This window comes from Microbacterium sp. USHLN272 (genome assembly GCF_037149655.1).
GTDB classification, from domain to species: Bacteria; Actinomycetota; Actinomycetes; order Actinomycetales; family Microbacteriaceae; genus Microbacterium; species Microbacterium galbinum.
This window is the reverse complement of the sequence record NZ_JBBCRA010000001.1, coordinates 2,257,218-2,707,596: the sequence shown is the minus strand read 5'-3', so window position 1 is coordinate 2,707,596 and position 450,379 is coordinate 2,257,218. Positions and strand designations below refer to the sequence as shown.

424 protein-coding genes, 2 tRNA genes and 1 riboswitch (2 of these 427 only partly in view) are annotated in these 450,379 nt (G+C 69.5%); of the genes, 157 read left to right on the top strand and 269 right to left on the bottom strand.

Annotated features, from left to right (window positions below):
• The 6 genes in view from WFJ97_RS12995 to WFJ97_RS12970 are tightly spaced (at most 31 nt apart) and all read right to left on the bottom strand, a layout consistent with a single transcriptional unit that may run on beyond the window.
• A protein-coding gene (locus WFJ97_RS12995) for an aspartate transaminase (protein ID WP_336641797.1) crosses the window boundary here: on the bottom strand, positions 1–593 show its 5' portion. It extends 640 nt beyond the left edge of the window; 593 of the gene's 1,233 nt are visible here — the first part of the coding sequence; the start codon lies at positions 591–593; the stop codon falls past the left edge of the window.
• Positions 590–1,276, bottom strand: coding sequence for a 4-carboxy-4-hydroxy-2-oxoadipate aldolase/oxaloacetate decarboxylase (locus WFJ97_RS12990; protein WP_247633893.1), 687 nt, complete (start codon positions 1,274–1,276; stop codon positions 590–592). Before WFJ97_RS12990 ends, WFJ97_RS12995 begins: the two co-directional genes overlap by 4 nt.
• 31 nt (positions 1,277–1,307) lie before the next feature.
• Positions 1,308–2,099: an SDR family oxidoreductase gene (locus tag WFJ97_RS12985; RefSeq protein WP_247956862.1), complete on the bottom strand. Its 792-nt coding sequence runs from the start codon at positions 2,097–2,099 to the stop codon at positions 1,308–1,310.
• Positions 2,096–3,124 carry a biotin-dependent carboxyltransferase family protein gene (locus WFJ97_RS12980; RefSeq protein ID WP_336641796.1) on the bottom strand — a complete coding sequence of 343 codons (1,029 nt, stop codon included), beginning with the start codon at positions 3,122–3,124 and terminating at the stop codon, positions 2,096–2,098. Before WFJ97_RS12980 ends, WFJ97_RS12985 begins: the two co-directional genes overlap by 4 nt.
• On the bottom strand, positions 3,121–3,843 hold the full coding sequence (locus WFJ97_RS12975; protein ID WP_336641795.1) for a 5-oxoprolinase subunit B family protein: 723 nt from the start codon (positions 3,841–3,843) through the stop codon (positions 3,121–3,123). Before WFJ97_RS12975 ends, WFJ97_RS12980 begins: the two co-directional genes overlap by 4 nt.
• A complete protein-coding gene (locus WFJ97_RS12970; protein ID WP_336641794.1) occupies positions 3,840–4,610 on the bottom strand; it encodes a LamB/YcsF family protein in 771 nt (256 codons plus the stop codon). Before WFJ97_RS12970 ends, WFJ97_RS12975 begins: the two co-directional genes overlap by 4 nt.
• A 198-nt stretch (positions 4,611–4,808) precedes the next feature.
• Between WFJ97_RS12970 and WFJ97_RS12965 the strand changes: the two genes are divergently transcribed.
• Positions 4,809–5,819 carry a LacI family DNA-binding transcriptional regulator gene (locus WFJ97_RS12965; RefSeq protein ID WP_336641793.1) on the top strand — a complete coding sequence of 337 codons (1,011 nt, stop codon included), beginning with the start codon at positions 4,809–4,811 and terminating at the stop codon, positions 5,817–5,819.
• 155 nt (positions 5,820–5,974) lie between these two features.
• Here WFJ97_RS12965 and WFJ97_RS12960 read toward each other — a convergent pair whose 3' ends face one another.
• The gene (locus WFJ97_RS12960) at positions 5,975–7,327 is read right to left on the bottom strand and encodes an MFS transporter (protein ID WP_336641792.1); all 1,353 of its coding nucleotides are present in this window, start codon (positions 7,325–7,327) and stop codon (positions 5,975–5,977) included.
• 335 nt (positions 7,328–7,662) lie between these two features.
• Between WFJ97_RS12960 and WFJ97_RS12955 the strand changes: the two genes are divergently transcribed.
• Positions 7,663–8,529, top strand: coding sequence for a DUF2510 domain-containing protein (locus WFJ97_RS12955; protein WP_336641791.1), 867 nt, complete (start codon positions 7,663–7,665; stop codon positions 8,527–8,529).
• Between the two features lie 24 nt (positions 8,530–8,553).
• Here the strand turns inward: WFJ97_RS12955 and WFJ97_RS12950 are convergent, their stop codons facing one another.
• Positions 8,554–9,591 (bottom strand): methionine synthase, encoded by a 1,038-nt coding sequence (locus WFJ97_RS12950; protein WP_336641790.1) that lies wholly within the window; start codon positions 9,589–9,591, stop codon positions 8,554–8,556.
• A 20-nt stretch (positions 9,592–9,611) separates the two neighbouring features.
• Positions 9,612–10,604, bottom strand: a complete 993-nt coding sequence (locus WFJ97_RS12945; RefSeq protein ID WP_336641789.1) for a putative oxygenase MesX — start codon at positions 10,602–10,604, stop codon at positions 9,612–9,614.
• 120 nt (positions 10,605–10,724) lie between these two features.
• Here WFJ97_RS12945 and WFJ97_RS12940 point away from each other — a divergent pair, with 120 nt between their 5' ends.
• Complete coding sequence (locus WFJ97_RS12940; RefSeq protein WP_336641788.1) at positions 10,725–11,666, top strand: LysR family transcriptional regulator; 942 nt, start codon at positions 10,725–10,727, stop codon at positions 11,664–11,666.
• An 85-nt stretch (positions 11,667–11,751) separates the two neighbouring features.
• Here the strand turns inward: WFJ97_RS12940 and WFJ97_RS12935 are convergent, their stop codons facing one another.
• Together WFJ97_RS12935 and WFJ97_RS12930 are read right to left on the bottom strand one after the other, a co-directional pair.
• The gene (locus WFJ97_RS12935; RefSeq protein WP_336641881.1) at positions 11,752–13,125 is read right to left on the bottom strand and encodes an APC family permease; all 1,374 of its coding nucleotides are present in this window, start codon (positions 13,123–13,125) and stop codon (positions 11,752–11,754) included.
• A 133-nt stretch (positions 13,126–13,258) separates the two neighbouring features.
• Positions 13,259–14,356 carry an alcohol dehydrogenase catalytic domain-containing protein gene (locus WFJ97_RS12930; RefSeq protein ID WP_247956871.1) on the bottom strand — a complete coding sequence of 366 codons (1,098 nt, stop codon included), beginning with the start codon at positions 14,354–14,356 and terminating at the stop codon, positions 13,259–13,261.
• A gap of 116 nt (positions 14,357–14,472) precedes the next feature.
• On the opposite strand from WFJ97_RS12930, the gene WFJ97_RS12925 reads away from it, so the two are divergent.
• Entirely contained in the window at positions 14,473–15,861 is a 1,389-nt protein-coding gene (locus WFJ97_RS12925) for a PucR family transcriptional regulator (protein ID WP_336641787.1), read from the top strand.
• 14 nt (positions 15,862–15,875) lie between these two features.
• On the opposite strand, the gene WFJ97_RS12920 is transcribed toward WFJ97_RS12925, so the two are convergent.
• The 7 genes from WFJ97_RS12920 to WFJ97_RS12890 form a co-directional block, all read right to left on the bottom strand.
• Positions 15,876–16,883: an alpha/beta fold hydrolase gene (locus WFJ97_RS12920; protein ID WP_336641786.1), complete on the bottom strand. Its 1,008-nt coding sequence runs from the start codon at positions 16,881–16,883 to the stop codon at positions 15,876–15,878.
• Between the two features lie 33 nt (positions 16,884–16,916).
• On the bottom strand, positions 16,917–18,464 hold the full coding sequence (locus tag WFJ97_RS12915) for a GMC family oxidoreductase (RefSeq protein WP_336641785.1): 1,548 nt from the start codon (positions 18,462–18,464) through the stop codon (positions 16,917–16,919).
• Positions 18,461–19,846: an alpha/beta fold hydrolase gene (locus WFJ97_RS12910; RefSeq protein ID WP_336641784.1), complete on the bottom strand. Its 1,386-nt coding sequence runs from the start codon at positions 19,844–19,846 to the stop codon at positions 18,461–18,463. Before WFJ97_RS12910 ends, WFJ97_RS12915 begins: the two co-directional genes overlap by 4 nt.
• A complete protein-coding gene (locus WFJ97_RS12905; protein ID WP_336641783.1) occupies positions 19,843–20,742 on the bottom strand; it encodes an SDR family oxidoreductase in 900 nt (299 codons plus the stop codon). The genes WFJ97_RS12910 and WFJ97_RS12905 overlap by 4 nt, the downstream gene beginning before the upstream one ends.
• Positions 20,743–20,818: 76 nt before the next feature.
• The gene (locus WFJ97_RS12900; protein ID WP_336641782.1) at positions 20,819–22,117 is read right to left on the bottom strand and encodes a glycosyltransferase family 2 protein; all 1,299 of its coding nucleotides are present in this window, start codon (positions 22,115–22,117) and stop codon (positions 20,819–20,821) included.
• The gene (locus tag WFJ97_RS12895) at positions 22,114–23,094 is read right to left on the bottom strand and encodes a hypothetical protein (RefSeq protein ID WP_336641781.1); all 981 of its coding nucleotides are present in this window, start codon (positions 23,092–23,094) and stop codon (positions 22,114–22,116) included. The genes WFJ97_RS12900 and WFJ97_RS12895 overlap by 4 nt, the downstream gene beginning before the upstream one ends.
• Positions 23,091–24,020, bottom strand: coding sequence for a WcbI family polysaccharide biosynthesis putative acetyltransferase (locus tag WFJ97_RS12890; protein ID WP_336641780.1), 930 nt, complete (start codon positions 24,018–24,020; stop codon positions 23,091–23,093). The genes WFJ97_RS12895 and WFJ97_RS12890 overlap by 4 nt, the downstream gene beginning before the upstream one ends.
• 56 nt (positions 24,021–24,076) lie before the next feature.
• On the opposite strand from WFJ97_RS12890, the gene WFJ97_RS12885 reads away from it, so the two are divergent.
• From WFJ97_RS12885 to WFJ97_RS12865, 5 genes are all read left to right on the top strand, one after another.
• The gene (locus WFJ97_RS12885; RefSeq protein WP_336641779.1) at positions 24,077–25,207 is read left to right on the top strand and encodes a hypothetical protein; all 1,131 of its coding nucleotides are present in this window, start codon (positions 24,077–24,079) and stop codon (positions 25,205–25,207) included.
• A complete protein-coding gene (locus WFJ97_RS12880; RefSeq protein WP_336641778.1) occupies positions 25,204–26,388 on the top strand; it encodes a glycosyltransferase in 1,185 nt (394 codons plus the stop codon). The genes WFJ97_RS12885 and WFJ97_RS12880 overlap by 4 nt, the downstream gene beginning before the upstream one ends.
• The gene (locus tag WFJ97_RS12875) at positions 26,385–27,401 is read left to right on the top strand and encodes a glycosyltransferase (RefSeq protein ID WP_336641777.1); all 1,017 of its coding nucleotides are present in this window, start codon (positions 26,385–26,387) and stop codon (positions 27,399–27,401) included. Before WFJ97_RS12880 ends, WFJ97_RS12875 begins: the two co-directional genes overlap by 4 nt.
• Complete coding sequence (locus WFJ97_RS12870; RefSeq protein ID WP_336641776.1) at positions 27,398–28,225, top strand: galactosyltransferase-related protein; 828 nt, start codon at positions 27,398–27,400, stop codon at positions 28,223–28,225. Before WFJ97_RS12875 ends, WFJ97_RS12870 begins: the two co-directional genes overlap by 4 nt.
• A 92-nt stretch (positions 28,226–28,317) precedes the next feature.
• Positions 28,318–28,863: a pyridoxamine 5'-phosphate oxidase family protein gene (locus WFJ97_RS12865; RefSeq protein ID WP_336641775.1), complete on the top strand. Its 546-nt coding sequence runs from the start codon at positions 28,318–28,320 to the stop codon at positions 28,861–28,863.
• Positions 28,864–28,936: 73 nt separating this feature from the next.
• Here the strand turns inward: WFJ97_RS12865 and WFJ97_RS12860 are convergent, their stop codons facing one another.
• Both WFJ97_RS12860 and WFJ97_RS12855 read right to left on the bottom strand, forming a co-directional pair.
• A complete protein-coding gene (locus WFJ97_RS12860; RefSeq protein WP_247624563.1) occupies positions 28,937–29,983 on the bottom strand; it encodes an NAD(P)-dependent alcohol dehydrogenase in 1,047 nt (348 codons plus the stop codon).
• 86 nt (positions 29,984–30,069) lie between these two features.
• Positions 30,070–30,633: a TetR/AcrR family transcriptional regulator gene (locus WFJ97_RS12855; RefSeq protein ID WP_336641774.1), complete on the bottom strand. Its 564-nt coding sequence runs from the start codon at positions 30,631–30,633 to the stop codon at positions 30,070–30,072.
• A 78-nt stretch (positions 30,634–30,711) separates the two neighbouring features.
• Here WFJ97_RS12855 and WFJ97_RS12850 point away from each other — a divergent pair, with 78 nt between their 5' ends.
• Entirely contained in the window at positions 30,712–31,851 is a 1,140-nt protein-coding gene (locus WFJ97_RS12850; RefSeq protein ID WP_336641773.1) for a zinc-binding alcohol dehydrogenase family protein, read from the top strand.
• An 86-nt stretch (positions 31,852–31,937) separates the two neighbouring features.
• On the opposite strand, the gene WFJ97_RS12845 is transcribed toward WFJ97_RS12850, so the two are convergent.
• The 7 genes from WFJ97_RS12845 to WFJ97_RS12815 form a co-directional block, all read right to left on the bottom strand.
• A complete protein-coding gene (locus WFJ97_RS12845) occupies positions 31,938–32,666 on the bottom strand; it encodes a VIT1/CCC1 transporter family protein (RefSeq protein WP_336641772.1) in 729 nt (242 codons plus the stop codon).
• A 1,351-nt stretch (positions 32,667–34,017) separates the two neighbouring features.
• Positions 34,018–35,784, bottom strand: coding sequence for a tetratricopeptide repeat protein (locus tag WFJ97_RS12840; RefSeq protein WP_336641771.1), 1,767 nt, complete (start codon positions 35,782–35,784; stop codon positions 34,018–34,020).
• Positions 35,781–36,866: a protein kinase domain-containing protein gene (locus WFJ97_RS12835; protein ID WP_336641770.1), complete on the bottom strand. Its 1,086-nt coding sequence runs from the start codon at positions 36,864–36,866 to the stop codon at positions 35,781–35,783. The genes WFJ97_RS12840 and WFJ97_RS12835 overlap by 4 nt, the downstream gene beginning before the upstream one ends.
• Positions 36,863–37,153 carry a helix-turn-helix domain-containing protein gene (locus WFJ97_RS12830; RefSeq protein WP_336641769.1) on the bottom strand — a complete coding sequence of 97 codons (291 nt, stop codon included), beginning with the start codon at positions 37,151–37,153 and terminating at the stop codon, positions 36,863–36,865. Before WFJ97_RS12830 ends, WFJ97_RS12835 begins: the two co-directional genes overlap by 4 nt.
• 177 nt (positions 37,154–37,330) lie before the next feature.
• Positions 37,331–38,437, bottom strand: coding sequence for a tyrosine-type recombinase/integrase (locus WFJ97_RS12825; protein ID WP_336641768.1), 1,107 nt, complete (start codon positions 38,435–38,437; stop codon positions 37,331–37,333).
• Positions 38,437–38,664 (bottom strand): helix-turn-helix transcriptional regulator, encoded by a 228-nt coding sequence (locus tag WFJ97_RS12820; protein WP_336641767.1) that lies wholly within the window; start codon positions 38,662–38,664, stop codon positions 38,437–38,439. The genes WFJ97_RS12825 and WFJ97_RS12820 overlap by 1 nt, the downstream gene beginning before the upstream one ends.
• Positions 38,665–40,548: 1,884 nt before the next feature.
• Positions 40,549–41,016: a helix-turn-helix domain-containing protein gene (locus WFJ97_RS12815; protein WP_336641766.1), complete on the bottom strand. Its 468-nt coding sequence runs from the start codon at positions 41,014–41,016 to the stop codon at positions 40,549–40,551.
• A gap of 370 nt (positions 41,017–41,386) precedes the next feature.
• On the opposite strand from WFJ97_RS12815, the gene WFJ97_RS12810 reads away from it, so the two are divergent.
• Positions 41,387–41,839: a hypothetical protein gene (locus WFJ97_RS12810; RefSeq protein ID WP_336641765.1), complete on the top strand. Its 453-nt coding sequence runs from the start codon at positions 41,387–41,389 to the stop codon at positions 41,837–41,839.
• A gap of 19 nt (positions 41,840–41,858) precedes the next feature.
• Positions 41,859–42,461 carry a helix-turn-helix domain-containing protein gene (locus tag WFJ97_RS12805; protein ID WP_336641764.1) on the top strand — a complete coding sequence of 201 codons (603 nt, stop codon included), beginning with the start codon at positions 41,859–41,861 and terminating at the stop codon, positions 42,459–42,461.
• A gap of 1,144 nt (positions 42,462–43,605) precedes the next feature.
• Here the strand turns inward: WFJ97_RS12805 and WFJ97_RS12800 are convergent.
• On the bottom strand, positions 43,606–43,866 hold the full coding sequence (locus WFJ97_RS12800) for a hypothetical protein (RefSeq protein ID WP_336641763.1): 261 nt from the start codon (positions 43,864–43,866) through the stop codon (positions 43,606–43,608).
• Between the two features lie 349 nt (positions 43,867–44,215).
• Between WFJ97_RS12800 and WFJ97_RS12795 the strand changes: the two genes are divergently transcribed.
• From WFJ97_RS12795 to WFJ97_RS12780, 4 genes are all read left to right on the top strand, one after another.
• Positions 44,216–45,748 carry a recombinase family protein gene (locus WFJ97_RS12795; protein ID WP_336641762.1) on the top strand — a complete coding sequence of 511 codons (1,533 nt, stop codon included), beginning with the start codon at positions 44,216–44,218 and terminating at the stop codon, positions 45,746–45,748.
• 448 nt (positions 45,749–46,196) lie between these two features.
• Positions 46,197–46,490, top strand: a complete 294-nt coding sequence (locus WFJ97_RS12790; protein ID WP_336641761.1) for a hypothetical protein — start codon at positions 46,197–46,199, stop codon at positions 46,488–46,490.
• A gap of 139 nt (positions 46,491–46,629) precedes the next feature.
• On the top strand, positions 46,630–47,124 hold the full coding sequence (locus WFJ97_RS12785; RefSeq protein ID WP_336641760.1) for a hypothetical protein: 495 nt from the start codon (positions 46,630–46,632) through the stop codon (positions 47,122–47,124).
• Between the two features lie 975 nt (positions 47,125–48,099).
• On the top strand, positions 48,100–48,426 hold the full coding sequence (locus WFJ97_RS12780; RefSeq protein WP_336641759.1) for a DUF7882 family protein: 327 nt from the start codon (positions 48,100–48,102) through the stop codon (positions 48,424–48,426).
• 1,555 nt (positions 48,427–49,981) lie between these two features.
• Here the strand turns inward: WFJ97_RS12780 and WFJ97_RS12775 are convergent.
• The 3 genes from WFJ97_RS12775 to WFJ97_RS12765 form a co-directional block, all read right to left on the bottom strand.
• Complete coding sequence (locus WFJ97_RS12775; RefSeq protein WP_336641758.1) at positions 49,982–50,551, bottom strand: hypothetical protein; 570 nt, start codon at positions 50,549–50,551, stop codon at positions 49,982–49,984.
• 107 nt (positions 50,552–50,658) lie between these two features.
• Positions 50,659–52,434, bottom strand: coding sequence for a DUF4012 domain-containing protein (locus WFJ97_RS12770; RefSeq protein WP_336641757.1), 1,776 nt, complete (start codon positions 52,432–52,434; stop codon positions 50,659–50,661).
• A 35-nt stretch (positions 52,435–52,469) separates the two neighbouring features.
• The gene (locus tag WFJ97_RS12765) at positions 52,470–53,780 is read right to left on the bottom strand and encodes a UDP-glucose dehydrogenase family protein (RefSeq protein ID WP_336641756.1); all 1,311 of its coding nucleotides are present in this window, start codon (positions 53,778–53,780) and stop codon (positions 52,470–52,472) included.
• Between the two features lie 228 nt (positions 53,781–54,008).
• Here WFJ97_RS12765 and WFJ97_RS12760 point away from each other — a divergent pair, with 228 nt between their 5' ends.
• Entirely contained in the window at positions 54,009–55,394 is a 1,386-nt protein-coding gene (locus WFJ97_RS12760; RefSeq protein ID WP_336641755.1) for a hypothetical protein, read from the top strand.
• Here WFJ97_RS12760 and WFJ97_RS12755 read toward each other — a convergent pair.
• The 8 genes from WFJ97_RS12755 to WFJ97_RS12720 all read right to left on the bottom strand — a co-directional run bounded on the left by WFJ97_RS12755 (position 55,357) and on the right by WFJ97_RS12720 (position 65,086).
• Positions 55,357–56,379: a glycosyltransferase family 2 protein gene (locus tag WFJ97_RS12755; protein WP_336641754.1), complete on the bottom strand. Its 1,023-nt coding sequence runs from the start codon at positions 56,377–56,379 to the stop codon at positions 55,357–55,359. The genes WFJ97_RS12760 and WFJ97_RS12755 overlap by 38 nt on opposite strands.
• A gap of 19 nt (positions 56,380–56,398) precedes the next feature.
• On the bottom strand, positions 56,399–57,532 hold the full coding sequence (locus WFJ97_RS12750; protein WP_336641753.1) for a glycosyltransferase: 1,134 nt from the start codon (positions 57,530–57,532) through the stop codon (positions 56,399–56,401).
• The gene (locus WFJ97_RS12745; RefSeq protein WP_336641752.1) at positions 57,529–58,695 is read right to left on the bottom strand and encodes a glycosyltransferase family 4 protein; all 1,167 of its coding nucleotides are present in this window, start codon (positions 58,693–58,695) and stop codon (positions 57,529–57,531) included. The genes WFJ97_RS12750 and WFJ97_RS12745 overlap by 4 nt, the downstream gene beginning before the upstream one ends.
• 1 nt (position 58,696) lies before the next feature.
• Entirely contained in the window at positions 58,697–59,872 is a 1,176-nt protein-coding gene (locus WFJ97_RS12740; protein ID WP_336641751.1) for a lipopolysaccharide biosynthesis protein, read from the bottom strand.
• A gap of 77 nt (positions 59,873–59,949) precedes the next feature.
• Positions 59,950–61,026, bottom strand: coding sequence for a polysaccharide pyruvyl transferase family protein (locus WFJ97_RS12735; RefSeq protein ID WP_336641750.1), 1,077 nt, complete (start codon positions 61,024–61,026; stop codon positions 59,950–59,952).
• A gap of 61 nt (positions 61,027–61,087) precedes the next feature.
• Positions 61,088–62,632 (bottom strand): sugar transferase, encoded by a 1,545-nt coding sequence (locus WFJ97_RS12730; RefSeq protein WP_336641749.1) that lies wholly within the window; start codon positions 62,630–62,632, stop codon positions 61,088–61,090.
• Positions 62,633–62,701: 69 nt separating this feature from the next.
• Entirely contained in the window at positions 62,702–63,604 is a 903-nt protein-coding gene (locus tag WFJ97_RS12725) for a hypothetical protein (RefSeq protein WP_336641748.1), read from the bottom strand.
• Positions 63,605–63,613: 9 nt separating this feature from the next.
• Positions 63,614–65,086: a polysaccharide biosynthesis tyrosine autokinase gene (locus tag WFJ97_RS12720; RefSeq protein ID WP_336641747.1), complete on the bottom strand. Its 1,473-nt coding sequence runs from the start codon at positions 65,084–65,086 to the stop codon at positions 63,614–63,616.
• Between the two features lie 195 nt (positions 65,087–65,281).
• On the opposite strand from WFJ97_RS12720, the gene WFJ97_RS12715 reads away from it, so the two are divergent.
• Positions 65,282–65,956 (top strand): CPBP family glutamic-type intramembrane protease, encoded by a 675-nt coding sequence (locus tag WFJ97_RS12715; RefSeq protein ID WP_336641746.1) that lies wholly within the window; start codon positions 65,282–65,284, stop codon positions 65,954–65,956.
• Positions 65,957–65,984: 28 nt separating this feature from the next.
• Here WFJ97_RS12715 and WFJ97_RS12710 read toward each other — a convergent pair whose 3' ends face one another.
• From WFJ97_RS12710 to WFJ97_RS12690, 7 genes are all read right to left on the bottom strand, one after another.
• Positions 65,985–66,689, bottom strand: a complete 705-nt coding sequence (locus WFJ97_RS12710; RefSeq protein WP_336641745.1) for an arsenate reductase/protein-tyrosine-phosphatase family protein — start codon at positions 66,687–66,689, stop codon at positions 65,985–65,987.
• Positions 66,690–66,786: 97 nt separating this feature from the next.
• Complete coding sequence (locus WFJ97_RS16455; protein ID WP_442928419.1) at positions 66,787–67,428, bottom strand: TetR/AcrR family transcriptional regulator; 642 nt, start codon at positions 67,426–67,428, stop codon at positions 66,787–66,789.
• A gap of 138 nt (positions 67,429–67,566) precedes the next feature.
• Positions 67,567–67,884, bottom strand: a complete 318-nt coding sequence (locus WFJ97_RS16450; RefSeq protein WP_442928432.1) for a MarR family transcriptional regulator — start codon at positions 67,882–67,884, stop codon at positions 67,567–67,569.
• A 477-nt stretch (positions 67,885–68,361) separates the two neighbouring features.
• Positions 68,362–69,501 carry an acyltransferase family protein gene (locus WFJ97_RS12705; protein WP_336641744.1) on the bottom strand — a complete coding sequence of 380 codons (1,140 nt, stop codon included), beginning with the start codon at positions 69,499–69,501 and terminating at the stop codon, positions 68,362–68,364.
• A gap of 441 nt (positions 69,502–69,942) precedes the next feature.
• Complete coding sequence (locus WFJ97_RS12700) at positions 69,943–70,434, bottom strand: hypothetical protein (protein WP_336641743.1); 492 nt, start codon at positions 70,432–70,434, stop codon at positions 69,943–69,945.
• Positions 70,434–70,524: transfer RNA gene (locus tag WFJ97_RS12695), tRNA-Ser, on the bottom strand. Before WFJ97_RS12695 ends, WFJ97_RS12700 begins: the two co-directional genes overlap by 1 nt.
• A gap of 59 nt (positions 70,525–70,583) precedes the next feature.
• On the bottom strand, positions 70,584–71,630 hold the full coding sequence (locus WFJ97_RS12690) for a hypothetical protein (protein WP_336641742.1): 1,047 nt from the start codon (positions 71,628–71,630) through the stop codon (positions 70,584–70,586).
• A 121-nt stretch (positions 71,631–71,751) separates the two neighbouring features.
• On the opposite strand from WFJ97_RS12690, the gene WFJ97_RS12685 reads away from it, so the two are divergent.
• Entirely contained in the window at positions 71,752–72,528 is a 777-nt protein-coding gene (locus tag WFJ97_RS12685; protein ID WP_336641741.1) for a hypothetical protein, read from the top strand.
• 316 nt (positions 72,529–72,844) lie between these two features.
• Here WFJ97_RS12685 and cydC read toward each other — a convergent pair whose 3' ends face one another.
• The 5 genes from cydC to WFJ97_RS12660 form a co-directional block, all read right to left on the bottom strand.
• Positions 72,845–74,557 carry a thiol reductant ABC exporter subunit CydC gene (gene cydC / locus WFJ97_RS12680; protein WP_336641740.1) on the bottom strand — a complete coding sequence of 571 codons (1,713 nt, stop codon included), beginning with the start codon at positions 74,555–74,557 and terminating at the stop codon, positions 72,845–72,847.
• The gene (cydD, locus tag WFJ97_RS12675) at positions 74,554–76,218 is read right to left on the bottom strand and encodes a thiol reductant ABC exporter subunit CydD (protein ID WP_336641739.1); all 1,665 of its coding nucleotides are present in this window, start codon (positions 76,216–76,218) and stop codon (positions 74,554–74,556) included. Before cydD ends, cydC begins: the two co-directional genes overlap by 4 nt.
• The gene (gene cydB, locus WFJ97_RS12670) at positions 76,215–77,243 is read right to left on the bottom strand and encodes a cytochrome d ubiquinol oxidase subunit II (RefSeq protein WP_247633858.1); all 1,029 of its coding nucleotides are present in this window, start codon (positions 77,241–77,243) and stop codon (positions 76,215–76,217) included. Before cydB ends, cydD begins: the two co-directional genes overlap by 4 nt.
• 14 nt (positions 77,244–77,257) lie before the next feature.
• On the bottom strand, positions 77,258–78,673 hold the full coding sequence (locus WFJ97_RS12665; RefSeq protein ID WP_247624553.1) for a cytochrome ubiquinol oxidase subunit I: 1,416 nt from the start codon (positions 78,671–78,673) through the stop codon (positions 77,258–77,260).
• Between the two features lie 91 nt (positions 78,674–78,764).
• Entirely contained in the window at positions 78,765–79,391 is a 627-nt protein-coding gene (locus tag WFJ97_RS12660) for a helix-turn-helix transcriptional regulator (protein ID WP_336641738.1), read from the bottom strand.
• Between the two features lie 149 nt (positions 79,392–79,540).
• On the opposite strand from WFJ97_RS12660, the gene radA reads away from it, so the two are divergent.
• Positions 79,541–80,914 carry a DNA repair protein RadA gene (radA, locus tag WFJ97_RS12655; protein WP_336641737.1) on the top strand — a complete coding sequence of 458 codons (1,374 nt, stop codon included), beginning with the start codon at positions 79,541–79,543 and terminating at the stop codon, positions 80,912–80,914.
• Positions 80,915–80,958: 44 nt separating this feature from the next.
• Here radA and WFJ97_RS12650 read toward each other — a convergent pair whose 3' ends face one another.
• The 4 genes from WFJ97_RS12650 to WFJ97_RS12635 all read right to left on the bottom strand — a co-directional run bounded on the left by WFJ97_RS12650 (position 80,959) and on the right by WFJ97_RS12635 (position 85,586).
• Positions 80,959–81,369: a dehydrogenase gene (locus WFJ97_RS12650; protein ID WP_247624550.1), complete on the bottom strand. Its 411-nt coding sequence runs from the start codon at positions 81,367–81,369 to the stop codon at positions 80,959–80,961.
• A 378-nt stretch (positions 81,370–81,747) separates the two neighbouring features.
• Positions 81,748–82,443: a hypothetical protein gene (locus tag WFJ97_RS12645; RefSeq protein ID WP_336641736.1), complete on the bottom strand. Its 696-nt coding sequence runs from the start codon at positions 82,441–82,443 to the stop codon at positions 81,748–81,750.
• A gap of 10 nt (positions 82,444–82,453) precedes the next feature.
• Positions 82,454–82,957 (bottom strand): amino-acid N-acetyltransferase, encoded by a 504-nt coding sequence (locus WFJ97_RS12640; RefSeq protein WP_247624548.1) that lies wholly within the window; start codon positions 82,955–82,957, stop codon positions 82,454–82,456.
• A gap of 100 nt (positions 82,958–83,057) precedes the next feature.
• Positions 83,058–85,586 carry an ATP-dependent Clp protease ATP-binding subunit gene (locus tag WFJ97_RS12635; RefSeq protein WP_247633854.1) on the bottom strand — a complete coding sequence of 843 codons (2,529 nt, stop codon included), beginning with the start codon at positions 85,584–85,586 and terminating at the stop codon, positions 83,058–83,060.
• A 211-nt stretch (positions 85,587–85,797) separates the two neighbouring features.
• Here WFJ97_RS12635 and WFJ97_RS12630 point away from each other — a divergent pair, with 211 nt between their 5' ends.
• The 3 genes from WFJ97_RS12630 to WFJ97_RS12620 are packed head-to-tail and all read left to right on the top strand — an operon-like array spanning position 85,798 to position 87,418.
• Positions 85,798–86,436, top strand: coding sequence for a hypothetical protein (locus tag WFJ97_RS12630; RefSeq protein WP_336641735.1), 639 nt, complete (start codon positions 85,798–85,800; stop codon positions 86,434–86,436).
• On the top strand, positions 86,436–87,182 hold the full coding sequence (locus WFJ97_RS12625; RefSeq protein ID WP_336641734.1) for a hypothetical protein: 747 nt from the start codon (positions 86,436–86,438) through the stop codon (positions 87,180–87,182). Before WFJ97_RS12630 ends, WFJ97_RS12625 begins: the two co-directional genes overlap by 1 nt.
• Positions 87,179–87,418 carry a helix-turn-helix domain-containing protein gene (locus WFJ97_RS12620; protein WP_247624544.1) on the top strand — a complete coding sequence of 80 codons (240 nt, stop codon included), beginning with the start codon at positions 87,179–87,181 and terminating at the stop codon, positions 87,416–87,418. Before WFJ97_RS12625 ends, WFJ97_RS12620 begins: the two co-directional genes overlap by 4 nt.
• On the opposite strand, the gene WFJ97_RS12615 is transcribed toward WFJ97_RS12620, so the two are convergent.
• Positions 87,415–87,798: a YbjQ family protein gene (locus WFJ97_RS12615; protein WP_308209923.1), complete on the bottom strand. Its 384-nt coding sequence runs from the start codon at positions 87,796–87,798 to the stop codon at positions 87,415–87,417. The genes WFJ97_RS12620 and WFJ97_RS12615 overlap by 4 nt on opposite strands.
• Before the next feature lie 84 nt (positions 87,799–87,882).
• Between WFJ97_RS12615 and WFJ97_RS12610 the strand changes: the two genes are divergently transcribed.
• Together WFJ97_RS12610 and WFJ97_RS12605 are read left to right on the top strand one after the other, a co-directional pair.
• Entirely contained in the window at positions 87,883–88,233 is a 351-nt protein-coding gene (locus tag WFJ97_RS12610; protein WP_247633851.1) for a hypothetical protein, read from the top strand.
• Between the two features lie 165 nt (positions 88,234–88,398).
• Positions 88,399–89,826, top strand: coding sequence for a dicarboxylate/amino acid:cation symporter (locus WFJ97_RS12605; protein ID WP_336641733.1), 1,428 nt, complete (start codon positions 88,399–88,401; stop codon positions 89,824–89,826).
• Between the two features lie 81 nt (positions 89,827–89,907).
• On the opposite strand, the gene WFJ97_RS12600 is transcribed toward WFJ97_RS12605, so the two are convergent.
• A complete protein-coding gene (locus WFJ97_RS12600) occupies positions 89,908–91,638 on the bottom strand; it encodes a cation:proton antiporter (RefSeq protein WP_336641732.1) in 1,731 nt (576 codons plus the stop codon).
• Positions 91,639–91,666: 28 nt separating this feature from the next.
• Positions 91,667–91,966: a MerR family transcriptional regulator gene (locus WFJ97_RS12595; protein WP_247633848.1), complete on the bottom strand. Its 300-nt coding sequence runs from the start codon at positions 91,964–91,966 to the stop codon at positions 91,667–91,669.
• A 129-nt stretch (positions 91,967–92,095) separates the two neighbouring features.
• On the opposite strand from WFJ97_RS12595, the gene WFJ97_RS12590 reads away from it, so the two are divergent.
• From WFJ97_RS12590 to WFJ97_RS12575, 4 genes are all read left to right on the top strand, one after another.
• Positions 92,096–92,518, top strand: a complete 423-nt coding sequence (locus WFJ97_RS12590) for an Hsp20/alpha crystallin family protein (protein WP_247633847.1) — start codon at positions 92,096–92,098, stop codon at positions 92,516–92,518.
• A gap of 153 nt (positions 92,519–92,671) precedes the next feature.
• Positions 92,672–92,902: a DUF2795 domain-containing protein gene (locus tag WFJ97_RS12585; protein ID WP_336641731.1), complete on the top strand. Its 231-nt coding sequence runs from the start codon at positions 92,672–92,674 to the stop codon at positions 92,900–92,902.
• A gap of 65 nt (positions 92,903–92,967) precedes the next feature.
• Positions 92,968–94,008, top strand: coding sequence for an LLM class flavin-dependent oxidoreductase (locus WFJ97_RS12580; protein ID WP_336641730.1), 1,041 nt, complete (start codon positions 92,968–92,970; stop codon positions 94,006–94,008).
• A 70-nt stretch (positions 94,009–94,078) separates the two neighbouring features.
• Positions 94,079–94,288 (top strand): methyltransferase, encoded by a 210-nt coding sequence (locus WFJ97_RS12575; protein WP_247624535.1) that lies wholly within the window; start codon positions 94,079–94,081, stop codon positions 94,286–94,288.
• Positions 94,289–94,359: 71 nt separating this feature from the next.
• Here WFJ97_RS12575 and pheA read toward each other — a convergent pair whose 3' ends face one another.
• Entirely contained in the window at positions 94,360–95,310 is a 951-nt protein-coding gene (gene pheA, locus WFJ97_RS12570) for a prephenate dehydratase (protein WP_336641729.1), read from the bottom strand.
• 68 nt (positions 95,311–95,378) lie between these two features.
• On the opposite strand from pheA, the gene pgm reads away from it, so the two are divergent.
• Entirely contained in the window at positions 95,379–97,028 is a 1,650-nt protein-coding gene (gene pgm, locus WFJ97_RS12565; RefSeq protein WP_336641728.1) for a phosphoglucomutase (alpha-D-glucose-1,6-bisphosphate-dependent), read from the top strand.
• A gap of 3 nt (positions 97,029–97,031) precedes the next feature.
• Here the strand turns inward: pgm and WFJ97_RS12560 are convergent, their stop codons facing one another.
• Complete coding sequence (locus tag WFJ97_RS12560) at positions 97,032–98,009, bottom strand: LacI family DNA-binding transcriptional regulator (RefSeq protein ID WP_336641880.1); 978 nt, start codon at positions 98,007–98,009, stop codon at positions 97,032–97,034.
• A 117-nt stretch (positions 98,010–98,126) separates the two neighbouring features.
• On the opposite strand from WFJ97_RS12560, the gene galT reads away from it, so the two are divergent.
• The 3 genes from galT to galE all read left to right on the top strand — a co-directional run bounded on the left by galT (position 98,127) and on the right by galE (position 101,589).
• A complete protein-coding gene (galT, locus tag WFJ97_RS12555) occupies positions 98,127–99,320 on the top strand; it encodes a galactose-1-phosphate uridylyltransferase (RefSeq protein WP_336641879.1) in 1,194 nt (397 codons plus the stop codon).
• Complete coding sequence (galK, locus tag WFJ97_RS12550) at positions 99,317–100,543, top strand: galactokinase (RefSeq protein WP_336641727.1); 1,227 nt, start codon at positions 99,317–99,319, stop codon at positions 100,541–100,543. Before galT ends, galK begins: the two co-directional genes overlap by 4 nt.
• A gap of 65 nt (positions 100,544–100,608) precedes the next feature.
• Positions 100,609–101,589, top strand: coding sequence for a UDP-glucose 4-epimerase GalE (gene galE, locus WFJ97_RS12545; protein ID WP_336641726.1), 981 nt, complete (start codon positions 100,609–100,611; stop codon positions 101,587–101,589).
• A gap of 219 nt (positions 101,590–101,808) precedes the next feature.
• On the opposite strand, the gene WFJ97_RS12540 is transcribed toward galE, so the two are convergent.
• The 4 genes from WFJ97_RS12540 to WFJ97_RS12525 all read right to left on the bottom strand — a co-directional run bounded on the left by WFJ97_RS12540 (position 101,809) and on the right by WFJ97_RS12525 (position 106,910).
• Complete coding sequence (locus tag WFJ97_RS12540; protein ID WP_336641725.1) at positions 101,809–103,161, bottom strand: MFS transporter; 1,353 nt, start codon at positions 103,159–103,161, stop codon at positions 101,809–101,811.
• Complete coding sequence (locus tag WFJ97_RS12535; RefSeq protein WP_336641724.1) at positions 103,158–104,084, bottom strand: polysaccharide deacetylase family protein; 927 nt, start codon at positions 104,082–104,084, stop codon at positions 103,158–103,160. The genes WFJ97_RS12540 and WFJ97_RS12535 overlap by 4 nt, the downstream gene beginning before the upstream one ends.
• 25 nt (positions 104,085–104,109) lie before the next feature.
• Complete coding sequence (locus WFJ97_RS12530; protein WP_336641723.1) at positions 104,110–105,258, bottom strand: ROK family transcriptional regulator; 1,149 nt, start codon at positions 105,256–105,258, stop codon at positions 104,110–104,112.
• A gap of 218 nt (positions 105,259–105,476) precedes the next feature.
• Positions 105,477–106,910: a gamma-aminobutyraldehyde dehydrogenase gene (locus WFJ97_RS12525; protein WP_336641722.1), complete on the bottom strand. Its 1,434-nt coding sequence runs from the start codon at positions 106,908–106,910 to the stop codon at positions 105,477–105,479.
• Positions 106,911–107,010: 100 nt separating this feature from the next.
• Between WFJ97_RS12525 and WFJ97_RS12520 the strand changes: the two genes are divergently transcribed.
• The 3 genes from WFJ97_RS12520 to WFJ97_RS12510 are packed head-to-tail and all read left to right on the top strand — an operon-like array spanning position 107,011 to position 109,314.
• The gene (locus WFJ97_RS12520) at positions 107,011–107,475 is read left to right on the top strand and encodes an Lrp/AsnC family transcriptional regulator (protein ID WP_336641721.1); all 465 of its coding nucleotides are present in this window, start codon (positions 107,011–107,013) and stop codon (positions 107,473–107,475) included.
• Positions 107,476–107,524: 49 nt separating this feature from the next.
• Positions 107,525–108,928, top strand: a complete 1,404-nt coding sequence (locus tag WFJ97_RS12515; RefSeq protein WP_336641720.1) for an NAD(P)/FAD-dependent oxidoreductase — start codon at positions 107,525–107,527, stop codon at positions 108,926–108,928.
• Entirely contained in the window at positions 108,925–109,314 is a 390-nt protein-coding gene (locus WFJ97_RS12510) for a cupin domain-containing protein (protein ID WP_247956913.1), read from the top strand. Before WFJ97_RS12515 ends, WFJ97_RS12510 begins: the two co-directional genes overlap by 4 nt.
• 17 nt (positions 109,315–109,331) lie before the next feature.
• On the opposite strand, the gene WFJ97_RS12505 is transcribed toward WFJ97_RS12510, so the two are convergent.
• From WFJ97_RS12505 to WFJ97_RS12485, 5 genes are all read right to left on the bottom strand, one after another.
• Positions 109,332–110,354 (bottom strand): DNA-methyltransferase, encoded by a 1,023-nt coding sequence (locus WFJ97_RS12505; protein WP_442928418.1) that lies wholly within the window; start codon positions 110,352–110,354, stop codon positions 109,332–109,334.
• The gene (locus WFJ97_RS12500) at positions 110,333–111,382 is read right to left on the bottom strand and encodes a lipoyl protein ligase domain-containing protein (protein ID WP_336641719.1); all 1,050 of its coding nucleotides are present in this window, start codon (positions 111,380–111,382) and stop codon (positions 110,333–110,335) included. Before WFJ97_RS12500 ends, WFJ97_RS12505 begins: the two co-directional genes overlap by 22 nt.
• 195 nt (positions 111,383–111,577) lie before the next feature.
• Entirely contained in the window at positions 111,578–112,315 is a 738-nt protein-coding gene (locus tag WFJ97_RS12495) for a DUF1684 domain-containing protein (RefSeq protein ID WP_336641718.1), read from the bottom strand.
• Between the two features lie 181 nt (positions 112,316–112,496).
• Positions 112,497–113,363 (bottom strand): alpha/beta hydrolase, encoded by an 867-nt coding sequence (locus WFJ97_RS12490; protein WP_336641717.1) that lies wholly within the window; start codon positions 113,361–113,363, stop codon positions 112,497–112,499.
• 29 nt (positions 113,364–113,392) lie between these two features.
• The gene (locus WFJ97_RS12485; protein ID WP_336641716.1) at positions 113,393–114,130 is read right to left on the bottom strand and encodes a copper homeostasis protein CutC; all 738 of its coding nucleotides are present in this window, start codon (positions 114,128–114,130) and stop codon (positions 113,393–113,395) included.
• 59 nt (positions 114,131–114,189) lie between these two features.
• Here WFJ97_RS12485 and WFJ97_RS12480 point away from each other — a divergent pair, with 59 nt between their 5' ends.
• The 3 genes from WFJ97_RS12480 to WFJ97_RS12470 all read left to right on the top strand — a co-directional run bounded on the left by WFJ97_RS12480 (position 114,190) and on the right by WFJ97_RS12470 (position 116,605).
• Positions 114,190–114,630: a MarR family winged helix-turn-helix transcriptional regulator gene (locus WFJ97_RS12480; protein ID WP_336641715.1), complete on the top strand. Its 441-nt coding sequence runs from the start codon at positions 114,190–114,192 to the stop codon at positions 114,628–114,630.
• Between the two features lie 5 nt (positions 114,631–114,635).
• Positions 114,636–115,970 (top strand): MFS transporter, encoded by a 1,335-nt coding sequence (locus WFJ97_RS12475; RefSeq protein ID WP_336641714.1) that lies wholly within the window; start codon positions 114,636–114,638, stop codon positions 115,968–115,970.
• A gap of 251 nt (positions 115,971–116,221) precedes the next feature.
• Entirely contained in the window at positions 116,222–116,605 is a 384-nt protein-coding gene (locus tag WFJ97_RS12470) for a hypothetical protein (RefSeq protein ID WP_336641713.1), read from the top strand.
• Between the two features lie 120 nt (positions 116,606–116,725).
• Here WFJ97_RS12470 and WFJ97_RS12465 read toward each other — a convergent pair whose 3' ends face one another.
• The 5 genes from WFJ97_RS12465 to WFJ97_RS12445 form a co-directional block, all read right to left on the bottom strand.
• Positions 116,726–117,892 (bottom strand): hypothetical protein, encoded by a 1,167-nt coding sequence (locus tag WFJ97_RS12465; protein WP_336641712.1) that lies wholly within the window; start codon positions 117,890–117,892, stop codon positions 116,726–116,728.
• 71 nt (positions 117,893–117,963) lie between these two features.
• The gene (gene rocD, locus WFJ97_RS12460; protein WP_336641711.1) at positions 117,964–119,145 is read right to left on the bottom strand and encodes an ornithine--oxo-acid transaminase; all 1,182 of its coding nucleotides are present in this window, start codon (positions 119,143–119,145) and stop codon (positions 117,964–117,966) included.
• Between the two features lie 11 nt (positions 119,146–119,156).
• The gene (gene ddaH / locus WFJ97_RS12455) at positions 119,157–120,035 is read right to left on the bottom strand and encodes a dimethylargininase (protein WP_336641710.1); all 879 of its coding nucleotides are present in this window, start codon (positions 120,033–120,035) and stop codon (positions 119,157–119,159) included.
• 218 nt (positions 120,036–120,253) lie between these two features.
• Positions 120,254–123,934, bottom strand: a complete 3,681-nt coding sequence (locus WFJ97_RS12450; protein ID WP_336641709.1) for a proline dehydrogenase family protein — start codon at positions 123,932–123,934, stop codon at positions 120,254–120,256.
• Positions 123,935–124,005: 71 nt separating this feature from the next.
• Positions 124,006–124,566: an acyl-CoA thioesterase gene (locus tag WFJ97_RS12445; RefSeq protein WP_336641708.1), complete on the bottom strand. Its 561-nt coding sequence runs from the start codon at positions 124,564–124,566 to the stop codon at positions 124,006–124,008.
• Between the two features lie 131 nt (positions 124,567–124,697).
• Between WFJ97_RS12445 and WFJ97_RS12440 the strand changes: the two genes are divergently transcribed.
• On the top strand, positions 124,698–125,204 hold the full coding sequence (locus WFJ97_RS12440) for a GNAT family N-acetyltransferase (RefSeq protein WP_247633817.1): 507 nt from the start codon (positions 124,698–124,700) through the stop codon (positions 125,202–125,204).
• 121 nt (positions 125,205–125,325) lie between these two features.
• Here WFJ97_RS12440 and WFJ97_RS12435 read toward each other — a convergent pair whose 3' ends face one another.
• The 3 genes from WFJ97_RS12435 to WFJ97_RS12425 form a co-directional block, all read right to left on the bottom strand.
• On the bottom strand, positions 125,326–126,636 hold the full coding sequence (locus WFJ97_RS12435; RefSeq protein WP_336641707.1) for a cytochrome b/b6 domain-containing protein: 1,311 nt from the start codon (positions 126,634–126,636) through the stop codon (positions 125,326–125,328).
• A 317-nt stretch (positions 126,637–126,953) separates the two neighbouring features.
• A complete protein-coding gene (locus WFJ97_RS12430) occupies positions 126,954–127,922 on the bottom strand; it encodes an electron transfer flavoprotein subunit alpha/FixB family protein (protein WP_336641706.1) in 969 nt (322 codons plus the stop codon).
• A gap of 1 nt (position 127,923) precedes the next feature.
• Complete coding sequence (locus WFJ97_RS12425; RefSeq protein ID WP_336641705.1) at positions 127,924–128,700, bottom strand: electron transfer flavoprotein subunit beta/FixA family protein; 777 nt, start codon at positions 128,698–128,700, stop codon at positions 127,924–127,926.
• A 122-nt stretch (positions 128,701–128,822) separates the two neighbouring features.
• Here WFJ97_RS12425 and WFJ97_RS12420 point away from each other — a divergent pair, with 122 nt between their 5' ends.
• From WFJ97_RS12420 to WFJ97_RS12410, 3 genes are read left to right on the top strand one after another with little or no spacing between them, the layout of a single operon-like run.
• Positions 128,823–129,359, top strand: a complete 537-nt coding sequence (locus WFJ97_RS12420) for a MarR family winged helix-turn-helix transcriptional regulator (RefSeq protein WP_336641704.1) — start codon at positions 128,823–128,825, stop codon at positions 129,357–129,359.
• Position 129,360: 1 nt separating this feature from the next.
• Positions 129,361–129,813, top strand: a complete 453-nt coding sequence (locus WFJ97_RS12415) for an SRPBCC family protein (RefSeq protein WP_336641703.1) — start codon at positions 129,361–129,363, stop codon at positions 129,811–129,813.
• A gap of 20 nt (positions 129,814–129,833) precedes the next feature.
• The gene (locus tag WFJ97_RS12410; protein ID WP_336641702.1) at positions 129,834–130,277 is read left to right on the top strand and encodes a YdeI/OmpD-associated family protein; all 444 of its coding nucleotides are present in this window, start codon (positions 129,834–129,836) and stop codon (positions 130,275–130,277) included.
• 14 nt (positions 130,278–130,291) lie between these two features.
• Here WFJ97_RS12410 and WFJ97_RS12405 read toward each other — a convergent pair whose 3' ends face one another.
• The 5 genes from WFJ97_RS12405 to WFJ97_RS12385 all read right to left on the bottom strand — a co-directional run bounded on the left by WFJ97_RS12405 (position 130,292) and on the right by WFJ97_RS12385 (position 136,151).
• Positions 130,292–131,068 carry an enoyl-CoA hydratase-related protein gene (locus tag WFJ97_RS12405; protein ID WP_336641701.1) on the bottom strand — a complete coding sequence of 259 codons (777 nt, stop codon included), beginning with the start codon at positions 131,066–131,068 and terminating at the stop codon, positions 130,292–130,294.
• Positions 131,069–131,117: 49 nt separating this feature from the next.
• Positions 131,118–132,011 (bottom strand): 3-hydroxyisobutyrate dehydrogenase, encoded by an 894-nt coding sequence (gene mmsB / locus WFJ97_RS12400; RefSeq protein WP_336641700.1) that lies wholly within the window; start codon positions 132,009–132,011, stop codon positions 131,118–131,120.
• On the bottom strand, positions 132,008–133,195 hold the full coding sequence (locus WFJ97_RS12395; protein ID WP_336641699.1) for an acyl-CoA dehydrogenase family protein: 1,188 nt from the start codon (positions 133,193–133,195) through the stop codon (positions 132,008–132,010). Before WFJ97_RS12395 ends, mmsB begins: the two co-directional genes overlap by 4 nt.
• Positions 133,196–133,257: 62 nt before the next feature.
• Positions 133,258–134,760 carry a CoA-acylating methylmalonate-semialdehyde dehydrogenase gene (locus WFJ97_RS12390; protein WP_336641698.1) on the bottom strand — a complete coding sequence of 501 codons (1,503 nt, stop codon included), beginning with the start codon at positions 134,758–134,760 and terminating at the stop codon, positions 133,258–133,260.
• 455 nt (positions 134,761–135,215) lie between these two features.
• Positions 135,216–136,151 carry an NADP-dependent oxidoreductase gene (locus tag WFJ97_RS12385; protein WP_336641697.1) on the bottom strand — a complete coding sequence of 312 codons (936 nt, stop codon included), beginning with the start codon at positions 136,149–136,151 and terminating at the stop codon, positions 135,216–135,218.
• A 112-nt stretch (positions 136,152–136,263) separates the two neighbouring features.
• On the opposite strand from WFJ97_RS12385, the gene WFJ97_RS12380 reads away from it, so the two are divergent.
• Positions 136,264–136,767 (top strand): MarR family winged helix-turn-helix transcriptional regulator, encoded by a 504-nt coding sequence (locus WFJ97_RS12380; RefSeq protein WP_247624492.1) that lies wholly within the window; start codon positions 136,264–136,266, stop codon positions 136,765–136,767.
• Positions 136,768–136,769: 2 nt separating this feature from the next.
• Here WFJ97_RS12380 and WFJ97_RS12375 read toward each other — a convergent pair whose 3' ends face one another.
• On the bottom strand, positions 136,770–137,954 hold the full coding sequence (locus WFJ97_RS12375) for a thiolase family protein (RefSeq protein WP_336641696.1): 1,185 nt from the start codon (positions 137,952–137,954) through the stop codon (positions 136,770–136,772).
• Between the two features lie 144 nt (positions 137,955–138,098).
• Here WFJ97_RS12375 and WFJ97_RS12370 point away from each other — a divergent pair, with 144 nt between their 5' ends.
• Together WFJ97_RS12370 and WFJ97_RS12365 are read left to right on the top strand one after the other, a co-directional pair.
• Positions 138,099–138,683, top strand: coding sequence for an antibiotic biosynthesis monooxygenase (locus WFJ97_RS12370; protein ID WP_336641695.1), 585 nt, complete (start codon positions 138,099–138,101; stop codon positions 138,681–138,683).
• A gap of 46 nt (positions 138,684–138,729) precedes the next feature.
• Positions 138,730–139,575, top strand: a complete 846-nt coding sequence (locus tag WFJ97_RS12365) for an NAD-dependent epimerase/dehydratase family protein (RefSeq protein WP_336641694.1) — start codon at positions 138,730–138,732, stop codon at positions 139,573–139,575.
• 16 nt (positions 139,576–139,591) lie between these two features.
• On the opposite strand, the gene WFJ97_RS12360 is transcribed toward WFJ97_RS12365, so the two are convergent.
• From WFJ97_RS12360 to WFJ97_RS12325, 8 genes are all read right to left on the bottom strand, one after another.
• Positions 139,592–140,632 (bottom strand): ABC transporter permease, encoded by a 1,041-nt coding sequence (locus WFJ97_RS12360; protein WP_247633802.1) that lies wholly within the window; start codon positions 140,630–140,632, stop codon positions 139,592–139,594.
• Positions 140,629–141,708, bottom strand: coding sequence for an ABC transporter permease (locus tag WFJ97_RS12355; protein ID WP_247633801.1), 1,080 nt, complete (start codon positions 141,706–141,708; stop codon positions 140,629–140,631). Before WFJ97_RS12355 ends, WFJ97_RS12360 begins: the two co-directional genes overlap by 4 nt.
• Entirely contained in the window at positions 141,705–143,312 is a 1,608-nt protein-coding gene (locus WFJ97_RS12350) for a sugar ABC transporter ATP-binding protein (RefSeq protein WP_336641693.1), read from the bottom strand. Before WFJ97_RS12350 ends, WFJ97_RS12355 begins: the two co-directional genes overlap by 4 nt.
• 83 nt (positions 143,313–143,395) lie before the next feature.
• The gene (locus WFJ97_RS12345; RefSeq protein ID WP_336641692.1) at positions 143,396–144,394 is read right to left on the bottom strand and encodes a substrate-binding domain-containing protein; all 999 of its coding nucleotides are present in this window, start codon (positions 144,392–144,394) and stop codon (positions 143,396–143,398) included.
• Positions 144,395–144,539: 145 nt separating this feature from the next.
• Complete coding sequence (locus tag WFJ97_RS12340) at positions 144,540–146,117, bottom strand: sugar ABC transporter ATP-binding protein (protein ID WP_336641691.1); 1,578 nt, start codon at positions 146,115–146,117, stop codon at positions 144,540–144,542.
• A complete protein-coding gene (locus WFJ97_RS12335; RefSeq protein WP_247633797.1) occupies positions 146,117–147,136 on the bottom strand; it encodes a LacI family DNA-binding transcriptional regulator in 1,020 nt (339 codons plus the stop codon). The genes WFJ97_RS12340 and WFJ97_RS12335 overlap by 1 nt, the downstream gene beginning before the upstream one ends.
• Positions 147,137–147,283: 147 nt before the next feature.
• Positions 147,284–150,385, bottom strand: coding sequence for a carbohydrate binding domain-containing protein (locus WFJ97_RS12330; protein ID WP_336641690.1), 3,102 nt, complete (start codon positions 150,383–150,385; stop codon positions 147,284–147,286).
• Between the two features lie 401 nt (positions 150,386–150,786).
• On the bottom strand, positions 150,787–152,046 hold the full coding sequence (locus WFJ97_RS12325) for a D-arabinono-1,4-lactone oxidase (protein ID WP_336641689.1): 1,260 nt from the start codon (positions 152,044–152,046) through the stop codon (positions 150,787–150,789).
• Between the two features lie 78 nt (positions 152,047–152,124).
• Here WFJ97_RS12325 and WFJ97_RS12320 point away from each other — a divergent pair, with 78 nt between their 5' ends.
• The 5 genes from WFJ97_RS12320 to arfA all read left to right on the top strand — a co-directional run bounded on the left by WFJ97_RS12320 (position 152,125) and on the right by arfA (position 158,051).
• Positions 152,125–153,171, top strand: a complete 1,047-nt coding sequence (locus WFJ97_RS12320; RefSeq protein WP_247633794.1) for a LacI family DNA-binding transcriptional regulator — start codon at positions 152,125–152,127, stop codon at positions 153,169–153,171.
• A 91-nt stretch (positions 153,172–153,262) separates the two neighbouring features.
• Positions 153,263–154,600 (top strand): extracellular solute-binding protein, encoded by a 1,338-nt coding sequence (locus WFJ97_RS12315; protein ID WP_247956944.1) that lies wholly within the window; start codon positions 153,263–153,265, stop codon positions 154,598–154,600.
• Positions 154,597–155,535: a carbohydrate ABC transporter permease gene (locus tag WFJ97_RS12310; protein WP_336641688.1), complete on the top strand. Its 939-nt coding sequence runs from the start codon at positions 154,597–154,599 to the stop codon at positions 155,533–155,535. Before WFJ97_RS12315 ends, WFJ97_RS12310 begins: the two co-directional genes overlap by 4 nt.
• Positions 155,535–156,470, top strand: coding sequence for a carbohydrate ABC transporter permease (locus WFJ97_RS12305; RefSeq protein ID WP_336641687.1), 936 nt, complete (start codon positions 155,535–155,537; stop codon positions 156,468–156,470). The genes WFJ97_RS12310 and WFJ97_RS12305 overlap by 1 nt, the downstream gene beginning before the upstream one ends.
• 45 nt (positions 156,471–156,515) lie before the next feature.
• Complete coding sequence (gene arfA / locus WFJ97_RS12300) at positions 156,516–158,051, top strand: arabinosylfuranosidase ArfA (RefSeq protein WP_336641686.1); 1,536 nt, start codon at positions 156,516–156,518, stop codon at positions 158,049–158,051.
• A 153-nt stretch (positions 158,052–158,204) separates the two neighbouring features.
• On the opposite strand, the gene WFJ97_RS12295 is transcribed toward arfA, so the two are convergent.
• From WFJ97_RS12295 to WFJ97_RS12270, 6 genes are all read right to left on the bottom strand, one after another.
• Complete coding sequence (locus WFJ97_RS12295; RefSeq protein ID WP_336641685.1) at positions 158,205–159,740, bottom strand: hypothetical protein; 1,536 nt, start codon at positions 159,738–159,740, stop codon at positions 158,205–158,207.
• A gap of 79 nt (positions 159,741–159,819) precedes the next feature.
• Complete coding sequence (gene eccCa, locus WFJ97_RS12290) at positions 159,820–163,743, bottom strand: type VII secretion protein EccCa (RefSeq protein WP_336641684.1); 3,924 nt, start codon at positions 163,741–163,743, stop codon at positions 159,820–159,822.
• On the bottom strand, positions 163,740–164,525 hold the full coding sequence (locus WFJ97_RS12285; protein WP_336641683.1) for a hypothetical protein: 786 nt from the start codon (positions 164,523–164,525) through the stop codon (positions 163,740–163,742). The genes eccCa and WFJ97_RS12285 overlap by 4 nt, the downstream gene beginning before the upstream one ends.
• Complete coding sequence (locus WFJ97_RS12280) at positions 164,525–165,868, bottom strand: EsaB/YukD family protein (RefSeq protein WP_336641682.1); 1,344 nt, start codon at positions 165,866–165,868, stop codon at positions 164,525–164,527. The genes WFJ97_RS12285 and WFJ97_RS12280 overlap by 1 nt, the downstream gene beginning before the upstream one ends.
• Positions 165,865–166,131 carry a hypothetical protein gene (locus WFJ97_RS12275; RefSeq protein WP_247624477.1) on the bottom strand — a complete coding sequence of 89 codons (267 nt, stop codon included), beginning with the start codon at positions 166,129–166,131 and terminating at the stop codon, positions 165,865–165,867. Before WFJ97_RS12275 ends, WFJ97_RS12280 begins: the two co-directional genes overlap by 4 nt.
• Positions 166,124–166,951 carry an FHA domain-containing protein gene (locus tag WFJ97_RS12270; RefSeq protein ID WP_336641681.1) on the bottom strand — a complete coding sequence of 276 codons (828 nt, stop codon included), beginning with the start codon at positions 166,949–166,951 and terminating at the stop codon, positions 166,124–166,126. Before WFJ97_RS12270 ends, WFJ97_RS12275 begins: the two co-directional genes overlap by 8 nt.
• Positions 166,952–167,259: 308 nt before the next feature.
• Here WFJ97_RS12270 and WFJ97_RS12265 point away from each other — a divergent pair, with 308 nt between their 5' ends.
• From WFJ97_RS12265 to WFJ97_RS12255, 3 genes are all read left to right on the top strand, one after another.
• Positions 167,260–167,415: a hypothetical protein gene (locus WFJ97_RS12265; RefSeq protein ID WP_336641680.1), complete on the top strand. Its 156-nt coding sequence runs from the start codon at positions 167,260–167,262 to the stop codon at positions 167,413–167,415.
• A 153-nt stretch (positions 167,416–167,568) separates the two neighbouring features.
• On the top strand, positions 167,569–167,904 hold the full coding sequence (locus WFJ97_RS12260) for a hypothetical protein (RefSeq protein ID WP_247624474.1): 336 nt from the start codon (positions 167,569–167,571) through the stop codon (positions 167,902–167,904).
• Positions 167,905–167,921: 17 nt separating this feature from the next.
• Positions 167,922–168,230, top strand: coding sequence for a pore-forming ESAT-6 family protein (locus WFJ97_RS12255; protein WP_247624473.1), 309 nt, complete (start codon positions 167,922–167,924; stop codon positions 168,228–168,230).
• An 85-nt stretch (positions 168,231–168,315) separates the two neighbouring features.
• On the opposite strand, the gene WFJ97_RS12250 is transcribed toward WFJ97_RS12255, so the two are convergent.
• The 6 genes from WFJ97_RS12250 to WFJ97_RS12225 form a co-directional block, all read right to left on the bottom strand.
• Positions 168,316–169,449, bottom strand: a complete 1,134-nt coding sequence (locus tag WFJ97_RS12250; protein WP_336641679.1) for a bifunctional 2-methylcitrate synthase/citrate synthase — start codon at positions 169,447–169,449, stop codon at positions 168,316–168,318.
• Between the two features lie 38 nt (positions 169,450–169,487).
• Positions 169,488–170,396 carry a methylisocitrate lyase gene (prpB, locus tag WFJ97_RS12245; protein ID WP_247956958.1) on the bottom strand — a complete coding sequence of 303 codons (909 nt, stop codon included), beginning with the start codon at positions 170,394–170,396 and terminating at the stop codon, positions 169,488–169,490.
• The gene (locus tag WFJ97_RS12240; RefSeq protein WP_336641678.1) at positions 170,396–171,922 is read right to left on the bottom strand and encodes an MmgE/PrpD family protein; all 1,527 of its coding nucleotides are present in this window, start codon (positions 171,920–171,922) and stop codon (positions 170,396–170,398) included. Before WFJ97_RS12240 ends, prpB begins: the two co-directional genes overlap by 1 nt.
• Complete coding sequence (locus WFJ97_RS12235) at positions 171,919–172,605, bottom strand: GntR family transcriptional regulator (protein WP_336641677.1); 687 nt, start codon at positions 172,603–172,605, stop codon at positions 171,919–171,921. The genes WFJ97_RS12240 and WFJ97_RS12235 overlap by 4 nt, the downstream gene beginning before the upstream one ends.
• An 81-nt stretch (positions 172,606–172,686) precedes the next feature.
• Positions 172,687–173,559 carry a hypothetical protein gene (locus WFJ97_RS12230; protein WP_336641676.1) on the bottom strand — a complete coding sequence of 291 codons (873 nt, stop codon included), beginning with the start codon at positions 173,557–173,559 and terminating at the stop codon, positions 172,687–172,689.
• Between the two features lie 10 nt (positions 173,560–173,569).
• On the bottom strand, positions 173,570–174,556 hold the full coding sequence (locus tag WFJ97_RS12225) for an EamA family transporter (RefSeq protein ID WP_336641675.1): 987 nt from the start codon (positions 174,554–174,556) through the stop codon (positions 173,570–173,572).
• 39 nt (positions 174,557–174,595) lie between these two features.
• Between WFJ97_RS12225 and WFJ97_RS12220 the strand changes: the two genes are divergently transcribed.
• The 7 genes from WFJ97_RS12220 to WFJ97_RS12190 all read left to right on the top strand — a co-directional run bounded on the left by WFJ97_RS12220 (position 174,596) and on the right by WFJ97_RS12190 (position 180,589).
• A complete protein-coding gene (locus tag WFJ97_RS12220) occupies positions 174,596–175,132 on the top strand; it encodes a CGNR zinc finger domain-containing protein (RefSeq protein WP_336641674.1) in 537 nt (178 codons plus the stop codon).
• Between the two features lie 133 nt (positions 175,133–175,265).
• Positions 175,266–175,850, top strand: coding sequence for a glucose-6-phosphate isomerase family protein (locus WFJ97_RS12215; protein WP_336641673.1), 585 nt, complete (start codon positions 175,266–175,268; stop codon positions 175,848–175,850).
• Positions 175,851–175,857: 7 nt separating this feature from the next.
• On the top strand, positions 175,858–177,363 hold the full coding sequence (gene xylB, locus WFJ97_RS12210; protein ID WP_336641672.1) for a xylulokinase: 1,506 nt from the start codon (positions 175,858–175,860) through the stop codon (positions 177,361–177,363).
• Complete coding sequence (locus WFJ97_RS12205) at positions 177,363–178,316, top strand: phosphoglycerate dehydrogenase (RefSeq protein WP_336641671.1); 954 nt, start codon at positions 177,363–177,365, stop codon at positions 178,314–178,316. The genes xylB (WFJ97_RS12210) and WFJ97_RS12205 overlap by 1 nt, the downstream gene beginning before the upstream one ends.
• Before the next feature lie 9 nt (positions 178,317–178,325).
• Positions 178,326–179,288 carry a shikimate dehydrogenase family protein gene (locus WFJ97_RS12200; RefSeq protein ID WP_336641670.1) on the top strand — a complete coding sequence of 321 codons (963 nt, stop codon included), beginning with the start codon at positions 178,326–178,328 and terminating at the stop codon, positions 179,286–179,288.
• Positions 179,285–180,247, top strand: coding sequence for a phosphotriesterase family protein (locus WFJ97_RS12195; protein ID WP_336641669.1), 963 nt, complete (start codon positions 179,285–179,287; stop codon positions 180,245–180,247). The genes WFJ97_RS12200 and WFJ97_RS12195 overlap by 4 nt, the downstream gene beginning before the upstream one ends.
• A gap of 24 nt (positions 180,248–180,271) precedes the next feature.
• Complete coding sequence (locus tag WFJ97_RS12190) at positions 180,272–180,589, top strand: putative quinol monooxygenase (protein ID WP_336641668.1); 318 nt, start codon at positions 180,272–180,274, stop codon at positions 180,587–180,589.
• A 428-nt stretch (positions 180,590–181,017) separates the two neighbouring features.
• Here the strand turns inward: WFJ97_RS12190 and WFJ97_RS12185 are convergent, their stop codons facing one another.
• The 4 genes from WFJ97_RS12185 to WFJ97_RS12170 all read right to left on the bottom strand — a co-directional run bounded on the left by WFJ97_RS12185 (position 181,018) and on the right by WFJ97_RS12170 (position 185,750).
• Entirely contained in the window at positions 181,018–182,010 is a 993-nt protein-coding gene (locus WFJ97_RS12185) for an ABC transporter substrate-binding protein (RefSeq protein WP_247624454.1), read from the bottom strand.
• A gap of 138 nt (positions 182,011–182,148) precedes the next feature.
• On the bottom strand, positions 182,149–183,180 hold the full coding sequence (locus WFJ97_RS12180; RefSeq protein ID WP_247624453.1) for an ABC transporter permease: 1,032 nt from the start codon (positions 183,178–183,180) through the stop codon (positions 182,149–182,151).
• Positions 183,180–184,682 (bottom strand): sugar ABC transporter ATP-binding protein, encoded by a 1,503-nt coding sequence (locus tag WFJ97_RS12175; protein WP_247624452.1) that lies wholly within the window; start codon positions 184,680–184,682, stop codon positions 183,180–183,182. Before WFJ97_RS12175 ends, WFJ97_RS12180 begins: the two co-directional genes overlap by 1 nt.
• A 198-nt stretch (positions 184,683–184,880) precedes the next feature.
• Positions 184,881–185,750 carry a sugar phosphate isomerase/epimerase family protein gene (locus tag WFJ97_RS12170; RefSeq protein ID WP_336641667.1) on the bottom strand — a complete coding sequence of 290 codons (870 nt, stop codon included), beginning with the start codon at positions 185,748–185,750 and terminating at the stop codon, positions 184,881–184,883.
• Positions 185,751–185,941: 191 nt separating this feature from the next.
• On the opposite strand from WFJ97_RS12170, the gene WFJ97_RS12165 reads away from it, so the two are divergent.
• Positions 185,942–186,964 carry a LacI family DNA-binding transcriptional regulator gene (locus tag WFJ97_RS12165; RefSeq protein WP_336641666.1) on the top strand — a complete coding sequence of 341 codons (1,023 nt, stop codon included), beginning with the start codon at positions 185,942–185,944 and terminating at the stop codon, positions 186,962–186,964.
• A 191-nt stretch (positions 186,965–187,155) separates the two neighbouring features.
• On the opposite strand, the gene WFJ97_RS12160 is transcribed toward WFJ97_RS12165, so the two are convergent.
• The 3 genes from WFJ97_RS12160 to WFJ97_RS12150 form a co-directional block, all read right to left on the bottom strand.
• On the bottom strand, positions 187,156–187,575 hold the full coding sequence (locus tag WFJ97_RS12160; RefSeq protein WP_336641665.1) for an RbsD/FucU family protein: 420 nt from the start codon (positions 187,573–187,575) through the stop codon (positions 187,156–187,158).
• 85 nt (positions 187,576–187,660) lie between these two features.
• On the bottom strand, positions 187,661–188,632 hold the full coding sequence (locus tag WFJ97_RS12155; RefSeq protein WP_336641664.1) for an aldo/keto reductase: 972 nt from the start codon (positions 188,630–188,632) through the stop codon (positions 187,661–187,663).
• Positions 188,619–189,914, bottom strand: coding sequence for an L-fuconate dehydratase (locus WFJ97_RS12150; protein WP_336641663.1), 1,296 nt, complete (start codon positions 189,912–189,914; stop codon positions 188,619–188,621). The genes WFJ97_RS12155 and WFJ97_RS12150 overlap by 14 nt, the downstream gene beginning before the upstream one ends.
• A gap of 124 nt (positions 189,915–190,038) precedes the next feature.
• Between WFJ97_RS12150 and WFJ97_RS12145 the strand changes: the two genes are divergently transcribed.
• Both WFJ97_RS12145 and WFJ97_RS12140 read left to right on the top strand, forming a co-directional pair.
• Positions 190,039–190,899, top strand: a complete 861-nt coding sequence (locus WFJ97_RS12145) for a fumarylacetoacetate hydrolase family protein (RefSeq protein ID WP_336641662.1) — start codon at positions 190,039–190,041, stop codon at positions 190,897–190,899.
• A complete protein-coding gene (locus WFJ97_RS12140; RefSeq protein ID WP_247956972.1) occupies positions 190,896–191,648 on the top strand; it encodes an SDR family NAD(P)-dependent oxidoreductase in 753 nt (250 codons plus the stop codon). The genes WFJ97_RS12145 and WFJ97_RS12140 overlap by 4 nt, the downstream gene beginning before the upstream one ends.
• Before the next feature lie 594 nt (positions 191,649–192,242).
• Here WFJ97_RS12140 and WFJ97_RS12135 read toward each other — a convergent pair.
• The 4 genes from WFJ97_RS12135 to WFJ97_RS12120 form a co-directional block, all read right to left on the bottom strand.
• Positions 192,243–192,620 carry a hypothetical protein gene (locus WFJ97_RS12135; RefSeq protein WP_336641661.1) on the bottom strand — a complete coding sequence of 126 codons (378 nt, stop codon included), beginning with the start codon at positions 192,618–192,620 and terminating at the stop codon, positions 192,243–192,245.
• Between the two features lie 98 nt (positions 192,621–192,718).
• Positions 192,719–194,683: an alpha/beta hydrolase gene (locus WFJ97_RS12130; RefSeq protein ID WP_336641660.1), complete on the bottom strand. Its 1,965-nt coding sequence runs from the start codon at positions 194,681–194,683 to the stop codon at positions 192,719–192,721.
• Positions 194,683–195,051, bottom strand: coding sequence for a DUF6507 family protein (locus WFJ97_RS12125; RefSeq protein WP_336641659.1), 369 nt, complete (start codon positions 195,049–195,051; stop codon positions 194,683–194,685). The genes WFJ97_RS12130 and WFJ97_RS12125 overlap by 1 nt, the downstream gene beginning before the upstream one ends.
• A 106-nt stretch (positions 195,052–195,157) precedes the next feature.
• Complete coding sequence (locus WFJ97_RS12120; RefSeq protein WP_336641658.1) at positions 195,158–196,120, bottom strand: amidohydrolase family protein; 963 nt, start codon at positions 196,118–196,120, stop codon at positions 195,158–195,160.
• A gap of 47 nt (positions 196,121–196,167) precedes the next feature.
• Between WFJ97_RS12120 and WFJ97_RS12115 the strand changes: the two genes are divergently transcribed.
• On the top strand, positions 196,168–196,845 hold the full coding sequence (locus WFJ97_RS12115; RefSeq protein ID WP_247624443.1) for a FadR/GntR family transcriptional regulator: 678 nt from the start codon (positions 196,168–196,170) through the stop codon (positions 196,843–196,845).
• 38 nt (positions 196,846–196,883) lie between these two features.
• Here WFJ97_RS12115 and WFJ97_RS12110 read toward each other — a convergent pair whose 3' ends face one another.
• The gene (locus WFJ97_RS12110) at positions 196,884–197,546 is read right to left on the bottom strand and encodes a transaldolase family protein (protein ID WP_247624442.1); all 663 of its coding nucleotides are present in this window, start codon (positions 197,544–197,546) and stop codon (positions 196,884–196,886) included.
• Positions 197,547–197,667: 121 nt separating this feature from the next.
• Between WFJ97_RS12110 and WFJ97_RS12105 the strand changes: the two genes are divergently transcribed.
• From WFJ97_RS12105 to WFJ97_RS12075, 7 genes are all read left to right on the top strand, one after another.
• Positions 197,668–198,627 carry a ribokinase gene (locus WFJ97_RS12105; RefSeq protein ID WP_336641657.1) on the top strand — a complete coding sequence of 320 codons (960 nt, stop codon included), beginning with the start codon at positions 197,668–197,670 and terminating at the stop codon, positions 198,625–198,627.
• Positions 198,628–198,663: 36 nt separating this feature from the next.
• Positions 198,664–199,068 (top strand): D-ribose pyranase, encoded by a 405-nt coding sequence (gene rbsD / locus WFJ97_RS12100; protein WP_247624440.1) that lies wholly within the window; start codon positions 198,664–198,666, stop codon positions 199,066–199,068.
• A gap of 1 nt (position 199,069) precedes the next feature.
• On the top strand, positions 199,070–199,894 hold the full coding sequence (locus WFJ97_RS12095) for a GntR family transcriptional regulator (protein ID WP_247624439.1): 825 nt from the start codon (positions 199,070–199,072) through the stop codon (positions 199,892–199,894).
• Positions 199,891–200,952: a hypothetical protein gene (locus WFJ97_RS12090; protein ID WP_336641656.1), complete on the top strand. Its 1,062-nt coding sequence runs from the start codon at positions 199,891–199,893 to the stop codon at positions 200,950–200,952. Before WFJ97_RS12095 ends, WFJ97_RS12090 begins: the two co-directional genes overlap by 4 nt.
• A 19-nt stretch (positions 200,953–200,971) precedes the next feature.
• Positions 200,972–202,039, top strand: a complete 1,068-nt coding sequence (locus tag WFJ97_RS12085) for a PLP-dependent cysteine synthase family protein (RefSeq protein WP_336641655.1) — start codon at positions 200,972–200,974, stop codon at positions 202,037–202,039.
• A gap of 257 nt (positions 202,040–202,296) precedes the next feature.
• The gene (locus WFJ97_RS12080) at positions 202,297–202,806 is read left to right on the top strand and encodes a glycine cleavage system protein R (RefSeq protein WP_336641654.1); all 510 of its coding nucleotides are present in this window, start codon (positions 202,297–202,299) and stop codon (positions 202,804–202,806) included.
• Positions 202,807–202,814: 8 nt separating this feature from the next.
• Positions 202,815–204,020 (top strand): aminotransferase class V-fold PLP-dependent enzyme, encoded by a 1,206-nt coding sequence (locus tag WFJ97_RS12075; RefSeq protein WP_336641653.1) that lies wholly within the window; start codon positions 202,815–202,817, stop codon positions 204,018–204,020.
• A gap of 143 nt (positions 204,021–204,163) precedes the next feature.
• Here the strand turns inward: WFJ97_RS12075 and WFJ97_RS12070 are convergent, their stop codons facing one another.
• From WFJ97_RS12070 to WFJ97_RS12060, 3 genes are all read right to left on the bottom strand, one after another.
• Positions 204,164–205,177: an aldo/keto reductase family protein gene (locus WFJ97_RS12070; protein WP_247633749.1), complete on the bottom strand. Its 1,014-nt coding sequence runs from the start codon at positions 205,175–205,177 to the stop codon at positions 204,164–204,166.
• Between the two features lie 159 nt (positions 205,178–205,336).
• Complete coding sequence (locus WFJ97_RS12065; protein ID WP_336641652.1) at positions 205,337–206,854, bottom strand: DUF4407 domain-containing protein; 1,518 nt, start codon at positions 206,852–206,854, stop codon at positions 205,337–205,339.
• Between the two features lie 84 nt (positions 206,855–206,938).
• Positions 206,939–207,514, bottom strand: coding sequence for a TetR/AcrR family transcriptional regulator (locus WFJ97_RS12060; protein WP_336641651.1), 576 nt, complete (start codon positions 207,512–207,514; stop codon positions 206,939–206,941).
• Between the two features lie 66 nt (positions 207,515–207,580).
• On the opposite strand from WFJ97_RS12060, the gene WFJ97_RS12055 reads away from it, so the two are divergent.
• On the top strand, positions 207,581–208,207 hold the full coding sequence (locus tag WFJ97_RS12055) for an NAD(P)H-dependent oxidoreductase (protein WP_336641650.1): 627 nt from the start codon (positions 207,581–207,583) through the stop codon (positions 208,205–208,207).
• On the opposite strand, the gene rlmN is transcribed toward WFJ97_RS12055, so the two are convergent.
• Complete coding sequence (gene rlmN / locus WFJ97_RS12050; RefSeq protein WP_247624430.1) at positions 208,156–209,457, bottom strand: 23S rRNA (adenine(2503)-C(2))-methyltransferase RlmN; 1,302 nt, start codon at positions 209,455–209,457, stop codon at positions 208,156–208,158. The genes WFJ97_RS12055 and rlmN overlap by 52 nt on opposite strands.
• 70 nt (positions 209,458–209,527) lie before the next feature.
• Here rlmN and WFJ97_RS12045 point away from each other — a divergent pair, with 70 nt between their 5' ends.
• From WFJ97_RS12045 to WFJ97_RS12035, 3 genes are all read left to right on the top strand, one after another.
• A complete protein-coding gene (locus tag WFJ97_RS12045) occupies positions 209,528–209,998 on the top strand; it encodes a hypothetical protein (protein WP_336641649.1) in 471 nt (156 codons plus the stop codon).
• A gap of 76 nt (positions 209,999–210,074) precedes the next feature.
• Positions 210,075–210,713: a bifunctional 4-hydroxy-2-oxoglutarate aldolase/2-dehydro-3-deoxy-phosphogluconate aldolase gene (locus WFJ97_RS12040; RefSeq protein WP_247624428.1), complete on the top strand. Its 639-nt coding sequence runs from the start codon at positions 210,075–210,077 to the stop codon at positions 210,711–210,713.
• A gap of 7 nt (positions 210,714–210,720) precedes the next feature.
• Positions 210,721–211,470 (top strand): sulfite exporter TauE/SafE family protein, encoded by a 750-nt coding sequence (locus tag WFJ97_RS12035; RefSeq protein WP_336641648.1) that lies wholly within the window; start codon positions 210,721–210,723, stop codon positions 211,468–211,470.
• Between the two features lie 19 nt (positions 211,471–211,489).
• Here WFJ97_RS12035 and WFJ97_RS12030 read toward each other — a convergent pair whose 3' ends face one another.
• Both WFJ97_RS12030 and WFJ97_RS12025 read right to left on the bottom strand, forming a co-directional pair.
• Entirely contained in the window at positions 211,490–212,320 is an 831-nt protein-coding gene (locus WFJ97_RS12030; protein ID WP_336641647.1) for an SDR family oxidoreductase, read from the bottom strand.
• A gap of 36 nt (positions 212,321–212,356) precedes the next feature.
• Entirely contained in the window at positions 212,357–213,121 is a 765-nt protein-coding gene (locus tag WFJ97_RS12025; RefSeq protein WP_247956993.1) for an SDR family NAD(P)-dependent oxidoreductase, read from the bottom strand.
• Between the two features lie 126 nt (positions 213,122–213,247).
• On the opposite strand from WFJ97_RS12025, the gene WFJ97_RS12020 reads away from it, so the two are divergent.
• Entirely contained in the window at positions 213,248–213,973 is a 726-nt protein-coding gene (locus tag WFJ97_RS12020) for an aminoglycoside 3'-phosphotransferase (protein WP_336641646.1), read from the top strand.
• A 7-nt stretch (positions 213,974–213,980) separates the two neighbouring features.
• Here the strand turns inward: WFJ97_RS12020 and WFJ97_RS12015 are convergent, their stop codons facing one another.
• From WFJ97_RS12015 to WFJ97_RS12005, 3 genes are all read right to left on the bottom strand, one after another.
• Entirely contained in the window at positions 213,981–214,772 is a 792-nt protein-coding gene (locus WFJ97_RS12015) for an energy-coupling factor transporter transmembrane component T family protein (protein ID WP_336641645.1), read from the bottom strand.
• A complete protein-coding gene (locus tag WFJ97_RS12010; RefSeq protein WP_336641644.1) occupies positions 214,769–216,226 on the bottom strand; it encodes an ABC transporter ATP-binding protein in 1,458 nt (485 codons plus the stop codon). Before WFJ97_RS12010 ends, WFJ97_RS12015 begins: the two co-directional genes overlap by 4 nt.
• On the bottom strand, positions 216,226–216,948 hold the full coding sequence (locus WFJ97_RS12005; protein WP_336641643.1) for an ECF transporter S component: 723 nt from the start codon (positions 216,946–216,948) through the stop codon (positions 216,226–216,228). Before WFJ97_RS12005 ends, WFJ97_RS12010 begins: the two co-directional genes overlap by 1 nt.
• A riboswitch (TPP riboswitch) is annotated at positions 216,939–217,050 on the bottom strand. (Overlaps the previous gene by 10 nt.)
• Before the next feature lie 83 nt (positions 217,051–217,133).
• Between WFJ97_RS12005 and WFJ97_RS12000 the strand changes: the two genes are divergently transcribed.
• Positions 217,134–218,750: a D-alanyl-D-alanine carboxypeptidase family protein gene (locus WFJ97_RS12000; RefSeq protein ID WP_336641642.1), complete on the top strand. Its 1,617-nt coding sequence runs from the start codon at positions 217,134–217,136 to the stop codon at positions 218,748–218,750.
• Between the two features lie 440 nt (positions 218,751–219,190).
• On the opposite strand, the gene WFJ97_RS11995 is transcribed toward WFJ97_RS12000, so the two are convergent.
• The 3 genes from WFJ97_RS11995 to WFJ97_RS11985 form a co-directional block, all read right to left on the bottom strand.
• Positions 219,191–221,464: an ABC transporter ATP-binding protein gene (locus tag WFJ97_RS11995; RefSeq protein WP_336641641.1), complete on the bottom strand. Its 2,274-nt coding sequence runs from the start codon at positions 221,462–221,464 to the stop codon at positions 219,191–219,193.
• On the bottom strand, positions 221,461–223,188 hold the full coding sequence (locus WFJ97_RS11990; RefSeq protein ID WP_247624419.1) for an ABC transporter ATP-binding protein: 1,728 nt from the start codon (positions 223,186–223,188) through the stop codon (positions 221,461–221,463). Before WFJ97_RS11990 ends, WFJ97_RS11995 begins: the two co-directional genes overlap by 4 nt.
• A gap of 157 nt (positions 223,189–223,345) precedes the next feature.
• Positions 223,346–224,407 (bottom strand): enoyl-CoA hydratase/isomerase family protein, encoded by a 1,062-nt coding sequence (locus WFJ97_RS11985; protein ID WP_336641640.1) that lies wholly within the window; start codon positions 224,405–224,407, stop codon positions 223,346–223,348.
• Positions 224,408–224,519: 112 nt separating this feature from the next.
• Between WFJ97_RS11985 and WFJ97_RS11980 the strand changes: the two genes are divergently transcribed.
• Positions 224,520–226,475, top strand: a complete 1,956-nt coding sequence (locus tag WFJ97_RS11980) for an ATP-binding cassette domain-containing protein (RefSeq protein ID WP_336641639.1) — start codon at positions 224,520–224,522, stop codon at positions 226,473–226,475.
• Positions 226,476–226,552: 77 nt separating this feature from the next.
• Here WFJ97_RS11980 and WFJ97_RS11975 read toward each other — a convergent pair whose 3' ends face one another.
• The 11 genes from WFJ97_RS11975 to WFJ97_RS11925 all read right to left on the bottom strand — a co-directional run bounded on the left by WFJ97_RS11975 (position 226,553) and on the right by WFJ97_RS11925 (position 235,149).
• A complete protein-coding gene (locus tag WFJ97_RS11975; RefSeq protein ID WP_247624416.1) occupies positions 226,553–227,002 on the bottom strand; it encodes a hypothetical protein in 450 nt (149 codons plus the stop codon).
• An 85-nt stretch (positions 227,003–227,087) separates the two neighbouring features.
• On the bottom strand, positions 227,088–228,410 hold the full coding sequence (hemL, locus tag WFJ97_RS11970) for a glutamate-1-semialdehyde 2,1-aminomutase (RefSeq protein ID WP_336641638.1): 1,323 nt from the start codon (positions 228,408–228,410) through the stop codon (positions 227,088–227,090).
• A gap of 32 nt (positions 228,411–228,442) precedes the next feature.
• A complete protein-coding gene (gene hemB / locus WFJ97_RS11965) occupies positions 228,443–229,420 on the bottom strand; it encodes a porphobilinogen synthase (protein ID WP_247633731.1) in 978 nt (325 codons plus the stop codon).
• On the bottom strand, positions 229,417–230,217 hold the full coding sequence (locus tag WFJ97_RS11960; protein WP_247957004.1) for a uroporphyrinogen-III synthase: 801 nt from the start codon (positions 230,215–230,217) through the stop codon (positions 229,417–229,419). Before WFJ97_RS11960 ends, hemB begins: the two co-directional genes overlap by 4 nt.
• Complete coding sequence (hemC, locus tag WFJ97_RS11955) at positions 230,217–231,209, bottom strand: hydroxymethylbilane synthase (RefSeq protein ID WP_247957005.1); 993 nt, start codon at positions 231,207–231,209, stop codon at positions 230,217–230,219. Before hemC ends, WFJ97_RS11960 begins: the two co-directional genes overlap by 1 nt.
• Positions 231,210–231,216: 7 nt before the next feature.
• Positions 231,217–231,894, bottom strand: a complete 678-nt coding sequence (gene hemQ, locus WFJ97_RS11950; RefSeq protein ID WP_247624411.1) for a hydrogen peroxide-dependent heme synthase — start codon at positions 231,892–231,894, stop codon at positions 231,217–231,219.
• Between the two features lie 103 nt (positions 231,895–231,997).
• A complete protein-coding gene (locus WFJ97_RS11945; RefSeq protein ID WP_247624410.1) occupies positions 231,998–232,267 on the bottom strand; it encodes a hypothetical protein in 270 nt (89 codons plus the stop codon).
• The gene (locus WFJ97_RS11940) at positions 232,254–232,664 is read right to left on the bottom strand and encodes a phage holin family protein (RefSeq protein ID WP_247633729.1); all 411 of its coding nucleotides are present in this window, start codon (positions 232,662–232,664) and stop codon (positions 232,254–232,256) included. The genes WFJ97_RS11945 and WFJ97_RS11940 overlap by 14 nt, the downstream gene beginning before the upstream one ends.
• 2 nt (positions 232,665–232,666) lie before the next feature.
• Complete coding sequence (locus WFJ97_RS11935) at positions 232,667–233,143, bottom strand: hypothetical protein (protein WP_336641637.1); 477 nt, start codon at positions 233,141–233,143, stop codon at positions 232,667–232,669.
• 124 nt (positions 233,144–233,267) lie between these two features.
• Positions 233,268–234,785 (bottom strand): protoporphyrinogen oxidase, encoded by a 1,518-nt coding sequence (hemG, locus tag WFJ97_RS11930; RefSeq protein WP_336641636.1) that lies wholly within the window; start codon positions 234,783–234,785, stop codon positions 233,268–233,270.
• A gap of 25 nt (positions 234,786–234,810) precedes the next feature.
• Positions 234,811–235,149: a metalloregulator ArsR/SmtB family transcription factor gene (locus WFJ97_RS11925; protein ID WP_247624406.1), complete on the bottom strand. Its 339-nt coding sequence runs from the start codon at positions 235,147–235,149 to the stop codon at positions 234,811–234,813.
• A gap of 65 nt (positions 235,150–235,214) precedes the next feature.
• On the opposite strand from WFJ97_RS11925, the gene WFJ97_RS11920 reads away from it, so the two are divergent.
• The gene (locus tag WFJ97_RS11920) at positions 235,215–236,123 is read left to right on the top strand and encodes an NAD(P)H-binding protein (protein ID WP_336641635.1); all 909 of its coding nucleotides are present in this window, start codon (positions 235,215–235,217) and stop codon (positions 236,121–236,123) included.
• A 72-nt stretch (positions 236,124–236,195) separates the two neighbouring features.
• Here the strand turns inward: WFJ97_RS11920 and hemE are convergent, their stop codons facing one another.
• Entirely contained in the window at positions 236,196–237,224 is a 1,029-nt protein-coding gene (gene hemE / locus WFJ97_RS11915) for a uroporphyrinogen decarboxylase (RefSeq protein ID WP_336641634.1), read from the bottom strand.
• A gap of 83 nt (positions 237,225–237,307) precedes the next feature.
• Between hemE and WFJ97_RS11910 the strand changes: the two genes are divergently transcribed.
• The 4 genes from WFJ97_RS11910 to WFJ97_RS11895 all read left to right on the top strand — a co-directional run bounded on the left by WFJ97_RS11910 (position 237,308) and on the right by WFJ97_RS11895 (position 240,121).
• On the top strand, positions 237,308–238,651 hold the full coding sequence (locus tag WFJ97_RS11910) for a glutamyl-tRNA reductase (RefSeq protein WP_336641633.1): 1,344 nt from the start codon (positions 237,308–237,310) through the stop codon (positions 238,649–238,651).
• Between the two features lie 63 nt (positions 238,652–238,714).
• Positions 238,715–239,287, top strand: coding sequence for an HhH-GPD-type base excision DNA repair protein (locus WFJ97_RS11905; RefSeq protein ID WP_247624402.1), 573 nt, complete (start codon positions 238,715–238,717; stop codon positions 239,285–239,287).
• Between the two features lie 7 nt (positions 239,288–239,294).
• Positions 239,295–239,699 (top strand): VOC family protein, encoded by a 405-nt coding sequence (locus tag WFJ97_RS11900; protein ID WP_247624401.1) that lies wholly within the window; start codon positions 239,295–239,297, stop codon positions 239,697–239,699.
• Positions 239,696–240,121 carry a DUF1801 domain-containing protein gene (locus tag WFJ97_RS11895; RefSeq protein WP_247624400.1) on the top strand — a complete coding sequence of 142 codons (426 nt, stop codon included), beginning with the start codon at positions 239,696–239,698 and terminating at the stop codon, positions 240,119–240,121. Before WFJ97_RS11900 ends, WFJ97_RS11895 begins: the two co-directional genes overlap by 4 nt.
• A 37-nt stretch (positions 240,122–240,158) precedes the next feature.
• Here the strand turns inward: WFJ97_RS11895 and WFJ97_RS11890 are convergent, their stop codons facing one another.
• Both WFJ97_RS11890 and WFJ97_RS11885 read right to left on the bottom strand, forming a co-directional pair.
• Complete coding sequence (locus tag WFJ97_RS11890; RefSeq protein WP_247624399.1) at positions 240,159–240,641, bottom strand: hypothetical protein; 483 nt, start codon at positions 240,639–240,641, stop codon at positions 240,159–240,161.
• Positions 240,642–240,778: 137 nt separating this feature from the next.
• Positions 240,779–242,164 (bottom strand): glycine--tRNA ligase, encoded by a 1,386-nt coding sequence (locus WFJ97_RS11885; RefSeq protein ID WP_247624398.1) that lies wholly within the window; start codon positions 242,162–242,164, stop codon positions 240,779–240,781.
• Positions 242,165–242,299: 135 nt separating this feature from the next.
• Here WFJ97_RS11885 and WFJ97_RS11880 point away from each other — a divergent pair, with 135 nt between their 5' ends.
• The 3 genes from WFJ97_RS11880 to WFJ97_RS11870 all read left to right on the top strand — a co-directional run bounded on the left by WFJ97_RS11880 (position 242,300) and on the right by WFJ97_RS11870 (position 245,742).
• Positions 242,300–243,769, top strand: coding sequence for a peptide MFS transporter (locus WFJ97_RS11880; protein WP_336641632.1), 1,470 nt, complete (start codon positions 242,300–242,302; stop codon positions 243,767–243,769).
• 70 nt (positions 243,770–243,839) lie between these two features.
• Positions 243,840–244,253 (top strand): VOC family protein, encoded by a 414-nt coding sequence (locus WFJ97_RS11875; protein ID WP_336641631.1) that lies wholly within the window; start codon positions 243,840–243,842, stop codon positions 244,251–244,253.
• A 49-nt stretch (positions 244,254–244,302) separates the two neighbouring features.
• Entirely contained in the window at positions 244,303–245,742 is a 1,440-nt protein-coding gene (locus tag WFJ97_RS11870) for an MFS transporter (RefSeq protein WP_336641630.1), read from the top strand.
• 25 nt (positions 245,743–245,767) lie between these two features.
• Here WFJ97_RS11870 and WFJ97_RS11865 read toward each other — a convergent pair whose 3' ends face one another.
• The 4 genes from WFJ97_RS11865 to WFJ97_RS11850 form a co-directional block, all read right to left on the bottom strand.
• A complete protein-coding gene (locus WFJ97_RS11865; RefSeq protein ID WP_336641629.1) occupies positions 245,768–246,163 on the bottom strand; it encodes a hypothetical protein in 396 nt (131 codons plus the stop codon).
• A gap of 32 nt (positions 246,164–246,195) precedes the next feature.
• Entirely contained in the window at positions 246,196–247,131 is a 936-nt protein-coding gene (locus WFJ97_RS11860) for a serine hydrolase (RefSeq protein ID WP_336641628.1), read from the bottom strand.
• Between the two features lie 111 nt (positions 247,132–247,242).
• A complete protein-coding gene (locus WFJ97_RS11855; RefSeq protein ID WP_336641627.1) occupies positions 247,243–249,207 on the bottom strand; it encodes a M13 family metallopeptidase in 1,965 nt (654 codons plus the stop codon).
• Positions 249,208–249,272: 65 nt separating this feature from the next.
• Entirely contained in the window at positions 249,273–249,833 is a 561-nt protein-coding gene (locus WFJ97_RS11850; RefSeq protein ID WP_247633717.1) for a J-domain-containing protein, read from the bottom strand.
• A 217-nt stretch (positions 249,834–250,050) separates the two neighbouring features.
• On the opposite strand from WFJ97_RS11850, the gene WFJ97_RS11845 reads away from it, so the two are divergent.
• Positions 250,051–251,373, top strand: a complete 1,323-nt coding sequence (locus tag WFJ97_RS11845) for an MATE family efflux transporter (protein ID WP_336641626.1) — start codon at positions 250,051–250,053, stop codon at positions 251,371–251,373.
• Positions 251,374–251,490: 117 nt separating this feature from the next.
• The gene (locus tag WFJ97_RS11840) at positions 251,491–251,682 is read left to right on the top strand and encodes a hypothetical protein (RefSeq protein ID WP_247633715.1); all 192 of its coding nucleotides are present in this window, start codon (positions 251,491–251,493) and stop codon (positions 251,680–251,682) included.
• Positions 251,683–251,744: 62 nt separating this feature from the next.
• On the opposite strand, the gene WFJ97_RS11835 is transcribed toward WFJ97_RS11840, so the two are convergent.
• Positions 251,745–252,374 carry a TrmH family RNA methyltransferase gene (locus WFJ97_RS11835; RefSeq protein WP_247957018.1) on the bottom strand — a complete coding sequence of 210 codons (630 nt, stop codon included), beginning with the start codon at positions 252,372–252,374 and terminating at the stop codon, positions 251,745–251,747.
• 70 nt (positions 252,375–252,444) lie between these two features.
• Here WFJ97_RS11835 and WFJ97_RS11830 point away from each other — a divergent pair, with 70 nt between their 5' ends.
• Genes WFJ97_RS11830 through WFJ97_RS11805 form a run of 6 tightly spaced genes read left to right on the top strand, consistent with a single transcriptional unit; the run spans position 252,445 to position 256,352 of the window.
• Positions 252,445–253,743: an Nramp family divalent metal transporter gene (locus WFJ97_RS11830; RefSeq protein WP_336641625.1), complete on the top strand. Its 1,299-nt coding sequence runs from the start codon at positions 252,445–252,447 to the stop codon at positions 253,741–253,743.
• Positions 253,744–253,779: 36 nt separating this feature from the next.
• Positions 253,780–254,079, top strand: coding sequence for a hypothetical protein (locus WFJ97_RS11825; RefSeq protein WP_247624386.1), 300 nt, complete (start codon positions 253,780–253,782; stop codon positions 254,077–254,079).
• A 43-nt stretch (positions 254,080–254,122) separates the two neighbouring features.
• The gene (locus tag WFJ97_RS11820) at positions 254,123–254,755 is read left to right on the top strand and encodes a metal-dependent transcriptional regulator (protein ID WP_336641624.1); all 633 of its coding nucleotides are present in this window, start codon (positions 254,123–254,125) and stop codon (positions 254,753–254,755) included.
• A gap of 55 nt (positions 254,756–254,810) precedes the next feature.
• Positions 254,811–255,623 (top strand): HAD-IIA family hydrolase, encoded by an 813-nt coding sequence (locus WFJ97_RS11815; protein WP_336641623.1) that lies wholly within the window; start codon positions 254,811–254,813, stop codon positions 255,621–255,623.
• Between the two features lies 1 nt (position 255,624).
• The gene (locus WFJ97_RS11810) at positions 255,625–256,191 is read left to right on the top strand and encodes a YdeI/OmpD-associated family protein (RefSeq protein ID WP_247624380.1); all 567 of its coding nucleotides are present in this window, start codon (positions 255,625–255,627) and stop codon (positions 256,189–256,191) included.
• Positions 256,188–256,352 (top strand): hypothetical protein, encoded by a 165-nt coding sequence (locus WFJ97_RS11805; protein WP_336641622.1) that lies wholly within the window; start codon positions 256,188–256,190, stop codon positions 256,350–256,352. Before WFJ97_RS11810 ends, WFJ97_RS11805 begins: the two co-directional genes overlap by 4 nt.
• Before the next feature lie 28 nt (positions 256,353–256,380).
• Here WFJ97_RS11805 and WFJ97_RS11800 read toward each other — a convergent pair whose 3' ends face one another.
• The 3 genes from WFJ97_RS11800 to pyrE form a co-directional block, all read right to left on the bottom strand.
• Entirely contained in the window at positions 256,381–257,541 is a 1,161-nt protein-coding gene (locus WFJ97_RS11800; protein WP_336641621.1) for an anhydro-N-acetylmuramic acid kinase, read from the bottom strand.
• Between the two features lie 187 nt (positions 257,542–257,728).
• Positions 257,729–258,631, bottom strand: a complete 903-nt coding sequence (locus tag WFJ97_RS11795; protein WP_336641620.1) for an ROK family protein — start codon at positions 258,629–258,631, stop codon at positions 257,729–257,731.
• A complete protein-coding gene (gene pyrE, locus WFJ97_RS11790; RefSeq protein ID WP_247624376.1) occupies positions 258,628–259,188 on the bottom strand; it encodes an orotate phosphoribosyltransferase in 561 nt (186 codons plus the stop codon). Before pyrE ends, WFJ97_RS11795 begins: the two co-directional genes overlap by 4 nt.
• Before the next feature lie 114 nt (positions 259,189–259,302).
• Between pyrE and WFJ97_RS11785 the strand changes: the two genes are divergently transcribed.
• Both WFJ97_RS11785 and WFJ97_RS11780 read left to right on the top strand, forming a co-directional pair.
• Positions 259,303–260,148, top strand: a complete 846-nt coding sequence (locus WFJ97_RS11785) for an exodeoxyribonuclease III (protein ID WP_247633704.1) — start codon at positions 259,303–259,305, stop codon at positions 260,146–260,148.
• A 10-nt stretch (positions 260,149–260,158) separates the two neighbouring features.
• On the top strand, positions 260,159–260,971 hold the full coding sequence (locus WFJ97_RS11780) for an HAD family hydrolase (RefSeq protein WP_336641619.1): 813 nt from the start codon (positions 260,159–260,161) through the stop codon (positions 260,969–260,971).
• On the opposite strand, the gene WFJ97_RS11775 is transcribed toward WFJ97_RS11780, so the two are convergent.
• On the bottom strand, positions 260,968–261,594 hold the full coding sequence (locus WFJ97_RS11775) for a dihydrofolate reductase family protein (RefSeq protein ID WP_336641618.1): 627 nt from the start codon (positions 261,592–261,594) through the stop codon (positions 260,968–260,970). The two genes, WFJ97_RS11780 and WFJ97_RS11775, sit on opposite strands and share 4 nt — an antisense overlap.
• A 341-nt stretch (positions 261,595–261,935) precedes the next feature.
• Here WFJ97_RS11775 and WFJ97_RS11770 point away from each other — a divergent pair, with 341 nt between their 5' ends.
• The 7 genes from WFJ97_RS11770 (at position 261,936) to WFJ97_RS11740 (ending at position 269,698) form a co-directional block, all read left to right on the top strand.
• On the top strand, positions 261,936–263,225 hold the full coding sequence (locus tag WFJ97_RS11770; RefSeq protein ID WP_336641617.1) for a sensor histidine kinase: 1,290 nt from the start codon (positions 261,936–261,938) through the stop codon (positions 263,223–263,225).
• Complete coding sequence (locus WFJ97_RS11765; RefSeq protein ID WP_336641616.1) at positions 263,222–263,923, top strand: response regulator transcription factor; 702 nt, start codon at positions 263,222–263,224, stop codon at positions 263,921–263,923. The genes WFJ97_RS11770 and WFJ97_RS11765 overlap by 4 nt, the downstream gene beginning before the upstream one ends.
• Before the next feature lie 54 nt (positions 263,924–263,977).
• Entirely contained in the window at positions 263,978–265,189 is a 1,212-nt protein-coding gene (locus tag WFJ97_RS11760; RefSeq protein WP_336641615.1) for a benzoate/H(+) symporter BenE family transporter, read from the top strand.
• Positions 265,190–265,276: 87 nt separating this feature from the next.
• Positions 265,277–266,173, top strand: coding sequence for an ABC transporter ATP-binding protein (locus WFJ97_RS11755; RefSeq protein WP_336641614.1), 897 nt, complete (start codon positions 265,277–265,279; stop codon positions 266,171–266,173).
• Entirely contained in the window at positions 266,170–267,279 is a 1,110-nt protein-coding gene (locus WFJ97_RS11750) for an ABC transporter permease (protein ID WP_247624365.1), read from the top strand. Before WFJ97_RS11755 ends, WFJ97_RS11750 begins: the two co-directional genes overlap by 4 nt.
• A gap of 168 nt (positions 267,280–267,447) precedes the next feature.
• Positions 267,448–268,035: a nitroreductase family protein gene (locus tag WFJ97_RS11745; protein WP_247624364.1), complete on the top strand. Its 588-nt coding sequence runs from the start codon at positions 267,448–267,450 to the stop codon at positions 268,033–268,035.
• Positions 268,036–268,186: 151 nt separating this feature from the next.
• Entirely contained in the window at positions 268,187–269,698 is a 1,512-nt protein-coding gene (locus WFJ97_RS11740) for an APC family permease (RefSeq protein WP_336641613.1), read from the top strand.
• A 95-nt stretch (positions 269,699–269,793) separates the two neighbouring features.
• Here WFJ97_RS11740 and WFJ97_RS11735 read toward each other — a convergent pair whose 3' ends face one another.
• Both WFJ97_RS11735 and coaBC read right to left on the bottom strand, forming a co-directional pair.
• Positions 269,794–272,007, bottom strand: coding sequence for an ATP-dependent Clp protease ATP-binding subunit (locus WFJ97_RS11735; RefSeq protein ID WP_247624362.1), 2,214 nt, complete (start codon positions 272,005–272,007; stop codon positions 269,794–269,796).
• Positions 272,008–272,107: 100 nt separating this feature from the next.
• Complete coding sequence (gene coaBC / locus WFJ97_RS11730) at positions 272,108–273,322, bottom strand: bifunctional phosphopantothenoylcysteine decarboxylase/phosphopantothenate--cysteine ligase CoaBC (protein WP_336641612.1); 1,215 nt, start codon at positions 273,320–273,322, stop codon at positions 272,108–272,110.
• A 454-nt stretch (positions 273,323–273,776) separates the two neighbouring features.
• Between coaBC and WFJ97_RS11725 the strand changes: the two genes are divergently transcribed.
• Both WFJ97_RS11725 and WFJ97_RS11720 read left to right on the top strand, forming a co-directional pair.
• Positions 273,777–274,478, top strand: a complete 702-nt coding sequence (locus tag WFJ97_RS11725; RefSeq protein WP_336641611.1) for an NRDE family protein — start codon at positions 273,777–273,779, stop codon at positions 274,476–274,478.
• A 125-nt stretch (positions 274,479–274,603) separates the two neighbouring features.
• Positions 274,604–275,611, top strand: a complete 1,008-nt coding sequence (locus tag WFJ97_RS11720) for a LacI family DNA-binding transcriptional regulator (protein WP_247633685.1) — start codon at positions 274,604–274,606, stop codon at positions 275,609–275,611.
• A gap of 177 nt (positions 275,612–275,788) precedes the next feature.
• Here the strand turns inward: WFJ97_RS11720 and WFJ97_RS11715 are convergent, their stop codons facing one another.
• Positions 275,789–276,760 (bottom strand): GlxA family transcriptional regulator, encoded by a 972-nt coding sequence (locus WFJ97_RS11715; protein ID WP_336641610.1) that lies wholly within the window; start codon positions 276,758–276,760, stop codon positions 275,789–275,791.
• Between the two features lie 85 nt (positions 276,761–276,845).
• Between WFJ97_RS11715 and WFJ97_RS11710 the strand changes: the two genes are divergently transcribed.
• Positions 276,846–277,007, top strand: coding sequence for a hypothetical protein (locus WFJ97_RS11710; RefSeq protein WP_336641609.1), 162 nt, complete (start codon positions 276,846–276,848; stop codon positions 277,005–277,007).
• 144 nt (positions 277,008–277,151) lie between these two features.
• A complete protein-coding gene (locus tag WFJ97_RS11705; protein ID WP_336641608.1) occupies positions 277,152–277,784 on the top strand; it encodes a hypothetical protein in 633 nt (210 codons plus the stop codon).
• An 84-nt stretch (positions 277,785–277,868) separates the two neighbouring features.
• Here the strand turns inward: WFJ97_RS11705 and WFJ97_RS11700 are convergent, their stop codons facing one another.
• From WFJ97_RS11700 to WFJ97_RS11685, 4 genes are all read right to left on the bottom strand, one after another.
• Complete coding sequence (locus tag WFJ97_RS11700) at positions 277,869–279,101, bottom strand: glycosyltransferase (RefSeq protein ID WP_336641877.1); 1,233 nt, start codon at positions 279,099–279,101, stop codon at positions 277,869–277,871.
• A gap of 5 nt (positions 279,102–279,106) precedes the next feature.
• Entirely contained in the window at positions 279,107–280,321 is a 1,215-nt protein-coding gene (locus WFJ97_RS11695) for a glycosyltransferase (RefSeq protein WP_247624355.1), read from the bottom strand.
• Between the two features lie 127 nt (positions 280,322–280,448).
• Positions 280,449–280,769, bottom strand: coding sequence for a type II toxin-antitoxin system RelE/ParE family toxin (locus tag WFJ97_RS11690; protein WP_247957040.1), 321 nt, complete (start codon positions 280,767–280,769; stop codon positions 280,449–280,451).
• Entirely contained in the window at positions 280,766–281,011 is a 246-nt protein-coding gene (locus WFJ97_RS11685; protein ID WP_247957041.1) for a ribbon-helix-helix domain-containing protein, read from the bottom strand. Before WFJ97_RS11685 ends, WFJ97_RS11690 begins: the two co-directional genes overlap by 4 nt.
• 61 nt (positions 281,012–281,072) lie before the next feature.
• On the opposite strand from WFJ97_RS11685, the gene WFJ97_RS11680 reads away from it, so the two are divergent.
• Positions 281,073–281,660 (top strand): hypothetical protein, encoded by a 588-nt coding sequence (locus tag WFJ97_RS11680; RefSeq protein WP_336641607.1) that lies wholly within the window; start codon positions 281,073–281,075, stop codon positions 281,658–281,660.
• A 10-nt stretch (positions 281,661–281,670) separates the two neighbouring features.
• Here WFJ97_RS11680 and WFJ97_RS11675 read toward each other — a convergent pair whose 3' ends face one another.
• Entirely contained in the window at positions 281,671–282,084 is a 414-nt protein-coding gene (locus tag WFJ97_RS11675) for an MmcQ/YjbR family DNA-binding protein (protein ID WP_336641606.1), read from the bottom strand.
• Between the two features lie 97 nt (positions 282,085–282,181).
• Positions 282,182–282,667, bottom strand: coding sequence for a GNAT family N-acetyltransferase (locus WFJ97_RS11670; protein WP_336641605.1), 486 nt, complete (start codon positions 282,665–282,667; stop codon positions 282,182–282,184).
• A 179-nt stretch (positions 282,668–282,846) separates the two neighbouring features.
• On the opposite strand from WFJ97_RS11670, the gene WFJ97_RS11665 reads away from it, so the two are divergent.
• Positions 282,847–284,025 carry a DUF2252 domain-containing protein gene (locus tag WFJ97_RS11665; protein ID WP_442928416.1) on the top strand — a complete coding sequence of 393 codons (1,179 nt, stop codon included), beginning with the start codon at positions 282,847–282,849 and terminating at the stop codon, positions 284,023–284,025.
• A 73-nt stretch (positions 284,026–284,098) separates the two neighbouring features.
• Positions 284,099–285,397 carry a glycoside hydrolase 5 family protein gene (locus tag WFJ97_RS11660; protein WP_336641604.1) on the top strand — a complete coding sequence of 433 codons (1,299 nt, stop codon included), beginning with the start codon at positions 284,099–284,101 and terminating at the stop codon, positions 285,395–285,397.
• 150 nt (positions 285,398–285,547) lie between these two features.
• Here WFJ97_RS11660 and WFJ97_RS11655 read toward each other — a convergent pair whose 3' ends face one another.
• The 13 genes from WFJ97_RS11655 to WFJ97_RS11595 form a co-directional block, all read right to left on the bottom strand.
• On the bottom strand, positions 285,548–287,179 hold the full coding sequence (locus WFJ97_RS11655) for a fucose isomerase (RefSeq protein WP_336641603.1): 1,632 nt from the start codon (positions 287,177–287,179) through the stop codon (positions 285,548–285,550).
• Positions 287,176–288,702 (bottom strand): FGGY-family carbohydrate kinase, encoded by a 1,527-nt coding sequence (locus WFJ97_RS11650; RefSeq protein WP_247624348.1) that lies wholly within the window; start codon positions 288,700–288,702, stop codon positions 287,176–287,178. Before WFJ97_RS11650 ends, WFJ97_RS11655 begins: the two co-directional genes overlap by 4 nt.
• A gap of 183 nt (positions 288,703–288,885) precedes the next feature.
• On the bottom strand, positions 288,886–289,869 hold the full coding sequence (locus WFJ97_RS11645; RefSeq protein ID WP_336641602.1) for a LacI family DNA-binding transcriptional regulator: 984 nt from the start codon (positions 289,867–289,869) through the stop codon (positions 288,886–288,888).
• 124 nt (positions 289,870–289,993) lie between these two features.
• Entirely contained in the window at positions 289,994–290,914 is a 921-nt protein-coding gene (locus tag WFJ97_RS11640; RefSeq protein WP_336641601.1) for a dihydrodipicolinate synthase family protein, read from the bottom strand.
• Positions 290,908–291,741, bottom strand: a complete 834-nt coding sequence (locus WFJ97_RS11635; protein ID WP_247624345.1) for an SDR family oxidoreductase — start codon at positions 291,739–291,741, stop codon at positions 290,908–290,910. The genes WFJ97_RS11640 and WFJ97_RS11635 overlap by 7 nt, the downstream gene beginning before the upstream one ends.
• 29 nt (positions 291,742–291,770) lie before the next feature.
• Positions 291,771–292,643 carry a carbohydrate ABC transporter permease gene (locus tag WFJ97_RS11630; protein WP_247624344.1) on the bottom strand — a complete coding sequence of 291 codons (873 nt, stop codon included), beginning with the start codon at positions 292,641–292,643 and terminating at the stop codon, positions 291,771–291,773.
• On the bottom strand, positions 292,640–293,605 hold the full coding sequence (locus WFJ97_RS11625; protein ID WP_336641600.1) for a carbohydrate ABC transporter permease: 966 nt from the start codon (positions 293,603–293,605) through the stop codon (positions 292,640–292,642). Before WFJ97_RS11625 ends, WFJ97_RS11630 begins: the two co-directional genes overlap by 4 nt.
• An 80-nt stretch (positions 293,606–293,685) precedes the next feature.
• Positions 293,686–294,975 (bottom strand): ABC transporter substrate-binding protein, encoded by a 1,290-nt coding sequence (locus WFJ97_RS11620; protein ID WP_336641599.1) that lies wholly within the window; start codon positions 294,973–294,975, stop codon positions 293,686–293,688.
• Between the two features lie 211 nt (positions 294,976–295,186).
• Positions 295,187–295,630, bottom strand: coding sequence for a DoxX family protein (locus WFJ97_RS11615; protein WP_247624341.1), 444 nt, complete (start codon positions 295,628–295,630; stop codon positions 295,187–295,189).
• A gap of 198 nt (positions 295,631–295,828) precedes the next feature.
• Positions 295,829–296,698, bottom strand: a complete 870-nt coding sequence (locus tag WFJ97_RS11610) for a dihydrodipicolinate synthase family protein (protein ID WP_336641598.1) — start codon at positions 296,696–296,698, stop codon at positions 295,829–295,831.
• Positions 296,695–298,350 carry a tripartite tricarboxylate transporter permease gene (locus WFJ97_RS11605; protein ID WP_336641597.1) on the bottom strand — a complete coding sequence of 552 codons (1,656 nt, stop codon included), beginning with the start codon at positions 298,348–298,350 and terminating at the stop codon, positions 296,695–296,697. The genes WFJ97_RS11610 and WFJ97_RS11605 overlap by 4 nt, the downstream gene beginning before the upstream one ends.
• The gene (locus WFJ97_RS11600; RefSeq protein ID WP_247633670.1) at positions 298,347–298,886 is read right to left on the bottom strand and encodes a tripartite tricarboxylate transporter TctB family protein; all 540 of its coding nucleotides are present in this window, start codon (positions 298,884–298,886) and stop codon (positions 298,347–298,349) included. Before WFJ97_RS11600 ends, WFJ97_RS11605 begins: the two co-directional genes overlap by 4 nt.
• 65 nt (positions 298,887–298,951) lie before the next feature.
• Complete coding sequence (locus WFJ97_RS11595) at positions 298,952–299,920, bottom strand: tripartite tricarboxylate transporter substrate binding protein (protein ID WP_336641596.1); 969 nt, start codon at positions 299,918–299,920, stop codon at positions 298,952–298,954.
• Positions 299,921–300,083: 163 nt separating this feature from the next.
• On the opposite strand from WFJ97_RS11595, the gene WFJ97_RS11590 reads away from it, so the two are divergent.
• From WFJ97_RS11590 to WFJ97_RS11570, 5 genes are all read left to right on the top strand, one after another.
• Positions 300,084–301,244 (top strand): PP2C family protein-serine/threonine phosphatase, encoded by a 1,161-nt coding sequence (locus tag WFJ97_RS11590; RefSeq protein WP_247957051.1) that lies wholly within the window; start codon positions 300,084–300,086, stop codon positions 301,242–301,244.
• Positions 301,241–303,205 carry a glycosyltransferase family 2 protein gene (locus tag WFJ97_RS11585; protein WP_336641595.1) on the top strand — a complete coding sequence of 655 codons (1,965 nt, stop codon included), beginning with the start codon at positions 301,241–301,243 and terminating at the stop codon, positions 303,203–303,205. The genes WFJ97_RS11590 and WFJ97_RS11585 overlap by 4 nt, the downstream gene beginning before the upstream one ends.
• Complete coding sequence (locus WFJ97_RS11580) at positions 303,189–303,521, top strand: STAS domain-containing protein (protein ID WP_247633666.1); 333 nt, start codon at positions 303,189–303,191, stop codon at positions 303,519–303,521. Before WFJ97_RS11585 ends, WFJ97_RS11580 begins: the two co-directional genes overlap by 17 nt.
• The gene (locus WFJ97_RS11575; RefSeq protein WP_336641594.1) at positions 303,511–303,927 is read left to right on the top strand and encodes an ATP-binding protein; all 417 of its coding nucleotides are present in this window, start codon (positions 303,511–303,513) and stop codon (positions 303,925–303,927) included. The genes WFJ97_RS11580 and WFJ97_RS11575 overlap by 11 nt, the downstream gene beginning before the upstream one ends.
• Positions 303,928–303,989: 62 nt before the next feature.
• Entirely contained in the window at positions 303,990–305,294 is a 1,305-nt protein-coding gene (locus tag WFJ97_RS11570; RefSeq protein ID WP_336641593.1) for a cytochrome P450, read from the top strand.
• Between the two features lie 83 nt (positions 305,295–305,377).
• On the opposite strand, the gene WFJ97_RS11565 is transcribed toward WFJ97_RS11570, so the two are convergent.
• Genes WFJ97_RS11565 through dnaK form a run of 5 tightly spaced genes read right to left on the bottom strand, consistent with a single transcriptional unit; the run spans position 305,378 to position 310,070 of the window.
• Positions 305,378–306,040 (bottom strand): GntR family transcriptional regulator, encoded by a 663-nt coding sequence (locus WFJ97_RS11565; protein ID WP_247633663.1) that lies wholly within the window; start codon positions 306,038–306,040, stop codon positions 305,378–305,380.
• A gap of 52 nt (positions 306,041–306,092) precedes the next feature.
• Positions 306,093–306,509 (bottom strand): heat shock protein transcriptional repressor HspR, encoded by a 417-nt coding sequence (locus WFJ97_RS11560; protein WP_336641592.1) that lies wholly within the window; start codon positions 306,507–306,509, stop codon positions 306,093–306,095.
• A gap of 39 nt (positions 306,510–306,548) precedes the next feature.
• Positions 306,549–307,535, bottom strand: coding sequence for a DnaJ C-terminal domain-containing protein (locus WFJ97_RS11555; RefSeq protein ID WP_247624334.1), 987 nt, complete (start codon positions 307,533–307,535; stop codon positions 306,549–306,551).
• A 7-nt stretch (positions 307,536–307,542) separates the two neighbouring features.
• Complete coding sequence (locus WFJ97_RS11550) at positions 307,543–308,202, bottom strand: nucleotide exchange factor GrpE (RefSeq protein WP_336641591.1); 660 nt, start codon at positions 308,200–308,202, stop codon at positions 307,543–307,545.
• 2 nt (positions 308,203–308,204) lie between these two features.
• Positions 308,205–310,070: a molecular chaperone DnaK gene (dnaK, locus tag WFJ97_RS11545; RefSeq protein WP_336641590.1), complete on the bottom strand. Its 1,866-nt coding sequence runs from the start codon at positions 310,068–310,070 to the stop codon at positions 308,205–308,207.
• Between the two features lie 206 nt (positions 310,071–310,276).
• Here dnaK and WFJ97_RS11540 point away from each other — a divergent pair, with 206 nt between their 5' ends.
• The gene (locus WFJ97_RS11540) at positions 310,277–311,203 is read left to right on the top strand and encodes an NAD(P)/FAD-dependent oxidoreductase (protein WP_336641589.1); all 927 of its coding nucleotides are present in this window, start codon (positions 310,277–310,279) and stop codon (positions 311,201–311,203) included.
• Positions 311,204–311,261: 58 nt separating this feature from the next.
• Complete coding sequence (locus tag WFJ97_RS11535) at positions 311,262–311,918, top strand: hypothetical protein (RefSeq protein WP_336641588.1); 657 nt, start codon at positions 311,262–311,264, stop codon at positions 311,916–311,918.
• Positions 311,919–311,933: 15 nt separating this feature from the next.
• Here the strand turns inward: WFJ97_RS11535 and WFJ97_RS11530 are convergent, their stop codons facing one another.
• Positions 311,934–312,395 (bottom strand): DUF3817 domain-containing protein, encoded by a 462-nt coding sequence (locus WFJ97_RS11530; RefSeq protein WP_336641587.1) that lies wholly within the window; start codon positions 312,393–312,395, stop codon positions 311,934–311,936.
• An 85-nt stretch (positions 312,396–312,480) separates the two neighbouring features.
• Between WFJ97_RS11530 and WFJ97_RS11525 the strand changes: the two genes are divergently transcribed.
• Entirely contained in the window at positions 312,481–313,395 is a 915-nt protein-coding gene (locus WFJ97_RS11525) for an AraC family transcriptional regulator (RefSeq protein ID WP_336641586.1), read from the top strand.
• Between the two features lie 100 nt (positions 313,396–313,495).
• Here the strand turns inward: WFJ97_RS11525 and WFJ97_RS11520 are convergent, their stop codons facing one another.
• Entirely contained in the window at positions 313,496–314,686 is a 1,191-nt protein-coding gene (locus WFJ97_RS11520; RefSeq protein ID WP_336641585.1) for an MFS transporter, read from the bottom strand.
• A 129-nt stretch (positions 314,687–314,815) separates the two neighbouring features.
• On the opposite strand from WFJ97_RS11520, the gene WFJ97_RS11515 reads away from it, so the two are divergent.
• Complete coding sequence (locus tag WFJ97_RS11515; protein WP_336641584.1) at positions 314,816–316,222, top strand: MFS transporter; 1,407 nt, start codon at positions 314,816–314,818, stop codon at positions 316,220–316,222.
• A gap of 15 nt (positions 316,223–316,237) precedes the next feature.
• Here WFJ97_RS11515 and WFJ97_RS11510 read toward each other — a convergent pair whose 3' ends face one another.
• A complete protein-coding gene (locus WFJ97_RS11510; protein WP_336641583.1) occupies positions 316,238–316,795 on the bottom strand; it encodes a MarR family winged helix-turn-helix transcriptional regulator in 558 nt (185 codons plus the stop codon).
• Between the two features lie 107 nt (positions 316,796–316,902).
• Here WFJ97_RS11510 and WFJ97_RS11505 point away from each other — a divergent pair, with 107 nt between their 5' ends.
• Positions 316,903–317,589: a hypothetical protein gene (locus tag WFJ97_RS11505; RefSeq protein WP_336641582.1), complete on the top strand. Its 687-nt coding sequence runs from the start codon at positions 316,903–316,905 to the stop codon at positions 317,587–317,589.
• A gap of 248 nt (positions 317,590–317,837) precedes the next feature.
• Here WFJ97_RS11505 and WFJ97_RS11500 read toward each other — a convergent pair whose 3' ends face one another.
• Positions 317,838–318,476 carry a hypothetical protein gene (locus WFJ97_RS11500; RefSeq protein WP_336641581.1) on the bottom strand — a complete coding sequence of 213 codons (639 nt, stop codon included), beginning with the start codon at positions 318,474–318,476 and terminating at the stop codon, positions 317,838–317,840.
• A gap of 1 nt (position 318,477) precedes the next feature.
• On the bottom strand, positions 318,478–319,083 hold the full coding sequence (gene dcd, locus WFJ97_RS11495) for a dCTP deaminase (protein ID WP_247624321.1): 606 nt from the start codon (positions 319,081–319,083) through the stop codon (positions 318,478–318,480).
• A gap of 165 nt (positions 319,084–319,248) precedes the next feature.
• On the opposite strand from dcd, the gene WFJ97_RS11490 reads away from it, so the two are divergent.
• Both WFJ97_RS11490 and WFJ97_RS11485 read left to right on the top strand, forming a co-directional pair.
• Positions 319,249–319,626 carry a hypothetical protein gene (locus WFJ97_RS11490; protein WP_336641580.1) on the top strand — a complete coding sequence of 126 codons (378 nt, stop codon included), beginning with the start codon at positions 319,249–319,251 and terminating at the stop codon, positions 319,624–319,626.
• 201 nt (positions 319,627–319,827) lie between these two features.
• Positions 319,828–320,214 (top strand): hypothetical protein, encoded by a 387-nt coding sequence (locus WFJ97_RS11485; RefSeq protein ID WP_336641579.1) that lies wholly within the window; start codon positions 319,828–319,830, stop codon positions 320,212–320,214.
• 166 nt (positions 320,215–320,380) lie between these two features.
• Here WFJ97_RS11485 and WFJ97_RS11480 read toward each other — a convergent pair whose 3' ends face one another.
• A complete protein-coding gene (locus WFJ97_RS11480) occupies positions 320,381–321,058 on the bottom strand; it encodes a GAP family protein (protein ID WP_336641578.1) in 678 nt (225 codons plus the stop codon).
• A gap of 101 nt (positions 321,059–321,159) precedes the next feature.
• Between WFJ97_RS11480 and WFJ97_RS11475 the strand changes: the two genes are divergently transcribed.
• The 4 genes from WFJ97_RS11475 to WFJ97_RS11460 all read left to right on the top strand — a co-directional run bounded on the left by WFJ97_RS11475 (position 321,160) and on the right by WFJ97_RS11460 (position 325,054).
• Positions 321,160–321,233, top strand: a tRNA-Gly gene (locus tag WFJ97_RS11475).
• Between the two features lie 106 nt (positions 321,234–321,339).
• Positions 321,340–322,119 carry a CPBP family intramembrane glutamic endopeptidase gene (locus WFJ97_RS11470; protein ID WP_336641577.1) on the top strand — a complete coding sequence of 260 codons (780 nt, stop codon included), beginning with the start codon at positions 321,340–321,342 and terminating at the stop codon, positions 322,117–322,119.
• 135 nt (positions 322,120–322,254) lie between these two features.
• A complete protein-coding gene (locus tag WFJ97_RS11465) occupies positions 322,255–324,105 on the top strand; it encodes an AMP-dependent synthetase/ligase (protein ID WP_336641576.1) in 1,851 nt (616 codons plus the stop codon).
• 25 nt (positions 324,106–324,130) lie between these two features.
• Complete coding sequence (locus tag WFJ97_RS11460) at positions 324,131–325,054, top strand: DUF1295 domain-containing protein (RefSeq protein ID WP_336641575.1); 924 nt, start codon at positions 324,131–324,133, stop codon at positions 325,052–325,054.
• 35 nt (positions 325,055–325,089) lie between these two features.
• Here WFJ97_RS11460 and WFJ97_RS11455 read toward each other — a convergent pair whose 3' ends face one another.
• Positions 325,090–325,584 (bottom strand): sigma factor-like helix-turn-helix DNA-binding protein, encoded by a 495-nt coding sequence (locus tag WFJ97_RS11455; protein ID WP_336641574.1) that lies wholly within the window; start codon positions 325,582–325,584, stop codon positions 325,090–325,092.
• Positions 325,585–325,823: 239 nt separating this feature from the next.
• Between WFJ97_RS11455 and WFJ97_RS11450 the strand changes: the two genes are divergently transcribed.
• Complete coding sequence (locus tag WFJ97_RS11450) at positions 325,824–327,182, top strand: MFS transporter (protein WP_336641573.1); 1,359 nt, start codon at positions 325,824–325,826, stop codon at positions 327,180–327,182.
• A 16-nt stretch (positions 327,183–327,198) separates the two neighbouring features.
• On the opposite strand, the gene WFJ97_RS11445 is transcribed toward WFJ97_RS11450, so the two are convergent.
• Positions 327,199–327,825, bottom strand: a complete 627-nt coding sequence (locus WFJ97_RS11445) for a DUF1684 domain-containing protein (protein ID WP_336641572.1) — start codon at positions 327,823–327,825, stop codon at positions 327,199–327,201.
• An 88-nt stretch (positions 327,826–327,913) separates the two neighbouring features.
• Between WFJ97_RS11445 and WFJ97_RS11440 the strand changes: the two genes are divergently transcribed.
• The 3 genes from WFJ97_RS11440 (at position 327,914) to WFJ97_RS11430 (ending at position 329,715) form a co-directional block, all read left to right on the top strand.
• Positions 327,914–328,585, top strand: coding sequence for an alpha/beta fold hydrolase (locus tag WFJ97_RS11440; RefSeq protein ID WP_336641571.1), 672 nt, complete (start codon positions 327,914–327,916; stop codon positions 328,583–328,585).
• 66 nt (positions 328,586–328,651) lie between these two features.
• Positions 328,652–329,422: a hypothetical protein gene (locus WFJ97_RS11435; RefSeq protein WP_336641570.1), complete on the top strand. Its 771-nt coding sequence runs from the start codon at positions 328,652–328,654 to the stop codon at positions 329,420–329,422.
• 167 nt (positions 329,423–329,589) lie between these two features.
• Positions 329,590–329,715, top strand: a complete 126-nt coding sequence (locus tag WFJ97_RS11430; RefSeq protein ID WP_281731258.1) for a hypothetical protein — start codon at positions 329,590–329,592, stop codon at positions 329,713–329,715.
• Positions 329,716–329,793: 78 nt separating this feature from the next.
• Here WFJ97_RS11430 and WFJ97_RS11425 read toward each other — a convergent pair whose 3' ends face one another.
• The 16 genes from WFJ97_RS11425 to WFJ97_RS11350 form a co-directional block, all read right to left on the bottom strand.
• A complete protein-coding gene (locus WFJ97_RS11425; protein WP_336641569.1) occupies positions 329,794–333,981 on the bottom strand; it encodes a discoidin domain-containing protein in 4,188 nt (1,395 codons plus the stop codon).
• 306 nt (positions 333,982–334,287) lie between these two features.
• Entirely contained in the window at positions 334,288–336,018 is a 1,731-nt protein-coding gene (locus WFJ97_RS11420) for an ABC transporter ATP-binding protein (RefSeq protein ID WP_336641568.1), read from the bottom strand.
• Entirely contained in the window at positions 336,015–336,887 is an 873-nt protein-coding gene (locus WFJ97_RS11415; RefSeq protein WP_247624301.1) for an ABC transporter permease, read from the bottom strand. Before WFJ97_RS11415 ends, WFJ97_RS11420 begins: the two co-directional genes overlap by 4 nt.
• Positions 336,884–337,903 carry an ABC transporter permease gene (locus tag WFJ97_RS11410; protein WP_336641567.1) on the bottom strand — a complete coding sequence of 340 codons (1,020 nt, stop codon included), beginning with the start codon at positions 337,901–337,903 and terminating at the stop codon, positions 336,884–336,886. Before WFJ97_RS11410 ends, WFJ97_RS11415 begins: the two co-directional genes overlap by 4 nt.
• Positions 337,904–338,056: 153 nt before the next feature.
• Complete coding sequence (locus WFJ97_RS11405) at positions 338,057–339,685, bottom strand: ABC transporter substrate-binding protein (RefSeq protein ID WP_336641566.1); 1,629 nt, start codon at positions 339,683–339,685, stop codon at positions 338,057–338,059.
• Between the two features lie 246 nt (positions 339,686–339,931).
• On the bottom strand, positions 339,932–341,845 hold the full coding sequence (locus WFJ97_RS11400; protein ID WP_336641565.1) for a helix-turn-helix domain-containing protein: 1,914 nt from the start codon (positions 341,843–341,845) through the stop codon (positions 339,932–339,934).
• Positions 341,846–341,995: 150 nt separating this feature from the next.
• The gene (locus tag WFJ97_RS11395; RefSeq protein ID WP_336641564.1) at positions 341,996–342,772 is read right to left on the bottom strand and encodes an enoyl-CoA hydratase/isomerase family protein; all 777 of its coding nucleotides are present in this window, start codon (positions 342,770–342,772) and stop codon (positions 341,996–341,998) included.
• Positions 342,772–344,037, bottom strand: coding sequence for a CaiB/BaiF CoA transferase family protein (locus WFJ97_RS11390; protein ID WP_336641563.1), 1,266 nt, complete (start codon positions 344,035–344,037; stop codon positions 342,772–342,774). The genes WFJ97_RS11395 and WFJ97_RS11390 overlap by 1 nt, the downstream gene beginning before the upstream one ends.
• Complete coding sequence (locus WFJ97_RS11385) at positions 344,034–345,377, bottom strand: MFS transporter (protein WP_336641562.1); 1,344 nt, start codon at positions 345,375–345,377, stop codon at positions 344,034–344,036. The genes WFJ97_RS11390 and WFJ97_RS11385 overlap by 4 nt, the downstream gene beginning before the upstream one ends.
• A gap of 491 nt (positions 345,378–345,868) precedes the next feature.
• Positions 345,869–347,083: a M20 metallopeptidase family protein gene (locus tag WFJ97_RS11380; RefSeq protein ID WP_336641561.1), complete on the bottom strand. Its 1,215-nt coding sequence runs from the start codon at positions 347,081–347,083 to the stop codon at positions 345,869–345,871.
• Positions 347,083–347,850: an ABC transporter ATP-binding protein gene (locus WFJ97_RS11375; RefSeq protein WP_247624293.1), complete on the bottom strand. Its 768-nt coding sequence runs from the start codon at positions 347,848–347,850 to the stop codon at positions 347,083–347,085. Before WFJ97_RS11375 ends, WFJ97_RS11380 begins: the two co-directional genes overlap by 1 nt.
• Positions 347,847–349,676 (bottom strand): dipeptide/oligopeptide/nickel ABC transporter permease/ATP-binding protein, encoded by a 1,830-nt coding sequence (locus WFJ97_RS11370; protein WP_336641560.1) that lies wholly within the window; start codon positions 349,674–349,676, stop codon positions 347,847–347,849. Before WFJ97_RS11370 ends, WFJ97_RS11375 begins: the two co-directional genes overlap by 4 nt.
• Before the next feature lie 3 nt (positions 349,677–349,679).
• Positions 349,680–350,723 (bottom strand): ABC transporter permease, encoded by a 1,044-nt coding sequence (locus WFJ97_RS11365; protein ID WP_247624291.1) that lies wholly within the window; start codon positions 350,721–350,723, stop codon positions 349,680–349,682.
• A 1-nt stretch (position 350,724) separates the two neighbouring features.
• Positions 350,725–352,314, bottom strand: coding sequence for an ABC transporter substrate-binding protein (locus WFJ97_RS11360; protein WP_247624290.1), 1,590 nt, complete (start codon positions 352,312–352,314; stop codon positions 350,725–350,727).
• 62 nt (positions 352,315–352,376) lie between these two features.
• The gene (locus WFJ97_RS11355) at positions 352,377–353,951 is read right to left on the bottom strand and encodes a hydantoinase/oxoprolinase family protein (protein WP_336641559.1); all 1,575 of its coding nucleotides are present in this window, start codon (positions 353,949–353,951) and stop codon (positions 352,377–352,379) included.
• Positions 353,948–355,054, bottom strand: a complete 1,107-nt coding sequence (locus WFJ97_RS11350; protein ID WP_336641558.1) for a DUF917 domain-containing protein — start codon at positions 355,052–355,054, stop codon at positions 353,948–353,950. The genes WFJ97_RS11355 and WFJ97_RS11350 overlap by 4 nt, the downstream gene beginning before the upstream one ends.
• Positions 355,055–355,127: 73 nt before the next feature.
• Here WFJ97_RS11350 and WFJ97_RS11345 point away from each other — a divergent pair, with 73 nt between their 5' ends.
• On the top strand, positions 355,128–356,606 hold the full coding sequence (locus WFJ97_RS11345) for a PucR family transcriptional regulator (protein WP_336641557.1): 1,479 nt from the start codon (positions 355,128–355,130) through the stop codon (positions 356,604–356,606).
• A gap of 13 nt (positions 356,607–356,619) precedes the next feature.
• On the opposite strand, the gene WFJ97_RS11340 is transcribed toward WFJ97_RS11345, so the two are convergent.
• From WFJ97_RS11340 to WFJ97_RS11300, 9 genes are all read right to left on the bottom strand, one after another.
• The gene (locus WFJ97_RS11340; RefSeq protein ID WP_336641556.1) at positions 356,620–357,756 is read right to left on the bottom strand and encodes a CaiB/BaiF CoA transferase family protein; all 1,137 of its coding nucleotides are present in this window, start codon (positions 357,754–357,756) and stop codon (positions 356,620–356,622) included.
• A gap of 181 nt (positions 357,757–357,937) precedes the next feature.
• Entirely contained in the window at positions 357,938–359,515 is a 1,578-nt protein-coding gene (locus tag WFJ97_RS11335; protein ID WP_336641555.1) for an amidohydrolase, read from the bottom strand.
• Positions 359,515–360,984, bottom strand: a complete 1,470-nt coding sequence (locus WFJ97_RS11330) for an amidohydrolase (protein ID WP_336641554.1) — start codon at positions 360,982–360,984, stop codon at positions 359,515–359,517. The genes WFJ97_RS11335 and WFJ97_RS11330 overlap by 1 nt, the downstream gene beginning before the upstream one ends.
• A 62-nt stretch (positions 360,985–361,046) precedes the next feature.
• On the bottom strand, positions 361,047–362,075 hold the full coding sequence (locus tag WFJ97_RS11325; RefSeq protein ID WP_336641553.1) for an ornithine cyclodeaminase: 1,029 nt from the start codon (positions 362,073–362,075) through the stop codon (positions 361,047–361,049).
• The gene (locus WFJ97_RS11320; RefSeq protein ID WP_336641552.1) at positions 362,072–362,725 is read right to left on the bottom strand and encodes an FMN-binding negative transcriptional regulator; all 654 of its coding nucleotides are present in this window, start codon (positions 362,723–362,725) and stop codon (positions 362,072–362,074) included. Before WFJ97_RS11320 ends, WFJ97_RS11325 begins: the two co-directional genes overlap by 4 nt.
• A 30-nt stretch (positions 362,726–362,755) precedes the next feature.
• Positions 362,756–363,586: an FAS1-like dehydratase domain-containing protein gene (locus WFJ97_RS11315; RefSeq protein ID WP_336641551.1), complete on the bottom strand. Its 831-nt coding sequence runs from the start codon at positions 363,584–363,586 to the stop codon at positions 362,756–362,758.
• On the bottom strand, positions 363,583–364,812 hold the full coding sequence (locus tag WFJ97_RS11310; protein ID WP_336641550.1) for a CaiB/BaiF CoA transferase family protein: 1,230 nt from the start codon (positions 364,810–364,812) through the stop codon (positions 363,583–363,585). The genes WFJ97_RS11315 and WFJ97_RS11310 overlap by 4 nt, the downstream gene beginning before the upstream one ends.
• Entirely contained in the window at positions 364,809–365,792 is a 984-nt protein-coding gene (locus tag WFJ97_RS11305; RefSeq protein ID WP_247624279.1) for a hydroxymethylglutaryl-CoA lyase, read from the bottom strand. Before WFJ97_RS11305 ends, WFJ97_RS11310 begins: the two co-directional genes overlap by 4 nt.
• The gene (locus WFJ97_RS11300) at positions 365,789–367,069 is read right to left on the bottom strand and encodes a hydroxymethylglutaryl-CoA reductase, degradative (RefSeq protein ID WP_336641549.1); all 1,281 of its coding nucleotides are present in this window, start codon (positions 367,067–367,069) and stop codon (positions 365,789–365,791) included. The genes WFJ97_RS11305 and WFJ97_RS11300 overlap by 4 nt, the downstream gene beginning before the upstream one ends.
• A 212-nt stretch (positions 367,070–367,281) precedes the next feature.
• On the opposite strand from WFJ97_RS11300, the gene WFJ97_RS11295 reads away from it, so the two are divergent.
• A complete protein-coding gene (locus tag WFJ97_RS11295) occupies positions 367,282–368,142 on the top strand; it encodes an alpha/beta fold hydrolase (RefSeq protein ID WP_336641548.1) in 861 nt (286 codons plus the stop codon).
• A gap of 28 nt (positions 368,143–368,170) precedes the next feature.
• Positions 368,171–370,138 (top strand): helix-turn-helix domain-containing protein, encoded by a 1,968-nt coding sequence (locus WFJ97_RS11290; RefSeq protein WP_247633615.1) that lies wholly within the window; start codon positions 368,171–368,173, stop codon positions 370,136–370,138.
• Between the two features lie 276 nt (positions 370,139–370,414).
• On the opposite strand, the gene WFJ97_RS11285 is transcribed toward WFJ97_RS11290, so the two are convergent.
• The 11 genes from WFJ97_RS11285 to WFJ97_RS11235 form a co-directional block, all read right to left on the bottom strand.
• A complete protein-coding gene (locus WFJ97_RS11285) occupies positions 370,415–370,840 on the bottom strand; it encodes a cupin domain-containing protein (RefSeq protein ID WP_247957106.1) in 426 nt (141 codons plus the stop codon).
• A gap of 24 nt (positions 370,841–370,864) precedes the next feature.
• Positions 370,865–371,668, bottom strand: coding sequence for an ATP-binding cassette domain-containing protein (locus WFJ97_RS11280; protein WP_247957107.1), 804 nt, complete (start codon positions 371,666–371,668; stop codon positions 370,865–370,867).
• Positions 371,665–372,534: an ABC transporter ATP-binding protein gene (locus tag WFJ97_RS11275; RefSeq protein ID WP_247624270.1), complete on the bottom strand. Its 870-nt coding sequence runs from the start codon at positions 372,532–372,534 to the stop codon at positions 371,665–371,667. The genes WFJ97_RS11280 and WFJ97_RS11275 overlap by 4 nt, the downstream gene beginning before the upstream one ends.
• A 90-nt stretch (positions 372,535–372,624) precedes the next feature.
• Positions 372,625–374,199 carry an ABC transporter substrate-binding protein gene (locus WFJ97_RS11270; RefSeq protein WP_247624269.1) on the bottom strand — a complete coding sequence of 525 codons (1,575 nt, stop codon included), beginning with the start codon at positions 374,197–374,199 and terminating at the stop codon, positions 372,625–372,627.
• A gap of 4 nt (positions 374,200–374,203) precedes the next feature.
• Positions 374,204–375,154: an ABC transporter permease gene (locus WFJ97_RS11265; protein ID WP_247633611.1), complete on the bottom strand. Its 951-nt coding sequence runs from the start codon at positions 375,152–375,154 to the stop codon at positions 374,204–374,206.
• Positions 375,151–376,101, bottom strand: a complete 951-nt coding sequence (locus tag WFJ97_RS11260) for an ABC transporter permease (protein ID WP_247624267.1) — start codon at positions 376,099–376,101, stop codon at positions 375,151–375,153. Before WFJ97_RS11260 ends, WFJ97_RS11265 begins: the two co-directional genes overlap by 4 nt.
• Positions 376,102–376,329: 228 nt before the next feature.
• The gene (gene solA / locus WFJ97_RS11255) at positions 376,330–377,457 is read right to left on the bottom strand and encodes an N-methyl-L-tryptophan oxidase (RefSeq protein WP_336641547.1); all 1,128 of its coding nucleotides are present in this window, start codon (positions 377,455–377,457) and stop codon (positions 376,330–376,332) included.
• Between the two features lie 270 nt (positions 377,458–377,727).
• Complete coding sequence (locus WFJ97_RS11250) at positions 377,728–378,045, bottom strand: GIY-YIG nuclease family protein (RefSeq protein ID WP_336641546.1); 318 nt, start codon at positions 378,043–378,045, stop codon at positions 377,728–377,730.
• 306 nt (positions 378,046–378,351) lie between these two features.
• Positions 378,352–379,662 (bottom strand): MFS transporter, encoded by a 1,311-nt coding sequence (locus WFJ97_RS11245; RefSeq protein WP_247957110.1) that lies wholly within the window; start codon positions 379,660–379,662, stop codon positions 378,352–378,354.
• 57 nt (positions 379,663–379,719) lie between these two features.
• Positions 379,720–380,691 (bottom strand): amidohydrolase family protein, encoded by a 972-nt coding sequence (locus tag WFJ97_RS11240; RefSeq protein ID WP_336641545.1) that lies wholly within the window; start codon positions 380,689–380,691, stop codon positions 379,720–379,722.
• Entirely contained in the window at positions 380,688–381,986 is a 1,299-nt protein-coding gene (locus WFJ97_RS11235) for a homoserine dehydrogenase (protein ID WP_336641544.1), read from the bottom strand. Before WFJ97_RS11235 ends, WFJ97_RS11240 begins: the two co-directional genes overlap by 4 nt.
• Before the next feature lie 166 nt (positions 381,987–382,152).
• Between WFJ97_RS11235 and otnK the strand changes: the two genes are divergently transcribed.
• From otnK to WFJ97_RS11220, 3 genes are read left to right on the top strand one after another with little or no spacing between them, the layout of a single operon-like run.
• The gene (otnK, locus tag WFJ97_RS11230; protein WP_336641543.1) at positions 382,153–383,400 is read left to right on the top strand and encodes a 3-oxo-tetronate kinase; all 1,248 of its coding nucleotides are present in this window, start codon (positions 382,153–382,155) and stop codon (positions 383,398–383,400) included.
• Positions 383,384–384,040, top strand: coding sequence for a class II aldolase/adducin family protein (locus tag WFJ97_RS11225; RefSeq protein ID WP_336641542.1), 657 nt, complete (start codon positions 383,384–383,386; stop codon positions 384,038–384,040). Before otnK ends, WFJ97_RS11225 begins: the two co-directional genes overlap by 17 nt.
• A 12-nt stretch (positions 384,041–384,052) precedes the next feature.
• Positions 384,053–384,853: a DeoR/GlpR family DNA-binding transcription regulator gene (locus tag WFJ97_RS11220; RefSeq protein ID WP_247624259.1), complete on the top strand. Its 801-nt coding sequence runs from the start codon at positions 384,053–384,055 to the stop codon at positions 384,851–384,853.
• Positions 384,854–385,031: 178 nt separating this feature from the next.
• Here WFJ97_RS11220 and WFJ97_RS11215 read toward each other — a convergent pair whose 3' ends face one another.
• The gene (locus WFJ97_RS11215; protein ID WP_336641541.1) at positions 385,032–385,730 is read right to left on the bottom strand and encodes a gamma-glutamyl-gamma-aminobutyrate hydrolase family protein; all 699 of its coding nucleotides are present in this window, start codon (positions 385,728–385,730) and stop codon (positions 385,032–385,034) included.
• 138 nt (positions 385,731–385,868) lie between these two features.
• Here WFJ97_RS11215 and WFJ97_RS11210 point away from each other — a divergent pair, with 138 nt between their 5' ends.
• Both WFJ97_RS11210 and WFJ97_RS11205 read left to right on the top strand, forming a co-directional pair.
• The gene (locus tag WFJ97_RS11210; protein WP_336641540.1) at positions 385,869–386,780 is read left to right on the top strand and encodes a LysR substrate-binding domain-containing protein; all 912 of its coding nucleotides are present in this window, start codon (positions 385,869–385,871) and stop codon (positions 386,778–386,780) included.
• A 422-nt stretch (positions 386,781–387,202) separates the two neighbouring features.
• Entirely contained in the window at positions 387,203–387,724 is a 522-nt protein-coding gene (locus tag WFJ97_RS11205) for a DUF805 domain-containing protein (RefSeq protein WP_336641539.1), read from the top strand.
• A gap of 21 nt (positions 387,725–387,745) precedes the next feature.
• Here the strand turns inward: WFJ97_RS11205 and WFJ97_RS11200 are convergent, their stop codons facing one another.
• The 3 genes from WFJ97_RS11200 to WFJ97_RS11190 are packed head-to-tail and all read right to left on the bottom strand — an operon-like array spanning position 387,746 to position 388,442.
• A complete protein-coding gene (locus WFJ97_RS11200) occupies positions 387,746–387,967 on the bottom strand; it encodes a hypothetical protein (protein WP_336641538.1) in 222 nt (73 codons plus the stop codon).
• A gap of 11 nt (positions 387,968–387,978) precedes the next feature.
• Positions 387,979–388,233, bottom strand: coding sequence for a hypothetical protein (locus WFJ97_RS11195; protein WP_336641537.1), 255 nt, complete (start codon positions 388,231–388,233; stop codon positions 387,979–387,981).
• A complete protein-coding gene (locus WFJ97_RS11190; RefSeq protein WP_336641536.1) occupies positions 388,233–388,442 on the bottom strand; it encodes a hypothetical protein in 210 nt (69 codons plus the stop codon). The genes WFJ97_RS11195 and WFJ97_RS11190 overlap by 1 nt, the downstream gene beginning before the upstream one ends.
• Before the next feature lie 204 nt (positions 388,443–388,646).
• Between WFJ97_RS11190 and WFJ97_RS11185 the strand changes: the two genes are divergently transcribed.
• The 3 genes from WFJ97_RS11185 to WFJ97_RS11175 all read left to right on the top strand — a co-directional run bounded on the left by WFJ97_RS11185 (position 388,647) and on the right by WFJ97_RS11175 (position 390,893).
• Complete coding sequence (locus WFJ97_RS11185) at positions 388,647–389,015, top strand: hypothetical protein (protein ID WP_336641535.1); 369 nt, start codon at positions 388,647–388,649, stop codon at positions 389,013–389,015.
• A gap of 239 nt (positions 389,016–389,254) precedes the next feature.
• Positions 389,255–389,959 carry a hypothetical protein gene (locus WFJ97_RS11180; protein ID WP_336641534.1) on the top strand — a complete coding sequence of 235 codons (705 nt, stop codon included), beginning with the start codon at positions 389,255–389,257 and terminating at the stop codon, positions 389,957–389,959.
• Positions 389,960–390,140: 181 nt separating this feature from the next.
• Positions 390,141–390,893 carry a GntR family transcriptional regulator gene (locus tag WFJ97_RS11175; RefSeq protein WP_336641533.1) on the top strand — a complete coding sequence of 251 codons (753 nt, stop codon included), beginning with the start codon at positions 390,141–390,143 and terminating at the stop codon, positions 390,891–390,893.
• Between the two features lie 267 nt (positions 390,894–391,160).
• Here the strand turns inward: WFJ97_RS11175 and WFJ97_RS11170 are convergent, their stop codons facing one another.
• The 9 genes from WFJ97_RS11170 to WFJ97_RS11130 all read right to left on the bottom strand — a co-directional run bounded on the left by WFJ97_RS11170 (position 391,161) and on the right by WFJ97_RS11130 (position 401,897).
• On the bottom strand, positions 391,161–391,850 hold the full coding sequence (locus WFJ97_RS11170) for a hypothetical protein (RefSeq protein WP_336641532.1): 690 nt from the start codon (positions 391,848–391,850) through the stop codon (positions 391,161–391,163).
• Positions 391,851–391,916: 66 nt separating this feature from the next.
• A complete protein-coding gene (locus tag WFJ97_RS11165) occupies positions 391,917–392,717 on the bottom strand; it encodes a DUF7927 domain-containing protein (RefSeq protein ID WP_336641531.1) in 801 nt (266 codons plus the stop codon).
• Between the two features lie 80 nt (positions 392,718–392,797).
• On the bottom strand, positions 392,798–394,183 hold the full coding sequence (locus WFJ97_RS11160) for an RNA polymerase sigma factor (protein ID WP_336641530.1): 1,386 nt from the start codon (positions 394,181–394,183) through the stop codon (positions 392,798–392,800).
• Positions 394,184–394,416: 233 nt separating this feature from the next.
• Positions 394,417–395,337 carry an aldose 1-epimerase family protein gene (locus tag WFJ97_RS11155; protein WP_336641529.1) on the bottom strand — a complete coding sequence of 307 codons (921 nt, stop codon included), beginning with the start codon at positions 395,335–395,337 and terminating at the stop codon, positions 394,417–394,419.
• A 27-nt stretch (positions 395,338–395,364) separates the two neighbouring features.
• The gene (gene araA / locus WFJ97_RS11150; protein ID WP_336641528.1) at positions 395,365–396,888 is read right to left on the bottom strand and encodes an L-arabinose isomerase; all 1,524 of its coding nucleotides are present in this window, start codon (positions 396,886–396,888) and stop codon (positions 395,365–395,367) included.
• On the bottom strand, positions 396,885–398,528 hold the full coding sequence (locus tag WFJ97_RS11145; RefSeq protein WP_336641527.1) for a xylulokinase: 1,644 nt from the start codon (positions 398,526–398,528) through the stop codon (positions 396,885–396,887). The genes araA and WFJ97_RS11145 overlap by 4 nt, the downstream gene beginning before the upstream one ends.
• The gene (locus WFJ97_RS11140) at positions 398,525–399,244 is read right to left on the bottom strand and encodes an L-ribulose-5-phosphate 4-epimerase (RefSeq protein WP_336641526.1); all 720 of its coding nucleotides are present in this window, start codon (positions 399,242–399,244) and stop codon (positions 398,525–398,527) included. Before WFJ97_RS11140 ends, WFJ97_RS11145 begins: the two co-directional genes overlap by 4 nt.
• Before the next feature lie 202 nt (positions 399,245–399,446).
• Positions 399,447–400,445 (bottom strand): LacI family DNA-binding transcriptional regulator, encoded by a 999-nt coding sequence (locus tag WFJ97_RS11135; protein WP_336641525.1) that lies wholly within the window; start codon positions 400,443–400,445, stop codon positions 399,447–399,449.
• A 279-nt stretch (positions 400,446–400,724) separates the two neighbouring features.
• Positions 400,725–401,897 (bottom strand): ROK family transcriptional regulator, encoded by a 1,173-nt coding sequence (locus WFJ97_RS11130; RefSeq protein WP_336641524.1) that lies wholly within the window; start codon positions 401,895–401,897, stop codon positions 400,725–400,727.
• A 120-nt stretch (positions 401,898–402,017) separates the two neighbouring features.
• Between WFJ97_RS11130 and xylA the strand changes: the two genes are divergently transcribed.
• Together xylA and xylB (WFJ97_RS11120) are read left to right on the top strand one after the other, a co-directional pair.
• Positions 402,018–403,205, top strand: coding sequence for a xylose isomerase (xylA, locus tag WFJ97_RS11125; RefSeq protein ID WP_247624237.1), 1,188 nt, complete (start codon positions 402,018–402,020; stop codon positions 403,203–403,205).
• A gap of 8 nt (positions 403,206–403,213) precedes the next feature.
• Entirely contained in the window at positions 403,214–404,500 is a 1,287-nt protein-coding gene (xylB, locus tag WFJ97_RS11120; RefSeq protein ID WP_336641523.1) for a xylulokinase, read from the top strand.
• A 13-nt stretch (positions 404,501–404,513) separates the two neighbouring features.
• Here xylB (WFJ97_RS11120) and WFJ97_RS11115 read toward each other — a convergent pair whose 3' ends face one another.
• Both WFJ97_RS11115 and WFJ97_RS11110 read right to left on the bottom strand, forming a co-directional pair.
• Positions 404,514–405,182, bottom strand: coding sequence for a GOLPH3/VPS74 family protein (locus tag WFJ97_RS11115; RefSeq protein WP_336641522.1), 669 nt, complete (start codon positions 405,180–405,182; stop codon positions 404,514–404,516).
• Positions 405,183–405,319: 137 nt separating this feature from the next.
• A complete protein-coding gene (locus WFJ97_RS11110) occupies positions 405,320–405,970 on the bottom strand; it encodes an MIP/aquaporin family protein (protein WP_247957134.1) in 651 nt (216 codons plus the stop codon).
• A 177-nt stretch (positions 405,971–406,147) separates the two neighbouring features.
• On the opposite strand from WFJ97_RS11110, the gene WFJ97_RS11105 reads away from it, so the two are divergent.
• Together WFJ97_RS11105 and WFJ97_RS11100 are read left to right on the top strand one after the other, a co-directional pair.
• Positions 406,148–407,518, top strand: coding sequence for an APC family permease (locus WFJ97_RS11105; RefSeq protein WP_336641521.1), 1,371 nt, complete (start codon positions 406,148–406,150; stop codon positions 407,516–407,518).
• Positions 407,502–407,726 (top strand): multidrug transporter, encoded by a 225-nt coding sequence (locus WFJ97_RS11100; RefSeq protein ID WP_336641520.1) that lies wholly within the window; start codon positions 407,502–407,504, stop codon positions 407,724–407,726. The genes WFJ97_RS11105 and WFJ97_RS11100 overlap by 17 nt, the downstream gene beginning before the upstream one ends.
• Positions 407,727–407,746: 20 nt before the next feature.
• On the opposite strand, the gene WFJ97_RS11095 is transcribed toward WFJ97_RS11100, so the two are convergent.
• Positions 407,747–409,030 carry a serine hydrolase domain-containing protein gene (locus WFJ97_RS11095; RefSeq protein WP_336641519.1) on the bottom strand — a complete coding sequence of 428 codons (1,284 nt, stop codon included), beginning with the start codon at positions 409,028–409,030 and terminating at the stop codon, positions 407,747–407,749.
• A 98-nt stretch (positions 409,031–409,128) separates the two neighbouring features.
• Between WFJ97_RS11095 and WFJ97_RS11090 the strand changes: the two genes are divergently transcribed.
• Positions 409,129–409,443: a DUF2470 domain-containing protein gene (locus WFJ97_RS11090; protein WP_247624230.1), complete on the top strand. Its 315-nt coding sequence runs from the start codon at positions 409,129–409,131 to the stop codon at positions 409,441–409,443.
• A gap of 54 nt (positions 409,444–409,497) precedes the next feature.
• Positions 409,498–410,145, top strand: a complete 648-nt coding sequence (locus tag WFJ97_RS11085; protein WP_336641518.1) for a biliverdin-producing heme oxygenase — start codon at positions 409,498–409,500, stop codon at positions 410,143–410,145.
• Between the two features lie 97 nt (positions 410,146–410,242).
• On the opposite strand, the gene WFJ97_RS11080 is transcribed toward WFJ97_RS11085, so the two are convergent.
• A complete protein-coding gene (locus tag WFJ97_RS11080) occupies positions 410,243–411,637 on the bottom strand; it encodes an ATP-dependent DNA helicase (protein ID WP_336641517.1) in 1,395 nt (464 codons plus the stop codon).
• Positions 411,638–411,752: 115 nt separating this feature from the next.
• On the opposite strand from WFJ97_RS11080, the gene WFJ97_RS11075 reads away from it, so the two are divergent.
• The gene (locus WFJ97_RS11075) at positions 411,753–412,823 is read left to right on the top strand and encodes a hypothetical protein (protein WP_336641516.1); all 1,071 of its coding nucleotides are present in this window, start codon (positions 411,753–411,755) and stop codon (positions 412,821–412,823) included.
• A gap of 18 nt (positions 412,824–412,841) precedes the next feature.
• On the opposite strand, the gene WFJ97_RS11070 is transcribed toward WFJ97_RS11075, so the two are convergent.
• The 3 genes from WFJ97_RS11070 to WFJ97_RS11060 form a co-directional block, all read right to left on the bottom strand.
• Entirely contained in the window at positions 412,842–414,854 is a 2,013-nt protein-coding gene (locus WFJ97_RS11070) for a cytochrome c oxidase assembly protein (RefSeq protein WP_336641515.1), read from the bottom strand.
• 120 nt (positions 414,855–414,974) lie between these two features.
• Positions 414,975–415,262, bottom strand: a complete 288-nt coding sequence (locus WFJ97_RS11065) for an HU family DNA-binding protein (RefSeq protein WP_247624225.1) — start codon at positions 415,260–415,262, stop codon at positions 414,975–414,977.
• 196 nt (positions 415,263–415,458) lie between these two features.
• Positions 415,459–416,040, bottom strand: coding sequence for a TetR/AcrR family transcriptional regulator (locus tag WFJ97_RS11060; RefSeq protein WP_336641514.1), 582 nt, complete (start codon positions 416,038–416,040; stop codon positions 415,459–415,461).
• Positions 416,041–416,176: 136 nt separating this feature from the next.
• On the opposite strand from WFJ97_RS11060, the gene WFJ97_RS11055 reads away from it, so the two are divergent.
• On the top strand, positions 416,177–417,004 hold the full coding sequence (locus WFJ97_RS11055; RefSeq protein ID WP_247633565.1) for an alpha/beta hydrolase: 828 nt from the start codon (positions 416,177–416,179) through the stop codon (positions 417,002–417,004).
• 147 nt (positions 417,005–417,151) lie between these two features.
• Here the strand turns inward: WFJ97_RS11055 and WFJ97_RS11050 are convergent, their stop codons facing one another.
• The 8 genes from WFJ97_RS11050 to WFJ97_RS11015 all read right to left on the bottom strand — a co-directional run bounded on the left by WFJ97_RS11050 (position 417,152) and on the right by WFJ97_RS11015 (position 424,587).
• Positions 417,152–417,976, bottom strand: coding sequence for a type IV toxin-antitoxin system AbiEi family antitoxin domain-containing protein (locus tag WFJ97_RS11050; RefSeq protein ID WP_336641513.1), 825 nt, complete (start codon positions 417,974–417,976; stop codon positions 417,152–417,154).
• Positions 417,977–418,451: 475 nt separating this feature from the next.
• Positions 418,452–418,757 (bottom strand): 30S ribosomal protein S14, encoded by a 306-nt coding sequence (rpsN, locus tag WFJ97_RS11045; RefSeq protein ID WP_017829734.1) that lies wholly within the window; start codon positions 418,755–418,757, stop codon positions 418,452–418,454.
• A gap of 3 nt (positions 418,758–418,760) precedes the next feature.
• Positions 418,761–418,931: a 50S ribosomal protein L33 gene (rpmG, locus tag WFJ97_RS11040; RefSeq protein ID WP_046014935.1), complete on the bottom strand. Its 171-nt coding sequence runs from the start codon at positions 418,929–418,931 to the stop codon at positions 418,761–418,763.
• Positions 418,931–419,167 (bottom strand): 50S ribosomal protein L28, encoded by a 237-nt coding sequence (rpmB, locus tag WFJ97_RS11035; protein ID WP_017203559.1) that lies wholly within the window; start codon positions 419,165–419,167, stop codon positions 418,931–418,933. Before rpmB ends, rpmG begins: the two co-directional genes overlap by 1 nt.
• A 209-nt stretch (positions 419,168–419,376) precedes the next feature.
• A complete protein-coding gene (locus WFJ97_RS11030; protein ID WP_247633563.1) occupies positions 419,377–420,705 on the bottom strand; it encodes an ABC transporter substrate-binding protein in 1,329 nt (442 codons plus the stop codon).
• A gap of 56 nt (positions 420,706–420,761) precedes the next feature.
• Positions 420,762–421,649: a carbohydrate ABC transporter permease gene (locus WFJ97_RS11025; RefSeq protein ID WP_247624220.1), complete on the bottom strand. Its 888-nt coding sequence runs from the start codon at positions 421,647–421,649 to the stop codon at positions 420,762–420,764.
• The gene (locus tag WFJ97_RS11020; protein ID WP_336641512.1) at positions 421,646–422,572 is read right to left on the bottom strand and encodes a carbohydrate ABC transporter permease; all 927 of its coding nucleotides are present in this window, start codon (positions 422,570–422,572) and stop codon (positions 421,646–421,648) included. Before WFJ97_RS11020 ends, WFJ97_RS11025 begins: the two co-directional genes overlap by 4 nt.
• Entirely contained in the window at positions 422,569–424,587 is a 2,019-nt protein-coding gene (locus WFJ97_RS11015; RefSeq protein WP_336641511.1) for a beta-galactosidase, read from the bottom strand. The genes WFJ97_RS11020 and WFJ97_RS11015 overlap by 4 nt, the downstream gene beginning before the upstream one ends.
• A 142-nt stretch (positions 424,588–424,729) precedes the next feature.
• Between WFJ97_RS11015 and WFJ97_RS11010 the strand changes: the two genes are divergently transcribed.
• Complete coding sequence (locus tag WFJ97_RS11010) at positions 424,730–425,743, top strand: LacI family DNA-binding transcriptional regulator (protein WP_336641510.1); 1,014 nt, start codon at positions 424,730–424,732, stop codon at positions 425,741–425,743.
• Positions 425,744–425,750: 7 nt separating this feature from the next.
• Here the strand turns inward: WFJ97_RS11010 and WFJ97_RS11005 are convergent, their stop codons facing one another.
• From WFJ97_RS11005 to WFJ97_RS10950, 12 genes are all read right to left on the bottom strand, one after another.
• The gene (locus tag WFJ97_RS11005; RefSeq protein ID WP_336641509.1) at positions 425,751–426,449 is read right to left on the bottom strand and encodes a DNA-3-methyladenine glycosylase; all 699 of its coding nucleotides are present in this window, start codon (positions 426,447–426,449) and stop codon (positions 425,751–425,753) included.
• A gap of 1 nt (position 426,450) precedes the next feature.
• Positions 426,451–427,785: a hypothetical protein gene (locus WFJ97_RS11000; RefSeq protein WP_336641508.1), complete on the bottom strand. Its 1,335-nt coding sequence runs from the start codon at positions 427,783–427,785 to the stop codon at positions 426,451–426,453.
• A 397-nt stretch (positions 427,786–428,182) separates the two neighbouring features.
• Positions 428,183–428,980, bottom strand: a complete 798-nt coding sequence (locus tag WFJ97_RS10995; RefSeq protein WP_336641507.1) for a TIGR03943 family putative permease subunit — start codon at positions 428,978–428,980, stop codon at positions 428,183–428,185.
• Entirely contained in the window at positions 428,973–430,007 is a 1,035-nt protein-coding gene (locus WFJ97_RS10990; protein ID WP_442928413.1) for a permease, read from the bottom strand. The genes WFJ97_RS10995 and WFJ97_RS10990 overlap by 8 nt, the downstream gene beginning before the upstream one ends.
• Complete coding sequence (locus WFJ97_RS10985; protein ID WP_247624213.1) at positions 430,004–430,420, bottom strand: Fur family transcriptional regulator; 417 nt, start codon at positions 430,418–430,420, stop codon at positions 430,004–430,006. The genes WFJ97_RS10990 and WFJ97_RS10985 overlap by 4 nt, the downstream gene beginning before the upstream one ends.
• Before the next feature lie 50 nt (positions 430,421–430,470).
• Positions 430,471–431,331 (bottom strand): metal ABC transporter permease, encoded by an 861-nt coding sequence (locus WFJ97_RS10980; protein ID WP_247633555.1) that lies wholly within the window; start codon positions 431,329–431,331, stop codon positions 430,471–430,473.
• Positions 431,328–432,152, bottom strand: a complete 825-nt coding sequence (locus WFJ97_RS10975; protein ID WP_247624211.1) for a metal ABC transporter ATP-binding protein — start codon at positions 432,150–432,152, stop codon at positions 431,328–431,330. The genes WFJ97_RS10980 and WFJ97_RS10975 overlap by 4 nt, the downstream gene beginning before the upstream one ends.
• A complete protein-coding gene (locus WFJ97_RS10970) occupies positions 432,149–433,180 on the bottom strand; it encodes a metal ABC transporter substrate-binding protein (RefSeq protein WP_336641506.1) in 1,032 nt (343 codons plus the stop codon). Before WFJ97_RS10970 ends, WFJ97_RS10975 begins: the two co-directional genes overlap by 4 nt.
• A 164-nt stretch (positions 433,181–433,344) precedes the next feature.
• The gene (locus WFJ97_RS10965; protein ID WP_336641505.1) at positions 433,345–435,036 is read right to left on the bottom strand and encodes a glycoside hydrolase family 13 protein; all 1,692 of its coding nucleotides are present in this window, start codon (positions 435,034–435,036) and stop codon (positions 433,345–433,347) included.
• A gap of 40 nt (positions 435,037–435,076) precedes the next feature.
• The gene (locus tag WFJ97_RS10960; RefSeq protein ID WP_247633552.1) at positions 435,077–435,952 is read right to left on the bottom strand and encodes a carbohydrate ABC transporter permease; all 876 of its coding nucleotides are present in this window, start codon (positions 435,950–435,952) and stop codon (positions 435,077–435,079) included.
• Positions 435,952–436,884 (bottom strand): carbohydrate ABC transporter permease, encoded by a 933-nt coding sequence (locus tag WFJ97_RS10955; protein ID WP_247624207.1) that lies wholly within the window; start codon positions 436,882–436,884, stop codon positions 435,952–435,954. Before WFJ97_RS10955 ends, WFJ97_RS10960 begins: the two co-directional genes overlap by 1 nt.
• On the bottom strand, positions 436,881–438,200 hold the full coding sequence (locus tag WFJ97_RS10950; RefSeq protein WP_336641504.1) for an ABC transporter substrate-binding protein: 1,320 nt from the start codon (positions 438,198–438,200) through the stop codon (positions 436,881–436,883). The genes WFJ97_RS10955 and WFJ97_RS10950 overlap by 4 nt, the downstream gene beginning before the upstream one ends.
• 99 nt (positions 438,201–438,299) lie before the next feature.
• On the opposite strand from WFJ97_RS10950, the gene WFJ97_RS10945 reads away from it, so the two are divergent.
• The 3 genes from WFJ97_RS10945 to WFJ97_RS10935 all read left to right on the top strand — a co-directional run bounded on the left by WFJ97_RS10945 (position 438,300) and on the right by WFJ97_RS10935 (position 440,619).
• Positions 438,300–439,520, top strand: a complete 1,221-nt coding sequence (locus tag WFJ97_RS10945) for an ROK family protein (protein ID WP_336641503.1) — start codon at positions 438,300–438,302, stop codon at positions 439,518–439,520.
• 38 nt (positions 439,521–439,558) lie between these two features.
• Positions 439,559–440,143 carry a 2'-5' RNA ligase family protein gene (locus WFJ97_RS10940; RefSeq protein ID WP_336641502.1) on the top strand — a complete coding sequence of 195 codons (585 nt, stop codon included), beginning with the start codon at positions 439,559–439,561 and terminating at the stop codon, positions 440,141–440,143.
• Between the two features lie 125 nt (positions 440,144–440,268).
• Entirely contained in the window at positions 440,269–440,619 is a 351-nt protein-coding gene (locus tag WFJ97_RS10935) for a hypothetical protein (protein WP_336641501.1), read from the top strand.
• Between the two features lie 51 nt (positions 440,620–440,670).
• Here WFJ97_RS10935 and WFJ97_RS10930 read toward each other — a convergent pair whose 3' ends face one another.
• Genes WFJ97_RS10930 through WFJ97_RS10915 form a run of 4 tightly spaced genes read right to left on the bottom strand, consistent with a single transcriptional unit; the run spans position 440,671 to position 445,262 of the window.
• A complete protein-coding gene (locus tag WFJ97_RS10930; protein WP_336641500.1) occupies positions 440,671–442,026 on the bottom strand; it encodes a dihydrolipoamide acetyltransferase family protein in 1,356 nt (451 codons plus the stop codon).
• 21 nt (positions 442,027–442,047) lie between these two features.
• The gene (locus WFJ97_RS10925; protein WP_336641874.1) at positions 442,048–443,013 is read right to left on the bottom strand and encodes an alpha-ketoacid dehydrogenase subunit beta; all 966 of its coding nucleotides are present in this window, start codon (positions 443,011–443,013) and stop codon (positions 442,048–442,050) included.
• Positions 443,014–443,024: 11 nt separating this feature from the next.
• A complete protein-coding gene (locus WFJ97_RS10920; RefSeq protein WP_336641499.1) occupies positions 443,025–444,152 on the bottom strand; it encodes a thiamine pyrophosphate-dependent dehydrogenase E1 component subunit alpha in 1,128 nt (375 codons plus the stop codon).
• A gap of 27 nt (positions 444,153–444,179) precedes the next feature.
• Positions 444,180–445,262 carry a histidinol-phosphate transaminase gene (locus WFJ97_RS10915; RefSeq protein ID WP_336641498.1) on the bottom strand — a complete coding sequence of 361 codons (1,083 nt, stop codon included), beginning with the start codon at positions 445,260–445,262 and terminating at the stop codon, positions 444,180–444,182.
• 87 nt (positions 445,263–445,349) lie between these two features.
• On the opposite strand from WFJ97_RS10915, the gene WFJ97_RS10910 reads away from it, so the two are divergent.
• Complete coding sequence (locus WFJ97_RS10910) at positions 445,350–445,757, top strand: phage holin family protein (RefSeq protein WP_247633538.1); 408 nt, start codon at positions 445,350–445,352, stop codon at positions 445,755–445,757.
• Positions 445,758–445,759: 2 nt separating this feature from the next.
• On the opposite strand, the gene WFJ97_RS10905 is transcribed toward WFJ97_RS10910, so the two are convergent.
• Together WFJ97_RS10905 and WFJ97_RS10900 are read right to left on the bottom strand one after the other, a co-directional pair.
• Positions 445,760–447,124: a hypothetical protein gene (locus WFJ97_RS10905; protein ID WP_336641497.1), complete on the bottom strand. Its 1,365-nt coding sequence runs from the start codon at positions 447,122–447,124 to the stop codon at positions 445,760–445,762.
• Entirely contained in the window at positions 447,121–447,393 is a 273-nt protein-coding gene (locus tag WFJ97_RS10900) for a hypothetical protein (protein WP_336641496.1), read from the bottom strand. Before WFJ97_RS10900 ends, WFJ97_RS10905 begins: the two co-directional genes overlap by 4 nt.
• Positions 447,394–447,557: 164 nt before the next feature.
• Here WFJ97_RS10900 and WFJ97_RS10895 point away from each other — a divergent pair, with 164 nt between their 5' ends.
• On the top strand, positions 447,558–448,046 hold the full coding sequence (locus WFJ97_RS10895; protein WP_282185387.1) for a low molecular weight protein-tyrosine-phosphatase: 489 nt from the start codon (positions 447,558–447,560) through the stop codon (positions 448,044–448,046).
• A 23-nt stretch (positions 448,047–448,069) separates the two neighbouring features.
• A complete protein-coding gene (gene purB, locus WFJ97_RS10890) occupies positions 448,070–449,452 on the top strand; it encodes an adenylosuccinate lyase (RefSeq protein WP_336641873.1) in 1,383 nt (460 codons plus the stop codon).
• A 204-nt stretch (positions 449,453–449,656) separates the two neighbouring features.
• Here the strand turns inward: purB and WFJ97_RS10885 are convergent, their stop codons facing one another.
• Both WFJ97_RS10885 and WFJ97_RS10880 read right to left on the bottom strand, forming a co-directional pair.
• Complete coding sequence (locus WFJ97_RS10885) at positions 449,657–450,013, bottom strand: hypothetical protein (RefSeq protein WP_336641495.1); 357 nt, start codon at positions 450,011–450,013, stop codon at positions 449,657–449,659.
• A protein-coding gene (locus WFJ97_RS10880) for an acyl-CoA synthetase (protein WP_336641494.1) crosses the window boundary here: on the bottom strand, positions 450,010–450,379 show its 3' portion. The gene runs 266 nt beyond the window's last position; 370 of the gene's 636 nt are visible here — the last part of the coding sequence; the start codon falls outside the window, past its right edge; its stop codon occupies positions 450,010–450,012. Before WFJ97_RS10880 ends, WFJ97_RS10885 begins: the two co-directional genes overlap by 4 nt.

Below are 450,379 nucleotides of genomic sequence, written 5' to 3'. Positions count from 1 at the left end.
GCCGACAGCTCCTCCTCGGTGTGGATCGCACCGCTCGGGTTGCCCGGGCTGTTCAGGATCAGCCAGGTCGTGCGGTCGGTGATCGAGGCCTCGAGCTGCGCGGCCGTGACCTTGTAGCCGTTCTCGGCCGACGTCGGCACGATCACGGGGGTTCCCTCGTTCGCGCGCACCATGTCGGGGTACGACACCCAGTACGGCGCGGGGATGAGCACCTCGTCGCCAGCATCCACCGTCGCCATGAGCGCGAGGAAGATGACCTGCTTGCCTCCGCCGCCGACCGTGATCCCGGCATCCGAGTACTCGATGCCGTGCGTGCGCTGCAGCGCGCCGCGGATCGCCTGGCGCAGCCGTGGCGTGCCGTTCACGGGCGTGTACTTGGTCTCGCCGGCCTCGATGGCCGCGATCGCGGCCTGCTTGATGTGCGCGGGGGTGTCGAAGTCGGGCTCGCCGACGGTGAGGTCGAGGATGCTTCGCCCCTGACCCTTCAGCTCGCGCACGCGTGCCGCGGCCGCCGTGCTGGGCGAGGGCTTGATGCGTCCGAGGCGCTCGGCGGCGCGGAACGACGACGCGGGGGTCTCGGTGCTGGCGGTCACGATGCGTCCTCGATGTCGGAGGTGAGGCCCTTGGCCTTGAGCACCTCGGTGAGGTTGCACAGCTCGATGGTCGTGCCGCCGGCCCAGTACTTCGTGATGAGCTCGGCCTCGTGCGCGTCGCGCGCCGCCGACAGCTCGGCCGCCTCGCGCACCTCTTCGCGGCGCACGACGACGATGCCGTCGGCGTCGCCCTTGACGATGTCGCCGGGGCGGATCAGCTCGCCCGCGAAGACGACGGGCTGGTTGAGCGCCCCGAGGGTCTCCTTGACCGTGCCCTTGATCGAGACGCTGCCCGAGAAGACGGGCAGGCCCAGCTCGCGCAGCTCCTGCGTGTCGCGCACACCGGCGTCGGTCACCAGCGCCGCGATGCCCTTGGCCTTGCAGGCGTTGCCGAGCACGTCGCCGAACATGCCGGCCTCGGCGAACTCGCCCGCCGAGACGATGAGCACGTCGCCGGGCTGCGCGTAGTGGATGGCGACCTGCAGCATGAGGTTGTCGCGCGGGGCGCAGACGACCGTGAACGCCGAGCCGACGAACGACATGTCGCGGTCGATGGGCGTGATGTTCGAGTTCAGTGCGCCGCGGCGACCCTGGGCCTCGTGGATGGTCGCGGCGGTGAATTCGCCCAGACGGGCGATGTCGGATGCCTCGGCGCGCTCGATCTTGGTGGTGACGTGAACCATGGTCTCGTTCCTCTTTACTCTGCGTTCTCGTTTACTCGGCGCTCGCGGCGGTCGCTGCGGACTGCACGAGCTCGGCGTCACGGCGGTCGAAGGTGAGTCCGCCCGGCACCTGGAAGGTGGGCATGAGCTCGATGAGCCCGATGTTCACGTGCGAGGGGGCGTCGACCGCGTAGTCGATGGCCGCGACGATGTCGTCGACCGTGAGCGACTCGAAGCCCTCGTAGTAGGTCGCCCAGGCGGCGGCATCCGTCTCGGGCGTGCCGCCCAGGTTGCGCGAGAAGATCTCGGTCTCGATGCGGCCCGGGCTCAGCTCGGTGACGCGCACCCGCTTGCCGAGGGCGTCGTTGCGCAGCTGGCGCGACAGCTGGTGCACGGCGGCCTTGGTCGCGTGATAGGCCGTGTGGCCGAAGAAGTTGTAGTGCCCGGCGATCGACGAGATGTTGAGCACGTGGCCGCGGTCGCGCTCGACCATGCCCGGGTAGAGCAGGCGCAGGATCTGCATGACCGCCGTGAGGTTGACCTCGACGAGGTCGTCGAGGTCGTCGGCCGAGGCGTCGAGGATGTTGCCCGCGCGGCTGACGCCGGCGCTGTTGAGCACGATGTCGGCTTCGACCCCGTCGAGCGCACGCGTGAGGGCGGCGGTGTCGCGCACGTCGAGCGCGTGGGTGATCACGCCCTTCTCGGCGAGGGCCGCCAGCCTCTGCTCGTCGCGGGCGATCGCGTGCACGGTGAGACCCTTCGCGAGGAAGAGGTCGATCGCGCCGCGGCCCACGCCGCTCGTCGCGCCGGTGACGACGGCGGTGCGGTAGTCGGAGAAAGTCATAGGAGGGTCCTTCCGGTGGTGGCTGTGGAGAGGGCGTCCAGCGCGTCGAAGACGGAGCGGACGCGAAGGCGGAGCGCTTCGAGCTCGACGAGCTCGGCGCGGGCACGGGCCGCGGCATCGGATGCCGAGAGCCGCCGGAAGCGGAGGTGCTGCCCCGGGCGCACCTGGGCGAGCACGTCGAGCGAGCCGGAGGTGACGACCGCGAGCACCGGGTACCCGGCGGTGACGCCCCGCCCGCGGTGCAGCACGAGCAGTTCATCGCCCGGCGGAACCTCGACCGCCCCCACGGGAACGCCGCGCGAGAGCACCTCGCCCTGCGTCCGCCGCTCGGGCAGCGGCCCGGTCATGCGCAGCCCGATGTGGTTGCTCTTCGGGGTGACGAGATAGGGCTGGGCGAACAGTCGGTCGGCGGTACCCGCGAAGTCGTCGAGGTCGGGGCCGTCGGTGACGTCGACGATGAAGCCCGTGGGCAGTCGCGGCACGTCGAGGTCGTAGAGCTCGGCCGTGAAGTGCGCGTTGAAGACCGGCGCCGTGGCGGTGCGCAGCGCGATCCGCTCGCCGACCACGAGGCGCCCGCCGAAGCCGAGCACCGAGTCAGGAGCGCAGCTGCCGAGCAGCTGCGGCACGTCGAACGACCCGCGCACCGCGAGATAGGAGCGCAATCCGCCCTGGATCTGCCGCAGCGCGATCGCCTCGCCCGCGCGCACCGAGACCGGCTGGTTCGTGGGCCGGCCGACGCCGTCGACGGTGAGGTGCCCGTCGGCGCCGGAGACCGCGATGAGGATGTCGATGTCGGCGACGAACTCGGCGTCGAGGGCGGTGATCTCGAGCACCGGGGCGGTCTCGGGGTTGCCGACGAGGATGTTCGCGATCCGGGCCGAGCGCTGATCGAGGGCGCCGTTGACCGGCACGCCGAAGCGGGGACCCCGGCGCCGCCCGAGGTCGGTGACCTGGGTGGATCCGGCCTCGATGACCGTCAGCGCCCCGGCGTTTACCGCATCCGCGTTCCCCGCCCCGGCGTTCACAGCGCCACCATCCGGGTGCCGAGCAGGGCGTCGTACTCCGCCTGGTCGATCGCGCGGAAGCGGATCAGGTCGCCGGGCTCGTAGGGCACGAACGGTTCCGCCGCGAGGTCGAGCACGACGAGCGGCGTGCGCCCGATGAGCGGCCAGCCGCCCGGGGCCGCGGCCGGGGTGATCGTCGCCTGGCGTCCGGCGACCGACACCACGCCCTGCGGCACGTGCGCCCGCGGGCTCGCGAGACGCGGAACGGGCAGGGGGAACGGCGGGCCGTCGAGCATGGGCGAGCCGCCGGGAGCACCGAGGCAGCGCACCACGTAGGTCGGTTCGGAGTGCAGGCGGATGACGTCGGCGACGCTGAGGCCCTGGGCATCGGCGACGGTGCGGAGGTCGAGCTCGCCGTCGGTGTCGTAGAGCACCGGCACGTCGAAGGTGCGCGGGCTGTCGGTGAGCGGGCGGTCGTGATCGAGGCCGTCGACCACGTGCTCGAGGTACTCGCCGAGACGCTCGAGCGACACCTCGGCGGGATCGATCTCGATCAGCGCCGCGTCGTAGGTGGGGATGACGCACTCGACGCCGGGCACGTGGGCCGCGTCGACGAAACGGGCCAGGTGGTGCACGAGGCGCCAGCCCGCTTCGCGGTCGGCGAGGGTGCTGGCGACGCGTAGCGCGGAGTTGCCGCTGGGCGAGATGACGACGGATGCCGATGACATGGGATCGCTCACTCCAGCCAGTCCGCGAGCGGGGCGATCTCGACGCCCGCCGATTCGAGGCCCGCGCGGATCTGGCGGGCGAGCTCCACCGCGCCGTCGGTGTCTCCGTGCACGAGCACCGTGTCGCAGGCGACGGGGATGAGCACGCCGTTACGGCTCTCGATCACGCCGTCGACGACCATCCGCACGGTGCGCCGACGGATCTCCTCGGCGTCGTGGATCACGGCGCCGGGCTCGGTGCGGCGCACCAGGGTGCCGTCGTCCTCGTAGGCGCGGTCGGCGATGCCGACGATGCCCACGCGCAGACCCGCGGCCCGGGCGGCGTCGGCGAGCTTGCCGTCCTGGGCGAGCACGATGAGCTCGGGGTCGAGGCGTGCGGCGGCGGTGGCGACGGCATCCGCGTAGTCCTCGCGCACCGCGACGAGGTTGCCGAGCCGGCCGTGCGGGGCGAGGTGGGTGACCTGTGTGCCGTGGAAGGCGGCGATCGCCTGCAGCGCACCGAACTGGTAGAGCACGTCGGTGCGCACCTCGTCGGCCGTGAGGCCCATGTCGCGACGCCCGAAGCCCTGCAGATCCGGGAACGAGGGGTGGGCGCCGATGCCGACGCCGCGCTGCACGCAGGCGCGGACGGTCTCGTCCATGATCTGCGAGTCGCCGGCGTGGAAGCCGCACGCGATGTTGGCCGAGGTGAGCACGTCGAGGAGGGCGGCGTCGTCGCCCATCCGCCACGGGCCGAAGCCCTCACCCAGGTCAGCGACCAGGTCGATCCTGCGGGTCATCGCCAGCTCCTCTCGTCGTCGATTCCGCCGTCGGGAAAAGGCTAGGACGGTCGGCACCGGAGGGTGCAGGATCGTGCCGCTTCCGTGCCGGATACCTCGCTCGAATCCCGTGATTCTCGGGCATTCGGTTCGGCCCGTTGGCAAAATCCGTGCCAGCAATGGGTACCGATGACGGCGCCGCTTCGCTACCATCGAGCCATGGCCGTTCCCGCCCGCCGCGTGCAGCGCCGCGTCACCCTCACCGAGATCGCCGAGGCGCTCGGCGTCGCCCCCTCGACGGTCTCGCGCGCCCTCTCGAACCCCAACCGCGTGAGCCCGACGATGTACGAGCGCATCACCAGCAAGGCGCAGGAGATGGGCTACACCTCGGCGCTCCTGCCCGCCGCCGAGAACCGCCTCGCGCGCGGCACGATCGCACTCGTGCTCCCGAACCTCACCAACCCGTTCAACCTCGACGTGACCCGGGGCGCTCAGGCGCAGATCCGGGCGGCGAGCTACCTGCACCTGCTCGTCAGCACCGAGGAGTCGCTGCCGATGGAGGAGCAGTGGCTGCGCGAGCTCGCCCGCACCGTCGACGGCATCGTCGTGTCGTCGCCGCGCATCGATGACGAGGCCCTGCGCGCGGTCGCGCAGATCGCGCCGACCGTGGTGATCAACCGCCAGTCCCCCGGGCTCTCCGGCGTCGTGATCGACACCCCCGCCGGCCTCGCGCAGGCGGTGCACTACCTGCACTCGCTCGGACACACCCGCATCGCCTACGTGCGCGGCCCGCACGGCTCCTGGACCGACGGCACGCGCTTCGATGCGATCACGGCTGCCGCCGAGGAGGACGGCGTCGACCTCGTCGCCGTCGGCCGCTACCACGTGACCCTCGCGAACGGGGCGGCCGCAGCGGATGCGGTCGTGCTCACCCGCGCGACCGCCTGCATCTTCTTCAACGACGTGCTCGCGATCGGGGCGCTCGACCGGTTCCGCCAGCTCGGCGTCTCGATCCCCGACGACCTCAGCGTGGTCGGCTGCGACGACATCTTCGGCTCGTCGTTCTCGCATCCGCCGCTGACCACCGTCACCTCGCCGGGTGAGAGCGCCGGTCGCGCCGCGGTCGACATGTTGATCGGCCGCTTCGCGACCCGCGATCGCTCCGACCGCATCGACCACATCTCGGCGCACCTCACGGTGCGGGCATCCACCGGCCCCCGCAAAGCCTGACGCCCGCTCCCTCCCGCTCCTTCTTTTCTCCGTGAGGGGTCAAGACACGCCTTGAACGGATGCCGCGTTGCGGCGTGTCCTGACCCCTCACGGCTTCCCGGGTGCTCGAAGGGCCCGGGATGCCGAAGCATCCCGGGCCCTCGAGGCATCCGTCGTCAGGGGACGAGGATCGACGCGGTGACCGCGTCCTTCTCCTTCTGGGTCTGCTGCACGTCGTCGACCTCGTCGAGCGAGTAGCGACGGGTCTCCTTCGCGGTGAGCGCAGCGATCACGGCGATCGCCATGAGTCCCAGTCCGAGGAGGGCCGGTCCGAACCAGTTCTGCAGGTCTTCTCCGGCGAGCGCCGTCGACGCCACGGGGCCGATGGCACCGGCGATCGCGAAGCCGATCTGCGTGCCGACCGCGAGACCCGAGACGCGGACGCGGTTCGGGAACATCTCGGCGAAGAACGCCGGCCACGCGGCGTTGGCCGTGGAGTAGAAGAACCCGTTGCAGAGGATGCCGAGGGTGAAGATCAGCGGCCAGTTGCCCTCGCTGATCGCCCACAGGTACGGCACGGTCGTGACACCGGCGCCCACGGCTCCGATGATGAAGACCGTCTTGCGTCCGATGAGGTCGGAGATGTACCCGGCGAACGGTGTGTAGAGCAGGGCGAGCAGGCTGGCGAGCACGGGCACCCAGAGCATGGTCGACTTGTCGAGGCCGTATCCGGTGGTCGCGAACGCGACAGAGAACGTGGCGAACAGGTAGCTTACGCCGGCGATCATGGCGCAGGCGGCGACGCGGATGATCGTGCGCCAGTGGAAGCGCAGCACCTGCTTGATCGGCGGCAGCTGCGCCTTGATCGCCTGGGTCTCGACGAACGACGGCGGCTCTTCGAGGTTGCGGCGGATGAGGTACGCGACCACGACGACGACGGCCGAGAGCCAGAACGGGATGCGCCAGGCCCAGCCGAGCAGGTCTTCGGTCGGCAGCGCCGCGAAGGGGATGAAGACGGCGGTCGCGAGCAGGCCACCCGAGGCGGAACCGCTCGTGACGAAGCTCGTCGTGAAGCCGCGGCGGTTGTCGGACGCGTGCTCGAGGCTCATCGAGATCGCGCTGGCCTGCTCGCCCGAGACCGACAGGCCCTGGATGATGCGGATGACCACCAGCAGGATCGGGGCGAGGATGCCGATCTGCTCGAAGGTCGGCAGGCAGCCGATGATGAACGTGCAGATGCCGATGCCGAACAGCGTCAACATCATGACGAACTTGCGGCCGAAGCGGTCGCCGAGCGGGCCGAGGATGAAGGCGCCGAGCGGGCGGACCACGTAGCCGACCGCGAGCGTCATCATGCTGAGCAGCACGCGCACACCCTCGGGGAGCTCAGGAGGGAAGAACAGCTGATTGAGCACGAGCGCTGCGGCCGTGCCGTAGACGGCGAAGTCGTAGTACTCCAGGGTCGTGCCGACCCAGGAAGCGATGGCCGCCTTCGCGGGCGTCTTCTTGGGAATTGCAGTATTCGTCATTTCGCCTCCATTGGCGGACTCTCAACAGGTACCACGATCGAGCGTCAGGCGCCGATGTCGGGGGTGCGCGGGTCCGCTAGCTGATTCATGGGCGGCGCTTTCGCTCGCTTGAGGGAACTGTATGGATCGCCGATCCGACAAGACAAGCGATGTGCCACAGATGTGCCACGTGTCCCTTGTGATACCGCGCTTTTTCGATGGGTGCGTCATGTGATCGTCACGAACTTGCCACGAGATTTGCCAAGGATTGCCCGCTCTCGGCCCCGCGTCAGAGGCGGGCGCGGGAGCCGAGACGTTACGCTCGAACCGCTACAGCCGACGGGGAGGGTCGCTTCATGAACGCAGCACCGGGATGGTACGACGCGGGCACGCCGGGGCGTGTGCGCTGGTGGGACGGCACGCAGTGGACGGCGCACGAGGCGGATGCTCCGGCTGCCGTCGCGGCATCCGCACCGCCCGTCGGCCCGACGTCGACGATCGCTGCCGGCCCCCTGCCCGGCTGGTACGTCACCCCCGCCGGCCCCGCCCGCTGGTGGGACGGGAAGAAGTGGACGGCGATGCGCACGAAGAGCGACGGCTCGCACGGCACGGACTGGGCGAGCACCGAGCAGGTGGGTTTCGCCTGGGCGTTGGGGGCGGTCTTCGCCTCGCTGGGCGCCGTGCAGTTCGTGCTCGGCACGCTCGCTCCCGGCGTCTCGTTCGCCGGAATCCCGATGCTGCTCGTGGCCGCCCTGTGGTTCGGCATCGCGATCCAGACGACCGCCGTACTGCGCATCCCGGTGCCGACCTCCGCCCCGCTGATGACCGAGGCGTTCCGCCCGCTTCCCGGCGAGCAGGAGGGCGCCGGGGCCGGCTGGTACCCGATCACCGGCACCACCGGTCGCTGGTGGACCGGCGCGCGATGGAGTCAGTACACGAACTCGAAGTACGGCATCCGCCCGACGTTCCACGCTCCGCAGGCTCAAGCCGCCCTGCGCTGGGTCGGCATCGGGGTGTTCGCCCTCGCGGCGATCGCTCTCATCATCGGGGTGTTCTTCATCATCGTCGGGGCGAACGATCCGTCCGACTATGCGTCGTCGGTCATCGGCTGGGTCACAGCGGTCGGTGCCGTGGTCTTCGCCGGTCTCGGGGCCGTCGTCTTCGCGATGACCCGCTACCAGACGCGCCTGCTCTTCCCGCCGAGCGAGCCGCCTCGGGTGTGACCCCACCCGCGACGCCGGGCGCGGTCACCGTGCGTTCGTGGACAGCTCGTCGCGGAGCAGCGCCGCCCCCGCGCTGAGCGCGCTGAGCTTGCCGAGGGCGACGTCTCGCGGCAGGGGCGCCATGCCGCAGTTCGTGCTCGGCACGAGCTTGTCGGCGTCGACGAACGCGAGCGCGTCGCGCAGGGTGTCGGCGACCTGCTCGGGCGTCTCGACCGTCGTGCTCGACACGTCGATCGCGCCGAGCATGACCTTCTTGCCGCGGATGAGCTCGATGAGGTCGAGCGGCACGTGCGAGTTCGCGCGCTCGAGCGACACCGTGTCGATGATCGACTGCTGCAGCAGCGGGAACGACTCCTCGTACTGGCGCCACTCCGATCCGAGCGTGGCCTTCCAGTCGTTGTTGGCCTTGATGCCGTAGCCGTAGCAGATGTGCACGACGGTCTCGGCGCGCAGTCCCTCGGCGGCCCGCTCGAGCGTCGCGACGCCCCAGTCCTTGAGCTCGTCGAAGAACACGTTGAAGGCGGGCTCGTCGAACTGGATGACGTCGACACCGGCGGCCTCGAGCTCCCGCGCCTCCTGGTTCAGGATCGTCGCGAACTCCCAGGCCAGCTTCTCGCGGCTCCGGTAGTGGCGGTCCGAGAGCGTGTCGATCATCGTCATCGGGCCGGGCAGGGCCCACTTGATCGGCTGATCGGTCTGCTGGCGGAGGAAGCGCGCGTCGTCGACGAACACCGGCTTCTCGCGGCTCACGGCGCCGACGACGGTCGGCACGCTCGCGTCGTAGCGATCGCGGATGCGGACCGTCTCGCGCTGATCGAAGTCGACGCCGCTGAGGTGCTCGATGAACGTCGTGACGAAGTGCTGGCGGGTCTGCTCGCCGTCGCTGATCACGTCGATGCCGCGTCGGGTCTGTTCCTGCACGGCGCTGCGCAGGGCGTCCTGCTTGCCCTCGGCCAGGGCATCGCCCTCGAGCTTCCAAGGCGACCAGAGGGTTTCGGGCTGCGCGAGCCAGGAGGGCTTCGGAAGGCTGCCGACGATCGAGGTGGGGAGAAGCGTGTTCATATCGGGTGATGCTCCGCGGCTCACGCGGCCGCGACCGGGTAGCCGGCGGCCCACTCGGCGAGCACCTCGCCATGCGGCTTCATGAAGTGCTCCTCGGTGTGCTTGCCCTGCGCGAGCGCGAGCTGGCTGCGTTCCTCGCGGTCGTAGGCGATCTGCGTCGACGAGTAGTCGTTCTGACCGAGGCTCGGCCGGTAGATGCTCGCCGCCGCCGAGTTCGCGTTGTAGATCTCGGGACGGTAGATCTTCTGGAACGTCTCCATGGTCGCGATGGTGCCGCTCAACTGAAGGTTCGTGTAGTCGTTCAGCAGGTCGCCCTCGAAGTAGAACGCCAGCGGCGCCACGCTTCCGGGAGGCATGAAGTACCGCACCTGCAGACCCATCCGCCCGAAGTACTCGTCGGTCAGGGAGTGGTCGTCCTGCAGGTATTCGACGCCGAGCACCGGGTGGTGGTTCTCGGAGCGGCGGTACTCCTTGCTCGTCGAGACGCTGATGCAGATGACCGGGGAGGTCGTGAAGCGCTCGCGGTAGGCATCCGAGGCGAGGAAGCGGCGGAAGAGCTTGCCGTGCAGACCGCCGAAGTCGTCCGGCAGCGTGAACGTTCCCGCCGCCTCGGTCACGGCCGGCAGCAGCACGCTGAAGTCGTAGTCGCGCACGTAGGACGAGAAGTTATTGCCCACGATCCCGTGGTGACGGCGGCCGGTGAGGCGATCGACGATCTGGATGTCGAGCACCTCGAGCAGCGGGAACCGCTGGTCCTCTCCCTCGGACTCGAACTCCAGCCCGGCCGAGATGATCTCGAGCTCGAGCGTGTAGCGGTCGCGGGCCGGGTTGTCCCAGTGGGCGAGGTCGTTGAAACGTCGGTCGATCATGGTGAGCGCGTTACGCAGGTTCTGCTGACGGTGCTCGCCGCGCGCGAGGTTCGCGAAGTTCGTCGTGATGCGCGAGTCGTCCGACGGCGAGTAGTCCTCGTCGAAGCGCGTGGTGGTGATGTGGAACGTGAAGTCGTTCGCCATGAGAGGCCCATCTGCTGGATGATCGGCCGAGAGGCCGGGGAAGTCTGTAGCTCCATCGTGCAACCAGACACCGGTTATCAGGTAACTCGCCTGGCCTATGCATCCATATAGGCTCTCCCTATGGCTCGCTCATCCAGCGGAATCACCCTCCAGCAGCTCCAGTACTTCGTCGAGGTCGCGGCGGAGGGCTCGATCAGCGCGGCCGCCGACCTGCTCTACGTCTCGCAGCCCACCATGTCGGCCGCGATGAAAGACCTCGAGTCGCGGGCGGGGCGCACGCTCCTGCTGCGATCGGCGCGCGGTGTGACGCTCACCACCGACGGCGCGGAGTTCCTCGGTTACGCACGGCAGGTCACCGAGCAGGTGGAACTGCTCGAGCAGCGCTACCTCGGCCGACCGCCGTCCCGGCGCCTGCTCGGCGTCTCGGCGCAGCACTACTCGTTCGTGATCGACGCGTTCGTGCGGATGGTGAAGACCAGCGGCGCCGCGGAGTACGAGTTCTCGCTGCGCGAGACGCGCACGTGGGACATCATCGAAGACGTCCGCACGCTGCGCAGCGAGATCGGCATCCTGTATCGCAACGACTTCAACCGCAGCGTCATCGACAAGCTGCTGCGCGACTCGGGGCTCGCGTTCCGCCCGCTCTTCCTCGCCGACCCGCACATCTTCATCTCGCGCAAGAACCCGCTGGCCGCCCGCGAGCGCGTCACCCTCGACGACCTCGCCGGGTTCCCGCGGCTCACCTTCGACCAGGGCGCGAACAACTCGTTCTACTTCGCGGAGGAGATCCTCTCCACCCTGTCGACCCCGCAGGAGATCCGCGTCTCGGATCGCGCCACCATCTTCAACCTCATGATCGGCCTCGACGGCTACACGATCTCGACCGGAATCATCAGCGACGACCTCGACCCCTCCATCGCCGCGATCCCCCTCGACATCGACGAGCGCATCGAGATCGGGTGGATCGGCCAGTCCGCGATCCCCCTCACCGAGCAGGCGCAGCGGTATCTGGAAGAACTGCGCGCCGTGGTCTCGGACTTCGGGGTGGAGTTGATCGACTAGGCGCTCGAAGACGGGGCCGCCCGGACACGACGATGGCCAGGACCCTCATCGGGTTCCTGGCCACCGTCGCCCGGGGGGGGGTCTATCAGCCGACGCCGTCCATCGCCGACGTCTCGGTGTTGCCGATGCGGGCGATCACCTCGGGGCGACGCGCCTGGAGGAACCAGTAGCGGCTGAGGGCGGCGAGCACGCAGACCACGAACACGTAGGGGATGACGTTGAACGGGAAAGCGGGCACGGGGAACACGTTCGCGAAGAACACGTAGGCCATCGTGACCACGGCGATCGTGGCGCAGACCCAGACGAGGCCGTTGCGCATGCCGGCGCGCTGCGTGTAGACGACGCAGGCGATCGCGACGAGCGCGTACGCGACCATGTAGCCGTAGGTTCCCCAGGTGTTGACCCACACGAGGATCTCCATGGGGTCGGCTCCCGCGACGAGGAACACGATGTCGACGACGACGGCGAGTGCCCCCGCGGCGAGCAGCACCCGGTGCGGCGTCAGGTGGCGGTCGTGCGTGCGACCGAACCGCTCGTGCACCACGCCCTCCTTGCCCATCACGTAGACGATGCGCCCGATCACGTTGAGCGGCGCGACGACGACGGCGAAGAACGACGCCGCGACGCCGAAGGTCAGCACCGGCGCAAACCACAGCGGCATGCCGATGAGCTCCGACATGCTCTCGAGCGGGCTCGCCGCGGTGGCCAGATCGTCGCCGAGGACGGCGATCTGCGTGTACGCCGCGAAGACGTAGAGGATGCCGACGGTCAGCGCGCTCCACATGATCGCGCGGGGAATCGCCTTGTAGGGGTTCTTCGCCTCACGACCGAGCGCATCGGCGGACGAGAACCCGACGAACCCGAGGATGCCGAGCACCATGCCGGCCGCGATGCCCTGGAACGACGAGCCCTCGGCGATCAGCTGGGCCGGATCCCAGGCCGCGGGCCCGGCCCACACGAGCGCCGAGATCAGCAGCACGAGGATGATCGCGACCGACAGAAGCTCCAGCACCAGCGAGACGCGTGCCGACAGTCGGATGCCGCGGATCGTGAACAGCGTCGCGAGCCCGCCGAGCACGACGGCGAGCCCGATGCTCCAGCCCAGCCCCGAGGCGGGGATGCCGAGGAGGGTGAGGAACTGACTCATGTACGACACCGAACCCATGAGGGAGGCGGCGGCGATGCCGAAGCATCCGATCAGGAGCGTCGCGCCGGCGAGGTACGCGCCGGCCGGACCGAGGCCCTTCGACACGTAGGTGTAGAGCGATCCGGCCGAGGCGTGCTTGCGCGCGAAGACCACGACGCAGTAGCCGACGCAGAGGATCACGATCGTGGCGAGCACGAAGGCGTAGATCGTGCCGTTGCCGGCGCCGAGGAAGATCGCGGCGGCGGTGAACGCAATGACCGCGCTGGGAGCGATGTTGGCGATCGCCTGGGCGGCGAGCTCCGGTCCGCTCATCACGCCGCGGCGCAGCCCGGCATCGATCGGGACGCCGGCGGCGGGGCCGGGCGGGCTCTGGGGGGTGGTCGTGGTCACGGGGTCTCCTTCGTATCGGGGTCGGCGGAGTAGTGCAGGGAGGGAAGGGAAGAGGTCAGGGGATGAGGAGCGTGCGCAGGGCCTGGCCGGACTCGAGCTCCTCGAACGCCTCGGCGGCTTCGGCGAGCGGTCGGCGCGAGGAGATGAGCGGATCGAGGATCAGCTGACCGTCCATGTACCGGTCGACGAGCGCGGGGATGTCGATGGCCGGGCGCACCGAGCCGTAGTTCGAGCCCAGGATGCGCTGGTCGGCTTCGGCCAGCACCAGCGGCTCGAACGAGGCGCGCGCACCGGTCGGGGGAAGCCCCACGATCACCGCGGCTCCGCCGAGGCCGAGCATCTCGATGGACTGCTCGGTGGTGACGGTGCGACCGATCGCGTCGAAGGCGTAGTCGACGCCGTCGGGAAGCAGCGCGCGCAGTTGGGCGACGGCGTCGCCGTCGGGTGCGACGATCTGGTCGGTGGCGCCGAACTGCGCCGCGAGGCGGGTCTTGTCCTCGCGCACGTCGATCGCGACGATGCGCTCGGCCCCGGCGAGCCGCGCGCCCTGGATGACGTTGAGGCCCACGCCGCCGCATCCGATCACGGCGACGAGCGCTCCGGGTTCGACGCCCGCGGTGTTCATCACCGCGCCGACGCCGGTCGCGACCGCGCATCCGACGACGGCGATGACGTCGAGCGGTGCGTCGTCGCGCACCTTGATCGCGCCGGATGCCGGAACCACGACCTCCTCGGCGAACGACGAGACACCCAGGTAGTGGTGCACCGTCTCGCCGTCCTTGCTGAGACGGGAGGTGCCGTCGAACAGCACGCCGAGCGGCGCGACGACCGTGGCGACCTTCTGGCACCGCGCCTCGTGGCCCGAGCGGCAGTACCGGCACTCGCCGCACGGCGGCACCCAGCTGAGCACCACGTGGTCGCCGACGGCGAGCGAGGTGACGCCCTCGCCGAGCTCGGTGACGATGCCGGAGCCTTCGTGGCCCATCACCATCGGTGCCGGCGCAGCCCACTCGCCCCGCTTCACGTGCAGGTCGGAGTGGCAGACCCCGGCGGCGGCGATCTTCACCCGCACCTCTCCGGCAGACGGAGGAGCGAGCTGCACCTCGGTGTGCTCGATCGGGCTGTCGCTGTCGCGGAAGACGATGGCCTGCATGGGGCCCCTTTCGTTCGTGTGGGTCGCGCCTCATCGTAGGAACAGCGGCGCAGCGGTGTCATTCACAAAAATGATGAGGAACAAGCATCCCAATCGACATTCCTTATACTTCGGAGATGGCACGAGACCTGGCATCGATCGCTCGGCTCCTCGGCGCGACGCTCGTCGCCGGCGGCGCTCTCGGCCCGAAGGCCACCGTGGCGAGCGCCGTGCCGGTGGGCGACTTCGCCGTCGTACCGCATCCGCAGTTCGCGACCCTCGTGGTCGGCAGCCCCGAGGAGATCGCGCGCGGACTCGACGATCCGGAGCGCGGCGATCTGCTGCGGCTCGCCGTGGTCGTCGCGACCGGGCCTCTCTCCGCCGTGCCGGACGGGGTCACCGCGCTGATCGCGCCCACGGTCGACCCGTCCGTCGTTCTGCCCACCCTGCAGGCGGTGCTCGCGACGGATGCCGCGGCCGAGGACCGCGCCGTTCTCGCGGCAACCAAGGTGCTCGCGCTCGCCGCCCGCCGCAGCGGAGTGGCGGGGGTGGTCGCCGAGCTGGCCCGACGCCTCGACGGGTGGGCCGTGCTGCTCGATCGCGACGCGCAGCCGATCGCCTCGGCAGGCGCCGGCGCCCTGCACATCGGGGATGCGGTCGCCGTGGCGTTCAACCGCCCGGTCCGCGTGCGCAGTCGGGCGCTGCAGGTGCATCCCGTCGGCACCGACGAGGACATGTCCGCGTTCCTCGTGGTGACCGCCCGCAGCGGCTCGACCAGCCGCGCCCGCGACCTCAGCTCCCAGGCGGCGGCGCTGCTCGATCTGCTCCTGCGCACGCACGACGGCAGCAGGACCGAACGCCTCGGACGCGCCACGATGATGCGCGTGCTGGAAGACGGGGGACCGAACGCCGTCGCGCTGGCGAAGGAGTGGGGCGTGCGCGATCGCACGCTCGCCGCTTTCACCCTCTCGGCGCGCTCATCGAGCGTCGACGCCGAGCGCGCCGTCATCCACTGGCTCGAAGACCTCGGCGCGCCGCATCTGCTCACCGCCGCGCAGGGAGTGGTGAGGGGCTTCGTCCGCGCGGAGAACCTCGACGAGATCGCGGATCGCGCGACGGCGTTCTCCGTGCCCCTGCATCTGGGGCTCGGCTCCCCGGTGCCGCTCGACGGCCTCGCGAGATCCGTCGAGGAGGCGCGTCGCGCCCACCGGGTCGCCGCGAACGAGGGGCGCTCCGTCGTGCACTACCGCTCGATGCCGACCGTCGACCTCGTGCTCGACCGCCTCGCGCCCGGCGATGCACGCACGCTGGCCGCACTGGTCGATCCGCTCGACGACGATCTCGTCGACACCCTGCACACGTTCCTCGCCGAGAACGGCGCCTGGGGAGCCGCGGCCGCACGCCTGGGCGTCCATCGCCAGACCCTGGCGGCACGGGTGCGACGGATCGAGCACGTCACCGGGCTGTCGATGTCGAGCGCCGACGACCGTGCCGCGGCCTGGCTGGCGCTGCGCGCACGCCGCTGAAAGAACGCGACCCCTCAGCCGTCCAAGCGGCGGCGGCGCAGGCGACCGTATGCCCGACGCAGGATCCGCGCGTGGCGTTCCTTGGCGCGTTCGACGCCCGCCTCGTCGCGGCGCAGCGCGCTCACCCATTCCGACACGCGCGCCGTGAACGCTCCCCAGACCAGCCGCGCATCGACGTGCAGGGGCGGCGGGGTCACGGCATCCTCGTCGTCGAGACGCCCCCTCCGCCGCAGCCGGTCGTCGACGTGCGCGAGCGTGAGCTGGGCGACCCCCACCGCGTGGCCGTTGATGATGGAGTGCGAGGCACCCTCGATCTCCCAGCGTCGCGCCGACGCCGCCCCCGCGACGAGACGGGAGTGGAACCGGCGCGGCGAGGTCGTGTCGAACTCGCCGCGGATCAGCAGCAGGGCAGCGTCGGCATCCGCGATCCGCTCGGTGATCCGGTAGCGCAGCACGTGCGGGAGCACACGCACGAAGTAGACCGGTCCGCACAGAAGATACGCCGACACCGCGATCATCGCGAGGTGCACCGACTCCCGCGTCGCCGACTGCGCGAATCGCACGGTCTGCCGGAAGACCGTCGCCTCGGCCTCGTTGACGACCGGGCTCACGAGCACCGCGTGCGAGAGCCCCGACCTGCGTCCCAGCACCTCGGTGACGATCTGGGCCCCCATCGAGTGCCCGATCAACACGGGGTCGTCGAGCCGGTAGTGGTCGAGCACCGCCTCGACCTGATCCGCGAAGAACGCGACGTCGGGTGTGCGCCCGCGCGCGGCCGACATCCCGGCGAAGCCGGGAAGATCGAGGGCGTAGACGTCGCCCCTCTCCGCGAGGGTCGGCGCGAGGAACTCGAAGTAGCTGGCCGCCACCCCGAGGCCGGCGACGAGCACGAATGCGCGCGACGACGCGGGATCGGCGGCCTCGACGCGCGTCACCCGGGTGACGACGCCGTCGCAGGAGACGTGATCGACCGAGAGATCGATCGGGTCGTCGGCGTCGTGCCGGGCGTCGCTAACGGGCATCGATCCATTCTCGTCTCCTCCGCCGCCGATCGATCACAGGCCCGCCAGCATCCGGTCGGCCGTGCGCAGCGACAGGGCCATCTGCGTCAACCCCGGATTCGCCGTCAGCGCGCTCGGGTAGGTCGAGTTGTCGCACACCCAGAGGTTCTCGATGTCGTGCGAACGACCCGAACCGTCGACCACGCCCTCCGCGGGATCGTCGCTCATCCGACAGGTGCCGAGGGTGTGCGCCGACCGCGCGAGCACGCGGGTGCTGCGCGCGCCCGCCGCCCTCAGCAGATCGGTCATGGTCGCGATCGCGTGATCGTCGATGGCCTTCTCGTTGGCTCCCGGCGAGAACGTGATCGTCGCCCGCGGCAGCCCCCACTCGTCCGTCTCCGACGAGAGTTCGATGCGGTTCTCGTCGGATGGGAGACATTCCGCGTTCATCCCGATGCCGGCGCTGTACCTCGCGGCCTCCAGCTCATCGACGAGATCGGTGCCCCAGGCCCCTCCCCCGCGCACGAGCGAGGTGGCGTACGTGAAGGGCATGACCCCGAGACTCTGCAGCAGGTAGCCGCCGGCGAAGTCCGCGCCGACGGGGCGCACGAAGTCCTCGGTGATGACCGCCGAGGGGTAGCCGCGGTATCCGCGGATCTGCTCGTCGAAACGCCCCCAGACCTGCACGGCGCCGTGGGCGAGGAAATTGCGCCCGACCTGTCCGCTCGAGTTCGCTATCCCGTTGTGCAGCAGCAGCCGGGGAGTCTCCACGCCGCCGCCCGCGAGCACGAGCGCGGCGCACCGCTGCCGCCGATCCTCGCCGTCCTCGCGGTACACGACACCGGTCACCCGCCCGCGCACATCGCGCTCGATCGTGTGCACGACCGCATCCGGGCGGATCTCGGCGCCTGCGGCGACCGCGGCCGGAAGGTAGGTGATCGCGGTGGTCGCTTTGGCGCCGTGGCGTTCGCCCTGGTGGATCGACCCGACATTGGTGGTGGCGTGCCGCAGACCGTGGTGGGGCTGCAGACGGTCCCGCGTGAGGATCGCCGCCGGGGCGTCGGCCGCGCGGATGCCGAGAACCGCCGCACCCGCGAGCATGAGGTCTGCCGGGGCGTTGCGCCGGGGCGGAGGGTACAGGTAGGTGCGCGACGGGTCCCACGGGTACGGCGTGGGACCCGATACGCCGATGTCGGCCTCGACCTGCGCGACGTAGCGGATGAGGTCGTCGTGGTCGATCGGCCAGTCCGCGCCCTCACCGGTCTCGGTCCGCAGCCGCAGATCGCGGGCATCCGGACGGGGAGTGAACGCCCCCCAGTGCACGGTTCCTCCGCCGACACCGAACCCGCTGTTGTTCGGGCCGAACGCGGTCGGAGCGTCTCCGCCGCTGAATCGGCTCGACATCCAGTTGATCGCGGTCGCCTCGACCTCGTCGGGGGTGTAGTCGGCGGGATCGTGATTCGGCCCGGCTTCGAGCGCGACCACGCGCAGCCCCCGCTCCGCCAGTCTCGCCAGCAGCGGCGCGCCCCCCGCGCCGGTGCCGACCACCACGACGTCCACGATCTCGTCGCGGTCGTACGTGCGCATGCCGACGAGGTTCATGCCGCCCCCTCCGGGTCGTCCACGACCGCACCGAGATCGGAGGGCTCCCACCCGTCGCGCAGACCGGCTCCCAAGGCGAGATACCCCGCGAAGGAGACTTCCTCCGCACCCGTGGCGAACCCGTCGTAGCCGACCCGGGCGAGGGAGGCGGGATGACAGAGCCACTCGCGCACGAGATCGACGCGCACGTCTTCGAACCAGCGCCGCAGGTCGTCGGCATCCGCGGTGATGCCCGGAATCGCGGTGCCGGCGATCACCTCTCGCAGCACCTCGTCCCGCGCCTCGGCCTCCTCGGGCCACACCCGGGCGAGCTGGTCGAGGCCGGCGCGATACGCCTCGTCGTCCGACAGCGCGCCGGCCGGACGCCAGCCGTCTCCGCCGCCGGCGGCGAGATCGGCGTCGACGCGCGCCGCCAGATCGATGCTCCCGCCGGGCGGCTGAGGCACCACGCGGGCGGCGACGGCGCGCAGGAGGTCCAGCTGTTCCGAGGAGAGCACCCGCGGGCGGTACGCGGGATCGTCGGGCAGTGCACGGCGCGCGAGCGTGCTCCGCACGCGCGCCGAGACCCGCGGCGAGGCGAGCAGAGTCCCCCATTCCGCGGGCACTCGCACGCTGTGCTCCGCGATCTCCTCCCACAGCTCGGTGATCGCCGCCGCCACCTCGCCGGGGCGCTCCTGCAGGAGCAGGTGCCCCGCTCCGGGCAGGGCGATGAACCGGGCGCGCGGATACACGTCGGCGAGCAGGTCCGGCTGCGCGTCAGCGCCGAGTGCCTCGTCTTCAACGCCGGCGAGCACGCGGCAGGGGAGGTCGAGCGTCCCGACGGACGCCGTCATGTCCTCGACGCTCCCCTCCTCGAGCCACCGCCGCCACGCGAGGGGCGACATCCGGGCCACCGCGTCGACGGTCTCGCGCTGCCGCTCGGGCGGAAGCCCGCCGCCGACGTTGTCGTCGACGAAGGTCTGCGCGTCGCTCTCGGAGATGCCGCCCTCGGCGGCCCAGGAGAGCATCTGCCGCCTCTTCTCGGCGGGCATCGGCTCGGGGGACGGCGGGGACGGCGCCAGCAGGACCAGGCCGAGCAGGCCGAAGATCTCGGGCTCGCCGTCGCGGATCCGGGCGGCGACGGCCGCGGCGATCTTGCCTCCCATGCTGTGCCCGCACAGCATCCAGGGTCCTCCGTCGGCGGCTTCCCGGATCACGGCCAGGGCGGCGTCGACCTGGGCGGCGACCGATCCCTCGGGCGCATCCGGCGCGGATCCCTGGCCCGGGAGCTCCACCGCGACCACGCGGAAACGCTCGTCCAACTCGGCCTGCAGCGGCAGGGCGGAACGGGCGTCGAGCCCCAGGCCGGGCAGCACGAACACCGTGCACCTCTCGGCGGTCACGGGGTGACCATGCCGCCGTTGACGTTCAGCGTCGCGCCCGACACGTAGCCCGACTCCTCCGAAGCGAGGAAGACGTAGGCGGGCGCGAGCTCCGCGGGCTGCCCCGCGCGCTGATACGTGTTCTCGTCGTCGAAGTGCAGCATCTGATCGTCGGAGACGCCGTCCGACACCTGCAGAGCCGTCCAGACGGGGCCGGGCGCCACGACGTTCACGCGGATGCCGCGCGCGGCGAGCTGCAGCGCGAGGCCCTTCGCGAGGTTGTTGACGGCGGCCTTCGTCGCGGCGTAGTCGAGCCGGTCGGGCGAGGGCTTGTACGCCTCGAGGGATGCCGTGCTGATGATGCTGGCGCCGGGTCCGAGGTGCGCGAGAGCCGCCTTGGTGATCCAGAAGTTGGCGAACACGTTCGTGCGGAAGGTGGCCTCGAACTGCTCGTCGCTGAGGTCTTCGACCCGCTCGACCGCGATCTGTCGACCGGCGTTGTTGACGACGACGTCGAGGCCCCCGAGGAAGTCCACCGCCTCCGCGACCAGCCGGCGGCACTCCGCGGCCTCCGAGATGTCGGCGACCACGGCGCGTCCGCGGCGCCCGGCGTCGGCGATGAGCGCGAGCACGTGCTCGGCGTCCTCCTCCTCACCGGGCAGGTGCGCGATCACGACGTCGGCACCCTCGCGGGCGAAGGCGATGGCCGTCGCCGCTCCGATGCCCGAATCCCCGCCGGTGATGAGCGCCCGCCGGCCGGTCAACCGGGCGGTGCCGCGATACGACTCCTCGCCGAGATCGGGGACGGGGGTCATGCGCGCCTGGATGCCGGGCTCGGGCTGGTGCTGCAACGGCGGCTCGACGCGGGCGTAGCGGGTCACGGGGTTCGTCGGGGAATGCTCATCCGATTCAGGCATGCCGCCACGTTAGGCGAACCGGCTCTCTCGTGAGGAGGGCTTGCGCTCGACCCCTCCGATAGGCCAGGGCCTCGGGTCAGATGAAGGCAGACGGTCCACCCCAGCCGCCGACCCATGCCTCGACGCGCGGATCCGAGCGCATCCGGTGCACGCCGTCGACCACCCTGCGCTCGGTGGCGAAGGCGGCCTCCGTGCCCCAGCGCTGCGCGCGACGCTCCGCGCGTCGGGAGCGCAGAACGCCGAGCGGTTCGCCGTCGACGTCCACGAGCTCCACCGTCCCCACGTCGCCGACCCCGCAACGAGCGAGGAGATCCGTGATTCCCCGCGGGTCGAGGACCACCAGCGGCACATCGACCTCCCAGGTCACCCGGGCGTCGGCATCCGCTCCGTAGACACCCACGCGCGGATCGTCGATCGTGCCGGCGGCACCGGGATCAAGCACCACCCGGCTGCGCGGCAACGCCGCGAGCAGCGAATCCACCGCGATGAAGAGCGCGGCCGGCGCGTGCGATCCGCGCAGCCGCAGCACGACATCGGCCGCCCCCGCCCACAGCGCCCGTGGCGCGGAGCCCGGCACGGGAATGGCCGAGACCAGACGCAGCGTCTGAGCGTTCGCTCGTTCGAGGCCGGCTCCATCGCGCTCGGCCCATTCCGGCCCGTCGTGCCACGCCACGGCCTCGGGAACATGCGCGAGGAGAGCACCGGCCCGCCACATCCGATGCGCCCATTCCCAGTCCTCCCCGCCGTAAGCGGTGAACGACTCGTCGAACCCGCCCACCTCGTCGTACAGCATCCGCGAGCATGCGATCACCGCCCCGATCACGAAGCGGTACGACCGGTCGTCGGCGTCACGAAGATCGGCGGTGCGGGCGTACTCCTCGGCGAGCCAGGACGGCTCCGACAGCTCACGACCGACGGCGGCCTCGGCGACGGCGACCGTGGCCGGGATGCCGGAGAAGTCGGCATGGCGCCGCCGCCCCACCGTGACCGCCTCGGGCAGCAGCGCCGGGAGACGGGTGAGCGCCCGAACGTACCCCGGTTCCGGCGACGTGTCGGCATCGAGGAAGCAGAGGATGTCGCCGCTGCTCGCCCGCGCACCGAGATTGCGCACGGCGGAGAGGCGGAAGCCGCGGTCGTCCTGGCGGACGACGGTCACGCCCTCCGGCACATCGACGGGGCGTGGAGACCCGTCGTCGGCGACGACGATCTCGAGCAGCTCCGGCGGGTAGTCCTGCGCGCCCAGCGCGTGCAGGGTGCGGGCGAGTTCGTCCGGCTGGTCGTAGTGCGCGACGATCACCGAGACACGGGGAAGCGGATCGGGATGCACGCCGTCGCGCTCGTTCCACCGGTTGCCGACCACGTACGGCGCCCTCATGCGCCCCGCTCCGCCCACCAGCGCGTGTACGCGTCGACCGCGTCGTCCCACGACCCCGGCACCCGATCGCGACCGTGCCGGGTCGACGCCGGGTCCGCAGCCGCTCGGCGCACCGCAGCGGCGAGATCGCTCTCGTCGGCGACCGTGAGGGTTCCCGGGCGCAGCGCCGCCATCTCGTCGATGTACCGGTTGCGCATCGCCACGGGGCGACGCCCCCACCCGATCCACGAGGCCAGAGAGCCGGAGGCCGAGACGTGCCGATGTGCGATCAGCGGCACCGAGACCGCCCGCCCGCGCCGTGCGATCTCGGCGTCGTCGAGCCACCCGGTCACATCGACGGCGACGCCCTGCGAACGGGCACGGCGGACGAACGCGGCGAGATCCTCGGCGTGCCCCTCCGAGGCGCGGCCGAGCACCGTCATCCGCTGCAGCCCCGCCGCGGCGGCCGCGCTCGCCGCCTCGTCGTGCCCCTTACCGGGGTAGAAGTACCCGAGCACGCCCACCGTGCCATCGAGCTCGGCTCGCTCCTCGGTCGGCGCGGCGAGCACCTCGACGGGCAGCGGCACCCGCGCGACCGGCCCCGCCCAGACGTCCTCCTCCCGCAGCAGCGCGCTCTCGTGCGCGCTGTTGACGACGACTCCCCGGGCCGAGCGCGCGACGAGCGCGTAGGCGTCGCGGCGCCGGACGCGGTTGCGCGGACCATCCGACTCCTGCGGCACGTCGTGCAGCGTCACGCTGATCCGCAACCGCGCGGCGAGCTCGGTGAAGAGCCGGGAGGCCTCCTCCGGTGAGTCGGCCCACAGGCGATCGGTGAACTGGGCGTGCACCGTCGTGCCCGGATCGAGTCGGAGGAGGTCGGCGGGTTCGACGACCTCGACCTCAGGGTGCGCGGCGGTGACCGCGACGGCGAGGTCCCGCGAGTACACGGCGACGCCGTGGGTTCCCGGATGCGCGAGCAGGAGCGGTATCGCGCTCACGCGGCGCGCCAGACGGCGAGAAGCGGAGCGAGCCGTTCGACGGCCGCCCGCACGAACTCCGGACGGGCGGCGTACCACTCCCGGTGCGCGGCCTCCACCTCGTCGGCGTCGAGGTCCGCCCCGTCGACGATCCAGTTCGCGCGCGGCTCCTCGGGGAGCGACCACGCCTCGACGACCTCGGGCTCGAGGGGGGCGCGCACGGCGGCGAGCAGTGGACGCCCCGGGTCGGTCGGGCCGCCGGCGACGCCCAGGACGCGCAGCACGCGTTCGCCGAGCGGGAGCCAGACGGCGTTCCCGGGATGGTTGACGGTGCGCATGTGATCGGCGGTGACATCGTCGAACAGATCGGAGATCGGGACATCGCAGCGCGTCTCGCGGGTGCGCAGGACGTCGATCGAGGTCTCTCCGACGGCGCGCACCCTCGTCGGCGGCAGCGCGGCGGCGACCGGGATGCCCGCGGCTCCCGCCAGGGTGCGGATGTCGTGATACGGCACGAGCGGCGGATCCTCATCGATCCCGGGCACCCGGATCGCGGCCTGGAACGGATGCAGACCGGCGAACCGCACGGGCGGCAGGGTGACCACGCGAGCAGTGGTGGCCGCGGCGAGCTGGCGCGTCCCGAGGGGCAGGCCGCGATAGTCGTCGCGGATCGGCTGAGTGACAACCGTGTGCGCGGCGGCCACCAGCGTGTGCAGGCGCTCGGCCTCATCGCCGCTCAGGTCGTGCACGGGCGGGACGCGCACGAATCGACGACCCGGCGCGTCCATCACCCAGCGCAGGGACTCTGCCTGGCAGTTGCCCACGACGACCCCGAACGCCTCGGGCAGCGGCTCGAGGCCGAAGAACTCCGCGTAGTGCCGGCGACGCGCTAGCACCGCGGACCCGGCGGGCGCAACGGGCGTGCCCTTCTCGGCGAAGTCGATCATCATACGAACGTATACCTTCGCCCCCCTGCTTCCTCCCCCCGGCTCTCACGGTCTCCGTGCGTGTGAGACACCTCGGTCCGGAGCATCCGCACCCCCCGAGGAAGACCTCCATCGCCACCACGACCGAGCGCATCCGCGTCGCATCGATCCCCGCCGCCCACCCCTACGTGCACGCCATCAGCGACCCGCTCCGCGTTCAGGTCCTCCCGGACCCTCCGGTGCCCGGAGCCCCCTCCGGTCAGTGGTGGCCGCCGGTCGCGATGACACCCGACTGGATCGACGACAACGCCGATGCCTTCGATGTGCTGCACGTGCACTTCGGCCTCGAGTCCTTCTCTCCCGCCGAACTGAGCGCGGCGCTCGACGCCGCCCGCCGGGCCGGGCGCGCGGTGGTGTACACCGTGCACGACCTCGACAACCCGCAGCTCGAGGCGCAGGGGCATCACCGAGCACTGCTCGACGTGATCGTCCCTGCAGCCGACCGCCTCCTCACGCTCACGGTGCCGGCTGCGTCCGAGATCGAGCACCGGTGGGGCCGCGCCAGCACGGTACTCCCCCACCCGACCCTGCTCACCGGCATCCCCTCGGCGAGCGCCGCAGCCTCCGACTCGCTCGCCGATGCCGTCCGCGTCGGCATGCACCTGCGCGATCTGCGCCCCAACATCGACGCCGAGAGGGCCGTCCACGCCGCGGTGCGCGCGGTGCGCCTGCTCGGTGACCACCGCGCCGTGCACGTCGACGTGCTGCTCAACGAGAGGGTCCGCGACGAGGCGACCGCCTTGCGGATCGCCGCCGCGATCGACGCTCCCCGCGTCGACCTGCGGCGCACGCCGCGGCTGTCGGATGCCGGGATCGAGCAGTGGCTGCGCGGCCTCGACGTGTTCGTGCTGCCCTATCGGCACGGCACGCACTCGGGGTGGGTGGAGCTCTGCCACGACCTGGGCGTGCGCGTCGCCGGCACCGATGTCGGACACGTCGGAGCACAGCATCCGGCCGGTTTCTCGGTCATCGATCTCGACGACCCGCTCACGCTGGCGGATGCCGTGCGGAACACCCCGCTCACACGCGGTGACGAACGGGAGGCTCTCCTGCGTACACGCCGCCGCGAGCGCCTGACAGAGCGCGATGCCGTGCGCGCGGCGCACGCCGCGCTCTACGCGTCCGCCATCGCGGAGGTCTCGGCATGACGCCCGTGAGCCCCCTGCGCATCCTGGTCGTCGCACCCGAGCGCCACGCGCTGCGCCAACCCCATCCCGGCGGTCTCGAGGCGGCGGTCTGGAATCGCGTGCGCTGGCTGCGGCGCCGCGGACACCGGGTCGATCTCTGCGCGGCTGCAGGGTCGGACTTCCTCGACGGCGTCCCGGAACTGCAGCTGCCGACCCCGCGCTGGCGACGCGAGTCCGACGTCTCCGACACCGACTACCCCGAAGGCCACCGGCGGCGGATGGCCGAGGCGTTCGACAGGATCCGCGTGCGACTCGAGCACGCGATGACGCGGGTCGACGTCGTCGACAACCACAGCCTGCACGGCGCTCCGATCCTGTGGAGCCACGCCCCGGGCATACCGGTGGTGACCACGCTGCACACTCCCCCGCTGCCCGAGATGGTGATCGCGGCGAATGCGCTGCCGGCATCCGCTCCGCACCGCTTCCTGGCCGTGAGCCAGTACACCGCGCGCTCCTGGTCGAGCGAGGGCGTCGATGCCTTCGTGTTCCCCAACGGGGTCGATACGACCCAGTGGCGACTCGGACCGGGCGGCGATGACTGGGTGTGGTTCGGTCGGATCGTTCCCGAGAAGGCGCCGCACCTCGCGATCCTCGCCGCCCGCCGGGCGGGTGCGCGCATCCGACTGGCCGGCCGCATCGGCGACGAGGGCTACTTCGCCCGCGAGGTCGAGCCGCTGCTCGGCGCGGATGCGCTCTTCGTGGGTGCGCTGCGGCAGCAGGAGCTGTGCGACCTGGTCGGTTCGGCGGCGGTCGCCCTGGTCACCCCGATGTGGTCGGAACCGTTCGGCCTCGTCATGGCCGAGGCCCTCGTGACCGGTACCCCCGTGGCGGCTTTCGACTCGGGCGGGGCGAGCGAGGTGCTCGCCGGCCTGCCCGGCACGGCGGTCGTGCCCGCCGGTGACGTCGACGCCCTGGCCGACGCGGCCTCGGCTCTCGCACGGAGCTCGCGCCGGGACACCGTTCGCCGTCGCGTGCGCGAGGCGGCGACCGACCGCCACTCCCTCGCGCGGCGGCATCGCGAGGTGGAGCGGGCGATCTCGGTCGCCGCGCACAGCAGTCCCGTCCCCGCAGTCCTACCGAGTGCGCCGGCGCCGCTCGGGCTCGGCACCGTCGGCGATGCCGTCGAGGCGGTGGGCGCATGATCGGCTGGTACGTGCATCACCACGGCTGGGGGCACGTGGCCCGTCTCCTCGCCGTGCGTCCGCACCTCGCCGATCCGGTCACCGTGTTCTCGAGCATGCCGCGGCCCGCGTCGCTCGACGATCGCACGAACTGGGTGCAGCTCCCCTTCGACGCCGATCCGGTCGTCGACGCCGATGGCGTCGAGCGTCCGGCGCACGAGCTCGGCGACGTCACCGCGGGCGGAGCGCTGCACTGGGCCCCGGTGGGGCATCCGGGGCATCAGCAGCGCCTCGCGATCATCGCCGACTGGATCGCGCGCACCGACGTGGCCGCATTCGTGGTCGACGTCAGCGCCGAGGTGACCGCCTTCGTGCGGCTGCTCGGCGTGCCGACCGTGGTCTTCGCCCAGCCGGGCGATCGGACGGATGCTCCGCACCGACTCGCCTACGACCTCGCCGATCGCATCGTGGCGCCGTGGGCCGCGGACACGATCCCGGCACCGGGGCTCGTCCCTCACGAGGAACGGGTGCGCCGCGTGGGCGGCATCTCCCGTCATGCGGGTCGCTCGCGGCCCACGGGTACGGCGCCGAGCGGGGAGCGACACGTGCTGTTCCTCAGCCGCACGCTCGACGACGAGCGCCTGCGCACGGTGATCGATCTCCTCGTCGCGGACGGATGGCGGGTCGAAACCGCCGGAGCGCGCGAGGACGACCGGGTCGACGACGTCTGGCCGCTGCTCTCGCGCGCGTCCGTCGTCGTGAGCGCCGCCGGACAGAACGGGGTCGCCGACCTCGCGGCGGCGGGTGCGCGCGCCGTGGTCGTCGTGCAGGAGCGTCCGTTCGCGGAGCAGGAGCACACCGGCCGTACCCTGCGCTCGCGGGGGCTCGCCCAGGTCGCCGGCCACAATGCCGCGCCGGAGCACCTCGTCGAACTCGTCCGCCGCGCGCTCGCATCGACGCCGGACTGGGGCGCCTGGCAGGTGGACGGAGCGGCGGCACGGGCAGCCGCCGTGATCGAGGAGGCACGCGCGTGAGCATCCTCGTGGCCGTGATCACCCCGGCATCCGTCGACCGCCTCGCCCATCTGCACCGACTGCGACGGTTCCTGCGCGACGCGGTCGCGCCCGGCATCGAGTTGCTGCCCATCGAGGTCGGGTTGGATCCCGAGGCGCCGGGACGGTACGACGGCGCCGTGCAGGTGCACGTGCCCCCGGGGCGTCACGGCCTGCGCGTCGGCGCCGCGCGCAACGCCGCGGCGGAGGAGGCCCTCGCCCGCGGGGCCGAGCTGCTGGTCTTCCTCGATGTCGACTGCCTGCCCTCGCCGGGCCTGCTGCACCGGTACGCCGAGGCCGCCGCTTCCGTTCCGGACGGCATCCTGTGCGGACCCGTCACCTACCTGCGCAGCGTCGAGCGCCCGCGCGAGCCCGACGAGCTGGCCGCGCACACGCGTCCGCACCCCGGCCGTCCCGCCCCGCCGCCAGGGGAGATCGCCACGGCCCACCCCGCGGAATACGACCTCTTCTGGTCGCTGTCGTTCGCGGTGACGCCGGCGACCTGGCGTCGACTGGGCGGCTTCGACGAACGGTACGAGGGCTACGGCGCCGAGGACACCGACCTCGGTCGGCGCGCCCGCGAGGGTGGCATCGCGCTGCACTGGGTCGGCGGGGCCGATGCCTACCACCAGTGGCACCCGGCGGGCACCCCGCCGTGGCGGCACCTCGACGACATCCTCCGCAACGGGGCGCTGTTCGCCGAGCGCTGGGGCGAATGGCCCATGCGCGGGTGGATCGAGGAGTTCGTACGGGCGGGAGCCGTCGAGGAGCACGCGGGCGGATACCGTCGCACGTCGCGGGCCTGACCCTCCAGGACGGGCGTCACCCGGGCTGGTGCACGGCGCATCCGAAGCGCAGTATCGAAGAAGGAGACACCCGGAACCGAGGAGAGGACGCCATGGCCACCGCAGCACCGCACCCACCCGCACCCGACGCACTGCTCGCCGACCTCGACGAGGCCGAGTGCTGGCGGCTTCTCGAAGCGACCGAACTGTGCCGGCTGGCGTTCGTCGCCCCCGACGGGCGTCCCGACATCCGCCCCGTCAACCACCTCGCCACGGGCCGCAGCATCTACGTCCGCTCGGCCTTCGATGCGAAGTTCCTGGCGATCACGGCGCGCTCCGCGGTCGCTCTCGAGGTCGACGGCGAGAGCGCCGACGCGTATTGGAGCGTCGTGGTGCGTGGCGAGGCCGAGCAGGTGACCAGCGAGGCGGAGCTGCACCACGTCGGGGTCGAGCACCTCGCCTCGTGGACGCCGACGCCGAAGCAGTTCGTCGTCAAGATCGTCGCCGCGACGGTGACCGGCCGCGTGTTCCCGAAGCGACCGCGCGTCTCGCTCCCCGTCTACGCCGTGCCCCTCACGGATGCGGCCCGGGCGAAGCACCGCACCGAGCGCGGCGAGCGCCCCTCCCCCATCCCGCATTTCGAGCCGCCGGCGTCGTGAGCGGGGCGCGATCCCCGGTCGTCCGGAGACGCAGAAGGCCCCCGATCTCTCGAGGGCCTTCCGGTGACGGGTCTCAGGGCACGATGACCGCGCGACCCCGGATGCTGTTCGAGGCGAGATCCTCGTAGGCCTTCGGACCGTCGTCGAGCGAGTACGACTCGGTCTGCACGTGGATCTTGCCGGCGCGGGCGAGGTCGAGCACCTCGATCAGCTCGGAGCGCGAACCCCAGTACGGCACGCGCACGGCGGCGTCGTAGGCGATCGAGCCGAAGCCGAGCGTCATGTTCCCGCCACCGATACCGACGATCGTGATATCGGCCTCGAGCGCGGCGACGCTCTGCGCGAGGGCGATCGTCGGGTTCGCTCCGACGAAGTCGAACACGGCGTTGGCGCCGAGGCCGCCGGTGATCTCGCGGATCTTCTCCGCGGCGGAGGCGTCGCTGATCAGCACGTGATCCGCGCCGACCTCGGTGGCGAGGCGCAGCTTCTCGTCGTTCACGTCGAGGGCGATGACGGTGGCGCCCGAGACCGACTTCAGGATCTGGATGCCGACGTGGCCGAGCCCGCCCGTGCCGATGACGACCGCGAAGGTGCCGGCGCCGAGCTTCGGGAGCGAGTTCTTGATCGCGTGGTACGGGGTGAGTCCGGCATCCGTCAGCGAGACGTTCTGCACGGGGTCGAGGTCGCCCAGCGGCACGAGATGGCGGGCGTCGTCGACGATCATGTACTCGGCCATCGATCCCTGGCTGCCGAGACCCGGAGGACGGATGCCTTCGGCGGCGGCGTTCGTGCAGTAGTTCTCCTTGCCCATCGAGCAGTTGTGGCAGCGACCGCAGCCCCAGGGCCCGTAGACGGCGACGGCATCCCCGACCTTGAGCGTCGAGTCGACACCCTCGCCGATCTCGTGCACGATGCCGGCGCCCTCGTGACCGAGCGTCAGCGGCAGCGGGTAGCCCTGCTCGAGGTAGTCCTTCTCGGGGAGTCCCATGACGTAGTCGTCGGAGTGGCAGACGCCACCCGCGGTGATCTTGAGCAGCACCTGACCGGGGCCGGGCTTCGGAATCGGGATGTCGACGACCACCGGGGGCTTGCCGATCTCGACGTAACGGAGGGCTTTCATGTACTTCTTCTTCCTGGCATCCGAGAGGTCTGCCGCGCGGTGCGGAGGCGTGGGCTCTCGAGACCGTCCCTTCCAGTATCCGCCCGTTACGCGTCGATCCAGTCGCGCATGTCGCTCCACACCGACGTCAGAGCATCCTCGAGCGGGATGTCCTCCGGCCCCTCGAGCCATCTGTCCATCGCGAGGTCGAAGCAGGTCACGGCGACGGCCGCCAACGTGTGCGACTGCTGAGCGTCGATGCCGCGCGCGGTCAGGGACTCTTCGATCGCCTGCCCGAGGTAGTGGCTCCGCAGGAGGTCGCGCTCGCGCAGCGCGGGTTCGCTGCGAACGATGTTGCGCCGACGCGCGATCGGCTCCCGCCAGCCGTGGATGCCGCGGCACGCCGCCGTCAGCCCCGCCCGCACCATGGCCGCACCGCTGCTCTCCGCCGGGACGGATTCCATGAAGTCGCTCACGGCCTGGGGAAGCTCGCGATCCCGGAGGAACAGGACATCGCGCTTGTCGGCGAAGTGGCGGAAGAAGGTACGGGTGGTCAGCCCCGCTGCGGCGGCGATCTGCGGGACCGTGGTTCCCGCGAAACCCTGACGCTCGAACAGCGACATCGCGGCGGCTTCGAGCCGCAGCGCAGCATCCGGTGACCATCGGGGCATGCAGCCATGATGTCACGCCATGCCATGAGGTGTACTGTGATGACACGAGATGTCATCAATCGCGGAGAGCGGATGGGTATGAGCAAGAACACGGCGGCGTGGATCGATTCCCCGTATACGGATCTGACGATTCGAGAGGCCCCGATGCCCGCACCCGGGCCGGCCCAGTTGCTGATCGAGGTGCGCGCGCTGGCGGTGAACCCCCTGGACGCGATCATCCAGTCCAACGGGACCGTCATGTACGGCTGGCTGCAGTACCCGGTGATCCTCGGCGAAGACGTCGCGGGCATCGTCGTCGAGACCGGAGCGAACGTCGACGGCTTCGCCCCCGGCGATCGCGTCGTGGCGTACGCGATGGGCTTGGAGAAGGGACGAGACGCCGTATCCGAGAGCGGGTTCCAGAAGTACGTCGCCGTCGACGCGAGCCTCGCCGCCGCCCTGCCGGACGCGATGGCCTTCGCGGAGGCGGCCGTTCTCCCGTTGGCGCTGTCCACGGCGGCGGCGGGTCTCTTCGAGGCCGGCCAGCTCGCGCTGGACCACTCGCACCTCGGCGACGCCCTCCCGCGCGAGGAGGTCGTGGTGGTGTGGGGCGGTGCGACCGCCCTCGGCGGCAACGCGATCCAACTCGCCCGAGCGGCCGGCTACCGCGTCATCACGACGGCATCCGCCCATAACCACGACCGGATGAAGCGATTGGGTGCAGAGGCTGTCTTCGACTATCGAGACCCGGATGCCGTCGATCGGATCATCGAAGCCGTGAACGGGTCGGTCGTGGCGGGTGTCCTCGCGATCGCCGTGGGGTCGGCCGAACCCTGCCTGAGGATCGCGCGCGCGACCGGTGCCCGGAGGATCGCGATGGCGAGCCCGCCGGTCTCGTTCTACGAACAACCGCGCAGAGCCGGCCTCTCACTGGTGCGGATCCGCCTGTTCGCGCGCCTGGGAACGCGCACGGCTCTCCTGCAGTTGCGGAGCCGCTTGAGCGGAATCAGAGCCACGTTCATCTGGGGAAGCGCCATCGCCGCCTCCCCCGTCGGACCGGCGGTGTGGGGCGCCTATCTGCCCACGGCTCTCGCGTCGGGCGCTCATCTCCCCTACCCGGAGGCTCGCATCGCCGGGGACGACCTGTCCGCGATCCAGGGAGCGATCGATGCGCTCCGCCTCGGAGTATCCGCGAAGAAGCTCGTCGTCTCCCTCGATCCGACGACTATCGGGTCCTGACCGGCAGGTCAGGGAGATCGTGCGGCATCCCTCCATCGCGCTCAGCGGATGAGAGAACCCAGCGCCCGCCGCTGTCAGGCCGACTCTCAGGCGATGCCGGACGTTCCGAGCAACGAGCCGAGAGCGAACGTCGCGGCGAGAGCGAGCGCCCCACCGACCACGACCCTGACCGTCGACCGGACCGCAGGGTTCCCGCCGATCCTCGCGCTCACGAACCCCGTCAGCGCCAGCGCGAGCAGGACGACGATGAACGTGATCGGGACGCGCAGGTCGACGGGCGGCAGCAGGATCGCCAGCAACGGGAGCAACCCACCGATAGTGAAAGCAAGAGCCGACGCTCCAGCCGCAGCCCACGGGCTCACCACGTGGTCTTCGGTCATTCCGAGCTCTGCTTCCAGGTGCGCGGTGAGGACGTCGTGGGCGGTCAGCTCTTCCGCGACCTTGCGTGCTGTCTCCGGAGTGAGCCCCTTCGCCTGGTAGATACCGGTGAGCTCTTCGAGCTCCGCAGCGGGATCATCGACCAGCTCCTGGCGTTCTTTCGCGATCAGCGCCCGCTGGCTATCGCTCTGACTGCTGACCGAGACGTACTCGCCCAGCGCCATCGAGACCGCCCCACCGACCAGCCCCGCGATACCCGCTGTCAGCAGAGGAGCGAAACCCGTCGTCGCACCGGCGACACCCACGACGAGCGCAGCCACCGAGACGATGCCGTCGTTGGCGCCGAGCACACCTGCTCGCAACCAGTTCAGCCGCCCGCTCATGTCATCGGCATGCGGCTCGTCGGGGTGGGCACCGACCGGCTCGACGTCGTTCATATCGGTAGCTAAGCAGCGCCAGGGGTGCTCCGCCAGAAGGGGCGAGCGGCGATCGACAGCGACGGGAGCACGACGTTCGACTCCGAACACGGAAAAACCCCCTCACGAGGAGGGGGTTTCCATGGCGGTGACGGTGGGATTTGAACCCATTGGCTCCACCTCTAAACAGAAGACTAGCGCTCCGGGGACCCTAGATTTCAGTGGTTTGGCCCCTGGCTGTTCACCACTGCCCACGTAAACTCACATGTACTCATGCACCAAAATGCACCATGAACCCCCGAGCCGAGCCGAGCCGAGCCGAGCCGAGAACGATTTCGCGTTGAAGCAGCACCGGAAGCCTCGAGTCAGGGGGCGAGAGCGCGGCGGAGCGGTGTTCAACAGCTCCAACGACACCGCGATGATGATGCCAAGCCCGCAGATACGGCCCAGCCCGACGGCAATCAGCCGTTTCGCGATCTCCGCGTAGACCGCCTACCTCGAGGCCGGGAGCGTATCCGACCGACCGCCTTGCGGTCATCTCTCTCCGGTACGGCGGCGCTCGCTTCATGTGATGAGTCCACGATTCGAAGTCGCTCACGGTCGACACGCAGCATCGCTTCTAGAGAGCTCGCAATACTCTTGATCTGACGCTCGTTACGCTGGGCGATGTTCCAGTTCTTGTTGTCGTAGTCCTCTTGCGTAGCGGCCACGCGATATTGGTCCAAGTCCAACACAAATCTGTCTTCGTACCGTCTAGGTGCTGGCCGAGAACTCCGAAAGCCAAGCCAACCCACTTTCCGGGAGAGCGGATCGAGGTACGAAGCAGTAATCTCAAACCGCCGAACTGCGCCTTCATCCTCGAACAACTGCGGTGCAGCGTCGAGATGCCACGAGATTCGCCTCCCTGGAGCGACCTGCGGAATAACAAACTGCCCACTGAAAACCTCGTCAAGGCGCTCCTGTTTTTCGACACGGCCGAACGGGGGAAGGGGATCCGCTGTGAGCGTCACGGATGTCGCCAATTTAGGTGAAATGTTCTCCAAAGAGATCAGCACCAAGAGAGAACGGAACTCGAAGTCCACGGCCAAGTAGGGCCGCTCTCTTTCCTCTCGCTCCTCGAGAATTATTCGGAGCTGGCTGAAGGCAGCGATAGCAGCGACCAAGGCTACGACGAAAGTGGTGAACGTCCAGAACGCGCCCCACTCCGCAGGCGTGGGCCACCCCTCGATGTGCCAGAACCCGAGTGGGGCGACGGAGTCCACACCACGGACACTTAGGTTCATAGATGCCACCTCGCTGAGCTGACTCCGAAGCAAAGTGCGGTGCCGGAGCCTTCAGTACGCCCTGAATTCATCGGTAGATGCTGGGCCCGTTAGATAGCTAGCGGCCAATCAAATCCGTGGCGACGCGCCACTTCGTACAGTCTCAGGAATTCTGGCCGATCCTCCCAATCATCTGGCAACGGATACGGAGGCAACGAGAGCGCAGCAATCATCTGCTCGTCACCGTTGTCAAGGAGTCCGAGCTGACGCACGATTAGCGCCTGGTAGGCCGTCATCAAACTCCGAGCGTCATCCTTGCGCGCTTCGGCTTCATCCGCCGCCTGCCGATACAGTCTCATACCGGACTCGATGCGACCAGCCGCGAGATGCGCAAGCCCCAAAGTAGCCTTGAGAATGAAACTCTCCTCCGCCCGCGGCTCGAGAATTCGCAGAGCGCGCTCAGCCTGTCCCGCCATTGCCAGAACGTACGCTGCGTTATTAAGCGACGTCGAATCTAGTCCGTCTCGCGCCACCACCTTTTCAGCTAGTTGAGCCGCCTCATCCCATCGTTCTTCACCTATACCCAAGGCAATCATCAGGGCCGCGAAGGCGTGGTCATTGCGCGGCTCCAGCGCAGACCAACTGGTCGCGTGAACCGCTGCGGTCTCGTTGTCCCCGTTCAAACTTGCCAACTGGTAGAGCACGAAAGCGGAATTCGCTGGCGAGAGCTGATCTTTGACTCGATGGAACGCCGAAGAAAGTGTAGCCGCGTGGTGACGCAGCCACGCAACTTGCGCAAAGTTGACAACGGTAACGTCACTGTCCGGGAACTCTGCCATCAGTCGCTTCAGGTCGTCCAGCGCCTGCTCGCGCGGGACCATCCCGTTGCCGGCACGGATCCGATAAAGGTTGCTACGAACTTCAGCAACCGTGTCAGCATCACCGTCCTCAGATGCCTTTGCGCTGGCCCTCTCCAGCATGCGCAACGCCAGATCGAGGTTCCCCTTTCCGAGCGCAACACGTGCTTGAACGACCATCAGGCGCGCAGTGGGCTCCACGCCACGACGCAGCAAGAGATCAATCTCGCGTTCGGCGCGTGCAAGCTCTCCGTCCGTGAGGATCAGTTCCAGCAAGTGCAGCCAGATGTCTGCACGGGCAGGCGCCGCTTCCCTCGCCTGCTCAGCCGCCTTTCGCGCCTTCTGGCGGGCTCCCAGACCCAGAAGCGAAATCGACAGGTTGAGGGCGGAGTCAGCGTCGTGCGGATTGTGGCGAAGAGCCGCCCGAAGATGTGGTGCAGCTCGTTGGAACTCGCCCTTGAGCGCAAGAACGTAGCCTTCGATCGCTTCTCGCTCCGGAACGGTCGAATCCCCAATCAGTGAACATGCCTCGTCGAACCGAGCCCGACCTGCTAGTACTGCTCCAATCTCGAGTTTGAGGTGGGCGCTGATTGGAAGGACGCGAGCGTAACCGAGGACATCGTCGAGCTTGCCGGACCGAAGCAAGACCTCTATCGCAAGACGAGCTGCGAACGGGTCGGATCGCTGCGTGGCCTCAAGTTGCTGGCATCTCGCAAGAGCATCTTTCGCCTTCTCCACCGCCTCCGAGTTCTGACCAGCGGTCTCTAGGGCGTGGGCAAGTGCCGCGATCGACGTCGAAGTTGCTGCCGCATCCGCCTGTCTGCGCGCGGTTAGCACCGAATCCTCCACCTGAGCGAGGATAAGGTCCGACAGGCGGTCACGAGAGGACGCCAGAGGTGCGCGTCGAGGCCTGGCACCTGAGGAACGGATAGACATTCCAGGGAGTACCGGACGGATGGCGTCCCAAGAGGAGGAAGAGTCAGCTTCGATCGTCTCAACCATGCCGAGAGGATCCGTCATGCGCTTTTCCTTTCCGTGTTTGTGATCCGACGTTCCGCTCTTGCTTCGATATCCAGTTGCTTAATCATGATGTCGACTCTTTTCAAGATCCAGTGCAGGCCGTCCCTGTCCAGGCGGTCCCGCCGGAAGGGCGATGGCTGCGATCGGCGGCCCGGGAGCGGATGACAGAGTTGGCCGAGGATCACAGACGTATCGAACCGAACACTCGGCGGAAGCAAAGCAACGATATCGGCGGTAACCGATGTGTACCGGCCGACGAGGACACTCAGGTCTCTGCTTCGGCCCGCGAAGTAATCGATCTTTGCCTGATCAATCACCGAGTAAATGTCGCTGAACGCCAGACTTGTCATCGACTGACCTGTGATGAGCTCGACGAGGATTGAGCCCAGTCCGTAGTAATCAGCAGCGATCGCTTCCTTGGCCGTGGGCTCACCCAGCAGGTACAGATACTCGGGTGCAGCGAAACGCACGTCCCCGCGACCCAAGACATAGTGTTCGAGGGTCTTGGTTATTGGAAGAGCCAGGTCCTTGGATCGCCCTAAGTCGCCGAGCCTCACCGCGGAGAGGTTCCCGCGTACGAAAAGGAGACAGTTACTACACTTGAGGTCTCGATGGACGACTCCTCCGGCGTGCATCTGCCGTAGGCCTTTGATGACGTCCCGCCAGAGGCGCAGCTTGTCAGCAAGACTCAGATCGTCCCGTGACACGGGATCCCGACTGATCTCATCGAGGGAACCCGATGCTCGGGATAGCACGAGATACCGAACATCGACGGGCATAACGCCTCCGACGATATGAATGTCGACCTTGCCCACACCGAAGTCCACGAAATTAATGACTCCGTCACACCCGGAAAGTTGACGCAGGAGCACGGCTTCGTTCTCGAACTCAATAGTCGCTTCGGCTGAAGGACTTACCTTCAAGACCTTCACTGCAACGAGCGCGCCAGTGGTCGCGTGCCTCGCTTCGAACACATGCCCGAAGCCGCCTTCGCTAATGTGACGAAGAACTTCATAAGGCCCCAGGCGTTGGCCGAGCAGGATTCCCACCCACGGATCGGGCACCGGAGTAGGCACCGTCATGCTGAGTACTGCTCCCTGAGCCGCCGAATCTCTTCCGGATGCTCGCGTAGTATCGCGACGATGTCCGGCGGAGCCTGCCCTCGGGCCAGCTCGATAACCTCGGCTGACACTGAGTAGTACTCTGCAAGCCTCTCCGTTGCACGCTCGCCGACTGCACGCTCGCCACGTTCCATGCGCGATAACTGCGAAGCTGCGATACCGAGCTCAGCTGCCGCCGATCGAAGCGTGTGCCCCTGCCTACGCCGGAGTTCGCGCAGCAACGACGCCGCGGAATCCCCCTTGGCCATTCAGTCATCATACGCTCTCGTTGCCAGTTTTGGCAACGAGAGCGTATGGAGACCGTGGGCCGGTGCGGGACCAAGGTCGAGGCTGGAGATCAAGGCGGCCACTGAAACAGGCCATCGCCCCGCCCCATCAGGGCTTCGTCCTCGCACCGGAGATCGACTCCGAGCCCGGGCAGGTTCCTACTCATCCCATGAACGGCGCTGCTCAGCCCTCTGCTGACTCAGCGCCTGGGTCACGTTATCGAGATCGTCCGGAAACAGTGCGGCGTAAGTGTCGAGCGTCACCTTGGCCGACTTGTGTCCGAGCATGCGCTGGATCACCTTGACGTTTGCCCCAGCGCTGATCGCAAGTGACGCGGCTGTGTGCCGCAAGTCATGGGGCGTGATCCGAACCATGCCCGAGTCCGCGGACCTGCAGCGCTTGACGGCCGCCTGGAACCACCCATTCACACTATTTCCAGGCCGCAGGAAGCCTCCGTCAGGCGAGTTCCAGAGACGATCGCCAGCCGTCTTTCCGCTCACGAGCATCGCAACCTCGGTGTCCAGAAAGTCCGGGTAGGCGACCACTCTGCTTTCGTGACTCTTCACGCTGCCGAGTACGTGCTTGCCATTGACCTCTGATACCGCCTCACGAATCAGGATCCGGCGCTTCGCGGTATCAATGTTTTTCACGCGCAAGGCGGTGGCCTCGCCCCATCGAAGTCCCGTATAGGCCAAGAATCGCACCAGCGTCGGGTAGCGCGACGCCCGTGCGAGCTGCTCAATCTGGCGGTGCGTCAAGTACGTCTCCTCCGGCAGAGGCTTTCTCTTTATCGTGATCCCGCGTGCAGCGTTCTTGATGATTCGACCATCCTCGATCGCATCGTCGAGAATCCCGCCCAGCAGATCTCGGGCACGCGAGACAGTGGTGTGAGACCGCGACTCGCCTAGCTCTGTCAGCCAGTCGGCGAGGTCCCTCCTCGTGATTGCGCCGACGGAGTAACGACCCCAGCGCGGCAGAACCCAGATTCGATATGTGCTCTCCAGCGAGTGATAGGTGCTAGGGGTAACTTTCGTCTGGTGGCGCGCAAGCCACTCGGCCCCCAGCTCCGAGATACGGATCTTCGAGTCTGCCGGGTCGACGTACGATCCTCGGAGCTTTGCGACCTCGACAGTGGCGAGGTGCGCTTCAGCATCACGCTTGAGTTTGAAGCCGCGATCATGGCCGCGTGTGCCGTCGGGCTTCGTGTACCAAACCTCGTACATCCGACCCTTCGTCTTCGTCGAGTACGCCTTGACGGTCCCCATCAGGCGGCCTCTTCCGAGGTGCTCGCGTGCTCCTGAGCGAGCAGCCACTCATCTACCGCTTCGGGGCGGTAGCGGGGGCTGCGACCGATGCGGATGAACTTCGGGCCGCGGCCCGTGATGCGCCACTCGCTCAGATTGCGCTCAGTCGTGCCGAGGCGTTCAGCGAGCGTTGCCGGCGTGATCAGCGAGTCCAGCAGAATGGTGCTCGCTGGGGTGGAAAAAGGCATGGATCTCCCTTGGAAGTCAAAACTTCCAAGAGGACCTCGTAGCCGAACCCGTTAGCGGTTGCTTGGCGTATCCAATTGGTCGGACCGTCGGTGGCCCTGCCCTTTTCGCGTCATTCAGGCTTGCTCACGACTGTACACAGCATGTCGGACATCTCGACGGATGGCCCACATGTCAGGAGGCTACGCCCGATCGACGTTCCGCAGATGGGCCCCATGTACCTGGTGCGTACCTGCCGAAACGGAGGTTGCAGGCACGCCTGCAGGTACGCGTGAATCCGCGTGATCTCGGGATTTTTCGGTCTTTCTGACCGCGAAGTACCTGTTGTACCTGGTGGATAAAGAAAAAGAGTAGTAATCGGTCTTCCACTACACCTGCGCCTATCGAGCTCCGAAAGGCGCTCCATATATAGAGGTTTGGCTACCGCCGCAGGTGCACCAGGTACACTCCAGAATACCCCTGATCAGAGGAGATTTCCCCTTCTCGAGCACCCTCCGTCGCGTTGCGACGGTTCTCCTACGTCGATCGGCCATTTTCTTGGATTTCTCGCGTACCTGGTGGCCTCCAGGCACGCTGCGGGTACGCGCCCGCATTCTCGCTTCGAGATTCTTTCCCTTCGAGAGCACGTTCATTGCAAAGTGGTCCGCGATCGAGCCTTCGCCATGATCTGTTCGGTGGCGACCGGACGAAGCGAAGCGCAGCGCGGTCGTCAGCGGTAGCAACCGGAGAACGCCCCGGTGAGGCGTTCTCCGGCGAGCAGCGTCAGCTGCGAAGTGAGGGCCGACGAAGCGCAGCAAAGGCGGCGAGGGAAGCCTCGAGACAGAGCGCAGCGACAGTTGAGAGGCGGACCGAGGAGGTGTCGGCCACGCCGACCACCGGTCAAGTTTCGGGCGAGCGAAGCGAGGTGAGAAACGCAGCCCGGTGCCACCTCCCCTTATGCTCTTTCCTACTTTTGGACCCGAAGCCGAGCTTTCGCGAGGAATCGGGATCAGATTCGCTGCGACATCGGGGATTCTTGGTTGACTCAAACTCGTTGTTGACACGCTGACTCAGGGCGGAGAACGGCGTCAGCGTGTTAACAGGCACCTCCTTCTGCCCCGGAAAGTCGCGGGTTCGCTGTTAACACGGATCGGAACGAAGTGACTCCGTGTTAACAGCGAGCTCGTGACGCCGCTTCGGGAGAGCAGTGGATACCTCGGGGCGAAGGGATGGGACCATCACCGTTGGGACCACGACCGAACCCGAAGGGCCCGAAGGGGGTTGTGGTCCCAGGCCCATCCTTTTGCCCCGGAAAGTCGGGGGAGGCTTGGGACCATGGTTTAGAACGATGTGGCACCGTGGTCCCAAGCCTTGAGCGGAGCGACGAAGCGCCTGTTGCCAGCGTTGGGATCATGCTTGTTCCTCCCCCGACGGCAACCGCCCGGAGGCGGTTGCCGTCGGTGATTGCTCTGCGGCGCGGGTGCGCCTCACACCAGCTCGTCGTCGCTCGATCCGCGATCGAGCCACGCATCAGCGCGCTATGTCGCCCACATCTGATGGCGCTCGACTGAAACGCAGATCCGTGGTCACTAGGGGCCCCACAGTGGAGCAGCTCGAGGCCACGCGAAGGCCATCCAGAGATAACCTGACGTCGCCGCAACCAAGATTCATGTTACCTGGCCTCATATTGGCCCTCATCAGGTCTTTGCGTGGCCACGCAGAGGCCGTTCCGAGGCCGTTGAGAAGCGCCGAGCGTGCCGCTCTCCGATGGCGCTCCTGGTAGTGATCGCGAGGCACTACTGGGCTCGAACAGAGCTCCAGAGGATGGAGCACGGGGCCGGGCGAGGCTTCTCGAGAAACCAAGCCTCAGCGCCTGAGCGCGGCAGAATCTTGCCCCACCCGAGGCGTCACCGGCTGCGAAGGTCCGGAACCGGCTTGGGCAGAAGTTCTTCGATAGGCACCTGAAGCACCTGCGCGATCGAGAGGATCGACCGCAGCGCGGGGTTCGCAGCCGTTCCGCGGCGCGATTCACCGCTCTCGTACTGGCGATAGATGAATCGGCTCAGTCCAGCTCGATGGGCGACTTCCTCCTGGCTGAGGCCAGCGTCGTGCCGTAGGCGCCTGAGATGAACCGAGAGCTGCAGGACGAACTCACGCCACTCGGCGTCAGCCTCGCCTGGTCGCCCTGTCACGGTTACAAGCGTCGCCAGATTGGCTTCCTTGTATGGGCTTACTAGTAAGCCATATTCTGATTCGAAGCCGACAGCGTCTCGCGAGCGCGTACCCACAGGGCGACCGCTTGCGAACCTAGCGCCGAGGCGATCGGAAGCCCGACCGGGTTGACCGTAGACGAGCGAGAGGATGGCCACTGCCATGGCAAACCCTGGGTACTTGAGCCCTGAGAACTGGTGGACATCCGCGCGACGCCCAGCCCCTTTGGCATGGCGCGCTCTCTTCACGGAGCTCACAATCGGCGCATCAGCGGAGCAGTGGGGATTGGCGGCCGGCTTGTACATAATTCATCATCACCGTCGCCACGACGAGGGACCCACGATTCGTGACGTTTTCAGCCATCTCTTCCCCGACACCAATGGCCTCCCTTCGCTCTCAGCCGAAGACTGGGCGCGAAAGGATTTGAACCTGGCGCGGCATCGCTTCTGGACCGCGGTGATCGTTGTATGGCGTCGACTCGGATACGTCCAACACGAAGTAGGCGTCCCCAACAGCCTCCACGCTGGCAGGCGCGTGCTCGCGCTCGTGGCACGAGACGAGCGCATCGGCGCGATGGCAGGCGAACCCGCATCCGCGGACAGCGACGCAATAACGCGCGCCGCGATGAAGGCGTCGCTGACTCCAGAGCAAGCCGTCATCCGCCTGCGCACGTCTCGCCGTTATCTCGACCGCGTCACGCGCGCCGGATTCCTGCACGCCGTCGCGCTCGCTCCGAACGAGATGCGCTATCCGATGTGGCAGTTTTCGGCCGGCGAAGGCAAGCCAGTCGTCGACGGCGTCAGCCTGATCGTGTCCTCGATACCGTCCGATTGGACGCTGCCGCGGATACACCGCTTCTTCACGACACCGACCTGGCACCTGAAGAGCAACCGTCGAAGCCAAACGCCCACGAGATGGCTGTCTCAAGGGCGCGATCCATTGCACGTGGCCATCTTGCTGGAGGGCTATCAATATGACATCAGCTAAGGGGACAGAGGACGCCCGGATGACGCTCAATAACCGCGTTGAAGACAGCTCCAAGGTGGCCGTTGATGTCGATACAGCGAAGGCTGCTCTTGAGCGCCTGATCGGCACTGCGGCAGCGCATGGTCGCGACTGGAAGTTGGTCAAGTCGCTCGTGCTTACGATCGCCGGCTTCATCTCTGAAAAAGGTGCGGACGTTCTCTTTGACGCGAGCCCGGCTCATCCTGCTGGAAGAATGCGCCCAGAGTACAGAGCCCAAGTTGAAGCCATCATCGACTCATTTAGCGACGATGAAGCGGCATACTTCTTGGACATCAGTCTCCGACACGTGAGACGACTCGCTCAGAACAAACACCTGCACTTCTTCAAGGTCGGCCGCATGCGCAGGTATCCGACCTGGCAGTTCGACGAACGAACTGGCGTCCTGCCAGGGCTACACGACGTGGTCATGGCGGTCCCTTCCGCCTGGGAGCCAGCGCGATCCTACGCCTTCATGGCTACGCACGAAGCAGGCCTCATGATCCACGGCGAGCCCATCAGTCCGCACACCTGGCTCGCCATTGGTCTGGACCCAGCAACCGTAGTCAGCTTGATCGAGGAGAGCGAGGCTTCCGATGACACGTAAGCGGCCTACGTTCGCGCAGGTCCAGCAGACGCTTGCGATGAACAAGGCGCCAGCGGCTGCGGGCCATCACCCTATCGCCCCGACTACCGGACTAATGGCGTCGACGCGGCGGACCTCGCTGCCACCAGGGCGGCAGCGGACGCGCCAGTAGATCGCTGTTCGACGCCATCGTCGGGCGACGCTTCGAAGACGCGTACCGCCGATCGGGTACGCACTGCGCGCCAGATCGACCCCACGAAAATACCAGATAAGGAGCGCATTTTGACCTACTCGATTGTCGCGCAACGAGGATCGCGTACCCGTTCGCGTACCATCAGATCGCGAGCCGAATTACGCGCTGACCTGGCCTTACAGCATCAAGTACCGTTTGTACCAAGTTTTCGAACGAACTGTATGCGTGTGCGCGCGCGCGTGTGGAGTTTCTCAGAATCAGTGGTACATCGGGTACAGATCTCTCTCTATCCCTCCGAGTTCCTTGGGAACACAGGAGAGAGCTCCCGTTCCGGCGTACCGTATTTCGATCTCGGCGTCCTCAAATACGGTACGCGGCGTTCCCACTCGACCTCCTATTCTGCGTCCTGAACTGCGATTTCTCGTGCGCAACCGCGTACCCGTTTTGGAGAGCAAATACGGTACATCACCCCAGGATCAAAAGATCTTCCGCCGACCGACGACTCACAGAGGCTCCCATGAAGGACCCGACCTCCCCGCTCAGCAAAGGTGGTGCCGAATTCCAGCGCATATCACCCATGGGCCCGCCAACGCTCGATCACGCCGCCCGTCACGAGCTTCTGCGTGAAGTTCGAGCTGCTCTGGAGGAGCTTCACGCGGAGGCTCTCGCTGAACGGGATGGGAGGGTATTCACTACCGACGAGACGCTCGCTCTCCTTCGCCGATGTGACCTCGGCACCGGCTTCGGGGACAGTTAGACGCTGAGAAGGCTCCGCTACCACGCAATGAACAGAAGGGTCGATGACCGGCAGGCGGGATCACCTGATCCACATGCCGATGGGACACCCTCACCCCCCCAGGTCGGCTGGCTGTTCCCCGGTGAGAGCAGAAGCGCCCACCCGACGAGCACCACAAGGATCGTGATGATCGGCACCAACACCACCGTCAGGCGGGAGGAGTTGCTTCGCCGGCGTCAGGTCCATGCTCCGCGGGCGATGATCCAGAGCACGAGCCCGGCCGCGATCGCGAAGAAGATCAGAGCGATACGCAGTGCGAAGGGCCCCTCGTCGTTCCAGTGATACGTCGAGCCGAACTCCCATGGGCGCCAGACGAGGCCCGCCAGTCCGACCCAGAACACTCCGAGCATCCCGACGACCACTGCGCCGGCACCGCAGAAGATCGGGCCGGCCACACCGCTGTACGAATCCGACTGCTCGCGATCGTAGACTGCCATACCCAGCCCCTGTTGATCCCTCCACGCCAGCAGCGTCACCCCGACGGCCGACTCTTCGGCCCTTGCCCCGACCGTAGCAGCGCACGAGATAGCCACTTCTACTTTGCGACGGCGCAGACCCTCGCGATCCCACTCAGCGACCGGTCAACAGCCGCTCAGCAGCTCAGCCCCATCTCACTTCAGCATCTGGCCCGTTACCCCCGATAAGAACAGTTATCAGGAGTATCGGCGTGGACATGACGTCTACGCGGGCGCAGCGCAGACAGCAATCAGCTGTCTAGCCTCGCTCTTCCGAAGCTGGTAGCTGAGGCGTAGGAAGGAGGCCAAGGTAGGAGCGAGAGGCGGATCCATGTCGACGAGGACAGTGCGTGAATACTTGCGCGTCTCCAAAGACGCTAGGGTCACGGGGCGAAGCCCAGATCAACAGCACACCGAGAACGTGCGGGCCATCATCGAACAGGGATGGGCGCTCCACCCCGCGCCCGCGTATCGAGACACAAATCGGAGTGCTAGTCGTTATGCGAAGCTCGTGAGAGAAGATTTCAAACGCCTCATCGAGGACCTCGAGACCGGTAACTTCGGTGCCGATGTTCTCGCCATATGGGAGTCGAGTCGCGGTTCCCGCCGCGTCGGCGAATGGGTGGACCTCGTTGACTTGTGTCGGCAACGCAACGTGCTCATCTGGGTGACCACCCACGGTCGCGCGTATGACCCGAACCGATCTCGGGACCGCAGAAGCCTTCTCGAGGATGCAGTGGACGCCGAATATGAGTCGGACAAAATCTCCGAGCGTCGCAAACGTAGCGCTCGCGCGTCCGCCGCCGAGGGGCGGCCTCACGGCAAGAACATCTACGGCTACCGCCGCGTGTACGACGAAGGGACACGCGACCTCCTGCGGGTCGAACCTCGGCCCGAGCAAGCCCGAGTGGTCATGGAAGCCGCTCATCGGGTGCTCGCCCGCGAGCCGTTCTACGCCATTGCCAAGGACTTCAACGAGCGGGGCATTCCGACCAGACGCGCCAAACGGAACCCGCCGTTCGAGAATGAGGCGTGGACGCCGTCGACAGTGAAGCAGATGTTGCGGCTACCGGCGTACGCGGGCAAGCGTGACTACTGCGGGAGCATCGTGGGCGACGCGATGTGGCCCGCCCTCATTCCTTTCGAGCAGTGGCAGCAGCTTCAGGCGATCATGGACGCCCCTAGTCGCAAGGGGCCACGAGATCACATGGGAAGGTATCTGCTGTCCGGGATAGCGTTGTGCGGCGTCTGCGGCGCCCCCTTAAAGTCGCAGAAACACACCTACATCCCGAGACGGGCCAATGCTGACGGCGCTCCTCAGCCGCGGCATACGTATCGCTCCTACATTTGCCCTGGCATCCCGGGCGTGCGGCGACCCGCCGGCACACCGAACTGGCACGCGGGAATGAGAATGAACCTCCTGGACGAGATTGTGATCGACCAGCTCCTCCAGCACGTTCGCGACTCGACAATCCCCTCGCATCACGAAGGCACGGACGAGAAGGCCTGGGCAATGCGCCTAGACCTCCTCAAGGAGATCGCCGAGCACGAGCACTATCTCGACACTGTTCGAGCCCAGGCAGCCGCGGCACGACGATTCGAGCTCGCACTCGACCAACAAACGCGCGTACAACCGTTCATCGACGCCGCCCGCCGCAAGATAGCCGATCTGACGACGCCCAACCCTTTGGTGCGCGCACTGTCGGATGCACCGGATTCGCGACAAGCATGGGACGCTCTAGAACTTCCGGAACAGCGCCGACTCGTGCGGGGAATCATGACCCCGGTGCTCCAACGCATCAAGCCATCCGAGCGCGGCAGCAATAGACCCGTTCCCGACCGGGTCGAAATCATCTGGCGATAGTCGCCCCCTGGCTCCCATTAGCTCCGTGTCCACGCACTCCCGATACATGAACGCCGGGGCGCGCGGTCGCATGTCTGCGGCGGCTTGGCCCCTCCGAAACCGTTCTCCACACCCTGCCGATTCGCGAACGACGAATGCCCACCGCGGACATTCGTGAGCCGTTCCGCGACTGAGCTTCACGTCCCTGTCCGTACAGTCTGCGAGGGCATCTCTCGCAGCCGCGTGTTCGCGGTGACCTTAGCATCGGTCATGCGGTCGAGGAATGCTCGGATGGCGCGGAGCTCTGACTCCGGCGTACTCCGCGCCGCGGCGGGAGCGGCTGCGCCATGCTCGCCGTCGTCATACCGACCCTGTCGAAGATGCGCTCCTGCACGAGCTCCTCGAACGGAGTACCGGCCACGTAGGCGGCGAGTCCGTTCGAGTAGCTCGAGTACGCCGTCAGAATGACATGTCGAAGGAGTACCGGTTCGACGGCTCAGACGAGGTGCTCTTCGAGGTCGTCTCACCCGCACCCGCCGGAGCGATCTCGGCGACGGCGATCGACATGGACCGGTTCATGCTCGCGCAGCTTGGCGACTCCGAGCAGCCGTTGCCGGACCCCGAGACCCGCGCGCTCATGCATCAGTCGGCTTTGACAGAGGACAGCATCGGATGTCTCGCCGCCGGCCCGGTGATGACCGCGGGGATTCTTGGAACACGACCTTCATTGGGGCGTTCTTCATCCTCTCGAGCATCGACGTAGTCGCCGCCGGCTCCGGTCAGGTCACCATCTCGGTGATCGTCAATCCCGACGGCGACCGCTGCGTTTTATCGAGACCGAACCGTGGGCGTGGACGGAGTCGACGTCTAACGCACGATTGCCGTCGATCCAGGACCGCGCGGTGATCGCGATTGGATTCTATCGCGCCTTCACTCGCCAGCCGATGCCGACGGAGCGATCCGTCTTCCCGATCGTCGCGGGGATATCGATCGTGATACTCGTGATGCATCTGATCGCATCCCCCGTCGGCTGTCTCGTGCGGCGGATACGCGTATCTGCGAATAGGAGATCACGCGGGTGGTGGTTGGCGGGCTGGCTCGTCTGGACGGGCACCCTGAGCCTCGCTGTGCCCGTGCTGCCGCGGTCGACGGTGGCGAACGCCCTGCTGGCAGACGGCCCTGCGCCGGATCCGCCGACCATCCGCGCCGGACAGGTGCTACTTCTCCTCGCGGCGCCGGGCGTCTTCCCCGCAGTATGGCGAACCACGATGCCCTTTCGGCTACCGAGACGCCAATGGGTCGCGGTTCCGATCGCTCTCGCGATCGCCGCCGCCTTCGTCCGGCGGATCTTCACCATGCTCGTCGGCGGCGTCCTGCAACCCAGCCTCAGCTATTAATACTCCCCCACCGGCAGTGACCCTCCCCTGTGCAGGATCGAACGGTGAAGAGCAGCGGGCACTAATCGGACCTATCGGGTATTCAGGCGCGATCAAACCGTCCTTGCAATACGCGCGATGGCCACGGAATCTTCTTCCTTAACAGCGGGATGCCGCTTACGATGCTTCGAGCGCGTGATTGATTTCATCGGTCCGGCGCGATGGTCGGATGCCCGTGGAGTGGAGGGTCTCGGCCGCATCGGGAGGGCTGTGGCCGGCGTCTCGACCGACACAGATTCGGCCCTCCACATCTGGGGTGTGGGGGGCCGAATCGTCCCGCGCGCCGGGGTTTGACATCTCAGCCGCCGCCTTCGGGTGCATCACTGGGGATGATGCAGGAAGAGGCACGTCTCAGGGAGCGCGCGTTGACGCCACACTACTCCTGCTCGTTTATGAGTCAACAAGGAACATCACGTCGAGAAGTGAGCGGTCAAACGCCGTGATGCAGGTCGAGGTCTTCGGCGTCATCGATCTCGAGTTCATCCGCGTCGTCATGAGGCTGTTTCGGGTACAGCCGGTGTGCGCGGAGGTTGGCCGCTTCCTCTGAGAAGTCGGGGTCGTCACCGGACTAGGTTTGTGGTCCGACGAGGATGTCGTTTCCGACGCCGGCGATGAGGTCCGCGCAGTCCTTCTCACCGTCGATGAGAATCGGGATCTGCAGCGCTGCGGATTCCCCGTCTGCCGCAATCGCCGCGGCGAGAGTCACGAGCGCGTCTGCGACATCGTCGGTGGTGATGAGCTGTTGGCCGGCTTAGGAGACGAGTTTCATCCCCACATCATCCGACGCTGCGACCAGTGTTGATCAGGGGTTGTCTTCCCGCTTTTCCTTCGACAGCGGGAATGTCGGCGGTCTGTGAGAAAATCTTTCGCCACCCAGCGTCTGATCTATGACGCGCCTCACGACACGGGTTCCTGTGGCCGCTGAAAGGAAGGCCGATGGGCCGCTTCGTCTACGATAACGGGCAGAAGGTCGAGGTCGAGGACCGCGCTCTGCGGCACCTGCAGATGGTCATGACGAGCAAGCTGCGCCGCGGGGAGCCCTTCGCGTTCAGCTGGAAGGATGACCACAGCACTGGGGGCGGTCGCACGACCGTGTGGGTGCACGCCGGCAGCAACCTCGTCTACAGGTACCACTGTAGCCGGCAGCCGCAGATCAAACGTGCATGGGTCGATGCCCTGGCGCAGACTGCCAACAGTCCCAGCGGCCTCTGCTTAGTATCGGAACCCGTGGGATCGACGCTTGCGTCTGGAACTCGCGCTTGAGCTGAGATCCGTCAGGCGCCGAGTTCGTCGTCGGACTCGCGCACTCGGAACCACATGTCAGCTCCATCAAAAAAGGGCCGATCATGTCATGGTCACCGATGTGTGAATCCTCGAATGAGTCGCGGTACCCGTGCACCTCCCCGGAAGCTGAGACGATCATTGCCTCGTAGCCCATCGTCAAGTCCGCGAAGCGACGGGCTTGGATCCGCTCTTCCAACAGGACCCGGCGGTCGTGATGACCAGAGTCTGCAGATATCCGCTTCATCGCCTAATCAGGGTCGTATCGGTCTCCGCGAGGACCTGCACGAACTCTCCCTCTCGGAAGAGCAACAGGCCGGTGACGTCGTGAGTGTCGTTGTTCTATCGGCTCATTGTGAGGAGGTCGCCGAGTTTCTCGTCGCTGAAAGGGTGCGAGGCGGAGCAGCAGTACACGAGCAAGTCAATCGAGTGATCTTCGGTCACATGGAACCTTCCTGGCGTGCCGATGAACTCGGGACCGCCGTCATCGCAGCATGGTGATCATCGAAGTCCCCGAGAACTCTCGACGAGGCATCGAATGCGCGCCATAAGCCGCCAGCCTGCCGGTCGATGTAGCCAAGGAAGGAACCGTCTCGGCTACCGACGAAGAACCCCGACGCTACGCACGCCCACAACGTGGTCGTCGGCGGGAGGGGACTCATGGGGTCAGCGTATATGTAGAGCTACCGATCTAGATATGCATGGTCTTGACCAGGCAGACCGTTCACCTCAGGGGTCGTGAAAGAGGAGACGAGCCACCAGCCGTGCGGGGCCGAGGTGGGAGTGCTCCCCGGCCGAAATGCACATCCCCTTCTCCTCGGTCGCCATGGTCACGACATTCGCATCCTGGCGATCAGTTCGATAGAGGGGGGGCATCCTCTCGTAAGCGTCGGGAGATGTCCGGCGGTCTATCCGCTTGCAGCGACCCGAACAGGCGAGAAGGCTCGAATCCCCGTGCCCTATTCGTATCCTTCTCAAGCAGTGGATTATGTGTCATCGAGCTAAGATTAGGTAGCGAGCTAAGCCGCGAAATCCTCGGGGGAGGAGAACGCAGACGGCTGTTTCGCTTCGGTGGCCCACCAGTCGTATGGACTTTCCCGGGGAACGGTGGGCCACCATTCTTTTGCGCGTGGTCAAGCCGGCAGGTCTAGGATGTTACGCGCGGAGCTGTAGAAGATGCCCTCACATCGGGCTCTGCATGCTGGCGGCTGGCGGTTTCCCCTCAGGGCGCAAGCCGCCAGCACTCTCCGTTCGTGAGGAATGACCTCACCTCACTGGCGCACGCCGACAATATCTGGGGGCGTCGGCACGGCACAACGCGGACTTCACGCGTTTGCATGACCAACTTGATGGTTCAGGCCTGCCGGAAGCTTCGCGCCGCCACGATAGCCCCGCCACGATCGCGATCTAGCCATCGGGTCTTGGGCGGGCAGAACCTATGAGTGAGTACCTTTGGGCCCGCGCACGGAAGCGTATGCACACGGAAGGGCGCCCTGGCCAAAGATGACCAAAGCGCCCTTCTCAGCTAGCGGTGCGGTCAGACCAGCTCGTGCTTCTTGTTGCGGCGAACCGTCGCAGCGACCGCAAGGCCGCCGCCCGCGAGTACAAGTGCTCCGCCGCCAATCCACAGCGGGAGTAGGGCGGCGTTATCGAGGCCTGTCGTTGCGAGGTTGTCATCCTCGTCGGCAGCGGCACCCGAAATGGTGATGTAAGCGACGACACCGGTGGGGTTCGAAGGCGAGGTCGCGAGGATGGTGTATCGGCCAGATGCGTTCGAGGGAAGCGTGATTCGCGACGGGTCGACTCCCCCGGCAGCGTTGGCCGTGACTGTACCGAGGGACTTTGTCTCGATCGCGAACTTCACGAACCCGAGTGATGCGCCGAGGGCGCTCTCTCCCGTGATGCTGATCGTGACTGCTTCGCCGGCTTCGAAAACTCCGCCAGGGACCGAGAACAAGACGGTGCCGCCTGCTTCGACGGTAGACGAACTCACGACGCCGGTCGCCGGAGGGGTGTAAGTGTTCGCCGTTGCGAGGGTCGGGGTGATGAACAGGGCGCCAGCCACGAGTGCGGCCGCGGCGCTGGCCTTGATGAGAGTGCGCTTCATGGCGGGGGCCTTTCTGGTGTGTTCCTATCGCACGTCGTTCCATGGGGCCCGACGCCGTGGTACAGGGAAGCCAGCGATGGTTTCCCACCAGAGCCCCCCTGAAACTATTATTTCGGAATACCGCACTCGGGCGCAACGTCCGACGTTACTTCTTCGTCAATTGTCGGTGTCGTTCGCGTAACGATGTGAGGCGTAGTCGGGGTAGACACCTGTGCGGCGAGAGTCGCCGACTGACCCGGGGCAAGCTGGACCGTCCACACCACGACGTCGCGACCTCTGTCGATGCCGCCGCCGAATCCCGGTGTCTCTACGTCCCCTCCGGCCGCGATCGACACGGGCGTGGAGCCCTGAGGTAGGTATACGTATATAGCGGTCTTGATCTCGCCTGGTGAGACACCCTGACCTCCACCTCCAGTGATGTAGGCAGGCAGGCCCCCAGCATCGGCCGGTGCATTGTTTCGTATAGTGACGTCGAGCTGCGCCAGATCGGGTCCGCACCACGATGTCGACGTCGCGAGCGTCTGGAAGTAGTCCATCTTCGACGCAGTGGAGTCATTCGCATAGACGCCGAATGACGTCGTGGTTGCATCGGTCTCAGGAATCGCCCCCTGGAGCGTGGTGCCATCGAGGATTTTCTGTTCGGATTCCTCTCGATTCCAGATCAGCAACCGATTCTCCGAACCTGATCGCGCCATCGCGGTGAGCAGGTCCGAGGGGGACCCGGCGCCAGACGTCAGCGTGCTGAAGACCGCCCCTGCAGCTGAAGCAAAGAACGCGTCCTGTGCCCGAGGGTCCGCGTATCGGTGGTAAACCTCGTTGAGGAGGAGGTCGACCGCATTGTCGCCGGAGAGCACGTCGCCGGTTGGCAACGTGACGGGACCGGTTGCTTTGAGGAGGTAGGAAAGCGCGACAGGATCGAGAGCGATCACCCCGTCGACATCGACGCCCGTCTCGCGTAGCCACATTTCGCGGGCGATCGGCGCTCCTCGACTGAAGTCTGGAATCTGCGTCACGTTCTGAATGAATCGTGCCGGCTGCGTGCCGAACAGCTGCTGTTCATCGGCGCTGAGGGTCACGACCGCCTCGTCGTATCTGGGGAAGTCGGAGGACGATCCCTGCGCGACGAGCGAGATGTGCCCTCCCTCGGTGTGCAGCTGTAACGCGGCCCCGACGATCCCTCCGAGTGACCGCCACTCCGCGTTGTTCTGGAAAACGAGAAGGTAGTCACGCGGACCGTCGGACCCGAGCATCGCCGGCATCAACTCACAGGCGCGGTGCAGAGCGTCGACCGCGAAGTAGGTCTGCGCCACAAGACCGGACACCTCGTCGACCGCGTCTCTAAGCGGCGCGATGAGAAGTTCGGTGTCAATGTCTCGGGTCTTGGCTACAGCAGCACCGAGCGATTCGGCACTGCTCGCAGCGGCGGGCGCGATGGCAACGAAAGGGGCCGTGTCGATGACACCGTCCTGTGGGCGGATGCTGTCGATAGAGAAGGTCGTCGCGACCGAGACCAGTGGATCGAGCGAGTTCGACGCGATGTCATCCAGTGCTGCCGAGACGGTCGACACAGCCTCGAGCTGAGGGCCGACCCAGGGGAGCATCTCGCCGAGCTTCCACACGACATCGTCCGTTAGAGCATGTGCTGCCGATGTGTCGGATGAGATCTGCTCGACGAGAGCGGGGGCCGCGGCCGGATTTTTCAGCACCTCGGGCGCGCGTTCAGCTGCAGACCGCGCGCTGTCGAGGTGCTGATACGCAGCATAACCTCGGATGCCGATCCACGCGGCACCGGCCACGCTGATGACAAGCAGGCCACCGAGCACCCAGGCTGAGATGCGGCCTGCCCGGTGTCGTCGACGGGCAGACGAGGTCTCGGAAGTCACAGTCACACGATAGCGGTGGTGCGCGGCCGCCGGGGTCAGGGGCGCCCCATGCCGAAGTAGGTCCACCCTGCAGCGCGCCACAAGGCCGCGTCCAGGCAATTTCGGCCATCGACGATTCTCTTGCCTGAAACGAGCTCGGAGGCGTGCTCCGGCGACAAGTCGCGACGGTACTCCTCCCACTCGGTCGCGATGATGACGGCATCCGCACCTCGAAGCGCGTCGTCGCGGTCGTCAACGTAGTCCAACTGCGGATGCTGACGTCGCGCGTTCTCGATCGCCTCGGGATCTGTGACGGTCACGTCGGCTCCCAGGTCATGCAGACGCATGGCGATGTCGAGCGCTGGGGAGTCGCGGATGTCGTCGCTGTGCGGCTTGAACGCAGCGCCCAGAACAGTGACCTGTTTGCCGACGAGCTCGCCTTCCAGCGCCTCGACCACCAGCGTCACCGCCCGCTCGCGCCGACGCAGGTTGATGGCATCGACTTCGCGCAGAAACCCGACGGACTCGCCGCGACCAAGTTCTTCGGCCCGCGCGGCGAACGCCCGGATGTCCTTCGGAAGACACCCTCCGCCGAATCCGATCCCTGCACCCAGAAACTGACGTCCGATTCGCGCATCGTGCCCGATCGCCGTCGCGAGCTGGGTCACGTCGGCCCCGGTCGCTTCAGCGATCTCGGCCATCGCATTGATGAAGGAGATCTTGGTTGCGAGAAACGCGTTCGCAGAAACCTTGACGAGCTCCGCGGTCGCGAGATCAGTCACAAGGAAAGGGGTGCCCTTATCGATCGACGATTGGTAAACCTCGCGCAGCAGGTCGGCAGCGCGGGAGCCGTGACCCCCATGTGGCACGCCGACGACGAGGCGATCGGGATCGATGGTGTCTTGGACGGCCCAGCCCTCGCGAAGAAACTCCGGGTTCCAAACAAGCGTCGCACCGGTCGGCATCACACGTTCCAAGAGCCTTGCCGCTGTGCCAACGGGAACGGTCGACTTACCGGCCACGACGTCGCCCGGCCCGATGTAGGGAAGGAGCGAATCGATTGCGGCATCCACGAATGTGAGATCCGCAGCGTTGCCGTCCTTCTGTTGAGGAGTGCCGACGCCCACGAAGTGCACCCGCGCACCCTGCGCCTCAGCAATGTCGGTGGTGAACCGCAATCGGCCCGATTCGATCCCCTGCGCCAAGACCTCCGGGAGGCCTGGCTCGAAGAACGGGGCTTCGCCCCTGGCCAACGAATCGACTTTGCGTTCGTCGACATCGATTCCTACGACGTCGTGCCCAATGGATGCCATCGCGGCGGCGTGGACCGCGCCGAGGTAACCGCAGCCGATGACCGAGAGTTTCATGGGGCTCCAACCTATATGCCGATGTGCCTGACTCATGCATATCAGACCGGGGAGACCCCCCTGCTACATCCTCAGAGAGTGGCCACGTCGAGGCCGCTGGCGCTGCATCGTCGCCGTTGGCACGAATCTCTTGTCGTCTTGCGTGTTGGGAGTGCCCAGTGACCAGTATTCTCATAACTAGCGACGGAATCACGGTGTTCTGTCAATGCTGAGACAGGGGGCGCGTGCGTGGGAACCGGCTCGTTACTGCTCTGTGCCCTTTTTTTTGCGTTACTCGGCATCCTGACAGCTCACCGCTACCGCTCCTGGCTGGCGCCCGCTCCCATCTGGAACCTATGCTGGGGCGTCCTCTTCCTGTCGACGGCGGTTCTGGGGTACGGCTTTGACGTGCCTGCGGCTGGCGCCATCGCTCTCGTTTTCCTGGCCGCGCTTTACAGTCTCCCGGGGTTTCTCCTGAACTCGACCGTCGCGAACCTGGCAACGACGCGAGCCGGGGGCGTACCTCACCGTTTCGTGCCGCCCGTGCGAATCCTGCTCTTACTCGCCCTCATTGGGGCGGTCGGTGCTATTCAAGTGGGTGCAGAACTCGGCACATCATTGTTCTCTGTTCGCTCCGTGGGTCAGCTCTTCGACCTCGGTCAACAAAATGCGGTGAACATTTTTCGCGGAGAAACCAATTTCTCGGTTATCGTCAATGTGGCTTTCGCCGGCCTTCAGTTTGGCACCGCGCTCGCTGGCGTCCGCGTCGCCCTGCGCCCGAGCAGAGGCGCGATTGTAGTTACCCTTCTCTTGACAGCGATAGCGTTTCTTTGGAGCTCGATCACTACCCAGCGTTCGTATCTCCTCGTCCCTCTCGTTTGGTTCGTGGCTGGATACCTGGCCACCCTCGTGTGGGCTGGTAGAAGGGGGATCTCGAGGCGAGCTGCCGCTCTCGCAGTTGCAGGTGGGAGCATCGTCTTGCTGCTCGTCGTATTTCTTCGAGCCGTGCGAACCACCGGGGCAGATGCTGGACTGTCCGAGAGTTCGTTCGCACCTACCCGGCTTTGGCTCGCCGGATACATTCCGACGTTTGCCGCGTGGTTTGAGCAATCAGAGACGACGGAAGCGAGCTTCGGCATTTTCAATGGTGTTGTCGCTCTCATCCAGCCTCTTCTCGGGATTCGGGTTTCCGACGATGGCGGCGAAAGCAATTATTTCGCGATCGGTGCAGGGCTGAGCTCAAATGCGGGCACTTCGATGATGCGGATCGTCGGAACCGGCGGGCTCGTATGGGGTGGGTTGACCGTCATCCTCCTCGGCCTCATCGCGCACGTGATTTACCGGCGCACGGCGCGCGGAGGGGCGGTAGCGGCTGCAGCCTATGTCGGAGTGCTTGTGAGCACCCTCTGGTCGACCAACGCGTGGTTCCTGGGGTACGGAGGCAGAGTGCTCGCGCTGGTCCTGATGATATCGACAGCTGTCATCGCGGTTCGCGCAACGGACCGCGATGACAGCTCTGGGGACCTATTTCCTCGGGCTCGAAGCAAGCACGCCGACAACGGACGACGGAAGAACGCCCCTGTATCAGTGACCAGGCCTACCGCGCCGAGTTCTCCACCACCCTCCTATTCCTGAGCCGCGCGCGGATATCCAGTAGCCGGCGGCGGATGCTGGGATAGTGCTGCCCGGAGAGCTTCACCAAGGTGGAATGCATAGCGACCCGTGCATCGGTGAGAGGCAAGCGGGCGATCTCGGCCCACTTCATCCTTGAGAGGGCGTCAGTCAGCACCGACCGCGCTGTCTTCTCTGAGCTGAGGCGGAGGGCGGTGTCCACGCTGGCGAGATACCAGTGGGCATAGTCGTAGCGAAGAAGATCGCGTGAGCGATCGCCAGTCATTCCCACTGCCCTCGCCGCTTGTGCGATCGCCTCGCGACAGAGGATGAGATTGTTGAGGTCGGGCTCCTTCGTGTTGGTAATCGAACCCTCACGGATCACATGGGTGTAGCGCACGTCGGGGAGAATCACGATCTTCTGCAAGCTGCCGACAACACCAGCGAATCCGCAGAAGTCGCTCTGCGAGCGCATCGGCGGGAACATGTCGACGGGCAGTGCTTCACGTCGGAACAGCTTCGTCCATAAATATCCCTTTAACTCACCGCGCAGCATCGCGTCAACGCCTCGGGCGCCGTCGATGATCCGAGTGGTGGGCAGCGCCTCTACTCTGCCCAGCAGTGCTCCAGAACTGTATCCCCATCGGGCTCCGGTAACGACAGCATCGGCTTCCTCTGTCTGGGCCGACTCCAACATGTCGCGGACGATGTCGTCGGACCACTCATCGTCCCAGTCGACGAACCAGATATATGTGCCACGGGCGACAGCCAAGGCAGCGTTGCGAGCGGCGGCCACGCCGCTGTTCTCCGCGAATGCGATGACTCGGACATCAGTGCGATCCGCAGAGAACGCGACGGCGCGCTCGAGGGAATCATCGGTCGAGCCATCATCGATGATGAGGAGTTCGGATTGACTCGGCAACGCGCGCGCGACTCGTATCAGTGCAGCTGACAGTTCGTTGCCGGCGTTGTGAACCGGCAGAATGACGGTGACGGCGGGCGTTAGCATCGGGATTCCATCTCCGGGGTCATCGGGACGTCGGGGGTGTCCAGGTCGCAAAAGTGCGACCTCTTCGTGCTACGACAACCCCCTGGAAGGTAGCCGCGACCGCGAGAAGCATCTCTCTTATGGAAGCAGCCGGTCCCCAAATGCGCGGTAGTACGAAGAGCGCGATAGAAGCGACCGCGGTTAGGAGTATCGCGAACCACCAGGAGAACAGGGCCGCAGCGGCGATAGCGGCGAGGCCAGCGATCAGCAAGAAGAGGGCCCCGTGCCATCGCATCTGCTTGTGAGAGAAGAACTTCCAGCGGTCGAGTGCAGACATTGCGCGTACCGACGTGCGCATCGACGAGTACGTGTGGAACGCTCTGGCGGCAATTCTGACCTTCCGCGAGTACTCGTCACGGCTCGAAGAGACGAGCTGCTCGTAGGCGATCACGGCGGGATCATAAATGAGTCTCAGTCCGGCATAGACCACGGACATGCTCACAGTGAAGTCATCCTGTACAGTGTCGGGGAAATCAGGGTAGAGGTATCGGCGCACTGCGAAGATGGAACCATCGCCGCCCATCACATTTCCCGTGCGCGACTCTTCAGCCTTCAGGGCCTCGTCGAGTCCCCAGTACGCATGGCCGACGTGTTCGGTAGCGGTCCCGCGATTGAATCCGTACTCCAAGTGCCCGCAGACGCCCCCGACTTGTGGATCGGAGAACGCGTTCTGCAACGCATCCAGCGCCCCAGGATCCAGCATCACATTCGCGTCTGTGAAGACCAGAATAGGTCGATCGGCAATGGCTACAAGGCGCTTCATCCCCGCTGCCTTACCACTACGGCCCGGGCCGGGAATGAGCTCGGCCAGATCGGGCCGTTCGCCGTAGACCTCCGCACAACCGTCGGTGGAGCCGTCGTCGTAGATGAGAATCTTGATATCAGGGTAGCGAGATTTCAACCCTGCGAGGTTCTCCATCTTCGCCGGCGCCGTCGACACCTCGTTGTAGGCGCAGAAGAGGATCGCGTACTCCGCTCCGGTAGTCGTAGTCATTGAAGCTTTCAGAGGGCGAGTGCGAAGCCCTCTCAGGATCATCGGATAGATGGCGTACGGATAGGCGAACAGCAACAGCGTCAGCAATGCGACGCCCAGGAGAACGAGCGGCCAGATCACGATCGGTCTTCCGCCACATCGCCGAAGGCGTGAATCGCCGGGCGGATATGTGCGTCCCAAGAGAATGCTGCGAGAGCATGGCGCTGCGCGGATCGCCCCAGCCGACTAATCTCTTCGGGATCACGGCAGAGTCGTCGCAAAGCGTCCGAGACCTCACCCACGCTCGACCCCTCGACCACGAAGCCCGTCTCGCCATCTGTCACGAGTTCACGAGGGCCGCCGATGTCTCCGATGATCGGGGTGCAGCCGAATGACATCGCGTCCGCAATCACCAATCCGAAACCTTCGAAGTCATTGCCCTCACCGACATGTGTGTGCGGATGCACGAATACGTCCGCCCATCGGTACAACCCCGGGATGTCTTCGTCCGCGACATACCCGAGGAAGCGCACATGGTCCTGGATCCCCAGCTCGGTGACCAGATCGTCGAGCCGTTCACGCTCCGGCCCCGTTCCAGCTACCCAGAGCTGCAGACCGGTAAAGCCTTCCGCGACCACGGCTGCGACGGCACGGATCGTGATGTCGACGTTCTTTCTCGGTACGAGCCGCGACAGGGAGAGGACATGCAGCCCTACCCGGGGTGAGCGCTCCTGCGAGTGAATGGCCTCATCGCGATAGCTCAATCCGTTATGGCGGACAAACCACCGGTCGGGACACGCTCGTATCACGCGCTTCGCGGCTAGTTCGGTGGCGTGCGAGACCGAGATGACAGTATCCGCGTTCCGGAACGCACGATGCATCGGCTGGTTCAGCAGTCGGGGCACGTTGAGGACCTCACGCCCGTGGATCGTGATGACCTTCGACGCTCTCCGGAAAGCGAGAGTGGCCACGATTCCCACTCGCCAGGTGGTCGAGTGCACTCGGGTCAGATCTCGAAGTCGGCGAGCGGTAATTGCGGTCCAGATCATCCGCGCGAAGACGATCGGTTGCGAGCCGCGACCGCAATTCCAAAGCGTGAAATCCCCAACATCCGTACGGACCTTTCGCCACCCATTCGACGAGTCCGTCTGTGTCATGACAACGACGTCGTAGCCAGATCGCAGGTACGCCATCACGACTTGCTGAGAGTACTGCTCAACGCCCCCCGTAGTGGGAGGGAACCCTTTGGCGAGGACGAGAATCGTCTTTCGGGGGAGGGCCTCATGCGCGGATTTGTTACTCATGTCAGTTGTTCCCGTCCAGTTCTTGCGGGTGTTGCCTGTCGTAACGGTCAGCCTCAACGATGAGCACGACGACGGTGTACAGATAGCCGAGTAGCGTCGCAGCCCCGAAACACACGGTCGTGCCGAGAAGGTCTGCGTCAAGAACTCGAGCGATGACGACAGCGGCGAGGACGAGCCCCAGCCGCGTAAGCTGCAAGCTCAGCAGGCGGCGCTCGCGCCCGAGCATCGGCAGTAGCGGCATCAACGGTCCGACGAGTAACTGGAACGAGATCGGAAATGCTAAGACCGCTGTCACGATTCCGGCTGCTTCCCACCCCTTTCCCAAGATCGGTACAGCGAGTGGAGGCGCCAGGACGGTCAGAACCAGTGCGACAGAGGCGGAGATACCGGAGAGCACCAGCATCTGGCGGCGTACCTGCCGTCCTAAGCCCGGACGCGACGCACGAATAAGCGCTGAGCTGCGGCTCTGAGTGAGCTGTGACAGTGATTGTCCGACCAGTGTGATCGGGGCTCCCGCTATACGTTGCGAGACGCCAACATAGCCGCTCGCGCTCGGGCCGAGCGTCATTCCGCTCGTTACGGTCAGCGTCTGACCGGTCGCGCTGGCGGCAACGCCAGCTAGAACCGAAGGGGTGATTCGACGGATCCCGTATCCCCGGGACTCGTCGCCGACATCATTGCGATTCCACCGGGGGCTGCCGATCGAGGTGAGAAGTATGGCCAAACCTCTCCCGGCGAGAACGGAAACAGCGAGAAGCCAGATATCGAGAGTGAGCGAAGCGCAGACGAGCTGCAGGACCGCCGTCAGAGCTCCCGCGAGCCCGTTGCGTATCGCCAAGCGCGTCTCTGAGCCCGCGCGGATGAGACGGGCATTATCGAGCACCGTGATGGCAAGGGCGGTCGTCTGCAACGCGCACATTGCAGCGATCTGAGCAGGTTGCATACCGCTTGACAGGGCCAGAATCGCTGCCGCGAGTGTTGTCACCGCCGCGACGGCGAGCACCATGAGAACGCCGCGAATATATAGGCCTCGCGCATTCTCATCGTGCGTCACGGACGGAAGTATGAACTCCGTGCGCAGCGTGGCGAGCGGTTGAATCATCATTGCCAGCGAAGCAGCGATCTGAAAGGCACCGAAGGTCGCTGGATCATACGTACGGCTGAGGATCGGGATCACAGACAGGAGACTGAGCTGTCCGATGAGTTGGCCGGACACCACGGCGGCTACGTGCCGTCTGCCCCGCTTGCCCGGCGTCATCGGCCGCCGTTCGAAAACGTCGCAACGATGCGCGCCCTCAGCGATCTCAAGTCGTCACGGGCACGACCCATGGCATATGCGGTTTTTTCCTCTCGCAAGACGAGATCGCCGGGGCCGAAGGTACGAAGCGCATCGAGCGATTCTTGGCCCGCAAGCGAAAAGCTTTCCAAGCCGACGGTGCTGAGATGATGCTCGATTTTCGGGCTGGCATCAGACGTCCAGCCCAGCGGTAGTGCGCCTTCTGTCGCGCCGATGATCAACGCATGCAAACGGTCCGACAGAATCACGCGGCTTCGGCTGTAGACGTCGCGCACCCGTCGCTCAGCGCTGTCGTGGCGCTCAGTCTCCCAGCCGACGATATCGCATCCAAGGAAGCTCGCGATCTCGCGAGAGCGTGCCTCGTCACGACGAACCTGGGTCACCACCAGCGGGGTCAGCCCGGCGCGCGCGGCAAAGGAGCGCACGGCTTGCAGCCATTCGACTGTGGGCGGGGGGCGATCTCCGCGGAGCGATAGAGCCAGGAACGATCGCTCCGCGGGCGTCCCGCTCGCGTCGATGCCGAATGCCCAATCGGGGGCCAGTTCGGCGCCTGCGCCGATCCGTGCGGCGCTGGATGGTTCGCGCCATGTGAGCACCGACGCCGAACGTGCGATGAAGCGGAACGGCCACGTGTACCCGCGTCGCGTGGCGCGAACACCCGCACCCGCCCAGATGATTGGTCGACGACGTGCGCGGATGAGAATGATGGGTGCGAGAGCCGGGAGAATCATGATGAAGCCCTTGCGGGTGACGGTGAATTCGCCGGGATTGAACGCGAAAGCCGCGCGACCCACAAGCGCGTCCTTCCACAGGTTCGCGAGCCAGCTCGAATAAGACCGTGAAATCTCGGACTCTCTCAGACCGAGCCCCGCGACATAACCTTCCGCCGGGTCCCCTGCCCAGACGGTCAGCGCCGAAGCGGTGCGAAGGACATCCGCGTAGGGGCGACGGAGCACAGAATCGCCGATGTTGTCTGTCTGGCCGGTCAGCCAGAGGTATGTCTTCAACGGTGCGTCCCGGGAGGCGAATTTCATCGATTAGTGTCCTTTTCGTCGGGCCGGGACTGGGGTGGGGTGAGAAGTGCGCAACGCCGATTCAATGCGCGGATCCACCGGGGGAGAGCACGGCGCGAACGGTTTTGAACAGGATGACGAGGTCGCCAAGTAGCGACCAGTTCTCGACGTAATAGAGGTCGAGGCGAACAGCTTGATCCCATGCGAGGGTACTCCGCCCGCTCACCTGCCACAGCCCCGTGATTCCCGGGCGCGCGAGCAGCCGTCGTCGAGCGGCATCTGTGTACAGATCCACCTCCGCGGCGATCTGGGGCCGGGGACCGACCAGGCTCATCGACCCGCCGACCACATTAAAGAACTGCGGCAGCTCGTCGAGCGAGTATTTGCGAATGAATCGGCCGACCGAGGTGATGCGGGGGTCGTCTATCACCTTGAACAATGGCTGCTCACTGGTGCCCTGCGCTTCGAGGAGCGCCTTGAGCTCTCTGTCGGCGCCGATGCGCATCGAGCGGAACTTCAGCATGGAGAACGGCTGCCCGTTCATACCGATCCGCTCCTGACGATAGAGCATCGGTCCTCGGCTCGTGAGCTTGATGGCCAGAGCGACGCCCAGGAGCACCGGCGACGACAGCGCGATCAGAGCCAGCGCGCCAACGAGATCGGTCGTGCGCTTCACGAACCGCTGACCGGGGCTGAACCGAGGCGTCTCGACGAGGATCAGGGGGAGCCCGGCGACGGGTCTGCTGTGAATGCGAGGGCCTGCGATGTCAGTGATGCTCGGGGCAAGCACTAGGTGTTGCTTCCCGGCTTCGAGCTCCCACGAAATGCGCTTCACCTCGCCTGGACGAAGATCTCCACTGCTCGTCACGATCACCGTATCGGCGGTCGATGTGGCGAGGGCAGATGTGACCGACTCCACGGGCCCGAGCACGGGAATGTCAGTGCTGGGAACGGTGGTTCCGGGCGTACCCCCGGGTATGCACGCGCCGATGACCGAGTAACCGGCTGCGCTCGCGCGTCGTAACTCGCCTGCGATGCTCGCTGTGGATCGCGCCGAGCCGACGAGGATGACACGTGCCGAATACGCTCCGACGCGCCGGTTCGACACCAGCCACTGGCGCCACAGCCAACGCGAAATCACGAGCATCGCGACGCCGCAGGGCAGGCTGATTAGGAGGTATCCGCGGGCGACTTCGGTCTGCGTCAAGAAGGCGACGATCGCAATGGCACCGAACACCGAGAAGCTGGCGCGCGCGACACGAACGTATTCCGTCGTTCCCGTCCCGATCACTCGATGACTGCGCGAGTCGATCAGCCCCAGCCCCCACATCCAGACGACGATGAGAGCCGCTGAGAAGACCCAGTACGACAGATCCGGCAGCACCGTGCCGTTCGTTGCAACATTTTGGTCTCCTAGACCGAGCCATGCGATCTGCGTGCCGTACACGACCCACACGAGAACTACGAGATCGGTGACCCAGAGGCTCCGGGCATACCGGTTTCGCCAATCGAACCGGGTCGACGGGACCTTCGGATCAGGCCGCGACGACGCTCCGCGCTCGGAGTTCGCTCCTGCGCTGTCTGGGGGCGTCGTCGTTGGCGCGTCGGCTTCTGGTGTCGACGTCACGATAGTCCTAGCGATATTCCAGTACGTGTGGACTCGAACGTATCAGACAATGACCGTTGCGGATCGCGGTCAGCGGGGAAGCTTGATCCAGTCGTCGCCTGACCACAGTGTGATCGACTCTGATACTGACGACAGTGCGAGAGCGGGTACGGGCGCGGATGTTTCCACGCACCCCGCATCCACAGATGAGCCGTCCACAGCGAATCGTCTCAGCGCGATACCGTCGCATGCATTCGCATTACTGGCGAGGACAAGATCATCCCCGTCGGGAGCGATTGCCAGGACGTTCGGAACATCTAGCGGCATCCATGTCTGCTCGCCGAGTACATACGCGATCTTTCCGCAGACGATAGCCACCGACCCACCCCAGCGGCGCAGTCCGTGCGATTCATCGCACGGGCCTTCGATCGGCGCTCCTGAAACTATGATCAGCCGGGGAGTGGAGGCATCGACGTAAGCAGACCTCGCGAGGACATCGGGGTACGACGCCCAGAACTCGCCTTGCGTGAAGGTTCGGAGCAGTTGCACTTCGCAAGCGGCTCCCCTGCCGGCGACGATCTCGGCTTGGCTACCGTCGAATGCATCGAGAGCGAGCAACTGCCCGATCTCAAGGTATTCGGGCAATACGTCAGTCCACGTCTCGCCGTCGTCGACCGAGCGCTCCAAGGACGGGGCGGTCCCGCCGCACACCCCTGCAGTCCCGCGCCAGACCACACCGTCGCCAACGGCGATGAAGCGCTGCGTCGCAGGGTCGTAGGGCGCCGCGGCTGGTATGTCGGTGGCGCTGGGAGAGGGCGACGGTGTGGCGGGAGCGAACACCGGCGCCGATGTCTCAGGTCCGTCAGGCGTGCGGGACTGGACATGGTCAAAGGCGAGCAGGGTGAGTGCAATTGCTACCGCCGCTGTCACGACGACGGCAACGCCGAACAGCCAGCTCCTGGCGCTGCGGCTGATCACCCTCTTGCGTGCCACGCCTCAGACTCAGCGGGGCTTGAGGATGTCGTCGAACGCCGTCGGATCGGCGTCGGGCAACGCAACGGCTGCTGCCGTACGACGCTTCTTTGCGGCAGTGGGCGCCTTCACCGCTGGCACTTTGTACCCATATCCGCCATACCCGTATCCGTACCCGTAGGAGTATGCGTCCGCGCCCTTCGTGGGCACCATGGTGAGTACGACGCCCGCGACCTTCGATCCCACCGTCTCCAGGGCGTCGAGTGCCCCTTCAAGCTGGTGAGTCGTGGTCTTGCCGACGGCGACCGCCATGATCGCGCCGGACGTGGCGCGCGACAGAACAGCGGCATCCGTAACCGGAAGAAGAGGCGGAGCATCGCACAACACAACATCGAACTCCTTGGCGAGCGCATCGAGCAGCTTCTGCATGCGCGGAGAACCGAGAAGCTCGCTCGGGTTCGGCGGGATCTTGCCCGCCGGCAGAACGTACAGCGACCGTGCACCCCAGGGGAGCAGCACGTCGGCCACCCGTGCTCGCCCGATAAGCACGTCGGTGAGGCCGGTGCCACCCTCGATGCCGAGATACTGAGCGACCTTGGGCTTGCGCAGATCGGTGTCGATCAGGGCGACGCGCTTGCCACTATCGGCGAGAGCCAGCGCTAGGTTGAGCGTCGTGGTCGACTTGCCCTCACTCGGAATGCTCGACGTGATCACGAACGTGTGCCCACCATTCATCTCGAGGAACTGCAGGTTGGTGCGCAACGCGCGGAAAGCCTCCGAACGCGGATTGAGGGGATCGGCCTGCACGATGAGCGGGCGATCTTTCGCTTTGGGGTCGAACGGGATCGCGCCGATGATGGGTCGTTCGGTGAGCACCTCGATATCGCGCGGGGAGCGTACCCGATTGTCGAGCACCGAGCGCAGCACTGCGATGCCCGCTCCGAGAGCGAGTCCCACGAGAACACCGAGCGCGAGATTCAGCGGCACGTTTGGACTCACGGGCGAGTACGCGGCGACTGCGTCGCGCACGCGGGTCAGCTTGATGGGGCTCTGGTCCTGACCAGCCGGAGTGTCGATGCGCTCCACTGCGGCGGCGAGGCTTGCCCCGAGTGCGTTGGCGATGTCGGCGGCGAGCACAGGGTCGGCGTTCTGCACGGTGATCTCGATGAGTGTGCTGTTGACGGGACTCGACGACTTCACGGACTCTGCGAGCTGTTCAGCGCTCGTGTCGAGCTGGAGCTCGGTGATGACCGGGTTCATAACCACCGGCTCTCGCACGAGGCTCACATATGTCGTGATCCGGGCCTGCGCGAATGTTGATCCCTGCTGGAGCTCGGAGACCGTGGTGCCGGCCTGCGACTGTACGAAGACCACGCTCTGCGATTCGTATAGAGGTGTGCGCGTGAGGGAGTAACCGGCAGCGGCCGCGAGACCGAGTAGCGTCATGATGACGATGACGAGCCAGCTCTTGCGAAGGATGCGGATGTAGTCGCTGAGCTCCATGTTGCCTCTCGTCGGTTCCCGGGGGTGCGGCGGTTCATTGTCGCACAGAAGCTCGCATCGATACTCCGGTTGACCGCTACGGTGGGAGTGATGAGCGAATCCACGGCACCCCCCGCGCGCCGCACGCGATCGCGCGCTCACCAGCATCGACCTTGGTGGCGCGGCGGATTGTCGGTACGAACCTGGAACACTGAGGTGCTCGCCTGGGCGCTCCTCGGTCTAGGCCTCGCGGTGCTCGCCGGGGCAGCGCTGGACTATCTCGTAGGCGGCTTTGCCGGGACGCTCGCCTTCTGGGGCGCGCTGATCGTTCCCGTAGTGCTGGCGTTCCGCCGCAGCGTTCCACGAGGTCTCCTGGCTTTCCGCGCCGTTGATCTCCTTTACGGGATCGTCCTCGGCGGAATCTTGAGGATCTCGCAAGGTTTGCTGAGCGTCGCCTTTGGCGGATCCGGGGAGCTGCCGTCCTATTCATCTCTCGGCGATTCTTTGCCATCGCTGTGGTGGGCAGAGGATCTCCTCGCCGGCGGCATTGTTGGACCCATCATCGAGGAGTTCTTCTTTCGCGGGCTGCTCCTAGTGGTGATCTTCTCTGTCGTCCGCCGATCCTTCCGGCGATCGACGGGGAGAGCTGCGGATGCGGGAGGCGGACTAGGAGGTTTTGTCGCAGTAGCCGCGACGACGGGCGCGTTCGTGCTCACCCACCAACTGGTTGCGCCTCTCAGCGCTGACGTAGCGATGAGTCTGGCCCTTCTTGCAATCGCGGCTGGTGCCGTCGTCGCGTTCACCGGCCGGATCTGGCCGGCCGTACTCATTCACATCGTTTTCAATCTGACGGGCGTGGGACTCGCAGTTGTGGGAACACTCCTCGGTTGAACCGCGCGCCTGCTATGGTGCACCTAGTTCATCGGCGAGCAAGAACCGACCGCAACACGCGAGCCACCTCGTCGACTGCAGGCACCAACTGCCGAGCAGACTCTTCGTAGATCTCTGGCTCTCGCCGATACGGATCGATCACGTCGTCATCCTGCTCGGATGGAGGTGCAGCCGACCCTCGTCGCTGCGCGGCGAGGCTAGCGACCGCAACGATCCGATCACGCGGCGTCTCCCCGGCGTAGTCGGCCGCTTCGCGAATTTCGTCGGCACTCATCCCCTGCGTGAGACGCGCAAACTCACGCAGGGTGAAGCTGCGTCGCAGATGCCGTGGTGAAAGCTCGACTGATGCCGTGCGATGCTGGCGAGACATCGCGAGGATGAGGTCGGCATCGTCCGCCAGAGGCTCGATCAGCCAACGTGCTCGGTGGGCAGCGACCTCCTCCGGATCTGCGCCGTTCCGTATGGCAATCGTTTGTGACAGACCGACCATTTTGTCCCCGTTGCGCGCGCGGGTACCAGCACTCTGCACCGTCACACCAAAACCGCGGAGGCGCTCTCGCAATAGCGCCTCCGCGAGAGGAGACCTACATATGTTGCCGGTGCAGACCATTAAGACGACGGGGAAGCCCGAGGCGCCCCCGTCTCCGATCGCTCTCCCCACGGGCGCCTGACGATACGTGCGCCTCCACTCGCGGCGCGTCAGCGGCCGGATGGGGAGTTCGAACTCACTCATTGCTATCTCGTTTCGTCGATGCCGATTTCATGACCCGATCAAACCAATCCTTCGACCACACTCGAGACCGATATTACGCACCCTTCACCTGACGCCTCTATGTTTCAGCCTGTCGTGACCCGTGGCCTCGACTACTCTTCAGAGCACGTTCTGCCGCAGGATCCGAGATCCCGTACATGTCGAATATCCAACGCCTCGCGCCTTCTACCGAATACTTCGCTCCGCTCACTACACACTCCATCACCACTCCCTCAAGTAGAGTTCGCATCATGGAGTAGGCGAGAGAAGGGTCGGCCTCCCCCCGGCGCGCAAAAACCGCGCGCCCGAGCGAATCTATACGCTCCACGGAGCTTCTGTGGCGCGATTCTGAAGCCTCAAAGATGCCGCGCGTCGCGGGCTCGAATCGCGCAGCTAGGACCACGCGCTCTAGAGGAAGAGCCGAATCAAGTGGAAGGAGTGCAGTGTCAATGAACGCCGCAAGCAGTTCTCCATCAGGCATGTTGGGTTCGATACCGCTTCCCCGGCTCTCGTGCCACCGATCAACTACAGCCAATAGCAACCCGTCTTTGCTCCCGAAGTAATAATTGACCAAACCTTTGGCAACCCCGGCGTCCGCGGCAATCGCAGCTATTGTGGTCGAGGAATAGCCCGTTTCGGAAAAAAGCGTTATTGCCGAAAGTAATATTTTTGCGCGGGTGCGCGTGCGAGCGTTTTGGTTAAGTACCTCCGAGCGACCCATGAATAAGACTTCCTTAGCATTTTTACACCGACTCAATTGCTTTTATTAACTCGAGGCATTTGGTGCGGTTGATTACCGAAGACCCTCTTTAATGGTGCCCGTCCGCCCAATTTTCGCGGGCGCTAGGAGGCCCCTCTTCTAGTCTTTGACTGCGCCGGAGTGCGCCCCCCGGAGGTAGGCAAAAAGAACCTCGAGGTGAGCGAGGAGCAAATGATCTTGAACCTCATATGTAATCAGACGACCCTGTCGACGCCCCCGCGGTAGGTCGGGATTAATTGTTAGGTAACCTAGTCGCTCAAGACCTCGTAAAACTGAACGCAGTGTCTCCGTATCGAGATCGAGCGATTGGCTGATCTGATGCGCGGTCGAACCCGGAAACCTGCGAAGGTAACGTATAACGTCAATCTGCGTCGTCGTCGCGATCGCCCGGTGTGCGCGGTTTGCGCTTAGTGGCATGTCAGGCGCGGCATCGCGGATTCGTGGCATACCTCTAGCATCACGCATCTGGGCCGTCTGCAACAGCTGAACGGAGAGTTCCAAGCCTCGCTCGAACGGATCCCATAGCGACCGGAGATTGCCTCAGGCGCGACCGTCTCCGGCTGGCGCTACGGCATCGGCCATGCCGGCGGCCGTGTCGACGCGCTATGCACCCCGTCACCGACGCTCGTGCGGCGGCGCGGTGTGACGGACTCCGTGAACCTTGGCACCGCTAAGGCCGTATTCGACAGAGTCCGTCAGCCGGGGGTCTTCCGCGTCGTAGGCCGCGTCGACGACGCGTTCACTTCGTCGCTGGGACCACGATGGTCCACGCCGACTGATACACGGTCGGGGTCGACCGCTACGGCGGAACGAATACGATCCGGCTGCTCATCGGTGGCGTCGAGGTGCCGTCAGCAACGATGCCGCGAATGACGAAGTCGAACTAATCCCACATCATCGGCGAGACAGACGGCTTGTCCAAGATCGTCGACTTCGCCGAGCTTCCAAAGCTTTTCGCACCTTCCCGAGCGGTCGCTCGACCCCGATGTACATCACGTGAGCCAGGGCGACCACGATCACAAACGAGAGGACGTCGACGACCGGAGCGATCTCGACAACCTGGCCGACGAGGCCGAGAACGAGCCGGTGCAGCAGATAGATGGAGAACGACAACAGGCCGATGTGAGCGACGAACCGGTTGTTCAGAACGCACCCGGACACACCCGTCGGGTGCACAATCACGTACCAGAACAGCGGAACCAGGCAAGCGTAGATGATCGTATCGCTCACAACGAGGCCGATGGTCTGCGGCATTAGCGCCATCATGCAGAACACGACCGCAGCGATCGGCGCGACGACGAACCGGATCGAGCGGTCGGAGAGCCCGAACGGGGAACGATCGCCGAGCGCCGGGTTGGCAAGCAGCGCCATCGCGGCACCGGCGAGGAGTCCGTCGAAGCGAGTATCGCTGGCGATGTAGAGGCGGTAAAAGTCCGCGTCTCCGCCGGCGAGTACGAGCCGCCATCCGAGCGCGAGCACGCACGCGCCGACGAGAATCCATCCGATCGCCCGGTAGTTGAGCTTTCTCCACAACAACACGATCATGATCGCGGGGAATACGAGATAGAAGTGCTCCTCCACAGCGAGGGACCAGAGCATGCTCGACTCCGGAGGCAAACCATGGTGCGCCGAACCGTAAACGTCGTTCGCCCAGATCATGTAGTAGTTCGTGTAGTTGAACGCTTCGGCGATGATGCCCCACCCGTTCATCGTCGTTGGCAGCAGACCTAGCGCACCCACGAGCACGCACAGACCAATAGAGATCAGCGCCGGAGGCTGAATGCGCAGGAGCCGACGGAGGTAGAACTTCCCCAATGAGATCCGTCCGGTGCGGTCGTACTCGCGTCGCAGTAGCGTGGTGATAAGGAATCCGCTGAGAAAGAAGAAGATCGTCACCCCGACGGATCCAGGCCACGGCCCGCCGATCGTTAGACCATGACCGATGAACACGATCATCACGGCCGCGGCGCGAATGCCGTCCAGGGACGGGATCGCGAACGAACCATGAATACTCTTCACAGGACCGGCTGGCATGCTCCACAGGCTAGCGGCACCCCACACTCACCCACGACCGACCGAAACCCCGCACCTTGCCATCGGTCGGGGTGAAGGGTCTTTCGTCACGCTAAGCGCCGCCCAAGACGCGGGGAAGTTGATCTCGGGCCAGGGCTTGCGCGAGGACATCCCGGACTATCCGCGTAGCGCCACTACAAGTGGTACATTGCCGCGGCGCAGCATCGATCCCCCGCAGCAGCGTCCCCTTGCTGATCTTCCCGATGCGGCTTCGTGCGGCACGTCGCGCCAAGCATCGACGGCGACCCCGTGCTCCTGCTCGCATCGATCCTATTGATCGGTCTGGGCGTGGGGCTGGGTGATGCCTGGTCTCGCCGCCTGTCCGGCCCTGCTCACCGCTAGTGACGAGCAGGGCGGCCTCACCGGCCAGTGCGATGTGAGGCCTGACGTTCGGGACACCTCCTACTGCGGCAGCCGAGCTCGACGGCGTATGGCCGCACTGCCCGCTATCGTCGGCTCCGCGATCACGGCGTTCGCGCATTCCCGATTCCTGACTCGATCGTCGACCGGCGCAAGTGACATAGTTTCACCCTCTGAGAACGGAGGGTCGGCCGCCTCAGCGCTCGTCGTAGTGCGCGCCGCGCGGCCGTGTTTGAGACCGTCGTGCAGGTAGTCGACGCTATCGACGGCCTCGAGACCGCCGTCCGCGCCGCACTCGTGCTCGGCGATCGCGTGCCCCGCGACCGATTCCTGCTCGTCTTGGTGGTCTCCGTCCGCGGCACGGTGGTCGGTGCCATGCACATAGTCGACGCGGTCATCGTGAGGTCGCCGGTCCCGGCGACGCTGTTCGGTCTCACGACGCACCAGGTTGGCCATCAGCCGGGATCTGCACCACGGATGCACCACGCCCCGCTCCGGATACGGAAAAACCCCCGACTTCTCGGGGGTTTCCATGGCGGTGACGGTGGGATTTGAACCCACGGTAGGGGGTTACCCTACACAACTTTTCGAGAGTTGCACCTTCGGCCGCTCGGACACGTCACCGCGGACAAGCTTACGACACCGCGCGCCCGCGCGCGAATCGAGACGGCTCACCAGGGTCCTCACCAGGCCGCGGCGACCTCCGCGTGCGTGCGCAGGATGCCCTCGGTCGATCCGGCCGGGGCGCGGCCGATGCCGCACTCGGTCGCGACGCCGAACGTCGGAACGTACTTCCGGGCCGCGGCGATACGGCGCTCGGCGCCCTCGGCGCCGTCTTCACGGTGCACGAGCCCGAGATACAGCTCGTTCACCGGCAGCAGCTCTGCGAGCGGAGCGAAGTACGCCTCGTCGTCTCGGTCGATCGGCACCGGCAGGTGCAGCCATGTGAACGCGCGATCGGATGCCTCGGCCACCGCGTTCGCGTACGCCACGAGGTGCGCGGTGTCGGTCGGCTCGAAGAAGTGGTGCTCGCCCGCATCGCCGTAACAGAGGTGCACGCCCACCTCGACGTCGGCCGGCACGGCGTCGACGAGCGTCGCCAGCCGCGCGACGAGCCCGGTGAAGACGTCGCCGTCCCACCAGGCATCCATCAGCGCGCCGTAGCCGGACGCACCCTCGATGATTCCCATCTCGCTCGCGACGTCCCACTGGATCGCGAGGTCGCCGTGCGGGATGGCCTCGGCGATCTCGTCGAGTTCGCGCAGCATCGCGGCGGTGTAGTAGACCTCGAACGCCTCGCGATCGGCGCCCTGGAAGAACGACGAGATGACCGCGAGCGGCGTCGGCAGCGCGACCTCGAAGCGCGTGCCCTCGGCGATCACGCCCTCCTCGCGCAGACGGCGGAACACCTCGTACGACTCGATCGCCGCCGACGCGTAGCCGAGCGGCGGGATCGCGATGGTCGACGGGTCCACGCCCTCGGCGAGGCGCAGCCCGCGAGCGTCGATCCCCGCACCGAACGGGATCGGCTCGTCACCCACACGCTCGATGCCCTCGGCCTCGCCGAGCACGTCGGGCTGGAACATGATCCAGTGGAACCGCTTGCCGACCTCGCCGTCGGGAATGCGCCGGAGGCGATCCCCGAGCAGCTCCGATGCCGTGCGCATCGTCGTCTCGGCGTCGTCGAAGTTCACACTGCCCACGAGAAGGGCGCCCTGTGGCTGCGTCATGACCTCAGGGTAGCCGCGGCATCCGACATCGGTCCCGTCCGGTTAAGCACGGTGACGTCCCCGGCGGGCGCCGGACCGCCAAGTTAGGATGGCCTCAGGGAAACCGAAGGAAGGATGCACCATGGCATTCATCACCTCCGATGCTCTGGCCGAGACCGGATACGTCGTGCTCGACGACCACGATCAGGCCGCCGACCCCGCCGAATGGCTCGACCTCGAGTACATCCCCTGGCGGTCCTCCGGCATCACCCGCTTCGCCCCGCTGGCCAGCTACGCCGGAGACCTCGAGTGCAACGGCTTCTGGAACCACACTCCCCCGCGCACCGACAAGCACGGCGTGTGGGTCGAGCCGCAGGTCGCGCTCGCCCCGACCCTGCAGGCGCGGGCGCTCGCGCCGGGCGCCGCGGTCGGCCGCTGCCGCGTGATCGAGCTGCAGCCCAACGAATACGCCGACGCGGTCTACAACCTGCACCAGGACGACAACAACCGACTGAACGACGAGGGCACCGGCTGGGTCGTTCGCGGGTACTACAACCTCACCGACGACCCCGACTCGATGCTCATCCTGCGCAGCGACCGCTTCGACCCGGCCACCGAGATCCGGCTGCCCCTTGGTGCGGGCTCGCGCATCATCGTCGACACCCAGCGCTTCTGGCACGCGGTGTGGCACCGCGGCAGCGCCCCGCGCTACGCCCTCATCACCTCGTGGACCTCGGGTCCCGAACTCGACGCCTACATCGCCGCGAACCACGGCGATCCGCACCCCGCGACCGTCGACCTCGATCCCGCCTTCGTGGACGCCGCGCAGGTCGAACTGCACCGCCGCATCGAGGAGCGCCGCCGCGCCTTCGAGGCGCAGGGCATCGTCATGGAACCCCCGACGCCCCTGCACATCTGACGCTGCGCCCTTCGTCACCTCGGTTCCTGAGCGAGCGCAGCGAGACCAAGGGCCGCCCATCCGCTCATCTGCACGGACAGGCCCCGTCTGCACGACCGTATGCCGCATCTCGCCGTGCAGACGTGATCACTCCGTGCACGTGAGCGCGGCATCCGCTCGCCCCCCGCTCATCGCGGCATCCCCCGCATCCGCAGGGAGAAATGACACGTGCAGGAAGATCGGCCGATTCGCCCTGCACATGTCACTTCTCCCTGCAGGTGGCCGGCCCGACCGGTCGACGGACGGATGCCGCGGCGCCCCCGCACGCGCGAACCTCTCAGACCGTGCGCCCACCCTCGAGCCGCACGACCCGGTCGACCGACCCGGCGGGCGGTGCGATGTGCGAGATCAGCAGCACCGACTGCGCTCCCGCGGCGCCGAGCAGATCGCGCAACAGGGCGTCGGAGGCATCCGGATCGACACCGGCGGTCGGCTCGTCGAGCACGAGCACCGGGAATCCCCGCAGCAGCGCGCGCGCCAACGCCAGCCGCTGCGCCTGCCCGCCCGACACGAGCGCACCGCGGTCGCCGACGCGGGCATCGAGTCCTCCACGCTCCTGCACCCACTCCCCCAGCCCGACCCGTGCGAGCACGGCGAGCAGTTCGTCGTCGGTCGCGGTGTCACGGGCGAAGAGCAGGTTCTGACGGATGTCCTCGTCGAACAGCTGCGGGCTCTGCTCGCACAGCCCGACCACGTTCCGCAGCGCGGGCCCCGCGAGCGACGACGCATCGACATCGCCGACGAGGTACGAACCCTCCGCCCGCAGGAAACCCACGAGCACCGCGGCGAGCGAGCTCTTGCCCGCGCCGCTGGGGCCCGCGACGAGCACGCGCTCCCCCGGCTCCAGGTCGAGAGACACCCCGCGCAGCGCCGGAGCACCGCCGGGCCAGGATGCCGTGACATCACGCAGCCGCAGCGCGGGGACGCCCGTCGGCGCCGCGTCGTCTCCCGCGTCGGAGCGCAGCTCGTCCGGCATCCGCTCGGGCAGCACGTCGACGATGCGCGCCGCGCTCGACCGCACGCTCCGCCAGGATGCCGCGGCGATCGGCACCGCCCCGAACACCTCGAAGACGACCATCGGTACGAGCACGACGACGGCCAACCAGGGGCCGTCGATCGCGCCGGTCGCCAGGCCCGGCGCGGCGGCGGCCACGGCCCAGACGGATGCCGCGCCCGCAACGGCCGAGACGACACCGGCGGCTGTGGCCTGCGCGAGCGAGGCGCGGGTCACGACGCGGCGGAGCGCGGCATCCGCTGCCGTCACCCGTTGGCGCGCCTGCGGCTCGGCCCCGTAGGCGAGGAGCACGTCGAGGCTGCCGAAGTAGTCGACGAGCGCGGCCGAGAGGTCGGCGCGACGATCCGAGACGAGGGCCTCGGCGCGCGAGCCGAACAGCCACCCCATCCCGATCGCGGCGGCGCCCGCGACGATCAGGCAGGCGAGCAGGGTGAGGGCGGCGATCGGCGAGACGAACGCGATGAACACGACCGCGCCGACAGCCACGAGCCCGGAAACGCCCAGCGGCTGCACGACGCGCAGGGGCAGGTTCTGCAGGTTCTCGACGTCGTCGACGAGCGCCGAGAGCACCTTGCCGCGGTCGGTGCGGCCGAGTCCCGCGGGCGAGAGCGGGATGAGGCGGCGCACCATGTCGGCGCGGGTGGTGGCGAGCTGGCGGAGCGCGGCGTCGTGCCCGCTGAGCCGCTCGAGGTAGCGGGTGACGGCACGCGATACCGCGAAGAACCGCACCCCGACCACCGCGATCGACAGCGGAACGAGCGAGTCGACGATCGAGGCGCTGACGATCAGCCAGCCGCTCACGGCGAGCAGGCTCACGGCCGCGGCCGCCGACAGCATGCCCCAGATCAGACCCGGGGTGAAGCGGCCGAGCGGCGGCTGCGCGAGACGCAGCACCTCGCGGATGCGCGCGGCGCGGCCGGCATCCGGGCGGCCGGCGTCCGGGCGACTCGTGCCGGGGCGAACGGCGGCGCTCATGCGTGCACCCCCAGTGCGACGACGTGGTCGGCGATCTTGCGGGCCGTGCGACGGTGCGAGACGAGGAGGATCGCGGCCCCGGCATCCGCCCGCTCGCGCAGCGACGACCACAGTCGCTGCTCGGTCTCGGGATCGAGGGCGCTCGAGGGCTCGTCGAGCAGGAGCACCCGGCGAAGGCCGCCGGCCTGCCGGTAGAGAGCGCGCGCGACGGCGACGCGCTGCGCCTGTCCGCCCGAGAGACCGTTGCCCTGCACGCCGAGCTCGAGTTCCGGATCGAGGTCGGCGCACGCCGCGTCGAGCGCGCCGCGCACGCGGGCCTCATCGGGCTCGGCATCACCGAGCGACACGTTCGCGGCGATCGTGCCCTGCATCAGACCGGGTGTCTGGCCGGCCCACGCCGTCCAATCCGCCGGCGACAGCTCCCGCACGTCCACCCCACCGAGCGCCGCCGCGCCCTCGAACGCCACTGCTCCGCGCAGCGCCGCGAGCAGACTGGTCTTGCCCGACCCGCTCGGCCCCTCGATCAGAGTGATCGTGCCGGGTTCGGCGGCGAACGACACCGGCGGCAGATCGCGCACGCGCAGGTTCTCGACGGTCAGAGCGGGCGCGGCGTCCGTACCCAATTCAGGAAGAATGCCGGAAACGGGCCCCGAAACCCCGGAATCGGCGCTGCGCCGCTCCGTTGTTCCTGAGTTGGGTACGGCCCCCGCCCGAGCCCCCGCCTCGTCGAGCACCGCGAAGATGTCCTCGGTCGCCGCGACCCCCTCGGATGCGGCGTGGAACTGCACCCCGACCTGCCGGATCGGCAGGAACGCCTCGGGCGCCAGCAGCAGCACGAACAGTCCGATCTCGAGCGACAGGTCGCCCGACAGCAACCGGAACCCGACCGCCACCGCGATCAGCGCGACCGCGAGCGAGGCCAGCAGCTCCATCGCGAAGCCGGAGAGGAACGAGAACCGCAGCACCTTCATGGTCTCGCGGCGGTAGTCATCGGCCGTGGACTCGATGCGGTCGGCGGCGCGGCGCTCGCGCCCGAACAGCCGCAGCGTCGACAGCCCCTGCACGGTGTCGGCGAAGCGCACGGCGAGCCGCTGCAGCGTCTGCCACTGCTTCTGCTGCACGGTGCGCGTCGCGATGCCGATGAGGATGAGGAACAGCGGGATCAGCGGCAGGGTGACGGTGGCGATCAGCCCGCTCTCCCAGTCGAACCACCACATGATCGCGAGCAGCACAGGCGTCGCGATCGCGGTCATCACGAGCTGCGGGATGTACCGCGCGAAGTACGAGTCGAGCGCTTCGAGTCCGTGCCCCGCGGTCACCGCGAGCCCGGCCTGGTTGCGCTGCGCGAGCCACGACGGCCCGAGCTTCCCGACGGCGCGGATGAGGGCGCCGCGCAGCTGCATCCCGGTCTTCGCCGCGGCCCGCGTGCCCGCGGCATCCGAGGCGGCGATCAGCAGCCCGCGCAGCAGGGCGGTGCCGAGCAGGGCGAGGAGGGATGCCGAGACGTCACGGCCCGCGATGGCCCCGGTGACGGCATCCGTCAGCAGCCAGGAGAAGACGATCACGACCGCCGTCTGGACGACGCCGATCAGCGCGGATGCCGCGAGGAATCCCCTCGCGGCACCCGCGTAACGCAGCAGTCTCGGGTCGACGGGTTTCACGCGTGCGCCGGAGCCCCCTCGATGGACGAGCGCGTGACGCGCTTGCGGAAGACCCAGTACGTCCAGGCCTGGTAGGCGATGACGAGCGGGGTGGCGATCAGCGCCGTCCAGCTCATGATCTCCAGCGTATATTGCGTGCTCGAGGCGTTCGCGATCGTCAGGCTGTAAGCCGGGTCGATCGTCGAGGGCATCACGAACGGGAACAGCGCGGAGAACAGCATGACCACCGCGAACAGCACCGTCAGCATGCCGCCGATGAACGCCCAGCCGTCGCGTCGCACGAGCGAGAATCCGACGGCGGCGATCAGGCTCACGGCGGCGAGCGCACCCGCACCGATCACGAGCCACAGCAGCGGTGCCTCGCGGTTCATCGCGATCAGCACGGTCCACACCACGGTCGCCGCGGCCGCGAGGATCGTGGGCCCGGCCGCGAGCTTCGCGAGACGATGGGCGTCCTCGTGCACGGGGCCGTCGGTCTTGAGGGCGACGAACAGCACGCCGTGCAGGAAGAACAGCAGCAGCGTGGTCACACCGACCATCAGCGCGTACGGGTTGAGCAGCGAGAAGAAGCCGCCCACGAAGATGTGGTTCTCGTCGAGCGCGACGCCCTGCACGATGTTGCCGAACGCGACGCCCCAGAGCAGGGCCGGCACGACCGAGCCGATCACGATCATCCGGTCGAAGCCCTGCTTCCACTTCTTGCTCTCGCGCTGGTGGCGGTACTCGAACGAGACGCCGCGCAGAATGAGCGCGAGCAGGATGAGCAGCAGCGGCAGGTAGAACCCGCTGAACAACGTCGCGTACCACTCGGGGAACGACGCGAACAGTACGGCACCGGCGACGATCACCCAGGTCTCGTTGAGGTCCCAGACCGGACCGATGGTGTTGATGACCTGACGGCGCGAGACGTCGTCCTTGCCGAGGAAGGGCAGTGACATGCCGACGCCGAAGTCGAAGCCGTCGAGCACGAAGTAGCCGACGAAGAAGAAGGCGACGATGAAGAACCAGAGCGTTGCGAGATCCATGGTGTTCCTTCCTCTCAGTACACGACCGACGGCAGCTGGGCCGTCTCCTCGTGGGGTTCTTCGGTGGTGTCGGGCCCCTTCTGGGCGGCCCGGATGATGAGGCGGATCTCGACGACCGCCAGCGAGGCGTAGATCGCGGTGAAGGCGATGAGCGAGATGAGCACCTCGAGTCCGCTCACGCCCGGCGAGACGCCGTCCTGCGTGGTCATGAGCCCGAACACGATCCAGGGTTGGCGCCCCATCTCGGTGAAGACCCAGCCCATGATGTTGGCGGCGAGGGCGAGCGGGAACGACCAGATCGCGATCTTCCACATCCACGGCGCGGGCTCGCGCTTGGCGTTCTTGCGAGTGATCCAGAGGCCGACGAGCGCGACGAGGGCGGCGGCGATGCCGAGGCCGATCATCCAGCGGAACGCCCAGTAGGTGACCCAGAGGATCGGGGCGAAGTCGGTGATGCCGGTGTCGGCGAACGTCGTCAGGTACTCGGCGTTCAGGTCGTTGATGCCGTGCACGCACGCGTCGAAGGAGTGCGTCGACAGCAGCGACAGCAGGTACGGCACGCGGATCGAGAACAGCTCCGAGCTGCCGTCGGGTGTGCCGAGCGTGAAGATGCTGAACGAGGCGTCGTAGCCGCAGACGGTGTTGAACGTCGCCTCCGCCGCGGCCATCTTCATGGGTTGCGCCGCGTACATCGCGAGGCCGAGCTGGTCACCGGTGAGCACGACGCCGGCGGTCGAGACGATCATCGCCCAGAGGCCGAACTTCAGCGAGATGCGCATGGTGTCGAAGTGCTGGCGACGGGCGAGGTGCCACGCCGAGACCGAGATGACGACACCGGCGGCGAACATCAGCGCACCGAAGATCGTATGCGGGAAGGCCGCGAGCGCGACGGGGTTGGTCAGCAGCGCCCAGAAGTCGGTGAGCTCGGCACGGTTCGTCTCGGGGTTGTAGACGTAGCCGACCGGGTTCTGCATGAAGGCGTTGGCGGCGATGATGAAGTACGCCGAGAGGATGCTGCCGATCGAGACGCACCAGATGGTGGCGAGGTGCAGCTTCTGCGGGAGCTTGTCCCACCCGAAGATCCAGAGGCCGATGAACGTCGCCTCGAAGAAGAAGGCGAGCAGACCCTCGAAGGCGAGCGGTGCGCCGAAGACGTCGCCGACGAAACGGGAGTAGTCCGACCAGTTCATGCCGAACTGGAACTCCTGCACGATGCCGGTGACGACGCCCATGGCGAAGTTGATGAGGAAGATCTTGCCGAAGAAGCGCGTGAGGTGCAGGTACTGCACCTTGCCGGTGCGCACCCATGCGGTCTGGAAGATCGCCGCCACCAGCGCCATGCCGATCGTGAGCGGCACGAACAGGTAGTGGTAGACGGTCGTCAATCCGAACTGCCATCGTGACAGGACCAGGGGGTCGAGCCATTCCATGGAGCACTCCTCTTTCTCAGCCTGCTGCCACGCTAACGACGGGCCTGCCGCCCTCGCGGGGCTGCGGGCCGTGAATAAAACGGATGCTCGCCTAGGCGGCGGACATCTCCGTCAGACGCAGCTGCACGGTGCAGTCCGCCGGGAGGGCGGACGTGCGCACGGCATCCGCAGAGATCGGCCCACCCGCTTCGGTGAGCACCCCCTGCATGAGGCCGAGGTGCACGCGGCAGAGCATCGGACGGTCTTCCGCGCGGCCCGCGGCGTGCGGGCACGGGCTGAGATCGACGGTGAGCTGCACGTCGTCGACGACGGGCTCGAAGCCGCTCTCTTCCAGGTGTTCGATGAGTGCATCGAGTTGATAGGTCGCGTCGCGACCGAGATCGGATGTCGCGCCCGGCATGACCCGGCGTAGGAGGTCTCCACGGCGGGCCGCGGCGCTGACCTTGTCGCGCGCAATGGGGCTGGAGGCATCCGCCATCCCGGTCGCGGCGCTGTAGAGGGTGCGGGGGCGTCCGCGGGTGGTGCGGTGCTCGGTGGCCGCGATCACGTAACCGCCCTCGATGAGGCGCTGCAGGTGCTCGCGCACGGTGTTGGCGTGCAGGCCCGTGGCCTCGCACAGCTCACCGATCGTGCGCTGCGCACGCGTCTGCACGAGGTGCAGGAGCTGCACTCGCGAGTACGTGGAGATCGGCCCGCAAATGGGCCCGGCGCTGGCCATGACTCCAGTATGGCCCGCGGGGATCGGCGGATGAAGCCGTTCGCGATAGGGATGTCGGATGCCCGCGATAGCCCGGTCGCATGGGTGTCCGAGGCCCTCGCGACCGGCGCGTGCGCCGCGATGTCGGACGCCGCGGCTAGCCTGGCTGAATGGCCACCCGTCGTCCCGCCCCGCCCGCGTACGTCTGCACCGAGTGCGGGTGGACGACCGCCAAGTGGGTGGGCCGCTGCGGCGAGTGCCAGCAGTGGGGAACGGTGCAGGAGCAGGCGACGCAGACCGGCATCGTGCAGCGTGTGAGCGCGCAGGCTCCCCTGGCGGCGAAGGCCGCGCGTCCGATCACGCAGATCACCACGGCCGATGCCCCTCGCCGCACGAGCGGGGTCGGCGAGTTCGACCGCGTGCTCGGCGGCGGCATCGTGCCCGGGGCGGCGATCCTGCTCAGCGGCGAGCCGGGAGTGGGCAAGTCCACGCTGCTGCTCGAGGTCGCGGCGAAGGCCGCGCACGCCGGGCGGCGGGTGCTCTACGCGAGCGCCGAGGAGTCCCCCGCGCAGGTGCGTCTGCGCGCCGAGCGCACCGGGGCGCTGCACGACGAGCTGTACCTGGCGAGCGAGACCGATCTCGCCACGATCCTGGGCCACATCGACGAGGTGCAGCCGCAGCTGGTGATCGTCGACTCGGTGCAGACCGTCTCCTCGGCGATGATCGACGGCGCGGCCGGGCAGCCCAGCCAGGTGCGCGAGGTGGCCTCGACGCTCATCCGCGTCGCGAAGGACCGTGGACTGCCGATCATCATCGTCGGGCATGTCACGAAAGACGGTCAGGTCGCCGGGCCCCGTGTGCTCGAGCACCTGGTCGATGTCGTGTGCCACTTCGAGGGCGACCGGCAGACGTCGCTCCGCTTCATCCGCGCGCTCAAGAACCGGTTCGGCCCCACCGACGAGGTCGGCTGCTTCGAGATGACCGGCGACGGCATCGCCGAGGTTCCCGATCCCTCCGGGCTGTTCCTCTCACAAGGGGCGACCGAGCCCGGCACATGCGTGGCCATCTCGCTCGAGGGGCGCCGCGCCCTCCCCGTCGAGGTGCAGGCCCTCACCGTGCCCACGCAGGCCCCGAACCCGCGGCGCGTCGTGCAGGGCGTCGATGCGGCGCGGGTCGCGATGGTGCTCGCGATCCTCGAGCGGCGCGCGGGAGTACCGACCAGCAATCTCGACGTGTACGTCTCGACCGTGGGCGGAGTGCGCTTCACCGAGCCGGCCGCCGACCTGGCGATCGCGATCGCGGTGGCCGGGTCGATCCGTCAGATCTCGGTGCCGCGCACGGTCGCGGCCGTCGGCGAGCTCAGTCTGGCCGGTGAGATCCGTCCCGTGACCCAGTCGGCGCAGCGCCGATCAGAGGCCGCGCGCCTGGGCTACGAACAGGTCGTCGACGACCGGTCGAAGACGCTGCGCGCCGCCCTCACCGATGTGAAGGCGCGCAACGGCGGAGGCGGTCGACGCGACGAGCGCGATATTCCGCCGTTCTGAGGACAGTGCCGCGGGAAGCCGCCGAGAGCGCGGCGTCGCGCGGCTCAGGCCTCGAGCGCCTTGAGCAGTTCCTGCGGTGAGGCCTGCATCGGGTGAGGACCGGCGATGTCGAGGAACACGGTCGTGATCGGATGCGTGCCGAGGAACTTCCGCAGCCACTCTGCCGTGTAGATGCCGACGCCGGGAGGCAGGTTGTCGGGCTTGTTCTTCGCGTCGCTGAACAGCAGCAGGGCGAGGTCGCCGCTGTTCGGGTCGCGGTAGGTCCACACTTCGCCGGTGTCGAGCGGGTTGTCGCGTGCACCGGGCTTCACCAGCGGCACGACCGTCGTGCCGTTGCGCAGCGCGAGGGCGACCGCCGCGACGTCCTGCTTCTCGAGCGCCAGTGCCAGGGCATCCGATCGGAAGTCCTCGGGTGCCGGCTTCTGCTTCGCGCTCTTCGCCTTCTTCGCTGCCATGCCTCCAGCCTAGGCGCGCGAGAAACCACATTCGCCGCGAAACATCACGTCTGGCGTGGCGTCTCGCGGCGAAAGCGACGTCTCGACGCGGGCGAAGCCTGCGGAAACGATTGGGGCCCTCTCGAGTCCCACATTGGGGACTGGGGTACTCGAGAGGGCCCTCGGATTCTCGAGCGGCGGTGTCGAAGCGCTGGGGACGCTGTAAGTCGACGCCACTGGGGATGGCATGGTGCCGCATGAATCAGAGAATCGACTTCAATGGTATCCCAAAGAACCAGCCCTGTCAGCCGTTACCGATGCATCAGAGCTTTTCGGAACAATAAACCGGGACTTATACGCTTTTCGAAGCGTTCCGAGCCGAAGACGGTCGGAATCGACTCAGTAGAGCAGGATCTGCTGCGTGGATGCACTGGCGAATCCACCGATCGACACGGCCACGTGATACGACGCGCCGCCGCCCGGAGCCCGCTGGCGGTTCTCCTGCTCGCAGGTCTCGACGCTCGATCGCGTGCGATCCCAGGTGACCGGGTCCTTGCTCGTGACGGTCGTTCCCGCGGTGAGCGTCGCGATCATGCTGCTCGGGTTCTGCTGGCAGTCGGTCGAGCGCCACCACACATCTGAGCCGCTCGAGACCGTGATCGACTGCATGGTCGAGCCGACGTCGAGCGTGCAGTCGCTCGAGCCTTTGTTGGTGAGCGAGATCGACAGCTTCGGCAGCACACCGTCGGCGTACGATTCGGCGTCGGCGACGGCCTTCACCTCGATGTCCTTCGCCTGGCACGCCACGATCGCGGGCGTCTGCGATGCGTCCGGCACGTCCTCCGGAGCCTCGTCCGGCGGAAGCTGCGGGTTGGACGCCTCGGCATCCGGACTCGCGACCGTGCCGGGCGTCCGGGTCGACGCGGTCGACGAGGTCGTCGGGGTGGGCTTCGGGGTGCTCTCGGTCGCGGCCGAGGCCCACGGCTGGGCGAGCAGCAGCCACACGCCGATACCGATCGCCGCGAGCACGAGGATCAGCCCGCCGAGCAACACGATGCGCCGACGACGATAGACAGCTGCGGACTGACGGGGCATGGGTTCCAGGCTAGTTCAGGTGCTTCAGCATCCGCGTGTTGCCGAGCGTGTTGGGCTTGACGTGCGCGAGATCGAGGAACTCCTCGACACCCGCGTCGCCGCTGCGCAGGAGCTGCGAATACACGTCGGGATCGACGACCTGCTCGCCGATGGTCGTGAAGCCACGGCGCGTGAAGAACTCGACCTCGAACGTCAGGCAGAACAGCCGCGAGAGTCCGAGCGTGACCGCGTTCTGCTCGAGGCGGTCGACGATCGCTCGCCCCACCCCGTGATGCAGCCAGGCGTCGCTGACGAGCAGCGTGCGCACCTCGCCGAGGTCTTCCCAGAAGACGTGGAGCGCGCCGCAGCCGATCAGCTCGCCGTCGGCCTCGGCCACGACGAACTCCTGCACGGCGCCGTAGAGCACGGCGAGGTCCTTGCCCAGGAGAATGCGCTGCTCGACCATCGGCTGCAGCAGATTGCGGATGCCGACGATGTCGGCGCTCCGCGCCGGACGGACGATGTAGTCGCTCACCCGTCCAGCCTAGAACCGCCGCCGCTCCCAGACCTTGAGGCGGGCACAGGAAAGGGGGCGGATGCCGAAGCATCCGCCCCCTTTCAGGATTCGTGCGCGGTCAGTCCCCGCTGGCGATCGCCAGGTCGGGGGTGCCGGAGATGTCGCCGCCGGTGTTGACGCCGACCGAGACCGGGCCACCCTCGCGCGGGCCGTGCTCGAACAGGAACTCCCCGTCCTTCGCGTCGACCTTCACGTGGTCGCCCGAGTCGAGCTCGCCGTGCAGGATCTTCTCCGACAGGCGGTCTTCGACCTCGTGCTGCATCGCGCGACGCAGCGGGCGGGCACCGAGCGACGGGTCGAACCCGATCTCGATGAGACGCTCCTTGGCGGCCTGCGACAGCTCGATCGTCATGTCGCGGTCGAGCAGCCGCTCGCTGAGGCGCTTGGTGAACAGATCGACGATCTGCACCAGCTCCTCCTTGTTGAGCTGCGGGAACACGATGATGTCGTCGACACGGTTGAGGAACTCGGGCTTGAAGTGCCGCTTGAGCTCTTCGTTCACCTTGCCCTTCATCCGCTCGTAGGTCGTGGCGTTGCTGCCCTCGATCTGGAAGCCGACGGGACCACCGGCGATGTCGCGCGCACCGAGGTTCGTGGTCATGATGATGACGGTGTTCTTGAAGTCCACCACGCGACCCTGGCCGTCGGTGAGCCGACCCTCTTCGAGGATCTGCAGCAGCGAGTTGAAGATGTCGGGGTGGGCCTTCTCGATCTCGTCGAAAAGCACCACGCTGAACGGCTTGCGACGCACCTTCTCGGTGAGCTGGCCACCCTCTTCGAATCCGACGAACCCGGGAGGGGCACCGAACAGACGCGAGACGGTGTGCTTCTCGCCGAACTCGCTCATGTCGAGCGAGATGAGGGCGGCTTCGTCGTCGAACAGGAACTCGGCGAGCGCCTTCGCCAGCTCGGTCTTTCCGACGCCCGTGGGGCCGGCGAAGATGAACGAGCCCGAGGGACGCTTCGGGTCCTTGAGGCCGGCGCGCTGACGACGGATCGTCTTCGACAGGGCCGCGATGGCCTCTTCCTGGCCGATGACGCGCTGGTGCAGGGCCTTCTCCATGAAGACGAGTCGCGAGGACTCCTCTTCCGTCAGCTTGAAGACGGGGATGCCGGTGGCCTGTGCGAGCACCTCGGCGATCAGACCCTCGTCGACCACCGCGGAGGTGGCGACGTCGCCCGCACGCCACTGCTTCTCGAGGCGCAGACGCTCGGCGAGGAGACTCTTCTCCTCGTCGCGGAGGGCGGCGGCCTTCTCGAAGTCCTGCTCCTCGCTGGCGACTTCCTTCTGCTCGCGCACCTTGGCGATCTTCTCGTCGAACTCGCGCAGCTCGGGCGGGCTCGACAGGATCGACAGACGCAGGCGTGCGCCGGCCTCGTCGATCAGGTCGATGGCCTTGTCGGGCAGGAAGCGGTCGGAGACGTAGCGGTCGGCGAGGTTCGCCGCCGCGACGATCGCGCCGTCCGTGATCTGCACCTTGTGGTGCGCCTCGTAGCGGTCGCGCAGACCCTTGAGGATGTTGATCGCGTGCGGCAGGCTCGGCTCGTTGACCTGCACCGGCTGGAAGCGGCGCTCGAGCGCGGCATCCTTCTCGAAGTGCTTGCGGTACTCGTCGAGCGTGGTGGCGCCGATCGTCTGGAGCTCACCGCGGGCGAGCAGCGGCTTGAGGATGCTGGCCGCGTCGATCGCACCCTCGGCAGCACCCGCACCCACGAGGGTGTGGATCTCGTCGATGAAGACGATGATGTCGCCGCGCGTGCGGATCTCCTTGGTGACCTTCTTCAGGCGCTCCTCGAAGTCACCGCGGTAGCGGGAACCGGCGATGAGCGAGCCGAGGTCGAGCGAGTACAGCTGCTTGTCCTTCAGCGTCTCGGGCACATCGCCCTTGACGATGGCCTGCGCGAGGCCCTCGACGACGGCGGTCTTGCCGACGCCGGGCTCACCGATCAGCACGGGGTTGTTCTTGGAGCGGCGGGAGAGGATCTGCATGACCCGCTCCGCCTCCTTCTCGCGCCCGATGACCGGGTCGAGCTTGTTGTCGCGCGCGGCCTGCGTCAGGTTGCGACCGAACTGGTCGAGAACCTGCGAGCCGCCCTGCGCGCTCGGGGTGTCGTTGCTCTGCGCGCCGACGGCGGCCGGCTCGCGGCCCGGGGCGCCCGAGAGCAGCTGGATGACCTGCTGGCGCACCTTGTTGAGGTCGGCGCCCAGCTTGACGAGCACCTGCGCGGCGACACCCTCACCCTCGCGGATGAGACCGAGCAGGATGTGCTCGGTGCCGATGTAGTTGTGGCCGAGCTGCAGGGCCTCGCGGAGGCTGAGCTCGAGCACCTTCTTGGCGCGGGGGGTGAAGGGGATGTGGCCGGTCGGCTGCTGCTGACCCTGGCCGATGATGTCCTGCACCTGCTCGCGCACCGCGTCGAGGGAGATGCCAAGGGACTCCAGCGCCTTGGCGGCGACGCCCTCGCCTTCGTGGATGAGACCGAGCAGGATGTGCTCGGTACCGATGTAGTTGTGGTTGAGCATCTTCGCCTCTTCTTGGGCGAGGACGACCACACGACGGGCTCGGTCCGTGAATCTCTCGAACATTGTCAACTCCTTGGTTCGCACGTTCCCTGTGGGTGCGAGCGCTTGTATACCGAGAGTAACGACCGCGGATGCCGTGTATGCCCGTGTTCGCCGTCGGCATAGTGCGGTGACGCCCCGCTACGGCACCGATGGGACGCAAGGGTTGACGTCTTTATCGAGAGTCGATATGTTAACGGGAATCGATAACAACGATCATCGATAAGGAGTGGACATGAGCACCTCGCATCAGAACCGACCGTCGCGCGGAGACCGCTGGTCGATCGCCGCCTTCTCGCTCGCCGGCGGCGCGATCGCCGCGTGGATCGGCGTCAGCGCCGTGATGCGGATCATCGTGCTGGCGGGCGGCACGAACGTGCCGGTGACGCTCGAGTTCGTCGACGGGGTCGCCGATGTCGCGCTCACCGACGGCTCGGCGACGGTGCCGATGGAGCTCGACCGCGGCATCCTCGTCGCCCCGCAGCTCACGCCGATCGCGATCGTTCCCGGCATCCTGGGCCAGCTCGTGCTGATCCTCACGGTCGTGACGGTGGTCGGATGCCTCCTGCTGCTCGCGCGCAGCATCCTGAGCGGTCACGTCTTCAGCCGCCGCAACTCCGCCCTCGTCTCGATCGCCGGCATCACCGGCCTGATCGGCTTCGCGGCCGTGCGGTTCTTCGACAACATGCTCGCGAACGCCACCGTCTCGCTGATGACCGACAATCGGCTCGCGACCGCGGTGCTCACCGTCGAGCCCTTCACCTGGGTGCTCGCGTCCTTCATCGTCGCCGTGATCGCCACCGCCTTCGCCGTGGGCGATCGCCTGCAGCGCGAGAAGTCGGCGCTCGAGAAGGAGACGGAGGGCCTGGTCTGATGTTCGCGTCCGCAACCGAACTTCCGGCCGCCCTTCTGCGCATCGCCATCATCCTCATCGGTGTCGCCGTCGTCGCAGGCATCGTCGTCGTGATCGGCCGCCGCCGAAAGAGCACCACGCTCGCCCTCGACGTGACGCTCACGCTCAGCTCCTGGTGGGCACTCCTCTCCGCCGTCGGACTCCTCTTCATCGTCGGCAAGGCCATCGGCGGCGAGTTCGCCGAAATCAGCAACGCGCAGATCCCGACCCCGTGGGCATCCGATCTCCCCTGCCGGACGACCGGCGAGACGTCCGGCCCCGAACTGTGGTGCATCGGTGCGACGTCGTCGACCCTGACGATCTCGCACCCGGACGATGCCACCCGGGTGCTCGCGGCCGCGGCACAGGCCGGCACTCTTCTCTATTCCACGATCCCCGCGGTGCTGATCGCGATCGTCTGCTTCCAAACGCTGCGCGGGCGCCCGTTCAGCGCGACCATCACCCGCGCCCTCGTGAGCGGGTCGATCGCCGTGTTGATCCTCGGCACCGCGAACGATCTGCTGCCCTCGATCGCCTCGACGGTGGCTCTCCGCTCCGTCACCCCCTTCGGCAGCGACTTCTACCCGGAGAGCTTCCAGATAGGCATCACACCGGTACCGATCGTCGCCGCCCTCGCCCTGCTCGCTCTCGCGGCCGTCTTCCGGCAGGGCATGCGCTTGCAGCGCGAGAACGAGTCCCTGCAGAAGGAAACCGAGGGTCTCGTATGAGCCCCGCGGAGAACGACGACGAGCTCACCGGCATCCACTGCCGCCTCGACGAACTGCTCGCCGACCGCGGCATGACGCTCACCGAGCTCAGCGCGCGCGTGGGGGTGAGCATCGTGAACCTGTCAGTACTCAAGAACGACCGCGCCCGCGCCATCCGTTATTCGACACTGCGGGCGATCTGCGACGCGCTCGACTGCGAGGTCGGCGAGCTGCTGGTGCTGGCCGAGCGCCCCTAGAACCGGGGCGGCTGCGGCGGCGCGGGCTGCGGCGCCTGCGGGGCGAGGGGCTCGACGACGACCGCGGTGCCGTAGGCGCAGATCTCGGTGAAGTTCTGGATCGATCCGGCGTCGAAGCGCATCGCGACGATCGCGTTGCCGCCGCGCTGCTGGGCCTCGGCCCACATGCGCCCCATGACGACCTGCCGCGCCTCGTACATGACCTGGGTGTACTCGGGGATCTCGCCGCCGCCGAGCGAACGGAAGCCCGCGGCGAACCCCTGACCGAAGTCGGTCGAGCGCACCGTGAGGCCCATGACCTCGCCGAGCACCTGGGTGATGCGGTAACCCGGAATATCGTTCGTCGTCACCATGAACATGAGGCCATCGTGCCAGAGCACGGCGCCATTATCAGAAAACCGGATGGGTAAATATCCCCATACTGATATTCCTATCAATGGGCTGAGAGCCGATAACCTGGCGGCATGATGAACTTCGACCGGAAACTGCGCACCCGCTCCCGCCTGCTGCTGGCCCTGCCCGCCGCAGCCCTCGCCCTCTCGCTCGCCGCCTGTGGTGGCGCGAGCCGTCCGTCTCAGGCCGACGTGGCTTCGGGCCTCACCCAGTACTTCGAGTCGGCCGGACAGGGCGACATCTTCGATGAGAAGGCCGCCGACTGCTTCGCCGGTTACCTCGTCGACTCGGAGCTCAGCAACGAGACCCTCAACTACCTCGCCAACGGTGAGGACAAGCAGGCCAACCAGTCCGATAAGGATCTGACGACCAAGATCCTCCAGGACAACATGAGCGAATGCATGGGCATGGAAGAGGAGTGATCCTCCCCGTCTGACCTCCGGTCGGATCGACATCGAAGGATGACGGATGCTGCGGCATCCGTCATCCTTCGTCATTTCCGCCCAGGGAATTCTCAGACAGACCTAGCGTTGAACGTTCTGGCGTGTATATCGGCATGCCGCAATCTGTTCTGGAGTTCCCCCGCAATGAGTACCACCGCTCGCGCGCAGAAGGCGCCTGATACCCGCGGACCGCTCCGGAAGCTGCTGACGTCGTTCGGCTTCCAGATCCTCGCCGCCCTCGTCCTCGGCATCGCCGCCGGCCTCGTCGGCCGCCAGCTCGGCGCCACCGCCGAGAACCCGAACGGCCTCTCGGCCACCCTCGACACCATCGGCAGCTCGTACGTGACGCTGCTGCGCGCCGCCGTCGTGCCCCTCATCTTCACCGCCATCGTGGCGAGCATCTCGAACCTGCGCCGCGTGCAGAACGCCGCCCGCCTCGCCGGCCAGACGCTGCTGTGGTTCGCGATCACCGCGTTCATCGCCGTCGTCATCGGCATCGTGCTCGGCCTCGTCATCCAGCCCGGCGCCCGCGCGGGCGAGGGTCTCGAGCCCGGCGAGCCCTACACCGTCGGCACGTGGTGGAACTTCCTGCTCGGCCTCATCCCCCAGAACTTCCTCGGCATCGGCGTGAGCAGCTCGTTCGACGCCGAAGCCGGCTCCGTCTCGTCGAGCGTCAGCTTCAACATCCTGCAGGTCATCGTCGTCGCGGCCGTCGTCGGCATCGCCGCGCTCAAGGCGGGCAAGAAGGCCGAGCCGTTCCTCGTCTTCACCGAGTCGCTGCTCAAAGTCATCCAGCGCGTGCTGTGGTGGATCATCCGCATCGCCCCGCTCGGCACCTTCGGCCTCATCGGCGCCGCCGTCATCAAGTACGGCTGGGAGAAGCTCGCCTCGCTCGGTTGGTTCGCGATCGCGATCTACATCGGTCTCGCGCTCGTGCTCTTCGTCGTCTACCCCGTGCTGGTGAAGACCCACGGCCTGTCGATCAAGCAGTACTTCTCGGGCGTCTGGCCCGCCGTGCAGCTGGCCTTCGTCAGCCGCTCGTCGATCGGCACGCTGCCGCTCACCGAGCGCGTCACCGAGCGCAACCTCGGCGTGCCCCGCTCGTACGCCTCGTTCGCCGTGCCGTTCGGCGCCACCACCAAGATGGACGGCTGCGCCGCGATCTACCCGGCCATCGCCGCGATCTTCGTCGCGCAGTTCTTCGGCATCGAGCTCAACTTCGTGCAGTACCTGCTCATCGTGATCGTCTCGGTCGTCGGCTCCGCCGCCACCGCCGGCACCACGGGCGCGGTCGTCATGCTCACGCTCACGCTGTCGACGCTCGGCCTGCCGCTCGAGGGCGTCGGGCTGCTGCTCGCGATCGACCCGATCCTCGACATGGGCCGCACCGCGGTCAACGTCGCGGGACAGGCGCTCATCCCCACGATCGTCGCCAAGCGCGAAGGCATCCTCGACGAGCGCCTCTACAACGCGCCGCGCGAGGGCCTCCCCTTCGCCGAGGACGATGACGACGACGCCCCCGAGGCGGATGCCGGCACCACCGCCGCGCCGGAGCCCGCCGCCACGCGCTGAGCGCCACCCGCCGCATCACCGAACGAGCGCCCCGTCCTCTTCCAGGACGGGGCACTCTCGTTCGTCAGCGGGATGCCGCGGCTACGCGCGCTCGCCCGGACGGGTCGCCCCGCGGGTGTCCATGGCGAGCTCCTCGGCATCCATCGCCGCGATCAGCTCGCGCATGACCTCCTCGTCGAGGTTGCCCCTGTCGCGCTCCTCGAGGAGGATCTCGCGACGCACCTGCAACCAGCCCTTCGAAAGGGCGACGAGGTCGTCGTACGAGGGCTTGGCGACCGAGTCCTCGACCTCCTGCGCCTCGTCGGTGTCCTTCTCGACGCGGGTCATTCGCTTGGCGAAGGCGTCGAAGATCGAGAGGTCGACCTCGCCGTACTTCTCCTCCCACTCCACGCGCTTCTCGGCGAGGAACGCCTTGCCGGCCCGACGACTCTTCTCCTTCACCGCGGCGAGGGCCTTCTCATCGTCGGCGTGATCGACGTCGCTGGCGATGCCGAGGCGGCGGATCAGCATCGGCAGCGTGAGCCCCTGCAGCAGCAGCGTGCCGACGGTCACGATGAACGCCACCACGACGATCGCGTGCGAGGCCCGCTCGTCGAGGGTGGCGAGGTCGGCCGCGGCGAGCGCCGTCGCGAGCGTGACCACGCCGCGCATGCCCGCCCAGGAGATGACCGCGTTGTCCTTCCAGGTGAGCTGGAGGCCCGCCATCCGCTCGCGCACGATCTGCGTGCGCAGTTCATCGGGGGTGTATTGGCCCCAGCGCCGCGACTGCTTCTGCCGCTTCTGGAACTCTCCCGATTCGACCCCGCGATCCCAGCGGGCGAGGCGCCGACGGTCCTGGAAGTTCGCCCAGGCGTTGGCCGGGAAGATGAACAGCGGGCGCACGATCAGCACGACCACGAGCACGGCGCCCGAGAGCAGCAGGATCTCGCCGATCGATTCGGCGCCGAGGTCGCTGACCACGCGCGGCAGCTGCAGACCGATGTACGCGAACACGAAGCTCTCGAGCAGGAAGTCGGCCGAGAGCCAGATCGGCTTCTCCTGCTGACGGGTCGTGTAGTCGGTGCGCGGAGCGTTGAAGCCGACGTAGAGGCCCATCGCGACGACCGCCAGCACGCCCGAGCCGTTGAGGTGCTCGGCGATCGCGTAGGCGCCGAAGGGTGCGAGCAGGCCGAACGTACCGATCACGACGGGGTCGGAGACGCGCATGCGCAGTTGGTGCAGCGCGACGCCGAACACCAGGCCGATGCCGACACCCACCGCCACCGCGACGACGAACTGCCAGATGCCGCCCCAGACGCTCACGGTCGCGCCCGCGAGGATCGCCGCGAACACCCGGTACAGCGTCAGCGAGGTCGCATCGTTGATGAGGCTCTCGCCCGACAGCACCGTCATGATGCGGCGCGGCAGGCCGAGCTTGCGGCCGATCGCGGCGGCCGAGACCGCATCGGGCGGCGAGACGATCGCGCCGAGCAGCAGCGCCCCGGGAAGGCCCAGATCGGGGAAGATCCACCACGCGATCAGACCGACGGCTATCGCCGTGATCAGCACCAGCCAGATGCCCAGGCGGCGGATCTGCGGCAGGCTGCGCCGGAACCCGACGAACGAGACGTCGAGGGCCGCCGAGTACAGCAGCGGTGGCAGCACGAGGTTCAGCAGCAGGTGCCCGTCGGCACGCAGCTCGGGCACGAACGGAAGGAACGACACCGCGAGCGCGACGACCGTGACGAGCAGCGGGGCGGGCCACCCGCGCCAGCGCGCGATGGCCGCCACGACGACGGCGCCGACGAGGACGTAGAAGATCTCGGCATCCATCCGGCCAGATTAGCGCCCGCGCCGGGCGTCACCCCTCGTCGAGAGCGTCGCGCAGGTCGGCGTTCCGGCCCTGCAGATCGGCGTTCTCGTCCTGGAGGTCGAGCACACGGGCGATGCCCGCGATGTTGATGCCGTCGTCACGCAACTGCGCCGCCCTCCGCAGGCGATCGATGTCGTCGTCGCTGTAGCGCCGGGTGCCGCCGTCACTCCGCGCGGGCGTCAGCAGCCCTTTGCTCTCGAACAGGCGGAGGGTCGCCTCGGGCAGGTCGACGAGCTGCGCGGCGACGGCGATGCCGTAGAGCGGGGTGCGCGAATCGCGATGCGGCATCCGGTTCTCCTTCGAGACGTCGGGACTTGCGGAAGTGGCTGGATTTGTTCTATAAAAAATCTACAGCAAATGATGCAGATCTTCTGCATCGGTCATCGAGCCCGAGAGGGCCGCACGAAAGGAGACACCATGGCACTCACCTTCGATCCGTTCAGTCAGCTCGACCGCTTCGCCGCGAGCGTGCTCGACTCCGTTCGCGCCCCCCGGTCCATGCCGGTGGACCTCTATCGCGACGGCGACCGCTACATCCTGCACGCCGATCTGCCGGGCGCCGATCCCGGCTCGATCGACGTCGATCTCGACGGTGCGCAGCTGACCATCCGCGCCCAGCGCACCGCCGACAGCCAGGAGGGCGTGCGCTGGCTCGCTCGCGAGCGCGGCGCCGGCACGTTCCTGCGCCAGTTCACGCTCGGCGAGGGTGTCGACCTCGACAGCATCAGCGCCTCCTACGAGAGCGGCGTGCTGTCGGTCATCATCCCCGTCAGCGAGCGTGCGAAGCCGCGCAAGATCACCGTCGAATCGGCCGACCAGCGGCAGGCGATCGACGCCTGATCCTCGGGGGCGCGCGATCGCGCCTCGCGCGGTCGCGCCTCCCCGCGGTCGCGCCTCCCCCCGCACGGATCGGTGCGAACGTCGGTTCTGAGAGACCATGAGCGACTTTTCGCACCGATCCGTGTAGCCCCCACCTCTCGTGAAAGGAACGTCATGACCACCTCCCCCGACCTCGACCGCTTCCTCGCGTCGATGGAGTACCCCGCCACGCGCGACGACCTGCTGCGCGAATCCGCGCGCGACGGGCTTCCCGCCGAGGACCGCCGGCTGCTCGCCGAACTGCCCGAGCAGAGCTACAGCGCCGGCTGGAGCATCCGCTATCGCCTGGCGCGCCGCTCAGTGGCGGATGCCTTCACCGCGGCGCGCACGCCGGTGGCCGCCTGACCACTCTCTGGACGATCGGGGGTGCGGCGGGAATGCCCCGCCGCTCCCCCCGGTTGCAGCAGGGGATGAATGACGTCGCACTCTCTGTCCTCGACCTCGTGCCCGTGCGCACCGGTCAGACCAGCGCCGAGGCCATCCGCGCCTCCCTCTCGCTCGCCGAGATCGCCGACCGGATCGGCTATCGCCGTTACTGGTTCGCCGAGCACCACAACATGCCGGCCGTGGCATCCACCACTCCCCCGGTGCTGATCGCCGCCGCCGCGACCCGCACCTCGAGCATCCGCCTCGGCTCCGGCGGCGTCATGCTGCCGAACCACGCGCCGCTCATCGTCGCCGAGCAGTTCGCGGCCCTGGCCGCGATCGCCCCCGGGCGCATCGACCTCGGCCTCGGGCGCGCACCCGGCAGCGACCCCGTGATCACGCAGTTGCTGCGCGGCTCGGGCGTCACCAGCGACGTCGAGCAGTTCCCCCGCCACGTGCAGGACATCGCCGCGCTCGTCTCGAACGAGGGGGCGACGGTGCGCTTCACCTCCGGCGGGGAGTACACGGTGCGTGCGACGCCCGCGGCGACCGACGCCCCCGAGGTGTGGCTGCTCGGCTCGAGCGACTACTCGGCTCAGCTCGCGGCATCCCACGGCCTGCCGTACGTGTTCGCCAACCACTTCTCGGGCGAGGGCCTCGAGCGCGCGCTCGATCTCTATCGCACGAACTACCAGCCGAGCGAGGAGCACCCGACGCCGCGCACCTTCCTGACGGTCAACGCCGTGGCGTCGCCCACCGTCGAAGAGGCCGAGGCGCGCGCCCTGCCGCAGCTGCGCATGATGTCGCGGCTGCGTCTCAACAAGCCGCTCATCGCTCTCGAGACGGTGGAGGAGGCGCTGGCGGCCGAATCGGATGCCGCGACCGACCAGGTGGTGCAGGCCGCCCGCTCGCGCTGGTTCGTCGGAACGGGCGAGTCCGTCGCCGCCGAGGTGCGCGAGTTCGCGAGCCGCTGGGGCGTCGACGAGGTCATGCTCTCCCCCGTCGCCGGCGCCTACGAGTCCGAGCCCGCCGACTCGGCCGCGGGCCGCGCCCAGACCCTGGAGCTCGTCGCCGCAGCGCTGTAGACACGCGCGACGGAGGTCTGGCGCACCGGCCCCGGCGGGCGTAGCCTCAGCCCTGGAGAGGAGTTCGATGATGAGCACCAGCACCACACTCGGCCTCTGGGTGGCCTACGGCCCGAACGGCGTCGTCGGCAGCATCCGTCACGACGACGAGGGCTATCGGGTGACGATGGCGGGGGCGGATGCCTCGGCCGGAACCTACCCGTCGCTCGCCGTCGCCAAGAGCGCGCTCCACGCGCGCATGCGGCCGGGCAGCGACTGGCCGAACTTCCGGGAGCACTGACCCGGGCCGGACGGAGCCGGAGGGCCGAGGGCCGAGGGGGCTGAGTGGGCGCGATCCGCGCCGGAGGGGGCTCAGGCCTCGGGTTCGCCCGAGACGATGCCGCGCAGCCAGTCGCGCGCCTCGACGAACACGTCGTCGGCGTAGCGATCCGGGTAGTGCACGATCTGACGGTCGGCCCGCGGGTACGACCCGAGGAACACCACGCGCGGGCTGAACCGACGGATGCCGAGCAAGGCATCCGCCATGCGTTCGTGCTCGATGTGGCCGTCGGCGTCGATGACGAAACGATAGCGGCCGAGTTCGTCGCCGATCGGGCGCGACTCGATGAGCGACAGGTTGATGCCGCGGGTCGAGAACTGCTCGAGCATCTCGAGGAGCGATCCCGGGTGGTCGTGGGGCAGCTCGACGATGAGCGAGGTCTTGTCGGCACCGGTCGGCGCGGGCGGCGCGGTCGTGCGCGAGACGAGCACGAAGCGCGTGACGGCGTTCGCGTTGTCGCCGATGCCCGAGGCGAGCACGTCGACGTCGTAGTGGTTGACGATGCCGGGGGCGGCGATCGCGGCCTGGGCGGGCAGGCTGCCGTCGAGCACGCCGATCGCCGAGGCGACGTTGCTGGATGCCGGAACGTGCGAGTGCGCGGGGATGTTCGCGCCGAGCCATCCGTGGCACTGGGCGTAGGCGACGGGGTGCGCGGCGATGACCGACACCTCGTCGAGCGTGGTGCCGCGCGGGGCGACGAGCACGAAGTTCACCTTCACGAGGTACTCGCCGACGATGCGCAGACCCGGGAGGGTCGCGAGGGCGTCCTGCGTGGTGGAGACGCCACCCTCGATCGAGTTCTCGATCGCGATCATCGCGGCGTCGCTGCGGCCCTCGAGCACGTCGGCGAGGGCTTCGCCGACATTGTGCACGGCACGCCACTGCTGGCCTCGGGCTTCGGCGACCTGGTCGAGCGCCGCCTCCGTGAACGTTCCGGCGGGTCCCAGATAGCTGTAGGTACGGCGTTCGGTCACGCGTTTCACCTTAGCCCTCCGCGTCAAGGCTCCGACGCGAAGTTTCCTCTCGGGCCGGATCGGTGCAGACTGAACTCATGACGAGCCGTGCCGGCCTCCCCGCGGAGGAAAGTGACCTCATCGATGTCGACGAGTTGATCGCCGCCTACTACGACCGCATCCCGCGCCCGGATGTCGCCGCCGAGCGCGTAGCGTTCGGCACCAGCGGCCATCGCGGGTCGTCGCTCAGCGGCAGCTTCAACGAGGTGCACATCCTCGCCACCACGCAGGCGATCGTCGACTACCGCGCGGGCCAGGGCATCACCGGCCCGCTCTTCCTCGGTCGCGACACGCACGCGCTGTCGCTGCCGGCCGAGCGCAGCGCGATCGAGGTGCTCGTCGCGAACGGCGTCGACGTGCGCGTCGACTCCCGCGACTCGTGGGTGCCGACCCCGGCGCTCAGCCACGCGATCCTCACCTACAACCGGGCCCTCGCGGCATCCGAGGGGAACGGGGGGCGCGCCGACGGCATCGTCGTCACCCCCTCGCACAACCCGCCCCGCGACGGCGGCTTCAAGTACAACCCGCCGCACGGCGGCCCCGCCGACACCGACGCCACGGGCTGGATCGCCGACCGCGCGAACCAGCTCATCGAGGCGAACCTCGAGGGCGTGAAGCGCGTGCGCTTCGCCGACCTCGACGCCGACACGATCGGCAGCTACGACTTCCGCGACGCCTACGTGCGCGACCTCGCGTCGATCATCGACGTCGAGGCGATCCGCCGCGCGGGTGTGCGCATCGGGGCCGACCCGTTGGGCGGAGCATCCGTGGAGTACTGGGCGCTCATCAAGGAGGTCTTCGACCTCGACCTCACCGTCGTGAACCCCGAGGTCGACCCGACCTGGCGCTTCATGACGCTCGACTGGGACGAGAAGATCCGCATGGATCCGTCGTCGCCGTCGGCCATGGCCTCGCTCGTCGCCAAGAAGGGCGACTTCGACGTACTCACCGGCAACGACGCGGACGCCGACCGCCACGGCATCGTCACCCCGGATGCCGGCCTCATGAACCCGAACCACTACCTCGCCGTCGCGATCGACTACTTGTTCTCGCACCGCACGGAGTGGCCGCGGGATGCCGCGATCGGCAAGACGCTCGTGTCGTCGATGATCATCGACCGCGTCGCCGAGTCGCTCGGCCGTCGCCTGCTCGAGGTTCCGGTCGGATTCAAGTGGTTCGTCCCCGGGCTGCTCGACGGCTCGGTCGCGTTCGGCGGCGAGGAGTCGGCCGGTGCGTCGTTCCTGCGCTTCGACGGCTCGGTGTGGTCGACCGACAAGGACGGCATCCTGCTGTGCCTGCTGGCCGCCGAGATCATCGCCGTGACGGGCAAGTCGCCGTCGGAGCGCTATGCCGAGCTCGAGACCGCGTTCGGCTCGTCGGCCTACCAGCGGGTGGATGCTCCGGCGACGCCAGAGCAGAAGGCGACGCTCGCGAAGCTGGCGCCCGAGTCGGTGTCGGCGACCACGCTGGCCGGCGAGGAGATCACCGCCAAGCTCTCGCACGCCCCCGGCAACGGCGCGGCGATCGGTGGCCTCAAGGTGCAGACCGAGCACGCGTGGTTCGCCGCGCGCCCCTCGGGCACCGAAGACGTCTACAAGCTGTACGCCGAGAGCCTGCGCGGCCCCGAGCACCTCGCCGAGGTGCAGGCCGAGGCACGCGCGGTGGTGTCGGCGGCGCTGGGAGCGTAGCGCTCAGCGGGCCGTGGTGCTCGAACGCACGACCAGCGACGTCGGGACGACCGACGTCGGGGGCGCCTCTGCCGCGGCATCCGCTCCCCCCTCGATCTCGGCGACCAGCGCGGCGACCGCGCGGTCGGCGAGCGCCGGGAAGTCCTGTCGGATCGTGGTGAGCGGCGGGCGGTAATTCGCGGCATCCGGCACGTCGTCGAAGCCGACGACCCCGACGTCGGTCGGCACCCGGCGGCCCGCGTCTTCCAGACCGCGCACGAGTCCGAGCGCCATCTGGTCGTTGGCGCAGAAGACGGCGGATGCCGCGGCCAACGGCCCCGCGGCGGCATGCCCCGAGTCCGACGACCAGTCGCCGCGCACGACGGCGGGCGGGCGGATGCCGTGGGCGACGAGCGTCTCGCGCCAGCCCCGTTCGCGCTCGGCGGCGGCGAAGGAGTCGGCGGGTCCGGCGAGGTGATGCACCGTCTCGTGGCCGAGGCCGAGGAGGTGCCGGGTGGCCGCTGCGGCCCCTCCCGCGTGATCGCTGTGCACCGCGCGGAGGCCGTGATCGGCGATCGCATCGACCACCACGAGACGCAGCCCCGCGGGGCGTGCAGCGGCGGGGACGAGCGCGGAGGCTTCGTTGAGCACGATCGCGCCGTCGACCTCCTGTTCGGCCAACCGATCGAACGCCGCGTCGACCCCGGCGGATCCCGCGGCGGCCGTGACGACCGTGAGGGCGTAGCCGCGTTCGGCGGCGGCTTCGGCGGCGGCCTGCAGCATCCGCGAGTTGCCGACCGTGGCGAGCGTCGTCACGACCAGGCCGATGGTCTGCGAGCGCCCGGTGCGCAGCGCGCGGGCGGCGCGGTGCGGGCGGTAGCCGAGGTCGGACATGGCCCGCTCGACCCGGGCGCGGGTGGCGGGGTCGACGCGCGGGCTGTCGTTGACGACGCGCGAGACGGTCTGCCCCGACACCCCGGCGCGAGCGGCGACCATCGCCATCGAGACGCGGCCCGACGTCGGTCGCGGAGAAGGGGTGGGGTCGTTCACTCCTCCATGTTGACGTAATCACGGCCCCGGATCTACCATGTTTACGTGAACACGCCTGAATCTGCGGAGATGCGCATCGACAACCTGAGCGCCGGCATCGTCAAGCGCGCGACGCTGCTCGCCGACGGCCGCGACATCATCTACTACGACGACCCCGACACGACGCTCGGCGCCGAGCGCGCCGTCGACGCCCGCACGCTCGACCCGCGCCCCTCCACCGCGACCATGCGGCAGGACGTGCTCACCGGCGACTGGATCACCGTGGCGGCCAACCGGCAGAACCGCGTCATGATGCCGAGCGCCGACGCCGACCCGCTCGCCCCGCAGACCCCGACCAATCCGTCGGAGGTGCCCTCGCGCTACGACGTCGCGGTGTTCGAGAACCGCTCCCCCGCGTTCGGCCCCGCCCTCGCCGACGCCGTCGGCACCGCCCCCGCGGCGAGCGACGCCCCCCGCGGCCTCGACGACCTCGACGCCCTCGGGCTCGGCCGCACCCGCACCTCGGTCGGCCGCTGCGAGGTGGTGTGCTTCAGCCCCGAGCACTCGGGCTCGTTCGGCACCCAGTCGGTCATCCGCGCCCGCACCGTGATCGAGGCCTGGGCCGACCGCACCGCCGCGCTCTCGCAGCTGCCCGGCATCCAGCAGATCTTCCCGTTCGAGAACCGCGGGGAAGCGATCGGCGTCACGCTGCCGCACCCGCACGGGCAGATCTACGCGTACCCGTACGTCACCCCGCGCACGGCCAAACTGCTCGACTCGATCGACCGCACGGCGCCGGACCTGTTCGCCCGCATCCTGGAGTTCGAGCAGGCATCCGAGCGCGTCGTCTTCCGCGGAGAGCACTGGACCGCCTTCGTGCCCTTCGCCGCCCGCTGGCCCCTCGAGGTGCACCTGATGCCGCACCGCCACGTACCCGACTTCGCCGCCACGACCGAGGCCGAGCGCGACGAACTCGCCCCGCTCTATCTGCGCCTGCTGCGCGGCGTCGACGCGCTCTACGACACCCCCACCCCGTACATCGCCGCCTGGCACCAGGCACCCGTGAACGTCGGCCGCGACACCGTGCGCCTGCACCTGCAGCTCACGAGCCCCCGCCGCGCCGCCGACAAGCTCAAGTTCCTCGCTGGCTCCGAAGCCGCGATGTGGGCCTGGGCCGCCGAGGTCACCCCCGAGCAGGGGGCGGCCCGCATTCGCGACGCGATCGCGGCCGCCGAGGCCGCAGCCGCGGCATCCGCCCCGACCCCCGAGGAGACCCCCGCATGACCGCCACGGAGACCGGCCCGGAGACCACCGCTCAGGATGCCGCGCGCGCACTGTTCGCCGAGCTGACCGACCGCACGCCCGACGGCATCTGGTCGGCACCCGGGCGCGTCAATCTCATCGGCGAGCACACCGACTACAACGAGGGCTTCGTGCTGCCGTTCGCGATCCCGCACCGCACGGTCGCCGCCGTCGGATTGCGCGACGACGCCCGCATCCGCGTCGTCTCGACGTTCTCCGACGAGACGGTCGAGGTCGGGATCGACGAGCTCGACGGGCTGTTCCCGACCCGTCGACAGGCTCAGGGACCCAGTGGAGAGACGCCGGCCGTTTCGGAGTGGGCCGCATACCCGCTCGGCGTCGCATGGGCGCTGCGACTCGCGGCTCCCGAGGGTGCGTTCCGCGGGGTCGACATCGCGATCGCCTCGGACGTGCCCGTGGGTGCGGGGCTGTCGTCGTCGGCGGCCATCGAGGGCGCGACCGCGACCGCCCTCAACGACCTCTGGCACACCGGACTCGACCGCACCGCGCTCGCCCGCGTGGGCCGCCGCGCCGAGAACGAGGCGGTCGGCGCGCCCACCGGCATCATGGACCAGATGGCATCGATGCTCGGCGAGACCGATGCCGCGATCTTCCTCGACTGCCGCTCTCTCGAAGCGCAGCTCGTCACGGTCGGCGTCGCCGAGGCCGGTCTCGCGATCCTCGTCATGGACACGCGCGTCAAGCACGCCCACTCCACGGGCGGCTACGGCGAGCGCCGCGCCTCGTGCGAACTCGGCGCCGAGATCATGGGTGTGCCCAGCCTGCGCGACGTGTCGACCTCCGACCTCCCCCGCGCCGAGGAGCTCATGGACGACGTGACCTTCCGCCGTGTGCGGCACATCGTCACCGAGAACCAGCGCGTGCTCGACACGGTGCGCGTGCTGCGCGAGCAGGGCGCCCGCGCGATCGGCGACCTGCTGGTCGCCTCGCACGCCTCGATGCGCGACGACTTCGAGATCTCGGTGGCCGAGCTCGACACGGCCGTCGAGGCCGCGCTGGCCGCCGGCGCGCTCGGCGCGCGCATGACGGGTGGCGGCTTCGGCGGCGCGGCGATCGCACTGATCGAACGGGATGCCGTCGCAACCGTGTCGGATGCCGTGACCGCCGCGTTCGCCGAGGCGGGCTTCACCGCCCCGCACCTGTTCACGGTCGTGCCGTCGGCGGGCGCGCACCGCGACGCGTGACCGGCATCCGCCTGAGAGAATCGAACCCGGAGTCGCGCGGTCGTGCGCGGCCGGAGAGGAACGCAATGTCCTGGATCGTCACCGGCGGCGCCGGCTACATCGGCTCGCACGTCGTCCGCGCCCTCGCGGATGCCGGGCTCACCCCGGTCGTCCTCGACGACCTGTCGAGCGGTGTCGCCTCCTTCGTTCCGGAGGGCGTGCCCTTCGTGCAGGGCAGCATCCTCGACCGCGACCTCGTCGCGAAGGCGCTCCGCGACCACGACGCCCAGGGCGTCATCCACGTCGCCGGCTACAAGTACGCCGGCGTCTCGGTGCAGCGCCCGCTGCACACCTACGCGCAGAACGTCGAGGGCACCCGCGTGATCCTCGAGGCGATGGAGGCCGCGGGCGTCGCGAACATCGTGTTCTCGTCGTCGGCCGCCGTCTACGGCACCCCCGACGTCGCCCTCGTCGTCGAGGACACCGCCAAGAAGCCCGCGAGCCCCTACGGCGAATCGAAGCTCATCGGCGAATGGCTGCTGCGCGACCAGGCGGTCGCTACCGCCGAGTCGGCGACCCCGCTGCGGCACACCTCGCTGCGCTACTTCAACGTCGTCGGATCGGCCGACCCGACGGTCTACGACGTCAGCCCGCACAACCTCTTCCCGATCGTGTTCGAGGCGCTGCTCGACGGACGCACCCCGCGCATCAACGGCGACGACTACGACACCGAAGACGGCACCAACGTGCGCGACTACGTGCACGTGGGCGACATCGCCGCCGCGCACGTCGCCGCCGCGCAGCGTCTCGCCTCGGGCGAACCGATCGAGCCCGCCTACAACCTCGGCTCGGGCGACGGCCTCAGCGTGAAGCAGATCATGGACGCGATGGTGCGCGTCACCGGCGTCGACTTCACCCCCGAGATCGGCCCGCGCCGCCCCGGCGACCCCGACCGCATCGTCGCCGACGGCACCCTCGCCGCCCGCGACCTCGACTGGCGGATGCGGTATTCGGTCGATGAGATGGTGCGTACGGGCTGGGAGGCTCGGGTTTCTTCTTCTTCGTAAGTTTCTTGTGGGGCGGGCTCCGGGATGCCGCCGTCACTCGCAGAACGGACGCCCTCCCCGCAAGCGGGTCCCCTCCCGATGCTCGCGCCGGCGGCATCCCTGCGCCCGCCAGTGGCATGCGTCGGCTCGCGTCCATGTTTTTCGGGGAGTAGCTGGCTCGCGCCGGCGGCATCCCTGCGCCCGCCAGTGGCATGGCAGTAGGGGCGGGTACGAGCGCTCTCAGCTTGCGGGGTTAGCAGCGGCCAGGTCGCGGGTGCGGATGGGGTAGAAGAAGAAGCAGATCCAGGCGAGGGCGACGAAGCCGACGGGGATGACGGCGAGCATCAAACGGATGCCGCCGTCCACCGCGTCGGGCTGCGCGTCGCCGAGCGCGGCATCGAACCCGGATGCCGTGAGCACCCACGCCGCGACGATCGCCTGCAGCACGACCGAGCCGCGCACGATGAAACCGTTGACCCCGAAGTAGGCACCCTCCCGACGGTGCCCGGTGCGCACGGCGTCCTCGTCGATGATCTGCGCCAGCACCACCTCGAGGAGCTGCAGCAGACCACCGACGCCGATGCCGACCGCGACGCCCACGAGGGCTGCGGCGAGGATGCTCGTCGGGGCGAGGAACCCGAGCACCGAGAGGCCGAAGACGGCCACGCTCCACAGCAGGGCGGTGCGCGGACTGGTGCGACGAACGACCGCGCTCCACAGCACGATCGCGGGGATGGCGGTCACGAAGATCGCGCCGAGCAGGATGCTGCCCTCCCCCTCGGGGGCGCCCAGAGAGTAGCGCACGTAGAAGGGCAGTGCGGCGAGGATCACGGCGATCGCCGTCTGGATGAACAGCGAGCCGATCACGTAGGGCACGAAGGCCCGGTTCGCGAACGTGTACCGCATCTGCATGCCGAACGGCAGCGGCGCCGCGACGGATGCCTCGGGCACGCGCCGCTCGACCATCCCGCCCGTGAACGACCAGACGAGGAACGCGAGGCAGACCGTGCCGAGCACGATCGCCATACCGGGCCAGCCGATCGGCGAGGCGTAGAGCAGCGGTGCTCCGGCGGTGCCGAGGATCATGCCGAGGATCGCGAAGATCTGCCGGGGGACGTTGCCCCGCGCACGCTCGTCGGTGGTGCGGAAGATCTCGGGGAACAGGGCCGAGATGTTGAGCACCACCACCACGTAGGCGATGTCGTACACGGCCACGACCACGAGGAACCAGACGATGAGGCCCGCGGTGGGCAGCTCCGGCGGCATCCACACCAGCGCGAACGCCACGACCAGCGGGACGATCCCGAGACCGATCCACGGGATGCGGCGCCCCCACGGGGTGCGCAGGCGGTCGGAGATCGCGCCGACGAACGGGTTGAGCACCGCGTTCAGGATGCCGTGGGCGATCATCGCCGCGGCCACCCACCCCGCCGGCACCGCGAGGTGCGACACGTAGAAGTAGACGATGAACGCCGAGAAGGTCTGCGCCATCAACTGCGTCGGGAACCCGGAGGCCCCGAACGCGATCGACTGCGCCCGGGTGGGGGCGGCGTCGAGCCGTCGGTCGCGCAGACGCTCGGTGAAGGTGGTCATCGTGCGGTGCCCCTCTGCAGATCGCGCAGCGCCCGCCAGCCGATGCGCACGAGACCTTCGTCTTCGATGACCCGGAGCACGACGGGGTCGGCGAGCAGTTTCCGCTCGAACTCCCGCTTCGGTGAGGCGAAGTCCACCGCGGCCCGCAGCTCCTCACCGTCGACCATCGGATGCAGGTAGATCTCGGTGACTCCCGCGGGCACCGCGCGCAGCAGCGTCACGAAGCCGTCGCGCACCTGCTCGTAGGTCTCCTCCGCCGCGGTGCCCTCGCCGACGAGCTCGAAGGGGTGCGACCACAGCCGGTCGATGATCTCGACACCGAGCGAATCGGCCGCGGCGGCGGCGCGAGCGAGCTTGTCGCGCAGCTCGGCATCCGATTCGGCACCGTCCATGCGGCGCGGGAGGCGGAAGGGGAGCCCGTTGGCGGCGGCCAGCGCGAACACCTGCTCGAGGAAGTCGCGGCCGGTGGCGAGGCCGTAGACCGAGCCCATGTGGTTGTCGAGGTGCGTGACGTCGACGCCGGCGTCGAGCGCGGTGCGCAGCTGCGCGGCGATCTCGGCGGCGACCTCGTCGTACGCCGCGCGGGCCTCGACCGCGACGACGTCGACGGGGAAGAATCCGTCGCCGTCGATGAGCGAGGTAGCGGCCGTGAGCGGGCGCCAGCGGTAGCGGGTCCACTCGCTGGTGAGCACCAGATGCACGCCGACGTCGAGGTCGGTGCGGGATGCCGCGAACGCGAAGGCCTCGGGCGACCACGAGCACGGCACCATGATCGTGGCGGAGTCGACGTGGCCGGCATCCAGCAGTTCGGCGATCGCGACGTTGGCCGCATGGCACATGCCGAAGTCATCGGCGTTGAGGATGATGGCGCGGGTGCCGGGGGCGTGCCCCAGCCGTTCGATCAGGTCGGAGGGTGCGGTCATCGTCGGGTCCTGTCGGGAGTGCCGGTCACCGGCCGGACTTGTCGGGTGTGGTGAGAATGCGGGCGAAGAGCGTGGCGCGCAGGGCGGATGCCGCTTCGCCGACCGCGCCGACGAGCGGCGCCTCCGGGCCGAAGCTGGAGACGACGAACCGCAGCGGAAGGCGCGCGGAGTACTGCTCGGCGACCTGATGGATGATGTCGACGAGCACGGGGTGCGCGGCCTGCCCACTGAGGATGAACGCTTCGGGGTCGAGGACGAGACCGATGCTGCCGGCGACGAGCGCGAGGCGTTTGCCGAGCTCGAGTGCCATCTGCATCGCCGCCTCGTCACCGGCGGCCGCGGCATCGAGGTGCTCTTCGAGGGGCGCGTTCTGGTCACGGCCGTTGATGAGCGCGAGGTCGGCGACGACCTGGTCGTTCACGACGGGGGCGCCGACGGGCAGGGGCGTCTGCGGCAGGTACATGACCTCGCCCGCCACGCCGGAGAACCCGCGGTGCAGGGCGCCGTCGATCACGATTCCGGCGCCGAGACCCTCGTCGAGCAGCAGCAGCGAGAAGCTCGACAGCTCGGCGCCTGCACCGGCGGTGAGTTCGGCGAGGGCGGCGAGGTTCACGTCGTTCTCGATGCGCACGGGGCAGCCGAGCCGGTCGGTGAGAGCAGAGCGGAACGCGCCGCCGTCGGGCCCCTGGTCGTTGCGGATGCTGCCGTCGGCGGTCACGATACCGGGCACGCCGATCAGCGCGAGGTGCAGGGGGCCGGCGACGGTCGCATTGCAGCGGTCGATGAGCGCGGCGATGTGCGCGACCCGGGTCTCGTTGTCGTCCTTCCGCGGGAAGTCGCCGTGCGCCTCGGCACGCACCGCACCGGTCGCATCGACGAGCACGACGTGCGCCGCGCGGTGGTCGACGTGCACGGCGGCGGCGAATCCGAGATGCGGGTGCAGTCCGACCTTGCCGGCGGCCGGCCCGCGCGAGCTGCGGTCGACACCGTCGGGCGCGACGGCGCCGGCGCTCTCGAGCATGCGCAGCACCTGCGTCACGGCGGTGCGCGACAGCCCGGTGGCCTCCATCAGATCGGTGCGCGTCTGCGGACCTTCACTGGCGAGCGTCTCGAGGATCGCGCGCCCGTTGATCGAGCGCAACAGTGTCTGCGGTCCGGCGAGGGGCCTGCTCATCGCGCTCCGGTCGGTCTTTCTGTGAGACGTTCGATTGGTGAGAGTGGCCGATCCCCCATCGGCTTCATCGAGCATGGCATACCGGAGACCGCAGGTCGACACTTCGTGTCGCATTCGGGTGTGCGGCGCGCGCCGAGCACCGAGACATCATTTCGAGCGCGAACCACCACGGGAGGCGGGATGCCTCGTGCCGGAGATGGTGTCTCGACGGGGCGCGCTCAGTCCAACGCGCTCATCACGTGCTTGATGCGGGTGTAGTCGTCGAAGCCGTACTGCGAGAGGTCCTTGCCGTAGCCGGAGTGCTTGAACCCGCCGTGCGGCATATCGGAGACGAAGGGGATGTGCGTGTTGATCCACACGCACCCGAAGTCGAGGTCGCGCGAGAACCGCATCGCCCGGGCGTGATCGGTCGTCCAGACCGACGCGGCGAGCGCGTACGGGACGTCGTTCGCCAGCTCCAGCGCCTCCTCGTCGGTGGAGAACGACTGCACCGTGAGCACCGGCCCGAAGACCTCGCCCTGCACGATCTCGTCGTCCTGCCGCACCCCCGACACGATCGTCGCGGGCCAGAAGTAGCCGCGATCTCCCTGCCGCGCGCCCCCGGTCTCCACCCGGGCGTGCGCGGGCAACCTCGATACGAATCCCGACACCTGCTCCAGCTGTGCGGCACTGTTGAGCGGGCCATAGAGCACACCGTCCTCGCGTGGGCCGCCGGTGCGGGCATCCGACTCCGCCCGCGCGACCAGCGCCGCCACGAGCTCGTCGTGCAGGGACTCGTGCACGAGCACGCGCGTCGCTGCGGTGCAGTCCTGCCCGGCGTTGAAGAACGCACCGGTCACGATCCCCTCGACCGCCTTCGACACCGAGGCATCCGCGAAGACGATCGCCGGGGCCTTGCCGCCGAGCTCGAGGTGCACGCGCTTGACGTCGTTCGCCGCCGACCGCGCCACCGCCATGCCCGCCCGCACCGATCCGGTGATCGCGACCATCTGCGGGGTCGGATGCTCCACCAGCGCGACGCCGGTCTCGCGGTCGCCCAGCACGACGTTCAACGTTCCGGCCGGGGTGTGCAACGCCACGATCTCGGCGAGCAGCAGCGTCGACAGCGGGGTCGTCTCGGCGGGCTTGAGCACGACGGTGTTGCCCGCGGCGAGCGCCGGGGCGATCTTCCACACGGCCATGTTCAGGGGGTAGTTCCAGGGCGTGACCTGCCCGATCACGCCGATCGGCTCACGGCGCACGAACGACGTGTGCCCGGCGAGGTACTCCCCCGCCGCGCGCCCCTCGAGCGACCGCGCGGCACCGGCGAAGAACCGCAGCTGATCGACCGACTGCATGATCTCGTCCTCGACGAGGCTCGCGCGCGGCTTGCCGGTGTCGCGCGACTCGAGATCGGCGAACTCCTCGGCACGCGCGGCCATGTCGTCGGCGATGCGGAAGAGGGCGAGCTGCCGGTCGGCGGGTGTCGTGTCGCGCCACAGCGGGAAGGCAGCGGATGCCGCGACGTAGGCGGCATCGACGTCACCGGCATCCGATACCGGGAGCCGGCCGTACTCCTCTTCGGTGGCGGGGTCGATGAGCGGAAGGTCGCCTGCGCCGGACACGGGGACGAACCGACCGCCGATGAAGTTCTGCAAGGTCTCTGTGCGCATGCGGCCCACAGTAGCGCGGCACTTTCGGAATCGAAAGACCTCGATACAGGAGACGACTGAATCGGTTGCACCACCGGCATCCGCCTGTCAATATCGACGCATGGGCACGAAGACGCAGCCGGTGCTGGACGACATCTCGAAGCGGATCATCGAGCTGCTCCAGGAGGACGGCCGGCGTCCCTACGCCGAGATCGGACGGGAGGTGGGTCTCAGCGAGGCCGCCACCCGCCAGCGCGTGCAGCGCATGACCGATGCCGGAACGATCCAGATCGTCGCGGTCACCGACCCCCTGCAGCTCGGCTTCCACCGGATGTCGATGATCGGCATCCGCGTCACCGGCGACCCGCGTGCGGTCGCCGAGCAGCTCACCGAGATCACCGAGCTCGCGTACGTCGTCGTCACCCTCGGCAGCTTCGACATCCTCGTCGAGGCCGTGTGCGAGAACGACGCCGACCTGCTCGAGCTCATCGCGACGCGCATCCGCACCATCCCGGGCGTCGTGCACACCGAGAGCCTGCTCTACGCCGGGCTCTACAAGGACCTCTACAACTGGGGAACGCGCTGACCGCGCACCCCACCCGCTGAGAGAACCAACTGAGAACAAGGGAGCGCGCATGGGAACCACCGTCTTCGAACGTCGCCGCCCGCAGGACTCCGTCATCGACGAGTCCCTGCGCGACACCTCGTTCGCCGTGTTCTGGCTCGACGACGTGCAGCGCACCGAGTACCCGACACTGACCGGTGCGATCGAGGCCGACCTCGCGATCGTCGGCGGCGGGTACGCGGGGCTGTGGACCGCGATCCGCGCCAAGGAGCGCGACCCCGACCGCCGGGTCGTGCTCGTCGAGGCGTCGCGCGTCGCGTGGGCGGCCTCCGGCCGCAACGGCGGGTTCTGCGAGGCGAGCATCACCCACGGCCACGAGAACGGCGTGAACCGCTGGCCCGACGAGATAGCGCAGCTCGAACGGCTCGGGCTCGAGAACCTCGACGGCATCGCCGACACCGTCGAGCGCTACGGGATGGATGCCGAGTTCGAACGCACCGGCCAGCTCGCCGTCGCCGTCGAACCGCACCAGGTCGAGTGGCTGCGCGAGGAGGAGGGATTCCTCGACCAGGATGCCGTGCAGGCCGAGGTGCACTCCCCCACGTTCCTCGCGGGCGCGTGGGAGCGCGACACCACCGCTCTCGTGCACCCCGCCAAGCTCGGGCTCGAGCTCGCCCGCGTCGCGACCGACCTCGGCGTGGAGATCTACGAGCACACCCTCGTGCAGGACATCCTCGGCGACGGATCGGGTCCGATCACGGTCGAGGCCCGCGACGGCCGGGTCGTGGCGGATGCCGTGGCGCTGGCCACGAACGTCTTCCCCTCGCTGCTCAAGCGCAACCGTCTGATGACGGTGCCCGTGTACGACTACGTGCTGATGACCGAGCCGCTGAGCACCGAGCAGCTCTCCTCGATCGGGTGGCGGAACCGGCAGGGCCTCGCCGACAGCGCCAACCAGTTCCACTACTACCGGCTCACCGCCGACGACCGCATCCTGTTCGGCGGCTACGACGCGGTCTACCACTACGGCGGCAAGGTGCGCCCCGAGTACGAAGACCGGATGGAGAGCCACCGGCGGCTCGCCTCGCACTTCTTCACCACGTTCCCCCAGCTCGAGGGGCTGCGCTTCACGCACCGCTGGGCCGGGGCGATCGACTCGTCGAGCCGCTTCTGCGCGTTCTTCGGCACCGCACGCAAGGGCCGGGTGACCTACGCCACCGGGTTCACCGGACTCGGGGTGGGCGCGGCGCGGTTCGCCGCCGACGTCATGCTCGACAAGCTCGCGGGCGAGGAGACCGAACGTACCGCGCTGCAGATGGTGCGCCAGCGTCCGGTGCCCTTCCCGCCCGAACCCGCCGCCGCGGTGGGCATCAACCTCGTGCGTGCCGCGATGGATCGCGCCGATCACAACGGGGGCAAGCGCAATCTCTTCCTCAAGACGCTCGACGCGCTCGGCATGGGATTCGACTCGTGAGCGACACGATCCCCGACGAGGGGCTCACCCCCGAACCGGCCGAGGGGCTCACCCCCGGCACGGGAGCGGACGCCGCGACCCTCGCGCTCGTGCACGTGCCGCTGCCGGCATCCGACGTCGTCTCGGGCGACCCGACCACCGCCGTGCACCCGCTCGCCCTGCTCGGGGGCACCGAGGTCGGCATCTGGGAGATGACGCCGGGAACGGCATCCGACACCGAGACCGACGAGGTCTTCGTCGTGCTCTCGGGCCGGGCGCGCATCGCGTTCGACGACCCTGATCTGCCCGATCTCGACGTCTCCCCCGGCTCCGTCGTGCGACTGGCCGAGGGCCAGCGCACGGTCTGGACCGTCACCGAGACCCTGCGCAAGATCTACATCGCCTGAGCGCGAGGCGCGCGGGCTCAGCCGACGCGGGTGACCTCGGCGTGCGGCATCCGCTCGCGCATCACCCGGATCGCCTCGGGGTTGTCGTCGACCAGCACGCTGTCGCGTCCCAGCGCCGATGCGACCGCGCCGGTCGTGCCGCTGCCGGCGAAGAGGTCGAGCACCCGGTCACCGGGGCGGCTCGACGCCCGGATGATGCGGCGCAGGATGCCCTCGGGCTTCTGCGTCGGATACCCCGTCTTCTCGCGCCCGGTCGTCGGCACGATCGTGTGCCACCACACATCGGTCGGCAGCTTTCCGCGCGCCGCCTTCTCGGGCGTGACGAGGCCGGGGGCCATGTAGGGCTCGCGGTCGACCCCGTCGGAGTCGAAGAAGTACGCGCGCGGATTCTTCACGTACACGAGGATCGTGTCGTGCTTGGTGGGCCAGCGGCTGCGCGACTTGGCGCCGTAGTCGTAGGCCCAGATCAGCTCGTTGAGGAACGAGTCGCGCCCGAACACGGCGTCGAGCATCACCTTCGCGTAGTGCGCCTCGCGGTAGTCGAGGTGCAGGTAGAGCGTGCCGTCGTCGGCGAGCAGCCGCCACGCCTCCTCGAGACGCGGCATGAGGAAGTCGCCGTAGTCGTCGAAGCGGTCGTCGTAGGTGCGCAGCATCCCGCGCACCCGCTCGTAGCGGTGGCCGTGGAAGCCGTGGCGGATCTCGGCGGTCGCGGTCTCGGGGACCGGCTGCTCATAACTCCGGACGGATGCTTCGGACTCAACCGATTCCGGGTCGATTTGCCCCTCGGCATTCGATTCTTCCGGAATTGTGCGCGTCCGCGTCGCGGTGACGATCTGACGTTCGCGTGCGCGGCCCGTGTTGAAGGGGGGATCGAGGTACACCAGCGTGAACGAGGCATCGGGCAGCGCGCGCACGGCGGCGAGGTTGTCACCCTCGAGGATCGACACCGACCCGACCCGCACCGGTGCGATGGAGACGTCCTGTTCGATCGGGACGGGCGGAGTGGGTACCGGGTCGGTCACGGCACCCGGTGCAGCCACGCGTCGGTCGAGAACTTCGTCTCGACCAGCTCCTCGGCCGCAGCGTACTCGTCATCGGCGACCGTGCCGTCCTCGGCCGCGGTGAGCGAGCGGAAGGTCTCGATGAAGCGGTCGATGATCTCCTCGCGGCTGAGCCCGGTCTGGCTGCGCAGCGGGTCGACGCGCTTGGCCGCCGAGGTGGTGCCCTTGTCGCTCAGCTTCTCGCGGCCGATGCGCAGCACCTCGGTCATGACCTGACCGTCGAGGTCGTACGACAGCGAGGCGTGGTGGAGCACGCCTCCGTTGGCGAGACGCTTCTGCGCGGCCCCGCCGATCTTGCCGGTCGAACTCGCGATGTCGTTGAGGGGGCGGTAGACCGCGTCGATGCCGAGCGAGCGCAGCGCCTGCAGGGCGAAGTCGTCGAGGAACGCATACGAGTCGGCGAACGTCATGCCCGCGACGAGGGATGCCGGAACGTACAGCGAGTACGTGATGATCTGCCCCTCGGGGATGAGCATCGCGCCGCCGCCCGAGATGCGGCGGACGACGTCGAAGCCGTGACGCGCGGCGCCCTCGGGGTCGACCTCGTTGCGGTACGACTGGAACGATCCGATGACGACCGCCGAGCCGTCCCATTCCCAGATGCGCAGCGTTGGGCGACGTCGTCCCTCGCCGACGCGTGAGGTGAGCACCTCGTCGAGCGCGAGGTTCATGGCCGGCGAGACCGCCTTGTCGTGCACGATCTCCCAGTCGAAATCACGCCATCCCGGAGCGGTGACGAGCGCGCGGCGCACGACGGTGCCCACGGCCTCGGGCGTGAAGCCGAGCAGCTGAGCGCCCTCGGGAAGGGCCTCGCGCACGGCGGTGGCGATCACGGAGGCATCCGATTCGACCGGCAGGCCGTTCACGGCGTCGTTGATCGCCTCGAGCGCCGTGTCGGGCTCGAGGAAGAAGTCGCCCGCGAGCCGGAACTGCGCGATCCTCCCGTCGTCGACCTCGAGGTCGACGACGACGAGCTTTCCCCCTGGGACCTTGTATTCACCGTGCACCTCCCCAGCCTACGGCCGACGGGGGTTGTTGGTCGCGGTCGAAGTTGTGGGGCCCTTCGACAAGCTCAGGGACCCAGTGACGCGGAGCGGGGCCCTTCGACAAGCTCAGGAACCCGGTGAGGGACAACGGGCGCAGGGACCCAGGTCCAGAAACTGGGTCGCTGAGCCTGTCGAAGCGTCCCCGCACGCGAAGGGTCAGCGGCCGAGGACGACGGCGCGCTCGCCGGCGCGGATGGGTGCCGTGAAGCGGTTGCCCGCGGGCGGGAGCGGGCACACGAACTGGTCGGAGAACGCGCACGGCGGCAGGTACGCCCGGTTGAAGTCAACGACCGCGGTGCCGTCGTCATCGGGCTCGTCGATCGCGAGGAAGCGGAACGGGAACGTCTCGATGCCGTTGGTCCCGTCGGCGAACACGGCACCGAGGCCGCCGCGCACGTTGCGCGTCACGGTGAGCTCGTGCGCGACCCCGCGGATCTCGAACCGCAGCCGCCCGGCGATCGGCGCCTCGTGCTGGTCGCCGTCGATCGCGACGATCGTGATCGACTCGTCGGTGGCCGGCTCGAACGTCGCCGGCAACCGCCACGCCGGATCGGGACGGTAGGCGTCGATCGCGCTGAACCGCTCGCGCTGCGGGCGGGCCGGGTTGAACACCCGCAACGCCACGGTCTCGCGCCGCGGGAACACCCTCAGTTCGCGTCGCCCGAAGCGCAGCGCCTCGCCCCGGCGCAGGGTGACGGTGGCCCCGGCGACCCCGAGCTCGGTGCCGCGGATCTCGCCCTCGGCACCGACCGCCCAGAGCCCCGGCACGTTCTCGACCGCGGCGGGTTCGGAGATCAGCCAGTTCGTGGACTCCAGGGCCGACGGGCCGTAGTCGGCACCCGCCACGCGTTCGCGTTCGTCGTGCCACGCACGCCAGTCGCTCTCGAAGCTCATCGGACCCTCCTCCCGTCGCGAGGAGGGTCGTGCGGGGGCACGTCTCCTCGGATGCCCGCGGAATGTTGCCCTGAATCTACGGCGGGGGCGGAGCTTCCGTCGGGCGGGTGTCATGCACCTTCACCCGACGTCATCCGGCGTCATACCGGCACTCGTGAGGGCGGCCCCACCGAGAGAACGCTCAGCGCGCGGGGATGTGCGTGTCGAGCCAGGCGAGGGTGTCGGCGCGCACCTCGTCCTGCTGCAGCTCGGCGAAGATCTCGTGCCGGGCATCGGGGTAGACGAGGGTCGTCACATCGGTGAAGCCCGAGCGGCTACGGTACTCGTCGGCGAGCTTGTGCACGCTGCGGGGTCCGCCGACCGGGTCGTCGCGCCCGACGAGCAGCAGCAGCGGGACGTCACGCCCACCCGTCTCGCGCAGGTCGCGGCGCGGGCGCCCGTAGAGCTTCGCGGCCTCGATCGGCCCGAACAGCTTCAGCAGCGGCTCGCCCGTGGTGAGCGGGTCGACCTCGAACGCGGCCCACACCTCCGGGTCGCGGCTGAGCCACTCGTAGCCGGTGGCGTCCGGTCCCGCCCAGCGGGCGTTGAGGGGTGCAGCGCTGAGCGATCCCGGCATCCGCAGTGCCGATCCCGACAGGATCACGGCATCGAACGCCTCGGGATGCTCGTTCAGCAGCATCTGCGCGAGGAACGATCCCCACGAGTGCCCGAGCAGCACGAGCGGCAGGTCGGGGTTCTCGTCGCGGATGATGCCGGTCAGCTGCCAGACGGCATCCTTCGCGGCGCGCAGCCCGCCCTTGCCCAGCCGGCCCAACCGCGCGGGACCGCCGTGCTGGCGGATGCCGGTGCGGCCGTGGCCGCGGTGGTCGTCGGCGTAGACGGTGAAGCCCGCCGCGGTGAGCGCGGCGATCAGCGCACCGTAGCGACCCGCGTGCTCGCCGACGCCGTGCAGCAGTTGCACGACACCGCGGGGCGTCGTGGCCGCCGGGTGCACGTCGTAGACGATGGCGATGCCGTCGGCATCCGTGAACTCTCGGGTATCCGTCACGCTGCGAGCCTACCGATCGCGGGCGCGGCTCACAGCCCCAGGGCGGCGCGCACGGCCAGGGCGGTGTCGCGGTCGGTGACCTCGTATCCGCCCACGCCGTCGGAGGCCGACCCCATGCGCACGCCGCTCTCGGCGGTGACGGTGCGCTTGGCCGAGAAGTGCAGGGCGTCGACCCCGGTACCGGCGAGCTCGGCGGCGTTCGCGGCGCCGACGCCGCTGCCCGCCATGATCTGGATGCGTCCGTCGGCGCGCGCGACGAGCGCGCGGAGGGTGTCGATGCCGTCGATCACGGCGGATGCTCCGCCCGAGGTGAGTACGCGTCGCAGACCGAGCGCGATCGCGGCGTCGAGGGTCGCGAGCGGGTCGGGGCTGACGTCGATCGCGCGGTGCAGGGTGACGGATGCTCCGCCGGCCGCATCGCGCAGCCGGGCCATGGCGTCGACGTCGAGAACACCGTGCGCATCGAGAGCACCGATCACGACGCCCTCGGCCCCGGCCTCGATCGCGCGACGCACGTCGCGCTCGCAGATCGCGATCTCCTCGTCGGTGTAGTGGAAGTCGCCGCCGCGCGGGCGCACGAGCACGTGCACCTCGACATCTGCCTCGCGCGCCGCTTCGACCGACAGTTCGAGCGTGGCGGGCGACGGGGTGAGGCCGCCGAGCGCCAGCGCGGTCGCGAGTTCGACGCGCGCGGCACCGACCTCTCCGGCGATGCGCACTCCGGCGGGATCCTGCACGGCGATTTCGAGAGCGGGCGTTCGGGTCACGCGCTCCATTCTGCCGTTCCCGCCCCGCGCGTCGATTACTTAGATAGACTAACTAAGTAATGATTTCGCCTGACGACTCCCTCCAGCTCACCGCCACCGAGTTGCGCATGGCCACGTTCCGGCTCGCGCGACGCCTGCGCTGCGCCCGCGCCGCCGACTCCATGAGCGATGCGCAGCTCGCCGTGCTCGCCGACCTGCGCATGAACGGTCGCCGTACCATCTCGACCCTCGCCGAGCGCGAGCGGGTGACCGCCCCCTCGATGACGAACACCATCAACGGCCTCGAGGAGCAGGGCTACGTCACCCGCGCCGTCGACGAGGACGACCGCCGCCGCGTGCAGGTCGAGATCACGGATGCCGGCGCCGAACTCGTCGTCGAGACCATCCGCCGCCGCGACGTGCTGCTGGCCGACATGCTCGCCGACCTCGACTTCACGGAGGACGAGCTCACGACGCTCCGCGAGGCGAGCGTCCTGATGCGACGGGTGACCGACCGATGAGCGCGATGTTCCGTTCGTTCGCGAACATCAATTACCGCATCTGGTTCGCCGGCGCCCTCGTCTCGAACGTCGGCGGCTGGATGCAGGCGACCGCTCAGGACTGGGTCGTGCTCACCGAGCTCACCGACAACGACGCGGCGGCCATGGGCTTCACCATGGCACTGCAGTTCGGCCCGCCGCTCGTGCTCGTGAGCCTCACCGGATGGGTGGCCGATCGGTTCGAGCGTCGCCGCATCCTGCTCGCGACCCAGAGTGCACTGCTGCTGCTCGCGATCGCCGTCGGCGTGCTGCTGTTGAACGGCCTCATGACCCTGCCGATGATGTTCGGGTTCGCTCTGGGGTTCGGCATCGTGAACGCCTTCGACGCCCCGGCGCGCCAGGCCTTCGTGTCCGACATGGTGTCGGCATCCGACACCTCCAACGCCGTCGCCCTCAACTCGGCCTCGTTCAACCTCGCGCGCATGATCGGGCCCGCCGTCGGCGGTCTGCTGATCGTGGCGATCGGGTCGGGCTGGGTGTTCATCGTCAACGCGGCGACGTTCCTGGCGATGATCCTCGCGCTCGGTCTGTTGCGCACGAGCCTGCTCGCGAAGCGGCCCAAGAACCGCGGGCGGGGCGGACTCGCGGCGGGCTTCCGCTACGTGTGGGGCCGCAGTGACCTGCGGGTCGTGTTCGTGACGGTGTTCCTGATCGGCGCGTTCGGCATGAACTTCCCGATCTTCGCCTCGACCATGGCCCTCGAGTTCGGGGCCGGAGCCGACGGCTACGGCGTGCTGTCGTCGATCCTCGCGATCGGGTCTCTCGCCGGCGCCCTGCTCGCCGCGCGGCGCGATCGGGCGCGGGTGCGCGTCGTGATCCTCGCGGCCGGAGGCTTCGGCGTCGCCGCGTTCGTGTCGGCCGCCATGCCCACCTATCTCACCTACGGCATCACACTGATGTTCACCGGGTTCATGATCGTGACGCTGCTCACGACCGCGAACGGCTACGTGCAGATCACGACCGATCCGGCGCTGCGCGGGCGCGTGCTGGCTCTGTACATGGCGGTCATCATGGGATCGACCCCGGTGGGCGCACCGATCGCCGGATGGGTGGCGGATGCCTTCGGTCCACGCACCGCGATCATGCTCGGCGGTACGGCGGGGCTCGTCGCCTGCGCGATCGGCGCCATCTGGGTGTTCACGTCCGGGCGTCTGCATCGCGACGAGAATCGGCGCTTCCTGCTCACGCTCGACGAGACCCGACCCCTCAGCGTGATCGACGAGGTCGACCCGGTCGAGTTCAGCGACGAGGCCGCGGTCACCACGCCCATCCGCCGCCCGAAGGACCCCGAGGCGCCGTAGCCTTCGGCATCCGGCCCGTCATCCGTCCCGTCATCCGTCCGGTCTTCCGTCCCGGCATCCGTCCCGGCATCCGTCCGGTCCGCGTGCGCAGAACCGCACGGACCGGTGCCGAATGTCGACTCTGGGCGTTCATTACCGGCATTTCGCACCGATCGGTGCAGGGACAGCGGAACGGGGTGCGGTGAGTGCAGTAAGGCGAGCCTTGTCAATGGGGTCTTCGGATGCCGTGCCCCGCGCGTAACGTCGCGCCCATGGACGAGAACACGGAACACACCCCGCACGCGGAAGACCCGGCCGAGGGCGCGGAGCGCGTCGGCGTTCCGGATTCCGGACAGGGCGGCGCCATCCAGGGCGACAGCTCTCACGGTGACTCCCCGCGCGGCGCTCTTCAGGGCGACGCCGACGAGGACGCCCCGGGCGACGAGCACGGCAACCAGGGCGCAGCCCAAGGCGGAGCGCTCCAGGGCGACAGCTCGCACGGCGACTCGCCCCGCGGCGCCATCCAGGGCGACGCCGGACCCGATCGCGAGGCGCCTCTCGGAGGCGACGAGACCACGGAGCGACAGCTCCAGGCCGACAACGAAGCGGAAGAGGACACCCTGAAGCTCCTCGACCCCGATAACCCGCCCGCGTAGTCCCCAGCTTCGCCGGCGCGCGCGTCATCCCCGTGACGCACGAACCACCCCCTCGAGAGCGAGCCACCCGCATGCGGGAGGCCCCGGAGGGGGTGGTTCGCGCTGTGGGCGAGTGCGGGCTCAGCGCAGGGGCGGCCACTCGTCGAAGCGGTACGTGAGTCCGAGACCGAGATCCTCGTCGGGCTCCCCCAGCTCCTGACGGATGTCGTACGTGTCGCCCCACCATGAGGGGCTCTCGATCGCGACGACCAGCCGGTCGACGTTCTGCCGCTGGTCGACCTCGAGGGTGAAGCCGTCGGCATCGGTCCACCCGTAGCCGCGCTCGGACGGCATCCAGCCGAGTTCGCTCAGCCGGGAGTCCCACGCGTCGTCGTACGAGTCGAAGCCGGTGGGCGTCGTCTCGAGGGCGAATCCGACCTCGAAGACGTAGCACTCGGCATCCGATCCCCCGCAGGCGCCGTACGACGAGGCGAAGGCCGGTCCCCTCACCCAGCCGCCGTTCTCGTCGCGCACGCGCCAGTCGTCCTCGGCGATCATCTCTCGCACCTCCGAGAGCTTCTGCTGCGTGAGGGTGTAGTTCGCCTCGGCACGGTCGGCCTGCGCGGAGATCGGCAGCGCCTCGACCTGCGCCACCGTGTCGCCCGCGGCATCCGTCTGCAGCGCCGTGACCTGCACGCCGAGCGCCACCGCGCCCACGAGCAGAGCGGGCACCAGGAAGGCCGCGTTCCACGACACCGCGTCCCAGGCGCCGCCGCGGGTCGGCGCTCCCGGGCGCGGCGGCGGCTGAGCGATGCCGAGCAGCAGCACCGCGAGCCACGACAGCGCCGCGATGACGACCGCTCCCACGAAGATCCCCTGCTCGTAGGTCGACGAGAGTCGGGCGGGAACGAGGCTGCCGAGCAGCGTCTCCAGCGGCCCCGAGTCGCCGGCGTCCTGCATCGTGATCGTGAAGGCGACCCACGCCCACCAGTTCACGAACAGCAGCCAGACGAGCGGAGCGGGAGTGGTCGTGTGCCCGCGCTTGCGCAGGATGAATCGCGGGAGCATGCCGAGCAGCCCCATCGCCGGGATGAAGATCGGCGACGTGAACATCAGGATCAGCGTGCCCCATCCGCCTCCGCCGAGGAACCCGTGGAACACGAAGAACACCGGCAGCAGCCAGCTCATCACCGGCCAGAGCGCCCAGACGAAGCCGCGGATGCCGCCCGATGTCGGGCGCGGTTGCGGTGCGGGCAGGTGCCAGGGCGGCGCTCCGGCCGCCACGGCATCAGGATTCTGAAATGCCATCGGTTCCCCCTCCGCCGACAGCCTAACGATGTCGGCGTCGACGGAGGGGACGACGTACGGATGCCGCGGCGCTACGCGCCCAGCACGACCCGGAGCTGTTCGACCGCCCAGTCGAGCTCGGTCGCACGGATCACGAGGGGCGGGGCGATGCGGATCGTCTGGCCGTGCGTGTCCTTCACGAGCACACCGCGCTCGAGGAGCTTCTCGGCGATCTCGCGACCGGTGCCCTTCGCGGGGTCGATGTCGACACCCGCCCAGAGACCGGCGATGCGCACCGCGGTGACACCGTGCCCGATGAGCGGTTCGAGTGCCGTGGCGAGGTGGGCGCCGAGGGCGCGGGCGCGCTCCTGGAACTCGCCCGTCTCGAGCATCTCGACCACGCGCAGACCGACGGCCGCCGCGAGCGGGTTGCCGCCGAAGGTCGAGCCGTGCTCGCCCGGACGGATGACACCCAGCACGTCTTCGTTCCCGACGACCGCCGACACCGGCAGCAGTCCGCCGCCGAGGGCCTTGCCGAGCAGGTAGAGGTCGGGCACGACGCCCTCGCGATCGCTCGCGAACGTCTCGCCCACGCGGCCGAGTCCCGACTGGATCTCGTCGGCGATGAAGAGCACGTTCTTCTCGTCGCAGATCTCGCGGATGCGACGCAGATACCCCTCGGGCGGGATCACGACGCCGGCCTCACCCTGGATGGGCTCGACGAGCACGGCGGCCGTGTCATCGGTGATCGCGGCGGCGATGGCATCCGCGTCCCCGTAGGGCACGATGTCGAAGCCGGGCGTGTACGGGCCGAAGCCGTCACGTGCCTGCTCGTCGTCGCTGAAGCTGACGATCGTCGTCGTGCGGCCGTGGAAGTTGCCGGCCGCGACGATGATGCGGGCCTTGCCGTCGGCGATGCCCTTGACCCGGTAGCCCCAGGCGCGCGCGACCTTGATGCCGGTCTCGACCGCCTCGGCGCCCGTGTTCATCGGCAGCACCAGGTCTTTGCCGGCGAGCTTCGCGAGGGCGGCGGCGAACGGCTCGAGCCGGTCGCTCTGGAACGCACGGCTGATCAGCGTCACACGACCGAGCTGCTCGGTGAGGGCAGCGACGAGCGCCGGATGCCGGTGCCCGAAGTTCACGGCCGAGTAGGCGGCGAGCAGGTCGAGGTAGCGCTTGCCCTCGACGTCGGTCACCCACGCACCGTCACCGCGCGCGATGTTCACCGGCAGCGGGTGGTAGTTGCGGGCGACGTGCGTGGTTGCCGTCGTCACCGCGTCGGGCCTCACTTCGCGCCCCGCAGTTCGAGCGTGCAGCACTTGATGCCGCCACCGCCGAGCAGCAGCTCGGAAAGGTCGACGGCGATCGGGTTGTAGCCGCGCTCGCGCAGCTGCTTCTCGAAGCCCTTCGCGCGCGGAGAGATGATGACGTTGTAGCCGTCGCTCGCCGAGTTGAGGCCGAAGACGGCGCCGTCCTCGTCCGACACGAGGATCGCGTCGGGGAAGCGCTCCTCGAGGATCGCGCGGCTCGCGTCGTCGAAGGCGCCCGGGAGGTAGGCGATGTTGGCGCGCTCGGGGCCGCCGTTCTCGATGCCCTGCACCGGGTCGAGCACCGCGATGGCCGTGTCGAGGTGGTAGAAGCGCGGGTCGGTGAGGTTGAGCGAGACGACCTCGCGGCCGAAGACCTCGCCGACCTCGCGGTGGCTGTCGCCGGTGGAGCGGAATCCGGTGCCGGCCAGGATCACGTCGCCGACGAGCAGGAAGTCGCCCTCGCCCTCGTTGACCTCCTTCGGCATGACCGTGTCGTAGCCGGCCTGGCGGAACCACTCGGCGAACGCGGGCGCCTCGCCCTGGCGCTCGACGAAGCGGAACTCGGGCACGTACGCGCGGCCGTCGATGAGGAATCCGCCGTTGGCCGTGTAGACCATGTCGGGGTAGCCGGCGAGCGGCTCGATGAGTTCGACCTCGTGGCCCAGTTCGATGTAGAGGTCGTAGAGCTTCTGCCACTGCGCGACCGCGTTGGCGGTGTCGGTCGGCTTCGACGGCTCCATCCACGGATTGATGGAGTAGTTGACCGTGAAGTGCTCGGGCTTGCACATCAGGTAGCGGCGGTGGTGCGCGGTGCGCGCGGGGGCGGATGCCACGGCGGTCTCAGGCGTCGACATGGATGCTCCTCGAATGAACGGGTGCGGCGGACGCTGTCCAGGGGCCCGGCGGAAGTTCGACCCGGGACTCTTTTCGGAGCGGGGACGGGGAAGATGCGACTCGGGCACGCCGGTTTCATTGTGCCATCCGTGGGCTGTGGGGTGCCAGAGCGCCGGGGGTTCGGTTGATTCGCGTTTCGAATCGCCGGGGGGGGGTCCGCGGTGAGGGGTACCGAGCGTCAGATGACCTCGGCGAAGACCGGGTCGGGATTGCCGAAGCGGTGGGCGGTGATCGAGATCGCCTGCTCGTGCACGAAGGGCAGCAACTCGATGCGACCGGCCGAGGTCACCTCGCCGTCGTAGACCGCGAGGTCGGGATCGCCGTCGACCGCGCGGGCGAGCGCCGCGTGCGCCGCCGCGACCGCGGGGCGCGATCCGATCAGGCGGATGCGCGCGGCCCGGGCCGTGACCACCCCTTCGCCGTCGGCATCCGCTTCCGATCCCGAGCCGCTCACGCGCGCGAGCCACTCGTCATCCGTCTCGAGGAACACCGCGGCGTCGAGGTCGCCGAGCGCGTGGCGCACTCCGGCCGGGAGTCCCGCCGAGACCGACAGCACGAAGCGCGCACCGGCGCGCACCGCGGCGAGCACCGTGCGCAGCACCTCCTGCAGCGGAGCATCCGCCGTCGCCCGCAGTTCGACGGGCAACGGGCGGTACCGGAAGAGGTTGCGTTCGACGCCCAGCCGCGAGACGTCGCGCACCTGGCCGAACTCGCGGTCCCAGGCGAGGGCGTCCGACAGGGCCGACCGCCGCAGCCACTCGAACGACTCGAAGTCGAGAGAGGGCTGGGCCGACTCGATCAGGGCGGTGATGCGTGAGTCGAGGCCGCGCAGGTGCAGCGTGCTCGACGGGGTGGATCCGGGGCGCGAGCGCCACGATCCGAGGCCGATGAGGTAATTCGGACCGCCGGCCTTCGTACCGGGACCGACCGAGGAGCGCTTCCATCCCCCGAACGGCTGACGCTGCACGATCGCCCCGGTGATGCCGCGGTTCACGTAGAGGTTTCCGGCCTGCACGGCATCGAGCCACGTCGCGAGATCGCCCGGGTCCTGGGTGTGGAGGCCCGCGGTCAACCCGTAGGCGACAGCGTTCTGCATCTCGATCGCGGCCGACAGCGTCGGCGCGTACATCACGCCGAGCACCGGCCCGAAGAACTCCTCGAGGTGGAACCGCGACCCGGCCCGCACGCCGACGCGCACTCCCGGGGTCCACAGGCGTCCGCTGCCGTCGTCGTCCGCCGAGAGCGACGGTTCGATGAGCCACTTCTCGTCACCCTCGAGCTGCGACAGCGCCCAGGCCAGCTTGCCCTGCGGCTTCTCGATCACCGGGCCGACCTCGGCGAGCGGGTCGGTGGGCCATCCGACGTGCAGCGAGCGCACGGCATCCGACAGCTGCCGGGCGAAGCGCTGCGAGCGGCCGACCGGCCCGACGAGGATCGCGAGCGACGCCGCCGAGCACTTCTGCCCCGCATGACCGAAGGCGCTCTTGACGAGGTCGGCGACCGCGAGGTCGAGGTCGGCGGAGGGGGTGATGATGATCGCGTTCTTGCCGCTGGTCTCGGCGAGCAGCGGCAGGTCGGGGCGCCACGAGCGGAAGAGCGCCGCTGTGTCCCACGACCCGGTCAGGATCACGCGATCCACCGCCTCGTGGGTGACGAGCTGCTGCCCGAGCGCGCCCTCCTCGATGTCGACGAGCGCGAGCACGTCGCGCGGCACACCGGCCTGCCAGAGCGCCCCGGCGATCACCGCGGCGCACCTCCGCGCCTGCGGCGCCGGCTTGAAGATCACGCCCGAGCCCGCGGCGAGCGCGGCCAGGACTCCCCCGGCGGGGATCGCGACGGGGAAGTTCCAGGGCGGGGTGACGACGGTGACGGATGCCGGAACGAACGCCGCCCCCGCGATCGCATCGAGCTCGCGCGCGGTCGCCGCGTAGTAGCGGGCGAAGTCGACGGCCTCGCTGACCTCGACGTCGGCCTCGGCGAAGACCTTGCCGGTCTCGGATGCCGCGACCTCGATCAGTTCGCCGCGACGGGACTCGAGTGCGGCGGCCGCCCGCAGCAGCACCTCGGATCGATCGGCGGCGGGGCGGGAGCCCCAGGAGGGCGCGGCATCCCGCACCGTCGCGACGATGCGCTCGAGCTCGTCCCCCTCATCGATGCGGGCCGTGGCGAGGGTGTCGTCCCCGGCGGTCGAGGTGGCGATGCGTTCGCGGATGCCGCGTGCCCACTCGCGGTTGGCGGGGAGCGCCGGGTCGCTGTCGACCGCGTTCGTGAAGCCGGGCGCACCCGCCGTCTCGTCGACCAGCTCGCGGGGCGCGTAGACGGCGGTCTCGAGGAACGGCTCGCCGTCGAATCCGTCGTCGCCGGTCGATCCGCGCGAGATGCCGAGCACGGCCTTCGTGAGGTCGACCTCGGGCTGCGGGGCCGCCGGCAGCGGACGCACGGACTCGTGCATCGGGGCGAGCCGGTCCTGACGTCTGCGAGGACCGGTGCGCAGATTCGGGTCGGTCGAGCGGTCGAGGGCGTCGAGGAAGCGATCCTGCTCGCGCTCGAACAGGGTCTCGTCCTCGCCGAGCTGGAACGCCGCCGAGAGGAAGTTGTCGCTCGACGCGTTCTCCTCGAGACGGCGCACGAGATAGCTGATCGCGACGTCGAACTCGGCGGGTGCGACGACCGGCACGTAGAGCAGCACGGGGCCGACCTCGCGCGAGACCGCCTGCACCTGTCCCTGAGCCATGCCGAGCAGCATCTCGAACTCGACCTGGTCGCGCACTCCGCGCTCGCCCGCGAGCAGCCAGGCGTAGGCGATGCCGAACAGGTTGTGCCCGGCGATGCCGAGGTGCACGGCCTCAGTGCGTTCGGGCCGCAGCGCCCAGTCGAGGCAGCGGAGGTAGTTGGCATCCGTGTCGAGCTTGGTGTCGTAGGTCGCCGGCGTCCACCCGTGCATGGTCGCCTCGACGCGCTCCATGGCGAGGTTCGCGCCCTTGACGAGACGGATCTTGATCGGGGCGCCGCCGTGGGCGACGCGGTCCTGCGCCCAGGCGGTGAGCTCCTGCAGGGCGGGCAGGGCGTCGGGCAGGTACGCCTGCAGCACGATACCGGCATGCAGGTTCGCCAGGCGCGGGTCCTCGAGGATGCGCGTGAACACCGCGATCGTCAGGTCGAGGTCGCGGTACTCCTCCATGTCGAGGTTGATGAAGGTGCCGTCCGACGCCGCCGTCAGGTACAGCGGCAGCAGCCGCTCGACCACCCGTTCGACGACCTCGTCGAACGCCCACATCGAGATGTGGCTGACAACGGCCGAGACCTTGACCGAGACGTAGTCGACGTCGGGGCGGCGGATCAGATCGTGGATGCCGTCGAGCCGGCGCTGCGCCTCGCCCTCCCCGAGCACGGCCTCGCCGAGCAGGTTGAGGTTGAGGCGGGCGCCCGACTCGCGGATCTTCGCGATCGCCGGGCCGAGCTTGGCCGGGCGGGCGTCGACGACGAGGTGCCCCACCATCTCACGCAGCACGCGGCGGGCGATCGGAACGGTCGGGGCGGGGAGCACCGGGGCGATCCCGCCGCCGAGCTTCACCGCGCCGCGCAGGTACCAGGGCAGGAAGTCGGGCACGATCGGCGCGATCCGATGCAGACGGGATGCCGCCGCGCCCAGGCTCTCGGGCCGCATCACACCGTCGACGAAACCGAGAGTGAAGGGCAGGCCGTTCGCGTCGCGCAGCACCCCGGCGAGGCGTGCGGCGGCGGGATCGACGTCGGCCGCCGCGGCCTCGATCACCCAGCGACGGGCGAGCTCGACGGCCCGGTCGGCCAGAGGAGCGGATGCCGCGGCATCCGAAGAAGGAGACGACGACTCTGCCATGTCTCTCACCCTAGGGCGGGGGCGGTGTCTCGGCCCGCTGGCTCGCCCGTGATTCCGCGGGTGGCGCCCTGTCAGTTCCAGACGCTCGGGGCCGGCTGACGCACCGGCGGCAGGGCGGATGCCGCGGCCCACTCGTGCACCCACGCATCGATCTCGGGCACACCCTCGGGCTTGCCGACCGCGGCGAACAGCTCCTCGTTCGACACGGTGCCGCCGGAGCGGCGCAGCATCCGGGCCCGCACGATCGCCCGCGCGTAGATCTGACCCTTCACGACCGCGCGGTGCTCGAGGAACAGCGCCCGATCGTCGTGCCCGATGAACCGCGACTGCACCTCGAACCGCTGCCACGGCACGAGCGACCTGCGGAAGGTCACCGTCTCGCTCGAGACCACCGCGTACCAGCGGTTGTCCTTCATCGCGTCGAACAGCCCGGTGCGGATCAGCAGGTCCCAGCGCCCGAGGTCGAACAGCGACAGGTAGCGGCCGTTGTTCATGTGCCGCAGGATGTCGATGTCGGTCGGCAGCGTCGTCAGACGGATGCTGCCCACCGCCGTCGGATCGAGGGTCTTGCCCCGCCGCACGCGGGAGCGGGCACGGAAGATCACCAGAAGGGTGCGCCAGATCACGTTCACGAGGAATGATCGTATTCATCCGCGCACGATTCGCGAAGATCGTTGTCGAGATCCTCCATGCCCTCGCGGGCGGCCATCGACGGCATCCGCTCGATTTCCGGATAGCGGATGCCGCGCGTAGAGTCACGAACATGAGCGCCGAAGCCCAGCCCGAAGTCATCGTCCGTCCGGTCCGTGATGTGGACGCGGAAGCCCTCGGTCGCGTGCACGCCCAGTGCTGGCACGAGACCTACGACCACCTGATCAGCAAGGCCGCCCTCGAGAAGGTGTCGCCGCGCCGCATGGCCGAGCTGTGGACGCACTGGGCCTCACAGGGCCCCGACTTCACGATGCGCGCCGCCCTCGTCGACGGCGAGATCGTCGGCTTTGCCGGCTCCGGTCCCGCCCGCGACAAGGACGCCCCGGCGCTGCGCGAGCTGTACTTCATCTACCTGCTCGATGCCTGGCACTCCACCGGCATCGGCCAGAAGCTCTTCGACGCCACCGTCGAGAAGGACGCCCCGCTCTACCTCTGGGTCGCCGAGGACAACCCCCGCGCGCACCGCTTCTACGCGCGCAACGGCTTCACGCTCGACGGCGCCACCCACACCGAACCGTTCCTCGGTGAGACGCTGACCGAGGTGCGCTTCACGCGCTGAGCATCCGTTCCTCGGGCGTCGAGACCCACCACGATCGTCGAGACCCATCACCGCCCACGTCGGGCGTGATGGGTCTCGGCGCTTTCGGGGGGGGTGCCAGCGATCGCAGGGGTGCGCGGGGTCACCGCCCCGACACGTTGCCGAAGACCTTCGCGATGGGGGCGAGCACCAGGGGGCGAGCCGCCACCCACGCGCCGGCGATCACCACGAGCGACACCACGAACACCCAGAAGCCCGTCCACGTCACGGCATCCTGAGACGCGTACATGTGGTTGAGGTTGCGCAGGAATCCGGTCAGCATCACCAGCGCCACGTGCGCGATGATGAACGCCACGAAGTACAGCATGATCGGGAAGTGCAGCGCCCGCGCCCACTCCACCGGGTACGCCTTCGAGAGCTTCTCGGCCTTCTTGGGCCACAGCCCCGACATCCGGAAACCGGTGATCGCCGCCAGCGGGGCAGCGATGAAAACGGTCACGAAGTAGGCGAGCTGCTGCAGGCTGTTGTAATTGTTCCAGCCGTTCTCGTGCGGCCAGTCGAACGACACGTACTGCAGCGCCGCCGACAGCGCGTTCGGGACGACCTCCCAGCTCGTCGGCACGATCCGCACCCAGTGCCCGGTGACGATCAGCAGCACCACGAACACGACGCCGTTCACGAGCCACAGGATGTCGAGCGCCTGATGGAACCACAGCGTCAGGCTGATCTTGCCCTTGGGATTTCCCCGCGGCGCCCAGAACACGGTCGGCCGCTTCTCGGTGCGCACCCGCAGACCCGAGCGGATGATCAGCACCATCAGGAACACGTTGAAGAAGTGCGCCCAGTTGACCCACGCGGGGAACCCGGGCTCGACGGCGATCGGCGAGGTGTACTCGCCGGGGAACGCCGCGAGGAAGTCCTGCATGAACGGGAAGCTCAGCAGGGTGCGCACGAGCGCGACCGCGGCCGCCGCGAGAACACCGAGGGCTGCGGCACCGAACAGCACGGCGATGCCCTGCGTCCAGGTCGGGCGCGGACGAGCGGATGCGGCGGCCGGGGTCGCGATTCGGCGCGGGGCGGTGCCGTTCCAGGCCGTGGGAGGGCGGGGCGGGGCGGTCGCGGTGACGACGAGTGCCTCGCGGGGGGACGCTTCGGCGGGCTCATCGACCCGATCCTGCTCAGCAACCCCGTCGGGTTCGACGGGAAGAACCTGGGTCCCTGAGCCTGTCGAAGGGCCCCGCCCTGCGACGGTGCCGGCGGGCGGCCAGGGGTCTCCGCCCGGAGTGCGCGGGAGACCACGGCGGATGCCGGATGCGGCGGGAGTCTCGTGGGCGGGCGCTTCGACAGGCTCAGCGACCCGGTTTCGTTCAGCGACGCGGTTCTGCTCAGCGACCGATTTCTGCTCAGCGACGGGCTCCGGATCAGGGACCGGGTCAGCGACTGGCTCGGACACCTGGGTCCCTGAGCCTGTCGAATGGCCCCGCCCCGCAGGAGCTCCGACCGGAGGCCACGGCTCGCCACCCGGCGTGCGCGGCAGCCCGCGGCGGAGGGAGCTCGGCGTCTCGTGGGGGGACGCTTCGACAGGCTCAGCGACCCACTTCGTCTCAGCGACCCGCTCCGTCTCGGCGGGAAGAATCTGGGCCCCGGAGCCTGCCGAAGGGTCCCACCCCGCCGAGGCGCCCGCCGGCGGCCAGGGCTCTCCCCCGGGTACGCGCGGCAGACCGCGGCGCAGCATCCGCCCCTCCTGAGCCTCGGAGACCATGGACTCCCCTACTTCCGGGCCTCGAGGGCGGCGATCACCTGAGGCACGACCGTGAACAGGTCGCCGACGATACCGAAGTCGGCGACGTCGAAGATCGGGGCCTCGCCGTCTTTATTGATCGCCACGATGGTCTTGGAGGTCTGCATGCCCGCGCGGTGCTGGATCGCACCCGAGATGCCGAGCGCGACGTACAGCTGCGGCGACACCGAGACACCGGTCTGCCCGACCTGGTGCGACTGCGGGATGTACCCCGCGTCGACGGCCGCGCGCGAAGCGCCGACCGCGGCCCCGAGAGCATCGGCGAGCTCCTCGACGAGCACGAACTTCTCCTTCGAGGCGAGTCCGCGTCCGCCCGAGACGACCCGGGTCGCCCCGCGCAGTTCGGGCCGCGACGAGGCCTGCTCGACGGCTTCGATCGGGCCGACGGATGCCGCGGCGACCCCCGACCCGGCGACGTCGAGCACCTCGACCGACGGGGAGGCGACAGCCTCGGCTCGGGCATCCACCGCGCCCTGACGCACCGTGATGACCGGTGCGCCGTAGGTGGGAGCGGAGTCCACGAGGTATGCGCCGCCGTAGACGGAGTGGTGCGCGACCACGCCCTCGTCGTCGCGCGACACCCCGATCGCGTCGACCGACAACGCGAGCGCTGCGCGCACGGCGAGACGGGCGGCGGCGTCGCGTCCGGCGATCGAGTTCGACACGAGCACCGCGTCGGGCTGCACCCGTTCGAACGCGGCCTGGAGGGCGTCGACCACGGGCACGGTGAGGACGGCGGCATCCGCATCGGCCGTGAGCACGACGGATGCTCCGAGCTCGGCGACCTGGGCGGCGGCATCGGGCGAGCCGCCCACGATCACGGCGACCGGCGCACCGACTGTCGACGCCGCGCCGATCAGAGCGGCCGTACTCGAGGCGGGAGCGCCCGCAGGGTCGACGTCGACGAGCACGAGGATCGGGTTCTCGGGGTAGCCCATGTCACACCAGCCTGTTCTGCACGAGGTAGTCGACGAGCTGCTGGGCGGCATCGCCCTCGTCGGTGATCTTGACGCCCGCCGCGCGCGGGGGCTTCTCGGCGACCGCGGTCATGATGGTGCGCGGCGCCGCGGACGGATCGGCCGAGACGTCGAGGTCGGCGAGCGAGAGCACTTCCACCGGCTTCTTCTTCGCGGCCATGATGCCCTTGAAGTTCGGGAAGCGGGCATCCGGCAGCGCCTCGGTGATCGAGATCACGGCCGGCAGCGCGGCGCTCACCGTCTGCGACCCGAAGTCGGTCGCGCGGGTTCCGTTGACGGCATCCGCGCCGATCTCGACCGCCGTGAGTGCCGTCGCCTGCGCCCAGCCGAGGTGCTCGGCGAGCATCGCGGGGATGACCCCGCCCGAGCCGTCGGTCGACAGGTTGCCGGTGATGACGAGGTCGGGGGCGCCGCGGCGGATCGCGGCGGCGAGCACCTCGGCGGTGAGACCGAGGTCGGCGCCGGTGAGCTGCTCGTCGGCGATGTGCACCGCGGATGCCGCGCCGATCGCGAGCGCACGTCGCACCGTGGCGGTCGACCCCTCGGGGGCCATCGAGACGGCGACGACCTCCGTGCCCTCGCTCGCGTCGGCGTGGCTGAGCGCGACCTCGAGAGCGCGCTCGGTGATCTCGTCGAGCACCACGTCTCCGGCGGCCCGATCGGCCAGCCCGGTCTCCAGGTTCAGCTTGCGGTCGCCGTAGGTGTCGGGCACCTCTTTGACCAGGACGAAGATCTTCATCGATTGCTCCTCACGACTGTGTCGATTCTAGTCCTGCGGCACTGCGTCTCAGCTTCGATGAAACTGAGAACCAGCGGTGACGGCATCCGCTCGGCGGCGCGCGCGCCGAGTACCGTAGAGGCGTGGCCCGTCCCCGCCCCCTGCCCGTGGATCCGCTCGCCGAGGCGAAGCGGCAGTGGCTCGCGCACGGATGGACGGATGCCGCCGACGGCATGGCCGTCGTGACCTCGGTCATGCGGGCGCAGCAGCTGCTGCTCGCCCGCGTCGATCAGGCCCTCAAGCCCTTCGCGCTGAGCTTCGCGCGCTACGAGGTGCTGCGCCTGCTCGCGTTCAGCCGCGAGGGGCGCCTGCCCCTGTCGAGCGTGGTGGCACGCCTGCAGGTGCACGCGACCACCGTCACCAGCACCGCCGACCGCCTCGTGCGCGACGGGCTGATCGTGCGCGAACCGCACCCGCACGACGGCCGCGCCGCCCTGCTCGCACTCACCGTGGCCGGTCGCGCCCTGGTCGAGCGGGCCACCGCCGCGCTCAACGCCGACGTGTTCGCGTCTCCCGGCATCGATCGCGATGACGCGGCCGAGCTCGTCGCGATCGTCGCGCGCCTGCGCAAGGATGCCGGCGACTTCACCGACCCCCGCCCGACCCCGGAGCCCCTCTGACATGGCGCAGTTCGTGCTCGAGACCGTGATCGCCGCGCCCGTGGACGCGGTGTTCGCGGCATCCCTCGATCCCGAGCTGCACGTGCGATCGATGGCGGCGCACGGCGAGACGATGGTCGAAGCTCCCGCCGGCGGGGCGTTCACCGAGGGCTCGACGGTCACCTGGCGGGCGCGGCACTTCGGCATCCCGTTCCGGCTGCGGTCGCGGGTGTTCGACATCGAGCCCCCACGCGGGTTCCGCGACCGGCAGATCTCGGGGCCGTTCGGGTCGTTCCTGCACGTGCACTCGTTCGCGGAGCATCCGCGGGGCACCCTCATGCGCGACGTCGTGACGTTCCGCTCGCCGTTCGGCCCGATCGGGCGCGCGGTCGACGCACTGTTCCTGCGCGAGTACATGCGCCGCGTGATCGCCGCGCGCAACCGCACCCTCGTGGCGGAACTCGAGAACCCCTGATCCCGGCGTACCCTGTGCGCATGAGCGAGCTGCGCATCCACACGACCCTCCCGGCGGGCGGCCCGGCGACCGCCATCGTCCTCACCGATGAGCAGGTCGAATCGTTCGGCGCGGGCAAGGCCTTCCCGGTGGCGGTGACGATCGGCGAGCGCACCGCCCGACTGCGTCTCAGCCGCATGGGAGGGCGCAACCTCATCGGCCTGAGCAAGGCGTCGCGCGCCGAACTGGGCGTCGAGATCGGCGACGAGGTCGACGCCGTCATCCGCCTCGACGCCGCTGAGCGCACCGTCGACGAGCCGGCCGAACTCACCGCCGCGCTCGACGCCGATCCCGCGCTGCGCGCCGCCTTCGACACCCTCGCCTACTCGGCCCGCAAGGAGCACGCTCGCGCGATCGCCGAGGCCAAGCAGGAAGCCACCCGCGAGCGCCGCCTCGCCAAGATCGTCGAGTCGCTGCGGGGCTGAGGCGGGCGCGGGAGTCATCTGTTCCGGAAGTCGGGCTGCCGCTTCTCACGGAACGCGGCCATGCCCTCCTTTTGATCCTCGGTGTCGAAGAGCAGCGCGAACGCCTGCTTCTCGTGCGCGAGGCCGTCGGCGAGCGAGGTCTCCATCGCGGTGTCGAGCGCGGCCTTCGCGGCGTAGAGCGAGGGCAGCGACTTCGACGCGATCGTCTCGGCCAGCGTCGTCGCCTCGGCGAGCAGATCGGATGCCGGCACCACCCGCGAGACCAGACCGATGCGCTCGGCCTCTTCGGCGCCGATGATCCGCCCCGAGAGCACGAGTTCGGCGGCCTTGTAGTACCCGACCGCACGGATGAGCCGCTGCGTTCCTCCCATGCCGGGGATCACGCCGAGGTTGATCTCGGGCTGCCCGAACTTCGCGGTGTCGGCGGCGAGGATGATGTCGCACATCATCGCCAGCTCGCATCCGCCGCCCAGTGCGAAGCCCGAGACCGCCGCGATCACGGGCGTGCGCACGGCCGCGAAGTCGCTCCATGCACCGAAGTGGTCGGTCGCGAGCATCTCGGCCGACGACATGCCCTCCATCTCCTTGATGTCGGCACCCGCGGCGAAGGCCTTCTCGGACCCGGTGACCACGATCGCCCCCACGCCCTCATCGGCGTCGAACGCGACCGCTGCGGCCGTGACCTCCTCCGACACCCGGCCGTTCAGGGCGTTCAGCGCCTGCGGTCTGTTCAGGGTGATCCACCCCACGCGTCCGCGCTGCTCGACCAGGATCGTCTCGTACTCGGTCATGTCTCTCCTTCGTCGCGTGGTCTTCAGTATCGCGCCCGCGTCCTTCCTGTCAGGAACCGGGTGCGGAGTCGCGGATGTCGGTGATGATGCCGGAGAAGTCGCGGCCGGCGCCGTCGCCCGCGGCGTAGGCGGCGTAGAGCTGCTGGGCGAGCCGACCCATGCGGGCATCCGTCGAGGTCTGCTCGATCGCCTGCAGGGCGAGCCCGAGATCCTTGGCCATGAGGGCACCGGCGAAGCCCGGCTGATAGTCGCGGTTCGCGGGACTCGTCGGCACCGGACCCGGCACGGGGCAGTTGGTGGTGATCGACCAGCACTGACCGGATGCCTGCGACACCACGTCGAACAGCGCCTGATGTTCGAGCCCCAACCGCTCCCCCAGCACGAACGCCTCGGCGACGGCGATCTGCGACACGGCGAGCACCATGTTGTTGCACACCTTCGCCGCCTGGCCGAGGCCGGAACCGCCGCAGTGCACGATCCTCTTGCCCATCGCCTCGAGCAGCGGCAGGGCAGCGGCGAAGTCCTCGTCACTGCCGCCCACCATGAATGCGAGCGTGCCGTTCTCGGCGCCCACGACCCCGCCCGAGACGGGAGCGTCGATGTTGCGGTGCCCCGCGGCGAGCGCGAGAGCGTGCGCCGCGCGCGCCTCGTCGACCGCGATCGTCGACGATTCGATGAACAGCGTGCCGGGCCGTGCCGCCGCGAGCAGCCCGCCGTGGTACGCGTCGAGCACGTGCCTTCCAGCGGGGAACATGGTGATGACGGCATCCGCATCGGCTGCGGCATCCGCCCCGCTGGCCGCGATCGGGATGCCGGCGGCCCGCGCCGCATCCACTGCCGCCGGCATCGGGTCGAACCCCTGCACCTCGTGCCCGGCCTTCACGAGGTTGACCGCCATCGGCAGGCCCATGTGGCCGAGGCCGAGGAAGGCGATGCGGCTCATGATGCGCTCCGCATCGAAGCCGAGCCGGAGGGCCGCAGCATCTCGCGCCCGACGATGAGCCGCATGATCTCGTTCGTGCCCTCGAGGATCTGGTGCACCCGCAGGTCGCGCACGACCTTCTCGATGCCGTAGTCCTGCAGGTACCCGTAGCCGCCGTGCAGTTGGAGCGCGCGGTTGGCGATGTCGAACCCGGCGTCGGTCGCGAAGCGCTTGGCCATCGCGCAGCGCATCGTCGCATCCGGCGCCTTCGCGTCGACCGCCGCCGCGCCGTCGCGCACCATGAGGCGCGCGGCCTGCAGTTCGGTGCGCATGTCGGCGATCTGGAACAGGATCGACTGCTTCTCGGCGAGCGGCTCGCCGAACGCGACCCGCTCGTGCACGTATCGCACGGCCCGGTCGAGCGCCCACTGCGCCCCACCCAGCGAGCAGGCGGCGATGTTGAGGCGGCCGCCGTTGAGGGCCGACATCGCGATCGCGAAACCGCGCCCCTCCTCGCCGAGCAGAGCGGATGCCGGCACCCGCACTCCGTCGAAGATCACCTGGCGCGTGGGCTGCGCGTGCCACCCCATCTTCTTCTCGAGTGCGCCGAAGCCGAGCCCCTCGGCATCGCCGGGGACGAGGATGGCGGAGATGCCACCGGCACCGGGGCCGCCGGTGCGCGCCATCACGACGTACACCGCGGCCTCGCCCGCGCCGGAGATGAACTGCTTCACGCCGGTGAGCACGTAGTCGTCGCCATCGCGCACCGCGCTCGTGGCGATGTTCGCGGCATCCGATCCGGCGCCCGGCTCGGTGAGGCAGTAGCCGCCGAACTCCGCCATGGCGGTGAGATCGGGCATCCACCGGGCGATCTGCTCGTCGCTGCCGTAGGTGTCGATCATCCACGCCACCATGTTGTGGATCGAGATGTACGCCGCGACCGCGGGGTCGCCCTGCGCGAGCTCCTCGAAGATCGCGACGGTGTCGGTGCGACTGAGCCCCGTGCCGCCGGATTCCTCGCGCACGTAGATGCCGCCGAGGCCCAGCTCGCCGCCGCGGCCCAACGACTCGCGGGGGAAGATGTGCTGCTCGTCGCGCTCGAGCGCGTGCGGGGCGAGCTCGATCTCGGTGAACTCGCGCACGGCCTCGAGGATCGCGTCGCGCTCGTCGGCGGAGAGGGGAGTGGTCACGTCGGTCATGGTCATCATCGACTCCTTGATCCTGGGTTCCTGCCCTTCGACAGGCTCAGGAACCGCAAAAGATGTGCTCAGTGCATCGTGGGGATGACGAAGCTGGCACCGTCGCGGATGCCCGCCGCGGGCCAGCGGCTCGTCACCGTCTTGGTCTTCGTGTAGAAGCGGAAGGCATCGGCGCCGTGCTGGTTGAGGTCGCCGAACCCGCTGCGCTTCCAGCCGCCGAAGGTGTAATAGGCGATGGGCACCGGGATCGGTACGTTCACCCCGACCATGCCCACCTCGACCCGGGCCGCGAAGTCACGGGCCGCGTCGCCGTCGCGCGTGAAGATCGCGACGCCGTTGCCGTACTCGTGCTCCGAGGCCATGCGCAGCGCCTCCTCGTAGTCGGCGGCGCGGGCGATCACGAGCACCGGGCCGAAGATCTCCTCGCGGTAGATCGCCATGTCGGTCGTGACGTGGTCGAACAGCGTCGGTCCGAGGTAGAAACCCTCCTCGTGCCCGGCGACCGTGAAACCGCGGCCGTCGGCGAGCAGCGTCGCGCCCTCGTCGACGCCCTGCTGGATGTATCCCTCGACCCGTTCCACCGCAGCGCGGGTGACCAGGGGTCCGTAGTCGACGTCGGCCGCGAGCGACGGCCCGACCCGCAACTGCCCGACGCGTTCGAGGAGCTTGGCGGCGAGAGCATCCGCCGTCTGCTGCCCGACCGGTACCGCCACCGAGATCGCCATGCACCGCTCACCGGCCGATCCGTACCCCGAGCCGATCAGCGCGTCGACCGCCTGATCGAGGTCGGCGTCGGGCATCACGATCATGTGGTTCTTCGCGCCGCCGAAGCACTGCGCGCGCTTGCCGTGCGCCGCTGCGGTGGCGTAGATGTACTCGGCGATCGGCGTGGAGCCGACGAATCCGACGGCGCGGATGCGGTCGTCGGTGAGCAGCGCATCGACGGCCTCCTTGTCGCCGTGCACCACGTTGAGCACGCCGGCGGGAAGCCCGGCTTCGAGGAAGAGCTCGGCGAGGCGCACCGGCACCGAGGGATCGCGCTCGCTGGGCTTGAGCACGACGGCATTGCCCGCGGCGAGCGCGGGGCCCGCCTTCCACAGAGGGATCATCGCGGGGAAGTTGAACGGGGTGATCGCGGCGACCACACCGAGGGGCTGGCGCATCGAATAGACGTCGATGCCCGCGCCGGCACCGGTCGAGTACTCGCCCTTGAGCAGGTGCGGGGCGCCGGCCGAGAACTCGATAACCTCGAGCCCGCGCTGGATGTCGCCCTTCGCGTCGTCGACGGTCTTGCCGTGCTCGCTCGCGAGCAGCTCGGCGAGCGACTGCATCTCGCGCTGCACCAGATCGAGGAAGCGGAGCAGCACACGGGCGCGCTTCTGCGGGTTGGTGGCGGCCCACTCCTGTTGGGCGGCCTCGGCGTTCGCGATCACCGCGCGCACCTCGTCGGTCGAGGCGAGCGGCACGCGGGCCTGCACGGCGCCGGTGCTGGGATCGAACACGTCGGCGAAGCGCCCGTCAGCCGGAGTGAGGTGCGATCCGCCCACGAAATGCGGGATGGTACGAGTCATTGTGCGACGTCCCTTCGTGCCGTCGTTGGCACATCGCGAGTTTACTTCGATCCCCGGGTATTTACTAGGGCGTCCATGCATCTCACGGCCACCCCTCCCGAAAAGCGCACCGATCGGTCGCGAATGTCGGGCATCGAGCCCCAGAATCGACATTTCGCACCGGTCGGAGCAGAATCCGGATGTTGAGGCGGCGTTCACCGGCCGGTCACTTCGGCGAACTACAACTACAGATGCGCGGACGACTCAGACCGGATCGGGAAGTCACAGGATTCCGCGCCTCGGGCGCCAAGCGCCCGCAGACCCCCGCCGAATCGGGTCGGCGGGGGTCTTCTCCGTCTTCCGGACGCGTCAGCCGCAGCATCCGCCGTCCATAACTCCGGACGAACGGCGCCGATCGGCCGATTCGGGCCCGGTTCGCGGCCGATTCGGCGCATCCGTCCTGAGTTATGCCCCCCTCACGCACTCGGGACGACGACGACCTTGCCGCGCAGCGTGCCGGCCGCGGCGGCCGCGTGCACCGACGCGACCTCCTCGAGACCCACGCGACGCGACGCCACCACCCGCAGCGACCCGTCGTCGACCAGGGTGACGAGATGCGCGAGCTGATCGGGATCACTGCGCACGTACACGGCCTCGCCGCGCACGCCTCGGTCCTCGTCGCCGGGCGTCGGCATCCACGCGGTCGAGCTGACCACGAAGCCGCCGTCGCCCACCAGCGAGACGAGCGCCGCGAACTCCTCGGGCTCGATCGGCGCGAGATTCAGCAGCACGTCGACCGGAGCCCCCACCCCGTCGCGCACTGAACCCGCCGTGTGATCGACGACCTCGTCGGCGCCGGCAGCCTCGACCGCGGCACGGCTGCGCGGGCTCGCCGTCGCGATCACGAACGCCCCCGCGTGCTTCGCCAGCTGCACGGCGTACTCACCGACCGTTCCGCCGGCGCCCACGATCAGGATGCGCTGCCCCTTCTGCAGCCCGGCGACATCGAACAGCGCCTGCCACGCCGTCAGCGCGACCGACGGGAGCGCCGCGGCATCCGCCAGGTCGCCCACCGCGGGCGCGGCGACCAGCAGATCCGCGGGTGCGACGACGTACTCGGCATCCGCGCCGTCGTCTGTCATCGAGAGGAAGCCGATGACCCTGTCGCCGATCACGAGACCGTCGACACCGACCCCGAGCGCGTCGATCGTGCCGGCGACGTCGTAACCGGGGGTATGCGGAAGCACGACGGGGAACGGGAGCGTTCCCCCGCGGATGCCGCCGTCGGCGGGGTTGAAACCGGCGCCCGCGACGCGGATGCGCACCTGACCCTCGCCCGGATCGGGGACCTCGACCTCGTCGACGCGCAGGACCTCGGGGCCGCCGAGCTGGTGGAAACGTGCTGCCTTCATGATGACTTCTTTCTCGATTCAGATACTTCGAAGTTGAAGCACTTATCGAACCGTAGCACTGCTTCGATATCGAAGCAACTAATTCGAGATCGAAACACCTAGACTGGAGAGCATGGCCGCCGACACCCCTCCCCTCGACCCCGCCGAACTCGGTGCGTACTTCGCGCTGATCGAGGTGAGCAGCCTGCTGCGGCACGCCGTCGAACAGCAGCTGAAGGAGACCGGAGACCTCAGCTACGTGCAGTTCCAGCTGCTCGCGACCCTCGGGGATTCACCGAACGGCAGCGCCCGCATGACCGCGCTGGCCGATGGCATCGTGCTCAGCCGCAGCGGCCTCACCCACCAGGCCGGCCTGCTCGAGAAGAGAGGCCTGGTGACGCGCGCCCCGTCGCCCGACGATGAGCGCGGCGTGACGCTCACGATCACCGACGCCGGGCGGGCCGTGCTCTCCGCCGTCTTCCCGGGGCATATCGGCGAGCTGCGAAGGTTGTTCCTCGCGCCGCTCGACGCCGACGACGTCCGCTCGCTCACCGCACCGCTCGAGAAGGTGCGCGAGCACATGCGCCGGATCCCCCCGCGCTCGGCCGCGCCCCGCCGCCGCAGGACGGCCGAGTAGCCCTACAGCCTCTCGACGATCATCGCGTTGGCCATGCCGCCGCCCTCGCACATCGTCTGCAGCCCGTAGCGGCCACACACCGCGTCGAGGTGATCCACGAGTGTTCCGAGCAGGCGCGTGCCCGACGAGCCGAGCGCATGTCCGAGCGCGATCGCGCCGCCGCGCGGGTTGAGCCTGGCCGGGTCGGCGCCGAGTTCGGCCGCCCAGGCCAGCGGCACCGACGCGAACGCCTCGTTCACCTCGTACGCATCGAGGTCGTCGATCGTGAGGCCGCTGCGGTCGAGGATCCGCCGGGTCGCCGGGATCGGCCCCGTCAGCATCATCAGCGGGTCGTCGCCGACGACGGCGAACGAGCGGATGCCGGCGCGCGGAACCAACCCGAGCGATTCGGCTCTCTCGGCGCTCATCAGCAGCGCGGCCGAGGCGCCGTCGGTGAGCGGCGAGGAGTTGCCCGGGGTGATCCGCCAGTCGAGGTCGGGGAAGCGCGCGGCGAGCGCGTCCGTGCAGAAGGCCGGGTTCAGACCCGCGAGCCCCTCCGCCGTGGTTCCCGCTCGGACCGTCTCGTCGGTCACGGCATCCGGCGCTTCGACGACCCCGACGACCGTGCGATCGAAGAAGCCTGCGGCCCAGGCATCCGCCGCCCGCCGGTGCGACTCGGCGGCGTAGGCGTCGAGCGCGTCACGGTCGAGCCCCCAGCGCTGCGCGATCAGTTCGGCCGAGACGCCCTGGTTCACCAGCCCCTCGGGATACCGGGCGCGCACGCGCGGTGACATCGGGGAGCCGCCGGCCGCCGACGATCCGAGGGGCACCCGGCTCATCGACTCGACCCCGCCCGCGATCACGATGTCGTAGGCGCCGGCCATGATCCCCTGCGCCGCGATGTGCACCGCCTGCTGGCTCGACCCGCACTGCCGGTCGATCGTCGCCCCCGGCACGCTCTCGTCGAAGCCCGCGGCCAGCACCGCCTGGCGCGCGATGTTCGTCGACTGGTCCCCCACCTGACTCACGCAGCCGAGCAGCACGTCGTCGATCTGACGCGAGTCGAGGCCGTTGCGCTCGAGCAGCGCCTGCAGCACTCCGGCGGCGAGATCGACCGGATGCACGCCCGAGAGCGCACCCCCGGGCTTGCCGCGCCCGACCGGGGTGCGGACGACATCGACCAGAACGGCTTCGCTGCGCGTGCTCATTCCCCCATTCTGCGCCGATCGCTGCGCCCGCGCCGTAATCCGCCCGTCACACGCCGCGAATAGAATCGACGACGCGCCATCACCCCGGCGCACCCCGCACGCAGGCCCGCGACCCGGGCCGCCCGCTCTCTCGAGGACCCCACCATGTCCAGTGATCCCATCACCGTGTCCATCCGCCGTGAAGTCGACCCCGCCCGCATCGCGGAGGCGACCGCGTGGGTGCAGACCGGCGTCAACCTCGCCAACAAGTACCCGGGATTCCTCGGGTCGGGCTGGGTGCGGTCGGGCGATGAGACCAACGTCTGGCACATGCTGTACCGGTTCGCCGACGAGCAGACGCTCACCGCGTGGGAGGACTCCGGCGAGCGCGGCTGGTGGCTGTCGATGGGCGAGGGCTTCGTGCGCAGCGAGCGCTCCCGCCGCCGCACCGGGATCGAGGGATGGTTCGACGAACCGACCACCGGCACGATCACGGTGCAGACGACGGATGGCCGGGCCGAGGTCGCGGTCGTGAACGCCCCGCCGCGGTGGAAGCAGGCGGTGTCGATCTGGCTCGGGTTCTTCCCGGTGAACCTCGCCTTCACGTACGCGATGTCACCCGTGCCGGGATGGGATGCGCTGCCGATCTGGCTGCGGGTGCTCGTGACCACCGCGGTGCTGACGCCGATCATGGCCTACCTCGTGCTGCCCTGGGTGACCCGGCGCCTGCGCCACTGGCTGGCGCGCTGAAGTCAAGGGACACCCCCGGGAGCGGATGCCGTGGCACTGTGGTGACATGCGCATCGCTCTCACCGGATCATCGGGCAAGCTCGGCCGCGTCGTCGCGAGGGAACTCCGGGCGAACGGGTACGAGGTCATCGGCATGGACGTCACGGGGGTCCGCGGTCCGGACTTCGTGCAGGTCGATCTGACGGACTACGGGCAGGTGGTCGACGCGTTCACCGCGGTCGGCGACCGGCACGAGGGCATCGACGCGGTCGTGCATCTCGGGGCGATCCCCGCTCCCGGCATCCGCAGCGATGTCGCCACCTTCCACAACAACATGCCGGCCACGTTCAACGTGTTCTGGGCGGCGGTGCGCCTCGGCATCCGTCGCATCGTCTACGCGTCGAGCGAGACCGTGCTGGGGCTGCCGTTCGACGTGCCGCCGCCCTACATCCCGGTCGACGAGGACTACCCGCCCCGGCCCGAGTCGGTGTACTCGCTGGTGAAGACGCTCGAGGAGCAGTCGGCGACCGAGCTCGTGCGCTGGCACCCGGAGATCTCGATCACCGCGCTGCGGTTCTCGAACGTCATGAACCCCGAGGACTACGCCGCGTTCCCCGCCTTCGACGCCGACGCGACGCTGCGCAAGTGGAACCTGTGGGGCTACATCGACGCCCGCGACGGCGCCCAGGCCGTACAGCGCGCCCTCGAGGTCGCGGCCCCCGGGTTCGACCGGTTCATCATCGCGGCCGCCGACACGGTGATGTCGCGGCCGAACGCCGAGCTGATCGCCGAGGTCTTCCCCGGCGTGCCGGTCACCCGCGACGTCGGACCGAACGAGACGCTGCTGTCGATCGACAAAGCGCGGCGGGTTCTGGGCTACGACCCGCAGCACTCCTGGCGCGACGAGGTCTGACGCACCCCTCGCCCGGCTACTCCTTCTTCCGGACCACCGCGCGCTGCAGAAGGACGAAGACGAGCAGGATGCCTCCGGTGATGATGGTCGTCATCTCGGGAGGGATTCCTCCGTCGCGAGTGATGAGCACCGTCATCAGACCGAGGACGAGCGCCCCGACCACCGAGCCGAGCACGTACCCGTAGGCCCCGGTGAGCACCGTGCCGCCGATGACGGCCGCGGCGATCGCGTCGAGCTCCCAGCCGATGCCGGTGATGTTCTGCGCCGTTCCGAGTCGCGCCGTGTAGAGCACCGCCGCGAGGCCCGAGAGAGCGCCGCTGATCACGTAGACCATGACCTTGGTGCGCCGCACCGGCAGGCCCATCAGCAGCGCGGAGTTCTCGGAGCCGCCGATCGCGTAGACCGTGCGACCCGTGCGGGTGCGGTGCAGAACGAAGAACGCCACGACCACCACGAGTGCGGCGATGATCACGGCCGGGGTGATCACGAGGTCGTTCACCTTGGGGCCGTCGATCACCTTGAGCTGGACACCGAGCCAGCGGATGGGCGAATCCTCGTCGAGTCGCTCGGGAGTCGTGCTCAGGAGGGAGGCGAGACCGCGCCCGAGGAACATCATCGCCAGGGTCGCGATGAAGGGTTGCACGTTGAAGTAGCGGATCAGCACACCCGATACGACACCGAACGCCGCCCCGGCTCCGATCATCGTGATGACGACAGCGATCGGGTTCCATCCGGCATTGGAGAGCATCACCCCGGCGACCGAGGAGAACGCGATGATCGAACCGACCGAGAGGTCGATGCCGCCGGTGAGGATGACGAACGTGAGGGCGACCGCGAGCACCACGAGGTGGGCATTGTTGATCAGGAGGTTCGACAGGGTGTTGAACTGCACGATGCGGCCGTAGGCGATCTCACCGTAGATGACCATCGCGACGAAGATGACCACGGAAGCCACGGTCGGGAGGACCGAGGGGTTCGCCAGGATCGTGCGGCGGATGCGGCTCTTCAGATCCGTCGCGGTCGACGTCCCGGCGGTGGGCGCGGTGAGGACGGTCATGCCGCCACCTCCTCTTTCGTGTTCTGTCGCTCGGTCGTGGCGAGCGGTGTCCTCCGTCGTCGGCCGAACCAGCTCCGGACCCTCTCGGACTGCAGCAGGCAGAGGACGACGATGACGATGGCCTTGAACGCGGGCGTCGCCGAGGACGAGATGCCGAGGAACAGCACGGTCTTGTCGAGCGTCGCGATCAGCAGCGCACCCACGAAGGCGCCGCCCAAGGAGAACTTGCCGCCGGCGAGCGAGGCGCCGCCGATGACGACGGCGAGGATCGCGTCGAGCTCGAGCTGGTAACCGGTGCGCGAGATGTCGACGGTCATGACGCTGCCGACGGACATGACTCCGGCGATCCCGGCGAGGATGCCGCTGAGGACATAGGCGGTGAGCAGGAGTCCGGCCGGCTTGATGCCCGCCATCCGGCTCGCCCGGGGGTTGATGCCGATCGCCTCGATCATGAGGCCGAGCGCGCTACGGCGCACGATCATGCCGACGGCGATCACCAGCAGCACCGCGAGGATGAACACGACCGGGATGCCGATGAGGTAGCCGTTCGAGATCCACCGGAAGGGCGTGCTCGATGCGGAGGTGTTCTGGCCACCGGTGATCACCTTCGCGATGCCGCGGCCGGCCAGCATCAGCACCAGCGTCGCGATGAAGGGTTGCAACCCGACGTAGGCGACGAGGATGCCGTTGACGGCGCCGAGGATCGCGGTGACGAGGAGCGCGAGTCCGACCGCGGCGAGCGCGACCCCGATGGAGTCGGAATCGCCGGCGGCGCTCAGGAACTCCATCGCGACGGCGCCGGAGACGGCCATGAGCGAGCCGACAGAGAGGTCGATGCCGCCGGTCGCGATGACGAGGGACATCCCCATCGCGATCATCATGACCGGAGCCGCCTGGCGGAGGATGTCGATGACGTTGCCGACCAGATGACCGTTGTTGGGGTTGACGGAGAGCGCCAGGTAGGTCGGATCCTTGACGACGTTGAGCGCGAGGAGCGCCAGGATCGCGACGATCCCCCAGAAGAAAGGCTTGTGGATCAGCTCGCGCCATGCAGGCGTGCCGGAGGCGGTGGTCATCGCGCGTCTTCCTTGTCGGTGATGAGGATGTCGGGTTCGGCCTGTGCGCCGTCCGCGTCGTCGAGTGTCTCCGCAGCGGCGGTGACGCCGTGGGCGGCGATCACATCGACGATCTCCTGGGCGGTGACGTCGGGGCCGTTCTGGATCTCACCGATCTTGCGGTGGTCCTTGATGACGACGATGCGCTCGGACAGCCGCACGACCTCCTCCAGTTCGGAGGAGATGAAGACGACGGCGACACCGTCCTCGGCGAGAGCGGCGACCGTCTCCTGGATCTCGGCCTTGGCACCGATGTCGATGCCGCGCGTCGGCTCATCGAGGATGAGCAGTTCGGGCTCGGTGGCGAGCCAGCGGCCGAGAAGAACCTTCTGCTGGTTCCCGCCGGAGAGGTTCTTGATCATGCGGTCGGGGTCGGCGGGGCGCACGTTGAGCTCGGTGATGTACTTCTCGACGATCGCGTCCTGCTCCTTGCGCGACATGGGGCGCGCCCATCCCCGCTTGGCTTGGACGGCGAGGATGATGTTCTCGCGCACGGTGAGATCGCCGATGATGCCCTCGTCGCGCCGGTTCTCGGTGGAGAACGCGACGCGCCGAGCGAGCGCGTCGGCCGGGGACTTGAGATCGGCGGGCCGTCCGTCGATGGAGACGTTCCCCTCGTCGGCTCGATCGGCCGCGTAGAGCAGGCGGGCGAGCTCGGTGCGACCCGCTCCCAGGAGGCCGGCGAAGCCGACGACCTCGCCGCGGCGGATCTCGAGGTCGGTCGCCTCGACCGCGCCGCGGCGTCCGATCCCGGATGCCGCGAGGTACGGCCTCTCGCCGGGATCGCGGGGATCCCGACGCCGGTTGCCGCCCAGCGACTTCAATGCGTCGAGGTCCTTGCCGATCATGGTGGAGATCAGTGCGTGCCGATCGAGGTCGGCGGTCAGGAACTCGCCTTCGTAGCGCCCGTTGCGCAGCACCGTGAGGCGATCGCTGATCGCGTAGATCTGGTCGAGGAAGTGCGAGACGAAGAGGATGGCGACGCCGTCGGCGCGGAGCGCGCGGATGACCGCGAAGAGGTTCTCCACCTCGGCGGCGTCGAGGCTCGATGTGGGCTCGTCGAGGATGAGCACCTTGGCCTGGATGGCCATCGCGCGGCTGATCGCGACGAGCTGCTGCATCGCGATGGACAGGGTCGACAGCGGCCGATGAGTGTCGAGGTGCTCCAGCCCGAGTCGGGCGAGCGCGGCCGTCGCGGCACGATGGGTCGCTCGCCAGTTGATGTCGAAGAGGCCGCGCACCTCGTGTCCGAGCATCACGTTCTCGCCGATGGAGAGATTCGGTGCGAGGTTGACCTCCTGGTAGACGGTCGAGATCCCGGCCGCCTGGGCGTCGCCCGTGCCGGAGAAGCTGCGCTCGCTGCCCGCGACCACGATCGATCCGGAGTCGATCCGGTAGACCCCGGTCAGCGCCTTGATCAGCGTGGACTTGCCGGCGCCGTTCTCGCCCATGAGGGCGTGCACCTCTCCGGGGAAGAGGCGGAAGTCCACCCCGTCGAGCGCCTTGACGCCCGGGAACTCGATCGAGATGCCGCGCATCTCGACGATGGGCTGTGGTTCGTTCATCGCTGTCTCTCCGTGTGGTTCGCCCGGGTGGCGTCGCGTGAGCGGCGCCACCCGGGCCGGGCCGGTGCTGTGCCGGCGTCCGATCAGTACTTGCGGTCGGCGAGCACGGCCTTCGCCGCGTCCGCGGAGTCGAACTCCTCGCTCGGCACGACGATGTACGAATCGACGTCCTCTCCGGCGAGGGTCTTCTCGACCACGTCGAGCGCGGTCTCGCCGAACAGCGGGTTGTACTCGTGGACGTAGCTCAGCTCACCGTCCGCGAGCGCCTGCATGGCGCTCTTCGTTCCGTCGATCGTCGCGATCTTGACGTCCTCGCCCACGACGAGCCCGGCTTCCTCGGCGGCCTGTGCAGCACCCAGGCCCATCTCGTCGTTCTGCGCGAACACGAGCTGGATGTCGTTGTTGTTGGCCTTGAGCATCGTCTCGAAGACGCTCTTGCCCTCCTCCGCCGACCAGTTCGCGGTCTGCGCATCGAGCTTCGTCAGCGAGGCGTCGCCGAGGCCCTCGTCGAAGCCCTCGTTGCGCTCGTTCACGACACCGACGCCCGCGGGGCCCTCGAGCACGACGTAGTTGCCACCGTCGGGGAAGGTCGCCGCGGCCCACGCGCCGACCTCCTTCGCGACCTCGACGTTGTCGGGCGCGATGCGGGTGACGTAGAGGCTGTCGTCGTCGGGCTCGATGCCGCGGTCGAGCAGGATCACGGGGATCTCCGCCTCCTGAGCGCGCTTGAGCGAGTCCTCCCAGCCGGAAGCCTCGGTGGCGGAGAGCAGGATGACGTCGACTCCGGCGTCGACGAACGACGTGAAGGCGTCGATCTGCGACTTCTGGTCGAGGTTGGTGGCGGGCGCGTACTTGAGGTCGTAGCCCGCTTCCTTGGTGAAGGTGTCCTGGATGTTGGCCTCGTTGGCCTCGCGCCAGGCGCCTTCGGGGCCGACGGCGACGAAGCCGACGGTCGTGAGCTCTCCGGAGTCGCCGCCGGCGTCTCCGCCGTCCGATCCTCCGGCGCACGCCGTGAGGCCGAGGGCGAGCATTCCTGCTGCGGCCAGACCCAGCGCGGTGCGGATGCGCTTCTTCGCGAACATGTTTTCTCCTCTTCGAGAAGCCGGGACCGACCCGGCGAACCGTCGAGACCGTCGTGGTCCCTGGTGATTGCAGGACGTCGTGTCCGGCGTCCTGGTGGCGATGTTACCGGGAACAATTCATGGAACACAACGTATGTTCTGAAAATCAGCGGTTTGCGTCGCCCCCCGCGGTGTTACCGGACACATGTTCGGCGGATTCGAAGTCGGCGGCGATCATCTCGACGACGGTGTCGACCGTGACGCCGGGACCGTTGCTCAGCTCGCCGATCTTCTCGCGATCCTTCAGCACGATGATCCTGTCGCTGAGCCGCACGACCTCTTCGAGCTCCGAGGAGATGAACACCACCGCCACGCCGCCGGCCGCCAGCTGGCTCACCCGCCGCTGGATCTCGAGCTTCGCCGCGATGTCGATCCCGCGCGTGGGCTCGTCGAGGATGAGCACGTGCGGGCGGGTGGCGAGGGCGCGCGCCAGCAGGACCTTCTGCTGGGTGCCGCCCGAGAGCAGGCCGACGGGTCGATCCATATCGGCGGGATCGAGGTGCAGCGCCTCCACGTACGTGTCGACGAGCTCGGCCGACTCCGCCGCCGACAGCGGCCGCGACCAGCCTCGCAGGGCCTGCAGCGACAACACGATGTTCTCTCGCGCGGTCAGCTCTCCGATGATCCCCTGGGAGCGCCGGTTCTCGGTCGACATCGCGATCCGATGCTGCAACGCGACCGACGGACTGCGCAGATCCACACGCCGACCGTCGACCCACAGCTCACCGCTGTCGGCCCGCACCATGCCGCCCATGAGGCTGGCGAGTTCGGTGCGCCCCGATCCCCGCAATCCGGCGAAGCCGACGATCTCCCCGCGCTGCACCTCGATGTCGGTGCATCCCATCTCGCCGCGGCGCCCGAGATCGGATGCCTGGATCGCCGCCTCGCCATCCGTGGCGTAGTGATGCGCTTTGCGCTCAGAACCGAGCGCCCGCAGGCTCTCGATGTCCTTCCCGAGCATCTGCGAGATGAGGTCGGCACGCTCGAGATCCCGCGTCGCATTCTCGGCGACGAGGCGTCCTCCACGGAGCACCGTCATCCGGTCGCTGATGGCGAACGCCTGCTCGAGGAAGTGCGAGACGAACAGGATCGCGACTCCGCGCTCGCGCAGCCCGCGGATGACGCGCATGAGCGTGGCCACCTCCGCCTGGTCGAGGCTCGACGTGGGCTCGTCCAGCACGAGCACCGCGGGGTCGTCGACGACCGAGCGCGCGAGCGCGACCAGCTGCTTCTGCGCCGGCGACAGCATCGCCAAGGGCGTCCGAGGATCGAGGTCGTCGAGGCCGAGTCGAGCGAGCGCGGCGGCGGCGTCGATGCGCGTACGGCGCCAGTCGATGCCGAGCAGGCCGCGGCGCTCGCGACCGAGCATCACGTTCTCGCCGACGCTGAGGTTCGGACTCAGCTGCGTCTCCTGGAACACCGTCGCGATCCCGGCGGCGCGGCTGTCGGCGACACCCGAGAACCTGCGCGGCACCCCCGCCACGGTCAGCGTCCCCGCGACCGGTGCGCACGTACCGGTGAGCACCGCGATCAGGGTGGACTTACCCGCCCCGTTCTCGCCCATCAGGGCGTGCACCTCTCCGGGGAAGAGACGGAAGTCGACATCGTCGAGCGCCCGCACGCCGGGGAAGTCGACGGTGATCCCCGACAGTTCGACCAGCGGGTGCTGATCGAGCGCGCTCATCAGCGCACCTCCCGCGGAGGCCCGGTGGATGCCCGGGGCACGAGCTCCGTCTGGATGCGGGTGAGCGGGGGGATCTCGCGCTCTTCGATCGCGGCTCGCAGCATCTCGACGACGGCTCCGCCGAGCGCATGGAAGTCCTGCCGGACGGTGGTGAGCGGAGGAAGGAAGTGCCGCGCGAGCGGAACGTCGTCGAACCCCACGACGCTGAGGTCGGTCGGCACCTCGAACCCCTTGTCGTGCAGGCCGTGGATGAGCCCGATCGCCATGTCGTCGTTGGCGGCGAAGACCGCGGTGTAGTCGGGGAGCCTGTTCAGCCCCATCGCGAAGTCGTAGGCGAAGTCGGCCGTCCAGTCGCCGACGACGATCGGCCGCTCTCGGATCCCCCAGGACTTCGCCCGGGTGTGGAACGCGCGCTCCCGGGCACGGGCGTCGAGCCAGTCGAGCGGGCCCGAGATGTGCAGGATGTCGCGATGCCCGAGCGCGACGAGGTGGTCGACGACGAGGCTCGTGCCGGCGTGCTGGTCGATCGAGACCGTGAGGAAGGTCGGATCGGCATCGGCTTTGACGACGAGCATGGGCACGCCGATCGATACCCGGCGCAGTGCGGCCACCGACGACGAGCGCGGCGCGATGACGCAGAGCGCGTCGACGCCCTGAGTGATCAGGTTCTCGACCGCCTCCTGCGGGGAGGTGCCGTCGCCCTCGTGCAGTGCGATCTGGGTGACCGAGTAGTCGGCCGTGCGAGCGGCGAGCTCGACGGCGCGCAGGATGCTGGAAGGGCCGAAAGCGACCGAACTCTCGATGAGCACCCCGATGCGTCGCGAGCGCTGCGTGGCGAGCGCTCGGGCGACGAGGTTGGGGCGGTAGTCGAGCTCTTCGATCGCTTCGAGCACGCGGCGGCGGGTGTCCGGCTTGATGTTCGGGTGATCGTTGAGCACCCGCGACACCGTCATGTGGGACACGCCCGCGATCTCGGCGACCTGCCGGATGCCGGGCTTGTCCGAGCCGACGTTCACCATCCGCACCTCCGTCGGCCTCGCCTCGAGCGATGTTACCGAGAACACCGTGGTGCCGCAACGATCGACGGACCCGCCCGCTCGGACTCCCGAGGGCGTCCGAGCGGGCGGATCCCGACGGTCACGATACGGTGACCGCCGCTGACGTCATCACTCGTGCGGAGTGATGCCCGGTCGACGGCGTCGAGCCAGCCACAGAGCCGAGCCCGCCGCGAGCAGCAGACCGCCGACGATCGCCGCCGTCAGCGACCCTGCGGCATCCCCGCCGGTGGCGGCGAGGGATCCGTCACCGGCCCCCGCCCCCGAACCGGGGTCGGATCCGCCGCCGGTCCCGGTTCCCCCACCGTTCCCGCCGCCGCCCGTTTCCTCCGCAGCGACCACGGTGAGCGCGAGGCGCGCGAGGTCCACGTCGCCGTCGCGCAGCACGATGGTGTGCGCGCCGGGTTCGATGTCGGCGGGGATGACGACGGTCGACGACAGACGCCCCTCGGCGACCGACGCGGTCGCAAGGGCACGGTATTCGCTCTCGATCCCGATCTCGACCTCCTCGACCGGGACACCGGTCGCAGAAACGGTGACGGAGCCGCCGGCGACGACCTCGGTCGTCGAGAGCGAGGCGACCAGCTGCTCGCCCGGTTCGGTGCCCTCACCGTCGAAGGACCAGTTGTCGACCTCGAACAGATCGGTGTCGGCATCCACCCCCTCCGGTCCGGCGAAGACGAAGAACACGTCGTGCTCCCCGGCAGCGCCGGTCACGTCGGCGCTCACCGTCGTCCATTCGCCGAGGGTGCCCTCGACCGGGATCTCGGCGACGACGGGACCGTCGACATCGTCGAGGCGCACCTGCACCGACGCACCCTCGACGAGCGGCCTGACGGATGCCGAGACGGAGGTCGCGCCCGCACCGAAGTCCACGCCCGAGATGCCGGCGAAGTCGCCGTCGTCCACACCGGAGAGCACCATGTTGCCTCCGCCGTTGTGCTCGGGGAACTCGACCGACGCCTCATCCGTGGAGACCGTCGTGAGACCCAGCTGCCAGGCGAGCGTCTCGGCCTCGAAGGTGCGATACGGATCGAAGCTCTCCACCTGGCTCACACCGGCCCGGGTTCCGGTGACCGGCTTGATGGTGCCGTCCTCGTTGAACTCGAGCTTGTCGATGTGCACCGAACGGTAGCCCTGGGTCGACCCCGGCGTGCCGAGGGCCGCCGCCCACGCCGCGCCGCGCGTCTGAGCGTGGTAGGTGAAGTAGGTCTCCCCCTTGTAGGTGAACATGTCGGAGTGGTTGTTGCCGCCGTTGCCCGCTCCGAAGAACGTGCTCTGGTTCTGGAAGGCGACCCCGGCATAGGTCGACGCCGACAGATCCATCGGATCGTCGGTCATCATGTACGCGATCGCGCCGCGCGACGGGTACAGTCCCGGCACCTCGTTGACCTGGAAGTTCGACGAGTACGAGTAGTAGTACGTGTCACCGCGCTTGAAGAGGCTGGAGGCCTCGAACATGCCGGGGGCGTCGATCTCGACCGGGTCGCCGTCGAGGGTCACCATGTCGTCCTTCAGTTTGACCACACGGGTCGACTTCGGATTCTGCGGGCCCTGCACGTTCGGCGCGGTGCCGATCTGCGAGTTCCCGCCGAAGTACAGGTACCCCTGTCCGTCGTCGTCGATGAAGACCTCGGGGTCGAACAGCCACATGCCCGCGGGGAACCCGCCCCCGGCGATGTAGTCGCGGTCGACGGTGTCGGGGATGATCTTCTTGCCGAGCGGGTCTTCCCAGGGGCCGAGCGGAGAGCCGCCGACGACCACGGCCGTACCCGTTCCGCTGTCGCAGAAGTAGAGGTAGACCTTGCCGTCCTTCTCGATCGCGGCGGGCGCCCAGGAGTTGCGGGCCCACGGAGCGGCGCCGCCCTCACGGGCGACCGGAACCGTGCCGTGGTCGACCCAGTTCACCATGTCGCTCGTCGACATCACGTTCAACCGGGTGATTCCGCCGTATCCGTTCGACTGCGTCGGGAGGCCGTTCTCGTCCTTGGAGTTGAGTTCGTACTGCTGAGTGTCGTCCGTCGAGTAGATGTACAGGCGGCCGTTGTAGATGAGGTGGTGCGGATCTGCTCCGAACTTGTGACCGACCAGCGGGTTGTGGTCCCCGACGGGCTTCGTCTGCACCTTCTCGAGGCTGGTGAATTCGGGCTGAGCCGGTGCATCGGCGATCTTCACGAGCGACACCTCGTCGATGGCGAAGTCCTGCAGCGTGGACGACCCCCACGGCGTCTCGACGAAGAACCAGTCCGCGGCGGCGTGGCGCGCCTCGGCCGTGAACTCCTGCGAGAACGTGCCCCACTCGCCCTTCGTGAACGTGTGGCCGTAGTCCGCGCATCCGTTGAAGTTGGAGGGGCAGAAGGTGAAGTTGAACTGCTGCGTGTCGGCGCCCTCGTCGTACCTGAGCTTGCCCGTCACGCGATACGAGGCGCCGAGCTCCAGTTTGCCGCTGACGCTGGCGAACGGCCCCGACTGCGTGTTCTCGCGCCCGGAGACCGCGAGCGAGTGCGCGCCGGATGCCGCGTCTTCGCTGAGCGCGAGCATTCCGCCGCGGGTGTTCGTCCATCCGGCGCTGTCCGTCACGAAGCGACCGTCGGGCAGGAGGTTCCCCGGCACGGCGGGCGGCTCGACCGCGGCACCCGAACCGTCCTGCGCGACGAGGGCCACGTCGTCGATGACGAAGCTCTGCACATCGGTGTTCCATGGCGTCTCGACGAAGAGCAGGTCGTACTCGGCGCTGAGCGGCGTGAAGGTCTTCTGCACCGTCGCCCACTGGCCCGCCGTGGCCGTCGTCGAGGCGACGACATCGCAGCGGCTGCGGGTCGACGTGCACAGCACGACGTTGAAGTTCTGCGTCTCGCGCCCCTCCGCGAACTTGAGCGACAGGCTCAGGTCGTACGAGCTGCCGGTGTCGAGCAGGCCGGTGACGGTGGCCGTCGGACCGGACTGGAACGACGTGCGGGCGCTGATCTGGAGCGACTTCGCCCCGGTGCGCGCATCCGTGCTCTCGGCGAGCGTTCCGCCGAGAGGCGCGGACCAGCCGCTGATGCCCGTCTCGAACGTGCCGTTCCCGATGAGCTGCGTCGGCGCGGCGAATGCCGTGCTCGTCGCGCCGAGCGTCAACGATGACGCGGCGAGCGCGGCGACCCCGAGCAGCGCGGCGAAGCGCGCCCCCGATCGGCCGCGCGCGGCGACGGTTCTGTGTGGTCTCTTCACTGCTGTTCTCCTTCTCTGGGGTCGCTCGATGGCGCGCCGAGATCGCGGTCGGACGGACGGATCCGTTCGATCGCCGGTGCGGTCGTGCGGGGTTCTCAGCGGCGTCGTTCGGGCCGACGGCGGATCGCCGCGGAGCCGGACGCCGGCTTCCTCGTGGGTCGTGGGGCGAGGCGCCTCAGGGTGCGAGGCGCGGGGGGCGCGCTAGAGGGCGTGCCGACGTTCGGGGTCGACGTCGGGGCGGGTGGGTCCGTCGAAGCTGTTCATGCGCTCTCCTCCTCGAGATGCAGGACGACGATCGTCGTCGACCGCGTGGCATCCGATGAGGATGCGGCGGGCGTCTGACTCGGATGTTACCGGTAACAGTTTTGGGAACGCAAGAGCCGGTGTGCTCCGCGCACCGCTCAGAGCCCGAGCCGCTCCAAGAACCCGTTCACCGACCGCCGCTCCGGGTCGAAGCGCGCGGCGAGCGCGGCGAAGTCGTCGAAGCGCGGATACCGTTCGCGCACCTCGGCCGCGTCGAGCGTGAACACCTTGCCCCAGTGCGGGCGTGCGGTGGGCGGCAGCGCCGCTTCGAGCGTCGGCAGGAATGCGCGCACGGCCGATTCGTCCGGCTTCCAGGTGAAGTGGATGCCGACGGCATCCGTGCCGTACGACGAACTCAGCCAGAGGTCGTCGGCCTTCACCGTGCGGATCTCGTTCACCAGCAGCAGCGGAGCGATCTGCCCGGCGAGCGAGCGCACGGCTTGGATCGCGGCGACGGCGTCGGCGCGGGGCACGAGGTACTCGCTCTGGATCTCGGCACCGGCCGAAGGGGTGAACTCGAGCTTGAAGTGCGCGAGCCGCTCGAACCACGGCCCAGGCGCGCCGAGCTGTTCGGTGCACGCGACGGGGTCGACGCCGAGGATCGGATGCCGCTTGCGCGCCGCGGCTTCGGCCCCCAGGCTCTCGAACAGGGACTCGCGGGCGGCCTCGCGCGCCTCGGGGAGGCGCTGCTTGACCCAGATCTGGTCGGCGACGTCGGTGTGCTGCCAGGTCGAGAAGATGCTGACGCTCGTGCCGATGCCGGTGACCGCTTCGAGGTCGGTGAGGATCGCGTCCCACGACGGATGCTCGAAGACGTGCTGCGCGACGTCGTAGGTCGGCTCGACGTCGAGGGTGAGGTCGACGACCGCGCCGAGGGCGCCGAGGCTCACGACCGCACCGTCGAAGTCGGTGTCGCCGCGACGCAGCTCGCGCGTCTCGCCACCCGGGGTGACGATCGTGAGAGCGCGCACGGCACTCGCGAGAGAGCCGATCGCGTCACCCGAGCCGTGGGTTCCGGTGGCGACGGCACCGGCGACGGAGATGTGCGGCAGCGAGGCGAGGTTGGCGAGTGCGAGCCCCTCGCCGGCGAGCAGCGGGGCGATGTCGCCGTAGCGCAGTCCTCCGGCCACCCGCACGGCGTCGCGCTCCGGGCTCACCTCGAAGACCGCGGGCAGTCGGTCGAGGGCGATCAGCGCACCCTCGGTGTCGGCGATGTCGTTGAAGCAGTGGCGCGAGCCCAGCATCCGCACCGGTCCGCCCTGCGCGAGCAGCGCCCGCAGCTCGTCGATCGACGCCGGATGCTCGACCCGGGATGCCCGATAGGTGAGGTTGCCCGCCCAGTTGCGTTCGTTGCCCATCGCGCCAGCATAGCCAGGAGCACATCCTCTACAACGATGTACTGCGGCGGATGGCGACCCCGCCGGTAGGCTGACCGCATGACGACGACCCCGCCGCGCCGCGCGACGATGAAAGACGTCGCCGCTCTCGCCGGCGTCTCTCCGAAGACGGTCTCGAACGTCGTCACCGGCACCGTCCCCGTGAACGACGACACTCGCTCCAAGGTCGAAGCGGCGATGGCGCAGCTCGACTTCGTGCCGAATCTCAGCGCCCGCGGGTTGCGCAAGGGACGCTCGGGGATCATCGCCGTCGCCCTCCCCGATCTCGCGACCGCGTTCTCGGCCGAGCTCGTGCACCGCATCGTCGAAGCCGCGCACGAGCGGGGGCTGGCCGTGCAGATCGAGGAAACGGCATCCGAGCCCGAGCGTGAGAAGGAGCTGGTCTCCCGCGCCCGCGCCCACCTCGTCGACGGCCTGATCCTCAACCCCATCCGTCTCGAGGACAGCGTGCTCAAGTACGCCGACCGCCTGCCGCCGCTCGTCGTGATCGGCGAGGTCGAGCAGAACCGCGCCGATCACGTGCGCATCGACAGCCGGCTCGCCGCCGCCGACGCCACGCGGCACGTTCTGGCGCGCGGCGCCCGGCGGATCGCGGTGGTCGGCGCCGACGACGACCCCTCGGTCGCGACCGCGACGAGCCGACTGCGACTCGAGGGCGTGCACGACGCGCTGCGGGAGGCCGGCATCCCCCGCGACCCCGCGCTCGAGGTCAATCGCCTGCCGTGGGAGATGGCGGGCGGGGCGGATGCCGTGCGCACGCTGTTCGAGCGCGGCGTCGCCTTCGATGCGATCGTCGCCTTCACCGACTCCCTCGCCCTCGGCGCCCTGCACGCCCTGCACGACCGCGGTGTGCGCGTGCCGGAGGACGTGATCGTCACGGGCTTCGACGACGTCGAGTTCTCGAAGTACACCTCTCCCTCTCTGACGACCATCGCGTTCGACCGCCGGGCCTTCGCGGTCGCCGCCCTCGGCCTGCTCGAGACCCGCATGGACGACCGGGCCGCTCCCCCGCGGGCGCTGACGCTGTCGCATCATCTCCTCGAGCGAGACAGCACGAAGGCCGCACCGCTCGGCTACCGCCCTTAGGACCCTGCATTCGTTCGGATCGCACGCTTGCGCCCGCGATTACATCGATGTAATGATGAGGCGTCCACCATCCGGTCACGAAGGAGTGACGATGACGCCCCCGCTCGATCTGTCCCGCCGGCAGTTCCTCACCGCCGCCACGCTCACCGCCGGCGCAGCGCTGCTCGCCGGCTGCTCCCCCCTCTCCCCCACCGGCTCTCGCACCGAGACCCTCCAGTTCTGGCACCTGCTCTCGGGAGGCGACGGCGTGACGATGTCGTCGCTGCTCGACGGCGTGAACTCGGCGCAGTCCGACTACCGCATCCGCCCCACCGTGCTCGCCTGGGGCACGCCGTACTACACGAAGCTCGCGATGGCGGGCGCCGGCGGACGCGCCCCCGACGTCGCGATCATGCACGCCACCCGCGTGAACGGCTGGGCCCCCGGCGGGCTCCTCGACGCCTGGGACGTCGACCGCCTCGCCGAGCTCGGCGTCGATCGCTCCACCTTCCCCGGCCCGATCTGGGAGAAGGGCTTCGTCGGCGACCGGCTCTTCAGCGTCGCCCTCGACGCCCACCCCTTCGTGCTCATGTTCAACACCGACATCTGCGACGCCGCGGGGGTGCTCGACTCGGACGGCACGCTGCGTGAGACCTCGTCGCCCGAGGAGTTCGTCGACCAGCTCCGCGAGGTCGGCGCCCAGGCTCCCGATCACGCCCTGTCGTTCGGCTACCTCGGCGATGGCGCCCAGATGTGGCGCCTGTTCTACGGCCTCTACGCGCAGCACGGCCTGCAGATCGAACTGCCCGTGGGCGGCAAGGCCGTGATCGACAAGGATGCCGCGGTCGAGGCGCTCCGCTTCATGCAGACGCTCCTCGACGGTGAGATCGCGGCCGCGCGCGCCGACTACGGCGGAGCCGTGGCCGAGTTCGCGACCGGCAAGAGCGGCATGCTCATGACCGGTGTCTGGGAGCTGCGCACGATGCAGGCCGCGAACCTGCCGTTCGATGCGACCACGATCCCGACCCTCTACGGCACACCGGCGGTGTACGCCGACTCGCACTCCTTCGTGCTGCCGCACCAGGCGAACGCGAACGACGAGCGCCGCGACCTCGTGTACCGCTTCGTCGCCGACATGCTGAAGGACTCGTTCCAGTGGGCCGAGGCCGGGCACATCCCCGCTTACCTCCCCGTGACCTCATCGCCCGCCTACGACGACCTCGTGCCCCAGGCGCACTACGCCTCGGCCGCCGACCACGTCGTCTACGACCCGACCGCGTGGTTCACGGGCTCCGGCTCGAGCTTCCAGGGCGAGTTCGGTGCCGCGGTGCAGAACGTGCTCCTCTCGGGCGCCGATCCGGCCGCCGCGATCGACCGCTTCGAGGCGCGCGTGAACACGCTGCTGCGCCAACCCAATCCGGCCGACCCCGAAGGGACGTGGAAGTCATGACCTCGACCGCCACCCGCACCCTCGTCACCGGCGGGGCATCCGATTTCCGTCTCCGCCGCGCCGGCTCCCGCAAGCGCGAGCAGCTCATCAGCTGGGCTTTCCTGGTTCCGTTCCTCATCGCCTTCGTGCTGTTCCTGGCATGGCCGATCCTGCACGGCATCTATCTGAGCTTCACCGACCAGTCGCTCACGGGCGCCGGCGGAGCGTTCGTCGGCTTCGCGAACTACGCCGAAGCCCTCGTCGATCCCGTCATGTGGCAGTCGATGTGGAACACGGTGTGGTTCACGCTGCTGTCGACCGTGCCGCTCGTCGCCGTGGCGCTGCTCATGGCGGCACTCGTCGACCGCGGCCTGCCCGGGCAGTGGCTCTGGCGGCTGTCGTTCTTCATGCCGTACCTGCTCGCGTCCACCGTGATCTCGCAGATCTGGGTGTGGATCTTCAACCCGCAGATCGGCGCGGCCAACAACATCCTGAAGTTCTTCGGTCTCGAGCCGATCGCGTGGCTGCAGAACTCCGACACCAACATGCTGTCGATCGTGATCGCGACGGTGTGGTGGACGGTCGGGTTCAACTTCCTGCTCTACCTCGCGGCCATGCAGAACATCCCCCCGCAGCAGTACGAGGCGGCGTCCCTCGACGGGGCCGGCGCCTGGCGCCAGTTCTGGTCGATCACGCTCCCGCAACTGGGACCGGCCACGGTGCTGATCCTCATCCTGCAGATCCTCGCGTCGCTGAAGCTGTTCGACCAGGCGTACCAGATGCTCGGCGGGGTCGCGAGCGACACCACGCGCTCGATCGTGCAGTACATCTACGAGGCCGGCTTCGTGAACTACCGCTTCGGATACTCCGCGGCGATCTCGTACGTCTTCTTCGCCCTCATCGTCATCATCGGCGTCGCGCAGACCCTGGTCACGCGTCGCAAGAAGGAGCAGTGATGTCCTCCGCCACCCTCATCCCCACCGAGTCCGCATCCGACGACCACACCCGCACGCTCACCGTTCCCCGCCACCGGCGCACCGCGCGCCCGAAGCTCCCCGGCCAGAAGCCGTTCTCGCCGCTGCGCATCGCCGCGTTCGTGGTGCTGGCGCTCCTCGCGATCGGATGGCTGCTGCCGTTCCTCTGGGCGGTCGCGACCGCCTTCAAGACCGAGACGGATGCCGCATCCGGCGATCCCGGATGGATCGGCGCGAGCGGCCCCACCCTCGAGGCGTTCACGGCGATCCTCTCGCAGGGAAACGTGTACGTCTGGGCGCTCAACAGCCTGTGGACCTCGGTCGCCGTCACCCTCATCACGCTGACGATCTCGGCTCTGGCCGCCTACGCCTTCTCGCGGCTCGACTTCACCGGCCGCAAGTGGTTGTTCGTCGTGATCATCGCCTCGATCGTCGTGCCGCCGCAGGTGCTGATCATCCCGCTGTTCTACGAGATGCTCGCGTTCAACCTGATCGATACGCACTGGGGTCTGATACTGCCGCAGGTCGTGGCCCCGGCGATGGTGTTCATCCTCAAGAAGTTCTTCGACGCGATCCCGATCGAGCTCGAGGACGCCGCCCGCGTCGACGGCGCCAGCCGCCTGCGCATCTTCTGGTCGATCGTGCTGCCGCTGTCGCGGCCGATCCTGGCATCCGTGGCGATCTTCGTGTTCATCGGAGCGTGGAACAACTTCCTGTGGCCGTTCCTCGTCATCAACGACACCACGCTCATGACGCTGCCGGTCGGGCTCCAGACCGTGATCAGCGCCTACGGCGTGCAGTACGCACAGGTCATGGCCCAGGCCGTGCTCGCGGCGCTCCCGCTCATCGTCGTGTTCCTCATCTTCCAGAAGCAGATCGTCAAGGGAGTCGCGACGAGCGGCTTCGGCGGTCAGTGATCCCGCACCCCCGCACCCCGGCATCCGCCGCAATCAAGGAGAGCAATGTCTCACGCCCGCATCACCATCGACCGCGACTTCACCATCGCCGACGTTCCCCGGAGGCTCTTCGGGTCCTTCGTCGAGCACATGGGGCGCTGCGTGTACACCGGCATCTACGAGCCGGGGCACCCGCAGGCCGATGAACGCGGATTCCGTCAGGACGTTCTGGCCCTGGTGAAGGAGATGGGGCCGACGGTCGTGCGGTACCCGGGCGGCAACTTCGTCTCGGGCTACCGCTGGGAGGACGGCGTCGGCCCGGTCGAGGACCGCCCGGTGCGCATCGACGGCGCCTGGCACACGATCGAGACCAACGCCTTCGGCCTGCACGAGTTCATGGACTGGGCGAAGGAGGCCGACGTCGAGGTGATGGAGGCGATCAACCTCGGCACCCGCGGCGTCGAGGAGGCCCGTGCACTCGTCGAGTACGCCAACCACCCGGGCGGCACGTACTGGTCGGACCTGCGCCGCAAGAACGGCGCCGAGCAGCCCTTCGACATCAAGCTGTGGTGCCTGGGCAACGAGCTCGACGGGCCGTGGCAGATCGGCGGCAAGACCGCTGCCGAGTACGGCCGTCTCGCGCAGGAGTCGGCCAAGGCCATGAAGCTGGTCGACTCGTCGATCGAACTCGTGGCGGTCGGGTCGTCGAGCAGGTCGATGCCGACGTTCGGGTCGTGGGAGCACACCGTGCTCACCCACGCCTACGACGAGGTCGACTTCGTCTCGATGCACGCGTACTACCAGGAGCACGACGGCGACACGGAGTCGTTCCTCGCGGAGTCGGTCGACATGGATGGCTTCATCGAGGGCGTCATCGCGACGGTCGACGCCGTGAAGGCCGCCGGCAAGCACACCAAGCAGGTCGACATCTCGTTCGACGAGTGGAACGTGTGGGATCAGCGCAAGTACAACGATGTCGAGGCGGGCGAGATCGCGAAGGCCGGCTGGCGCGAGCACCCGCGCCTCATCGAGGACACCTACTCGGTGACGGATGCCGTCGTCGTCGGCACCCTGCTCAACAGCCTGCTGCGGCACGGAGACCGCGTGCGCATCGCCAACCAGGCGCAGCTCGTGAACGTGATCGCGCCGATCCGCTCGGAGGAGAACGGTCCGGCCTGGCGCCAGACCAGCTTCTGGCCGTTCGAGCGGATGGCGCGGCTGGCGAAGGGGCGCATCCTGCGCCTCGCCGTCTCGGCCTCGCAGATCGCGACGAAGCGCTACGGCGACGTCGACTCGGTCGATGCGGCCGCCACGTGGGACGAGGAGACCGGACGCCTGGTGGTGTTCGTGGCCAACCGCTCGCTCGACTCGGCGAACGACCTGACGATCGACCTGCACGGCCTCGGCGACCTGCGCGTGCGTCAGGCCGAGACGCTCACGATCCCCCAGGGCGGCGACCGCCGGACCGCCAACCTCGAGACGACCCCCGACACCGTGCACATGGTGCCGCTCGCCGCCGCCGAGATCGTCGACGGCACGGTGCGCGCGACGCTGCCGGCCCTGTCGTGGTCGGTCATCGAGCTCGAGGTGACGCGCGCCTGACCCCCTGGGCCCGTGAGCCACCCCGGGTCCCTGAGCCTGTCGAAGGGCCCCACCACCCTGGGTCCCTGAGCCTGTCGAAGGGCCCCAGACCACGAAAGGCCCGGCATCCATCTCGGATGCCGGGCCTTTCTGTGCGCGAAGCGGATGCCGCGACTACTCCCAGACGACCGTCGGCGCCTCCGCGGCGAAGTCGACCTTCGGGGACAGCATCCCCGCGCCGAAGAGCACCTCGAACGCACCGCGCTCACCCGCGGCATTCTGCCCCTCGAGCGTGATGTCGGTGCGGAACGACTCGTAGGTCGAAACGACCGCGCGGTCGCTGACCTCTCCGACGAGGGCGGCGAGCGACGCCTCGCCCTCGGCGGTGAGGGCGCGGGTCACGGTTCCGTCGACGGGGCTGAAGCCGTCCTGCTCGAGGCCGGTGACGTCCATGCCGCAGGGGGTCGCGAGAGTCTTCATCGCCAGGCACTCGCGCAGCGAGGCGGTGACCAGTTCGCGGAACGATGCCACCCCCGTCTCGCTCAGCACGGGACGCAGCATGCTCGCCGCCTCTTCGCTCTTCTCGTCCGCGACGAGAAGCGTCGTCTCGCCCTCGATCGTGAACTCTTCGAGGCTCGTCGCGAACTCGTACATGCCCGGGAAGACCAGGGCGTCCTCCGAGATCTCCACCCCGTTCACCGTGAGGCCGATGTCGTCGAACCCGTAGGTCGAGATTCGCGCGCCTCCGTTGTACATGGTGATGTCACCGTCGTACTCACTCTGATACATCTCGAACTCGCGTGTCACCTCGGTGCCGCCGACCGTGAAGGTCGCGGGCACGACGACGTCACTGTACTCGCCCTCCTCGGCCTCGCCGACCTCGATATCGTCGATGGCGCCCAGCTCGAGGGAGGCCGCGAGCACCTCGTCCGTGAGGAGCGCATCACTGTAGGACGAGGTGTCGACGTACTTCCGCGCCGTCTCGGCATCGCCCTCCGAAAGGGCGGTGAGGTACTCCTCGACCCACTCCTCCGGGGTGGCCGCGGGCGGCGCGGGCTCGCCGTTCGAGCCACCTCCGGCGTCACCGCCGCGACCCGCCAGCGGGATGATGATGGCCAGGGCGATCACGAGCAGCACGACGACTCCCGCCGCGATGATGCCGATGAGCGCACCGAGCGGAAGCTTCTTGTTGGGGCCGATCTCCGGCCCCGCCGGCGGAAAACCCGGTCCGGGCTGACCGTAGGGCTGGCCGGGTGCAGGCTGACCGGGTGCGGGCTGGCCGTAGGGCTGGCCGGGTGCGGGCTGACCGGGTGCGGGCTGGCCGTAGGACTGGCCCGGCGCGGGCTGACCGTAGGGCTGGCCCGGCGCGGGCTGACCGTAGGGCTGGCCCGGCGCGGGCTGGCCGTAGGGCTGGCCCGGCGCGGGCTGACCGGGAGCCGACTGGCCGTCGGTCAGCCCCGGAGAGGGCTCGCCGGGTGCGTTCGCCGAGGCGTGGCCGGGAGCGTGCCGCGGATCCGCGGGCGGGAGGGCGTGTGCGCCGGGGACGTACTCCGAGCCATCCGGGCCGGTCGGCGGCGTGGTCGGGGGCGCGTCCGGGCCGTCCGACGGGGCGGGCGGCGCGGGCGGTGGCGTGGGGACCGCGTCCGACGCGGAATCGGCCGCCGCCGGGTCGTGGGGCTGGGGAGTCTCCGGTGTCTCGTGTTCACTCACAGATCCAGCATAATGTCCTCGTTTGCGGCATATCGGGATGCCTGGCATGCCCCGCCGAAGCCATCTCCCTCCGAGGCGCTCACTTCTCGCACGCGAACCGCGCGACCTGCACGAGGGTCGCCCCCGATCCCCGGCGCACGAACCGCCCGCGCCCCGGCACCATCTGCTCGGCGTACACCTTCGCCAGCAGCGGGCCTTCGCCGCGATCGCCGCTCATCACCAGCGTCGATCCGCCGGTGTCGCGCAGCGCCTGGAGCGACGAGTCGAACATCGCCCGCGATGCCCCCAGCACCGGCCGAGCGAGGACGACGTTCAGGCCGAGGTCGCGCGCCGAGGCGAGGTACGGCAGCAGCGGCCGCAACGGCTCGGTGCCGCCCGCCGCCAGCACGTCGAAGTCGTCGATCACCACGAGGATCCTCGGCCCCGGCACCTTCGCCGCCTGCCGCTTCTCGAGTTCGATCGCGATCGACTCCGCGAGCTGGCGCGCCAACGGAGCGGTGGCGGCGTGCCCGCCGAGGTACGGCTCGGGCACCTCGTCTGCGAGATCGCCGCGCACATCCATCAGAGCGATCACCAGGTCGTCCGGCGTGTGGCCCGCGAGCGCGCCCCGGACGATGCCCCGCAGCACGGTCGTCTTTCCGCACCCGGTGTCTCCGAGCACCATCAGATGCGGATCGTTGCGCGCGAGGTCGAGCGAGAACGCCTTCATCGTGTCCTGCCGCAGCCCCAGGGGGATCATCGACGGATCGATCCCGGCATCCGCAAGCGTCTGCGGGTCGAGGTCCTCCGGAAGCAGCCGGATGGGCGCCGCCTCCGGCCCCGCCCACGACTCCGCGGACTGCCGCGCGAGCGCCTCCAGCATCTCGCCGACGCCCACCGAGTCGTCGTCCTCGAGCACCGGGAGCGCCACCTGCGCGAACTCCGAGGCATCCGTCAGCGCACGCCCTGGTTCATCGCGCCGCAGCGACGACGAGAGCTTGCGCGAGACCTGCGAGTCGCTCGGGTCGTTGAGCCCCAGTTCGATCCGCGTGCCGATCACTCCCTGCTGCGGCGAGCGCAGATCGTTCCAGCGATTGAGCGTGACCACGACGTGGATGCCGAAGCTTCCGCCGCGATCGAGGAGACGCTGCAGCGCACCCTCGTACTCCTCGAAATCAGTACGCAGCGTCGCATAGCCGTCGACGAGCAGCACCACATCGGCCGAGGGCAGCTGCGGGAGTTCGCCGGCGGCATGCCGGCGACGCAGCTCATCGACCGAGTCGATCCCCTCCGCGCGGAACACCTGCTCGCGCACCCCGAGCATGGTCGTGAGTTCTTCGAGCACGCGACCCACGCGCTCCCGATGCCCGCGCGTCGCGACACCACCGACGTGCGGGAACCCCTCGATACGCGCGAGACCGCCGCCGGTGAGGTCGAGTCCGTACACGCTCACCTGGCGCGGTGTACGGGTCACCGCGATCGACGCCGCAACCGTACGCAGGAAGGTCGAGCGACCGGACTGCGGTGCGCCCATCACGCTGACATGCCCGCCGGAGCGGCTCAGATCGAGCCTCCACGGCTGCTGGCGCTGCTGCACCGGCTCATCGAGCAGACCGATCGGGATGCTCAGCCCCGCGGCATCCTCGATCGCACCGCTCGACGGCAGCAGCCCACCGAGCGTGACCCGCGTGGGAAGGGGCGGTAACCAGACCGGACGCGTGCGGACCGCGCCCTTCGCCAGCCGCTCGACGGCTACGTCGACCACTGTTCGCTCGGGCAGCATGTTCTCCGTCGCGGAGATCTCCTGCACCGCCGCGGCCCCGTCGGCCTCGACCGCGGGGAGCGGCTGAACGACGTCGTACGCGGAGATCATCCTCATCCGTGGCACCTCGGTCGTCTCGACGGGCCGATCCCGGAGGTCGTCGACGGGTCCCGAGACGTAGCCCGCGCGCAGTCGGGTGTAGATCGAGGTGTCGACCTTGAGGTAGGCGTAGCCGGGGATCGCCGGCAGGTGGAACGCATCCTGCGTGTCGAGAACCATGGCGCTCTCGGCGGCCGAGAACGTGCGCAGTCCGATCCGGTACGACAGGTAGGTCTCGAGCCCGCGGAGCTTGCCCGCCTCGATCCGCTGGCTCGAGAGCAACAGGTGCACACCGATCGAGCGGCCGATGCGTCCGATCGTGAGCAGCAGATCGACGAACTCCGGCTCGGCGGTGAGGAGCTCGCCGAACTCGTCGATCACGAGGAACAGATGGGGCAACGGCGGTAACTCGGGCCGACTGCGTCGGAGCTGCCGGTACTGCGTGATCGATGCCGAGTTGTCGGCGGCTTTGAGGAGCTGCTGGCGGCGCACGACCTCCCCGTTGATGCTCGCGCGCGCTCGCTCGGTGAGCTGCGGATCGTCGGCGAGGTTGTCGATGATCCCGGCGACGTGCGGGAGACGCGCGAACGGCGCGAACGCCGCCCCGCCCTTGTAATCGACGAGGATCATGCTGAGGTCATCCGGCCCGTGCGTGGCCGCGAGCCCGAGCACGAGGGTGCGCAGCAGCTCGCTCTTGCCCGACCCCGTCGCACCGATGCAGATGCCGTGCGGCCCCATACCGAGCTGCGCGGATTCCTTGAGATCGATGAGCACCGGAGCGCCCGTGTCGTCGACTCCGATCGGCACGCGGAGGAAGTCCGCGGAGGAGCGCGGCACCCACGCCTGACGCGGATCGATCTGCGCCACGTCGCCGAGGCCGAGGAGTTCGCCGAGGTCGGGCGCCACCGCATCGGTCGCCTCCGCCGCCGTCGCCCTGCTCATCCGCAGCGCAGCGAGCGGACGCGCGACCGTCTCGAGCAGCGCCTGCCCGACGGCGTCCGCCGCGCAGAGCACCGGGTCCCCCGGCTCGGCCGGGTTCTCGATCGCGCAGCCGGCCGCATCGACCGCGACGCGGGCGACGACGTGCTCGGGCTCCTTGAGGCGATCGTCGACGATGTGCACGATCGTGATGCCGAGGTCGGCGGCGTCGAGCACCGAGTCCCAGCGCGGCGGAGTCGTCGCGTACCCGTCGCCCTCATCGACGAAGAGCACGAGCCGCACCGGCCGGATGCGGCGTCCGGCCCGGCGTGCCGCCGTCGTGGCGGCCACACGATCCCGCAGTTCCGGCGCGATCAGAGCGAGCAGGTCGTCGAGCGTCGGCGCGATGCGGCGCGCCAAGGGCTGATCGGCGGCAGGGCGCGGCGCTCCTGCGTGCGGGAGCAGGTCGAGTCCGCGCCAGTCGCCGAGGGTGGATACCGGGACCACGGCCGCGAGGTGCACCTCGTCGGGAGAGTGGAACGTCGCGATCTGCACCGCGATCGATCGCGCCACCTGCAACGCCCGCGCCCGGTCGCCAACGATCGCGTACTGCCCGCCCGTCGAGAGGTCGATCGTCGCCGGCATCCCCTGCACCACTCCCGCGGAGCGCACCAAACGCTCGGCGGCCGCCTTCATGATCGGGTCGTACGGCTGCACCGGATTCGATTCCTCGGGCAGCACCACCGGGAGCACCGCGAGGTCGCCGGTGCCGATGCGCACCTGCAGGAAGTCGGGGTCGGAGGGGCGGCATTCCCAGCGACGCGCCGGGTCGTGCCCGAGCTCGACGAGCGCCGAGGGCGACGGATGCCGGGTGAGCGCCGCCCGCCGCACGTGCGCCACTCGGTCGCGCTGCTCGGCGCGGACGTGCTCGAGGTGGTCGAGATAGCGTTCTCGCTGCATCCGACGCTGACGTGCCGCGTTTCCGCGCGTCGTGAAGGCCATGCCGATGCCGCCGACCAGAGCGACGACGAGGATCACCGCGCCGATCACGACGAACATCGGGTTACCCCGGAGGAGCACCATCATGGTGATCGACGAAAGGCTGCCGACGATCGGCAGCACCGACTGCAACGGGAAACCGGCGGCGTTGTCGTTGCTCGCCGGCGGAGCGGTGAGCACGATGCCCCCCGGGGCGTCCGCCGGGAGGACGGCCCGCGCAGGACGATGGACGATGGACTGCGTCATGCGTCGACCTTCCCGATGAGGGTCCCCGCAAGACGGAGCAGGGCCTGGCGCGCCCGGAAGGATCGCGCAGGCTCTCCCCCGGCCAACCCCGTATCGTGCGGCACGACGATCACCGGCTGCTCGGTCTGCGCCGCAATCACCGCGGGAACCCGTCGCGATTCCCTGCTCGCATCGACGAGGGCGACGACCGCCCGCTGACTCCCCGGCAGGGCGTGGATCGCCTCGACCACGACCCGGGCCAGTTCCGCCTCCTCGCGCCGTGCGGGGGCGACGACGCAAACCGCATCGCAGAGCCCGGCGATCTCGCCGATCTCACGATCGGGATCACGCGGACCGAAGTCCGCGATCACGACGTCGTGGAAGCGCATGACGGGTGAGACCTCACGCTCCCACGCGGCGACCGGGCGGGCCCCGGCATCCGACGGTCGGGCCCCGAGCACACCCGACGTCATCTGCAGCAGCTGCCGAGCGTCGCCGCTCGTGCGGAACAGTCGTCGGTCCCGACGCGGTGACGTCTCGACGATCCCGAGCCGCCGGGCGAGATCGCCCTCGGGCGAGAGGTCCGCGACGAGCGGGGGAGCAGCGCGCCGTCGAGCGACGAGGCGTACGATCTCACCCGCGACGGTCGTCGCGCCGGCGCCGGCGGAGAGCTGGACGAAGCCGATCCGACGGACCGTGCTCATCGGTCGGGTGATCGCCGCGTCCCACGCCGCGAACCGGGTGAGGAGCGCTGCACCGCTGCCGAACATCGCCACGGGGATCGCCCCGCGGTCGAGCGGCATCACGCGCCCCCTCCGAACAGTGCGAGCAGATCGGCGTAGATCCCGAAGACCCCCACCGCCATCGGCACGATCGCGATCACGGCAGCGGTCTCCAGCGCGTCGCCGAAGGAGCGGAGCCGCGCTCGCTGATGCGCTTTCGGGCGGGCGAGCCCGGCGATGGCCGCTGTCACGCCGATCACCACGGCACCGGCGACGACGGTCCACCCGAGCGAACCGTTCACGATCAGGGTCGCCGCGGCGACGGCGGCGATGCCGATCCCGGCCGCCCAGAGCAGGAAGCCCTGCGACCGGAGCGGGAACGCCCGCGATCGCAGCAGCACCACAAGCGCGAGCGACGCCGCGAGGAGCCTCGGCCAGACGGCATCCGTCATCCAGAGGACGATGCCGCAGAGGACGAGCACCGCGGCCAGCACCGCCACGACCCAGTCGAGGGTGCGATACGCGTCGGACACGGCGCCCAACGCGGCGGGTCTCGGCAGATCGGCTCTCTCGGCCGCCCGATGGTCGAGGCCCGTGAGGCCGGACGCCGAGAGGGCGAGCCACGGCACGAGTCCGAGGAGCACGGCGGCGACGACGCCGATCACCGCGGCGGCCTGATCGTGGCGCATCCCCATCACCAGTGCCGTCAGCAGCGGCACCGTCAGCACGATCCCCAGGGCACCGCCGACCATCGCGCCGCGCGAGCCCCGCGCGACCCCTCCCCCGATCAGGAGCACCGCCGACCAGACGAGCGCGACCCAGAGAGCGGTGATCGGAAGGACGGATGCCGGGTGCGTCGCGGCCTGCGCAGCCGCCGCGTGCAGGGCGGCAGGCACGCCCGCCCCCACCGCGGCGGTCGCCATGACGGCCGCCGGCCGACGTCGACCGAACAGACCGAATCCCACGGCGCAGACGAGGAGCAGGCCGAGCAGACCGAAGCGCACGGCGCCGCCGACGACGCCGTCGAACGGCACCGCGATCGACGCGGCAGCCGCGGACAGCGCGACGACGACCGCGCTGACGGCGGCCCTCGATGCGTCGCTCCAGCGGTCGTTGCGGTTCTCGAGCTCGTCGGCGAGCACGTCGACCACGTCGATGACCATCGGTGGCGGCGGCGCGGAGTCGAACGGGAGCAGGCGCAGCACCGAACCGTCGACGAGACTCTGCTCACGGGCGGAGCGCTCGAGGTCGAGCGAGTCCCCGATCGCGGTGACGAGCGCGAGGGGGCGTCCGCCGGCACCGGAGGGTTCCGCCAGGGCATCGATCAGCTGCGGCAGCAGACTGCCGAGCGGGTCATCGCTCGACACCGCGATCTCGACGCGCCGAGACGAACCCCGAACGCTCAGGCGCGTGTAGTCGCTCACACCGGCTCCTCTTCGATGATGCTGATCGACGCGTTCTGCCGCGCCTTCCCGGCCGCCTGCGCCTGGAGCAGGTCGGTGACGAACGAGATGCCGACGCACACCGCGCAGGCGAGCGCCGCCACGATGAGGGAGGCGATGAATCGGCGGACATTGTCGTTCACCGTGCGTCGATCCGAGATGCGCCCGTGCAGCAGTGCCGAACCGAGCCGGAAGCGCTGCGTGCGCGCCTCCTCGATGAGGGCGCGATCGCGGAGGTCAGGCAAAGTGCCCTCCTCGGGAGTCTTCGTCGCGTTCATCGGCCACATCAGAGGCACCCCGGCGATCCCGGCGGGAGCCGGCGATCGTGAGGCTGCGATCCCCCAGCCGGAGCACGGCATCCGCGGGCATGCGCGTCGGCACGAACGGGTCGAGCGACGCGCATTCCACGCCGACCTCCATCGCCGTCCCGTTGGCGGAGCCGAGGTCGGTGACCCACACGCTCTCGCCGTCCCATTCGAGCCGGGCGTGGGTCTTCGACAGCGTGCGCGAGAGGTCCGGCCAGGAGAATCGCTGCTCGCCCCGGGCATCCGTCGTCGGGTTCCTGCCGACCACCAGAGCGCGCGCGAACGGGAGTCGCTGACCCGAGTCCAGCAACGCGACGGTGTTCGTCGCCGGCGCGGGCGGATGCTGCGCGGCGGCGCGCTCGGGGAACCGGTAGAGCGCCACGGCGGAGGAGATCGGATCGCGACCGCGACGGATGTCGAGCACCCGGAGCCGACGACCGACGAGGTCGGCGACGAGGAGGCGTCCGGAGGGGCATCCGCTCGATCGCTCGACGATGCGGAGCCCGAACATCCGGGCGCCGAGCGTACGCCCGTCGTAGGCGAGGGCGATCACCTGACCGCCTGCGATCCCCAGCGCGAGCAGCACGAGCCCCGCACCCGCGAGAGGCTCCCCTGCCGCAGACGTCAGCACGGCGCAGATCATCGGCACGAACACCGTGAGGGTGTCAGATACCAGGGCGGGACACCATGCCCTGGTATCGGCTCGCACGCTGTAGACGAACGCGTCGAGGCCGCCCTCCGTCTTTCCAGCCGTGCTCATGACCCCCCTTTATGGAGTGCGCCCCACGCGCGCCCACGGTCGGCGAGTTTATACATATGAGGACACCTCGCGATGACCACCTGTGGATAAGGGTGTCGGCACGGGCATCGGCGACGACCGCGACCGCGCTGTTCACGAGTGGATTCCGAGGGCATTCTCGAGGTCGAACACATCGATGGTGTACGGAACTTCAGTTCGGAGGGCGGGATCGTCCACGACAAGCCCCGCGGCAATGGACCGGAGGTCACGGAGCGCGGATTCGCGACCGACGGGCACAACGCAAGCGCTCGAGTCTGCCCTACTACCGGGTGAACCCGGGTCAATTGCTGCTGAGCCCCGTGTGGGCGGCGTCGCACTCCTGGGAGGCACCCGCCGTCGGCTACCTCGACCCCGATTCGCAGTCGTTCAAGCAGTCTGTCGTCGATATCGCCCACGCAGCCGAGAATCCGCGCTCGGGCGAGTAACGTCCTCATCCATCGGAGAAAGAGTTTCAGGCGCGGTCTGTGGATAACTTCCGCGTCATCGCAGGCCGCCCTGTTACTCTCTCCTCGCCCATCGGGGGCGATGGCGTCTTCGCGACCGCGAGGACGGGAGGGCGATGAAAGGAAGACCGGAGCATGAAGTTCGATATGGGGGCCGAGACGCTCAGCGTCCTCGGCAAGCAGACGTCGGGATCCAGCGACGACCTCGGCGCGCTCGTGAAGCAGCTCGTGGTCGCCGCCGACCCGCTGATGCAGGTGCACGCGGGTGCGGCGAAGGCCGCATTCGACAGCTTCAAGGGCCGCACCGATGAGGTCGCCGCCGAGCTGAACTCGTCACTCGCCGCTGTGCTCGGAGGAATCTCGGGCATGGACCGCGCGTTCCGCGAGGGAGAGTCCGAGATGGTCGATCAGACCCGTGGGGCCGAGAGCGGTGCGTCGTTCGAAGCCGCCCGCTTCGGCGGATCGCGCTGAGAAGAAGGAGACAGAAAATGGCATACGAAGATCGCCGCGCCTACAGCGTCGCCGCCTCGCAGGAGGTCCAGGGAGAGTTCAACCGCGTCTCGGGTCTGCTCGAGAGCCTGATCGCCGACCGCGACAAGGCCGTGCAGAACGCCATGGCCGACTACTCCGCCGATGGGGTCTCCGAGGAGTACCGCGGCAAGGAGCTGCGGTGGAAGAACGCCGCCGACGAGGTGCGCAACATCATCACGCTGCTGCGCAGCACGATGGAGAGCAACGACGGCACCGCCTCGCAGGCGGGTGCTCGCGCACGCGCGGCCGTCGAGAACATCGGCTGACGCCCGCGAGCGGATGCGTCACCGAGAGAGCCTGGGTCCCTGAGCCTGCCGACGGGCCCCAGGCTCTCTCACGCGTGAACGGGCATCAGCCCGCGACGTGCCGCTCGTCCGGGCCGACGTACTCCGAGAGCGGGCGGATCAGCGCGTTGGCACCGGCCTGCTCGATCACGTGCGCCGTCCACCCGGTCACCCGCGCCGCGACGAAGAGGGGCGTGAAGGTGAGGGTGTCGAACCCGATCAGGTTGTACGCCGGACCCGAGGGGTAGTCGAGGTTCGGGTAGATGCCCTTGCGTGCGACGAACTCCGACTCGAGCGCGTCGTACAGCGCCGCGACCTCCGGCTTGTCGAAGTGCTCGACGAGCGTGTCGAGAGCCGCCTTCATGGTCGGCACCCGCGAGTCGCCCTTCTTGTACACGCGGTGCCCGAAGCCCATGATCTTGCGCTTCTCGGCGAGGGCCTTGTCGAGCCAGGCCTCGACGGCATCCGCCGACCCGATCTCGTCGAAGATGTGCAGCACGGCTTCGTTCGCTCCGCCGTGAAGCGGACCCTTGAGAGCGCCGATCGCCCCGACGACGGCCGAGTACAGGTCGCTGAGCGTCGACGTGATGACCCGCGCCGTGAAGGTGGAGGCGTTGAACGAGTGCTCGGCGTAGAGGATCATCGACCGGTTGAACGCGTCGACGACCACGGCATCCGCCTCTTCGCCGAACGTCATCCAGAGGAAGTTGGCCGAGTAGTCGAGGTCATCGCGCGGCTCGATGAGCTCCTGCCCGCGGCGGCGGCGCTGGCCGTAGGCCACGATCGCGGGGAGCGCCGCGAACAGGCGGATGCTGCGCTCGAGGTTCTGCTCCGGGCTGCCGCCGGCATCCAGCACCGATCCGCCCGCACCGGGGTCGGAGGCTCCGATCAGGCTGACCGCCGTGCGAACCTCGTCCATCGGGTGCGCGTCCAGCGGTACGAGGTCGATCGCGGCCCGCACGTTGTCGGCGAGAGCACGGTGCCGTCGCTCCTCGACGCGGAACGCCGCGAGCTCCTCCGGCGTCGGCAGCTCCCCGTGCCACAGCAGGTACGCCACGGCCTCGAACGACTGCGTGGCGGCGAGTTCCTGCACCGGGTATCCGCGGTAGAGCAGGCTGTTCGTCTCGGGGTTGACCTTCGAGATGGAGGTCGTGTCGACGACGACCCCAGCGAGGCCCTTCTTGATGTCCGGTTCGGTCATGCTCACTCCTTCGTGTGCTGCTTCGTGTGCTGCGGCGCTCAGCGACCGGGCTGGTCGAGCGTGAAGTTGAAGACACCCGAGTCGAAGTGGTTGTACGACTCGTAATCGATGAGCTCGTAGAGATCCGCGCGATGCTGCATCTCTCCGAGCATCGACGTGAGATGCCCGTCCGTGTTCAGCGTATCGAGCGCGCGGCCCGCCGCGCCCATCGCGGTGCGCAGCAGCGACACCGGCCAGATGACGATGCTGACGCCCGCGCTCTGCAGCTGAGATGTCGAGAAGAGCTCGCTCTTCCCGAACTCGGTCATGTTGGCGAGGATCGGCACGTCGAGCGCGTTCGCCATCGCCTCGAACTCCGAGAGCTCGCGCATCGCCTCGGGGAAGATCGCATCCGCACCCGCATCCACGAGCGCCTTCGCGCGGTCGATCGCGGCATCCAAGCCCTCGATCGCCCGGATGTCGGTGCGCGCCATGAGCAGGAAGTTCTCGTCGCGGCGCGCATCGGCGGCGGCGCGGATGCGCTTGATCGCCGTGCTCTCGTCGACCACGCTCTTGCCGTCGAGGTGCCCGCAGCGCTTGGGGTTCACCTGGTCTTCGATGTGCATGCCGGCGAGTCCGGCATCCTCGAGCTCCTGGATGGTGCGCGCGACGTTCATCGGCTCACCGAACCCGGTGTCGGCATCGACGATCGCGGGCAGATCGGTCATGCGGGCGATCTGCTTGGCACGGCCGGCGACCTCGGTGAGCGTCGTGAGTCCGATGTCGGGGAGCCCCAGGTCGGCCGAGAGCACGGCGCCCGAGATGTAGACGCCCTCGAAGCCCTTCTCAGCGATCAGGCGCGCGCTCAGCGGATTGAACGCACCGGGGAAACGCAGCAACTCGCCGCTCGCGAGGCGCTCGCGCAGCACGCGGCGCTTCTCGGCCGGGGTGGTGGTGGAGTACAGCATCAGAAGAGGCCCTTCGGAGCGTCCGCGGCGTCGAGCAGGCCGGGCTTCGCGACGATCGACAGCTCGCCGACCTCGGCCGCGGTCAGTTCGGGCAGGCGCTGCACGAGTTCGAGGAAGCGCTCGATCTCGGCGGACTCGAGCACGGGCTCGGCCAGCAGCCGGAACTTGGCGATGTAGTTCTCGCGGGCGAAGGGGCGGGCGCCGAGCGGGTGCGCGTCGGCCACGGCGATCTCATCGACGACGGTCGAGCCGTCGGTCAGACGGAACTCGACACGACCGCCGAACGCCTTCACGTCCGGGTCCTCGGAGTGGTAGCGACGGGTCCACTCGGCATCCTCGGCCGTGGTGATCTTGTGCCACAGCGCGACGGTGTCGTCCCGACCCGCGCGCGACGGAGCGTAGGAGTCGACGTGGTGCCAGCCGCCGTCCTGCAGCGCGACCGCGAAGATGTACGGGATCGAGTGGTCGAGCGTCTCACGCGACGCGGTCGGGTCGTACTTCTGCGGGTCGTTCGCTCCCGAGCCGATCACGTAGTGCGTGTGGTGGCTGGTGTGCAGCACGATCGCCTCGATGTTCGCGGGGTCGCGGAGGGCCGGGTTCTCGGTGCCGAGCTTGCGGGCCAGATCGATCCACGCCTGTGCCTGGTACTCGGCCGAGTGCTCCTTCGTGTACGAGTCGAGGATCGCGCGCTTCGCCTCACCGGCGGCGGGCAGCGGCACCTCGTACGCGGCATCCTTGCCGTCGAGCATCCATGCGATCACGCCGTCCTCCCCCTCGTAGATCGGGGCGGGGCTGGTCTGACCGCGCATCGCCCGGTCGACCGCCTCGACGGCCATCTTGCCGGCGAAGGCCGGGGCGTGCGCCTTCCACGTCGAGATCTCGCCCTTGCGGCTCTGGCGGGTGGCGGTGGTGGTGTGCAGCCCCTGGCCGACGGCCTGATAGATCGTCTCGACGTCGAGCCCGAGGAGCGTGCCGATGCCGGCGGCGGCCGACGGGCCGAGGTGGGCGACGTGGTCGATCTTGTGCTTGTGCAGGCAGATCGCGCGCACGAGGTCCATCTGGATCTCGTAACCGGTCGCGATGCCGCGCACGAGCGCCCGACCATCGGCGCCGGTGTGCTGCGCGACCGCGAGGATCGGCGGGATGTTGTCGCCGGGGTGCGAGTACTCGGCGGCGAGGAAGGTGTCGTGGTAGTCGAGCTCGCGCACGGCCACGCCGTTCGCCCAGGCCGCCCACTCGGGGCTGGTGCGGTGGTCGAGGGCCGCGCCGAAGAGGTTGGCGCCGACGCCGCCGGTCGAGACCGGGTGGCTGAACGCCTGCGCACGGGCGGCGTTGATCGGGGCGCGGGTGAGGGAGGCCGCCGCCACCGAAGCGTTGTCGATGATGCGGTTGATGATCATGTCGACGACCGGCTGCTCGACCTCGACCGGGTCGGCGGCGACCTCGGCGATCTTCCAGGCGAGCTGGTCTTCGCGGGCGAGGTTCTCGTCGCTGCGGTGGACGCGGACGTGGTGGGTGACGGTCATGGTCTTCCTTCGGTCGCGGGGGCTGTCGCCGGATCGGCGGGGAGGGAGTCGAGGATGCCGGCGAGCGCGTTGTGCAGGTGCACGTGCGTGGCGTGGGCGGCGAGGTCGCCGTCGCGGGCGGCAAGCGCCTGGGCGATCGTGCGGTGCTCCGAGGCGGATGCCGCGAGCCGCGCGGGCTTGTCGCGGGCCATGCGCCGCACCCGCACGAGGTGCGTGCGCACGGTGCGGAGGGCGGCGGCGATGTAGTCGTTGGAGACGGCCGCGTCGAGGGCCGCGTCGAAGCGGCCGATCAGGGCGTAGTAGGCGTCGCGGCCCTCGCCGGCTGCGAGGTCGACATGCGCGAACTCCTCGGCGAGCGCGGCGAAGACGGCGGCGTCGCCGCGGGTGGCGGCGAGGCGGGCCGAGGTCTCTTCGAGCGCCCGGCGGATTTCGAAGAGCTCGCGGATGTCATCCGCATCGAGGTCGGCCACGACCGTGACGCGCGGAGACTGCTGCACGACGAGTCCGTCGGCGGCCAGACGACGCAGGGCTTCGCGGAGCGGCGTGCGGCTGACGCCGAGCCGCGCGGCCTGCTCGACCTCGCCCAGCACCGACCCCGCAGGGAGTGCGCCGGACTGGATACCGTCGAGCAGCGCCGCGTACGCGCGATCGCCGGCGGTGGTGCGCTCGACGGGCAGGGTCATGGTCTTAGTGTATACACAACGGCGTCCGTGCGGCGCTCATCGACGGCAAGCAAGTACCTGACGTATACACTCCGCGGCTGCTCACGCCTTCTGGCGCGAGTAAGGATGCCAGTGGGCCGTGAGCGCTGCGATCATCGCGCCGCCGGCCGGCGTCTGCTCGGGCACGGGCTCGAGCACGATCCCCTCGGCTGCGAGATCGGCGAGCACTGCTGTGCGGAGCGCGACGATGCGCGCGCTGTCTTCGACGCCCAGCTCTTCGGATGCGTTGGCCTGGATCTCCGCTGCGCGTGCATCGAGTTCGGGTTGCATGCGCTCGACGGCGACGTTGATCACAGTGTCGATCTCGAGCCTCTCCTCGGGGCGCAGCATCCGCACGAGCAGCACGAGCAGCATTCCGCCCACGCCGATCACTCCCCCGGCGATCACCAGCGGCAGCACCCACATCTCCGGACGGGAGAGCTGGAAGGCAGTCGCGGCACCGAGCGCGATCGCCAGACCGATCTGCAGGCGCACGACGGCCCGGTTCCACGGGCGCCAGCCCGCGACGGCGAGCACGACGAGGTCGGCGACGGTCGAGCCACCCACCAGCACCGCGAGAACACCCTGCGTCGCTTCAGGATCGGTGCGCGCGCCGCTGGCGAGGGCAGCGCCGACGCCGGCCGCGAGGAGAGACAGGAACAGCACCGGGAAGGTCCAGCCGCCGTGCGGACTCCGGCCGCCGTACTCCCGTCTCATCCGCCGTCGGCACTCGCGCCATGCGCCCACCGCTGCCGCATGGGCGTCTTCCCAGACCTGGAATGCGAGGTCTCGGTGCCCGACGACACCGAAGGCGGCACGCTCGACCTCCCTCGCGTCGATGTGCGCGCGATTCGGCGGCAGATTCGACCGCGTGCGCGCGACCTGCTCGGCGAGCTCCCCGGGGTCGCCCACCTTCCACCCTCGCGCTCGCTCCATGCCCACCAGGCTAGCGATCGCCGCGGGCGCACCCCTCGGGCACCGGCTCGACGAATTCCGCAGGCGGCGCGGGCTCGCCGAGCTTCACCACGACGACGCCCGCGAGCACGAGCGCTCCGCCGAGCGCCTGCAGCAGATCGGGCAGTTGCCCCAGCAGCAGCCAGCCGAACAGCAGCGCGGCGACGACCTCGGCGAGCGCGACGAACGAGGCCAGCCTCGATCCGAGCATCCGCGTCGACGCGATCCCCAGGAGATACGCGAGAGCCGTCGCGAGCACGCCCATCGCGAGCACGGGCACGAACCACGGCACGGTGCCGAAGCGGTAGGCGATGTCGTCGGTGCTCCAGGCGATCGGGAGGATGCCGACGGCTCCGGCGATCGTGAGCCCGACCGCGCCGAGCAGCAGCCCGCTGCCGGCGAGCGCGAGAGGCGGAAGTCCCGTGTCGGCCTTGGCCGACAGCACGAAGTAGGTGGCCGCGCCGACCATCGCGCCGAGCGCCCAGAGGATGCCGGCGACGTTGACGTCGGCACCGGTGACGATGTCGAGCATGAGCACGAGGCCGACGAAGGCGATCGCGGCGCCCAGGATGCTGCGGCGGCTGGGCTTCTCGCCGCGGCGGATCCAGAGCCAGAGGATGACGGCGACCGGTGCCGTGTACTCGATGAGCAGGGCGAGCCCGACGTCCATGACGGCGACGGCCTGGAAGTAGAACAGCTGTGTCGCGGTGACGGCGAGCAGTCCGTAGGCGGCGATGATGACGGCGTTGCGGCGCAGCAGGTGCCAGCGCCCGCGCAGGGTGAGGATCGTCGGGATGAGGAGCACGAGGGCGGCGACCCAGATGCGCGCGGTGACGGCGGCGCCGGGCGTCCACCCGGCGTCGATCAGACCGCGCGCCCATCCACCCGACATGCCGAACGCGAAGGCGGCGCCGATCGCCAGCGGGAGACCAAGCTTGACGCCGCGCGCCGTCCGCACGTCATCGGTCACAGTGCTCATGGCATGTGACGCTACTCGCGGCGAATGTAAGATGTCAACATGATCTTCACCGATGACACGACGGATGCCCTGCAGGCATCCGTCTGGCTCGTGAACTCCGCCGAGCACCCCGACACGCTCGAGACCCTCGCCGACGAGGAGACCTTCCTCGAGGAGTTCCCCTACACCGGCCGACTCGACCGGGACGAGGTCGAACTCGCCGATCTGCGCAGCATCCGTCCGCGCCTGCGCGCCCTGCTGCTCGCGCCGCGCGACGAGATGGCCGCACGCGTGAACGACGTGCTCACCGACACCCCCGTCGCGCCGCAGCTCGTGCGCCACGGCGACACCGACTGGCACCTGCACGCCGTCGGCGACGAACGACCTCTCGCCGAACGCGTGCTGATCGAGACCGCGATGGCCCTGGTCGACGTGATCCGGCAGGACGAGGGCTCGCGCCTCTCGATCTGCGACGACGAGAGCTGCGAGGCGATCGCCCTCGACCTCAGCCGCAACCGGTCCAAGCGCTACTGCTCCCCCACCTGCGCGAACCGCAACGCGGTGGCCGCGTACCGCGCTCGGCAGGCGGAGGGATAGCTGCGCACCTGCGCAGCAGACCCCGCGCAGATGGATGTAGACGCCAACCTGTAGTAACAGGTATGCTCACCTGTAATGACAGGTTGTGGCGCGATGCCCGACCAGCAACGACGCTGCGCGACGAGGAGCACCGATGCCCACCTTCCACACCCCGCCGATCCAGCCGATGGCGATCGCCTTCGACGCCGAGAAGCTGACCCTCTCGCCCGAGGGCCCCACTCTCACCCGGCGGATGTCGGACCTCGAGGGCCTCTTCCTCGACCACGACGCCTGGAAGGCCGCAGCCGAGGGCGACAACCCCGTCGTCTACACCGTCGTCAGCTCGCCCGTGCCCGAGACCGATCGCGAGCTGCCCCAGTCGATCACCACGATCATGCCCGGCGACACCTCCGGCGAGCTCTGGATGACCAAGGGCCACCAGCACCCGTACCACCAGGGCGAGATCTACCTCGCGCTCAAGGGTCGCGGCGGGCTGCTCATGTTCGACGGCGAGCGCACCGAATGGCTCGACATGCTGCCCGGCACCATCGGGTACATCCCGCCGGGTTGGGCCCACCGCTCGATCAACACCGGCGACGAGCCCTACGCGTTCCTCGCGGTGTACCCCGGCGGCGCCGGTCACGACTACGGCTGGGTGCTCGAACACGGCATGGGATCCCGCGCCTACCGCGGCACCGACGGCTCGGCCGACCTGCGCCCGTACACGACCGCGAGCTGAGCCGGCCATGCTGATCGCCCACGACCTCGGCACCACGGGGAACAAGGCTTCGCTGCACCACGACGACGGACGCCTGGTCTCGTCGGTCACGGTGCCCTACCCCGCGCACTTCGCCGCGGGCGGTGTCGCCGAGCAGAACCCGCTCGACTGGTGGAACGCGGTCGTCGAGGCGACCCGCACCCTGCTCGCGAAGACCGGCACCCTCCCCACCGAGGTCGCGGGTCTCGTCGTGGGCGGTCAGATGATGGGCGCCGTGCTGCTCGACGCCGACGGCGAGCCCGCCCGCCCGGCGATCATCTGGGCCGACACCCGCTCGGGCGCGCAGCAGCGCGAGCTCGAGCAGGCGCTCGGCGCCGAGCACGCCTACGGCATCCTGGGCCACCGGCTGAACCCCACCTACTCGGTCGAGAAGATCATGTGGGTGCGCGACAACGAGCCCGACGTCTGGGCGCGTGTGCGCCGGTTCTGCATCGCGAAGGACTTCATCGTGCTGCGCCTCACCGGTCGCCTCGCGACCGACCGCTCCGACGCCTCGGGCACCAACGCCTACGACCAGCGCACCGGCACGTGGTCGAGCGAGGTGCTGCAGGCGGCACGCCTCGACCCCGCACTGTTCCCCGAGATCCTCGACTCCACCGCGATCACGGGACCGCTGACGGATGCCGCGGCCGAGGCCCTCGGCCTGCACACGGGCGTGCGCGTGGTGATGGGCGGCGGCGACGGCCCGCTCGCCGCGGTCGGCTCGGGCGTGGTCGCACCGGAGGACGGCGCCTACGTGTGCCTGGGCACCTCGTCGTGGATCTCGTTCGCCGCGGATGCCCCGCTGCACGACCCGGCGATGCGCACCTTCACGTTCGACAACGTCGTGCCGGGGTCATTCGTGCCCACCGCCACGATGCAGGCGGGCGGAGCATCCGTCCAGTGGATCGCCGAGGCGCTCTCGGCCGACCCGGCGCACCCCGACACGGGGCGACTCACCGCCGAGGCATCCGCCGACGTCGACACCGACGACCTCTATTTCCTGCCCTACCTGCTCGGCGAGCGCTCCCCCCTGTGGGACCCGGACGCCCGCGGCGCCTTCGTGGGTCTCGCCCGTCACCACACCCGTGCGCACCTCGTGCGCTCGGTGCTCGAGGGCACCGCGTTCAACCTGCTCACGTGCATCCAGGCGTTCCGCGCCTCGGGCGCCACGATCGACCGCATCGACGCGGTCGGCGGCGGCGCGCAGAGCGACGTCTACCTCTCGGTGCTCGCCGATGTGTGGGGCGTGCCGGTGCGCCGTCGCACCATCGTCGAAGAGGCGAACAGCCTCGGCGCCGCGGTCACGGGCGCCGTCGGCCTCGGCCTCGCCGACTTCTCGGCCGCCCGCGCGCTCAGCGAGGTCACCGCCGAGTTCACGCCCGACCCCGCCCGCCACGCGGTCTACGCCCAGCGCCACGCGCGCTTCACCGAGGCGTACACGGCCCTCGCCCCCTGGTTCGCCGGGCGACCGAGCGTCGAAACGACGAACTGATGGGCGTCATCCTCGTCACCAGCCGTTCGTTCTCCGACGGCGACCTCGACCTGGTCGAGCGGGCGGCGGTCGCCGGGCACCGCATCCTCCGCGGCCCCGCGCACCACGACCTCGACGAGCTGCGCGTGCTGCTGCACGGGGCGGATGCCTGGATCGCCGGCACCGGCCCCGTGACCGGCGCGCACCTCGCCGCGGCGCCGAAGCTCAAGATCATCGCGCGCTACGGCGTCGGCACCGAGGCGGTCGATCTGGCCGCGGCCCGGAGCCGCGGCATCCCGGTGTCGAACACTCCCGGCGCGAATGCGGATGCCGTCGCCGATCACGCGGTCGGCCTGATGCTCGCCGCCCTGCGGTTCGTGCCCGACGGCGATCGCCGGGTGCGGGCGGGCGACTGGGGAGTGCGCCGGGGCCGTGAGCTGGGAGCGGCGACCGTGGGGATCGTGGGCTTCGGTCGCATCGGCCAGGGGGTCGCGAAGCGGTTGAGCGGATTCGGATGCCGCATCCTCGCCGCCGACCCGTTCCTCCCCGCCGAGGTCGTCCGCGCCGCGGGCGCCGTGCCCACGGTGCTCGACGAGCTGTTCGAGACGGCCGATCTGATCTCGCTGCACGCGCCGGGCGGCCAGCTGCTCGTCGATGCCGGCCGACTCGCCCGCATGCGTCGCGGCAGCGTCATCGTCAACACCGCCCGCGGCGACCTGATCGACGAGGCCGCGGTCGCCGACGCCCTGCACGACGGCATCCTCGCCGGCTACGCGGCCGACACCCTCGACGGCGACACGGCTGCGAAGAACAGCCCCCTGCTCGCCGATGCCCTCGCCGATCGGGTGATCGTCACCCCGCACCTCGGCGCCCAGACGACCCAGGCCGTCGACAACATGGGCTCCCTCTCGCTCGACGACGTGATCGCCGTGCTGAAGGGTTCCGAACCCCGCTTCCCCGTGACCGCCCCGTAGGAGAACCCGATGACCACCTCCCTTCCCGCTTCCCTCCCCGTCGACGCGGATACCGGCGCCGGATACATGGGCTTCGTCGGCGTGAGCACCGGATCGTCGTCGATCATGCAGGTGTTCCCCCGCTGGGCCGATGTGCTGGGCCTCCCGACCCGCGAGCTGGTCGGGCACGACCTCCCGATGGATGCCACGCCCGCGCAGTACGTCGCGATGGTCGAGCAGATCCGCGACGACCCGAACCACCGAGGAGCGCTCGTCACGACCCACAAGATGAACGTGTACGCCGCGGCATCCGATCTCTTCGACGAACTCGACCCGTTCGCGGTCTCGTGCAGCGAGATCTCGAGCATCTCGAAGCGCGGCGACCGCCTCATCGGCCGCGCGAAGGACCCGATCACCGTCGACCTCGCCCTGAACGACTTCCTGCCCGCCGACCACTTCGCCCGCACGGGAGCCGAGGTCGTCATCCTCGGTGCCGGAGGATCGGGCACGGCGCTCAGCTGGGCCCTCGCCGAACGAGCGGATGCCCCGACGCGGGTGACCGTGACGGCACGCAGCGACGAGGCGCTGGAGCACCTGCGCGCCGTCCACGCGCAGCACGGCACGGCGGAGGGACTGATTCGTTACGTGCGCACCGACTCGCCCGCCGAGGCGGCGGCCCTGGTGGCGGCGGCACCGGCGGGCTCCGTGATCGTGAACGCCACCGGCCTCGGCAAGGACCGCCCCGGCTCTCCCCTGCCCGACGACGTCGTCTTCCCCGAGGACGCGTACGTGTGGGAGTTCAACTACCGCGGATCGCTCGAGTTCCTGCACCAGGCCCGCGCTCAGGAGCAGGCGCGGTCGCTCGTCGTCGTCGACGGCTGGCGCTACTTCATCCACGGCTGGTCGCAGGTGGTCGCCGACGTGTTCGAACTCGATCTGACTCTTAAGATCGTCGAGCAGCTCGCCGAGGCGGCGGAGTTCGCACGCCGATGATCCGCACGGTCCTCGGCGACATCGACCCGGCGCTGCTCGGGGCGACGAACTATCACGAGCACCTGTTCCAGGTGAGTCCACTGCTGCCCGGTGACGAGCTCGACGACGAGGCGCTCTCGGGCGCCGAGGCCGAGGGTCTGCGCGACAGCGGGTTCGCCGCGATGGTCGACGCGACCCCGTTCGGGATCGGACGCGACCCCGAGGCCGTCGCACGCATCAGCGCCGCGACCGGACTGCACATCGTCGCCACGACCGGGCGTCACCGCGAGGCGCACTACGCGACGGAGCATCCCACCCGTACCTGGGGCATCGACGCCCTGAGCGCGCTGTTCGTGCGCGACATCGCCGACGGGATGCCGGTCGACGACGCCGAGGCACTCACCTCGGAGACCCCGCGCGCCGCACACTCCCCCGACGGAGCCCCCGTGCGCGCCGGGCTCCTCAAGGGCGGCATCGACTACTGGCGCATCAGCGACTTCGAGCGCGCCACCCTCGATGCCCTCGCGACCGCGCACCGTGAGACCGGGGCGCCGATCATGGTGCACCTCGAGTTCTGCACGGCGGCGCACGAGGTGCTCGATCTGCTCGCGGCCGCGGGCGCGGCATCCGATCGGATCGTGCTCGCACACGCCGACCGCGATCCCGACCCGGGCCTGCACGCCTCGCTCGCCGAGCGCGGCGCGTACCTCGGTTACGACGGCATGGCCCGGCCGCGCACGCGATCGGATGCCGAGCTGCTCGCCCTCACCGCCGCGGTCGTCGAACGCGGCGCCGGCGACCGGGTGCTGCTCGGCGGCGACGTCGCGCGCCGCACCCGCTACCTCGCCTACGGCGGGATGCCCGGGCTCGCCTACCTCGGCGAACGCTACGTGCCGCGCCTGCGCACCCTCATCGGAGACGAGGCCGTGGATCGGATGCTCGTCGCCAACCCCGCCCGCCTGCTCGCACTCTCGCGCTGAACCGACCGACCTCTGGAGACACCGTTGTCCCACGCATCCGCATCCGAATCCGAACCCACCATCCTGCACGCCACCTTCACCGCCCGCCCCGGCGAGGGCGATCGCGTCGCCGAACTTCTGCGCGAGTTTTCCGTGGAAGTACAAGCAGAAACAGGTAACGTGGTCTTCGATGCCACGCGACTCGTCGACGATCCCGATCGCTTCTTCGTGTACGAGGTCTATCGCGATCACGCAGCGTTCCAGGCGCACATCTCGGCCCCGGCCGGTGTGCCGTTCAATGCGGCGCTGCAGGAACTGATCGTGGAACCCTCTTCGCAGCTCACATTCCTCCGCCGTCTCTGACGGCGGATGCAACCGGAGGATCCCCCCCTCTCTCCGGTTGGGAAAGGCCCGGTGTGTCCCCCTCGGATACCGGGCCTTTCCGGCGTCCGGGGCTCTCTTCGTGGCGGGGCCCTTCGACAGGCTCAGGGACCCAGAATCTCCGTGCATCGCTCCGAAACTGGGTCGCTGAGCCTGTCGAAGCGTCCCGTACGCGCAACAACGGAGGAGAACTCGCCTTCCGCCGGAAGCATCCGCTCTTTCGATCCTCCCGAACGCGAGAACTCCTCCCGAACGGATGCCGCAGGGAGGGCCCTTCGACAGGCTCAGGGACCCAGAATCTCCGTGCATCGCTCCGAAACTGGGTCGCTGAGCCTGTCGAAGCGTCCCTCCTCGAGACGCGAAGAGGCCCCCCACCCGAAGGTGAGGGGCCTCTCGATCCGGAGATCAGATCACTGGTAGAGAACCGCGGCGATCTTGTCGTCCTCGAGGTTCGTCTTGTCGTACCAGTACGAACCCGTGTCGTAGAACTCGTCGACCGTCTCGCCGTTGGCGGCGTCGTACGCGGCCTGCACGACCTGCGCACCGATGCCGATCGGGTCCTGCGTGATGGCGCCGGCCATCGTGCCGTCCTTGATCGCGTTGATCTGGGCCGCACCGGAGTCGAATCCGACGATGGTGAGCTTGCCCTTCTCGAGGCCGAGCTCGTTGACCGCGTTCACGACGCCGATGGCGGAGCCCTCGTTGGTGCCGTAGATGCCCTTGAGGTCGGGGTGCGCGGCGATCATTGCCTTGGCGATGTCGGCCGACTTCAGGTGGTCGCCGTCGCCGTACTGGATGTCGACGATCTCGATGTCGGGGTAGTCCGACTCGATCTTCTCGACGAAGCCGTCACGACGCTCGACACCGGTCGAGTTGATCTGCGAGTGGCCGACGATGGCGACCTCGCCCTCACCGCCGATGAGCTCGGCCATGTGCTCGGCAGCCAGGGCTCCGGCGACCTTGCTGTCGGTCGCGGCGAGGCTCAGGCCCACGTCGCCGTCGCACGGTGCGTCGAAGTACACGACGGGGATGTCGGCGGCCTTGGCCTTGTCGAGGTAGGGCACGCAGGCCTCGGGGTCGAGCGCGGCGTACGCGATCGCAGCCGGCTTCTTGTCGATGGCGGTCTGCAGCATCTGCAGCTGGGCGTCGACCTCAGTCTCGGCGGCGGGGCCCTCGAAGGTGATGGTGACGCCGAGCTCGGCGGCCTTCTCCTCCGCGCCCTTCTTGACGGCCTGCCAGAACTGGTGCTGGAAGCCCTTCGAGACGAGGGCGATGTACATCTCGTCACCACTGCCGGCGTCGCCACCGGCGTCGCCGCCGCCCGCGTTGCTCGAGCAGCCTGCCACGACGATCGCCGCCGAGGCGATCAGAGCCGCGAACGCGGCCTTCTTTCCGAACTTCATGGAAACTCCGTTGTTTGTGTGTGTGCCGGCCCGGGAGCCGGAGTGGGACATTCGTGGTGCGGTGTGCCGGTGCGGATCGCTCCGCGGTGTCGGCCGGGTCGCCGATCGGAGGCGGCGGGCACAGCGCCGCCTCCGGGGTCAGGTGCGTGCGCGGTTGCGCAGGGAGTCGAAGAACACCGCGATCAGGATCACGACGCCGACGACGATGTTCTGCCACTCGGACTGGATCGACATGATCCGGAGGCCGTTGACGAGCACGCTCATGATGAGCGCACCGATCACGGTGCCGAGGATCGAGCCGCGTCCGCCGAGCAGCGAGGTGCCGCCGATGATGACGGCCGCGATCGCCTGCAGCTCGTAGCCCGTACCGATCTGCGGCTGGGCCGAGTCGAGGCGCGAGGCGATGATGACGCCGGCGATTCCGGTGAACGCTCCGGCGAACATGTAGACGAAGATCGTCCAGCGGCGCGTGTTGACGCCCGAGAGGCGGGTGGCCTCTTCGTTCGAGCCGATCGCGAAGGTGTAGCGGCCGAGCAGCGTCTTCGACAGCACGAGGTACGCGATGACCGCGAGCACGAGGGTGATGAGCACGGCGTTCGGGAGGCCCGGGATGAGGGTGCCGAGGGCGATCTGCTTGAAGTCCGGAGCGGACGACGAGAAGTAGATCGGCGCGACGCCCGAGATCACGAGCGCGAGGCCACCGGCGATCATCATCATCGCGAGGGTCGCGATGAACGGGGGCAGCCGCAGGAACGTGATGTTGACGCCGTTGACGAGGCCCATCAGCACACCGGTGGCGATACCGCCGATGACGCCGACGAACACCGGCAGCCCCATGTTGGTGATGAAGACACCGGTCATGACCGAGCAGAGCGCCATGCCGGTACCGAGCGACAGGTCGATGCCGCCGGTGATGATCACGAACGTGGTGCCGAGGGCGAGGATGCCGATGACCGCGGTCGAGAGCAGGATGCCGGAGACGTTGCTCCACGTGAGGAAGTTCGGGCTGGCGACCGAGAAGAAGATGAACAGCACGACGAGCGTGCCGAACGCCAGCGACTGCTGCACCTGGCGTCGGAGGAAGCCGCCGATGTCGCGCTTGTCGGTGTTCTCGTTGACGGCGGTCTGGATGATCGTCGTCGTCGACGACCCGTTCTGCGGGGTGCTCATCAGTCTTCCTCCCCATGGGCTGCGAGTTGCATGATCTTCTCCTGGCTGGCTTCCTCGTTGCGGAGCGTCCCGGTGATCCGGCCGTTCGCGAACACGGCGATGCGGTTCGCGACGCGGAGGATCTCGGGCAGTTCCGACGAGATGACGATGATGGACTTTCCCTGGTCAGCGAGCTGCTGCATCAGGCGGTAGATCTCTTCCTTCGCTCCGACGTCGATGCCGCGGGTCGGCTCGTCGAAGATGAGGATGTCGCAGTCGCGCATCAGCCACCGGGCGATGACGACCTTCTGCTGGTTGCCGCCCGAGAGCAGCTTGACGACCTGGTTGACCGAGGGCGTCTTGACCCGCAGTTGCTGGACGTACTCCTTGGTGCGGTTCTTCGCCTTGCCGTCGCCCATCCAGCCGATCCCGTTGGCGTAGGAGCCGAGCGAGGCGAGCACGGTGTTGAACGTGACGTCCTGTTCGAGCATGAGCCCGAGGAGCTTGCGGTCCTCCGAGAGGTAGCCGACGCCGTGCTTGACGGCATCCGCGGGCTGCCCGATCTTCGCCGGCCGACCCGAGATGGTCACCGTGCCACCGTCGCTGGGGTCGGCACCGATGATCGCGCGAGCGGTCTCGGTGCGCCCCGCGCCCATGAGACCGGCGAACCCGAGGATCTCGCCCTTGTGCAGCTGGAACGAGATGTCCTTGAGCAGGCTCTTGGTCGACAGATCCTGCACCTCGAGCACGACCGGGTCGTTGATGTGATCGCGGGCGGTGGGGCGGGTGCCCTCGTCGATCGCGCGTCCGACCATCATCTCGATGATCTTCGGGATGCTGACCTCGGCCTTGTCGAGTGATCCGATGTATGCACCGTCGCGCAGCACGCTGACGCGGTCGGCGAGGCGGCGCAGCTCGTCCATGCGGTGCGAGATGTAGACGATGCCGGTGCCGGATGCCTTGAGCTGCTCGATCAGCACGAACAGCGTCTCGACCTCGGAGTCGGTGAGCGCCGAGGTGGGCTCGTCCATGATGAGGACCTTGGCGTTGAACGAGAGGGCCTTGGCGATCTCGACCATTTGCTGCTCGGCCACGGTCAGGTCGCCGACGCGGGCCTTCGGGTCGAGGTGGATGTTGAGCCGCTGGAGCAGCTCGGCCGTCTGCTGGTTGAGCTTGCGCTCCGACAGGAACGGACCCGTGCGCGGCTCGCGCCCGACGAAGATGTTCTGCGCGACCGTGAGGTCGGGCATCATGTTGAGCTCCTGGTGGATGATCGTGATGCCGAGCTCCTGCGCCTGGAGCGGGCTCGTGAGCTCGACCTCCCGGCCCTCGAACACGATCGTGCCCTCGTCCTTGGCGTAGATCCCGGAGAGGATCTTCATGAGGGTCGACTTGCCGGCGCCGTTCTCTCCGACGAGGACGAGAACCTCCCCGGCGCGCACCTCGAGATGCACGTCCTTGAGCGCCTGGACACCGGGGAATCCCTTGCTGATGCCCTCCACTTTGAGGATGGGATCACTCACGTGCCTCACCTGCTTCCTTGAAGGTTCTTGTTCACTGCTGCTTCGTTGCTGCGTTCACCCGATGGGGTTAAACATCGGATCAATTCTGACGCTCCGCGGTCTCCCGCGCAAGTTGTACCTAAATGTATCTAATGAAGTCCGGGAGGGGAAGACCTGTAATAACAACTTGGTCACAGCTTCCCCGCCCGAGCGATCCGGCTAGTGCAGACGGATCGAGTCGACCGCGATGAGCTTGTCGCGGATGAACGCGTTCGCGTGCGCGCCCAGCTCGACGTTGTCGGTCCACAGATTGCGCCAGATCCCCAGCATCCGGCTCAGATCGGGCGCGACGACCGCCGACGAGAACGACTCGAACACGATCGGGCCGTCGTAACCGATGCGCCCCAGCGCCTTGAAGAACGTGTCGAAGTCGACCGATCCGGTGCCGAGGTAGCCGCGGTGGCTCTCGCCGATGTGCACGTACTGCAGCTGCGGAGCGGCGTCGAGCACCGGCGCGAACATATCCGACTCCTCGATGTTCATGTGGTACGTGTCGAGGTGGATGCCGAGGTTCGGTCGGTCGATCCGGCCGACGAAGTCGATCGCCTGCCGCGCGGTGTTCAGCACGTTCGTCTCGTAACGGTTGACGACCTCGAGGGCGACCGAGACGCCCCGCTCGGCGGCGTGGTCGGAGACCTTCGCGATCGCGCGGCGGCTGCCCTCGAGCCCCTCGGCGGTGACCGGCTCCATGTACTTCTTCATGGCGCTGTAGATGACGCCGCAGAAGTGGGTGCCGCCGAGGTCGGCGAGCACGTCGACGGCGCGGAGCAGCAGGGCCTCGCCCGCGGCGACGATCGCCGGGTCGGAGCTCGTCACATCGGTCGCCTCCGACAGGCCGAGCGAAGCGCTGACGGCGAGATCGTGCTCTTCCAGAGCGTCTTTCGCGGCGGCGACGTCGAACGAGAACGGATCCATGAGGGGGAACTCGATCAGGTCGAAGCCGGCCTCCTTGGTCTTCTCGACCGACAGACGGATGCCGTCGGCATCGAAGTTCCCGGTCCAGACGAGCCCGTGACAGCCGATGTTCATGCGATCCCTCGGAGGCGGGTGTGCGGCACCGTCGCCTCCATCGATTGGCACGTGCCAAAGCGATGTGCAGGTCACGCTATGCGCCGTGCCCGATCGATGTCAAGAACTTTCTTGTAACGTGCCAATAACGTCGGTTACGCTGATGCCACCCATCGGCGCACGGTGCGCCGCACGGTGATCACGGAGGATCGATGCCCGCGAGCGTCAAAGACGTCGCCGCCCTCGCCGGCGTCTCGTCGTCGACGGTGTCGAACTACCTCAACCACCCGCACGTGCTCCGGGCCTCCAGCCGTGAGAAGGTGCGGGCGGCCATCGAGGAGCTCGGCTACGTGCCCAACGAGTCGGCCCGCCAACTGCGTGCGGGGTCGAGCACCGCGCTCGCCCTGATTCTGCTCGACGCGTGGCTCCCCTACTTCCACGAGCTCTCCCGCGGCGTCGAAGACATCACCCGCGAGGCCGGCTGGTCGCTGTTCTTCAGCAACAGCAACCGCGACGGCGCGCAGGAGAGCCGCAACCTCGACATGTTCGAGGCGCACCGCGTGCAGGGCATCATCATCTACCCCTTCGGCGATGTCGCGCCGCGGCTCGAGACGCTCGCCGATCGCGGCATCCGCTCGGTCGTCGTCGGCCCCATCCCGCCCTCCACGAAGGTCGCCTCGGTGCTCTTCGACGACGTCGGCGGGGGACGCCTCGCGGGCGAGCACCTGCTCTCGATCGGACGCCGACGGGTGATGTTCCTCGGCAGCCCGACCGTCAGCCAGTCGAACGACCGCCTCGCCGGACTCCGCCAGGCGGTCGAGGGGACGGATGCTGCGATCGAGGTGATCGACGTCGATCACCTCACCACCGACGACGGCATGACCGCGGGCGCGCGCATCGCGGCCCTCCCCTCCGCCGAGCTGCCCGACGCGATCTTCGCCGCGAACGACATGGTCGCGCTCGGGGTGCTCACGCAGCTCGTGCGCCACGGCATCCGCGTGCCCGACGACGTCGCGATCATCGGCTTCGACGATGTCGCCCAGGCGCATCAGGGCGTGGTGCCGCTCACGAGCGTGCGGCAGCCCGGCTACGAGATCGGTCGCGCCGCGGGGGCGGTGCTGCTGCAGCAGCTCGCCGATCCCGCCGCTCCGCCGCCCGCGATGACGCCGTTCGCGGCCGAGCTCGTGGTGCGCGAGTCGACCGTCGGGCGCTTGCCAGCTGCCGGGCGTACCTAACTCAGGACAAACTGCCCGGAACCCCCGCTTGCGGGGGCGATTCGACCCGCTTCGGCCCGTTCGTCCTGAGTTGGGTACGCGTTGTCGCGCGCAGAGATCCGGAGAAGTGCGTCCGGGTGCCACCGGATCGACCCATTCCGGGCTTCCCCTCCCCAAACCTCCGGAGTTGTGAACCGCGAGCGCCCGAGATCTCAGGCCGACGCGTGCCCGACGACGCCCTTGCGCAGCAGCGCGTTGCCGTATTTGCGCGTCTCGCCCGTGCGCACCATCAGATACGCGGATGCCGCGACCTCGTAGTACGCGAAGCGCTCGACGAACCGCGTGGTCTCGAGCTCGGTACCCGCGGCGACCATCAGCTCGCGCTGCACCTCGAGAACCTCGCCATCGGCCGAGGTCATCAGGTCCAGGCCGGGGGCGTCGTCGAGCGGCAGCACGGTGCGGATCGCCGCGACGACCTCGGGCGTGGTCGTTCCGGGCAGGTCGATCACCCGTGCGCCGAGCCCCCAGGCGGGGAAGTGCGCGTCGGCTATCACGACCGAATCGGAGTGCCCCATCCGATCGAGGTGCAGCAGCAGCTCGCCGGTGAGCAGGGGATGGATGCCTTCGAGCACGGGGTTCCTTCGATCGGGGTGGTGCGTGGCCGCGTGGTTCGGGTCCGCGCGGCCACGGGTCTCTACGGCCACGGGGCAGCGGCGGTCAGCGCGCCGGGATGAGCCCCTCGGCGGCCAGGTTCTGCCAGAGCTCGGCGGGGATCGCCAGCGCGGCGTACTCGGCGTTCTGCTCGAGCTGCGCGGGGCGGCTGCCCCCGACGACGACCGAGCGCACCTCGGCCGCCTGCAGCGGGAACTGGATCGCGGCGGCCGGCAGCGGCACGCCGTGGTCGGCGCAGACCGCGGCGATGCGCACGAGGCGATCCCACAGGTCGTCGGGCAGCTGACCGTACTCGTACCGGCCGTCGCGGCGCGGTTCGCTCGCCGCGAGCAGTCCGGAGTTGAAGACGGATGCCGCGACGATCCCCGTTCCGGTCTCCCGGCACGCCGGCAGCACGTCGGCGGCGGCGGGCTGCTCGAGCAGCGTGTAGCGCCCCGCGACCATGATGAGGTCGAGGTCGGCGGAGCGCACGGCGGCCGCCAGGGCATCAGACACCATCGACCCGATGCCGACCGCCGCGACCTGTCCGTCGGCGCGCAGGTGCTCCATCGCGGGCAGGGCCTCGGCGAGCGCGAGGTCGAGGTCGTGCCGCTCCGGGTCGTGCAGGTACAGCAGGTCGATGCGCTCGATACCGAGGCGCTCGCGCGACTCGTCGAGGCTCCGACGGATGCCGTCGGCCGAGAAGTCCCACACCCGCTGCAGGTCGTCGGGCACGTGGAAGTCGTTGGCCGTGTCGAGGCCGCCGGTGTGCTCGGGGTTCGGGCGCAGGAGTCGTCCGGCCTTGGTCGACAGCACGAACTCGTCGCGGGGCTTCGTCTGCAGGAAGGCGCCGAGGCGCCGCTCCGACAGGCCGAGGCCGTAGTGCGGGGCGGTGTCGTAGTAGCGGATGCCGCTCTCCCACGCGGCATCCAGCACCGCCCAGGCGTCGTCGTCGCTCAGCGCGCGGAAGAGGTTGCCGACGTTCGCCGCACCGTAGCCGAGGGCGGGGATGTCGAGCACGCGATCAGGCGACGACATGCGCGCCGGTCCACGTGTAGGTGCGGATGCTGTCGGCCTTCATCTCCATGCCCGACCCGGGTGCGGTGGGGGCCATGTACGACCCGCCCTGGATGTCGGTGGGCACGACGAAGTGCTCGTGCAGATGGTCGACGAACTCGATCATCCGGCCTTCGCGGGTGCCGGTGACGGCGACGAAGTCGAACATCGACAGGTGCTGCACGGCCTCGCAGAGCCCCACTCCGCCGGCGTGCGGGCAGACGGGGACCCCGAACTTGGCGGCGAGCAGCAGGTTGGCGATGTTCTCGTTGACGCCGGCGACGCGTACGGCGTCGATCTGCATCACCGAGATCGCGTCGGCCTGCAGCAGCTGCTTGAAGATCATGCGGTTCTGCGCGTGCTCGCCGGTGGCGACCCGGATCGGGGCGACGCCGCGGGCGATCTCGGCGTGGCCGAGGATGTCGTCGGGGCTGGTGGGCTCCTCGATCCAGGCGGGGTGGAACTCGGCGAGCGCGTTCACCCATTCGATCGCCTCCGACACCTCCCAGCGCTGGTTCGCGTCGATCGCGATGGGGAAGTCGGGGCCGCACACCTCGCGGGCCTTGCGGAAGCGGCGGATGTCGTCGTCGAGGTCGGCGCCGACCTTGAGCTTGATCTGGGTGAAGCCGTCGGCCATGGCCTCGCGGGCGAGACGCTCGAGCTTCTCGTCCGAGTAGCCGAGCCAGCCGGGGCTGGTCGTGTATCCCGGGTAGCCGGTGGCGAGCAGCTCGCGCTCGCGTTCGATGCGGCCCGGCTCGGCGGCACGGAGGATCACGAGGGCCTCGTCGCGGGTGAGGGCGTTGGTGAGGTAGCGGAAGTCGACGAGGTCGACGAGCTCCTCGGGTGTCATCCGCGCGAGCAGCTGCCAGAGGGGCATCCCCGCACGCTTGGCCTTGATGTCCCACAGCGCGTTGATCGCGGCACCGATGGCCATGTGCATGACGCCCTTCTCGGGGCCGAGCCAGCGCAGCTGCGAGTCGCCGATGATCTCGCGGAAGGTTCCGCCCATGTCGTCGAGCAGCGGTTCGATCTCGCGTCCGACGAGATGCCCCGCGAGCGCGTCGATCGCCGCGACCTGCACGTCGTTGCCGCGGCCGATGGTGAACACGAACGCATGGCCGTCGATGCCGTCCTCGGCATCGGTGCGCACGACCACGTACGCGGCCGAGTAATCGGGGTCGGGGTTCATCGCGTCGGAGCCGTCGAGGCTGAGCGACGTGGGGAAGCGGATGTCGGTGGTGTCGAGTGCGACGATGCGGCTCACGGGTACGGTTCCTCTCGGGGCATGGAGAAATCCCATGCAATCCCTTGGAGTGTAAACATCCGATGTCTATACTGTCAACGACGACGGCCGTCACTGGGCGGCCACCCGAAGGATCAGGAGAATCATGAAGTTCGCGCGGCTCGGCACCCCAGGTACAGAGATCCCCGTCCTCGTCGAGGGTGATCGCTACCTCGACCTCCGCTCGGTGACATCCGATGTGAACGGCGACTTCCTCGAAAGCGACTTCGCTTCCCGCGTCGCCGCCGCCCGCGACGCCGGAGAGCTCCCCGAGCTCGAGGATGCCGCAGCCCTCCGCATCGGCGCGCCCATCGCGCGTCCGAGCGCGGTGATCTGCATCGGCATGAACTACGCCGCGCACGCCGCCGAGTCCGGCTCCGAACCGCCGACCATCCCGATCCTGTTCCTGAAGACCCCGAACACCGTGGTCGGCCCGAACGACACCGTCACGATCCCCCGCGGCAGCAGCAAGACCGACTGGGAGGTCGAGCTCGGCATCGTCATCGGCACCCGCGCCGCGTACCTCGACTCGCCGGAGGAGTCGATGGCCCACGTCGCCGGCTTCGTGCTCGCGAACGACGTCTCGGAGCGCGACTTCCAGATGGCCGTCTCGGGCGGCCAGTGGTCGAAGGGCAAGATCGCGGCGGGCTTCAACCCGACCGGCCCGTGGCTCGTCACCCCCGACGAGGTCGACCACCACGCGCTCGGCCTGCGCAGCTTCGTCAACGGCGAGCCGCGTCAGGACTCGAACACGAGCGACATGATCTTCTCGGTCGAGCACATCGTTCACCACCTGTCGCAGTACGTGACCCTCGAGCCGGGCGACCTCATCCTCACCGGCACCCCGCAGGGCGTCGCGCTCTCGGGCAACTTCCCCTACATCGCCCCGGGCGACGTGGTCGAGGTCGAGATCGACGGCCTGGGCCACCAGCGCCAGGAGTTCGTGGCCTGGGAGGCGGCGAAGTGAGCGGCGCGCTCGACGGCCTGGTCGCGATCGTCACCGGCGGCGCCTCGGGCATCGGCGCGGCGATCGCCGCGCGGCTGCACGAGGATGGCGCCCAGGTCGCCATCCTCGACCGCGACACCTCCGGAGCGGATGCCCGTTTCGCCGCGTTCACGGCCGACATCTCCGACCGTGCGAGCGTCGATGCGGCGATCGCCGCCGTGGGCGAGAAGTTCGGACGCCTCGACATCGTCGTCAACAACGCCGGTATCGGCGCGACCGGCGACATCACCGCCAATGACGACGACGAGTGGGCCCGCGTGCTGTCGATCAACGTCACCGGCATCGCCCGCGTGACCTCGGCCGCTCTGCCCTGGCTGCGCGAGTCGCCGGCCGCGGCGGTCTGCAACACGGCATCCATCGCCTCCACCACCGGACTCCCGCAGCGCGCGCTGTACACCGCATCGAAGGGTGCCGTCTCGGCGCTCACCCGCGCGATGGCGGCGGATCACCTGCGTGAGGGCATCCGCGTGAACGCCGTCAACCCCGGCACCGCCGACACCCCGTGGGTCGGGCGACTGCTGGGCGCGGCATCCGATCCCGACGCCGAGCGCGCGGCCCTCGAAGCCCGCCAGCCCCACGGCCGACTCGTGAGCCCGGCCGAGGTCGCGGCGGCCGTCGCCTACCTTGTCTCGCCGGCGGCCGGTTCGACGACCGGCACGTTCATCGAGGTCGACGGCGGCATGGCGCAGCTGCGCCTGCGGTCGGAGTAGACGCGGGGCGCACGTCGCACGTCGCACGTCACGGAGGAGATCTCGCGTTGCGCAGGAGCAGATGGTTCGGATGCTCCTGCGGGAGGTGAGATCTCCTTCGTTGTGTGTGCGGTGTCAGGGCCCGGAGTCGTCCGGTTCGTCGCTCGGCCACTCCTCCAGGGGAAGCAATCGCTTCCTATGTGCAGATAAACGGGTCCGCCTTCGATCGGGTAGGCGAAGTCCAACCCGAATCCGTCTCCGGTCTGGGATGCGACAGTGGGAGTCTTGGAGTCCGGTCCGAGGATCCGAGTCTCTAACCCGACGCCTTCCAGGGCCTCGCGCACCGCCGTGTACGCCGCATCACGATCGACCGTCGCCGTGGCCTGCCACGAGGTCGTCAGGTGCTCGAGACCGGGAGTAGAACAACCGATCGGCCCGGGCGCTACTTCGAGCACCCAGTCCTCCCCTGTCGCCGACTGCACGGCTTCCACCGCGATGTCCAACTGATCACGAGCCTTCGTCGAATTCATGGCGGCGTCTTTGTCGGTGCTGCACCCGGTGAAGACGAGGGCGAGTCCGATCGCTGTTACCGAGAGCGCCCGCGTCGCCGTCTGCTTAATCTTCTTCATCCGGCCATTCCTCGAGCGGGAAGCAGTCACTCCCAACCGAGAGATATATCGGCCCCCTCTCGATCGGGTACGAGAATGCGAGCCCGAACCCATCGCCGGTCTGAGACCCCACGGAGGGAGTCTTCGAACTCGCGGCGATCATGTGAGTCGAGAATCCAACTTCCTCGAGGGCTTCACGCACCTCCGCGTACGCGGCATCACGATCCGCTGTTGCCACCCCCTTCCACGTTGCAACCATCTGCTCAAGCCCCGGAGAACAGCCGATCGGTCCTAGGTCAGTCACGGATTCCCACTCCGCGCCAGTAGCAGACTGCACGGCCTCGACCGCCACCCTCACCTGCTCGCGCGCCGCCTGCGAATTCATCCCGGTCTCCTTTGCTTCCCCGCAACCAACAGCACATAGCATCAGGGGCAATCCGGCTAGCGCACCGACCACTCTCGCTGCGGACCAAAAGCGATCGCTCATTCGACCTCATCCCCCCGCCCCGCCGAGATCAGCGCACCATCGTCGACCGAATCCGAGCCCCGGCTCCAGTACCCGTCCGAACGCGGAGACTTGTCGGCGGCGTGCCCGAACACACCATCCGAAATGAAGACGTTCGGCTCGTGGCCACCCCAGAAGGACGGATCGTTCGGATCCGCATTGTCTACGCCGACATCCGACAACGCTTCCCCTAGTTCTGCCATGCCTGCCTGCCCCGACGCGGCTGATGTCGCCATCACGAAGCCATACACCTGGACCTGCACTATCTCGGGTCTCGGCAGCCTCAGCTGATCCCCAACCGACTTCGTCGAGTACACCTCACCCGGAGAAACCCCGACGAGATCGTCCACCGTTCGCACAGGCTCTGCCAGGCCCGGCGATCCGTAGAGGACCAGATGATCGACTTCGCCACCGCCGTACGGACCGGCGGACAGTGCGTAAGTCGCGAGTCGTGTGGAGTACGAGTAGGCATGAATGGTCGTCTCGGCCGAGGGATTCGTCGCATCAACGCCGCCCAAGAAGCGCACCAGTGGCAGCGCCCCCTCCTGCGCGAGGTCGTCACGCCCAAGGAACTCGCTCGTGAACGGATTCGCTCCGGCCGACTCGAATCCCATCCAGACCACTGTCGCGGTTGGCTCCGTGTTACCAACGCGAACATGCGCGTCTTGCATATTGACCGCATTACCGACGAGACCGTCCATCGACACCGCGGCACTGCTGTCCATTCCGGGGAGCATCACCCCCACGTATTGCGCAGTGTCGAGGTCACCCACCGAGATCGCCGCGCGCATGTCCCGCTCGCCACCGTCGGCCGGAACTTCGAACGCAACGAGTTGCACGACGGTCCCTTCCGGCGACGCTTCCAGCGCACGATCCAGCGCCTTCTGCGCCTGCTCGGCCGCGGCACGCTGCTCTGCAGTCGCGTCTGGATCGTCAAGCGTCTGCCGCATCGTTTCGCGGTTGAACTCGTCACGGTCCTTCGCCAGGATCCCGTTCAGGTTGCCGATCGTGAACGGTGCGATGTCGAAGAGCTGAGCCAGCGGCCCCGTCGTCCAGCGCTCACCGCCGCCATCGGTCGGAGCTCGCGTCGATTCCGACGCCATGCCCTGCCACAGACGCGCCGCCACCGCAGGGTCGATCAGCCCGACCGTCGCCGCGAACTCGGGGTGCGCATCGAGCCATTCCTGCGCCGCCGCCGGATCCGTCACACTCAACCTGTTGATCCTCGCCACGGCCGCCTCTTCAACGGAGTCCCGCAGATGCTCCGTCAGGTCGACGGCCCGTCGGGGTGCACCCGGATACGCCTGCTCGGCAAAACCCCAAAACGTCTGCGAGACCCGCACCTCGTCACCCCATGCGCCGAGCACCTCATCGCCACCACTGATTCCCGTCAGTTTCCTCGCGATGGCCTCTTCCTCCGCTTCGACGTCACGCCGGAAGGCCTCGATGTCGCTCTCCAGCTGCGACACGATCTCGCGGGCCCGCTCCTGGCTGTGCAGCGCGTCCGTCCGCGACTCCCGAGCCGGCGTGGTCGAAGAAGACTCCGGGTCACTGCCGTACGCCGACCAGTACTGGGCGTCCGCGAGGGCCACTGCACCATCGGCATCCGACGACTGCCTGTTCGCCTCGACGATCCGCTCGAGAAGCCGGGCACGCCGGGTGACCAACGTGGGAAGCGTTTCCGTCGCAGCATCTGACAGCGCCGTCCGCGCCGCTGCGAGTGCGGTGCCCCATTCCTGCACCGCGCGAGACGACGGGTCGAGCAGGTAGTTCATGCCGTCCGCCCCGACGACCTGAAGGACGTCCGGCAGCGTCAGCCACTGTTTCTGAGCTTCCTCCATCGCGGCGTCCAGCTTCGACTGTGCCGACGACAGGAGGGAGTCGAGGTGCTCGACGTTCGCCGGCGAAACCACTTCGACGACTGAATCCTCGGGGATCGCCATCAGCTCTCACCTGCCGACGCGCTGTACGCCTCGACCGGAGCGATACCCCAGCTCTCCGCTCTGCTCTGCGCTGCGAGGGTATCGAGCGAGATCTGCTCGTCACCCGCCACCAGCGCGGCCGTGGCTTCGCTCACTGCCGACGCGGCGGCCGCGACCTCGTGCATGATCTTTCCCGGCACAAGCGATCGATCTTCGATGAAGGTCGTCCAGGCAGTCTTCAGAACCGTCCGTCCACCCGCGACCAGGGTCGCGCTCGATTCGGCGGCGTCGGTGACGTCCCGATGCGATCTCTCGAAATCTGGCCCCACCGCATCGATGCTCGTCAGCAGAGCGAGCACGCCATCGGCATCCACATTCCAGCCGTCCATACGATCCCCTCACCGCGCCCCAAGCGTCGGAGAGAGCCTGGCACATCAGCGAAATGGACGGAGCTCAGACCGCCACCCCTGTGGATAACCCGTACGCCCCCCTTGATCAGCCCCCGAACAGCCGCCCGAAGAACCCCCGGCGGGGAGCATCCGCCGACTCCACCCGCGGGTCGTCCAATCGGTAGAACCGCCGCCCGTTCGCCCACAGGATCGCATCGACGTCGTGCCCGCGCGTCTCGGCCCACTCGACCACGGTGTCGAGCCAGCGCTGCCGCGCGTGCGGCTGGTACGTCGCCGAGCCGTCGGCCGGCGCATGCGGGTCGCCCTCCTCGGCCGGGCCGATCGACGACACCGGCCAGTCGCTCCCCCACATCAGGCGCTCGACGCCGAAGGCATCCGCGGCGGCGTCGAGGAACGGCACGAGCTGCTCGGCGCTCCACACGCCCCCGGATTCGGCGGGCAGACCCGAGAGCTTGCAGAACGCCTCCGGATGCTTCGCCACCTCCTCGATGTCGCGCACCCATTCCGCGGACGGGGCGAGCGGGGCATCCGCCGTGCCGACGGCCGGCTTGCCGAGGTGGTCGAGCACCATCCGCAGCTCCGGCACGGCGCCGGCGAGGCGGGCGATGTCGGGCAGCTGCGCGGCCCGTACGCAGACGTCGAACGTCCACCCGCGGGCGGCGACCTCGCGCGCTCCGGTCACGAAGGCGCTCGACACGGCGAGGCCGTCGGGATCGTTCTGCAGGTTGTGGCGCACACCGACGACGAGCGGATGCGTCGCCAACTCCTCGAGGTGCGTCACCGTGTCGATGCCGCGGTGCAGCTGCGCACCGGCGACGATTCCGGCGATCCCGAGGCGCCCGGCGAGGGACTGCACCCACCGCACCTCTCCGATGTAATCGCCCTCGGTCGTCTCGGCCTGGACGAACACCGCCTCCTCGCGCTCGACGTCGAGGCGATCGTGCTCGACCTCCGTCTCGGCGAAGCGGTAGGCGTAGGGACCCTCCAGCCAGGTGTAGGTGAGGACTTCTTCGTCCCACATGTGCAGGTGCGTATCGAGGACTCGCATACGCCCATCCTGCCTCAGACATCGGATCACTGGCTAGGATGACGGCCATGGCAGTCACCGATGAGGCGATCGAGAAGATCAAGGCGATGATCGTGTCGGGCGAGCTGTCGCCGGGCGATCGGCTTCCCCCCGAGAAGGAACTGTCGGAGCGTCTGGGCCTGTCGCGCAACTCGATGCGCGAGGCGGTGAAGGCCCTCGAGGTCATCCGGGTGCTCGACGTGCGCCGCGGTGACGGTACCTACGTGACGAGCCTCGAACCGCACCTGCTGCTCGAGGCGATCTCGTTCGTGGTCGACATGCACGACGACGACTCGATGCTCGAGATCTTCGCCGTACGGCGGATGCTGGAGTCGCAGGCCACCGGCCTCGCCGCGACCCTCGGCGATGACGAGCAGGTCGCGGCCCTCGTCGACGAGGTCGAGCGCGTCGACGCCTCGGTGACGATCGAGGAACTCGTCGAGCACGACATCCGCTTCCACCGCGAGATCGTCGGCATGGCCGGCAACGCGTACCTCGCGAGCCTGATCGAGCACCTCAGCAGTCAGACCGTGCGCGCCCGCGTGTGGCGCGGACTCACCGAGGGCGGCGCGGTCGAGCGCACCCTGTCGGAGCACCGGGCGATCGCCGATGCCATCGCCCGCCACGACCCGGCGCTCGCGACCTCGCTCGCCACGGCCCACATCGCGGGCGTGGAGCGGTGGCTGCGCCAGGCCGCCTCGGCCTAGGCATCCGCCCCTCCCGCTCACCGCAGCGCCGAGAACCGCTACGCCCCGAGGCGCACCATGGCCGCGTCGAACTCGGCCGCCGAGCTGTCGCTGACCTCGTGGAACAGCGCCTGCTCGATCACGTCGGGCGCGGCGGTGAAGTAGGGCACCCCAGCCAGGCGCAGCCCGACGATGTCGTCGGCCGTGCGCAGCGACGCGGCGAGCACGTTCGATCCGCTGCCCTCGCAGACCTCCTGCATGCGGGCGATCACGGTATCGCCGTCGATGCCGGCGTCGCGCATGCGCCCGAGGTAGGGCGCGATGTACTGCGCACCGATGCTCGCGCACGCGAGCGCCTGGGCGACGGAGTAGACGGCCGTCACGAGCACGGTGGCGCCGTCGGCGACGAGAGCGGATGCCGCGGCGAACCCGGCGGCGGTCGCCGGCACCTTCACGGCGACGCGCGGTCCGAGTTCGCGGATGCGCTCGGCGTTGCGCAGGAACGACGCGGTGTCGCCGCCCCACGTCTGGAAGAAGATCTCGGCGGCTCCCTCGGACTCCCACCGGGCGTAGAGCTCCGGGATCTCGCCGGCGGTGCGGCCGCCGCGTTCGAGGATCGTCGGGTTCGTGGTGACACCGTGCACGACGCCCGCGGCGAGGAGCCGGGACACCCGGTCGACGTCGGCGCTGTCGACGTACAGGCGGGGGGCGATCACGGTCATCGGGACTCCTCGGGGACAACCTGTCGTTACAGGTTCGCTTTCGGCTAATGTAATGACAGGCGCGGGGCGATGTCAAAGCTCCGGCCGACGTACATCGCCGTCGAAGACGACCAGGAGCGACATGGCCCCCGCATACCCCGAAGACCGTTCCGGCGTCGTGATCGTCGGCAGCGTCACCGCCGATGTGACCACCTTCTCGCAGCGCCTCCCCGCGCGCGGCGAGACGATCCTGGGCGATCAGTTCACCCTGATGCTCGGCGGCAAGGGCGCCAACCAGGCCGTCGCCGCCGGCCGTTCCGGCGCCCGCACGAGCTTCGTCGGATGCGTGGGCGACGACCTCTTCCACGACCTCGTCGTCGACGGTTTGAGCGAAGCCGGGGTCGACCTGGCGCACCTGCGCACCGTGCCCGGCCCGACCGGCATCGCGCACATCCGGGTCGACGCCTCGGCGCAGAACGACATCGTGATGGTGCCGCTCGCCAATGCCTCCCTCAACACCGACCAGATCGACGAGGCACTCGCCGCCCTCGCCCCGACCACCTCGGTGCTGCTCACCCAGCTCGAGACCCCCTCGGCCCTCACGGCGCACATCACCGGCCGCGGCCGCGAGCACGGCATGACCGTGATCCTCGACCCCGCACCGGCCGCGACGCTGCCCGTCGAGGTGTGGGCGAACATCGACATCGTCACGCCGAACGAGACCGAGGCGACGCTCATCAGCGGCATCGAGGTGACGGATGCCGAATCCGCCGAGCGCGCCGGACGCTGGTTCCTCGACCAGGGCGTCGGCGCCGCGGTCATCACCCTCGCCGGACAGGGGTCGTGCGTGGTCACCTCGGAGGGAGCATCCGTCATCCCGCCGTTCCCCGTCACCGCCGTCGACACCACCGCCGCCGGCGACGCCTACGCCGGGTATCTCGGCGCCGCGCTCGCGAACGGCAGCAGCCTCGCCGACGCCGTGCGCCTGGCGACGGCCGCGGGCGCCCTGACCGTCACGAAGCAGGGCGCCTCGCCGAGCCTGCCGCTGCGCGCCGACGTCGACGCGTTCCTCGCGGAGCGCGAAGCGGCGCCCGTGAACTGACCCCACCGCCACCCGACCACAGAGACCGGAGCCGCCATGCGCAAGACCGCGACCACGATCAACCCCGCGCTGTCGCGGGTCATCAGCGAGACCGGGCACACCGACCTGCTCGTCGTGACCGATGCGGGCCTGCCGATCCCTCCGGGGTCCGAGCGCATCGATCTCGCCTATCGCCCGGGGGCGCCCGCGTTCTTCGACGTGCTCGACACCGTGCTCGCCGAGCTCGTCGTCGAGGGCGCCACGGTGTCGGCCGAGGTCGCCGAGAAGAGTCCCGAGGTACTCGAGGCGCTGCGCGAGCGGTTCGCCGGCATGGACTTCGAGATCGAGCTCGTGCCGCACGTCGACTTCAAGAAGCTCACCCACGGGGCGCGGGCGTTCGTGCGCTCCGGCGAGTTCACCCCGTACGCGAATGTGATCCTGCACGCGGGCGTGGCGTACTAACATGTCCGCCGTGCTTCCCGACGCGATCGACCGCCACTCCGCCGCACCCATGTACGACCAGTTGCGGCAGCTGATCGTCGACGGCATCGCGCGCGACGGGTTGCAGCCGGGCGACCCCCTCCCGGGTGAGCACGGACTCTGCGAGCGCTACGGCGTCTCGCGCACCGTCGTGCGCCAGGCGCTCGCGCAGCTCGAGCACGAGGGTCTCGTCGAGCGCGTCAAGGGCAAGGGCACCTTCGTCTCGCGCCCGCGCACGGCGGAGAGCCTGGTGCACACGCTCGTGGGTCTCTACGACGACGTCGAGCGTCGCGGCGGCCACGTGCACAGCGACGTGCTGCGCCACGAATTCGCCGTCGCCGACGACGAGATCGCGGCGGCTCTCGAGATCCCGGTCGGGTCGCGGGTCGTGGTGCTCGAGCGGCTGCGCCACGTCGACGACGAGCCCTGGTCGCTGTCGACCACGTGGATGCCGGATGCCGTCGGCGCGGTCACCCTGGGCGTCGATCTGTCGGACTCCTCTCTGTACCGGGTGCTCGCCGAGCACGGCATCGTCGCCACCCGCGGTGTGCGATCGGCCGAGGCCACGGTCGCGACGCACGAGCAGGCCGGCCACCTCGGCGTCAGCGCCGGATCCGCCCTGCTGCGCCTGCGCAGCGTGAGCCGCACCGACGACGACACCCCGATCGAGTACTTCATCGCCTACCACCGCGGAGACCGCTCGCGCTTCGAGTTCCAGCTGCAGCAGGAGCAGTCGCAGGCCTCCCTCCTGCACGTCGACGGCCGCGGCGGTATGACACTCGCCGGCAGCACGCGGGTCCAGCCATGACGGGCGACGAGCGGACGCCCGACCCCGCAGCGGGAGCGGATGCCGACGCGGTCGTCCCGCCGGAGGCGCCCACGCCCGCCTCTCCCCCGCCGCCCGCGCAGCCGCCGTTGGCTCCGCCGGTGGGAGCGGATGCCGCAGCCCCGAGCCTCCCGGCCGGCGCCCCGCTCCCGCCCGGCCACCGCCCCGCGTACCAGCCGCCGGCGTACCAGCCACCCGTGTACCAGCCGCCCGCGAGCTACCGGCCGACTCCGGCGTACCAGCCGGCCCCCGCGTACCAGGCCCCTCCCGCGCACCCCGGGGCTCCGACGCATCAGCCGGCCGCTCCTGCACCGCCTCCGGCTCCGGCATCCGCTCCGGCTCCGGCATCCGCTCCGACTCCGGCAACCGCTCCCACGTACCCGGTCCAGCAGACGTACCCGACCCAGCCTCCCGCGGGGGCCTCACCACCGGTGGGCGGCTACCCGCCGGCGAACGGTTACCCGGTCGGCCCTGCCTCCGGCGCGGCCGCGGCCGCTCCGTCGACTCCCCGGCGCGGCACGCTCGTCGTGGTCCTCATCGCGATCGCGGTCATCGGCGTCCTGGTGGCCCTGGTCATCGGCATCATCCCCCGGGGCCTGGGCGACCGCGGCGAATCGGCACCGGCATCCGATTCCGACGACTCCGGTCAGACCGCCCCCGATCCCGGCGACACCGAGGCCGAACCCGCAGAGCCCGACGACGCGCCCTCTCTGCCCGACACCGGAGGCTCGGCCGAGGCCACCCTGCAGAACAAGATCGACGAGTACAAGACCGCGCGCACCGACGGGTCGCTGTGGGAGCGGATCCCCGACACCGAGTTCAACCGCACGGCGGTCAGCGCCTACCTCTACCTCATGACCGACATGAAGCTCGCCGCGTCGTTCGGGGCCGACACCTCGGAGTACCTGCAGCGTGCCGCGAAGCTCGAGGAGCTGCTGCTCTCGGAGCAACCTCTCGGCTCCGACATCGAGATCATCCTGTCGGACCGCACGTTCACCTACGACGGCGACACCGGCGAAGGCGGCTACACCGACAACTGAGCCCGGGTACGCTCGAACGGTGGACTCCTGGACCAGCAACGCGATCGCTCTGCTGGAGGCCGACGCCAACCGCAGTGCCGACACCCACCTGCACGTCTTCCCGCTGCCCGCCGAGTGGGGCATCGACCTGTACCTGAAGGACGAGTCGGTGCATCCGACCGGCTCGCTCAAGCACCGCCTCGCGCGGTCGCTGATCCTCTACGGCCTCGTCAACGGACTCATCCGGGGCGACACGACCCTCGTCGAATCGTCGAGCGGTTCGACTGCCGTCTCCGAGGCGTACTTCGCCCGGATGCTCGGGCTCCCGTTCGTGACCGTCGTGCCTCGCTCGACCGTGCAGGAGAAGATCGACCTCATCGAGTTCTACGGCGGCACCTGCCACTTCGTCGACCGCGCCGAGGACATGTCGCCCGAGGCCCGCCGCCTCGCCGCCGACTGCCACGGCCACTACCTCGACCAGTTCACCTACGCCGAGCGCGCGACCGACTGGCGCGGCAACAACAACATCGCCGAGAGCGTGTTCAGCCAGCTGTCGCAGGAGCGGCATCCGATCCCCCGCTGGATCGTGGTCGGCGCCGGGACCGGCGGCACGAGCGCCACGTTCGGCCGGTACGTGCGCTACCGACGTCACACGACCGAGATCGCGGTCGTCGATCCCGAGGGTTCGGCGTTCTACGACGGCTGGGCAGGAACTCCGGATGCTCCGGCCGGGCGCCCGAGCCGCATCGAGGGCATCGGTCGACCGCGCGTGGAGCCGTCGTTCGTTCCGAGCGTGATCGACGAGATGATCCGCGTTCCCGACGCCGGCTCGATCGCGGCGATCCGTCTGCTGCGCGAGCGCACCCTGCACTGGGCGGGCGGATCGACCGGCACGAACCTGTACGGCGCCTTCCAGCTGATCGCGCGCATGCGCGCCGCGGGTGAGACCGGGAGCGTCGTGACCCTGATCTGCGACAGCGGAGTCCGCTACGCCGGCACCTACTACTCCGACGAGTGGGTCGCGGCGCAGGGTTGGGACCTCGCCCCGCACCGCACCCGCCTCGACGGCTTCCTCGACACCGGCCTCTGGACCGAGCTCGCCGACTGAGCGTCCTTCGTCTCGTCGCTGCGCTCCTCGCTCAGGAACCGTTGCCCAGACCCGGTTCCTGAGCGAGCGCAGCGCGACGAGGGGCCCCAGAGACTGGGTCCCTGAGCCTGTCGAAGGGTCCCACCCCGAGACGCCCCGTACCCAACTCAGGAACATCGTGTCGAAATCGGCTGATTCGGGCCGTTTCACGCGCCCCGGCATCCGTTCTTCCCGAGTTAGGCCCGGGCCGCTCGCACCCCGCCGACTACGCTGACCCCATGACTACTCTGATCCTCACCGTCGCGGGTGCAGACCGTCCGGGCCTCGTCGCCGCCGTCGCCGATGCCGTCGATGCCCACGGGGGCAACTGGGAGAACAGCCGCCTCGCCGAGCTCGCGGGCACCTTCGCCGGGGTGATCGAGGTCTCGGTGGCCGCCGATCGGGTCGCCGAACTGCAGGCCGCGCTGCGCGCCCTGACCGGACTGCTCACGGTGACGATCCACACCGGATCGGATGCCGAGGCTCACCGCGACGCGAGCTCGATCTCGCTCTCGGTGCTGGGCAACGACCGCGCGGGGATCGTCCACGAGATCTCCGGCGTTCTGACCTCCCACGCCCTCAGCATCACGAGCATGGACACCGAGACGCGCGACGCCGCGATGGCCGGTGGGCGCCTGTTCGAGTCGACGGTCACGGCGACGGTTCCGGCATCCGCTGATCTCGATGCGCTCCGCACCGACCTCGAGAAGCTGGCGGCCGAGATCCAGGTCGACATCACTCTCGCCTGACGACTGCGATGACAGCCTTCCCCGCTCCCGTGGCGCTGCGTTCGTTCGCGCGGGCACGCGACGCGTGGCCCCTCGATCCCGCGATCGTGCACCTCAATCACGGATCGTTCGGCGCTCCGCCGACCGCCGTGATCGAGCATCAGGATGCTCTGCGCCGCCAGGGCGACCTCAATCCCGTCGTGTGGTTCCCGACTCTCGGCGAGCGCACGCGCGAGGCCCGCGAGCGCACGGCACCCTTCGTGGGTGCGCGCGCCGATGACGTCGCCTTCGTGCCGAACGCCTCGGCCGCGGCGACCGTGGTCTACAACGCGATGCACCTCGAACCCGGAGACGAGATCATCGTCACCGATCACGGATACGGCGCGGTGACGATGGGCGCGGAGCGGTTGGCGCGCCGCACGGGTGCGACCGTCCGCACGGTGGCGATCCCGCTGCTCGCCTCCGACGACGAGGTCGTCGACCGATTCGCCGCCGAGATCGGCGATCGTGCGCGTCTCGTCGTGGTCGATCAGATCACGTCGCCGACGGCACGGCTGATGCCGACGCGACGCATCGCCGACATCGCCGCGCACCACGGTGCGCGCACGCTGATCGACGGTGCGCACGCACCGGGCCTCCTCCCGGATGCCGCGTCGGCGGCGAGCGGTACGTGGTGGTTCGGCAATCTGCACAAGTGGCCGTGCGCGCCGCGCGGATCTGCGCTGCTGGTGACGACCGCCGCGGATCGCGACGACCTCTGGCCGCTGATCGACTCGTGGAACGCGCACGACCCCTTCCCCTCGCGCTTCGACTACCAGGGCACGATCGACGCGACCGGGTATCTCGCGACGCCGACCGCGATCGAGTTCGTCGAGCGCGAGATCGGGTGGGAGCGCACGCGCACGGTCATGACCGAGATGGCGGATGCCGGGGCCGAGGCGATCGCGGCGGCGTTCCGTCGCTTCGCCGATGCGGAACCGCTCACGCCGGTCCCCTCGCCGGTCCCGTCGATGCGACTGATCCGCCTGCCGCCCGGGCTGGGGGCGACCCGGGAAGAGGCGGATGCGCTGCGCGCCGAGATCCTCCCCACGACCGGCATCGAGACCGCATTCACGAGCTTCGGAGGTGCCGGGTACGTGCGACTCTCGGTGCACCTCTACACCGAGGCATCCGACATCGAGCGGTTCGTCGATGTCGCAGTGCCGTGGCTCGTGGCGCGCGCCGGCATCCGCTGACCGTCCGCAACACCGTCGCCGCGTCGGCGGGCGCCGAGACCCATCGCCCCCGGCTTCAATCCCCGAAGCCCCTCCCATACGACGAGGCCCCCTGCCGCGGCGTGCGACAGGGGGCCTCGTACGTGTGCGTCAGACGCGGATGCTCAGACCAGGCGGGTCTTCGGCGAGGTCGAGTAGGTGTGCTCGGCGTCGCGGTTGACGGTGTCGCCGAGGGCGGTGTCGATCGCCGCCATCGTGTCGGCGTCGAGCTTCACTCCCGATGCCTTGACGGTGTCGGCGAGCTGCTCGGGGCGCGATGCTCCGACCAGGGCTGCCGCGATGTTCGGGTTCTGCAGCACCCAGGCGATCGCGAGCTGCGGCATCGTGAGACCCGCCTGCTCGGCGATCGGCTTGAGGCGCTGGACCGCGGTGAGGATGTCGTCCTGCAGGAAGTTCTTGATGAAGTCGGCACCGCTGTGCGGGTCGGTCGCGCGCGAACCCTCGGGCACGGGCTGACCGGGCAGGTACTTGCCGCTGAGCACGCCCTGCGCCATCGGCGACCAGACGATCTGCGAGATGCCGAGCTCTTCGGAGGCCGGAACGACCTTGCCCTCGATGACGCGCCACAGCATCGAGTACTGGGGCTGGTTCGAGATGAGCTGGATGCCGAGCTGCTGGGCGAGCGCGTGGCCCTCGCGCAGCTGCTCGGCCGTCCACTCCGAGACACCGATGTAGAGCGCCTTGCCCTGGCGGACGACGTCGGCGAAGGCCTGGAACGTCTCCTCGAGCGGGGTCTCGTAGTCGAAGCGGTGCGCCTGGTAGAGATCGACGTAGTCGGTGCCGAGACGGGTCAGCGAGCCGTTGATCGACTCCATGATGTGCTTGCGGCTGAGGCCGGTGTCGTTCGGGCCCTTGGGACCGGTCGGGAAGTAGACCTTGGTGAAGATCTCGAGGCCTTCGCGGCGCTGCCCCTCGAGGGCCTTGCCGAGCACGACCTCGGCCGCGGTGTTGGCGTAGGTGTCGGCGGTGTCGAACGTGGTGATGCCGGCGTCGAGCGCCGCGTGCACCGTCTTGACGGCGGCATCGTCGCCGACCTGAGAGGCGTGGGTGACCCAGTTGCCGTAGGTGATCTCAGAGACCTTGAGACCACTGTTGCCGAGATAGCGATAGTTGACCATGTTCTAACGCTAGCGCCGGTCGCCGACACCGCGGGTCGGTTTCCGTGACCGGTCTCAGACCGAGTCTGAGACCCCGCCGCCATCGCGAGGAGTCAAGACACGCCGCTCACTCGGCATCCGTTGCGGCGTGTCTTGACCCCTCACCGAGGGATGAACCCCTCAGTTCGTGCGCGCCGCCGTCTCGGTCACCGCGGCCGACTGCGTCTGCACGATCGATGCGCGATCGGCGAAGCCCTCGGCGGTGACCTTGTCGAGCGCGACCTGCTTGCGGATCGCCGCGGCCTTCTCGTAGAGGCTCGGGTCGCCGTACGAGGTGAGCACCTTCACCAGCACGGGCAGCAGCTCGATCATGAAGAACAGCGCGGCGATGAGGATGTGCGCCCAGAGGATCGTGGGCTCCTTCTCGCTCAGGCGGTTCAGCCCGCTGATCTGGCTGAGGAGGCCGGTCGCTCCGGCGTTGCCCTGCGCCACGGCATCCGCTCGGGCGTTGTAGGCCGCGAGCGCCTGGTCGTAGGTGTCGCGTGCGGCGGGCAGCTGGTCCTGCGCGGTCTGGCGGTTCGTCGCCTCGGAGGTCGAGGTGTTCTCCTTCGCGGCGGTGCCGGCCGTGGCGAGCTCCTCGTTCGCGACGCGCAGCTGCTCGGCGAGGCCGTCGTAGGTCTGCTGGGCCTGGGCGAGCTGGGCCTGGGCAGCGTCGGAACTCGCGCCCTCGCCGTTCACCCCGGTGCAGCCCGGAACGGTGCCCGCGCCCTCGCCGGTGAGCTCGCACTGGTAGAGCGCGCGGGCCTGGTCGATGACGGTCTGCTGATCCGCGAGCTTGGTAGTGAGGTCGTCGACGGTCGCCTGGGCGGCGGATTCGGATGCCGACGACGAATCGGTTCCCGCCACGATGCCCGTCGCCGCCTGGTTCTCGAGCTCGGCGACTTTGGCGGTCGCGGCGTCGAGGGCGATCTTCTCGGGGCCGGACTCGAGGGCCTCCTGGTCGGTCTGCGACTGCGTGATGTTGGTCGAGGCGACCTCGCGGGCGATGTCGTTGTGGAACACCTGCAGCACGAGCGGCTCGGCGACCACGAATCCGATGATCGCGGCCATGATCACTCGGGGGATCGCGAGGCCGATCAGGCGCCACACGTTGCGCGTCGATGCCATGGTCGAGGTGAGGAAGCGATCGAGGTTGAAGATGATGAGCGCCCAGACGAGAGCGAGCGGAACGGCCAGCCAGATCGCGGCCCCCACGCCGGTCGTGAGCGCGAACAGCATCGAGATCGCCGAGACCAGGGCGGTGCCGGCGAGCACGAAGAACATCTGCACGAAGCGCGGCGTCTCGCCGGGGACGCGGTCGAGGATCTCGCCCTCGGCCCCGCCGAGGATCGCGAGCTGCCGCAGGCGCGAGCCCGGGGTGCGGGGCGCGCGGGGCTTGCGCTCCCGCGGCGGGCGGGGCGCGCGGGCGGGCTTCGACGGTGCGGATGCCGCGGCATCCGCTTCTGCCGAGTCGTCGGCGGTCTCCGGGCGCGGGGTCTCGCGCGTGGCGGAGTCCGTGATGAACGGCTCGTCGGCGGAACCTGTGGGCTCGTACTCGCGCAGGAAGTCGAGGTCATCCGTCGGGGCATTCGGGTCGCCGTCGATGATGATCCGACCCTGCGAGTCGAAGCGACCCGGTCGGTGGGCGGAATAGGGCATCCCGACAATCTACGAAAGGTCGCCTGTGCGCACGGTGGAAGAAGGCTTTGACGGCTCCCAGGTTCGGGAGGGGCGCGCTCCGGATCACACCCCGGCGGGCAGCAGCCTGCCCAGAAGAGCCTCGTAGGAGGCGAGGGCGTCGTCGAGGCCGAAGTGCCCGGCGGCGGCGAGGGTGCCGAGGCCGTGGATGAGACCCCAGAGCGCGACGACGTCGGTGGGTCGGTCGAGTCCGGTGGCGGCGGCCGCCGCGGCGAGCGCTCCTTCGAGCGCATCGATCAGCGGGGCCATCGTCGCGGTGGGCGAGCCCGGCACGCAGACCGTGGGGTCGTAGACGGCATCGAAGGCGTGCGGATGCTCGACGGCGAAGCGGATGTAGGCCTCGCCACCCGCGGCGAGCGCCGCCCGCGGGGTCGCGGCATCCGTCGTCGCGTTCCGAACCTGGGCGAGCAGATCGGCCATGCTGCGCTCGGCGATCGCCTTGAGCAGGCCGAGACGATCGGAGAAGTGGTGGTACGGCGCGTTGTGGCTGACGTCGGCGGCGCGAGCGACCTCGCGCAGGCTGATGTCGGCGGCCGGCATCCGCTCGAGCAACTGCATCGCGGCGTCTTCGAGGGCGCGCGCGAGATCGCCGTGGTGGTACCCCGTCTTCGAACTTGACATGCGCAACATTGTCTCCTATCTTGACACTGTCCACCTGCTTGACACTGTCCAGATTGGAACCGACGCATGACCGCTCTCGTGATCGACGGCCACCCGTACGCCGAATCCCTCACCGCTTCGCTCGCGCAGCGCTACGCCACAGGTCACGGCGATGCCCGCGTGCTCTCCCTGCGCGACCTCGACTTCGACCCGCACCTGCGATTCGGATACCGGCAGCGCATGACGCTCGAACCCGACCTGCTCGACGCCAAGCAGGCTCTGGCCGAGGCGCAGACGATCGTCATCGCGACGCCGCTGTGGTGGGGGTCGGTGCCGGCGCTGCTCAAGGGCTTCTTCGATCGCGCCCTGCTGCCGCAGCAGGAGTACCGCTACTCGCCGCAGGGGCTGCCGATCGGTCTGCTCACCGCACCGCACGGACGCCTGCTGCTGCTCGCCGACACCCCCTGGTACGCGGCACCCTTCACGGGACTGCCGGCGCAGCGCCAGGTGGTGCGCAACACGATGCGGTTCTGCGGCATCCGATCGGTGCGCGCGCACCGGATGCTCGGCGTCAAGAACGCCTCACCCGAGAGGATCGGGCGCTGGCTCGCGGATGCCGAACGGCTGGGTGCCGCGGATGGGCGACGGGATGCCCGGAGCGGTCAGGCCATTGCGGCCGAGGCCGCTTCGTCCTCGGTCGTCGCGACGAGCTGACCGCAGGCGCCGTCGATCTCCTTGCCGCGGGTGTCGCGGAGGGTCGTCGGGATGCCGGCGTCGTTGAGGCGGCGCACGAACTCGGCCGTGACGTCCTTCTCCGACGAGGTCCAGATCGAGCCCGGCGTCGGGTTCAGCGGGATGGGGTTCACGTGCACCCATCCGCGACCGCGCTGGTTGAGCTTCTCGGCGAGGAGATCGGCGCGCCAGGCGTGGTCGTTCATGTCCTTGATGAGCGCGTACTCGATCGAGACGCGGCGACCGGTCTTCTCGTAGTAGTTGTAGGCGGCGTCGAGGGCCTCGTCGACCTTCCAGCGGGAGTTCACCGGGATGAGCTCGTCGCGCAGGTGGTCGTCGGGCGCGTGCAGCGACAGCGCGAAGGTGACCGGGATGCCCTCGTCGGCGAGCTTCCTGATCGCGGGCACGAGGCCGACGGTCGAGACGGTGATGCCGCGGGCGCTCATGCCGAGCCCCTCGGGCTGCGGGGCGACCATGATGCGCACGGCATCCATCACCCGCTTGTAGTTGGCGAGCGGCTCGCCCATGCCCATGAAGACGATGTTGGAGACGCGCTCCATGCTGTGATCGTCGGACTTCTTACCGCCCAGGCCGCCCTCGGCGATCAGGCGGTTGGCGCGCACGATCTGCTCGACGATCTCGGCCGTCGACATGTTGCGCGTGAGGCCCGCCTGGCCGGTGGCGCAGAACGGGCAGTTCATGCCGCAGCCGGCCTGGCTCGACACGCAGAGTGTGATGCGGCCGGGGTAGCGCATGAGCACCGACTCGACGAGCGCCCCGTCGTGCAGGCGCCAGAGGAACTTGATCGTGTCGCCGCGATCGGTCTCGAGGCGGCGCACCTCGGTCATGAGCGGCGGCAGCATGCCGGCGACCAGCTCGTCGCGGATGCCGGCCGGGAGGTCGGTCATGTGCGCGGGGTCGGACGTGTAGTGCCGGAAGTAGTGGGTCGCGAGCTGCTTGGCGCGGAAGCCGGGCAGGCCGAGCTCCTTCACCTTCTCGACGCGCTCCTCGGGCGTGAGGTCGGCGAGGTGCACGGGCGGCTTGCCGCGCTTGGGGCTGGCGAACTGCAGCAGCGGGCGCCCCTCGGCGTCCTTCTGCTGGGTCCAGCCCTCGGTCGCCGGGCGCACCTGGGTGGGGCCCGTGGTGCGCACCTTGCCCTGGGCGGGTCGACCCTCGGGGGCGGACGCGGATGCTGCGGGGCGCGTCTCGCGCGTGCGGGGGTTCTCGGTCATACCTTCCAGGGTACCGGCGAGCGGGTGGGAGACGGCTGGACTGTCGGGGCCCCTGCCTAGACTGACCGGCATGGACTTCGTGTGGATCATCGGGATCATCGTCGGCGCGATCATCGTGATCGCCATCGTGGCCGCGGCCCTGCGGGGCATGCGGCCGAAGGTGCCCGAGGTCACCCCGGGCGTTCCGGTGCCGATCGCCCCCGAAGTGGTCGCGAGGATCGACGATCTGGTGCGCGCCGACAGCAAGATCGTCGCGATCAAGACCCTGCGCGAGCACACCGGCGAGAGCCTGCAGTCCGCGAAGCGCCGCATCGACCACTGGCGGGTCGGCGCCGCCCCCGCGACGACCGCGATCCCGATCCAGCCGCCCGTCTTCCACGACGTCGGCTCGCTGCGCGCCTCGCTGCCGTCCGAGGCGGTGGCCGAGATCGACCGGCTCGTCTCCGCCGAGCAGCAGATCGCCGCGATCAAGCTGCTGCGTGAGGAGGCCGGCCTCGGCCTCAAGGAGTCGAAGGACCTGATCGACGCCTGGCGTGCCTGAGCGGGCCCGGACGCGCCCGTTGTAATGACAAGTTGGCGTCGGCGAGAATAGAACGACCCCCACCACAAGGAGCATGATGTCCGACCGCCTCACCCGTGCCCGCGCCACCGGAGTCCTCGCCGTGCTCCGCGCCTCGACCCCCGAGCTCGCCCTCGAGGCGTCCGAGGCCATCATCCGGGGCGGAGTGACCGGTATCGAGGTCACGTTCTCGACCCCCGATGCGCCCGCCGTCATCCGCGAGCTCATCGCCCGGCACGGCGACGCCGCCTACGTCGGCGCCGGCACCGTCACCACCGCCGAGCAGGCCGCCCTCGCAGCCGATGCGGGCGCCGAGTTCCTCGTGAGCCCGGGCACGCTCCCCCACCTCACGCGCAGCATGCTCGACACCGGCCGCGTCGTGATGACCGGCGCCATGACCCCCACCGAGGTCATGGGCGCGCTCGAACTCGGCGTCGACGTCGTCAAGATCTTCCCCGCGTCGCTCGGCGGCCCCTCGTACCTGGGCGCCCTGCGCGGCCCGTTCCCCGAGGCTCCCCTCATGCCCACCGGTGGCGTGAACCCCGACAACCTCGCCGACTGGTTCGCTGCCGGTGCCGTGGCCGTCGGAGCCGGAGGCGACCTCGCCAACGGCGCCTCGCTCAAGGCCCAGGACTGGGCCGACATCGAAAAGCGCTCCGCTCGCTTCGCCGCCGCCCTCGCGGCCGTCCGCGCCTGACGCCTCGGTGATCGCCCTCGACCCGTGGGCGTGGGCCGCGCTGGGACTCGCCGCGGTGACGATCGGCATCTCGAAGACGGCACTGCCTGGCGGCAGCATCCTCGCGATCGCCCTGTTCGCGGCCGTGCTGCCGGCGCGCACCTCGACCGCGGCCATGCTGCTGCTGCTGATGGTCGGCGATGTGTTCGCGCTCATCGCCTACCGCCGGCACGCGCACTGGCCGACGCTGCTGCGTCTCGCCCCGGCCGTCGTGCTGGGACTCCTGGCCGGCTTCGCGTTCCTCGCGCTCACCGGTGACGGCGTCGTGCGACGCGCGATCGGCGTCATCCTGCTGGTCATGATCGCGGTGACGCTCTGGCGACGGTGGCAGCAGAACAGGGCGGATGCCGTGGCCCCCGCCCGCGGCGGCATTCTGCTCGCCGGCACCTACGGCACGCTCGGCGGGTTCACGACGATGGTTGCGAACGCCGGCGGCCCGGTGATGTCGATGTACTTCCTCGCGACGCGCACCCCGGTGCAGGTGTTCCTCGGCACCTCGGCGTGGTTCTTCGCGATCATCAACCTCGTCAAGGTGCCGTTCCTCGCGGGACTCGGACTCTTCGAGGGGCAGGTGCTGCTGATGGATGCCGCGCTCGCCCCGCTCGTCGTCATCGGCGCGCTCATCGGGCTCGCCGTCGCGAAGAGGCTCGATCAGCGGCTCTTCGACCGCGTCGTCATCGTGCTCACGGTGCTCGGCGCGGTGTACCTGCTCTTCTGAGCTCCCGCGACGCCCCGCGTCAGTCGAGGAAGATGTCGGGGAACAGCGCCGCGTCCGGGGTCCCCGGGATCGCGGCGTAGCCCGAGAAGTCGGTCACCCCTGCAGTCTCGAGCACGTCCTCGACGATGAGCGTCTGCCCCGTGTACGACCCGGCGGGCTGCACGAGCACCTGGTACGCGGCATCCGCGTAGATGTCGGGCGTGCGGCTCGCGGCCATCACCTTGTCGCCGCCGAGCAGGTTCTGCACCGCCGCGGTCGCGATGGTCGTACGCGGCCAGAGCGTGTTCGCCGCGATGCCGTCGCGCGCGAACTCGGCCGCGAGTCCCAGCGTCGCCATCGTCATCCCGAACTTCGCGAGCGTGTAACCGGTGTGCGCACCGAGCCACTTCGGCGTGGGGTTGAGCGGCGGGGAGAGCGACAGGATGTGCGGGTTCTCGGCATCCTTCAGCATCGGCACGGCCGCGCGCGACAGCATGAACGTGCCGCGCACGTTGACGTCCTGCATCAGGTCGTACTTCTTGGGATCGAGGTCGAGCGACCGCGAGAGGTCGATGACGCTGGCGTTGTTGACGACGATGTCGATGCCGCCGAACTCGCCCTGCGTCTTCATCACGGCCTCGGTGATGTCGGAGTCGTCGCGCACGTCGCCGACGATCGCGAGCGCCTGCCCGCCGGCCGCGCGGATCTGCTCGGCCGCCGTGTGGATCGTCCCCTCGAGCTTGGGGTGCGGGGTGTCGGTCTTCGCGAGCATGGCGATGTTCGCACCGTCGGCTGCGGCGCGCAGCGCGATCGCGAGTCCGATCCCGCGGCTGCCGCCGGACATCAGGATGGTCTTTCCTGCGAGTGACATGGGTCTCCTTCTGGGTCGGATGCCGGTGCGGGCGGGTTACTTCGGCGCCATGCGGATCGCGCCGTCGAGGCGGATCGTCTCGCCGTTGAGGTAGTCGTTCTCGACGATGTGCTGCACGAGTGCGGCGTACTCGTCGGGGCGCCCGAGCCGTGAGGGGTGCGGCACCTGCTGGCCGAGGGAGTCCTGCGCGGCCTGCGGCAGCCCCATGAGCATGGGGGTCTCCATGATTCCGGGGGCGATGGTGACCACGCGGATGCCGTAGCGGGCGAGCTCGCGGGCGACCGGCAGGGTCATCGCGTGCACACCGCCCTTCGACGCGGCGTACGCGGGCTGGCCGATCTGGCCGTCGAAGGCGGCGACGCTGGCGGTGTTGACGATGACGCCACGGGTGTCGGTGTCGCTGTCCACGGGGTTCTTCACGATGACGGCGGATGCCTGCGACAGCACGTTGAACGTACCGACGAGGTTGATGCGCACGATGCGCTCGAAGTCGGCGAGCACGGCCGGGTTGCCGTCTCGGTCGAGCACCTTCGCGGGCGGCGCGATGCCGGCGCAGTTGACCACGACGCGCAGCGGGGCGACGGCCTGTGCCTGGGCGACGGCATCCTGCACCTCGTCGACGCTGGTGACGTCGGCGGGCACGAAGAGTCCCCCGAGTTCGTCGGCGAGCTCGGCGCCCTTCGACGTCGAGAGGTCGATGATCGTGACGTGGGCGCCGTCGGCGGCGAGTCGACGTGCGGTGGCGAGGCCCAGACCCGAGGCGCCTCCCGTGATGAGCGCGCCCTGTCCGCTGATCTGCATGGTGTTCTCCTTCGAACGTCGTCGTGCGACTGAGTTTCAGCCTACGTGGTTCTTGGTGTCACCACGATCCCCCGGGGAAGGCTGTGTGTCAGCGAGCCTACGGGGTCGGCACGGCAGACTGGGGGGATGAGCATCCCCGACGCCCACATCGAGATCCCCGCGCGCGTGCGCGACCTCGCCGGTCGCGCCGCCGTGACCCCGGTCTGGCGCAACGGTATCGGGGGCCTCACGTTCCGCACCGACGACGGGCGCTACATCAAGTGGGGTCCGCTCGACGACGAGGCCAACATGCACGACGAGGCCGAGCGGATGCGCTGGGCCCGCCGCTGGATCACGGTGCCCGAGGTGCTCGCCCAGGGCGAGGACGACGCGCACGAGTGGCTCGTCACCCGCGCGATCGACGCGTTCAGCGCCGTCGATCCGCGCTGGGATGGCAAGGCTGAGATCGCAGTACCCGCCGTCGGTCGCGCCCTGCGGATGCTGCACGACACCCTCCCCGTCGCCGACTGCCCGTGGGAGTGGAGCGTGCACTGGCGCGTCTCGAACGCCGCCGAGCGCGGGGTCGTCATGCCGCCCGAGCTGCACGAGGCCCCGCCGATCGACCGCTTGGTCGTGTGCCACGGCGACGCCTGCATGCCCAACACGCTCCTCGACGCCACAGGTGAGCCCGCCGCCCACGTCGATCTCGCCGCCCTCGGTCTCGCCGACCGGTGGGCCGACCTCGCCGCCGCGGCCATGAGCACCGGGTGGAACTTCGGCCCCGGCTGGGAGGACCCGCTGCTCGAGGCGTACGGCGTCGAACGCGACGACGAGCGGCTCGAGTTCTACATGCGGCTCTGGAACGAGACCTGAGCGACGGCTAGGAGCTCGGCCCGAGGATGAAGTTCCACGCGCCGGTCGCGATCGCGGCGGCCACGGCCACCCCGGAGATCGTGAGACCGACCGCGAGCAGCATCCATTCGGCCGCCCCGAACCGCGATTCGCGCGCCCACGTGCGCCGACCGGGGGCTCCGAAGCCGCGGGCCTCCATGGCGGTGGCGAGCTTCGCGCCCCTGCGGATCGAGAGCACGAGAAGGGCGAACGCCATGCCGAAGAACCGGCGGATGCGTCCCCGATCGGCGACTCCGCGGGCCCGGCGCGCGAGTTCGAGCGCCCGCCAGTCATCGAGGAACAGCCCGATCATGCGCAACCCGGCGAGCGCGCCCAGCACGAACCGGGCGGGCAGCTTCAGCACCTGAGCGAGTCCGTCGGCGAGGTCGGTGGGGTCGACCGTGATGAACAGCACCACCGACGGCAGCGCGATGGCGAGCACGCGCAGGAAGGTCGCGAGAGCGAGCGCGAGCGACCCGTCGCTGATGCGCAGCACGAACCACTCGACGTAGATCGTGCCGCTCGTCTCGCCGTAGAGCGCGATCGTGACGGCGGTGAGGGGCGCCGCGAGCCAGACCGGCCAGGTGCGCAGCCAGAACTCGCGCCAGCCGATGCCGGCGAAGAAGAACAGCACGCACTCGAGCACGAGGGCGACGGAAGCCGACACCGGATCGAGCGTGAGGATCAGCGGGATCGCGATCAGCGCGCTCACCCCGAGCTTGGCGACGGGGTTGATGCCGGCGATCCGTCCGGTGCGGGCGGTGGTGTCGAGCACGGTCATCGGATGCCGCCCAGCTCGTAGCGTTCGGCGTGGAGCGCGCGGGCGACGTCGAGGTCGTGCGTGATCGTCACGATCGCGGTGCCCTCGTCGCGCAGGGCAGCGAGCATCGCGACGAGTTCGGCCCAGGTACGGGCGTCCTGTCCGAAGGTCGGCTCGTCGAGCACGAGCACCCGGGGCCGGGTCGCGAGGGCGGCGGCGACCGTCAGCCGACGCTTCTCGCCGCCCGACAGCGTGTAGGGGTTGGCGCGCGCGAGCCGGTCGAGGCGCAGCCGGTGCAGCAGCTCCTCGCTGCGCGCGGCGATCTCGTCCTCGGACATGCCGAGAGCGCGCGGGCCGACCGCGAGCTCGTCCTGCACGGTCTTCGCCAGCAACTGATGCTCGGGCTCCTGGAAGACCATCCCGATACGGGTGAGCAGATCGCGCGAGGCCCAGTCGATCGGCGTCGATCCGATGCCGGCGGCCAGGGCCGCGGATGCCGCGACCGCACCGCCCGCAGGCGGCAGGAGTCCCGCGAGCGTGAGCCCGAGGGTCGACTTGCCGGCACCGTTCGGCCCGGTGATCGCGAGCGCCTGTCCTGCCCGCACGTCGAGGTCGATGCCGCTCGCCACGGGCTTCCCCTTTACGCGGGCGACGGCGAGATCGCGGGCCGAGATCAGCACCTCGCCGGACGCCGACAGCGGAGCGGGCGGAGCATCCGGAGCGAACCCCGGCACCCACACCCCGTCGGCCGCGAGCCGGGCGCCCTCGACGCCGAGCACGTGCGCGGGCGGTCCGTCGGCCACGACCCCGCCCTGCCCGACCACGATCACCCGGGTGATCAACGGCAGCCATACGTCGAGGCGGTGCTCGACGACGATCAGCGTCGCGGGGTGCGCCTGCAGCATCCGCTCGACCGCGTCGCGCACCTCGACCACGCCCGCGGGATCGAGGTTGGCCGTCGGCTCGTCGAGCAGCACGAGCCCCGGCCGCATCGCGAGGATGCCGGCGAGCGCGAGGCGCTGCTTCTGCCCGCCCGACAGCGCCTTGGTCGGGCGATCGAGCGGCACATCGAGGCCGACCGCGTCGAGCGCCTGCGTCACGCGCGGCCAGATCTCGGCGCGCGGGATGCCGAGGTTCTCGCACCCGAAGGCGACGTCGTCACCCACCCGGGCGAGAATCACCTGCGAGTCGGGATCCTGGAGCACGAGCCCCGTGCGCCCGCGCGTGGACGCTGCGGGGATGCCGTCGACGAGGAGCGAGCCCTGGGCTTCGCCCTCCTCGTCGCCGCCGAGCACCCCGGCGAGTCCCTGCAGCAGCGTCGACTTGCCGGCACCGGATGCGCCGAGCACCAGCACGCGCTCCCCCGGCTCGATCCGGAACGAGACGTCCTGCAGCGCCCAGGCCAGACGGCTGGCATGACGCCAGCCCCACGCGGTCGCCTCGACCGTCGCGGGGCCGGCCTGATCGATCGTCATCAGACGCGGACGCGCGCCTCACGGCCCGAGCCGAAGCGATCGAGCGCTCCCGTGGCCGCGATGCCGCGCGCCAGCACCCACGACAGGGCCCCGGCGATCACCGCGCCCGACACGACCGTGCTGATCAGATAGATCACCGTGAACTCGGTGCCCGACCCCGCGTACCAGAGGATGAGGTTGTTGATGCCGCCGGCGAGGGCCGCCCCCGCTCCGGCGAGGATCGCGACCGGCAGCGACCAGCGGCGGTAGAAGAACAGCAGGAAGATCAGTTCGGCTCCCAGGCCCTGCACGAGCCCGGCCTCGAGCGTCAGGAACCCGCCCCACTGGTTGCCGATCAGGGCCGACACGACCGCGGCGAGCAGCTCGACGTAGATCGCCGCGCCCGCCTTGCGGATGATGAGGCCGCCGAGCACACCGGCGAACAGCCACGGTCCGTCGAGCAGCCCCTGCAGGCCCGGGAGCAGCGGCTCGAGGAGCGCCTTCGGGCCGAGGTAGCCGACGTTCCACGCGAGGAAGATCAGCCCGGCGGCGACGCCGAGCACGCTGGCGACCACGATGTCGACGACGCGCCAACGCCAGATCGTGGCGGGTGCGCTCTTCGCGGATGCCGGCTTCGCGGCGGATGCCGGGTTGGATCCGGATGCCGGGTTGGATCCGGATGCCGGGTTGGGTGCCGTTTCGCCGGTGTCCTTCGCGGCGGATTCGGGCGTGGACGTACTCATCTGAACTCCTCCCTGCGCTGGCATGACCCAGATCAGGTTCGACGGTCGAAGCGCGGTTCGCTCCCTCTCAGCCCGGCTCGCCGGACTCCCGTGGTTGTGCTGACCAGCATACCCGCGCGCCGACACCCGCGCCCGCCCGTGACGCATCGCCGCAGATCAGCCCGGGGATTGGGTACCGTAATCGAGTGACCGCCGCTCATCCCACCGACGCCGCCACCGCCGCCGTGCCCGATTCCGGCGCGGCTGCGACCGACGCCCCGGGCGAACTCGAGCCGCCTGCGACGGCATCCGTGCCCGCCGTGGCGGACCCTGACGAGGCGAAGGCTGCCGGCGTCGAGGAGGCTGGTCCCGAAGGTGCTGATGTCGAGGCTGCCGGTACCGAGAGTGCCGGTGCCGAGGCATCCGATACTCCGGAGGCGAACGAGAGCGAGACTCCCGAGGCCGCGTGGGCAGATGAGAAGCGCCCGGCCACCGCTCTGACCTGGATCGACACCGCTGCCGTCGCGGCGGGTTCCGCGGCGCGCACCTACGACGAGCCGTACGTCGAGGATCCCGCCGTCGCGATCATGCGCGGCGCCCGACTGCGCCCGGCGATCGCGAGCGCCCGCGTGCTCGTGCCGATCGGCATGGTTCTCGGTCTCGTCGGCGCATACGCCGGCACGACCATCCTCTGGCCGCTGCACGAGGTCGCCCCGACCGTTCATTCTGTCGAGTTCACCACCGTCGCCGCTCCCCCGGCCGCCGTGGCGTGGCCCGGCGTCGGCAGTGCAGCCGTCGGCGTGGGTGGCATCGGCTCGACGGCATCCTCGGTGGATCCGGCGAGCATCGCGAGCATCACCAAGGTGGTCAGTTCGCTCATGGTGCTCGACCGGATGCCCCTGGCCCTCGGCGAGCAGGGTCCCGAGTTCTCGTTCACCCGTGCCGACAGCCAGTCGTACTGGTCGTATCGGATGTCGGATCAGTCGTCGCTCGATGTGCCGGTCGGCGGAGTGCTCACCGAGTACCAGATGCTGCAGGGCACGCTGCTCGGGTCGGCGAACAACTACATCGACCGCCTCGCGCGGGAGATCTGGGGGTCGAACAGCGAGTTCGCGGCCGCCGCGGAGATCTGGCTGAGCGAGCGCGGCCTCAGCGATATCACGGTCGTCACACCGTCGGGCTTCGACATCGGCAACGTCGCGACACCCGACGCCCTGGTGCGCCTGGGCGAGCTCGCGATGAAGAACCCGGTGTTCGCGGAGATCGTCGGCACCCCTGCCGTCGAACTGCCCGGCGCGGGCCTCGTGACCAACACCAACGGCATGCTGGCCGACCCCGGTGTCGTCGGCATCAAGACCGGCACGCTGGTCGGGTGGAACCTGCTCACGGCGAAGAACGTGACCGTGGGCGACAGCACCGTGCAGCTCTACGCGGCGGTGCTGAATCAGGACGACGATGCCCAGCGGCTCGCGGCCACGCGCTCGCTGTTCGCCGAGGTCGAAGCGGCGCTCCTCGCCCAGGAACCCGCGGTTCCGGCCGGCACGGTCGTCGGTCAGGTGCGCACCGAGTGGGGCGCGGAGGTCGACATCGTGACGGATGCCGACACCGACGTGCTGCTCTGGAACGGTGCCGCGGCGACGACCTCGACGAACTTCTCGCTCGGGGATGCGCGGGAGGACGGCGACGCCGTGGGCTCGCTGAGCACGGCCGGCCCGATCGACGCGACCACGACGGAACTCGTGCTCGACGACGACGTCAAGGGCCCCAGCATCTGGTGGCGCCTCACGCATCCGATGAACCTGTTCGGCCTCGACTCGGAGTAGCCGGGTCTCCTGACTCCGTGAGGGGTCACAACACGCCGTGATCGTGCCCGCACGTGAGGCGTGTCGTGACCCCTCACGTTCAGATTGCCTCCTCGCACGCCTGTCGCCCTCTGCCGCCCGCTCATCCGCAGGGAAGAACGACACGTGCAGGGAGAATCCCGCCGAATCTCCCTAGATGTCTTTTCTCCCTGCACGTGGTTCCACGCCATCACGCCTGCACGGACGGATCACGTCCGCACGGCGAGACCCCCGGGATCGCCGTGCAGACGTGCGCGCTCCGTGCAGATGAGCGGGATCGGACGCATGCCGCGGCGGCGGGTTCTCGGGACGACGGCGCCGCACGCGAAGCGCCCCAGCCCGCGGATGCGGGTCGGGGCGCTTCGGGTGGGCGTGAGCCCGGGTACTGCGACGGGTCAGCCGTGCCGGGTCAGCGTGACGGGTCAGCCGTGGCGGGTGTCCCCCTCGGGAGACGGGTGCTCGATCACGGCCCGCGCCGCGGCAGCTTCGGCGGCGGGCTGCTGGGCTCCGACCGATGCGCCGGTGACGGCATCCGCTGCTGCGGCCTCGGCGGCATCCACGTCGTCGGCGTCGCCCGTGATCACGGTCGGCGTCGAGCCGGTGAGTGCCTCCTCGGCGTCGATGTCGGTCGCCGCCTGCTCGAACTGCGACTGGTACAGGCGCCAGTAGGCGCCCTGCGCGGCGATGAGTTCGTCGTGCGTGCCCTTCTCGACGATGTCGCCGTGCTCCATCACGAGGATGAGGTCGGCATCGCGGATCGTCGACAGGCGGTGAGCGATCACGAACGACGTGCGTCCCTCGCGGAGCGCCGCCATCGCGTTCTGCAGGAGCAGCTCGGTGCGGGTGTCGACGGCCGACGTGGCCTCATCGAGGATCAGGATCGACGGCTGGGCGACGAACGCCCGGGCGATCGTGATCAGCTGCCGCTCACCCGCCGAGACGTTCGACGCGTCCTCGTCGAGCACGGTGTCGTACCCCTCGGGCAACGCGTGCACGAAGCGATCGACGTACGTCGCCTTCGCGGCCTCGAGCACCTCGTCATCGGTCGCCGTGGAACGCCCGTATCGGATGTTCTCGCGGATGCTGCCCGCGAACAGCCACGGGTCCTGCAGCACCATGCCGGTGCGGGAACGCAGCTCGTCGCGCGTGACCTCCGAGATGTCCTGACCGTCGAGCAGGATGCGCCCGCCGTTCAGCTCGTAGAACCGCATGATCAGGTTGACGAGCGTGGTCTTGCCCGCACCGGTCGGGCCGACGATCGCCACCGTCTGCCCCGGCTCGACCCGGAAGGAGAGGTCCGTGATGAGCGGACGATCGGGCGTGTACGAGAACGCGACGTTCTCGAACTCGACGACGCCCTTGCCCTCGTCGAGCGCGGGAGCGTCGACGTCGTCGGCCTCCTGCTCCTCGGTGTCGAGCAGCTCGAACACGCGCTCGGCCGAGGCGGTTCCTGATTGCACGACCGCCGCCATTCCGCCCAGCTCCGACAGCGGCTGCGTGAACTGCTGCGAGTACTGGATGAACGCCTGCACGTCGCCGAGACGCAGCTGGCCGTTCGCGACCATGAGGCCGCCGAGCACCGCGATACCCACGTAGGTGAGGCTGCCGACGAAGGTCATCGCCGGCATGATGATGCCCGACAGGAACTGCGCCTTGAACGCGGCCTGGAAGAGTTCCTCGTTCTCGTCCTTGAACTTGTCGAGGGCGTCCTGCTCGCGGCCGAAGACCTTGACCAGCGCGTGGCCCGAGAAGGCCTCCTCGACGCGGGCGTTCAGCCGTCCGACCTTGCGCCACTGCGTGCCGAAGGCCTTCTGCGAACGCGGACCGATGACGCCGAAGATCACTCCCATGAGCGGAAGCGCCACCAGCGCGACGAGCGCCAGCTGCCACGAGATCGAGAACATGAGCACGAGCACGCCCACGACCGTGAGCACCGCGGTGATCGCGCCCGACAGCGACTGCTGCATGGTCTGCGTGATGTTGTCGATGTCATTGGTGACGCGGGAGATCAGGTCACCTCGCTGCACCTTGTCGAAGTACGACAGCGGCAGTCGGTTGATCTTCGCCTCGACCGATTCGCGCAGACGCCACATGGTGCGCACCATGATGACGTTGATGACGTAGCCCTGGATCCAGCTCAGGAACGCCGCGACCACGTAGATCGCGAGGACGGCGGCGATGACCCACCGGAGGGCGTCGAAGTCGACGCCGTCACCGACCTGGAAGTCACCGAGCGCGGCGACCTGGTTGGCGAAGTCGGTCTGGCCGCCCTGCCGCAACGCGTCGACGACGTCGTCCTGCGAGGTACCCGCGGGGAATCCGGGGAAGTCGCCGTTCGCCTGCCCGAGCTGCACCGAGATGAAGCCCTTGTAGATGAGGTTGGTCGCCTCGCCGAGCACCTTCGGAGCCGCCACCGTGAGCACGACGCCGATGGCGCCGAGGATCGACACGATCACGAACCAGACCGCCGAGGGCTTGAGCAGGCCGATCATGCGGCTGAAGCTCTTGCCGAAGTTGTCGGCCTTGCCGGGCGCGACGCTGTCCCAGCCGCCGCCGTCCTGACGCGCCTTCTCGGCCAGCTCGGCCTCGTACTTCTCCTCGTCGGTCAGTTCGGGCTCGACGACGGCCGCGGTGCCCGCGGTCGCACTCTTGGCTCCGCGACCGCGACGGGTACGTGAGGAGTTCTGCTCGCTCATGCGTCCACCCCCAGCTGCGACTCGACGATCTCTCGGTACGTCGTGCTCGTCTCGAGGAGTTCTTCGTGCGTTCCGACGCCGACCATGGTCCCGCCCTCGAGCACGACGATGCGGTCGGCATCGGTGATCGACGAGACGCGCTGCGCGACGACGACCTTGGTCACGTGGGGCAGCTCCCTCCACAGCGCCTGTCGCAGACGGGCGTCGGTGGTGAGGTCGAGCGCCGAGAACGAGTCGTCGAAGACGAGGATCTGCGGCTGCCGCACGATCGCGCGGGCGATCGCCAGGCGCTGGCGCTGACCGCCCGAGACGTTGGTTCCGCCCTGGGTGATCCGCGACTCGAGCCCCTGCGGCATCTCCTCGACGAAATCACGACCCTGCGCGATCTCGAGCGCGTGCCAGAGCTCGTCGTCGGTGGCGTCTTCACGGCCGTAGCGAAGGTTCGACGCGACCGTGCCGGTGAAGAGGAACGGGCGCTGGGGAACGAGTCCGATCGTCGCCCAGAGCGATTCGACATCGGCGGTGCGGACGTCGGCGCCTCCGACGAAGACGGCTCCACCCGAGACGTCGAAGAGGCGCGGGATCAGCGAGACCAGCGTGGTCTTGCCGGCACCGGTCGATCCGACGATCGCGACGGTCTCACCGGGCTCGGCGGCGAAGCTGATGCCGGAGAGCACGGGGGCGTCGGCTCCGGGGTAGGTGAACTCGACGTCGTCGAACGCCACGGAACCCGGAGTCGGGAACGAGGTGACGCCGTTCGCCGGACGCTCCATGCTCGACGTCGTGTCGAGCACCTCGCCGATGCGCTCGGCCGAGACCGCGGCGCGCGGGATCATGATCGCCATGAAGCTGGCCATGATGACGCCGCCCATGATCTGTCCGATGTACTGCATGAACGCGAAGATCGTGCCGACCTGCACCGTGCCGCTGTTGACCTCGACGCCACCGAACCAGACGACCGCGACGACCGTGACGTTGAGGATGAGCATGAAGAGCGGGAACAGCAGCACGAACAGCGAACCCACCTTGCGCCCGACGACCATGATGTCGGTGTTCGCGCCGCGGAAGCGCTCCTCCTCGATGCGCTCGCGCACGAACGCGCGCACGACGCGCACGCCGGTGAGCTGCTCGCGCATGACGCGGTTCACGGTGTCGAGCTTGCCCTGGTAGCTGCGGAACAGGGGGACCATGCGGCTGACGACGAGTCCGGCGACGATCAGCAGGAGGGGGACGGAGACGGCGATGAGCCAGCTCAGCCCGATGTTGGTCTGCACCGCGAAGATGATGCCGCCGATCGCGAGCAGCGGTGCGGTGACGAGCATGGTGGCGCCCATCATCGCCAGCATCTGCACCTGCTGCACGTCGTTGGTGTTGCGCGTGATGAGCGAGCCGGCGCCGAACTGCGACACCTCTCGCTCGGAGAATCCGCTCACCTTGCTGAACACGTCGGCGCGGATGTCGCGGCCGGCGCCCATCGACGCGCGGGCGGCGAAGTACGTGGCGATGATCGACGCGATGATCTGACCGAGCGAGACCGCCAGCATGAGCAGACCGGTGCGCCAGATGTAGGCGGTGTCGGACTGTGCGACGCCTCTGTTGATGATGTCTTCGTTGAGACGCGGGAGATAGAGGGTGGCGATCGCGCTCGCGAACTGGAAGACCAGGACGGCGACGAGCAGCCACTTGTAGCGGGACAGATACCGAACGAGAATTTTACCCAGCACAGGCGGACTTTCTGAGAGATGAAGCTGTGGACTCAGGCGTGGGGGAAGGTGCCGACCGGGATCGGCCACAACAAAGCGTGACACGAAGCTCCGACATTCGTACCCCCGAGTTCGGAACCTTCGCTCACAGCGAACCCATCGACAGCCGGGCCGGCACTCAGAACAGCGGCGTCTCCGGCACGTACGCACGGGCATCCGCCCCGGCATCCGTCCCCAGCTCGGCGAGCGAGGCGGGCTGCCACTTCGGGTTGCGGTCCTTGTCGACCAGCTGCGCCCGGATGCCCTCGACGAGATCAGGATGCTCGTGCACGAACCACAGCACCCGCCGGTACTCGCCCTCGAGCGCCTCGCGCAGCCCGGAGGCCGCCCGCGCCTCGCGCACGGCGTCGAGCGTCACGACCAACCCCGTCGGCGCGAGCCCCTCGAGCAGGTCGGCCGTGGCCGTGGCATCCGTCGTGCCCTGCGCCTGCAACCGCTCGGCGATCTCGACGACCGTGTCGGCGGAGAAGGCCTCGTCGATCCACTCCGGCGACGGCGACAGCTCCGAGGGCTCCGGCGTCTCGTCGAACAGCAGCACGATCTCGCTCGGCCCCGTCGGGTCGGCGCGGAACGCGAGGGCCTCGCGCAGGGCGTCGAGATTGGCGGAGGGCACGTAGTAGTCCGCGAAACCGAGGGCGATGGCATCCGCCCCGTTCATCGAACCGCCGGTCAGAGCGAGGTACTCGCCGAGGCGACCCGGCGCACGGCCGAGCAGCCAGGTGCCGCCGACGTCGGGAGTGAAGCCGATGCGCGTCTCGGGCATCGCGAGCTTCGAGCGCTCGGTCACGATGCGGATCGCCGCGTGCCCCGCGAGCCCGATGCCGCCGCCCATCGTGATGCCGTCGGCGAAGGCGACGATCGGCTTCGGATACTCGGCGATCATGGCGTTGAGCGCGTACTCCGCGCGGAAGAACTCGGCGGTGGACTCGGGATGCCCCGACACGATCTGCGCGTGCAGGGCGCGCACGTCTCCCCCGGCGCAGAAGCCGCGGTCGCCCGCACCGTCCAGCAGCACGATCTGCACGTCGGTGTCGGTGCGCCAGGCGTCGAGCGCCGCGGTGAGCGCCTGCACCATGCCCAGGTCGAGGGCGTTGATCGCCTCGGGACGCTGCAGCGTGAGCCGCCCGAGAGCGCCTTCCGTGCGGACGAGGACGCGGTCGGAGGCAGAGGTCTCGGTCACGGGAGCCAGGCTACCCCGGTCGCCGCGAGGGCTCGCAATCCACAGGAAATACGCGATCCGGACGGTTTTCCGGCAGGATAGGGGGAATTGACCAAGCAAGGAGAGGTCGCGCATGACCGACGGACAGGTTCTCGAATTCACGGGCGTGACGAAGCGCTTCAATGAGGTGACCGCCGTTTCCGACTTCTCTGCTCGGATCGAGCCGGGTGCGGTCACCGCGTTCCTCGGCCCCAACGGGGCCGGCAAGACGACGACGCTGCGGATGCTGCTGGGCCAGGTGCGCCCGACATCCGGCACCGCGACGATCGGCGGCCAGTCGTACGCCGAGCTCCGCCAGCCGCTGCGGGTGATCGGTTCGGTGCTCGAGGAGACCGTCTACCGTCCGCGCCGCACCGCGAACCGTCAGCTCACGATCGCGGCCAAGGCCAACGACATCCCGCTCGGTCGCGTCGCCGAGGTGCTCTCCCTGGTCGGGCTCGAGAACGAGGGCGACGCCCGCATCGGCGGATTCTCGCTCGGCATGCGTCAGCGCCTGAGCGTCGCTCACGCTCTGCTCGGCGACCCCGGGGCTCTCGTGTTCGACGAGCCGGCCAACGGGCTCGACCCCGAAGGCATCCGCTGGATGCGCCTGCTCATGCGCCGTCTCGCCGACGAGGGCCGCACCGTGCTGGTCTCGTCGCACGTGCTCAGCGAGGTCGAGCAGGTGGCCGACAACGTGCTCGTGCTCTCGAAGGGCCGTCTCGTGCTCGCGAGCGGCATCGAGGAGCTCGCCGATCCTTCGGCCGGTGCCGTCATCGTCGACGCGGCCGATCGCGCCGCGCTCACCGCCGCCCTCGCCGCCGCCGGGTTCGACATCGAGGTCCTCCGCTCCGGGCTCACGGTGCGCGGCACCGACGCGCGCCGGGTCGGAGCGGTCGCCGCGGATGCCGGGATCGCCCTCACCACTCTCGTGCAGCGCGGTCCGACACTCGAAGACGTCTTCATCCAGCTCACCCGTGGCGGCCGGCTCGAGCCGCACGCCGGCCTCCTCGCGACGCAGCTCGTCGCTCCCGCCGCCGCGCCGGCGGCTCCCGTCGAGGAACACGCGACCGCTCCGGCCGACGCCGAGGATCAGGTCACGACGGACGACACGGCGGCGATGACGGCCTCCGCGATCGCCGCCGACGCCGCCGCAGCCGTGCCCGGCGGTCCCGTCGCGGCGGCAGTGGTCGCCTCCGGAGCAGGAGCCGCGATCGTGAACGACGGCGACGTCGTCGCGGACGAAGCGGATGCCGAGGGAGCGGTCGACGGCTCCGTCGACGGCGCCTCTGCATCCGACGACGCTGGATCCGACACCGCTGGATCCGACGACGAGACGCCTGCGGACGAGACGCCTGCAGACGGTACGGCCACCGACGCGGATGCCGCGCAGGTCGCACCGGGCCCGGTGTCGGCCGCGGGGCTCCCCTCGTTCGACGACATCCTCTTCGGAAACGGCGACGCCGCCGAGGAGGAGGCCACCTCGTTCCCGGGTGCCGAAGCTCCCGCCCACGCCGTCGACGGTGAAGCCGCGGGTGTTCCGATCGGCGAGGAGGCCGGGGTCGAGGTGTTCGACGACCTGGGCCCGACCGACGGCGCATCCGACGCGTCGTCGGATGGGTCTTCCGACAGCGACGAGGCGGCCTCCGCCGAGGACGCCGACCCGCGCTCGGCCGCGGTGAGCTCGATGCTCGCCGACGCCGCCCGCGCCTACTTCGAGGACGAGCCGAAGGACTACCCCCTCGGCGAGGCGCCCTCCGAGTCGGACGGCAGCGAGACGGACGATGCCGCCCCCTCCGAGCCGGAAGCCGACACGCAGGCGGAAGCCGACACGGCGACCGACGAGACCCCGAACGACGAAGCATCCGACGACGAAGCATCCGACGACGACGCTCCCGCCGATGGCGCTCCCCGCACGACCGTGATCGAGATCATCCCGGAGATCCCACTCACGGCGACCGACGACGAGCTCGCCAACGCCGACCACTACGACCAGAGCGGCGACGGCGACCAGCACCACGAGCACGGCGAGTACCGCCCCCGCGACTGATCGATCCGCACGGCGAGACGCCCTCCCGACCCGATGGTCGCGGAGGGCGTTTCGCCGTGGTCTGCGAGCGCGGTGGCTCAGGCGGGCCGCGGCCGGATCACCGGGCGCCGGGGTTGCTTGGTCGTGGGGATCGAGCCGGTCGAGACGATCTCCTCGACGTCGGCCGGCTCTTCGGAGACCTCGAGCCGCAGGGCCTGCGTCAGGGCGAGGCCGTGCCGGGTGGTCAGGATGAGACGGCGGTACTGCTCGTCGCCCGTGAGATCGATCACGACGCTCGGCCGGCGCTTGCGGATGAGCACGAAGTCGGTGCTGCCCGCGGCCTTCCACGTGCCGGCGGCGAGGATGCCGGGGATGTGGGTGCCGGGGTTGGGCACGCCGCGCAGCCAGGTCCAGGCGTCATCGGTGAGCTGCACCTTGGTGATCGTCTCGCGCACGATGCGGAGGTTGTCGCGGTGGAAGCTCGCGGCGCGTTCCAGCGGCGAGAGCACGATCTCGAGTTGCGTCTGATCCAACAGCAACGTCACCATGACACCCAGTCTGCCAGCGGCATCCTCCCAGTTGTCTGGATCTTGCTCACAGGAACACAACGATCCGTTGTGGGAATGCGCTTACTCAGGGACGAGCGGATGCCGCGGCGGCGGCGGCGAGGGGCAGCGCCGCCTCGATGCGCAGCAGTTCTTCGTCGCCGTGGGCGGCCGTGAGGAACCACGCCTCGAACACGCTCGGCGGCAGGGCGATCCCCTGCTCCCGCAGCGAGTGGAAGAACGGAGCGTAGCGGAACGTCTCCTGCGCCTGGGCCTCGGCGTAGTCGCGCGGGGCGGAGGGGCGGAACGACGCGTTGAAGAGGTTTCCCGCCTTCGCCACCGCGTGCTCGACACCGGCATCCGTGAGCGCCGCGTCGAGCGCACGCGAGAGCCGGTCGGCCGCCGCGTCGATGGTCGCGTAGACCTCGGGCGTCGCGAGGCGCAGCGTGGCGAGGCCCGCGGCGACGGAGAGTGGGTTCCCGGAGAGCGTGCCCGCCTGGTAGACCGGCCCCAGCGGGGCCAGGAGGTCCATCACATCGGCCCGTCCACCGAGGGCGGCCAGCGGCATCCCCCCGCCGACGACCTTGCCGAAGGTGACGATGTCGGGCAGGTAGTCCTCGCCCTCCGCGGCCTGCAGGCCCCAGAACCCGGCCGGGTGCACGCGGAACCCGGTGAGCACCTCGTCGAGGATCATCAGCGCGCCGTGCGCGTGGGCCGTGTCGGCGATGAGGCGGTTGAACCCGGGGAGCGGGGCGACGACGCCCATGTTCGCCGCGGATGCCTCGACGATGACCGCCGCGATGCGCGGGCCGTGCTCGGCGAACACGGCCGCCAGCGCCTCGGGGTCGTTGTAGTCGATCACGAGCGTCTGCGCGGCGATCGGCGCGGGCACGCCTGCGGATCCCGGCAGCGCGAGCGTCGCGACGCCCGAGCCCGCCGCGGCGAGCAGCCCGTCGGAGTGGCCGTGGTAGTGACCGGCGAACTTCACGAGCAGGTCGCGACCGGTCGCGCCGCGGGCCAGGCGGATCGCCGTCATGGTCGCCTCGGTGCCCGTCGACACCAGGCGCACGCGCTCGATCGGACGGATCTCGCCGAACCGCACGCGGTCGGCGATCAGTGCCGCGAGCTCGACCTCGCCCTCGGTGGGCGCGCCGAACGACAGACCACGGGTCGCGGCCTCCTGCACCGCCTGGACGACCTCCGGATGCGCGTGACCGAGCAGCGCCGGGCCCCACGAGGCCACGAGGTCGATGTAGGTCGTGCCCGCGGCATCCGTCACCGTCGCACCCTGCGCGGAGGCGAGGAACCGCGGCGTGCCACCGACCGACCCGTAGGCGCGGACGGGAGAGTTCACGCCGCCGGGGATCACCGCGCGGGCGGCGGAGAAGAGATCATCGTTGCGATCGGACATGGTGCTTCCTCTCGAAGTGCGGCGGCGACCGATCAGTCGCGCAGCCAGCGGGCGGCCTCGGTCGCCCAGTACGTCAGAACCGCGTCGGCACCGGCGCGCCGGATCGACAGCAGCGACTCGAGGATCGCCGCACGGCGGTCGATCCATCCGTTCGCGGCGGCGGCCTCGATCATCGCGTACTCGCCGGACACCTGGTATGCCCACACCGGAATATGCACGGTGTCTCGCACCTCGCGCAGAACGTCGAGGAAGGCCATCGCCGGCTTGACCATGACGATGTCGGCGCCCTCCTGCTCGTCGACCACGGCCTCGCGCACGCCCTCGCGACGGTTGCCGGGGTCGAGCTGGTAGGTGCGGCGGTCACCGGTGAGCTGCGAGTCGACCGCCTCGCGGAAGGGGCCGTAGAACGCGCTCGCGTACTTCGCCGCGTACGACATCAGGATCGTGCGCGTGAACCCCTCGGCGTCGAGCGCTCGGCGGATGGCGGCGACCTGGCCGTCCATCATGCCCGAGAGCCCGAGCAGCTGCGAACCGGCCCGCGCCTGGGCGAGAGCCATCGAGGTGTACCGCTCGAGGGTCGCGTCGTTGTCGACGGAACCGTCGGCGGCCAGCACGCCGCAGTGTCCGTGATCGGTGAACTCGTCGAGGCACAGGTCGGTCTGCACGACGAGGGCGTCGCCCACCTCGGCTGCCAGCGCCTCGGTCGCGAGATTGAGGATGCCGTGGGGAGCGTCTGCACCGGAGCCGCGGGCATCGCGCACCGCAGGAACGCCGAAGAGCATGACGCCACCGACGCCGGCCTCGGCCGCCTCGACCGCCGCGGCGCGCAGCGAGTCCATCGAGTGCTGGACGACACCGGGCATCGATCCGATCGGCGCGGGGTCGGTGAGCCCTTCGCGCACGAACATCGGCAGCACGAGCTGCTGCGGCTGGAGGCTGGTCTCGCGCACGAGCTGGCGGACGGCCGGCGACTGGCGCAGTCGACGCAGGCGCACCTCGGGGAAGCTCACGGCGTGAACTCGTCGGCCGAGTGCGGGAGGGTGAAGTGCGAGACCGCGTCGATGAGCGCGTCGACCGTCTGGCGATCCGCGACCACCGAGACCGACAGTCCGGCGTTGCGGGCATCGCGCGCCGTGCGCGGACCGATCGCCGCGAGCAACGTGTCATCGGGGATCTCGGGGAACTGCTCGCGCACCTGCTCGGCGACCGAACCGCTCGTGATGAGGATCGCGTTGATGCGACCGTTCTCGACGTCGCGCTTGATTCGATCCGTCACCGGTACGCCGACCGTGCGGTACGCCACCACGCTGTCGACGTCGTGACCCGCCTCGGTGAGCAGCACGCTCAGCACCGGCTTCGCGATCTCGCTGCGGAGAGCGAGGATGCGGCGCGGTGCGGTCTCGAGCGAGATCATCTGCTGCGCCATGCCCTCGGCGGAGTTGTCCTGCGTGGGCACCAGCGCGACCTCGTACCCGACGGCCTGCAGCGCCGCCGCGGTGGTCTCGCCGACCGCCGCGATGCGCGTGGTGGTCGGCACCACCGCACGGTGCGCGAAGAGCACGTCGACCGTGGTCGCGCTCGTCACCGTGAGCCAGTCGTAGGCGCCGGCGGCGAGCTGCTCCAGGGCGACGTCGAGGGCCGCCTGGTCGGTCGTGGGGGCGAAGTTGATGAGGGGCGCGACGACGGGGACCGCTCCCTGCAGGCGCAGGCTCGCGGCGACGCCGTCGCCCCACGGGCCTCCGCGGGGGACGAGGATCCGCCAGCCGTCTAGAGGCTTGTCGTGCTTCGATTCGGGTGTCGTGGTCATCAGGATTGCTCTCGGGGGACGAGTTCGGCCGCCCCTTGTTCGAGCAGCCGACGGGCGACAGCCAATCCCAGCGATCGAACGGCCTGGATCGGATCTGCACCATCGGCAGCATCCGCATCATTGCCACTGCCGTTCCGTTGAATATACCCCTCGTTCAGGGGTTCGGTGACGTCGAGCCCGATCCGGCGACCGCCATCGGCCGCGTACACGACCGTCCTGACGCGGATCTCGTCGCCTTCGACGACCGCATGCGCGGCCATGGGGGCTTGACATCCGGCGTCCAGACCCTCGAGGATCGCGCGCTCCAGCGTGATCGCGAGGCGGGTGGGCGCATCGTCGAGGACGGCGAGCGCCTCACGCAGCTCGGCCGGGGCATCCGTCGTCGTCTCCACGGCCAGGGCTCCCTGGCCGGGCGCGGTCGGCCACTCGCTCAGCCCCAGCTCCTCCCGGTGCAGCGGCGAGTCGGTGCCGAGCCGCGAGAGCCCCGCGGCCGCGAGGATGACGGCATCCAGCTCGCCGGATGCGACGCGCGCGAGACGCGAGTCGACGTTGCCGCGCAGGTCGACGACCGTCGAGTGCGGGGCCCGGCGACGCACCTGGGCGATGCGGCGGGGCGACCCCGTGCCGACAGTGCTGCCGGCGCGCAGCTCGTGCAGCGGAGTACCGCCGCGAGTGATGGCGACATCGCGCGCGTCTTCGCGGACGGGCGTCGCCGCGATGACGAGGCCCTCGGGGACCGCGGTGGGCAGGTCCTTGAGCGAGTGCACCAGGAAGTCGCACTCCCCCGCGAGCAGCGCCTCGCGCAGACGCGTGGCGAAGATGCCCTGCCCGCCGATCTCCGACAGCGAGGCGCGATTGGTGTCGCCCTCGGACGTGATCGGGACGAGCACGACGGGGCGGCCGACGACCTTCTCGAGGGCGGCGGCGACGTGACCGGACTGGGCCTGCGCGAGAGCGCTGCGGCGAGTACCGAGGCGGATCGGGGAGCTCACGGCGGGCCTACTGCAGCACGTCCGCGATCTCGTCGAAGCGGAGCCTGCGCCCCGTGTAGAAGGGCACCTCCTCCTTCACGAACAGACGCGCCTCGGTGTAGCGGAGGTCGCGCATCATGTCGACGAGATCGGTGATGTCGTCGGCCTCCATCGGGAGGATCCACTCGTAGTCGCCGAGGGCGAACGCGGCGACGGTGTTCGCGACGACGCCGGTGAACGCGGCGCCCTTGCGGCCGTGGTCGGCGAGCATCGCGCGACGGTCGGCCTCGGGTGCCAGGTACCACTCGGGCGTGCGCACGAACGGGTAGAGGCAGAGCCAGTCCTTGGGCTCGACCCCCCGGAGGAAGCCGGGCACGTGCGAGCGGTTGAACTCGGCGTCGCGGTGCACGCCCATCACGTTCCAGACGGGCAGGAGCGAGCGCAGCAGCTCGGTGCGGCGCAGACGACGCAGCGCCTTCTGCAGTTCTTCGGCGGTGTCGCCGTGCAGCCACACCATGAGGTCGGCGTCGGCCTTGAGGCCCGAGACGTCGTAGAAGCCGCGGACCGTGACCCCGGAGTCCTCGACGTACGAGACGATCGTCTCGAGTTCGGTCGAGTCGGACTCGGTGACGGGCACATCGGGATTGCGTCGCCACACGGCCCAGAGGGTGAAGCCGGACGGGTTCTCTGCGCTCTCATCGGACATGGTCCCAGTCTGCCCCTTTTGTCGGACGGCTGCGAATGCGGCCGAGCGTGCAAAAACGCGACGCCCCGGAAGCGGAGTTCCGGGGCGTCGCGAAAAGAAGTGGTCAGCGCGAGATCGCCCGGGCGATCACCCAGACGGCGCTGCCGACGACGGCCGCCGCACCCACGGCGATCGCGATCGCGCCCGCGGGGTTGCGCTCGGAGAACAGTCGCAGACGCACGGCCGCGCGCTTCGAGGCCTTGTCGAGACGACGCGGCACGTTGCCCTTGATCTCGATCGCGGCGAGCGCCGCCTTGAGCTCTGCCCGCGCCGAGGCGACGGGGTCGACGATGCCGCCGGGGACGGCGGTGATCGGCAGGTCAGAATTCGTCATTGTCGCCGGCCTCCTTCACGATGCGAACGTCTGTGGCGACGGCCTGCGCGGGGTTCTCCCGGCGCAGCACCTTGCGGAACTTGAGAAGGCCGAGCAGCGCGAAGAACAGCACGGCCAGGATCAGGATGCCGAACACCGCCAGCGCCGAGAGCCACACGGGCCACCACGAGGCGATGCCCGCGATGGCGAAGACCAGCAGCACCGGGATCGCCCAGAACAGGAAGAACAGGGCGACGACGAACCAGACGGCGCCGAAGCCCGCGTCCTTCGCGGTGCGCGAGACCCACGCCTTGGCGGCGTTGATCTCGGCCTTGACGAGGTTCGAGACGAGTTCGGGGAGGTCGCCGATCAGCGACAGGAAGCTGTCATCGGCGCGGTCGCGATAGCCGCGGGGCATGGTCAGTTCCCGGTCTTCTTCGCGGCGGGCTTGCGCGTCGCCGGCTTCTTGGCGGCGGGCTTGCGAGCGGCTCCGGTCGAGGCCGATGAGTTCGCGGAGGACGTCTTCGACGAAGAGGTCTTCGACGTCGACGACTTCTCGGCCTCCTCGACGCGGTCCTTCACCTCTTCGGCGGCATCCTCGAGGTCTTCGGCGACGTCCTTGCCCGCGGCGATCACCGAGTCGAGCTTCTGCCCGGGCGTGCCGTCGCTGCCGACCGACTTCACGACCTTGACGGCGCCGTTCCAGAGGGCGCCCGGAACCGCGGCGGCCTTCTGGCCCACGAAGTCCTTCACCTGCTCGACGCGCTCCTGCACGGGGTCGAGATGCCAGACCTTGAGCCACTGCGTCTTGATCTGCTCGTAGCGCTCGCGTCCGGCGCGCGTTCCGAGGACGTATCCCACGCCGATTCCGACGACGAGTCCGATCTTCCCCTTCATGGGGTCTCCTCACGTTGTTCCGGTCGAGCCGCAGGCGTTCGATCCCCGTCGGCCAGGTACCCAGCGTAACCCCATATGCCGATTTCGGCATTGAGAGGGCAGGGGGTTGACAGGCGCGAGGCGCTCACTCCCAGATCAGGGTGCGGCGCAGGCGGTCTGTTTCCTCGGTCGCATCGGGGATCACCTGCGCGAGACCCGTACCCGCGAGCCAGGCGCCGACCGCCGCGAGGCCAGGAACGGCCTGCACGGCGGAGCGTGCCGCCGCACGACGTTCCGCCGATCCGATCACCGATGCCGGCTGCGCCTGCACGTAGCGCGCACGGTGCGCGGCCACCAGCGCGGACGGTGCCAGATCGACGCCCAGAAGAGCGGATGCCTCGCGCAGCGCGAGGTCCGACGCAGCCCCGTCGTCGAGCCCTGCCGTGGCCGCCGGCTCGCCCTGCGCACCGAACGACACCCGCACGACGTGACGACCACCGGCCGCCCGGCGCACCCACTCCCACTTCGCGGTGGAGTGCGTGAGCGCCTTGGCGACGTGGCTGCCGGGCACCGTCAGCACACCCGTACCGCGCGGCGCCGCATCGAGCGCCGGAGCGTCGAGGAGCAGGGTGACGATCTCGATCTCGGGTGCCGGTACGTCGTCGGTCGGCATGAGTGCGGGCACGGCGTCGGCGAGCAGCGCACGCGCGGTGCGCTCGTCGACGGCGACGACGACGGCATCCGCCTGCCACCCCTCCGCGACCGCGACGACCTCGTCATCGGAGTCCGCGGCGTCTTCGGGCGCGGCTTCGGATGCCGGATCGACGGGCGCATCGGCGACGACGATCCAGCCGTCTCCGTCGCGGGCGATCGCGCGGACGGGCGATGCCGTGCGCACCTCGACACGGAAGTTCTCGAGGTCGGCGAGCAGGGCATCGACGAGGACGGTCATCCCGCCGTCGAGTCCCTCGACCGCGGCGCCCGGCTTCTTCGCGGCGGCGCGGGCCGCCCCCTCGTCGCGCAGCGCGGCCACCGCACCCGACAACGAACCGGTGCGCGTGAGCGCGGCGTTGAGCCCCGGTGCGGCGATCTCGACATCGATATCGGAGGGGGAAGCGGAATACACCCCCGTGGTCACGGGAGCGACGAGGCGGTCGCGCACCTTGTCGCCCATGCGCGTCGAGACGAGCTTGCCGAGGCTGTGCTCGTGGCCGATGGTCAGCGGCGGACGCACCCGATCGAGGTACGCCCTCCAGGCGCCCGACCAGCCGATGATGCGGCGCACGTCGTCCTGGAACGGGTTGGCGGGGATGCCGAGCAGCCCGCCGACGGGGAGCGGTGCGGCGCCGATGCCCGGGACCCCGGCGAGCCAGGCTCCTCCGGGAGCGGGTGCGACGACGCGGTCGTCGATGCCGAGCTCGGCGAGGAGCGCACGCACGTGTCCGCCGCGGGTCGCGAAGCTCTCGGCCCCCGCGTCGAGGGCCACCCCGTCGAGCTCGGCCCGACGGATCGCGCCGCCCACGGCATCTGACGCCTCGAGCACCGTCACGCGCATGCCGACCTTGGCGCACTCACGGGCGGCGATGAGACCGCCGATCCCACCGCCGATCACGACGACGTGCTTCTCGGCGGCGCGGGCGGCGAGTTCGGAGGGCTCGGTCATGCCTTCCATCCTCGCATCGCCCCGCTCAGGCCTCGGCCGGGGATAACCCCTCGTCGGCGCCCCCGCGCTTGCGTATCTCTCGCAGAACGATCTGCTCGGGGCACACCGTCGAGAGGAAGTCGCCGACCGAGAGGGCGAGGCGCTCACCGACCAGCGAGTACAGGATGCGGTTGGCGTCGCGACGCTCGGTCACGAGCCCGGCCTGCCGCAGCACCGCGAGATGACGGGAGATCGTCGGACCGCTCGATGAGAACTTCGCGGCGATCTCGCCGGCCGCCAGCTCGCCCTCTTTCAGGTCCTGCAGGATCTGCCGCCGGGTGGGGTGCGCCAGCGCGGCGAAGATGTCGGTCGCGCTATCTGTCATGTTTGCAATATAGCACCCTTGCTAGATAGCATTTAGCCGTAGAGCTAATGAGCGAAGGAGCAGTCATGAGAGTGGCCATCACCGGAGGCACCGGATTCGTCGGGCGTCACCTCGCCGAGCGCCTCGGCCCCGAAGCATCCGTCGTCGTGTCCCGACGCACCGGCGTCGCGCTCGACGATGTCGACGCGCTCACCGCAGCCTTCGCCGGATGCGATGCGGTCGCGCACTGCGCCGGCATCAACCGCGAGATCGGCGACCAGACGTTCCAGGGCGTGCACGTCGAGGGCACACGCGCCGTCGTCGAAGCCGCTCGTCGCGCCGGTGTGAAGCGCATCGTGATGGTGAGTTTCCTTCGCGCCCGGCCCGAGTGCGGCTCGGGCTACCACGAGTCCAAGTGGGAGGCCGAAGAGATCATCCGCTCCTCCGGCATCGACCACACCATCCTCAAGTCCGGCATGATCTACGGTCGCGGCGACCACATGGTCGACCACGTGTCGCGCGCCGTGCGCACGCTGCCCTTCTTCTGGACCGTCGGGTTCCGCGAGCGCCGCGCCCGCCCCGTGCCCGTCGAGGACGCGGTCGACCTGCTCGTCGCCGCTCTCGAAGGGCGCATCGCCGAGCCCACAATCGCGGTCATGGGTGCCGACGAGGTCACACTCGGCGAGGCACTGCGCCGCATCGCTCGGGTCGACGAGCGCAGCCCTCTCTTCTTCCCCGTGCCGCTGTGGACGATCCGCGTGCTTGCCCAACTGACCGAGTGGACGATGGTCACCCCTCTGGTGGCGAAGGCGCAGGCCCGGATGCTGGCCGAAGGCGTGACCGAGCCGGCTCCCTACGCGCCCGAGGCTCCCGAGGAGTTCCGACCGCGGCGCGCGTTCAGCGACGAGCGCATCCGCGCCGCGCTCCCGGACGGTCCGTTCACGCTCGACGATCTGCGGGCGGTGCGCTGGCTGCGGGCGCGGCGGGGCGCCTGAGCGCGTGAGGGGTCACGACACGCCGCGCGCGAGACCGCCGGCGCGGGGTGTCTTGACCCTTCGCGGCATCCGTCAGTCGCGCTGCGCGTGCACCAGCTCGACGATGCGCGTGAGCTGATCGGGGTCGGTCTCGGGTGGCACGCCGTGGCCGAGGTTGACGATGTGCGCCCGAGCGGTGCGGCCCCTCCGCAGCACGTCGAGCACGTGCGCCTCGAGCACCGGCCACGGGGCCGACAGCAGCGCGGGATCGATGTTGCCCTGCACCGTCGTGTCGGGGCCGAGGATCGCGGCCGCCTCGTCGAGCGGCTGCCGCCAGTCGACGCCCACACCATCGGCCGCACCGTCGAGACGCATGTCGGCGAGGAAGGGTCCGGTGCCGACGCCGAAGTGGATGGTCGGCAGCCCGATGCCCTCGAGCGCGGTCTTCGAGTGCGGGCGCACGAAGGTGCGGTAGTCGGCGGGGCTCAGACCGCCCGCCCACGAGTCGAAGAGCTGCACGACGGATGCCCCGGCGTCGCGCTGCGCCGAGAGGAAGACCCGCGACACCTGCGCCAGCCATCCGGCGAGGCGGTTCCACGAGTCGGGGTCGGCGTGCATCATGGCTCGCGCGCGCAGATGCTCCTTCGACGGGCCGCCCTCGACGAGGTAGGCCGCGAGGGTGAAGGGCGCTCCGGCGAAGCCGATCAGCGGGGTGTCGCCGAGTTCGGCGACGGTGAGGCGCACGGCCTCGGAGATCGCGGTCGAGTCGAGCGAGGCGGGATCGATCGCCGTGATGCGGTCGACGTCGGATGCCGTGCGCACCGGGCTCGCGAACACCGGTCCACGCCCCGGTTCGATCTCGACCTCGACTCCGGCCAGGCGCAGCGGGATGACGATGTCGCTGAAGAAGACGGCCGCGTCGACGCCGTGGCGGCGCACCGGCTGCAGCGTGATCTCGGCGGCGAGGTCGGGAGTGAGGCAGGCGTCGAGCATCCGCGTGCCCACCCGCAGCTCGCGGTACTCGGGCAGCGACCTGCCGGCCTGGCGCATGAACCACACGGGGGTCTGAGCGGGGCGTTCGCCCGCGAGGGCGCGCAGGAGCGGAGCGTCGGAGAGGGCCATGCCTCCATCCTCGCATCCGCCCCCGATGCGGATGCTGTGGGCCCGGCGACCTCGGCGTCGGGAGCCTCCGGTACAATCGAAGGGTGCTGCTGTGTGTCACGGCGAGTCACAAGACCGCCAGCTTCGATCTGCTCGAACGCCTGAGCCGCACCCCCGACGACGTCGCCCCCACTCTCGTGGGCATGACGCCGTGCGTGCAGGGTGCGGTCGTTCTCGCGACGTGCAATCGCTTCGAGGCGTACGTGGAAATGGACGAACCCGTCACTGCAGCCGGCGCGATCGGCGTCGAGGCCGTGCTCGAAGCGGTCGAGGCCGCGACCGGCGTTCCCGCCGATGAACTCGACGGCGCCTACACCGTGCACTCGGGCCGCCGCGTCGCCGAGCACCTCTTCTCCGTGGCCTCCGGTCTCGAATCCGTCGTCTCCGGCGAGGGCGAGATCGCCGGCCAGGTGCGCCGCGCACTCAAGTCCGCCCGCAAGGAGGGCACGACCTCCCCCGAGCTCGAGCGCCTGTTCCAGCGCGCCAGCCAGGCGCAGCGCAAGGTCAAGAACGTCACGGCCCTCGGCCGCGCGGGCCGCTCGCTGGTGCGCCTCGCCCTCGAGCTCGCCGACTCCCGCATCGCCGACTGGTCGGCCGAGCGCGTACTGCTCGTCGGCACCGGTGCCTACGCCGCCGTCACGCTCGCCACGCTCCGCGAGCGCGGCGCCGTCGACATCTCCGTCTACTCGCCGTCGGGTCGCGCCGAGATCTTCGCCGCGAAGCACGGCATCCGTCCCGTCGCCGAAGCCGACTACGCGCGCACCGCCGCCCGGTCGAGCCTGCTGATCACGTGCACCACCGCCACCGAGCCGGTGCTCGGGCCGCAGCATCTGCAGGCGCCCGCCGGACTCGCCGCGGCCGCTGCCGCGGGCTGCCCCGTCTCCCCTTCGACAGGCTCAGGGACCCAGCGTGGACAGCTGGTCGTCGACCTCGGCATGCCCCGCAACGTCGACCCGGCCGTCGCCACCCTCGAGGGTGTCGCGCTGCTCGACCTCGAGACCATCCGCCTGCACGCTCCGCTCGAAGAGCTGCAGGCCACGGATGCCGCGCGCACCGTCGTTCGCGAGGCCGCGGACACCTTCCACGTCGTGGGCGCCCGCCAGAGCGTGACTCCGTCGGTGATCGCCCTGCGCTCGCACATCTTCTCGCTGCTCGACTCGGAGATCGCCCGCGCCCGCGCGCGCGGCGACGAGGACGGCAAGATCGAGCAGGCACTGCGCCACCTCGCCGGCGTGCTGCTGCACGAGCCGACGACCCGTGCGCACGAGCTCGCCGCCGCCGGCCGCGCCGACGACTTCGCCGCGGCCCTCGAGACGCTCTACGGCCTCTCGCCCGAGCAGCCCGCCGTCTCGGCCATCGACCCGCTCGACGACGCCGCCTCCGCCTGACGCCGGGGGCGGGTACCCATCGCCCAGCGCCCCACAGGAACCGCCCGATGCGAGAATGAACGCATGGCCCTTCACATCACCGGAGACACCGCCGCCGACGCTCTCCTGACCGACAACCCGCTCGCCCTCCTGGTCGGGATGCTGCTGGATCAGCAGGTGCCGATGGAGACCGCGTTCGCGGGTCCGTTGAAGATCGAGCAGCGCACGGGCGCGACGGATGCCTCGGCGATCGCGAGCATGGACCCCGAGGAGTTCCTCGAGGCGTTCAAGACGACGCCCGCGGTGCACCGCTTCCCGGGGTCGATGGCGACGCGCGTGCAGACGCTGTGCCAGACGATCGTCGACGACTGGGGCGGAGACGCCGCCGCCCTCTGGACGCAGGGCGAGCCGAACGGCGCCGAGGTGCTCAAGCGCCTGAAGGCGCTGCCGGGCTTCGGCGAGCAGAAGGCGAAGATCTTCCTGGCGCTGCTGGGCAAGCAGTACGGATTCACCGGCGCCGGTTGGCGCGAGGCCGCGGGCGACTACGGCGTCGACGGCTCGTTCCGCAGCGTCGCCGACATCGTCTCGCCCGAATCCCTGACGAAGGTGCGCGAGCACAAGAAGGCGATGAAGGCCGCCGCGAAGGCCGAGAAGTAGGCCGACCGTGCCCGCCGCACTCCGCATCGAGCTCTTCCCGAGAGACCTCGACCGGGCGCTCGCGTTCTACGTCGACGTTCTGGGATTCGAACTCGTGCAAGACGACCGGGGCCTCGCGAACCCGTATGCGGCGGTGCGCCGCGATGCGGTGCGGATCGGTCTGCTCGCCTCTCCGAACGCGATCGGCGACCGCCGCCCTCCGCTGGGCGTCGAGATCGTTATCGAGGTCGATGACGTTGCCGCGGAGCGCGAGCGGGTTGCGGCATCCGGAGTCGGGCTGGTCGATGACCTGCAGCGTCGGGCGTGGGGGCTGACCGACTTCCGCCTGCTCGACCCCGACGGGCACTTCCTGCGAATCACGGATCGCGCTGCGGCGCACGAACCCGCAGCCTCTGAAGGAGAGCCATCGTGAAGCCCACCGGCCACGACGTCGCGGGCCTGATCGCCCGGTCCTCCCCCGCGAAGCGCCGGAGGGATGCCGAGACGCTGACCGCCCTCATGCAGGAGATCACCGGCCGCGAGCCCGCGACCTGGGGCACGATCATCGGTTTCGGGTCGTGCCACTACCGGTATCCGACCGGCACCGAGGGCGACTCCGGGCTGCTGGCCTTCGCGCCGCGCAAGGCGGCGACGACGATCTACCTGCTCGACGGCGTCGCCGCGCACGAGGAGGCCCTGGCGGCACTCGGCCCGCACACCACCGGCGCCGGATGCCTCTACATCACCGACCTCGAGGAGATCGACCTCGACGTGCTCCGGGGCGTGCTCGAACGCTCGCTCGCCTGGGTCGAGGCGGGTGGCACCCCCGAGATGCAGCTCACCGTCACGGGCTGACGCCGCGGCATCCGCTCGTTCCGGCACGGCGCGGCGCTCAGCGCAGCACTTCGACCAGTGCCACCCACGACACGACGATCGCCGAGACGATCGCGAGCAGGCATCCGGCGGCGGCGAGGTACAGCCCCGACGGATGTCCCACCCCCACCAGCACGCCGGCGACGAGATACGCGGCCAGGGGCAGGAAGCCGATCAGATACTTGAGCGGCCGCGCGCGGTCGGCCGGGTTCGGGTCGCCCGCGATGAGCCGCGTCACGTTCACCTGGAACACCGACATCAGCAGTGTCGCCACGACGATGAGCACGCCGTACCAGGTGAGGTCGAGGCCGGGAACGAGCCCGATCGCCGACACGGCGAGCGCGAGCACGAGCGCCGCGATGCCCGCGAGAAGACGTGCGGTGAGCGTGCGCGACTTCACGATCTCGGCGATGTTGACGCTCGCGGCGACGATCACGAGGCCGGCCAGGGCCGCGGTCGCGCCCGCCATCGCGACGTTGAACTCGCTCCACTCCTCGATCATGCGGTCAGCATAGCCCCGCGCCGAACCACCCCTCCAGAGACGAAACACCCCTCTGCGAACGGTGCGCAGAGGGGTGTGTCGGGCGAAGATGGGTGGCTCTGCATCCGCCCTGGATCAAGAAGAACGGATGCCGCGGCTCACGCGCCCTTCAGGCGCTCGGCCAGGTACTCGTGCAGCTCGTCGATCGAGACGCGCTCCTGCGCCATGGTGTCGCGGTCGCGCACGGTGACGGCGCGGTCGTCGAGCGAGTCGAAGTCGACCGTGACGCAGAACGGGGTGCCGATCTCGTCCTGGCGACGGTAGCGGCGGCCGATCGCGCCGGCGTCGTCGAAGTCGACCGCCCACGAGCTGCGCAGCGTGTCGGCGACCTCGCGGGCGAGCGGCGAGAGACGCTCGTTGCGCGACAACGGCAGCACCGCGGCCTTGACCGGCGCGAGGCGCGGGTCGAGCTTGAGCACGGTGCGCACGTCGGTGCCGCCCTTGGCGTTGGGCACCTCTTCTTCGCGGTACGCGTCGACGAGGAACGCCATCATGGCCCGCGTCAGACCGAACGACGGCTCGATCACGAACGGCGTGTAGCGCTCACCGGTCGCCTGGTCGAAGTAGGTCAGGCTCTGGCCCGAGGCCTCGCTGTGGCTCGACAGGTCGTAGTCGGTGCGGTTGGCGACACCCATGAGCTCGCCCCACTCCTTGCCCGCGAACCCGAACTTGTACTCGACGTCGATCGTGCCCGCCGAGTAGTGCGCACGGTCGTCTTCGGGCACGTCGAACTGGCGCATGTTCTCGGGATCGATGCCGAGGTCGATGAACCAGTTCCAGCAGGCTTCGACCCAGTGCTCGAACCACTCCTGCGCATCGGCCGGCGGCGTGAAGAACTCGATCTCCATCTGCTCGAACTCACGGGTGCGGAAGATGAAGTTACCGGGGGTGATCTCGTTGCGGAACGCCTTGCCGACCTGGCCGATGCCGAACGGCGGCTTCTTGCGGCTGGCGGTGAGCACGTTCGAGAAGTTCACGAAGATGCCCTGCGCGGTCTCGGGGCGCAGGTAGTAGAGACCCGACTCGTCGTCGACGACGCCGAGGTAGGTCTTCACGAGACCCGAGAACGACTTGGGCTCGGTGTACTGACCCTTGGTGCCGCAGTTCGGGCAGGGGATGTCGGTGAGACCGTTCTCGGCCTTGCGGCCCTTGCGCGCCTCGAAGTCCTCGATGAGGGTGTCGGCACGGAAGCGCTTGTGGCAGTGGAGGCACTCGACCAGCGGGTCGGTGAAGGTGGCGACGTGGCCGGAGGCCTCCCACACGCGCTTGGGCAGGATGATGCTCGAGTCGAGGCCGACCATGTCGCCGCGACCGCGCACGAACGTCTGCCACCACTGGCGGCGGATGTTCTCCTTGAGCTCCGTGCCGAGGGGGCCGTAGTCCCAGGCCGAGCGCGAACCGCCGTAGATCTCACCCGCTTGGAACACGAACCCGCGGTGGCGGGCGAGGGCGATGACCTTGTCGAGGCGGGACTGTTCGGCCATGGTGGCTCCAATGGTCGGATGCGAGTGGGATGCGGCACGCGGATGCCGCGGCATCCCCATTCTATCTGCGGGTTTGCGCGAGGTCGGAGCCTTCTGCCCCTCGTGCGCACAGGCCTCGAGGACTACCGTCTAACCATGAGTTCGACCGCCCAGACCCGCCCGCCCCGCGACGAGAACACCCGCTTCTTCGGGCAACCGTGGGCGCTCGTGCACGTGTTCGGCGTGGAGATGTGGGAGCGGTTCAGCTTCTACGGCATGCAGGGCATCCTGCTCATCTACCTGTACTACTCCGTGACCGAGGGCGGCCTCGGCATCCCGCAGGCGGTCGCCGGCGGAATCGTCGGCGCGTATGGCGGCTCGGTATACCTGTCGACCATCCTCGGCGCCTGGCTCGCTGATCGTCTCTTCGGCTCGGAGCGCGTGCTCTTCGTCAGCGCGATGGTCATCGTCGCCGGGCACCTCGCCCTCGCCCTGCTGCCGGGGCTGCTCGGCGTCGGGGTCGGCCTGATCCTGGTGGCGCTCGGCTCGGGCGGGCTCAAGGCCAACGCGACCTCGGTGGTCGGCACCCTCTACGCCCCGGAGGACGTGCGCCGGGATGCCGGCTTCTCGCTCTTCTACCTCGGCATCAACCTGGGCGCGTTCCTGGGGCCCATCCTCACCGGCATCCTGCAGTCGACCCTCGGGTTCCACTACGGATTCGGGTTGGCGGCGATCGGCATGACGCTGGGTCTCGTGCAGTACGCCTTCGGCCGCCGCGCCCTGCCCGACGAGGCGCGGCGCGTGCCGAACCCGCTGCCCGCGGCGCGCTATCCGATGGTCGCCGTCGTCGGCCTCGCCGCCGTCGCCGTCATCGTCGTGCTGGTGCTGCTCGGCGTCATCCGCGCCGACAACCTCGCGCCGATCGTGATCGGTGTGACCGTCGCCGCCGCGATCGCGTACTTCGCGGTGATCCTCTCGAGCCGCCGCATCGACGCCACCGAGCGCTCGCGCGTGTGGGGCTTCCTGCCGTTGTTCGTCACGAGCGTCGCCTTCTGGTCGCTCTACCAGCAGCAGTTCACCGTACTCACGGTCTACTCCGACGAGCGTCTGAACCGCGACCTCTTCGGCTGGGAGATGCCGGTCTCGTGGGTGCAGTCCATCAACCCCGTCTTCATCATCATCCTGTCGGGCGTCTTCGCCGCGATCTGGACCCGCCTCGGCAAGCGCCAGCCGTCGACGCCGGCGAAGTTCGGTCTCAGCGCGATCATCATGGGAGTCGCTTTCCTGCTGTTCCTCCCGTTCGCGGGCGGCGGGCCGAACTCCACGCCGCTGCTGGCCATCGTCGGCATCCTGTTCGTGTTTACCGTTGCGGAGCTGCTGCTGTCGCCCGTCGGCCTGTCGGTGACGACGAAGCTCGCCCCGAAGGTCTTCCACACGCAGATGGTGGCGCTGTTCTTCCTCTCTATCGCGCTCGGCACGGCGATCTCGGGCTGGCTCGTCGGGTTCTACAACCCCGACGACGAGGTTCCGTACTTCTCGATCCTGGGCGGCATCGCGATCCTCGTCGGCATCGGACTGCTGCTGTCGATCAAGCCGGTGCTGAAGCTCATGAAGGACGTGCGCTGACGCGCGGGCTTCCGGATGCCGGGCGCAGACGCCGTTCCGGATGTCGGATGCCGGTGACAGACTCGCCTGCATGGAACAACGCGTCAGCTTCATCACTCTCGCCGTGTCCGACCTCGCGCGCACCCGCGCCTTCTACGTCGACGGACTCGGATGGGAACCGATGTTCTCGGGCGACGATGTGCTGATGCTCCCGATCGGCGAGCGGCTCATGCTGTCGCTGTGGTCGATCGAGGGCTTCACCGCCGAGATCGGCGAGGCCCCGGCATCCGGCGTCGCCCCGATCACGCTCGCCCACAACCTCGCCACCCCGGCCGAGGTCGACGCGGTGCTCGCCGAGGTCGCGCTGCTGGGTGTGCCGGTGAGCGCGGGGCGCGAACGCGAGTGGGGCGGGTACTCCGGGTATTTCTCCGACCCCGACGGCTTCCGCTGGGAGGTCGCGGTCAACCCGGGTGAGACGGGTGATTTCGTGTTGCCGCCGCGATAAGCGGCTCTCGACGACCCTCGCCCCTCTCGGACGCCGATAGCCTGAGTCGGTGGGAGCGAACGACGACAAGGCCAGACGACGACTCTCACGGAACACCCCGCGGTGGGCGATCGTCGCAGTGCTCGCGTTCGCGGGCCTGTGCTCGTCGTTCATGTTCACCCTCGTGGTGCCGCTGCAGGCCGAGCTTCCGGCGCTGCTGGACTCGTCGCGTGAAGACACCACCTGGGTCGTCACGATCACGCTGCTCGTCGCCGCCGTCGCAACGCCGATCTCGGGTCGCCTCGGCGACATGTACGGCAAGCGCCGCGTGGCGATCGTTCTGCTCGCACTGCTGATCGTCGGGTCGCTGATCGCCGCCCTGTCGGGCTCGATCATCGGGGTGATCATCGGGCGCGGACTGCAGGGTGCGGTCACGGGTGTGGTGCCGCTGGGCATCGCGATCATGCGCGACGTGCTCCCTCCCGAGCGCCTCGGCACCGCGGTCGCCCTCATGAGTGCGACGATGGGCGTGGGCGGCGCGCTCGGCATGCCGATCGCCGCGTACCTCGCGGTGAACGCCGACTGGCACGCCCTGTTCTGGCTCGCCGCCGCCCTCGGCGCGGTGGGGCTGCTGCTCATCTTCTTCGTCGTCCCCGAAGACGTGCTCCGCTCCCCCGGTCGTCTCGACGTGATCGGTGCGATCGGACTCGCGATCGGCCTGACCGGCATCCTGCTCTTCGTGTCGCGCGGCGCGGAGTGGGGCTGGACGTCGCTCCCGACCCTCGCCTGCATCATCGGCGGAGTCGTCGTGCTGCTGGTCTGGGGCTGGTATCAGCTGCGCACGACCGATCCCCTGCTCGACCTGCGCGTCGCCGCGCGCCCCGCCGTGCTCTTCACGAACATCGCCGCGATCGGCATGGGCTTCGCGCTCTTCGCCTCGAACGTGACCTTCCCGCAGATGCTCGAGATGCCCGCCGGCACCGGCGCCGGGTTCGGCCTCGACATGATCTCGGCCTCGCTCGTGGTCATGCCGGCCGGTCTCGTGATGATGGTGATCTCGCCGCTGTCGGGTTGGCTCGAGCGCACCGTCGGTCCCCGCCCGCTCTTCACGGTGGGTGCCGCGGCGATCGTGCTCGCCTACGTCTTCGTGCTGCTGTTGTCGAGCGAGGTGTGGCACATCCTCGTCGGCAACCTGCTCATCGGCGTCGGCATCGGATTCACCTTCGCAGCGATGCCGATGATCATCATGCGCTCGGTTCCGGCGAACGAGACCGGCGCCTCCAACGGCCTCAACGCGCTCTTCCGCTCGGTGGGCACGTCGAGCGCCTCGGCCGTCATGGGCGGGGTGCTCGCGGCGATGAGCATCGACGTCGACGGCGTCGCGGTGCCGACGCACGATGCGTTCCAGGTGTGCTTCTGGTTGGCGATCGCCGCCGGCATCGTGGCCCTCGTGCTGTCGCTCTTCATCCCGAAGCAGCGCGCCGCCGAACAGCATCCGTCGCTGCCCTGAGCGGGCTTCTGTCCGGGGGAGCCGGTCAGAGGGTGCGCGGATCGGGGTCGTCGGCGCGGGGCGGGCGCAGGCGGCTCGGGATCGGCCACGGCAGCTCGAACCGCTCGGTCGGCGGACGGGTGACGTCGCCGAAGTCGTCGACCTTCACCACGATGCGTCCCGGCACGGCGCCTCGATCGGGGGTCACTTCGACGATGCGCACCCGCCGCGGGCGCTCGGCTTCGCCGTCGAGCATCCACGGATCGGCGAGCCAGGCGATGCCCCGCTCTTCGAGGGCGGCCTCGGCGTCGAGCCAGTCGGTGGGAGCGGATGCCGGGCGCCCGAGCACATCGACGGCCAGCCAGTCGTCGCCCGCCGGGTGGATCCAGCCGAGCAGCTCGCCGTCGTCACGGCGGTGCGGGGTCCAGTCGGGTCGGGTCATCCGACGAGCCTAGCGAGGGGCCCTTCGCGGGGTCAGTGCGTGTACTCCATGAGTTCGACTCCGAGCACCCGGAACGCATCGTGGGCGCGCAGCCGGTGGGTGATCGAGAGGTCGTCGAAGCAGACGATGAGCGAGTAGGCCACCCCTGCGCGGGGGCCGGCGAGCACGCCCGCCTCGGCGCGCACGCCGCGGTCGCGCCCGGTCTTGTTGACGAAGAGGAGGCCGTGCGCGTCGTGGTCGTGCGCGAACGGATCGAGACCGGTGGATGCTGCGACCAGGCTCAGATCCTGGTTGAGGCTGAGCCACTCCGACACGCGGGCGCTGACCGCTGCGTCGACGACGGCGGAGTTGACGAGGGCCGAGAAGAGACCCGCGAGCTCGCGGGTGGAGCCGACGGCCACCTGGGGGGCATCATCGGGGCCGCGCTTGTCACGGAACCGGTCGAGCACGGCCGTGCGTCGCAGCCCGAGCGCCTCGATGCGTCCGCGCACCCGGTCGTGGCCGACCTTGCGGAGCAGGGCGTTGACGGCGATCGGGTCTCCCGCGGTGGCAGCGAGCACGGCGAGATCTTCGAGCGGCAGCGCCGGGGCGTGCAGGTGCCGCCACAGCCCGGAGGTCGAGACCTCGTCGACGCTCGATCGGTCGATGATCTCGAGCGGGTCGAGGGCGCCGCTCTCGAAGCCCGCCGCGACCTCGATCAGGAGCGGCACGACACCGAGTCCGGCCACCGGCATGGTGACGTGGTCGTCGCCCGCGAGCACATGCACGTGGCTGTCGAGATCGACGACGTGCACCGAGACCTGGGCTCCGGAATCGACCAGATTCTCGAGTGCGCCGAGCGTCGCGGTGAAGGAGCGTCGGCCGACGGCTGCGCGCCGGGGACTGCGCCTGCTGGGGCGCTGCGAGCGACGCAGCAACGCGTTCGAGCCGTCGACAGGCTCGGGAATCGAGGGTTGGGGGGAGCCCACGCGTGATCCTTACCGGGGGGATGGATGGCGGGATGCCGAGGGGCTCGTCCCCCGCGGCAGGGCTATCGTAACCCCGCCGCGTGGGACGGCCTCACAGACTCCGGTGATTAGTCACCAGATCGTCACGCGTGCGTCTTCTGCGAGCCACAGAGCGTCGCCGGAGGTCACGTCGAACGCCTCGTAGAAGGCGTCGATGTTGCGCACGATCTGGTTGCAACGGAACTCGTTGGGCGAGTGCGGGTCGATCGTGAGCAGCCGCAGCGTCTCGGCCTCGCGGCTCTTCTGCTGCCACACCTGCGCCCACGACAGCAGCAGGCGCTGCACACCCGTGAGCCCGTCGATCACGGGTGCCTCGGCCCCGTTCAGCGAGAGCTCGTAGGCCTTCAGCGCGATGCCGAGACCGCCGAGGTCGCCGATGTTCTCACCGATCGTGAGAGCGCCGTTGACGTGGTGCTCGGCATCGAGCCCCTCGGGCACCAGTGCGTCGTACTGCGCGATGAGGGCCTTGGTGCGCTCCTCGAACGCCGAGCGGTCGGCATCCGTCCACCAGTCCTCGAGGCGACCGTCGCCGTCGTAACGGCTGCCCTGGTCGTCGAAGCCGTGCCCGATCTCGTGACCGATCACGGCGCCGATCCCGCCGTAGTTGGCGGCCGCGTCGCGGGACGCGTCGAAGAACGGGTACTGCAGGATCGCGGCCGGGAACACGATCTCGTTCATCGACGGGTTGTAGTAGGCGTTGACCATCTGCGGCGGCATGTGCCACTCGGTGCGGTCGATGGGCTTGCCGACCTTGTCGATGTTGCGGTCGTGCTCGAAGGTCGAGGCCCGGCGCACGTTGCCGAAGAGGTCGTCGCGGTCGATCTCGAGGGTCGAGTAGTCGCGCCACACCTCGGGGTGCCCGATCTTCGGGGTGAAGGAGTCGAGCTTCGCGAGCGCACGCTCGCGCGTCTCGGCCGTCATCCACTCGAGCTCGGTGATGCTCTGCCGGTAGGCCTCGATGAGGTTCGCGACCAGCTCGTCCATCGCGGCCTTGGCCGTCGCCGGGTAGTGCCGCTCGACGTAAACCTTGCCGATCGCCTCGCCGAGGGCCCCTTCCGTGAGCGAGACGCCGCGCTTCCACCGCTCGCGGAGGGTGGGCACGCCGGTGAGCTGGGTGCCGTAGAAGGAGAAGTTCTCCTCGACCAGGTCGTCGGTGAGGTACGCCGCGGCGGCGTGCACGACCTTGGCGCGCAGCCACGCCTTCCAGTCGTCGAGGCGCTCGGCGACGAGCAGCGTGCCGAGGCCCTCGAAGAAGCTCGGCTGCGACACGACGACCTCATCGAAGGCACTCGGGTTCGACGGAGTGACCGCCTCGCGCCACGGCGTCAGATCGACCCCGGCGAGCTCCTGCAGCTCATTCCAGGTCTTGAGGTTGTAGGTGGCGACCGCGTCGCGGCTGCGCACGTTGTCCCAGTGGTGGCCGGCGAGCTCGGTCTCGAGCGCGATCGCACGATCGGCGTTCGCCGCGGCATCCGTGATTCCCGCCAGCGCCAGCAGGCGCTCGAGGTGCGCGCGATACGCCGCACGCGTCTCGGCGAAGGTGTCGAGACGGAAGTAGCTCTCGTCGGGGAGCGACAGCCCGGCCTGCACCAGCACCGGCACGTAGCGCTCGGGGTTGCCGGGATCGCCGTCGACGTAGAGCCCGATCACGGCGGCGCGGCCGTCGCGGTCGTAGGCACCGACGGTGCGCAGGAAGGAGGCGACATCGTCGATCGCGTCGATCTCGGCCAGGGTCTCGGCGAGGGGCGCCGTGCCGGCGGCGGCGATGCGCTCGGTGTCCATGAAGCTCGCGAAGAGGTCGCCGATCTTGCGCGCGAGGGTGCCGGGCTCGGCATCCTGCGACTCCTCGATGATGGCTCGAACGTCTTTCTCCGCCTGCTCGGCGAGCAGGTGGAACGAACCCCAGCGAGCCTTGTCGCCGGGGATCTCGGTGCGGTCGAGCCATGCGCCGTTGACGTGGCGATAGAGGTCGTCCTGCGGGCGGATGTCGGAGCTGAACTCGTCGAGGGCAAGGCCCGAAGGAAGCGCATCAGTCATACGCTCCACCCTAGGACGCACCCCCGACATCGTGTCCAGGGCAGGTGCGATTCCGTCACACCGCGTCAGCGTCTGCGCAGTCCGAATCGCCGTCGCCTCGGGGTCTCGGAGGCATTCGCCGCGGCAGCCGCCGCCCGCTCGGCACGGCGTCGCGCCCACGCCTCGACCTCGACCTCCACGTCGCGTGGCTCGGTGACGACGGGCGGTCCGCCCTGGAGCTGCCGACGCGCCTCGCGCACGCGACGGTTGAAGTCCTCGAGCACGGAGCGCACGTCGGCTTCTCGCCCGAGCAGATCGAGCTCGGCATCCAATCCACGATCCTCCGTGCGCAGCAGCAGCGCGGGCGGTCCGAGACCGGTGAGGTTCTCGGTCTCGATCTTCCGGCGGATCCACCAATCGGGATCGTGATGGTCGCCGAGCCCTTCGAGTGGCTTGCCGGCGCCAGGCAGATCGTCGAAGTCGCCGCGCCGGATGGCGACCTGAATCGCCGTCTCGATGAAGGCGGCGCGATCGACGGCCGCGGCGATGCCCGGCGCCGCGCCCTCCTCGTCGTCGATCTCGTGACCGTGGCGACGCGCCTGCTGCCGCGCCCGATAGCGTGCGGCCTCCTCGCGGGGATCCGTCATGGCGCTCCGATCTGCTGCATCCGATCTCTCCCAGCCTACGACCGGCATCCGCCCGGGTCGCGGGATCGTCACGACCGCACGTTGGGGAGGAGATCTCCCGCGACGCAGGATGCTTCGGCGATAGCGATCCTCCGTTCCGTGAGTTCTCCTCCGTCACGCGCGCGGATCGCCCCCGACCGGGCGTCACCATGTCGGCAGCGGCCAATAGGCTCGGAGGATGACCGCGCGCCGCTCCCTCAACCGAGAGATCCTGCGCCTCGCCGTCCCCGCGCTCGGTGCGCTGATCGCCGAGCCGGCGTTCCTCATCGTCGACGCCGCTCTCATCGGCCACCTCGGCACGACGCCCCTCGCCGGCCTCGGCATCGCCGGCGCCGTGCTGCAGACGATCGTCGGCCTGATGGTGTTCCTCGCCTACTCCACGACGCCCGCCGTCGCCCGCCGTTTCGGGGCCGGACAGCCGGGAGAGGCGGTCAGCGTCGGCATCAACGGCATGTGGCTCGCGCTCGGACTCGGTGCGGTGCTCGCCGTGGTCGGCGCCGTGTCCTCCCCCTGGCTGGTGTCGCTCTTCGGCGCGAGCGAGGCGGTCTCCGCGCAGGCCAACGACTACCTCGTGATCTCGATGTGGGGCCTGCCGGCCATGCTCATCGTGTTCGCGGCCACGGGCCTGTTGCGCGGCCTCCAGAACACGATGACACCGCTCTGGATCGCGGGTCTCGGCTTCGGCGCGAACGCGCTGCTCAACGTGCTCTTCATCTACGGGCTCGGGTGGGGCATCGCCGGGTCCGCCGCGGGCACGGTCACGGCCCAGTGGGGCATGGTCGGCGCTTACGTACTGGTCGTGCGGCGCCTCGCCACGAAACACGACGCCTCGCTGCGGGCGCAGCGCGACGGTCTCACGAGCACCGCGAAGTCGGGCGGATGGCTGTTCCTGCGCACCGTGAGCCTGCGTGTCGCACTGCTCGCCACGGTCGCCGTCGCGACCGCGGTCGGCACCGACGAGCTGGCCGGTTGGCAGATCGTCTTCACGATCTTCTCGGCCGCCGCCTTCGCGCTCGACGCGCTCGCCATCGCCGCACAGGCTCTGATCGGCAAGGAGCTCGGTGCCGGTGACGAGCGGCAGGTGCAACGCGTGCTCGGGAGGACGGTCGCGTGGGGTGCCTGGTTCGGGGTGATCGTGGGCGGTGCGATCGCCGCACTCTCGGGCGTGCTGGGGATCGTCTTCACGGGCGATGCCGAGATCGCCGCCCTCGTGCAGCCCGCGCTGCTCGTGCTCGCGGTCGCGCAGCCGATCGCCGGCGTCGTGTTCGTGCTCGACGGCGTGCTCATGGGCGCGAACGACGCCCGGTACCTGGCGCTCGCGGGAGGGCTCACCCTGGTGCCGTTCCTGCCGACGCTGTGGATCATCTCGGCACTCGGCGTCGATGGATCCGCAGGACTCATCTGGCTGTCCGTCGCCTTCTTCGGCGTCTATCTGCTCGCACGACTCGCCACGCTCGGCTGGCGCGTGCGCTCCGGCCGATGGATGACGGCCGGCGTCTAGTCCTGCATATCTGTGTCGTTCGACGCGTTGTCCACAGCTCGCGTTCCGCGCGAAATCTCACCCCGACCCGGCCTGGCAGTCTGAAGCTCCGCGATCGACAATGGAGGAATGCTGAGCATGAACGAACCGCAGGTCTGGGTGCTGATCGGCGTCTTCGCCGCGGCCATGTTCGGCATGATCACGATCGTGTCGACGCTGTTCATCCACGTGATGAAGACCGAGATCCGGAGCGTCCACAGCCGCATCGACGCACTCGACCGCGACGTCAGCGCCCTGTACCGGCACGTCCTCGGCATCGATCGCGACTGATTCCGCCATGACTGCGCGTGACGGTCGGAGACGAGATCCGCGTCAGCGCTCGACTGGGGTGATCAGTCCGCGTACCGCCGGCACCACTCGTACATGATCACGGCCGCCGCGGCGCTCGCGTTGATCGAGCGCGTCGACCCGTACTGAGTGATCTCGATGTGGGCGGATGCCGCGGCGAGCGCCTCCGCCGACAACCCCGGACCTTCCTGACCGAAGAGCAGCACGCAGCGTTCGGGCAGTTCGGCCTTGTCGACCGGCACCGAACCCTCGACGTTGTCGACGGCGACGATCGGCATCCCCTCGGCTGCCGCCCACGCCGCGAACGTCTCGATGTCTTCGTGGTGCACGACGTGCTGATAGCGGTCGGTGACCATGGCGCCGCGCTTGTTCCACCGGCGGCGTCCGATGATGTGCACGGTGTCGGCGAGGAACGCATTGGCGCTGCGCACGATCGATCCGATGTTCATGTCGTGCTGCCAGTTCTCGATGGCGACGTGGAACGGATGCCGATGCGTGTCGAGTTCGGCGACGATCGCTTCCATCCGCCAGTACCGGTAGCGGTCGATGACGTTGCGGGTGTCGCCGTGCTCGAGGAGTTCGGGGTCGTACTCCTCGCCGGTCGGCCACTCAGAAGCCCCTCCGGGCCAGGGGCCGACGCCGTGGGTGGTGCGCTCCGGCGTCTGCTCTTCCATCCCGCCAGGCTATCCGTCGTGCGACCCGAAGCAGATTTCGGTGCGCCTAAATATCCGCTAGGGTTTCGGTGTGCCTAAAAATTCCTCGCTGATCGACGCCCCGGCCACCCGCACCGCGCCACCGCGCAGCCTCTGGTTGCTCGGCCCCGCGCTCGTCGCCGGGGTCGCCTATCTCGACCCGGGCAACGTCGCCAGCAACATGACCGCCGGCGCCCAGTACGGCTACCTGCTCGTCTGGGTGGTGGTCGCCGGCAACGTGATGGCCTGGCTGATCCAGTACCTGTCGGCCAAGCTCGGCGTCGTGACGGGCCAGAGCCTGCCCGAGGTGCTCGGCTCCCGCCTGCGCAATCGCTGGGCCCGGCGCTCCTATTGGCTGCAGGCCGAGCTCGTCGCGATGGCGACCGACCTGGCCGAGATCATCGGCGGCGCGGTCGCCCTCAACCTCCTCTTCAACGTGCCGCTGCTGCTCGGCGGGTTCATCACCGGCGCGGTCTCGATGATCCTGCTCACGGTGCAGAACCGTCGGGGCGCACGCCCCTTCGAGTTCGTGATCATCGCGCTCATGGCGATCATCACGATCGGCTTCGTCGCGGGTGTCTTCGTCGCACCGCCGGACCCGGCGGGTGTCGTCGGCGGCCTCGTCCCCCGCTTCGAGGGAACCGGATCGGTGCTGCTCGCGGCATCCATCCTGGGTGCCACGATCATGCCGCACGCCATCTACGCGCACTCCGCCCTGAGCCGCGACCGGTTCGGCGCCAATCCCCGCCTGGCACCCGCGGATGCCGCGACCGAGGCCGCGCGCACCGAGCCCTCGCGCATCCGCCGTCTGCTCACCGCGACCCGCTGGGACGTCACGATCGCGATGATCATCGCGGGCTCGGTGAACCTCGGCATCCTGCTGCTGGCCGCGGCGAACCTCGCGGGCGTGCCGGGCACCGACTCGCTCGAAGGCGCACACGCAGCCCTGGCCGCGGGTCTCGGTCCGGTCGTCGCCACGTTCTTCGCCGTCGGCCTGCTCGCCTCCGGTCTCGCCTCGACGTCCGTCGGTGCGTACGCCGGAGCGGAGATCATGCACGGTCTGCTGCACGTGCGCATCCCGCTGCTCGCGCGCCGACTGATCACGCTGATCCCCGCTCTCGTGATCCTGGGGCTCAACGTCGACCCGACGCTCGCGCTGGTGCTCAGCCAGGTGGTGCTGTCGTTCGGCATCCCGTTCGCGCTCATCCCCCTGGTGGTGCTCACGGCGCAGAAGCGCACGCTGGGCGTGTGGGCGAACCGCGCCTGGACCACCGTCGCCGGGGTCGTCGCCTCGGCGCTGCTGATCGCGCTGAACGCCGCCCTGCTCTGGCTGGTGCTCACGGGGGCCTGAACCACGGGCACCCGGGGCGCGGATAGGCTCGATGTCATGTCTGCCGACACCGCCCGCCGCAACGTCCGTCTCCTCAGTTGGATCGGACTCGCGACCGGACTGCTCGGGGGCGTGCTGGTCGCCTTCCCGACCGTCATCGGCCTGGCCAGCCCGTGGGTGCAGCTCGCGCTCGGCATCGCGACGCTGGTGCTGGCGTTCCGCGCCCGCAAGATCGGCATCGCCGAGGTGCCCGATTACGACGGGCGCCTGTCGCTCGCCGGGGCGATCCTCGGATTCCTCGTGATCTTCTTCGCCGGTCAGGCCGCGTTCGGCATCCTGGTCGCCGTCGCCAACTGACCCCGACCCGGGCCGCAGGGGTGGCCTCACCTAAACTGGTGCGGTGGCATCCCCGGCAGCAGACGACTACCTGAAGACCGTGTACGCGCACACCGAGTGGCAGGACGCCCCGATCACCCCGTCGGTGCTCGCCGGCAAGCTCGGCATCGCCCCCTCATCGGTCACCGAGATGGTGAAGAAGCTGGCGGCGGCCGGCCTCGTCTCGCACGTGCCCTACGGCGCCGTGCGCCTGACGGATGCCGGAACCCGCCGCGCACTCGCGATGGTGCGCCGCCACCGGCTGATCGAGACGTGGCTCGTGCAGGAGTTCGGCTACGGCTGGCACGAGGTGCACGACGAGGCCGAGGTGCTGGAGCACACCATCAGCGACCGGCTGCTCGAGGGCATCGACGCCCGCCTCGGGCGCCCGCGTTTCGACCCGCACGGCGATGCGATCCCGGATGCCGACGGCCACGTCGAGCGCGTGCCGTTCGTGCTGCTGGCGGATGCTCGGACCGGTCACACCGGCACGGTGCTGCGCGTCGACGACCGCGACCCTGAGCTGCTGCGCGCCCTCGAATCACTCGGCCTCGACGTGTCGTCGACCGTGCGGGTGACGGCATCCGGTGTCGAGATCGACGGCGCCGAAGTGGAGCTGCCCGAGGGTGCGGCCGAGGTGGTCTGGCTCGGGGCGTAGACCCCCGTCGCAACACGCTCAGGCGCGCGCAACCCGCTGGCTCTAGGCTGAGCACATGGGACAACACCGCGACGACATCGAATGCTGGCTGACCGACATGGACGGCGTTCTCGTGCACGAGAACACGGCCATCCCCGGCGCGTCCGAGATGCTCGCGGGGTGGGAGCAGAACGAGATCCCCTACCTCGTGCTCACGAACAACTCGATCTTCACCGCGCGTGACCTCTCGGCCCGTCTGCGCGCGAGCGGCCTGGTGGTTCCCGAGGAGCGCATCTGGACCTCGGCGCTCGCGACGGCCGACTTCCTCGCCCAGCAGCTGCCCGGCGGTTCGGCGTTCGTGATCGGCGAGGCCGGTATCCTCACCGCCCTGCACGAGGCCGGGTTCATCATGACCGAGACCAACCCCGACTTCGTCGTCGTCGGCGAGACCCGCAACTACTCGTTCGAGGCGATCACCAAGGCGATCCGCCACATCATCAACGGCTCGCGCTTCATCGTCACCAACCCCGACGCGACCGGCCCGAGCGCCGACGGCGTGCTTCCGGCGACCGGGGCGATCGCGGCGCTGATCACGAAGGCCACCGGCAAGGAGCCCTACGTGGTCGGCAAGCCGAACCCGATGATGTTCCGCTCGGCGCTCAACAAGATCGGCGCGCACTCGAAGAAGACCGGCATGATCGGCGACCGCATGGACACCGACATCGTCGCCGGCATCGAGGCGGGCCTGCACACCGTGCTCGTGCTCACCGGCATCAGCGACCAGGCCGAGATCGAGAAGTACCCGTTCCGTCCCGACGAGATCGTCGACTCGGTCGCCGATCTGCTGCCCACGGTCACCCCGTCGATCCCGACGCTCGACGAGGACTGACATGGGCGTCCTCGACGACGGCGAGCGCCTCACCGCGGCGGATGCTGCGGCCTGGCGCTCGTGGCTCGACGAGAACCACGAACGAACCGCCGGCGTGTGGCTGCTGAGCGTGCGCGGGAGCTCCGGCGACGGCCTCGGCTACGAAGACGCCGTGCGGCACGCGCTCTGCTTCGGCTGGATCGACGGACCGGTGCGCACCTTCGACGGCGTCAACGCGCAGTGGTTCTCTCCGCGCCGCCCGGGCAGCGGGTGGGCGGCGACGAACAAGGCCCGGATCGCGGAACTCGAAGCGGCAGGACTGCTCGCGCCGGCCGGCATCCGCGTGCTCGACGCCGCCAAGGCGAACGGATCGTGGACGATGCTCGACGGCCCCGAGGCCGGGATCGAGCCGCCCGAGCTGACCACCGCGCTCGATGCCGTGCCGGCCGCGCGCGCGAACTGGGATGCGTTCCCGAAGTCGGTGAAGAAGTTCGGGCTCACGCACATCGCGATGGCCAAGCGCGCCGAGACGCGCGATGCGCGCATCGCCAAGATCGTGGCGGATGCCGCGGAGGGGAAGCGACCGTGAACCAGAGCGACATGCTCTTCCTGGTGCTGATCGTGATCGGGCTCAGCTCGCTCACCCTGGTCATCGTGCAGTTCGTGCGATCACGGCGACGCGGGGGCGACTCCGACGGGCGCGGCGGCAACTGGTGGGAAAGTCCCTGGGACGAAGACCAGCGGCGCTAGAGCCCGCCGGCGACTTGCCCGCCTCTGACTAGCCCGCCGTCGTCAGCGTCAGGCTCGTCACCGCGTCGACCGGCTCCGGCATCCGCAGCGGCCCCTCACCCGGCGTGATCGTGCCGAGGATGCGCGGCGCCATGGCCCCCGTGCCACCCGGCACGATCGCGGCGACGCCGTGCATCGTGCACCAGCCGATCAGCGCGAAGAGGATCGCCTCCTTGCTGTCGACCGAGGCTCCGAGTTCGTCGGCGAGCACCACGTCGACGCCGGGCAGGGCGGAGCGCAGGCCGTCGAGGATCACCGGGTTGTGGCATCCGCCGCCCGACACGGCGAGGAAGCGGATGCCGGCGGCCGCGACGTCCTGCGCGACGGTGCGCACGGTGAGTTCGGTGAGCGTGCGCACGAGGTCGGCATCGCTGATCTCGCGCTCGGCGACGTGCGCCCGCACGTAGTCGAGGTGGAAGTGCTCTTTGCCGGTGCTCTTCGGCGCCGACAGCGCGTAGTACGGCTCGGCGAGGAGGTCGGCGAGCAGCGCCTCGTCGATCGTGCCGGCGCGGGCGATCGCGGCATCCTCGTCGTAGCCCTTGTCGTTGAGCCCGCGATCGACCACGACGGCGTCGACGAGCGCGTTGGCGGGGCCGATGTCGTAGGCCGAGACGCGTCCGTCGGCGACCACCGTCATGTTGGCGATGCCGCCGAGGTTGAGGGCCGCGGCGACCTCACCCCGGCCGCGCAGCAGCAACTCGTCGAGGAACGACACGAGCGGAGCACCGTGCCCGCCCGCGGTGATGTCGCGGATGCGCACGTCCGACACGACCGGCGCACCGACGGCCTCGGCGATCCAGGCCGGCTGGCCGATCTGCAGGGTGCCACGGGCGTGATCGCCCTCGACCCAGTGGTAGACGGTCTGGCCATGGGTGCAGACGGCATCCACTCCCCCGACGGATGCCGCGGCCGAGGCGGCGACGTCGGCGAACGCCTGGCCGATGAGGGTGTCGAGCTCGCACACCTCGGCGAGCGTCGTCTGGGCCGGAGGGAGGGCGGCGACGAGGCGGGCCCGCAGGTCGGGCGCGTACGGCACGCTGTCCTCGTGGAGCACGATGCCACGCAGGGCGCCGTCGTGCTCGGCGAAGTCGACCACCACCACGTCGATCCCGTCGTGGGAGGTACCCGAGAGCAGTCCGAGTACGCGCATGCGTGCCCCTTTCGTCGTCTTGCTACGAGGGTACGCGGAATTTGTTAGGAGTGCGTACGGATGCCGCTCGCGCGTCGAGACACCACTTCTTTCGCGAGACATCACGACGCACGTGGTGTCTCGCGACGAATGTGGTGTCTCAGGTGGGCGCGCGTGCGAACGCCCCGAGCGCTGACCGGCCCGGAAGCTATCGCAGCACGAGCGCCGCGGCGCCGATCAGCGGGCCTTCGTCGCCCAGTCCCGAGCGCACGACGCGCGCGCGACGGGAGTACTCGTGCACGGCGCTCGCGGTGAGCGCCTCCTGCACCAGCTCGATGTAATCGTCGGAGACGCGCGAGAAGCCGCCGCCGATCGCGACCGTGTCGAGGTCGACGAGCGTCGCGGCATCCGCCAGTGCCTCACCGACGGCCTTCGCCGAGCGCTCGATCGCGGCGCGCGCGATCGCGTCTCCGGCGGCCGAGTCGCGCGCGAGATCCTCGCCGGTCGACCCGACCCATCCCTGCTGCTGCGCCCAGGTGACGCTCGCGGGGCCCGACGCGATCTCCTCGAGCGTCAGCCCGCCCTCGCGGCGGATCTGCCCGAGGTGCCCCGCGTTGCCCGAGGCTCCCGGGATGTACGCGCCGTTCACGACGAAGCCTCCGCCGACACCGGTCGAGACGACGATCGAGAGCGAGGCCAGGGCATCCTGCGTCGCACCGCGCCACGATTCGGCGAGCGCGAGCGCGCCGCCGTCGTGACCGAGCACGGTCGGCACATCGCGACCGAGCACGGCGGATGCTTCGCGCCGAACCGCGGCGGCGAGACCGTAGCCGCGCGCCGAGGGCATGTTCACGGGCACGATCGTGCCGCTCGGGCGGTCGACGGGGCCGGCGCTCCCCGCACCCGCGCCGACGAGCTCGGCATCGGCGGGGAGAGCGGCGAGGGCGTGCTGCACGATCGCGGCCACTGCGGCGTCGAACGATTCCGGCGTCGCCTCGCGTCCGGTCGCCTGGCGGCTGCGGGAGCCGTCGACGAGCGTGCCGTCCTCGGAGACGAGGGCGGCCTCCATCTTCGTGCCGCCGACGTCGACGGCGAGGGCGTAGCGGGTCACTGGGGGTCGAGTCCGAGGTCGTCGAGGTCGAAGGCGGCGCGCCATTCGAGACCCTCGGCCTCGATGGCGGCCTGGGCTCCGGTCTTGCGGTCGACGATCACGGCGACGGCGACGACCTCGGCACCCTCCTTGCGGAGCGCTTCGACCGCTTTGAGTGCCGACTGGCCGGTGGTCGAGGTGTCTTCGAGCACGACGACGCGCTTGCCCGCGACATCCGCTCCCTCGATCTGACGACCGCGACCGTGGTCCTTGGGCTCCTTGCGCACGACGAACGCGTCGACAGGACGCTCGGCCGCGACGGAGGCGTGCAGCACCGAGTTCGCGATCGGGTCGGCGCCGAGCGTGAGCCCGCCGACGGCGACCACGTCGAGATCGGCGATCAGGTCGAGCATGATGCGGCCGATGGCGGGGGCGGCGCGATGATCGAGCGTGAGCTTGCGCATGTCGACGTAGTACGTCGCCTTCTTGCCACTGGAGAGGGTGAAGTCGCCGTGGAACACCGCCTCGTCCGTGATGAGGGCGAGGAGGTTCTGGCGGTCTGCGTCGAGTGCGGTCACGGCATCCAGTGTAGGAGAGTCGCGCTCTGACTGCGCTGTCAGATCTCGTTGGGGCGTCATCTGCGTGTCGCGGGCCGCAGATCGCGTGTCCGAGGCCGCAACTAGGCTGGACGCATGCGCTTGGCCACCTGGAACGTCAACTCCATCCGTACCCGTGTCGCCCGCACCGTCGAATTCGCCGTTCGCGAAGACATCGACGTGCTCGCGATGCAGGAGATCAAGTGCAAACCCGAGCAGTTCCCCTACGGCCCGTTCGAAGAGGCCGGCTACCAGGTCGAGGTGCACGGCCTCAACCAGTGGAACGGCGTCGCGATCGCGAGCCGCCTGCCGATGAGCGACGTGCGCACCGGGTTCGACGGCATGCCCGGCTTCGCGAAGGGTCACGAGGGTCCGGATGCCCCGCTCGAAGCGCGCGCGCTGGGCGTGATGGTCGACGGCGTACGGGTGTGGAGTCTCTACGTGCCCAACGGCCGCTCGCTCGACGACCCGCACTACGCCTACAAGCTGCACTGGCTCGAGGCGCTGAAGAACTCGACCGCGGCCGAGCTCGCGGCGAACCCCGCCCTGCCGCTCGCGCTGGTCGGCGACTTCAACATCATCCCGTTCGACACCGACAACGGAGACCCCGACATCGTCGAGGGCGTCTCCACCCACGTCTCCCCCGCCGAGCGCGCCGCGTTCTTCGCGATGGCGGATGCCGGGCTCACCGACGTCGTGCGCCCGATCCTCCCCGAGGGCTACACCTACTGGGACTACCAGCGCCTCAAGTTCCCTCGCAACGAGGGCATCCGCATCGACTTCATCCTCGGCTCCCGCACGCTCGCCGACGCGGTCACGGGTGCCTCGATCCACCGCGACGAGCGCAAGGGCGAGCAGCCCAGCGACCATGTGCCGGTCGTCGCCGACATCGACCTCGGGGGCGCGGACGACGACGACGATCTGCCGATGATCTTCTCGTGACGCTCCACCCATGACGCTCCGGCTGATCGCCACCGATCTCGACGGCACCCTGCTCGACTCGACCTCGTCGGTCACGACCCGCACGCGAGCGGCTCTCGACGCGGCGCGGGCCCGCGGCATCCACGTCGTTCCGGTCACGGCCCGCCAGCCGATCGGCCTGCGTGCGATCGCCGGCGACGCCGACTTCCGCGAGTGGGCGCTCTGCAGCAACGGCGCCTACGCCACGCACCTGACCGACGGGCGGATGCTGTTCGCCGAAGAGCTCCCGGCCGAGACCATCCGCACGCTGGCCGAGGCGCTACGCGCGAGCGTGCCCGGGCTGCTGTTCGCGAGTGTGCGCGAGGGCGGCGAGACCTTCGTCGCCCAGGAGGGGTACGCGGCGATCGCCGACCTCTCCGACCACAAGCGCGACCCGAAGACCATGGGCGGGGTGCCGCTCGATCAGGTGCTCGACGCCCCGAGTCTCAAGTTCGTGATCCGGCATCCGGAGCTCGCGCCGTCGGCCCTGTTCGACGCGCTGACCTCGCTGGGGCTCACCGGATTCGAGGCGACGCTGTCGGGTGCGCCGTTCGTCGAGGTGATGGCCGAGGGCGTCACCAAGGCCACCGGTCTCGCCCGTCTCTGCGCCCACCTCGGCGTCGACCGCGCCGACGTGATGGCTTTCGGCGATGCGCTCAACGACGTCGAGATGCTGCGCTGGGCCGGGCACGGCGTCGCGATGGCCGGCGCGGATGCCGTCGTACAGGATGCCGCCGACGAGATCGGTGCGTCGAACGATGATGACGGGGTTGCGCGGGTGGTGGAGCGGGTGCTGTCGAGCTAGAAGGTGTCGACGGCGGGCTTGCGGCCCGTTCGCCCGTATCGGAGCAGGATGACCCCGCCGTCATCGGAGATCGGGGGCTCGATCAACTCCAGCACAGACGGCAGCGCGCCGTCGTCGAAGACCTTCTTGCCCGCGCCGAGCAGGATCGGATAGACCCAGAGGTTCAGCTCGTCGAAGAGACCCTTCTCGAGCAGGGAGTGCACGAGATCGAGGCTGCCGATCACGTGCACCTCGCGGTGATCGGTCCGCAGCCGACCGATCTCGGTCCCGAGATCGGCGCCGACCCGACTGCTGCCTTCCCAATCGAGCGCGAGCTCGGCATCGCGGGTCGCGACGTACTTCGGCACCCGGTTGAAGAGCCGCCCGATCTCTCCCTCGTCGCCATCCGTGTGGTGCGGCCAGTACGAGGCGAAGATGTCGTACGTGCGCCGCCCGAGCAGCAGCGCGTCCAACCCGCGCATCCCCTTCTCGATCTCGGGACCGACTCCCGAACTCGGATGCCCCGCCTGCCACCCGCTGAACCGGAAACCGCCGGAGGTGTCTTCGTCGACCCCACCGGGCCCCTGAGCGACGCCGTCGAGGGTCATGAAGAGATCGATGAGAATGCGGCCCTGACCGGTCATGTGCGGACTCCTTCGTCGAAGGTCGAATCAGGGCGGGGATTCGTCTCACGGCGAGATCACCCGCTGCCCGATACTCGTCCGCCGAGGAACCGGTGTCAACGGGTGTTCGTGATCCGGCGACGAGTCTCTCGCGCGGGGTGCTTCGACAGGCTCAGCAACCCAGCTAAAGCGGCATCAGCCGCGAGGAAACCCAGACGGGAGTGGTGCACGGTGAGCGTGTCGGGCCGCGACGCGCCGCAGCATCCGCTCTTCGTCTCCGTTTTCTCGCCAGGCGACCCGCATGACCGGCATCCGCCGCACGGGGGATGCCGCCGCCCCGCGCCGCGCCCTACGGTGGAGGGATGCCCGCCGAGTTCCAGCGCACACCCACCGCGCGCGAGCGGCGCAGCGATCTGCTGCTCGCCGCCGTGCTGTTCGTGGGCGCGATCCTCAGCGCCGCGCTCTCGTCGATCTCGCAGATCTACGGCGACGAGCAGGCCGAGCTGTGGACCGCCCTCGTCTACGCCGTGATCATCACCGCTCCGCTGGCGTTCCGGCGGCGCTACCCGGCCGCGGTCGCGATCGTCGTCTCCGCCGCGTACTTCGCGGCCGTCACCATCCGGGTGCCGGAGATCTACGTCGGCAACATCGCGATGTTCATCGGCATCTACACGGCGGGCGCCTGGATGAACAACCGCCGTGCGGCGATGCTCGTGCGCATCGGCATCATCGTCGGAATGTTCGCGTGGCTGCTGATCACGATGTACCGCGACGCGATCAGCCAGGCCGACGAAGCCGAGGTCATCGCGGGCGCGATGTCGCCCTACGTCGCCTTCATGATGCTGCAGATCCTGCTCAACCTCCTCTACTTCGGCGGGGCCTATTACTTCGGCGAGCGCTCGTGGATCTCGGCATCCGAGCGTTCGGTGCTCGAGCAGCGCACCGCCGAACTCGAGCGCGAGCGCGAGGTGACGGCGGCGCAGGCCGTCGCGCTCGACCGCGTGCGCATCGCCCGCGAACTGCACGACGTCGTCGCGCACCACGTGTCGGTCATGGGCGTGCAGGCGGGGGCTGCTCGGCTCGTGATCGACCAGGATGCCGAACGCGCGAAAGAGCTCCTCGCCGGAGTGGAGGGATCGGCGCGCGATGCGATCGGCGAGCTGCGCCAGCTGCTCGAGACCCTGCGCGCCCCGGGCGGCGAGAGCTCCGACCCCGCCTCGACGGTCGGACTCGACGACATCCGCGAACTGGTCGAAGCGTCGACCGAGGCGGGACTTCCGACGGATTACACCGTGATCGGCGAACCGGTCGACGTGCCCTCCCTCGTCGCGGTGAACCTCTATCGCATCACCCAGGAGTCGCTCACCAACGCCCGTCGTCACGCCGGAGTCGGCGCCACCGCCGACGTGCGCGTGCGCTACGACGACGCGGGCGTCGAGGTCGAGGTCGTCAACACCGGCCGCATGGTCGGCCAGTTGCGACCGGGCCTCGGGCAGTTGGGCATGCGCGAGCGCGCGATCGCCTCGGGCGGCACGATCGAGGTGACGCCGCGCCCCCTCGGCGGACTCCGCGTGCGGGCGCGGGTGCCGCTGAAGGTCGCACCCGCCGTCGCATCTCGCCCGACCGCGAAGGCCGTGAGGAACCCCGAATGACCGACACCCCGATCCGCGTGCTCCTCGTCGACGACCACGCGATGCTGCGCGCGGGATTCCGCACGATCCTCGGCACCCAGCCCGACATCGAGATCGTGGGCGAGGCCGCGACCGGAGCGGATGCCGTCGCCCAGGCCGCCGCGCTGCACCCCGACGTCATCACGATGGACGTGCAGATGCCCGACATGGACGGCATCGAGGCGACCCGCCGCATCGTCGCCGACCCCGACATCACCGCGGCCATCGCGATCGTGACCACCTTCGACCGCGACGACTACCTCTACCAGGCGTTGGATGCCGGAGCGAGCGGGTTCCTGCTCAAGAACGCCGGCCCCGAAGACCTCATCGCCGCCGTGCGCGCGCTGGCCGTGGGCGACGGGATGCTGGCGCCCGAGGTGACCCGTCGCGTGCTCGCCCGATTCGCCGGATCGGCGCCCGCCACGGCGCCGGTCGCGATAGCCGAGCCGTCGCCCCCGCGCACCGCCCCTGCGCCCGTCGCGCTGGCCGAGCCGTTCACCGAGCGGGAGGCCGAGGTGCTGACCCTCCTCGCCGATGCCCGCAGCAACGCCGAGATCGCCGCCGCCCTCTTCATCGGCGAGGCGACAGTGAAGACCCACGTCTCGCGCATCCTGCAGAAGCTCGGAGCCCGGGATCGCGTGCAGGCCGTGGTGCTCGCGCACCGCCTCGGGCTCGCCTGAACCGCTCCCTCCTGACGACAGCGGGTGTCGGCTTCGGGCGATAGCCTCGGATCCATGTCCGCCGACGCGTCCGCAGCATCCGCCGCGCCCCCTGCCCCGCTCTCGCGCCCGATCCTCGCGGGCATCGTCACGGCGCTCGTCGGCTTCACCAGCTCGTTCGCGGTCGTGCTCACCGGACTCTCGGCGGTGGGAGCATCCGCCGCCCAGGCCGCGAGCGGCCTGCTCGCCGCGAGCCTCACCATGGGACTCGCATGCATCGTGCTCGCCTGGCGCTATCGGATGCCGATCACCGTCGCGTGGTCGACGCCCGGCGCCGCTCTGCTCGCCGCGACCGGGACCACGGCGGGCGCCATCGAGGGCGGCTGGCCCGCCGCCGTCGGAGCGTTCCTCGTCACGGCGGCGCTCATCCTGCTCACCGCACTGTGGCCGGCCCTCGGCGGATTCATCGCGCGCATCCCGGCGTCGATCGCGCAGGCGATGCTCGCGGGCGTGCTGCTGCCACTCTGCCTCGCCCCGATCACCGGGATCGTCGAGAACCCCTGGGGTGTGGTGCCGGTCGTGGTGACCTGGCTGATCGTCGCCCGGCTCGCGCCGCGCTGGGCGGTTCCGGTCGCGTTCCTCGCCGCGGCGGTGGTCGTGGCCGTCGAGCTCGTGCGTCAGGGCACCGCGATCGATCCGGGCATCCTGCTCCCCCGCGTCGAACTCACCGCCCCCACCTTCACCGTCGGCGCGATCGTGGGCCTGGCGCTGCCCCTCTTCATCGTCACGATGGCGTCGCAGAACGTTCCGGGCGTCGCGATCATGCGCAGCTTCGGCTACGAGGTGCCGTGGCGGCCGGCGATGCTCGTCACCGGACTCGGCACGGCGATCGGCGCTCCCGCGGGCGGGCACGCGATCAACCTCGCCGCGATCAGCGCCGCCCTCGCCGCCTCTCCCGACGCAGACCCCGACCCGAAGCGCCGCTGGGTCGCCGGCGTCTCGACCGGGGCCTCGTATCTCGTGCTCGGCGCCGCCTCCGCCGCGTTCGCGGCCCTCGTACTGCTCGCGCCCGCCGCCGTCATCCCCGCCGTCGCGGGACTCGCCCTCTTCGCGGCCTTCGGCTCGGCCGTGCAGCAGGCCATCGACGATCCGGGCGAGCGGCTGCCGGCCGTGGTCACCTTCCTCGTCGCGGCATCCGGCATCTCCGTGCTCGGCGTCAGCGCCGCGTTCTGGGCGCTGGTGGCCGGACTCGTCGTGCGCACGGTTCTGCACAGCGCGCGGCGGTAGCGCGGGCCGATCATCCGCGCGGTGGATGCCCGACAATCCCCCACAGGGGGGATGCCGTGGCATCGGCCCCGTCCCTAACGTGGAGGCATGACCTCAGGAAAGCTCGAACTCCACGGCATCACCAAGAGCTACGGCTCGCGGCGCGTGCTCGACGACGTCTCGTTCGACGTCGCCCCCGGCCGGCTCACCGGCTTCGTGGGCGGCAACGGTGCGGGCAAGACCACGACCATGCGCATCGTGCTCGGACTCCTCTCGTCGGACTCCGGCACCGTCACCCTCGACGGCACGGCCGTCACCGGCGACGACCGCCGCAACTTCGGGTACATGCCCGAGGAGCGCGGGCTCTACCCCAAGATGAAGGTGCTCGAGCAGATCGTCTACCTCGCCCGGCTGCACGGCTTCAGCAAGACGGATGCCGCCGCCCGCGCCACCGCGATCCTCACCGACCTCGGCCTCGGCGAACGCCTGAACGACACGATCGAGTCGCTGTCGCTCGGAAACCAGCAGCGCGCGCAGATCGCCGCGGCCCTCGTGCACGACCCGAAGGTGCTCGTCCTCGACGAGCCGTTCTCGGGCCTCGACCCGCTCGCCGTCGACGTCGTCGCCTCGACGCTGCAGGCCACCGCCGCCCAGGGCGCATCCATCCTGTTCTCCTCGCACCAGCTCGACGTCGTCGAGCGCCTCTGCGACGACCTCGTCATCCTCGCCGGGGGCACGATCCGCGCCGCCGGCTCTCGCGACGGGCTCCGCGCCCAGCACGCCGGCAGCCGCTACGAACTGGTCTCGGCGGGTGACGCCGGATGGCTGCGCACCGAACCGGGCGTCACCGTCGTCGACTTCGAGGGCGGGTACGCCCTGTTCGACACCGACGGCGCGGAGACCGCGCAGCGCGTGCTGCGCACCGCCGTCGCCCACGGCGACGTCGCGAGCTTCGCCCCCAAGCATCCTTCCCTCGCCCAGATCTTCAAGGAGGTCATCCAGTGACCACGTCGACTCCCGGGGGAGGCTCCCCCATCCGCAGCTCCAGCGGGATCTGGCTCGTCGCCGAGCGCGAGATCGGTTCGAAGCTGCGCAGCAAGGCGTTCGTCATCTCGACCGTCATCCTCATGCTCATCGCTCTCGCCGGCGTGCTGATCGGCGGGTTCGCCAGCAACAACAGCGGCACCGACAAGACCCCGGTCGCCGCGACCTCCGAGACGGCATCCGCGGTGTCGGCGCTGCCCGACGTCGAGGTGACCGAGGTCGCCGACGACGCGGCCGCCGAACAGCTCGTGCGCGAGGAGAAGGTCGACGCGGCGGTCGTCTCGAGCGGCGGCCCCACCGGGTACACCGTCATCGCGCTGAAGGACGCCCCGAGCTCGCTCGTCAGCGGCCTCTCGCAGACGCCCGAGGTGCAGATCCTCGAACCCGCGACCACCAACCCCCTGCTGCGATATTTCATCGCGCTCGCCTTCGGCATCGTCTTCCTCATGGCGGCGTCGACCTTCGGCGGCACGATCGCGCAGAGCGTCGTCGAAGAGAAGCAGACCCGTGTGGTCGAGCTGCTGCTGTCGGCGATCCCCGCCCGCACCCTCCTCGCCGGAAAGGTCATCGGCAACACGATCCTCGCGATGGCGCAGATCGTCGGCCTCGCCGCGATCGCCACCGTCGGACTCATCGTCACCGGGCAGAGGGACGTGCTGACGCTGCTCGGCGGCCCGATCCTGTGGTTCGCGGTGTTCTTCCTCTTCGGCTTCGTGCTGCTGGCCTCGCTGTTCGCCGCGGCGGCCTCGATGGTGTCGCGCCAGGAGGACATCGGCGCCACCACGACCCCGATCACGATGCTCATCATGGCGCCGTACATCCTCGTCATCGTCTTCAACGACAACGCGCTGGTGCTGACGATCATGTCGTACGTGCCGTTCTCGGCCCCGGTCGGGATGCCGATGCGCCTGTTCGTCGGCGAGGCGCAGTGGTGGGAGCCGATCCTGTCGCTGGCGATCCTGCTCGTGAGCTGCATCGCCGCGATCGCGATCGGCGCGAAGATCTACGAGAACTCGCTGCTGCGCATGGGCTCGCGGGTCAAGCTCACCGAGGCGCTGCGCGGCTGAGGCGCGCTGGGCGAGAGGGACGGATGCCGGGGCAACGGCATCCGTCCCTCTGTCGCGTCACGCGACGAAACCCGCACATCCACAGGAATATCCATGCGGGCACATGCGTTCAGACACGCGTAGGCGGACGACGGAGTCCGATCGGCACCCCGTCTGAAAGGCATCACCGTGAGCATTCCCACCCTCGTCCGCACCGCGCCCACCGAGCACCCCGTCCTCGAGGTGCTCGCCGAGCGCTGGAGCCCCCGCGCCTTCGACGCCGAGAACGCGATCGACGAGGCCAAGCTGGCCGCCTCCCTCGAAGCCGCCCGCTGGACGCCCTCGGCCAACAACTCGCAGCCGTGGCGCTTCATCGTCGCCCGCCGCGGAACGGCCCTGCACGCACAGGTCGTCGACGCGCTCGTCGGCTTCAACCAGGCCTGGGCCGTGAACGCCGCCGTCCTCGTCGTCGCCGTCGCCGAGACCGCCACCGAAGACGGCACGCCGATCACCCACGCCCTCTACGACCTCGGCCAGGCCGTCGCGCACTTCTCGGTGCAGGCTCACCACGAGGGACTCCTCGTGCACCAGATGAGCGGATTCGACCCGGAGGCCGTGCGCGAGTTCGCCGACCTCGAGCCCCGTTTCTCGGCCGTCACGGTCTTCGCCGTCGGCGAGTTCGGCGACGTGACCGCCCTCCCCGAGGTGCTGCAGCAGCGCGAGACCGCACCGCGCGTGCGCCGCCCGATCGCCGAGACGGTCATCCTCAGCGCCTGATCCCACCCCTCCGTTCCGGCATCCGCTCGGAATCCTTCGCTCCCGTCGCACTTCCTGTCGGTCTGACCCGGTCATTCCGACAGGAAGTGCGACGGGAGCGTTCTGTTTCGTAAGGGGTGCAGCGCGACGACCGCGACCTACAATCGTCGGCATGGCGATTCAGCGCAGAGTGAAGTCGGTCGAGCAGTCGATGGCGGAGACGCACGACGAGAAACGCTCCCTCAAACGCTCGCTCGGCGTCTGGGACCTCGCGGTCATGGGCGTCGCCGTCGCGGTCGGCGCCGGCATCTTCTCGGTCGGAGCCGAGGCATCCGCCCGTCACGCCGGCCCGGCCGTCATCATCTCGTTCATCATCGCCGCCGCCGTGTGCGGTCTCGCGATCCTCTGCTACGCCGAGTTCGCGTCGTCGATCCCGGTCGCCGGCTCCGCGTACACGTTCACGTACTCGACGCTCGGCGAGTTCCTCGCCTGGATCATCGGCTGGGACCTCATCCTCGAGATGCTCATGGCCTCGGCCGTCATCGCGAAGTACTGGGGCGTGTACCTCGGCGACACCGTCTCGCTGTTCGACCTCGACATCCCGATGTCGGTGCAGCTCGGGTCCGTCAGCTTCGACTGGGGCCCCGTCGTCATCGTCGCGATCTTCACCCTGCTGCTCGCACTCGGCACGCGCCTGTCGAGCCGCGTGAACAGCGTCTTCACGGTCATCAAGGTCGCGATCGTGCTGTTCGTGATCGTCGTCGGACTCTTCTTCGTGAACGGCGCGAACTACTCGCCGTTCGTTCCCCCGGCGCAGGAGGGCGTGGCGTCGGAGAGCGCCTGGACCCAGTCGCTGTTCTCGTTCATGACCGGCTCCGACCCGTCGATCTACGGCGTGTTCGGCATCCTCTCGGGCGCCGCACTGGTGTTCTTCGCGTTCATCGGTTTCGACGTCGTCGCCACCAGCGCCGAGGAGACCAAGGACCCGAAGCGCACGGTTCCCCGCGGCATCATCCTGGGCCTCATCATCGTGACCGTGCTCTACGTGCTCGTCGCGATCGTCATCACCGGAATGGTCTCGTACACCGAGCTCGCGAAGCTCGACGAACCGTCGCTGTCGAGCGCCTTCGAACTCGTCGGCGCGACCTGGGCGGCGCAGGTCATCGCGATCGGCAGCCTGGTCGGCCTGACCACGGTCGTGATGGTGCTGCTCATGGGCCTCGCGCGCGTGGTGTTCGCGATGAGCCGCGACGGCCTGCTGCCCCGCGCCCTCAGCGTCACCGACAAGAAGCGCGGCACCCCGATCCGCATCCAGCTGATCGTCGGGGTGATCATCGCGATCATCGCCGGGTTCTTCGACGTGCAGGTGCTCGGCGACATGATCAACATCGGCACGCTGTCGGCGTTCGTGCTCGTGAGCATCGGGGTGCCGATCCTGCGCAAGACCCGCCCCGACCTCGAGCGTCCGTTCATGGTTCCGCTCTCGCCGTGGCTGCCGTGGATCTCGGCGCTCGCCTGCTTCTGGCTGATGCTCAACCTCAGCACCGAGACCTGGGTGCGGTTCGCGATCTGGCTCGCGATCGGCATGATCATCTACTTCGCCTACTCGCGACGGCACTCGATCATCGGGCAGGGGCTCGAGAAGGACGCTCTGGGCGGGATCCGCAGCGAGCGGCTGAAGTAGCGCGGGCGGGCCCTTCGTCTCGTCGCTGCGCTCCTCGCTCAGGAACCGAGTAGCCGGTTCCGGAGCGAGCGCAGCGAGACGAAGGGCCGCGCCGCTCAGTCGTCGAGGAGTTCGGCCTCGATCACGTCGTCATCGTCGTCGGGAACGGATGCCGGGGCCTCGGCCGTGAGCACGAGACCCGTGCCGTCGGCCGCGACGTCGACGCGCACCGTGTCGCCGTCACGCACACCGCCCGAGAGCAGCGCGGTCGCCAGCTTGTTCTGCACCTCGCTCTGGATGAGGCGGCGCAGCGGGCGCGCACCGAACACCGGGTCGTACCCGCGCTCGGCGAGCCACGATCGCGCGTCGGGCGTGACCGCGAGGGTGAGCCGGCGATCGTGCAACCGCGTGTGCAGCTGATCGATCGACAGCTCCACGATCTGCGCGAGGTCGTCTTCGCTGAGCGCCTGGAACATCACGATGTCGTCGAGACGGTTGAGGAACTCGGGCCGGAACGCCTGCTGCACGAGCGCCATCACCTGCTCGCGCTTCTGCTCGACCGAGAGCACCGGGTCGATGAGGATCGGCGAGCCGATGTTCGACGTGAGGATCAGGATCACGTTCGAGAAGTCGACCGTGCGGCCCTGCCCGTCGGTGAGGCGGCCGTCGTCGAGCACCTGCAGCAGCACGTCGAACACCTCGGGGTGCGCCTTCTCGACCTCGTCGAGCAGGATCACGCTGTACGGGCGACGACGCACGGCCTCGGTCAGCTGACCGCCCTGCTCGTAACCGACGTACCCGGGAGGGGCTCCGACGAGACGCGACACGGAGTGCTTCTCGCCGTACTCCGACATGTCGATGCGCACCATGGCGTGCTCGTCGTCGAAGAGGAACTGGGCGAGCGCCTTCGCGAGCTCGGTCTTCCCGACACCGGTCGGCCCGAGGAACAGGAACGAACCGGTGGGGCGACCGGGATCGCTGATGCCCGCGCGCGAGCGGCGCACGGCATCCGACACGGCCTTGACGGCATCCTTCTGTCCGATCAGGCGCTTACCCAGCTCGGACTCGAGGTGCAGCAGCTTCTCGGTCTCGCCCTGCAGCAGGCGACCGACGGGGATGCCGGTCCATGCCGCGATGACGCCGGCGATGTCTTCATCGGTGACCTGCTCGTTGACCATGCGCCGCTCGCCGTCGGAGTCGACGGACTCCGACCGCTCGGCCTCCATGACCTCGCGCTCGAGCGCCGGGATCTCGGCGTAGAGCAGCCGGGAGGCGCGCTCGAGGTTGCCCTCGCGCTGCGCGCGCTCGGCGTCGCTGCGGGCAGCATCCAGGCGCGTCTTCAGGTCGCCGACGCGGTTGAGCGATGCGCGTTCGCGCTCCCACCGGGCCTGAAGTTCGCCGAGCTTGGCCTGTTCGGTGGCGAGGTCGGCGCGGAGGGTCGCGAGGCGCTCCTTCGAGGCCGGGTCCTTCTCCTTCTTGAGCGCGAGCTCTTCGAGCTTGAGGCGGTCGACGTGTCGGCGCAGCTCGTCGATCTCGACCGGGGCCGAGTCGATCTCCATGCGCAGCCGCGAGGCGGCCTCGTCGATCAGGTCGATCGCCTTATCGGGCAGCTGCCGCGCGGGCAGGTACCGGTTCGACAGGGATGCCGCGGCCACGAGCGCACCGTCGGAGATGGCGACCTTGTGGTGCGCCTCGTAGCGCTCCTTGAGCCCGCGGAGAATGGCGATCGTGTCTTCGACGGTCGGCTCGCCGACGTAGACCTGCTGGAAGCGGCGCTCGAGCGCGGCATCCTTCTCGATGAACTCACGGTACTCGTTGAGCGTGGTGGCGCCGATGAGGCGCAGCTCTCCCCGGGCGAGCATCGGCTTGAGCATGTTGGATGCCGCGACCGAGCCCTCCCCGCCGCCCGCGCCCATGAGCACGTGCAGCTCGTCGATGAACGTGATGATCTGCCCGTCGGACTCGGTGATCTCCTTGAGGACCTGCTTCAACCGCTCCTCGAACTGCCCGCGGTACATCGCGCCGGCGACGAGCGCCGAGATGTCGAGCGTGATCAGCTCCTTGTCCTTGAGGGACTCGGCGACGTCACCCGCGACGATGCGCTGGGCGAGGCCCTCGACGACGGCGGTCTTGCCGACGCCGGGCTCACCGATGAGCACCGGATTGTTCTTGGTGCGGCGGGTGAGCACCTGGCTCACGCGGCGGATCTCGCTGTCGCGGCCGATCACGGGGTCGAGCTTGCCCTGACGGGCGCGGTCGGTGAGGTTGATCCCGAACTGCTCGAGTGCGGACTGCTGGTCGTTCTGGGAACCGGTCTGCGGGGTGGTCATCTGTCCCTCCTGGGAGACTCCTTCTGGTCGATGAGTACTCAAAAGTTGAGTTGTGTTGACTCAAGTTTAGCAGGGCGGCACCCCATCGACAATGCCCTCATCAGCGCAGCATCCGCACCGCATCCCAGATCGCGCCCGCGACCTCGCGCTTGGTCCCGGATGCCTCGGCCACGACCGCCCCGCCCTCACCGATGATCTCGACCGCGTTGTCGGTGCGCTCGAAGCCGTTCTCGGCATCCGCCAGGTTCACGGCCAGCAGGTCGACGCCCTTGCGCTCGCGCTTACGGCGAGCGCGCTCGCGGCGCTGCTCGGCATCCGTCAGCGTCTCGGCGGCGAACGCCACGATCGTCTGCCCCGTCGGCGCACGCCCCTCGGCGCGGAGAGCGGCGAGCGCGGCGACGACGTCCTCGTTCTCGACGAGGTCGACGCGATCGAGCACCCCCTCCTCCTTCGTGAGCTTGTGGTCGGCGGCGCGCGCGGGTCGGTAGTCGGCGACCGCGGCGGCCATGATCACGACGTCCGCCGTCGCCGCGGCATCCTTCATCGCGCTTCCGAGTTCGGCCGCCGTTCCGACGCGAACGATCGCGACCGACGGATGCCGCGCCGACGCCAGGATCGCGGCATCGATGTGCGCGGCGACGAGGGTGACCTCGGCACCGCGGGCGGCGGCCTCCGCAGCGAGTGCGGTGCCCTGACGTCCGCTCGAACGGTTGCCGAGGAAGCGCACGGGGTCGATCGGCTCCCGGGTGCCGCCCGCCGAGACGGCGACACGAAGGCCCGCGAGATCGCCGGGAGCGAGCAGCGCCTGGGCCGCGGCGAAGATCTCCTCCGGCTCCGACATCCGCCCCGGCCCGCTGTCTCCGCCGGCCAACTCGCCGTCGGCGGGACCCACCAGGTGCACGCCTCGCTCGCGGAGGGTCGCGATGTTCGACTGCGTCGCCGGATGCCGCCACATCTCGGCGTGCATGGCGGGCGCGATCAGCACGGGAGCCTCGGTGGCGAGCAGCGTCGTGCCGAGCAGGTCGCTCGCCAGCCCGGCCGTCATCGACGCGATCGTGTTCGCGGTGGCCGGCGCGACGATCACGAGCTCGGCGGCCTGCCCCAGAGCGACGTGACGTACGCGGGCGACGTCGTCGTGCACGCTCGTCGTGACGGGATGCCGGCTGATCGCCTCCCACGTGGGGGTGCCGACGAAGCGCAGCGCGTCTTCGGTGGGCACGACGGTCACGTCATGACCGGCCTTGATGAGGAGGCGCACGAGGTGCACCGTCTTGTACGCGGCGATGCCGCCCGTGACTCCGACGACGATGTTCACGCTTCGATTCTGCCGCAGCATCCGGGGTGCGGGGCGCCAGCGGAGGAGAACACGCCTTCCGCAGGAAGCATCCGCCCTCCCGGCCCCTCGAAGCGAGAGTTCTCCTCCCCAACGGGCGGGGAACTCCGCGTCGGGCGAATGCTTCGCCCCGAAAAGTCCGCCGAACGACGAGAACTCCGCCCGGACGCCCTTCGTCTCGTCGCTGCGCTCCTCGCTCAGGAACCGGGGCCCTGATCCTGAGCGAGCGGCGCCCCCTGAGCGAGCGGAGCGAGACGAAGGGCCCCGCAGCGGAGGAGAACACGCCTTCTGCAGGAAGCATCCGCCCTCCCTTCCCCTCGGAGCGAGAGTTCTCCTCCCCAGCGGGCGGAGAACTCCGCGTCGGGCGGATGCCTCGCCCCGAAAAGTCCGCCCGACGACGAGACCTCCGCCCAACGGCGCGCATAGGATCGAGAGCGTGTGCACGGTCGTGATCGATGTCGAGGATGCCGCGTCGGTGAGACTGCTGGCGGTGCGTGACGAAGACCCGCAGCGCGAGTGGGATGCCCTGGGCCCGTGGTGGCCCGAGCAGTACCCGGGCGTGATCGGCATCCGCGACCGTCGTGCGGGCGGCGCCTGGCTCGCGGTCGATCCGCAGCGCCGACGCCTCGCCGTGCTGCTCAACCGCGCCGACGTGCAGGAGCTGCCCGATGACAGCGCCGTCTCGCGCGGATCGCTCGCCCTCGAGTCGGTCGCGGGCCGCTCACCCGAGGGACCGCTGCCGATGCACGGCTTCAACCTGCTCGAGGTCGGACCCGAGGGAGCGCGGGTGCTCTCGTGGGACGGCGCCGAGCTGCGCACCACGCCCGTCGCCGCCGGCACGCACATGATCGCCCACGACGATCTCGACGATGCGGTGACCCCGCGCATCCGCACCTGGCTGCCGAGATTCCGCGCGCTCTCTCCGGCCGCCGAGAGCGCGGACTGGGTGACCGAGTGGACCGCCCTCCTCGCCGAGAGCGCCGAACTCTCCCCCGAAGACGACCGCGCGATCATCCGCGACAACCGCCCGCACGGCTACCCCACGCAGTCGCTGCTGTACGCCACGGCATCCGTCGCGCCGTCGGGCGTCGACGTGCGCGATCACACCCTGCCCTCGCCCGCGCACTGGCACGCCTGACCGACGTTCGGCGACATTCCGGGCCGCGTTCGCGCGACGCGGGAGGGGCCGCACCGAGGGTTGCGTAGTCATCGCCGCCCCGCGCCGTCTAGCATGGGAGTCCCGGCACGCCCAGAGGAGATCCCATGCCGCCGAAGTCCCGCGGTGTCACGAGCATCGATGTCGCCAAAGCGGCCGGAGTCTCGCAGACCACGGTCTCGCGCATCGTCAACGGGCGCGAAGGGGTGTCCGACGACATCCGCGCCAAGGTCGAGGCGGCGATCGAGAAGCTCGGCTACCGTCCCAACCTCAGCGCCCGCAGCCTCGTCACCAGCCGCACGCAGACGATCGGCGTCGTGCTCGGCGACCCGCGCAACAGCTACTACGCCGAACTGCTGCACACCATCAGCGGCGAGCTCAACCACGCCGGCTACCGCACGCTCATCCTCTCGGGGCGCGCCGACACCACCGAAGACCTCGCCCGCACGCTCTGGGAGACCAACGTCGACGGCGTCATCCTCACCACCACGCTGCTCTCCCCCGACGACGAGGGGCGCATCGTCTCGCTCGGCGTGCCCTCGGTCACGATGGGCCCGGGCGCCGCCCCGGCATCCGATTCCATCTCACCCGACAACTTCGAGGGCGGACGCATCGCCGCCCGGCACCTGCTCGACCTCGGCCACCGGCGCATCGGCGTGATCTCGGGGCCCCTGGGCGCGGCATCCGTCAACGACCGGCACCGCGGTTTCCTGCTCGAGTTCGCCGCCGCCGGTGTCTCCTTCGACGAAGACCTGCTCGAGGTCGCCGACCTCGACTACACGCGCGCCTTCGACGCCACGACCCGCCTGTTGCAGCTGCCCGAGCCGCCCACCGCGCTCTTCTGCCACAACGACCTCGTCGCCTTCGGAGCGCTGAACGCGGCCACCGCGCTCGGCGTCGCCGTGCCCGAGGACGTCTCGATCCTCGGCTTCGACGACGTGGCGATGTCGTCGTGGCAGGCGTTCGACCTCACGACGGTGCGGCAGCCGATCCTCGACATGGCGCACGGCGCGGTCGAGCTGCTGCTCTCACGCCTGGCATCGCCCGAGCAGGATGCCGCGCACGTGCTGCTGCCCTGTTCTCTCGTCGAGCGGTCGACGACCCGCGCCCTCTGACGCGGGCTCTGGCGGGGGCCCTTCGACAGGCTCAGCGACCCAGAATCGAATACTGGGTCCCTGAGCCTGTCGAAGGGCCCCACCACGCACGTGCTGCGCAGGAGAACACGGGCTCCGCAGGACCGGAACAGCGGATGCATCCTGCCGAAGGCGAGATCTCCTCCCGAGGGTGCAACCTCAGGCGGCCGGCACCTCGTCGTCGGCGCAGGAGAAGCGGGCGCGGTAGGCGGTCGGCGTCAGGCCGAGCACGCGGGCGAAGTTCTGGCGCAGCACGGCCGCCGAGCCGAAGCCGCACTCGTCGGCGATGCGATCGAGCGGGAAGTCGGTGCGCTCGAGCATCCGCTGGGCGTGGATGATGCGCTGTCGCGCGAGCCAGGCCGCCGGAGTCGCGCCGTACTCGGCCTTGAACCGGCGGGCGAAGGTGCGCGGCGACATGAGGGCGCGGGCCGCGAGCTGATCGACCCCGAGCTCGTCGCGCAGATGCTCGAGGGCCCAGTCGGCGACCGCGGCGAGCGAGTCGCTCGGCACGACCGGGATCGGACGGTCGATGAACTGCGCCTGCCCGCCGTCGCGCTGCGGCGGCACGACCATGCGGCGCGCGATGCGGTTGGTGAGCTCGGCGCCGAGCTCCTGCCGCAGCAGGTGGAGGCACGCGTCGATGCCCGCGGCGGTGCCGGCGCTGGTGATGATGCGACCGTCCTGCACGAAGAGCACGTCGGGGTCGACCTCGACCTCCGGGTACATCGAGGCCATGATCTCGGAGTACATCCAGTGCGTGGTGGCGCGACGACCGTCGAGCACTCCCGCGGCCCCGAGGATGAACGAGGCGCTGCAGATCGTGAGCACCCAGGCGCCCCGGGCGACCGCATCGCGGGCGACGTCGAGCAGCAGCGGATCGATGCGGTCCCAGTACTCCCGCGGAACCGGGCAGAACACGACGAGATCGGCCTCGTAGGCGAAGGAGAGGTCGTGCTCGACGTTCAGCGAGAAGCCGAGCTTGGAGGGCACGACGCCGGGACGCGGGGCGACGACGCGGAAGTCGAAGTTCGGAACGCCGTCGTTCGATCGGTCGAGCCCGAAGGCCTCACACGCGAGGCCGAACTCGAACGGGGCGAACCCGTCCTGGACGATGCAGGCGACTGTCTTCATGCGCACTCCCGAATGGCAGATTTCATACGATATGCGTCCATCCTGCCACTCGTGGCGGATCTACGTCGACCGTAGCGTTTCTGCCATGGTACTCCTCATCCTCCTCGCCGCCCTCTCCCTCTGGGCTCTCGTCGCCACGGTCGTCGAACTGCGCCGTGACGGATACCGCGCCACCCCCACCGACTGGACCCGCGTCGTCGATCGCGAACCCCTGCGACGCGCCGAGTCCGGCCACGTCTACCGCTGACGCACCCGTTCGCGGGGGCGCTTCGACAGGCTCAGCGACCCAGTTCCTCGCGCCGTCCGCCGGATCTTGGGTCCCTGAGCTCGTCGAAGGGCCGTCCCGAACCGTTCACCCCGCCGGGCCGCTCGGACGACTACGCTCGGAGCCATGAGCGACCCGCAGCTGCCTCCCGTTCCCCCCACGCCCCCGAACGGGAACGCCACGAACCCGCCGCAGCAGCAGTTCCCGAGCGCTCCGCCGGCGGCATCCGCTCTTCCCGCCGACCCGCAGTACCCGGCCGCGCCGCCGTACGGCCAGCAGGCACCGCAGCAGGCACCGGCATACGGGCAGCAGCAAGCGCAGCCCTACGGTCAGGCCGCCCCGCAGGGCGCCTACCCGCACCCGGGTGCCGCCTCCTACGCCGCCACGCAGCAGCCCGCATACGGCGCGAGCCCGGCACCGGCGCGCGCCGCCGGTTCATCGAACACCCTCGCGCGCGTCGCGTTCATCATCGCCCTCGCGGTCGCCGCGATCGGCGCGCTGCAGGTGCTGATCCAGCCGTTCCTGCTGTCGTCGATCGGCTACTACTCGGGCTACGGCGATGGCGGCTACGGCATCTTCACCCTGCTGTTCGGGGTCGTCACGTTCCTCGCCAGCGCGGCTGCCCTCGTGCTCGGACTCATCGCGGTGCGGCGCCCCGGCGGCCAGGTCTTCGCGGGGGTCGCGATCGGCGTCGGCGGCGTGCAGCTGCTGGGCATCATCCTCGGCTGGATCTCCAGCCTGTTCTACGCGTTCCTGTAAGCGGGCGCGCGTCGAGACACCATCTCGGCCCCGAGACACCACGCCTGACGTGATGCCGCGGGGCCGAAATGGTGTCTCGGCGAATCAGTTCTCGGCGAGCACGCGCTCGTAGACCTCGATCATCGCGGCGGTGCGCGACGACTGGCGGAACGCCTCGGCCACCGCGGGAAGCGGGGTGGGTGCCGTGCCGGCCGAGATATCGGATGCCGCGACCCGCAGCGTCTCGGCGAGCGCCGCGACGCGCGCCGGCTCCTCACGGTCTGCGTCGGCCACCGCCCAGAACCCGCCCCCGAGCTCGGCGGCGATGTCGGGGTCGCTGATGATCGAAGGCGTGCCGAGCGTCGCGGCCTCGAACGGGGTCATGCCCTGCGTCTCGAACCCGATCGACGTCTGCACGAGCGCGTCGGCCGCGGCGATGCGGGCGAGGGTCTGCGGGTAGGTGAGGCGCCCGGCGAAGCGCACGCCCGGGCGTCCGGCGACGAGCTTCTCGGCCGCCGCACGCTGCCCTCCTCCGCCGATGATCTCGAGGTCGGCGTCGATGCCCGCCGCGTTCCACGCCTCGAGGAACGGCAGCAGCCGCTTCTCGGGGCTCATGCGCCCGAGCCACACGAACCGCGGGCGTCCCGACATCCGTGCTTCGACAGGCTCAGCAACCGAATGCGCGCGGTCGGCGAGCACGGCGGCGCGCACGTCGTCGTCGATGCCGTTCCAGATCACGTCGACCGCATCGAACACGTCGTGCTGCTCGAGGCGGCGGGCGAAGTGCGTCGAGGGTGCGGTGACGGCGGATGCCCCGGCCGCGAGCCCGCGCAGGAACGCCCAGCCGTCGCCGCCGCCGACCGGCCGACCGATCCCGCGCAGCGCCGCGCGGCGCCACAGGTTCAACGCCCCGAGCACCGGGCGGTGCAGCGGGGTGACGGCGGCGATCCCGACATCGACGCGATTGTGCATCGTGTGCACGACCGGGATGCCGTGGCGCTGCGCGTAGCGGTGACCGATGAACGCGCCCCAGAAATCGGCCTGCACGTGCACGAGATCGACGGGCGGGCGCGTGGTCATCGCACGGTCGAGGAAGCGGTCGGTCGCCCGCCCCGGCCAGGTCATCGAGTATTCGCGGTCGAGCGTGATCGGCATCGAGGGCAGGTCGAGGTACGCGGCATCCGTCGCCCCGGCCGCCGCCCGTGGCCCGTGCATGCGCGGCGCGACGACGGTGACCGTGTGCCCGGCTCTTTCGAGGAACTCCCGCTGCAGTCGCATCGAGACCTGCGCCCCACCGAGCGAGTCGAGGTGCTGGTCGCCGAAGAACACGACGTGCATGCGCGTCACTCGGGCAGAGGGGCGTCGCGGTACAGCGCCTCGAAGGTGTCGAGGGTGCGATTGATGTCGTGGATCGCGACGCCGTCGAGCGACGCCTGCTGCATGCGCGCGTACTCGGCCGGCTCGGCGGTCAGCACGTCGGTCAGGCGCGCGGCGAGCGCGTCGGCATCGCCGGGCTCGAACAGGTAGCCGTTCTCGCCGTGGTGCACGAGGTGCGGCAGCGCGACGGCATCCGCGGCGACGATCGGCAGCGCCGAGGCCATGGCCTCCATCGTCGCGATCGACTGCAGTTCGGCGATCGAGGCGATCACGAACAGGCTCGCCCGCGAGAGCAGCATCCTCAGCTCGTCGTCGGAGGTGCGGCCGTGGAAGGTGACCCGGTCGCCGAGGCCGAGCTGGTTCGCGAGGTTCTCGAGCTGCTTGCGCTGGTCGCCTCCGCCGACGATGTCGAAGGTGGTGTCGAGCGCCGGGTCGAGCTTGGTCATGGCCTGCAGGATGACGTCGATCTGCTTCTCGGCCGTGAGACGCCCGACGAACACGATCCGGTTCTTCTCGCGCGGGGCGATCACCGGGGTGTACTGCGAGCGATCGATGCCGCAGCTCACCGGGATCACGTTCTGCACCGCGACCGTGCTCTCGAGGAAGTCGGCGGCCCGGCGGGTGGGCGTGGTGACCGCCCGCGTCATGTCGAAGGTGCGCTTGGCGTCGGCCCACGCGTGCTTCGTGATGAAGCGGTTGACGGCATCCGGCATCGTCGTGTGCTCGAGGATGTTCTCGGCCATGACGTGGTTCGTGGCGATCACGGGGATGCCGCGCTGGCGCGCGATGCGGGCGAGGCCGCGGCCGATCACGATGTGCGACTGGATGTGCACGACATCGGGGTTGACCCGGTCGAGCACGGTGCGCGCCCAGTGCTTCGAACGCCACGGCCACACGAAACGCAGCCAGTCGTGCGGCGCCCAGCGCACCGACGGCAGCCGGTGCAGGGTCATGCGCTCGCCCTCGATGATCTCGATGTGCGGCTTCGAGCGGCGGTACGCCTGGTTCGGAGCCGAGACGTGCACGTCGTGGCCGCGCTGCACGAGACCGGCGGCCAGACGCTCGGCGAAGCGGGCGGCGCCGTTGATGTCGGGCGCGAACGTGTCGGCGCCGATCAGGATGCGCAGCGGTCGCTCCCCGGTGTCGGGTGCGCTGGTCGGGTCGGTGGGAGAAACAGACATGCTGCCTTACGGTTCGCGGCCAGGGGTGCCCCGGAGGGCGCTGGCAACTCTACCCGAGGCCCCTGGGCGGGGCTTCGAGGCCCACCGGCATCCTCCCGGCAACGGCCCACCTCGACACGCCTGCCTGCTACGGCCGAGCGAAGACCGACGGAATGTCCTGGCTGCTGTGGAGCACGCGATGGATGCGAACCGCGTCGACATCGTCGGTGTAGAACACGACGTACGGGAATCGATGCAGTGCGACGTCACGCAACTCCGCGATTCGCGTCTCGACTGCGAAGCGCGATGAACCGATCGCCGGGAAGTCCCCGATGTGGGACACGGTGCTCTCCAACGCATCGATCAACCGGGCCGCGACGTCGCGCCCCGCAGATCGTCGCAGATACGCCACGGCATCCCGGATGTCGTCGTCGGCCATTCGCGTGGTGACGACCTTCTTCGAGGTCACGAGGCGGTGGTCTCACCCTCATCGAGACCGGCACGCAGACCGTCGAAGTAGTCGGCGTTCAGTTCCGATCCCTGACCGGACGTCATCCCCGCCACGATCAGCGCGCGCATCTGCGTGCGCTCCTGCTCGTGGCGGATGAGATCGCGAACGTACTCGCTGCTCGTCCCGAAGCCGCGCTCGGACGACTGCTCCTCGACGAAGCGCTTGAGCGGATCGGGGAGGGAGACGTTCATCGTGGCCATACCGTCAACGATAGTCGCGTTGACAAGGTTTGTCATCGGCAACACCGTCTACCGTGGAGGCATGCGCCTGACTGCGGATGCCGACCCCTCGCTGTGGATCCCCGTGACCGACTCGCTGGGCTGGAAGGGCCGACGCCACCGCAAGGCGGCCATCCGGATGCTGCTGGGCCAGGCGAACGCGGCCCTGGGCGCGACCGAGCGGCCGGGGTCGCGCCTCGGCGCGTGGATGATGAGCCAGGCCGCCCCCATGCTCATGAAGCGCGCCGACGGGCGCGTGCTGGTGTGGACGTGGAAGGCCGACCCCGAGCTGGTCGTCGCGATGGCGACGACGCAGGAACTCACCCCCGAGGTGCGCATCGCGCGGGCGTCGATGCCGATGGAGTACGACGACACGGTCTCGTTCCGCTCGGCCCTCGGCGCCGGCGAGAAGCTCGTCGTCGCGATGCCGCCGTCGCCGAGCGCCCCGCCGTTCACGACGTACACGTGGGACACGGGGACGCACCTCGTCACCCTCACCGCGATCTGCAGCGAGCGCGAGCGCTTCGGCACCCTCGACGGTGCACTCGACGATCTGGCGCGCAGCATCCGCATCGCCGACGACCTCACCGGCGGCGAGTCCCCAGACGTGCTGCGCCTACCGCCGGCCTGACGCGCGCGCGTCAGGCCTCCAGGCCGCGCTCGGCCAGCCACGCGCGGGCGACGCGGGCGGGCGCGCGGGTGAGCCAGGCATCCGCGATCAATTCGGCCAGACGCTCGCCGGTGATCCTGTCGAGGCGCACGAGCACGGCGGGATAGCCGTCGAAGTGCGGGATGGTGAAGAGCGCCACGGGCTCGGCCGCGAGCAACGCCTCCTTCTCGTCGAGGCCGTCGACGCGCACCCCGAGCACGTCGCCGTCGGGCCAGGTGCGGTCGAGGGCGGCGAGCTGGGCGAGATCGGTGGCGCGGGGACCGCGCATCCACGCGAACTGGCCGGACGACACGCGCCACGCGGGCTCGCCGGTATGCCCGCCCACTCTCTCCTGCGCGCCGGGGAGCGCGAGCGCGATCGCGCGGACGTCGTCGACGGTGGTCATGGCGCCATCGTGCCACCGCAGCGGCGGGTCCGAAAGCCCGATTCCCGTGCCGCGAGGGGTCAGAACACGCCGCGCGTCGAGGTTCCGGTGCGGCGTGTCATGACCCCTCACGAGGAGAGAAGCGCATGCAGACGAGGGCCGGACGGGCATCCCACGAGGGCACGCGCACGAACCCGCGCGACTCGTAGAGGCGGATGACGTCGTCCCGCCAGTCCCAGACCGACAGGCGCACGTCGCCGGAGCCGGCCGCGATCGCCGCGTCGAGCAGCCCCGATCCCACACCCCGGCCCCGCACCTCGGGCGACGCCCAGAGCCGCTTGATCTCGACGCCCTCGGCATCGGGTCGCAGCACCACCACCCCGACCACCTCGCCGTCGAGCTCGGCGACGAACACGCGGCAGTCGCCGTAGGCATCCGCCGGGTCGTCGACCTCGCGGCGGTAGGCGTCGGGCAGGGCATCGGATGCCGGGGCCGGCGCCGCACCGTGGGCGACCTTCTCGCTCTCGGTCTGACGGAGGTAGTCCTCGACGAGGCGCCCGACGGCGACGGCATCCGCCCCTCGGAGGTCGGCGGCACGGATCATCCCTCAAATCTCTCACGCGTATGCACCGCCCGACTGCCACAATGACCCCATGACCCCGGATTGGACGCCCCCGATCACGCAAGCGCACCCCGCGCCGCGCCCTCGCCGCGCTCGCCACGACGCCCCGCGATCCCCTCGGCATCCTCGATCGCCAGAACCGCAGCCGCATCCCCGAACTGGTGCCGCTGCGCACCGAACGCATGGCGGCGAGCCCCTTCGCGTTCTACCGCGGCACGGCGGCGCTCATGGCGGCCGACCTCGCGGATGCCCCGCACTCCGGCATCCTCGTCGCGTCCTGCGGCGATGCCCACGTGTCGAACTTCGGGTTCTACGCCTCGGCCGAGCGCAGCTTGATGTTCGACCTCAACGACTTCGACGAGGCCGCGTGGGCGCCCTGGGAATGGGACGTCAAGCGGCTCGCGGCGAGCATCGTCGTCGGCGGACGGGCCACGGGACGCAGCGACGAGGTCATCGACGAGGCGGTGCGGGCGGCCGTCGCGTCGTACGTCCGCGGCATCCGTCGGGCGACCCGGCTCACCCCGACCGCGCGCTACTTCACGCACTTCGACGTCGAATCCTCGCGCGGGCTGCTCGATCCGGCCGCCCGCAAGGCGATCCGCGGGGCCGTGCGCCAGGCCCAGCGCCGCACCGGCGAGCGCGCCGTGCGCCGGTTGACCGAGACGGATGCCGCGGGCCGCCGCCGCTTCGTGCACCAGGAGCCCACCACGAGCCCGGTCGGCCCCGAGGTGCTCGCGATCGTGCACGAGCTCGTCATGCAGTACCGCCGCAACGCCAGCGCCGACATCGCGCTGCTGTTCGAGCACTTCGACGTCAGCGACGTCGCCCGCCGAGTCGTCGGGGTCGGGAGCGTCGGCACGCGCTGCTACCTGGTGCTGTTCCAGGACGGCACCGGCGGCACCCTGCTGATGCAGCCGAAGCAGGCCTCGCAGAGCGTGCTCGTCGAGTACGGACGGGTGGATCAACCCGCGGGACTCCAGCACATCATCGACGAGCACGGCGAGGGAGCACGGGTCGTCGCGATGCAGCGGATCCTCCAGGCCGTGTCGGACCCGTTCCTCGGCCACCTGCGGGGACCGGCAGCCGACTACTACGTGCGGCAGTTCCACGACATGAAGGGCGGGGTCGAGGTCGAGGAGCTCGACGACGGCCCCTTCGTCACCTACGCGCAGGCCTGCGCCGCCGTGATCGCCCGCGCGCACAGCCAGTGCGTCACCGCCACCGAGGTCGCCGGCTACATCGGCGGCGGACGCGTGGTCGGCGAGGCGATCCTCGACTGGGCACGCGCCTACGCCGACGTGTCGTACGCCGACTTCGCGGCGTTCTCCGGCGCGCGGTAGCCCCGGGCGTTCCTCACTGACCGCACGTCACCGGGGTCGGCGACCGCACGGATGCCGTGGCTAGGCTGGCCGGATGGACAACGTCGCCCTCTCCCCCGCCGACCCCCTGCGCTTCGGCGCCAACTACACGCCGCGATCGAAGTGGATGCACGCGTGGATGTCGCTCGACCTCGACGAGGTGCGCCGCGACTTCGCCGCCCTCGCCGATCTCGGCCTCGACCACCTGCGCATCTTCCCGCTGTGGACGGTGCTGCAGCCCAACCGCACGCTCATCCGCGAAGAAGCCGTCGACGATGTGCGCGCCGTGGTCGACGTCGCCGCGGAGTTCGGACTCGACGCGAGCGTCGACGTGATCCAGGGGCACCTGTCGAGCTTCGACTTCATCCCGTCGTGGCTGTTCACCTGGCACGACAAGAACATGTTCACGCACCCCGAGGCGCTCAGCGGGCAGGCCGAGCTCGTCGCACGCCTGGGTGAGCGACTGACGGATGCCCGGAACTTCCTGGGCTTCACGCTCGGCAACGAGACGAACCAGTTCTCGGCGCAGACGCATCCCTCGCCCTGGCCGGTCACCGAGGCCGAGGCCGCGAACTGGATCACGACGCTGCTCGATGCGGCCGAGGCATCCGCGCCCGCGCAGCGCCACGTGCACAGCGAGTACGACGCCGCCTGGTACATGGACGGGCACGGCTTCACCCCGGCACTGGCCTCACGGCTCGGCGCGATGACCACCGTGCACTCGTGGATCTTCAACGGCACCGCGCAGAAGTACGGCGGGCGGTCGACGGCATCCGATCGTCATGCCGAGTACATGATCGAGCTCGCGCGCGCGTTCGCGACCGACCCGCACAAGCCGATCTGGCTGCAGGAGGTCGGGGCGCCGTCGAACTGCCTCACCCCCGAGCAGACCCCCGACTTCCTCGAGGCGACGCTGCGCTCGGTCGCCCGCACCGACGACCTGTGGGGCGTGACGTGGTGGTGCTCGCACGACGTGAGCCGCGACCTCGCCGACTTCCCCGACCTCGAGTACACGCTCGGCCTCGTCGACCAGACGGGCACCGCCAAGCCGATCGGCCGCCGCTTCGCCGAGCTCATCCCCGAGCTTCGCGAACGCCGCCCGGCGCCGAAGCGCACGCTCGGCATCGTGGTCGAGGTCGACGAGGACGAGACGCCGATCAGCCGCGGGGCGATGAGCCCGGGCGGCTCGATCTTCCAGGCCTGGGTCGATGCCTGCGAGTCCGGCGCCGACCCCGCGTTCGTGACGTCGCGGGATGCCGACGACGCGGCGCTTCTGGAACGGCGCGGCATCACCGAGCTGGTGCGGCCGGTGGTGGAGCGCACGGCGTACGTGTCGCGCAACACGGAGGTCTGAGCGGGCCCGTCGGGTGCATCGATCGGTGCGAAACGTCGGTCATCCGCTCCGATAACCGGCATTATGCACCGATCGATGCACACGCGAGACGATCGATGCACACACGAAAGGGGCGGATGCCGAAGCATCCGCCCCTCGCCCCTCCGGGGATCAGACCGCGACGTCTCCGACGAGGTTGACCTTGATGCCCATGCCGGCGAACATCGCGGCCTTGGCGACGAGCGCCTTGTCGGCGGTCTCGGCGTCGGGCGCGTAGACCGTCTGGGCGTGGTTCGCCTTGTGGCGGGCCATGAACTGGTCGCGCGAGACGCCGTGCAGCACGACGTGGGCGATCGGCCACTCCGGGTTCGTGGCGTCCTTGCGGCGCTGCGTCTCTTCGGCGGGCAGCTCGACGACGGATGCGCGGAAGATGTCGGCCTGCAGGATGCCGTCGGCGATGAACACGCGCGAGAGAACGAGCTCACCGGGCTTCGAGACGCCGTTGATCGTGGCGCCGCCGGCCGGGAAGAACACGTGGCCCTGGCGCCAGCCCTCGGCGTTCTGCCATCCTCCGAGGTGCGAGGCGGGGACCGAGCCCGAGATCTCGTAGACCCACACGAACTGGCCGTCGTAGTCCTCGCCCCAGCGCACGTCGTGCAGGGTGTTGTCGGGCACGAGGCCCATAGCGCGCCACACCCGGTCGGTGACGAGCGCGTCGACCGCGACGCCCTCGTCGGCCTCGTTGAAGTGCGGGAACGCGCGGCCCTCGTGCAGCACGCGCGAGCCGTCGCGCGAGGTGACCGGCGGGCGCTCGGTGGAGTTCAGGATGCCTTCGGCGAGGTCGGACGCCGGAACCAGGTCCTTCAGTCCCTGCTGGTACTGGATGCCGACCGCGTCGAGCCCGAAATCGTCGGCGATGCGGAGGGCGGCGATGTACATCTTGAGCTGCCACTGCACCTGCTCGCGGGTGAGCTCGGTGGCGGCATCCTCGCCGTAGACGAAGGTCATGCCGGCGTCGATCAGCCAGTCGTAGGCGGCGTTCGCCTCGTCGTCGGTGACCTCGAGCATCTCGGCGTAGAGCGCCGACTGCGACAGGCGCTCCTTGTAGATGCCGGTCTGGTTGAGCAGCTCGTCGTCGAAGATCGCGTTGTACATGCCCATGCAGCCCTCGTCGAAGACGCCGATGATGGCCTTCTCGGCGAGCAGTTCGGCGGCGAGCGCCTCGCCCAGCTGCTTCTCGGGGCTGTCGGGCAGCTCGGGCAGCGGGCGCACGTGCGAGGCGTCGTGGGTGATGGCGCCGGTCTCGGTCCACTCCTTGATGCCGTTCTTGAACCACTCGTCGGTGAAGTCGACCGACCAGATCGAGGCGTAGGGCTTGTCCATCTTGGTGAGCCCGGCGTTCAGCCCGAGCAGACCGACCAGTCCGGGCCAGTCGCCCGCGAAGTTCGCGACCGTGAGGATCGGCCCCTGGTGCGTGCGGAGCCCGGCGAGCACGTGGTGCGAGTACTGCCACACGGCCTCGGCGACGATGAGCGGAGCATCCGTCGGGATGTTCTTGAAGACCTCGAGGCCCATGCGCTGGCTCGAGATGAAACCGTGGCCGGTGGCGGGGTCGACGTCGTTGGCCCGGATCACCGTCCAGCCGAGGTCGTTGAAGACGCCGGTGACGCCCGCCTCGAGCTCGACCTGCACGGGCCAGCCGCCGGTGTTGGCGGCTTCGCGCAGGTCGCCCGAGGCGATCAGGTACGCGGTCTTCGGGGCGGATGCCGGGCGGGATGCCGGGGTCGGCAGGGTGTAGGTCATGATTCCTCCGATGCGGGGGTGGATGCGGTGGTCGTGGAGCGGGTGGCGCCGCGCTGGTCGGCGGCGAGTTCGTGGACGACGTCGGCCGTCGCCGAATACAGGCGCACGTACCGGTCGAAGAGGGTGTCGTAGGTCGTGCGCAGATCGGCGTTCGGGGTGATCGTGTCGGTCACCGGGTTCCAGTCGGTGATCAGCGGCGGCTCGTCGGCCGTGGCCACCGCGGCGAGGAAGGCCGCGCCGTAGCTCGCCCCGATCGTGGTCGCTGGAACCTCCTGCACGAGACCGGTGACGTCGGAGACGACCTGCAGCCAGAGCCGCCCCTGCGTGCCGCCGCCGACCGCGACGATGCGGCGGATGTCGGCGCCGGCCGCGCGCATGGTCTCGACGTTGTGGCGCACGCCGAGCGCGGTCGCCTCGAGGGCCGCGCGGTACAGGTCGCCGCGGGTGTGCTCGAGGGTGAGGCCGGCGATGACGCCGCGGGCGTCGGGGTCCTGGATCGGGGTGCGCTCCCCCGCGAAGTACGGGAGCACGAGCAGGCCGCGGGCGCCGGCCCCGGATGCCTCGGCCTCGGCGAGGAGCTGCGGGTAGTCGGCATCCGTCAGGTCTGCGAGCCACGCGGTCAGCGCGCCCGAGGTCGAGAGGCCGCCGGCGAGATTGCGGGTGCCGGGGAAGGCGCCGGCGGTGGTCCACATCGACGGGGTGCGGAGGGTCTCCTCACCCGTCGCGACGAGGAACATCGTCGTGCCGTACATGAGCATGAGGTCGCCGACCTCGTGCGCGCCGACGCTGACGGCTTCGGTCCAGGCGTCGATCGTGCCGGTGATGACGGGGGTGCCGGCCGGGATGCCGGTGATCTCGGATGCCTGCGCCGTCACCGTTCCCGCGATGTCGCCCGCCCAGGCGAGGCGCGGCTGCACGATCGCGGTCGCGTAGCGGCCCCAGAACGGAGCGTGCCAGCGCTCGTTCTCGATGTCGTAGAGCGGCGAGACCTGGCTGGCCGACTGGTGGTCGAGCACGTAGGCGCCCGTGAGCTTGCGGGCGAGCCACGACGCCGGCATGAACAGGCGACGGGCGCGCGCCCAGGCATCCGGCTCCTCCTCGGCGATCCACGCGATCTTCGGGCCGCCCGCCTGCGAGGTGAGCACCGAGCCGCCGACGCGGGTGATCTCGTCGATCCCGAGGTCGGAGGTGATGCGCTCGATCTGCGCGGTCGCGCGGGTGTCGACGCCGTAGAGGATGGCGGGGCGCACGGGCTCGTCGTTCTCGTCGGCGAGCAGGATGCACGGTCCCATGCCGCTGACGCCGACGGCGGAGATCTCGGCATCCGGGTGGGCGGCGATCAGTTCGCGGGCGATCGAGGCGAACTCGTCCCACCAGATCGCGGCATCCATCTCGACCCAGCCGGTGCGCGGACGCGAGACGTCGTGCGCGCGGGTGGCGGTGGCGAGGATCGTGCCGTCGGATGCCGTGAGCACGCCCTTGGTGCTGGATGTGCCGACGTCGACCCCGAGGGTGCATCGCATGGTGGTCCTCCTTGATCACGCTCGGTTTCAGGATATGTGAAATCGATTTCAGATCGCAAGTGGAATCTGTGGTTGCGTAGTCAGGCGTAGCCGAGACACCCAGCCCTGGGGTGCTGAGCCCGTCGAAGCATCCCCGGGCGGGACCCTTCGACAAGCTCAGGGACCCAGTTGCAGGGCCGGCGACTAGCGGGTCGAGCTCGCGCGCTGGGTCTCGCCGCGCAGCACGACCGTGCGGGCGGGCTGGGCGTCGCCGGCGATGCGCTCGAGCAGCATGCGGGCGGCCGTCACGCCCATGTGCCGTGCGGGCAGGCGCACGAGGCTCACGGCCGTGGGCGACAGCGTCGTGAACGGGAGCGATCCCACCACCGCGACGCCGATCTGCGGCGGGGTCAGCCCGCGTTCGGTGAGCACCTGGATCGCACCGACGCCGATGAGGTTGTTACCGGCGACGACGGCATCCGGCGGTTCGGGAAGCGCCAACAGCTCCTCCATCGCCGCCCGCGCCCCGTCCACCCGGAACGTCGCGAACCGCTGCAGTGCCGCGATGTCGGCTTCGCGCCCGGCATCCGTCAGCGCCTGCCGCCACCCGGCGGCACGATCGGCGGCGGTGTCGATGTCTTCCGGCCCGCCGATGTAGGCGATGCGGCGGTAGCCCGCGGCGATCAGCGACTCGGTCGCCGCGATGCCCGCCTCGCGGTTCGCCATCACGACGCCGTCGAGGTCGTAGCGCGTGGCGCGGTCGACCGCGACAACGGGGCGACCGGTCGCGAGGATGCTGTCGAGGTTCGTCGCGTCGGAAGCCGCGGCGATGATGACGCCCGACATGTGCTCGGCGATGGCGATCTGCAGGTAGGTCGACTCCTTGTCGGGCTGCGAATCGGAGTTGCAGAGCACGACCGAGTACCCCGCCTCGCTCGCGACGTCTTCGACACCGCGGGCCATCTCGGTGAAGTACGGGTTCTCGATGTCGGGGATGACGAGCGCGATCACCTCTGACGTCTGCGTGCGCAGGCTGCGGGCGGCACGGTTGGGCGTGAAGTCGAGATCGGCGGCCGCACGGCGCACGGCCTCGACCTTCTCGGGCGAGACCTTCGTGCCGTTGAACACGCGCGAGACGGTCGCCGGTGACACTCCGGCGCGCGACGCGACGTCGTAGATCGTGGTCATGTCCCGCCCTCTGCTGCCCGGATGCTTCACCCTATCCGCCCCGCCCGTGCATCGATCGGTGCCAAGCGTCGGTCATGGCGCACGAGAACCGTCATTTCGCACCGATCGATGCACGCGCGCAGGGTCAGGCGGCGTCCTCGGCGGCGGTCGTCGCGATGTGCTCCTGCAGGCGGGCGTGCACCTCGTCGAGTCGGGCGCGCGCGGCGTCGTCGAGGCGCGGCAGCGGCGAACGGCAGTCGCCGAGCGACAGGGCGGATGCCTTGCCGCCGAGGTACTTCGCGGCGCCGAAGACGCCGACCTCGACCATCGCCTCGACCGTGTCGTTGATGCGCACCTGCACGGCGCGCGCCCCGGCGAGGTCGCCCGCCTCGAACCGGCGGCGCAGCGACAGGAAGAGCTCGATCTGCAGCGCGACGGTGGTGCCGATCGCTCCTCGCGCACCGATCGACAGCGCCGGAAGGTAGAACTCGTCGAACCCGTTGATGAGCGTCTGGTGCGGGTAGCGGTGCAGGATGCGCTCGGCGCCGTAGAGGTTGCGCGAGGTGTGCTTGACGCCGATCACCTGCGGCAGGGCGAGCAGTTCGTCGAAGCCGCCCTCCGAGATGTCGCGGCCGGTGAACTGCGGGATGTTGTAGAGCACGAACGGCAGGTCGACGGCATCGATCACGGTGCGGAAGTGCCGCACGACGTCGTCGGTGGAGTAGCCGTAGTAGAGCGGCGGGATCATCGAGATCGCGCCGACCCCGGCATCCTTCGCCGCCTGCGCGATGCGCACCGCCTCACCGGTCGACATCGCACCCACGTGCGAGACGACGGGCACGCGGCCCGCGGCGGCGGCGACGGCGGTCTCGGCGACCGCGATGCGCTCGGCCTCCGAGAGCAGCACGCCCTCCCCCGACGAGCCGCACACGTAGACGCCCTCGACGCCCCGGCGGATGTCGCCGTCGAGCATCGCGGCGAGCGCTGCGTGATCGACGCTCTCATCGGAGCGCATCGGGGTGACGGCGGCCATGAAGAGCCGCGTACCCAGCAGGTCGTTCACCACGCCGTCCACCCTCCGTCGACGACGACGTTCGACCCGGTCATGTAGGTCGAGGCGTCGGAGGCGAGGAAGACCAGGGCGCCGTTGAACTCGTTCGCCTCGGCCATCCGCCCGATCGGCATGCGGGCGGTGTAGTTGGCCTGGAAGGTCGCGTCCTGCGTGTCGCGGCGCACACCCGAGGGCGTGAGCGTGTTGACGCGGATGCCGGCGCGCCCCCAGTAGGTCGCGCAATAGCGGGTGAGGTTGTAGAGGCCCGACTTCGCGGCCGAGTACGCGACCGGCTTGATGAACGGGATGCCGGTCTGCTCGGCCTTGTAGGCGTAGATGTCCTGCACCGGCGAGACCATGCCGTAGATCGATCCGACGTTGACGATCGAGCCGCCGAGTCCGGCGTCGCGCATCCGACGACCGGCGGCCTGGGTGACGAGGAAGGTGCCGACGAGGTTCGTGTCGACCACCTCGCGGAACACCTCGGCGGGGAACTGCTCGAACGGGCCCGAGACCTCGGGCGGCGCGCTGGGCTGGGTGTCGAGGCCCGCGTTGTTGACCACGACCGTCGGCACACCCCAGGTCTCGAGGACCCGGTCGAATCCGGCATCCACGCTCTGCTGGTCGGTGATGTCCATCGCGACCGCGAGCAGCCGGCCGTCGGGGTCGGCGATGCCGAGCTCCGCCGACGGGTCGGCCACCTCGCGGCGGGAGGTGACGGCGACGCGGGCACCGCGCCCGTGCAGTTCGCGCACGAACTCGGCGCCGATCTGGCCGAAGCCGCCGGTGACGACCACCACCTTGTCGCGCACGGAGAACAGCGGGTCGAATCCTTCAGACATGTCTTTCGATACTCCAGGTTGCAGGGCGCTCAGCCCTTGACGGATCCGGCGGTCAGCCCCGACACGATGCCGCGCTGCGCCCACAGGAAGAAGATGATGGCGGGCAGGGCGAACAGCAGGGCGCAGAACATCACGACGTTCATCGGCGTGTAGAACTGGCCGAGGAACGACGACAGACCCACGGATGCCGGCCACAGATCGCTCGACGAGATGAACGTGTTCGCGAACATGAACTCGTTCCAGCCGTCGAAGAACGCGATGACCGAGGCGGCCGCGATGCTCGGCATGACCAGCGGCAGCACGATGGTGGTCAGGATGCGCAGGCGGGAGCATCCGTCGATGCGCGCCGACTCCTCGATCTCGTAGGGGATCTTGTCGATGCCGCTCTTGATGATGAACATCGCCACCGGCATCACGAACGCGGTGTCGGCGAGCACGAGGCCCCAGTGGCTGTTGAGCAGCCCGGCCCCGGCGAAGATCGCGTACAGCGGCACGATGATCAGCGCTTCGGGCAGCATCTGGGTGCTGAAGAAGATGAACCCGGCGACACCGCGGCCGTGGAACTTGTAGCGGCTGAGCGCGTAGGCGGCCATGGTCGCCAGCACGAGGCTGAGGATCGTGGTGCCCGCGGCGATCACGAAGGAGTTGCCGAGCCAGCGGAAGATCGGGATGTCGGCGAGGAACCCGCCCCACTGCCCGATGTTCTGCACCTCGGGCACGAGCGGCTGCGATCCGCCGTACAGCGAGGCCTCCGTGCCGAGCGAGGTCGACAGCATCCAGTAGACGGGGAATCCGGCGAACACGACGAGCAGGGTGATCAGCGCGGCCTTGCCGAGGCTGCCGAACTTGGCGGCGACGCCGCGGCGGCGCGGGAGGTCGGTGGGAATGCGCACGGTGGTCATCGCTGGCTCTCCTGACGTTCCTGGATCTGCTCGACGATGAAGTAGACGACCGTGACCAGCAGCGAGAGCACGAGGCCGAGGGCGCCGATCGCGGCGGCCCGCCCGAGGTTCTGGTCCTGGAAGGCGGTGCGGTAGACGTTCACCACGAGCGTGTTGGTGACGTCGAGCGGTCCGCCGCCGGTGATGAGGAAGATGATCTCGAAGCGCCGGATCGACCAGATCGTCATGAGCAGCGTGATGACGCGGATGGTCGGCATGATGTGCGGGAGGGTGACGGCGCGGAACGACTGGAAACGCGTTGCGCCGTCGACCCAGGTCGCCTCGCGCAGCTCGTGCGGCACGCTCTGCAGGGCGCTGAGCATCACGAGCATGACGAGCGGGGTGAGCTTCCAGACCGTCGCGAGCGTGACGGCGAAGAGCCCGTACTGCGGATCGACGAGCCAGCCGTGCTCTCCGAGCCCCAGTGCGCTGGTGGTGCGGTTCAGGATGCCCTGCTCGTTGTTGTAGATCCACACGAAGATGAGGGCGGCGGCGACGGTGGGCACGGCCCACGGGATCGTCGCGATCGCGCGGATGATGCCCCGGCCCTTGAACGCGGTGTTGAGCAGCAGGGCGCCGGCGGTGCCGATCGCCACCGAGAACACGACGGTGAAGAGCGTGTAGAGGAGGGTCGTGGCGACCGAGGTCCAGAACTTGTCGCTCGAGAGCAGGTAGTCGTAGTTCTCGAGACCGACCGGGCGCCCACCCGAGGGGTTCACGAGCTTGGTGGCCGTGAACGACAGCAGCACGCCGCGGATCAGGGGGAAGACCGTGAAGATCGCCAGGTAGGCGATCGCCGGGAAGAGGAAGAGGTAGGCGCCGTTGCGCTCGATGAAGCGCGAGATCGCACCGCTGTCGCGGCGACGCCTCGGCGGCGAGGCAGGGGGCGCGGTCTGCGGCGCCTCGAGCGTGAGGGTGGCCATGGCCGGGTGTCCTTTCGCGTGTCGCGGGAGTGGCCGAGGGGCGGGCGGCCGGGGGGAGAACCGCCCGCCCCTCGGGGTGCTCAGCCGAGTTCGGCTTCGAGGGTCTCCTGCACCTCCGTGAGCTTGGCCTTCACGTCGCCGCCGTTGACCCGCAGGTCCTCGACCGCCGTGAGCACCTCGCGCCAGATGACCTTGCTCTCGGTCTCGAAGCCCTCGACGAGCGTCGACTTCGAGGTCTTGGCGGCCTCGAGGAACTGCGTCGCCCAGGGGTTCGCCTCGAGGAACGCGGCATCCGGCTCGACGTCGGTCGCCATGGCCGAGGCGCCGAGGCCCGCACGGATCGCGGTCTGCCCCTCCTCGCCGAGCACCCAGCGCACGAAGTCCTTCGCGGCCTCCTTGTTGTCGCTGTTCGCGTTGACGGCGATGATCAGCTGCGAGTTCGAGCCCGGGTTCGCCAGCGGCAGCGGGGCCGCGCCCATGTTCTGACCGTTCACGGCGTTGTCGGGGTTGCTCGTGATGGTGGTCGCGACGCCCGAGTTCTCGAACAGCATGCCGACCTGGCCCTGGCCGAACTTCGCGCGGAACGTCGACGCGTCATCGCCGATGGGCGCGACGCCCGAGGCGAAGGTCTCGAGGAACGCCTCGACGGCCTCGACGTTCTCGGCGCGGTCGATCGTGAGCGCATCGCCGTCGCTCAGCTCGCCGCCGAACCCGTAGATCCAGTTGGCCATCTCGAGCGTCCAGCCGTCGATCTCGGCGGTCTGGTGACGACCCGCCCAGCCGGCGATGCCCAGCTCGTCCTTGATGGTCTGCGCGGTGGTGAGGAACTCGTCGAACGTGGTCGGCACCTCGAGTCCGAGCTGCGCGAAGATGTCCTTGTTGTAGATGACGGTGCTGTAGGTCGGGCGCTCCCAGTTGAAGCCGTACTGCCCGCCGTCGAACACGCCCGCCTCGTTGGTGTTGTTGAGGTCGTCGCCGAGCTCGTCGGCGATGTCGTCGAGGGGCTCGAGCACGCCGGCATCCACCAGCGAGGCGAACTGGCTGTCCTGCAGCACCATGACGTCGGGGCCGCCACCGGCACCGAGCTCGGTGCTGAGCTTGTCGGCGTAGTTCGCGAACGGGATCTCGACCTTGGTGAGCTCGATGTCGTCGTTCGGTCCGGTGTATCCCTTGACGGCGTCCCAGATGATGGGACCCTTGCCGTCTTCGAGGAACTGCCAGTTCGAGAACGTCAGTTCTCCTCCGGCGCTTCCGGCATCGCTGTCTCCGCCCGATGCGCAGCCCGCGAGGGCGATGGCGGCGACGGCGGCGAGGCCGGTGATCCGCAGCGCGCGTGCGTTGCGGGACGGGTGTAGGGGGTTCGACTTCACTGTTCACTCCTTTGGCCAGCAAGTTCTCTGCGACGGTGCAGCCGACTCCTCGCTCGGGATGCGTGAAATCGGTTTCATAAAGATAACTTCGTAGTCTTCACCCTGTCAAGCACCAAATGGTTACGCAACCTCGCGCGTACGAAGATCTCTGGAAAACGACGGATGCCGCGGGGGCTGAGCCCCGCGGCATCCGTCGTTCGGTCTTCTGAGGTCAGGCGAGCCAGGCCGGGGCGCGCCCGCGGAGCACGCCGCGGTCGACCGAGAAGCGTCCGGCACCCGTGAAGGCGATCGCCAGCGCGGAGGCGCCGAGCAGGGCGACGAACTCGTAGCCGCCCTCGCCGACCCAGAAGCCCGCGGGCAGGTGCACCAGCACGAGCGCCACCACCATGTCGACCGCCAGAAGGATGCCGGCGAGGCGCGAGAAGAGGCCGAGCACGAGCATCGCCCCACCGATCAGCTCGAGGAAGGCGACGAAGGGGGCAGCGATCTCGGGCAGCGGCACGCCCATCCCGGCGAAGCTCTGCGTGGTTCCGGCGAGCGTGTACTCGAAGATCTTCTGCGCGCCGTGGGCGAAGAAGATGCCGCCGACGACGACGCGGAGGACGAGGAGCCCCCACGCGGTCGCGGCGGAGGTGTGGGCGGTGGTGTTCGTCATGAGGAGGCCTTCCTTCGTGGCAGGACACCGCGCGCCAGGCGCGGAGCGGGCGGGGGAACCCGTCTTCGACGCTAGGAAGGCCACCTTTCGGTTTCCTGTGGGCGGGCGCCCGCAGGCAAGGCTCAGGGACCCATTTCCTCAGGCCCGTCGACGGGCTCAGCGACCCATGCGGCTGGAAGCGCCCCCCACCCGAGACACTCAGCGGTGCGCGGCGACCACCTCGGCGACGGCGGTGCGCTCGGCCTCGGTCGGCTCCGCGATCGCCATGCGGCAGTACGCGTCGACCACGTCGAGCACGCGGTACGCCTCCTTCATGCGCGCCATGTCTCCACCGATCAGAGACACGACGTCGTCGACGGCGGTCTGGGCGGCGGCGATCGCTCCCGCATCACCCGAGCGCCCGGCATCCGCGAGCGCCCGGAACGGCTTCGGCGTGACCGACGAGACGCCCGAGACGACGCCCTGCGCCCCGGCGCCGACGGCGGCGATCAGGTCGCGGTCGGCTCCCGTGTACAGGTCGAAATCGGCGGGGACCACTGCTCGGTACGCGGCGATCTCGTCGAGCGACAGCTCGCTGAGCTTCGCGCCGACGATGTTCGGCAGCGCCGCGAGGCGCACGAGTAGCTCGGGCGAGACCGTGTTGCCGCTGCGCGCCGGGTAGATGTAGACGTACAGGCGCCCGTCGCCCACGGCATCCGACACCGCCTGGAAGTAGTCGAAGATCGCGTCGTCGGTCGACTTCAGGTAGTACGGGGTGAGGGCGGCGAACTCGGTCGCGCCGAGTCCGCGGGCGATCTCGACCAGGCGCACGGCCTCGAAGGTGCTGGGCTGGCCGACGTGCACGATCACGCGCATGCGGTCGGCGAGTTCGGCGATCGCGGCGCCGACGAGGGAGCGGAACTCCTCGACGTCGACCGCGGGGAACTCCCCCGTCGTGCCCAGGATGAACGCGCCCTCGTTGCCCGACTGCCCGACGAAGCGGAAGATCGCGCGCGACCCCTCCAAGTCGAGGCTGCCGTCGCGGTGGAACGCGGTGGGGACGGCGGTCAGGATGTCGTAGCGGGTCACTTCTCGTTCTCCTTGGAGTTCTTGCGCGCCTTGCGGAGCGCGCGGGGGGATGTGTCGACGTTGCGCACGGTCGACGTGAGCAGGTCGGGGTTCGCGGCGAGTTCGTCGTGCGCCTTCTCGATCTGCTCGCGGCTCTCGTCGTCGAGGATCGAGTCCTCGAGCGACTTGCGCTCGGCGCGCGGCTTGCGGGCCGCACGGATCGCCGGCATCACGATCGAGAGCACGGCGAGGGCGAGCAGCAGGATCGCGATCGGGCTGACGACCTCGAAGAACGGGCGCGTCGGGAGGATCGCGAGGGTGCGGGCGAGGTTCTCCTCGGCGAGCGGACCGAGCAGCAGACCGAGCACGACGGGGCCGGCCGGCACCTGCATGCGCTTGAGCAGCACGCCCACGACGCCGAAGACGAGCATCGTGACGACCGTCGACAGGCTGTTCGAGGTCGCGTAGGTGCCGATGATGCAGAAGATCAGGATGCCGCTCCACAGGTACGGCTGCGGCACGTCGAGCAGCTTCACCATGCCCTTCATGCGGATGAGGCTGAGCACGAGCGACAGGATGGTCGCGACGAGCATGATGCCGACGATCGAGACGACGAGGTCGGGGCGGTTGGTGAACAGCGTGGGTCCGGGGGTGATGCCCCAGATGATCATCGAGCCGATCATGACGGCCATCACGGAGTCGCCGGGGATGCCGAGGGCCATCGTGGTGGTGAGCGACCCGCCGAGCGTGGCACTCGAGGCGGTGTCGGATGCCGCGACGCCCTCGATCGACCCCTTGCCGAACATCTCGGGGTGCTTCGACGCCTTGCGCGCCCGCTCCCATCCGATGAGGCCGGCGATGTCGCCACCCGCGGCCGGGATGAGTCCGACCCCGAGGCCGACGGCGCCGCCGACCGCGGTGGCGCGGCCCGACTGCTTGAGCTCGGACCTGTTCGGCCACCAGCGACCGAGGCTCGAGATCGGTCGCACGTGCGACTTTTTGTGCGTGAGCAGCTGGTCGAACAGCTCGGCGATGCCGAAGAGACCGATGATCACGGCGATGAAGTTGACGCCCTCGACGAGCTCGAGCACCCCGAAGGTGAAGCGCTGGTCGGCGGTCGCGGCGTACGTGCCGACGCTGCCGAGCATGAGACCGAAGAGCCCGGCGAGGATGCCCTTGAGCATCGACTTCGACGAGATGCCGATCATGATCGAGATGCCGAAGACGACGAGCGCGAACAGCTCGGGCGACTTGAAGTAGTCACGGGCGAAGCTCGCGATCGGCACGGCGGCCACCGAGAACAGCACGAGCGAGGCGAGGATGCCGACGGCCGAGACGATCGCCGAGATCGTGAGCGCGAGTCCGGCCCTGCCCTGCTTCGCCATCGGGTACCCGTCGAGGGTGGTGGCGATGGATGCCGGGGTGCCGGGGGTGTTGATGAGGATCGACGGCACGCGGTCGCCGAAGTTGGCGGCGACGTAGATGGTGAGAAGCACCGCCAGCCCCTGCACGGGCTCGAGGGTCATCGTGAAGCCCGCGGCGAGGGCGACGGCCATGGTCGCGGTGATGCCGGGGAAGGCTCCGACCATGAAGCCGAGCACGAGGCCGACCAGCATGTAGAGCAGGATCGAGATGTCGAGGAGCGAGTTCAGCCCCTCCATGAGCGCGTTCACAGGGGAATCCTCAGGAGCATCCCGAACACGACGTAGACGAACGCCGTGACGGAGGCGGAGTAGATGACGAGGCTCAGCCAGCGGCGGTGACCGTAGAGGAGCATGAGGGCGGCCATGAGCAGGGCGGCCGCGACCGGGAACACCTCGATGCGGTAGCCGAACAGAATGACCGTGCCGAGCGACCAGAGGGCGATGAAGGCGCCGGTGATCGCGAGCGTGGCGATGACCCGCAGGTAGCCGCCGGGCTGGATGCGCTCGAGGTCTTCACGGGTGGGTGCCGGCCGGGTGAGGGCGACGGCGAGGATCGCGATCGCGATGACCACGCCGGTGACGCCGATGACGAGGGGCCAGAATCGGGCGTCGATCTGCCCGGGAGCGGCCTCGCGGCGCAGCGGGATCTGCGTCGAGAGGAAGAGGTAGCCCGCGGTGAAGGCGAGGGCGACGACGCCGAACGCGATCTCGAGGCCCCGCGAGGCGGGTGCGCCCTCGTACTCGTCCTCGGATGCCGCGTCGGCGGCGATGTCGGGGGTCGACATGGGTTCTCCTTCGTTGGAGGGGGTGCGCTGCGGGGCCGACGGACGCCGGCCCCGCAGGAGTGCTCTCAGCCCAGGAGGTCCTGGAACAGCGTGAACTGGTCGTCGACGAAGGTCGTCCACTCGGCCGAGTCGCGGTAGACGACGAGGTTGCCGGCATCCGCCTGGAACTGCTGGTAGGTGTCGGACTCGACGGCCTCCTTGACCGCGGCCTCGAGCGTCTCCTTCACGTCGTCGGGCAGACCCTTCGGCGCGTAGATTCCGCCCCACCCACCGAACACGACGTCGTCGCCGATGGCCTCTTCGACCGTCTCGACGTCTTCGGCGTCGGGGTGGCGCTCGTCGTTCATCACGGCGAGGATGCGCACGGCGTCGCCCTGCGCGAGCGCTTCGCCGAGTCCGGAGACGGCGGCGACCGTCTCACCGGATGCCGCGGCGGCGACAGCGGTCGCGCCACCGTCGTACGGGACCGGGGTGAAGTCGGCATCGGTCGCGGTGCCGAGGCCGACGGTCGCGGCCTCCCAGATCGAGCCGGCGCCGGAGTTGGCGACGGTCACGGGGCCGGACTTCGCCTGCGCGACGAGGTCTTCGAGGGTCTCGATGCCGCTGTTCGCGCCGACCGTGATGACGCCGGGGGCGAGCATGATCTGGCCGAGGAGGTCGAAGTCCTCCGGCAGCACGTTGGCGCCCTGCGTGGTGTTGAGCATGGCGATCTCGACCGGGGCGAAGCCGATCACGTAGCCGTCGGCGTCCTGCGAGCCGACGTACTCCATGGCCACGGCGCCGGCCGCACCGGGCATGTTCTCGGGGATGACGCTGACGCCGAGGATCTTCTCGAGCTCGGTTGCGAGGGCGCGCGACGACAGGTCGGATCCGCCGCCGGGGTTGGCCTGGATGATCAGGCGGATGTCCTTCTCGGGGAATGCCGACGCGGCATCTTCGCCCTCTTCGACCTTGGTGCAGGCCGAGACGACGAGAGCGGTGGCTGCGAGGGCGGCGAGTGCGGCGGCCGCCCGGGTGATGCGCTTGCGGGGCATCTTTGCTCCTCTACGTGGGTCGACCGTGTTGTCGACACCGTGAGGCTAACAGTGTTGACTGTTAACAGTCAACACTGTCGAAGTTTTCGCCTCCGCGCGCCCTCACCACCCGGTCCGTCCGGATGCGAGGATGGCAGGAGAAAGACCGTAGGAGGGACGGCAGGTGTTCGACGAGCGACGCAGACAGCAAGCGCTCGAGGAACTGGGGATCCTCGACACCCCCCGCGATGAGCGGGTGGATCGGGTGGCACGACTGGCGAAGGAGATGTTCGGAGTGCCGATGGTGAGCGTCTCGCTCATCGACCGCGACAGGCAATGGCGGAAGGCGGAGATCGGGTTGGGCGCCGATCAGGCGCCACGGCAGGACTCCTTCTGCGATTACACGGTTCGACAGGACCGCACCGTGGTGATCGAGGATGCCGCACTGACGGACCTCTTCGCCGACAATCCGTTCGTGACCGGCGACCCGCATCTGCGGTTCTATGCGGGGCATCCGCTGCACGCGCCCGGAGGAGAGCCGATCGGCACCCTGTGCGTGCTCGACACCGAACCGCACACGCTCACGGACGCCCAGCTCGACCTGCTGCGCGATCTCGCGTTCTGGGTGCAGTCCGAACTCGCCAACGACGCCGAGCTCGACCACGCCGCCGTCATCCAGAGCACGCTGCGCCCGCACGCCCATCCCGAGGTCCCGGGCTACACGATCGCCGGCGGTTCGATCTCGCGTGGCGCTCTGGCGGGCGACTTCTACGACCTCGACATCGTCGACGGCGCCCTGCGAGTCACTCTCGCCGACGCGATGGGCAAGGGCACCGGCCCCGCGCTGATCGCCGCGAGCGTACGCGCCTCCCTGCGTACGGCTCCCGAACGAGGGCTGACGGCATCGATCGCCGAAGCCGATCGTCTGCTCGAGCAGGACCTCGGCGACACCGCGATGTTCGTCACCGCCGTGCACGCGGAACTCGACCCGGAGTCCGGCGACCTCGAGGTGATCGACGCCGGGCACAGTCTCGCCTTCATCCTCCGCGCGGACGGCTCGTGGGAGCATCTGCGCTCGACGAGCCTGCCGCTCGGGATGGGCATGGGCCTGCAGCCGGCGGAGATCCGGACACCGCGGCTCGCGAACCTCGCACGCGGGGACGCATTCGTCTGCTGCAGCGACGGCCTGCTCGACGTCCTCGATCCCGACGATCCCTACGCCCACGTCTACCGCGTGCTCACCGAGCTCGGACCCGACGGAGCGATCCGGGAGGCGATGGGGCTCGCCACCGCCGAAACCGCGACCGACGACATCACCGTGGTCGTCGTCCGGAGGGATGCATGAGCGCCCGGTTCGCCACGATCCGCATCCTCGCCCTGCTGTCGGTGCTGCTCGGCGTGAACTACGTCGCGTGGCGCTGGCTCGAATCGGTGAACTGGTCGGCGTGGTGGATCGCGGTACCGCTCGTGATCGCCGAGACGTACAGCCTCATCGACACCTTCCTGTTCTGCCTGACCATGTGGCGGGCCAGAGAGAGGCCGGCCCCCGTGTCGGAGCCGCGTGGCACGGTCGACGTCTTCATCACGACGTACGACGAGCCCATCGAGCTCGTCATGACGACCGCGCGCGCGGCCCAGCGAATCGCGTATCCGCACACGACCTGGATCCTCGACGACGGCGCCCGCCCGGAACTCGAAGCGGCGGCGCGTGATGCCGGGGTGTCGTATCTCACCCGCCCGGACGACTGGACCGGCAAGCCGCGCCACGCCAAGGCCGGCAACCTGAACAGCGCCCTCTTCCAGACCGACGGCGAGTTCCTGCTCATCCTCGACGCCGACCAGATCCCCGATCCGCTCATCCTGCACCGCACCCTCGGCTACTTCGCCGACGACCACGAGGTCGCCGTCGTCCAGACCCCGCAGTGGTTCATGAACGTCGATGAGGCCGATCCTCTCGGAGCCCAGGCACCGCTGTTCTACGGTCCGATCCAGCAGGGCAAGGACGGATGGAACGCCGCGTTCTTCTGCGGTTCGAACGCCGTGCTCCGGCGTGAGGCGCTCATGCGGCTCGGCATCATCGGTTACGTCCGCGAGGTCACCGACTCCGCCGCCCGTGCGCTGCGCGCATCCGAGACGATGATCGAGGCGGAGGTCCGAGCGGCGGCCGACCCGAACCTGACGCGCGAGTTCAGCGCGCTGCAGATCGTGATCCGCCAGGGGCGGCGCGACCTGGCGGCGGGCGTCCCCGTGGCCGAGGTGGCCGACCGGGTGCGATCGGCCGTCGATGACGCGTCGCGCATCCTCGTCGCGCAGGATCTCGCGGGTATCCGCGCCGACCTCGCCGAACTCGGCGCGCTGCCGATCGAGCACGATGCCGAACTCGATGCGATCGTCGTCGACGAGGCAGGGCTCGCGACGCTGGCGGCATCCGACCTCTCCCCCATCACGGCGCTCGACGCCGTGCGCGCCCTGCTCGACGCGCTGCGCCTCGACCGCGGAGACGAGGCCCAGCCCATCCTCCCGATGGCGACCATCTCGGTCACCGAGGACATGGCGACCGCGATGCAGCTGCACTCGCAGGGGTGGCGCAGCGTCTACCATCACGAGATCCTCGCCAAGGGCCTCGCTCCCGAGGACCTTCGCACCATGCTCACCCAGCGGCTGCGCTGGGCACAGGGCACGTTGCAGGTGATGCTCCGCGACAACCCCCTGGTCAAGCGCGGGCTCTCGGTGGGCCAGCGCCTGATGTACTTCGCGACGATGTGGAGCTACCTGTCGGGGTTCGCGGCGGTCGTGTACCTGACGGCCCCCGTGGTGTACCTCGTGTTCGGGGTGCTCCCGGTCACCGCATGGTCGGTCGATTTCTTCGTGCGTTTCCTGCCGTACTTCATCGTGAATCAGGTGCTGTTCCTGGTCGTCGCGAAGGGGGTCAGGACCTGGCGCGGGCAGCAGTACTCGCTCGCCCTCTTCCCCGTGTGGATACGAGCGTGCTGGACGGCGTTCGCGAACGTCGTGCTCGGCCGCCCCCTGTCGTTCGCCGTGACGCGCAAGGACGGTCGCGATCCTCGCGGCGTGCCGTGGGGGCAGATCTGGCCGCAGCTGACGGCCATGGTGGTGCTGACGGTCGCCCTCGTCATCGGCGTGACGCGCGTCATCATCGGCACCGCCGACGGAACCGGCACACTGGTCAACACCGCCTGGGTGCTCTACGACCTCGTCGTGCTGAGCGTCATCATCCAGGCCGCCCGCTATCGTGGGCCGGCCGCCCGAGTCCTCGAGAAGGAGCCCCATGGATCTGAGCACTGACACCCGCGACGGCTACGCCGTCATCGGCCTGACGGGTCGACTCACCGCGACGGGAGCACCGCTGCTGCGCAACGCCGTGAGCGACCTCATCGCCGCGGGCGAATCGAACATCGTCATCGACATGGCGGGTCTGCTGTTCGTCGACTCGTCCGGACTCGGCGCCCTCGTCGGCGGGCTGAAGAGTGCGCGCGTCGCCGGCGGCGACCTGCGCATCGCCGCCGTGCCCGAAGCGGTGCAGACCGTGCTGCACCTCACCAACCTCGACCGCGTGCTGCGCGACCACCCGACGCCGGAGTCGGCGTTCGATGGACGCTGAGACCCGCGCGGTGCACATCGACGGGCCGGCCCGGCTCGAGCTCGTCGACCACGTCCTCGACGCCCTCGACGGGCTGTGGGCGGACGCCCCGCACGTCGCCGACCGGGACCGCACGCTGTTCGCCCTCGCCGTGAGCGAGGTGGCGACCAACATGGTGCAGCACACCGACGACCCGGACGGGGTCACCCTCACCGTCGACATCCGCGTCTCGTCGGACGACCTCCTCGCGACCCTCACCGATACCGCCCCGCCGGCGGAGATCGACTGGGACGGCGTCGACATGCCGGATGCCGACAGCGAGAGTGGCCGAGGGCTGGCGCTCTCCACCGCCGCGCTCGACGAGTTCCGACACTACGCCGACGCCCGCGGCAACACCTGGCGTCTGCGGCGGAGGCTCGCGCCCTAAGCAGGCTCCGCCCTTCGTGCAAGCCCCTATCGCCGGCGCATCGGTGCGGGGACAGTGGGCGCATGCTGATGCGATCGAGTACTCCCCACCCTCTGCACGACGACTCGATCGGTCTGCTCACCCGCGGCTACCGCCTCGGCGAGCACCTCTGGCGGCGCACGGAACCGGGGGCCCGCGCCGTCGGGATGCGCCTGCTGGGAAAGCCTGCGCTGTTCGTGCGCGGCGCCGAGGCGGTGTCGCTGTTCTACGACGGGGACCGGATCGCCCGGCACGGCGCGATGCCCGCTCTCGTTCAGAACACCCTTTTCGGGAAGGGCTCGGTGCACAGCCTCGACGGCGCGACGCACCGCCACCGCAAGACGACCTTCCTCGACGTCGCGTACGAAGACGAGCAGGTCGCGCGTCTCGCGCCGTACCTCGAGCGCGAGTGGCGGAGCGAGGTCGACGCCTGGGCAGCCGGTACGAGCCGCCGTTCCGCCTACGACGCCGCGATCGGCGCCTTCGGTCGCGCCATCATGCGCTGGGCCGGACTCCCGGGGACGGCGCGGGCGAAGACTCGGTGGGCCGAGCGACTCGCGCAGATCGTGGACGGATTCGGTGCGCCCTACTCCCTCGCCTTCCTCAGCGCGCAGTTCAACCGGGCATGGTCCGACCGCCACGCCGAGAACCTCGTCATGGCCGTGCGGCGCGGCGAGCTCGAGACCGTCGCGGGGACCGCCCTGCACGAGTGGGCCTGGCACAGAGATGAGACGGGCGTGCTGCTGTCTCCTCGCCTCGCGGGCATCGAACTGCAGAACGTGCTGCGCCCGATGATCGCCGTGGCGCGGTTCGTCGCCTACGCCGCGAAACGACTGCATGAGCATCCCGAATGGCGCGAGCGCATCGCGACCGAGGCAGCCGAGCGGGGTTCGCTGACCGGCGGCCCGCTGGCGACGGCGTTCGCGCAGGAGATCCGCCGCACCTCGCCGTTCGTGCCGATGCTTCCCGCCTGGGCGACGGAGGACGTCGAGTTGGACGGCGAGCGGGTGGAGGCGGGCGACCGCGTCGTGCTCGACATCCTCGGCACGAACATGGACGCGGCGTCGTGGGACCGTCCCGCGGACTTCGTTCCGGACCGGTTCGTCGGGATCGACGACTACGAGGCGATCGAGACCTTCGTCCCGCACGGCGGAGCGGATCCGCGTACGGGGCACCGCTGCCCCGGCGAGAAGCTCGCCATCGCGGGGCTCGCGGCCGCGGTCTCCGCGCTGAGCGACCGACGGGTCGAGATCCTCGACCAGGGCCTCGACGTGAACCTCCGCCGCCTGCCGACCATGCCGGCCTCCGGAGGTCGAGTCCGCGGTTGCCCCTTCCACCGCCGGGGCTGACGCCCCCGGCTTTCGCATCGTTCACCTGGCGCTCTTCGCCTGGCGAGACCCGCGAGGCGCGCGACTCGAAATGCCGAGGGAGATCAGGCCCGCGTCTGGATCTCGCTCAGCATCCGATCGCGGGCACCGTCGAGGTGCGCGGCCAGAACGGCGGATGCCTCCTCCGAAGTGCCGGTGCGCATGACGTCCATGAGCGTGAAGTGGTCGCCCGAGGACTCGTGGAGGTCTTCGTCGTGGTTGATCGTGACCTCGAGCAGCGCGGCGAACGTCGGGAGGTACTGGCTCCACGCCCCCTCGAGCCGCGGGTGGTCGGCGAGCGCGTAGATCTGCGAGTGGAAGTCGAGGTCGGCGGTCACGAAAGCCGCGTGGTCACCGGCATCCGCAGCCGCACTCATGCGCCCGACGGCCGCCGCCATCGGCGCCCAGCGCGCCGGGTCGTCGACGCGCATCGCCCGAGAGAGGGCGAGCTGCTCGAGAGCGCCGCGCAGGCTGTAGAGCTGGTCGACGTCGTCTTTCGTGAGTCCGGTGATGTACACGCCGCGCGGGCGCTGCACCTCGACGAGGTTCTCGAAGCTGAGCTGCGTGAGGGCGTCGCGGATCGGACCGCGGCTCACGTCGAACTCCTCGGCGAGCGCCTCCTCGGTGATGCGGGTGCCGGGCGCAAGGTCCCCGCGCACGATGCGCTGACGCAGCACGCGTGCCACCTGGGCTCCGAGCGACTCTGCCCGCTTGACGATCTGTGTCACGCCGACCTCCTGTTAACAGTTGACAGGATACACACCGGTCGGTGGGGAGAGGTCAGTTGCGCCCGTCGCGCGGGCTCCAGAGCACCACTTCGGTCGAACGACGCAGGCGTCGTCCCGACGGCATCGGCACCACACCGGATGAACCCGCCGCGAACACGCGCACTCCGGGTCGATTCTCGCGCTCGGAACGCAGAGAGGCCTCGAGGTCGGCGATGCGGCGGCGGAGCATCCGATTCTCGTCCTCGAGGTCGAGCAGTCGGGCGATCGCCGGCAGGCTCATCCCCTCGGACGACAGCTGGGCGACCTCACGGAGCTGCTCGATGTCGCGATGCGAGTACCGGCGAGAACCGCCGCGCGTGCGGCCGGGGGTGACCAGGCCGATGCGGTCGTACTGGCGCAGCGTCTGCGGGTGCATGCCCGCGAGCTCGGCCGCGATGGCGATCGCGAAGACCGGGGTGTCAGCGTCCATCCGACACCCCCGTCCTCGCGCACGAAGAGCGGATGCTCGTCATCGCCGCGCCTTCGCCATGAGCTCGGCGCGGGGGTTCTCGGTCGGCTCCAGGGCCTGGAACTTCTCGAGAGCCTCGCGCGCCGCCTCGTCGAGGTGCGTCGGCACGGCCACCTGCAGCTCGGCGAGCAGATCGCCGGTGCCCTTGCCGGTCGTGACGCCGCGGCCCTTGACCCGCAGCACCCGCCCGGAGGGGGTGCCGGGGGCGACCCGGAGCTTGACGACGTCTCCGCTCAGCGTGGGGACCTCGATGGTCGCGCCGAGCGTCGCCTCGGTGAAGGTCACCGGCACGACGACGCGCAGGTTGAGGCCGTCACGGGTGAAGACGGGATGCGGGCGCACCGTGATCTGCACCACGATGTCACCGCTCTCGCCCCCGTCCGGCGAAGGCCGACCGCGGCCGCGCAGACGGATCTTCTGCCCGTCGGCGACCCCGGCCGGGATCTTCACCTTGAACGGCTTGCCGTCGTCACCCTGCAGCGAGATCGTCTCCCCCTGCACGGCGGTGACGAAGTCGAGGGTGGTGCGGGCCGTGACGTCGGCACCGCGCTGCGGGCCGCCGAAGCCGCGGAATCCGCCGCTCGTCTGCCCGAAGCGTCCGTTGCCGAAGCCTCCTCCGCCCTGACCCTGGTTGAACATCGCGAAGATGTCCTCGAAGTCGGCGGACTGCCCGCGCCCTCCCTGGCCGAAGCGACTGAAGACGTCTTCGAACCCGCCGGCACCAGAGCCGCCCGCCGTGAAGCGGGCGCCCGAGCCCATGGCGCGGATCTCGTCGTACTCCTTGCGCTGCTCGGCGTCGGAGAGCACCGAGTACGCCTCGCTGATCTCCTTGAAGGTCGCCTCTGCCTTGGCATCACCCTGGTTGGAATCCGGGTGGTACTTCCGTGCGAGCTTGCGATAGGCCTTCTTGAGGTCGGCCTCGCTCACGTCCTTCGAGACCCCGAGAGTCTTGTAGAAGTCCTTGTCGAACCAATCCTGGCTAGCCATGCATCACCTACTCCGCGGGTACGGCGACGACGACCTTCGCAGGACGCAGCTCGACGTCTCCGAGGCGGTATCCCACCTCGACGACCTCGAGGATCGTGGTCGCCGTCGCGCCGGGCGTCGGCTGCTGGAAGATGGCCTCGTGGCGCTGCGGGTCGAACTCCTCGCCCTTCTCGCCGTACGAGACGACGCCGAGGCGCTCCACGACTGCGCGAACCTTCTCGGCGATCACCGCGAAGGGAGTGCCGTCGACGAGGTCGCCGTGCTGGCTGGCGCGATCGAGATCGTCGAGCACCGGGATCAGGCCCTTGACGGCCTCGCCCTTCGCGCGCTCGATCTCGACCTGGCGCGACTCCTCCGTGCGGCGACGGTAGTTCGCGTACTCGGCCTGCAGGCGCTTGAGGTCGTTGAGCAGCGTCGACTCGAGGTCGGCGAGCACGGCGTCCTCCGCCGCGGCCTCACCGGTCTGCGTCGCGCCGAGGATGTCGTCGACCGTGAGCCCTTCGACAGGCTCAGGAACCGAATCCATCGCGTCGACCGGCGTCTCGTCCGAGCCCTCGGCCGCTGCGGCCTCGGTGGAGTCCGGATTCTGCGGCGCGGGGCCGGATGCCTGAGCATCCGACCCCTCGCCTGCGACTCCGTTGTTCTCTTCGAAGTCCTTGTCAGCCATGATTACTTCTTCTCGTCCTCGTCGTCGACGACCTCGGCGTCGATGACATCCTCGTCGGACGAGGATGCATCACCCTGAGGAGCGTCGCCCTCGGGGGCGGCACCGGCCGCGGCATCCGCCTGGGACTGCGCGTAGATCGCCTCGCCCAGCTTCGTCTGCGACTCGTTGAGCTTGTCGAACGCGGTCTTCACGGCGTCGTCGTCCTCGCCGGCGAGAGCCGTCTTGAGGGCGTCGACGTCGGCCTGGACCGACTCCTTGACGTCGGCGGGGAGCTTGTCCTCGTTGTCCTTGATCAGCTTGTCGATCGAGTAGGCGAGGGTCTCGGCCTGGTTGCGGACCTCGGCGGCCTCACGGCGCTTCTTGTCCTCGGCAGCGTTCTCCTCGGCCTCGCGCACCATGCGCTCGATGTCGTCCTTCGACAGCGACGAGCCGCCGGTGATCGTCATCGACTGCTCCTTGCCCGTGCCCTTGTCCTTGGCGGACACGTGCACGATGCCGTTGGCGTCGATGTCGAAGGTCACCTCGACCTGCGGGATGCCGCGGGGGGCCGGGGCGATTCCGGTGAGCTCGAAGGTTCCGAGCGGCTTGTTGTCGCGGGTGAACTCGCGCTCGCCCTGGAAGACCTGGATCGCGACGGACGGCTGGTTGTCGTCGGCCGTGGTGAAGGTCTCGCTGCGCTTGGTCGGGATCGCGGTGTTGCGGTCGATGAGCTTCGTCATCATGCCGCCCTTGGTCTCGATGCCGAGGCTCAGCGGGGTGACGTCGATGAGGAGGACGTCCTTGCGCTCGCCCTTCAGGACACCGGCCTGCAGAGCGGCGCCGACGGCGACGACCTCGTCCGGGTTGACGCCCTTGTTCGCTTCCTTGCCGGTCTCGCGCTTGACGAGCTCGGCGACGGCGGGCATACGCGTCGATCCACCGACGAGCACGATGTGGTCGATGTCGGCGACCTTGATGCCGGCTTCGCGGATGACGTCCTCGAAGGGCTTCTTGGTGCGGTCGAGCAGGTCCTTCGTGAGGTCCTCGAACTTCGCGCGGGTGATGGTCTCGCTGAGCGAGACGGGGCCCGAGTCGGTGAGCGAGAGGTACGGGAGGTTGATCGAGGTGCTCGTCGAGGACGAGAGCTCCTTCTTCGCCTGCTCCGCGGCCTCCTTGAGGCGCTGCAGGGCGATCTTGTCACCCGAGACGTCGACGCCGGTCGTGGACTTGAACTGCGAGATCAGGTAGTCGACGAGGCGCTGGTCCCAGTCGTCTCCACCGAGACGGTTGTCACCGGCGGTCGAGCGCACCTGGATGGTCGAGAAGTCGTCGTCCTTGCCCACTTCGAGCAGCGAGACGTCGAACGTTCCACCACCGAGGTCGAAGACCAGGATGAGCTCGTCTTCCTTGCCCTTGTCGAGACCGTACGCGAGGGCCGCGGCGGTGGGCTCGTTGATGATGCGCAGGACGTTGAGGCCCGCGATCTCGCCGGCCTCCTTGGTGGCCTGGCGCTCGGCGTCGTTGAAGTACGCGGGGACGGTGATGACCGCGTCGGTCACCGTGTCGCCCAGGTACGACTCGGCGTCGCGCTTGAGCTTCATGAGGATGCGCGCGGAGATCTCCTGCGGCGTCCACTTCTTGCCGTCGACGTCGAAGGTCCAGTCGGTTCCGATGTGACGCTTGACCGACGCGATGGTGCGGTCGACGTTCGTGACGGCCTGGCGCTTGGCGGTCTCGCCGACGAGCACCTCGCCGTCCTTGGTGAAGGCGACCACCGACGGGGTGGTGCGGAAGCCCTCGGCGTTGGCGATGACCTTCGGCTCGCCGCCCTCGAGGACGCTGACGACGGAGTTCGTCGTACCGAGGTCGATTCCCACAGCACGTGCCATGTTGTTCTCCTTTGTGTTGCTGACGATGGTTGGTCTGAAAATCTGCGGCGATCAGGAAACCTGAGTCGCGATGGCTCAACTGTACATCGACCCAAGATGAGTGTCAAACAAACTTGATATGAACTGGCTCAACTTTGTCTTCACGAGCCACCCGCGTGGGGGACGTGGCAGGATGGAAGTAAGGTGAGCCTTACCCGAAGGATGCTGTGGACCACACCGAATACGACGTGATCATCATCGGCGGCGGCCCCGCCGGACTCTCGGCCGCCCTCAACCTCGGCCGCTCCATCGCCCGGGTGCTCGTCGTCGACGCCGACCGGCCGCGCAACGCCGCCACACTCGCCTCGCACGGATTTCTGACGCGCGACGGCATCCCGCCGCACGAGCTGCGTCGGCTCGCCCGCGCGGAGCTCGCGGCGTATCCGAACGTCGAGATCCGCTCACGGGTGCGGGTGGTCTCGCTGCGACGGACGGATGCCGGGTTCACGGCCGAGATCGGCCGCCGCGAGCCCGCGGGAACGGCATCCGCCCCGGCGGTGCTGATCGCGACCGGCCTGCGCGAGACGCTCCCCGCGGTGCCGGATCTGCGCGGCTTCTACGGCATGAGCCTGTTCAGCTGCGCCGCCTGCGATGCGTGGGAGCTGCAGGGGCGCACACTCGCCCTCATCGGCGAGACGACGGACCTCGCCGACCGCGCCCGCCTGATCTCGCGCTGGACCGAGAGCCTCACGGTGTTCACGAACGGAGCCTCGGTCGTGAGCGCGCAGGAGGAGGCCGAACTCGCCGCCGCCGGAGCGGTGGTGCAGCGGCATCCGATCGTCGAGCTCGTCGGCGACCGCGGGCAGCTCGAGGCCGTGCGGCTCGCCGACGGCACCTCCGTCGCGATCGAGGGCGGCTTCGTCCGCCCGGAGTGGGATGCCTCTCTGCCCTTCCTCGACGGCATCGACCCGGCGCGCGACGCCGCGGGCCACCTGCTCACCGATCGCTCCGGGCGCACCGACGTCGCGGGGTTGTACGCGGCGGGCGATGCGGCGGCGCCCGGCCCCCAGCAGTTGATCGTGGCGGCGGGAGCGGGCGCGCGGGTCGCGGCGGTCATCGTGCACGACGGACTCGGGATCGCGACCTCGCACTGACGCCGCATGGGCAGTCCTGCCCCTGTGCGAGGTGAACGCGAGTGATTAGGCTCCCCGTATGCCCTCGATGCCCCTCCCCCGTCTCGCCGCCGCCCTCGTCGTGACCGCGGCCCTCCTTCCGCTGAGCGGCTGCATCTACGCCCAGATCCCCGCCGACGCGCCCGCAGCGGAGGACACGACCACCCCCGCGCCGGAGGAGACGTCGACCGCCGACGGCATCCCGACCACGCTGTCGTTCGACGACGGTCTCTCCCTCCCGTCGACCGCCTACATCCAGTGGGGCGACGGACTGCTCGTCGACGAGGGGTGGGAGATGGCCTCGCCCGACGACGGGCAGGGAAACTGGAGCTACGCCACGGTCGACGGCTCCTGCACCGCGCACTTCTGGCAGGGCACGATCGGTGCCGACATGCAGGTCGCCGGCGACGACAGCGCCACGTCGGATGCCGTCATCGCCGCCGTCCTCGGAGGATCTCCCGACGACATCACCCCGAACGCGACGACGGGCGCGTTCAGCTACCAGGTCGGCGGCAACGACGCGGTCGAGAACCGCCAGGTGGTCGGCCAGGACACCGGTCGCACGTGGATCATGGCGGCTCGTGCGTTCAGCGAGGTCGGCGTCGGGCTGTACGTCATCGTCGACTGCACGACCGGCGACCCCGCGGCGGTGCTCGCCGAGATCGCGGACACCAACTCGGTCGTCGTCACGCCCTGAGCGGTGCGGACGCGCTCACTTGCCGCCGGGAGGACCCGCGATCAGCAGGATCACGTAGAGGGCGACGATCGCCACGGCCAGCAGGAGCACGAGCACGACCGGCCGACGCAGGAACCAGCGCATGAGGCGGTCGTACCAGCGGCGGTCGCGCGGGTCGTCGGTGGCCTCGAGGCGCCAGGCTCCCGCGAGGCGCCCGGTGCGGTGCAGCCAGATCTCCATGGGGATCGTCGCATACGGCACCACGGCGCTCGCGACCGCGAGGATCGCGACCCCGATGTGCCAGCGCTGATTGACGGCGACGAGCAGCGCGGTCGCCCCGTAGGCGAGGAACACGAACCCGTGGATGCCTCCGCCGATCGTCACCACGATGCCCGGGGCGCCGAGGGCGCGGGCGATGATCGCGCCGATCAGGAGGGTCCAGGTGATCGCCTCCGCGATCGCGAGAACTCGGTACAGGCGGTCGGGCGTTCGAAACACGGGACTCCTCGGGTGGGGGTGGTTCCAGGGTATCGGCGGCTCCTATGAGCGGAATAAGGCCGGGCACGACCGCGTTTCCGAAAGCATGACTGTGGATGCGGATGCTCTGGCGCGCGTGCTCGCGACCGTCGACCTCCGCGTGGGCTTCGCCCGCCGCGTCCCCATCTCCTCGGGCGAGCTGCTGCCGATGATGCCCGACGCCATGACGCTCGTCTACGTCGCCGAGGGCGGGGTGGCGGGGCATCCGCCGCTCCAGGCCGGATGCCGCCTCGACGTCGATCGCTCCTCGCAGGAGGTGTCGGTCGATGCCGGCGCACCGCGCGATCTCCTGGTCTCCGGCGACGCCTTCCTCACACGGGGCGGCTCCCCCTTCGCTCTCGAGGCCGACGGCGACACCACTCTCATCGTGCTCGACATCGAACTCGCCGACGCGGCATCCCCGCTGCTCGCCCTGCTGCCCGATCTCGTGACCGTCACCGGCTTCGACGCTCTCGAACCCGCCGCCGCCACGCTCGCCGCCGGCATGGGACTCGTCGACCCGACGCAGTTCCCGCTCCGGCGCACCGACCCGGTGATCTGCAAGCTCATGGCGACCACCGTGTTCCTGTCGGTGATCCGTGCGTGGGCCGAGAACGGCTGCGCGCCCGCCGGATGGCTGCAGACGTCGAGCGACCCGTTCCTCGACCGCGTGATCGACGCGATCCACGACGAGCCCGGCCGCGACTGGACCGTCGAGCGCCTCGCGAGCGTCGGCGCGATGTCGCGCTCGACCTTCGCGGAGCGGTTCCGCAGCGCGATCGGACGCTCCCCCGCCGAGTACGTCACCGAGGTGCGCGTCGATCAGGCCAAGCGGATGCTCGACGCCGGGCGGTCCGTGTCCGACATCTCGCGCGCTCTGGGCTACGCCTCCGACGAGGGGTTCAGCCGCGCCTTCCGCCGACGCACCGGCATGACCCCGTCATCGTGGCGCCTGGCCCACCGCACGCCGGTCTCTGCATAGCCTCTCGCGAGCGAAAACGGAGACGTCACGGTCGAGGCTCGGCGTGTCCCCCTCGGACACGCCGAGGGAGACTCGACCGGTCTGGGTTTTCGTCCGGGGCTCAGCCGCGCACGCGGTTCGAGAGCCCGAAGAGCACGGCGCCGATGACCAGGAGTGACGCCCCCAGCACGTAGGCGAGCTCGACCCCGGCTCCGTCGACGAGGAATCCGCCGAGTCCGGCCGCGAGCATGATGGCGCCCTGGAATCCGACGACCACCAGGCTTCCGCCGGCCTCCAGTCGCGACGGCATGCGATGCCCGACCCACGTGTTCACCACGATCAGCCACGAGGCGAAGAAGAAGCCCCACACGAACACGACGACCGCGATGCCGACGACCGAGCCCGAGAGCAGCAACATCGAGGCGACTGACACGGCGATCACCAGGGGCGCGAGCACGGCGAAGAACGCGAAGGTCTTGTCGATCACGAAACCGATGACGAGATTGCCGATCAGACCTCCGGCGCCGAACAGCGCGAGCAGCACGACGATGGTCGTGGCATCCGCATCGGGAATGCGCTCGAGCGCGAGCCGCACGTACGTGTAGGCGAGGAAGTGCCCGAGGACGACGAAGACGTGACCGATCAGACCGAGTCCGATACCGGGCTGACGGACCGTATCGACCAGCAGACGGATGCTCGACGCCTGCGCCGCGGGCACCGAGGGCAGCAGTGCGCGCAGGGCGATCGCGAGGAGTCCGGTGGCGACGCCCGCGATCGCGAACACCGTGCGCCAGTCGACGATCTCGGCGAGCATCACGCCGAGCGGCACACCCGCGACGGTCGCGAGCGAGGTGCCGGCGGCAGTGAACATCACGGCGCGGCCGAGGCGCTCGGGGCCCGCGATGCGCGCCGCGACGGTGATCGACATCGACCAGAAGGCGCTGATCGCCGCCCCCAGCAGGAACCGGGCGAGCAGCACGATGATCAGGTTGGGGGCGATCGCCACGATGAGGTTCGAGACGGCGGCGGCGAGCGCCATCCACACCAGCAGCGACCGGCGGTCGAGGCGCGGGAAGACGAGCCCGATGGTCGGCGCGACGATGAATCCGACGAGCGCGGTGACCGTCACGGTCTGACCGGCCTGCCCGGGCGTCACGCCGAGCGCGGTGGCCATCTCGGTGAGCACGCCGTTGGGCAGGAACTCCGCCGTCACGAGCAGGAAGCTCATGAGCATGACGACGATGAGCCCGCCGTAGCGCATCCGTCCGGCCGGGGCGGATGCGGTGGTGGGCACGGGGGAGGTGATCGTCATGCCTTCAGCCTGGTGCACACGGATGCAGCGCGCCCGACCGCGCGTCCACGGCATCCGACCGATCGTCCGGGGCCTGCGGCACGGCGCGCCGTCACCGACCGTTCACCGGGTGCGGCCAGACTTCGATTCATGAGCGCACCCGAATCCCAGCCCGGCGTCCCCGAGCCGGTCGCCACGGCGAACAGCGGCGCCGTCGCCGTCATCGGCCTCGAGTTGCGCGGCGAGACACCGGCCCCCAAGAAGCAGGTCTTCTCGTGGGCGCTGTGGGATTGGGCGACGCAGCCCTTCAACACCGTCATCCTGACCTTCGTCTTCACCGCCCTCTATCTCGTGGGCGAGGGGTTCCTGCCCGCCGACATCGCGGCGCTCGACGAGAACGACCCGGTGCGGCTGGCGGCCGAGGCCGACCTGACCTCGGGCCTCGGCATGGGATCGACGATCGCGGCGTTCGGCATCTTGCTGCTCGCGCCCGTGCTGGGCCAGCGAGCGGATGCCGCGGGGCGGCAGAAGCTCTGGTTGGGCATCGGCACCGGTGCCCTGATCCTGTGCATGCTGGGGCTGTGGTTCGTCGAGCCGACGCCGAGCCTGTTCTGGCTGGGCGTCGCGCTGATCTCGGCGGCGACGGTGTTCCAGGAGATCGCGGCGGTCAACTCCAACGCGATGCTCATCGGCATCGCGAACCCGAAGAACGTCGGACGCATCTCGGGTCTCGGCTGGGGCTTCGGCTATCTCGGCGGCATCATCGCCCTCGCGATCGTGGTGGCGTTGAACGCGGTCGGCTGGTTCGGGATGCCGACCGACAACGGTCTCGTCTACCGCCTGATCGCGGTCGGCTGCGCGGTGTGGGCGATCGTGTTCAGCATTCCGATCTTCCTCAACGTGCCCGAGCCCTCGCTCGGCCGCCCCGAGCGCAAGGTGGGATTCTTCCGCTCCTACGTGCTGCTCGTGAAGGATGTCGCCGGTCTCTACCGCGACCCCGAGACGCGCCCGACGTTCTGGTATCTGCTCTCGAGCGCCGTCTTCCGCGACGGCCTCGGCGGAGTTTTCGCGTTCGGGGCGATCATCGGCACCGCGGTCTTCCGCTTCGAGACCGACGACATCATCATCTTCGGCATCGCCGCGAACCTCATCGCCGGGGTCTCGACGATCCTCGCCGGGCGCCTCGACGACCGCGTCGGCCCGAAGCGCATCATCCTCGTGTCGATCGGCTCGATGATCGTCGCGGGACTCGCGGTCTTCCTGCTGCGCGACGGCGGGGCGATGGTGTTCTGGATCGGCGGACTCGTCCTGTGCGCGTTCGTCGGACCGGCGCAGGCCGCCGCGCGTTCGTTCCTCGCCCGGGTCACCCCGGCCGGACGCGAGGGCGAGATCTTCGGCCTCTACGCGACGACCGGCCGCGCGGCGAGCTGGATGGCCTCGGGCGCCTGGACGCTGCTCATCGTGCTCACGGCGCAGACCGCCTTCGGCATCCTGGGCATCATGATCGTGCTGATCATCGGCTTCCTGCTGCTGCTGCCCGTGAAGGCGCCGCGCTGATCGGAGCCCCGCGGGCTAGCGCTGCCAGTTGTCGGCGAGCTTGTTGAGGAGACGGGCCAGCTCGGTGCGCTCCTCGTCGGTGAACGCCGCGAGCGCGCCACTGAGCAGCTGACGCCTCTCGCCCCGCACGCCGCGGGCGAGGCTGCGTCCCTCGTCGGTGAGTGCGATGCGCGTGCGACGGGCGTCATCGGGATCGGCTTCGCGCCGCAGGAACCCATGGTCGACACCCTGCTGCACGAGCCGCGAGGCGCGCGGCTGGTCGACGCCGATCGCCGCGCCGAGCTCGCTCACGCTGAGCGGTGCGGATGCGGCGGCGAGGGCTTCGAGCATCCGCATGCGCGCGGGGCCGCCGAGGCGGCCGGAGGGATCGCCCATCCACGGGGGCATGCCGGGGTGCCCGTGGCCGAAGGGTCCCCCGCGCTCTCCCCCGCGCGGTCCGCCGTGCCAGCCGTGCGGACCGCCGTGACCGTGATCGTGGGGCCCGCGGTCGCCCCGGTCGCCCGGCCGACGTCCGCGCAGACGGGACAGGGCCTGGGCGATCGCTTCGGCGGGGTCGATCTCTTCGGTGCTCACACATCGATTTTACATGCGACTTGACATGCATTCGCATCGCATGTCACACTACATGTACATGCACAGTGACATACACGTGCACCCTGACATGCAAAAGGACGCAACCCATGAACACCTCTGAACTGAACCCCGAGAACACCACCCGCCCCTTCGGCTACTGGCTGAAGGCCGTCGGCCGCCTCATGGCGGCCGAGTTCGCCGCCGCCTTCGACCGCGAGGGCGATGAGGTCGGTCGCCGAGACTGGCGCCTCCTCAACGTCGTCGACGGCACGATGCCGGCGCGACGCCCCCTGAACGATCACAAGCTACACCGCCTCATCGAGCGCGGCTGGGTCATCGCCGACGGCGACGGCTGGACGCTCACCGATGACGGACGCGCCGCGAAGGACCGCCTCGGCGCGATCGTCGACGGCATCCGCGCGAAGGTCACGGGAGCCGTCTCCGAAGACGAGCTCGCCACCACCCTCGCCTCGCTCGAGAAGATCGCCCGCGCCTTCGGGTGGGACGAGGAGACTCCTCTCCCCCGGTCGCGCCGCCATGGCTTCGGCCCCCGCGGACGCTTCGGAAAGCACGCCGGCCCGCGGCACGGCTTCGGCCGCCGTGACGGTTTCGGCCCCCGACACGGCTCCGGCCACGACGCGGACTGCGGCCACGGCTCCCACGGCGAGCGCGGTCACGGACCCCACGCCCACGGTGACCACCGCGGGCACGGTCCGCACCGCGCCGCTCGCCTGGCGCAGCACGCCTACGAGCGCGGCTTCGACGCCGGCTTCAGCCGCGGACGCGACGCCTGACCCGAGTCACCCCATCGAGAGAGGGGCGGATGCTTCGGCATCCGCCCCTCTCTCGTCGTGCCCCTGTACCCAACTCAGGAAGAATGGCGCTCACACCCGTCGAATCGGCCGAAACTGCGCCGATTCACGGCATCCGTCCTGAGTTAGTGCCACGCTCCCCGTTCACAACTCCTCACAACCGCCCGCCGCAACCCCAGAAATCCGGGTTTCCGGGCCTTCGAGTCCCGTTTCTCCGGAGTTATGAACGCTCAGATCGGCAGAGCGTCGGAGCCGGACACCGGCGCCGAGGCCACGAGGGTGCCCGATCCGTGGTCGGACGAGGCATCGTCGAAGCCCGGGATGTTCAGGGTCGTGCTCGTCGCGAGGTAGATGACGAGGGCGATCGCCCCGGCGAGCAGCAACACGAGAATGCTGAAGATCGCGACGGTCCACGCCCGGTACCCGCCGGATGCCGGAACCTCGGGTGCTACGAATGCCGGGTCGGGCTCGGGCGCCGTCGACGCGGCGTCGGGAACGACGGCGGGCACCGACGCGGGCGGGGTACGCCGACGCAGCGATGCGGATGCCGGAGCACCCGCGGCATCTCCGTCGAACGCCGGCGGCGGAGGGACCACAGCGTCACCGGTCGTTCCCTCGAAAGCGGGAGGCGGCGGAACGATGTCGTCGGTGGACGCCGACAACGGTGGAACCGAACCGGTCAGCGGACCGTCGAACGCAGGCGGCGGGGGCACGACGAGGTCGGCCCGATTGTCGTCGAAGACCGGGGGCGGCGGCACGACCGCGGCGGCCGCGGCATCGTCGAAGACGGGAGGCGGCGGAACGACGGCATCCGCCTCGCCGTTCTCGCGCTTGTCGGGGTCGGGCGGGGTGGTGCTGTCGCTGGTCATGTCAGCCTCCGAGGGCTCCGACGTCTGTGACGCCGACGTCTGTGCGATGGAAATTCTGGAAGGAACGGGATGCCGTCGGCCCCCGCTGTCCCTGGTACCGATTGCCGTAGGGGCCGGAGCCGTAGGGGTTCTCGGCGGGCGAGGTCAGGCGGAAGAAGCAGAGCTGCCCGATCTTCATGCCCGGCCACAGCTTGATCGGCAGCGTCGCGACGTTGGCGAGTTCGAGCGTGACGTGTCCGGTGAAACCCGGGTCGATGAACCCGGCGGTGGAGTGGGTGATGAGTCCGAGGCGTCCGAGCGACGACTTGCCCTCGAGGCGGGCGGCGACGTCGTCGGCCAGGCTGACCTGCTCGAACGTCGCGCCGAGCGCGAACTCGCCCGGGTGCAGGATGAACGGCTCGTCGGGGTCGACCTCGATCAGACGGGTGAGCTCGGGCTGATCGACCGAGGGATCGATGAAGGGGTACTTGTGGTTGTCGAACAGCCGGAAGTACCGGTCGAGGCGCACGTCAACGCTCGACGGCTGCACCATCGCCGGGTCGTGCGGCGAGAGCCCGATCTTGCCGGATGCGAGTTCTGCCCTGATGTCGCGGTCGCTGAGAAGCACGGGTTCAGCCTAGTTGTCTCGCCGTTCGGAGAGGTGCCGCCGAGGTATGCCGGTGGATCGCGACCGATTCGAATAATCACAACGTCTGGATAGACAACGGGCTCACCCCCGGGCTCGTTGATCAATGAAGAAGAACGACCGGAGATAGACATGTCGATGACGACAATGGCCAAGACCGACAGGACGAAGGCGAAGAAGAGCCGCTGGGCAGCACTCGCGCTCGCTGCCCTCGTGGTGGCAGGCGGGAGCGTGGCAGTTCCTCAGGCGGCGAGCGCTGCGACGAAGACCTGTGGAGCCGACGGCTACAGTTGTTCCACCACGGTGTCTGCCAAGAGCAAGATCACCATTCGGGCGATCGATACCAGCAACCGCACCAAGTCGAAGAGCTACACGGTGAAGACCTTGGGCGGCACGACGATGTGCTCAGGGAAGATCACCGTCAACGGTGGCAGCAAGGCCTGCTACCTGGGCGGATACAAGGGCAAGGTGAAGATCACCGTCTCAAAGGACTGGTCGGCGGGAGCACGGATCACCACCTCCTGATCAGCTCCCCCGCCTGATCTGAACAACAGAAGCGCACCTCCGGCACCCCTCCGGAGGTGCGTTTCTGCGTTGCCAGCGGATGCGATCGAGGCATACCGGTGGATCGCGACCGATTCTCATGGGCCCACCGTCTGGTAGACAACGGGCTCACCCCGGGCCCGGTATCCCCCGAAGAAGAATGACCGGAGAACAAACATGTCGATGACGACGATCACCAAAAAGAACTCGATGAAGAAGACGGGACGCTGGCAGGCAGCACTGCTCGCAGGCCTGGTGCTGGCAGGGTCGGTGGCCGTGCCGCAGGCGGCGACCGCGGCGAACAAGACGCAGGCCCATTGCGGAAGCGCGTCGAGCACGACGTGTCAGCTTACGACGAAGGCAAACGGAGCCATCCACTTCCGGGTCACCGCGAACGTGTCGCGCACCAAGGCGATGCCGTACACGGTCAAGACCAGCAGCGGCCGGACGTTGTGCAGCGGAACGACCAAGACCGGATCGCTGAAGATTTGCTCGTTCCGCTACTCAGGCACGGTGAAGGTCAGCGTCAAGACCCCGTACATGGCGTTCCCCAGCATCACGGCATACTGATTCGCTTCGCCTCGCCTCGCCTCGCCTCGCCTCGCCTCGCCTCGCCTCGCCTCGCACTGAGCATCCGCTCGTGAGTGTGACGCGGTAATTCGAAGACGCACCTCCGGGAGGCTCCGGAGGTGCGTCTTCGACGGTTTCACCAGCATCGAAGCATCCGCTCGCGCGCCTACGGCCAGAGGATGCCGAGACCACTGCCGATGGCCGAGAACCCGAGCACGAGGAACAGCACGCACATGATCGTGTGATTCTCGCGGCTCAACCAGACATGCAGTGAACTCAGCGGGGCGCGCAGGCGCTCGGCCGCGATCGCGTAGGCGACGACGGGCACCAGCACGGTGGATGCCGCGATCAACGCGAACACCACCAACGGGATGAGCAGCTCATCGGCCGTGAGGTCGGACGTACCGAGATCGATGGCGACGCTCGTGCTGAAGATGAACGTCTTCGGATTCACGACCGCGAGGAACAGGCCGAAGCGCAGCCCTCCGCCGAATCCGAGGGAGTCGACCTTCTGCATCCACGCGGGGAGCTTCGGTGTCTCGTCGCCCTTGGGGCGCTTGCGCCACTGGGCGACCGAGAGCACGAGCAGCAGTCCGCCGAGCGCGAGCTTGACCAGACCGGCGGCGATGCTCGGGTGCGAATCATCGCGGTCGGGCAGGAACGTCGACAGCGCCGTGAGCACACCGATGACGGCGAGGATGCCGACGACCCACCCGATCGAGAAGCCCACGCTGCTCGTGCGCGCCTTCGGGCTCAACAGCGTGAGGATGACGACGATGATCGGCAGCGGACTGATCGCGATGCCGAGCGCGAACGGGAGAAGCTCCCCGATGACACTGCCCATGTCCCCATCATGGCGCGGAACCGCGTCGGGCGGAGCGCTTTGGTCATGCGGCGGACGGCGGGTAGGCTGGCGTCACCCCGTTCCGCGAGGATGTGGGGTGCGGGGCTGTAGTTCAATGGTAGAACTTCTGCTTCCCAAGCAGACAGCGCGGGTTCGATTCCCGTCAGCCCCTCCATATGTGACGTCGAGACGCATCTGCCTCGTGTCGTCGTGCAGCCGCTGCGACGCCTCCCGATATGTTGAAATATCGATTTGGTTCGCTGACCGGAAGGCACCCCCTCATGCGCGTCCACCCTCGCGTCTGGATCGGCTTGGCGATCTATCTCGGCTACGTGCTCGTCATCTTCGTCGTATCGAAACTGAGCGGGGTCGCGTACACGCAGATCGGCACCTCCGCGGAGTTCACCTGGCGTGGAGCCGTCCTCGATCTGGCGGTCGGCGCGGTGCTCCTCGCGATCACCACATGGCTGCTGGGGTGGTGGAGACCCGCGCTGTTCGAGCGCAAGCGGTCGCACCACAAGTGGCCGATCTTCGTCCCCGCGCTCATGCTCGTCGTCGCCGTGGTGAACCTCTTCAACACCGACTGGTCGAAGTTCGACGCGTCGTTCCTCCTCTCCCTGCTCGCCCTCGGTCTCGCCGTCGGCTTCTGCGAAGAACTGATGTCGCGGGGCCTGCTGCTGACGGCGCTCCGTTCCCGCTTCTCCGAGGTGTGGGTGTGGCTGCTCACCTCCGTCCTCTTCGGCGCGATGCACATGATCAACGCTGCACTCGGCGCTCCCGTCGCGGGCACACTCGGACAGGTCGTGATCGCCGCGATGTCGGGCACCTGCTTCTACATCGTGCGTCGGGTCACGGGCTCCCTGATCTGGGCCATGGCTCTGCACGGCCTCTGGGACATCTCGGTGTTCGCTGTCGGCTTCGCCCCGATGGGCGGCGCCTGGGCCAGCATCCTCGGTCCGGTGATCGGCATCCTCGCCGTCGTTGTCGTGCACTGGGTCATCAAGGGAACCGATGAGAAGCCGGTCGGATCACCCGCGGTCGCGGCATCCGCACGGCCCTGAGCGCTGCTGAGTGATCGCCGCCCTTCTGACGCTCGGCGATCCGGCAGCATCCTCGTTCCATCCGAAACCCCTCCGGTTCCGAACAAGGGCTGATGGGCGATCTCCGCGCGCCCGTCGGACCGACAGGAGCACCCGATGATCGAATCATCGACCCCACCGCTGGCAGCGCTCGACGGCTACCGGAACGTCACCGACCTGCTGGTCGCGCGCACCGCCGCCGCCCCCGGCCACGTGGCTTTCGAGGTCGACAACGGGGATGCCTGGCGGCCGGTCACCACCCGGGAGTTCGCGAACGAGGTGCGTGCCCTCGCGAAGGGGTTCATCGCCCGCGGCATCCGCACCGGTGATCCGATCGCGATCATGGCGCCGACGCGCTACGAGTGGGCCGTCGCCGATCTCGCCGCCTGGTTCGCCGGTGCCGTCGTCGTGCCGATCTACGAGACGTCGTCACCCTCGCAGGTGAACGCGATCGTCGCCGACGCCGGTGTGCGCCTCGCGATCGGCGGCAGCCCGGCGCACGCCGAGCTCCTGCAGGCGGCTCTCGTGCAGTCCGGCGCACCGACGCTCGGCGCGTGGACGATGGACGCCGACACCCCGCACGACAACGACCCCGGAGCCGCGGCATCCGGAACCCTCGCCGACCTGGTCGCGTCGGGCACCGACGTGGCCGATGACGAAGTCGAGGCACGCCGAACGCACGCCACGCAGGACGACGCCGCGACCATCGTCTACACCTCGGGCACCACGGGCGAACCCAAGGGCGTCGTGCTCTCGCATCGGAACTTCCTCGGCCAGGTGCTCAACATCGCCGCGGCGTACCGCGAGATCGTGAACGAGAACGGCAACACCGTGATCTTCCTGCCGCTGGCGCACGTGCTGGCCCGCGGACTCCAGTTGATCTGCCTGGCCAGCGGCATGCGCATCGCGCACCTCTCCGACCCGTCCACGGTGGTGTCGACCCTCGACACGCTGCGCCCGACGTTCCTGGTCGTCGTGCCGCGCGTGCTGGAGAAGATCCAGGCGGCCGCGGCCACGAAGGCTGCGGACAAGGGCCTGAGTCGCGTCTGGGCGAAGGCTCACGAGACGGCCGTCGCCTGGGGCCGCCGCGCCGAGCGGATCGACGCGCGTCGGAGAATCCCGAACCGCCGCGGGCTCCGTCTGCGCCACCGTTTCTTCGACGCCCTCTTCTACCGCCGCCTCCGCACCGTGATGGGCGGGCGGGTCGGCTACATCCTCTCGGGCGGAGCCGCGCTCGACCCCGAGCTCTCGCTCTTCTTCCGCGGCCTCGGCGTGCCCGTCATCGAGGGGTACGGGCTGACCGAGACGACGGCGCCGCTCACCGGCAACCTGCCGGGCCTCATCGCCTCGGGCAGTGTCGGCACGCCCCTGCCCGGACTCACCGTGCGCATCAGCGACGAGGGCGAAGTCCTCGCCCGCGGTGTCGGCGTCTTCGACGGGTACCGCAATCCGGCGCACGACGCGGATGCCTTCATCGACGGCTTCTTCCGCACGGGCGACCTCGGGCGACTCGACGACCAGGGCCGACTGTTCCTGGAGGGCCGGCTCAAAGACGTGATCGTCACCTCGAACGGCAAGACCGTCGTGCCGACCCGCTGGGAGAGCACGGTCGAAGCCGATCCGCTGGTCTCGCACGCGGTGATGGTCGGCGAGGGCAAGCCCTACCTGTCGGCGCTGCTGCTCCTCGATCCCGAGCAGACGCGGGCCTGGGCATCCGCCGAAGGCATCGCCCTCCCCTCGGGTCCGATCGACGACATCCGCACGGTCGCCGATCCAGCGCTGCGCGCCCACCTGCAGCGCGCCGTCGACGCCGCCAACGCACTCGTGGCGCACAGCGAGCAGGTGCGCCGCTTCAGCGTCGTGCTCGCCGACCTCGACGACCGCGAACTCGTCACCCCCACCATGAAGCTCAAGCGGAACGTCGTGCTCGATCGCGCCGCCGTCACCGTCAACGACCTCTACCTCTGAACCCCTGAGAAACGGAAAGAACGCCATGTCGTCGCCGACGCCCACGAACACCCGCTCCTCCCGCACCTCGCTGATCGCGATCGTCGCCGCCCTCGTCATCGGCGCGCTCGTCGCACTCGCCGGCAGTCAGAACGGCGCATCCGTCGGCGGCATCCCGCTGTTCGCGGTCGCGGTCGCAGCGGCGTTCGTCATCCAGATCCTCGCTTTCATCCCCGCATTCCTCCTGCGCACCGAGCGCTTCTTCGACCTCACCGGCAGCGCCACCTTCTTCGTGATCTCCGTGGTTCTGGTGCTGCTGACGCCGATGCCCGACGCGCGCAGCTGGATCCTCGCGGGCATGGTGATGCTGTGGGCCGCGCGCCTCGGCTCGTTCCTCGCCATGCGCGTGCACAAGGCGGGATCGGACGGCCGATTCGACGAGATCAAGGGCTCGCCACTGCGCTTCCTGCAGGTGTGGGTGATCCAGGGCGCATGGGTGTCGTTGACGGCGGCGGCCGCGTGGATCGCGATCAGCACGGATGCCGCGGCCCGGCCGCCCCTCGGATGGCTGAGCATCGTCGGGGTCGTCGTGTGGGCTCTCGGCATGGTGGTCGAGATCGTCGCCGACGCCCAGAAGTCGGCGTTCCGGAAGGACCCGCGCAATCGGGACGAGTTCATCCGCACCGGTCTGTGGTCGCGGTCGCGCCACCCCAACTACTTCGGTGAGATCGTGATCTGGGTGGGAGTCTTCATCACCGCGGCGCCCGTGCTCACCGGGTGGCAGTGGGTCGCCGTGCTCTCGCCGCTGTTCGTGATCCTGCTGCTCACGCGCGTGAGCGGTATCCCGCTGCTCGAGGCGCGCGCCGAGAAGAAGTGGGGCGATCGCGCCGACTACATCGCCTACCGTGACAGCACGCCGGTGCTGGTGCCGCGTCTCACGCGGCCCCGGGTGAGCGAGACGGCGCGGTAACGAGTCCCTCGTCGGCCGGTCGCTCCGGCAGACCGTCAGCTGGCGAGCTCGGCGATGCGCTCGGGGCCGGACTCGCCCCGAATGTTCGTGAGCGCGGCGCGCGTCAGCGCGCGAACGATCGCGAGGGTCGTGCCGGTCACCGATGCGATCTCGACCTGGGAGAGACCGAAGTAGTGTGCGAGCGCGAGGCATCGGCGCTGCTCATCCGGCAACGGGCGCCAGGCCCCCGGAGCGCGCCGGGCCACCGACTCCGCGTAAGCGATCTCCGAGATCCACCCGATCACGGACCCCCGCGTCGAAGCGCCCTCGTGCGCGCGACGCCATATCTCGAGGTATGCCGCCTGAAGGGCTTCATCGCTGACCGTCGGGTGGTCGACGACGTCGCGGATGAGACGCAGAACCGGAACGCAGGTGAGGTCGTACACCTGGGCGATGGCCTCCTGATCCCCGCCTGCCGCAGCCTCTACGAGCTTCCGCAGCAGCGCCTCGTCATGCCCCGCGGGGACCTCGACCACGACTGCGGCATCCATGCTCCGATGGTTCCACCCCGGCGCGATCTCCCGGGAGCCATTGAACGCACGACTGAATGCTGCTATCACCGATCGGCCGCGCTGGACGCCGCGCATGTGCGGTGCACTCATTTCGAGCATCCGACCCTGTGTCCTGGGCACATGAAGACCTGTGGACGATCTGTCTAGCCTGAGTGAGGTTCGCGCGCCCACCGACGGACGTCGGCGCGCGGACCTCCACCTCGACACACAGGAGTGCCATGGACATCGACATCGCCGACGACATCGATCGCCCCGGACTGGACCCCCGCGCACAACGCCGACGGGCCGTCATCGGAAGCTCGGTCGGAACCATCATCGAGTGGTACGACTTCACCCTCTACGGGCTCGCATCGGCCCTGATCTTCGCGCCGCTGTTCTTCCCGGGCGGCGGCGACTTCGCCGGCCTGCTGGGGGCGTTCGCGACGTTCGCCGTCGGCTTCGGCGCCCGCCCGATCGGCGGCCTCGTGTTCGCGCACTTCGGAGACCGGATCGGCCGCAAGGGCACCCTCCTGGCCACGCTCCTCATGATGGGCATCGCGACGACCCTCATCGGCCTGCTACCGACCGCCGAGACGATCGGCATCTGGGCGCCCATCCTGCTGATCGTCCTGCGCCTCTTCCAGGGCGCCGGCGCGGGTGCGGAGTTCGCCGGCGCGATGACGATGGCGAGCGAGTCGTCCGACACGCGCAAACGCGCCTTCATCGCGGGTTTCCCCGGAGCATCCGTCTACGTGGGTATGGCACTCGCCACCGCCACCTTCGCCCTCATCAGCCTGCTGCCGGTCGAGCAGTTCCAGGCCTGGGGATGGCGCATCCCGTTCATCGCGAGCATCGTGATCGTGGCGTTCGCACTGTACTTCCGCCTGCGCGTCAAGGAGACCGCGGCGTTCGAGGCCGCCGAGCGCGATGGCGAGGTGACGCGTGCGCCGCTGGTCACGGCGGTGCGCTCGCACTGGCGCACCCTGCTCGCCGGTATGGCGCTGTTCGTGTTCGCCCTGCCCTGGGTCTACGTCGTGCAGACGTTCTCGATCTCGTACACGACCGGCACGCTCTCGGTGAACCCCACGCACGCTCTCATCGGCCTCATCGTCGCGGAGTTGCTCACCATCCCCGCCACCCTCGGGTTCGGGCGTCTCGCCGACCGCATCGGCCGCAAGCCCGTGCTCATCGGCGCGGCGATCTTCGCGATCGCCTTCGCGTTCCCGATGTTCATGCTCTTCCAGACCGAGAACTCGGTACTGGTCGCCCTCGGCCTGATCCTCGGTCTGGCCATCGTGCAGGGAGCGACGATCGGCGTGTCCGCGGCGATGCTGGCGGAGCTCTTCCCCACCCGCATGCGCTGGAGCGGCATCGCGATCTCGCGCGAGATCCCGGCCGCCCTCGTCGGCGGCACCGCCCCTCTGGTCGCCACCGCACTCGTCGGCCTCTCCGGAGGCGCTCCCTGGCTGGTCGCCGGCTACCTCGTCGGCCTGAGCGTCATCGGACTGATCGGCATCTCCGTGCTGCCCGAGACGCTGCACCGGGCGGATGCCGCTGCTCCGGTCGACGCGGCCGGGGAGTCGGTCTCCACGAGATGAGGTCTGCGAGGAGAGCTCAGCCCGCGTACATCTCCCCGACCGGCACCGCGACGGGGAGCACGTTGCCGGGCTGGGCGAGCGGGCAGGCCCACGCCGGGTCGTAGGCGCACGACGGGTTGTAGGCGAAGTTGAAGTCGAGCACGAGCGTTCCGCCCGCGGCATCCGATCCCAGGTCGGCGCCCTTGATCGTGTCGACGAGGTAGCGTCCGCCGCCGTAGGTGCCGCCGGGCTTGCCGGCGAGCGCATCGCGCACCGGGATGAAGAGCCCGCCGCCGTAGGTCGTCAACCGCCACACGTCGAGCGAACCGGCATCCGGCACCTCGACCCGACCGATGCGCTCGAAGGGCACGACGCCGTCGGTGCCGGTCGCGAAGTCGAATCCGCCGGGCTCGGCCTCGAGGATCGGCAGCTCGAACCGCCACTGCGCGTCGTACGAGGCGATCGGCAGCCCCTCGAACATCACGCGGTCCTCGGGCAGCAACGCCGTGGCGGGATGGTGCAGCATGAGGTCGTCTCGTTCGATGCGCCACAGTTCGTGGGCGTCTTCGGGCGAATCGGCCTCGCGCACGGCGGCGTAGAGGGCGAAGACACGGCGTCGCCAGTCGGCGACTTCGAGGGCGGTGCGCGATGCGGGGGTCGACATGCGTCCAGGCTACGGGGGTTCGCCCGCGCCGGGGCGGGCGAACCGGAAGGCCTGGTGCGGATGCCGCGCGCCGGACTACCGTGACCCCATGGCGACCTTCGCGCTCATCCACGGCGGCGGATCGACGGGCTGGGACTGGCACCTGGTCGCGCCGCACCTCGAGCGCGCCGGGCACGAGGCGGTGGCGGTCGACCTCCCGACCGAACGATCGGATGCCGAGCTCTCCGACTACGTGCGCACGATCGTCGAGGCCGTGGGCACCCGCGAGCACGTGATCGTCGTCGGCCATTCGCTCGGCGGCTTCACGGCTCCCCTCGCGGCGGAGGCGCTCGAGGCGGACGGACTCGTGTTCTTCTCGGCGATGATCCCGCAGCCCGGCGAGACCTTCATGGAGTGGTGGACGAACACCGGCCACGACCGCGAGAGCGTCGACGACGACCCCGAGGTCTCGTTCTACAACGGTGTGCCGCGGGAACTGGCCGACGAAGCGCGTCGACGCGAACGGGACCAACAGGGCGCGTGGCTGTCGAAGCCGTGGCCCGGCGATCGTCTGCCGTCGATCCCGACGATCGGGATCGTGTGCGCCGACGACAACTTCTTCCCCGCGCCGTTCATGCGCCGGGTCGTGCGCGAACGCGTGGGGAGCGACCCCGTCGAGGTGCCCGGCGGGCACTATGCGGCTCTCACCCACCCCGCCGAGGTCGCCGCCGCGCTCGACCGGTTCGCCCGGGGGATCGACGACGCCCGGGCGAACCGGTGAGCATGAGCATCCGATTTCACGGATCGCGCGTCAGCGAATTTCGGTCCAGCCGGGGAGGATGAGGGGGTGCCCGAGCTGCTCCCTCCCCCGCCCGACCGCGAGCCCGACATCGTCGACGACTTCGCCGACGGCCCCGACCCCGACCTGTGGGTGACGAGTTACCTCGCGCACTGGACCACGCCGGAGCGCGCCGAGGCGCGATACGCGACGGGGCCGGAGGGGCTGGTGCTGCGGATCGACGCCGACCAACCCGACTGGCGGCCGGAGGACGCTCCGATGCGGGTGTCGAACCTGCAGACCGGATCGTTCAGCGGACCCGCCGGATCCGCCCGCGGCACGCACCGGCATCGCCCCGACGGGCTCACCGTGCGCACAGCCGTTCCGACGCGGCTGTCGTGGGCGCCCCGCCGCGGGCGCGTCGACATCACGGTGAGCGCGAGCGACGACCCCGGATGCATGCTTGCGGCGTGGCTCGTGGGCACCGAGCACGAGTCGGAGCACGACCGCGGAGAGGTCTGCATCTTCGAGATCGACGCGCGGCCGGGCGCGACGGAGTGGACGGCACGCTGCGGCATCAAGGCGCACGGCGACGACCGGCTCGTGACCGACATGGTCGAGGTCGCGCTCGATCACGACGCCCGCACCCCGCACACCTGGACCGCGATCTGGGGAGACGGCGAGACGGTCATCGGCTGCGACGGCGTCGTGGTGTTCCGCGCGGCCCGGACGCCGCGGCATCCGATGTTCCTCATGATCGATCTGTTCGAGCTCGGGGAGCCGGGCGGCGAGTACCCGAAGACCGCAGTGATCCACGCGGTGCGCGGCTGGAATGTGTGACGTAACGCACTGATCGGTGCGAAACGCCGGCAAAGGAGCGCCAGAAGCGGCATTCTGCACCGATCGGTGCAGGAGAACGGGCATGGGGAACGAGGGAGTCAACCCCCTGCGCGGACGCGTCGGAGCGGACGTACGGTGCAGGTCCACTCACACCGAAGGAGGACGACATGAGCGATCCCGTGAGCAACGACCTGCACGACGCCGACCACCAGAACACCCAGGGCACGCCCGGCGCCGACGAGGAGGCCGACACGGCCTCGGGCGGCGCGCCGGAAGAGCCCGACGAGGACTGACCGTCCACTGAGGGGTCGAGACACGCCGCGCGCGCGAGCGCGGTTGCGGCGTGTCTCGACCCCTCGGGTGTCGGAGCGTCAGTCTTCGGACGACACAGCGAGCCTGCGGCGTCGTGCGACGAGCAGTCCGCCGGCGGCCAGCAGCAGCAGTGCGGCCGCGAGCGACCACCCGAGCACCAGACCGGTCGCGGCGAGATCGCCGTCGGATCCCGCGCCGTCTCCGCCGTCGCCCCCGTCCGAGCCACCGCCGGGAGTGCCGGGCTCCCCGGGCTCCCCGGGCTCACCGGGCTCGCCCGGATCCACCGGCACCGCGGTGACCTCTCCGGCGAAGGCACGGGTCGATGCCTCGCCGATCCCGTTGTCGGCGGCGACCGTGAAGGCGTACGCACCGACCGTCGTCGGCGCGCCCGCGAGCGCACCGGTGTCGGGATCGAGGGTCACGCCGTCGGGCAGGGCCCCGGCCACGACCGCGTACGTCGGGGCCGGAACACCGGATGCCTGCAGGGCGCCGCTCACGGTCGCACCGACCACGAGCGCGGGGACCTCGCCCCGGATCGCGCCCGGGGCGGCGTCGTCGACGGCACCCGGAGCGAGCACGCGGAGTGCTGTGAGGCCCGGGTCCCCGGTCTTCCACGCGGTGCTCAACGCCACGTAGCGCGCGGTCGCGTCGACGGGCACGGCACCATGGGTCGTTCCCGCCTCGATCGTGCCGACATCGCGGAACGTGACGCCGTCGTCGCTCACCGACACGGTGGCGGCGGGGGCATCCGATCCGTCCCACAGCGTCGCGACGGTGCCGATCGGCTGCGCGGACCCGAGATCGGTCACCATGCGGCCGTCGACGCCCGGCGTCCACGACGTCGCCTCGTCGCCGTCGACCGCGCCCTGCGGCGAGGTCATGCCCTCGGGCAGGACGGATGCCGGGAACGTCAGCGTGCTCAGCGCCCGGTCGGGCACGGGGAACGGCGTCGCACCGGGGAAGCTCGCCGCGGCCGCCACGACGGGCTCGCCCACCGGCAGCGCCCGCGTCTCGCCCGTCTCGGCGTTCGTCACCTCGAGGGTCGGTGCCGCGGCGGATGCCTCCGCTCGCGCATCGGCGGCGGCATCCGCGATTCGGATCGTGCGTCCGTCGACCACCGAGACTCCGACGCCCTCGGATCGCGCGACGTCGGTGGGGACCGTGGCGCGCGGAGCGAGCACGACCGCCTGCCCGGCCGGAACCGTGACCCGGAGGGTCGATGCATCCGCGCCGAGCGTCTGCTCCCCCGCGAACAGCGACACCGTGTCGCCGACGTACGGGATCGTGACGTCGGTCGTCACCTCGGTGCCGGACAGGTTGAACGCGCTGAGGTAGCCGCCGAGCGAGCTGACCAGCAACCCCTCGGCCGACGGCTGCGGCGCGGCGTCCTGAGCCGCCGTCGCCGCAGCGTCGCCCGGCACCATCTCGACGAGCAGCGGGCGATCGCCGCCGCCGAGCCGGAGCGCGTTGATGCCGGGCTTCTCGGCCGACACCGTGATCGGGGCCTGACCGCCGCGCACGACGAATCCGGCCCGATCCTCGACGTTGATCCACGACCCCTCGGTCGAGGTCACCTCGTCGCCGGTGTACCGGAAGCTCGCGGCATCCGTCCACGTCACGCCGTCGGCGGAGGTCTGGATGCGGTACTCGCGACCGGCCGAGGCCTCCCACCCCAACTGCACCTGGGCGATCGCCGTCGGGGCGCCGAGGTCGACCTGGATCCAGGAATCGGTGCGCGTGCGGTCGGCGCGCGACACCGCCCAGCGCGAGGCCGCGTCGTTGTCGGTGACGCTCGAGGGCGCACGGCCCGTGTCGGCGCTGGATGCCGTGGCCGGCTTGCCCGCCGCCGCATCGACGCCGGCCGCGGTCAGCGCGCGCATCGTGTACAGCGAGTAGCCGTAGGCGGGGTCGCCCTGCACGCCCTGCATGCGCACGAAGCGGGTCTCGACGGGTGCGGGCGCGGTCGCGCCGGCGGGCGTCAGGTCGACCGTGTCGAGGCGGGCGACGTTCGCGTCGACGCCGCCGGTGCGAGCGGTCTGAGTGGTCCAGGTCTGGCCGTCGACCGAGGTCTGCACGAGGTAGCGCTCACCCGCGCTCGCCTCCCAGGCCAGACGGACCGCGGAGACGGTGCGCTCGCTGCCGAGATCGACCTGGATCCACGAGTCGGCACGCGTGCGATCCGCGCGCACCACCGCCCACCGGGTCGTCGGGTTCGCGTCGGTGACGGTCGCGGCCAGGCGCGCCGGGTCCTCGCTCGATGCGGTCGCGGGGCGGCCGGCGGCGAGGTCGGTCGTGGCCTCGGCATCCGCACCGTAGGCGTGGAACGAGTACAGCGAATAGCCGAACTGCGCGTTGCCCTGCTGGCCCTGCATGCGCACGTAGCGCGCCGGCACCGGATCGAACGACAGGTCGTCGACGCGGGCGGCGTTCGCGTCGGCAGGGTCCGGCGGCGTCACGACGGGGAGGGTGTCGGTCGCCGAGCCCTCCGCCGTGACGTACGTGCGCGAGCCGTCGAGGCCGTTGTACCCACCCATGTCGAGGTTGCGCACCGACACCGAGCCGTCCTGCCAGCCCGCCCCCGTCGACGCGTAGAGCGCGGCTCCGTTCGGCAGGGTGACCTGCCCGGCGTAGCCGTCGCCGATGCGGAACACCGAGGAGGTGCCCTCGAACCCGTCGCGCGGGGTCGTGAAGGTGCTCGTGCGCCGGTCGTCGACCGTGGCGGCCGAGTTCGGGTAGAGGTACGGCGTCGCGCCGGAGAGGGCGAACAGCCACGAGTCGTGGCTCGGCACCCACGGGAACTTCAGGAACCCCTTCTTGCTGGATGCCGCGGCCCAGGCATCCGCGGTCTGCTGCACCGAGAGCCCGGGACCGGCGCCGAAGTCGCGCACGCCCGCGAGCCGCGCGAAGAACTCGTCCTGCGGGGTCGGGGCGACCGGCCCCTCCTCGGACTCGGCGGCCGCGACGTGCAGGAGGTACGAGATCGCGATCTCGGCCCGCGCCTCGGGCTCGTACTTCGGCTCGCCCGAGAACTTCGCCAGGCGATCGACCGGGGCGTAGGCCTGATACGCCTCGAGCGAGGCGGCCATGTTCGCCTCGGCCCGCACGGCGTCGGGGTCGCGCAGCACCTGACCGAGGAACGCCATCGGGATCACGTCGCGCCCATACAGGTACTCGCGGTCGTTGACCATGGGCATGAACGGCTCGCCCTGGTTCGACATCACCATCTTGATCGCCTCCCAGAGCTCCGCCGAGTTGGGCTGGTGCTTCAGGTATTCGGGGATCGGCTGGCCGTTGAGCACGAACTGGATCGCGTTGCGTCCGCCCGAGCGCCAGATGTCGGACTGGTAGTGCGGCCCGAACGACCCGTGGTTCTCGACCAGGTACGTGTCGTAGATCGTCTGCATCGTGTTCGTCGACACGGGCTTGCCGGCGACGATCGCCGGGTTGTTGAGGTCGGCGGTCGGCTGGCCGGCGGCGTTGCGCGCCCAGTCGCCGAGCTGCTCGTCCCAGCGCGCGGCATCCGCGTGATCGGGCGCCCAGGCCAGCCCCGGGGCGAGGGCCTGCGTGTAGACGCCGGCCTCCTCCTGCGCGGTGTCGCCCTCGTGCTTGCCGGTCGGCCAATCGGCGGTCCACGAGCCCGAGAGCGGGTCGTTGCCGTAGTTCAGATCGGAGGTGTACGCGGACTGCCCGACCGCGATGGTCTCGAGGTTCTTCTGCGTCGTGGCGTCGAGCTGGTCCCAGAGCACGCGCCCGGCGTCGAGGAAGTACGACTGGAACGTCGAGTCCCAGAAGAGCTTCTTGCCCCAGGTGCCGTTCGGATCGACGAAGCGGTTCTTCGCGGCGTAGTAACGGATCGTGTCGACCGTGCGCTGCTGCAGCTGCTCCTTCGGGATGCCCGTGACGGAGGCGTCGTACTCGCCGTGCGTGAGGATCACGGCGTTGCCGAGCACGACGGCGAAGTTGAAGTCCTTGAACTGATAGGCGCCGATGGCCGGATCCCAGACCGTGTTCACCCAGCGCGTATGGCGCAGCAAAGCCGCGTAGTAGTCGGCGGCGATGTCGTCGGGGGCGCCGAAGGCCGCGGTCTTCACGACCGGAGCGGCGGATGCCTGCGCCGCGGGCGCGAGGGCGGCGATCGGGGCGGCGAGGGTCGCGGCGAGGGCGAGGGTGACGGTGCGCTTCAGGATGCCGAGGCGACGGGGGCGGGCGGTCGCGCGGGTGGGGCGGTCGGGGCCGGAGCGGGCCATGGGGTGTCTCCTGGATTCAGCGGGCTTCGGGGGCGCCGCGTGCGGATCGACAGGAGTCACATCGGGAGATTCGGAATGACAACGCTGTCAGAGCGGGGTGGAGCAACAGTAACCCGCACGTCGCGGGCGCGTCAAGAACCGGTTTACCCCGGTGGATGCCGCGACGACGCTCGGTCGCGCGAGGCGCGCTTCGGGAGGAGATCTCCGTCTCGGGAGGAGAAACAGGAGGAATTTCTCCTCCCCACGCCGAGATCTCCTCCTGAAGCGGTGGGTCAGACGGCGGGCAGGCTGCGGGCAGACTGCGCCTCAGACGGCGGGGAGCGAGGGAACCGCGTCGATCAGCAGGCGCGTGTACGCGTCGGCCGGGGCGCGGAGCACCTGCGAGGTGGGACCCTGCTCGCGCACCACGCCGCCCTGCAGCACCACGACCTCGTCGCAGACCTTCTGGATCACACCGAGATCGTGCGAGATGAAGAGGTATCCGACGCCGGTCTCAGCCTGCAGACGCGCGATGAGCTCGAGGATCTGCTTCTGCACCGCCACGTCGAGCGCCGACACCGGCTCGTCGAGCACGACCACCGCGGGCTCCACGGCGAGCGCCCGGGCGATGCCGAGCCGCTGACGCTGACCGCCCGACAGCGACGAGGGCCGGCGGTCGGCGAAGTCCGCCGGGAGTCCGACACGCTCGAGCCAGTCCCGCACGCGCGCACCGCGCTCCGTGCGCGACAGGGACGGATGCCGCAGCCCGATCGCCTCGTCGAGAAGGCGTCCCGCGGTCCAGCGCGGGTCGAAGGACGACCCCGGATCCTGGTAGACGAACTGCACGTCGCGCAGGTCGTCGCTCGCACGGCGCACGGTGCCGGCATCCGCGGTCTCGAACCCGGCGAGGATGCGCGCGACCGTCGTCTTGCCCGACCCGGATTCGCCCACGACGCCGAGCGACCGCCCGCGGCGCACGGCGATCGAGACGTCCTTCACCGCGGGGCGCGTCGCGCCACCCGGCAGGCGGAAGGTCTTACTCACGTGCTCGGCGGCGAGGACGACGTCGGATGCCTGCGGGGCGGGACCCTTCGACAGGCTCAGGGACCCAGTTTCTGCCGGGAGCCCGGTTTCCGTCACGGGCCCGGTTTCCGTCACGGCATCCGAGTCGGTGACGGCATCCGTTCCCTGCACAACTTCGGAGATCTGGGGCGACACCCCGGTGGTCGGATGCTGGGCTCCGGCGTGTCCGGTCGAATCTCCGAAGTCGTGCGGGGCGGGGCCGCTGTCGAACCGCGGGGCGGCGTCGATCAGGGAGCGGGTGTACGGATGCTCGGGGTTCGACAGGACGTCGGCGGTCTCGCCCTTCTCGACCACGGCGCCGCCCTGCAGCACCAGCACGCGGTCGGCGAGCTGCGACACCACGGCGAGGTCGTGACTGATGAGCAGCAGCGCGATGCCCTGCTGCTTGAGCTCGCTGAACAGGGCGAGGATCTGCTTCTGCACCGACACGTCGAGCGCGGTCGTCGGCTCGTCGGCGATGAGCACGGCGGGGTCTCCGGCGAGCGCGGTGGCGATGAGCGCGCGCTGGCGCTGACCGCCGGAGAGCTGCGCCGGACGCTCGTCGATGCGCGTCTCGGGATCGGGCACGTGAGTGCGGCGCAGCAGTTCGAGCGCACGTTCGCGGCCGGCCCGTCCACGCGGCCCGCCGGTCGCGGCGATCGCCTCGCGCACCTCCTTGCCCACCGTGCGCAGCGGGTCGAGCGACGACAGGGCGTCCTGCAGGATGTACCCGATGCGGGGGCCACGGATGCGGCGCCAGCGGCGTTCGGAGAACCGCCGCGCGTCGACGCCGTCGATCTCGAGCACCTCGGCATCCACCCGGGATCCCGTGCCGACCAGCCCGAGCAGGCTGCGCGCGCTGACCGACTTGCCCGATCCCGACTCACCGACCAGCGCGACGCACTCGCCGGGGCCGATCTCGAAACCGACGCCCTCGACGGCCGTGCGACCTCCGAACGACACGGTCAGGCCCTCGACCCGGATCAGCGCGTTCATCCGCGACCCTCCAGACGTGCCTGCAGGCGACGGCCGAGCACGGTCGTGCTGATGACGAAGAGGGTGATCGCGAGACCCGGGAACACCGCGGCCCACCACCCCAGCGTGAGGAAGTTGCGCGCGTTCGAGAGCATCGAACCCCATTCGGGAGTGGGTGGCGGGCTGCCGAGACCGAGGAACGACAGGGCGGCGCCGGCGAGCGTCGCACCGCCGAGGCCGATGGTGGCGATGACGACGACCGGGCGCACGGCGTTCGGCAGCAGGTGTCGCCCGAGCACGCGGGCGCGCGACAGCCCCATGCCCCGCGACGCCTCGATGAAGGTCGAGGTGCGCACGCGCAGCGTCTCCCCGCGCACGACGCGCACGTAGTACGGGATGCCGGCGATGCCGATCGCGATGGTGGCGGTGGCGAGCCCTCCACCGAAGAGCGCCAGGATGAGGATCGCGAGCACGAGCTCGGGGAATGCCGCTCCGATGTCGGTGAGCCGCAGCGTCACGGTCGAGATCACCCGGTTCGACAGCCCGGCGACGAGGCCGAGGATCGTTCCGAAGAAGAGCGAGATGACGACGGCGCCGAACCCGAGCACCAGCGAGCTGCGCGCACCGAAGACGATGCGCGCGTAGACGTCGCGTCCGATCTCGTCGGTGCCGAGCGGATGCCCCGGCCCCGGAGGCGCGAGGATCAACGCCCGGTCGGCGGCGAGCGGGTCCTGTCCGGTGAGCAGCTGCGGCCACAGCGCGGCGAGCACGAACAGCACCAGCACCAGCGCGCACAGCAGTGTGCCGATGTCTGCGGCCAGGCGCACCCAGCCGCGCCAGCGCACGTGCTGCCGGGCGGTGACGGCCTCGGCGACGACTCCCCCGCTCATGCGGTGGCCTCCGTTCGGTCGGCGTCCGTAGGGTCGGATGCCGCAGCGGCGGCGTCGTCCTTCGACGGGGCGATCACGCGGTCGGCGTCGCGCACCCGCGGATCGACGAGCGCGTACGACAGGTCGACGAGCGTGTTCACGAGGATGAACACCGCCGTGCCGACGAGCACGACGCCGATCACGACCGGGATGTCCTGCGAGGCCACCGAGTCGACGAGCAGGCGCCCGAGCCCCGGACGGCTGAACAGGGTCTCGGTGATCGCGGCACCGCCGAGCAGGGCCCCGAACGAGAACCCGAGCATGGTCAGATACGGCACCGCGGCGTGACGGAGCGCATGCCGCACGGTCACGGCGAGCGACCCGAGACCGCGCGCACGGGCCGAGAGGATGAAGGGCTGCTCGAGCGCATCGTCGAGCGACTGCCGCAGCACCTGCAGCAGCAGGGCGGCCGTCGGCAGCGCGAGGGTGAGGGCGGGGAGGACGAGCGAGCGCAGATCACCGCTGTCGAGGATGGGGAGCGCGCGCAGCCACACGGCGAACACGAGCATCAGCACGAAGCCGAGCCAGAACACCGGGGTCGACGCGAGCACCAGTTCGACGCCCGAGGAGATCCAGCTGGGCAGGCGGCGACCGGCGGTCAGCACACCGCCGGCGAGCGAGATCACGACGGCGAGCACGATCGCGGCGAGCGCGAGGGCGATCGTCGGACCCGCCTGCGCGGCGAGCAGCGGGGCGACCGGTTGCTCCTGCACGTACGACATGCCGAGGTCTCCACGCAGCAGACGACCGAGGTAGAGGAAGTACTGCACGATCAGTGGCTCGTCGAGGTGGTACTCCTGCCGCACGACGGCGAGAACCTCGGGGCTGATGTCGACCTGCTGCTGACCGGCGCCGAGGATCGCGAACGCCGGGTCGACCGGCACGAGCCGCAGCGCGAAGAACGTGAGGGTCGCCGCACCCCACAGCGTGATCAGGCTCACGCCGAGACGGCGCAGTACTCGCCAGACCGTGCTCATGTCGTTCCTCCTCCGTGTGCGTCTTGGGGCGGGACCCTTCGACAAGCTCAGGGACCCAGTACCGGGGCGGGACCCTTCGACAAGCTCAGGAAGAGCGACCGCCCTGGGTTGCTGAGCCTGTCGAAGCATCCCAGGGCGGTCACCCCGCGAGACTCAGGTCTTCCAGGCGTCGAACAGGTACGGCTGCGGCCACGCGTAGTCCCACGCGACGCCGTGCACGTTCGGCTGCCAGGCCACCACGCGGGCCCGCGAGTACAGCGGGATCGACGGGGCGAGCGAGGGCAGCAGCTCCTGCGCCTGGCCGTAGAAGTCGGCGCGGGCGGCCGGGTCGGCGCTGGCGCGCGCCTGGGCCAGGATGCCGTCGAGCTCGGCATCCGCCAGGAACGACGCGTTCGAGCCGATCGACGATCCGTCCGACACGTTGTCGCCGCCGTAGAGGCGCCACAGCTGCATGCCGGTCGCCTCCGACTGGAACGACGGCATGATGCCGTACTCGCCGGTGTACAGGCGCTGCGAGAAGTCCGCCGCCGGAACCGGTTGCAGCACGAGCTCGAAGCCGAGCTCCTTCGCGTCGATCTGCACCTGCTCCAGCGTGCGCTGGGCGAGCTGGTCGTTGTCGGCGTAAGGCACGGTGGTGCTCAGGCGCTCGCCGTCCTTGGTGCGGTAGCCGTCGGCATCCGTTCCCGTCCAGCCGGCCTCGTCGAGCAGCGCGCCCGCGGCATCCGCGTCGAACTCGATGACGTTCTCGAGGTCGGTCTTGTAGTCGGGCGTCGTGGTCGCCAGGTACTCCTGCACGGGGTACGCGCCGAAGGTCGCGCTCTTGACGATCGCCTCGCGGTCGATGCCGGTGAGCAGCGCACGGCGCACGTTCACGTCGTCGAACGGGGCGGTGCGCGTGTTCAGGTGCAGCGTGAAGCCGACACCCGGCAGCAGGAACTCGTCGGACTCGTAGCGCTCGTCGGCCTTGACCTCTTCGGCGTACTCGGGAGCGATGTAGTCGACGATGTCGGCCTCGCCCGTGAGCAGCGCGTTGTAGCGCGTCTGGTCCTCGGGCAGGAAGCGGTAGGTGATCTTGTCGAGGTACGCGGCGCCCTCGTGGGTGCCCTCCGGGCCCCAGTCGTAGTCGTCGTTGCGCACGTAGCTGATGCTCTGGCCCTTGACCCACTCGTCGAAGACGAACGGACCGGTGCCGACCACGGTCGACGCGAGCGAGTCGGGGTCGTCGAGCAGCTGTGTCGGCGACACGATGCCGAAGTACGGGGCGGCGATCAGCGTGAGGAAGCTCGACTCCGGCTGCTCGAGCGTGATGCGCACGGTGTACTCGTCGAGCACCTCGGCCGTCGGGCCCAGCTTCGCGACCGAACCCGTGGACTTGTTGGCCGGGTCGGCGACGTAGTCGAAATTGACCTTCACGGCCTCGGCGTCGAACGGGGTGCCGTCGTGGAAGGTCACGTCGTCGCGCAGCGTGAACGTGTACACGCGGGCGTCGTCGGACACCTCCCAGTCGGTCGCGAGCCACGTGCCGTAGGTGCCGTCGCCGTTGTCCCAGACGAGGGAGTCGACGACCGGGGTCAGCACGTGCGCGCCGCCCATCTGGTCGACGAGCGGGTTGAGCTGCGGCGGTTCGGAGCGGGCCGCGACGACGAGGTCGCCGCCGGTGACGGGCTCGCCGTCGTCACCCGAGGACTCGGGGGCGGCCGAGGCGCAGGCGGTCAGGGTCAGAGCGGTGACGACGGCTGCTGCGACGGCAGCGCCGAGGCGACGGGGGATTCCGGATGCCACGATGGGTCCTCTCGGGTCGGCACGGGCTTCCGACGCTATCCAGGCCCGCGGATGCCGGTCGCCCCGGGCTACACAGGGCGACACCGTGCGTCAGATTGCGTCACACGGGTGAGTTGCGGCATCCGTTCCGATAGGGTCGCGGCATTTGCGGGACGGGGCCCTTCGATAGGCTCAGGGACCCAGTTTCGGAGTCGACGCTGAGCTGGGCCGCTGAGCCTGTCGAAGCGTCCCCCACGCACGAACCCCTCAGCCCCCGAGCAACTCCCGCCGGAGGCGCTCGAGTCGCACGGCGGCCTGCAGACGGAACCGGTACTCGGCATCCGCGGGGTCGCCGTCGAGCAGCGTCCAGATCCGGTCGAGCCGCTGCTGCACCGTGTTCGTATGCACGCGCAGCGCCGTCGCCGCGCCCTGGCGGCTCTCCCCCGCGTCGAAGTACGCGACGAGGGTGTCGACGAGCGCCGTGCCCCGCCGTTCGTCCCACGCGCGCACCGGCCCGAGCACCCCGTCGACGAACCGGGCCGCGGCCTCCGGCTCACCCGACGAGAGCACGTGATACGGCGCGAAGTCGTCCGACCGCACGGTCGCCCCCGACACCCCGAGCGGTCCCAGGAACCGCAGATCGCGCACCGCACGCTCGGCCGACGCGCGCAGCGCCGGCGCCCCGTCGACCGTCGCGCCGACGACCGCGGTGACCGACGGATCGTCGAGCCGCTCGGCGAGGATCCGTCGAACCCGCTCGGTCGCGGCCACGAGACCGGCCCCGGCCCCGGGCCCGTCGACGGATGCCGTCCACGCGACCACGAGCCCGTGTTCGCGCACCGCGACGAGGCCGTGGTCGCCGACGGCATCCGCGGCCACCGTCAGCGCCCCCTCGCGCCCGCGCACATCGATCGCCGCCACGCCCACGAGCGGGTGCACGACCTCGGCGGAGAGGACGGATGCCTCGGCCGAACCGTCGAGCACCGCACCGAGCACGCGTGCGCGGCGCTCGGCGCGGATCGCCGAGACGGCATCGCGTTTGAAGGAGACGAGGGCGGCGACCTGCGCGGCGCGCTCGAGCGTGGGGCGGGCGACGTCGTCGGGCACGGCGTCCTCGTCATCGGCGACCATCGCGCCGAGCACCCGGTCGGCACCGAGGATCGCGACCACCAGCCACCAGCGCTCCCCGTCGACCACCGCGACCGCATGCCCGCTCGCCCGGCTCTCCCGGATCGCATCGGTGAGCGGTCGGCGGCGCGGCAGACCCGCACGGGCGTCCGCTCCCGCATCGAGGGGAAGCCCCGTCTCGTCGACCGCGCGCACGCGTCGCCCGAGGCGATCCGACACCGTCGCGACGAGGTCGATCAGGGTCGCGCCCGAGACGACGGCGGCGGTGAGCTCTTCATGGATGCCGCCGACGATCTGCGTCGCGGCGAGGTGGCGCTCCAGCTCGGCGTACGCCTCTTCGGCGCGGGCGCGGGCGGCCGCGCTCTCGGCCAGCACGCGGGCGCTGTGCAGCACGGCCGCGGCATGATCGGCGAACGCCGAGAGCAGCAGCACCTGGTCGGGCGTGAAGTCGTGGGCGAACCGGTTGCACGCGAAGAGGGCCCCGAGCACCTCGTCGCCGACGGCCAGCGGCACGCCGAGGAACGAGACGAGCCCCTCGCGCGCGACCGCATCGTCGATGGAGGGGTCGTGCGGAGCATCCGCCATGCGCGTGTACTCGCGCACCCAGACCGGTTCGCGGGAGTCGGCGACCAGGCTCGCGAGGCCGTACCCGGCGGGCACGAGCAGGTCGCGGAACTCCGGGGTCACCGTGCCCGCCGAATACCGCACGCGCAGATCGCCCTGCGCGTTGTCGACCTCCGAGAGGTACGTGACGTCGGTGCCCATGAGTTCGTGGGCGCGCTGAACGAGGCGGCGCAGCACATCGGTCACGTCCTGCAGTCGCACGAGTTCGCGCGCGGTCGAGAACAGGGCCTCGAGTTCGACGGTGCGCCTCCGCAGCCGCGCGGTCTGCTGCTGCGACTCCTGCACCGCGGCGAGGATCTCCTCGACATCGGATGCCGCGGCATCCGCCTCGGTGAGCAACTGCGTGAGCGCGAGCATCCGATCCCCCGGCTCGGCGCGTGCAGCCGCGACGACCTCGCGCACGAGCGCGGACGCGGTGTTCTCGGCCATGAGGCTCCTCTCACCCCCACCTTCCCACGCCCACTCGCTCGGGGTGGGACCCTTCGACAGGCTCAGGGACCCAGTCATGCGGGCGGGACCCTTCGACAGGCTCAGGGACCCAGTCACGCGAACGGGCCCTTCGACGGGCTCAGGGACCAGTCATGCGCCCCGCGACGGGAACCGCGGGGGGCGGCGCTCGGCGAAGGCGGCGAGGCCCTCGCGGGCGTCGTCGCTCGCGAACGCCTGCTGCCCCAGCACCGCCTCGAGACGGAACGCCTCGGGCTCGGGCAGGTCGGCGAGCGCGCGCACGGCCCGCTTCGCGGTCGCCAGCGCCGTGGCGCTCTTCGTCAGCAGCTGCTCGGCGACGGCGATCGCCTCGTCATGCAGAGCGGATGCGTCGACCACCCGGTTCACGAGCCCGTACCGCAGCGCGGTCTCGGCGTCGATGCGGTCGCCGCGCAGCATGAGGTCCATCGCGAACGCGTAGGGGATCTGCCGGATGAGCCGCACGAGGGTGCCCCCGGCCGGCACGACGCCGACACCCGTCTCGGGCAGCGCGAACTGGGCATCGGCGGAGGCGAGGCGGATGTCGGTCGACAGCATGATCTCGAACCCGCCGCCGAGGCACAGTCCGTTGATCGCGGCGACCACCGGCTTCTCGAGCGTCGAGTGCTTCTGGTGCGCAGCATCCCACTCGCTGATGTCGAAGCGCTCCTCGGTGAGCGCCGGGATCGATTCGCCCAGATCGGCACCGACGCAGAACGCACGCTCGCCGGCGCCGGTGAGCACCGCCACACCGATGCGCGGGTCTCCCTGCACCTCGGCGAACGCGGCGCCGAGTTCGTCGTACATCGCGAGCGTCAACGCGTTGAGCTTCTCGGGGCGGTCGATCGTGATGACGCCGATGCCATCCGTGCGGTCGAGACGGATGCTCATCAGATCGTGCCTCCCGTGCGCAGCGCGGCGACCTCGTCGGTCGAGTAGCCGAGGAACTCCCCCAGCACCCGATCGGTGTGCTCACCCATGTCGGGCGCGAGCCCCGCGGTCTGCGCGGGAGTGCGATCGAGCCTCACCGGCGACCCGAAGGTGCGCAGCGACCCGTGGCCGGGGTAGTCGTTGTCGACGATCATGCCGCGCGCGGCGATCTGCGGATCCTCGACCACCTCGCCGATGTCCTTCACCGCGCTCAACGGCACGAGATCTCCGGCGAGCGCTTCGAGCTCGGCCTTGGTGCGGTCGGCGAACCAGCGCACGACCATCGGCTTGACCCTCTCCTGGTAGACCTCGGCATCGAAGCGGGTGGCCATGCTGTGCAGGTCGGGATTGTCGTTCCAGTCGGCCGGGCTGCCGAACGTCTCGCACGAGATGCGCCAGAACTTGTCGGTGTACCCGCCGAAGAACACGAAGCCGTCGGCGCACGGGAACAGCTCGTAGGGGCGCACGAACGGATGCTGGTTGCCGAGGGGCTTCGGCACGACACCGTCGACCGTGTACGACACGACGGCGTTCTCGGTGAGGGTGAGGACGGAGTCCTGCTGCGAGATGTCGACGAGCTGCCCCTCGCCCGTCTGCTCGGCGTGCCGGAGCGCCGCGAGCACCCCGATCACGCCGTAGAGGCTGGCCGCGAGGTCGCCGATGATCGTGCCCACACGGGTGGGCGGGCCACCGGCCTCACCGTTCATCGACCACAGTCCGCCGGTGGCCTGCGCGCTGTTGTCGTAGGCGGGGCGCAGCCGGTACGGACCCGACTGACCGTAGCCGCTGAGCGCCGCGTACACGAGCTTCGGGTTCACCCGACGCAGACGCTCGTAGCCGTGCCCGAGACGGTCCATCGTGCCGGGGCGGAAGTTCTCGACCAGCACATCGGCGCGCTCGACGAGCCGGTCGAGCACCTCGGCGGCACCCGGGCTCTTCAGGTTCAGCGTGACGCCCAGCTTGTTGCGGTTGTACTGCGCGAAGAATCCGCTCAGCGGCTCCGCATCCTCGCGCGGCAGCATCGGCGGGAAGGTGCGCGTGTAGTCGGGGTCGCCGGGGTTCTCGACCTTGATGACCGTCGCGCCCAGGTCGGCCAGGATCATCGAGCAGTAGGGCCCGGCGACGACGCGTGTGACGTCGACCACCACCACCCCCGCGAGTGAGCCGGGAGCGGCATCCACTCCTCCGAGTCCGGCGAGCAGGGCGCGGGTGGCGTCATCGATCATCGAGAGGATCCTTCCGGGGCGGGAGCGGCGGCACGCGCGGCGGCCCGACGCGAGAGGCGGTGGAGCAGAGTGACCGAGACGAGGGTGACGATGCCCGCGACGACCATGTAGAGGGCGATCGCCCACGAGCCGCCGAACACGTCGAGCAGCTCGAGGTAGATGATCGGCACGAACGCCGAGCCCACGATCGTGCCGATGCCGAGCGCGAGCGACATGCCCGTGTAGCGGATGCGCACGTCGAACGCCTGTGCGTAGAGCACGCCGAGGGTGCCGTAGGTCGCGCAGAAGCCGATCGTCGTCGCGATGTAGGCGACGTATGCGGCGGCGAGGCTGCCGGTGTCGATCAGCCAGAACGCCGGGAACGCGAGGAGCACCGAGAGGATCGTGCCGGAGGCGAAGACCTTCGCGACGCCGAAGCGGTCGGCGAGCCACCCAGCGAGCGGGAGCCCGACCAACGCCAGCAGGGAGCAGATCGTCGCGATCGTGAGCATCTCGGGCTGCGTGTGCCCGACGAACTGGGTGCCGTAGGTGAGGCTGAACGTGAACAGCATGTAGAAGACCGCGCCGATGACGGCGAAGCTGAGGGCCGCGAAGACGACCTGGCCCGGGTGGGTCTTGAGGGTCTCCCAGAGCGGCACGCGGGCGGCCTTGCCGGCGTCGCGCATCTTCTCGAACTCGGGGGTCTCACTGATCTTCAGACGGATGAACAGGCCCACCAGCACCAGCACCGCGCTGATGAGGAACGGCACGCGCCAGCCCCACGCCTGGAACGCATCGCCGGGGAGGGCGACCAGCGGCAGGAACACCAGGGTCGACAGCGTCAGCCCCAGCGCGAGCCCCACCTGCGGGAAGCTGCCGAGGAACGCGCGACGACGCGGCTCGGCGTGCTCGACGACGAGCAGGACCGCACCGCCCCACTCGCCGCCGAGAGCGAAGCCCTGCACGAAACGCAGCACCATCAGCAGGATCGGGGCGGCGACCCCGATCGCGGTGTAGGTCGGCAGGAGACCGATGAGGAAGGTGGCGACACCCATGAGGACGAGCGAGATGACGAGCATCCGCTTGCGTCCGATGCGATCGCCGAAGTGCCCGAACACGATCGACCCGAGCGGGCGGCCGAAGTACCCGACAGCGATACCGCCGAACGCCAGGATCGTGCCGACGAGCGGGTCGTAGTCGGGGAAGAACAGGCTGTTGAGGATCAGCGCCGCCGCCGTCGAGTAGGCGAAGAAGTCGAACCACTCGACGGTCGTGCCGACGACGCTCGATGCGACGATCGTGCGGATCTGCGAGCGCTCCGCGGGAGGCGCGTCGCGCCGGGCGGTGGATGCCGAGGTCATGGGGTTCCCTTTCCGCGGCGTCTCCGCTGACGCCGGCCAGGGATCAGCCTGTCAGGGCGGGAGGCGCGGGCCTATGTCTCGGGCGCATACACCTGTGGTCTCAGTATGGCTCTCCGCGCCACGGCATCCGCGGGCCCTTCGTCTCGTCGCTGCGCTCGCTCGCTCAGGAACCGGTCCCTGAGCGAGCGGAGCGAGACGAAGGGCCGCACACGACGGAGGAGATCTCGCGTTCCGCAGGAGCATCCGCCGGATTCGATCCTGCGTTGCGCGAGATCTCCTGCGTTACGCGTGCGACCGCGCGCCCTTCGTCTCGTCGCTGCACTCCTCGCTCAGGAACCGGTTCCTGAGCGAGCGGAGCGAGACGAAGGGCCGCACGCGACGGAGGAGAACTCGCGTTCCGCAGGAGCATCCGCTGGATTCGATCCTGCGCTGGGCGAGATATCCTCCCCTGCGGTGGGCGCCCGCGGGTGGGGCCCTCACGAGATACGGCGTCAGCCGCGCAGCAACCGGCGCCAGGCGAGCTCGGCGAGGACGGATGCCTGCAGCGGAAGCACCTCGTCGTCGAAGATCGCCTGCTCGGAGTGCAGCGGCATCGGACCCGAGTCGGGGGCCGCGCCGACGAACACGAGGGCGCCGGGCACTTCCTGCAGCACGTACGAGAAGTCCTCGGATGCCATCGACGGCGCCGCGAGCCGGGTCACGCGCTCCTCCCCGACGAGCTCGTCGAGCACCTCGAGCACCTCGCGGGTCTCGGCGGGGTCGTTGTAGGTCACGGGGTACGAGGCGATGAACTCCGACTCCAACCGGCATCCGTTGGCCTCGGCGATCCCCGCCAGCATCACCGGCAGCTGCTCGCGCACCGTATCGAGGGTCTGCATCGACAGGGTGCGGATGTTCGCCTCGAGCGAGACGGTCGCGGCCAGCACGTTACTCGCCTCGGAGTCGCTGCTCAGGCGCGTGATCGAGATCACGGCCTGGTCGGTGGCGGGCAGGCGGCGCGCGGCGAAGGTCTGCACCGCGAGGATGAGCTGCGCCGCCACCGGCACCGGGTCGATACCGAGCTGCGGGAAGGCGGCGTGGCCGCCGGTGCCGTGCAGGGTCAGGCGCAGCGCGCTGGCGCTCGCCATCATCGCGCCCTCGCGGGTGACGAGCTGTCCGCGCGGGGTGGCGCTGTCGACGTGGATCGCGTACGCCGCGACCGGCCGCGCCCCGGCGGCGTCGAGCACGCCCTCCTCGATCATGATGCGACCGCCGGCCTGCCCCTCCTCGCCGGGCTGGAACATGAACACGACCGTGCCGGGGAGTTCGTCGCGGCGGGCGGCCAGCAGCCGCACGGCACCGAGCACTCCGGCCATGTGCAGGTCGTGGCCGCAGGCGTGCATCGCGCCCGAGGTCGCGGCGAACGGCAGACCGGATGCCTCGGTGATGGGCAGTCCGTCCATGTCGCCGCGCAGCAGCACCACCGGGCCCGGACGCCCGCCGCGCAGCACGGCGGTGATCGACGACAGCGATTGCCCGAAGGTGATCTCGAGTCCGAGACCCTCGAGCTCGCGCAGCAGGATCGCCTGCGTGTTCGGCAGGTCGAGTCCGATCTCGACCGCCCCGTGCAGCTCGCGCCGCACGGCCGTGAGGTGCGCGCGCAGTTCTTCCGCCGCACCCCCGAACCCGCCGTCGAAACCAGAACCCGCGTCCGAACCGGAACCCATCAGAACTGCATCCTCTCGCCGAGAACGGGGACCGCGTCGAGCAGGTCCACCGTGTAGGGGTCGGCGGGGTTCGCGAGCAGTGCTTCGGTCGGCCCGGCCTCGACCAGCTTGCCATGTCGCATCACGCACACCTCGTCGCTGATGTACCGCACGACCGCGAGGTTGTGCGAGATGAACAGCATCGACAGCCCCAGTTCCTGCTGCACCTCGCGCAGCAGGTTGAGGATCGCGCCCTGCACCGAGACGTCGAGGGCGCTGGTGACCTCGTCGGCGATGAGCACCGAGGGCTCGCCCGCGAGGGCGCGCGCGATCGTGATGCGCTGACGCTGGCCGCCCGAGAAGGCACCGGGCCGCTCGCCCGCGCGGTCGGGGTCGAGGTGCACCTGGGCGAGCAGTTCGCGCACACGGGCGATGCGCTCGGCGCGGGTCCAGCGGCGGCCGGTGGCGCGCAGGGCCTCGGCGATCGAGTCGCCGATGGGCATGAGCGGGTCGAGGGCCGAGAACGGGTCCTGGAAGACGAGCTGCATGCGGCGGCGCGCGCGGCGTGCGGCCGCCCCACCGGTCGCCGTCTCGACGCCGTCGACGCGGATCGATCCGGATTCGGGGCGCACGAGCCCGACGGCGGCGGCCGCGATCGTGCTCTTGCCCGACCCGGATTCGCCGACGAGTCCGACCGTGCGGCCCTTCGGCACCGACAGGCTCACCCGTTCGACCACGCGGGTACGGCCGTAGCGGACACTCAGGTCCGTGATCTCGAGCGCGTTCACACCGGCACCTCCTTCTCGTGAGCCCCGTCGTGGGAGCCCTCGCGGGCATCCGACGGCTCCTCCGTCGGCGCGGAGTCGTCCAACGCTTCGGGCATCAGCTCCGGCGGGATCACCGGCAGCGGCTGCGTGCGGTCGCTCGTCATGTCGGGGAGGCACGCGATGAGCGCCTGCGTGTACGGATGCTGCGCGTCCTGCCGGATGCGGCCGGCCGAGAGCGCCTCGACGACCCGCCCGTCCTTCATCACGATGACCCGGTCGCAGAACGCCGAGACGAGGGCGATGTCGTGCGAGATGAACACGATCGCCGCTCCCGTCTCCTCCTGCGCCCGGTGCAGCACGCCCATCACCTGGCGCTGCACGGTCACATCGAGCGCGGTCGTGGGCTCGTCGGCGATGATCAGCCGCGGCTTGCCGGTGAGCGCCATGCCGATCATGGCCCGCTGACGCATGCCGCCCGAGAACTCGTGCGGGTACTGCTTCAGCCGGTTCGCGGCATCCGGGATCCCGACGGCGGTCAGCGCGTCGGCGGCGCGCACGCGCGCCTCCTTCGGGCGCATGCCCATGTGCACCTCGGGCACCTCGGTGAGCTGGCGTCCGATGGTGAGCGCGGGGTTCAGCGAGGTGAGCGGGTCCTGGAAGATCATGCCGAGCTCGACGCCCAGGCGGGCACGATCGGATGCCGTCAGCTGCCCGGTCATGTCGAGGTCGTCGAAGCGGTGCGCCGAGGTCGTGATGATCGCGTCGTCGCCGAGGAGTCCGGCGAGCGCCATCGCGGTGAGCGACTTGCCCGACCCGGACTCGCCGACGATGCCGACGATCTCTCCCCGGGCGACCCGCAGGTCGACGCCGCGCACCCGCTCGACCACGCCGCCGTCGGCGGTGGGGAAGGCGATGTGCAGGTCGGTGATCTCGGCGACCACGTCGCTCTCGGGCGCCGCGGCGGCCGGGGCCGGGTTGCGTCGGCGCGAGGTGATCGTCACCCCGCCGGCGGCCCGGGCGGCGACGGCGCGGAAGCCCGAGCCGCGGCTGCCGGCGACGGCTTCGCTGAGCAGCGTGAAGACGAGACCGGCGAGCACGATCGCGATGCCGGGGCCGATCGCCGCGAGCGGGTTCACGTAGATGCGCAGGATGCCCTCCTGCAGCATCCGCCCCCAGTCGTACGCGGGCGCCTGCACCCCGAGGCCGAGGAACGAGAGACCGGCGAACGACAGCAGCGTGACGCTCGCGGTCGCGGCGGCGTTCACGAAGAACGGGTTGGCGATGTTCGGCAGCACGTGCCGCAGCAGGATGCCGACCGGGCCGACGCCCACCACGCGGGCGGCCCGCACGTAGTCGCGGCCCGACACGGAGGAGGCGAGGTTGTACACGAGACGGGCGAACGACGGGATGCCCGCGAAGCCGATCGCGAGCATCGCCCCGGTCGCCGTCGCGCCCCAGATGACGGTGAAGAACAGCACCATCAGCAGCCAGGGGAACGCGAGCAGGATGTCGAGGAGGCCCGTGAACCAGCGCCGCGGGTACTTGGGCAGGATGCTCGCGACGAGACCGAACACGATGCCGCCGGCGAGCGCGATCGCCGTGGCGCCGAGCGTGAGCAGAAGCGTGAGGCGCGTCGCGGTGAGCACGCGGGCGAGGATGTCGCGACCCAGCTCGTCGGTGCCGAACGGGTGCACCGCGCTCGCGCCGAGCAGCCGCGAGGAGACGTCGGTGGTGTCGGCGGCCGGGCCCCAGATCGTGGGACCGGCGACGGCGAGGAACACCAGGAGCACACTGCCGGCGAGGGCGGAGATCGCGGTGGCGTTGAGGAGTTTCTTGCGCACGGACATGTCTCAGCCCTCCGTGATCGACGAGCGCGGATCGATGGTGGCGAGGATGACGTCGACGACGAGGTTCACGCCGAGCACGATGAGCGCGTAGACGATGACGACGCCCTGCACCATCGGGTAGTCCTTGGCCCCGACCGACGAGACCATGATGGTGCCGAGTCCGGGGATCGCGAACACGGTCTCGATGAGCACGGTCGCGGCGGTGAGGCCGGCGAGGATGAGCCCGCCGACGGTGAGCGACGCGGTGACGATGTTCGGCAGCGCGTGCCGCAGGTGGATCAGATGACGCGGCAGGCGTTTGGCCCGGGCGGTGGTCATGTACGTGGTGTCGAGCACCGCGAGCATCTCGACCTGCACGATGCGCACGAGGTACGCCATCGGGCCGATCGCGAGGGCGATGACCGGCAGCACGGCATCCGCCGGTTTTCCCCATCCCGCCGCCGGCAGCCAGCCGAGCTGCACCGCGAACAGCGAGATGAGACCGACCGCCACGAGGAAGCTCGGGACGGCGATCAGGATGCCGAGCACGGCCGAGAGCGTCATCGACAGGCCGCGGCGACGGCCGGAGCGCGCGAGCACCGCCGCGCCGATGCCGGCGGGCAGCGCCCCGATCACGGCGATGATGAAGGCGAGCACCGCGAGCAGCAGCGTGGTCGGGAAGCGCTGCGCGAGCACGTCCGCCACCGGTCGCTGCAACCGCACCGAGGTGCCGAGGTCGCCCGTGAAGAGACCGCCGATGAAGCGGAAGAACTGCTCCCACATCGGCCGGTCGAGGCCGAGCTGGGTGCGGGTCGCCTCGACGAGCTGCGGCGTCGCACTCTGACCCAGCGCCGCGCGCACGGGGTCGCCGGGCACGAGGTACATGAGCAGGAACGACGCGACGATCACCACGGCCAGGGAGATCACGAGCCGGCCGAGGCGGCGGAGCAGGAACGCGGTGCGCGGGGAGAGCCCCCGACGCAGGCGGCGCTCCTCCACCCGCGCCGCCAGGGCGGCCGTGGTGGTGTCGACCACCTCGGCGGTCGCGGGAGGAGGAGTCGTCGTCATGTCAGCCCAGCATCCGGATCGAGGTCGGCTGGATGAAGTTCGGCTGCTCGAACACCGCGCCCGACTGGTAGGTCGGCAGGATGTTGTCGGTCACCGGGAACACGTCGAAGCGGTTGATGAGCTCGGCCTCGGCGTCCTGCCAGATGCCGCAGGTCTCCTCGGGGCTCGCGCTCGAGGCCTCTGCGGCGAGAGCGGAGTACTCGGGGTTGTCGACCCACATGAAGTTCAGACCGCCCTGGTCGGGGGTGGCGCCGTCGAAGAACGTCGACAGCACGACCGGGCCGCCCGGTGCCACCTGCACCCAGCCGGTGTCCCAGTCGAAGGTCGACCAGAGCTGCTCCGACCAGGCCGCCGCGTCGTTCGCGAACAGCTCGGTCGTCACGCCCAGCTCGTCCCACGTCTCCTTGACGAGCTCGGCCGCGGCCGCGTGCGTCGAGGTGGGGGCGTTGTAGACGAACTTGATGGTCAGCGGCTGGCCGTCCTTGGTGCGCGTGCCGTCGGAGCCGACCGTCCAGCCGGCCTCGTCGAGCAGCTCGGCCGCCCGGTCGAGGTCGGTGTCGGGCAGCTCCCACTTCGGGCCGTCGGCGACGCAGAGCAGCGGGTTCTTGGTCACCAGCGAGACGGACTCCAGTGCCTCGCCGTCGGCGATCACCGTGCCGACCTCGTCGCGGTCGATCGCGATCGACAGCGCCTCGCGCACGAGCGGGTCGGAGAACGGACGACCCTCCTTCTCGTTGAAGAGGATCATGCCGACGGGGTTGCGCACACCCGAGTGGGTGAGTCCGGCGCCGTCGAGACGGGCACGGTCCGCGCCCGAGATCGTCGCCGCGTTGATCTCGCCGGAGACGAGCAGGTTGGCGGCCGTGCTCTCATCGGTGACGACGCGCGCCTGGATCGTGTCGGGCAGACCGACGGTCTCGCTCGTCACGTCGTCGGGGCCCCACGTGTAGTCGTCGCGCTTGGTGAACGTGTAGGTGTCGCCCGGCTTGACGTCGCTCAGGCCGAAGAGTCCGGTGCCGTCGGTCGCGTCCGACAGCGTGGTCGGGTCGGCGAGGCCGGCGTCGCAGACCAGCATGATCGTGCCGACGTTGACGGCCAGGAACGGGTTGTTCTCGGTGCTCGTCACCGTCACGACGTTACCGTCGGCCGTGGCCGAGATCGTCTCGTCGATGACCGAGCCGTACGAGAAGGTCGCGTTGGCGGGGTCGGCGTTGTAGTTGAGGTTGTCGGCGACGGTCTGCGCCGTGAACTCCGACCCGTCGGTGCAGGTGATGCCGTCCTTGAGGGTGAAGACGACCTCGGTGCCCGTCTCCTCCCAGCTCTCGGCGAGCCAGGGCACGAGGTCTCCCTCGTCGGTGACGGCGATCAGCGATTCGTAGGCGAGGCTGACGACCGCGAACGTGTCGGGCGAGACGGCCTTGAGCGGGTTCAGGTCGCCCGGGTCGTCGCCGACGGCGGTCACGAAGGTGCCACCGGAGACGTAGTCGCCCTCGGCGGGCGCGGACTGATCGTTCGAGCCCGCGCAGGACGTCAGTGTCAGCGCAAGCGCAGAGAGAACGGCGGCCACGGGTACTGCGGTACTGCGTTTCATAGCGATCTCCTGATTTCGGGTGAGGGGGTGGAGCTGCGGATGCTGTGGTCTTCTTCTTCCGGTCAGCGGACCGGAACCTCGGCCGAGAGCCGCGCGAGCGGGCCCGCGGCCTTGACCGTCACGTTGACGGTGGGCTGGGCGGTGTAGGGCACGTGCGTCTCGAGGACCTCGACGATCGACACCTGCAGCGGGTCGGCGCCGGCCTGGATCGCCTTCGCGATGGCGGCTTCGGATGCCTGCTCGATCGCCTGGTTGCGATCGCCCATCGGGGCCATCTGATCGGCTCGGCCGCCGGCGAGCGAGATCGCCGCGCCGACCGCGTTGGCGACGCCGCCGTGGTCGGGACGCAGGATGCTGCCGGCGCTCGCGAGGCTGTCGGGAACGAGGAATCCGCCGCCGCCGACGACGACGAGGGGGATGTCCATGCGGCCGAGGGAGAGGCGTTCGACGGCCTCGTCGAGGCGATCGGCGACCTTCGCGAGCGCCTGCTCGAGCGCCTCGGTCACCTGCGGCGACAGCCCGGGCAGCGTGCGTCCGGCGACGGGGCTGCCGGCGAGTGCCGCGGCATCCGTCAGCGTCGGGGTGGAGCCGCCGAACAGCAGACCCTCCCGGTCGATGCGATAGCCGACAGAGTCCGGGCCCACGCGGCCCGAGGCGACGTCGACGATCGTGCCGCCGCCGATGCCGACGCTGAGGATGTCGGGCATCCGGAAGTTCGTGCGCACCCCGCCGATCTCGCGCGGCAGCGTCGACTCGCGGGGGAATCCGCCCACGACCCCGCCGAGGTCGGAGGTCGTGCCGCCCACGTCGATCACGATCGCGTCGTCGTGGCCCGAGAGGTACGCGGCGCCGCGGATGGAGTTCGCGGGGCCCGATCCGATCGTGAGCACGGGGTACTGCGCGGCGTAGTCGAGCGACATCAGGGTGCCGTCGTTCTGGGCGAAGAAGGTGGTCGCGTCGAGACCCTCCTCGGCGACGACCGTCACGAGAGCTTCGGTCACCGACCGGGCGACGCTGTAGAGCGCGGCGTTGAGGAGCGTCGCGTTCTCGCGCTCGAGCAGACCCGTCGGGCCGATGTCCTGGCTGAGGAACACCCGGGTGTCCTGCCCCAGGTGGCCGCGCAGCAGGTCGGCGACCTCGAGCTCCTGCTCGGGCGACGAGGGGCTGAAGATGCCCGCCACGGCGATCGCATCGAAGTCGTCGAGGCCGTCGACGAAGCGCAGGATGCCGTCGCGGTCGAGCGGAGCGATCGGGGTGCCGTCGACCATGTGGCCTCCGCCGAGCATCGTGGCGCCGGCGAGCACCATGCGCACGAGGTCGTCGGGCCAGCCGGTCAGCGGCGGGTACTCGGTCGCGGCCGGGGCGCCGAGGCGGATCATCGCGACCCGGTCGAGCTGGCGGCGCTGCACGATCGCGTTGGTCGCGTGGGTCGTGCCGAGCATGACGCGCGAGACACGGGAGCGGTCGTCGCCGATCGCGGCGAGCACGTCGCGGATGCCGGCGCGGATGCCGCCGGTGATGTCGTCGGTCGTGGCGCGCTTGGTCCACGCGAGCACCCGGCCATCGCCGTCGAGCACGACCGCGTCGGTGTTCGTGCCGCCGACGTCGACGCCGATGGAGAGGTCGCGGGCGGTCATCGGGTCGCTCCTTCGAACGGGACGTACGGCAAGTCGTAGCCGAAGGCCAGCGGCCCGGCGAGCTCGAGGCCGCGGGGCGTGCGCCAGATCGGGTCGCAGGCCCACGCGAGCACCGAGACGCGCTGGCCGAAGCGCAGCATCTCGGTGGTGATCGCGTGGCCGGTCTCGGCGTCGATGATCGTGATGAGGTCGGGGACGCTCACCAGCACCTCGCCGTCTTCGAGCACGAGCAGGTTCTCGTTCTGCAGCTCGAGGCGCTGCAGGCGGCCCCGGTCGGCGCCGGTGCCGGTGATGGTCACCGAGCCGCGCACGAAACCGCCGACGGTGCGGCGGTCGAGGTCGGTGATCTTGCCGGTCATCAGCACGCGGGCGTCGAGCTCGGCCGCGACGGCGGCCACCGGGTCGGACGACGACGTCAGGGCGTGGCCGACGCGGATGGCGGCGCTCACCGTGCCCTCGATGACCGAGCCCTTCACCTGGTCGGCGGTCATCGGGTAGTGCGCGCCGATGCAGATCGAGCCGCTCGCGACGGTGAGGGCGCGGGCGTGACGCTCGAGCCAGTGCAGGTCGACCGTCTTCATGACCGAGATGTTTCCGACGACGTCGCTCTGCACGGCCCATGCGCAGGGGACGCCGGCGACGTTCATCGCCACCATCGCGGCATCCGGGAACGCCCGGCCCATGCCGTCGGCGTCGAGGATCTGCAGGCCGAGGCGGGCGGCCCAGCCGATCGGCTGCACGCCGTTGCTTCCCCCGATCTCGGCCGCCATGAGCGTCGTGACCTTGCGGCCGAGCAGCCGCTCGGCCTCGGCGAGCAGCGCGTGGATCTGGTCCTTCGCGGCCAGCATCTCGATGCCGACCGTCGGGGCGCCGATGCCCGACATCAGGATGACGACGTCGTCGGCGGTGAGGTCGTCGACCTGCACCAGCCGCACGGGGCCGTGCTCGCGCAGCGCGGTCTCGACCATGATCTGCGAGGTGTAAACGGCGCCACCGCCGCCGGTGCCGAAGATCGCAGTGCCGACGCCGAGCGCGGCGATGTCGTCTGCCGTGATCTCGGTGATCGGAGCCGCGGTGCGTGCGACGGAGGAAGTCTGGGCCATGTGTTCACGGTACGGAGCCGTTCACCTCCCGGCAATGTTTCCTGCATCCAGTGATTCCGGGCATACTGTGCGCATGGCACAGTACACACTGCGGGATCTGCGTGATGACGCCGACCGACTCGGGCTGCGCTCGCACGCCGGCCCCGTCGACGACCGGCAGATCGTGCGCGTCGACCTCGCCGCCGTCGACCGCCTCGACGCCCTCGCCACCGGCACCCTCGCGATCATCGACGGCGAGGAGCAGCCGCCGCCCTTCCGCATCGACGTCGCCCTGCGGCAGGCCAGCGCCCGCGGCCTCGCCGGCCTCGTCTTCACCGCCCCGCTCACACTCGCCGAGACCGCGCGCGTGCTCGCCGAGCGCGCCGGCGTCCCCGTGTTCTCGGCCGTGGGCGTCGGCGCCGCCGACCTCGCGAAGACCATCGACCGAGCCATCTCGGGCGGGGCGTCGGAGGCGATGATGCGCGGCGCGCACGCCATCGCCCTCGCGACCGAGGCCGCGGCATCCGCAGACAGCACGACCGAGAGCATCCTGTCGGTCGCCGGCGGCGCCCTCGGGGTCGCCCTGTCGATCGCCCCCGACCAGGCCGTGGCGTGGACCGATGCGGATGCGGTGTTCATCGGCGAGGTGCTCATCGGGCGCCTCATGGCCGATCGCACCGACGGCGCGACCCAGGTGTCGCTGCCCGTGATCGCCTCGCTGCTCTCGCGCGTCGCGCAGCGGCAGAGCCGCGACCGGTTCGCCCCCACGCAGTCGCGCGCCGACCTGCTCGTCGAGCTCGTGCTCGCCGAGCCGTCGCGCGCCGAGGGCTTCGTCGCCCAAGCCGCGCGTCTCGGGCTGCCCCTCTCCCAGTCGCACGCGGTCGCCTGGCTCGCCCCGACCGGCACCGCCGACCCCGACGCCCGGGCGCCGCGCAGTGTGCAACCCGCGCTCGAACTGTTCGCGCTGCAGCTCGTCGAGGCGCGCGAGGAGATGTGGCACGTCGCCTTCCTGCAGGACGACCTGCTGCTCGTCTGCACCGAGGAGCACGGGGCCGGCGACCATCAGCGCCGCGTGCGCGAGGTCGCGATGCTCATCCAGGAGCGGGCGCAGGAGATCGCCGGCTCCGACTGGGCCTACACGCTCGGGCTCGGCACCCCGCAGGTCGGCGCGCTGGGACTGCGGCAGTCGGCGGCCGAGGCGCGCATCGCGGCCGAGTCGGCGATCGCCGCCGGGCGCCTCGGCGGGGTCGAGCTCACCGATGTCACGGGCCTGCGGCGGGTGCTGCTCGACGTGTACGCCTCGCCGATCAGCCGCGAACTGCTGCACGACATCCTGCGTCCGCTCGACGACCTCGGCCCCGAGCGCGCGCTGCAGTCGGTGCGCACCCTGCTCGTGTACCTCGCGCACGAGGGGTCCCTCGTGCACGCCGGCCGCGAGCTCATGCTGCACCCGAACGGCGTGGGGTACCGGATGCGGCGCATCCGCGAGCTGCTCGGCATCGACCTGGCCGACCCCGACGCCCGCTTCGCCGTCGAGCTCGCCTGCCGCGTGAGGTTGCTCGGCGCGGGGTAGCCCCGTCACCGGGTCAGCGACCGAGCTCCGCGCGGAGCGCCGGCCCGTCGGCGTCGAGACCGGGCGCGCGCGCCAGCCGCACCGTGCCGTTGGTGCCGAGCGCCGACCGGGCTATCGACACCCCGTCGTCGTGCTCGATCAAGCCGAGAGCATCCGCCTGCGGGCCGCGGGCCGCCGCCTCGGGGGTGCGCACTCGCGCCACGAGCACACGCGCCGCCTGCAGGCATCCGACCACCGTCTCGAGCGGCAGCGATCCCACCCGCGCGGCCAGGATGCGTTCGAGCTCGTCGCGCCCCTCCACCCGGGCCCGGTTGCCCGCCCACTCCGGCCCGCCGAGCACGGCGCCGAGGTCGAGCGCCGCCACGAGACGCGCGAACATCGCGTCGTTGGTCGCGCCGAGCACGACATGACCATCGGATGCCGCGAACGCGCGGTACGGCACGATCGACGGGTGCGAACTGCCCCACGGCTTCGAGGGGGGTCCGCCGGCCGATGTCGCGGCGATCACCGTGCCCAGCGAACTCAGCGCGGTCGCGAACAGCGAGAACTCCAGCCGACGGCCGACACCGGTGCGCCCGCGTTCGAGAAGAGCGGCGAGCACGCCGTTGATCATCGACATCCCGGTCGCGATGTCGACCATCGCCACCCCGGAACGCACGGGGTCGGCGCCCTCGTACCCGGTCACGTGCATGAGCCCGGACTCGGCCTCGACCGTCACCGCGGTGCCCGGTTCGGCCGCGAGCGGGCCCTCCTGCGAGAAGCCGCTGATAGAGGCGTAGACCAGTCGCGGGAACCGTTCGAGCATCGCGTCGGCACCGATCCCCAGTCGGTCGGCGACGCCCGGGCGGAAGCTCTCGACCACGACATCCGCCGTGCCGATCAGCGCGTGCGCAGTCTCGCGATCGGCGGGGTCGGCGAGGTCCAGCGCGATGCTGCGCTTGCCGCGGTTGATCGCGTGGAAGTACGCACTCGCCCCGTGCACGAACGGAGGCCCCCAGTGCCGGGTCTCGTCGCCGATGCCCGGCTGCTCGACCTTGATCACGTCGGCGCCGAGTTCGGCGAGGGTCATGGTCGCGTACGGCCCGGCGAGCAGCCGGGTGAAGTCGATCACGCGCACGCCCTCGAGCGGCCGGAAATCTCCGTCAGTCATCGTCGCCCCTTCGCTCCCGAGCGAGGTTATCGATGAGCGGATGCCGTCGGCGATGGGTGCTGCGCACACCGAACGGGGCGCGGGGTGGGCCCTTCGACAGGCTCAGGGACCCGGTTCCCGGGCAGGAACCGATTCCTGGGTCGCTGAGCCTGTCGAAGCGTCGCAGGAATCCCCACCAGCCTCAGCGCACGAACACCCGCTCGCCGCGGATCCAGGTCTCGGCCACGCGCACGGCGGCGATCTCGTCGTCGGGCACCGTGAAGACGTCGCGGTCGAGCACGGCGAAGCTGCCGTCGAGCCCCGGTGCGAGGCGCCCGACACCCTCCAGCGGCGACAGCGAGGCCGCCCGCGAGGTGTACAGCAGCAGCGCCTGCGGCACGGTGATCGCCGCCTCGGCGCCGAACTCGATGCCGTTGTAGGTGCGGCGTCGCACGGCGGCCTCGACCGAGAGCATCACGTCGTCGGCGCCGCTCCACGCGGTGGCCGGCCGGTCCGACGACAGTGCCAACGGCTCGAGCCCCGCGTACAGGCGCGCGATCGGGTAGGCATCCGGCACCTGCTCGACGCGCAGCGCCTTCTCGTACCCGTCGTACTCGGCGAAGAAGAACACCGTGTGCGTGGCGATGCCGAACGACATCCGCCCCGATCCCAGTCGCGCGAGATACGCGTCGCTCACGATCGTCGCGTGCTCGATGCGCACCGAGGGGATGCCGTCGAGCCACGGCTCCTGATCCTCGAACAGCTCCACGACGCGGTCGAGCGCCCGGTCGCCCATCGCATGCACGGCGAGCTGCACGCCGTTGCGGCGGGCCCAGTCGCCGGCCGCGAGCACGTCGGCGTCGTCGACGAGACGCAGGCCGTGGTCGCAGGAGTCGGGGTACGCCTCGTGCACCCAGGCGGTGCGGTTGGAGTACGCGCCGTCGAGCACGACCTTCACGCCCGCGATGCGGATCGGCCCGGTGCGGTCGTCGTCGGTCAGCTCCCCGAGAGGCGCCTCCGGGTCCCACCCCGGGTACAGCGCGACGCGGGTGCGCAGGCCGCGCTCGGCGGCGGCGCGGAAGGTCTCGAGCGGGCGGTCGATGCGCGACGACAGCAGGTCGCAGACCGCCACGATGCCGCGTGAGGCGAGCTCGTCGCCGATCGCCACGATCGCATCGATCTGCTCGTCGCGGCTCGGCGCCGGGATGACGGCTGCCACCACGTTGACCGCCGCGATCTCGGTGAGCACCCCGTTCGGGTTGCCGTCGGCGTCGCGTTCGAACCGCGCCCCCTCGGGGTCGACCGTCGTGGCGGTGATGCCGGCGATCTCGAGCGCGCGGGTGTTGCAGACGGCTGAGTGCGCGTCGCAGCGCCAGACCAGCACCGGGCGATCGGTGGCGATGCGGTCGAGGTCGGCGGCCGTCGGCATCCGCCCCTCCGGGAACTTGGTGTCGTCGAATCCGCGCCCCAGCACCCAGGCATCCGCCCCGCTGATCGTCGCGGCGTGCGCGTCGAGCACGCGCACGAGGTCGTCGGCGCTGAGCACGGCGGGCGGGAAGCACTCCGCGGCCGCCGCGGTTCCGGCGAGCAGCGCGGGGTGCGTGTGACTGTCGAGCAGTCCGGGCAGCACGGTGCGGCCGCCGAGGTCGACGGCATCCGCATCGGTCACGTCCGCCGCGTCGCCGACCCAGTCGACGATCCCGTCGACGACGCGGAACGCCGAGGCGAACGCGGTCTCGCTCGCGCCCGTGAACACACGGCCGTTGGTGAAAGTGGTCATCACAGCTCCCGGTGGGTGAAGCGGCCGCCGAGCAGGGTGGCGGCGACGGGCATGGACCGCAGTTCGTCGCGGTCGCTCGCGTAGGGGTCGCGGTCGCCGATCACGAGGTCGGCGGGCTGCCCGACGGCGAACGAGGTACGAACGGATGCCGCGAGCGCCACGTCGAGCGGAAGACGCTGCTCGGGGTGCCAGGCGTCGCGGTCGCCGCGGCTGCGCGCGGTGGCCGCACTGAGCGAGATCCACGGGTCGAGCGGGGCGACCGGGGCATCCGATCCCAGGCGCAGGGTCGCACCCGAGCGGTGCAGCGAACCGAACGCGAAAGCGCGACCGGTGCGGCCCGCCCAGTGGTGGTCGGCGACGTCGCGGTCGTCCATGGCGTGCTCGGGCTGCACGCTGGCGATCAGGCCGAGCGCGGCGAAGCGGGCGAAGTCGTCGTCGCGCACGAGCTGGGCGTGCTCGATCACGCCCTTCATGTCGAGGGCCTGGAACGTGTCGAGCACCTCGGTGTTCGCGCGGTCGCCGATCGCGTGCACGGCGGCCTCGATACCGGCGCCGCGGGCGCGTTCGAGCAGGCGGCGCAGCTCGGGGATCGGCACGCTCTCCATGCCGCAGGCGTGCGGGTGACCGGGGTCCATGCCGGGGTACGGGTCCCAGCACCAGGCGGTGCGGGTGTTCAGCGACCCGTCGACGACGACCTTGAGCCGGCCGAAGGTGACCAGACCCGCCTCGTCGACGACGTCGCCGGTGCGGACGCCTGCGGCGATCACCTGCTCGAGCAGGTCGGGCCACACCGCGATGTCGGTGCGCAGGCTCGTGAGCCCACCCGCCGTGCGCGCCGACCATTCGGCGATGTTGTCGGTCTTCTCGTACTCGACGATTCCCACGACGCCGCGGGCGGCGGCGGCCGACGCGGCATCCGCATAGGCGTCCGCCGGCAGCTGCGCGGCCTCGTCGAAATCGTGCAGGATGCCGATCCACGGCCCCTCGCGCAGCAGCCCCGTCTCGTCGAGCTCGACACCCAGGCGCGCGGCCGCGGCACGGTTCATCCAGCCGCAGTGCAGATCGCCGCTCACGAGCACGACCGGGATGTCGCTGACGGTGGCCTCGAGGGCCGCGAGCGAGGCGGGCACGGGCCACAGCCCGTCGCGGAACCCGTAGCCCATCAGCATCCCGTCGCTCAGCGGGGCGCCCTCGGCGCGCGCCCGCCGCACGATGTCGAGCACGTCGTCGGCGGTGCGGGTCTCGGTGAGGTCGAGGCGCCGGCGACGGATCACGTGCTGCGTGAAGTGCACGTGCGCGTCCCAGAACCCCGGGCCGATCCAGCGACCGCCCGCCTCGACGACCTCGCCCGCGGGTGCGACCGTTCCGGCGGGGCCGATCTCGGCGATCACTCCGTCGCGAACGAGCACGTCGACCGGCTCACCGCCGTCGTACGGGCGCACGTCCCGCAGGGTGAGGGACTCGGTCATGCTGCTCCTCTCGGCGCGCGGCGCGCGCGGGGATGGTCGGGGTCGGCGGGCGGGGCCGCCGGTCAGGCGACGGGGACGGGCGAGGTCGCGAAGCCGAAGAGGTCCTTCGGGTCCTCGGGGGCGGCGACGAGGTCGATCTCGGTGTCGAGCCCCGTGCCCGCGAGGTCGGCGCGCAGGTGACGCAGGGCCGAGAAGTCCTCGATCGCGAAACCCACCGAGTCGAAGATCGTCACCTGCTCGGGCGAGGTGCGTCCCGCAGCCGTCCCGTTCAACACCTGCCAGAACTCCGTGACCGGGAAGTCCGCGGCGACGTTCTGGATCTCGCCCTCGACACGCGTCTGCGGCGTGTACTCCACGAACACCGGACCCCGATCGAGGATCCGCGGGTCGAGCTCGGTCTTGCCCGGGCAGTCCCCACCGATCGTGTTGATGTGCATACCCGGGGCGACGTCGGCAGCCGTCAGCACCTGCGCGACCGCCTTGTCGGCCGTGCACGTCGTGACGATGTCGGCGCCGGCGGCGGCCTCCGACGCCGAGGCGCACACCGTGATGTCGAAGCCGCGCGGTGCGAGGTTGCGCACGAACTTGGCGGATGCCGCGGGGTCGACGTCGTAGATCCGCAGGCGTGACACACCCAGCACCCCGCGGAACGCGAGAGCCTGGAACTCGGCCTGGCTGCCCGCCCCGATCATCGCCATCGTCGACGAATCCGCACGCGCGAGGCGCCGGGCGACCATCGCCGACGTCGCCGCCGTGCGCAGCGCCGTGAGCATGGTCATCTCGGCGAGGAACACCGGGTAACCGTTGTGCACATCGGCGAGCACACCGAACGCGGTCACCGTCTGGTACCCGCGACCCGGGTTGAACGGGTGGCCGTTGACGTACTTGAACGCGTACACGTCGGGGTCGCTGATCGGCATCAACTCGATCACGCCGAACGGCGTGTGGTTCGCGACGCGCTCGCTCTTGTCGAATGACTCCCACCGGCGGAAGTCCGCCTCGATCGTGTCAGCCATCTCCGTCATGATCGTCTCGGCTCCGCGGCGCGAGATCCACTCCACCATGTCACCCACTCCGACGAACGCGGTCATGCGGTCACTTCCTTTCCATCGAGCACGTCGCGGTTCACATCCGCGATGCGATCGGCGAGCTTCGGGTTCTCATAGGGGCCGGGGTTGCGCAGCGCCTCGACGACGCGCGCGATCACCTCGGGGGACTTGTCCTGGTGCATCTTCTCCTTGGCCTCGATGCGGGTGGCCCGCAGGCGGAACCCCACGGTGCCGTGCACGATGCGCTCGGCGTAGGCGGTGTTCTCGAGAGTGCGATGCATCAGGTACGGGTCGGGCAGCGGGCTCTCGAACCAGCTCACGAGGCGGTCGAGCACCGCGAGGTTCTCGACGTCGGAGAGGATCTCGGGGGTGCCGAACAGGTGCGCGACGGCGAAGTCCCACGTGGGCACGGCCGGCGACGTGCCGTACCAGCTCGGCGAGACGTAGCCCTGGGGTCCGTAGACGATCACCATCGTCTCGTGCCGGCCGAGCTGGTGCAGGCGCTCGTCGGGGCGACCGACGTGACTCACGATCGAGATGCCCTCGGCATCCTCTTCGAGCAGCACCGGGTAGTGCGAGGCGACGAGTCCCTCGCCGGGCACGTGGCTGACGATCGTCGCCCACGGGTTCTCGCGCACGAGCGCGCGCACGGTCTCGACGTCGTCGAGGGCGTAATCGGGGTTGTGCCTCACGGTGTCTCCAGGTGGGGGGTGGGGTGGCCGTCAGGCCCAGGTGATGTCGGCGGTGGCCAGCACGACGTCGTCGGCGTCGACGGCCGTGACGCGGAGGCCGTCGGGCGCGGTGTGTCCGACCAGGCGCAGCGGCCGGTCGACGAGCACCGGAGCGATCGCCCGCACGTCGAGACGGGCCGGCACGCGCTCGGGCGTGTGCCGGCGGGCGGCGTCCATCAGCAGGATGCGCGTCAGCGGCCCGTGCACGAGCAGGTCGGGCAGGCCCTCCACGTCGCGCGCCCAGGCACGGTCGTAGTGGATGAGGTGCGTGTTGAACGTGAGCGCCGAGAACCGGAACAGTTGGCGGGCGTCGGGCGTGAGCTCCTCGACCCACTCCCCCTCCGCCGCGATCGACGGGTCGGGGCGCGGGGCGCGGGCAGGGGCATCCGGATCCGCCGCCTCGAGGAAGACGTCGTGCCACACGCTGCGCACCGCCACCTCGCCCGCGACCGCGTACTCGCGCACGAGGTCGACGAAGGTCAGACGCCCGCGCGAACCGGTCTTGTCGACCACCGAGCCCAGTGACGTGGTCTGCACGACCTCGTCGCCGAGGCGGATCGGTCGCAGGAACTCGGTCGTCTCGCCCGCGTACATGCGGCGGGGCAGATCGATCTCGGGCACGACGCCGTCACGCGCCGGGGTGCCGTCGGGGCGCAGGTCGGCCAGTGACACCGCGAACGGGAAGAACACGCCCTCCCAGGCGGCGGGCAGCGGGTCGCCCGCGGCGAGCGCCGGATCGGATGCCGCGAACGTGCCGCGGTACGCCTCGACGGTGTCGGTGGTGATCGGCGCGGTGCGCACGACGGGCGTGGGAGTGCTCACGGCAGTGCCCCGGCGGCGCGCAGCTCGGCGATGCGGGCGGCGTCGTACCCGGCGAACCGCGCCAGCACGTCGTCGGCGTGCTCGGCGAAGCGGTTGGCGGTGCGGGCGGGGGTCGCGGGCGTCTCCGACAGTTTGATCGGCTGACCGAACATGCGCAGCACGCCCAGGTCGCCGTAGTCGGCCTCGACGATCATGTCGCGCTCGGCCGTGCCGGGGTCGTCGACCACCTCGCCGATCGTCTTCACCGCGGTGAGGGGCACGACGTCGCCCGCGAGGTCCTCGAGCTCCTGCTTGGTGCGGGTCGCGAGCCACCCCGCCACGATCGGCTTGACGCGGCGCTCGTACACATCGGTCTCGAACCGCTTGCGCATGGTGTCGATCTCGGGGTCGTCCTTGAGCTCGGGGGTGCCGAACAGGTCGCAGCTCGCGTTCCACAGCTTGTCGGTGTACGCGCCGAAGAAGACCTGGCCGTCGGCGCAGTCGAACAGCTCGTAGGGCCGCACCCAGGCGTGCGCGTTGCCCTGCGGCGACGCGACGTTGCCCGTGACCGTGTAGTCGACGACCGCGGTCTCGGTGAGGGCGACGATGCTGTCGACCTGCGCGACGTCGACGACCTGGCCGACGCCGGTGGCCTCGGCGTGACGCAGCGCGGCGAGCGTGCCGATCACGGCGAACAGGGTCGCCGAGAGGTCGCCGATCGTGACGCCGACGCGCACCGGCGGATGCTCGGCGTAGCCGTTCATCGACCAGATGCCGCCCGCGGCCTGGGCCGTGTTGTCGAAGGCGGGGCGCTTGCTGCGCGACCCCGTGCGGCCGTAGCCGGAGATGGCGGTGTAGACCAGGCGCGGGTTGATCTCGCGCAGCACCTCGTAGCCCACACCGAGCTTCTCCATGGTGCCGGGGCGGAAGTTCTCGACGAGCACGTCGGCGCCGCGCACGAGGTCCTTCAACACCTCCTTGCCCTCGGGGGTCGCGAGGTCGAGACCGACGCCGAGCTTTCCGCGGTTGTACTGGGCGTAGTACGCGCTGAACTCCTCCTCGCCGTCGGTGAGGTACGGCGGGAAGCCGCGCGACACGTCGGGGTCGCGCGGGTTCTCGACCTTGATGACCGTCGCGCCGAGGTCGGCGAGGGTCTGCGAGGCGTAGGGGCCGGCGAGCACGCGCGACAGGTCGATCACGGTGACTCCGGCGAGCGCGCCGGGGGCGGGGAGGGTGGTGTCGATCATGCGGGAGTGACCTCCTGTGCGGGTTCGGGGGTGTCGAGTCCGGCGGCCGCGAACGCGCGGGCCACGTTCGACGCGGGCCGCACGGTGCGGATGCGGGAGAGCCAGAGCGTGGTGGCGGCCAGGGCTTCGAGATCGAGTCCGGTCTCGATGCCGAGGCCGTGCAGCATCCACACGAGGTCCTCCGTCGCGAGATTACCGGTCGCGCCCTTGGCGTAGGGGCAACGGCCGAGCCCGCCGACCGACGCGTCGAACTCGGCGACGCCCAGTCGCAGGGCGGCGTGCACGTTCGCGAGCGACTGCCCGTAGGTGTCGTGCAGGTGCAGGGCGATCGCCTCGACGGGGATGCCGGCGTCGAGGGCCTCCTCGATGACCGCGATCGTGTGACCGGGCGTGGCGACGCCGATCGTGTCGCTGATCGCGATCTTCCGGGCACCGGCCTCGTGCAGGGCGCGGGCGGCTTCGGTGACGGCATCCGTGTCGACGCTCCCCTCCCAGGGGTCGCCGAAGGCCATCGAGACGTAGCCGCGCACGGGGATGCCCTGCGCGGTCGCCGCGGCGATCACCTCGACCGCGCGGTCGATGGCGCCTGCGCGAGTGGTGTTGAGGTTGGCCTTCGCGAACGACTCGGTGGCGCTGACGACCACCGACACCTCGCGGATGCCGGCGTCGATCGCGCGCTGCAGACCGCGGAGGTTCGGCACGAGGCCGACGGCGCGGGCGCCCGCGGGCACCTCGAGGCCGGAGACGACCTGCTCGGCGTCGGCGAGCTGGGGGATCCAGGTCGGCGGCACGAAGCTCGTGACCTCGAGGTCACGGCTACCGGCGGCGTACAGCCGACGGCAGAGCTGGATCTTGACGGCGGCGGGGATGATGTCGGTCTCGGCCTGCAGGCCGTCGCGCGGACCCACCTCGAACACGGTGACGCGCGCGGGGAGCCCGTCCTCGCGGATCACCCGGGGCGCCGGGACCGTGGCGGTCATGCGCCGGCCCCGCCCCCGCGCAGTTCGGCGAGCACCTCGCGGGCGTACTCCACGCGGATGCGGCGGTCGGCGACGATCCGGGCGGCGACCGCGCCGATCTCGTCGACGTCGGCACCCGCGGATGCCGCGATCGTGCGCGCGTGCAGGGTCATGTGTCCGCGCTGGATGCCCTCGGCGGCGAGCGCCCGGCAGGCGGCGAGGTTCTGGGCGAGTCCGACGGCGGCGATGACGCTCGCCAGCTCGCGCGCGGTCTCGACGCCGAGCAGCTCCACGGACGCCTGCGCGGTGGGGTGCGCGCGGGTGGCACCGCCGACGAGGCCGACGGCGAGGGGCACCTCGAGCGTGCCGACGAGGTTGCCGTCGGCATCCTTCTCGAACTGCGACAGCGCCGTGTATCCGCCGGCTCGGGCGGCGTGCGAGTGGCAGCCCGACTCGACCGCGCGGGTGTCGTTGCCGGTGGCGAGCACGACCGCGGTGATGCCGTTCATGATGCCCTTGTTGTGCGTGGCGGCACGGTAGGGGTCGGCCTCGGCGAACGCGCTCGCGGCGACGATGTCGTCGACGACCTGGGGACCGCCCAGCAGTTCGGCGTCGAACACGGCGCGGGCGCGGGTGAGGCGCAGCTCGGCCTTGTTGGTGAGGATGCGCAGCAGCGTGCGGGTGCCGGCGAGCTCGGCGATGCGCGGGGCGATCGCCTCGGCCATCGTGTTGACCGCGTTCGCGCCCATCGCATCGCGCACGTCGACGTGCAGGTGCACGATGACCTGCACTCCGGCGCGGGTGGGGAGCACGCGCACCGAGATGTCGAACGCCCCGCCGCCGAGCGAGACCAGCATCGGGTCCTGCTGGTTGGCGAGCTCGAGCAGCTCGTCCTTCGCCTCGAGCAGGGCGAAGCGCGCGCCGTGCGGGTCGATCGCGTCGAGCACCTGGATCTGGGCGATCATCACATCGCCCGTGTACGAGGTCGTGAAGCCGCCGTGGCCGCGGGCCATACGGGCGGCGTTCGAGGCGGCGGCGACGACACTCGGCTCCTCGGTGGCCATCGGGATCAGGCGGTCGCGTCCGTCGATCGTGAAGTTCGTGGCGACGCCGACCGGCACCGCGATGAGGCCCACGACGTTCTCGACCATGTGGTCGGCCTGAGCGAGCGAGAGACCGCTGTCGGGGCGCAGCGCCCCCAGAGCATCCGCATCCAGCTCCGCACCCTGCGCGACGAGCGCGAGGCGCTCATCCGGGGTGTGATCGCGGAGTCCGGAGATTCGGCTGTTGATCGACATCGGCCACCTTCCTTCGGGACAGCGACCGGGTCATCGGCGCTGTGGTCAAGGAAGACACTAGGAGCGGGCGGCAGGGGCGACGATGGGTGGAACACTCATCCTCGGGGCCCCGCTGTATGCGGTCGACACATCACCCCGCCTGATCGCGGAACCTAGACTCGCACCATCACCCGGAGCGCGGACCGCGGGTCCCCCGAGCGCGAGGAGTACGCATGCCCTACACCGATTCCGCCGATGTGCGCCTGTACTACGAGGTGTTCGCCGGGGCCGACGCCCCCGCCGACGCCCCCGTGCTCGTGCTCGTCTCGGGCGGCGGCGCCCAGCTGCTCAGCTGGGACGAGGAGTTCATCGGCATCCTCACCGCCGGCGGCCTGCGGGTGGTGCGCTTCGACAACCGCGACACCGGTCTCTCGCAGCTCTTCGGCGGACCCGACGACGTCGACGGCGGCTACGACCTCATCGATCTGGCCGAGGACGTGCTGCGCGTGCTCGACGATCTGGGCGTCGAGAAGGCGCACGTCGCCGGGCACTCGATGGGCGGCATGATGGCGCAGATGCTCGCGATCCACCACCCCGAGCGCATCCTCAGCCTCGGGCTGCTGTCGACCATTCCCGGCCAGTCGCGCCGCTGGGTCGCGCACGGCGAGCGCCCCGAGCTCGCCGAGGCGCCCGTGCGCGTCACGCGCGAGCAGGCGGTGGCGTTCACGCGCACAGCCCTCGAGGCCGCACCGGTCGGACGCTTCGACCACCAGGTCGAGTGGCACGTGCGCGCGACCGGCGAGGCCTACGACCGCGGCTACTACCCGGAGGGCTTCTCCCGGCAGTGGGCGGCCCTCAAGCGCGCGCCCGAGCGCCTCGACGCCCTGCGGTCGGTGACCGCTCCCACGTTCGTCTTCCACGGCCGCGACGACGACGTGCTGCACTGGGCATCCGCCGTCGACATCGCCGAGGCGATCCCCGGCGCCGAACTGCAGGTGCACCCCGACATGGGGCACCTCATCCCCCACGAGCTGTGGCCCGAACTCGCGGCCGGACTCCTGCGCACCGCCGCACGCGCCGAGGGTCGCGGCTGAGAGACCTGATTTGAGGGCGACAGCGCTCATGCTCGACACTGAAGTCACGCGCCTGTCGGCGCCGCCCTCCCCCGAAGGGACGAAGATGCCCGAGCACGACGACGCCATCGCCTCGCTCCTCGATGCGGCCCACGACCCCGAACTCGTCGGCCCCACCGGTGTCAGCGACGCCCTCCGCGCGCTCGGGGCCAGCGAAGCGGATGCCGCGCTCCTCGCCGAGCGCGTCGCCCGCATCCAGCGCGAGCTGTCGCGTCTGCGCCGCCGCGAGCACGAGCTCACGGCCCTCTTCTCCAGCGCTCGCGAGCTCGCCGAGCTGCGCGACAGCGACGCCGTGCTCGCCCGCCTCGTGCAGCGCGCCCGCGAGATGATGGGCGTCGACCTGGCCTACCTGTCGGAGTTCGATCCCGACACCTCCGAGCTGCGGGTGCGCGAGACCAGCGGTTCGGTGAGCGCCTCGTTCCAGCAGTTGCGCGTGCCCCCGGGTCGCGGCCTCGCGAGCGTCGTGGTCGAGTCGCGCACCGCGCAGTGGGTCGCCGACTACACCGCCTACACCGAGGACCGCCACGACACCGGCATCGACGACGCCGTCTCGGCCGAGGGCCTCGTGTCGATGCTCGGCGTGCCGATGCTCAGCAGCGACGACGTGCTCGGTGTGCTGTTCGTCGGCAACCGCGAGACGAAGGAGTTCTCCCCCGACGAGGTCGCGCTGCTGTCGGCGCTCGCCGACCACGCCTCGGTCATCCTGCAGACGACGCAGACGCTGCGCGAGCTGCAGCTGTCGGAGGATGCCAGCCGCCGCACCCTCGAGAGCCTCACCGCGCACCTCGTCGAGCGCGACCGCGCCAACACCGTGCACCAGGAGCTCGTGCAGGCGGTGCTCGCCGGCGGCGGATTCGGCCCGGTGGCCGAGACCCTCGCCTCGGCCCTCGGCCGGGCGGTCGCGATCATCGATGCGCAGGAGAACGTGATCGCCGCCGCGGGGCTGCCGCTGGCCCCCGGGATGCTGTCGCTCGACGAGCCCGTGCGCGACGCCCTCGCCGAGAGCCGCCGCAACGGACACTGCGTACCGGTCGCGGGCGCGGGCGTGCGCGCCGTCTCGGCCCTCACCGCCGGCAACCGCCACTTCGGGGCGCTCCTGCTCGGCGACGGGGCCTTCGAACTCGGCGCCGTCGACTTCCGCACCGTCGAGCGTGCGGCCCAGGTCGGGGCGCTGCTCGAGCTGCAGCAGGAGGCGGCATCCGGAGCCGACCACCGCGTGCGCAGTGAACTGATCGCCGACCTGCTCGACGACGTGCCCGAGCGGCGCTCCGACGTCGAGCGGCGTGCGCGGCGCCTCGGCGTCGACCTCGCGACCCTCGACTCCCTGCTGCTGCTGGCGGTGCCGGGCGATCAGCAGACCGCCGCGGCGCGCGCCGTCGTGCGCTCGCTCGACGACCGTGCGCTGGTCGGCGAGTACCGCGGATTCGTGGTCGCCGCCCTCGCAAGCGACCGCGGCCCCGTCGATCCCGAGCGGCTGCGGAGGGAGGTCGCCTCCGCGATCCAGGAGGCGGTGACCGTCGTCGTACCGCCGCCCGCGAAGGGTCCGCTGCCCTCGGCGTTCCTCGCCGCCCGGCGCACCGCGCGCCTGCTCGCCGCGCTCGAGCTCGCCGATCTCACGGCGCGCGTCGAGGACTTCCTGCCCTACTCGGCCGTGCTCGACACCGACGCGCAGGGGCTCTCGGCGTTCCTGCGCGACACGATCGGGGCGGTGCGCCAGTACGACGCCGAACGCAACGCCGATCTGCTCGGCACCCTGCGGGCGTTCGTGCGCAACAACGCCAGCCCCACCCGCACGGCGCGCGCCCTCAACTTTCACACGAACACGATCCTGCAGCGCCTCGACCGCCTCGACCACGTGCTCGGTGCCGGATGGCGCGACGACGAGCGGATGTTCCGCATCGGCATCGCCGTGCGCCTCGACGAACTGCGCGAGCGCCTGCGGGGCCCGGCCGCGTAACGTTGCGCCCCTGTGTGCACCGATCGGTCATGAATGCCGGTTCTGAGCCATGAAAACCGGCATTCATGACCGATCGGTGCATCCATAGCGCGGATGCCGCGGGGCGGGGCCCTTCGACAAGCTCAGGGACCCAGTGCCTGGGGCGCCCTCACCAACGGAGGAGAACACAGCCTCCGCAGGAAGCATCCGCCGTTCCGATCCTGCCGAACGCGAGAAGTCCTCCCGGACGGATGCCGCGCGGTGGGCCCTTCGACAAGCTCAGGGACCCAGCTCCTCCTACCGCTCACCCTCCGCGTCGAACGCCTCGACCCCGGTCTGCGGGAAAGGATGCGGGCCGCGAGGCCCGAACACGAGCACCAGCTCGGCGACGGCATCCGACTCGTTGCGCACCCCGTGCCGCATGCCCTCGGGGGCGTAGAAGGCGTCACCCACCCGCAGAACCCGGCGATCGGAACCCGCCGTGATCACGACCTCTCCGCGCGTGACGATGTACATCTCGTCGGAGCTGTTCGGCGAGCAACTCGTGGGGTCGTCGTCGAGGTGATGGTGCTGCCCCTCCTCGGCGCCCGGCTCGAGCCGGTACATCATGACCGACGTGGGCAGCGACGACGATTGCTGGAAGTACCACTCGATCCCGATCCGGCCCTCGCCGTGGTACAACTCCCAGTCGTGCTCGTTGTCGCCGCGTCTCTGCACGCGCATGTGCGACCCCTTTCGAAGAGACCCTCAGCTCCGGTACAGCACCGGCATCGATTCGAGGAGCTTCTGGGTGTACGGATGCTGCGGAGCGTTCATGACCTGCTCGCCGGTGCCCTCCTCGACGACCCGCCCCTGGTGCATCACGGCCACCCGATGGGCGATGTGGTGCACGACCGAGAGATTGTGGGTGATGAAGAGGTAAGTGACGCCGGTGTCCTTCTGCAGCTGCACGAGCAGGTTGAGCACCTGCGCCTGCACTGACACGTCGAGCGCCGAGGTGGGCTCGTCGAGCACCACGAACTCGGGTTCGGCGGCCATGGCCCGCGCGATCGCGATGCGCTGGCGTTGTCCACCCGAGAACTCGTGCGGGTAGCGTCCGGCGGAATCCATCGGCAGCCCCACGCGGTCGAGCGAGTCGGCGATCCGGCGGCGGCGCTCCTTCTGGCCGATGCCGGCGGCCACGAGCGGCTCGGCGATCGAGCGGGCGACCGTGAAGCGCGGGTCGAGGGAGTCGTTGGGGTCCTGGAAGACCATCTGGATACGGCGGCGGTGCGTGCGCAGGGCGCGACCCCGGATGCCGGTGACGTCGGCGCCGTCGAACTCGATCGTGCCGAGCGTGGGCTTGCGCATGAGCAGGATGGCGCGGGCGAGCGTGCTCTTGCCCGACCCGGATTCGCCGACGAGACCGAGCGTCTCGCCGCGGGGCACGCTGAGGCTCACGTCGTCGAGGGCGGTCATGACGTTGTCGCCGTGCCCGAAACGCTGGGTGATGTTCTTCACCTGCAGCACGTCGTCGGGAAGGGCTGCGGGGGTCTGCAGGGCGTCGGTCACGATGCCTCCTCGAGCACGGCGGGAACGCTGTCGAAGTCGTTCACGGCGGGGATGACGGCGAGCGGCGAGCGCACGGGCACCGAGGGCCGCGGGATGCTCTCGAGCAGCGCCCGGGTGTACGGATGCCGCGGGTCCTCGAGCACGCGTCGGGCCGAACCGGTCTCGACCACGCGTCCGCGGTACATCACGGCGACCCGCTCGCAGAGCTGGCCGATGACGCCGAGATCATGGCTGATGAACAGCACGCCCATGCCGGTCTCGTCGCGGAGGCTCTTGATGAGGTCGAGGATCTGCGCCTGCACGGTCACGTCGAGCGCGGTGGTGGGTTCGTCGGCGACCAGCAGGTCGGGGCCGGCGGCGACGGCGATCGCGATGACGACGCGCTGACGCTGACCGCCGGAGAGCTGGTGGGGGTAGTAGTTCAGGCGCTTCTCGGCATCCGGCATCTGCACGAGCCGGAGGATCTCGAGGGCACGGGCGCGCGCCTGCTTCTTGTCGGCCTTGCCGTGGATCTGCAGCACCTCGGCGATCTGGGCGCCGATGCGCATGCAGGGGTTGAGCGCCGACATCGGCTCCTGGAAGACCATGGATGCCTTCACTCCGCGCACCTGGGCCCAGTCGCGCTCGGTGGCGTCGTTCATGTCGGAGCCGGCGACGTCGATGCTCGCGGCGGTGACGCGGGCCGAATCGGGCAGCAGCCCCATCATGGCGAGCGCGATGCTCGACTTGCCGCTGCCGGACTCGCCGATCACGCCGACGATCTCGCCCTTGCGCACGCGCAGCGAGACGCCGGAGACCGACGGCGGGGCGCTGCCGTAGGCGATGCTGAGGTCTTCGACGCGGAGGGCGTCGGTGGCGTCGGTCATGCGCGACTCGCTTCTGTGATCGATACGGGAGAGAAAGCGGGGAGGGGTGCCCCGGCGCCTCCGGGGGGGAAGAGGCGCCGGGGCGGGGTGTCACTGCGTCAACCAGGCGTGGTCGAGAGCCGAGCGCGCGTAGAACGCGTCGTTCTCGTAGTCATGCAGCTTGTTGCTGTCCCAGACCTCGAAGTACACCGGCACCGCGGCGGGCACGAACTCGAGCGCCTTGTCGGCCGCCTCGGTCGCGAGTTCCGCCACGAGCTCGTTGTACTCCTCGGGGGTGGCCGCCGACTTCGCCTGCACGAGCAGTTCGCGGGCCTTCTCGGCGTCGGGGTTGCCGTCCCAGTGGTTGTAGTAGCCGCCCTCGAGCAGCACCGGCTCGAGGTAGTAGGCCGCCGAGGCGCGCGGGCTGCCCGGGATCGCGACGAGGTCGGTCCAGGACTCGCCGGTGGTGAAGATCGGCGAGATCTCGGCGAGCGGCGTGGCCTTGAGGTTGAGGGTGATCCCCGCCTCGGCCAGCTGCTGCTGCATCATCTCGTAGACCGGGTGGTGCGCCGCGGCGACGTCACCCATGTAGCTGAGGGTGATCTCGGGGTTGGGCTGACCGGCCTCTTCGAGCAGACGCTTCGCCTCGTCGACGTCGCGCTCGTGGTACGGGAGCTTCGTGGCGTCGGTGGCGCCGGGGTCTCCGGCGGGCGGCACGAACGAGATGCCGGCGTTGCCGAGCATGGCGGTGTCGACGATCGCCTGTCGGTCGAGCGCGAGCGAGAAGGCGCGGCGCACGTCGACGTCGGCCAGCGGACCCGACTCCGGGTTCACGTAGACGGCGAGGTTCTGACGGAACGCGGCCTCACCGAGCGTGAAGCCCGACGATGCGGCCTGCTGCGCGAGGCTGCCGTCGATGAACGACGCGGCCTGCACGCTGCCCTGCTGCACGGCGGCGAGCAGGGTGTTCTCGTCGGGGTACAGCTCGAACACGATCGTGTCGATGTAGGGCTCCTCGCCCCAGTAGTTCTCGTTCTTCTCCATCGTCACCGAGACGCCCTGGTTCCACTCGGTCACCTGGTAGGCACCCGTGCCGACGCTCGTGGTCTGACGCTCTTCCTCGGTGGCGTTGCCGTAGGCCTCTTCGCTGACGATGAGGAAGGTCTGCCGCGCGGAGACCGCGTCGAGGAACGTGCCGTCCGGGGCGCTGAAGTGGAACGTCACCTCGTAGTCGCCGGTGGCCTCGACGCTGTCCATCAGGCTGAGGTAGGTGGCGTTCGTGCCGCCGTCCTTGCGGGTCTCGAACGAGTAGACGACGTCACCCGCGTCGAACGGGGTGCCGTCGGCGAACGTGACGTCGTCACGCAGCTGGAACACCCACGTCGTCTCGTCGGTCTGCTCCCACTCGGTGGCGAGGGCCGGCTCGATGGTGCCGTCGTCGTCTCGGGTGAGGAGGGTGTCGTAGGCCATCGAGTAGATGACCTCGGCGGCGATGGCCGAGGCCACCATCGGGTCGATGCCGCCGGCCGAGGGCTCGGCGGGCACGCCCCACGTGAGGGTTCCGCCGGCGACCGGGTCACCGGCATCCTCTCCGCCGGTGCCGGTACCGCCGCCGGACGTGCATCCGGCGATCGCCAGGGTCGCGACGGCGAGTGCCGCCACCCCTGCCCAGTGTCGTCTGTTCATACCTCTACTCCGTTCGGGTGTGCTGCGTGGATGTGGTGGTGCGGTCGGGGTTCGCCGGGCCGCGGCGCTTCGTGCGCCGCCCGAGCGAGAAGGCGGGCTCGCGCCGCGGGGCGAGGTAGTCCTGCATTCCGTCGGCGAGGAGGTTCCACGCGGCGGACAGCAGGATGATCACCAGCGAGGGCAGGATGATCAGCAACGGCTGCAGCTGCATGAAGCGGGTGAACTCGCTGATCATGCGGCCGGCCGAGGGCTCGGGCGCCTGCACACCCTGGCCGAGGTAGCTCAGCGCCGCCTCGATCAGCACGACCTGCGAGGCCACCGAGGCGAACTGCACGAACAGCGGGGTGAGCACGTTGGGCAGCAGGTGCTCGACGATCACGCGCGCCGGGCGCACGCCGCTGAGGGTCGCCGCGAGCACGAAGTCCCGCTCGCGGAGGGCGATCACCGGAGCCCGCATCACCCGGGCGAAACCGGGGGCGAACACGAGTCCGAGGGCGAGGATCAGCGGCCACGGCCCGTTGCCGATCACGACGCCGACGACGAGGGCGACGAGGATCGCCGGCAGGGCGAGCACCGCGTCGACGACGCGCATGATGACGGCATCCACCCATCCGCCGACGTACCCGGCCACCAGACCGAAGAAGGTGCCGATCACCGCGCCGAGCAGCGCGGCCGCCCCCGAGATGATGAGGCTGGTGCGGGCGGCGAGCGCGAGGCGGGTGAACGTGTCGCGGCCGAGGTTGTCGGTCCCGAGGATGTGGTCGAGGCTCGGCGCGGCGAGCGCGGGACCCGAGGCGACGAACGGATCGTAGAGCGGCGCGACCGTCATCCAGCCGGCGAGGATCAGGATGACGCCGAGGATGCCGGCGCCGCTCCAGAACGCGGGGCCGAACTTGCGGCGGGCCGGGCGCTTGCCGGCGACCTTGGCGAGGGCGAGTTCTCTTGTGACGGTCATCGCGTGTGCACCCTCACTCGGGGATCGATCAACGGATACAGCAGGTCGACCACGAAGTTGATCACCACGTAGACGACACCGATCAGCAGCACGGTGGCCTGGATGATCGGATAGTCGGAGGAGCGGATGCCGGTCAGCAGCAGCGAGCCCATCCCCGGCAGCGAGAACACCGCCTCGATGACGACGGTGCCGCCGACGAGCGCCGCGAGCTCGATGCCGATGACGGTCGTCACCGGGATGAGCGCGTTGCGCAGCGCGTGCCGGCCGACCAGTCGTCCGGGCGAGGCGCCCTTGGCGCGGGCGGTGCGCACGAAGTCCTGACCGAGGGTGTCGAGCAGGGTGCCGCGCGTGTACCGGGCGACGATCGCGGCGAGCACGATGCCGATCAGCAGGGCGGGCAGGATCAGCACCCCGATCGCCCGCAGGGGATCGTTCGCCGCCCCCGCGTATCCCACGAGCGGGAGGCGGAGCGTGAGCGAGTTCACCAGGATGAGCACGGTGCCGAGCACGAACGGCGGCGTGGCCAGCAGCACGAACGACAGACCGCGCACGACGTGGTCGGGCAGGCGGCGCCAGCGGGTCGCGGCCAGCACACCGGCCGGGATGCCGAGCACGGTGCCGAACACGGTCGCCATCACCGCGAGGGTGAGACTGAGCGGCAGGCGCGTCGCGATGAGGGTCGACACCTCGCCCGGCACGGTGATCGCGCGGCCGAAGTCTCCCTGCACGACGCCCAGCAGCCAGGAGAAGTACTGCGTGATCCACGGCTGGTCGAGACCGAGCTCGGCGCGCAGGGCCTCGAGCTTCGCGGGGTCGGGGTTGGCCGGGTCGACGAACGCGGCGAGCGGGTCGCCGGGGATGATCCGCACCATCGAGAACACGATGATCGAGAGGATGAAGAGCACGAACAGCGACGAGAGGATGCGCTGGATGATGTAGCGGGTCACCGTCGTGTCACTCCCCCGTGCTCATCACGCGGTGGCGTGCGCCCGCTGTCGCGTGCGTGCGGGGTCCGAGAACGGAGGGTGTCGTCGATGACATGGCGGTCACGCTACCCAGCGCGCGAGGGCGTCTGTACGGTGCGGCGGCCCAGGGGAACGGTCGCATGATGGGCGAAACCTCCATAGCAGGGGCGGAAGAAGGGCGCGGCGATCGGGATGCCGCGGGCAGGCGGGTCAGACGACCATCGAGTCCGCCGCGGCGAACTCGCTCAGGTCGTCGGTCGACTCGCCGTCCAGGGCGAGCTCGGCGAGCACCCGACCGAGGGCCGGCGTGAACTTGAAGCCGTGACCCGCAGCGAGGCCGACGATGATGTCGGGGTGCTGCGGCAGCGCGCTGAGCACGAATCGGCGGTCCTTGGTGAGCGCGTACTGGCAGGTGACCGTGCGCAGTTCGGGGCCGGATCCGGGGATCACGTCGTGCATGAATCCGGTGAGCTGCTCGATGAGCTCGGGCGAGGGGACGAACGACCGGTTCTCGGGCGTCATCCGGTTCTCCGACACGTCGCGGGCGGCCTTGATGGTCGGCTCGCCGTAGGTCGGGAACCCGTAGTAGCACTCGTCGTCCTCCCAGATCCACACGGGGAAGACCGAGCGGTCGTAGTTCTCGGGCTCGGCGGGGCGGAAGTAGCTGACCTGCTCCTGCATGATGTCGAGCGGGATCGTCGCACCGAGCGGGTCGAGGAGCGTGTTCGTCCAGGCATCCGTCGCGAGGATCACCTTGCCGGCGCGGATGTCGCCGTTCGACGTGTGCACGATCACGCCGTCGCCGTCGGGCGCGAGGCGCTCGACGGCGGTGCGGTCGCGGATGTCGGCGCCGTGCACGCGGGCGCGCATCTGCAGCGTCGCGACCGTGCGGGAGGCATGGGCGATGCCGGTGTCGGCCGTGTAGACCGTCTCGACGTTCTCGGGCACGCGGAACTGCGGCCAGCGCGCCTGCACCTCGGCGGGCGAGAGCAGTTCGTGCGCGACGTCGCACTCGGTGAGAGCGGTGGTGAAATCGGATGCCGAGTAGGGGCCGTCGGAGGGGATGAGGATCACGCCGCCGGTGATGGTGAGCAGGCGCTCGCCCGACTCGGCCTCGAGGTCGGCCCAGTCGCGGTACGCGGACTGGGCGAGGCGCACATAGGCGGTGGATCCGTACGAGGTCCGCACGATGCGCGAGGTGTCGTGCGAGGCTCCCCGCACGTGACCGAGCTCGTACTGCTCGAGCGCGACCACCTTCGCTCCACGACGGGCCAGGTGGTAGGTGGCGGCGCTGCCGAGCGCTCCCATCCCGACGACTGCGACCTCGAACGACTCCATGATGCTCCGTCTCTTCCGCGGACGGTGCACACCACCGGCCTGTTGTCGTTCAGTGTGGATGCCGCCGCGGGGCCGTTGCTATGGGGCGATGTCCCATGTTGTTCGCACAGGAATGTGCCTTCGATACGCGTCCGACCCCGCAGATGACAGTCGTCGGCAGAAGGTGTTTCCGGCGCGTTTCGGGTGCAGCGGCGGGCCCCTTCGACAAGCTCAGGGACCCAGTTGCAGAGGCTGGGTCGCTGAGCCGCACTACTGGGTCGCTGAGCCGCACTACTGGGTCGCTGAGCCTGTCGAAGCGTCCCTCCCCGAGGAACGGGACAGCCTCGGCAGATCTTCGCCCCGCTGCTCGATGAGCGCGATCTTCTTCGCCCGGCTCCAGCCCTGGATCTGCTTCTCCCGGAAGAACGCCGCGTCGACGGTGTCGAACTTCTCCGCGTAGACGACCACGACGGGTTGGCGGACACGAGTGAAGTGCGCCGCGAGCTCGTCATCGTGGTTGTGCTGCCACACGCGTGCGTCGAGATCGCCGTTCGTGCTTCCGGTGTAGAAGCATCCGTCGTTGCAGCGGAGGATGTACGTCCAGGCCATGGGCAATTGTCGGATGCCGTGAACGGCGCGTTTGCCCGCCTGGGGATAAGTCTCGTCGGGCGGGGCCCTTCGACAGGCTCAGGGACCCAGTCCCCGACCGAGTCACCGAGCCGCGCCACCGAGTCACCGAGCCGCACCGCTGGGTCGCTGAGCCTGTCGAAGCGTCCCCCACGAGACGCAGCTCCGCGGGGAGGGGCCCTTCGACAAGCTCAGGGACCCACTCCTCGAAACCGGGCCACCACCCACGACGAAGCCCCCGCAGACGCGCTGTCTGCGGGGGCTCGGCCGGTCTCGGTAGCGGGGGGTCTACTTCGAGACGAGCTCCGACGGGAGGTCCTTCGCCGTGGCGACGGCGCGATGCTGCCGCACGGTCATCGTGAGGATCGCGCCGACGATCATGATGCCGCCCGTGATGTACAGGGCGACGGTCGCGACGCCGGTCGTGTCCTTCACGAAGCCGATCAGGTACGGGGCGGCGAAGCCCGCGAGGTTTCCGGTCGAGTTGATGAGCGCGATACCGCCGGCGAGGGCGGTGCCGGCGAGCATCGAGGTCTGGAAGCTCCAGAAGATCGCCGGGATCGACAGGGCGCCCGCGTTGGCGAGGCACAGGCCGATGATTCCCCAGACCGGGTCGGTGCCCGCGATGATGCAGATCGCGAAGCCGGTGGCGCTGAGCAGGAAGGCTGCGGCGATGAACTTGCGGCGCTCGCCGGCGCGGTCCGACAGGTAGCCGAACGTGACCATCGAGATGATCGCCGCGAGGCTGGGCAGCGCGCTGAGGAAGCCGATCTGCACGGTGTCGGTGATGCCCAGGTCGCCGATGAGGGTCGGCAGCCAGAAGCTGATGCCGTACAGGGCGAAGTTGTACGAGAAGTACACGGCGGTGAGCAGCCAGATCAGCTTGCTGGTGAAGACCTTGCGCAGAGGGGTCTCGGCCTCATCGACGCGTTCGGCGGCGAGGAGGGAGCCGAGGCGATCGCGCTCGGGTTCGGTGAGCCAGGTGACCTTGCGGTAGTCCTCCTGCAGGCAGAAGAGGATGACGATACCGAGGAGCACGGTGGGGATCGCCTCGATCACGAACAGCCACTGCCAGCCGGTGTGGCCCCAGACGCCGTCCATGCCGCTGAGGATGAAGCCCGAGACGGGGCCGCCGATGAGGCCCGACGATGCGAGGGCGATGTAGAAGATGCCCCAGGCGCGTCCGCGGCGGCTGGCCGGGAACCAGTGCGCCATGTAGAAGAGGATGCCGGGGATGAAGCCGGCCTCGGCGACACCGAGCAGGAAGCGCAGCAGGTAGAACATCCACTCGCTGTCGACGATGAACATGAGGCCCGAGATCAGGCCCCACGTGATCATGATGCGGGCGATCCACTTGCGCGCGCCGACCTTGGCGAGGATGAGGTTCGAGGGGATCTCGAAGATGAAGTATCCGATGAAGAACAGGCCGGCACCGAGACCGTAGACCACGTTCGAGAAGCCGAGGTCGGCGCTCATCGTGGCCTGCGCGTAGCCGATGTTCACACGGTCGAGGTACGAGAGGAAGAAGCCGAGCATCGCGAGCGGGAGCACGCGCAGCATCACCTTCCGGAAGAGCTTGTCGTCGTTGACGGTCGTCATGAGGGTCCTTCGTCGGTTCAGGGGGGTGTCAGAGGGTTTCGGGTGAGCGGTAACGGGTCAGACGGCGGGCACGTCGAGTCGGTAGACCCGTGCGGCGGTGCCGTGGAAGAGGGCGTCGAGTCCCGCGGCGTCGAGGCCGGCGGCACCGGTGAGGATCGTGTCCATCACCTCGTCGAAGTCGGGGGCGGTCAGGGTCGCGACCGGCATGTTGGAGGCGAACAGCGCGCGGTCGGCGCCGAAGATCGCGAGGGTGTCGCGCACGACCTCCTCGTTGGAGGAGCGGTCCCAGCGGTTGCGGTACAGGCCGAGCTCCGAGACCTTGACGGCGGTGCCGGGCAGCGCGGCGAGGCGCTCCATGCCGTCGTGCCAGACGCGCAGGGCGTCGGCGTCGCGATCGAGCGGCAGGCCGCAGTGGTTGATCACGACGGTCAGCTCGGGGAAGTCCGCGAGTACGTCGGCCGCTTCGGCGAGGTGGTAGTACGGCACGCGCAGGTCCCACGAGAACCCGTGCGCCGCCAGCGCCGCGATGCCCTCGACCCACGCGGGGTCGTGGAGGGTGCCGGGGCCCGTCGCGGTCTCGCCGGCGCGCGCGGCGATGACGGGCTTCGATCGGATGCCGCGCACGATGGAGCGCTGCGCGTGACCGGCGAGCACCTCGTCGCGGTCCGGCTGCAGGAAACCGACGTGAGCAACGGCGGCGATCGGGAAGCGTCCGCCGGTGGCGTCGCTGAGCCCCTGCAGGAAGTCGTCCTCCGCGACCTGTTCGCTCCGGCTGCGCTCGGCCTCGCAGTGTACGGTGCCGAGGATGTTCCAGCCCGCGGTCTCGGCGAGGTACTCGCGAGGCAGGAAGGTGCGGCGCATGGCGTTGTAGTCGCCGAGGAAGAACTGCTCGTTGTACTCGTCCTGGATCCATGGCCAGTGGCCGTCGCCGTCGAGGTCCCAGAAGTGGTGGTGCGCGTCGATGATGCGCAGATCGTGCCCCTCGGGGAGGCGCGCGTCCTGGATCCGGCGAGCTGTCTCGATGCTCACAGCCGCACGCCCTCCACGAAGGCGGTGCGCACGTCATCGGCCACGCCCGTGAGGTCGGCGAGGCGGATGAGCTCGCCCTCGGCGATGTCGCGCACGAGGCGTGCGCCGGAGAGCAGGTAGTACGCGGCCGCGAGCGTGTCGTCGGCGTCGGTGACGGCATCCGCCCGATCGATGATGACGGGTGCGACGCCGTCGATCTCGTGGTGGTGACCGCGCACCTCGAACGTCTCTCCCGCGGCGAGCGCGCGGGCGGCGCGGGCGGCGAGCACCGTGTGGTGCCGGGGCTCGGCGAAGGTCGAGGTGCCCTCGACCAGAGCGTCGATCGTGAGCGGGGTCTCGACGCCCATGAAGTGGTACGGCCAGTAGATGCAGGCGTAGCGGCCCGAGCGCGAGACGATGTGGCCCTTGCCGGCGAGCAGGTCCCAGGTCTCGGGGTCGCCGGTGGTGACGATCGCGAACACGCCGCCGGCGAAGCTCGTCTCGCCGGGCAGGCGCAATGCCGAGAACACGTCGACCGTGCGGTCGGTGCCGATGATGCCGCCGTCGGCCCGGCGGGCGTAGATGTCGGCCAGCTCGCTGGGGCGGGCGACGGGGTAGTGCATGCGCTCGGTGTCGGCGGTGGCGCCGGCGTAGAGCGAGACGACGGCCATCTCGCAGGAGTCGGCGGCGGCGGCGCGCTTGAGCGGTGCGACGACGGATGCCCGGGCGGCGAGCGTCTTGTCGATGTCGTCGCCGAGGAACAGGTGGTCGGTGAGGGCGGATGCCTCGATCCGCTCGCCCTGCTGCTCGAGCACTCCGGTGGCGGGGTCGAAGACGAGATCGTACTCGCCGGACTTGCCGAGGGCGACGACCTCGAGGCCGACGCGCTCGACCCAGTCGAGCAGGCGCAGCAGGTTGGCGGGCTGGTCGCCGTCGCCGGGCAGGTAACCGACACCCTGGGCGCGGGCGGCGCGCGAGAGCGAGACACCGGCGACGCTCTCGATCTCCTTGCTGACCATGACGACATGGATGCCGCGCTCGATGGCCTCGGCGGCGTAGCGGTAGCCCGCCTCGACGCGACCGGAAGCCTCGACGAGCACGTCGATCTCGTCCCAACGGACGTCGTCGTGGCCGGGGATCGGCTCGGCGTCGGGGAGGCCGCCGAGGTCGGCGATGAGGGTGCGCACGCCGTCGACATCGGGGTCGATGAGCTGCGTGGCCGTCATACGGTCGATCGAGCGCAGCTGGGAGAGGAACGTGCGGCCGAAACCTCCGCGTGCGCCGGTGAGAGCGACGCGGATAGGAGCGTGGGTCATCGGTGGTCCCCTCTGCACGGGACGTTCCGTGCGGTCGTACGAGAGCTGCGGGAGCGGGTTCTCCCTGCGGCCTCGAACACTGTTTCACAGTCGTAAACATTTCTCAAATTTGTTCACAACAGTTCACACGTGATGGAATGAGGGCACCCACTCCCGAGGAGGAACCGTGATCGACATCGGCGCCGTCGCAGACGACTTCACCGGCGCGACCGACCTCGCCATCGCGCTGCGCCAGCGCGGGTTCCGCGCGGTCGTCTCGATCGAGGACGCCCCGCTCGACCCGGCCGAGCTCGGCGATGCGGATGCCGTCGTCGTCGCCCTCAAGACCCGCACCGCCCCGGTCGGAGACGCGGTCGCCCAGTCCCTCCGCGCCGTGCGCGCCCTCGAGGCCCTCGGCTCCCGCCGCTACTACGTGAAGTACTGCTCGACCTTCGACTCCACCCCTGAGGGCAACATCGGCCCGATCCTCGACGCCGTGCTCGAGGAACTCGGCGAGACCCGCACGATCGTCGTACCCTCGTTCCCCGACAACGGCCGCACCGTCTACCGCGGACACCTGTTCGTGCACGACGAGCTCCTCGAGCACTCCCCCATGCGACAGCATCCGCTCACACCGATGACGCAGTCGCGCCTGCGCGACATCCTCGCCCCGCAGACCGCGCGCCCGATCCACGAGGTGGGGGCGGATGCCGTGTGGGCGGGCCCCGCGGCCCTGCGCAGCACCCTCGGCTCCGAGCCGGCCGGCTACACCGTCGTCGACGCGATGACCGACGCCGATCTCGAGACCATCGCGACCGCCGTCTCGGACTGGCGCGTCGTCACCGGCGGGGCGGGTCTCGCCCTCGGGATGACCGGACCGCGCCCCGGCACCCTCTCCCAGATCGAGGTCACCCCCGGCCGCCGCCTGATCGTGTGCGGCAGCGCCTCGGCGAAGACCCGCGCGCAGATCGCGCACGCCGCTCACACGCTCCCCAGCCGCAAGCTCGACATCGAGGCGATCGCCGCCGACCCCGAGCAGGTCGTGGCCGACACGGTCTCGTGGCTCGAGACGCTCGACGCCGACAGCATCCCGCTCCTCTACACCGTCGGGTCGCTCGACGACATCCGCCGCGGCCCCGAGGGCAACACCGTCTCCGGCCGGATCGAGGAAGTGCTCTCGGCGATCGTCGACCGCGCCACCGCCGAACTCGGCGTCACCCAGGTGATCGTCGCCGGCGGCGAGACCTCGGGCGCGGTCGTGCAGCGCCTCGGCATCCAGCGTCTGCTGATCGGACCGCGCATCGCCCCCGGCGTGTGCTGGAGCGCCGCCGAAACCGCGCACGGCCCCGTCACCATCGCTCTCAAGTCGGGCAACTTCGGCGCCGACGACATGTTCACCACCGCCTGGAGGGCGCTCGATGACCACTCCCACTGACGCACTCATCGCGGCCGGCGCACGCGTCGCCGCCGCCGGCATCAGCCCCGGCAGCAGCGGCAACGTCAGCATCCGCGTCGACGACGTCGTGTACATGACCGGCACCGGCACCGACCTCGGCCGCCTCACCGACGCCGACATCGCGGTCGTCACCCGCGGCGGCGAGCACCTGCGCGGCGCGAAGCCGTCGAAAGAGCTCAGCCTGCACCTCGCGTTCTACGCCAAGAACGTCGAGCACACCGCCGTCGTGCACCTGCACTCGCCGTTCGCGGTCGCCGCGAGCTGCCTCGAGCCATGGTCCGAGCACAGCGCCATCCCGCCCCTCACCCCCTACTTCGTGATGCGCGTCGGCCAGACGCCGCTGGTGCCGTTCCGAGTGCCGGGCGACCCCGACCTCGCCGCGCAGATGCTCGCGCTGCCCGGCCCGTTCCGCGCCGCACTGCTCGCGAACCACGGTCAGATCGTCTCGGCACCCGACCTCGATGCCGCCGTCGAAGCGGCGATCGAGCTCGAGGAGGCGTGCCGCATCGCGCTGCTCACCGACGGCAAGCCCCGCCGCCTGCTGCCGCCGGAAGACGTGCGCGCCCTCGCCGACCGCTGGGGCACCCCCTGGACCGAGGAATCCACCCTCGTTCGCTAGGCTGACGACGACATGACCCCCTCCGACGACGCCACCGCCACGCCGCTCATCCCCGAGCAGCGGCGCGAGCTGATCGTCAAGCACCTGCGCCGCGAGGGCGTGCTCAGCTACCGCCAGCTCACCGGCATCCTCGGCGTCAGCCACATGACGATCCGGCGCGACATCGCCGTGCTCGAAGAGGCCGGCCGCGTGCTCGCCACCCCCGGCGGGGCGAAGATCGCCTCCCGCCTGGTCACCGAGCCGTCGCGGTTCGAGAAGGCTCGTCAGGACGTCGCCGAGAAGGACGCGATGGCCCGCCACGCGGCATCCCTCGTCACCGAGTCGATGACCATCTACCTCGACGCCGGCACGACCATCCAGGCGATGCGCCCGCACCTCGAGACGGTGCAGGACCTCACGGTCGTGACCAACGACCTCGCCATCATCGCCGCGTTCCTCGACCACCCCACCGCCGACATCATCGCCATCGGCGGACGCGTCGAGAAGGCCAACCAGTCGACCACCGGGCGTCTCGCCGCCCTCACACTGCACGAGCTGTCGATCGACATCGCCTTCCTCTCGTCGTCGTCGTGGGATCTGCGCCGCGGCGTCACGACCCCGACCGAGTCGAAGATCGCGCCGAAGACCGCGGCGATCGAGAGCGCGAGCGAGACGGTGCTCGTGGCCGGCAGTTCGAAGTACGGCTCGTTCGGCCGCTACCGGGTGTTCGACCTCGAAGACCTCGACGTGATCGTCACCGATGCGGGCCTGAGCGACGCCACCGCCGCCGGCATCGAAGAGCGCGGCGTCACGGTCGTCCGCACCGGCGTCTAGACCCGCCCCGAACCGGGTCGCTGAGCCAGTCGAAGCGCCCCACGACACACCCGGCTCCTGGGCGAGCGCAGCGAGACGAAGGGCCCCGCTCCGCAGGAGATCACACGCAACGCAGGATCGGATGCCGCAAACGCTCCTCCGTTACGCGAGAACTCCTCCGCAACACGGGGCGGGACTCCTACGCCACCAACTCCCCCGCATGCACCGCTCGCAGCAGCGCGCCGAACTGCGTCGCAGCGGTGAGCGGATGCTCGGGATGCCACTGCACCCCCAGCAGGGGCAGGGTCTCGTGGGCGATGGCCTCGATCACGCCATCGCCCGATCGCGTGAGCACCACGAGCCCCTCGCCGAGTTCGTCGATGGCCTGATGGTGCGTGCACAGCGCGGGCGGCGCGAGCCCCGGCGCGACGGCCGCGAAGTCGAGTGTCGTGGGGATGAACGGCTCCGCCCCCGGCCCCCGGTGCCCGGGAACGTGCTGCAACAGACTCCCGCCGAGGGCGACGTTGAGAAGCTGATGCCCTCGGCACAGTCCGAGCAGCGGGCGCCCGGCGCCGACGGCATCCATGATCACGGCGATCTGCAGCCGGTCGGCCCGGCGTTCGTACGGCGATCGGCGCGGCCGGCGGTCCTGCTGACCGTAGAGTCCGGGTTCGATGTCGTCGCCGCCGAGGATCACGACCACATCGGCCTCTCGCGAGGCCTGCCGCAGCCCGGCCTCGGGGTCTTCGGCCGCGGCGTGCAGCGAGGCGGTCCATCCGAGCCCCTCGACGGCGGCGACGGCCGCCTCGTTGAGCGAGTCGAGGAGGGCCTGGTACCCGGCGGCGGCGCGGGGCCGGTGGGTGCGCACATGGAAGAGAGCGACGTGCGGGGCGGTCATGCGGATGCCTCGGTCATGGGTACTCCTCCAGCACCAGGAAACCGTGCGAATAACCCCAGGTCAAATGCGTTATTGATACCTTTTCGCTCGCAATCTCCCCGTAACGGAGCGGTAATACGAGACACGTATCGTGCCCTCATGGAGCTCCGTCAACTGCGCTATTTCATGGCCGTCGCCGACGAGCTCCACTTCGGCCGCGCGGCCCAGCGGCTGCACATGTCGCAGCCCCCGCTGAGCGTGCAGGTGGGCCGGCTCGAGCAGGAGGTCGGCACCGCGCTGTTCGAGCGCAGCACCCGTCGCGTCTCGCTCACCCCGGCCGGCCGGCATCTGCAGGAGCGCGCCCGTCGCATCCTCGACGAGGTCGAATCGGTGCGCTCCGACATGCGCGACTACGTCGACGGCCTCGCCGGTCACCTCACCGCGGGCTTCGTCAGCTCGGCGAACTACACCCTGCTCCCCGGCGTCGTGCAGCTCTTCCGCGCCCGCCGCGAGAAGGTCACGCTCAGCCTCGTGCCGCTCACCTCGGGCGAGCAGTTCGCCCGGCTGCGCGAGGGCACGCTCGACGTCGGCATCGTGCGCGACGAGGTGCCGCCGCAGGGGCCGGCATCCGTTCCCCTGACTTGCGAGGTCGTCTTCGCGGAGCGCCTCGTCGCCTGCCTGCCCGCCGACCACCCGCTCGCCGACCTCACCGAGGTCACTGCCGAGCAGATCGCCGGTGTACCGATGATCACCTACCCCCGCGCGCTCATGCCGGGCTTCGTCGATCGCGTGGCCGAGGTGCTCGGCGCGGGCGGCCGCACGCCCCGTGTGATCGAGGAGGTCGCACACCAGGAGACCGCGCTCGGCTTCGTCGCCGCGGGCATGGGTGCGAGCATCCTGCCCGAGTCGGTGCGCCAGCTCGTGCCGCCGTCGATCGCCGTCGTGCCGCTCGCCGGCTCACCGACGACCCAGCTGCTCGCCGTTCGCCAGGCCCGGACCGAGAGCCCCGTTCTCACCGCGTTCATCGACTGCCTGCACGACGCCGCCCGGTCGCTGCCCGTCTCGGCGTAGTCCCCGGCATCGGCTTCTCACCCCGGACCCGCCGAAAACTCACCCCGGTGGTCGCGTCACGAAAACCGATATACGGCGTCTTAACCAGTGAAGGGCTTCTTACCTTCGCCGGCCTCCCCGCCGGCAGCCGGCCTCCCCGCCGGCATCCGATCCAGGTCCCCACGACCGGATCCCGAGGGAGGGCGCCCCAACGCCCTCCCTCTTCTCTTCGCCGCCGGCGAGCCCGAGGGCGCCCGATTCGACGCACCTCAGGCTCTGACCGTCGATCCGCGCTCACCTGCACGGCCGTCGCACGTCTGCACGGGGCATCCGCCCGGATCTCCGCGCAGGCGTGCGCGTTCCGTGCAGATGACTACGACGAGCGGATGCCGCGGCTCACCGTTCCGCGAGAAGATGGTCTCGGCCCACCGTCGAGGAGACCCATGTCCGCAGCATCCGCTCCCCTGTCCCAGCCGCTGTACGGCGCGACGTTCGCGCAGGCGGTGAGCCGGTTCTTCCGTCGGTTCGCGACGTTCACCGGGCGGGCGTCGAAGAGCGAGTTCTGGTGGGTGGCGCTGTTCGTTTTCCTCGTGACGCTGGTTCCGAATGCACTCCTGACCGTCGGCCTCACCTCCGGCATCACGCACTCGATCACCAGCCAGCTGACGGTCTCGGCCGGCGCCGAGCCCGATACCGCGATGCCGGTCCGCACGACCGGCGCGGCGATCCTCGACGACCCGACGGCCGCACTGCTCATCCCGCTCGGGGCCGCGGTCGGTGGCGTCATCGCCCTCGCACTCGTGGTGCCGTGGCTCGCGCTGACCTGGCGGCGTCTGCACGATGCGGGCCTCGCCGGGGCCTGGTTCTTCCTGTCGTTCCTCCCCGCCGTCGGCGGCCTCTTCCTGCTCGTTCTCATGCTGCAGCCCGCGAAGCGGGAGGGCCGTCGGTTCGACCCGGCACCCTGACCCGGCGGGTGCACCCCGCACTCACGCCCCGGTCCGCCGCCGCCGCGACCGCTCCTCCTCGTCGAGCATCCGCCGCCGCTCCCGCCAGCCCAGGTACAGGGTGACCGCGGCGACCACGAAGCTGACGAGCGCTGCGAACCCGACCCACACCCCGGTGGATCCGAATGCGAGCGAGAGCCCGAACAGCATCCCCGCGCCCAAGAAGAGCACGCCCTGCGCCAAGAACCACCGCCAGCGCGACATCCGCCCGCCCCTCAGCCTTCATCCGGCTCGAATACGAATGCCGCGGCCATCGCCCGATATCGACGGCTGCTCGGTCGGCGCGGCGTCACGCGCTCACGCACGCGCTCGCGCAGCGCGAGCGCGAACCCCAGCGCTGACACCGTGAACACCAGGATCAGGGTGAGGATCGCCTCGACGATACGCCTGTCGTCGTGCACGAGGAGGAGGAGGCCACCGACGAGCAGGAACACGACTCCTTGCAGGAGGTACGCGCGCTTCCTCTCCATCACGGGCGGCTGTCCGCATCGGTCACCCGTCGCCCGCGACGACTCTCGCGCAGCGCCCGGGTGAGCATGATCCCCGACGACAGGAACGCCGCGGGGAGAACGAGCGCGACCCACCAGCTCACGCCGACCGCCGCGGTGACGAGCGAGAACCCCACGGCGCCGAGGAACAGTACCCCCGCCTGTCCGAGATTCCACTTCCACTGTTCCATGACCGCTTCCCCCGTCGTATCGCGCCGGGGTCGCGTCGCGCGCACGCCCCCCTCATCCACATGACGAGATCGCCCGCAGGATCGGTCGCATCCGGGGGCATCCCGCCCGATCTCCGGCATCCGCGTTGGAAATCGACGCCGAACTCGTCTCCTAGAGGGGCATCGCGCCCGCATCGTTCGACCCCGGGGGAAAGGTACGAAGACATGAGCGAGGGAATCCCTCTCTGGTCACCGGCCGTGCTGATGGCGCCGGACTCCGCCGCGCACGCGCGCTTCCACGTGCACGGCGACGCGGATGCCGTGGCGTGCGCCGTCGAGCAGATCGTCATCGGCGGCGAGCATACCGATCTGCAGGTGGACGATTCGCGGCGGCATCTGCGATTCCGCACCCCGCGCACGATCTGGAGCTGGGAGCTGGAGGTCGGCGTCACGTCGACCCCGATGCGCCGCGGGTGCGAGGTGCTGATCTCACTCGACGTCGCGCCCGACCGCCCGTTCAGCCCGCACGACGCCGAGAAGAACGTCGCCGCTCTCGAGCAGATCCGCCGGCAGATCGAAGCCGCGATCGTTTGATCTCCGGGATCGGCGACAGATTCCTGCACCCCACCCGTCAATAGAGGTGGGAGCGGAGTCTCGGTCTTCGCTCCCACCCTCGATCCGGGAATATCGAGGCCACAGGTGGGCGGCATGGGGGTGTCGCCCACCGAAGGTGGCCGGCACCTCTCTCATGCAGGTGCCGGCCACCCCGGGTGGGGATTACTCCCCATGTCGGCAGCCATAGCCACGGCACGGGTTTCGCTATGCTCGGGCGCATGAGCCTGGCCACCGTCCAACACCAACTGTCCACTCCCGAAGGTTTCGCGAAGGCCGTCGACGGCAAACGCACCATCGCCAGCCTCGGCTGGACGAGCCTCGGGCTCGGCGTCGCGGCTTTCGCCTTCAATCTCTTCTCGACCGGTCAGGCCGTCGACTGGGCGTGGGAGTACATTCCGCAGCTGCTCTTCCGTCCCGACCTCTTCGAGTATTCGAGCGGACGCAGCGAGGCGTGGTCGTACGTCTACTCCTTCGCGCCCCTCGTCCTCGTGCCCCTCGCCATCATCCTGCTCATCGTGCACTTCGCGACGCGCAAGAACGCGGGCGCGAACCTCTTCACCGACTTCCAGTCGCGCGGCTGGGTCGGCAAGCAGCGCTACACCGGACTACAGGTCAAGAACGGCAACCAGACGGTCGACACCGTGCTGATCTCGCACCCGAGCATCCCCGACGAGAGCTTCGACGCGATCGCCCTGCAGTTCCAGACCTACGTCACGAGCCTCGACAAGAAGGCCCTCAAGGCCTTCACCGCCAGCGCGACCAAGGCAGGGGTGCTCACCGGCATCCCCGCCGCCGTGATCGCACCGGGCATCCCCGCGGAGGTCGTCATCGCACCGGCACAGGGCAAGAGCGAGTTCGCCGTCGTCGTCCCCCCGGCTCCCGGCTCGACCGCCAAGTTCAAGGTGCTGCCCATCAAGAGCTGATTTCCTGCACTCCGTCGCCAAATCGACGAGCGAGCGTCAGATTCCTGATGCTCGCTCGTCATTCTTTTGAGGGGTAGTCGGTTCCCTCATCTACGCGGCTGCTCCAGGGGAGTGTCGCGTGAAGGGGGCGGAGTGTGGTGCGCCGCCCCCTTCACCCTCACAGTGAGTCGATTGGTGATAGATGAGCGTCATCCTGGACGAAGCCCGCGTACGGCCCCGCAGTGCACTGAAAGAACCCCACCCGGCCGAAGATCTGGCCCCGGCCGACCCGAGCCCAGAGATTCCCGCCACTCCACGGCAGGAGATCTACGACGGCTCCGAGCTGCGCCGCGAGCGCCGCTTCCTCGGTGACGACGCCTTCTCCGAGATCGGATCGGCGATCGCCTCCGGCTCCCTCGAAGACGGCGAGCTGCTGCGCGACCGCGAACTGGCCGAGCAGATGGGCATCTCCCGCACGCCGGTGCGCGAGGCCATCCTGCAGCTGCAGCAGATCGGGCTCGTCGAGATCCTGCCGTCCCGGCGCACGCGCGTGACGCCGCTGACCCGTCAGATCGCCGAGGACTGCCGGCGCTGGGCGGGCTACTGCGGGGGCATCGCCGCCCGCCAGGCGGTCGCGTCGCTGTCGACGACGGATGCCGAGACCGCCGTCTCCCGCATCGATGGGCTGCTCGAGGCCATCGGCTCGCCCGCCGAAGCGGCGACGGCCGCGCTCGAACTCCTGCTCTTCCTGTCGGCACGCGCCGGCAGCCCGATCCTCCACGCCGAGATCACCGAGCGCCAGTTCTCGCTGTTGCGGGCACTGCGCCGGCTCTCGTACTCATCGCACGAGGTCGACGCCGCGCGCGCCGGCAGCCGCGATCTCGCCTCCGCGATCGCCCGCCGCGATGGCGACGAAGCCGAGGTCGCGATGCGCCGCATCTTCGGAGTCCGCTAGAAGCTCTACGAAGGGCCCGGGTGCACGCGTTCCGCGTTGCCCCGGGCCCTTCGTCGTATGCCGGTGCGTGGGGGGTGCTTCGACAGGCTCAGCAACCCAGTAAAGAAACTGGGTCCCTGAGCTTGTCGAAGCCCCACTGAAACTGGGTCCCTGAGCTTGTCGAAGCCCCACTGAAACTGGGTCCCTGAGCTTGTCGAAGGGCCCCACCACGAGATTCAAGTGAAGAAACTGGGTCCCTGAGCTTGTCGAAGGGCCCCACCACGAGATTCAGCGGCTTTCGGGCGTCTCGACCTCGGCATCCGTCGGCTGCGACTCGCGCCGCGCGTACCCGACCCATGCGTCGCGCTTGGCCGCTTCCTCTGCGGCGCGACGACGGCGCTGCAGCACGATGAACACGACCGCGAGCGCGATCAGCACCACGACCAAGCCGATTCCCACCGCGAGCAGGATGCCGGGCAGCGGACTGACCTCGGTCTGCACGTCGTCGACGCCGTCGATCAGATCCGCCGAGGCGGTGCGCACGAGCGGACTCGTCCCATCGCCGACGTAGAGGCTGAGCAACGCGGTCGCCCGCAGCTCGGCCTCGGGGATGTCGCCGATCCGCGCGGGGATCTCGATCGTCCTCGTCTCGGCCGCTCCGAGGGTGAGCGACCAGGTCGCCTCGTTTCCGTCGACCTCGGCACCGTCGAGCGACCCCAGCGAGACATAGGCGGGCGGGGTGAGCACCACACGGGCGTTCACGGCCTCCCCCCTGTTCGCGATCTCGGCGGTGTAGGTGATCCGCTCCCCCGCGGCGAGGGCCTCGGCGTCGCTCGTGAGAGTGACGGCGATGTTCGGCGCCGACTGCTCGGCGGCGGCCGCCGGAGCCCCACCGAAGCCGAGCAGGCCCAGCACCGGCAGCGCGATCGCGAGCACGGCCGCAAAACGGGTGACAGTTAAGAGATGTATGCGTGACATGTCGTGGATGCGGTGAACGGGCGAGGCCTGATGGCCCCGCCCGTTCACCTCTGCCTTACTTCTCGATTACTCCGTGATGTTCTGACGACGGCGCACCAGGAGCAGTGCGAGTCCGGCGAGGATCGCCAGCGTCGCGACTCCGAGGCCCCCGCCCACGATCCACGGGTTCAGACCCGTGGTCGCCAGCGGCGGGGCCGGCGGCGTGACCGTCGTGGTGACCGAGCACGCGTCGCCGCACGCTCCGCCGTCACCGGGGAGCACCGCGTTCACGAGCTCACGGTCGCCCGCGAGGGGATCGTTGACCGTGACGCTGTAGGTGACCGAGACGACCTGGCCGACATCGAGCGCACCCGCCCAGCTCAGCACCGGCTCGTCGTAGGTCGCGCCGTTCGTCGCATCGTCGTTGTACGTCGCGTCGTCGAGCACCTCCGAGAGGTCGTCCGTGAACGAGGCGGGGTTCTCGTCGGTGTACGCGACCGCACCCGTGTTGCCGATGGCGATCGTGTAGGTCACGGTCTCACCGGCGGCCGTGGTCGTCGTGTCGACGGACTTCGAGACCTCGTACGCCGCGATCGGAGTGTTCGTGATGCACGACCCCTCCTCGAGGCACTCGCCACCGTCACCCGGGGCGACGGCGTTGGCGAGGTCGAGGTCGCCCGTCGCGGGAGCGTTCACGGTCACCGAGTAGGTGAGCGTGACGCTCTCCTCCACCGGGATCGCGAGCGACCACGACAGGACCGGTGCGGCGTAGGTCGCACCGTTCGAGGCGTCTCCGTTGTACGACGCGTCGTCGAGCACACCCGAGAGGTCGTCGGAGACCGTGGCCGGGGCATCCGCCGTGAAGGCAGCTGCCCCGGTGTTGGTCACTGGGGAGGGTCGAGTGGGGAACAACTCCCCACACTTAGTTGACGGACCAGGTGACCGAATCTGTCGGTGGAACGCGAAAGTCAGTCGCCGACGGTGCCGCGCGCCGTGCCGTTGAGCATCGCGCCGCCTTCGGTACGACCGTCGAAGCCGATGTCGAACGTGACCTCGGCGGCCGGAGCGTGCGTGACCTCGAACCGTCCGCCGCTGGGCGACTCGCGGTCGGTGGTGCACGCGACATCGCCGCCCTCGACCAGGCAGGTCCAGCCGCTCGGCGCGGTGATCGACGCGATGTCGACCGACAGATCCATCCGCAGCGTGCCCAGCGTGAACGACTCGTCCTGCACGGTGATCGCCATGTCGAACTCGCTGTGCTCGGCGTCGACCGTCTCCGAAGTCATCTCCAGTGAACCCAGTGGGGTCTCGGCGAAGAACCACGTCTTCGTGACGAAGGTCACCACGACCACCGTCATGAGCACGAGCGCCGTCGCGGCGGACGCCAGCATCGCCGTCGTGCGCGCCCACTCCTGCCAGACCGACGACCCGGAGCCGGCATCGGTCGGAGCATCGGCGGGAGCATCGGCCTCCGACACCGAGGCACCCGTCCCGTCGACCGGCTGCTCGCTGGCCTCGGCCGAGCCCGACGGGCCGGCCAGTGCCACCGCTCCCGCGAGCGGCAGTGCGCCGAGAGTCGCGAGCCCGGCGAATCGTTTCCACGACCGACGGCAATACGGGCAGGTGCGGTAGTGATCGGCCGAGCGTCCGCCCTTCGTGTCCTCGGGAGTGTCACCCACCGCATCGGGCAGGAGCTGAGCCGCCGCCACGCACTCCGGTCGAGCGTTCTCCTCGAGCAGCAGCCTCAGGGTCGCGCGCCGCAGATTCGCCTTCGCCCGACGCGACAGAGAATAGATCGCGGATGCCGGACGCGCCATGTGGTCTTCGAGATCGCGCGGCTTGCGCCCCTCGAGCACGGTCGCGACGAGTACGCGCTGCTGGTCGGACGGCAACTCGGCGAGCGCCTTGCGCACGATCGCCAGCTCCGACTCGATCTCGAGCTCGCGAATCCGCGGATCGGCGTTCGACGCAGGCTCCTCGACGTTGTCGAGAGGTGCGACCCTCGAACGCGGCGAGCGGAAGTCGTCGCGGATGCGGTTGCGCATGGTCTGCGCGATGTACGCCGGCACGTTCTCGGTCGGCCCCGTGCCCTGCGACCACTTCGCGAGCACCATCAGCAGCGCATCGCCGAGCAGATCATCGGCATCGTGGGTGATGCCCGCCACGCGCTTGGAGGTGAGGGTCAGCGACGGCAGCATCAGTGAGAAGTACTCGCCCGCCGCGTCGCGATCGCCGCTGGCAGCCCTCCGCACGAGCTCCGCCATGGCTTCGGGAGCGAGGGAGGGCCCGTCGACGGATTCATCCTCGCCGCCGGGAGCGGCATCCGACGCATCCGGGGGAAGCGCGTCCGTCATGGCTTTCCTCATCGAGTCGCAGGGGCGGGAGCGCAGCCGATCGAGCATGCTGTCGCCGAGCGGCAACGATACACCGCCGAGCCGACGCGTGGCATCACCAAGCGTCGGTTCGGGGGCGAACTGTGGATAAGTGAGGGCGATTGTTGCGGGCCCTTCTCGGGTGGGCCCGCACTCTCAAGACGAGATCGACCCGCGGATCTGTCGGTATCAGACGGCGGTGTCAGACGGCGGTGTCAGACGGCGGAGATGCGCCAGGCCGCCTCGTGCGACTCCCCGGGCTCGAGCACCACCAGGTCGACGCCCGAGTTGAAGGCATCCGGCGGGCACGTCATCGGCTCGACGGCGAGGCCGATCCGGTTCGTCTCGGGCAGCGGAGTGTCGGCCGTGTGCACCTGCACCCACGGGCAGCGCTCGTCGAACGTGATCGCGACGCCGTGGCCGTCGGCCGCGAGCACCGTCACCGCGGCGACGCCCGACGGATGCCGCTCGAGAGACGTGAACGCGTGGTCGATGAACGTCTCACCGATCAGTCGCTCCTCACGGAAATCGAACTCGGGCACCAGCTCGACGGCCTCGACGCGCACCGGGCTCAGGCGATCCTCGGTCACGAGCAGCACCTCGGATGCCGGCAGGCTCAGCGTCCAGGCATCCACCCCGCCGTCGCCCGCCCACAGGTACGGGTGCGGTCCCGTGCCCCACGGCGCGGGCACGTCGTCGACGTTCGTCGCGGTCACCGTCTGGGTGAGTCCGTCGATGCCGACCGCGTACTCGGTCTGCACCGTCACGCGGAACGGATAGCCGTCCTGCGCGGGGATCGTCGCCTCGAGCGTCACCCGATCGGATGCCGTCGCCACCGCGTCCCACTCGGCCCAGGCGAGCAGCCCGTGCAGGGCGTGTCCGCGCGCGGGTTCGGTCAGCGCGAGCTGGTGGTCGACACCGCCGAACGAGTAGATGCCGTCGACGACGCGGTTCGGCCACGGGGCGAGGGTCGCTCCGCGGTAGGCGGGGCGCACGGCATCCGCGTCGAAGGGAACGACCAGATCGCGACCCTGGAAGGTCAACGCGCGCAGGGAGGCGCCGACGCTCGCGATCGTCGCCTCGTAGCCGTCGGAGAAGATCGTGAACTGGCGGCCGGAACGGGGGGTGGTGGTCATTGGATCCACGTTACTTGTGCGGGCGGGTCACAGGCCCTGGGCGAGGCGGTGGTAGGCCTGGTTCCAGCGCACCTGCTGCTGGAACTCGGGCAGGCGGGTCGTGTCGTCGATCACGAGCAGTTCGACCTCCGCCATCTCGGCGAAGTCGCGGAACGCCTCGATGCCCACGGCCGTCGACATCACGGTGTGGTGCGCGGCTCCGGCGGTGAGCCAGGCGGCGGCGCTGGTCGGGAAGTCGGGCTGCGGCTTCCAGACGGCACGGCCGACGGGGAGCTTCGGCAGCGCCGCGGTCGGCTCCACGTTCTCGACGACGTTGGCCGTGAGGCGGAACCGATCGCGCATGTCCGACAGCGCCACCACGACCGCCGGGCCCGGGTCGGCCGTGAACACGAGGCGCACCGGGTCGTCCTTGCCGCCGATCCCCAGCGGATGCACCTCGAGCGTCGGCTGCTGCGACGACAGCGACGGCGAGACCTCGAGCATGTGCGCCCCGAGGATCACCTCCTCGCCCGGGGTCATGTCGTAGGTGTAGTCCTCCATCAGGCTCGCGCCACCGGGCAGACCCGCACCCATCACGTTGGCGACGCGCACGAGCAGCGCGGTCTTCCAGTCGCCCTCGGCGCCGAAGCCGTAGCCCTCGGCCATCAGGCGCTGCACCGCGAGACCCGGCAGCTGCTTCAGCGCACCGAGGTCTTCGAACGAGGTCGTGAACGCCCCGAACCCGCCCTCCTCGAGGAACGAGCGCAGACCGATCTCGATCGCCGCCCCGTCGCGCAAGGACTGGTGGCGCTCTCCCCCGCGACGCAGCTCGGGCGCCACGGCGTAGAGCTCTTCATACTCGGCGACGAGAGCGTCGATCTCGGCATCCGAGGCGGCGGCGACGGCATCCGCCAGGTCGTTCACGCCCCAGGTGTTGACCTGCACGCCGAATCGAAGCTCGGCCTCGGTCTTGTCGCCCTCGGTGACCGCGACGAAACGCATGTTGTCGCCGAACCGGGCCAGCTTCAGCGACCGCGCCGCCGCGAGGCCGGCCGCCGCGCGCTGCCAGCTCGCGAGCTCGGCGCGCACGCGCGGGTCGCTCGCGTGACCGACGATCGTCTTGCGCGGGACGCCGAGGCGCGTCTGGATGTACCCGAACTCGCGGTCGCCGTGCGCGGCCTGGTTGAGGTTCATGAAGTCGAAGTCGATCTCGTTCCACGGCAGCGCCACGTTGTGCTGCGTGTGCAGGTGCGCGAGCGGCTTGCGCAGGCTGTCGAGGCCGGTGATCCACATCTTCGCCGGGCTGAACGTGTGCATCCAGGCGACGACGCCGATCACGCGGTCGTCGGCGTTCGCGTCGAGGGCGATGCGGCGGATCGCCTCGGAGTCGGTGAGCACCGGCTTCCAGACGATGCGCACCGGCACGTCGTCGGCCGCGTCGAGGATGCCGGCGATCTCGTGCGACTGGGCGGCGACCTGAGCGAGGGTCTCCGGGCCGTAGAGGTGCTGGCTGCCGGTGAGGAACCAGACCTCGTAGCCGTCGAGCGACGTGGTCAGCGGGGTGCGGGTCATGAGGCGTCCTTCTTGAGGTCCGGGCGGGGGTCCTGGCTGGTTCCCTGCGTGGGCAGGGCGGTGATGGCGGCGGCCTCGATGGCGAGGCCCGCGCGGTAGCGGTCGAGGTAGTCGGCGAACCCGGCGACGTCGGTCGGGTCGGGTTCGGCGGTGACGACGGATGCCCCGGCGAAGACGGTCTCGTCGAGATAGGCGGCGAGCGGTCGGTCGGCCTGATCGAGGTACGCGGCGAGCACCGCGATGCCCCACGCTCCGCCCTCGGCGGCGAGATCGCCGACGTCGACCGGGGTGTCGAGGGCCGCGGCGAGGAAACGCTGGGCCACACCCGCCGTGCGGAACAGGCCGCCGTGGGCGAACATCCGCTCGATCCGCACGCCGTCGTCGGCGAGGATCCGCATGCCGAGGGCGAGCGTGCCGAAGACGCCGTAGATCTGCGCGCGCATCACGTTCGCGAGGGTGAACGCGGCATCCGGGGTGCGCACGAAGAGCGGGCGGCCCTGGTCGAGTCCGACCACGGGCTCGCCGGCGAGATGGTTGTAGGCGAGCAGGCCACCGGCATCCGGATCGCCCTGCAGGGCCTCGGCGAACAGGGTGGCGAAGACCTGATCCTCGTCGACGAACTGCCCGTTCGCGACCGTGAACCGGTGGAACAGCGCCGCCCAGGCGCCGAGCTCGCTCGCACCGTTGTTGCAGTGCACCATCGCGACCGTCGCGCCGGCGGGCGTCGTGACGAGGTCGAGCTCTTCGTGCACGGTGGGCAGCGGCTTCTCGAGCACCACCATCGCGAAGATGCTCGTGCCCGCGCTGACGTTGCCGGTGAGCGGGGCGACCGAGTTCGTCGCCACCATGCCGGTGCCCGCGTCGCCCTCCGGCGGGCAGAGCGGAATACCGGGCTGGAGCGCGCCGGTCGGGTCGAGAAGCGCGGCCCCCTTGGGGGTGAGGGCGCCGGCATCCGCCCCCGCCGGGAGCACGGCCGGGAGCAGCGGGCGGAGGTCGCGACCGGTGTGGTCGCGATAGGCCTGGAGCAGGCGCTCGTCGTAGTCGATCGTGGCGGAATCGATCGGGAACATGCCCGAGGCATCCCCCACTCCGAGCACGGTACGACCGGTCAGGCGCTCGTGCACGTAGCCCGCGAGGGTGGTGATCGACGCGACGTCGGCGACGTGGGATTCGCCGTCGAGCGCGGCCTGGTGCAGGTGCGCGACCGACCATCGCTGAGGGATGTTCACGCCCAGAACCTCGGTGAGCTCGGCCGAGGCCTCGCCCGTGCTCGTGTTGCGCCAGGTGCGGAAGGGCACGAGCAGAGTGCCGTCGGCGTCGAAGGCGAGGTAGCCGTGCATCATCGCCGATATACCGATCGCCCCGAACGAGGAGGGGCGGATGCCGTGGCGCTCCTGCGCGTCGTCGACCAGTGCGGCGTACGCCTCCTGCAGCCCCGACCACACCTCCTCGAGCGGATAGGTCCAGCGGCCGTCGATGAAGCTGTTCTCCCACGTGTGCGACCCGGTCGCCAGCACCTCGGCGGTGTCGGCGTCGATCAGGCAGGCCTTGATGCGGGTCGATCCGAGCTCGATGCCGAGGGCGGTGCGGTTGCGCGCGATGATCTCGGCGTTGGTCCCCGAGCTCCGACGAAGGGTCATCGGCGGGCGTCCGCACTCTGGCCGTACACGTTCTGGTACCGGTCGAACAGACGGTCGATCGCCTCCGGCGGGAGGGGGATCACCGGGCCGGCCTCGCGGGCGTAGTGCACGGTGCGGGCGACGTCTTCGACCATGACCGCGGCCTTCACGGCATCCTTCGCGTCGACGCCGATCGTGAACGGCCCGTGGTTCTGCATCAGCACCGCACGGCTGCGGTGACCGCTGAGCGTCTCGACGATGCCGCGACCGATCGAGTCGTCGCCGATGATCGCGAACGGGCCGACCGGGATCGGGCCGCCGAACTCGTCGGCCATCGCCGTGATGACGCAGGGGATCTCCTCACCGCGCGCCGCCCAGGCGACCGCGAACGTGGAGTGCGTGTGCACGACCCCGCCGACCTCGGGCATGTGGCGGTAGACGTAGGCGTGCGCCGCGGTGTCGCTCGAGGGGCTCCGCTCGCTGCCGGGGGCGCCGGGGATCGCGGTGCCGTCGAGATCGCAGAGGATCATGTTCTCGGGCGTGAGATCGTCGTAGCTCACGCCCGAGGGCTTGATCACGAACAGGTCGGCTCCGGGCACACGACCCGAGACGTTGCCACCGGTCCAGACGACCAGGCCGTTGCGCACGAGTTCGCCGTGCAGGCGGGCGACATCGGCGCGGGTGCGGTCGATCGCCGCCTGGATGTCGGGGGCGTATCGGGGGGCGTCGTCGCTCATGGCACCTCGTCGTGGTTTCGACTGTGACCGGTCACAGTTCGTGTCACGGAGAGCCTACGGCCGGGTCGGTGGCGGGGTCAAGCGGCCGGGCGGCCGCACCTTCGGGAGGAGATCTCACGCAACGGAGGACCGCTTGCGGCATCCGCTCCTGCATTGCGCGTGATCTCCTCCCGCCACGCGCGCCGGGTCCCCGAGAAACGCCTCAGACCGACGGGGCCGCGATCGAGTCGCGCACCACGAGTTCGGGCACGATCGACTCCGCGGATGCCGCAGCGCCCCCGGCGATCACCGACGCGACCGCCCGCCGTGCGAGCTCGTCGAAGTCCTGCCGCACCGTCGTCAACCGCGGCCAGGCGTACGCCGCCTCCGGCAGATCGTCGAAGCCGACGACGCTGATCTCCCCCGGCACCGCGACACCTGCGGCGTGCAGCGCGCCGATCAGCCCGAGCGCCATCTGGTCGTTCGCGGCGAACACCGCCGTGGCTCCGGCGTCGCGCAGCGCCTGCGCCGCCTCGAACCCGGCGCGCGCGGTCCAGTCACCGACCACGGTGAGCACGGACTCCAGCCCCCGGGCTGCGAGCTCGGCCGCGAACCCCTCGGCACGGGACTCCGCCTCGAGCCAGTCGGCGGGTCCGGCGAGGTGGGCGATGCGAGTGTGCCCGGCATCCGCCAGCGCCCCCACCGCCAACCGCGCACCGGCGACCTGGTCGACGCCGACCCCGCGCGCATCGTGGCCGGCCGAGTGCAGGGTCACGATCGGAACCCCGACCGTGACGGTGTCGAGCATCCGCAACGTGCGGGCGTGGGGGGCGACGACGAGGATCCCCTCGACCCCCTGGGCGACGAGGTGATCGACCGCGGCCGACACCGACGCCGCGTCATCGGCATCCGCGAAGGCCGCGCTCACCCAGTACCCGGCGGCGCGGGCGGATGCCTCGATCGCCGCGATGCTGCGCGAGGGTCCGAACTGCAGGGCGTCGGAGGCGAGGATCCCGAGCGTGCGCGACCGGCGCGTGCCCAGGGCGCGGGCGGCGTTGTTCATGCGATAGCCGAGCTCACCCATCGCCTTCTCGACCCGCTCGCGTGTGGCGTCGGCGACATCCGGATGCGCGTTCAGCACGCGCGAGACGGTCTGCCGAGACACTCCGGCGAGCGCGGCGACATCGCGCACTCCGACCGCCCGCCCACTGTTGTCCACCACGTCGAGGAGTCTAGGCGGCGCGGCATCCCGTCCCTAACTCAGGACGATCGGGCCGAAACGCATCCGAAAGCCCCGGTTTGGGGCCCGAATCCGCAGTTTGTCCTGAGTTGGGGCCGGGCCCCGGCGGGCACGACTCCGGAGAATCGGGGCGGATCGGGGCGGAATCGGGCCGTTCGGGCGAATCGGCAGCGATTCTCCGGAGTGATGAACCGGGGCGGGGCCCTTCGACAGGCTCAGGAACCCCGTTTCGGGCGAGGCCCCAGTACCGGAGGAGGCGCCTTACCCCGCGACGACGGCGAGGGGGTCGGTCCACAGCGGGCGGAACGCGAGTTCGGCCGCGCCGACGAGCAGCCGGTCCGAGCCGAGGGCCGCGGTGCGCAGCTCGACGATCTCGGCACTCTCGCTCATCGCGAGCCGCGAGACCTCGGCCGCGAGGGTGTCGTGCTCGGCGTCGTCGAGCAGCGCGAGGAATCCGCCCAGCACGACGACTGCGGGGTTCAGCACGTTCACCGCGTTGGCGAGAGCGCTGCCGAGCACCCGGGCCTGCCGAGCGACCTCGGCCTCGGCAGCGGGGAGGGCTGCTTCGTCGAGCGCTGCGGCGAGCGCGGCGTCGTCGGCATCGTCGAGGCCGAGGAGAGCCAGCAGATGCCGCCGGTTCACCTCTTCTTCGAGCACGCCGTCGGACGTACGTCGGTCGGCGTCGTCGTCGATGCGAGGACGGTTGTGACCGAACTCCCCCGCGTAGCCGTTCGCCCCGGTCGCGGCCCGCCCGTGGATCACGAGCCCGCCGCCGATGCCCGAGGCGCCGCCGTTGAGGTAGACGAGTTCGTCGATGTCGCGGCCGGCGCCGAAGAGGTGCTCGGCGAGCGCCCCGAGGGTCGCATCGTTGTCGACGGCGGTACGGATGCCGGTGAGCCCCTCGATCCGCGCGGCGAGAGGTTCATCGGTCCAGGCGAGGTGCGGGGCGTTGCGCACGACGCCGTCGGCGGTGCGCACGAGCCCGGGCACGGCGACGCCGATGCCGATCACGGTGCTGTGCAGCAGAGCATCCGTCTGCCAGTGCGCCAACCGGGCGGCGACGAGCGCGGCGACCTCGGCGACGGTCGGGGTGGCCGTGTTGACGATGCGCTCGCGCACGACGATGCGGCGGTCGAGGGCGACGGCGGCGATCTCGACCGCGTCGACCTCGGGGTGCACGCTGATCGCGACGACGGATGCCGAGGGCGCGACCACCGGCGAGGGGCGGCCGGCGCGCGACGAGGATTCCGGCGGGCGCTCGTCGACGAGTCCCGCGGCGGCGAGTTCGAAGACGAGGGCGGCGATCGTGGAGCGGTTGAGCCCGGTGGCCTCGGTGAGGGCCGATCGCGACTGGGCCCCGTCGTGATGGACGATCGACAGGATCCGCGCGAGGTTCGCTTCGCGGGAGCGCGGGGTGGTCAGGTCACGGGGCACGTTCCCACTTTAGGGGTGCGGATGCGGCCTGTCATCGGTTATGTTGTGAATCACAACTTATTGCGCCGCGGCATCCGCCCCGGCCCCGCAGACCACCGCAGCACTCGCAGAGGAGCGATCATGCCCACCCCCACCCGCGCCGACAAGTTCTCGTTCGGACTCTGGACCATCGGCTACAACGGCACCGACCCGTTCGGCGGCCCCACCCGCCCGGCGCTCGACGTCGTGCACGCCGTCGAGAAGCTGTCGGAGCTCGGCGCCTACGGCCTCACCTTCCACGACGACGACCTGTTCGCCTTCGGATCGACGGATGCCGAGCGCCAGACCCAGATCGACCGCCTGAAGGGTGCGCTCGCCGACACGGGTGTCGTGGTGCCGATGGTGACCACCAACCTCTTCAGCGCTCCCGTCTTCAAGGACGGCGGCTTCACCTCGAACGACCGCCAGGTGCGCCGCTTCGCGCTGCGCAAGGTGCTGCGCAACCTCGACCTCGCCGCCGAGCTCGGAGCCAAGACCTTCGTGATGTGGGGTGGCCGCGAGGGCGCCGAGTACGACTCGGCGAAGGACGTGCGCGCAGCTCTCGAGCGTTATCGCGAGGCCGTCAACCTGCTCGGCGACTACGTCACCGACAAGGGCTACGACATCCGCTTCGCGATCGAGCCCAAGCCCAACGAGCCCCGCGGCGACATCCTGCTGCCGACGCTCGGCCACGCGATCGCGTTCATCGACTCCCTCGAGCGCCCCGAGCTCGTGGGCGTCAACCCCGAGGTCGGGCACGAGCAGATGGCGGGCCTCAACTTCACCGCCGGCATCGCCCAGGCGCTGTACCACGGCAAGCTCTTCCACATCGACCTCAACGGTCAGCGCGGCATCAAGTACGACCAGGACCTCGTGTTCGGTCACGGCGACCTGCACAACGCGTTCTCGCTCGTCGATCTGCTCGAGAACGGCGGCCCCGGCGGGGTTCCGGCCTACGACGGCCCCCGCCACTTCGACTACAAGCCGTCGCGCACCGAGGACGAGACCGGGGTCTGGGACAGCGCCGCCGCCAACATGCGTACCTACCTGCTGCTCAAGGAGCGCGCGGCGGCCTTCCGCGCCGACCCCGAGGTGCAGGAGGCACTCGCCGCCGCGAAGGTCGCCGAACTCTCGACGCCCACTCTGAACGAGGGCGAGAGCTACGACGACCTGCTCGCCGACCGCGCGGCCTACGAGGACTTCGACGCGAACGCGTACCTCGGCGGCAAGGGATTCGGCTTCGTGCGTCTGCAGCAGCTCGCCACCGAGCACCTGCTCGGCGCCCGCTGAGTCCGGCGATGGCACTCGTCCTCGGGGTCGACTCCTCGACCCAGTCCTGCAAGGTGGTCGTCGTCGACTCCGTGACGGGTGCCATCGTGCGCTCCGGCCGCGCCGCTCACCCCGACGGCACGTCGGTCGATCCCGAGGCGTGGTGGGTCGCGCTCCAGCAGGCGATCGCGGATGCTGGGGGCCTCGACGACATCGAGGCGTGGGCCATCGGCGGTCAGCAGCACGGCATGGTCGCGCTCGACGCCGAGGGCCGCGTCATCCGCGATGCGCTGCTGTGGAACGACACCCGTTCCGCGCAGGCGGCCGACGATCTGATCGGCGAGTTCGGGGCATCCGTCCTCGCCGATCGCACCGGCCTCGTACCGGTGGCGTCGTTCACGATCACGAAACTGCGCTGGCTGCGCGATCACGAACCCGACAACGCCGCCCGCGTCGCCGCCGTCGCGCTGCCGCACGACTGGCTCACCTGGCGACTGCGCGGTTTCGGACCCAAGCGGCCCGACCTCGGCGAGCTGGTGACCGACCGATCGGATGCCTCGGGCACCGGTTACTGGAATCCCCGCACCGGGGAGTACGACCGCGAACTTGTCGTCGCCGCGCTCGGCCACGACGCCGTGCTGCCGCGGGTGCTCGGCGCCCACGAATCGGTGACGGATGCCGCGGGCCGGCGCGTCGCGCCCGGTGCCGGCGACAACGCCGCCGTCGCCCTGGGCGTCGGTGCCCGGACCGGCGACGTGGTGGTGTCGATCGGCACCTCGGGAACGATCTTCGCGGTGACCGACCGGGGCGTCGCCGATCCGAGCGGGATCGTGGCGGGCTTCGCGGATGCCGCCGACGGCTACCTGCCCCTCGTCTGCACCCTCAACGCCGCACGCGTGCTCGACGTGATCGCGCGCCTGCTCGACGTGGACCACGACGGATTGAGCACCCTCGCGCTGGAGGCGTCGCCCGGAGCGGGCGGGCTCGAACTCGTGCCGTACTTCGAGGGCGAGCGCTCCCCCAACCTGCCCGAGGCGACCGCGAGCCTGAACGCCATGACGCTCGCCTCGACGACGCGCGAGAACCTGGCGCGCGCCGCGGTCGAGGGGATGCTGGGCGGGCTGCGCTTCGGTCTCGACGCGCTCCGTGAGCTCGGCATCCCTCTCGATCGGGTGCTGCTCGTCGGCGGCGGCGCTCAGTCCCGTGCCGTGCGGGAGATCGCGCCGCTGGTGTTCGGGCTGCCGGTCGAGGTGCCCGAAGCGGCGGAGTACGTCGCGGTCGGCATGGCCCGGCAGGCGGCATCCGTCCTGCGCTGACCCGCGGGCGGGGTCAGGTGATCGTCGCGACGAAGACCGGGGTCATCGCGGCCATCATCGCGGCCGAGATGACCATGGTGACCGCGCGCGACACGGCATCGCCCGTCGGGCTGCCCTCGGTGAGCTGCTCGATGCGCTTCTTGAGTCGACCCGACGAGATCGGGCCCACCTCGTCGCGCAGCAGCGGATGCGCCGCATTCATCCCCTGCAGGATGGCGAGCAGCGCGAGATCGGCCTGGGTCGGCGCGAGCGTTCCCGCGATCACCGCGGCGAGACGCGAACGCAGCAGTGTCTCGGGACCGGGATCGGACTCGGGAGTGCGCTCGGCGCCCCACCCGAAGAAGCCCCGCTCGCCGCGCGCCAGAATCCCCTGCGCGACCAGGGATTCGACGACCTCATCGAGAGGATCGAGCTTCGACCGCATCACGAGCGACTGCAGCCTCTTGCCGTTCACCGGCGCGAGACGGGAGAGCGCGGCATCCAGAACCGGATGACCGGTCGGCTCGGCGGAGACGATCGCGATCGCGGGGTTCTTGCCCTCCCCCACGGTCACGCGATGATGCAGCACGAGGTCGACGATCACGGCCGCGACCTCACCGAACAGGCGATTGGTGCTCACGCTCGACTCGACCCGGCCATCCGGCCGGAGCAGCAGCAGGTGGAGTTCCTCGACGATCAGCATGCCCTCACGGTATGCCGCGGCATCCGCCCGCCGCATCCCCCGTGAGGCGGATGCTTTTGACAAGCAGGGACGCGTCGACAGGCTCAGCGCCCCAGAGTGAAACGGGTCTCTGAGCCTGTCGAAGGGCCCGCCCCGAGTTACTCGGCCGCGGCGATCTTCTTCACGTCGTCGCTGTTGAGCAGACGGAACGCGAGGGCCGCGAGGGCGCCGCCGACGATCGGAGCGACGATGTAGAGCCACAGCGAGCTCCAGGCGAAGTGACCGCTGACCGAGAGGCCGAGCGCGACCGCCGGGTTGAAGCCGCCGCCCGAGATCGAGCCGACCGTCGTCGCACCGACGAACACCACGCCACCGATCGCGAGGCCGTAGAACGAGTTGCCCGCGGTTCCCTTGGCCGTGGCCACGTTCAGCACGACGTAGACGAGGAAGAACGTGAAGATCGCTTCGACGAGGAACGCCGGGCCGACCTGCACGACCATGGCCTCCTTCTCGGGCGCCCACCAGACGGCACTGACGAGCGCGGCCAGCACGCCACCGATGGCCTGGGCGACGATGTAGGCGATCAGGTCGGCGACGCTGAGGCCGCCGCGCACGAAGACACCGACCGTGACGGCCGGGTTGAGGTGGGCACCGGAGATGTGCCCGGTCGCGAAGATCAGCACGGCGAGCGCGAAGCCGATCGCGAGCGGGGTCAGCGCGCTGCCGCTGTTCACCGCGCCGATGATGCTGAGAACGAAGAGGAAGGTGGCGAGCGCTTCTGCGACCGCCTTGCGTGCCGTACCGGTCATGGAGATCCCGTTTCTCGAGTCTGGTGGTGCGCGATCCCCCCGGACCGCCGGCTGAAAACTATCGGCACTTCCCCCGGGCGTGTCGCCCGACGCGCGGCATTCCTGAGAAGTCGCTGAACGAATTTCACCCTGTCAACCCCGTCGTCGGACGGCTGCCGCGCCCCTAGTGTTCCGAGGATGACAACCGAAAAGGCCCCTGCGGCCGAAGCCCCGACGCGACTGCGGCGGGCGATCACCGGTCCACTCCTGTTCGCCTTCATCCTGGGCGATGTCCTCGGTGCCGGCATCTACGCGCTCATGGGCGTGCTGTCCGAGAAGGTCGGCGGGATGCTGTGGGCACCGCTGCTCGTGGCGCTCCTGCTCGCGCTGCTCACCGCAGGGTCGTACGCCGAACTCGTCACGAAGTACCCGCGCGCCGGTGGCGCCGCGGTCTTCGCCGAGCGGGCGTTCCGCAGTCCGGTCGTCTCGTTCCTCGTCGGCTTCAGCATGCTCGCCGCCGGTGTCGTGAGCGCCGCCGGCCTCTCGATCGCGTTCGCCGGCGACTACCTCGGCACCTTCATCGACCTGCCGACGACACCCGTGGCGATCGCCTTCCTCGCCGTCGTCGCGCTTCTCAACGCCCGCGGCATCCGAGAATCCCTCGGAGCGAACCTGGTCATGACCGCCGTCGAGCTCAGCGGTCTGGTCATCGTGATCGCCGTCGTCTCGGTGTTCTTCTTCGGCGGCGGGGGCGATGCCTCCCGCGTCGTCGAGACGCCCGAGGGCACCCCCGCGGCACTCGCCGTGCTCGCCGGCGCCGTGATCGCGTACTACTCCTTCGTCGGCTTCGAGACCTCCGCGAACATGATCGAAGAGGTCAAGAACCCGAGCCGCACGTACCCGCGCGCACTGTTCGCCTCGCTCCTCACCGCCGGCGTCGTCTACGTGCTGGTCGGTCTCGCGAGCTCGATCGCCCTGCCGGCCTCCGAGCTGCAGGAGTCCTCCGGCCCCCTGCTCGCGGTCGTCGAGGCCGCCGGGGCCAGCATTCCCTCCTGGCTGTTCAGCCTCATCGCCCTCATCGCCGTCGCCAACGGCGCACTGCTCACGATGATCATGGTCAGTCGCCTGACCTACGGCATGTCCGAGCAGAAGCTGCTGCCGGACGTGCTCTCGCGTGTGCTGCCGAAGCGCAAGACGCCATGGGTCGCGATCCTCGTCACCACGCTGGTCGCGATGGGCCTCACCCTCGTCGGCGACCTCGAGACGCTTGCCGCGACGGTCGTGCTCCTCCTGCTGATCGTGTTCCTCAGCGCCAACGTCTCGGTGCTGGTGCTGCGTCGCGACAAGGTCGACCATCCGCACTTCCGGGTGTGGACGTTCGTCCCCGTGCTCGGCATCCTGTCGTGCATCCTGCTCTTCACGCAGCAGAGCCCCGAGGTCTGGCTGTTCGGCGCCATCCTGCTGGCCGTCGGAGCCGTGCTCTTCCTGCTCACCCGCCTCGCGCGACGACGCGCCGACACGACCACCCACCACCCCACCGAGGAGAACACCCATGAGCACGCAGAATGACACCGCGAACGACGGCGCGAACGACGGCGAGGACTTCGAAGCGAACCGTCACGACCAGCTCACGTCGGCCCCCGGGTCGACCGAAGCGGATGCCGCTCCCCGCATCGACGTGAGCGAGCACGACGGCACGACGCGCATCGACATCCGCGACGACGCCGAGGTTCGACCCGGCGCCGGCCCGGGGATGCCGGAAGCCGACGGCGAGTAGCCTCGGCTCTCGGGCTCAGATCACTCGACGGGCGGCTCTACGCACGGCAGTGCTGCCGCGTTGACCGCTTCGCGATACTGCTCGGCGGTGAACGGCAGACCGAAATCGGGAGCGGTCTGGCCGTCGGCGGCCGGAGCCTTCGAGCCGATGGCCGCGAGCTCCCAGGCCAGGGACTGCGCGATACCCGCCCCCGCGGTCGAGTTGTTCAGCACCACGGCGACGGTGAATCCGCTCGCCGGGTCGGAGTACGCGGCGGTCGCGTAACCGGGCGCCCACCCGTGCTGACCGACCATCGAACCGACCAGGAACGCGCCGCCCGTGGCCTGGTACCAGGACTCCGCACCGTCGAACGCGGGGAGCGGCGCGGCGAAGCGGTCGGGCTCCTCCTTCGTGCGCAGCACCTGACGGGCTTCGGCCTGCGCATAGCGACCGAGGTCGGCGATCGTCGAGACGGCACCCGAATCGGTGAACCCCGAGCTCGACGACATCTTCGTGATGTCGACGGGGGCGCTGCACGCGAAGCCGCCCTCGACCGGGTTCAGGTAGTGGCCCTGGAGCACGTCGCCGGTCGACGGCGTCGCGGAGGTCGAGGGCGGGAGCGACGTGTTCGCGAGGCCGAGCGGCTCGGTCACGTACTCGGCGATCAACTGCGACGCCGACATCCCGGAGGCGCGCTCGAGCGCGAGGCCGAGCAGCAGGTACCCGGCGTCGGAGTCGCGGTACGTCGTCGCCACGGGAGTGCGCGGAGCGGCGAGGCCGAAGCCGGCCAGCTCGAGCGGAGCCCACACGCGGTCGGGGGTCTTCAGCCACTCCGCCTTGATCTTCTCCTCCGACGATCCGAGGCCCGAGGTGCCGTTGCAGAGGTCGAGGAGGGTGACGTCCTCGAGGTCGGGCACGCCCGACACGTAGTCGGGAACGGCGCCGTCGAGGTCGACGGTGCCCTCGTCGGCGAGCGCGTAGAGCACATCGCACGTCATGAGGCGCGTGACATCGGCGATGCGGAACGACATGTCGACATCGACCGGAGTCTCACCACCGGGCTCCTGCGAGCCGACGCCCGTCACCCACTGGCCGCTCCACGGGGCCCAGACCCCGACGATCGCGGCCGACGAGCCCGACGCGCGGATCGCGTTGTCGACGGCTTCCTGCATCTGCGCGGTCATGTCGTCGGGCAGAGCGCCGTCGACCTGCGCCGGAGGCTCGTAGGTGAAGCTGTCTTCGGAGGTGCATCCGGTGAGGACGAGTCCGAGCACGACCGCACTGGCCGCGGCGGCGCGCCAGCGGCGCGACGAGAGAAGCTGCATGTAGGAAACCCCCGGAGATGTGTCTCCCGATTCTAGAGCGCCGAGCCTGAAAGACGACATCGAGCCCTCGGCATCCGCCGACGTTCTATGGTGATCTGGTGCCCCACATCTTCGATGACGCCGTGACCGCCGCCGTCCTGCACCACATGAACGACGACCACACCGACGACAACCTGCTCATCGCCCGTGCGTTCTCGACGGCATCGGATGCCGAGGTGACGGATGCCGTCATGACCGCGTTCGACGGCGACGGCGGCACCTGGCAGGTCACCCGTGCCGGCGAGACCACGGAGCTCGTCGTGGCGTGGCCGGGCGGATCGATCACCGAGCGTCCCGAGGTTCGTCGGGAGATCGTCGCGCTCTACGACGCGGCCTGCGAAAGGCTGGGCATCGAGCCCCGTCCGCACGCCTGATCCGGGGTCGTCACAGGGTTTCGCCAAAGGTAAGGCTGCCCTTACACTGAAGGCATGCCCGAGATCCTCTCCTTCTCCGCCGCCCTGCGCGAGCGCTCGTCCGGATCGCACTCCCGCAGCGAGACCGCCGGCTTCATGTCCGACCTCCTGAAGGGCGAAGGCTCCCGCGAGGACTACATCTCGCTCGTCGCCCAGCACTACTTCATCTACGAGGCGCTCGAAGGTGCCGGCGACCGCATGCGCCAGGACCCCGTGGCCACCGTCTTCATCAGCGACAAGCTCACGCGCCTGCCCGCGCTCGAGGCCGACCTCGAGTTCCTGCTCGGCGCCGACTGGCGTACGCAGATCGTGCCGCTGCCCACCACGCAGCGCTACGTCGAGCGCATCAACCAGGTCGGCGCGACCTGGGCCGGCGGATTCGTCGCCCACCACTACACCCGCTATCTCGGCGACCTCTCGGGCGGCATCTTCATCGGCCGCGTGATGGCGCGCCGCTTCGGCTTCGAGACCAACGGCATCGGGTTCTACCTCTTCGATGACATCGCCGACCCGGCGGCCTTCAAGGACGTCTACCGCGAGCAGCTCGACGCCGCCCCGTGGGACGAGGCCGAGCGCGAGCGCGTCATCGACGAGGTGCTGCTCGCCTACCGCTTCAACACCGAGCTCTTCGAAGACCTCGACCGGGCCCGCGCCGCGGCGTAGGTCCTTGGGGCGCCCTTCGTCTCGTCGCTGCGCTCCTCGCTCCGGAACCGGGTCTCTTTCGGAACCGGTCCCTGAGCGAGCGCAGCGAGACGAAGGGTCAGGCCTTCGGGAGCTCGGGCGTCGAACGCGCGATCCAGGCGTCGCGCATGAACCGCCGCACGTCCTCGTCGACGCGGATGTCGCTCGGGCGCAGCGCGCGCGACAGGTACAGGCCGTCGAGCGAGGTGAGGCGACTCAGGGCGACGTACGTCTGTCCGGGGGCGAACGCCCCGGATCCGAGGTCGATCACGGCGCGATCGTAGGTCTTGCCCTGCGACTTGTGGATCGTGACCGCCCACGCCAGCCGCAGCGGGAACTGCGTGAACTCGGCCACCACATCACGGCTGAGCTTCTTGGTGTTCTGGTCGTAGGCGTACCGGAAACGCTCCCAGACCGCCGGCTCGACGTCGACCTCCTCGCCGTCGATGTCAACGCGCACCGCACCGCCGAGAATGCGCAGTACCGTGCCGATCGTGCCGTTGACCCACCGCGGGGGCTCCCCCGACATGGCGGTGTCGTTGCGCAAGAACATGACCTGCGCGCCGACCTTGAGCTTGAGCTCCGACTCCGCCGGCAGCGACGCCTCGCCGCGGCCGAAGTCACCGCTGACCTCCGCCCGCGCGGTCTGCTCCTTACCCGGGAGAGCCGCGAGGTGGCGGCTGTTGATGCCGTTCACGATGTCGTTGCGGGTGGCGAGGGTGATCATCGGAATCTCCCCCGGCTCGGGGTCGGGAGGGGTGCGCGCGCCCTGCGTGTTGAGCACGCCCGCGATCTCGGCGGTGACCCGCCCGTAGCGCACGGCGTTCAGCATCGCCTTGAAGCCGTCGTCGGATTGCCGGTGGATCTGCACGAGTTCTCGCACGTGCAGCGCGGCGCGGGTGTCGACGGCGAACAGACCGTCCTGGTCGGAGGAGCCTTCGCCGCCGCCGGTGCCGGCCCACACGTGCGCATCGAAGAACCAGAACGAGCGGTAGTGGTCCTTGACGTAGCGGGCCTCGTCGCCGCGGGGCGGCACGGGCGCCAGCTGATACGGGTCGCCGAACATCACGACCTGCACCCCGCCGAACGGCTCGCCCCGACGCCCGCGCGCCTGACGCAGCGAACGATCGATGGCATCCATGAGGTCGGCGTTGACCATCGAGATCTCGTCGATGACGAGCGTCTCGATCGCATTGAGGATGCGCCGGGTCGCGTCGTTCTGATCGATGTCGCCGTCGGCGATGAGGCCGATCGGCAGCCGGAACAGCGAGTGGATCGTCTGCCCCTCGACGTTCAGGGCCGCGACGCCGGTCGGCGCGCAGATCGCGATCTGCTTCTTGGTGTTCCAGGCGAAGTACTGCAGCAGCGTCGACTTGCCGGTGCCCGCGCGCCCGGTGATGAAGACGTGCTCGTTCGTGTCCTCGATGAGTCGGAAGAGCTCGTGCTGTTCTTCGGACAGGGCAGGAAGGGACACGGTTCTCGCAGAGGAAGACGGACGGATGCGGGCGCCCCACCATGCTACGGCTCGCCGCGCGACGCGAGGTGTCGGCGCTCGGCTTCGTCCCAGGACGCTTCCCTAGACTGACCCCATGGACGGGGTGGAGTCTTCGGCGCGCAAGCGCGCGCGCGTGGGGGTCGATCTCACGATCCTCGCACTCGTCGGCATCGTCCTGGTCGCGGCCCTCGGCGCCGGCGGAGCCGTGCTCTACAAGGACTACTACAGTCCGTCCGCGTTCGTCACCCGCTACCTCGACCTGCTGTCCTCCGGCCGCGCCGCCGACGCACTGCGCGTTCCGGGCGTCGCCGTCGACCGCGAGACCCTGGATGACGCGGGACTCTCGCCCACGGCATCCGAGGCCCTGCTGCGCCATGCGGCGCTCGCTCCGCTCACCGACGTGCGCATCGAGTCCGAGAAGGCCGTCGACGACGGCTTCGCGGTGACCGTCGCCTACTCGGCCTCCGGTCACCCCGGAAAGACGACGTTCACCGTCACCCAGGACGGCTGGGAGGGCGTGGCCCCGCGCTGGCGGTTCGACGACAGCCCGCTCGCCGTCGTCGATCTCACGCTCCGCGGCGCCGACCAGTTCTCGGTCAACGGCTTCGCGGTCGACCGACGGCAGGTCTCGGCCGCAGGGATGGATGCCGCTCCCCTCGACCCGTTGCCGCTGCTCGTCTTCACCCCGGGCCTGTACGCGGTGACGGTCGACACCGCCATCTCGGAGTCGTCGGGCATCGGCGTGCTCGCCGACACGCCTCTCGCCACCACCCCGCTCGACGTGCAGACGACGCCCACCGAGGAGTTCCTCTCGGTCGTGCAGGAGCGCGTCGAGGAGTATCTGACGAGTTGCACCTCGCAGGAGGTGCTGCAGCCGACCGCCTGCCCCTTCGGCATGGAGGTCAAGAACCGCATCGCCACGCTGCCCGCGTGGTCGATCGTCACGCAGCCGACGGTGACCGTCGAGCCCGACGGTTCGCAGTGGCAGATTCCGCCGACGGATGCCGTGGCCCACGTCGAGGTCGAGATCCGTTCCCTGTTCGACGGGTCGATCCAGACGGTGTCGGAGGACGTGCCGTTCCAGGTCAACGGGACGATCGTGATCCTCGCCGACGGCACGGCCTCGATCCGCGTCGGCTCGCCCGAGGACGCCCCGGCCGGCTAGCCGGCGGGTGGCTCCGGCTCAGCTGCGCCCGGCCTCGGCGTTCTGACGGTCGCGCTCGGCGATGCGGGCGAGCTTGGCGTTGTACTCCTCGAGCTCCGCGTCTCCGGTGCGGTCGGCGTGGCGGTCGCGGCGCTTCTGCAGCTTGCTGTCGCTGCGGCTCCACTGGATCGCGACGGTGATGGCGAGGATGAGCGTGGGGATCTCGCCGATCGACCAGGCCACACCGCCGCCGATGTACTGATCGTCCATCGGGTCGGGTCCCCAGGTGCGGCCCATCGAGCCGAACCAGTCGGCGACCATGAGGCCCTCCTGCATCATGATCGCGACGCCGAAGAACGCGTGCATGGCCATGATGGCGATCAGGGTGATGAGCCGGCCCGGATACGGCAGGCGGTACGGAATGGGGTCCTCGCCGATGAGCGTCAACACGAAGAGGTAGCCCGAGATGAGGAAGTGGATGACCATCCACTCGTGCCCGAGGTGCTCGAACATCGACCAGCGCACGAGGTCGGTGAAGTAGAACGCCCACAGCGACAGGATGAAGATGCCCGCCGCGACGAACGGATGCGTGACCACCTTCGAGAACGGCGAGTGCACCGCCCAGAGGATCCATTCGCGGCCGCCGCGCGTGCCGTCGTCGCGCTTGTGGATCGCGCGCAGCGCGAGCGTCACCGGGGCACCCGACACCAGCAGCAGCGGGATCGCCATCGACAGCATCATGTGCCCGAGCATGTGCACGCTGAACAGGTACTCCTGGTACGCGTTGATCGGGCCGCAGGTGACCCAGACGAGCAGCAGCATCCCGAGCACCCAGAAGACGGTGCGGTGGATCGGCCAGCGATCGCCGCGCCGCTGCAGACGGATGACGCCGGCGATGTAGAGGAAGAGCCCGAACCCGGCGGCGACGAGCCACAGGATGTCGAGGTCCCATGACGTGAACCAGCGGTCGAGGGTGAACTCCGGCGGCACGTTCGAGCGGGTCAGCACCTCGGCGGGGGTCTGCGCGAACGCGGCCTCCTCACCGGTCGGCGGGGGCGTGCGGGCGAGGGCCGCGGCAGCACCCGAGGCGAGCCCCATGAGGGCGACCTCGCAGAGCACCAGCATCCAGAACCAGGCGGATGCCCGGGGGCCGTCGAGCTTCGGGATCAGACGCGCGCGGTACCAGGCGCCGAGCAGGCCCATACCACCCAGGAGCACGACCTTGGCGAGCAGGATCGCGCCGTACGGCGTCGCGAGCTGGCTCCAGTCGCCGAGGGCGACGACCGAGCGGGCGACCCCCGAGATCGCGACGACGAAGAACGCGGCGATCGCGAGCGACGAGTAGCGTCGCACGAGCTGCGCACCGTCGACACCGTCGCGTCCGCGCAGCAGCACGATCAGCAGCAGACCGCCGAGCCACACCGCGGCGCCGATCGTGTGCAGCAGGATCGAGTTGACCGCGACCGTGTGGCCGGCGAGATCGCCCGAGTGCCCCTGCGTGGCGAGGGGGAGGAAGGATGCCGCGGCCAGGAGCGCCGTGATGAGCGTCGGCGTCCAGGTGCGCCAGGCGAAGGCGAGCACCGTGATCACGGAGCCGAAGATGGTCGTGATCAACCACGACTGACCCAGGGCCGTCTCGAGCAGGTAGCGGCCGAGCTGTGCGCCGAACTCGCGCTCGATGCTGAGCTGCGGGTTGAACGCGGCCATGAACGTGAGGAACGCGGTGAACCCCGCCGAGATCGTGAAGACCGCCGCACCGATCGAGGCGATGTTGAGGGCCGTGTCGAACGGCTTCTCACCGCTCTTGAGGGCGAACAGGGCGAGCACGAGCGAGCCGAGCATCGCGGCGGCCGCGACGTTCATCGTGAGCTTGACGATCGGGGTCGCCCACATGACGAAGGGGCCGGGATCCTGCAGCAGCAGGGGTGCCGCTCCCCCGCCGACGATCAGCGCGGCGACGACGCCGACGATCGCGGCGACGGCGAGGATTCCGATGCCGGCGAGGCGGTAGGCCGACGCGCTCGATCGGGTCGTCGCGGCGCGGGTGTTCACCCCTCCAGCCTAAGCCGCGGCATCCGTGCCGGCTGACGTGGCGCTGGATGCTGCAGGCTCTCTGCCGGGGACGCAGAAGGCCGCCACCCCGAGGGGCGGCGGCCTTCGACAGGAAGCGTCTTACTTGACGGCTGCCTTCAGCTTGGAACCAGCGGTCACCTTGACGCGCTTGCCGGCCGGGATCTTGATCTCGGCGCCGGTCTGCGGGTTGCGGCCGGTGCGAGCGGCGGTGTCGACCTGCTCGAACGAGATCCAGCCCGGGATCGAGACCTTGCTGCCCTTGGCAACGGCGTCGGAGACCGTGGAGAACAGCGCGTCGAGGACACCCGAGACGGTGGCCTGGCTCTGGCCGGTGGCGCTGGCGATGCTCGCGACGAGCTCGGTCTTGGTGATGGACTTGTCAGCCATGTCATCCTCCAGCGACGAGGATCTCGTCGCATCGTTGTGTGGATCGGGGCGGATGCCCCTGGTCGAGTGACCGCCTTGAATGTATCAATGACCACCCCCATTTCCGCGTCATTTCGCGGGTTTTGGTCATTTATTGGGCGTGTTGCACGACTTTTGTCACTCCAGTCACAGGTTTTCGGGCGTGTCCCGACCCTTTTCAGGGCCGGTGCGCCGCGATCACGGCCTGCGCCGTGCGCTCGAAAGCGGGCGATACGCGGTCGTCTCCGTCGAGGTATCCGCCGACCAGAGCGGCGTCGCGGAGCAGCACGAGCGAGGCCGCGACCTCGGCCGGCCGCTCGAGACCGGCCGCTCCGGCGACCTGTTCGAGCGTGCTCCGGAACCACTCGCGGTGCTCGTCGATCATCGCGCGTACGGGTCCCTCGCCGTCGGGGTACTCGGCTGCGGCGTTGATGAACGGGCAGCCGCGGGTGTGCCGCAGGCGGATGTCGGCGACGATGCCGTCGATGACGGCGTCGATGAACCGCGTGGGGTCGATGACGGCGGATCCCGCCTCGGCGAACATGTCGCGCAGCATCCGATCCTCGTTCTCGAGGTAGGCGAGCACGAGGTTCTCCTTGCCGCCGAACTGCTTGTACAGCGTGGCGCGCGTGACCTCGGCCTCAGCGATCACGCGGTCGACGCCGACCGCGTGGATGCCCTCCTCGTAGAAGAGGCGCGTGGCGGCCTCGATCAGGCGTGCGCGGGCGGGGCTCGGGCGCTTCGTGGTGTCGGTGCTCATGGTGGGTCCTCCCCTCATCGTGGCATCCGTTCGGCGATTTCTCGATTCTCGGGAATACCTTGCGGTAGATAGAACGTTCGGTCTACTATCAGCGTAACGCACTTCCACCCCGCAGGACCGAACACAGGAGAAGATCATGAACAGCACCGACAAGACCCCCATCGTCCTCATCCACGGACTCTGGATGACCCCGAAAAGCTGGGACACGTGGGCCGAGCGCTTCCGCGCACAGGGCCACGAGGTCATCGTTCCCGGATGGCCCGGCATCGACGACCGCACCGTCGACGACATCCGCCGCGACCCCTCGGCCCTCAAGGGCATCGGCCTGAAGCAGATCGCCGACAACTATGAGCGCATCATCCGCGCACTCCCCGTCAAGCCGATCATCATGGGCCACTCCTTCGGCGGCGTGCTCACGCAGATGCTCGCCGACCGCGGCCTCGGCGCCGCCTACGTGGGGGTCGCTCCCGGACAGACCGCCGGCGTCACCGCCCTCCCCCTCTCGACCCTCTGGACCGGTACCCCGATCCTCTCCAACCCCTTCGGACGCAACGGCGCCAAGCCCCTCTCGAAGCGCCACTTCCACTTCACCTTCGGCAACGACCTGTCGCGCGCGGCATCCGACGCCCTGTGGGAGGAGTACGCCGTCAACTCGTACAACCGGGTGTTCTTCGAGGGCGTGACCTCGGTGCTCAACGAGAAGGGCGGCGTCACGCACGTCGACTACGCCCGCGCCGACCGTGCTCCGCTGCTGCTGATCGCCGGCGAGATCGACCACGTCGTGCCGCCGGCCATCGTGCGGGCGATCGAGAAGAAGTACCGCGCCTCGGGCAGCCCCGCGATCGTCGACTACATCGAGTACCCCGGACGCACCCACCGCCTCGTCAGCCAGGACGGCTGGGAGCAGATCGCCGACCACGCCCTCGCCTGGGCGGTGCAGCACGCCGAGGCATCCGTGGCGTGAGGGGTGCGGCTCCGCACCCCGTTGGGCCCCTCCCGCACCCGCACGAACGGAGGAGATCTCGCGTTCTACAGGACAGGATTCTGATTCTCGTCTTGCAGAAGGCGAGATCTCCTCCGTTGCGCGCAGGCTACGCGACCACCGATGGCGTCAGGCACGGTGCTTCCCCTGCGCGACCGCCTCCATGATGACCGCTTGAACCTCGGACCAGCGCTCCATCACCTGCTCATACCCGAACCGCAGCACCGTGTACCCGCGAAGCACCAACTGAGCGTCATGGGCGATGTCGCGAGCGCGCTGCGGCCCGACATGCGTGCCCCCGTCGATCTGCACGACCAGGCGTTCGCCGATCAACAGATCGACCGGCCGATCGATGATCCACACCTGGGGGATCATCGGCAGGCACATCCACCGCAGCCGGTAAAGGAAGATCGTCTCGAGCCCCGAGTCGGCATATGGCCGAGCCTGCTCGAGCACTGCGCGCGCGGCGGCCGGGAGATCGAGGCCGCGCAGCCGCGCCGCATCGACGAGCCCCTTGTTCATCGCGGATTCCCAGATGACCAGAGCCGTCTCGAACGGTTGGCACTGTGCGACCACGGCGAGCGAGTTCACGAGATCGTCGACGGTCGTGTCGGGCGACCGCGGAACCACGGGTCTCGACCAGTGCACGACCACGCGGGACGGCACGACGACGCGCCCCGCATGCCTCGGCGCGACGACGTGCAGCGCACCGACATCGGGCACCCACAGCCCCTGGTGCTCGGCCGCGGTGACGCACCCCAGGATCACACCGCGTTCGATCGCTCCGACGACGCGCGGGTCGGCATCCGGAAGAGCAACCCATCCACGACGGATCGTGCGCACGTCGCCGCGCTCTCGCGCGCGGCGCAGCGAATGGGCACTCACGCCTGCGGCGTTCAGCGTGGCGGTTCGGGCGATTCCTCCGCGGCGGGAGAGTTCGGCGAGAGCATCCATCCGTCGATCCTCCGACGCCCCGACCAGCTTTCGGCACCCAGATGACGGATGCTGTGGACTGAGCCGAGCTCTGTGCCAGCTGTGCAGAAGCGCTCCGCGGGAGGAGAACTCTTCTTGCGCAGGAGCAATTCTTCCTCTGCGGGCCCTCAAGCCCGAGATCTCCTCCGTTGCAGGGGAGGGAGTCAGGGCCGTTGCAGGGGGAGGGGGTCAGGGCCGTTGCAGGGGGAGCATCAGGGCAGCGCGGCGTGAAGCATCCGACATGGGGCACGTGAGTTGCGCTCGCTGAGACCAGCGGCCGCCGATAGCGCAGGAGAACTCTCGCTTTGCAGGAGCGGATGCAGGAAGCGATCCTGCAGAGGGCGAGAACTCCTCCCCGACGCGCACGACGCACCCCCACACACGCAGAAGGGGCGAGGATCCGAAGATCCTCGCCCCTCCCGGACCCCGAGACGAGCTCAGGGACCGAAAATGCTACTTACCAGCTGGACTTGGTCACGCCGGGCAGCTCGCCACGGTGCGCCATGTCACGGAAGCGGACACGCGAGATGCCGAACTTCGTGAGGACACCGCGGGGGCGGCCGTCGATGACGTCGCGCGAACGCACGCGAGCCGGCGACGCGTTGCGCGGCAGCTTCTGCAGGCCGACGCGTGCGGCCTCGCGGGCCTCGTCGGTGGCGTTCGGGTCGACCAGGGTCTTCTTCAGCTCGGCGCGACGCTCGGCGTAACGCTCGACGATGACCTTGCGCTGCTCGTTGCGAGCGATCTTGCTCTTCTTAGCCATTGATCAACGCTCCTCTCGGAATTCGACGTGCTTGCGGACGACCGGGTCGTACTTCTTGAGCACGAGGCGGTCGGGGGTGTTGCGGCGGTTCTTCTTGGTCACGTACGTGTAACCCGTACCCGCCGTCGAACGCAGCTTGATGATCGGACGTACGTCCTGAGCCTTCTTGGCCATTAGAGCTTCACACCCTTCGCCTGGAGGTCCTTGACCACGTTCTCGATGCCGCGGACGTCGATCACCTTGATGCCCTTGGCGGACACGTTGAGCGTGATCTTACGACCGAGCGACGGAACGAAATAGGTCTTCTTCTGCACGTTCGGGTCGAAGCGACGCTTCGTCCGGCGGTGCGAGTGCGAGACGTTGTGACCGAAACCGGGAACAGCTCCGGTCACCTGGCACACTGCTGCCATGATGACTCCTTCTATACCGTGAGGCCGGACGGCCCCACCCAAGATCCCTTGTCTGCACGCCATCCACCCCTCGGGACGAACAGCATGCGAACTGCGCACAGGAGTGTGCACAGACAATCGCCAATGCTATCACAGCGCAAAGGGATGCCGAGAACGCCGAAAGGCCCGCGGATGCCGGAGCACCCGCGGGCCTTCGAGAACCGGAGAACCTACTCGGTGACCGGGATCGATGCCGACTTCAGGGCGTCGACCGTGGAGGTCTGCGCGTCCTTCAGCGCATCGGCGAGGGTGCCACTGCCGCTGACCGCACCCTTGAAACCGTCGGAGACGTCGGCGTAGGTCTGCGTCATGGTCGGGCCCCACACGAAGTCCGGCGACACCTGCGTGGCCGCCTCGGCGAACACGTCGTAGATCTTCTGTCCGCCGTAGAAGTCGACGCCGTCGGCGTAGACCGGCAGCTTCAGGCCGGCGGTGGTGGCCGGGTAGAGGTTCGCGGCCTCGGCGAGAGCGGTGAGCGCCTCCTCGGAGGTGTTCAGCCACAGCGCGAACTTCGTCGCCTCGTAGACGTGCTCGCTTCCCTTGAGGACCGCGGTCGACGATCCGCCCCAGTTTCCGGCGACGGAGTCACCCGCGCTCCACTGCGGGAGCGGAGCGACGGCCCAGTTGCCGGCCGTGTCGGGGGCACCGCTCGAGATGGAGTTCGCGCCCCAGACGGCGGAGTTCCAGGTCCAGACCTCGCCCGAGTTGTAGGCGTTGTTCCACTCGTCGGTCCAGGCCGGGACGGTGGCGACGAGGTCGTCGTCGAGCAGGCCCTGCCAGTAGTCGGCGACCGAGACGGACTGCTCGCCGTCGAGCGAGACGGTCCAGCCGGCGTCATCGCTCGAGAACCACTGCCCGCCGTCCTGCCACACGAAGCCGGCGAACTGGTTGATGTCGGACTGCGAGAAGTTGGTGATGTAGCCGCCCAGCGCGCGGATCTGCACCGCGGCCTCGCGGTACTCGTCCCACGTGGTGGGGATCGGGATGTTGTTCTGCTCGAACAGGTCGGCGCGGTAGAACAGCGCCATCGGGCCGATGTCCTGCGGGATGCCGTAGACGCCCTCGGTGCCGAGCGTCACCTGCCCCCAGGCCCAGTCGACGAAGTCGCCCTCCGCGGCCACGACGTCTTCGCAGGCGCTGAGGTCTTCGATGCCGTCCTGCACGAGGAAGTTCGGCAGGGCGTCGTACTCGATCTGACCGAGGTCGGGAGCGTCGCCCGCCTGGAGCTGGTTGAAGAAGTTCTGGTACGTGCCGCCGTTCCCGTTGGGGCCGGTCTGCACCTTCACCTGGATCTCGGGGTTCTCGTCGTTCCAGATCTTCACCACGTCTTCGATCCCGGGGATCCACGACGTGAACTCGAGCGTGACGTCACCGTCCGCCGGGGTGCAGGCGGCGGCGTCGCCCCCTGTCGAGGTGTCTCCGCCACCGGCGGAGCATCCCGTGAGCACGAGCGCCGCGATGGCGATCGCACCGGCTGCCTTCTTCTTCGAATGCTGCATTTCTGACCTTTCTCGGGTGGTGCATCGCCGGACGGGCCATCCGCCCGGCAACCTGCTCACTTCAGGGCGCCGGCGCCCAGACCGTTGCGCCAGAAGCGCTGGAGCAGGAGGAACGTGACGATGAGGGGGATGACCGACAGCAGGGCGCCGATCAGCACGAGGCCGCGCAGTTCGGGGAGCTGGTTCAACTGGTTGTTCCAGTTGTAGAGGCCGTAGACGACGGGGAAGAGCTCTTCGCTGCGCAGCATGATCATCGGCAGGAAGAAGTTGTTCCAGATCGCGACGAACTGGAAGAGGAACATGGTCACCAGCGCCGGGGTCATCAGGCGGATGCTGACGGTGAAGAACGTGCGGATCTCCCCCGCACCGTCGAGACGGCTCGCCTCGAGGAGCTCGTCCGGCACCGACGACGCCGCGAAAATGCGCGCGAGGTACACGCCGAAGGGGCTCACGATCGAGGGCAGGAAGACCGACCAGAAGGTGTTCGTGAGGTTCGCCTGGCTGAAGATGAGGAACAGCGGCAGGGCGAGCGCGGTCGCGGGGACGAGCACGCCGCCGAGCACGATGTCGAAGAGCGCGTTGCGCCCCGGGAAGCGGTACTTGGCGAGCGCGTACCCGGCCATCGCCGCGAGCAGCGTCGCGATCGCGCCGCCGAGCGCGGCGTACAGCACCGAGTTCAGCATCCACTTCAGGTAGACGCCGTCGCGGTAGGCGAACAGCTCGACGATGTTGTCGAAGAACTTCACGTCGGCGAACCACAGCGGGGCCGTCGTGAGGATGTCGCTGTTGTCCTTGCTCGCCGCGACCAGCAGCCACCACAGCGGCAGCAGGAAGTACACGGTGAACACGGCCATGATGAGCATCGCGGCACCGCGCGAGATGCCCGATTCGCGTGCGGCGCGTCCGGTCGAGCGGCGCGCCCCGATGATCGTCGCGGTGGTCATGCGTTCTGCTCCTTGCGCTGCATGTACTTCATGAATCCGAACGAGAGCACGAAGGTCGTCACCGCGAGCACGACCGAGAAGGCCGCCGCGAGGTTCGTGTTCGGGATGGATGCCGTCGCGAACACGGTCATGTTCGGAGTGAACGTGCTGGTGACCGCCGAACTGAACGAGCGGAAGACCTGCGGCTCGGCGAGCAGCTGCAGCGTGCCGATGATCGAGAAGATCGCGGTCATGACGATCGCCGGTCGCACGAGCGGGATCTTGATCGACCAGGCGATGCGCCACTGCCCGGCGCCGTCGAGGCGGGCCGCTTCGTAGAGCTCGGTCGGGATCGACAGCAGCGACGAGTAGATGATGAGCATGTTGTAGCCGACGTAGACCCAGGTGACGACGTTGGCGATCGACCAGAGCACCAGATCGGCGCCGAGGAAGTCGATGTTCTTGGTGATCGCGGTGAAGGGCGACAGGTTGGGCGAGAACAGCGAACCCCACATGATCGCGGCGATCACGCCGGGAACCGCGTAGGGCACGAAGAACGCGAGCCGGAAGAAGCGCTTGCCCTTGACCAGCGGCGAGTCGAGCAGCAGCGCGAAGAGCAGCGCGAGGCCGAGCATGATCGGCACCTGCACGACGCCGAAGAGCAGCATCCGCCCCATCGAGTTCCAGAAGGCCGAGTCCTGGAAGACCTGCACGTACTGGGCGAAGCCGCCGAAGACGAGCTCGGCCTTGCCGAAGGTGCCCTCGCGGCGCACGACCAGCAGCGACTGCCAGAACGCGTAGGCGATGGGGGCGACGTAGAACAGCGCGAACAGCACGCCGAACGGCAGGAACAGGAAGGCGATCGCGCCCTTGTGCGGGATGCGGGATCGACGCCGACCCGGCGCCGCGCCGGTCTTCGCCGGCGCTGCGAGCGTGGTGGTCATACATCCTCCTTGATGATGCGGACCGCCCCGGCGGGGACGGTGATGATGCCGGTGGCGGCGGAGCCGGTGAGGAGCTCGGTGCCGGTCGCTGCGACCTCGACGGGGTCTGCGCCGTGATTGATGACGAAGCGGTAGGCGGCATCCGCTCCGACGCGGCGCACCACGTCGACGTCGGGTCCGGCTCCGGGTGACGCGGCGATGCCCGCCGCGTCGGCGAGCCGCGCGACGAGCGCGCGGTAGGCCTCGGGCGACGGCTGGGTCGCGAGGTACCAGGCCTCGCCCGCGCCCTGCGCCCGGCGGGTGATCGCGGGGTGCCCGGCGGAGGGCCCGTCGACGAAGGAGGCGATGGCCTCGGCATCCGTCGTGCGCAGCCGCTCGCTCCAGACGGATGCCGTCGAGCCGTCGCTCAGCGCGACGCTCTGCCCCGGCACGAGCGGCGCGAACTCCTCGGAGCGGATGCCGAGCAGCTCGCGGAACGCGCCGGGGTAGCCGCCCGTGCGCACGCGATCCTCGGCGTCGACGATGCCGCTGTAGAAGGTGACGAGCACGGTCGCTCCGCGCTCGACGGCGCGGGCGATGACGGCCGCCTCCTCGTCGCGCACGAGGTGCAGGGCCGGCACCACGATCAGACGGTAGTCGTCGAGGTCGGTACCGGGGCGCACGATGTCGGCGACGATCCCGGCATCCGCCAGGGCGGTGTGCGCGGCGTGCACCTGGTCGAGGTAGCGCACCTCTTCGCTCGGGCGCCCCTCGTTCTCGACGGCCCACCAGTTCTCCCACGAGAACAGCACCGCGGCGTCGGCGACGACGCGGGTGCCGGCGACCTCGCCGAGGCTCTCGAGCATGCGGCCCAGTTCGACGGTTCCGCGCCACAGGTCGCTGTCGGTGCCGGCGTGCGGCAGCAGCGCAGAGTGGTACTTCTCAGCGCCCTGGGTCGACGCGCGCCACTGGAAGAAGCAGATGCCGTCGGCGCCGCGGGCGACGTGCGAGGCGACGTTGCGGGTGAGCTCGCCCGGGGCCTTGGCGAGGTTGACGGGCTGCCAGTTGACGGCGCTGGTCGAGGTCTCCATGAGCAGCCAGGGGTCGCCTTCGGCGAGGCCGCGGGTGAGGTCGGCGGCGAACGAGAGCTCCTGGCGCGGGTTCTCGAGGCGACGGTCGAGATAGTGGTCGTTGGCGACGAGGTCCATGTCGGCGGTCCACGACCAGTAGTCGAGGGCGCGGATGTGCGCGGTGACCATGAAGTTCGTCGTCACGGGGATGTCGCTGTGCGCGCGGATGATCTCGGCCTCGACGCGGTAGAGCGCGAGCTGCTCGTCGGAGCTGAAGCGCTGGAAGTCGAGCACCTGGCCCGGGTTGCGCAGCGAGAGCACCTGCGCGGGAACCTGCACCTCGTCGAACGAGCCGTAGCGCTGGCTCCAGAAGCTGGTGCCCCAGGCGGTGTTCAGCGCGGCGATGTCATCGGCGTAGCGGTCGCGCAGCCAGGTGCGGAAGGCGCCGGTGCTGGTCTCGCAGTAGCAGAGGGCGTTGTGGCATCCGAGCTCGTTCGAGACGTGCCAGAGGGTGACGGCGGGGTGCGAGCCGTACCGCTCGACGACGCGGCGCGTGACCTCGGCCGCGTAGGCGCGGAAGACGGGGCTGCTCGGGCAGTAGGCCTGACGGCCACCCTGGTGGAAGACGGTGCCGTCGATGCCCTCGGGCAGGATCTCGGGGTGCTTGGTCGTGAGCCACGGGGGCGGGGAGGCCGTGCCGGTGCCGAGGTCGACGCGAATGCCGGCGGCGTGCAGCTGCGCGATGATCTCGTCGAGGCCGGAGAAGTCCCAGCGGCCCTCGCCCGGGTTGATCGTCGACCATCCGAAGATGTTGATCGCCACGAGTCCGACGCCCGCTTCGCGCATGAGGCGGATGTCTTCGGGCCAGACACTGCGGTCCCACTGCTCCGGGTTGTAGTCGCATCCGAAGACGAGACCCTCCCCCTCGGACAGAGAGGAGATGAGGGTGGGCGCGGCGGCGGGCATTCGGTTTCGCTCCTTTGCGGAAGAGATGTGTGCACGTGCACAGTTCGACTCACGAAAAGATCGGGATGATTCTCTGTGAACGTGCACACATCGTCACATGTCCGCCGGCTCGACGTCAAGTCCAGTCGCTAGGCTGAGCATCATGAGCTCCTCGACGCGCCGCCGCAGCACCGTGCACGACGTCGCGCGCGTCGCCGGCGTCTCGCGCGGAACCGTCAGCCGCGTGCTCAACGGCGGCTACGTCTCGGACTCCTCCCGCACCGCGATCGAAGAGGCCATCCGCGAGGTCGGCTACGTGCCCAACACCGCCGCGCGCAACCTCGTGCGTCAGCGCACGCAGGCCATCGCGTTCATCGTGCACGAGCCGCACGCGCTGTTCCTCGAAGACCCCAACATCGGGGCGATCATGCTCGGCACCAACGAGACGCTCTCCGAGGCCGACTACCAGATGGTGTGCCTCGTGGTCGACTCCGACCGCGACACCGAACGCGTCGCCCGGTACCTGAACGGCGGCTTCGTCGACGGCGCGGTGATCGTCTCCGCCCGCGCGCAGGACCCCATCACGAAGGCCGTCATGCGCCTCGACCTGCCCGTCGCCTACGTCGGCCACCCGCCCGACGTCGATGCGGCCTGGGTCGGCGTCGACAACCACGGAGCCGCCCGCGCGATCACGTCTCGGCTGCACGCGACCGGACGCCGCCGCATCGGCATGATCGCCGCAGCGCTGGACCGCGACTCGGGCGCCGACCGCCTCGCCGGGTTCACCGAGGCCCTCGACGCCGACTTCGACCCCGCGCTCGTCGAACCCGTGCCGCTGTACTCCTACGCCGACGGCGCCGCGGCCATGACCCGCCTGCTCGAGCGCGCACCCGACATCGACGGCGTGTTCGCCGCATCGGATGCCGTCGCCGCCGGCGCGATCTGGGCGCTGCGCGAGGCCGGTCGCCGCGTTCCCGAAGACGTCGGCATCGTCGGCTTCGACAACAGCACCTGGGCGATGCGCACCACTCCCCTGCTCTCGACGGTCGACCAGCCCGCCGAGGGACTCGGTGCGGCGGCCGCGGCATCCGTGCTCGCGCAGCTGCGCGACGACGAACCCGCCGCCCGCACCGGCATCATGCTCGACACCCCGGTCGTCTGGCGCGACTCCGCCTGACGCCGGTCTACGAACGCGACGCGTCCTCGGCGCCGCGGCCCCAGCGGAACGGCGAGACCGTCGGGTCGCCGGCGATCCAGAAGCGCCAGGGGAAGGCATCCGTCCCGGCGATCCCGGCGACGCCCACCCGCGGGCCCGACGCCACCTCGACCGGTTCGTCGCTCAGCCACAGCTCGGCGCGCGCTCCGTGCCACTCCGCGCCCGTGACCGCGTCGATGCCGTCGTGGAGCGGATGCTTCAGCCCCACCGCCTGCCCGAACCGCCCGGGTCCGCGCGCGAGATCGCGCAGCGCGCGGGGGGTGAGCGCCGCGTCGATACCGCGGCGGTGCGCGGCGGTATCCGCTCCCCCGACGATCTCCCCGGCGCGCAGCAGCACACCACCGGCGACGCCCTCCGGTCCGCACACGACGTTGACGCACGAGTGGATGCCGTGGCTCAGGTACACGTAGAGATGCCCGGGCTCGCCCCACATCGTGGCGTTGCGGGCGGTGCGTCCCATGCGGGCGTGGGAGCCGGGATCGGCGAACTCCCCCGTGCCCTGCCCGTGGTAGGCCTCGACCTCGGTGAGGCGCATGCGCACCTCGACGGCCGGCTCACCGGGTCCCGCGACGACCGTGCGCAACTCGGCGGCCAGCAGTCGCGGGGCGACGTCGACCGGCAGACCGCTCAGCTCGTCGCGGGTCGCCCGGTGCAGAACGCCGACCATGTCAGAAGCGCGGAGCCGTCTGGCACCACGAGGCGTCGAAGCCGGTGAGAGCCACCATCTCGTCGCCCGTGCGCAGGTCGATGAGGTGCGTCTCCATCTTCTTCGGCAGCGGGAGCAGCATCTCGTCGTAGGGGTTGTCGGTCATGTCCGGGGCGATCACCACCGCGGCGTACTGGCCACTGGGCGAGGCGCAGGCCTGCAGGATCGAATCCGTCGAGGGGACCTCGATCAGCGGGCTCGCCGTGCCGTCGTCGTCGACCTTCACGACCGCCTGGCCGGTCGGGATGCCGAGCTCGTTGCGCTGCACGACGTGCCGCAGCGTGCCGCCGGGGAACGGGGTGATGGTCGAGGCGATGCCGTAGTCGGGGTTCGAGGCGGCGAGCGGCTGCTCCGATCCGTCGGCCAGGTTGAGCTCGACGACCGTGCCGTCGAGGCGCTCGACGATCGCGGTGTAGGTGCCGCGGCTGATGCCCTGGATGTTCGCGGCCAGACCGAGCGACTGCACGCCGGCATCGCTCGAGCGATCGACGAGCGACAGCGCGCCGTCGAAGTCGATGAACAGCACCGCGGCGCTGTCGGGCACGAACTGCCACGCGAAGATGCTGGCCTCGGCGTCGCCGACCTCGATGACCTGCGGCTCGGAGTCCTTGTCGTTCAGAGATTGGGTGACGAGCACGCTCGCGCGGCCCTCGGTATCGCTGAGCTCACGGTCGGAGTAGCTGTAGCCGACGAGTCCGCCGCGCTCCGACACCTGGATCGATCCGACGTAGCCCTCGCCGGGCAGCGGCAGCTCGCGCTGGTTGCCGCCGTCGTGGTCCATCACGATGATGTGCGAGCCGTCCTCCTCCTCGACCGTCACGACCAACTGCGACGAGGTCGCGCGGAAGTCGTTGATCTCGTCGGCGGCGAACACCGGCACACCGTTCTCGCCGGTGAGGTCGGTCTGAAAGATCTTGTCTTCCTTGTCGCTGCGGTTGAGCAGGAAGATGCTCGAGGGCGGCGTGGTGAACGTCGTCGTCAGGTCGTTCTTCGGCCCGCCCGATGCGCCGGTCGCGTCGGCGACCGTGACGGTGTACTCCGTCTCGTCGTCGAGCGGCACGGTGAAGCGGATGCCGATACCCCGGCCCGCGGCATCCACCGTGAACGGCACCGACGGTTCGACCGTCACCTGCGCGGGGTCGATCGCCGCGAGCGACTGGTTGGCCGTGAGGATGAGCCGGCTGCCCGAGGCGTCGATCGCGTGCGCCGGATCGACCTGCACCTCGGTGATGCGCGGACCCTGCGTGAGGCTCACGACGCCGAGGCCGGCGCCCACCAGCACCAGGATGCCGAGCACCGCGGCGAGGGCGATCCCGAACCGGCGCGAGCGCTTCGGGGTGGCCTCGGATGCTGAACGCCCTCCGTCGGTTCCTGAGCGAGGAGCGGAGCGACGAGACGAAGGACGCTGCGCTCGCTCAGGAACCGGAGCGGAGCGAGGAGACGAAGGGTCTCCCTCCGACGAGAGACTCGGCTCGAAAGATGCTCGGCGCGCGGGCCCTTCGTCTCGCTCCGCTCGCTCAGGAACCGGAGGTTCAGGGACATCCGCAGGCGCCTCGGAAGCGGGTCCCTGAGCTTGTCGAAGGGGCCCGCCCCGAGACTCCTCCTCGGCCGACTCCGCCGCCGCGGCGGCCTCGCGGGCGGCGCGCATCTCGGCGCGCGTGCGCGGGACGGCGGGGCCCTCGGGCCGATCGTCGTCAGTACTCATACGGGTCTCCCGGCTCGTCGATCGCGACGACCTCGGTGGGGACGATGCTCAGCTTGCCGTCGGCATCCGCCTTCACCGTTCCCGTGACCTCGACCCACTGGCCGGTGTCGTAGGCGCTCGCGTCGACGCTCACCGGCAGCGTCGCCGGCTGCGCGTCGATCACGCAATGCGTGATGACCATGCGGGTGAGGTTGACCTCGCCGTCCTTCACCGCGTCAGGCGTGACGAACCCGACCAGCGAGACGGATGCCCCGTCGTAGGCCGCCGTGTTCGTCGCCGTCGCGAAGACGCTGGCCCAGTCCCCGACCCCGAAGGTGGAGGTGTCGGCGATGCCGAGCGTGACGTCGTCGGAGCCGGCGAAGAGCGCCGTCTGCTCGCCGACGCGCGACATCGCGAGCTCGACCGAGAGCGACGCCGGCGGCAGCACGAGGGCCGCCGCGACGACGCCGGTCGCGAGGATGCCACCGGTCACCGCTCCGGCGGCGGCGAGGGCGCGGCGCGGGGTGGGAGCGGCATCCGCGTCGTCGTGCGCGGTGCCGTGATCGTGACCGTGATCGGCCTCTTCGCCCAGCGGCAGGGTGCACGACCAGATCGCACCCAGCAGGGTCACGACCGCCGCGGCGCACGCGAACCACACCGACTCGGGGCTGATGTAAAGGGTGAGGCGGCCCGTGAAGCCGAGGCCGAGCGTGACGATCGACACGAAGGTCGCGAGCCCGATGCCCAGCCACCGCGTGCCGAGGGCGCGCAGGCGGGAGCGCGAGGGGGCGTGCGTGTGCTCAGACAAGGGCGTTCACCCCGATCCCGATCGCGAAGGCCGAGGCAACCACGACGCCGACGATGCCGAGCAGCGTGCGCGCCGTGAAGGTCGTGCGCATGAGTGCGAGCATCTTCACGTCGACGAGCGGGCCGACGAGCAGGAAGGCGACGAGCGCTCCCGACGAGAACGTCGAGGCGAACGACAGAGCGAAGAACGCGTCGACGTTCGAGCAGATCGCGACCGTCATCGCGAGCGCCATCATGGCGACGATCGACAGCACCGGGTTCGCGCCGATCGCGAGCAGCATGTCGCGCGGGATGAGCACCTGCACGGCTCCGGCGAGGGCCGAGCCGATCACGAGCGCGGGCATCACCGCGCGCAGCTCGATGAGGAACTGCGTCAGGCTGCGCTTCACCGGGGTGCCGTGCTCGTGGGTGACGCGATCGCACGTGTCGATGAAGCGCTGCGTGAGCATCGCGTCGGGCGAGGGGTGCCGACTGTAGATCCAGCCGATGAGGTTCGCGATCAGGTAGCCGCCGACGAGACGGGCGACGAGGATGCCGCCGTCCCACCCGAACGCCGCGTGCGTGGTGAGGATCACGATCGGGTTGACGATCGGCGCCGCGATGAGGAAGGTCATCGCCTCGGCCGGCGCGAGGCCGCGCATCATGAGTCCGCGGGCGAAGGGCACGTTGCCGCACTCGCAGACCGGGATCAGCATGCCCAGCAGTGACAGCACCGCTCGGCGGGCCCACGCGCGCTTCGGCAGCCAGCGGTGGATGACGTCGGCCGGCAGCCACACCTGCACGACGATCGACAGCAGCACGCCGAGGATCACGAACGGCAGGGCCTCGATCAGCACGCTGAGCGCGAGAGTCAGTCCGTCCTGCGTGCGGGTGGGCAGCGAGGCCGGGAAGAGCTGAGGCAGGAACGCGTCGACCAGGAACAGCGCCGCGATGATGACGGCGCCCAGGATCAGGCCGATCCACGCCGAGCGCGGCGACCGCGTCGAGCCGTGGGCGTGCGCGTGGCGCTGCGGGGCGAGCAGAGTCACGCGGTCGCGGCCCTCTCGGCGTCGCGCTTGTTGGTGCAGGGGGCGCACAGTCCGAAGATGTCGACGACGTGCGCGGCATCCGTGAATCCGTGCAGTGCGGCCGTGCGGTGCGCCCACTGCTCGACGTCCTTGGCCTCGATCTCGACCGTGAGTCCGCAGTTGCGGCAGATCAGGTGGTGATGATGGCCCTGCGTGGTGCAGGCGCGGTAGAGCGCCTCGCCCTCGGGGCTCTGCAGCGAGTCGGCGTCGCCGGAGGCGGCGAGACCCGCGAGCGCGCGGTACACGGTGGCCAGGCCGATGCCCGTGTTGTCGTCGCGCAGCGAGGCGTGCAGGTTCTGCGCGCTCACGAAACCGCGCGCGTCGGCGAGTGCTTCGCGCACGCGTTCGCGCTGCCAGGTGTTCCGCTGAGCCATACCGACGATTCTAGGCGTCGAGGATCGGCGAGGGCTGGGAGTCGCTCACGTCAGACCCGCACCCGCCGCACGCGGGCCCGGGCCTTCTGCACCACCCAGCACACGACGTAGATCGTGAACGACAGGGTCGTGATGTAGGGGCTGACGGGCAGGGTGCCGGCCAGGGCGAGCAGGATGCCGCCCACCGCCGAGACGAAGCCGAACAGGGCGGCGAGCAGTGGCACGGCCACGGGCCCCGCTGTCACGCGCATCGCGGCGGCGGCGGGGGTCACGAGCAGCGCCATCACGAGCAGCGCGCCGATGATGTGCACGCTGACGGCGACGATGAGGCCGAGCAGCACCATGAACAGGAGGCTCACGGCACGGGTGGGCACGCCGCGGGCGGCCGCCGACTCGGGGTCGAGCGAGTCGAAGCGCAGCGGGTTCCACATGATGAGCAGCCCGAGCAGCACCACCAGGCTGATGCCCATGAGCCAGCCGAGGTCGGGGCTCGACACCGAGACGATCTGCCCGGTGAGCAGGCTGAACCGGTTGGCGCTGCGGCCGTCGTAGAGCGAGAGGAACAGGATGCCGAGGCCGAGGCCGAACGGCATGAGGACACCCACGATCGAGTTGCGGTCCCGGGCCTTCGCGCCGAGGACGCCGATCAGTATCGCCGCGACGAGGGCTCCGCCGAGCGACCCGAACACGACGCTGCCACCGAACAGCAGCGCGGCCGCGGCGCCCGCGAACGACAGCTCGCTCACCCCGTGCACGGCGAAGGCGAGGTCGCGCTGCATCACGAAGACGCCGATGAGTCCGCCGACGATGCCGAGCACGGCCCCCGCGATGATCGAGTTCGAGAGCAGGGCCACGAGCTCGCCGTAGTCCTGGAACGAGAAGACGTCGCTCCAGTCGACCAGGGGCCTCATGCTGCTCCTCCGTGCGCGTGCTCGTGGTCGCCGTGGTCGTGGTGAGGCTCGGCATCCGGAACGCCCACGACCACCAGCCGGTCGCCGGCGCGGAGCACGAACACCGGGGTGCCGTAGAGGTCGGTGAGCACGCGCGTCTGCAGCACCTCGTCGGGGGTGCCGAGCAGGAAGCGCCCGCCGGCGATGTAGAGGATGCGGTCGACCTTGCCGAGGATGGGGTTGATGTCGTGGGTGACGAACATCACGGCCGCCTCGCGCTCGCGGCGCTGCCGGTCGATGATGTCGGTCACGGCGACCTGATTGGCGAGGTCGAGGTTCGAGAGCGGCTCGTCGCACAGCAGCAGTGCCGGCTCGTCGGCGAGTGCCTGACCGACCCGCAGCCGCTGCTGCTCACCGCCGGAGAGGAGTCCGACGCGGCGATCCGCGAAGTGCGCGGCCCCGACCGACTCGAGCAGGCGGTCGACCTTCGCACGGTCGCCGCGGTGCGGCACCGGGAACCCGAAGCGGCTGCCGTGCACACCCAGGGCGACGAGGTCGCGGGCCCGCATGCTCGTGTCGGGGGCGAGCGAGCGCTGCTGCGGGATGTAGCCGATGCGCGAGTTCCCACGGTGCACGGGCTCACCCGCGACGCGGATGGTTCCCGACGACAGCGGCTGCAGACCGAGGATGCTGCGCAGAAGGGTGGTCTTGCCCGAACCCGAAGGGCCCAGCACGGCGATGAACTCGCCGGGCTGGACCGTCAGATCGAGTCCCGACCAGAGTTCGCGGTCTCCACGGTGGAGCGAGGCATCCGCGATCTCGAGGACGGGGCGCCGACTCACGACTGGGTCGCGGCGGCGAGGCTCTGGATCGCGTCACTCATCCACTCAGAGTACGACGATCCGTCCTCCAGCAGCTCCGTGAAGGCGATCACGGGGATGCCCGCGGCCTTCGCGGCGTCCTCGACGCGCTGCGTCTCGGAACCACCGGTCTGCGCGTTGGTGAGGAGGGCGGTGACCTCGCCGCTCTCGATCACGTCGAGCGCCTGCAGCAGAACGGCGGGGGCGACATCGGTGCCCTCCTCGACCGACTCGGCGAAGCCCTCGGGGGTGACATCGGTGAATCCGGCGGCCGCGGCGAGGTAGCCGGGCAGCGGCTCGGTAATGAAGACGTCGACGTTCGAGGCATCCGCCTTGATGGACGCGAGGTCGGCTTCGAAGCCCTCGAGCTCCGCCGTGAGCTCGGCCGCGTTCGCGGCGAACTCGTCGGCGCCGTCGGGGTCGAGCTCGGAGAGCTCGTCGGAGATCGCCTCGACGACGTGGATCATCGTGTGCGGGTCGAACCACACGTGCTCGTTGAAGCCCTCGATGTGGTCGTGACCCTCGTGGCCCTCTTCGCCCTCGGCGTGCTCGTGGTCGTGCTCCTCCTCGGCGGGCGCCTCGGTCGCTGCGTCGTCGGCGGCATGGTCCTCGTCGGCATGGTCGTCGTGAGCCTCGTTGCCGGGGTAGTCGTGCGAGTACTCGACGGCCGTGACGACGTGGGGGTCGTTCGCGTCCTGCAGGAGCGTGTCGATGAACGCGTCGTATCCGCCGCCGTTCTCGATCACGAGGTCGGCCTTCTGCACCGTGAGGCGGTCGCGGGCGGTGGCCTCGTAGGAGTGCGGGTCCTGCGAAGCGGAGGTGATGATCGACTCGACGTCGATGCGGTCGCCGCCGATCGTCGAGGCGATGTCGCCGTAGACATTGGTGCTCGCGACGACCGTGATGGTGCCGTCGTCGCTCGCGCCCTCTCCCGCAGCGGCGGTGGAGCATCCGGCCAGCGTCAGGGCGGCGACGGATGCGAGGGCGAGAACGATCACGGGCTTCTTCATGCTTTCACTGTAAACGCTAATGAGAACCATTATCAAATCGGCATCCGCAGACGTGCTCCTCCCCACCGTCGAGACCCATCACCCGCGTCGAGACCCCCCACCCGCGACGTGCGGGGTGATGGGTCTCGACGGCGGTGATGGGTCTCGACGCGGCCGGACGGGTGTCAGGCGAGCAGCGCCGCCGGGGCGATCCAGACCGTGGCCTCGCCGGGAAGCGACGAGCCCTCGAGCGGGATGCTCGTGAGCACGACGTCTGCGGCGTCCGCTCCCAGATCGAACGGCTCGGTGTCGAAGTTCGTGACGATCTGCCATCCGTTCGGACGCGCGAAGCGCAGCACGTCGGCGCGACCGGTCTCGACCCACTCCAGCGTCTCGCCCGTCTGCAGCGGATGCCGCAGGCGCAGCGCCTCGCGGTACAGCGACAGCGTCGATGCCGGATCAGATGCCTCGGCATCCACCGCGTGATCGGCGAACCACTCCGGCTGGGGCAGGTGCGCGGCAGCCGCGCCGAACCCGAACGAGACGCCGTCGGCGCTCCACGGCAGCGGCACGCGGCATCCGTCCCGACCCAGTCCGTCGAACTCCGCCCCGCGGAAGAACGCCGGGTCCTGTCGCTGCTCGGGCGAGATCTCGGCGACCTCGTGCAACCCGAGTTCCTCGCCCTGGTACAGGTAGGCGCTGCCGGGCAGGCCGAAGAGCAGCAGCGACGCGGCCGTCGCGCGACGCAGACCGCGCTCGCGATCGAGCAGCTCGGACGGGCCGCCGGCCGCGACCCACTCCGTGCCCTGCTTCACCGCGCGACCCTGCAGCGGTGCGAGACCGTAGCGGGTGGCGTGGCGGGTGACGTCGTGATTCGAGAGCACCCACGTCGTCGACGACCCGCTCTGCCGGGCCTGCGCGAGGTTCTCATCGACGATCTCGCGGAACTGCGCGGCGTCGAAATCGGCCTCGAGCAAGTCGAAGTTGAACGCCTGCCCGAGCCCCTCGGCCGAGGCGTAACGGGCGCGGCGCTCGGGCGTATCGACCCACGCCTCGGCGACCGCGGTGCGCGGCGGGTCGTACGAGTTGAAGACCTGACGCCACTCGGCGTAGATCTCGTGCACGTCGTCGCGGTCGATCAGCGGGTGCGAGCCCGAGGAGCGGTCCATCGCGTCGAGCTCGGCGCGCGAGGGCAGCGGCTCGCTGAGGTCCTTGGTGAGCATGTGCGCGACGTCGATGCGGAAGCCGTCGACCCCGCGGTCCGACCAGAAGCGCAGGGTCTTCAGGAAGTCCGCGCGCACCTCCGGGTGATCCCAGTTGAAGTCGGGCTGCTCGGTGGCGAAGTTGTGGAAGTACCACTGGCCGTCCTCGACCCGCTCCCACGCCGACCCGCCGAACACCGAGACCCAGTCCGTGGGCGGCTCGGCGCCGTCGGGCCCCGTGCCCTCGCGGAAGATGTACCGCTCGCGCGCGGCCGAACCGCGGCCCGCGGCGAGCGCCTCCTGGAACCACGCGTGCTGATCCGACGAGTGGTTCGGCACGATGTCGACGATGACGTGGATGCCGCGGGCGTGCAGCGCCTCGACCATCGCGTCGAAGTCGGCGAGGGTGCCCAGTCGCGGGTCGACGTCGCGGTAGTCGGCGACGTCGTAGCCGCCGTCGGCGAGCTCGGACGGGTAGAACGGGCTGAGCCAGACCGCATCGATGCCGAGCGCCGACAGGTAGTCGACGCGCGACAGGATGCCGGGGATGTCGCCGAGCCCGTCGCCGTTGGCGTCGGCGAAGCTGCGGGGATAGATCTGGTAGACGGCGGCCTGCCGCCACCACGCTGCCGTCTTGTCGTCTTCGCGGGTCTCGGTGAGAAGCGAATCGGTCATATCGGGGAGTGCTCCTTCGTTTCTTGCGGTGGTTCTCGTGTCAGCCCTTGACGGCGCCCTGCGTGACGCCCTCCATGACGAAGCGCTGCGTGAACAGGTAGGCCAGGATCGCCGGGGCCATCGCCATCAGGTACGAGGCGAACGACACGTTGTAGTTGTTGCTGAACTGGGTCTGGAACAGGTTCTGCCGCACCGGCAGCGTCTGCAGCGCCGGGTCGGAGATGATGAGCGACGGCATCATGAAGTCGTTCCAGGCGTAAAGGAAGGCGAAGATGCCGACCGTGGCGCTCATGGGGGCGAGCAGCGGGAAGATCAGCTTCCAGAACGTCTGCCACGTGGTGGCGCCGTCGATGCGGGCGCTCTCCTCGAGCTCGATCGGGATCGACCGCAGGAACGCCGTGAACAGCAGCACGCTGAAGCTCAGCTGGAACATCGTCGCGAGGATGATCACGCCGAACGGGTTGTCGAGCCCGAAGCGTCCGGTGAGCTGGATCTGCGGCAGGGCGACGACCGGGAACGGGATGAACATCGCCGCGAGCAGGTAGAAGAACGAGTAACGGAAGAGGCGGCGGTCCCAGTTGCGCACGATCGCGTACGAGGCGAAGGCCGCGAGCACGATGGTCGCGATCACGGTGCCGGCCGTGACGAGCAGGGAGATGCCCGCGCCGACCGGGAACTTCGTGAGGTTCCACGCCTCGACGAACCCGTCGATGCTGAACGGCGCCGGCAGCGAGAACGCGTTGCCGTCGACCGCCTGGCCCGTGGTCTTGAACGCCATCGAGAGGGTGACGTACAGCGGGAGGAGAACGGTGACCGCGCACAGGATCAGGATGATCGTGCCCGACCAGTTGACCCGTTCCATGCGCACGCGGGGCTTCTTGCCCGCGACCTGTGTGGTGATCGTCTGCGTCGACATCAGAGTGCGTTCCTTCCGCGCGTCAGCGACAGCTGGAGGAGGGAGATGAGCACGGCGACGATGAAGAAGATGGTCGCGTTGGCCATCTGATAGGCGTAGTCGCCGCCGTTGAAGCCCGCGATGATCGTCATCGCGACGCTGCGGGTGGAGGTTCCGGGGCCGCCGTTGGTGAGTCCGACGATGATGTCGTAGGCGTTCAGGAAGCCCTTGAACCCGAGGATGACGTTGATCACGACGTAGCCCATGACGAGCGGGAGCGTGATGCGGGTGAGCTGCTGCGTCTTGCTCGCGCCGTCGATGCTCGCCGCCTCGTAGACCTCGCCGGGCACCGAGAGCAGGCCGGCGATGTAGATCAGCAGCGTGCCGGGCACGGCCTGCCAGGCGGTGACGATGACGATCGCCACCCAGGCCAGGTCGGGGTTGGCGAGCAGGCTCGTCTGCAGCCACGGGATGCCGGTGGCCGCCCCCGCGGCGGGGATCGAGTTCGAGAACAGGAAGTTGAAGACGTAGGCGATGATGATGCCCGAGATCACCATCGGGATCACGAAGATCGTGCGCAGCCCCGTCTTGAAGCGGATGCGGGAGGTGAGCCCGACCGCGAGCAGGAACGCGACCACGTTGACCACGATGACCGTGGCGATCGAGAACCCGAACGTGAAGAGGTAGCTCTGCAGGATCGCCGGGTCGCTGAACATGGCGATGTAGTTCGTGAAGCCGTTGAAGCTCCACTCGCCGATGCCGATCGAGTCGGTGAAACTGAAGAAGATGCCCATCACCCCCGGCACCGTGATCGCGAGGGTGAAGATCACGAGCGTCGGCAGCAGGAACAGGTAGTAGATCGGCTCGACCCGGCGGGTGCGAGGACGGATGCCGCGCTTGCCGCCCGTGATGACCGCCGTGGTGTCGGTCGGAATCGTCGGGGTGATGGTCATGATGCCGGCTCCTCTGCCGAGGCGTTGTCCTGGGTCGACGGGATCGGCGCGCGGAAGGCGATGCGCGCCCAGTCGGCGTCCATGGTGCGCAGCGTGTTCTGCGTCGAGGCGCCCAGCACCATCGCCTGCGCGTAGTTGAAGATCGGCAGGGTCTTGGGCACGAGCACCGAGGGGCCCTGGTAGATCTTGCCCTCGTCGTAGTACTTGATCATCCCCTCGATGCGCGGGTCGTCGGGGGCCGGGGCATCCGTCGTCGGGGTGAAGCCGAGCTGCGAGGCGTTGTACTCCTCGATGTTCTCGGGCTGATACAGGAACTCGAGGAAGTCGCGGGCGGCCTCCTGGTGGCGCGACCCCTCGGGGATCATCGCCGCGAGGTCCATGTTGACGCGCACCTCGAGGTCGTCCGGGTCGTCGGTCATCGGCAGCGGGAACGTTCCGAGCTGCAGGTCGGGTGCGGTCTTCGCGATCTCGCTGAACGCCCACGGCCCCTGCAGGTACATGGCCGCCTCGCCCTTCGCGAAGGCGAGGTTGCCGTCGCCGTAGCCCCTGCTCGCGGCATCCGCGTTGGTGTAGTTCTCGGCGAGCTGCATCATGCGATCCATGGGCTCGGCGAAGTCCTTCTCGAACGAGACCGGGGCGTCGGGCCCGACCTCGGTGCCTTCTTCGGCGAGCGCGTCGAAGAAGTCGATCACGTCGACCGATCCGCCGGCGGTGTAGTCGTACCAGCCCTGACCGACCGTCCAGTCGTCCTTGAAGGTGCCGTAGAAGGGATCGATGCCCGCGGCCTTGAGCTGATCGCAGACGGCGATGAGCTCGTCCCAGGTGGTCGGGACCTCGAGGCCCTGGGCCTCGAAGATCTCCTTGTTGTAGATGACGGATGCCGCCATCACCGAGTACGGCAGGGCGCTCGTGCGACCCTCGCAGGAGCCGTACTGGTCCATGAGCGGCTGCAGGTCGTCGCGCACGCTCGCCGCGGCGTCGGTGTCGGAGAGATCGGTGAGCGCGCAGCGCTGCACGAACCGAGCGATCTCGTAGTTGTAGTTGCCGAGCATGATGTCGGGCGGGTTGCCGCGCACGAAGCTGGCCGAGACGACGTCGACGCCGGAGGTGTCGATCTCGACCTTCACGTCGTCCTGCGAGGCGTTGTACTCGGCGACGCGTTCGGTCATGAACTCGATCGCTTCGCGCTTGCTGAAGGTGAAGCGGATGGTCTCCGCTCCCGAGCCGGCTGCGCAGCTCGTGAGGGCGGCACCGATCAGTGTGAGGCCGAGGCCCCCGGCGATCAGCCGCAACGCGCGTGTTCGTTCTCCAGACACCGTCGTCCTTCCGGTTTTTAGATCCGATAACTAAATCTAATGAGCGAATTTACTCCGCTGGAAGGTACTCTCTCATTCAGACGACAGGAAGGCAAGAGCGTGGCAGACATCACCGCGGGGCTCGGCACGGGGCGTGCCAGCGTCGGCGCCGTGCTCGACTTCGCCTGGAGTGCGGGCGAGTTCACCGCCACCGACGTCATGGCCGCGACCTCGCTGACCCGCTCCACGGCCATCGATGCGATCGACACGCTCGTCGGCGCCGACGTACTGCGCGAACTGCCGAACGCCCGCGTGGCCGGCAGCTATCGCTCCGGCCGACCCGCCCGGCGCTTCGCCCTCTCCCCCGACCTCGGCGTCGTCGTCGGGATCGACGCGGGCGACACGCACCTCTCCGTCACCGTCGCCGACCTGCTCGACCGGAATCTCGTGCACCATCGCGTCGAGGTGTCGCAGACGCAGCCCGCCGCCGATCGTCGCGCGCTGATCATCGAACGCCTGGGCGCCGCTCTCGACGAGGCCGGAGTGACGCGGGAACAGGTGCTGGCCGTCTGCGCCGGCGTCGCTGCCCCCGTCGATCGCAACGGCATCTCTCCCCCGCACCCCGACGGCTTCTGGGAGCGCACGAACCCCGGGCTCGCCGAGGCGCTGCGCGGCTGGGCGCCGGTCGTGCACGTCAAGAACGACGCACAGCTCGCGGCGATCGCCGAGGGCGCGGTCGGCGGGGCGATCGGATGCCGCGACTACGTCGCCCTGATCGCGAGCGAACGCTACGGCGGCGGCGTGGTCGTCGACGGGCACGTGCTGCACGGCGCCCACGGCGGCGTCGGCGAGGGCGTCGTGTTCGACCACATCATGGGCGTCGGCTCGGCCGTCGGCCTCCCCTACTCGGTGCAGGATGCGGCACGGGATGCCGTCGCCTCGGGCACCGTGGCGCCGTCGTCGGCGTTGGGGCGGCTCGTGGCGGAAGAGCGCATCGACCCGCGCCTCGTGCTCACGCTCGCCGCGTCGGGCGACCCCGATGCCCTGCTCGTCACCGAGCACGTCGGCGCAGTCGTCGCCCGCATCGTCGGCGTGCTCGGCAGCATGTACGACCCGGCTCGCGTGATCGTCTGCGGCGCCGTCGCCGAGAGCATCGAACCCGTGCTCGAGGTCGCCCGCCGCCTGCTGCCCGAAGAGCTGCACCTTCCCGCGCCCCTCGTGCTCGCCTCCGAGCTCGGCGCCGAGGTCGTGTCGGTCGGCGCCGTCGCGACCGCCCGGCGTGCGGCGCGCGAGAGTTCGGTGCCGCTTCTCGCGGAGCAGCGTCTGTCGGTGCTCGCGTAGCCTCGCGGCATCCGTTTCCGACCGTGAGGAGTCACGACATGCCGCAGGCGGATGCCGACTCGCGGCGTGTCGTGACCCCTCACGCGCCGGTGGCCCCGCCACGCCGATCCCCGTCGACGATCGAGCTGCTCCTCGACGCCGCTGCCGAAGACGCGGTGCGAGCCGAGTGGGATGCCCTCGCCGCGCTCGGTCTGTCGAGCCTCGCCGGACACACCTCGGCGAGCAATCGACCGCACATCACCCTGGCCGCTCGGACGGAGCTGCCGCCGCTCGACGCGGGCGTCTTCACGGACCTCCCTGCGCTCCCGATCACGCTCGGCGCCCCGGTGCTCTTCGGCACCGGCGAGCGCCGCGTGCTCGTCCGCAGCATCCTGCCCACCGCAGAGCTGCAGCGTTTTCACGCGACGATCCACACTGCGATCGGTCCGGGAGAAGATGCCCCGCACACCACCCCGGGCGAGTGGACCCCGCACGTCACCCTCGCCCGCCGACTGCGCCTCGCCGATCTCGAGACCGCGCTCGGCTGCATCGGTGGCGATGTTCACAGCCGCGCTACGAGCGTGCGGCGCTGGGACCCCGCCACCGGAACGACCACCACGCTCGCGACGCTGCCGCAGGGCTAGGGACGATCGGCTCGGCTACGCCCCGTCCGCCTTGTCGCTGCGATCCGCAGCCGCCAGGATGGTTCCATGAGACGCGTGCTGGTAGGACTTCTGGCCGGCGCGTCCTGCTCCTCACCGGCTGCGGAATGAATCAGTCCGCCGCTGACGAGGTCGTGCCCGGCCTTCCCGACGGCTGGAGCGAGCCGCCACCCGATCTCATCACCGCAGAGCCCGTCGCGGGATGGGTCGACGGCGAGGATTCCTTCGGGATCGTGACGTTCGGCAGCTCGAGCTGCCCCCTCGTCGCGGCCTCGGTGTCGGCTGACGACCCCGGCACGGTCACGGTCGATTTTCGGTACTCGCCGAACAACCCGTGCACGGCCGACATGGCGATGACCACGCACGTCTTCACGCTCCCCGAGAACGTCACTCAGCGCCCTGTGGCCGTCGCCTTCGTCCTCGACGGCACGACCGAGCGCATGGAGCTACCGGGCTGAGCCGGGGCCGGTGACGACGTCGGGGTCCCCCGTCGTCACCGGGGCCACCTGTCAGTCGACGAGCAGCGCGGGCTCCTCGAGCACCGATGCGACGTCGGCGATGAAGCGGCTCATGGCGTCGCCGTCGACCACGCGGTGGTCGAAGGATCCGGCGACCGTGGTCACCCAGCGGGGGCGCACCTCGCCGTCGACGACCCATGGCTTTTGGCTGATCGTGCCCATGGCGACGATGCCGGCCTCGCCGGGGTTGATGATCGGGGTGCCGGCATCCATCCCGAACACGCCGATGTTGGTGATCGTGATGGTGCCGCCCTGCTGGTCGGCGGGCGAGGTCTTGCCCTCGCGGGCCGTGAGGGTGAGGCGGTTGAGGGCGCGGGCGAGGTCCTTCATGCCGAGGTCCTGCGCGTCCTTGATGTTCGGCACGAGCAGGCCGCGGGGTGTGGCCGCGGCGATGCCGAGGTTCACGTAGTGGCGCACCGCGATCTCGGCACCGTTCTCGGTCTCGACCCATGCGGCGTTGATCATGGGCGTGCGACGCGCGGCCCAGATCACGGCGCGGGCCATGATCAGCAGCGGCGAGACCTTGATGTCGGCGTACTCGGGCGCGGCCTTCAGGCGCTTGACGAGCTCCATCGTGCGCGAGGCGTCGACCTCTTTCCACACGGTGACGTGCGGGGCCGAGTACGCGCTCTGCACCATCGCCGAGGAGGTCGCTTTGCGCACGCCCTTCACCGGGATCGACTCGGTGCGCTCGGCATCCGACGCCGACACGGATGCCGTGACCGGCGCGACACCGCGGGCGAGACCCACCGGGGCGTTCTGCGGTGCGGGCACGGTCTCCTCGCGCACGGCACCCCACTCGGGGGTCTCGATGTTGCGGAACACGCTCGCCTGCGAGGCGAGCTTCATGACGTCGTCACGGGTGACCTCGCCGTCGGCGCCGCTCGGGGTGACCGTGGTGAGGTCGACGCCGAGGTCGCGGGCGAGCTTGCGGATCGGGGGCTTCGCGATGACGCCCACCGACGAGCGCACCGGGCGCTCGGCCGGGCGCTTGCGACGCGAGGTCGCTCCTCCCCCACTGCCGTAGCCGACGAGAACGGATCCGCCGCCCTCGTCCGCGGCGGGCGCGGCAGCTGCCGGGGCCGGAGCGGCCGGAGCCGCGGCATCCGCCTGCACGAAGGTGATGATCGGGGTGCCGACCTCGACCGTGGCGCCCTCGGCGACGAGCAGCTCGCCGACCGTTCCGGCATGGGGCGAGGGCAGCTCGACGAGCGACTTGGCCGTCTCGATCTCGCAGATGACGTCGTTGATCGCGACCGTGTCGCCGGGCGCGACCTTCCACGTCACGATCTCGGCCTCGGTGAGGCCCTCGCCGACATCGGGAAGGGTGAAGTTCTGCGTGCTCATCTGCGGTCCTTTCGGAACGTCTCAGTAGGCGAGTGAACGGTCGACGGCCTCGAGGATGCGGTCGGCATCCGGGAGGTAGGCGCCCTCGAGCTTGGCGGGCGGGAACGGGGTGTCGAAGCCCGACACCCGCAGCACCGGCGCCTCGAGAGCGTAGAACGCGCGCTCCATGACGGTCGCGGCGACCTCGCTGCCGATGCTGCCGAAGCCCTGGGCCTCCTGTGCGTAGACCATGCGTCCGGTCTTGCGCACCGAGTCGAGGATCGGCGCGTAGTCGATCGGCGAGATCGAGCGCAGATCGACGACCTCGCAGCTCGTGCCCTCCGACTCGGCCAGCGCAGCCGCCTGCAGCAGCGTCGCGACCATCGCGCCGTGTCCGACGAGGGTGACGTCGGAGCCCGCACGCACGACCCGCGAGGAGTGCAGCGGGGCGGCGGAGGCCTCGAGCTCGACCTCGCCCTTGGGCCAGTAGCGGCTCTTGGGCTCCATGAAGATCACGGGATCGTTCGAGGCGATCGCCTCCTGGATCATCCAGTAGGCGTCGTTCGGCGTCGAGGGCGACACGACCCGCAGGCCCGGGGTGTGCGCGAAGTACGCCTCGGGACTCTCTTGGTGGTGCTCGACCGCGCCGATGTGCCCGCCGTAGGGGATGCGGATCACGATCGGCATGCTCAACGAGCCCTCGTGACGATTCGTGAGCTTGGCGAGCTGCGTGGTGATCTGGTCGAAGGCCGGGAACACGAAGCCGTCGAACTGGATCTCGACCACCGGGCGGAACCCGGCCATGGCGAGTCCGATCGCGGTGCCGACGATGCCCGACTCGGCGAGCGGGGTGTCGAGCACGCGCTTGTCGCCGAAGTCGCGCTGCAGGTGCTCGGTCACGCGGAACACACCGCCGAGCTTGCCGATGTCCTCGCCCATGAGCAGGACCTTGGCGTCGTCTTCCATGGCCTTGCGCAGACCGGCGTTCAGAGCCTTGCTGAACGGCATCGTCTCGAGGGTCACTGCGCTCCTCCTTCGAACGACGCTTCGTACTTCGCGAGCCACGCCTTCTGCTCGGCGATCAGCGGGTGCGCCTCGCTGTAGACGTGGTCGAACATCCGGCTCACGGGCGGCGGGCCGAGCTCGACCGTGCGGGCGCGGAGGTCTTCGGCGGCATCCGCGCCTTCGGCGTCGACGTCGGCGAAGAAGGATGCGGCCGCTCCCCGGTTCTCGAGGAACGCGCGCATGCGGGTGATCGGGTCGCGCTGCGCCCACGATTCCTCTTCGTCGTTCCCGCGGTATTTGGTGGGGTCGTCGCTGGTGGTGTGCGCGCCCAGGCGGTAGGTGACCGCCTCGATCGCGCGCGGCCCCTGGCCGGTGCGCGCCTCGTCGAGCGCGGTGCGCGAGACGGCGTAGCTCGCGAGCACGTCGTTGCCGTCGACGCGGACGCTGGGGATGCCGTAGCCGGCGCTGCGCTGCACGAGCGGAACGCGCGACTGCGTCGAGACCGGCACCGAGATCGCCCAGTGGTTGTTCTGCAGGAAGAAGACCGTTGGCGACTGGTAGCTGGCGGCGAAGACCATCGCCTCGTGCACGTCGCCCTGGCTGGAGGCGCCGTCGCCGTAGTAGACGATGACCGCTTCGTCGCGGTCGACGTCACCACTGCCGGAGCGGCCGTCGAACGCCAGGCCCATCGCGTAGCCCGTGGCGTGCAGTGCCTGCGACCCGAGCACGAGGGTGTAGAGCCGGGTGTTGCCGTTCTTGGGATCGGTGGGATCCCAGCCGCCGTGCGAGACGCCGCGCATCAGCTTGATGATGTCGAGCGGGTCGACGCCACGGATGCGGGTGACGACGTGCTCTCGGTACGACGGGAAGATGGTGTCCTGCGCACGGGCCGCTCGGCCCGAGCCGACCTGCGCCGCCTCCTGGCCGCGGCTCGGCGGCCAGAGCGCCAGCTGCCCCTGTCGCTGCAGGTTGGTGGCCTGGGTATCGATGGCGCGGATGACGACCATGTCGCGGTAGAACTGCTCGAGTTCGGCGTCGCTGATCGATTCGATCAGCGACAGGTACCGCTCCGCAGCGGGGGTAGGGGCGAATCGGCCGTCTGCCTCGAGGACGCGGACGATTTCGTTCTCTGACGAGCTCACCGTTCCACGCTATCCGAGGAACGGTGCCTAGGGCTGGAGAGTCCGCACAACGGATTCGGAAACCTGTAGGACCTTGTCCACCGATTCATGCTCTCCGACGGATATGCGGATGCCGTCACCCGAGAACGGGCGCACGACGATGTCGCCGGCGACGAAAGCCGCGGCGACCTCGTCGGTGCGGTCGCCGGCGGGCAGCCAGACGAAGTTGCCCTGGGAGTCGGGCACCTTCCAGCCCTGGGCACGGAGCCCGGCGACGAGGCGGGTGCGGCGGGCGACGATCTCGGTGACGCGTTCGAGCAGCTCGGCTTCGGCGTCGAGGCTCGCGATGGCCGCGTTCTCCGCCGCAGCCGTCACGGAGAGGGGTACGCCGGTGACGCGGGCCGAATCGAGCACCTTCTCGTGGCCGATCGCGTAGCCGATGCGGAGGCCGGCGAGTCCGTACGCCTTCGAGAAGGTGCGCAGGACGACGACGTTCGGATGCCGGTCGAAGATGCGCTCGGCGAGACCGTCGACCGCATCGGGCGCGGTGACGAACTCGGCGTATGCCTCGTCGAGAACGATCAGGACGTCGGCGGGGACCCGCTCGATGAAGGCCGCGAACTCGCCGCTCGTGATGATCGGACCGGTCGGGTTGTTGGGGGTGCAGACGATGATCGCGCGAGTGCGATCGGTGACGGCATCCGCCATCGCGTCGAGGTCGTGACGCGCGTCGGCGGTGAGCGCGACCGGGACTCCGGTCGCTCCGGAGATGAGCGGCAGGCTCGGGTACGCCTCGAACGACCGCCACGCGTAGACGACCTCGTCGTCGACGGATGCCGTGGCGAGGATCAGCTGATGCAGGATCGACACGCTGCCCGCGGCGACGTGCACCTGGTCGGGCTCGACGCCGTACCGCGCACCGAGGCGCTCCCGCAGCCGCAGTGCGGTGGCGTCGGGGTAACGGTTGATCGGCGTGATGTGCCGCATCGCCTCGACCACCGACGGCAGCGGGTCGAAGGGGTTCTCGTTGCTCGACAGCTTGAACGCATCGGGTCCCGCCTGCTTGCCCTGGCGGTACGGCGCGAGCGCGGCGATGGCGGGGCGGATGCGGGGAAGGATCGGGTCGGTCACGAGGACGAGTCTACGAGTGCTCGAGGGAAGCGCAGCGAACGAGTCCTCCTGACAATCACCACCCCCACGTGGAAGACTGGGCGGACCATGCGCTTCATCATCCGAGTCGTCGTCAACGCGTTCGCCCTGTGGGTCGTGACGCTGATCCCCGCGCTGCAGGTGAGCATCGTCGCGTTCCCTCCGGGCGAGACGCTGCAGCTCGTGCTCACGCTGCTGGCGGTCGCCGCGATCTTCGCGCTCGTGAACACGATCATCGGCACCGTCGTGAAGATCGTGGCGTTCCCGCTCTACATCCTCACCCTCGGGCTCATCGGGTTCGTCATCAACGGCTTCCTGCTGTGGCTGACCGCCTGGATCACGAGCGGCTTCGGCTGGGGACTCACGGTCGGCCACTTCTGGTGGGGCGTCGTCGCCGCGCTGATCATCTCGATCATCAACGGCATCTTCGGCTTCATCCTGCGCCCGCAGGCCAAGAAGCAGCGCCGCCGCGACTGAGGTCACAGCACGTCCTTCCGTCGCCACCACTCGTCTCCGATGACCGGTGCCGGTGCGGGCGACCCGCCCGGTGCCACCACGTCCTCGGGCAGCACACGCTCGGCCCGATAGTCGGTCGACGTGACCGAGGTCGCCTGACCGAGTTCGTTCCACAGGCCGTCGAGCCCGTCGACCCGCGGGTCACCCGACTCCTCGACCATCTCGGCGGTCTCGACGTAGGTGTCGAGCATGTGCGGTTCGAGCGTGAGATCCTGCAGACCCTCGACCGGATCGCCGACGCGCTCCGCGGTGAAGCTGTCGGGAGAACCGGTCCCGCCGGGGGATCCGCCGCCGGCCAGGGAAGACACGACATCGTCGGTGTGCCGCAACTGCACGAGCGTCTGGTCGTCGTCGAGCGTCGGCTCGACCGGACTTCCCGCGGTGATCTCCACACCGACGTCGTAGACGTCGTCCATCGCGAGATGCGAGGCGATCGCCCCTCCCTGCGAGTGCCCGACGACATCGACCCGGTCACCCGGTTTCGCGCCCGATGCCTTCAATGCGTCGAGGGTCGCCTGGTACGACGCCGACTTCGCCCCCGCGTAGAGCTGGAAGTTCGACTTCATGTCCCAGGGGTTGCTCCCGCCATGCAGAACGGACTGGGTGCCCTTCACATACGCGACGAAGCGGTTCGTCCCATCGGGCATCGTGTACTTCTCCACCCGCACCTGCGCTCCCCCGGAATTCGGGAACCGCTGGAGGGCCTCCGGCAGCGAGGTCGGCGGGGCTTTCGGGGTCGTCGTCGCGACCGGAGTGACGCGCACGGCATCCGCCCTGCCCTGCAGCGTCGTCCCCTTCGGGATCACCCCCTTGCCGAGCAGGGCCGCCGCCATACCGATCCCGCCGAAGAGTCCACCGAACCACGTATCGAACCCGACCTGCGTATCGAGTCCATCGAACCGGTGCGTGCCCCAGTCCAGAACGAGGGCAGTGACGAGGCCCTGGACCCGGGGATCGGCATCCAGGATCTCGTCGGCCCGTGCGTTCAGGGCAGCCGCCGCAGCGGCATCGCTCGCGGCGAGCGCCTCCGCCTGCGCGCGCAGCTCGACCACCTCGTACGCATCCGCCATGAGCAGCGTCGAGGACGCCGTCGTCTCGGCCGTGAGCCGCAGCTCGTCGAGTCGCGTGCGACTGCGCCCGAGCGCATCGAAGCCGCTCCACGAACGGCAGGCGGCCGACCCCATGAGCAGGGCGTAGGCGTTGCCGGCGGCGGCCGCACCCTGCGCGAGCGACCCCGCCACGGCGGCCAACCGCGTGCCGATGTCGCGCAGCACCTCGGTGTCGACCGCGATCGCGCCGCCGTAGCGGATGTCGAGGTCGTCGCTCATCCGAGCCCCGCCGCTCGCTGCTCGGCCTCGGTCGACTCCAGGATCATCACCTCGAGGGCGACGAGACCGCGCTGCTCGGCCATCGTCTCGTGCAGCGACCGCAGCCCGTCGGACGACCATTCGATCTCGTCGACGAGCGGATCGAGCTTCGCCGCTGCGGTCTGCGCGAAGTCGAGGGCGACGCGGAGCTGAACCCCGGCCTGCTGCCACATCGACAGGTCGTACGGGGTCCACTCATCGGTGGTCGGGAGGGCGATCGAGGAGTACATGACCACAGCCTGCGCCGCGCGACGACTCGGCGATCACCGTGGGCGCACGAGCGGTGCAGAGCATCGCTCGATCGCGAGCTGTGCAGGATGAGTCCGACCCCGAACTGTGCACGACGGCCCGGGAGCGGCAGAATGGTTCTGTGACATCCCCGGATCCCTTTCGCGTGATCTTCGTGTGCACGGGGAACATCTGCCGATCCCCCATGGCCGAGGTCGTCTTCCGCGACCTCGCCGAGCATCAGGGGCTGGGCTCGCGCATCGTCTCGCGCAGCGCGGGCACGGGCGACTGGCACCTCGGCGAGCGCGCCGACCACCGCACGATCGACTCGCTCGCCCGCCGCGGGTACGACGGATCGCAGCACCGCGCGAAGCAGTTCACCGCGGCATCCTTCCTCGAGAACGACCTCATCGTGGCCCTCGACCGCACGCACGAGCGCATCCTGCGCGAGTGGGCCCGCGACGAGGATCAGGAGGGGAAGGTCACCCTCCTCCTCGGCTTCGACCCCGACGCCTCGACCCACGATGTGCCCGACCCCTACTACGCCGGCCCCGAGATGTTCGATTCGGTGCTCGGTATGATCGAGACGGCGACTCGCGGGCTGTTCCGTCAGCTCGAACCCGCCCTGCGCCAGCCCCGCACGCCCCGCATCTGACGGGCCCGATCAGGAGGATTCCCCTGACTTTCCAGCCTTCGCTTCCGCCGCAGCCCCTGAGCCCCCTCGACGGTCGCTACCGCGGCGCCGTCACCGGACTCGCCGACTTCCTCTCGGAGGCCGGCCTCAACCGGGCCCGCGTCGAGGTCGAGGTCGAGTGGCTCATCGCCCTCACCGACCGCTCGCTGTTCGAGACCTCCCCCCTGTCGGATGCCGACAAGGACCGCCTCCGCGCCCTCTACCGCGACTTCGGCCAGGCCGAGATCGACTGGCTCGCCGAGAAGGAGGCGGTCACCCGCCACGACGTCAAGGCCATCGAGTACCTCGTGCGCGACCGCCTCTCGACGCTCGGTCTCGACGCCATCGCCGAGCTGACGCACTTCGCCTGCACGAGCGAGGACATCAACTCGGTCTCGTACGCGCTCACCGTCAAGCGCGCGGTCGAGAGCGTCTGGCTCCCCGCCCTCGACTCCGTCATCACCAAGCTCCGCGAGCTCGCGGTCGAGCACGCCGACGCCGCGATGCTCTCCCGCACCCACGGCCAGCCCGCCACCCCGTCGACCATGGGCAAGGAGATCGCCGTGTTCGCGTGGCGTCTCGAGCGCGTGCGCGCCCAGATCGCGGCATCCGACTACCTGGCGAAGTTCTCGGGCGCGACCGGCACGTGGTCGGCGCACCTGTCGGCCGACCCCGACGCCGACTGGCCGACCATCGCCCGCGAGTACGTCGAGGGCCTGGGTCTGGGCTTCAACGTGCTCACCACTCAGATCGAGTCGCACGACTGGCAGGTCGAGCTCTACGACCGCGTGCGTCACGCCGGCGGCATCCTGCACAACCTCGCCACCGACATCTGGACGTACATCTCGCTCGGCTACTTCGCGCAGATCCCCGTCGCCGGTGCGACCGGGTCGTCGACCATGCCGCACAAGATCAACCCGATCCGCTTCGAGAACGCCGAGGCGAACCTCGAGCTCTCGGCCGCGCTGCTCGGGTCGCTCTCGCAGACGCTCGTCACGAGCCGCCTGCAGCGCGACCTGACCGACTCCACCACGCAGCGCAACATCGGCGTCGCGTTCGGGCACTCGCTGCTCGCGCTCGACAACCTGCGCCGCGGGCTCAATGAGATCTCGCTGTCGCGCGACGTGCTGCTCGCCGACCTCGACGTGAACTGGGAGGTGCTCGCCGAGGCGATCCAGACCGTCATCCGCGCCGAGGTCGTCGCCGGTCGCTCGAGCATCACCGACCCGTACGCCCTGCTCAAGGAGCTCACCCGCGGACACCGCGTCGGCGGCGCGGAGCTCGCCGAGTTCGTGCAGGGGCTCGAGATCGGCGACGCGGCCAAGCAGCGCCTGCTCGCGCTGACCCCCGCCACGTACACGGGAATCGCCGAGCGCCTCGCGCGCTGACGCCTCTCCGCCACGCAGAAACGCACCCCATGCCCATCGGGCGGGGTGCGTTTCTGCGTTCGGCTCGCGCACGCGCGTGCACCAATTCAGGAAGAACGGTCGACTGCGATCGGCGGGTCCGCGGGATTCCGCGGGTGACCCCACTCGGCGGCCACGGTTTTCCTGATTTATGACACGCGCCAGGCGGGCACGCCGCCGGCAGGACTATTCCGTGCGGTCGGTGCGGGCGTCGCCCGCGGCAGTGCCGTCGTCGTCGGACTCGGGGTCGTAGAGCACCGGACGGTCGACCGTCTTGGTGACGTCGGCCGGATCGACGGCCAGGATCAGCATCGCCAGCATGAGCAGCGTCACGATGAACGCACCGCCGCCGACGACCAGTCCCAGCATCACCGGGGTGAGGCCCTCGTAGCTGCCGTTCGCGATCGCGGTGTTCACGCGGGCCGTGAAAGCACCGGTCGAGACGAGCGTCACGATCATCGCGAACACACCGCACGCGAGGGCGATGCCCAACAGGTGCAGCGGCCGCAGGATGTCGCGGCGGGTGGGCTTCTCTTCGCTCATCGGGCGTCTCCGCTCTCGGCGGGAACGGATGCCGGGGCGACGGCATCCGCCTTCTGGGGCGTGAGTCCGGCGATGCCGAGGAAGACGGCGACGAGCGCGGCGTAGCCGCCGAGCATCCCGACCCCGAGGATGATGCCGGTCAGCTCGAAGGTGCCCGCTTCCTTGATCGTGTAGTCGTGGGTGAAGCCGGCGGGGATCACCCAGAGCAGCACGGCGAGCAGGATGCCGAACGACCCGATGATGATGGAGTCACGAGCCGTCGGGTCCGTGCCGATACGGCGAGCGCGGATGCCGGCGAGCAGTTCGGTCAGACCCGTCGCGAGCGCCCAGGCGCCGACGACGATGAAGAAGACGTCATTCGTGCGC

Excerpts from the sequence above, each read along its gene's own strand:
- WFJ97_RS11030 (WP_247633563.1), bottom strand. The coding sequence starts at position 420,705 with ATGCAGCATTCGAAGAAGAAGGCAGCCGGTGCGATCGCCATCGCGGCG.
- WFJ97_RS12795 (WP_336641762.1), top strand. The coding sequence starts at position 44,216 with ATGTCGACGAGGACAGTGCGTGAATACTTGCGCGTCTCCAAAGACGCT.
- xylB (WP_336641523.1), top strand. The coding sequence starts at position 403,214 with ATGGCACTCGTCCTCGGGGTCGACTCCTCGACCCAGTCCTGCAAGGTG.
- WFJ97_RS11050 (WP_336641513.1), bottom strand. The coding sequence starts at position 417,976 with ATGGATGCTCTCGCCGAACTCTCCCGCCGCGGAGGAATCGCCCGAACC.
- WFJ97_RS12030 (WP_336641647.1), bottom strand. The coding sequence starts at position 212,320 with ATGTCACTCGCAGGAAAGACCATCCTGATGTCCGGCGGCAGCCGCGGG.
- WFJ97_RS11925 (WP_247624406.1), bottom strand. The coding sequence starts at position 235,149 with ATGACAGATAGCGCGACCGACATCTTCGCCGCGCTGGCGCACCCCACC.
- WFJ97_RS12705 (WP_336641744.1), bottom strand. The coding sequence starts at position 69,501 with ATGCCAGCCGGTCCTGTGAAGAGTATTCATGGTTCGTTCGCGATCCCG.
- WFJ97_RS11560 (WP_336641592.1), bottom strand. The coding sequence starts at position 306,509 with ATGGACGCTGACACCCCGGTCTTCGCGATCGCCATCGCGGCCGAGCTC.
- WFJ97_RS10910 (WP_247633538.1), top strand. The coding sequence starts at position 445,350 with ATGCGCTTCATCATCCGAGTCGTCGTCAACGCGTTCGCCCTGTGGGTC.
- WFJ97_RS11520 (WP_336641585.1), bottom strand. The coding sequence starts at position 314,686 with ATGACGATCACCTCCCCCGTGCCCACCACCGCATCCGCCCCGGCCGGA.
- WFJ97_RS12520 (WP_336641721.1), top strand. The coding sequence starts at position 107,011 with ATGGGCACGAAGACGCAGCCGGTGCTGGACGACATCTCGAAGCGGATC.
- WFJ97_RS11705 (WP_336641608.1), top strand. The coding sequence starts at position 277,152 with ATGAGCGACCCGCAGCTGCCTCCCGTTCCCCCCACGCCCCCGAACGGG.
- WFJ97_RS10970 (WP_336641506.1), bottom strand. The coding sequence starts at position 433,180 with ATGAAGAAGCCCGTGATCGTTCTCGCCCTCGCATCCGTCGCCGCCCTG.
- WFJ97_RS12010 (WP_336641644.1), bottom strand. The coding sequence starts at position 216,226 with ATGACGATCGATCAGGCCGGCCCCGCGACGGTCGAGGCGACCGCGTGG.
- WFJ97_RS12630 (WP_336641735.1), top strand. The coding sequence starts at position 85,798 with ATGAGCACCTCGCATCAGAACCGACCGTCGCGCGGAGACCGCTGGTCG.
- WFJ97_RS11190 (WP_336641536.1), bottom strand. The coding sequence starts at position 388,442 with ATGGAACAGTGGAAGTGGAATCTCGGACAGGCGGGGGTACTGTTCCTC.
- WFJ97_RS10955 (WP_247624207.1), bottom strand. The coding sequence starts at position 436,884 with ATGACCATCACCCCGACGATTCCGACCGACACCACGGCGGTCATCACG.
- WFJ97_RS12095 (WP_247624439.1), top strand. The coding sequence starts at position 199,070 with ATGTCCGCCGTGCTTCCCGACGCGATCGACCGCCACTCCGCCGCACCC.
- radA (WP_336641737.1), top strand. The coding sequence starts at position 79,541 with ATGGCCACCCGTCGTCCCGCCCCGCCCGCGTACGTCTGCACCGAGTGC.
- WFJ97_RS11210 (WP_336641540.1), top strand. The coding sequence starts at position 385,869 with ATGGAGCTCCGTCAACTGCGCTATTTCATGGCCGTCGCCGACGAGCTC.
- WFJ97_RS11235 (WP_336641544.1), bottom strand. The coding sequence starts at position 381,986 with ATGACCCACGCTCCTATCCGCGTCGCTCTCACCGGCGCACGCGGAGGT.
- WFJ97_RS11185 (WP_336641535.1), top strand. The coding sequence starts at position 388,647 with ATGAGCGAGGGAATCCCTCTCTGGTCACCGGCCGTGCTGATGGCGCCG.
- rpsN (WP_017829734.1), bottom strand. The coding sequence starts at position 418,757 with ATGGCTAAGAAGAGCAAGATCGCTCGCAACGAGCAGCGCAAGGTCATC.
- rbsD (WP_247624440.1), top strand. The coding sequence starts at position 198,664 with ATGCGCAAGACCGCGACCACGATCAACCCCGCGCTGTCGCGGGTCATC.
- WFJ97_RS12865 (WP_336641775.1), top strand. The coding sequence starts at position 28,318 with ATGGCCACCGCAGCACCGCACCCACCCGCACCCGACGCACTGCTCGCC.
- WFJ97_RS11275 (WP_247624270.1), bottom strand. The coding sequence starts at position 372,534 with ATGACCGACGCCACCGACGCCCTCCGCGTCGAAGACCTCAGCATCGCC.
- WFJ97_RS12195 (WP_336641669.1), top strand. The coding sequence starts at position 179,285 with ATGATCCGCACGGTCCTCGGCGACATCGACCCGGCGCTGCTCGGGGCG.
- WFJ97_RS11220 (WP_247624259.1), top strand. The coding sequence starts at position 384,053 with ATGACCCCCTCCGACGACGCCACCGCCACGCCGCTCATCCCCGAGCAG.
- WFJ97_RS11010 (WP_336641510.1), top strand. The coding sequence starts at position 424,730 with ATGAGCTCCTCGACGCGCCGCCGCAGCACCGTGCACGACGTCGCGCGC.
- galK (WP_336641727.1), top strand. The coding sequence starts at position 99,317 with ATGACCGCCACGGAGACCGGCCCGGAGACCACCGCTCAGGATGCCGCG.
- WFJ97_RS12710 (WP_336641745.1), bottom strand. The coding sequence starts at position 66,689 with ATGAGTGAGTTCGAACTCCCCATCCGGCCGCTGACGCGCCGCGAGTGG.
- hemL (WP_336641638.1), bottom strand. The coding sequence starts at position 228,410 with ATGTCCGATCGCAACGATGATCTCTTCTCCGCCGCCCGCGCGGTGATC.
- WFJ97_RS10980 (WP_247633555.1), bottom strand. The coding sequence starts at position 431,331 with ATGAGGCCCCTGGTCGACTGGAGCGACGTCTTCTCGTTCCAGGACTAC.
- WFJ97_RS11390 (WP_336641563.1), bottom strand. The coding sequence starts at position 344,037 with ATGATCGATGACGCCACCCGCGCCCTGCTCGCCGGACTCGGAGGAGTG.
- WFJ97_RS11105 (WP_336641521.1), top strand. The coding sequence starts at position 406,148 with ATGACAACCGAAAAGGCCCCTGCGGCCGAAGCCCCGACGCGACTGCGG.
- WFJ97_RS11055 (WP_247633565.1), top strand. The coding sequence starts at position 416,177 with ATGAACAGCACCGACAAGACCCCCATCGTCCTCATCCACGGACTCTGG.
- WFJ97_RS11450 (WP_336641573.1), top strand. The coding sequence starts at position 325,824 with ATGGACATCGACATCGCCGACGACATCGATCGCCCCGGACTGGACCCC.
- WFJ97_RS11875 (WP_336641631.1), top strand. The coding sequence starts at position 243,840 with ATGGAACAACGCGTCAGCTTCATCACTCTCGCCGTGTCCGACCTCGCG.
- WFJ97_RS16450 (WP_442928432.1), bottom strand. The coding sequence starts at position 67,884 with ATGCCACTAAGCGCAAACCGCGCACACCGGGCGATCGCGACGACGACG.
- WFJ97_RS12805 (WP_336641764.1), top strand. The coding sequence starts at position 41,859 with ATGACGCTCAATAACCGCGTTGAAGACAGCTCCAAGGTGGCCGTTGAT.
- WFJ97_RS11625 (WP_336641600.1), bottom strand. The coding sequence starts at position 293,605 with ATGGCCACCCTCACGCTCGAGGCGCCGCAGACCGCGCCCCCTGCCTCG.
- WFJ97_RS12260 (WP_247624474.1), top strand. The coding sequence starts at position 167,569 with ATGAAGTTCGATATGGGGGCCGAGACGCTCAGCGTCCTCGGCAAGCAG.
- WFJ97_RS12840 (WP_336641771.1), bottom strand. The coding sequence starts at position 35,784 with ATGACGGATCCTCTCGGCATGGTTGAGACGATCGAAGCTGACTCTTCC.
- WFJ97_RS12425 (WP_336641705.1), bottom strand. The coding sequence starts at position 128,700 with ATGAAGATCTTCGTCCTGGTCAAAGAGGTGCCCGACACCTACGGCGAC.
- WFJ97_RS12660 (WP_336641738.1), bottom strand. The coding sequence starts at position 79,391 with ATGGCCAGCGCCGGGCCCATTTGCGGGCCGATCTCCACGTACTCGCGA.
- WFJ97_RS12950 (WP_336641790.1), bottom strand. The coding sequence starts at position 9,591 with ATGAACACGCTTCTCCCCACCTCGATCGTCGGCAGCCTTCCGAAGCCC.
- WFJ97_RS12360 (WP_247633802.1), bottom strand. The coding sequence starts at position 140,632 with ATGACCGTCCTCACCGCGCCCACCGCCGGGACGTCGACCGCGACGGAT.
- WFJ97_RS11695 (WP_247624355.1), bottom strand. The coding sequence starts at position 280,321 with ATGTCTGTTTCTCCCACCGACCCGACCAGCGCACCCGACACCGGGGAG.
- WFJ97_RS12850 (WP_336641773.1), top strand. The coding sequence starts at position 30,712 with ATGAGCAAGAACACGGCGGCGTGGATCGATTCCCCGTATACGGATCTG.
- WFJ97_RS12905 (WP_336641783.1), bottom strand. The coding sequence starts at position 20,742 with ATGCCTGAATCGGATGAGCATTCCCCGACGAACCCCGTGACCCGCTAC.
- WFJ97_RS11635 (WP_247624345.1), bottom strand. The coding sequence starts at position 291,741 with ATGTCTGAAGGATTCGACCCGCTGTTCTCCGTGCGCGACAAGGTGGTG.
- WFJ97_RS11365 (WP_247624291.1), bottom strand. The coding sequence starts at position 350,723 with ATGACGACGACTCCTCCTCCCGCGACCGCCGAGGTGGTCGACACCACC.
- WFJ97_RS12825 (WP_336641768.1), bottom strand. The coding sequence starts at position 38,437 with ATGGGGACCGTCAAGGCGTACTCGACGAAGACGAAGGGTCGGATGTAC.
- WFJ97_RS12230 (WP_336641676.1), bottom strand. The coding sequence starts at position 173,559 with ATGGAGCGAGCGCGAGGGTGGAAGGTGGGCGACCCCGGGGAGCTCGCC.
- WFJ97_RS12620 (WP_247624544.1), top strand. The coding sequence starts at position 87,179 with ATGAGCCCCGCGGAGAACGACGACGAGCTCACCGGCATCCACTGCCGC.
- WFJ97_RS11470 (WP_336641577.1), top strand. The coding sequence starts at position 321,340 with ATGCGCGTCCACCCTCGCGTCTGGATCGGCTTGGCGATCTATCTCGGC.
- WFJ97_RS11395 (WP_336641564.1), bottom strand. The coding sequence starts at position 342,772 with ATGAGCATCCGTCTCGACCGCACGGATGGCATCGGCGTCATCACGATC.
- WFJ97_RS11445 (WP_336641572.1), bottom strand. The coding sequence starts at position 327,825 with ATGTCGACCCCCGCATCGCGCACCGCCCTCGAAGTCGCCGACTGGCGA.
- WFJ97_RS11810 (WP_247624380.1), top strand. The coding sequence starts at position 255,625 with ATGGGCGTCCTCGACGACGGCGAGCGCCTCACCGCGGCGGATGCTGCG.
- WFJ97_RS11250 (WP_336641546.1), bottom strand. The coding sequence starts at position 378,045 with ATGGCCTGGACGTACATCCTCCGCTGCAACGACGGATGCTTCTACACC.
- WFJ97_RS11020 (WP_336641512.1), bottom strand. The coding sequence starts at position 422,572 with ATGACCACCACGCTCGCAGCGCCGGCGAAGACCGGCGCGGCGCCGGGT.
- WFJ97_RS11840 (WP_247633715.1), top strand. The coding sequence starts at position 251,491 with ATGAACGAACCGCAGGTCTGGGTGCTGATCGGCGTCTTCGCCGCGGCC.
- WFJ97_RS12450 (WP_336641709.1), bottom strand. The coding sequence starts at position 123,934 with ATGGCAGAGTCGTCGTCTCCTTCTTCGGATGCCGCGGCATCCGCTCCT.
- WFJ97_RS11300 (WP_336641549.1), bottom strand. The coding sequence starts at position 367,069 with ATGTCGATCAACAGCCGAATCTCCGGACTCCGCGATCACACCCCGGAT.
- WFJ97_RS11760 (WP_336641615.1), top strand. The coding sequence starts at position 263,978 with ATGTCCGCCGACGCGTCCGCAGCATCCGCCGCGCCCCCTGCCCCGCTC.
- WFJ97_RS12090 (WP_336641656.1), top strand. The coding sequence starts at position 199,891 with ATGACGGGCGACGAGCGGACGCCCGACCCCGCAGCGGGAGCGGATGCC.
- hemQ (WP_247624411.1), bottom strand. The coding sequence starts at position 231,894 with ATGTCCGATGAGAGCGCAGAGAACCCGTCCGGCTTCACCCTCTGGGCC.
- WFJ97_RS12110 (WP_247624442.1), bottom strand. The coding sequence starts at position 197,546 with ATGACCGTGATCGCCCCCCGCCTGTACGTCGACAGCGCCGACGTCGAC.
- WFJ97_RS12690 (WP_336641742.1), bottom strand. The coding sequence starts at position 71,630 with ATGACGCAGCCACAGGGCGCCCTTCTCGTGGGCAGTGTGAACTTCGAC.
- WFJ97_RS11735 (WP_247624362.1), bottom strand. The coding sequence starts at position 272,007 with ATGACCACCCCGCAGACCGGTTCCCAGAACGACCAGCAGTCCGCACTC.
- WFJ97_RS12525 (WP_336641722.1), bottom strand. The coding sequence starts at position 106,910 with ATGCGCACAGAGACCTTGCAGAACTTCATCGGCGGTCGGTTCGTCCCC.
- ddaH (WP_336641710.1), bottom strand. The coding sequence starts at position 120,035 with ATGTCGACGCCTGAGACCGCCGTGGCATCCGCCCCCGCGCGCACCGCG.
- WFJ97_RS12285 (WP_336641683.1), bottom strand. The coding sequence starts at position 164,525 with ATGCCGCTCGACCGCGGGGCGATCCCCGTGGCGATGTTCGGCAGCGGT.
- WFJ97_RS12860 (WP_247624563.1), bottom strand. The coding sequence starts at position 29,983 with ATGAAAGCCCTCCGTTACGTCGAGATCGGCAAGCCCCCGGTGGTCGTC.
- WFJ97_RS12960 (WP_336641792.1), bottom strand. The coding sequence starts at position 7,327 with ATGACGAATACTGCAATTCCCAAGAAGACGCCCGCGAAGGCGGCCATC.
- WFJ97_RS12625 (WP_336641734.1), top strand. The coding sequence starts at position 86,436 with ATGTTCGCGTCCGCAACCGAACTTCCGGCCGCCCTTCTGCGCATCGCC.
- WFJ97_RS11650 (WP_247624348.1), bottom strand. The coding sequence starts at position 288,702 with ATGCGATGCACCCTCGGGGTCGACGTCGGCACATCCAGCACCAAGGGC.
- WFJ97_RS12145 (WP_336641662.1), top strand. The coding sequence starts at position 190,039 with ATGAAGTTCGCGCGGCTCGGCACCCCAGGTACAGAGATCCCCGTCCTC.
- WFJ97_RS12780 (WP_336641759.1), top strand. The coding sequence starts at position 48,100 with ATGGGCCGCTTCGTCTACGATAACGGGCAGAAGGTCGAGGTCGAGGAC.
- WFJ97_RS11885 (WP_247624398.1), bottom strand. The coding sequence starts at position 242,164 with ATGGCCGAACAGTCCCGCCTCGACAAGGTCATCGCCCTCGCCCGCCAC.
- WFJ97_RS11330 (WP_336641554.1), bottom strand. The coding sequence starts at position 360,984 with ATGACCGAGTCCCTCACCCTGCGGGACGTGCGCCCGTACGACGGCGGT.
- WFJ97_RS11290 (WP_247633615.1), top strand. The coding sequence starts at position 368,171 with ATGCTCGACACTGAAGTCACGCGCCTGTCGGCGCCGCCCTCCCCCGAA.
- WFJ97_RS12560 (WP_336641880.1), bottom strand. The coding sequence starts at position 98,009 with ATGGCGATGGTCGCCGCTCGCGCCGGGGTGTCGGGGCAGACCGTCTCG.
- WFJ97_RS11585 (WP_336641595.1), top strand. The coding sequence starts at position 301,241 with ATGAGCGCCCGGTTCGCCACGATCCGCATCCTCGCCCTGCTGTCGGTG.
- WFJ97_RS11675 (WP_336641606.1), bottom strand. The coding sequence starts at position 282,084 with ATGACCACCGTCGACGACGTCCGCGCGATCGCGCTCGCGCTCCCCGGC.
- WFJ97_RS11600 (WP_247633670.1), bottom strand. The coding sequence starts at position 298,886 with ATGTCGACCCCCGACATCGCCGCCGACGCGGCATCCGAGGACGAGTAC.
- WFJ97_RS12055 (WP_336641650.1), top strand. The coding sequence starts at position 207,581 with ATGACCGCTCTCGTGATCGACGGCCACCCGTACGCCGAATCCCTCACC.
- hemE (WP_336641634.1), bottom strand. The coding sequence starts at position 237,224 with ATGGCCCTCTCCGACGCTCCGCTCCTGCGCGCCCTCGCGGGCGAACGC.
- WFJ97_RS11205 (WP_336641539.1), top strand. The coding sequence starts at position 387,203 with ATGTCCGCAGCATCCGCTCCCCTGTCCCAGCCGCTGTACGGCGCGACG.
- WFJ97_RS11065 (WP_247624225.1), bottom strand. The coding sequence starts at position 415,262 with ATGGCTGACAAGTCCATCACCAAGACCGAGCTCGTCGCGAGCATCGCC.
- WFJ97_RS10900 (WP_336641496.1), bottom strand. The coding sequence starts at position 447,393 with ATGTACTCCTCGATCGCCCTCCCGACCACCGATGAGTGGACCCCGTAC.
- WFJ97_RS11555 (WP_247624334.1), bottom strand. The coding sequence starts at position 307,535 with ATGGCTAGCCAGGATTGGTTCGACAAGGACTTCTACAAGACTCTCGGG.
- WFJ97_RS12720 (WP_336641747.1), bottom strand. The coding sequence starts at position 65,086 with ATGGAGCTCAGCGACTACATCCGCATCCTTCGCAAGAGCTGGCTCGTC.
- WFJ97_RS12590 (WP_247633847.1), top strand. The coding sequence starts at position 92,096 with ATGGCACTCACCTTCGATCCGTTCAGTCAGCTCGACCGCTTCGCCGCG.
- WFJ97_RS10985 (WP_247624213.1), bottom strand. The coding sequence starts at position 430,420 with ATGGCTCAGCGGAACACCTGGCAGCGCGAACGCGTGCGCGAAGCACTC.
- WFJ97_RS12915 (WP_336641785.1), bottom strand. The coding sequence starts at position 18,464 with ATGAACCTCGTCGGCATGCGCACGTACGACCGCGACGAGATCGTGGAC.
- WFJ97_RS11480 (WP_336641578.1), bottom strand. The coding sequence starts at position 321,058 with ATGGGCAGTGTCATCGGGGAGCTTCTCCCGTTCGCGCTCGGCATCGCG.
- WFJ97_RS11920 (WP_336641635.1), top strand. The coding sequence starts at position 235,215 with ATGAGAGTGGCCATCACCGGAGGCACCGGATTCGTCGGGCGTCACCTC.
- WFJ97_RS12155 (WP_336641664.1), bottom strand. The coding sequence starts at position 188,632 with ATGTCGTCGCCTGATCGCGTGCTCGACATCCCCGCCCTCGGCTACGGT.
- WFJ97_RS11700 (WP_336641877.1), bottom strand. The coding sequence starts at position 279,101 with ATGCACGTCGTGTTCTTCGGCGACCAGCACCTCGACTCGCTCGGTGGG.
- WFJ97_RS11410 (WP_336641567.1), bottom strand. The coding sequence starts at position 337,903 with ATGAGCACGGTCTGGCGAGTACTGCGCCGTCTCGGCGTGAGCCTGATC.
- WFJ97_RS12205 (WP_336641671.1), top strand. The coding sequence starts at position 177,363 with ATGGGCGTCATCCTCGTCACCAGCCGTTCGTTCTCCGACGGCGACCTC.
- WFJ97_RS11825 (WP_247624386.1), top strand. The coding sequence starts at position 253,780 with ATGTCTGCCGACACCGCCCGCCGCAACGTCCGTCTCCTCAGTTGGATC.
- WFJ97_RS12370 (WP_336641695.1), top strand. The coding sequence starts at position 138,099 with ATGTCCAGTGATCCCATCACCGTGTCCATCCGCCGTGAAGTCGACCCC.
- WFJ97_RS11265 (WP_247633611.1), bottom strand. The coding sequence starts at position 375,154 with ATGACCGTCACAAGAGAACTCGCCCTCGCCAAGGTCGCCGGCAAGCGC.
- WFJ97_RS12325 (WP_336641689.1), bottom strand. The coding sequence starts at position 152,046 with ATGGGCAACGAACGCAACTGGGCGGGCAACCTCACCTATCGGGCATCC.
- WFJ97_RS12315 (WP_247956944.1), top strand. The coding sequence starts at position 153,263 with ATGACGCCCCCGCTCGATCTGTCCCGCCGGCAGTTCCTCACCGCCGCC.
- WFJ97_RS12345 (WP_336641692.1), bottom strand. The coding sequence starts at position 144,394 with ATGTTCGCGAAGAAGCGCATCCGCACCGCGCTGGGTCTGGCCGCAGCA.
- WFJ97_RS11370 (WP_336641560.1), bottom strand. The coding sequence starts at position 349,676 with ATGTCCGTGCGCAAGAAACTCCTCAACGCCACCGCGATCTCCGCCCTC.
- WFJ97_RS12970 (WP_336641794.1), bottom strand. The coding sequence starts at position 4,610 with ATGACCCGCAGGATCGACCTGGTCGCTGACCTGGGTGAGGGCTTCGGC.
- WFJ97_RS11335 (WP_336641555.1), bottom strand. The coding sequence starts at position 359,515 with ATGACCACTTTCACCAACGGCCGTGTGTTCACGGGCGCGAGCGAGACC.
- WFJ97_RS12580 (WP_336641730.1), top strand. The coding sequence starts at position 92,968 with ATGAATGACGTCGCACTCTCTGTCCTCGACCTCGTGCCCGTGCGCACC.
- WFJ97_RS11015 (WP_336641511.1), bottom strand. The coding sequence starts at position 424,587 with ATGCCCGCCGCCGCGCCCACCCTCATCTCCTCTCTGTCCGAGGGGGAG.
- WFJ97_RS11060 (WP_336641514.1), bottom strand. The coding sequence starts at position 416,040 with ATGAGCACCGACACCACGAAGCGCCCGAGCCCCGCCCGCGCACGCCTG.
- WFJ97_RS12250 (WP_336641679.1), bottom strand. The coding sequence starts at position 169,449 with ATGACCGAACCGGACATCAAGAAGGGCCTCGCTGGGGTCGTCGTCGAC.
- WFJ97_RS12755 (WP_336641754.1), bottom strand. The coding sequence starts at position 56,379 with ATGCTAACGCCCGCCGTCACCGTCATTCTGCCGGTTCACAACGCCGGC.
- galE (WP_336641726.1), top strand. The coding sequence starts at position 100,609 with ATGTCCTGGATCGTCACCGGCGGCGCCGGCTACATCGGCTCGCACGTC.
- WFJ97_RS10935 (WP_336641501.1), top strand. The coding sequence starts at position 440,269 with ATGAATCAGTCCGCCGCTGACGAGGTCGTGCCCGGCCTTCCCGACGGC.
- WFJ97_RS12125 (WP_336641659.1), bottom strand. The coding sequence starts at position 195,051 with ATGGACGGCTGGAATGTGGATGCCGATGGCGTGCTCGCTCTGCTGACG.
- WFJ97_RS11295 (WP_336641548.1), top strand. The coding sequence starts at position 367,282 with ATGCCCTACACCGATTCCGCCGATGTGCGCCTGTACTACGAGGTGTTC.
- WFJ97_RS11775 (WP_336641618.1), bottom strand. The coding sequence starts at position 261,594 with ATGACCGGTCAGGGCCGCATTCTCATCGATCTCTTCATGACCCTCGAC.
- WFJ97_RS11170 (WP_336641532.1), bottom strand. The coding sequence starts at position 391,850 with ATGTCACGCATACATCTCTTAACTGTCACCCGTTTTGCGGCCGTGCTC.
- WFJ97_RS12410 (WP_336641702.1), top strand. The coding sequence starts at position 129,834 with ATGAGCGAGCTGCGCATCCACACGACCCTCCCGGCGGGCGGCCCGGCG.
- WFJ97_RS12135 (WP_336641661.1), bottom strand. The coding sequence starts at position 192,620 with ATGAATTCGCAGGCGGCGCGCGAGCAGGTGAGGGTGGCGGTCGAGGCC.
- eccCa (WP_336641684.1), bottom strand. The coding sequence starts at position 163,743 with ATGACGCAGTCCATCGTCCATCGTCCTGCGCGGGCCGTCCTCCCGGCG.
- WFJ97_RS12080 (WP_336641654.1), top strand. The coding sequence starts at position 202,297 with ATGACTACTCTGATCCTCACCGTCGCGGGTGCAGACCGTCCGGGCCTC.
- WFJ97_RS12220 (WP_336641674.1), top strand. The coding sequence starts at position 174,596 with ATGATCTTCACCGATGACACGACGGATGCCCTGCAGGCATCCGTCTGG.
- WFJ97_RS11890 (WP_247624399.1), bottom strand. The coding sequence starts at position 240,641 with ATGATCGAGGAGTGGAGCGAGTTCAACGTCGCGATGGCGGGCGCGACC.
- WFJ97_RS12375 (WP_336641696.1), bottom strand. The coding sequence starts at position 137,954 with ATGAGCACGCGCAGCGAAGCCGTTCTGGTCGATGTCGTCCGCACCCCG.
- WFJ97_RS11465 (WP_336641576.1), top strand. The coding sequence starts at position 322,255 with ATGATCGAATCATCGACCCCACCGCTGGCAGCGCTCGACGGCTACCGG.
- WFJ97_RS12790 (WP_336641761.1), top strand. The coding sequence starts at position 46,197 with ATGTCGAAGGAGTACCGGTTCGACGGCTCAGACGAGGTGCTCTTCGAG.
- WFJ97_RS11490 (WP_336641580.1), top strand. The coding sequence starts at position 319,249 with ATGGCCAAGACCGACAGGACGAAGGCGAAGAAGAGCCGCTGGGCAGCA.
- WFJ97_RS12075 (WP_336641653.1), top strand. The coding sequence starts at position 202,815 with ATGACAGCCTTCCCCGCTCCCGTGGCGCTGCGTTCGTTCGCGCGGGCA.
- cydB (WP_247633858.1), bottom strand. The coding sequence starts at position 77,243 with ATGGATCTCGCAACGCTCTGGTTCTTCATCGTCGCCTTCTTCTTCGTC.
- WFJ97_RS12815 (WP_336641766.1), bottom strand. The coding sequence starts at position 41,016 with ATGGCAGTGGCCATCCTCTCGCTCGTCTACGGTCAACCCGGTCGGGCT.
- WFJ97_RS12170 (WP_336641667.1), bottom strand. The coding sequence starts at position 185,750 with ATGAACATCGGCTGTCACGGGCTCGTCTGGACCGGGAACTTCGATGCC.
- WFJ97_RS11580 (WP_247633666.1), top strand. The coding sequence starts at position 303,189 with ATGGATCTGAGCACTGACACCCGCGACGGCTACGCCGTCATCGGCCTG.
- WFJ97_RS11575 (WP_336641594.1), top strand. The coding sequence starts at position 303,511 with ATGGACGCTGAGACCCGCGCGGTGCACATCGACGGGCCGGCCCGGCTC.
- WFJ97_RS12040 (WP_247624428.1), top strand. The coding sequence starts at position 210,075 with ATGTCCGACCGCCTCACCCGTGCCCGCGCCACCGGAGTCCTCGCCGTG.
- WFJ97_RS12920 (WP_336641786.1), bottom strand. The coding sequence starts at position 16,883 with ATGCCCGTTAGCGACGCCCGGCACGACGCCGACGACCCGATCGATCTC.
- WFJ97_RS11175 (WP_336641533.1), top strand. The coding sequence starts at position 390,141 with ATGAGCGTCATCCTGGACGAAGCCCGCGTACGGCCCCGCAGTGCACTG.
- WFJ97_RS12015 (WP_336641645.1), bottom strand. The coding sequence starts at position 214,772 with ATGACCGTGCTCGACACCACCGCCCGCACCGGACGGATCGCCGGCATC.
- WFJ97_RS12990 (WP_247633893.1), bottom strand. The coding sequence starts at position 1,276 with ATGGTTCACGTCACCACCAAGATCGAGCGCGCCGAGGCATCCGACATC.
- WFJ97_RS11425 (WP_336641569.1), bottom strand. The coding sequence starts at position 333,981 with ATGGCCCGCTCCGGCCCCGACCGCCCCACCCGCGCGACCGCCCGCCCC.
- WFJ97_RS12020 (WP_336641646.1), top strand. The coding sequence starts at position 213,248 with ATGAGCATCCCCGACGCCCACATCGAGATCCCCGCGCGCGTGCGCGAC.
- WFJ97_RS11005 (WP_336641509.1), bottom strand. The coding sequence starts at position 426,449 with ATGGTCGGCGTTCTGCACCGGGCGACCCGCGACGAGCTGAGCGGTCTG.
- WFJ97_RS12600 (WP_336641732.1), bottom strand. The coding sequence starts at position 91,638 with ATGGATGCCGAGATCTTCTACGTCCTCGTCGGCGCCGTCGTCGTGGCG.
- WFJ97_RS12645 (WP_336641736.1), bottom strand. The coding sequence starts at position 82,443 with ATGCCCCGTCAGTCCGCAGCTGTCTATCGTCGTCGGCGCATCGTGTTG.
- WFJ97_RS12025 (WP_247956993.1), bottom strand. The coding sequence starts at position 213,121 with ATGCAGATCAGCGGACAGGGCGCGCTCATCACGGGAGGCGCCTCGGGT.
- WFJ97_RS11350 (WP_336641558.1), bottom strand. The coding sequence starts at position 355,054 with ATGGCCCAGACTTCCTCCGTCGCACGCACCGCGGCTCCGATCACCGAG.
- WFJ97_RS11670 (WP_336641605.1), bottom strand. The coding sequence starts at position 282,667 with ATGATCCGTGCCGCCGACCTCCGAGGGGCGGATGCCGTCGCCGTCGGG.
- WFJ97_RS12465 (WP_336641712.1), bottom strand. The coding sequence starts at position 117,892 with ATGGCATTTCAGAATCCTGATGCCGTGGCGGCCGGAGCGCCGCCCTGG.
- WFJ97_RS11285 (WP_247957106.1), bottom strand. The coding sequence starts at position 370,840 with ATGCGCGTGCAGAGACGCGGCGACAACGAGCACGACTGGGAGTTGTAC.
- WFJ97_RS12180 (WP_247624453.1), bottom strand. The coding sequence starts at position 183,180 with ATGAGCACCCCGCAGAACGGGTCGTCGACGACGACGATCATCCAGACC.
- WFJ97_RS12965 (WP_336641793.1), top strand. The coding sequence starts at position 4,809 with ATGGCCGTTCCCGCCCGCCGCGTGCAGCGCCGCGTCACCCTCACCGAG.
- WFJ97_RS12115 (WP_247624443.1), top strand. The coding sequence starts at position 196,168 with ATGGCAGTCACCGATGAGGCGATCGAGAAGATCAAGGCGATGATCGTG.
- WFJ97_RS11515 (WP_336641584.1), top strand. The coding sequence starts at position 314,816 with ATGAGCGCACCCGAATCCCAGCCCGGCGTCCCCGAGCCGGTCGCCACG.
- rpmG (WP_046014935.1), bottom strand. The coding sequence starts at position 418,931 with ATGGCCAAGAAGGCTCAGGACGTACGTCCGATCATCAAGCTGCGTTCG.
- arfA (WP_336641686.1), top strand. The coding sequence starts at position 156,516 with ATGTCTCACGCCCGCATCACCATCGACCGCGACTTCACCATCGCCGAC.
- WFJ97_RS12200 (WP_336641670.1), top strand. The coding sequence starts at position 178,326 with ATGACCACCTCCCTTCCCGCTTCCCTCCCCGTCGACGCGGATACCGGC.
- WFJ97_RS11655 (WP_336641603.1), bottom strand. The coding sequence starts at position 287,179 with ATGACCTACACCCTGCCGACCCCGGCATCCCGCCCGGCATCCGCCCCG.
- WFJ97_RS12845 (WP_336641772.1), bottom strand. The coding sequence starts at position 32,666 with ATGAACGACGTCGAGCCGGTCGGTGCCCACCCCGACGAGCCGCATGCC.
- WFJ97_RS12665 (WP_247624553.1), bottom strand. The coding sequence starts at position 78,673 with ATGGAATGGCTCGACCCCCTGGTCCTGTCACGATGGCAGTTCGGATTG.
- WFJ97_RS12215 (WP_336641673.1), top strand. The coding sequence starts at position 175,266 with ATGCCCACCTTCCACACCCCGCCGATCCAGCCGATGGCGATCGCCTTC.
- WFJ97_RS11340 (WP_336641556.1), bottom strand. The coding sequence starts at position 357,756 with ATGACTGACGGAGATTTCCGGCCGCTCGAGGGCGTGCGCGTGATCGAC.
- WFJ97_RS11195 (WP_336641537.1), bottom strand. The coding sequence starts at position 388,233 with ATGGAGAGGAAGCGCGCGTACCTCCTGCAAGGAGTCGTGTTCCTGCTC.
- WFJ97_RS12380 (WP_247624492.1), top strand. The coding sequence starts at position 136,264 with ATGGCCGCCGACACCCCTCCCCTCGACCCCGCCGAACTCGGTGCGTAC.
- WFJ97_RS12385 (WP_336641697.1), bottom strand. The coding sequence starts at position 136,151 with ATGAAGGCAGCACGTTTCCACCAGCTCGGCGGCCCCGAGGTCCTGCGC.
- WFJ97_RS12060 (WP_336641651.1), bottom strand. The coding sequence starts at position 207,514 with ATGTCAAGTTCGAAGACGGGGTACCACCACGGCGATCTCGCGCGCGCC.
- WFJ97_RS12890 (WP_336641780.1), bottom strand. The coding sequence starts at position 24,020 with ATGATCGACTTCGCCGAGAAGGGCACGCCCGTTGCGCCCGCCGGGTCC.
- WFJ97_RS10925 (WP_336641874.1), bottom strand. The coding sequence starts at position 443,013 with ATGCCGTTCAGCAAGGCTCTGAACGCCGGTCTGCGCAAGGCCATGGAA.
- WFJ97_RS10960 (WP_247633552.1), bottom strand. The coding sequence starts at position 435,952 with ATGTCGACGCAGACGATCACCACACAGGTCGCGGGCAAGAAGCCCCGC.
- WFJ97_RS11570 (WP_336641593.1), top strand. The coding sequence starts at position 303,990 with ATGCTGATGCGATCGAGTACTCCCCACCCTCTGCACGACGACTCGATC.
- WFJ97_RS11225 (WP_336641542.1), top strand. The coding sequence starts at position 383,384 with ATGACCACTCCCACTGACGCACTCATCGCGGCCGGCGCACGCGTCGCC.
- WFJ97_RS12065 (WP_336641652.1), bottom strand. The coding sequence starts at position 206,854 with ATGCCCTATTCCGCCCACCGACCGGGTCGCTTCGACTCGCAGGGTCGG.
- WFJ97_RS12700 (WP_336641743.1), bottom strand. The coding sequence starts at position 70,434 with ATGGAAACCCCCGAGAAGTCGGGGGTTTTTCCGTATCCGGAGCGGGGC.
- WFJ97_RS12350 (WP_336641693.1), bottom strand. The coding sequence starts at position 143,312 with ATGAACGAACCACAGCCCATCGTCGAGATGCGCGGCATCTCGATCGAG.
- WFJ97_RS11815 (WP_336641623.1), top strand. The coding sequence starts at position 254,811 with ATGGGACAACACCGCGACGACATCGAATGCTGGCTGACCGACATGGAC.
- WFJ97_RS11085 (WP_336641518.1), top strand. The coding sequence starts at position 409,498 with ATGCCCGAGATCCTCTCCTTCTCCGCCGCCCTGCGCGAGCGCTCGTCC.
- WFJ97_RS10905 (WP_336641497.1), bottom strand. The coding sequence starts at position 447,124 with ATGAGCGACGACCTCGACATCCGCTACGGCGGCGCGATCGCGGTCGAC.
- WFJ97_RS10885 (WP_336641495.1), bottom strand. The coding sequence starts at position 450,013 with ATGAGCGAAGAGAAGCCCACCCGCCGCGACATCCTGCGGCCGCTGCAC.
- WFJ97_RS11770 (WP_336641617.1), top strand. The coding sequence starts at position 261,936 with ATGCCCGCCGAGTTCCAGCGCACACCCACCGCGCGCGAGCGGCGCAGC.
- WFJ97_RS11550 (WP_336641591.1), bottom strand. The coding sequence starts at position 308,202 with ATGGCTGACAAGGACTTCGAAGAGAACAACGGAGTCGCAGGCGAGGGG.
- WFJ97_RS11960 (WP_247957004.1), bottom strand. The coding sequence starts at position 230,217 with ATGACCACGACACCCGAATCGAAGCACGACAAGCCTCTAGACGGCTGG.
- WFJ97_RS11740 (WP_336641613.1), top strand. The coding sequence starts at position 268,187 with ATGGCGATTCAGCGCAGAGTGAAGTCGGTCGAGCAGTCGATGGCGGAG.
- WFJ97_RS11420 (WP_336641568.1), bottom strand. The coding sequence starts at position 336,018 with ATGAACGCGCTGATCCGGGTCGAGGGCCTGACCGTGTCGTTCGGAGGT.
- WFJ97_RS12070 (WP_247633749.1), bottom strand. The coding sequence starts at position 205,177 with ATGGTCAACTATCGCTATCTCGGCAACAGTGGTCTCAAGGTCTCTGAG.
- WFJ97_RS10930 (WP_336641500.1), bottom strand. The coding sequence starts at position 442,026 with ATGAGCACGCAGAACTTCACCCTTCCCGATGTCGGCGAGGGCCTCACC.
- WFJ97_RS12415 (WP_336641703.1), top strand. The coding sequence starts at position 129,361 with ATGGCGCAGTTCGTGCTCGAGACCGTGATCGCCGCGCCCGTGGACGCG.
- WFJ97_RS12835 (WP_336641770.1), bottom strand. The coding sequence starts at position 36,866 with ATGACGGTGCCTACTCCGGTGCCCGATCCGTGGGTGGGAATCCTGCTC.
- WFJ97_RS12610 (WP_247633851.1), top strand. The coding sequence starts at position 87,883 with ATGATGAACTTCGACCGGAAACTGCGCACCCGCTCCCGCCTGCTGCTG.
- WFJ97_RS11325 (WP_336641553.1), bottom strand. The coding sequence starts at position 362,075 with ATGACCGCGTTCGTCGGAGTGGGTGACATGGTGGAGTGGATCTCGCGC.
- WFJ97_RS12045 (WP_336641649.1), top strand. The coding sequence starts at position 209,528 with ATGGACTTCGTGTGGATCATCGGGATCATCGTCGGCGCGATCATCGTG.
- WFJ97_RS11140 (WP_336641526.1), bottom strand. The coding sequence starts at position 399,244 with ATGAGCGACGACGCCCCCCGATACGCCCCCGACATCCAGGCGGCGATC.
- WFJ97_RS11155 (WP_336641529.1), bottom strand. The coding sequence starts at position 395,337 with ATGACCACCACCCCCCGTTCCGGCCGCCAGTTCACGATCTTCTCCGAC.
- WFJ97_RS16455 (WP_442928419.1), bottom strand. The coding sequence starts at position 67,428 with ATGGGTCGCTCGGAGGTACTTAACCAAAACGCTCGCACGCGCACCCGC.
- WFJ97_RS12540 (WP_336641725.1), bottom strand. The coding sequence starts at position 103,161 with ATGACCACCTTCACCGAGCGTCTGCGCGACCGACGGCTCGACGCCGCC.
- WFJ97_RS12735 (WP_336641750.1), bottom strand. The coding sequence starts at position 61,026 with ATGAAATTCGCCTCCCGGGACGCACCGTTGAAGACATACCTCTGGCTG.
- WFJ97_RS11720 (WP_247633685.1), top strand. The coding sequence starts at position 274,604 with ATGCCGCCGAAGTCCCGCGGTGTCACGAGCATCGATGTCGCCAAAGCG.
- WFJ97_RS12440 (WP_247633817.1), top strand. The coding sequence starts at position 124,698 with ATGAGCGCCGAAGCCCAGCCCGAAGTCATCGTCCGTCCGGTCCGTGAT.
- WFJ97_RS11715 (WP_336641610.1), bottom strand. The coding sequence starts at position 276,760 with ATGAAGACAGTCGCCTGCATCGTCCAGGACGGGTTCGCCCCGTTCGAG.
- WFJ97_RS12800 (WP_336641763.1), bottom strand. The coding sequence starts at position 43,866 with ATGGCAGTCTACGATCGCGAGCAGTCGGATTCGTACAGCGGTGTGGCC.
- WFJ97_RS11415 (WP_247624301.1), bottom strand. The coding sequence starts at position 336,887 with ATGAGCGGGGGAGTCGTCGCCGAGGCCGTCACCGCCCGGCAGCACGTG.
- WFJ97_RS12635 (WP_247633854.1), bottom strand. The coding sequence starts at position 85,586 with ATGTTCGAGAGATTCACGGACCGAGCCCGTCGTGTGGTCGTCCTCGCC.
- WFJ97_RS11345 (WP_336641557.1), top strand. The coding sequence starts at position 355,128 with ATGGCACAGTACACACTGCGGGATCTGCGTGATGACGCCGACCGACTC.
- cydC (WP_336641740.1), bottom strand. The coding sequence starts at position 74,557 with ATGAGCGCCGCCGTTCGCCCCGGCACGAGTCGCCCGGACGCCGGCCGC.
- rlmN (WP_247624430.1), bottom strand. The coding sequence starts at position 209,457 with ATGACCGAGAACCCCCGCACGCGCGAGACGCGCCCCGCAGCATCCGCG.
- WFJ97_RS12955 (WP_336641791.1), top strand. The coding sequence starts at position 7,663 with ATGAACGCAGCACCGGGATGGTACGACGCGGGCACGCCGGGGCGTGTG.
- WFJ97_RS12650 (WP_247624550.1), bottom strand. The coding sequence starts at position 81,369 with ATGGCAGCGAAGAAGGCGAAGAGCGCGAAGCAGAAGCCGGCACCCGAG.
- WFJ97_RS12475 (WP_336641714.1), top strand. The coding sequence starts at position 114,636 with ATGTTCCGTTCGTTCGCGAACATCAATTACCGCATCTGGTTCGCCGGC.
- WFJ97_RS11975 (WP_247624416.1), bottom strand. The coding sequence starts at position 227,002 with ATGGTGACGTTGCTGTTGGATCAGACGCAACTCGAGATCGTGCTCTCG.
- pgm (WP_336641728.1), top strand. The coding sequence starts at position 95,379 with ATGACGAGCCGTGCCGGCCTCCCCGCGGAGGAAAGTGACCTCATCGAT.
- prpB (WP_247956958.1), bottom strand. The coding sequence starts at position 170,396 with ATGCTGTACTCCACCACCACCCCGGCCGAGAAGCGCCGCGTGCTGCGC.
- WFJ97_RS11180 (WP_336641534.1), top strand. The coding sequence starts at position 389,255 with ATGAGCCTGGCCACCGTCCAACACCAACTGTCCACTCCCGAAGGTTTC.
- WFJ97_RS12405 (WP_336641701.1), bottom strand. The coding sequence starts at position 131,068 with ATGACCGAGTACGAGACGATCCTGGTCGAGCAGCGCGGACGCGTGGGG.
- WFJ97_RS11115 (WP_336641522.1), bottom strand. The coding sequence starts at position 405,182 with ATGCTGATCGTCGAGGAACTCCACCTGCTGCTGCTCCGGCCGGATGGC.
- WFJ97_RS12985 (WP_247956862.1), bottom strand. The coding sequence starts at position 2,099 with ATGACTTTCTCCGACTACCGCACCGCCGTCGTCACCGGCGCGACGAGC.
- WFJ97_RS11485 (WP_336641579.1), top strand. The coding sequence starts at position 319,828 with ATGACGACGATCACCAAAAAGAACTCGATGAAGAAGACGGGACGCTGG.
- WFJ97_RS11245 (WP_247957110.1), bottom strand. The coding sequence starts at position 379,662 with ATGACGACCGTCAACGACGACAAGCTCTTCCGGAAGGTGATGCTGCGC.
- WFJ97_RS11940 (WP_247633729.1), bottom strand. The coding sequence starts at position 232,664 with ATGCCCCGCGGCTATCGCGACCGCGCCGATGACAGCTTCCTGTCGCTG.
- WFJ97_RS11525 (WP_336641586.1), top strand. The coding sequence starts at position 312,481 with ATGACTGTGGATGCGGATGCTCTGGCGCGCGTGCTCGCGACCGTCGAC.
- WFJ97_RS10965 (WP_336641505.1), bottom strand. The coding sequence starts at position 435,036 with ATGACCGATTCGCTTCTCACCGAGACCCGCGAAGACGACAAGACGGCA.
- WFJ97_RS12605 (WP_336641733.1), top strand. The coding sequence starts at position 88,399 with ATGAGTACCACCGCTCGCGCGCAGAAGGCGCCTGATACCCGCGGACCG.
- WFJ97_RS11995 (WP_336641641.1), bottom strand. The coding sequence starts at position 221,464 with ATGAGCGAGCAGAACTCCTCACGTACCCGTCGCGGTCGCGGAGCCAAG.
- WFJ97_RS12130 (WP_336641660.1), bottom strand. The coding sequence starts at position 194,683 with ATGGCGATCCCCGAGGATTCAGTCGTCGAAGTGGTTTCGCCGGCGAAC.
- WFJ97_RS12225 (WP_336641675.1), bottom strand. The coding sequence starts at position 174,556 with ATGAGCACTGTGACCGATGACGTGCGGACGGCGCGCGGCGTCAAGCTT.
- WFJ97_RS12305 (WP_336641687.1), top strand. The coding sequence starts at position 155,535 with ATGTCCTCCGCCACCCTCATCCCCACCGAGTCCGCATCCGACGACCAC.
- xylB (WP_336641672.1), top strand. The coding sequence starts at position 175,858 with ATGCTGATCGCCCACGACCTCGGCACCACGGGGAACAAGGCTTCGCTG.
- WFJ97_RS11710 (WP_336641609.1), top strand. The coding sequence starts at position 276,846 with ATGGTACTCCTCATCCTCCTCGCCGCCCTCTCCCTCTGGGCTCTCGTC.
- WFJ97_RS11945 (WP_247624410.1), bottom strand. The coding sequence starts at position 232,267 with ATGACGAATTCTGACCTGCCGATCACCGCCGTCCCCGGCGGCATCGTC.
- WFJ97_RS12355 (WP_247633801.1), bottom strand. The coding sequence starts at position 141,708 with ATGACCACCGCCTCCGGCACGCCTGCATGGCGCGAGCTGATCCACAAG.
- WFJ97_RS11100 (WP_336641520.1), top strand. The coding sequence starts at position 407,502 with ATGAGCACGCAGAATGACACCGCGAACGACGGCGCGAACGACGGCGAG.
- WFJ97_RS11630 (WP_247624344.1), bottom strand. The coding sequence starts at position 292,643 with ATGACCACCGTGCGCATTCCCACCGACCTCCCGCGCCGCCGCGGCGTC.
- WFJ97_RS12255 (WP_247624473.1), top strand. The coding sequence starts at position 167,922 with ATGGCATACGAAGATCGCCGCGCCTACAGCGTCGCCGCCTCGCAGGAG.
- WFJ97_RS11400 (WP_336641565.1), bottom strand. The coding sequence starts at position 341,845 with ATGGCCGAGAACACCGCGTCCGCGCTCGTGCGCGAGGTCGTCGCGGCT.
- WFJ97_RS12340 (WP_336641691.1), bottom strand. The coding sequence starts at position 146,117 with ATGAGCGCGCTCGATCAGCACCCGCTGGTCGAACTGTCGGGGATCACC.
- WFJ97_RS11110 (WP_247957134.1), bottom strand. The coding sequence starts at position 405,970 with ATGACCGGTACGGCACGCAAGGCGGTCGCAGAAGCGCTCGCCACCTTC.
- WFJ97_RS12585 (WP_336641731.1), top strand. The coding sequence starts at position 92,672 with ATGACCACCTCCCCCGACCTCGACCGCTTCCTCGCGTCGATGGAGTAC.
- araA (WP_336641528.1), bottom strand. The coding sequence starts at position 396,888 with ATGACCCGCACCCCGCTGACCACGTCGCTCGACGGCTACGAGGTCTGG.
- WFJ97_RS12165 (WP_336641666.1), top strand. The coding sequence starts at position 185,942 with ATGCCCGCGAGCGTCAAAGACGTCGCCGCCCTCGCCGGCGTCTCGTCG.
- WFJ97_RS11855 (WP_336641627.1), bottom strand. The coding sequence starts at position 249,207 with ATGACTGATGCGCTTCCTTCGGGCCTTGCCCTCGACGAGTTCAGCTCC.
- WFJ97_RS12940 (WP_336641788.1), top strand. The coding sequence starts at position 10,725 with ATGGCTCGCTCATCCAGCGGAATCACCCTCCAGCAGCTCCAGTACTTC.
- WFJ97_RS12395 (WP_336641699.1), bottom strand. The coding sequence starts at position 133,195 with ATGACCATGACCGACGTGACCACTCCCCTCTCCGCCGACGAGCGCGAC.
- WFJ97_RS12575 (WP_247624535.1), top strand. The coding sequence starts at position 94,079 with ATGAGCACCAGCACCACACTCGGCCTCTGGGTGGCCTACGGCCCGAAC.
- dnaK (WP_336641590.1), bottom strand. The coding sequence starts at position 310,070 with ATGGCACGTGCTGTGGGAATCGACCTCGGTACGACGAACTCCGTCGTC.
- WFJ97_RS11355 (WP_336641559.1), bottom strand. The coding sequence starts at position 353,951 with ATGACCGCCCGCGACCTCTCCATCGGCGTCGACGTCGGCGGCACGAAC.
- WFJ97_RS12765 (WP_336641756.1), bottom strand. The coding sequence starts at position 53,780 with ATGAAACTCTCGGTCATCGGCTGCGGTTACCTCGGCGCGGTCCACGCC.
- hemG (WP_336641636.1), bottom strand. The coding sequence starts at position 234,785 with ATGACCGAGCCCTCCGAACTCGCCGCCCGCGCCGCCGAGAAGCACGTC.
- WFJ97_RS12005 (WP_336641643.1), bottom strand. The coding sequence starts at position 216,948 with ATGAGTACGTCCACGCCCGAATCCGCCGCGAAGGACACCGGCGAAACG.
- WFJ97_RS12820 (WP_336641767.1), bottom strand. The coding sequence starts at position 38,664 with ATGCCTTTTTCCACCCCAGCGAGCACCATTCTGCTGGACTCGCTGATC.
- WFJ97_RS11845 (WP_336641626.1), top strand. The coding sequence starts at position 250,051 with ATGACCGCGCGCCGCTCCCTCAACCGAGAGATCCTGCGCCTCGCCGTC.
- WFJ97_RS11660 (WP_336641604.1), top strand. The coding sequence starts at position 284,099 with ATGGACAACGTCGCCCTCTCCCCCGCCGACCCCCTGCGCTTCGGCGCC.
- WFJ97_RS11905 (WP_247624402.1), top strand. The coding sequence starts at position 238,715 with ATGGCCCTTCACATCACCGGAGACACCGCCGCCGACGCTCTCCTGACC.
- WFJ97_RS11270 (WP_247624269.1), bottom strand. The coding sequence starts at position 374,199 with ATGAACAGACGACACTGGGCAGGGGTGGCGGCACTCGCCGTCGCGACC.
- xylA (WP_247624237.1), top strand. The coding sequence starts at position 402,018 with ATGCCCACCCCCACCCGCGCCGACAAGTTCTCGTTCGGACTCTGGACC.
- WFJ97_RS12775 (WP_336641758.1), bottom strand. The coding sequence starts at position 50,551 with ATGAAGCGCACTCTCATCAAGGCCAGCGCCGCGGCCGCACTCGTGGCT.
- WFJ97_RS12480 (WP_336641715.1), top strand. The coding sequence starts at position 114,190 with ATGATTTCGCCTGACGACTCCCTCCAGCTCACCGCCACCGAGTTGCGC.
- WFJ97_RS11535 (WP_336641588.1), top strand. The coding sequence starts at position 311,262 with ATGCCCTCGATGCCCCTCCCCCGTCTCGCCGCCGCCCTCGTCGTGACC.
- WFJ97_RS11215 (WP_336641541.1), bottom strand. The coding sequence starts at position 385,730 with ATGACCGCCCCGCACGTCGCTCTCTTCCATGTGCGCACCCACCGGCCC.
- WFJ97_RS11505 (WP_336641582.1), top strand. The coding sequence starts at position 316,903 with ATGAACACCTCTGAACTGAACCCCGAGAACACCACCCGCCCCTTCGGC.
- WFJ97_RS12830 (WP_336641769.1), bottom strand. The coding sequence starts at position 37,153 with ATGGCCAAGGGGGATTCCGCGGCGTCGTTGCTGCGCGAACTCCGGCGT.
- WFJ97_RS12235 (WP_336641677.1), bottom strand. The coding sequence starts at position 172,605 with ATGACCCTGCCCGTCGAGCGCACCACCGCCGGCGATCGCGCGTACGCG.
- WFJ97_RS11645 (WP_336641602.1), bottom strand. The coding sequence starts at position 289,869 with ATGACCACGATCTACGACGTCGCGTCGCGCGCCGGAGTGTCACCGGCG.
- WFJ97_RS11380 (WP_336641561.1), bottom strand. The coding sequence starts at position 347,083 with ATGGGTTCCGGTTCGGACGCGGGTTCTGGTTTCGACGGCGGGTTCGGG.
- WFJ97_RS12270 (WP_336641681.1), bottom strand. The coding sequence starts at position 166,951 with ATGAGCACGGCTGGAAAGACGGAGGGCGGCCTCGACGCGTTCGTCTAC.
- WFJ97_RS12925 (WP_336641787.1), top strand. The coding sequence starts at position 14,473 with ATGGCACGAGACCTGGCATCGATCGCTCGGCTCCTCGGCGCGACGCTC.
- WFJ97_RS12535 (WP_336641724.1), bottom strand. The coding sequence starts at position 104,084 with ATGACCGCACCCTCCGACCTGATCGAACGGCTGGGGCACGCCCCCGGC.
- WFJ97_RS11800 (WP_336641621.1), bottom strand. The coding sequence starts at position 257,541 with ATGCGCGTACTCGGACTGCTCTCGGGTACCTCCCACGACGGGATCGAC.
- WFJ97_RS12430 (WP_336641706.1), bottom strand. The coding sequence starts at position 127,922 with ATGGGCTACCCCGAGAACCCGATCCTCGTGCTCGTCGACGTCGACCCT.
- WFJ97_RS11025 (WP_247624220.1), bottom strand. The coding sequence starts at position 421,649 with ATGACCACCGCGACGATCATCGGGGCGCGCCGCTCGACCGGACGCGCC.
- WFJ97_RS11360 (WP_247624290.1), bottom strand. The coding sequence starts at position 352,314 with ATGAAACGCAGTACCGCAGTACCCGTGGCCGCCGTTCTCTCTGCGCTT.
- WFJ97_RS11310 (WP_336641550.1), bottom strand. The coding sequence starts at position 364,812 with ATGATCGACACCACCCTCCCCGCCCCCGGCGCGCTCGCCGGAGTCACC.
- WFJ97_RS11095 (WP_336641519.1), bottom strand. The coding sequence starts at position 409,030 with ATGCAGCTTCTCTCGTCGCGCCGCTGGCGCGCCGCCGCGGCCAGTGCG.
- solA (WP_336641547.1), bottom strand. The coding sequence starts at position 377,457 with ATGGAGTCGTTCGAGGTCGCAGTCGTCGGGATGGGAGCGCTCGGCAGC.
- WFJ97_RS12930 (WP_247956871.1), bottom strand. The coding sequence starts at position 14,356 with ATGCAGGCCATCGTCTTCCGCGACAGCGACAGCCCGATCGAGCACACC.
- WFJ97_RS11680 (WP_336641607.1), top strand. The coding sequence starts at position 281,073 with ATGCGCCTGACTGCGGATGCCGACCCCTCGCTGTGGATCCCCGTGACC.
- WFJ97_RS11145 (WP_336641527.1), bottom strand. The coding sequence starts at position 398,528 with ATGACCCTTCGTCGGAGCTCGGGGACCAACGCCGAGATCATCGCGCGC.
- WFJ97_RS12335 (WP_247633797.1), bottom strand. The coding sequence starts at position 147,136 with ATGGTGAACGTCGGCTCGGACAAGCCCGGCATCCGGCAGGTCGCCGAG.
- WFJ97_RS12390 (WP_336641698.1), bottom strand. The coding sequence starts at position 134,760 with ATGACTCGTACCATCCCGCATTTCGTGGGCGGATCGCACCTCACTCCG.
- WFJ97_RS11615 (WP_247624341.1), bottom strand. The coding sequence starts at position 295,630 with ATGACGAACACCACCGCCCACACCTCCGCCGCGACCGCGTGGGGGCTC.
- mmsB (WP_336641700.1), bottom strand. The coding sequence starts at position 132,011 with ATGAGCCGCATCGCCTTCCTCGGCCTCGGCCACATGGGCCTGCCGATG.
- WFJ97_RS11460 (WP_336641575.1), top strand. The coding sequence starts at position 324,131 with ATGTCGTCGCCGACGCCCACGAACACCCGCTCCTCCCGCACCTCGCTG.
- WFJ97_RS11075 (WP_336641516.1), top strand. The coding sequence starts at position 411,753 with ATGGACGGGGTGGAGTCTTCGGCGCGCAAGCGCGCGCGCGTGGGGGTC.
- WFJ97_RS11440 (WP_336641571.1), top strand. The coding sequence starts at position 327,914 with ATGGCGACCTTCGCGCTCATCCACGGCGGCGGATCGACGGGCTGGGAC.
- WFJ97_RS11755 (WP_336641614.1), top strand. The coding sequence starts at position 265,277 with ATGACCTCAGGAAAGCTCGAACTCCACGGCATCACCAAGAGCTACGGC.
- WFJ97_RS12945 (WP_336641789.1), bottom strand. The coding sequence starts at position 10,604 with ATGGCGAACGACTTCACGTTCCACATCACCACCACGCGCTTCGACGAG.
- WFJ97_RS11835 (WP_247957018.1), bottom strand. The coding sequence starts at position 252,374 with ATGGAAGAGCAGACGCCGGAGCGCACCACCCACGGCGTCGGCCCCTGG.
- WFJ97_RS12320 (WP_247633794.1), top strand. The coding sequence starts at position 152,125 with ATGACGACGACCCCGCCGCGCCGCGCGACGATGAAAGACGTCGCCGCT.
- WFJ97_RS11160 (WP_336641530.1), bottom strand. The coding sequence starts at position 394,183 with ATGACGGACGCGCTTCCCCCGGATGCGTCGGATGCCGCTCCCGGCGGC.
- WFJ97_RS12685 (WP_336641741.1), top strand. The coding sequence starts at position 71,752 with ATGGCATTCATCACCTCCGATGCTCTGGCCGAGACCGGATACGTCGTG.
- WFJ97_RS12365 (WP_336641694.1), top strand. The coding sequence starts at position 138,730 with ATGCGCATCGCTCTCACCGGATCATCGGGCAAGCTCGGCCGCGTCGTC.
- WFJ97_RS12515 (WP_336641720.1), top strand. The coding sequence starts at position 107,525 with ATGGGAACCACCGTCTTCGAACGTCGCCGCCCGCAGGACTCCGTCATC.
- WFJ97_RS12595 (WP_247633848.1), bottom strand. The coding sequence starts at position 91,966 with ATGCCGCATCGCGATTCGCGCACCCCGCTCTACGGCATCGCCGTCGCC.
- WFJ97_RS12875 (WP_336641777.1), top strand. The coding sequence starts at position 26,385 with ATGATCGGCTGGTACGTGCATCACCACGGCTGGGGGCACGTGGCCCGT.
- WFJ97_RS12185 (WP_247624454.1), bottom strand. The coding sequence starts at position 182,010 with ATGAAGTTCGGAAAGAAGGCCGCGTTCGCGGCTCTGATCGCCTCGGCG.
- WFJ97_RS10940 (WP_336641502.1), top strand. The coding sequence starts at position 439,559 with ATGCCGCAGGCGGATGCCGACTCGCGGCGTGTCGTGACCCCTCACGCG.
- WFJ97_RS11785 (WP_247633704.1), top strand. The coding sequence starts at position 259,303 with ATGCGCTTGGCCACCTGGAACGTCAACTCCATCCGTACCCGTGTCGCC.
- WFJ97_RS11780 (WP_336641619.1), top strand. The coding sequence starts at position 260,159 with ATGACGCTCCGGCTGATCGCCACCGATCTCGACGGCACCCTGCTCGAC.
- WFJ97_RS12310 (WP_336641688.1), top strand. The coding sequence starts at position 154,597 with ATGACCTCGACCGCCACCCGCACCCTCGTCACCGGCGGGGCATCCGAT.
- WFJ97_RS11685 (WP_247957041.1), bottom strand. The coding sequence starts at position 281,011 with ATGGCCACGATGAACGTCTCCCTCCCCGATCCGCTCAAGCGCTTCGTC.
- WFJ97_RS12880 (WP_336641778.1), top strand. The coding sequence starts at position 25,204 with ATGACGCCCGTGAGCCCCCTGCGCATCCTGGTCGTCGCACCCGAGCGC.
- WFJ97_RS11980 (WP_336641639.1), top strand. The coding sequence starts at position 224,520 with ATGACCGACGGACAGGTTCTCGAATTCACGGGCGTGACGAAGCGCTTC.
- WFJ97_RS11865 (WP_336641629.1), bottom strand. The coding sequence starts at position 246,163 with ATGACCCGACCCGACTGGACCCCGCACCGCCGTGACGACGGCGAGCTG.
- WFJ97_RS12745 (WP_336641752.1), bottom strand. The coding sequence starts at position 58,695 with ATGAGTAACAAATCCGCGCATGAGGCCCTCCCCCGAAAGACGATTCTC.
- WFJ97_RS11500 (WP_336641581.1), bottom strand. The coding sequence starts at position 318,476 with ATGACCAGCGACAGCACCACCCCGCCCGACCCCGACAAGCGCGAGAAC.
- WFJ97_RS12855 (WP_336641774.1), bottom strand. The coding sequence starts at position 30,633 with ATGCCCCGATGGTCACCGGATGCTGCGCTGCGGCTCGAAGCCGCCGCG.
- WFJ97_RS12935 (WP_336641881.1), bottom strand. The coding sequence starts at position 13,125 with ATGAGCGGACCGGAGCTCGCCGCCCAGGCGATCGCCAACATCGCTCCC.
- WFJ97_RS11595 (WP_336641596.1), bottom strand. The coding sequence starts at position 299,920 with ATGCCCCGCAAGCGCATCACCCGGGCGGCCGCCGCACTCGCCGCCCTC.
- WFJ97_RS11430 (WP_281731258.1), top strand. The coding sequence starts at position 329,590 with ATGAGCGATCCCGTGAGCAACGACCTGCACGACGCCGACCACCAGAAC.
- WFJ97_RS12105 (WP_336641657.1), top strand. The coding sequence starts at position 197,668 with ATGGCCCCCGCATACCCCGAAGACCGTTCCGGCGTCGTGATCGTCGGC.
- WFJ97_RS11200 (WP_336641538.1), bottom strand. The coding sequence starts at position 387,967 with ATGTCGCGCTGGCGGTGGTTCTTGGCGCAGGGCGTGCTCTTCTTGGGC.
- WFJ97_RS11455 (WP_336641574.1), bottom strand. The coding sequence starts at position 325,584 with ATGGATGCCGCAGTCGTGGTCGAGGTCCCCGCGGGGCATGACGAGGCG.
- rpmB (WP_017203559.1), bottom strand. The coding sequence starts at position 419,167 with ATGGCAGCAGTGTGCCAGGTGACCGGAGCTGTTCCCGGTTTCGGTCAC.
- WFJ97_RS11880 (WP_336641632.1), top strand. The coding sequence starts at position 242,300 with ATGAGTTCGACCGCCCAGACCCGCCCGCCCCGCGACGAGAACACCCGC.
- WFJ97_RS12530 (WP_336641723.1), bottom strand. The coding sequence starts at position 105,258 with ATGAGCAGGCCCCTCGCCGGACCGCAGACACTGTTGCGCTCGATCAAC.
- WFJ97_RS11765 (WP_336641616.1), top strand. The coding sequence starts at position 263,222 with ATGACCGACACCCCGATCCGCGTGCTCCTCGTCGACGACCACGCGATG.
- WFJ97_RS12900 (WP_336641782.1), bottom strand. The coding sequence starts at position 22,117 with ATGAGGGCGCCGTACGTGGTCGGCAACCGGTGGAACGAGCGCGACGGC.
- WFJ97_RS11385 (WP_336641562.1), bottom strand. The coding sequence starts at position 345,377 with ATGACCTCGGCATCCACCGCCCGGCGCGACGCGCCTCCCGCGGAGCGC.
- WFJ97_RS11935 (WP_336641637.1), bottom strand. The coding sequence starts at position 233,143 with ATGAAGGGGAAGATCGGACTCGTCGTCGGAATCGGCGTGGGATACGTC.
- WFJ97_RS12470 (WP_336641713.1), top strand. The coding sequence starts at position 116,222 with ATGGACGAGAACACGGAACACACCCCGCACGCGGAAGACCCGGCCGAG.
- WFJ97_RS12240 (WP_336641678.1), bottom strand. The coding sequence starts at position 171,922 with ATGACCGTCACCCACCACGTCCGCGTCCACCGCAGCGACGAGAACCTC.
- galT (WP_336641879.1), top strand. The coding sequence starts at position 98,127 with ATGCGCATCGACAACCTGAGCGCCGGCATCGTCAAGCGCGCGACGCTG.
- WFJ97_RS12495 (WP_336641718.1), bottom strand. The coding sequence starts at position 112,315 with ATGAGCTTCGAGAGCGACTGGCGTGCGTGGCACGACGAACGCGAACGC.
- WFJ97_RS11850 (WP_247633717.1), bottom strand. The coding sequence starts at position 249,833 with ATGACGGATCCCCGCGAGGAGGCCGCACGCTATCGGGCGCGGCAGCAG.
- WFJ97_RS11305 (WP_247624279.1), bottom strand. The coding sequence starts at position 365,792 with ATGACCGCCACGGTCCCGGCGCCCCGGGTGATCCGCGAGGACGGGCTC.
- WFJ97_RS12120 (WP_336641658.1), bottom strand. The coding sequence starts at position 196,120 with ATGCGAGTCCTCGATACGCACCTGCACATGTGGGACGAAGAAGTCCTC.